At 62.6% G+C, this 378,277-nt stretch carries 370 protein-coding genes, 6 tRNA genes and 3 riboswitches; of the genes, 203 read left to right on the plus strand and 173 right to left on the minus strand.

The features are described 5' to 3' along the window. Nucleotides 1-199: 199 nt before the first annotated feature. A protein-coding gene (locus CHU94_RS04185) for an IS3 family transposase (RefSeq protein WP_094477770.1) occupies nucleotides 200-1,290 on the minus strand; the annotation gives its coding sequence in 2 pieces (ribosomal slippage) (nucleotides 200-1,032 and nucleotides 1,032-1,290; 1,092 coding nt in all). Between the two features lie 36 nt (nucleotides 1,291-1,326). Then, nucleotides 1,327-2,100: a hypothetical protein gene (locus tag CHU94_RS04190; RefSeq protein ID WP_094477106.1), complete on the minus strand. Its 774-nt coding sequence runs from the start codon at nucleotides 2,098-2,100 to the stop codon at nucleotides 1,327-1,329. Nucleotides 2,101-2,218: 118 nt separating this feature from the next. On the opposite strand from CHU94_RS04190, the gene CHU94_RS04195 reads away from it, so the two are divergent. The 9 genes from CHU94_RS04195 (at nucleotide 2,219) to CHU94_RS04235 (ending at nucleotide 11,653) form a co-directional block, all read left to right on the plus strand. Beyond that, nucleotides 2,219-2,947, plus strand: coding sequence for a GNAT family N-acetyltransferase (locus tag CHU94_RS04195; protein ID WP_094477108.1), 729 nt, complete (start codon nucleotides 2,219-2,221; stop codon nucleotides 2,945-2,947). A gap of 58 nt (nucleotides 2,948-3,005) precedes the next feature. After that, nucleotides 3,006-3,878, plus strand: coding sequence for an HlyC/CorC family transporter (locus CHU94_RS04200; protein ID WP_094477110.1), 873 nt, complete (start codon nucleotides 3,006-3,008; stop codon nucleotides 3,876-3,878). A gap of 50 nt (nucleotides 3,879-3,928) precedes the next feature. Beyond that, on the plus strand, nucleotides 3,929-5,443 hold the full coding sequence (gene lnt / locus CHU94_RS04205) for an apolipoprotein N-acyltransferase (protein WP_094477112.1): 1,515 nt from the start codon (nucleotides 3,929-3,931) through the stop codon (nucleotides 5,441-5,443). A gap of 82 nt (nucleotides 5,444-5,525) precedes the next feature. After that, nucleotides 5,526-6,440, plus strand: a complete 915-nt coding sequence (gene glyQ, locus CHU94_RS04210) for a glycine--tRNA ligase subunit alpha (protein WP_094477114.1) — start codon at nucleotides 5,526-5,528, stop codon at nucleotides 6,438-6,440. Between the two features lie 11 nt (nucleotides 6,441-6,451). Continuing rightward, nucleotides 6,452-8,572 (plus strand): glycine--tRNA ligase subunit beta, encoded by a 2,121-nt coding sequence (gene glyS / locus CHU94_RS04215; protein WP_094477116.1) that lies wholly within the window; start codon nucleotides 6,452-6,454, stop codon nucleotides 8,570-8,572. A gap of 21 nt (nucleotides 8,573-8,593) precedes the next feature. After that, complete coding sequence (gene gmhB, locus CHU94_RS04220; protein ID WP_094477118.1) at nucleotides 8,594-9,142, plus strand: D-glycero-beta-D-manno-heptose 1,7-bisphosphate 7-phosphatase; 549 nt, start codon at nucleotides 8,594-8,596, stop codon at nucleotides 9,140-9,142. 47 nt (nucleotides 9,143-9,189) lie between these two features. After that, nucleotides 9,190-9,933, plus strand: coding sequence for a 1-acyl-sn-glycerol-3-phosphate acyltransferase (locus CHU94_RS04225; protein ID WP_094477772.1), 744 nt, complete (start codon nucleotides 9,190-9,192; stop codon nucleotides 9,931-9,933). Nucleotides 9,934-9,946: 13 nt separating this feature from the next. Further along, on the plus strand, nucleotides 9,947-10,861 hold the full coding sequence (locus CHU94_RS04230; protein ID WP_094477120.1) for a M48 family metallopeptidase: 915 nt from the start codon (nucleotides 9,947-9,949) through the stop codon (nucleotides 10,859-10,861). Between the two features lie 75 nt (nucleotides 10,862-10,936). Beyond that, nucleotides 10,937-11,653 (plus strand): hypothetical protein, encoded by a 717-nt coding sequence (locus tag CHU94_RS04235; protein ID WP_094477122.1) that lies wholly within the window; start codon nucleotides 10,937-10,939, stop codon nucleotides 11,651-11,653. 60 nt (nucleotides 11,654-11,713) lie between these two features. Here CHU94_RS04235 and CHU94_RS04240 read toward each other — a convergent pair whose 3' ends face one another. Further along, the gene (locus tag CHU94_RS04240; protein ID WP_094477124.1) at nucleotides 11,714-12,832 is read right to left on the minus strand and encodes an MBL fold metallo-hydrolase; all 1,119 of its coding nucleotides are present in this window, start codon (nucleotides 12,830-12,832) and stop codon (nucleotides 11,714-11,716) included. Between the two features lie 105 nt (nucleotides 12,833-12,937). Here CHU94_RS04240 and CHU94_RS04245 point away from each other — a divergent pair, with 105 nt between their 5' ends. From CHU94_RS04245 to thiD, 10 genes are all read left to right on the plus strand, one after another. Further along, on the plus strand, nucleotides 12,938-13,372 hold the full coding sequence (locus tag CHU94_RS04245; RefSeq protein WP_094477126.1) for a MerR family DNA-binding transcriptional regulator: 435 nt from the start codon (nucleotides 12,938-12,940) through the stop codon (nucleotides 13,370-13,372). Between the two features lie 33 nt (nucleotides 13,373-13,405). Beyond that, entirely contained in the window at nucleotides 13,406-14,587 is a 1,182-nt protein-coding gene (locus CHU94_RS04250; RefSeq protein ID WP_094477128.1) for an isovaleryl-CoA dehydrogenase, read from the plus strand. Nucleotides 14,588-14,655: 68 nt separating this feature from the next. Continuing rightward, complete coding sequence (locus CHU94_RS04255; RefSeq protein WP_094477130.1) at nucleotides 14,656-16,671, plus strand: LTA synthase family protein; 2,016 nt, start codon at nucleotides 14,656-14,658, stop codon at nucleotides 16,669-16,671. An 8-nt stretch (nucleotides 16,672-16,679) separates the two neighbouring features. After that, nucleotides 16,680-17,345 (plus strand): carbonate dehydratase, encoded by a 666-nt coding sequence (can, locus tag CHU94_RS04260; RefSeq protein WP_094477132.1) that lies wholly within the window; start codon nucleotides 16,680-16,682, stop codon nucleotides 17,343-17,345. Nucleotides 17,346-17,411: 66 nt separating this feature from the next. After that, a complete protein-coding gene (gene aceK, locus CHU94_RS04265) occupies nucleotides 17,412-19,238 on the plus strand; it encodes a bifunctional isocitrate dehydrogenase kinase/phosphatase (protein WP_094477774.1) in 1,827 nt (608 codons plus the stop codon). A gap of 26 nt (nucleotides 19,239-19,264) precedes the next feature. Further along, nucleotides 19,265-19,365, plus strand: a riboswitch (TPP riboswitch). 170 nt (nucleotides 19,366-19,535) lie between these two features. Beyond that, nucleotides 19,536-21,422 carry a phosphomethylpyrimidine synthase ThiC gene (gene thiC, locus CHU94_RS04270; protein WP_094477134.1) on the plus strand — a complete coding sequence of 629 codons (1,887 nt, stop codon included), beginning with the start codon at nucleotides 19,536-19,538 and terminating at the stop codon, nucleotides 21,420-21,422. 2 nt (nucleotides 21,423-21,424) lie between these two features. Further along, entirely contained in the window at nucleotides 21,425-22,471 is a 1,047-nt protein-coding gene (locus CHU94_RS04275) for an FAD-dependent oxidoreductase (RefSeq protein WP_176451922.1), read from the plus strand. After that, complete coding sequence (gene thiS, locus CHU94_RS04280; protein ID WP_094477136.1) at nucleotides 22,468-22,695, plus strand: sulfur carrier protein ThiS; 228 nt, start codon at nucleotides 22,468-22,470, stop codon at nucleotides 22,693-22,695. Before CHU94_RS04275 ends, thiS begins: the two co-directional genes overlap by 4 nt. A gap of 2 nt (nucleotides 22,696-22,697) precedes the next feature. Then, nucleotides 22,698-23,591, plus strand: a complete 894-nt coding sequence (locus CHU94_RS04285) for a thiazole synthase (RefSeq protein WP_094477138.1) — start codon at nucleotides 22,698-22,700, stop codon at nucleotides 23,589-23,591. 75 nt (nucleotides 23,592-23,666) lie between these two features. After that, nucleotides 23,667-25,160 (plus strand): bifunctional hydroxymethylpyrimidine kinase/phosphomethylpyrimidine kinase, encoded by a 1,494-nt coding sequence (gene thiD, locus CHU94_RS19445; RefSeq protein ID WP_176451923.1) that lies wholly within the window; start codon nucleotides 23,667-23,669, stop codon nucleotides 25,158-25,160. Here the strand turns inward: thiD and CHU94_RS04295 are convergent. Next, the gene (locus CHU94_RS04295) at nucleotides 25,144-26,613 is read right to left on the minus strand and encodes a Do family serine endopeptidase (RefSeq protein ID WP_094477778.1); all 1,470 of its coding nucleotides are present in this window, start codon (nucleotides 26,611-26,613) and stop codon (nucleotides 25,144-25,146) included. The two genes, thiD and CHU94_RS04295, sit on opposite strands and share 17 nt — an antisense overlap. A 132-nt stretch (nucleotides 26,614-26,745) precedes the next feature. On the opposite strand from CHU94_RS04295, the gene CHU94_RS04300 reads away from it, so the two are divergent. From CHU94_RS04300 to CHU94_RS04335, 8 genes are read left to right on the plus strand one after another with little or no spacing between them, the layout of a single operon-like run. Further along, the gene (locus CHU94_RS04300) at nucleotides 26,746-27,927 is read left to right on the plus strand and encodes an acetyl-CoA C-acyltransferase (protein ID WP_094477142.1); all 1,182 of its coding nucleotides are present in this window, start codon (nucleotides 26,746-26,748) and stop codon (nucleotides 27,925-27,927) included. A 46-nt stretch (nucleotides 27,928-27,973) separates the two neighbouring features. After that, nucleotides 27,974-28,657 carry an SDR family oxidoreductase gene (locus CHU94_RS04305; RefSeq protein ID WP_094477144.1) on the plus strand — a complete coding sequence of 228 codons (684 nt, stop codon included), beginning with the start codon at nucleotides 27,974-27,976 and terminating at the stop codon, nucleotides 28,655-28,657. Between the two features lie 37 nt (nucleotides 28,658-28,694). Beyond that, a complete protein-coding gene (locus CHU94_RS04310) occupies nucleotides 28,695-29,822 on the plus strand; it encodes an acyl-CoA dehydrogenase family protein (protein WP_094477146.1) in 1,128 nt (375 codons plus the stop codon). Then, the gene (locus tag CHU94_RS04315) at nucleotides 29,822-30,745 is read left to right on the plus strand and encodes an MBL fold metallo-hydrolase (protein WP_094477148.1); all 924 of its coding nucleotides are present in this window, start codon (nucleotides 29,822-29,824) and stop codon (nucleotides 30,743-30,745) included. The genes CHU94_RS04310 and CHU94_RS04315 overlap by 1 nt, the downstream gene beginning before the upstream one ends. Before the next feature lie 30 nt (nucleotides 30,746-30,775). Next, nucleotides 30,776-31,819 carry an amidohydrolase family protein gene (locus tag CHU94_RS04320; protein WP_176451924.1) on the plus strand — a complete coding sequence of 348 codons (1,044 nt, stop codon included), beginning with the start codon at nucleotides 30,776-30,778 and terminating at the stop codon, nucleotides 31,817-31,819. A 9-nt stretch (nucleotides 31,820-31,828) separates the two neighbouring features. Beyond that, nucleotides 31,829-32,251, plus strand: coding sequence for a rhodanese-like domain-containing protein (locus CHU94_RS04325; RefSeq protein ID WP_094477152.1), 423 nt, complete (start codon nucleotides 31,829-31,831; stop codon nucleotides 32,249-32,251). 8 nt (nucleotides 32,252-32,259) lie between these two features. After that, complete coding sequence (locus CHU94_RS04330; RefSeq protein WP_094477780.1) at nucleotides 32,260-32,667, plus strand: YchJ family protein; 408 nt, start codon at nucleotides 32,260-32,262, stop codon at nucleotides 32,665-32,667. Beyond that, nucleotides 32,664-33,332, plus strand: coding sequence for an HAD family phosphatase (locus CHU94_RS04335; RefSeq protein WP_094477154.1), 669 nt, complete (start codon nucleotides 32,664-32,666; stop codon nucleotides 33,330-33,332). Before CHU94_RS04330 ends, CHU94_RS04335 begins: the two co-directional genes overlap by 4 nt. A 1-nt stretch (nucleotide 33,333) precedes the next feature. Here CHU94_RS04335 and CHU94_RS04340 read toward each other — a convergent pair whose 3' ends face one another. Continuing rightward, the gene (locus CHU94_RS04340) at nucleotides 33,334-34,002 is read right to left on the minus strand and encodes a glutathione S-transferase family protein (protein ID WP_094477156.1); all 669 of its coding nucleotides are present in this window, start codon (nucleotides 34,000-34,002) and stop codon (nucleotides 33,334-33,336) included. Between the two features lie 68 nt (nucleotides 34,003-34,070). After that, nucleotides 34,071-35,102: an AraC family transcriptional regulator gene (locus CHU94_RS04345; protein WP_255033840.1), complete on the minus strand. Its 1,032-nt coding sequence runs from the start codon at nucleotides 35,100-35,102 to the stop codon at nucleotides 34,071-34,073. Between the two features lie 122 nt (nucleotides 35,103-35,224). On the opposite strand from CHU94_RS04345, the gene CHU94_RS04350 reads away from it, so the two are divergent. The 16 genes from CHU94_RS04350 (at nucleotide 35,225) to CHU94_RS04425 (ending at nucleotide 56,030) form a co-directional block, all read left to right on the plus strand. Further along, on the plus strand, nucleotides 35,225-36,832 hold the full coding sequence (locus CHU94_RS04350; protein WP_094477158.1) for a carboxyl transferase domain-containing protein: 1,608 nt from the start codon (nucleotides 35,225-35,227) through the stop codon (nucleotides 36,830-36,832). Between the two features lie 10 nt (nucleotides 36,833-36,842). Beyond that, nucleotides 36,843-37,622, plus strand: coding sequence for an enoyl-CoA hydratase/isomerase family protein (locus CHU94_RS04355; RefSeq protein ID WP_094477160.1), 780 nt, complete (start codon nucleotides 36,843-36,845; stop codon nucleotides 37,620-37,622). Nucleotides 37,623-37,639: 17 nt separating this feature from the next. After that, nucleotides 37,640-39,673 carry an acetyl/propionyl/methylcrotonyl-CoA carboxylase subunit alpha gene (locus CHU94_RS04360; protein ID WP_094477162.1) on the plus strand — a complete coding sequence of 678 codons (2,034 nt, stop codon included), beginning with the start codon at nucleotides 37,640-37,642 and terminating at the stop codon, nucleotides 39,671-39,673. Nucleotides 39,674-39,727: 54 nt separating this feature from the next. Further along, nucleotides 39,728-40,648, plus strand: coding sequence for a glyoxylate/hydroxypyruvate reductase A (locus CHU94_RS04365; protein ID WP_094477783.1), 921 nt, complete (start codon nucleotides 39,728-39,730; stop codon nucleotides 40,646-40,648). A gap of 15 nt (nucleotides 40,649-40,663) precedes the next feature. Next, nucleotides 40,664-41,572 (plus strand): hydroxymethylglutaryl-CoA lyase, encoded by a 909-nt coding sequence (locus CHU94_RS04370; RefSeq protein ID WP_176451925.1) that lies wholly within the window; start codon nucleotides 40,664-40,666, stop codon nucleotides 41,570-41,572. 23 nt (nucleotides 41,573-41,595) lie between these two features. Beyond that, nucleotides 41,596-42,348 carry a YbaK/EbsC family protein gene (locus CHU94_RS04375; protein ID WP_255033842.1) on the plus strand — a complete coding sequence of 251 codons (753 nt, stop codon included), beginning with the start codon at nucleotides 41,596-41,598 and terminating at the stop codon, nucleotides 42,346-42,348. Between the two features lie 24 nt (nucleotides 42,349-42,372). Next, nucleotides 42,373-43,029 (plus strand): 2-hydroxychromene-2-carboxylate isomerase, encoded by a 657-nt coding sequence (locus CHU94_RS04380; protein WP_094477168.1) that lies wholly within the window; start codon nucleotides 42,373-42,375, stop codon nucleotides 43,027-43,029. Between the two features lie 168 nt (nucleotides 43,030-43,197). Next, complete coding sequence (locus CHU94_RS04385) at nucleotides 43,198-44,853, plus strand: MFS transporter (RefSeq protein WP_094477170.1); 1,656 nt, start codon at nucleotides 43,198-43,200, stop codon at nucleotides 44,851-44,853. A 95-nt stretch (nucleotides 44,854-44,948) separates the two neighbouring features. Continuing rightward, nucleotides 44,949-45,140 (plus strand): hypothetical protein, encoded by a 192-nt coding sequence (locus CHU94_RS04390; protein WP_094477172.1) that lies wholly within the window; start codon nucleotides 44,949-44,951, stop codon nucleotides 45,138-45,140. A gap of 71 nt (nucleotides 45,141-45,211) precedes the next feature. Next, nucleotides 45,212-45,694 (plus strand): hypothetical protein, encoded by a 483-nt coding sequence (locus tag CHU94_RS04395; protein ID WP_094477174.1) that lies wholly within the window; start codon nucleotides 45,212-45,214, stop codon nucleotides 45,692-45,694. 125 nt (nucleotides 45,695-45,819) lie between these two features. Beyond that, complete coding sequence (uvrA, locus tag CHU94_RS04400; protein ID WP_094477176.1) at nucleotides 45,820-52,161, plus strand: excinuclease ABC subunit UvrA; 6,342 nt, start codon at nucleotides 45,820-45,822, stop codon at nucleotides 52,159-52,161. A 136-nt stretch (nucleotides 52,162-52,297) separates the two neighbouring features. Further along, nucleotides 52,298-53,065 carry a MipA/OmpV family protein gene (locus CHU94_RS04405; protein WP_094477178.1) on the plus strand — a complete coding sequence of 256 codons (768 nt, stop codon included), beginning with the start codon at nucleotides 52,298-52,300 and terminating at the stop codon, nucleotides 53,063-53,065. 108 nt (nucleotides 53,066-53,173) lie between these two features. Further along, a complete protein-coding gene (locus CHU94_RS04410) occupies nucleotides 53,174-53,656 on the plus strand; it encodes a Spy/CpxP family protein refolding chaperone (RefSeq protein ID WP_094477180.1) in 483 nt (160 codons plus the stop codon). Nucleotides 53,657-53,661: 5 nt separating this feature from the next. Beyond that, nucleotides 53,662-53,961 carry a hypothetical protein gene (locus CHU94_RS04415; RefSeq protein WP_094477182.1) on the plus strand — a complete coding sequence of 100 codons (300 nt, stop codon included), beginning with the start codon at nucleotides 53,662-53,664 and terminating at the stop codon, nucleotides 53,959-53,961. A gap of 6 nt (nucleotides 53,962-53,967) precedes the next feature. Next, complete coding sequence (locus CHU94_RS04420; RefSeq protein ID WP_094477184.1) at nucleotides 53,968-54,663, plus strand: response regulator transcription factor; 696 nt, start codon at nucleotides 53,968-53,970, stop codon at nucleotides 54,661-54,663. Next, the gene (locus CHU94_RS04425; protein WP_094477186.1) at nucleotides 54,660-56,030 is read left to right on the plus strand and encodes a HAMP domain-containing sensor histidine kinase; all 1,371 of its coding nucleotides are present in this window, start codon (nucleotides 54,660-54,662) and stop codon (nucleotides 56,028-56,030) included. The genes CHU94_RS04420 and CHU94_RS04425 overlap by 4 nt, the downstream gene beginning before the upstream one ends. A 56-nt stretch (nucleotides 56,031-56,086) precedes the next feature. Here CHU94_RS04425 and CHU94_RS04430 read toward each other — a convergent pair whose 3' ends face one another. Both CHU94_RS04430 and CHU94_RS04435 read right to left on the minus strand, forming a co-directional pair. After that, complete coding sequence (locus CHU94_RS04430; protein WP_094477188.1) at nucleotides 56,087-56,683, minus strand: zeta toxin family protein; 597 nt, start codon at nucleotides 56,681-56,683, stop codon at nucleotides 56,087-56,089. Nucleotide 56,684: 1 nt separating this feature from the next. After that, nucleotides 56,685-57,020, minus strand: coding sequence for a hypothetical protein (locus CHU94_RS04435; protein WP_094477190.1), 336 nt, complete (start codon nucleotides 57,018-57,020; stop codon nucleotides 56,685-56,687). Between the two features lie 330 nt (nucleotides 57,021-57,350). Here CHU94_RS04435 and murA point away from each other — a divergent pair, with 330 nt between their 5' ends. The 3 genes from murA (at nucleotide 57,351) to CHU94_RS04450 (ending at nucleotide 60,443) form a co-directional block, all read left to right on the plus strand. After that, nucleotides 57,351-58,628, plus strand: a complete 1,278-nt coding sequence (murA, locus tag CHU94_RS04440; RefSeq protein ID WP_094477192.1) for a UDP-N-acetylglucosamine 1-carboxyvinyltransferase — start codon at nucleotides 57,351-57,353, stop codon at nucleotides 58,626-58,628. 81 nt (nucleotides 58,629-58,709) lie between these two features. Beyond that, nucleotides 58,710-59,750 (plus strand): histone deacetylase family protein, encoded by a 1,041-nt coding sequence (locus CHU94_RS04445; protein WP_094477194.1) that lies wholly within the window; start codon nucleotides 58,710-58,712, stop codon nucleotides 59,748-59,750. Between the two features lie 48 nt (nucleotides 59,751-59,798). Beyond that, on the plus strand, nucleotides 59,799-60,443 hold the full coding sequence (locus CHU94_RS04450) for a hypothetical protein (RefSeq protein ID WP_141211379.1): 645 nt from the start codon (nucleotides 59,799-59,801) through the stop codon (nucleotides 60,441-60,443). 12 nt (nucleotides 60,444-60,455) lie between these two features. Here the strand turns inward: CHU94_RS04450 and CHU94_RS04455 are convergent, their stop codons facing one another. Together CHU94_RS04455 and CHU94_RS04460 are read right to left on the minus strand one after the other, a co-directional pair. Next, nucleotides 60,456-61,649: an MFS transporter gene (locus CHU94_RS04455; RefSeq protein ID WP_094477198.1), complete on the minus strand. Its 1,194-nt coding sequence runs from the start codon at nucleotides 61,647-61,649 to the stop codon at nucleotides 60,456-60,458. Beyond that, nucleotides 61,646-62,503: an HAD family hydrolase gene (locus CHU94_RS04460; RefSeq protein ID WP_094477200.1), complete on the minus strand. Its 858-nt coding sequence runs from the start codon at nucleotides 62,501-62,503 to the stop codon at nucleotides 61,646-61,648. Before CHU94_RS04460 ends, CHU94_RS04455 begins: the two co-directional genes overlap by 4 nt. Before the next feature lie 57 nt (nucleotides 62,504-62,560). On the opposite strand from CHU94_RS04460, the gene CHU94_RS04465 reads away from it, so the two are divergent. Beyond that, nucleotides 62,561-62,923, plus strand: a complete 363-nt coding sequence (locus CHU94_RS04465) for a hypothetical protein (protein WP_141211380.1) — start codon at nucleotides 62,561-62,563, stop codon at nucleotides 62,921-62,923. 32 nt (nucleotides 62,924-62,955) lie between these two features. On the opposite strand, the gene CHU94_RS04470 is transcribed toward CHU94_RS04465, so the two are convergent. Continuing rightward, nucleotides 62,956-64,587: a peptide chain release factor 3 gene (locus tag CHU94_RS04470; protein WP_094477204.1), complete on the minus strand. Its 1,632-nt coding sequence runs from the start codon at nucleotides 64,585-64,587 to the stop codon at nucleotides 62,956-62,958. A gap of 151 nt (nucleotides 64,588-64,738) precedes the next feature. On the opposite strand from CHU94_RS04470, the gene CHU94_RS04475 reads away from it, so the two are divergent. The 5 genes from CHU94_RS04475 to metF all read left to right on the plus strand — a co-directional run bounded on the left by CHU94_RS04475 (nucleotide 64,739) and on the right by metF (nucleotide 69,611). Further along, a complete protein-coding gene (locus tag CHU94_RS04475; protein WP_094477206.1) occupies nucleotides 64,739-64,969 on the plus strand; it encodes a hypothetical protein in 231 nt (76 codons plus the stop codon). A gap of 30 nt (nucleotides 64,970-64,999) precedes the next feature. After that, nucleotides 65,000-66,034, plus strand: a complete 1,035-nt coding sequence (locus tag CHU94_RS04480) for a substrate-binding domain-containing protein (RefSeq protein ID WP_094477208.1) — start codon at nucleotides 65,000-65,002, stop codon at nucleotides 66,032-66,034. Between the two features lie 71 nt (nucleotides 66,035-66,105). After that, nucleotides 66,106-66,213, plus strand: a riboswitch (S-adenosyl-L-homocysteine riboswitch). Between the two features lie 77 nt (nucleotides 66,214-66,290). Beyond that, entirely contained in the window at nucleotides 66,291-67,811 is a 1,521-nt protein-coding gene (ahcY, locus tag CHU94_RS04485; RefSeq protein WP_094477785.1) for an adenosylhomocysteinase, read from the plus strand. Nucleotides 67,812-67,823: 12 nt separating this feature from the next. Further along, a complete protein-coding gene (locus CHU94_RS04490; protein ID WP_094477210.1) occupies nucleotides 67,824-68,723 on the plus strand; it encodes a TlyA family RNA methyltransferase in 900 nt (299 codons plus the stop codon). Between the two features lie 42 nt (nucleotides 68,724-68,765). Next, nucleotides 68,766-69,611 carry a methylenetetrahydrofolate reductase [NAD(P)H] gene (metF, locus tag CHU94_RS04495; RefSeq protein ID WP_094477787.1) on the plus strand — a complete coding sequence of 282 codons (846 nt, stop codon included), beginning with the start codon at nucleotides 68,766-68,768 and terminating at the stop codon, nucleotides 69,609-69,611. A gap of 63 nt (nucleotides 69,612-69,674) precedes the next feature. Here metF and CHU94_RS04500 read toward each other — a convergent pair whose 3' ends face one another. Beyond that, nucleotides 69,675-70,571 carry a 23S rRNA (adenine(2030)-N(6))-methyltransferase RlmJ gene (locus tag CHU94_RS04500; RefSeq protein WP_094477212.1) on the minus strand — a complete coding sequence of 299 codons (897 nt, stop codon included), beginning with the start codon at nucleotides 70,569-70,571 and terminating at the stop codon, nucleotides 69,675-69,677. A gap of 107 nt (nucleotides 70,572-70,678) precedes the next feature. Here CHU94_RS04500 and CHU94_RS04505 point away from each other — a divergent pair, with 107 nt between their 5' ends. From CHU94_RS04505 to erpA, 6 genes are all read left to right on the plus strand, one after another. Then, nucleotides 70,679-72,355: a serine/threonine-protein kinase gene (locus tag CHU94_RS04505; protein ID WP_094477214.1), complete on the plus strand. Its 1,677-nt coding sequence runs from the start codon at nucleotides 70,679-70,681 to the stop codon at nucleotides 72,353-72,355. A gap of 196 nt (nucleotides 72,356-72,551) precedes the next feature. Continuing rightward, nucleotides 72,552-73,022 (plus strand): 50S ribosomal protein L13, encoded by a 471-nt coding sequence (rplM, locus tag CHU94_RS04510; protein ID WP_094477216.1) that lies wholly within the window; start codon nucleotides 72,552-72,554, stop codon nucleotides 73,020-73,022. Continuing rightward, nucleotides 73,019-73,411, plus strand: coding sequence for a 30S ribosomal protein S9 (gene rpsI, locus CHU94_RS04515; RefSeq protein WP_094477218.1), 393 nt, complete (start codon nucleotides 73,019-73,021; stop codon nucleotides 73,409-73,411). The genes rplM and rpsI overlap by 4 nt, the downstream gene beginning before the upstream one ends. An 89-nt stretch (nucleotides 73,412-73,500) precedes the next feature. Beyond that, nucleotides 73,501-74,229, plus strand: a complete 729-nt coding sequence (locus CHU94_RS04520) for a DUF6776 family protein (protein WP_094477220.1) — start codon at nucleotides 73,501-73,503, stop codon at nucleotides 74,227-74,229. An 18-nt stretch (nucleotides 74,230-74,247) separates the two neighbouring features. Further along, the gene (locus CHU94_RS04525; protein ID WP_094477222.1) at nucleotides 74,248-74,643 is read left to right on the plus strand and encodes a polymer-forming cytoskeletal protein; all 396 of its coding nucleotides are present in this window, start codon (nucleotides 74,248-74,250) and stop codon (nucleotides 74,641-74,643) included. Between the two features lie 61 nt (nucleotides 74,644-74,704). Beyond that, entirely contained in the window at nucleotides 74,705-75,070 is a 366-nt protein-coding gene (gene erpA, locus CHU94_RS04530; protein WP_087495111.1) for an iron-sulfur cluster insertion protein ErpA, read from the plus strand. Nucleotides 75,071-75,085: 15 nt separating this feature from the next. On the opposite strand, the gene CHU94_RS04535 is transcribed toward erpA, so the two are convergent. Both CHU94_RS04535 and CHU94_RS04540 read right to left on the minus strand, forming a co-directional pair. Continuing rightward, complete coding sequence (locus CHU94_RS04535) at nucleotides 75,086-76,201, minus strand: anhydro-N-acetylmuramic acid kinase (protein ID WP_094477224.1); 1,116 nt, start codon at nucleotides 76,199-76,201, stop codon at nucleotides 75,086-75,088. A gap of 11 nt (nucleotides 76,202-76,212) precedes the next feature. Further along, a complete protein-coding gene (locus CHU94_RS04540; RefSeq protein ID WP_094477226.1) occupies nucleotides 76,213-77,577 on the minus strand; it encodes a M23 family metallopeptidase in 1,365 nt (454 codons plus the stop codon). Nucleotides 77,578-77,699: 122 nt separating this feature from the next. Here CHU94_RS04540 and tyrS point away from each other — a divergent pair, with 122 nt between their 5' ends. Next, nucleotides 77,700-78,944: a tyrosine--tRNA ligase gene (gene tyrS, locus CHU94_RS04545; RefSeq protein ID WP_094477228.1), complete on the plus strand. Its 1,245-nt coding sequence runs from the start codon at nucleotides 77,700-77,702 to the stop codon at nucleotides 78,942-78,944. Between the two features lie 9 nt (nucleotides 78,945-78,953). Further along, nucleotides 78,954-79,418: a D-aminoacyl-tRNA deacylase gene (gene dtd, locus CHU94_RS04550; RefSeq protein ID WP_094477230.1), complete on the plus strand. Its 465-nt coding sequence runs from the start codon at nucleotides 78,954-78,956 to the stop codon at nucleotides 79,416-79,418. A gap of 98 nt (nucleotides 79,419-79,516) precedes the next feature. On the opposite strand, the gene CHU94_RS04555 is transcribed toward dtd, so the two are convergent. Continuing rightward, nucleotides 79,517-81,784: a hypothetical protein gene (locus CHU94_RS04555; RefSeq protein ID WP_094477232.1), complete on the minus strand. Its 2,268-nt coding sequence runs from the start codon at nucleotides 81,782-81,784 to the stop codon at nucleotides 79,517-79,519. Nucleotides 81,785-81,935: 151 nt separating this feature from the next. Here CHU94_RS04555 and CHU94_RS04560 point away from each other — a divergent pair, with 151 nt between their 5' ends. Next, nucleotides 81,936-82,325 (plus strand): hypothetical protein, encoded by a 390-nt coding sequence (locus CHU94_RS04560; protein ID WP_094477234.1) that lies wholly within the window; start codon nucleotides 81,936-81,938, stop codon nucleotides 82,323-82,325. A gap of 174 nt (nucleotides 82,326-82,499) precedes the next feature. On the opposite strand, the gene ybeY is transcribed toward CHU94_RS04560, so the two are convergent. Then, nucleotides 82,500-82,946 carry an rRNA maturation RNase YbeY gene (ybeY, locus tag CHU94_RS04565; RefSeq protein ID WP_094477236.1) on the minus strand — a complete coding sequence of 149 codons (447 nt, stop codon included), beginning with the start codon at nucleotides 82,944-82,946 and terminating at the stop codon, nucleotides 82,500-82,502. Continuing rightward, nucleotides 82,943-83,986, minus strand: coding sequence for a PhoH family protein (locus CHU94_RS04570; RefSeq protein WP_094477238.1), 1,044 nt, complete (start codon nucleotides 83,984-83,986; stop codon nucleotides 82,943-82,945). The genes ybeY and CHU94_RS04570 overlap by 4 nt, the downstream gene beginning before the upstream one ends. Nucleotides 83,987-84,098: 112 nt before the next feature. Between CHU94_RS04570 and ruvA the strand changes: the two genes are divergently transcribed. After that, nucleotides 84,099-84,671 carry a Holliday junction branch migration protein RuvA gene (ruvA, locus tag CHU94_RS04575; protein WP_094477240.1) on the plus strand — a complete coding sequence of 191 codons (573 nt, stop codon included), beginning with the start codon at nucleotides 84,099-84,101 and terminating at the stop codon, nucleotides 84,669-84,671. Between the two features lie 106 nt (nucleotides 84,672-84,777). Here the strand turns inward: ruvA and CHU94_RS04580 are convergent, their stop codons facing one another. Beyond that, the gene (locus CHU94_RS04580; protein ID WP_094477242.1) at nucleotides 84,778-85,860 is read right to left on the minus strand and encodes a carbonic anhydrase; all 1,083 of its coding nucleotides are present in this window, start codon (nucleotides 85,858-85,860) and stop codon (nucleotides 84,778-84,780) included. Nucleotides 85,861-86,014: 154 nt separating this feature from the next. On the opposite strand from CHU94_RS04580, the gene ruvB reads away from it, so the two are divergent. Beyond that, nucleotides 86,015-87,088, plus strand: a complete 1,074-nt coding sequence (ruvB, locus tag CHU94_RS04585; RefSeq protein WP_094477244.1) for a Holliday junction branch migration DNA helicase RuvB — start codon at nucleotides 86,015-86,017, stop codon at nucleotides 87,086-87,088. Between the two features lie 2 nt (nucleotides 87,089-87,090). Here the strand turns inward: ruvB and CHU94_RS04590 are convergent, their stop codons facing one another. From CHU94_RS04590 to CHU94_RS04625, 8 genes are all read right to left on the minus strand, one after another. Further along, nucleotides 87,091-88,845: a lysoplasmalogenase family protein gene (locus CHU94_RS04590; RefSeq protein ID WP_094477789.1), complete on the minus strand. Its 1,755-nt coding sequence runs from the start codon at nucleotides 88,843-88,845 to the stop codon at nucleotides 87,091-87,093. Between the two features lie 70 nt (nucleotides 88,846-88,915). Continuing rightward, a complete protein-coding gene (locus tag CHU94_RS04595) occupies nucleotides 88,916-89,374 on the minus strand; it encodes a hypothetical protein (RefSeq protein WP_094477246.1) in 459 nt (152 codons plus the stop codon). A 14-nt stretch (nucleotides 89,375-89,388) separates the two neighbouring features. Further along, the gene (locus CHU94_RS04600) at nucleotides 89,389-90,039 is read right to left on the minus strand and encodes a histidine phosphatase family protein (RefSeq protein WP_094477248.1); all 651 of its coding nucleotides are present in this window, start codon (nucleotides 90,037-90,039) and stop codon (nucleotides 89,389-89,391) included. Next, on the minus strand, nucleotides 90,040-90,630 hold the full coding sequence (locus CHU94_RS04605) for a DUF4136 domain-containing protein (protein WP_094477250.1): 591 nt from the start codon (nucleotides 90,628-90,630) through the stop codon (nucleotides 90,040-90,042). It abuts the gene before it with no gap. Nucleotides 90,631-90,640: 10 nt separating this feature from the next. After that, complete coding sequence (ttcA, locus tag CHU94_RS04610; RefSeq protein WP_094477791.1) at nucleotides 90,641-91,600, minus strand: tRNA 2-thiocytidine(32) synthetase TtcA; 960 nt, start codon at nucleotides 91,598-91,600, stop codon at nucleotides 90,641-90,643. Nucleotides 91,601-91,626: 26 nt separating this feature from the next. Next, on the minus strand, nucleotides 91,627-91,998 hold the full coding sequence (locus CHU94_RS04615) for a dihydroneopterin aldolase (RefSeq protein WP_094477252.1): 372 nt from the start codon (nucleotides 91,996-91,998) through the stop codon (nucleotides 91,627-91,629). Continuing rightward, nucleotides 91,995-92,396, minus strand: a complete 402-nt coding sequence (locus CHU94_RS04620) for a dihydroneopterin aldolase (RefSeq protein ID WP_094477254.1) — start codon at nucleotides 92,394-92,396, stop codon at nucleotides 91,995-91,997. The genes CHU94_RS04615 and CHU94_RS04620 overlap by 4 nt, the downstream gene beginning before the upstream one ends. Next, nucleotides 92,393-93,175: an SDR family oxidoreductase gene (locus tag CHU94_RS04625; RefSeq protein WP_176451926.1), complete on the minus strand. Its 783-nt coding sequence runs from the start codon at nucleotides 93,173-93,175 to the stop codon at nucleotides 92,393-92,395. The genes CHU94_RS04620 and CHU94_RS04625 overlap by 4 nt, the downstream gene beginning before the upstream one ends. Before the next feature lie 75 nt (nucleotides 93,176-93,250). Between CHU94_RS04625 and CHU94_RS04630 the strand changes: the two genes are divergently transcribed. After that, the gene (locus tag CHU94_RS04630) at nucleotides 93,251-94,372 is read left to right on the plus strand and encodes a class I SAM-dependent methyltransferase (protein WP_094477793.1); all 1,122 of its coding nucleotides are present in this window, start codon (nucleotides 93,251-93,253) and stop codon (nucleotides 94,370-94,372) included. A 219-nt stretch (nucleotides 94,373-94,591) separates the two neighbouring features. On the opposite strand, the gene CHU94_RS04635 is transcribed toward CHU94_RS04630, so the two are convergent. Continuing rightward, entirely contained in the window at nucleotides 94,592-95,125 is a 534-nt protein-coding gene (locus CHU94_RS04635) for a J domain-containing protein (protein ID WP_094477257.1), read from the minus strand. A 150-nt stretch (nucleotides 95,126-95,275) separates the two neighbouring features. On the opposite strand from CHU94_RS04635, the gene CHU94_RS04640 reads away from it, so the two are divergent. The 7 genes from CHU94_RS04640 (at nucleotide 95,276) to CHU94_RS04670 (ending at nucleotide 102,285) form a co-directional block, all read left to right on the plus strand. Further along, the gene (locus tag CHU94_RS04640; protein ID WP_094477259.1) at nucleotides 95,276-95,644 is read left to right on the plus strand and encodes a phosphomannose isomerase type II C-terminal cupin domain; all 369 of its coding nucleotides are present in this window, start codon (nucleotides 95,276-95,278) and stop codon (nucleotides 95,642-95,644) included. Nucleotides 95,645-95,662: 18 nt separating this feature from the next. Then, nucleotides 95,663-96,646 (plus strand): ROK family protein, encoded by a 984-nt coding sequence (locus CHU94_RS04645; protein ID WP_094477261.1) that lies wholly within the window; start codon nucleotides 95,663-95,665, stop codon nucleotides 96,644-96,646. Between the two features lie 170 nt (nucleotides 96,647-96,816). Beyond that, a complete protein-coding gene (locus tag CHU94_RS04650) occupies nucleotides 96,817-98,067 on the plus strand; it encodes an ABC transporter substrate-binding protein (protein WP_094477263.1) in 1,251 nt (416 codons plus the stop codon). 107 nt (nucleotides 98,068-98,174) lie between these two features. Further along, entirely contained in the window at nucleotides 98,175-99,437 is a 1,263-nt protein-coding gene (locus CHU94_RS04655) for an ABC transporter substrate-binding protein (protein ID WP_094477265.1), read from the plus strand. A gap of 5 nt (nucleotides 99,438-99,442) precedes the next feature. Then, nucleotides 99,443-100,321 (plus strand): carbohydrate ABC transporter permease, encoded by an 879-nt coding sequence (locus CHU94_RS04660; RefSeq protein ID WP_094477795.1) that lies wholly within the window; start codon nucleotides 99,443-99,445, stop codon nucleotides 100,319-100,321. 31 nt (nucleotides 100,322-100,352) lie between these two features. Then, nucleotides 100,353-101,207 (plus strand): carbohydrate ABC transporter permease, encoded by an 855-nt coding sequence (locus CHU94_RS04665; RefSeq protein ID WP_094477267.1) that lies wholly within the window; start codon nucleotides 100,353-100,355, stop codon nucleotides 101,205-101,207. A gap of 4 nt (nucleotides 101,208-101,211) precedes the next feature. Next, nucleotides 101,212-102,285: an ABC transporter ATP-binding protein gene (locus CHU94_RS04670; protein ID WP_094477269.1), complete on the plus strand. Its 1,074-nt coding sequence runs from the start codon at nucleotides 101,212-101,214 to the stop codon at nucleotides 102,283-102,285. Between the two features lie 825 nt (nucleotides 102,286-103,110). Here CHU94_RS04670 and CHU94_RS04680 read toward each other — a convergent pair. The 6 genes from CHU94_RS04680 to CHU94_RS04705 all read right to left on the minus strand — a co-directional run bounded on the left by CHU94_RS04680 (nucleotide 103,111) and on the right by CHU94_RS04705 (nucleotide 110,188). After that, entirely contained in the window at nucleotides 103,111-103,710 is a 600-nt protein-coding gene (locus CHU94_RS04680) for a hypothetical protein (protein ID WP_141211381.1), read from the minus strand. Nucleotides 103,711-103,936: 226 nt separating this feature from the next. Continuing rightward, nucleotides 103,937-105,313 carry a sensor histidine kinase gene (locus CHU94_RS04685; RefSeq protein ID WP_094477275.1) on the minus strand — a complete coding sequence of 459 codons (1,377 nt, stop codon included), beginning with the start codon at nucleotides 105,311-105,313 and terminating at the stop codon, nucleotides 103,937-103,939. Next, nucleotides 105,310-106,011, minus strand: a complete 702-nt coding sequence (locus tag CHU94_RS04690) for a response regulator transcription factor (RefSeq protein ID WP_094477277.1) — start codon at nucleotides 106,009-106,011, stop codon at nucleotides 105,310-105,312. Before CHU94_RS04690 ends, CHU94_RS04685 begins: the two co-directional genes overlap by 4 nt. Before the next feature lie 54 nt (nucleotides 106,012-106,065). Further along, nucleotides 106,066-107,361: a multifunctional CCA addition/repair protein gene (locus tag CHU94_RS04695; RefSeq protein WP_094477279.1), complete on the minus strand. Its 1,296-nt coding sequence runs from the start codon at nucleotides 107,359-107,361 to the stop codon at nucleotides 106,066-106,068. Nucleotides 107,362-107,381: 20 nt separating this feature from the next. Further along, on the minus strand, nucleotides 107,382-108,065 hold the full coding sequence (locus CHU94_RS04700; RefSeq protein WP_094477282.1) for a glutathione S-transferase family protein: 684 nt from the start codon (nucleotides 108,063-108,065) through the stop codon (nucleotides 107,382-107,384). Nucleotides 108,066-108,175: 110 nt separating this feature from the next. After that, nucleotides 108,176-110,188, minus strand: a complete 2,013-nt coding sequence (locus tag CHU94_RS04705) for a lytic transglycosylase domain-containing protein (RefSeq protein WP_094477284.1) — start codon at nucleotides 110,186-110,188, stop codon at nucleotides 108,176-108,178. Nucleotides 110,189-110,197: 9 nt separating this feature from the next. Here CHU94_RS04705 and CHU94_RS04710 point away from each other — a divergent pair, with 9 nt between their 5' ends. Then, entirely contained in the window at nucleotides 110,198-110,797 is a 600-nt protein-coding gene (locus CHU94_RS04710) for a 5-formyltetrahydrofolate cyclo-ligase (protein ID WP_094477286.1), read from the plus strand. On the opposite strand, the gene CHU94_RS04715 is transcribed toward CHU94_RS04710, so the two are convergent. Both CHU94_RS04715 and CHU94_RS04720 read right to left on the minus strand, forming a co-directional pair. Further along, nucleotides 110,766-111,173, minus strand: coding sequence for a TfoX/Sxy family protein (locus CHU94_RS04715; RefSeq protein WP_094477288.1), 408 nt, complete (start codon nucleotides 111,171-111,173; stop codon nucleotides 110,766-110,768). The two genes, CHU94_RS04710 and CHU94_RS04715, sit on opposite strands and share 32 nt — an antisense overlap. An 8-nt stretch (nucleotides 111,174-111,181) precedes the next feature. Next, complete coding sequence (locus CHU94_RS04720) at nucleotides 111,182-112,102, minus strand: DUF6279 family lipoprotein (RefSeq protein WP_094477290.1); 921 nt, start codon at nucleotides 112,100-112,102, stop codon at nucleotides 111,182-111,184. On the opposite strand from CHU94_RS04720, the gene glmU reads away from it, so the two are divergent. Both glmU and CHU94_RS04730 read left to right on the plus strand, forming a co-directional pair. After that, a complete protein-coding gene (gene glmU / locus CHU94_RS04725; protein ID WP_094477292.1) occupies nucleotides 112,097-113,545 on the plus strand; it encodes a bifunctional UDP-N-acetylglucosamine diphosphorylase/glucosamine-1-phosphate N-acetyltransferase GlmU in 1,449 nt (482 codons plus the stop codon). The genes CHU94_RS04720 and glmU overlap by 6 nt on opposite strands. Before the next feature lie 11 nt (nucleotides 113,546-113,556). After that, nucleotides 113,557-114,297, plus strand: a complete 741-nt coding sequence (locus CHU94_RS04730; RefSeq protein WP_094477294.1) for an ATP-binding protein — start codon at nucleotides 113,557-113,559, stop codon at nucleotides 114,295-114,297. A gap of 87 nt (nucleotides 114,298-114,384) precedes the next feature. Here the strand turns inward: CHU94_RS04730 and CHU94_RS04735 are convergent, their stop codons facing one another. Next, entirely contained in the window at nucleotides 114,385-114,597 is a 213-nt protein-coding gene (locus CHU94_RS04735; protein ID WP_094477296.1) for a hypothetical protein, read from the minus strand. Nucleotides 114,598-114,802: 205 nt separating this feature from the next. Here CHU94_RS04735 and CHU94_RS04740 point away from each other — a divergent pair, with 205 nt between their 5' ends. After that, complete coding sequence (locus CHU94_RS04740; protein ID WP_094477298.1) at nucleotides 114,803-115,762, plus strand: LysR family transcriptional regulator; 960 nt, start codon at nucleotides 114,803-114,805, stop codon at nucleotides 115,760-115,762. Here CHU94_RS04740 and CHU94_RS04745 read toward each other — a convergent pair. Continuing rightward, nucleotides 115,748-116,230, minus strand: a complete 483-nt coding sequence (locus CHU94_RS04745; protein ID WP_094477300.1) for an Lrp/AsnC family transcriptional regulator — start codon at nucleotides 116,228-116,230, stop codon at nucleotides 115,748-115,750. The genes CHU94_RS04740 and CHU94_RS04745 overlap by 15 nt on opposite strands. A 136-nt stretch (nucleotides 116,231-116,366) precedes the next feature. Here CHU94_RS04745 and glmS point away from each other — a divergent pair, with 136 nt between their 5' ends. The 5 genes from glmS (at nucleotide 116,367) to queC (ending at nucleotide 123,055) form a co-directional block, all read left to right on the plus strand. Then, entirely contained in the window at nucleotides 116,367-118,262 is a 1,896-nt protein-coding gene (gene glmS / locus CHU94_RS04750) for a glutamine--fructose-6-phosphate transaminase (isomerizing) (protein ID WP_094477302.1), read from the plus strand. A gap of 234 nt (nucleotides 118,263-118,496) precedes the next feature. After that, on the plus strand, nucleotides 118,497-119,939 hold the full coding sequence (locus CHU94_RS04755; protein WP_094477304.1) for a DUF4139 domain-containing protein: 1,443 nt from the start codon (nucleotides 118,497-118,499) through the stop codon (nucleotides 119,937-119,939). A gap of 51 nt (nucleotides 119,940-119,990) precedes the next feature. Then, nucleotides 119,991-121,571, plus strand: a complete 1,581-nt coding sequence (locus CHU94_RS04760) for a methyl-accepting chemotaxis protein (RefSeq protein ID WP_094477306.1) — start codon at nucleotides 119,991-119,993, stop codon at nucleotides 121,569-121,571. A 189-nt stretch (nucleotides 121,572-121,760) separates the two neighbouring features. Next, nucleotides 121,761-122,258, plus strand: a complete 498-nt coding sequence (locus CHU94_RS04765) for a hypothetical protein (protein WP_141211382.1) — start codon at nucleotides 121,761-121,763, stop codon at nucleotides 122,256-122,258. Between the two features lie 56 nt (nucleotides 122,259-122,314). Next, the gene (gene queC / locus CHU94_RS04770) at nucleotides 122,315-123,055 is read left to right on the plus strand and encodes a 7-cyano-7-deazaguanine synthase QueC (RefSeq protein ID WP_094477799.1); all 741 of its coding nucleotides are present in this window, start codon (nucleotides 122,315-122,317) and stop codon (nucleotides 123,053-123,055) included. Here queC and CHU94_RS04775 read toward each other — a convergent pair. The 4 genes from CHU94_RS04775 to gspF form a co-directional block, all read right to left on the minus strand. Beyond that, entirely contained in the window at nucleotides 123,010-124,800 is a 1,791-nt protein-coding gene (locus tag CHU94_RS04775; RefSeq protein WP_094477797.1) for an ABC transporter ATP-binding protein/permease, read from the minus strand. The two genes, queC and CHU94_RS04775, sit on opposite strands and share 46 nt — an antisense overlap. An 81-nt stretch (nucleotides 124,801-124,881) precedes the next feature. Continuing rightward, entirely contained in the window at nucleotides 124,882-125,091 is a 210-nt protein-coding gene (locus tag CHU94_RS04780; RefSeq protein ID WP_094477310.1) for a hypothetical protein, read from the minus strand. Between the two features lie 77 nt (nucleotides 125,092-125,168). Then, nucleotides 125,169-126,062, minus strand: coding sequence for a 5'-nucleotidase (locus tag CHU94_RS04785; protein ID WP_094477312.1), 894 nt, complete (start codon nucleotides 126,060-126,062; stop codon nucleotides 125,169-125,171). A 6-nt stretch (nucleotides 126,063-126,068) separates the two neighbouring features. Then, nucleotides 126,069-127,286, minus strand: coding sequence for a type II secretion system inner membrane protein GspF (gene gspF, locus CHU94_RS04790; protein WP_094477314.1), 1,218 nt, complete (start codon nucleotides 127,284-127,286; stop codon nucleotides 126,069-126,071). A 235-nt stretch (nucleotides 127,287-127,521) separates the two neighbouring features. Between gspF and CHU94_RS04795 the strand changes: the two genes are divergently transcribed. Both CHU94_RS04795 and CHU94_RS04800 read left to right on the plus strand, forming a co-directional pair. Further along, complete coding sequence (locus tag CHU94_RS04795; protein ID WP_094477316.1) at nucleotides 127,522-128,451, plus strand: triacylglycerol lipase; 930 nt, start codon at nucleotides 127,522-127,524, stop codon at nucleotides 128,449-128,451. A 3-nt stretch (nucleotides 128,452-128,454) separates the two neighbouring features. Further along, nucleotides 128,455-129,429, plus strand: coding sequence for a lipase secretion chaperone (locus tag CHU94_RS04800; protein ID WP_094477318.1), 975 nt, complete (start codon nucleotides 128,455-128,457; stop codon nucleotides 129,427-129,429). Between the two features lie 57 nt (nucleotides 129,430-129,486). On the opposite strand, the gene CHU94_RS04805 is transcribed toward CHU94_RS04800, so the two are convergent. Next, nucleotides 129,487-130,044 (minus strand): DUF4148 domain-containing protein, encoded by a 558-nt coding sequence (locus CHU94_RS04805; protein ID WP_094477320.1) that lies wholly within the window; start codon nucleotides 130,042-130,044, stop codon nucleotides 129,487-129,489. 202 nt (nucleotides 130,045-130,246) lie between these two features. Here CHU94_RS04805 and CHU94_RS04810 point away from each other — a divergent pair, with 202 nt between their 5' ends. Continuing rightward, nucleotides 130,247-131,179: a LysR family transcriptional regulator gene (locus CHU94_RS04810; RefSeq protein WP_094477322.1), complete on the plus strand. Its 933-nt coding sequence runs from the start codon at nucleotides 130,247-130,249 to the stop codon at nucleotides 131,177-131,179. A 9-nt stretch (nucleotides 131,180-131,188) separates the two neighbouring features. On the opposite strand, the gene CHU94_RS04815 is transcribed toward CHU94_RS04810, so the two are convergent. The 10 genes from CHU94_RS04815 to gspG are packed head-to-tail and all read right to left on the minus strand — an operon-like array spanning nucleotide 131,189 to nucleotide 140,106. Further along, nucleotides 131,189-132,577, minus strand: a complete 1,389-nt coding sequence (locus tag CHU94_RS04815) for a GspE/PulE family protein (RefSeq protein WP_094477324.1) — start codon at nucleotides 132,575-132,577, stop codon at nucleotides 131,189-131,191. Between the two features lie 5 nt (nucleotides 132,578-132,582). After that, a complete protein-coding gene (gene gspD / locus CHU94_RS04820) occupies nucleotides 132,583-134,634 on the minus strand; it encodes a type II secretion system secretin GspD (RefSeq protein WP_094477326.1) in 2,052 nt (683 codons plus the stop codon). Between the two features lie 52 nt (nucleotides 134,635-134,686). Then, nucleotides 134,687-135,475, minus strand: a complete 789-nt coding sequence (gene gspN, locus CHU94_RS04825) for a type II secretion system protein N (RefSeq protein ID WP_094477328.1) — start codon at nucleotides 135,473-135,475, stop codon at nucleotides 134,687-134,689. After that, nucleotides 135,472-135,966, minus strand: coding sequence for a type II secretion system protein GspM (gene gspM / locus CHU94_RS04830; protein WP_094477330.1), 495 nt, complete (start codon nucleotides 135,964-135,966; stop codon nucleotides 135,472-135,474). The genes gspN and gspM overlap by 4 nt, the downstream gene beginning before the upstream one ends. Nucleotides 135,967-135,980: 14 nt before the next feature. Continuing rightward, a complete protein-coding gene (gene gspL / locus CHU94_RS04835) occupies nucleotides 135,981-137,237 on the minus strand; it encodes a type II secretion system protein GspL (RefSeq protein WP_094477332.1) in 1,257 nt (418 codons plus the stop codon). A gap of 37 nt (nucleotides 137,238-137,274) precedes the next feature. Next, the gene (gene gspK, locus CHU94_RS04840; RefSeq protein ID WP_094477334.1) at nucleotides 137,275-138,231 is read right to left on the minus strand and encodes a type II secretion system minor pseudopilin GspK; all 957 of its coding nucleotides are present in this window, start codon (nucleotides 138,229-138,231) and stop codon (nucleotides 137,275-137,277) included. Next, nucleotides 138,228-138,872: a prepilin-type N-terminal cleavage/methylation domain-containing protein gene (locus tag CHU94_RS04845; protein WP_094477336.1), complete on the minus strand. Its 645-nt coding sequence runs from the start codon at nucleotides 138,870-138,872 to the stop codon at nucleotides 138,228-138,230. The genes gspK and CHU94_RS04845 overlap by 4 nt, the downstream gene beginning before the upstream one ends. 2 nt (nucleotides 138,873-138,874) lie before the next feature. Continuing rightward, a complete protein-coding gene (gene gspI / locus CHU94_RS04850; protein WP_094477338.1) occupies nucleotides 138,875-139,240 on the minus strand; it encodes a type II secretion system minor pseudopilin GspI in 366 nt (121 codons plus the stop codon). Further along, complete coding sequence (locus CHU94_RS04855; protein WP_094477340.1) at nucleotides 139,237-139,671, minus strand: prepilin-type N-terminal cleavage/methylation domain-containing protein; 435 nt, start codon at nucleotides 139,669-139,671, stop codon at nucleotides 139,237-139,239. Before CHU94_RS04855 ends, gspI begins: the two co-directional genes overlap by 4 nt. A gap of 3 nt (nucleotides 139,672-139,674) precedes the next feature. Continuing rightward, nucleotides 139,675-140,106, minus strand: coding sequence for a type II secretion system major pseudopilin GspG (gspG, locus tag CHU94_RS04860; RefSeq protein ID WP_094477342.1), 432 nt, complete (start codon nucleotides 140,104-140,106; stop codon nucleotides 139,675-139,677). A gap of 59 nt (nucleotides 140,107-140,165) precedes the next feature. On the opposite strand from gspG, the gene CHU94_RS04865 reads away from it, so the two are divergent. Further along, nucleotides 140,166-140,618: a general secretion pathway protein C gene (locus CHU94_RS04865; protein WP_141211383.1), complete on the plus strand. Its 453-nt coding sequence runs from the start codon at nucleotides 140,166-140,168 to the stop codon at nucleotides 140,616-140,618. A 39-nt stretch (nucleotides 140,619-140,657) separates the two neighbouring features. Here CHU94_RS04865 and ilvA read toward each other — a convergent pair whose 3' ends face one another. Continuing rightward, nucleotides 140,658-142,280, minus strand: coding sequence for a threonine ammonia-lyase, biosynthetic (ilvA, locus tag CHU94_RS04870; RefSeq protein WP_094477346.1), 1,623 nt, complete (start codon nucleotides 142,278-142,280; stop codon nucleotides 140,658-140,660). Nucleotides 142,281-142,403: 123 nt separating this feature from the next. Between ilvA and CHU94_RS04875 the strand changes: the two genes are divergently transcribed. Then, complete coding sequence (locus CHU94_RS04875) at nucleotides 142,404-142,853, plus strand: OsmC family protein (protein WP_094477348.1); 450 nt, start codon at nucleotides 142,404-142,406, stop codon at nucleotides 142,851-142,853. Nucleotides 142,854-142,860: 7 nt separating this feature from the next. Here the strand turns inward: CHU94_RS04875 and coq7 are convergent, their stop codons facing one another. Next, a complete protein-coding gene (gene coq7 / locus CHU94_RS04880; protein WP_094477350.1) occupies nucleotides 142,861-143,478 on the minus strand; it encodes a 2-polyprenyl-3-methyl-6-methoxy-1,4-benzoquinone monooxygenase in 618 nt (205 codons plus the stop codon). Nucleotides 143,479-143,720: 242 nt separating this feature from the next. Here coq7 and CHU94_RS04885 point away from each other — a divergent pair, with 242 nt between their 5' ends. Next, on the plus strand, nucleotides 143,721-144,728 hold the full coding sequence (locus CHU94_RS04885) for a porin (RefSeq protein ID WP_094477352.1): 1,008 nt from the start codon (nucleotides 143,721-143,723) through the stop codon (nucleotides 144,726-144,728). A gap of 298 nt (nucleotides 144,729-145,026) precedes the next feature. After that, a complete protein-coding gene (locus CHU94_RS04890) occupies nucleotides 145,027-146,127 on the plus strand; it encodes a porin (protein WP_094477354.1) in 1,101 nt (366 codons plus the stop codon). Between the two features lie 111 nt (nucleotides 146,128-146,238). On the opposite strand, the gene CHU94_RS04895 is transcribed toward CHU94_RS04890, so the two are convergent. Both CHU94_RS04895 and zwf read right to left on the minus strand, forming a co-directional pair. After that, entirely contained in the window at nucleotides 146,239-147,087 is an 849-nt protein-coding gene (locus CHU94_RS04895) for a MurR/RpiR family transcriptional regulator (RefSeq protein ID WP_094477357.1), read from the minus strand. A 60-nt stretch (nucleotides 147,088-147,147) separates the two neighbouring features. Beyond that, entirely contained in the window at nucleotides 147,148-148,614 is a 1,467-nt protein-coding gene (gene zwf, locus CHU94_RS04900) for a glucose-6-phosphate dehydrogenase (RefSeq protein ID WP_094477359.1), read from the minus strand. A 142-nt stretch (nucleotides 148,615-148,756) separates the two neighbouring features. On the opposite strand from zwf, the gene tal reads away from it, so the two are divergent. The 5 genes from tal to CHU94_RS04925 all read left to right on the plus strand — a co-directional run bounded on the left by tal (nucleotide 148,757) and on the right by CHU94_RS04925 (nucleotide 154,472). Continuing rightward, nucleotides 148,757-149,704, plus strand: a complete 948-nt coding sequence (gene tal / locus CHU94_RS04905; RefSeq protein ID WP_094477361.1) for a transaldolase — start codon at nucleotides 148,757-148,759, stop codon at nucleotides 149,702-149,704. A 12-nt stretch (nucleotides 149,705-149,716) separates the two neighbouring features. Beyond that, nucleotides 149,717-151,285, plus strand: coding sequence for a glucose-6-phosphate isomerase (gene pgi, locus CHU94_RS04910; protein ID WP_094477363.1), 1,569 nt, complete (start codon nucleotides 149,717-149,719; stop codon nucleotides 151,283-151,285). Between the two features lie 138 nt (nucleotides 151,286-151,423). After that, complete coding sequence (locus CHU94_RS04915) at nucleotides 151,424-152,665, plus strand: winged helix-turn-helix domain-containing protein (protein ID WP_094477365.1); 1,242 nt, start codon at nucleotides 151,424-151,426, stop codon at nucleotides 152,663-152,665. A 115-nt stretch (nucleotides 152,666-152,780) separates the two neighbouring features. Then, the gene (locus CHU94_RS04920) at nucleotides 152,781-153,752 is read left to right on the plus strand and encodes an MBL fold metallo-hydrolase (protein WP_094477367.1); all 972 of its coding nucleotides are present in this window, start codon (nucleotides 152,781-152,783) and stop codon (nucleotides 153,750-153,752) included. A gap of 69 nt (nucleotides 153,753-153,821) precedes the next feature. Continuing rightward, nucleotides 153,822-154,472: an HAD family phosphatase gene (locus CHU94_RS04925; protein WP_094477369.1), complete on the plus strand. Its 651-nt coding sequence runs from the start codon at nucleotides 153,822-153,824 to the stop codon at nucleotides 154,470-154,472. Nucleotides 154,473-154,692: 220 nt separating this feature from the next. On the opposite strand, the gene groL is transcribed toward CHU94_RS04925, so the two are convergent. The 3 genes from groL to CHU94_RS04940 form a co-directional block, all read right to left on the minus strand. Then, a complete protein-coding gene (gene groL / locus CHU94_RS04930) occupies nucleotides 154,693-156,342 on the minus strand; it encodes a chaperonin GroEL (RefSeq protein ID WP_094477371.1) in 1,650 nt (549 codons plus the stop codon). Between the two features lie 91 nt (nucleotides 156,343-156,433). Then, on the minus strand, nucleotides 156,434-156,727 hold the full coding sequence (gene groES / locus CHU94_RS04935; protein WP_094477374.1) for a co-chaperone GroES: 294 nt from the start codon (nucleotides 156,725-156,727) through the stop codon (nucleotides 156,434-156,436). 253 nt (nucleotides 156,728-156,980) lie between these two features. Beyond that, nucleotides 156,981-157,262: a hypothetical protein gene (locus tag CHU94_RS04940; protein ID WP_094477376.1), complete on the minus strand. Its 282-nt coding sequence runs from the start codon at nucleotides 157,260-157,262 to the stop codon at nucleotides 156,981-156,983. A gap of 188 nt (nucleotides 157,263-157,450) precedes the next feature. Here CHU94_RS04940 and CHU94_RS04945 point away from each other — a divergent pair, with 188 nt between their 5' ends. Continuing rightward, nucleotides 157,451-158,425 carry a tripartite tricarboxylate transporter substrate binding protein gene (locus CHU94_RS04945; protein WP_094477378.1) on the plus strand — a complete coding sequence of 325 codons (975 nt, stop codon included), beginning with the start codon at nucleotides 157,451-157,453 and terminating at the stop codon, nucleotides 158,423-158,425. A 36-nt stretch (nucleotides 158,426-158,461) separates the two neighbouring features. Further along, nucleotides 158,462-158,553: riboswitch (cyclic di-GMP riboswitch) on the plus strand. Between the two features lie 58 nt (nucleotides 158,554-158,611). Then, nucleotides 158,612-159,046, plus strand: coding sequence for a hypothetical protein (locus tag CHU94_RS04950; RefSeq protein ID WP_094477380.1), 435 nt, complete (start codon nucleotides 158,612-158,614; stop codon nucleotides 159,044-159,046). A 9-nt stretch (nucleotides 159,047-159,055) separates the two neighbouring features. Here CHU94_RS04950 and CHU94_RS04955 read toward each other — a convergent pair whose 3' ends face one another. From CHU94_RS04955 to CHU94_RS05000, 10 genes are all read right to left on the minus strand, one after another. After that, a complete protein-coding gene (locus CHU94_RS04955; protein WP_094477382.1) occupies nucleotides 159,056-160,987 on the minus strand; it encodes a YhgE/Pip domain-containing protein in 1,932 nt (643 codons plus the stop codon). Further along, entirely contained in the window at nucleotides 160,984-162,600 is a 1,617-nt protein-coding gene (locus CHU94_RS04960; protein ID WP_094477801.1) for a mechanosensitive ion channel family protein, read from the minus strand. The genes CHU94_RS04955 and CHU94_RS04960 overlap by 4 nt, the downstream gene beginning before the upstream one ends. Nucleotides 162,601-162,684: 84 nt before the next feature. Beyond that, on the minus strand, nucleotides 162,685-163,812 hold the full coding sequence (locus CHU94_RS04965) for an FAD-dependent oxidoreductase (RefSeq protein WP_094477384.1): 1,128 nt from the start codon (nucleotides 163,810-163,812) through the stop codon (nucleotides 162,685-162,687). A 4-nt stretch (nucleotides 163,813-163,816) separates the two neighbouring features. Beyond that, nucleotides 163,817-164,587 carry a DUF3047 domain-containing protein gene (locus CHU94_RS04970; protein WP_094477386.1) on the minus strand — a complete coding sequence of 257 codons (771 nt, stop codon included), beginning with the start codon at nucleotides 164,585-164,587 and terminating at the stop codon, nucleotides 163,817-163,819. Between the two features lie 4 nt (nucleotides 164,588-164,591). Continuing rightward, a complete protein-coding gene (gene selD, locus CHU94_RS04975) occupies nucleotides 164,592-166,892 on the minus strand; it encodes a selenide, water dikinase SelD (RefSeq protein WP_094477388.1) in 2,301 nt (766 codons plus the stop codon). A 31-nt stretch (nucleotides 166,893-166,923) separates the two neighbouring features. Then, the gene (locus CHU94_RS04980) at nucleotides 166,924-169,107 is read right to left on the minus strand and encodes an FAD-dependent oxidoreductase (RefSeq protein ID WP_094477390.1); all 2,184 of its coding nucleotides are present in this window, start codon (nucleotides 169,105-169,107) and stop codon (nucleotides 166,924-166,926) included. Next, nucleotides 169,104-169,709, minus strand: a complete 606-nt coding sequence (locus CHU94_RS04985; protein ID WP_094477392.1) for a CDP-alcohol phosphatidyltransferase family protein — start codon at nucleotides 169,707-169,709, stop codon at nucleotides 169,104-169,106. The genes CHU94_RS04980 and CHU94_RS04985 overlap by 4 nt, the downstream gene beginning before the upstream one ends. 15 nt (nucleotides 169,710-169,724) lie before the next feature. Beyond that, the gene (locus tag CHU94_RS04990; protein WP_094477393.1) at nucleotides 169,725-170,264 is read right to left on the minus strand and encodes a TlpA disulfide reductase family protein; all 540 of its coding nucleotides are present in this window, start codon (nucleotides 170,262-170,264) and stop codon (nucleotides 169,725-169,727) included. Between the two features lie 62 nt (nucleotides 170,265-170,326). Next, nucleotides 170,327-170,965: an ATP-binding cassette domain-containing protein gene (locus tag CHU94_RS04995; protein ID WP_094477395.1), complete on the minus strand. Its 639-nt coding sequence runs from the start codon at nucleotides 170,963-170,965 to the stop codon at nucleotides 170,327-170,329. After that, entirely contained in the window at nucleotides 170,962-171,372 is a 411-nt protein-coding gene (locus CHU94_RS05000) for a Rieske 2Fe-2S domain-containing protein (protein ID WP_141211384.1), read from the minus strand. Before CHU94_RS05000 ends, CHU94_RS04995 begins: the two co-directional genes overlap by 4 nt. A 170-nt stretch (nucleotides 171,373-171,542) precedes the next feature. On the opposite strand from CHU94_RS05000, the gene CHU94_RS05005 reads away from it, so the two are divergent. After that, nucleotides 171,543-172,463 (plus strand): ZIP family metal transporter, encoded by a 921-nt coding sequence (locus CHU94_RS05005; protein ID WP_094477397.1) that lies wholly within the window; start codon nucleotides 171,543-171,545, stop codon nucleotides 172,461-172,463. Nucleotides 172,464-172,484: 21 nt separating this feature from the next. On the opposite strand, the gene CHU94_RS05010 is transcribed toward CHU94_RS05005, so the two are convergent. Then, nucleotides 172,485-174,131 carry an ABC transporter permease gene (locus tag CHU94_RS05010; protein WP_094477399.1) on the minus strand — a complete coding sequence of 549 codons (1,647 nt, stop codon included), beginning with the start codon at nucleotides 174,129-174,131 and terminating at the stop codon, nucleotides 172,485-172,487. 188 nt (nucleotides 174,132-174,319) lie between these two features. Between CHU94_RS05010 and CHU94_RS05015 the strand changes: the two genes are divergently transcribed. Further along, nucleotides 174,320-175,072 carry an SDR family NAD(P)-dependent oxidoreductase gene (locus CHU94_RS05015; RefSeq protein WP_094477401.1) on the plus strand — a complete coding sequence of 251 codons (753 nt, stop codon included), beginning with the start codon at nucleotides 174,320-174,322 and terminating at the stop codon, nucleotides 175,070-175,072. 21 nt (nucleotides 175,073-175,093) lie between these two features. Here CHU94_RS05015 and CHU94_RS05020 read toward each other — a convergent pair whose 3' ends face one another. Further along, a complete protein-coding gene (locus CHU94_RS05020; RefSeq protein ID WP_094477403.1) occupies nucleotides 175,094-175,957 on the minus strand; it encodes an AraC family transcriptional regulator in 864 nt (287 codons plus the stop codon). A 118-nt stretch (nucleotides 175,958-176,075) separates the two neighbouring features. Between CHU94_RS05020 and CHU94_RS05025 the strand changes: the two genes are divergently transcribed. Further along, nucleotides 176,076-177,035: a phytanoyl-CoA dioxygenase family protein gene (locus tag CHU94_RS05025; protein WP_094477405.1), complete on the plus strand. Its 960-nt coding sequence runs from the start codon at nucleotides 176,076-176,078 to the stop codon at nucleotides 177,033-177,035. Between the two features lie 141 nt (nucleotides 177,036-177,176). Here the strand turns inward: CHU94_RS05025 and CHU94_RS05030 are convergent, their stop codons facing one another. Continuing rightward, nucleotides 177,177-177,422 carry a hypothetical protein gene (locus CHU94_RS05030; protein WP_094477407.1) on the minus strand — a complete coding sequence of 82 codons (246 nt, stop codon included), beginning with the start codon at nucleotides 177,420-177,422 and terminating at the stop codon, nucleotides 177,177-177,179. Nucleotides 177,423-177,443: 21 nt separating this feature from the next. Beyond that, nucleotides 177,444-178,385, minus strand: coding sequence for a class I SAM-dependent methyltransferase (locus CHU94_RS05035; RefSeq protein WP_094477805.1), 942 nt, complete (start codon nucleotides 178,383-178,385; stop codon nucleotides 177,444-177,446). 200 nt (nucleotides 178,386-178,585) lie between these two features. Between CHU94_RS05035 and CHU94_RS05040 the strand changes: the two genes are divergently transcribed. Beyond that, entirely contained in the window at nucleotides 178,586-179,173 is a 588-nt protein-coding gene (locus CHU94_RS05040; protein ID WP_176451929.1) for an outer membrane protein, read from the plus strand. Between the two features lie 396 nt (nucleotides 179,174-179,569). Here CHU94_RS05040 and CHU94_RS18990 read toward each other — a convergent pair whose 3' ends face one another. Beyond that, a complete protein-coding gene (locus tag CHU94_RS18990; RefSeq protein WP_141211385.1) occupies nucleotides 179,570-179,830 on the minus strand; it encodes a hypothetical protein in 261 nt (86 codons plus the stop codon). Nucleotides 179,831-180,051: 221 nt separating this feature from the next. After that, nucleotides 180,052-180,240: a hypothetical protein gene (locus tag CHU94_RS18995; RefSeq protein ID WP_141211386.1), complete on the minus strand. Its 189-nt coding sequence runs from the start codon at nucleotides 180,238-180,240 to the stop codon at nucleotides 180,052-180,054. Nucleotides 180,241-180,367: 127 nt separating this feature from the next. Between CHU94_RS18995 and CHU94_RS05045 the strand changes: the two genes are divergently transcribed. Continuing rightward, nucleotides 180,368-180,577, plus strand: a complete 210-nt coding sequence (locus CHU94_RS05045; RefSeq protein ID WP_094477411.1) for a hypothetical protein — start codon at nucleotides 180,368-180,370, stop codon at nucleotides 180,575-180,577. A 72-nt stretch (nucleotides 180,578-180,649) separates the two neighbouring features. On the opposite strand, the gene CHU94_RS05050 is transcribed toward CHU94_RS05045, so the two are convergent. Next, nucleotides 180,650-180,991 carry a hypothetical protein gene (locus tag CHU94_RS05050; protein ID WP_094477413.1) on the minus strand — a complete coding sequence of 114 codons (342 nt, stop codon included), beginning with the start codon at nucleotides 180,989-180,991 and terminating at the stop codon, nucleotides 180,650-180,652. Nucleotides 180,992-181,093: 102 nt separating this feature from the next. On the opposite strand from CHU94_RS05050, the gene CHU94_RS05055 reads away from it, so the two are divergent. Beyond that, nucleotides 181,094-181,825 (plus strand): hypothetical protein, encoded by a 732-nt coding sequence (locus tag CHU94_RS05055; RefSeq protein WP_094477415.1) that lies wholly within the window; start codon nucleotides 181,094-181,096, stop codon nucleotides 181,823-181,825. 9 nt (nucleotides 181,826-181,834) lie between these two features. Here CHU94_RS05055 and map read toward each other — a convergent pair whose 3' ends face one another. Together map and CHU94_RS05065 are read right to left on the minus strand one after the other, a co-directional pair. Further along, on the minus strand, nucleotides 181,835-182,626 hold the full coding sequence (gene map / locus CHU94_RS05060) for a type I methionyl aminopeptidase (protein ID WP_094477417.1): 792 nt from the start codon (nucleotides 182,624-182,626) through the stop codon (nucleotides 181,835-181,837). Beyond that, nucleotides 182,626-182,889, minus strand: coding sequence for a ParD-like family protein (locus CHU94_RS05065; protein WP_094477419.1), 264 nt, complete (start codon nucleotides 182,887-182,889; stop codon nucleotides 182,626-182,628). Before CHU94_RS05065 ends, map begins: the two co-directional genes overlap by 1 nt. Before the next feature lie 84 nt (nucleotides 182,890-182,973). Here CHU94_RS05065 and CHU94_RS05070 point away from each other — a divergent pair, with 84 nt between their 5' ends. Then, nucleotides 182,974-183,210, plus strand: a complete 237-nt coding sequence (locus CHU94_RS05070) for a DUF2835 domain-containing protein (protein WP_094477421.1) — start codon at nucleotides 182,974-182,976, stop codon at nucleotides 183,208-183,210. Next, nucleotides 183,200-183,793 (plus strand): NUDIX hydrolase, encoded by a 594-nt coding sequence (locus tag CHU94_RS05075; protein ID WP_094477423.1) that lies wholly within the window; start codon nucleotides 183,200-183,202, stop codon nucleotides 183,791-183,793. The genes CHU94_RS05070 and CHU94_RS05075 overlap by 11 nt, the downstream gene beginning before the upstream one ends. 75 nt (nucleotides 183,794-183,868) lie before the next feature. Here the strand turns inward: CHU94_RS05075 and CHU94_RS05080 are convergent, their stop codons facing one another. Next, a complete protein-coding gene (locus CHU94_RS05080) occupies nucleotides 183,869-185,131 on the minus strand; it encodes an Hsp70 family protein (protein ID WP_094477425.1) in 1,263 nt (420 codons plus the stop codon). Then, a complete protein-coding gene (locus CHU94_RS05085) occupies nucleotides 185,131-185,802 on the minus strand; it encodes an alpha/beta hydrolase (protein WP_094477427.1) in 672 nt (223 codons plus the stop codon). The genes CHU94_RS05080 and CHU94_RS05085 overlap by 1 nt, the downstream gene beginning before the upstream one ends. A 69-nt stretch (nucleotides 185,803-185,871) precedes the next feature. Here CHU94_RS05085 and CHU94_RS05090 point away from each other — a divergent pair, with 69 nt between their 5' ends. Continuing rightward, the gene (locus CHU94_RS05090; RefSeq protein ID WP_094477429.1) at nucleotides 185,872-186,756 is read left to right on the plus strand and encodes an EamA family transporter; all 885 of its coding nucleotides are present in this window, start codon (nucleotides 185,872-185,874) and stop codon (nucleotides 186,754-186,756) included. 6 nt (nucleotides 186,757-186,762) lie between these two features. Here the strand turns inward: CHU94_RS05090 and CHU94_RS05095 are convergent, their stop codons facing one another. The 4 genes from CHU94_RS05095 to ftsY form a co-directional block, all read right to left on the minus strand. Then, nucleotides 186,763-187,872 carry an SMP-30/gluconolactonase/LRE family protein gene (locus CHU94_RS05095; protein ID WP_094477431.1) on the minus strand — a complete coding sequence of 370 codons (1,110 nt, stop codon included), beginning with the start codon at nucleotides 187,870-187,872 and terminating at the stop codon, nucleotides 186,763-186,765. A gap of 73 nt (nucleotides 187,873-187,945) precedes the next feature. Next, on the minus strand, nucleotides 187,946-189,403 hold the full coding sequence (locus tag CHU94_RS05100) for a cache domain-containing protein (RefSeq protein ID WP_141211387.1): 1,458 nt from the start codon (nucleotides 189,401-189,403) through the stop codon (nucleotides 187,946-187,948). A 15-nt stretch (nucleotides 189,404-189,418) separates the two neighbouring features. Further along, nucleotides 189,419-190,618 carry an ABC transporter substrate-binding protein gene (locus tag CHU94_RS05105; protein WP_094477435.1) on the minus strand — a complete coding sequence of 400 codons (1,200 nt, stop codon included), beginning with the start codon at nucleotides 190,616-190,618 and terminating at the stop codon, nucleotides 189,419-189,421. Between the two features lie 61 nt (nucleotides 190,619-190,679). After that, nucleotides 190,680-191,792 (minus strand): signal recognition particle-docking protein FtsY, encoded by a 1,113-nt coding sequence (gene ftsY / locus CHU94_RS05110; protein WP_094477437.1) that lies wholly within the window; start codon nucleotides 191,790-191,792, stop codon nucleotides 190,680-190,682. A gap of 29 nt (nucleotides 191,793-191,821) precedes the next feature. On the opposite strand from ftsY, the gene CHU94_RS05115 reads away from it, so the two are divergent. Next, nucleotides 191,822-193,258 carry a pitrilysin family protein gene (locus CHU94_RS05115; RefSeq protein ID WP_094477439.1) on the plus strand — a complete coding sequence of 479 codons (1,437 nt, stop codon included), beginning with the start codon at nucleotides 191,822-191,824 and terminating at the stop codon, nucleotides 193,256-193,258. Between the two features lie 14 nt (nucleotides 193,259-193,272). Continuing rightward, on the plus strand, nucleotides 193,273-194,613 hold the full coding sequence (locus CHU94_RS05120) for a pitrilysin family protein (protein WP_094477441.1): 1,341 nt from the start codon (nucleotides 193,273-193,275) through the stop codon (nucleotides 194,611-194,613). Nucleotides 194,614-194,635: 22 nt separating this feature from the next. On the opposite strand, the gene CHU94_RS05125 is transcribed toward CHU94_RS05120, so the two are convergent. Further along, nucleotides 194,636-195,334: a GGDEF domain-containing protein gene (locus CHU94_RS05125; RefSeq protein WP_176451930.1), complete on the minus strand. Its 699-nt coding sequence runs from the start codon at nucleotides 195,332-195,334 to the stop codon at nucleotides 194,636-194,638. 101 nt (nucleotides 195,335-195,435) lie between these two features. On the opposite strand from CHU94_RS05125, the gene rsmD reads away from it, so the two are divergent. The 4 genes from rsmD to CHU94_RS05145 are packed head-to-tail and all read left to right on the plus strand — an operon-like array spanning nucleotide 195,436 to nucleotide 197,352. Beyond that, nucleotides 195,436-196,053, plus strand: a complete 618-nt coding sequence (gene rsmD, locus CHU94_RS05130; protein WP_094477445.1) for a 16S rRNA (guanine(966)-N(2))-methyltransferase RsmD — start codon at nucleotides 195,436-195,438, stop codon at nucleotides 196,051-196,053. A 25-nt stretch (nucleotides 196,054-196,078) separates the two neighbouring features. Further along, nucleotides 196,079-196,567: a pantetheine-phosphate adenylyltransferase gene (coaD, locus tag CHU94_RS05135; RefSeq protein WP_094477447.1), complete on the plus strand. Its 489-nt coding sequence runs from the start codon at nucleotides 196,079-196,081 to the stop codon at nucleotides 196,565-196,567. Between the two features lie 18 nt (nucleotides 196,568-196,585). Next, nucleotides 196,586-197,029, plus strand: a complete 444-nt coding sequence (locus CHU94_RS05140; protein ID WP_094477449.1) for a universal stress protein — start codon at nucleotides 196,586-196,588, stop codon at nucleotides 197,027-197,029. Between the two features lie 41 nt (nucleotides 197,030-197,070). Next, the gene (locus CHU94_RS05145) at nucleotides 197,071-197,352 is read left to right on the plus strand and encodes a YfhL family 4Fe-4S dicluster ferredoxin (RefSeq protein WP_094477451.1); all 282 of its coding nucleotides are present in this window, start codon (nucleotides 197,071-197,073) and stop codon (nucleotides 197,350-197,352) included. Nucleotides 197,353-197,393: 41 nt separating this feature from the next. Here CHU94_RS05145 and CHU94_RS05150 read toward each other — a convergent pair whose 3' ends face one another. The 8 genes from CHU94_RS05150 to CHU94_RS05185 form a co-directional block, all read right to left on the minus strand. Then, entirely contained in the window at nucleotides 197,394-197,789 is a 396-nt protein-coding gene (locus tag CHU94_RS05150) for a hypothetical protein (protein ID WP_141211388.1), read from the minus strand. Then, nucleotides 197,779-198,423: an aminoacyl-tRNA hydrolase gene (gene pth / locus CHU94_RS05155; protein WP_094477455.1), complete on the minus strand. Its 645-nt coding sequence runs from the start codon at nucleotides 198,421-198,423 to the stop codon at nucleotides 197,779-197,781. Before pth ends, CHU94_RS05150 begins: the two co-directional genes overlap by 11 nt. A 92-nt stretch (nucleotides 198,424-198,515) precedes the next feature. Continuing rightward, nucleotides 198,516-199,145, minus strand: a complete 630-nt coding sequence (locus tag CHU94_RS05160) for a 50S ribosomal protein L25/general stress protein Ctc (protein ID WP_094477457.1) — start codon at nucleotides 199,143-199,145, stop codon at nucleotides 198,516-198,518. Between the two features lie 104 nt (nucleotides 199,146-199,249). Then, nucleotides 199,250-200,221, minus strand: coding sequence for a ribose-phosphate pyrophosphokinase (locus tag CHU94_RS05165; RefSeq protein WP_094477459.1), 972 nt, complete (start codon nucleotides 200,219-200,221; stop codon nucleotides 199,250-199,252). Between the two features lie 77 nt (nucleotides 200,222-200,298). Beyond that, nucleotides 200,299-200,375, minus strand: a tRNA-Gln gene (locus CHU94_RS05170). Nucleotides 200,376-200,411: 36 nt separating this feature from the next. After that, nucleotides 200,412-201,284: a 4-(cytidine 5'-diphospho)-2-C-methyl-D-erythritol kinase gene (gene ispE, locus CHU94_RS05175; protein ID WP_094477461.1), complete on the minus strand. Its 873-nt coding sequence runs from the start codon at nucleotides 201,282-201,284 to the stop codon at nucleotides 200,412-200,414. Between the two features lie 32 nt (nucleotides 201,285-201,316). Further along, complete coding sequence (locus CHU94_RS05180; protein ID WP_094477463.1) at nucleotides 201,317-201,820, minus strand: lipoprotein insertase outer membrane protein LolB; 504 nt, start codon at nucleotides 201,818-201,820, stop codon at nucleotides 201,317-201,319. Beyond that, nucleotides 201,820-203,556 carry a tetratricopeptide repeat protein gene (locus tag CHU94_RS05185; protein ID WP_255033854.1) on the minus strand — a complete coding sequence of 579 codons (1,737 nt, stop codon included), beginning with the start codon at nucleotides 203,554-203,556 and terminating at the stop codon, nucleotides 201,820-201,822. The genes CHU94_RS05180 and CHU94_RS05185 overlap by 1 nt, the downstream gene beginning before the upstream one ends. A gap of 39 nt (nucleotides 203,557-203,595) precedes the next feature. On the opposite strand from CHU94_RS05185, the gene mutM reads away from it, so the two are divergent. Genes mutM through mutY form a run of 3 tightly spaced genes read left to right on the plus strand, consistent with a single transcriptional unit; the run spans nucleotide 203,596 to nucleotide 207,487 of the window. Then, nucleotides 203,596-204,411 carry a bifunctional DNA-formamidopyrimidine glycosylase/DNA-(apurinic or apyrimidinic site) lyase gene (gene mutM / locus CHU94_RS05190; protein WP_094477467.1) on the plus strand — a complete coding sequence of 272 codons (816 nt, stop codon included), beginning with the start codon at nucleotides 203,596-203,598 and terminating at the stop codon, nucleotides 204,409-204,411. 50 nt (nucleotides 204,412-204,461) lie between these two features. Next, nucleotides 204,462-206,441 (plus strand): dynamin family protein, encoded by a 1,980-nt coding sequence (locus tag CHU94_RS05195; RefSeq protein ID WP_094477469.1) that lies wholly within the window; start codon nucleotides 204,462-204,464, stop codon nucleotides 206,439-206,441. 2 nt (nucleotides 206,442-206,443) lie between these two features. Further along, nucleotides 206,444-207,487, plus strand: coding sequence for an A/G-specific adenine glycosylase (gene mutY / locus CHU94_RS05200; protein ID WP_176451931.1), 1,044 nt, complete (start codon nucleotides 206,444-206,446; stop codon nucleotides 207,485-207,487). On the opposite strand, the gene rapZ is transcribed toward mutY, so the two are convergent. From rapZ to CHU94_RS05215, 3 genes are read right to left on the minus strand one after another with little or no spacing between them, the layout of a single operon-like run. Next, a complete protein-coding gene (gene rapZ, locus CHU94_RS05205; protein ID WP_094477473.1) occupies nucleotides 207,479-208,342 on the minus strand; it encodes an RNase adapter RapZ in 864 nt (287 codons plus the stop codon). The two genes, mutY and rapZ, sit on opposite strands and share 9 nt — an antisense overlap. After that, entirely contained in the window at nucleotides 208,342-209,991 is a 1,650-nt protein-coding gene (gene recN, locus CHU94_RS05210) for a DNA repair protein RecN (RefSeq protein WP_094477475.1), read from the minus strand. Before recN ends, rapZ begins: the two co-directional genes overlap by 1 nt. Nucleotides 209,992-210,011: 20 nt before the next feature. After that, nucleotides 210,012-210,908, minus strand: a complete 897-nt coding sequence (locus CHU94_RS05215) for an NAD kinase (RefSeq protein ID WP_094477477.1) — start codon at nucleotides 210,906-210,908, stop codon at nucleotides 210,012-210,014. 39 nt (nucleotides 210,909-210,947) lie between these two features. On the opposite strand from CHU94_RS05215, the gene hrcA reads away from it, so the two are divergent. The 3 genes from hrcA (at nucleotide 210,948) to CHU94_RS05230 (ending at nucleotide 212,586) form a co-directional block, all read left to right on the plus strand. Further along, entirely contained in the window at nucleotides 210,948-211,952 is a 1,005-nt protein-coding gene (hrcA, locus tag CHU94_RS05220) for a heat-inducible transcriptional repressor HrcA (RefSeq protein ID WP_094477479.1), read from the plus strand. 34 nt (nucleotides 211,953-211,986) lie between these two features. Continuing rightward, nucleotides 211,987-212,063 (plus strand) — tRNA-Ile (locus CHU94_RS05225). 136 nt (nucleotides 212,064-212,199) lie between these two features. After that, complete coding sequence (locus tag CHU94_RS05230; RefSeq protein WP_094477481.1) at nucleotides 212,200-212,586, plus strand: translational machinery protein; 387 nt, start codon at nucleotides 212,200-212,202, stop codon at nucleotides 212,584-212,586. 34 nt (nucleotides 212,587-212,620) lie between these two features. Here the strand turns inward: CHU94_RS05230 and CHU94_RS05235 are convergent, their stop codons facing one another. Beyond that, the gene (locus CHU94_RS05235; RefSeq protein WP_094477483.1) at nucleotides 212,621-212,935 is read right to left on the minus strand and encodes a hypothetical protein; all 315 of its coding nucleotides are present in this window, start codon (nucleotides 212,933-212,935) and stop codon (nucleotides 212,621-212,623) included. Nucleotides 212,936-213,169: 234 nt separating this feature from the next. Between CHU94_RS05235 and CHU94_RS05240 the strand changes: the two genes are divergently transcribed. Further along, a complete protein-coding gene (locus CHU94_RS05240; RefSeq protein ID WP_176451932.1) occupies nucleotides 213,170-215,239 on the plus strand; it encodes an AsmA family protein in 2,070 nt (689 codons plus the stop codon). Between the two features lie 80 nt (nucleotides 215,240-215,319). Here CHU94_RS05240 and CHU94_RS05245 read toward each other — a convergent pair whose 3' ends face one another. Continuing rightward, complete coding sequence (locus CHU94_RS05245; RefSeq protein ID WP_094477487.1) at nucleotides 215,320-215,778, minus strand: MerR family DNA-binding transcriptional regulator; 459 nt, start codon at nucleotides 215,776-215,778, stop codon at nucleotides 215,320-215,322. Nucleotides 215,779-215,782: 4 nt separating this feature from the next. Beyond that, on the minus strand, nucleotides 215,783-216,079 hold the full coding sequence (locus CHU94_RS05250) for an SCP2 sterol-binding domain-containing protein (RefSeq protein ID WP_094477489.1): 297 nt from the start codon (nucleotides 216,077-216,079) through the stop codon (nucleotides 215,783-215,785). 152 nt (nucleotides 216,080-216,231) lie between these two features. Here CHU94_RS05250 and CHU94_RS05255 point away from each other — a divergent pair, with 152 nt between their 5' ends. The 7 genes from CHU94_RS05255 to greB all read left to right on the plus strand — a co-directional run bounded on the left by CHU94_RS05255 (nucleotide 216,232) and on the right by greB (nucleotide 223,525). Next, complete coding sequence (locus CHU94_RS05255; RefSeq protein ID WP_094477491.1) at nucleotides 216,232-217,842, plus strand: acyl-CoA carboxylase subunit beta; 1,611 nt, start codon at nucleotides 216,232-216,234, stop codon at nucleotides 217,840-217,842. 35 nt (nucleotides 217,843-217,877) lie between these two features. Then, nucleotides 217,878-219,041 carry an acyl-CoA dehydrogenase family protein gene (locus CHU94_RS05260; protein ID WP_094477493.1) on the plus strand — a complete coding sequence of 388 codons (1,164 nt, stop codon included), beginning with the start codon at nucleotides 217,878-217,880 and terminating at the stop codon, nucleotides 219,039-219,041. A gap of 2 nt (nucleotides 219,042-219,043) precedes the next feature. Then, nucleotides 219,044-219,883, plus strand: a complete 840-nt coding sequence (locus tag CHU94_RS05265) for an enoyl-CoA hydratase/isomerase family protein (protein ID WP_255033855.1) — start codon at nucleotides 219,044-219,046, stop codon at nucleotides 219,881-219,883. Then, nucleotides 219,880-221,856 carry a biotin carboxylase N-terminal domain-containing protein gene (locus CHU94_RS05270; protein WP_094477495.1) on the plus strand — a complete coding sequence of 659 codons (1,977 nt, stop codon included), beginning with the start codon at nucleotides 219,880-219,882 and terminating at the stop codon, nucleotides 221,854-221,856. Before CHU94_RS05265 ends, CHU94_RS05270 begins: the two co-directional genes overlap by 4 nt. Continuing rightward, nucleotides 221,853-222,731: a 3-keto-5-aminohexanoate cleavage protein gene (locus tag CHU94_RS05275; RefSeq protein WP_176451933.1), complete on the plus strand. Its 879-nt coding sequence runs from the start codon at nucleotides 221,853-221,855 to the stop codon at nucleotides 222,729-222,731. The genes CHU94_RS05270 and CHU94_RS05275 overlap by 4 nt, the downstream gene beginning before the upstream one ends. Nucleotides 222,732-222,830: 99 nt before the next feature. Next, nucleotides 222,831-222,907, plus strand: a tRNA-Arg gene (locus tag CHU94_RS05280). 63 nt (nucleotides 222,908-222,970) lie between these two features. Beyond that, a complete protein-coding gene (greB, locus tag CHU94_RS05285; RefSeq protein ID WP_094477497.1) occupies nucleotides 222,971-223,525 on the plus strand; it encodes a transcription elongation factor GreB in 555 nt (184 codons plus the stop codon). Here the strand turns inward: greB and CHU94_RS05290 are convergent. From CHU94_RS05290 to CHU94_RS05305, 4 genes are all read right to left on the minus strand, one after another. Beyond that, nucleotides 223,522-225,756 carry a bifunctional (p)ppGpp synthetase/guanosine-3',5'-bis(diphosphate) 3'-pyrophosphohydrolase gene (locus CHU94_RS05290; protein WP_094477499.1) on the minus strand — a complete coding sequence of 745 codons (2,235 nt, stop codon included), beginning with the start codon at nucleotides 225,754-225,756 and terminating at the stop codon, nucleotides 223,522-223,524. The two genes, greB and CHU94_RS05290, sit on opposite strands and share 4 nt — an antisense overlap. A gap of 87 nt (nucleotides 225,757-225,843) precedes the next feature. After that, nucleotides 225,844-226,047: a DNA-directed RNA polymerase subunit omega gene (rpoZ, locus tag CHU94_RS05295; protein ID WP_094477502.1), complete on the minus strand. Its 204-nt coding sequence runs from the start codon at nucleotides 226,045-226,047 to the stop codon at nucleotides 225,844-225,846. Between the two features lie 16 nt (nucleotides 226,048-226,063). Continuing rightward, a complete protein-coding gene (gene gmk / locus CHU94_RS05300; protein WP_094477504.1) occupies nucleotides 226,064-226,684 on the minus strand; it encodes a guanylate kinase in 621 nt (206 codons plus the stop codon). Between the two features lie 38 nt (nucleotides 226,685-226,722). Further along, nucleotides 226,723-227,640: a YicC/YloC family endoribonuclease gene (locus CHU94_RS05305; RefSeq protein ID WP_094477506.1), complete on the minus strand. Its 918-nt coding sequence runs from the start codon at nucleotides 227,638-227,640 to the stop codon at nucleotides 226,723-226,725. Between the two features lie 79 nt (nucleotides 227,641-227,719). Here CHU94_RS05305 and CHU94_RS05310 point away from each other — a divergent pair, with 79 nt between their 5' ends. The 6 genes from CHU94_RS05310 (at nucleotide 227,720) to CHU94_RS05335 (ending at nucleotide 233,120) form a co-directional block, all read left to right on the plus strand. Continuing rightward, nucleotides 227,720-228,727 (plus strand): serine/threonine-protein kinase, encoded by a 1,008-nt coding sequence (locus tag CHU94_RS05310; protein ID WP_094477508.1) that lies wholly within the window; start codon nucleotides 227,720-227,722, stop codon nucleotides 228,725-228,727. Beyond that, complete coding sequence (locus tag CHU94_RS05315) at nucleotides 228,724-229,638, plus strand: PP2C family serine/threonine-protein phosphatase (RefSeq protein ID WP_094477510.1); 915 nt, start codon at nucleotides 228,724-228,726, stop codon at nucleotides 229,636-229,638. Before CHU94_RS05310 ends, CHU94_RS05315 begins: the two co-directional genes overlap by 4 nt. 38 nt (nucleotides 229,639-229,676) lie before the next feature. Then, complete coding sequence (gene rph, locus CHU94_RS05320) at nucleotides 229,677-230,405, plus strand: ribonuclease PH (protein WP_094477512.1); 729 nt, start codon at nucleotides 229,677-229,679, stop codon at nucleotides 230,403-230,405. Between the two features lie 84 nt (nucleotides 230,406-230,489). Next, nucleotides 230,490-231,095 carry a non-canonical purine NTP pyrophosphatase gene (locus CHU94_RS05325; RefSeq protein ID WP_094477514.1) on the plus strand — a complete coding sequence of 202 codons (606 nt, stop codon included), beginning with the start codon at nucleotides 230,490-230,492 and terminating at the stop codon, nucleotides 231,093-231,095. A gap of 6 nt (nucleotides 231,096-231,101) precedes the next feature. Continuing rightward, nucleotides 231,102-232,334, plus strand: a complete 1,233-nt coding sequence (gene hemW / locus CHU94_RS05330) for a radical SAM family heme chaperone HemW (RefSeq protein WP_094477516.1) — start codon at nucleotides 231,102-231,104, stop codon at nucleotides 232,332-232,334. Between the two features lie 99 nt (nucleotides 232,335-232,433). Continuing rightward, nucleotides 232,434-233,120, plus strand: a complete 687-nt coding sequence (locus CHU94_RS05335) for an HPP family protein (RefSeq protein WP_176451934.1) — start codon at nucleotides 232,434-232,436, stop codon at nucleotides 233,118-233,120. A 1-nt stretch (nucleotide 233,121) separates the two neighbouring features. Here CHU94_RS05335 and CHU94_RS05340 read toward each other — a convergent pair whose 3' ends face one another. The 6 genes from CHU94_RS05340 to CHU94_RS05365 all read right to left on the minus strand — a co-directional run bounded on the left by CHU94_RS05340 (nucleotide 233,122) and on the right by CHU94_RS05365 (nucleotide 238,951). Beyond that, a complete protein-coding gene (locus CHU94_RS05340) occupies nucleotides 233,122-234,351 on the minus strand; it encodes an MFS transporter (RefSeq protein WP_094477520.1) in 1,230 nt (409 codons plus the stop codon). A 211-nt stretch (nucleotides 234,352-234,562) separates the two neighbouring features. Further along, nucleotides 234,563-235,216, minus strand: coding sequence for an NADAR family protein (locus tag CHU94_RS05345; protein WP_094477522.1), 654 nt, complete (start codon nucleotides 235,214-235,216; stop codon nucleotides 234,563-234,565). Then, nucleotides 235,191-236,225 (minus strand): hypothetical protein, encoded by a 1,035-nt coding sequence (locus CHU94_RS05350; RefSeq protein ID WP_094477525.1) that lies wholly within the window; start codon nucleotides 236,223-236,225, stop codon nucleotides 235,191-235,193. The genes CHU94_RS05345 and CHU94_RS05350 overlap by 26 nt, the downstream gene beginning before the upstream one ends. A 53-nt stretch (nucleotides 236,226-236,278) precedes the next feature. Continuing rightward, nucleotides 236,279-236,366: transfer RNA gene (locus tag CHU94_RS05355), tRNA-Ser, on the minus strand. Nucleotides 236,367-236,450: 84 nt separating this feature from the next. Continuing rightward, a complete protein-coding gene (locus CHU94_RS05360) occupies nucleotides 236,451-237,302 on the minus strand; it encodes a hypothetical protein (protein WP_094477527.1) in 852 nt (283 codons plus the stop codon). A gap of 989 nt (nucleotides 237,303-238,291) precedes the next feature. Next, nucleotides 238,292-238,951, minus strand: coding sequence for a hypothetical protein (locus tag CHU94_RS05365; RefSeq protein WP_094477529.1), 660 nt, complete (start codon nucleotides 238,949-238,951; stop codon nucleotides 238,292-238,294). Between the two features lie 84 nt (nucleotides 238,952-239,035). Between CHU94_RS05365 and CHU94_RS05370 the strand changes: the two genes are divergently transcribed. Together CHU94_RS05370 and CHU94_RS05375 are read left to right on the plus strand one after the other, a co-directional pair. Beyond that, on the plus strand, nucleotides 239,036-241,528 hold the full coding sequence (locus tag CHU94_RS05370; RefSeq protein ID WP_217901285.1) for an N-6 DNA methylase: 2,493 nt from the start codon (nucleotides 239,036-239,038) through the stop codon (nucleotides 241,526-241,528). Nucleotides 241,529-241,641: 113 nt separating this feature from the next. Next, nucleotides 241,642-242,856, plus strand: a complete 1,215-nt coding sequence (locus CHU94_RS05375; protein WP_141211389.1) for a hypothetical protein — start codon at nucleotides 241,642-241,644, stop codon at nucleotides 242,854-242,856. A gap of 21 nt (nucleotides 242,857-242,877) precedes the next feature. On the opposite strand, the gene CHU94_RS05380 is transcribed toward CHU94_RS05375, so the two are convergent. Next, nucleotides 242,878-243,159, minus strand: coding sequence for a hypothetical protein (locus CHU94_RS05380; protein ID WP_094477533.1), 282 nt, complete (start codon nucleotides 243,157-243,159; stop codon nucleotides 242,878-242,880). 255 nt (nucleotides 243,160-243,414) lie between these two features. On the opposite strand from CHU94_RS05380, the gene CHU94_RS05385 reads away from it, so the two are divergent. Further along, a complete protein-coding gene (locus tag CHU94_RS05385) occupies nucleotides 243,415-244,314 on the plus strand; it encodes an ArdC family protein (RefSeq protein WP_094477535.1) in 900 nt (299 codons plus the stop codon). Next, on the plus strand, nucleotides 244,307-244,579 hold the full coding sequence (locus CHU94_RS05390) for a hypothetical protein (RefSeq protein ID WP_094477537.1): 273 nt from the start codon (nucleotides 244,307-244,309) through the stop codon (nucleotides 244,577-244,579). The genes CHU94_RS05385 and CHU94_RS05390 overlap by 8 nt, the downstream gene beginning before the upstream one ends. Nucleotides 244,580-244,581: 2 nt before the next feature. On the opposite strand, the gene CHU94_RS05395 is transcribed toward CHU94_RS05390, so the two are convergent. From CHU94_RS05395 to ureA, 9 genes are all read right to left on the minus strand, one after another. Continuing rightward, nucleotides 244,582-246,378, minus strand: a complete 1,797-nt coding sequence (locus CHU94_RS05395; RefSeq protein WP_141211390.1) for a hypothetical protein — start codon at nucleotides 246,376-246,378, stop codon at nucleotides 244,582-244,584. 159 nt (nucleotides 246,379-246,537) lie between these two features. Further along, nucleotides 246,538-247,197, minus strand: coding sequence for an urease accessory protein UreG (ureG, locus tag CHU94_RS05405; protein ID WP_094477541.1), 660 nt, complete (start codon nucleotides 247,195-247,197; stop codon nucleotides 246,538-246,540). A 46-nt stretch (nucleotides 247,198-247,243) separates the two neighbouring features. Next, nucleotides 247,244-247,921 carry an urease accessory protein UreF gene (locus tag CHU94_RS05410; RefSeq protein WP_094477543.1) on the minus strand — a complete coding sequence of 226 codons (678 nt, stop codon included), beginning with the start codon at nucleotides 247,919-247,921 and terminating at the stop codon, nucleotides 247,244-247,246. Between the two features lie 8 nt (nucleotides 247,922-247,929). Next, nucleotides 247,930-248,577 carry an urease accessory protein UreE gene (gene ureE / locus CHU94_RS05415; RefSeq protein WP_094477545.1) on the minus strand — a complete coding sequence of 216 codons (648 nt, stop codon included), beginning with the start codon at nucleotides 248,575-248,577 and terminating at the stop codon, nucleotides 247,930-247,932. A gap of 56 nt (nucleotides 248,578-248,633) precedes the next feature. Then, on the minus strand, nucleotides 248,634-249,092 hold the full coding sequence (locus tag CHU94_RS05420; protein ID WP_094477547.1) for a GNAT family N-acetyltransferase: 459 nt from the start codon (nucleotides 249,090-249,092) through the stop codon (nucleotides 248,634-248,636). A gap of 5 nt (nucleotides 249,093-249,097) precedes the next feature. Further along, nucleotides 249,098-250,816 carry an urease subunit alpha gene (gene ureC / locus CHU94_RS05425; protein WP_094477549.1) on the minus strand — a complete coding sequence of 573 codons (1,719 nt, stop codon included), beginning with the start codon at nucleotides 250,814-250,816 and terminating at the stop codon, nucleotides 249,098-249,100. Nucleotides 250,817-250,949: 133 nt separating this feature from the next. Next, a complete protein-coding gene (locus CHU94_RS05430; RefSeq protein WP_094477551.1) occupies nucleotides 250,950-251,255 on the minus strand; it encodes an urease subunit beta in 306 nt (101 codons plus the stop codon). Between the two features lie 10 nt (nucleotides 251,256-251,265). Further along, nucleotides 251,266-251,859, minus strand: a complete 594-nt coding sequence (locus CHU94_RS05435) for a HupE/UreJ family protein (RefSeq protein ID WP_094477553.1) — start codon at nucleotides 251,857-251,859, stop codon at nucleotides 251,266-251,268. 15 nt (nucleotides 251,860-251,874) lie between these two features. Continuing rightward, nucleotides 251,875-252,177: an urease subunit gamma gene (ureA, locus tag CHU94_RS05440; protein WP_094477555.1), complete on the minus strand. Its 303-nt coding sequence runs from the start codon at nucleotides 252,175-252,177 to the stop codon at nucleotides 251,875-251,877. A 105-nt stretch (nucleotides 252,178-252,282) separates the two neighbouring features. On the opposite strand from ureA, the gene CHU94_RS05445 reads away from it, so the two are divergent. The 13 genes from CHU94_RS05445 to CHU94_RS05505 all read left to right on the plus strand — a co-directional run bounded on the left by CHU94_RS05445 (nucleotide 252,283) and on the right by CHU94_RS05505 (nucleotide 262,914). Continuing rightward, nucleotides 252,283-255,798 carry an ATP-binding protein gene (locus CHU94_RS05445; protein ID WP_255033856.1) on the plus strand — a complete coding sequence of 1,172 codons (3,516 nt, stop codon included), beginning with the start codon at nucleotides 252,283-252,285 and terminating at the stop codon, nucleotides 255,796-255,798. Next, a complete protein-coding gene (locus tag CHU94_RS05450) occupies nucleotides 255,776-256,759 on the plus strand; it encodes a response regulator transcription factor (protein WP_094477557.1) in 984 nt (327 codons plus the stop codon). Before CHU94_RS05445 ends, CHU94_RS05450 begins: the two co-directional genes overlap by 23 nt. 37 nt (nucleotides 256,760-256,796) lie before the next feature. Beyond that, a complete protein-coding gene (locus CHU94_RS05455; protein ID WP_094477559.1) occupies nucleotides 256,797-257,060 on the plus strand; it encodes a VF530 family DNA-binding protein in 264 nt (87 codons plus the stop codon). 129 nt (nucleotides 257,061-257,189) lie between these two features. After that, nucleotides 257,190-257,768, plus strand: coding sequence for a cytochrome b (locus CHU94_RS05460; RefSeq protein WP_094477561.1), 579 nt, complete (start codon nucleotides 257,190-257,192; stop codon nucleotides 257,766-257,768). A gap of 31 nt (nucleotides 257,769-257,799) precedes the next feature. Beyond that, nucleotides 257,800-258,372 carry a YceI family protein gene (locus CHU94_RS05465; protein WP_094477563.1) on the plus strand — a complete coding sequence of 191 codons (573 nt, stop codon included), beginning with the start codon at nucleotides 257,800-257,802 and terminating at the stop codon, nucleotides 258,370-258,372. Between the two features lie 40 nt (nucleotides 258,373-258,412). Beyond that, a complete protein-coding gene (locus tag CHU94_RS05470; RefSeq protein ID WP_094477565.1) occupies nucleotides 258,413-258,988 on the plus strand; it encodes a YceI family protein in 576 nt (191 codons plus the stop codon). 153 nt (nucleotides 258,989-259,141) lie between these two features. Beyond that, nucleotides 259,142-259,807, plus strand: a complete 666-nt coding sequence (locus CHU94_RS05475) for an ATP-binding cassette domain-containing protein (protein ID WP_255033857.1) — start codon at nucleotides 259,142-259,144, stop codon at nucleotides 259,805-259,807. A gap of 33 nt (nucleotides 259,808-259,840) precedes the next feature. Then, entirely contained in the window at nucleotides 259,841-260,656 is an 816-nt protein-coding gene (locus tag CHU94_RS05480; RefSeq protein ID WP_094477567.1) for a class III extradiol ring-cleavage dioxygenase, read from the plus strand. 130 nt (nucleotides 260,657-260,786) lie between these two features. After that, entirely contained in the window at nucleotides 260,787-261,200 is a 414-nt protein-coding gene (locus tag CHU94_RS05485) for a hypothetical protein (protein WP_094477569.1), read from the plus strand. A gap of 219 nt (nucleotides 261,201-261,419) precedes the next feature. Beyond that, nucleotides 261,420-261,998: a hypothetical protein gene (locus CHU94_RS05490; protein ID WP_094477571.1), complete on the plus strand. Its 579-nt coding sequence runs from the start codon at nucleotides 261,420-261,422 to the stop codon at nucleotides 261,996-261,998. Nucleotides 261,999-262,037: 39 nt separating this feature from the next. Then, nucleotides 262,038-262,253 carry a glycine zipper 2TM domain-containing protein gene (locus CHU94_RS05495; protein WP_094477573.1) on the plus strand — a complete coding sequence of 72 codons (216 nt, stop codon included), beginning with the start codon at nucleotides 262,038-262,040 and terminating at the stop codon, nucleotides 262,251-262,253. A gap of 51 nt (nucleotides 262,254-262,304) precedes the next feature. Then, entirely contained in the window at nucleotides 262,305-262,586 is a 282-nt protein-coding gene (locus CHU94_RS05500) for a hypothetical protein (protein WP_141211391.1), read from the plus strand. 4 nt (nucleotides 262,587-262,590) lie between these two features. Further along, nucleotides 262,591-262,914, plus strand: a complete 324-nt coding sequence (locus CHU94_RS05505) for a hypothetical protein (protein WP_094477577.1) — start codon at nucleotides 262,591-262,593, stop codon at nucleotides 262,912-262,914. Between the two features lie 12 nt (nucleotides 262,915-262,926). On the opposite strand, the gene CHU94_RS05510 is transcribed toward CHU94_RS05505, so the two are convergent. Beyond that, on the minus strand, nucleotides 262,927-263,787 hold the full coding sequence (locus tag CHU94_RS05510; protein ID WP_094477579.1) for a GGDEF domain-containing protein: 861 nt from the start codon (nucleotides 263,785-263,787) through the stop codon (nucleotides 262,927-262,929). 6 nt (nucleotides 263,788-263,793) lie between these two features. Further along, nucleotides 263,794-263,994 carry a hypothetical protein gene (locus CHU94_RS05515; RefSeq protein ID WP_094477581.1) on the minus strand — a complete coding sequence of 67 codons (201 nt, stop codon included), beginning with the start codon at nucleotides 263,992-263,994 and terminating at the stop codon, nucleotides 263,794-263,796. A gap of 166 nt (nucleotides 263,995-264,160) precedes the next feature. Here CHU94_RS05515 and CHU94_RS05520 point away from each other — a divergent pair, with 166 nt between their 5' ends. Next, nucleotides 264,161-264,910: a Crp/Fnr family transcriptional regulator gene (locus CHU94_RS05520; RefSeq protein ID WP_094477817.1), complete on the plus strand. Its 750-nt coding sequence runs from the start codon at nucleotides 264,161-264,163 to the stop codon at nucleotides 264,908-264,910. Next, on the plus strand, nucleotides 264,907-265,065 hold the full coding sequence (locus CHU94_RS05525) for a DUF3309 family protein (protein WP_094477583.1): 159 nt from the start codon (nucleotides 264,907-264,909) through the stop codon (nucleotides 265,063-265,065). The genes CHU94_RS05520 and CHU94_RS05525 overlap by 4 nt, the downstream gene beginning before the upstream one ends. 3 nt (nucleotides 265,066-265,068) lie before the next feature. Here the strand turns inward: CHU94_RS05525 and CHU94_RS05530 are convergent, their stop codons facing one another. After that, nucleotides 265,069-265,788: a Crp/Fnr family transcriptional regulator gene (locus CHU94_RS05530; protein WP_176451935.1), complete on the minus strand. Its 720-nt coding sequence runs from the start codon at nucleotides 265,786-265,788 to the stop codon at nucleotides 265,069-265,071. Nucleotides 265,789-266,435: 647 nt separating this feature from the next. On the opposite strand from CHU94_RS05530, the gene CHU94_RS05535 reads away from it, so the two are divergent. From CHU94_RS05535 to CHU94_RS05550, 4 genes are read left to right on the plus strand one after another with little or no spacing between them, the layout of a single operon-like run. Beyond that, on the plus strand, nucleotides 266,436-274,604 hold the full coding sequence (locus tag CHU94_RS05535) for a glucoamylase family protein (RefSeq protein ID WP_255033858.1): 8,169 nt from the start codon (nucleotides 266,436-266,438) through the stop codon (nucleotides 274,602-274,604). 60 nt (nucleotides 274,605-274,664) lie between these two features. Then, on the plus strand, nucleotides 274,665-274,979 hold the full coding sequence (locus CHU94_RS05540; RefSeq protein ID WP_094477587.1) for a BON domain-containing protein: 315 nt from the start codon (nucleotides 274,665-274,667) through the stop codon (nucleotides 274,977-274,979). 3 nt (nucleotides 274,980-274,982) lie between these two features. Then, nucleotides 274,983-275,267: a CsbD family protein gene (locus CHU94_RS05545; RefSeq protein WP_255033859.1), complete on the plus strand. Its 285-nt coding sequence runs from the start codon at nucleotides 274,983-274,985 to the stop codon at nucleotides 275,265-275,267. Beyond that, nucleotides 275,264-275,953 (plus strand): OmpA family protein, encoded by a 690-nt coding sequence (locus tag CHU94_RS05550; protein WP_141211392.1) that lies wholly within the window; start codon nucleotides 275,264-275,266, stop codon nucleotides 275,951-275,953. The genes CHU94_RS05545 and CHU94_RS05550 overlap by 4 nt, the downstream gene beginning before the upstream one ends. A gap of 57 nt (nucleotides 275,954-276,010) precedes the next feature. Here the strand turns inward: CHU94_RS05550 and CHU94_RS05555 are convergent, their stop codons facing one another. Then, the gene (locus CHU94_RS05555) at nucleotides 276,011-276,784 is read right to left on the minus strand and encodes an SDR family NAD(P)-dependent oxidoreductase (protein WP_094477591.1); all 774 of its coding nucleotides are present in this window, start codon (nucleotides 276,782-276,784) and stop codon (nucleotides 276,011-276,013) included. Between the two features lie 100 nt (nucleotides 276,785-276,884). Here CHU94_RS05555 and CHU94_RS05560 point away from each other — a divergent pair, with 100 nt between their 5' ends. From CHU94_RS05560 to urtE, 6 genes are all read left to right on the plus strand, one after another. Further along, nucleotides 276,885-277,796: a LysR family transcriptional regulator gene (locus CHU94_RS05560; RefSeq protein WP_094477593.1), complete on the plus strand. Its 912-nt coding sequence runs from the start codon at nucleotides 276,885-276,887 to the stop codon at nucleotides 277,794-277,796. Between the two features lie 208 nt (nucleotides 277,797-278,004). After that, nucleotides 278,005-279,267, plus strand: coding sequence for an urea ABC transporter substrate-binding protein (gene urtA / locus CHU94_RS05565; protein WP_094477595.1), 1,263 nt, complete (start codon nucleotides 278,005-278,007; stop codon nucleotides 279,265-279,267). Between the two features lie 94 nt (nucleotides 279,268-279,361). Continuing rightward, complete coding sequence (urtB, locus tag CHU94_RS05570; RefSeq protein WP_094477597.1) at nucleotides 279,362-280,936, plus strand: urea ABC transporter permease subunit UrtB; 1,575 nt, start codon at nucleotides 279,362-279,364, stop codon at nucleotides 280,934-280,936. A gap of 144 nt (nucleotides 280,937-281,080) precedes the next feature. After that, nucleotides 281,081-282,187 (plus strand): urea ABC transporter permease subunit UrtC, encoded by a 1,107-nt coding sequence (gene urtC, locus CHU94_RS05575; protein WP_094477599.1) that lies wholly within the window; start codon nucleotides 281,081-281,083, stop codon nucleotides 282,185-282,187. Beyond that, the gene (urtD, locus tag CHU94_RS05580; RefSeq protein WP_094477601.1) at nucleotides 282,184-283,065 is read left to right on the plus strand and encodes an urea ABC transporter ATP-binding protein UrtD; all 882 of its coding nucleotides are present in this window, start codon (nucleotides 282,184-282,186) and stop codon (nucleotides 283,063-283,065) included. Before urtC ends, urtD begins: the two co-directional genes overlap by 4 nt. A 2-nt stretch (nucleotides 283,066-283,067) precedes the next feature. Next, nucleotides 283,068-283,760 (plus strand): urea ABC transporter ATP-binding subunit UrtE, encoded by a 693-nt coding sequence (gene urtE, locus CHU94_RS05585; RefSeq protein ID WP_094477603.1) that lies wholly within the window; start codon nucleotides 283,068-283,070, stop codon nucleotides 283,758-283,760. Here the strand turns inward: urtE and CHU94_RS05590 are convergent. From CHU94_RS05590 to CHU94_RS05635, 10 genes are all read right to left on the minus strand, one after another. Then, the gene (locus CHU94_RS05590) at nucleotides 283,757-285,418 is read right to left on the minus strand and encodes a tetratricopeptide repeat protein (protein WP_094477605.1); all 1,662 of its coding nucleotides are present in this window, start codon (nucleotides 285,416-285,418) and stop codon (nucleotides 283,757-283,759) included. The two genes, urtE and CHU94_RS05590, sit on opposite strands and share 4 nt — an antisense overlap. Nucleotides 285,419-285,505: 87 nt before the next feature. Beyond that, on the minus strand, nucleotides 285,506-286,336 hold the full coding sequence (locus CHU94_RS05595) for an urease accessory protein UreD (protein ID WP_094477607.1): 831 nt from the start codon (nucleotides 286,334-286,336) through the stop codon (nucleotides 285,506-285,508). A gap of 27 nt (nucleotides 286,337-286,363) precedes the next feature. Further along, nucleotides 286,364-286,837 carry a nucleoside deaminase gene (locus CHU94_RS05600; protein ID WP_094477609.1) on the minus strand — a complete coding sequence of 158 codons (474 nt, stop codon included), beginning with the start codon at nucleotides 286,835-286,837 and terminating at the stop codon, nucleotides 286,364-286,366. Nucleotides 286,838-286,924: 87 nt separating this feature from the next. After that, nucleotides 286,925-287,692, minus strand: coding sequence for an ABC transporter permease (locus CHU94_RS05605; RefSeq protein ID WP_094477611.1), 768 nt, complete (start codon nucleotides 287,690-287,692; stop codon nucleotides 286,925-286,927). A 9-nt stretch (nucleotides 287,693-287,701) separates the two neighbouring features. After that, nucleotides 287,702-288,529, minus strand: coding sequence for an ABC transporter ATP-binding protein (locus tag CHU94_RS05610; protein WP_094477613.1), 828 nt, complete (start codon nucleotides 288,527-288,529; stop codon nucleotides 287,702-287,704). A gap of 3 nt (nucleotides 288,530-288,532) precedes the next feature. Further along, entirely contained in the window at nucleotides 288,533-289,561 is a 1,029-nt protein-coding gene (locus tag CHU94_RS05615) for an ABC transporter substrate-binding protein (RefSeq protein ID WP_094477615.1), read from the minus strand. Between the two features lie 74 nt (nucleotides 289,562-289,635). Then, the gene (locus CHU94_RS05620; protein WP_094477617.1) at nucleotides 289,636-290,868 is read right to left on the minus strand and encodes an ArgE/DapE family deacylase; all 1,233 of its coding nucleotides are present in this window, start codon (nucleotides 290,866-290,868) and stop codon (nucleotides 289,636-289,638) included. Beyond that, nucleotides 290,865-292,694 carry a 2-oxo-4-hydroxy-4-carboxy-5-ureidoimidazoline decarboxylase gene (gene uraD, locus CHU94_RS05625; RefSeq protein ID WP_094477619.1) on the minus strand — a complete coding sequence of 610 codons (1,830 nt, stop codon included), beginning with the start codon at nucleotides 292,692-292,694 and terminating at the stop codon, nucleotides 290,865-290,867. Before uraD ends, CHU94_RS05620 begins: the two co-directional genes overlap by 4 nt. A gap of 3 nt (nucleotides 292,695-292,697) precedes the next feature. Further along, nucleotides 292,698-293,648: an allantoinase PuuE gene (puuE, locus tag CHU94_RS05630; RefSeq protein ID WP_094477621.1), complete on the minus strand. Its 951-nt coding sequence runs from the start codon at nucleotides 293,646-293,648 to the stop codon at nucleotides 292,698-292,700. After that, nucleotides 293,645-294,286, minus strand: coding sequence for a GntR family transcriptional regulator (locus tag CHU94_RS05635; protein WP_094477623.1), 642 nt, complete (start codon nucleotides 294,284-294,286; stop codon nucleotides 293,645-293,647). The genes puuE and CHU94_RS05635 overlap by 4 nt, the downstream gene beginning before the upstream one ends. A 67-nt stretch (nucleotides 294,287-294,353) precedes the next feature. Here CHU94_RS05635 and uraH point away from each other — a divergent pair, with 67 nt between their 5' ends. Continuing rightward, entirely contained in the window at nucleotides 294,354-294,707 is a 354-nt protein-coding gene (gene uraH, locus CHU94_RS05640) for a hydroxyisourate hydrolase (RefSeq protein ID WP_094477625.1), read from the plus strand. Here uraH and CHU94_RS05645 read toward each other — a convergent pair whose 3' ends face one another. After that, the gene (locus tag CHU94_RS05645) at nucleotides 294,708-295,235 is read right to left on the minus strand and encodes a hypothetical protein (protein ID WP_255033860.1); all 528 of its coding nucleotides are present in this window, start codon (nucleotides 295,233-295,235) and stop codon (nucleotides 294,708-294,710) included. Between the two features lie 89 nt (nucleotides 295,236-295,324). On the opposite strand from CHU94_RS05645, the gene xdhC reads away from it, so the two are divergent. Both xdhC and CHU94_RS05655 read left to right on the plus strand, forming a co-directional pair. Beyond that, nucleotides 295,325-296,146: a xanthine dehydrogenase accessory protein XdhC gene (gene xdhC, locus CHU94_RS05650; RefSeq protein WP_094477627.1), complete on the plus strand. Its 822-nt coding sequence runs from the start codon at nucleotides 295,325-295,327 to the stop codon at nucleotides 296,144-296,146. A 24-nt stretch (nucleotides 296,147-296,170) separates the two neighbouring features. Further along, entirely contained in the window at nucleotides 296,171-297,403 is a 1,233-nt protein-coding gene (locus CHU94_RS05655; RefSeq protein ID WP_094477629.1) for a urate hydroxylase PuuD, read from the plus strand. A gap of 16 nt (nucleotides 297,404-297,419) precedes the next feature. Here the strand turns inward: CHU94_RS05655 and CHU94_RS05660 are convergent, their stop codons facing one another. From CHU94_RS05660 to CHU94_RS05715, 12 genes are all read right to left on the minus strand, one after another. Beyond that, nucleotides 297,420-298,046 (minus strand): LysE family translocator, encoded by a 627-nt coding sequence (locus CHU94_RS05660; protein ID WP_094477631.1) that lies wholly within the window; start codon nucleotides 298,044-298,046, stop codon nucleotides 297,420-297,422. A 43-nt stretch (nucleotides 298,047-298,089) separates the two neighbouring features. Then, on the minus strand, nucleotides 298,090-299,688 hold the full coding sequence (locus CHU94_RS05665; RefSeq protein ID WP_094477633.1) for a methyl-accepting chemotaxis protein: 1,599 nt from the start codon (nucleotides 299,686-299,688) through the stop codon (nucleotides 298,090-298,092). A gap of 12 nt (nucleotides 299,689-299,700) precedes the next feature. Then, entirely contained in the window at nucleotides 299,701-300,645 is a 945-nt protein-coding gene (locus tag CHU94_RS05670; protein WP_094477825.1) for a TRAP transporter substrate-binding protein, read from the minus strand. Nucleotides 300,646-300,682: 37 nt separating this feature from the next. Continuing rightward, a complete protein-coding gene (locus tag CHU94_RS05675) occupies nucleotides 300,683-301,570 on the minus strand; it encodes a 2-hydroxy-3-oxopropionate reductase (RefSeq protein ID WP_094477635.1) in 888 nt (295 codons plus the stop codon). 45 nt (nucleotides 301,571-301,615) lie between these two features. After that, nucleotides 301,616-302,398, minus strand: coding sequence for a 2-dehydro-3-deoxyglucarate aldolase (garL, locus tag CHU94_RS05680; RefSeq protein ID WP_094477637.1), 783 nt, complete (start codon nucleotides 302,396-302,398; stop codon nucleotides 301,616-301,618). Between the two features lie 41 nt (nucleotides 302,399-302,439). Continuing rightward, entirely contained in the window at nucleotides 302,440-304,050 is a 1,611-nt protein-coding gene (garD, locus tag CHU94_RS05685) for a galactarate dehydratase (RefSeq protein ID WP_094477640.1), read from the minus strand. Nucleotides 304,051-304,055: 5 nt separating this feature from the next. Next, the gene (locus CHU94_RS05690; RefSeq protein ID WP_094477642.1) at nucleotides 304,056-305,321 is read right to left on the minus strand and encodes a glucarate dehydratase family protein; all 1,266 of its coding nucleotides are present in this window, start codon (nucleotides 305,319-305,321) and stop codon (nucleotides 304,056-304,058) included. 6 nt (nucleotides 305,322-305,327) lie between these two features. Beyond that, the gene (locus CHU94_RS05695; RefSeq protein ID WP_094477644.1) at nucleotides 305,328-306,611 is read right to left on the minus strand and encodes a TRAP transporter large permease; all 1,284 of its coding nucleotides are present in this window, start codon (nucleotides 306,609-306,611) and stop codon (nucleotides 305,328-305,330) included. Further along, nucleotides 306,611-307,138: a TRAP transporter small permease gene (locus CHU94_RS05700; RefSeq protein WP_094477646.1), complete on the minus strand. Its 528-nt coding sequence runs from the start codon at nucleotides 307,136-307,138 to the stop codon at nucleotides 306,611-306,613. Before CHU94_RS05700 ends, CHU94_RS05695 begins: the two co-directional genes overlap by 1 nt. A 65-nt stretch (nucleotides 307,139-307,203) precedes the next feature. Then, complete coding sequence (locus tag CHU94_RS05705; RefSeq protein ID WP_094477648.1) at nucleotides 307,204-308,187, minus strand: TRAP transporter substrate-binding protein; 984 nt, start codon at nucleotides 308,185-308,187, stop codon at nucleotides 307,204-307,206. A 41-nt stretch (nucleotides 308,188-308,228) separates the two neighbouring features. Then, nucleotides 308,229-309,131: an SMP-30/gluconolactonase/LRE family protein gene (locus tag CHU94_RS05710; protein ID WP_094477650.1), complete on the minus strand. Its 903-nt coding sequence runs from the start codon at nucleotides 309,129-309,131 to the stop codon at nucleotides 308,229-308,231. A gap of 8 nt (nucleotides 309,132-309,139) precedes the next feature. Further along, the gene (locus tag CHU94_RS05715; protein ID WP_094477652.1) at nucleotides 309,140-309,967 is read right to left on the minus strand and encodes an NAD(P)-dependent oxidoreductase; all 828 of its coding nucleotides are present in this window, start codon (nucleotides 309,965-309,967) and stop codon (nucleotides 309,140-309,142) included. An 84-nt stretch (nucleotides 309,968-310,051) separates the two neighbouring features. On the opposite strand from CHU94_RS05715, the gene CHU94_RS05720 reads away from it, so the two are divergent. Together CHU94_RS05720 and gudD are read left to right on the plus strand one after the other, a co-directional pair. Further along, entirely contained in the window at nucleotides 310,052-310,831 is a 780-nt protein-coding gene (locus tag CHU94_RS05720) for a FadR/GntR family transcriptional regulator (protein WP_094477654.1), read from the plus strand. 73 nt (nucleotides 310,832-310,904) lie between these two features. Then, the gene (gudD, locus tag CHU94_RS05725) at nucleotides 310,905-312,257 is read left to right on the plus strand and encodes a glucarate dehydratase (RefSeq protein WP_094477656.1); all 1,353 of its coding nucleotides are present in this window, start codon (nucleotides 310,905-310,907) and stop codon (nucleotides 312,255-312,257) included. 108 nt (nucleotides 312,258-312,365) lie between these two features. On the opposite strand, the gene CHU94_RS05730 is transcribed toward gudD, so the two are convergent. Continuing rightward, nucleotides 312,366-313,802 carry an 8-oxoguanine deaminase gene (locus tag CHU94_RS05730; protein ID WP_094477658.1) on the minus strand — a complete coding sequence of 479 codons (1,437 nt, stop codon included), beginning with the start codon at nucleotides 313,800-313,802 and terminating at the stop codon, nucleotides 312,366-312,368. A gap of 188 nt (nucleotides 313,803-313,990) precedes the next feature. Between CHU94_RS05730 and CHU94_RS05735 the strand changes: the two genes are divergently transcribed. The 5 genes from CHU94_RS05735 (at nucleotide 313,991) to CHU94_RS05755 (ending at nucleotide 318,547) form a co-directional block, all read left to right on the plus strand. Then, entirely contained in the window at nucleotides 313,991-315,367 is a 1,377-nt protein-coding gene (locus CHU94_RS05735) for a glycerate kinase (protein WP_094477660.1), read from the plus strand. A 72-nt stretch (nucleotides 315,368-315,439) separates the two neighbouring features. Continuing rightward, the gene (locus CHU94_RS05740; RefSeq protein ID WP_094477828.1) at nucleotides 315,440-316,093 is read left to right on the plus strand and encodes a Crp/Fnr family transcriptional regulator; all 654 of its coding nucleotides are present in this window, start codon (nucleotides 315,440-315,442) and stop codon (nucleotides 316,091-316,093) included. 83 nt (nucleotides 316,094-316,176) lie between these two features. After that, on the plus strand, nucleotides 316,177-316,452 hold the full coding sequence (locus CHU94_RS05745; protein ID WP_094477662.1) for a hypothetical protein: 276 nt from the start codon (nucleotides 316,177-316,179) through the stop codon (nucleotides 316,450-316,452). Further along, nucleotides 316,452-317,918: an ATP-binding protein gene (locus CHU94_RS05750; protein WP_094477664.1), complete on the plus strand. Its 1,467-nt coding sequence runs from the start codon at nucleotides 316,452-316,454 to the stop codon at nucleotides 317,916-317,918. Before CHU94_RS05745 ends, CHU94_RS05750 begins: the two co-directional genes overlap by 1 nt. Further along, nucleotides 317,915-318,547, plus strand: coding sequence for a response regulator transcription factor (locus tag CHU94_RS05755; RefSeq protein ID WP_094477666.1), 633 nt, complete (start codon nucleotides 317,915-317,917; stop codon nucleotides 318,545-318,547). The genes CHU94_RS05750 and CHU94_RS05755 overlap by 4 nt, the downstream gene beginning before the upstream one ends. A gap of 540 nt (nucleotides 318,548-319,087) precedes the next feature. Here CHU94_RS05755 and CHU94_RS05765 read toward each other — a convergent pair. Together CHU94_RS05765 and CHU94_RS19005 are read right to left on the minus strand one after the other, a co-directional pair. After that, nucleotides 319,088-319,441, minus strand: coding sequence for a hypothetical protein (locus CHU94_RS05765; protein ID WP_217901286.1), 354 nt, complete (start codon nucleotides 319,439-319,441; stop codon nucleotides 319,088-319,090). Next, nucleotides 319,442-319,720 carry a hypothetical protein gene (locus CHU94_RS19005; protein WP_141211393.1) on the minus strand — a complete coding sequence of 93 codons (279 nt, stop codon included), beginning with the start codon at nucleotides 319,718-319,720 and terminating at the stop codon, nucleotides 319,442-319,444. A 241-nt stretch (nucleotides 319,721-319,961) separates the two neighbouring features. Here CHU94_RS19005 and CHU94_RS05770 point away from each other — a divergent pair, with 241 nt between their 5' ends. Both CHU94_RS05770 and CHU94_RS05775 read left to right on the plus strand, forming a co-directional pair. Further along, the gene (locus CHU94_RS05770; RefSeq protein ID WP_094477670.1) at nucleotides 319,962-320,459 is read left to right on the plus strand and encodes a heme-binding protein; all 498 of its coding nucleotides are present in this window, start codon (nucleotides 319,962-319,964) and stop codon (nucleotides 320,457-320,459) included. Between the two features lie 9 nt (nucleotides 320,460-320,468). Further along, entirely contained in the window at nucleotides 320,469-321,152 is a 684-nt protein-coding gene (locus tag CHU94_RS05775) for an ankyrin repeat domain-containing protein (protein ID WP_094477672.1), read from the plus strand. 4 nt (nucleotides 321,153-321,156) lie between these two features. Here the strand turns inward: CHU94_RS05775 and CHU94_RS05780 are convergent, their stop codons facing one another. Genes CHU94_RS05780 through xdhA form a run of 3 tightly spaced genes read right to left on the minus strand, consistent with a single transcriptional unit; the run spans nucleotide 321,157 to nucleotide 325,312 of the window. Further along, nucleotides 321,157-321,462, minus strand: a complete 306-nt coding sequence (locus CHU94_RS05780) for a helix-turn-helix transcriptional regulator (protein ID WP_094477674.1) — start codon at nucleotides 321,460-321,462, stop codon at nucleotides 321,157-321,159. Further along, nucleotides 321,459-323,837, minus strand: coding sequence for a xanthine dehydrogenase molybdopterin binding subunit (gene xdhB, locus CHU94_RS05785; RefSeq protein ID WP_094477676.1), 2,379 nt, complete (start codon nucleotides 323,835-323,837; stop codon nucleotides 321,459-321,461). Before xdhB ends, CHU94_RS05780 begins: the two co-directional genes overlap by 4 nt. Continuing rightward, complete coding sequence (gene xdhA / locus CHU94_RS05790; RefSeq protein WP_094477678.1) at nucleotides 323,834-325,312, minus strand: xanthine dehydrogenase small subunit; 1,479 nt, start codon at nucleotides 325,310-325,312, stop codon at nucleotides 323,834-323,836. The genes xdhB and xdhA overlap by 4 nt, the downstream gene beginning before the upstream one ends. An 86-nt stretch (nucleotides 325,313-325,398) precedes the next feature. Here xdhA and CHU94_RS05795 point away from each other — a divergent pair, with 86 nt between their 5' ends. The 7 genes from CHU94_RS05795 (at nucleotide 325,399) to CHU94_RS05825 (ending at nucleotide 333,243) form a co-directional block, all read left to right on the plus strand. Next, complete coding sequence (locus tag CHU94_RS05795) at nucleotides 325,399-326,331, plus strand: LysR family transcriptional regulator (RefSeq protein WP_094477680.1); 933 nt, start codon at nucleotides 325,399-325,401, stop codon at nucleotides 326,329-326,331. Between the two features lie 14 nt (nucleotides 326,332-326,345). Beyond that, a complete protein-coding gene (locus CHU94_RS05800) occupies nucleotides 326,346-327,923 on the plus strand; it encodes an ABC transporter ATP-binding protein (RefSeq protein ID WP_094477682.1) in 1,578 nt (525 codons plus the stop codon). Next, nucleotides 327,916-329,007, plus strand: a complete 1,092-nt coding sequence (locus CHU94_RS05805; protein ID WP_094477684.1) for an ABC transporter permease — start codon at nucleotides 327,916-327,918, stop codon at nucleotides 329,005-329,007. The genes CHU94_RS05800 and CHU94_RS05805 overlap by 8 nt, the downstream gene beginning before the upstream one ends. Further along, the gene (locus CHU94_RS05810) at nucleotides 329,007-329,927 is read left to right on the plus strand and encodes an ABC transporter permease (RefSeq protein WP_094477686.1); all 921 of its coding nucleotides are present in this window, start codon (nucleotides 329,007-329,009) and stop codon (nucleotides 329,925-329,927) included. The genes CHU94_RS05805 and CHU94_RS05810 overlap by 1 nt, the downstream gene beginning before the upstream one ends. A 45-nt stretch (nucleotides 329,928-329,972) precedes the next feature. Further along, nucleotides 329,973-331,130 carry a BMP family ABC transporter substrate-binding protein gene (locus CHU94_RS05815; RefSeq protein WP_094477688.1) on the plus strand — a complete coding sequence of 386 codons (1,158 nt, stop codon included), beginning with the start codon at nucleotides 329,973-329,975 and terminating at the stop codon, nucleotides 331,128-331,130. A 68-nt stretch (nucleotides 331,131-331,198) separates the two neighbouring features. Further along, the gene (locus CHU94_RS05820; protein WP_094477690.1) at nucleotides 331,199-332,194 is read left to right on the plus strand and encodes an aromatic ring-hydroxylating dioxygenase subunit alpha; all 996 of its coding nucleotides are present in this window, start codon (nucleotides 331,199-331,201) and stop codon (nucleotides 332,192-332,194) included. Then, the gene (locus CHU94_RS05825) at nucleotides 332,194-333,243 is read left to right on the plus strand and encodes an adenosine deaminase (protein WP_094477692.1); all 1,050 of its coding nucleotides are present in this window, start codon (nucleotides 332,194-332,196) and stop codon (nucleotides 333,241-333,243) included. The genes CHU94_RS05820 and CHU94_RS05825 overlap by 1 nt, the downstream gene beginning before the upstream one ends. Here the strand turns inward: CHU94_RS05825 and CHU94_RS05830 are convergent. Next, nucleotides 333,201-333,623, minus strand: a complete 423-nt coding sequence (locus tag CHU94_RS05830; RefSeq protein ID WP_176451936.1) for a hypothetical protein — start codon at nucleotides 333,621-333,623, stop codon at nucleotides 333,201-333,203. The genes CHU94_RS05825 and CHU94_RS05830 overlap by 43 nt on opposite strands. Before the next feature lie 97 nt (nucleotides 333,624-333,720). Here CHU94_RS05830 and CHU94_RS05835 point away from each other — a divergent pair, with 97 nt between their 5' ends. After that, nucleotides 333,721-334,617: a LysR family transcriptional regulator gene (locus tag CHU94_RS05835; protein WP_176451937.1), complete on the plus strand. Its 897-nt coding sequence runs from the start codon at nucleotides 333,721-333,723 to the stop codon at nucleotides 334,615-334,617. Between the two features lie 10 nt (nucleotides 334,618-334,627). Here CHU94_RS05835 and CHU94_RS05840 read toward each other — a convergent pair whose 3' ends face one another. After that, nucleotides 334,628-335,395 (minus strand): tetratricopeptide repeat protein, encoded by a 768-nt coding sequence (locus tag CHU94_RS05840; RefSeq protein ID WP_094477696.1) that lies wholly within the window; start codon nucleotides 335,393-335,395, stop codon nucleotides 334,628-334,630. Nucleotides 335,396-335,529: 134 nt separating this feature from the next. Between CHU94_RS05840 and CHU94_RS05845 the strand changes: the two genes are divergently transcribed. The 4 genes from CHU94_RS05845 (at nucleotide 335,530) to guaD (ending at nucleotide 339,064) form a co-directional block, all read left to right on the plus strand. Beyond that, on the plus strand, nucleotides 335,530-336,633 hold the full coding sequence (locus CHU94_RS05845) for a BMP family ABC transporter substrate-binding protein (protein ID WP_094477698.1): 1,104 nt from the start codon (nucleotides 335,530-335,532) through the stop codon (nucleotides 336,631-336,633). 9 nt (nucleotides 336,634-336,642) lie between these two features. Then, nucleotides 336,643-337,278, plus strand: a complete 636-nt coding sequence (gene queE / locus CHU94_RS05850; RefSeq protein ID WP_094477700.1) for a 7-carboxy-7-deazaguanine synthase — start codon at nucleotides 336,643-336,645, stop codon at nucleotides 337,276-337,278. Beyond that, entirely contained in the window at nucleotides 337,275-337,679 is a 405-nt protein-coding gene (locus tag CHU94_RS05855) for a 6-carboxytetrahydropterin synthase (protein WP_094477702.1), read from the plus strand. Before queE ends, CHU94_RS05855 begins: the two co-directional genes overlap by 4 nt. A 74-nt stretch (nucleotides 337,680-337,753) precedes the next feature. Next, nucleotides 337,754-339,064: a guanine deaminase gene (guaD, locus tag CHU94_RS05860; RefSeq protein ID WP_094477832.1), complete on the plus strand. Its 1,311-nt coding sequence runs from the start codon at nucleotides 337,754-337,756 to the stop codon at nucleotides 339,062-339,064. Between the two features lie 22 nt (nucleotides 339,065-339,086). On the opposite strand, the gene CHU94_RS05865 is transcribed toward guaD, so the two are convergent. Together CHU94_RS05865 and CHU94_RS05870 are read right to left on the minus strand one after the other, a co-directional pair. Next, nucleotides 339,087-339,950: an NAD(P)-dependent oxidoreductase gene (locus CHU94_RS05865; protein ID WP_141211394.1), complete on the minus strand. Its 864-nt coding sequence runs from the start codon at nucleotides 339,948-339,950 to the stop codon at nucleotides 339,087-339,089. Between the two features lie 8 nt (nucleotides 339,951-339,958). Beyond that, nucleotides 339,959-340,540, minus strand: coding sequence for a carboxymuconolactone decarboxylase family protein (locus tag CHU94_RS05870; protein ID WP_094477706.1), 582 nt, complete (start codon nucleotides 340,538-340,540; stop codon nucleotides 339,959-339,961). 122 nt (nucleotides 340,541-340,662) lie between these two features. Between CHU94_RS05870 and CHU94_RS05875 the strand changes: the two genes are divergently transcribed. From CHU94_RS05875 to CHU94_RS05890, 4 genes are all read left to right on the plus strand, one after another. Continuing rightward, nucleotides 340,663-341,565 (plus strand): LysR family transcriptional regulator, encoded by a 903-nt coding sequence (locus CHU94_RS05875; RefSeq protein WP_094477708.1) that lies wholly within the window; start codon nucleotides 340,663-340,665, stop codon nucleotides 341,563-341,565. 110 nt (nucleotides 341,566-341,675) lie between these two features. After that, complete coding sequence (locus tag CHU94_RS05880; RefSeq protein WP_094477710.1) at nucleotides 341,676-342,905, plus strand: MFS transporter; 1,230 nt, start codon at nucleotides 341,676-341,678, stop codon at nucleotides 342,903-342,905. Nucleotides 342,906-342,962: 57 nt separating this feature from the next. Next, nucleotides 342,963-343,499, plus strand: a complete 537-nt coding sequence (locus CHU94_RS05885) for a dCMP deaminase family protein (RefSeq protein WP_094477712.1) — start codon at nucleotides 342,963-342,965, stop codon at nucleotides 343,497-343,499. A 206-nt stretch (nucleotides 343,500-343,705) separates the two neighbouring features. Next, complete coding sequence (locus tag CHU94_RS05890; protein WP_094477834.1) at nucleotides 343,706-345,169, plus strand: DEAD/DEAH box helicase; 1,464 nt, start codon at nucleotides 343,706-343,708, stop codon at nucleotides 345,167-345,169. A gap of 66 nt (nucleotides 345,170-345,235) precedes the next feature. Here CHU94_RS05890 and CHU94_RS05895 read toward each other — a convergent pair whose 3' ends face one another. Then, on the minus strand, nucleotides 345,236-346,075 hold the full coding sequence (locus tag CHU94_RS05895; protein ID WP_094477836.1) for a symmetrical bis(5'-nucleosyl)-tetraphosphatase: 840 nt from the start codon (nucleotides 346,073-346,075) through the stop codon (nucleotides 345,236-345,238). Between the two features lie 24 nt (nucleotides 346,076-346,099). On the opposite strand from CHU94_RS05895, the gene CHU94_RS05900 reads away from it, so the two are divergent. After that, nucleotides 346,100-347,401, plus strand: coding sequence for a hemolysin family protein (locus CHU94_RS05900; RefSeq protein ID WP_094477714.1), 1,302 nt, complete (start codon nucleotides 346,100-346,102; stop codon nucleotides 347,399-347,401). Between the two features lie 9 nt (nucleotides 347,402-347,410). On the opposite strand, the gene CHU94_RS05905 is transcribed toward CHU94_RS05900, so the two are convergent. The 9 genes from CHU94_RS05905 to CHU94_RS05945 all read right to left on the minus strand — a co-directional run bounded on the left by CHU94_RS05905 (nucleotide 347,411) and on the right by CHU94_RS05945 (nucleotide 356,463). After that, a complete protein-coding gene (locus CHU94_RS05905; RefSeq protein WP_094477716.1) occupies nucleotides 347,411-348,181 on the minus strand; it encodes a YdcF family protein in 771 nt (256 codons plus the stop codon). A gap of 12 nt (nucleotides 348,182-348,193) precedes the next feature. Beyond that, complete coding sequence (locus CHU94_RS05910) at nucleotides 348,194-348,412, minus strand: hypothetical protein (protein ID WP_094477718.1); 219 nt, start codon at nucleotides 348,410-348,412, stop codon at nucleotides 348,194-348,196. 59 nt (nucleotides 348,413-348,471) lie between these two features. After that, a tRNA-Thr gene (locus CHU94_RS05915) sits at nucleotides 348,472-348,547 on the minus strand. A gap of 37 nt (nucleotides 348,548-348,584) precedes the next feature. Further along, nucleotides 348,585-349,616, minus strand: coding sequence for a class 1 fructose-bisphosphatase (locus tag CHU94_RS05920; RefSeq protein ID WP_094477720.1), 1,032 nt, complete (start codon nucleotides 349,614-349,616; stop codon nucleotides 348,585-348,587). A gap of 22 nt (nucleotides 349,617-349,638) precedes the next feature. Continuing rightward, a complete protein-coding gene (gene pepN / locus CHU94_RS05925; RefSeq protein WP_094477722.1) occupies nucleotides 349,639-352,347 on the minus strand; it encodes an aminopeptidase N in 2,709 nt (902 codons plus the stop codon). Then, on the minus strand, nucleotides 352,331-353,005 hold the full coding sequence (locus tag CHU94_RS05930; protein ID WP_094477724.1) for an HAD family phosphatase: 675 nt from the start codon (nucleotides 353,003-353,005) through the stop codon (nucleotides 352,331-352,333). The genes pepN and CHU94_RS05930 overlap by 17 nt, the downstream gene beginning before the upstream one ends. A 3-nt stretch (nucleotides 353,006-353,008) precedes the next feature. Further along, nucleotides 353,009-354,113 (minus strand): peptide chain release factor 2 gene (gene prfB, locus CHU94_RS05935; protein WP_141211396.1). Its coding sequence is split into 2 segments (ribosomal slippage): nucleotides 353,009-354,031 and nucleotides 354,033-354,113, totalling 1,104 coding nucleotides; the frame shifts between segments, so codons are not numbered across the junction. Nucleotides 354,114-354,186: 73 nt separating this feature from the next. Beyond that, nucleotides 354,187-355,488 (minus strand): hypothetical protein, encoded by a 1,302-nt coding sequence (locus tag CHU94_RS05940; RefSeq protein ID WP_094477726.1) that lies wholly within the window; start codon nucleotides 355,486-355,488, stop codon nucleotides 354,187-354,189. Between the two features lie 72 nt (nucleotides 355,489-355,560). Beyond that, nucleotides 355,561-356,463 (minus strand): alpha/beta fold hydrolase, encoded by a 903-nt coding sequence (locus CHU94_RS05945; RefSeq protein WP_094477728.1) that lies wholly within the window; start codon nucleotides 356,461-356,463, stop codon nucleotides 355,561-355,563. 35 nt (nucleotides 356,464-356,498) lie between these two features. On the opposite strand from CHU94_RS05945, the gene CHU94_RS05950 reads away from it, so the two are divergent. Then, a complete protein-coding gene (locus CHU94_RS05950) occupies nucleotides 356,499-358,295 on the plus strand; it encodes an acyl-CoA synthetase (RefSeq protein WP_094477730.1) in 1,797 nt (598 codons plus the stop codon). A 59-nt stretch (nucleotides 358,296-358,354) separates the two neighbouring features. Beyond that, nucleotides 358,355-359,422, plus strand: coding sequence for an aldo/keto reductase (locus tag CHU94_RS05955; protein WP_094477732.1), 1,068 nt, complete (start codon nucleotides 358,355-358,357; stop codon nucleotides 359,420-359,422). Here CHU94_RS05955 and CHU94_RS05960 read toward each other — a convergent pair. After that, nucleotides 359,419-359,649, minus strand: coding sequence for a hypothetical protein (locus CHU94_RS05960; RefSeq protein WP_094477734.1), 231 nt, complete (start codon nucleotides 359,647-359,649; stop codon nucleotides 359,419-359,421). The two genes, CHU94_RS05955 and CHU94_RS05960, sit on opposite strands and share 4 nt — an antisense overlap. An 82-nt stretch (nucleotides 359,650-359,731) precedes the next feature. Here CHU94_RS05960 and CHU94_RS05965 point away from each other — a divergent pair, with 82 nt between their 5' ends. Together CHU94_RS05965 and plsY are read left to right on the plus strand one after the other, a co-directional pair. Further along, entirely contained in the window at nucleotides 359,732-360,223 is a 492-nt protein-coding gene (locus tag CHU94_RS05965) for an aminoacyl-tRNA deacylase (RefSeq protein WP_094477736.1), read from the plus strand. Between the two features lie 14 nt (nucleotides 360,224-360,237). Next, nucleotides 360,238-360,870, plus strand: coding sequence for a glycerol-3-phosphate 1-O-acyltransferase PlsY (gene plsY, locus CHU94_RS05970; RefSeq protein ID WP_094477738.1), 633 nt, complete (start codon nucleotides 360,238-360,240; stop codon nucleotides 360,868-360,870). Nucleotides 360,871-360,889: 19 nt separating this feature from the next. Here the strand turns inward: plsY and CHU94_RS05975 are convergent, their stop codons facing one another. From CHU94_RS05975 to CHU94_RS05985, 3 genes are read right to left on the minus strand one after another with little or no spacing between them, the layout of a single operon-like run. Next, complete coding sequence (locus tag CHU94_RS05975; RefSeq protein WP_255033861.1) at nucleotides 360,890-361,861, minus strand: HD-GYP domain-containing protein; 972 nt, start codon at nucleotides 361,859-361,861, stop codon at nucleotides 360,890-360,892. Continuing rightward, the gene (locus CHU94_RS05980) at nucleotides 361,861-362,502 is read right to left on the minus strand and encodes a TIGR02281 family clan AA aspartic protease (protein WP_094477740.1); all 642 of its coding nucleotides are present in this window, start codon (nucleotides 362,500-362,502) and stop codon (nucleotides 361,861-361,863) included. Before CHU94_RS05980 ends, CHU94_RS05975 begins: the two co-directional genes overlap by 1 nt. A 4-nt stretch (nucleotides 362,503-362,506) precedes the next feature. Beyond that, nucleotides 362,507-362,992 (minus strand): YajQ family cyclic di-GMP-binding protein, encoded by a 486-nt coding sequence (locus CHU94_RS05985; RefSeq protein ID WP_094477742.1) that lies wholly within the window; start codon nucleotides 362,990-362,992, stop codon nucleotides 362,507-362,509. Nucleotides 362,993-363,111: 119 nt separating this feature from the next. On the opposite strand from CHU94_RS05985, the gene murB reads away from it, so the two are divergent. The 5 genes from murB (at nucleotide 363,112) to CHU94_RS06010 (ending at nucleotide 368,818) form a co-directional block, all read left to right on the plus strand. Next, nucleotides 363,112-364,185, plus strand: a complete 1,074-nt coding sequence (gene murB, locus CHU94_RS05990; protein ID WP_094477744.1) for a UDP-N-acetylmuramate dehydrogenase — start codon at nucleotides 363,112-363,114, stop codon at nucleotides 364,183-364,185. Nucleotides 364,186-364,208: 23 nt separating this feature from the next. After that, on the plus strand, nucleotides 364,209-365,177 hold the full coding sequence (locus CHU94_RS05995) for a complex I NDUFA9 subunit family protein (protein WP_094477746.1): 969 nt from the start codon (nucleotides 364,209-364,211) through the stop codon (nucleotides 365,175-365,177). Nucleotides 365,178-365,385: 208 nt separating this feature from the next. Continuing rightward, nucleotides 365,386-365,850, plus strand: coding sequence for a hypothetical protein (locus CHU94_RS19450; protein WP_255033862.1), 465 nt, complete (start codon nucleotides 365,386-365,388; stop codon nucleotides 365,848-365,850). A gap of 19 nt (nucleotides 365,851-365,869) precedes the next feature. Further along, a complete protein-coding gene (locus CHU94_RS06005) occupies nucleotides 365,870-367,111 on the plus strand; it encodes an SH3 domain-containing protein (RefSeq protein WP_094477748.1) in 1,242 nt (413 codons plus the stop codon). 21 nt (nucleotides 367,112-367,132) lie between these two features. Next, entirely contained in the window at nucleotides 367,133-368,818 is a 1,686-nt protein-coding gene (locus CHU94_RS06010) for a DUF262 domain-containing protein (RefSeq protein ID WP_094477750.1), read from the plus strand. Between the two features lie 231 nt (nucleotides 368,819-369,049). Here CHU94_RS06010 and argG read toward each other — a convergent pair whose 3' ends face one another. The 3 genes from argG to CHU94_RS06025 all read right to left on the minus strand — a co-directional run bounded on the left by argG (nucleotide 369,050) and on the right by CHU94_RS06025 (nucleotide 371,215). Continuing rightward, a complete protein-coding gene (argG, locus tag CHU94_RS06015) occupies nucleotides 369,050-370,381 on the minus strand; it encodes an argininosuccinate synthase (RefSeq protein ID WP_094477752.1) in 1,332 nt (443 codons plus the stop codon). A 93-nt stretch (nucleotides 370,382-370,474) separates the two neighbouring features. After that, nucleotides 370,475-370,801 carry a pyrimidine/purine nucleoside phosphorylase gene (locus CHU94_RS06020; protein WP_094477754.1) on the minus strand — a complete coding sequence of 109 codons (327 nt, stop codon included), beginning with the start codon at nucleotides 370,799-370,801 and terminating at the stop codon, nucleotides 370,475-370,477. A gap of 63 nt (nucleotides 370,802-370,864) precedes the next feature. Further along, complete coding sequence (locus CHU94_RS06025) at nucleotides 370,865-371,215, minus strand: ArsC family reductase (RefSeq protein ID WP_094477756.1); 351 nt, start codon at nucleotides 371,213-371,215, stop codon at nucleotides 370,865-370,867. Nucleotides 371,216-371,252: 37 nt separating this feature from the next. Between CHU94_RS06025 and folC the strand changes: the two genes are divergently transcribed. The 7 genes from folC to CHU94_RS06060 all read left to right on the plus strand — a co-directional run bounded on the left by folC (nucleotide 371,253) and on the right by CHU94_RS06060 (nucleotide 378,211). After that, nucleotides 371,253-372,608 carry a bifunctional tetrahydrofolate synthase/dihydrofolate synthase gene (folC, locus tag CHU94_RS06030; RefSeq protein WP_094477758.1) on the plus strand — a complete coding sequence of 452 codons (1,356 nt, stop codon included), beginning with the start codon at nucleotides 371,253-371,255 and terminating at the stop codon, nucleotides 372,606-372,608. Between the two features lie 15 nt (nucleotides 372,609-372,623). Then, nucleotides 372,624-373,427: an SPOR domain-containing protein gene (locus CHU94_RS06035; RefSeq protein WP_094477760.1), complete on the plus strand. Its 804-nt coding sequence runs from the start codon at nucleotides 372,624-372,626 to the stop codon at nucleotides 373,425-373,427. A gap of 13 nt (nucleotides 373,428-373,440) precedes the next feature. Next, on the plus strand, nucleotides 373,441-373,926 hold the full coding sequence (locus CHU94_RS06040; protein WP_094477762.1) for a CvpA family protein: 486 nt from the start codon (nucleotides 373,441-373,443) through the stop codon (nucleotides 373,924-373,926). A gap of 12 nt (nucleotides 373,927-373,938) precedes the next feature. Beyond that, the gene (gene purF, locus CHU94_RS06045) at nucleotides 373,939-375,441 is read left to right on the plus strand and encodes an amidophosphoribosyltransferase (protein WP_094477764.1); all 1,503 of its coding nucleotides are present in this window, start codon (nucleotides 373,939-373,941) and stop codon (nucleotides 375,439-375,441) included. A 3-nt stretch (nucleotides 375,442-375,444) separates the two neighbouring features. Next, the gene (locus CHU94_RS06050; RefSeq protein WP_094477766.1) at nucleotides 375,445-376,656 is read left to right on the plus strand and encodes an O-succinylhomoserine sulfhydrylase; all 1,212 of its coding nucleotides are present in this window, start codon (nucleotides 375,445-375,447) and stop codon (nucleotides 376,654-376,656) included. Nucleotides 376,657-376,658: 2 nt separating this feature from the next. Then, nucleotides 376,659-378,059, plus strand: coding sequence for a glutamate--tRNA ligase (gltX, locus tag CHU94_RS06055; protein ID WP_094477768.1), 1,401 nt, complete (start codon nucleotides 376,659-376,661; stop codon nucleotides 378,057-378,059). 76 nt (nucleotides 378,060-378,135) lie between these two features. After that, nucleotides 378,136-378,211: transfer RNA gene (locus CHU94_RS06060), tRNA-Ala, on the plus strand. Nucleotides 378,212-378,277 lie beyond the last annotated feature (66 nt).

Consider the following 378,277-nt stretch of genomic DNA (forward strand, 5'->3'; position numbering starts at 1 on the left):
TCCCCGTGTGAAAGTAGGTCATCGTCAGGCTATTACAGTGAGAAAAGCCCCGCCTGATCAGGTGGGGCTTTTTTTTGCCTGTTAGTTTTAGATTTGCTGCCGCGACCTCCAATCCTAGGCGCACGATGATATCGCGCTTCCTATGTTGCCCTCGCGACGTCCCCCTAGTTTCAGTAGCACTTGGGTTTGGAGTCCGGGGTTAATTTAACTGCTTTTGGATAAGTGTCTTGGCGTAGGCTGCCGGTGTCAGGCCACCCAGTGATCTCTTCGGCCTCTCCTCGTTGTATTCCTTCCTCCATGCTTCAACGATCACACGGGCATGCGGCAGACTGGTGAACCAGTGTTCATTCAGACATTCATCGCGGAATCGCCCGTTGAATGATTCGATATAGGCGTTCTGGTTGGGTTTGCCCGGTTCGATCAGAAATAACTGAACACCCCGTGCATGGGCCCATGTCAGCATGGCCCGGCTGCAGAACTCTTTGCCGTTGTCGGTCCTGATCGCTTTGGGTAAGCCTCGCGTGGTGCTCAGTTGTTCCAGGATGCGTACGGGCTGATTCCCGCCCAATGCACGCTCCGTCACGATCGCCACGGCCTCATGGGTTGCGTCATTCACCACCGTCAGGTTCTTGATGCGGCGTCCCTCGGCCGTTCGGTCGAACACGAAGTCCATAGACCATACCTGGTTGGCTGCGCTTGGCCGTTCCAAGGGATGCCGGTCGGCAATCGGGATCTTCTTGCGCCTGCGCTTCTTCACCTGCAGGCCTGCTTCGGTATACAGACGGCCTACGCGCTTATGGTTGACGAGTTCATCGGCTTGGCGAAGCTTCAGATAGATCATGCCAGCGCCGTAGCGGCGATGGCGCTGTGCCAAGGCGATGATCTTTTCCTTGAGTGCGCAATTGCGGTCCTGGGCAGGTTCATAGCGGTAGGCGCTGGCACTCATGCCGACAACACGCAAGCAACGGCGTTCGCTCAACCCATGACTGACCATATGGCGCACCAGTTCACGTCTGGCCGGTGCGCTCTCCACTTTTTTCTCAAGGCTTCTTTCGTCACCTCGTTCTCCAACATCGCCTCGGCCAGCAATCGCTTGAGTCGCCCGTTCTCCGCCTCCAGCTCCTTCAAGCGCTTGGCGTCAGACACGTTCATGCCGCCGAATTTGCTGCGCCACAGGTAATAGCTAGCCTCTGAGGAGCCGTGCCTGCGGCACAGCTCGGCGACCGCCAGGCCCGCTTCGGCTTCACGCAGGAAGCCAATGATTTGTTCTTCGGTAAATCTCTTCTTCACGTCCAATCTCCTGTCGTATGGGATTGGACTCCAACATCATTTGCTACTCAAATACGGGGGGACGTCGCTCGCTAAACACACTTGAAGTTCTGTTTCGCACTTCATGTCGGGCGCGCTAAAGAGCACGTTGATCCACGCACTTTCACGCTCGCGGATGGTGTTTAAGAACACCTCGCTTTCTGCGCCTGCGCCCCCCATGCTTGCAAAAGTATCAAACCCGACCTCCAGAAAGGTTTGTAAAGCCTGGAGCCCTGCAGCTTTGGCCGGGCCGCGCATCATGCGTAATGTCATCCTCAAGCCTTTGGTGCGTGTCAGCTTGTCAAGCTCTCTTCCAATCTCCAGAACAGAATGTAATTGACCCAAGCGAAGTTGTGGGTTCGCGACATTGCGCCAGCAAAGCAAGTAGCGCCTGCTGTCCAAGCCCAGCTCTGTCACTTGGTGCCCTAGTGTGAGGTATTGCTGTGCCATCTCAAAGTCCAGCGCTTCCGTGAGGGCATGCAGCTCTGCCAATGCGATTGCGGTGTTTACGACCTGTTTGGGAAAAAACGTTTGCAAGGCGCCTGCGATGCGAGCGAATTGGGCGTCTCGATCTGAGAAATCACGTGCTCCGTAGAGTTCTTCGAGAAAGAACCGGGTGGGTGCCGCGAAGCTGGGTGACTGTAGCAAATCGTAATAGGTACCTGCAAACCGGCGCGCTTGCAACTGTTTGACGTGTTGCAATGCCCTCTGTAGGTCTGGAGTTGCGTGCGCTTGCTCGCGCAAGCGTGTGACGTTGCGCAATGAATCGCGAATCTGGGCTGCGGCATCCATACCTAGGCAATGAGCAAGTTAATGCAACACGATACACGCTGCGGCAAAGACCAGCAGAGAATGCAGGGGAAGCGTGATTGGGGTGATGTGACTAGGTAAAAACCCTTATAGTGATGGAATGTTGGATACCAAAACTCTGATCAGGGCTTCGCTGGAGGCTGGGCGAGAGTTCTTGCGTCCGCCGCTAGAGCGGAAATCAGAGCTTATAGAACGATCTGCGCCGGCCTTGGTCCCCATTCGGTCCTTGGGCGAAAATCATCGTGAGCGTATCGCCCAGCATTTGATAGCGCTGACCCCCCATGACCGCTACTTGCGATTTGGCCATTCTGCGCAAGACGAGCAAATCCGCCGCTATGTCGAATCGCTGGATTTTGAACGTGATGAAATATTTGGCATTTACAACCGTAAGCTCGCGTTGATTGCCGTAGCGCACTTGGCTTACGCCAAGGACAAGCAGCCTGACGATTGCGCAGAATTTGGTGTTTCTGTGCTGCCCAGTGCGCGCGGGCGAGGTTACGGCGCGCGTCTGTTTGATCGGGCCGCGATGCACGCTCGCAACGACGGCGTGAGTGTGATGTTTATCCATGCGCTGAGTGAGAACGCCGCAATGCTCAAAATTGCCCGCAACGCCGGCGCAACCGTAGAGCGGGATGGTACTGAGTCTGAGGCCTATCTGCGTTTGCCAGCGCCAACGCTGGACTCGCGAGTTACCGAATTGATTGAAGAACAGGTTGCGTTGACCGATTACCGGCTCAAGTCACAGGCCAAAAACTTTTGGAGTTTTTTGGCGGATGTGCAGGCCATTCGCCGGGACACCATCGACGCCAACCAACGCAGTTCTCCCTGACTTTCAAATCCGCTATCCTTAGCGCTTCGCAACCACGGCAGTCATCTGCCCCAATCGAGTGTCCGATCCTCATCCTGCGCGCCTGTCCGAAAAAGAAGACAAGCGCACCTTTCTGCAAAAACTGGCTGAATTCATCCACCCCGGACCGGATTCAACGGCCGAGCTCATAGAGACTTTGGCGGAAGCGGAAGACAACAACATCATCGGTGCTGAATCGCGCGTCATGCTGGAGGGCGTGATTCGCATGGCTGACATGACGGCTGGCGACGTGATGGTGCCCGCCACGCGCATGGATCTGCTAAACATCCAGGAGCCTCTGGACAGCCTCATGCACACGGTCATCGATACGGCACACTCGCGGTTCCCGGTGTTTGATGGCGAGCGTGAAAACATCATTGGCATCCTGATGGCCAAGGATTTGCTTAAGCTCCAACGCGCGCCGGAGCTCAATATCCGTGCCCTGCTGCGCCCCGCAGCGTTTGTTCCCGAATCCAAAGGCTTGAATGACCTGCTGCGTGAATTTCGCGGCAATCGCAACCACTTGGCCATCGTTATCGACGAATTCGGCCGTGTGGCCGGCCTGATCACGATCGAGGATGTGCTGGAGCAGATCGTAGGGGAGATTGAAGACGAATTCGACATCCCTGAAGACGAAGGCGACATTTTCGCGCTGGCCGACCGCACCTACCGAGTCAGTGGGGATACTCCGCTGGAGCGTGTGAATGATGCTTTTTCCGTCGCCTTGGCCGGATCAGACCCTGAAGACCATTTCGACACCATTGGCGGTTTGATTGCCCACGAAATGGGGCACGTCCCCAAGCGGGGCGAGCGCCACAGCCTGGGCGGTTTGGACTTTGTGGTCCTGCATACCAAAGGCGGTGCCGTGAAGTGGTTCAAGGTGTCCCCCGCTGTAGACGCCTCTGCGGCGTGACTGCACGCGTAACTCTCCAGCCAAAGGGGCTTGCCGCGCCCCTGCCAAGAATGCAGATTGCTATTGCATTGATAGCGGCTTGCGCACAATCTGTGGGGGTCGCATGGCCTTTTGATGCTTTCTTTGAGCGCGGCGCCACCCTGTGGTGGCTACAACTGCTTGCCCAAGGCGTCTTCATTGCGGCGCTGTTGCGATCCCCCAGTGCGCGTGCTGCAGCAGGCTTGTCCTGGGCGTTTGCCACCGTATGGCTTAGTACGACGTTTTGGTGGCTGTTCATTGCATTGCACACCTACGGTGGCTTGCCCGCCGTGCTGGCGGTCGTGGCCATCGTTGCTTTGGCCGCCGCGTTGGGCATGTATTACGCCCTCGTGGGCATCGTTTTCTGGCGCTGGCGGCATGCCAGCGCCACCGTGTTGGCGGCTGGCTTTGCCGCAATGTGGACCATGGCGGAACTGGCCCGGGGAACTTGGCTCACTGGGTTTGGCTGGGGCGCGGTGGGTTATGCACACCTGGACGGCCCCTTGGGTTGGTATCTGCCTTGGGTTGGTAGCTACGGCGTGGGCGCGCTGGCGGCATTTGGTGCGGCCGCCTTGGCGCTGCTGGGGGGCAAGGGCATAGCCCCCGCGCTGGGCTTGGCAGCGCTGTTGGGCCTGCCATGGATAGCCCCCTCTGCGTGGAGTCACTGGACGCAACCCACGGGCACCCTGAGTGTCACGCTGCTGCAGGGCAATATCCCCCAGGACGAAAAGTTCGAAACTGGCAGTGGCGTGCCCTTGGCTCTGCAGTGGTACGGGCAACAACTGCATGCGAGCAGCACCGCATTGGTTGTGGCGCCCGAAACTGCGGTCCCGTTGTTGCCCCAGCAGCTGCCTGAAGGCTACTGGCAGGCCCTGCAACAACGCTTTGCCAGCGGCAACACTACGGCTCTCCTTGGCATCCCGCTGGGAAGCTACGCGATGGGGTATACCAATTCGGTACTGGGCTTGGCACCCGGGCAGCCAGAGCCTTGGCGCTATGACAAGCATCATCTGGTGCCCTTCGGTGAATTCATTCCCCCCCTATTCAAATGGTTCACCCGCATGATGAACATCCCGCTGGGGGACTTCAATCGCGGGCCACTGGGTCAGCCCTCGCTGCAGGTAGCCGGTGAGAGGGTAGCGCCCAATATTTGCTACGAAGACCTGTACGGTGAAGAACTGGCCAGCCGTTTCAACGATGCAGCCCAGGCGCCCACCGTGTTTGCCAATGTGAGCAATCTGGGCTGGTTCAACGATTCGATTGCGCTGGACCAACACCTGAATATCTCGCGCGCCCGGGCTCTGGAATTCCAGCGGCCCTTTGTCCGCGCCACTAACACCGGCGCCACTGCCATTCTGGACCACCACGCCGTGGTGCAAAAAATCCTGCCGGCTCGCACCCGGGGTGTGTTGGTAGGCGAGGTCCAGGGCCGTACCGGGGTGACCCCGTTTGCCTGGTGGGCGTCACGCTTTGGCCTCTGGCCTTTGTGGGTGCTGTGCATGCTGGTGGCCGCCATGGCTTGGGGCTTGGGTCGTCGCGCACGCTAAGGGCTTGCAGCCCCGTAAAATGCGGGGTTTACTCGAACGAACGTTCTTGCCGCGGCGCCCCGCGCGCACCGGCCCACGCACCATGCTTACTTTTCAGCAAATCATTTTGAAACTGCAGTCCTATTGGGCTGACCAGGGTTGTGCCCTGTTGCAACCCTATGACATGGAAGTGGGCGCCGGCACCTCGCACACCGCCACTTTTTTGCGCGCTATCGGCCCCGAGCCCTGGAAGGCCGCCTACGTGCAGCCCAGCCGCCGCCCGAAAGACGGCCGCTATGGCGAGAACCCCAACCGCTTGCAGCACTACTACCAGTATCAGGTGGTGCTCAAGCCTGCGCCAGCCAACATCCTGGAGTTGTACCTTGGCTCGCTCGAGGCGCTGGGTTTTGACCTGAAGAAGAACGACATCCGTTTTGTCGAAGACGACTGGGAAAACCCCACCCTGGGCGCCTGGGGTCTGGGCTGGGAAGTCTGGTTGAACGGCATGGAGGTCACGCAGTTCACCTACTTCCAGCAAGTGGGGGGCATTGATTGCAAGCCCGCGACCGGCGAGATCACCTACGGCCTGGAGCGCCTGGCTATGTACCTGCAAGGCGTGGACAACGTCTACAACCTGACTTGGACCGAAGGCCTGAGCTACGGCGATGTCTACAAGCAGAACGAGGTGGAGCAGTCCACCTATAACTTCGAGCACAGTGACGCCGACTTCCTGTTCACCGCCTTCAATGCACACGAAAAGCAAGCCAAACATTTGATGGAGCAACAGCTCGCGCTGCCCGCGTACGAGCAGGTGCTCAAAAGCGCGCACAGCTTCAACCTGCTGGATGCACGTGGTGCCATCAGCGTGACGGAGCGTGCGGCCTATATCGGCCGCATCCGCAACCTGGCCCGCAGCGTGGCGCAGAGCTATTACGAGAGCCGTGAGCGTCTGGGCTTCCCCATGGCGCCGCGCGAATGGGTGGAACAGATGACGAAGACCGACAAGAAGGCCGCGTGAGAGACATGACGATGACTACCAAAAACCTTCTTGTTGAACTGTTTGTTGAAGAGCTGCCCCCCAAGGCACTGAAAAAACTGGGCGAAGCGTTTTCGTCCGTGCTGGCTGACTCGCTCAAGGCCCAAGGCCTGGCAGCGGCCGATGCGGCAGTCACCCACTTTGCCTCCCCCCGCCGCTTGGCAGTGCATGTCACGGCAGTGGCGGCCCAGGCTGCGGACAAAGCCGTGTCGCAAAAGCTGATGCCCGTCGCCGTGGGCCTGGATGCCGCTGGCAACGCTACGCCTGCTCTGCTGAAGAAGATGCAGGCGCTGGGCGCCGACGCATCGGCGGTTGCCGGCCTCAAGCGCGCACCCGACGGCAAGGCCGAAGCGCTGTTCTTTGAGAGCACCGTCACCGGCGTAACTTTGGCCATTGGCCTGCAAAAAGCGTTGGAAGATTCCATTGCCAAGTTGCCCATCCCCAAGGTCATGAGCTACCAGCTGGAAAGCGGCTGCGAGCTGCCGGGCTGGAGCAGTGTGAGCTTTGTGCGCCCTGCACACGGTCTGGTGGCGCTGCATGGTGCTGACGTGGTGCCGGTGCAGGCGCTGGGCCTGAGCGCAGGCAACAGCACCCAAGGCCACCGCTTTGAAGCGGCCGTGTCGCCTGTGGTGGTGCCCGATGCGGACGCCTACGCCGCCTTGCTGGCCATGGACGGTGCGGTGATCGCCAGCTTTGCCGAACGCCGTGCCGAGATCGCGCGCCAGCTGGCTGCGGCGGCGGCCAAAGTGGGCGGCGGCTGCAAGCCGATTGAGGACGATGCACTGCTGGACGAAGTGACCGCGCTGGTGGAGCGCCCCAATGTGCTGATCTGCGAGTTCGAGAAGCAATTCCTCGACGTGCCGCAGGAGTGTCTGATTCTGACCATGAAGGCCAACCAGAAGTACTTCCCGCTGCTGGACGCCAACGACAAGCTCACCAACAAGTTCCTGGTGGTCAGCAACATCAACCCCGATGACGCGAGCTTTGTGATCGGCGGCAACGAGCGCGTGGTGCGCCCGCGCTTGGCGGATGCGAAGTTCTTCTTTGACCAAGACCGCAAGAAAACCTTGGCCTCACGCGTGGAAGCGCTGGGCAAAGTGGTCTACCACAACAAGCTGGGCACCCAGGGCGAGCGCGTGGAGCGCGTGCGCGCCATTGCCAAGGCGATTGCCGCCCAGCTGGGCGACGCCACGCTGGTGGCGCAGGCCGACTTGGCCGCGCAGCTGGCCAAGACCGACTTGGTGACCGACATGGTGGGAGAGTTCCCCGAGCTGCAGGGCATCATGGGGGGCTACTACGCGCTCAACGATGGCCTACCCGCTACGGTTGCCCACGCGATTGAAGACCACTACAAGCCCCGCTTTGCGGGGGACGCCTTGCCGCGCAATGAGGTGGGCGTGGTAGTGGCATTGGCCGACAAACTGGAGACGCTGGTTGGCATGTTCGGCATCGGCAATTTGCCCACCGGCGACAAAGACCCATTTGCGCTGCGTCGCCATGCGCTGGGTGTGATTCGCATGCTGGTGGAAAAAGACCTACCGCTGGATGTGGCTGCCTTGGTTCAGGCCGCGGCACCCGCCTTTGGCGAGAAGATCAGCCATGCGCAGGATTCCCTGGTCGAATTCATCTATGACCGCCTCGCCGGCTCTTTGCGCGAGCAAAGCTACAGCGCGCAAGAGGTGGATGCTGTGCTGGCCCTGAAACCCCAACGCTTGGGTGATGTGGCCAAACGCCTCACGGCAGTGCGTGCCTTCGCAGCCCTGCCGGAAAGCCCCGCGTTGGCGGCCGCCAACAAACGTATCAGCAACATCCTGAAAAAGACGGACGATGTGGATGCGCATGTGAGTGAAGTCTTGTTGCAAGAGGCTGCGGAAAAAGCGCTGTTCGCCGCGATGCAAGCCGTGCTTCCCAAGGCCCAAAGCCAATGGAAAGCGGGTGATTACACGGCGTCATTGCAGTCGCTGGCTGCGCTCCGAACCCCTGTGGATGCCTTTTTCGAAGACGTCATGGTGAACGCCGAGCAAATGGATCTGCGATTGAACCGATTGGGCCTGCTCAAAAGCCTCCAAGTGGCGATGAACCGCGTGGCCGATCTGTCCAAGTTGGCTGCCTGACCCCCCCGGAGCGTTTCCACCATGAAGCTCTGCATCCTTGACCGCGACGGCACCATCAACATCGACAGCGCGGAGTTCGTCAAATCGCCGAACGAGTGGCGGCCGCTGCCCGGCGCGCTGGAGGCGATTGCCAAGCTCAACCATGCGGGCTGGCATGTGGTGGTGGCGACCAACCAGAGCGGTCTGGGTCGGGGGCTGTTTGACGTGGTGGCGCTCAACGCCATGCACGCCAAGATGCAGACCATGCTGGCCGCCGTGGGGGGCAAGGTGGATGCGATTTTTTTCTGCCCCCACGCACCCGATGACAACTGTCGCTGCCGCAAGCCCGAGCCGGGCCTCTTTGAGCAGATTGGTGAGCGCTTTGGTGTGGATCTCCGGGGCATGCCCGCCGTCGGTGATTCGGCGCGTGACCTGATTGCCGGTGCGGCGGTAGGCTGTGTGCCGCACCTGGTGCTGACGGGCAAGGCGGCAGCCTACAGGGGGCGTGAGTTACCCGAGACCTTTCCGACCGGCACCATAGTGCACGAGGATCTGGCCGCGTTTGCTGACTATCTGGTGGCGCAAGCATGAGCGGCATGCCCCCCGTGGTGCCACTGCAAAAGCGCCCCAACTGGTTGATGGCAGTGCTGCGTTCATGCCTGCACATGCTGTGGATGCTGGTCACCGTGATGCCCTGGGGCATCATCATGTTGGTGGCGTCCTTGCGCATCCGTGGCAAACGGCTGTGGTGGATGGCGGTGCGGTGGCTCGGCTGGGCCATTGGCGGTGCGCGCGTGCTGCTGGGGATTCGGACCCATGTGATCGGCTGGGAGAACCTGCCTACCGGCGACACTGCACCGGCCATCCTGCTCGTCAAGCACCAGTCCACCTTCGAAACCTTTTTGATGCCCACGCTGATGCCACATCCGCTGGCCTATGTGTTCAAGAAGGAGCTGCTCTACGTGCCCTTTTTCGGCTGGGCCATGGGCCGGCTGGACATGATCCACATCGACCGCAGCCAGCGCGCCGAGTCCTTTGCCAAGGTGGTGGAGCAGGGCAAGCGCCTGTTGGCACAGGGCATCTGGGTGATCATGTTTCCCGAGGGCACGCGCATTCCGCGCGGGCAAACCGGCACCTACAAGCTGGGCGGTACCCGTCTGGCCGTGGCCACGGGCGCGCCCGTCATTCCGGTGGCCGTGACCAGTGCCAAATGCTGGCCGCGCAAGGCCTTCATCAAGACGCCGGGCGTGGTCGAGGTGTCGATCGGTAAACCTATTCCCAGCGAGGGACGTGAGCCCAAAGAGCTGATGGACGAGGTGCAAGCCTGGATCGAGGCCGAAATGCGCCGTCTGGACCCCGGGGCCTATCCGCCCGTCCGGTAGTCTTCCCGCTACCATGCGTTCCCTGCTGCGTTACACGCTGGACCTTTTTGAGCCTTTTGAGGCTCCAGGCAGCGTGAAATCTGCGCAAGCAGCTCCTGAAAAGATAGCGGCTTTGCCGCCTGGTGAGCCCTATGTCGCGGGGCAACCGCTGCAACAGGCTATCGCGCCTGCGCACTATGCCCACCCCAAGGCCAACCGCGAGGTGCGGCTGGACGGGGCCGTGGTGGCCTACGCCTTTGCGCGGGGCAAGCGCCGCACCATTGGTTTCATGGTCGGGCCCGATGGCCTGAGCGTGCGTGCGCCGCGCTGGACACCCTTGTATGAAGTGGACGCCGCCTTGCAGGAGAAAGCCGATTGGATCCTGCGCAAGCTGGCCGAGGTGCGTGAGCGCCAGACCCGGCAGCAGGAAACCCAGGTGGTATGGCGTGACGGAGCCGAGTTCCCCTATCTGGGCCAGCCTGTGCGCATTGCCCTCGATGCTGGCCATGGTTTTGCCGCCAAGGGGGCGCAGCTGGATGCAGAGCCCGACGCCTTGGGCGTCCGGTCGCTGCGCGTGGCCCTGCCGCAGACCGCCGCGCCGGAGCAGATCCGCGACGCCGTCCAGGCCTGGCTCATGCGCCAAGCCAAAGCTTTGTTTGTGCAGCGGCTGGACCACTTTGCGCCACAGCTGCAGGTGCGCTGGTCCAAGCTGAGCCTGAGCAACGCGGGTACCCGCTGGGGCAGCGCCAAGAGCGATGGCTCCATCCGCCTGAACTGGCGCCTCATCCACTTCCGCTTGCCTGTCATTGACTACGTGGTAGCCCACGAACTCAGCCACCTGCGCGTCATGGACCACAGCCACCGTTTCTGGGACACCGTGCGATCTGTGGTGCCCGACTACGCGGAGCTGCGCAGCAGCCTGAAAGACCCGGCCATCCCAAAGTGGTGAGCGGCACATTGACGAAAGAGGCTCCTTCGTCTGCTAGATTCGGTGTGCTTCAATTCACAAATACAGGGAGGAAAAATGAAGTACTGGATACGTACGGCCGTCGTTTTTGGGGCTCTGCTCGCGCAGGTTGCGGGGGCAGAGGATTTGTTCCCGGGCGGCAAGGCTGCCAAGTTGGCGCGTCTAGCGGAGGTGCCCAGCGCCACCACCATGGGCGGCTACCCGCTCTACACCGGGGGGCGCAACTGGTATTTACTGGACAACAAGGTGGAAAGCAACAACATGGATGCGCGCATTGCGTATTTGCAGTTGGTGAGCCCAGAGGGAGATAGTTTGTTTGCCCAAATGGCAGTGGTTGCCTCCTTGAGCGCCGCGACTGAAGAGGGGTATTTTTCCGCCGATTTGTGCAGCCCCAGCAAGTCCCATTTGTTCATGCTGAATAAGGCTGCTGGCCGCAACGATAACTGCCTTCTGATTGATCCTGTGGAGGGCAAGATCGGCGACAAAGCTTTCACCTTGTTGCATCTCAAGATACGTAATTCCCAGTCCAGCTGGCGCCTCTACGACGTGTCGATGTACTTGAGCTTGGAAAAGCTGGGATTCCCGAGTACTGTAGCCGGCGACTGGACGCCCAGCGCAGTGGCTGCAGATCCTCGGAAGCAGAAAGCCTTCGACAAGATCGTGGCTTGGGCCAAGCAACTGCAGGACGGGGTGAACAAAGCCATTGCTTTCTCCAAGCCGCAGGACGCATTTGATGGCGTGCCCGCCATCCAGACACTGGTGGCCGCAGACTGAGCAAGACGTTGCGGGCAAAAAAGCACCCTCGGGTGCTTTTTGCATCTGTGCGCGGTGTTGTCAGCGCATCGTGCTTGCACGCGGTTTCCTTGGTGTAGCACCTTCGCGTAATTCAGGAAACTTGCTGGCCGTGGAGAACCGCAGCACTCCATCTTCGTCCCGTGTGCGTTGCAGCCGGTCGGCGTACCAGAGGGCGTGCAGGTGGGCCACCGCTTCGCCCAGCGCAAAGGTGGTCTGGTGAAAGTCCATGGCACGGGTAAACAGCACGGGAATCACATCGGCCGCACTGCAGGGGTGGGCGTTGCAGGCCGCCAGCACCTTGTCCAAGTGGGCGCGATGGTGGTCGTGCAGCTGGCGGATCCGTTCGTGTAGGCCCGTGAAGGGCTTGCCGTGGGCGGGCAGCACCAGTGTGGATTCCGGCAGGGGCAGAAACTTGTCGATAGAGTCCAGAAAGAGTGCGAGGGCATTGGCCTCAGGCTCGGATTCATAGACGCTCACATTAGTGGAGATGCGCGGCAGCATCATGTCGCCGCCTATCAGCACGCCCAGGTCTTCGCAGTACAGCGCCATGTGTTCCGGGGCATGGCCGTAGCCGCTGATGCAGCGCCAGGCATGGCCGCCGATGTGCACGGTCTGGCCATCCAGCAGGCGGTGGTACTCGTCAGGCACCGAGGGGACCAGCGTGGTGAAGTAGTCGCGCCGGTTCAGCAGCTTGCCCTGCGTCTCAGCGTCGTTAAGCCCGTGTTGCGCAAAAAAGGCTGCGGTACGCCCGCCACCAAAACTCGCGGGCGCCAGGCAGGCTAGCCGAGCCACCTGGTAGTCCAACCCGCTGATCCACAGCGGTGCATTCCAGCGCTGGCAGAGCCAGTGCGCCAACCCAATGTGGTCGGGATGCATGTGGGTGACGAAAACGCGCAGGATGGGCAGGCCATCCAACTCGTGGGCAAAGATGGCTTCCCATTGCGATTTGGCCTCGTCGTGGTGAATGCAGGTGTCCACCACGCTCCAGCCGGCTACGCCGTCCATCTCGTCACGCAGCAGCCAGAGGTTGATATGGTTCAGCGCAAAGGGCAGGGCCATGCGGATCCACTTGATGCCCGGGGCCACTTCGATGCAGCGCCCATTCTCGGGCAGGGCGTCGCCCAAGGGGTAATGCAACCGCTGTTCAAGCTCGTTCATGGGATGTCCGGGTTTTGCTTCATAATTGACGTTTACGTAAACGTCAATCTTGGAGGCATTGTAGGCAGGTGCAACCCGCCAGCCTGTCGCTTCAATTACCGCACCATGAGCACCACCTACAGCATCAGCGATCTGGCCCGCGAGTTTGACCTCACCACCCGCGCCATCCGCTTCTACGAAGACCTCGGTCTGCTGCAGCCCGAGCGCACAGGCCCGGGTGGACGCAATCGCGTGTACAGCGGCCGTGATCGTACCCGGCTCAAACTCACGCTGCGCGCCAAGCGCCTAGGCCTGTCGCTGACCGAGGCGCGCGACATCATCGAGATGTATGACAGCCCACGCGATACGGGCGCCCAGCTCAAGAAGTTTCTGGATGTGCTGGCCGAGCATCGCAAGCAGGTCGAAGAGCAGATGGCTGAGCTGCAGGCCAACCTGGACGAGATCAAAGTGCACCAGCGTGAGGCCCGCGCCCTGCTGGCCGCCAGCGAGGCCAAACCCGGCAAGCCGGCGACCAAGACACCCAAAAAGACTGCCATCTGAGCGGTCCACCCCATACCAACCCGAGGAGACACCATGAACAACTTGCCCGGACTGAATTTCCAACTCGGCGAAGACATTGACGCCTTGCGCGACGCTGTGCGTGAATTCGCCCAAGCCGAGATTGCACCACGCGCAGCAGAGATCGACCGCAATGACCAGTTCCCGATGGATCTGTGGCGCAAGATGGGCGACCTGGGCGTGCTCGGCATCACCGTGGGCGAGGAATATGGTGGCGCCAACATGGGCTACCTAGCCCACATGATTGCGATGGAAGAGATCTCCCGTGCATCGGCTTCTGTGGGCCTGAGCTACGGCGCGCACAGCAACCTGTGCGTGAATCAGATCAAGCGCAACGGCACGGACGCACAACGCGCCAAATACCTGCCCAAGCTGATCAGTGGCGAGCACGTGGGCGCGTTGGCGATGAGCGAACCTGGTGCTGGCTCCGACGTCTTGAGCATGAAACTCAAAGCCGAAGATAAGGGTGGCTACTACCTGCTCAATGGCAACAAGATGTGGATCACCAACGGCCCTGATGCGGACACGCTGGTCGTCTACGCCAAGAGCGAGCCTGAGCTGGGCGCACGCGGCGTCACTGCCTTCCTGATCGAAAAAGGCATGCCCGGCTTCAGCATTGCGCAAAAGCTGGACAAGCTGGGCATGCGCGGCAGCCACACCGGCGAGCTGGTGTTCAACAATGTGGAAGTGCCGCAAGCCAACGTGCTGGGCGCGGTCAATGGCGGGGCCAAGGTGCTGATGAGCGGCTTGGACTACGAACGCGCGGTGCTGACCGGCGGCCCGCTGGGCATCATGCAATCGGTGATGGACAACGTGATCCCGTACATCCACGACCGCAAGCAGTTTGGCCAAAGCATTGGCGAGTTCCAGCTGATCCAGGGCAAGGTGGCTGACATGTACACCGTGTTGCAGGCTGGCCGCAGCTTTGCCTACACCGTGGCCAAGAACCTGGACCTGCTGGGTGCCGAACATGTACGCCAGGTCCGCAAAGACTGCGCCTCCGTGATCCTGTGGACCGCCGAGAAGGCCACCTGGATGGCCGGCGAGGGCGTGCAGATCTTTGGCGGCAACGGTTACATCAACGAATACCCCCTGGGCCGCCTGTGGCGCGACGCCAAGCTGTACGAAATCGGGGCTGGCACCAGTGAGATTCGCCGCATGCTCATAGGCCGGGAGTTGTTCGCTGAGACAATGTAGGGCTTGGTCCGCGTTTCACCCGGGGGTGGCCCTGCGGTGAAACATCGCCTCACTTTGTTCTGAACTGAATGAAAAACGCCTTTGCCCGTACCCTGACAACCCTTTTGCATGGCGCCCTGCGCGGCTTGTTACGCGCTTGGGTGCTGGTGGTGCCACTGGTGCTGGCACTCAGCCTGATCCGCCTGGGGCAGTTGGCGTATTTTTGGCCCCAGGGCTACCAAGCCTCCGGAGCGGACTTGACGGCCGTGGTCGTCCAAGGCTTGCGCTTTGACCTCAAGGTCAGCGCCATTGCAGGTTTCCTGTTGCTTTTGCTTTTGCCGTGGGTGTCCGGCAAGGTGCAGGCCCGCATCGCCGGGGTGGTGGCCTTCGTATTTGTGATGGCCTCGCTGGTCAATCTGCATTACTTCGGCTTTTACAAAACACCGATCGACTCTCTGGTGTTCGGGCTGGTGGAGGACGACACCGCCGCTGTGCTGGAAACCATCTGGCGCGATTTTCCGGTCATCTGGACGCTGGTACTGGCCGCCGCGCTGACCTGGGCCGCCATCGCCCTGCACCGCCATCTGGTGCTGCGCATGCGGCCCGACACATTGCTGCAAACACGCCATGTCTTGACCAAGCTATTGGTCGTGGTGCTGGTGCTGTTTGCCATGTTGTTTGCGGGCAAGGGCACCTTGCGGCAGATGGCGCTGCAGCGCCAGCATTTGACGGTGACGACGTCGCAGTTCCTCAACGACATGGTGCCCAACGGCATCATCGCCCTCAAGTACGCATGGGACAGCCGGGGCCAGTCCCAAAACTTGTCGGACCCGCTGGTCGGCCTCAAAGCCATGGGGTTCGAATCCCCGCAGGCCGCTGCCCAAGTGCTGGGCTTGCCGGTGGGGTCGGACGACGAAGTCCGGGCCGCGCTCTACCACCACGATCCGCTGCCGATGGGCACCGCCAAAAAGAACCTGGTGTTTTTTTTGATGGAGTCCTGGAGCGCCGAGCCCATGCTCTACCAAGCGCCGACGTTTGACGTGTTGGGCCGCCTTGCGCCTACCCTGACGGATCCGGGGAAGGCTTGCCTTTTTCGCAATTTCGACTCGGCCCACGCGGGCACCCACCCCTCGCTGGAAGCCATTTTGTTTTCCACGCCCATCACGCCATTGACGCTGGGTGATGTGGGGCGCAAGCCGATTCCCTGGGCCTTGGCCAAGGTGGTGAAAGAGGCGGGGTACCAAACCTTGTTTGTCACCTCGGCCCGCTCGGGCTGGCGCGATCTGAACCGGGTGCTCAAGGTGCAGGGCTTTGACGAAGTGGTGGACGCAAACACCCTCAAGGAAGCCTACCCCGAAGCCACACTGGGCATCTGGGGCGTGTGGGATAGCTATGTCTTCAAGTACCTGAGCAAGCGCATGGCGGCCCAGCCCACCGACAAGCCGCTGTTTGTGTTTGTGCTCACCAGCACCAACCACCCGCCCTACGACCTGCCCTCTGACTATCAGCGTGTGCCGCGCGACATGAGTCTGTGGAGGGGCGAAACCAATTCAGATACGCTGATTCCCAACCTGGACAGTTACCACTACGCCGCCGATTTGTTGGGTGGATTTGTGCAAGAGGTGCAGAACGGGCCGCTCAAAGACAGCACCATCGTTGCGGGGACTGGCGACCACAATGTGCGCTCCTTCGGCGTGTATGCCGACGCCAGCCGCCGCTACTTGGTGCGCCAGGTGCCCTTTGTCATCTGGGGCAGCAAGCTCCAATGCGGCAACCAGCAGGAGCAGCCAGCCAGCCATCGCGACATGTTCAACACCTTGTTGCCACTGGCGGGTATTGATGTCCCCTACATCCAGTCCGGCCGCAATCTGCTCAAAGACCTGCCTGCCCAGCCCGCCCCGATGAACGCGCCGCGCGCAATGTTCTTCACGGGTGAAGCGCGCAACAGCCAAGGTATGTGGCAGCTGGGCAACCCCGGCTCCTTTGTCTGCACCGGAACCAAGGCCCCAGTGGGGGCCTGCGAGTTCAATGCGTTGGACGACCAGCAAGAACGAGCCCGGTACGGACTTCTGGACTGGCATGTTCGCATCTCACTTAAGAAATAATTACGGCCATGACTGACAAACTCAACGACCTCTTTTCCCGCAACCGCGAATGGGCCGCCGAGATGGAGCGCACCCGTCCCGGTTTCTTCACGGGGCTGGCCAACCAGCAAAAGCCCCAGTACATGTGGATCGGCTGCTCCGACAGCCGTGTGCCCGCCAACGAGATCATCGGACTGGCGCCGGGCGAAATTTTTGTGCACCGTAACGTGGCCAATGTGGTGGTGCATTCCGACTTGAACGCGCTGTCCACCATCCAGTTCGCGGTGGAGCGGCTCAAGGTCAAACACATCATGGTGGTGGGCCACTATGGCTGCTCGGGCGTGCAGGCGGCGCTGGAAGGTGCGCGCATCGGTCTGGCCGACAACTGGCTGCGCCACATCCAGGATGTGCGTGACCGCCACCGCGACATCCTGGACGTCATCCCCGAACACGGCAAGGCCGCAGCGCTGTGCGAGCTCAATGCCATTGAGCAGGTGGTCAACGTGGCACAAAGCACGGTGCTGCAAGATGCCTGGGCGGCCGGACAAGAGGTGACGCTGCATGGCTGGGTCTACGGTGTGCACGACGGCCTGGTGCAGGACCTGCACATGACGGTGGGGCGCGAGGATGACCTTGCATTGCTGTACCGCGAGGCAATATCGGGCGTGCGCTTGATGCCTAGATATATAAGGTAAATTGGCCTCTAGGCCCCGTTGTATATGCGCAAGCAGCTATCAAATATATAGCTTATGACGGAGGCCATGCTTCCCGCCAGGCTGGACTCCACGCTGGCCTATGACATTGCCCGGGCGATGCTCGACGGCTTTAATCGCCACTACCAGCTCTTTCGCGCTGAGAGCGCGCGGGCCAAGCATCGCTTCGAAGTGGCTGATTGGCACGCCCAGCAACGTGCCCAGCGCGAACGCATCGAGTTCTATGACCTGCGCGTGAAGGAATGCTCCAAACGCCTGGAGCGGGAGTTCAAGGCAGGCGAACAAGGGCGTGCGCTTTGGCAGCAGATCAAGCTGCACTACATCGGGCTTTTGGTCGACCACCACCAGCCCGAGCTGGCCGAGACTTTTTTCAACTCGGTCACGACCAAGATCCTGCACAGCAGCTATTTTCAGAACGACTTCATCTTTGTGCGGCCGGCGGTCAGCACCGAGTACATCGAAAACCTGGCCTCCGCCGGGCGGCCCAGTCACCGTCCCACCTACCGCTGCTACTACCCCACGCAAGACGACCTGCAACAACAGCTGGTGCGCATGGTGCAAGACTTTGACCTGCGTGCGCCGTTTGAAGACCTGGTGCGCGACGCCGCACGTGTGCAAGGGGTGATGCAAGCCCAGCTGGGTGATGTCAAGTTACGGGCCAACTTGCAGGTGCAAGTGCTCACCGGGCTGTTCTTCCGCAACAAGGGTTGCTACATCATCGGCAAGCTCATCAACGGTTTCTACGAACATGGCTTCGCACTGCCGGTGTTGCACGGCCGCGGTGGCTTGCGCATCGACGCCGCGCTGTTTGGCGAGGACGACCTGCTGCGCCTGTTCAGCTTTGCCCGCGCCTACTTCATGGTGGACATGGAGATCCCCAGCGCCTACGTGCAGTTTTTGCGCAGCATGATGCCGCGTAAGCCACGCAACGAGCTCTACAACGCGCTCGGACTGGCCAAGCAGGGCAAGACACTGTTCTACCGTGACTTTCTGCACCACCTGCAGCACAGCACGGACCAGTTTCGTATCGCCGCCGGTATCAAGGGCATGGTCATGCTGGTGTTCGACCTGCCCAGCTACCCTTATGTGTTCAAACTCATCAAGGACCACTTTCCGCACCAGAAAGAGACCACGCGCGAGCAGGTCAAGGCCAAGTACCAGCTGGTCAAGCAGCACGACCGCGTGGGCCGCATGGCCGACACGCTGGATTACGGAGATGTGGCTTTCCCGCGCGAGCGTTTCAGCGATGCGCTGATGGCCGAGTTGCAGGCGTACGCACCCAGCCAGTTCGAGATCAGCGACCGCGATGGCGACGGCCAGACTGAGGTCATCATCAAACACCTCTACATCGAGCGGCGCATGATCCCGCTCAATATGTACCTGCAGGAAGCGTTTGACGCGGGCGGCGCCGACCCGGCCAATACCAGCCCGGCCGCGCTGCGGGCCCGCCAGCAGATCACCCGTGCCGTCATCGATTATGGCTATGCCATCAAGGACATGGTGGCCGCCAACATCTTCCCCGGCGACATGCTGTGGAAGAACTTCGGCATCACCCGCAACAGCCAGGTGGTGTTCTACGACTACGACGAGATTGAGTACCTGACCGCCTGCAACTTCCGCAAGGTGCCCGAGCCGCGCAACGAGGAAGAGGAAATGTCCAACGAAATTTGGTACCGCGTGGGCCCACACGATGTGTTCCCCGAGACCTTTGCCCCGTTTCTACTGGGCAATCCGCTGGTGCGTGAAGTCTTCCTGCAGTACCACGCCAATTTGCTGGACCCCGCCTTCTGGCAGACGCAGAAAGAGCGCATCGCGGCGGGCTATGTGCACGATGTGTTTCCGTATGAGAAGGGGAAGCGGTTTCCGCGCTACTGAAGTCGCCAAGCGCTTTGTCGTACACTCCGCCCTGCCCGGGGTGCGCAGTGGTTGCGCTGAGATGGATACCAAACCCGTGAACTTGATCTGGTTCATACCAGCGTAAGAAGTGCAGAGCAGTGCCCCCGGCCGAGTGCCGAACGGGCGTTCGCTCATTCCAAGTTTTCGGGGGCCTGTCGTTCTCTTCCTTCGGGCGTTAACCCGGAGAAGACCCATGAACCCCCACGCTCACATGCGTTCGCTGCCCCCCGAGGGGGCCGTTGCCTCCTTTGAGGCGGCTCGGCAGGAGGCATTCCAGTGAACGCACCCGACAAACTCGCCCAGTTCATTCGCCTCACGCGCGAGCCGCTTCCCGCCTCCACCAAGCGCTACCTGCAAGGCAGCCGCCCCGACATCCAGGTGCCGCTGCGCGAAATCATGCAGAGCAACGGCGAGGCCATCACGGTGTACGACACCTCCGGCCCTTACACCGATCCGCGTGCAGACATCGACGTGCGCAATGGCTTGCCGCTGGTGCGCCAGCAGTGGATTGCCGAGCGTGGTGACACCGAGGCGTATGAGGGCCGCAAGCCCTTTGCCCTGGATGACGGACTCAAGAATGGCGAGACCGATGCCCTCGCCGCCCTGCGTGCTCAGGCCGCCGGCCTGCAACGCCAGCCGCGCCGGGCGCGCCGTGGCGCCAACGTCACGCAAATGCACTACGCGCGCAAAGGCATCATCACCCCGGAGATGGAATACGTCGCGCTGCGCGAGAACCAGAACCTGGAGTGGCAGGCGCAATACCTCGGCAATGCGGACCGCGAGAAGCGCCTCGCCGGCAACAGCTTTGGTGCCAGCATCCCCAAGGTGGTGACGCCCGAGTTTGTGCGCGATGAAGTGGCCCGCGGCCGCGCCATCATCCCCGCCAACATCAACCACACCGAGCTGGAGCCCATGGCCATCGGGCGCAATTTCCTGGTGAAGATCAATGCCAATATCGGCAACTCGGCGGTGACGTCCAGCATCGAAGAAGAGGTGGAAAAGCTGGTCTGGTCCATCCGCTGGGGCGCCGACACGGTGATGGACCTGTCCACCGGCAAAAACATCCACACCACGCGCGACTGGATCGTGCGCAACAGCCCTGTGCCCATCGGCACGGTGCCGATTTACCAAGCACTGGAGAAGGTGGGCGGCATTGCCGAAGACCTGACTTGGGAGATCTTCCGGGACACATTGATTGAGCAGGCCGAGCAGGGCGTGGACTACTTCACGGTGCACGCCGGTGTGCGCTTGCCTTTCATCCACCTCACAGCCAATCGGGTAACAGGCATCGTCTCGCGCGGCGGCTCCATCATGGCGAAGTGGTGCATTGCGCACCACAAAGAGAATTTCTTGTACACGCACTTCGACGAGATGACGGAGATCATGCGTGCGTATGACGTGAGCTACTCGCTGGGTGACGGCCTGCGTCCGGGCTCCGGTGCGGATGCCAACGACGAGGCGCAGTTCGCCGAGCTGCGCACGCTGGGTGAACTGACGCACAAGGCCTGGCAGCAGGATGTGCAGGTGATGATCGAAGGCCCCGGCCACGTGCCCATGCACATGGTGCAGGCCAATATGACCGAGCAGTTGAAGCACTGCGATGAGGCCCCGTTCTATACCCTCGGGCCGCTGACCACCGACATTGCGCCGGGCTACGACCACATCACCAGTGGCATTGGTGCGGCGATGATCGGCTGGTTCGGCACCGCCATGCTGTGCTACGTCACGCCCAAGGAACATCTGGGCTTGCCGGACCGCAACGACGTGAAAACCGGCATCATCACTTACAAGATCGCTGCCCACGTGGCCGATGTGGCCAAGGGGCATCCCGGTGTGCGGGCGCGTGACGATGCATTGAGTAAAGCGCGCTTCGAGTTCCGTTGGATGGACCAGTTCAACCTGTCGCTGGACCCCGACACTGCGCGCGACTTCCACGACGAAACCTTGCCCAAGGACAGCGCCAAGGTGGCGCATTTCTGCTCCATGTGCGGCCCCAAGTTCTGCAGCATGAAGATCACACAAGAAGTGCGCGACTACGCCAAGAACCTGGGCATGAGCGAGGAGCAAGCGCTGCAGTCGGGCATGGAGGTCATGTCCGACGAGTTCAAGAAGGTGGGCGGGGAAATCTACATCCCCATCAACCCGGTCTCTACCAAGGCCTGACCATGGTCACTCTGCGCATAGGCATTGCCGGTGCGGGTGTGCTGGGCCGGCTACTGGCCGTGCAACTCAGCCGTTCCGGCCATTCCGTGCAGGTGTTTGACACTGCCGAGGGACCGGGACCAGACGATGCATCCGGTGCGCGCGCTGCGGGCTGGACGGCCGCGGGCATGCTCAGCCCCGTGGTGGAACTGGAGCGCGCGGGCGCCGAGGTGTTTGCCCTGGGCCTGCGCTCCTGCTCGCTGTGGCCGCAGATCGTGCAGAGGCTGGTGCAGCCGGTAGACCTGCGCATGCAGGGCAGCCTGCTGCTGGCCCACCGCAGTGATGCGGGGGCGGCACAGCGCGTGGTGGGCTTGCTGCGGGCCAAGGCCGACGCGGCCTACCAGCCAGAACCGCTGCCCTTGTCGCAACTGCACGAATTGGAGCCCAGCATCAGCGGCCCGGCATTGGCCTGGCTGCTGCCCAGCGAGGGGCAGATCCACCCGGTGCAAGCCCTGCAGGCTTTGGCCGCGCAGGCCACGGCGCAAGGCGTGGAATGGCACTGGGGCGCCTCGGTGACCGCGGTGACTGCGGGGCAACTCGAGGTGCACGGCCAGCGCCACTGCTTTGACCATGTGTTTGACGTGCGCGGCGTTGGCGCCAAGCCGGTGGTGCCCGTGCGCGGCGTGCGTGGCGAGGTGTTCTGGCTTCATGCCCCCGGCGTGCCGCTGCACCGCCCCGTGCGCTTGCTGCACCCGCGCCATTCCATCTACATGGTGCCCCGCCCCGGCGACATCATCGTGGTGGGCGCCAGTGAAATCGAGAGCGAAGACCGATCCCCCGTGTCCCTGCGCAGCACCATCGAGCTGCTGAGCGCCGCGCACAGCGCCATCCCTGCACTGGCCGAAGCGCGTGTGGTCCACACGGAAACCAACCTCCGCCCCGCACTGCCCGACAACCTGCCCGCGCTGCGCCACGCACCGGGCCTCACCGTCATCAACGGCCTCTTTCGCCACGGCTGGCTCATCGCCCCCGCGCTGGTGGAGCAGGCCCTGCAAGAGCTGGAACTATGAACACCACAGACACCGCGCCGCACACGATTACCGTGGTGGTGAACGGCAACCCCGAAAGCACCACGGCCACCACCTTGCAAGCCTGGGTAGACGCACGCGGCGTGCTGCCCTCCGCCCTGGCCACCGCCGTGAACGGCAACTTCGTCCCCCGCAGCCTGCGCGCCCAGCAACCGCTAGCCGAAGGCGACACCATCCTGACCTTCCAACCCATAGAAGGAGGTTGAGCATGACCGAGCACCAAAGAGACCCGGTGGCAGTGGCTTCTGCGCAGGTAAAGGAGGAGACCGCGAAGCGGTCGGGGGACACGGAGCAGAAGCCGCTGCCACCGGGGCGCTCATCCGCAAGCGAATGGAGTATTGGCGGTCGGACTTTGACCAGCCGCTTCTTCCTGGGCACCGCCGCCTACCCATCCCCACAAATCCTGCAAGACGCCATCACCGCCTCCGGCGCCCAAGTCGTCACCATGGGCCTGCGCCGCCAACTGGCCCACGGCGCCGAGGCCAGCGACTTCTTTGCATTGATCAAAGCCACCGGCGCCCACCTGCTCCCCAACACGGCAGGCTGCCACACCGCCCGCGAAGCCATCACCCTGGCCCACATGGCCCGAGAGCTGTTCGACACCCCCTGGATCAAACTCGAGGTGGTCGGCGACGCCCATACCCTGCAACCCGACCCGTTTGAGCTGCTCACTGCCGCCACCCAGCTGGTCAAAGACGGCTTCGAGGTCTTCCCCTACTGCATGGACGACCTGGTGAGCTGCCAGCGCCTGCTGGACGCGGGCTGCACCATCCTCATGCCATGGGGCGCGCCCATCGGCTCGGGCCAGGGGCTGGTGAACCCCGGCGCACTGCGCACGCTGCGCGCGCGCCTGCCGGGCGTGCCGCTCGTCGTGGACGCGGGCATCGGTTCCCCTGCCGACGCCGTGCAGGCCATGGAACTGGGGCTGGACGCCGTGCTGCTCAACAGCGCCGTGGCGCACGCCGTAGACCCCGTGCGCATGGCGCGCGCCTTCAAGCTCGGCATCGAGTCTGGCCGCCTCGCGTTCGAGGCCGGCGTCATGGCCCGCCAGGACATGGCCGTGGCTTCCACGCCCGTTGCCGGTCATCCCATCCTGTTGTAATGTGCTATGAAAAAAGAAGCTGCTCGCGCAATACCTACGAGGGCTAGAAGCACTTTAAGCACGGAAGTTCCCCCCGTGGCGACTAACAAGCGCCCCGTGGTCTGGAGCATCGCCGGCTCCGACTCAGGCGCAGGCGCTGGCCTGCAAGCCGACCTGAAAGCACTGCAGGCCTTTGGTGTGCACGGCTGCACGGCGGTGGCGGCCGTTACCGCGCAAAACTCCGTGGCCGTTACCCGTGTGGAGCCTGTCAGCGCCGACCTGCTGGACGCGCAGCTGAGCGCAATGGCGCAGGACATGCCGCCCCAGGCCATCAAGACCGGCCTGCTGGGCAGTGCGGACAACGTACGCGTGGTCAGCCAGTGGATAGATCGCTTGCGCGCGCAGGGCCATGCCGTCGCTTTGGTGGTGGACCCAGTGCTGGGTTCCACTACGGGCGCGGCCTTTGCCAACGATGCGGTGCGCCAAGCCTATGTGGAAGAACTGCTGCCCCGCGCCACCCTCATCACCCCCAACCAGGCCGAGGCGCAGCGCCTGGGGCTGGCAGAGTCCGCCGCGCAGCAGGCCCTGCGGGCGCGGGGTGTGTCGCTGTGCATCACCGGCGGTGACGCGGATGATGCCCAAGCCAGTGACTGGCTGTGCAGCCCGCAGGCCACCGGTTGGCTCAGCCTGCCTCGCGTGGCCACGCACCACCACCACGGCACCGGTTGCACCTTCGCCTCCACCGCCGCCGCCGCGCTGGCCAGCGGCTACTGCGTGGCCGACGCCGTGGTGCTGGCCAAGATGGCCACCACCCACGCCCTGCGCCACGCCTACGCAGCCGGGCAGGGCGCAGGCCCGGTGCAGGCCCTGCCGGACTTTGCGCAGCACATCGATAACCTGCCCGCCTTCACGCTGCCAGGTGCTGCCGCGCCACTGGATGTACATGCGCTGCCATCCTTCGCGCACCTGAGCAATCCCGCCTTGGGTGTCTACCCTGTGGTGGACAGCGCGGCCTGGGTGCGCCGCGTGTTGGTGGCCGGCATTCGCACCGTGCAGCTGCGCATCAAGGAACCGAACGAACCTACGTTGGCCACGCAGATCGCGGAGAGCATTGCGGCAGCCAACGCCACGCCGCGTGCGCAGCTGTTCATCAACGACCACTGGCAACTCGCGCTGCAACACGGCGCCTATGGGGTGCACCTGGGCCAGGAGGATTTGGAACAGGTGGATCTGCAGGCGCTGCGCCAGGCCGGCGTGCGCTTAGGGCTAAGCACCCATAGCTACTGGGAAGTCGCCCGCGCCTGGGCCCTGCGCCCCAGCTACATCGCCTGCGGCCCCATCTTCGCCACCCAAAGCAAAGACATGCCCTGGATTCCGCAGGGCCTGGACAACCTGCGCTACTGGGCCAGTGTGTTACCCCTGCCCGTGGTGGGTATTGCAGGCATTCATGTGGGCAATGTGGCGGACGTGGCCGCGACTGGGGCGGCCAGTGCAGCGGTGATTTCGGCGATCACGAAGGCGGCTAACCCTGAACAGGCGTGTGCGGCTTTGCTGCAGGGTTTTGCTGGCGGGACTACGCGCCCGGCTTGAGCGGGATGGCGATGTAGTTTTTCTCCGCCCCATGCTGCACCAGCAGTGCCACGGAGCCTTTGGCCTGTGCCAGAAGGGCACGGGCTTGTTCCACGGACGTGACGGGTACATGGTTGATCGCCAACAGGATGTCCCCCGGGGCGATGCCGGCTTTGTCGGCTGTCTCTTGCACACCTTCGACCATCAGGCCGTTGCGGGCTTCGGCGGCGCGCTGCTCCACGGGCAGCAGGGGGCGCACGGCCAGGCCCAGCTGGGAGAGCACAGGGATATTGGGTACCCCATGGGGCGCGGGTTTTGTGGTTGTGGGGTCTTCCAATGTGGCGCGCACTTGCATGGCCTTGCCGTTGCGCAGCACGTCGATCTGCATTCGTTGGCCCGGCAATGCCATGGCCACCCATAGTGGCAGGTCGCTCGATGCGAGGATGGCGTGGCCGTCAATGCCGGTGATAACGTCTCCGGCTTGCAAACCTGCTTTGGCAGCTGCGGTGTCGGCACGCACCTCCGAGATGAGTGCGCCTGCGGGGCGTGGCAACTTGAACGCATCCGCCAGCGCTTGCGTCACTTCTTGTACTGACACGCCCAGCACGCCGTGCGATGCGCGGCCGGTGGCCACGATCTGGCGTTGTACTGATTGCGCCAGGTCAATCGGAATGGCAAAGCTCAGTCCTTGGTAGCCGCCGCTGCGCGTGTAGATCTGCGAGTTGATGCCCACCACCTCGCCACGGGCGTTGAACAGCGGGCCGCCCGAGTTGCCAGGGTTGATCGCCGCGTCGGTCTGGATGAAGGGGACGGTGTAGTCGTCGGGCAAGGTACGGCTCTTGGCGCTGACCACGCCGGTGGTGACGGTGTTGTCCAACCCGAAGGGCGAGCCAATCGCCAGTACCCACTCGCCAACGTTCAGGTCATTCGGCTTGCCGATGGCCACCGTGGGCAAATCTTTGGCCTCAATTTTCAGCACTGCCACATCCGTCTTGGCATCGCTGCCCAGCACCTTGGCCTTGAACTCGCGCCGGTCGGTCAGCTTGACGGTCACCTCGCTGGCATGGGCGATGACATGGGCATTGGTGAGCACCAGGCCGTCGGCACTGACGATAAAGCCCGACGCCCGCCCACTGACGGGGATCTGCATGCTGGCGCCTGTGGCGCCAAACTGCTCCTGGAACTTGCGCAGGAAGAGTTGGGCGGGGTCTTCGTTGTCGGCGCCTTTGGCGCTGGTGTCACTGTCCTTGCTGTCTGCGGTGATGAGCCGCGTGCCGCTCACACTGATGTTGACCACCGCCGGGCCGTAGCGCTGCACGATTTGGGCAAAGTCCGGCGTACCCAGGGTGCGGATGGCAAGCGGCGTTGCGGGGGGGAGGCTGGTGTTTTGTGCATGCGCGGTCACCAGCAGGTTGGCGCTGGCCAGCACAACAAGGGTGAGTCGGGTCAGGCGGGTCAAGGTAGAAGAGCTCATGCCCGCCATGGTGCCGGGCCCGCATGAAGACGTGTATGCGGCGCGTGAAGCCGGGGTAAAGATTTTTCTGCCACAATTGACGTTTACGTAAACGTCAATTGCGTTTGTCCACTTTGCATACCAAGGAAGACCATGCCCGACTCCATCGTGATCGTCAGCGCCGCCCGCACCCCTATGGGGGCTTTCCAAGGCGATTTCGCCAGCTTGGCCGCCCATGACCTGGGGGGCGCCGCCATCCAGGCCGCCGTGCAGCGTGCGGGCATTGCGCCTGAGCAAGTGACCGAGGTGATCTTTGGCAACTGCCTGATGGCCGGCCAGGGCCAGGCGCCAGCGCGCCAGGCGGCTTTCAAGGGCGGCTTGCCCAAAAGCGCCGGTGCAGTCACGCTGAGCAAAATGTGCGGTTCCGGCATGCGCGCTGCCATGTTTGCGCACGACATGCTGCTGGCCGGAAGCCACGACGTGTTGGTGGCCGGTGGCATGGAAAGCATGACCAATGCCCCGCACTTGCTCTTGAAGGGTCGCAGCGGCATCCGCATCGGCCATGACCGCGTCATGGACCACATGATGCTGGACGGCTTGGAAGACGCCTACGAGCCCGGCCGCTCCATGGGCACCTTTGGCGAAGACTGCGCCGCCAAGTACAGCTTCACCCGTGAGCAACAAGACAAATTCGCCACGGCCAGCGTGGAACGTGCACAAGCAGCTATCAAAAGTGGAGCGTTTGAGGCCGAGATCACTCCCATCACCGTCAAGACCCGTGCGGGTGACGTGCAGGTCAGCGTGGACGAAGGCCCCGGCAAGATCAAGCTCGACAAGATTCCCATGCTCAAGGCCGCGTTCAAAAAAGACGGCACCATCACCGCCGCGAGCAGCAGTTCCATCAACGACGGCGCTGCCGCCATGGTGCTGATGCGCGAAGGCACGGCCAAAGACCTGGGCTGCAAGCAGCTGGCCAAGATCGTGGCCCACACCACCCACGCGCAAGAGCCCAACTGGTTTGCCACCGCCCCCGTGGGCGCCACGCAAAAGCTGTTGGCCAAAGCCGGCTGGAAGGTGGAGGGCGTGGACCTGTGGGAAATCAACGAAGCCTTTGCCGTCGTGCCCATGGCACTGATGGCCGAGCTGAACATTCCCCACGACAAGGTGAACGTGAACGGCGGCGCCTGCGCGCTGGGCCACCCCATTGGCGCCTCAGGCGCACGCATCATGGTGACCCTGATCCACGCCCTGAAAGCTCGCGGACTCAAGCGTGGCGTGGCCACCCTGTGCATTGGTGGCGGCGAGGCCACTGCAGTCGCGCTGGAATTGCTATAAATTCCGAAGCTGCTTGCGCAGTTTGCGCGCGGGCTGGAGGCACAAAATGAATGTATTCGTGATCGGCGCTTCGCGCGGTATTGGTTTGGAAGTGGTGCGCCAGCACCTGGATGCGGGCGACCGCGTGATTGCCACCGCGCGCGACGACGCTGGCCTGCAGCGCCTGCGTGACATGGGCGCTCAGCCCCTGAAACTGGACGTGACCGACCCCGCCAGCGTGAGCGGCCTGAGCTGGGCGCTGGACGGCGAGAAGCTGGACATGGCCTATTACGTGGCCGGCGTGTTCAGCACCGAAGATGCCAAATCGCCTCCCACCCAGCAGGCTTTTGACGCCATGCTGCACGCCAACGTGCTGGGTGCCATGCAGGCCCTGCCGCAGGTGGCACCCTGGGTGGAAGAGGCGCAAGGCCAGTTCGTCTTCCTGACCAGTGACTTTGCCCAGATTGGCGGCGTGGAAAGCAGCCGCGGCTGGGTCTACCACGTGAGCAAGGCCGCGCTGAACATGGCGGTGGTCGCTGCACAGCCCGATTACCCCAAGGCCCAGTTTCTGTTGATCCACCCCGGCTGGGTGCGGACCGAGATGGGCACGCCCGATGCGCCCCTGCTGCCCGAAGAAAGCGTGGCAGCCATCCGCGCCACCGTGGCCGCGCGCAAGACGGGCAAGACTGGATTTGCTTGCAGCGATGTGCCCTACATCCGCTGGGACGGGACGCCCTTCTCCAGCTGGTAAGCCAACAACCCTAACGATCCGAGAGAGACAAGTCCCCATGCTGCTGACCCAAGACCAGGAAATGGTGCGCGACGCCGTGCGCGCATTTGCGCAGGCCGAGTTGTGGCCCAACGCCGCCCAGTGGGACAAGGACCATACCTTTCCCAAGGCGGCGCACCAGGGCCTGGCTGCGCTGGGCGCATACGGTATCTGCGTGCCGGAGGAGTTAGGCGGTGCGGGGCTGGACTATGTGACGCTGGCGCTGGTGCTGGAAGAAATTGCGGCCGGCGACGGCGGCACCAGCACGGTGATCAGCGTGACCAACTGTCCGGTCAATGCCATTCTCATGAAGTACGGCAATGCGCAGCAAAAGAAGCAGTGGCTGGAGCCCCTGGCCCAGGGGCAGATGCTGGGCGCCTTTTGCCTGACCGAGCCGCATGTGGGCAGCGATGCCTCCAGCTTGCGCACCACGGCGGTGAAGGAGGGCGACAGTTACGTCATCAACGGCGTCAAACAGTTCATCACCAGCGGCAAGAACGGCGATCTGGCCATCGTCATCGCGGTGACGGACAAGGCGGCCGGCAAAAAGGGTATGAGCGCCTTCCTGGTGCCTACCACTGCGCCGGGCTATGTGGTCGCGCGGCTGGAGGACAAGCTCGGCCAACACAGCAGCGACACCGCGCAGATCAACTTTGACAACTGCCGCATTCCGGCCGAGAACCTGATTGGCAAAGAGGGCGAGGGCTATGGCATCGCGCTTGGCGGACTGGAAGGCGGGCGCATCGGCATCGCCGCGCAAAGCGTGGGTATGGCCCGCAGCGCACTAGATGTGGCGATTGCCTACGCCAAAGACCGCCAGAGCTTTGGCCAGTCCATCTTCAACCACCAGGCCGTGGGCTTTCGCCTGGCCGAGTGCGCCACCCAGATTGAAGCGGCGCGCCAGCTCATCTGGCACGCCGCCGCGCTGCGCGACGCTGGCCGCCCCTGCCTGAAAGAAGCCGCCATGGCCAAGCTGTTTGCCAGCGAGATTGCTGAGAAGGTGTGCAGCGCTGCCATCCAGACGCTGGGCGGCTACGGCTATGTGAGCGACTTCCCGGTCGAGCGCATTTACCGCGATGTACGCGTGTGCCAGATCTACGAAGGCACGAGTGATGTGCAGAAGATCATCATCCAGCGCGGGCTGTAATGACCACGCCTTCACTGCCTGCTGGCGTCAGTGTTTTTGAACGTGGTTGGCTGTCCAGCAACAACATCCTCATCCAGGGTGCGCAGGGCACCGCACTCATCGATAGCGGCTACTACACCCACGCGGACCAAACGCTGGCACTGGTGGACTCCGCCTTGCAGGGCCGCCCGCTGGACTTGTTGCTCAACACCCACCTGCACAGCGACCACTGCGGTGGCAATGCCGCGCTGCAGGTTCGTTACCCCGCGCTGCAAACCCACATCCCGCCCGGCCACGCCGAATATGTGCGTGTGTGGGATGCCCATGCCCTGAGCTACACGCCCACCGGCCAGCAGTGTCCGCGCTTTCACCTGGACTCCACGCTACAACCGGAAACCGAGATGCGGCTAGGTGAATTGTTATGGCAGGTGCACGCGGCGCCGGGGCATGACCCGCATTCGGTCATCCTCTTCGAGCCGAACAGCCGTACGCTGGTGTCAGCCGATGCGCTGTGGGAAAAGGGCTTTGGCGTGGTCTTCCCCGAGCTGGACGGCGACGATGCGTTTGATGAAGTGGCCGCCACGCTGGACCTGATTGAGCGCCTGAACCCCGCCACCGTGATCCCCGGCCATGGCGCGCCGTTTTCTGATGCCCCAGCGGCCCTGGCCTATGCACGCCAGCGCCTGCACGGTTTTGTCCAAAACCCCGCCAAGCACCTGCAGTACGCCGCCAAGGTGCTGCTCAAGTTCAAGTTGCTGGAGGCGCGTCACTTGCCACTGCCGGCCCTGATCGCGTGGGCACGCAATACCACTTACTTCAGCCAAACCTTCCAGCAGCATTTTGCAGGCGCAACCTTCGAAGAGGCCACGCAGCATTTGGTGCACGACCTGGTGCGCTCCGGCGCTGCGCGCTTGCACGATGACGTGGTGTACAACATTGGCTGAAGCAACGCAGCGCAGATGGAGGGACCTGTGATGAAACCACTTGCAATGGGCTTGGCCATAGCGTGCAGTGTCTGGAGTGCAGCCGCCACGGCGCAACCTCTGGAGTGGGTAGACACCCATTTCCACTGGACCATGGACGATGTGGGTAGCACCGAAGAGATGGCGCAAAAGTCACTCGCCATCATGCAAGCGGAAAACATCCGGACCCTGATCCTCTCATCCCAGCCGCGGCCGGGGCAGGCGGGCGCCAACTTTGTGGAGCTGCAGAAGTTGCTGGCAGCGCACGGCAAGCGCTTTGCGGTGCTGGGGGGCGGAAACTCTCTCAATCCACTCATGCACCAGATTTACGAAGGCAAGGTCCCGCCAGAGACCGTGGAGCGCTTTCAAGCTTTGGCCGAACGAACGGCGGCCAGCGGTGTGCGGGGCTTTGGAGAGATTGCACTGCACCACATATCTCTCAATGACCAGCACGCTTACGAAGTGATCCCTGCGGATGACACCTTGGTCAAGATTTTGTTGGATACCGTGGCCCGGCATGACGCCGTGATTGACATTCACTTCGACGCCGTGCTGGCCAAAATGGCTCGGCCCGAGCGGCTGAACTCCCCCAACAATCCGGCCGAATTCGAACCCAATTTCGAAGCGTTTGAACGGATGTTGGCCTACAACCGCAATGCGAAGGTGGTGTGGGCGCATGCGGGTGGAGTGGATATGCTGGGCAACTTCACGCCGCAGCTAGCATCACGCATGCTGGAGAAGCATCCCAATCTTTACATGAGCTTGCGACCGTTTGGTCGCGGACCCGGGGTCATGCTGCAGGTGCGCCCCAAAGGCCCCAAGCAGCTGAACCCGGAGTGGGTGGCTGTTGTCGAAAAGTACGCGGACCGCTTTGTCATGGGCAGCGACAGCTTTCTGGTCGCAGACAACGCCCAGCGTGCAGGTGCGGCCAAAATCTTCAGCGAGAACTCGTTCAACCTGCGCCAGGCCATCCGTGACGTCTTGGCGGCACTGAAGCCGGATGTCGCGCGCAAGGTCGCCTACGAAAACGCTGAGCGCCTCTACAAACTGCAATAGGTAGAACATATGCCGATAACCAAAGGATTCCGTGCCTTGGTGGACGAAGCCACGGCCCAAATCACCACTTACAGTGTGGCCGAGGTGCGAGTCCGTCTGCAGGACCCGTCTGTGCAGATTGTGGATATCCGTGACATCCGCGAGCTGAACGATGGAACTGTGCGTGGCGCCTTCCATGCGCCGCGCGGCATGCTGGAGTTCTGGGTGGACCCAGAGTCGCCTTACCACAAGCCCCTGTTTGCCGACGCATCCAAAGAGTTCATCCTGTTTTGCGGTGCCGGTTGGCGCAGCGCGCTGGCGGCCAAGACCTTGCAGGACATGGGCATGCGTAATGTGGCGCATATGGATGGAGGCTGGGGCGCATGGCGCGAGGCCGGTGCGCCAGTCGAAACGTTGGAAGAGCAGAAAGCCCGCCGCGCCGCCAAGGCATGATGGAGGGCATGAAGCCCTTTGAGATGACCGATATCTGCCCTTGCGGCAGGCTGCACCAGAAGAAACCCGTTGCCTATGGCGCCTGCTGCGGCCGCTGGCTGGAAACCGATAGCCCCGCGCCAGACGCCGAGAGCCTGATGCGCAGCCGCTACTGCGCGTTTGTGCTGGAGCGCGAAGACTACCTGCTGAAAAGCTGGCACCTAAATCATCGCCCCACAAGTATCGAATTTGATCCCGGCGTCAAATGGCTGGGGTTGGAGGTGCGCAGCCACACCGTGCAAGACGCCACCCATGCGCAGGTGGAGTTTGTGGCGCGCCAGAAGCCCGCGGCAGGCGCCGCGGTGCGCCTGCACGAGCGCAGCCGCTTCGTCCTCGACAATGGCGCCTGGTTGTATGTGGATGGAGATGCCCTGTGAAGTTTGATGCCGTGTTGTTTGACTGCGATGGAGTGCTGGTGGACAGCGAACCCATTACCAACGGCGTATTGCGCGACATGCTGGCCGAGCAGGGCTGGCGCTTGAGTGTGGCCGAGTGCATGGACATTTTTGTGGGTAAAGCCGTGGTCGATGAACGCGCCCGCATCGAGGCGGAGACCGGCAAGCCGCTCACGCCCGATTGGATGGCCGAATTCCGTGCCCGGCGCAATGCGGCGCTGGATGCCCAGGTCCTCGCCATTGCCGGTGCGGTGCCCGCGGTGGCGGCGGTGCATGCCAGTGTGCAGGGGCGCATCGCCTGTGCCTCGGGCGCGGACCGTATCAAGGTGGAGATGCAGTTGCAGAAGGTGGGCCTGTGGCCTTACTTTGACGGACGCGTTTTCAGTGGCCATGAGATGCCGCGCTCCAAGCCTGCCCCTGATGTGTACCTGGCCGCTGCGGCCGCCTTGGGTGCCAAGCCGGCGCGCTGCGCCGTAGTGGAAGACACCGTGACCGGCGTGACGGCGGGTGTGGCTGCGGGGGCGACCGTGTTTGCCTATGCGCCAGCGGGGCAGGGCCACGCGCTGCGCCAGGCGGGCGCGCACCATGTGTTTACGCACATGGACGCGCTCCACGCCAGCCTGCTGGGCGCAGACCCGCCCGCATAACTCAAGGGCGAATGTCGGGCGAGGGTGTGGTCGGCACACCCTGGTCCAGCGCGGCCTGGTGCTGCACTTGCAGCGCGCGCTGGTAGGCCGGCCGGGCCTGCAGGCGCTGCCAGTAGGCGGTGACTGCGGGCGGGAACTGGGCCGATAGCCCCAGGTGCTGCGCCAGCAGCAGCGCGTAGCCCACCGCGACATCGGCCCCGGTAAAGCGGCCAGCACACAAGTATTCCGCGTTCTGCAGCGCCGCGTCTACCGCGCGCAGGCGCGCCAGAAACCAGCGCGCATAGTCGGCGGCCACCTGCGGCTGCAGGCGTTCGGGTGGCTCGAAATGGGTGTAGCGCAGCACCAGCGTTTGCGGGAAGGTGAGCGTGGCATCGCTCATGTGCAGCCAGTTCAGGTAGGCGCCATAGGCCACGTCGTCCCATGGCACATCGAACGCGCCAGCGCCATGGCGCGCGGCCAGGTACTGGCAGATAGCGGCAGATTCGGTCATGCGCGTGGCTCCATCCACCAGCAGGGGCACGGTGCCCAGCGGGTTTTCTTCCAGGTAGTGGCGGGCCAGCGCACGCGGCGGAAAGGGCAACATGCGCAGTCCGCAAGGCAAGCCCAGTTCTTCCAGCATCCACAGGGGGCGAAAGGATCTTGCGCTGACGCAGTGGTAGAGAACCATCATGCAGACCAGTGTAGGTCGCGTCGGGTTACGGCGTGTGCCACGGCAGGGCACAAATCACGCCAACTGCGTCAGTCCTGGGGCGTGGCCTGGCGCCGAAATTCGGCCGGGGACTGGCCAGTCCAGCCCTTGAAGGCGCGCATAAAACTCTTCTCGTTTTGAAAGCCTGCCGCCTCGGCCACCTGCTTGATGGGGCGGCGCGTGCGCAGTAGCAGCTCGGTGGCGCGGCTTTGGCGCACTTCATCCTTCAGCGCCTGCAGCGTGGCGCCTTCGTCTTTCAGCTGGCGGTGCAGGGTGCGGGGGGACAGGTGCAGCAGCGCGGCCAGTGCCTCGGCCCCATGCGTGTCTTGCGGCTGGGTGGCCAGCAGTTGGCGCACGCGCTGCACCAGCAGGCGGTCGCGCCGATACTGCAGCACGGTCAGCGGCAGGGCGTGCTGCAGCATCTGCTGCAGCGCTTTTTCGTCACGCCGCAACGGCAATTGCAGGTACTGCGCATCAAAACTGATAGCAGCTTGCGCTTGATTGAAGCGGGTCGGGCCCGAAAACAGCACTTGATAAGCCTCCGCGTGCGGCGGCGGGGCAAATGGAAACTGCGCTTGCAAGAGCGGAATGCGCGAGTCCACCAGCCAGCAGGCCAGGCCCAGGATGTTGCGCAGCACCGAGACTAAGCAGAACTCGCGCAGCGCCCCCCCCTCGCCTAATTCGCGGTTCTCGGCGATGGTGATGCTGGCGGTGCTGCCGCTGGCCTGCAGGGTGAGGGTGATGTCGTCGGCGATCAGACCGTGGTGGCGGCACCAGCGCTGCACCGCCAGCGCCAGTGTGGGGGCGCTGATCGAGGCACGCGCCAGCATGCCGTAGCTGCCCCAGGGCAGGCGGCGCTGGAACCAGCCCAGGGCCTCGTCGTCCAGCTCACGCATGGCAGCTTCGGAGATACGTTCCATCTGCCAAGCGGTAATGCGGGCGCTGCTGTTCTGCAACTGCACTGGCGCAATCTGTGCCAGGGCCAATGCCTGTGACGGGTCCTGCCCGTAGCGCGCATAGGCCGACACAATGGCTTGGACAAAGGCCATGGGCGTGGCGGCAACGGGGGCGTGGGCGGGCATGGCTGCAGTGTGCCAAAAAATGCGGCCTGTGTGGCAGGATTTGCAACCTCGGCAGCGCTGATGTACGCGCACTGCAGGCGGACAATGCCGCTTGACTGTCCAACCCCTGACCGGATGCGCCCATGACGATTCTGGAATCCCAGCTTAACCCTCGCTCAGCCGACTTTGCGGCCAATGCCAGCGCCATGCGCGCCCTGGTGGCCGATTTGCAGGCCCAGGTGGCACGCGTGGCCGAAGGCGGTGGCGAAGCCGCCCGCGCCAAACACACCGCCCGTGGCAAGCTGCTGCCGCGTGACCGCGTGGCCATGCTGCTGGACCCCGGCACGCCGTTTCTGGAGCTGGCCCCGCTGGCCGCACTCAATGTGTACGACAACGCCGCGCCCGGCGCCGGCATCGTGGCCGGATTGGGCCGCGTGAGTGGCGTGGACTGCATGATCGTGTGCAACGACGCCACCGTGAAGGGCGGCACCTACTACCCGCTCACGGTCAAGAAGCACCTGCGCGCACAAGAGATTGCGGCGCAAAACCACCTTACCTGCATCTACCTGGTGGACAGCGGCGGCGCCAACCTGCCCAATCAAGATGAGGTGTTTCCCGACCGCGACCACTTCGGCCGCATCTTCTTCAACCAGGCCAACATGAGCGCGCAGGGCATTGCGCAGATTGCCGTGGTGATGGGCAGCTGCACCGCAGGTGGCGCCTATGTGCCCGCCATGAGCGATGAGACCATCATCGTCAAAAACCAGGGCACCATCTTTCTGGGCGGCCCCCCGCTCGTGAAGGCGGCGACTGGCGAGGTGGTGACGGCTGAAGACCTGGGCGGTGGCGATGTGCATACGCGCCTCTCCGGCGTGGCGGACCACTTGGCGCAAAACGATTTGCACGCGATCAGCTTGGCGCGCCAGGCGGTGGCACATTTGAATAAAAAGAAGCCTCTAGCCCTTGCCACACTTGCGCCAGCAGCTCCTAAATTTGCAGCAGAGGAGTTGTACGGTGTGATCCCCACCGACACGCGCAAGCCCTTTGATGTGCGCGAGATCATTGCCCGCATCGTCGATGGCAGCGAATTCCATGAGTTCAAGCCGCGCTATGGCGCCACGCTGGTGACCGGCTTTGCGCACATAGAGGGCATGGCCGTGGGCATCATCGCTAACAACGGCATTTTGTTCAGCGAATCGGCACTCAAGGGCGCGCACTTCATCGAGCTGTGCTGCCAGCGCAAGATCCCGCTGGTCTTCCTGCAGAACATCACCGGCTTCATGGTGGGCCGCAAGTACGAGAACGAAGGCATTGCCCGCAACGGCGCCAAGATGGTCACCGCCGTGGCCACTGCAGCTGTGCCCAAGTTCACCATCATCATCGGCGGCAGCTTTGGCGCCGGCAACTACGGCATGTGCGGCCGCGCTTACAGCCCGCGCTTTTTGTGGATGTGGCCGAACGCGCGCATCAGCGTCATGGGCGGTGAGCAGGCGGCCAGCGTGCTGGCCACCGTCAAGCGCGATGGCATCGAGGGCAAGGGCGGACAGTGGAGCATGGAAGAGGAAGAAGCCTTCAAAGCCCCCATCCGCCAGCAGTACGAAGACCAGGGCCACCCTTATTACGCAACCGCCCGCCTGTGGGACGACGGCATCATCGACCCCGCCGACACGCGCCGCGTGCTGGCGTTGGGCCTGAGTGCCGCGCTCAACGCACCGATCGAAGACACCAAGTTCGGCGTCTTCCGCATGTAAGGGGCTGGCCATGACTGCATTGACCCTGACCCACACCGGCGCGCTGCTCACCATCACGCTGAGTCGCCCCGAGGTGCGCAACGCCTTCAACGACGAGGTCATCGCCGAACTGACCCAGGCCTTCCAGACCGCCGCCGCTAGCGCCGAGGTGCGCGCGGTGGTGCTCGCTGCGGAGGGCCCTGCCTTCTGCGCGGGTGCCGACCTGAACTGGATGCGCCGCATGGCCGACTACACCCGTGCCGAGAACCTGGCCGACGCGGCCAAGCTCGCCGAGATGCTGCGCGTGATCTACGCCTGCCCCAAGCCCACCATCGCCCGCATCCAGGGCGATGTGGTGGCCGGTGGCATGGGCTTGGTGGCCGCCTGTGACATGGCAGTGACGGTGGATACGGCGGGCTTTTGCCTGAGCGAAGTGAAGCTGGGCCTGATCCCCGCCACCATCAGCCCCTACGTGATCCGCGCCATGGGCGCGCGTGCCGCCCACCGCTACTTTTTGACGGCTGAGCGCTTCAGCGCGCAGGAGGCGCACCGCATCGGCTTTGTGCACGAGGTGGTGCCCGCTGAGCAGCTGGACGCCAAGGTGGCCGAGCTGGTGAAGGCGCTGGTGAGTGCCAGCCCGAATGCTGTGCGCAGTTGCAAAGAATTGGTGCAGACCGTGGCCGAGCGCGAGATCGACGGCGCCCTGATCGCTCAGACGGTGGAAGGCATTGCCGATATCCGCAGCAGTACCGAAGGCAAAGAGGGCGTGCAGTCCTTCCTGCAAAAACGAAAACCGAATTGGCTGGTCTGAGCCCCGAGGAGACACACATGTTTACAAAAATACTCATCGCCAACCGGGGAGAAATCGCCTGCCGCGTGGCCGCCACGGCTGCGCGACTAGCTATCAAAACCGTAGCGGTCTACTCGGATGCCGATGCCCACGCCAAACACGTGGCGGCGTGCAATGAGGCCGTGCACATTGGCGGCAGCGCGCCCAAGGACAGCTACCTGCGCTGGGAACGCATCATCGAAGCGGCGAAGGCTACCGGCGCGCAAGCCATCCACCCCGGCTATGGTTTTTTGAGCGAAAACGAAGACTTTGCCAAGGCCTGCGCCGCTGCTGGGCTGGTCTTCATCGGTCCGCCCGCATCCGCCATCCTGGCCATGGGCCTCAAGGCCGAGTCCAAGCAGTTGATGGAAAAGGCCGGTGTGCCCCTGGTGCCTGGTTACCACGGTGCCGACCAGGACCCAGCGCTGCTGCAGCGTGAGGCGGACCGGATCGGTTACCCCGTGCTCATCAAGGCCAGCGCGGGTGGTGGCGGCAAGGGCATGCGTGCGGTGGACAAGGCCGAGGACTTCGCCGCTGCGCTGGCCAGCTGCAAACGCGAGGCCATCAACAGCTTTGGCGACGACGCGGTGCTGGTGGAAAAGTATGTGCAGCGCCCGCGCCATATCGAGATCCAGGTGTTTGGCGACACGCAGGGCAACTACGTCTACCTGTTTGAACGCGACTGCTCGGTGCAGCGCCGCCACCAAAAGGTGCTGGAAGAAGCCCCCGCGCCCGGCATGACGCCGGAGCTGCGTGCGCGCATGGGCGCAGCGGCGGTGGAAGCGGCGCGTGCGGTGAACTACGTTGGCGCTGGTACGGTGGAATTCATCGTGGAGCAGCCCGGCGGCTACGCGCGCCCTGAGCAAATGAAGTTCTACTTCATGGAGATGAACACGCGCCTGCAGGTGGAACATCCGGTGACGGAAGCCATCACCGGGCTGGACCTGGTGGAGTGGCAGTTGCGCGTGGCGGCCGGCGAGCCACTGCCCCTGCAGCAAGACCAGTTGCAGATCCACGGCCACGCGATTGAGGCGCGCATCTGTGCCGAGAATCCGGACAACAACTTCTTGCCCGCTACGGGTACTTTGCATGCGTACGGTTTGCCGGGGCATGTGACGTTTGAACGCGCGCCGCAGGGTACGCGGGTGGACTCTGGCGTGCGCCAGGGCGACACCATCAGCCCCTTCTACGATTCCATGGTTGCCAAGCTCATCGTGCACGGCGCCACCCGCGCCGAGGCCTTGGCTCGCTTGGATGCCGCACTCGCGCAAACCCACATCGTGGGCTTGGCGACCAATGTGCAGTTTTTGCGCCATGTGACGACCAGTGACGCGTTTGCCAAGGCCGAGTTGGACACCGCCCTGATCCCCCGCGAGGCGGCGGCCTTGTTCCATCAGGACAAGGTGGGCTTGCCGCTAGCCGCAGCGGCTTTGGTGGCGCACTCCCTGCAGGCCGAGCAGGCGCAGGGCGCCGCGGTGGACGCCAGCGGATGGCGCGACCCGTGGGCGCAGCGCGATGGTTGGCGCTCGCACGGTGTCTCCACACGCAGCTTTGCGCTGGAGTACGCAGGGGCGGCGCACACGGTGGTGCTGACCACCCAGCGCGGCGCGCATACCCTGACGGTAGGCGGTGACACTCTGCCATTCGCCTGGGCTGAAGCGGCCGGTGGTGCGCTGGATTTGCAACTGGGCTGCCAGCGCGTGCAGGTCCATATCCATAGAAATGGCGATGTAGCCCACGTATTCACTGCGCAAGGTGCTACACAAATCGTAGCGGTTGACGCGTTAGCCCATGCGGGCGATACGCAGGCCGAAGGTGGCCGCCTGACTGCGCCCATGCCGGGCAAAGTGGTGTCGTTTGCGGTGAAGGCGGGTGACGCGGTGAGGAAGGGCCAGGCCCTGGCCGTGATGGAAGCCATGAAGATGGAGCACACCATTGCTGCGCCGGCCGATGGCACGGTGGCCGAGCTGTTGTTTGCGCCCGGCGATCAGGTGAGCGAGGGAGCGGAGCTGCTGCGTCTGGCCACGGCCTGAGCCGGGGCGGGCAGAGGGGCTTTGCAAAGCGGCGAAAATCTGCCCATGTCTTCCCTGCGCATTACCTATTACTCGGCCGATATGGACGCGGCCTCCTGGATTCCCGGCCTGCAGGCCGCACTGCCCGGCGCCACGGTCACCCTGTGGGAGCCCGGTGCCCCGCAAGCCGACTACGCTGTGGTTTGGAAGCCGCCCCAGCAGTTGCTCGATGAGCAAACCAGCCTGAAGGCCATCTTTAATACCGGTGCCGGTGTGGATGCGCTGATGCAGCTGCGCTTGCCGGCGGGCGTGCCCGTCATTCGGTTGGACGACGCGGGCATGTCGGTACAGATGGCCGAGTACGTGTGTCACGCCGTCATCCGCCATTTCCGCGAGCTCGATGGGTACGAGTCCGACATGGCCATGGGCAAGTGGTCCTTCCGCAAGCCGCGCAGCCGGGTGGACTACCCGGTGGGCGTGCTGGGGCTGGGCGTGCTGGGCGAACGCGTGGCCAAGTCGGTGGCTCAGTTCGACTTTCCGGTGAACGGCTGGAGCCAATCGCCCAAAACCATCGCCGGTGTGCAGTCCTTCCATGGCGCGGCGCAACTGGACGCCTTTTTGGCCGCCAGCCGCATCGTGGTCTGCCTGCTGCCGCTGACACCCGACACCGAAAACATCCTCAACGCCCAGCGTCTGGCGCAGATCCGCCCCGGCGGTTACGTCATCAATGTGGCGCGCGGTGCCCATGTGGTGGACGCGGACCTGTTGGCTGCCATTGACGGCGGCCACCTGGCGGGCGCCACGCTCGACGTGTTCCGCGTGGAGCCGCTGCCGCAAGGCCATGCGTTCTGGAACCACCCCAAGATCACCATCACGCCCCACACTTCCGCCCGTACCTTGCGCAGCGAAAGCATCGCGCAAATCGCCCGCAAGATCGCCGCGCTGCAAAACGGCCAAACGGTTGCGGGCCGCGTGGATGCGGCGCGCGGCTACTGAACTGAGAGACTGACCATGTCCATCCCCTCCAAAGTCAAGATCATCGATGTGGGCCCGCGGGACGGCCTGCAGAACGAGAAAGAACCTGTGCCGGCCGCCGTGAAGGTGGAGCTGGTGCACCGCCTGCAGGACGCGGGCCTGAAAGAGATTGAGGTCACCAGCTTTGTGTCGCCCAAATGGGTGCCGCAGATGGCGGACAACGCGGAGGTGATGGCGGGCATCCAGCGCAAGCCCGGCGTGCGCTACTCGGTGCTCACGCCCAATATGAAAGGCTTTGAGGCGGCGGTGCTGTCCAAACCCGACGAGATCGTGGTGTTTGGCGCGGCCAGTGAGGCCTTCAGCCAGAAGAACATCAACTGCTCGATCGAAGAAAGTATTGAGCGCTTCCGCCCCGTGGCGGCAGCGGCCAAAGCAGCTGGCATTGCGGTGCGCGGTGCCATCTCGTGCGCTGTGGGCTGCCCCTACGAGGGCGAGATTGCGCCCGAGCGCGTGGCGCTGGTGGCGCGGCTCATGAAGGACATTGGCGTGGAGCACGTGGGCGTAGCCGACACCATTGGCGTGGGTACACCGCTCAAGGTGCAGCGCGCAATGGACGCGACGCTGCAGTACTACAACGTGGACGAGATATCCGGCCACTTCCACGACACCTATGGCATGGCGCTGGCCAATACGCTGGCCTGCTTGGAGATGGGCATCTGGCACTACGACACGTCCTCCGCCGGCCTGGGCGGCTGCCCTTATGCCAAGGGGGCTACCGGCAATGTGGCGACTGAAGACGTGGTCTACCTGCTGCACGGCATGGGTATCGAGACGGGCATTGACTTGGACAAGCTCATCGACGCGGGCAAGTTCATCAGCGACTTCTTGCAGCGCAAGCCGCACTCGCGCGCGGCCAATGCGCTGCTGACCAAGCGACTTGGATAAACAACACGATGTGTGGAGCCGAATTGACAGAGTTACCTGAAGGTGTGCAGCGTGTCGCTGCCGAATTGCAAGCAAAAAACCACCCCCATAGCCCGGTGATGCTGGACGGCGCCGCACGCACCGCTCAGCAGGCGGCCGATGCGCTAGGCGTGGCCGTGGGCCAGATTGCCAAGAGCATCATCTTCAAGCGCATCGAAGACGATGTGGCGGTGCTGGTCGTCACCTCGGGTGACCGCCGTGTGGACGAAGCCAAGGTGGCGGCGCTGGTGGGGCCGCTGGGCCGGGCCAATGCGGCCTTTGTGAAGGAGCGCACGGGGTTCAGCATAGGCGGCGTGAGCCCGGTTGCGCACGCCTTGCCCGGTGTGACGCTGATCGACCAGGAGCTGTTTCGCTTTGAGGAAGTATGGGCCGCGGCAGGCCACCCGCATGGTGTCTTCAAGCTGCACCCCGAACACCTGGTGGCGCTGACCGGTGCACCGGTAGCCGATGTGGTGGAGGCGCCCGAGGATGAAGATGTGCTGGATGCATTGGCGCGTGAAAATGCTATCAAAACGCTAGCTACTCGCGCACTATCCATAAGCTCAATCGCTGAAAACGTGCCCAGTCCTTGTGTGAATGTATGTCGCATGGATACGGGCAGTGGCCTGTGCGAAGGCTGTTTTCGCACCATCGATGAGATCCGCGAGTGGGGCCGCAGCGATGATGCAGCCAAAAAGGTGATGTGGACCCACATCACCGATCGCCTGCGGCAGACTCATCCCGAGGCGTTTTCCTGATTCCCTTGCCACACCAAGGCTCCCATGAAACAAATCACGTTTTACCTGGACTTCATCTCGCCTTACGCTTATCTGGCGTTTGAAGCGCTGCCGGCGGCTTTGCAAGATCTGAGTTACCACGTGGTTTACAAGCCCGTGTTTCTGGGCGGGCTGCTCAAGCACAACGCGGTGCTGGGCCCAGCGGAGGTGCCACCCAAGCGCGCCTGGATCTACCGCCACGTGCAATGGCTGGCACAGCGCGACGGCGTGGCGCTGGACTTTCCGGCTGCACACCCTTTCAACCCGCTGGGCCTGCTGCGCTTGGCGGTGGCTTGTGATGCGCAGGGCCTGCCCAATCGCTATGTGTGCGAAACCCTGTTTCGCCATGTGTGGGTCGGCGGGGCGGATGCCGCCAATCCGCAGCGCTTGGCCGATGTGACGCAAGCACTGGCCCCTGTGCAGGAGCCTGGCAGCGCCGAGGTGAAAGCCCAGCTCAAAGCCCACGCAGACGAAGCCATTGCACGCGACGTATTTGGTGTGCCCAGCTTCGAGGTGGATGGCAAAGTGTTCTGGGGCCTGGACGCGCTGCCCATGCTGCGCGCTTATCTTGATGGGGATGCCAGCCTGGTTGGTAGTGAAGCTGACACGCGCTGGGACCGCGTGCACGCCTGGCCTTCGGGTATACCCGCGCGCTCCGCCTGAATTGCCGTGATGTGAAATGATGGTTAAGGGTTAGACCCTAAACCGTCAGAGGGCTGTCAGTTTTGCGCAAGCCAGCGTTGGTTTCGCGTCAGAGCAGGGTCAGTGCCCCCTCCAAAAATAAGGTCAACCTCCATCCCGGAGGCCCGACAACAATTGGAGACAAGCACTATGGCAACAACAGCCCCACGGCCGATGTCTGCGGAAGAGAAGAAAGTTATCTTCGCTTCCTCACTCGGCACCGTTTTCGAGTGGTACGACTTTTACCTCTACGGTTCCTTGGCAGCGATCATTGCCAAGCAGTTCTTCAGCGGTCTGGACGAAGGCTCCGCCTTCATCTTTGCCTTGCTGGCGTTTGCGGCAGGTTTCATCGTGCGCCCCTTCGGTGCCATTTTCTTTGGCCGTTTGGGTGACATGATCGGTCGCAAGTACACATTCTTGGTGACCATCCTGATCATGGGCTTGTCCACCTTCATTGTGGGTATTTTGCCCACCTACGCTTCCATCGGCGTGGCGGCTCCCATCATCCTGATCGTGCTGCGCTTGCTGCAAGGTTTGGCTTTGGGTGGTGAGTACGGTGGTGCTGCTACCTATGTGGCAGAACACGCTCCCCACGGCAAACGTGGTGCCTACACCTCCTGGATCCAGACCACAGCGACTTTGGGCTTGTTCCTGTCCCTGATGGTGATTCTGGGTACCCGGACCGTTGTGGGTGAAGCTGCGTTTGCCGATTGGGGCTGGCGCGTTCCGTTCATCGTGTCCATTCTGTTGTTGGCCGTGTCGGTCTACATCCGCTTGAGCATGAATGAATCGCCCGCTTTCGCCAAGATGAAAGCCGAAGGCAAGACTTCCAAGGCTCCTCTGTCCGAGTCTTTCGGTCAGTGGAAAAACCTGAAGATCGTGATCTTGGCCCTGGTCGGTCTGACCGCCGGTCAAGCCGTGGTTTGGTATTCTGGTCAGTTCTACGCCCTGTTCTTCCTGACGCAAGCGTTGAAGGTGGACGGTGCGACCGCCAACATCATGGTGGCGATCTCCCTGATCATCGGCACGCCGTTCTTCATCGTGTTCGGTTCGCTGTCTGACAAGATTGGTCGCAAGCCAATCATCTTGGCTGGCTGCTTGTTGGCCGCGTTGACCTACTTCCCCGTGTTCGAAGCGCTGACCAAAGCTGCCAACCCTGACCTGGCTGCTGCACAAGCTGCCAACAAGGTCGTGGTGACTGCGGACCCTGCAGAGTGCTCGTTCCAGTTCAACCCCACAGGCACTGTGAAGTTCACCAGCTCCTGCGACATTGCCAAGCAAGCGCTGGCTAGCCGCTCGGTGAGCTATGACAATGCCGTGGCTGCTGCTGGCACACCTGCTACCGTGTCCGTGGGTGCCACCGTGATCCCCGGTTACACCTCCAAGGGTCTGAGCAAGGAAGACGCTGCCGCCAAGGCCGCAGAATTCAACAAGGCCCTGAACGAAGCCCTGAAGACCGCTGGCTACCCCGCCAAGGCTGACATGGCCAAGTTCGACAAGGTCAAGGTCATCATCATCCTGTCTTACCTGGTGATCCTGGTGACCATGGTGTACGGCCCCATTGCTGCCATGCTGGTGGAAATGTTCCCGACCCGTATCCGTTACACCTCCATGTCCTTGCCTTACCACATCGGTAACGGCTGGTTCGGCGGCCTGCTGCCCACCACGGCCTTCGCCATCGTGGCCCAGACCGGTAATATGTACAACGGCTTGTGGTATCCCATCATCATTGCGGCAGCGACCGTGGTGATCGGCGGCTTGTTCGTCAAGGAAACCAAAGACGTGGACATCTACGCCAACGACTGATCTGTTGGTTTCATGTTGAGTTAACGCCCTGGCCGATGTGGCCGGGGCAATTTCCAGGCTCTCCTTGTGGGGGCCTTTTTTTTGAAAGAAGTGGTATGTGGAAAATTGCTGTGGGTTTTGCCTTGTTTGCGGCGCTGGCGCTGTACATCCTGAGCACCGGGGGTGACATCGATATGGGTGGAGAAAAACACGGTGCAGAGGCATTGCACACCGAAGCGCCCGCTGCTGCGGCATCCGCCCCTGCTGCCGCCCCCGCACCTGCAGCGGCAGCCAGCGAAGCCAAATAGTAGGGTTTACCTGATGTTGCAGGCGGCATGAAAACGCTGCCAGGGCAGGGTGTGGACCCTAAAATGCCCGCATGAAATACATCAAAACAGAATTGGGGCAGCAAGCGTTCAAAGAACGCTCGCCGCTCTTTTCTGCGCGCCAGCGGTCCACCTTCATTCTGTTTGATGGCAACAAGACGCAGGAGCAGGTGCTCGCGGCCACTGCCGGCATGGGCGTGACTGCCGAAGATGTGGAGCACATGGTGGCGCAGGGCTTTTTGGCCTTGGTAGCCGGTTCTGTCGCCGCACCGGGGCCGGTGGCGAGTGCCGACTCGGTGCTGCAAGCTGAAGATGCGGCCTTGCCTCCTAGCAACCGCACAGCGCAGGAGCGTTATGCCGACGCCAAACCGATTGCAACCAAACTGACCGCCAGTCTCGGCTTGCGGGGCTTTCGGCTGAACCTGTCAGTGGAAGCTGCTGCAGGTTTTGACGATCTGTTGGCCTTGTTGCCCAAAATTCAGGAAGCCGTCGGCAGCAAGGCTGCCCGCGAGTTGGAGCGGGCTCTGAAAGGCTAAGCGGCGGTTGTCTTGTCCCCGGGGAATACGCCCTGATACGGGGTGATGGAAAATTGTCCTCACGCCTTTGTTGTCCTCCTGGGGCTGCCTAGAATGTCTCTCCTCCTACCGAAGAGCATTCACTTATGTCCCAGGGATCCATCCGCATTCGCGGAGCGCGGCAGCACAATCTCAAGAACCTCGATCTAGATATTCGCACCGGCGAACTGACCGTGGTGACAGGGCCCAGCGGCTCGGGCAAGTCCAGCTTGGTGTTTGACACGCTGTACGCAGAAGGCCAGCGCCGCTACGTGGAAACCTTCAGCGCCTACGCCCGCCAGTTTCTGGACCGCATGGACAAACCCGCGGTGGACAAGGTGGAAGGCGTGCCTCCGGCCATCGCCATCGACCAGACCAATCCGGTGCGCTCCAGCCGCTCCACCGTGGGCACCATGACGGAGCTCAACGACCACCTGAAGCTGCTGTTCTCCCGCGCCGGCAATCTGTTTGACAAAGACACGGCGCTGCCCGTGCAGCACGACACGCCGGAGACGATTTACGCCGAGCTGCTGCGTCGCGCCGCCAGCGAGGGAAACCCGCGCCTGGTGCTGACGTTTCCCGTGGAGTTGCCCGCCAGCACCACACAAGACGAAGTGACCCAGTGGCTCAGCGCCAGCGGCTTTACACGGGTACAGGCGGAGCGTGAGGTGGGCACCATCAGCGGCCCCCGCAAGGTACTGGACGTGGTGGCCGATCGCTTCCGCATCGACGGGGTGGAGAAGGCCCGTGTGCTGGAAGCGATTGAAGTCGCTTTGAAGCGCGGCAGCGGTCGACTCAATGTTTATGTGCTAAATGAGGTCCTGGCCCCCGCGAATACTGCGCAAACAGCACCTGAAACTGTAGCTAATGCTGCGCCTGCCTTGTGGCGTTTTTCTACAGGCTTGCATTGCCCACAGAGCGACATCCGTTACAGCGACCCCCTCGCGTCCATGTTCAGCTTCAATTCCGCCGTGGGCGCCTGCGAAGCCTGTCGTGGCTTTGGCCGTGTGGTGGGGGTGGACTATGGACTTGTCATCCCTAACGACAAGCTGACCTTGCGCGCGGGCGCTGTCAAACCCATGCAGACCCCCGCGTGGCAAGAGTGCCAGGACGATTTGATGCGCCATGCCGAGGCCAGCGGTATTCCGCGTGATACGCCTTGGTACAAGCTGACCGAGGAGCAGAAGCACTGGGTGCTCAAGGGCTCGCCGAACTGGAATGGCAAGTGGAACCAGCACTGGTTTGGCGTGGACCGTTTCTTTGAATACCTGGAAAGCAAGGCTTACAAGATGCACATCCGGGTGCTCTTGTCGAAATACCGCAGTTACACGCCGTGTGGCACCTGCGGCGGTGCGCGGCTCAAGACCGAGAGCCTGCTGTGGCGCATTGGCACCAAGGCGCAGGCCGACGCGGTGCTGCCGCCGGCCAAGCGCTTCATGCCGCAGGGCGTGAAGTGGACGCGCGCGCAGCTGGAGGCGCTGCCGGGCTTGTGTCTGCATGATTTGATGCTGATGTCGTTAGACAAGCTGAAGAGGTTTTTTGATTCGCTGCAGTGGCAGCTCGATGGAAGTGGGGCGGAGCCAAGGGTGTCGGCAGAGGCCTCATCCACTCGCTTCGCGATTGGCAAATCGGCCTCCGCCGACACCCCTGGCTCCGCTTCGCGTTCGGGCGATGTTGCTCCGGCCCAGTCTGAGGCTGAAGCCAAAACCCTCAAGCTCTTGTTTGAAGAGGTGGGCACGCGGCTCAAGTACTTGTGCGACGTGGGCATTGGCTACCTCACGCTGGACCGGCAGAGCCGCACGCTGTCGGGCGGCGAGGTGCAGCGTATTAACCTGACCACGGCGCTGGGTACATCCCTGGTCAACACCCTGTTTGTGCTGGATGAGCCCAGCATCGGCCTGCACCCGCGTGACATGAACCGCATCATCGTGGCGATGCAGCGCCTGCGCGATGCGGGCAACACGCTGGTGGTGGTGGAGCATGACCCGGCGGTGATGCTGGCGGCCGACCGCATGATCGACATGGGCCCCGGCCCGGGCGAGAAGGGCGGCAACATTGTGTTTGACGGAACGACCGAGGCGTTGAAGGCAGCGGACACCATGACCGGGGCTTACCTGGGCGGCCGCAAACAGGTCGGCATGGGCTTCAAGCGCATGGTGGCACCCAATACGCCGCGCCTGATTCTGGAGGGCGTGACCGAGCACAACCTCAAAAACGTGTCTGTGGAGATTCCACTGCAGCGCCTGGTCTGTGTGACGGGCGTGTCGGGTTCGGGCAAGTCCACGCTGATTCAAGACGTGCTGGCACCTGCGCTGCTGCGCTACTTTGGCAAGGCCACCGAAACCCCGGGCGCACACAGCCGCCTGCTGGGGGCCGAGCAGCTCAGCGAAGTGGTATTTGTGGACCAGTCTCCCATCGGCAAGACGGCGCGCTCCAACCCCGTGAGTTATGTGGGGGCGTGGGACGCGATCCGCGAGCTGTTTGCGGGTGCTGCCTTGTCCAAGGAGCGCAGCTACACGGCCAGCAAATTCAGTTTCAACAGTGGGGACGGCCGCTGCCCCACCTGCGGTGGCTCGGGCTTTGAGCATGTGGAGATGCAGTTCCTGAGCGACGTGTACCTGCGCTGCCCCGACTGCGATGGCAAGCGTTACCGGCCAGAGATTCTGGAAGTCACCATCGAACGCAAGGGCCGTAATGTGAACGTGGCTGATGTACTGGACCTGACGGTGAGCGAAGCCGCCGACCTGTTCAGCGCAGACCGTGATGTGATCCGCGTGCTGCAGCCCATCGTGGACGTGGGGCTGGAGTATGTGAAGTTGGGCCAGCCGGTGCCGACCTTGTCAGGCGGCGAGGCGCAGCGCCTCAAGCTGGCAGGCTTTCTTGCGGAGGCAGCGAAGGGGGGGAGCGCCAGCCGGCAATTCCTGGGCAAAAAGGGTTCGCTCTTCATGCTCGACGAGCCGACCACGGGGCTGCATTTTGACGACATCGCCAAGCTGATGCGTGCACTGCGAAAGTTGTTGGATGCGGGGCATTCGTTGGTTGTCATCGAGCACAACCTGGATGTGATTCGTGCGTCGGACTGGCTCATTGATCTGGGCCCCGAGGGTGGGGATGCGGGGGGCGAGGTCGTTGCGCATGGCACACCGGAGGATGTGATGCTGCATGCCACATCACACACCGGGCAAGCGCTGCGGGACTATGCGGCGGCGATGGGGGTGGTGCATGAGGTGGCTGAGCCGTCGGCCAAGTATTTGATGCGGGCAGCCTCTCTCGCTGCGGCGGATGGGCTTGCGCCCAGTGCCTCATCAACTCGCTTCGCGAGTAGCAAATCGGCCCCGGGCGCAAGCCCATACACCGCCGATTCTGGGCAGGGGGGCGAGGACAGCAATTCCATTCGTATCGTGAATGCGAAGGAGCACAACCTGAAGTCGCTGTCCGTGGATATTCCGCGGGGCAAGTTCAGTGTGGTCACTGGTGTGTCCGGTTCGGGCAAGTCCACGTTGGCGTTTGACATTCTGTTCAACGAAGGCCAGCGGCGTTATCTCGAATCCTTGAATGCCTATGCGCGATCCATCGTGCAGCCTGCGGGCCGGCCCGAGGTGGATGCGGTGTATGGCATTCCGCCTACGGTGGCTATCGAGCAGCGTTTGTCGCGCGGTGGGCGTAAATCCACTGTGGGCACCACCACGGAGGTCTGGCACTTTCTGCGCCTGCTGTGCGTCAAGCTGGGCACGCAGCACTGCTACAAGGACGGCGCGGCGGTGGAGCCGCAGTCGGCAGACAGCATTGCGGCGCAGCTGCTCAAGAACTACCGTGGCCAGCACATCGGCTTGCTGGCCCCGCTGGTGCAGGGGCGCAAGGGCGTGTACACCGAGCTGGCGGACTGGGCGCGGCCGCGCGGGTACACGCACCTGCGGGTGGATGGCAACTTCCTGCCTACCAGTGGCTTTCCGCGGATTGACCGTTTCAAGGAACACAACATCGAGCTGCCCGTAGCCAGTCTGGACGTAACGCCTGCCAACGAACCCGCGCTGCGACAGGCGCTGACCGATGCGCTGACGCACGGCAAAGGGCTTGTGTATGTGCTGAGCGAGATTGATGGATTGCGCGAGGCCATGGTGGCTGGCGCACCGGCCGCTGGCATTGGCAAGGTACAGGTGTTTTCCACCAAACGCGCGTGCCCGGTGTGCGCCACGTCGTATGCCGAGCTGGACCCGCGCCTGTTCTCCTACAACAGCAAACACGGCTGGTGCCCGGATTGTGTGGGCACCGGGGTAGCGCTGACCAAAGAGCAGCGCAAGGTGTTTGACGATTCCGCGCCGGACGATGACAACAAGGGCCGTGAGCAGACCTTTGCTGAAGCCGACATAGAGGACTTGCACGACGCGACCTGCCCTACCTGCGAGGGCACTCGCCTGAACGCAACCGCACGCAACGTCAAGTTTGCCGGCGTGGGCATCACCGACATTGCGCGCTTGAGCGTGACCGATGTGCGCAAGTGGGTGCAGACGCTGCAAGTGGCGGGCGGCATGAGCGCGCGCGAGGCAGACATTGCGCGTGACCTGGTGCCTGAAATTCGCAGCCGTTTGGAGTTTTTGGAAGAAGTGGGTCTGGGTTATCTGACGCTGGACCGCGGCGCACCCACCCTCAGCGGCGGCGAGGCGCAGCGCATCCGTCTGGCGGCGCAGCTGGGCAGCAATCTGCAGGGTGTGTGTTACGTGCTGGACGAGCCCACCATTGGTCTGCATGCGCGCGACAACAAGATTCTGTTGGGCGCGTTGCAGTCCTTGAGCGACAAGGGCAACACGTTGGTGGTGGTGGAGCACGACGAGGACACCATTCGCCATGCGGACCACATCATCGACATCGGTCCCAGCGCGGGTAAACGCGGTGGGCGGCTGGTGGCGCAGGGTTCTATTGCTGATGTGCAGAACGCTCCTGAGTCGCAGACCGGGCGCTACCTCTTGCATGCAATGAAGCATCCGTTGGCGGTACGTCGCGGGATGGTGTCTTACGCGGAGACACTGGTGCTCGACGCGGCGGAAGCCGATGCGCCGGGTTCCTCATACGGCGCGCCAAAATCGTCACCCGGCGCATCGACTTCCACCGCTGGTGCCAGCGCCAAACCGGCTAAGAAACTCAGTGCAAAAGCTGCGAAGGCGGCTGCCGCAGCTGCCCAATTGAGCGCCAGCGAAACGGCTAATGCCGAGCTTGCGGAACGCACCAAAGTAGCCGCGGAATACGCAGCCCTTGCCGACCGTCGCACCGCCCAAATGTCCGTCGCAGCAGCGGGTAGCCCTGGGGTGGGTGACGAAATTGAGCTACGCGACGAGGAGCCCGCCCCAGGGCTACCCGCTGCGGGCCCAGCAAAGGCACCAAAGCCAAAGATCGACTGGCTAACGGTACATAACGCCAGCATGCACAACCTGCAGAACTTCACCGCCCATGTTCCGCTGAAGCGCCTGGTCGCCATCACCGGCGTCAGCGGCTCCGGCAAGTCCACGCTGGCACGTGACGTGTTGCTGGCCAACGTGCAAGTGGCCGTGCAAAAGCGCAGCACCAAGGCCGGCTGCGATGCGCTGGAGGCGGGCGAGACGATTCAGTGGACGGGTTGCGAAGGTGTGGACGGTTTTGAGACGGTGGACCGGGTGCTCGAAGTGGACCAGACCCCCATCGGCAAAACGCCGCGCAGCTGCCCGGCCACCTACATCGGTTTCTGGGACACCATCCGCAAACTCTTTGCCGATACGCTGGAAGCCAAGGCGCGTGGTTATGCATCCAACCGATTCAGCTTCAACACCGGCGAGGGCCGCTGCCCCTCCTGCGAGGGGCAGGGCATTCGTACCATCGGCATGAGCTTCTTGCCCGATGTGAAAGTGCTGTGCGAAACCTGCAAGGGCGCGCGCTTCAACCCCGAGACATTGGCTGTGACGTGGCGTGGCAAAAACATTGGCGATGTGCTGCAGATGGAGGTGGACGAAGCGGTGGACTTCTTCGCCGCCATGCCGGTCATCGCACACCCGCTGCAGCTCCTCAAGGATGTGGGCTTGGGCTACCTCACGCTGGGCCAGCCCTCACCCACGCTCAGCGGTGGCGAGGCCCAGCGCATCAAGCTGGTGACCGAACTTAGCAAGGTGCGTGACGACGTGGGCAAGCGCGGCAACAAAGTGCCGCATACGCTGTATGTGCTGGACGAGCCCACCGTGGGCCTGCACATGGCCGATGTGGAAAAACTCATCCACGTGCTGCACCGCCTGGTCAACGGCGGCCACAGCGTGGTGGTCATTGAGCACGACCTGGACGTGATCGCCGAAGCCGACTGGGTCATTGACCTGGGGCCAGACGGTGGCAACGGCGGTGGGCGCGTGGTGGCTGCTACGACGCCTGAAGAGGTGGTTAAGCTGGGCACCCACACGGGCAAGGCGCTGGAGGCGGTGCTGGCGCGATGACCTGGAGTTTGTGGCTATTTGTCGGTGTCCTCACCAGAATCGACATAAACCGAAACAAAGCGAAACCGCTCTGACACACGGTGGTGTAGCTACAACCGCACCATCGGCGCCTCACTTTTTTTAAAAGGTTTCTGTGATGGATTTGCGAGTATCTGCTTATTGGGGGCTGGCTGTTGCCGGCATTGCAATGCTGGGCGCTGCCCACGCCCAACAGCCCCCCAAGGATGGGGGGCGCGTTGGGCTGGTGGCGCTGGGTGGCTACGAGTACCAAGGTTCGGACGAACCACGCACGCTGGTGCTGCCCACCCTGGACTACACCTGGGCCAATGGTTGGTTTGCCGGTGTCAACGGTGTGGGGCGCCAATGGAATGCGGGCGACAGCTTGCAATACGGCCTCAAACTGGGCTACGACATGGGGCGTGAAGAAGGGCGCAGCACCGCGTTGCGCGGCCTGGGCAGTGTGGATGCGAGTGCCGAATTCGGTGGCTTCGCCCGCTTTGCCCTGGGCAATGGCTTTGCCGCCAAGACCAGCGTGCGTGCGGGCTCAGGTGTGGACAACAAGGGCGCGCTCTGGGATGTCGGGCTGGAATACGGTCAGCCATTGGGCGCAAGCTGGCGCCTGGGGAGTGAATTGGTTGCGACCTATGCCAATGCCGACTATCTGCAGTCCTACTTTGGGGTCACAGCCAAGCAGGCGCAGGCCAGTGGCTACGCGGTGTACACACCTTCTGCCGGGCTGCGTGATGTGAGTGCACGGGTCTCGCTCACCTACCTGATCAGCCCGCAGTGGTCGTTGACGGGGGGCTTGCGTCATACCCAGTTGATGGGTGATGCCAAAGATGCCCCCATGGTGCGCAAGACCAGCGCCAACACGGCCTTGCTGGCCCTCGGCTACGCTTTTTGAGCGACATAAACCGAAACAAAGCGAAACTGCCCTGACACCCTGTGTCAGGGCCCCCGCGGCACCATTGCGGTCATGTTCAACCCGTCCTGTAGGACACGAAAGACCGCCATGACACAGTTCACCCGCATCAGCCTCAAACGCACCCTCTTGGGCGCCCTGACCGCCACCGTGTTGGTGGGCGGGCTTGCCGCCTGCGCTGGCAACCGCCATGACTACAGCGCCAGCATGAACGCCGAGCAATACGCCCAGAAGCGCGACAAGATGGTGGAGAAGGCAGCCAGCAAGCTGGACCTCAGCGACGACCAGAAAAAGCGCCTGAGCGTGCTGGGCGACAAGCTGTTTGAACAACGCGCCGCACTCATCGGTCAGACCAAGAACCCACGCGCCGAATTGCAAGCGCTGATGGCGGGGGAGAAGTTTGACGCCGTGCGTGCCCAGGCCCTCATCAACGAAAAGACCGCCGCATTGCAGACCAAGAGCCCCGAAGTCATTGCCGCGCTGGCCGACTTCTACAACAGCCTGAACCCGGTGCAGCAACAAAAGGTTCGCGACTACATGGAAGGTCGTGGCCACTGGTTCAGCCGCGGGTAAGCGCCATGGCCACCGCAGCGTTGAACGCCATCGCCGCGCCGCTCCGGGCCTATGGCCCCGTGGTGTTTGAAGGCTATGAGGAGCCCCATGCCGAAATCATGGCGCTGGTGTGGGGGCCCCGGTTTGACCGGGAGCACGCCCACACGTTGCTGGAGCGTCGCCCCGGGTATGTGCCGCAGGTGCTACAGGCCGTGCGCCAGGCCGCGGACCACTTTGACCGCCTGCCCGAGGCCGAGCGGCAGCGCCTGCGCACCCTCATCCTGCGGCACCGAAGCCGGTGGGACAATATCCGCGCAGCCCACTAACGCCCTATGCCCCGCATCCTGCTGATTGACGACGACACCCAATTGGGTGGCCCCCTGGCCGCGTACTTTGCACGCTTTGACATGGTGCTGGAGCACGCATTGCGCCCCAGCGAAGGCTTGGCGCGCCTGCAGCAGGGCGGGCTGGATGCCGCCATTCTGGATGTGATGTTGCCCGAGATGGACGGCTTCGCCCTGTGCCGCACCATCCGCAAAGACAACGACATTCCCATCATCATGCTCACCGCACGCGGCGAGGTGATGGACCGCGTGGTGGGGCTGGAGCTGGGGGCCGACGATTACGTGCCCAAACCCTTTGAGCCGCGTGAGCTGGTGGCCCGCGTGCAAACGGTGCTGCGCCGCCGGGCGCCCGTGGCCGCCAAGGCCGCGCCGCCCGACGCCAACACGCTGGTGTTTGACGGCCTGCAGGTCAACGCCACCACCCGCACCGTGCTGCGCGGGGGCGAGGCGGTAGACCTCACCAGCACCGAATTTGATTTGCTGTTGCTGCTGGCCCGTGCCCCAGGCAAGGTGTTCAGCCGCGATGACATCCTCAACCAGCTGCGCGGTCATGAAGCCGAGCTGTACACCCGGGCGGTGGACATTGTGGTGAGCCGCTTGCGCAAAAAGCTCGAGCCATTGGACTGCATCAAAACCCTGCGCAACGCAGGCTACACCCTGGCACTGGCCGGCAGCACCACATGAAGTTCAAAGGGCTTACGTTCTGTGTCAAGGCACACCGCCGTGCCAAGCATGCGCTGGGGCACTCGCTGCGCGTGAAGCTGGTGGCGCTGTTTGTGGTGCTGGCGCTCACCATGGCCGCGGCGTTTACCTTCGGCATGCAGGCTGCCATGGGGGCCAGCTGGCGCGCCGTGGCCAAGCCCTTGCTCACCGATTATGTGGACCGTCTGGCCGCCGATATTGGCAGCCCACCCAGCACCGAGCGGGCTTTGGCCCTGACCGAGCAACTGCCCCTGAGCATCCGCATCACCGGCCCCCAACTCAACTGGCGCAGCCACCCGCTGGAGCCTGAGCTGGACTGGATGTATGACGACCACGGCCCCGGGGAGGAATACAAGTTTTTCCAGCGCACCACCGCCGACGGGCACCGCGTCCAGTTCGGCATCAGCGTGCAGGCCTGGAACCAAAAGCCCCGCTTCATTGGCTGGGTCACGTTGGCCACCCTTTTGCTCTTGACCTGGGTGGCCTACAAATGGGTGCGACGCATGCTGCGCCCGCTGGACGATATTCGGGCCGGAGCCCTGCGCTTTGGTGCGGGCGACTTTGCCCACCACATCCCCGTGCGCCACGCCCACCGCCCTGACGAGCTGGGCGAGCTGGCTGCGACCATCAACACCATGGGCGCGGATATTCATCAGATGCTTGAAGCCAAGCGCACGCTGCTGCTGGCCATCAGCCACGAGCTGCGCAGCCCGCTGACCCGCGCCCGCCTCAACACCGAGCTGCTGCCCGAGAGCAGCGAGGTACAGCCCAGCCGTGATGCGCTGCTGCGCGACCTGGCGCTGATGCGCGATCTGGTGACCGACCTGCTGGAAAGCGAACGCCTGGCCAGCCCGCACGCCGCCCTGCACCGCGAGGCAGTCGACCTGCCGGCTCTGGTGCGCGATGTGGTGTGTGAATTGCAGTCCGCCCATGCGCAGGCCGATGGCTCTGGCGCGCCGAACATTGCCACTGCGCTGCCCCAGACCATGCCCCCGCTGTCGCTGGACCCCACCCGCATGCGCCTGCTGGTGCGCAACCTGCTGGACAACGCCCTGCGCCACAGCAGCGGTGCCAGTGCGCCGCCCCGGGTGGAGGTGCAAACCTTGGCCGACGGCGCTGTGCAGATCGCCGTGCGCGACTTCGGCCCCGGCGTCGCCGAAGACCAGCTCCCCCACCTGGGCCAACCCTTCTTCCGCCCGGACGCCGCCCGCACCCGCGAAGGCGGCGGCGTCGGCCTGGGCCTTTACCTTTGCCGCCTGGTCGCCCAGGCCCACGGCGGCAGCTTTGCCGTGCGCAATGTGCAGCCGGGGCTGGAAATCTGCGTGGTTCTGCCCGACCAGAAGTTGTAAATTGCTCCTGTATTGATAGCTGCTCGCGCAATAGATACCTGGGCTAGAGGCCAATTTCAATCCCAAAGCACCTGCCGTGCCCACTCGGGCATGGGCTGCACCAGTTCTTGTGTCCGGTCGCCTTTGCAGGTGGCCACGGCAGTGTGCGTGCCGGGCGTTACGTCAGCAGAGTCGTAAAGAATGGCGGCGTCGGCCAGGCGCACCGCTTGGGTGAGGTGGGCTAGCGTGCGCGTGTAACGCGCCAGAATGCGTTCAGGGGGCACAGTGTGGCCGCCCTCAAGAACCCGCTGAGCCACGCGCGCCAGCAGGCGTCCCGGCCTGTCCAACGCCACCACCAACAGCATGACGAAGAAGCCTGCTGCTTGGGCCTCTTGAATGAGCACGAGTTTGGACTTGTGTGAGAACACAGTCTCGCTCGCAAATGACTGACCTGCTTGCAGCAGCGCGGCCCGGCGCGCGTCGGCCCACTGGCGGGCTTGCTCAGAGCGCTGCGCTGGGTCGGCAATGTGTTGCAGGTGTGCGGTCTCGTGCAGGTCGGCGTTCACAAACTCTGCTGCGGCCGGGATGGTGCCTGCCAATACCAGTGCGCGATACAGGGTGGACTTGCCTGCGCCGTTGGGCCCGGCCAGCAGGTAGAAGACGGGTTGCCCCATGTCAGGCAGTTGCCGGGCTTGCCTTGCTTCGGTTGTTGGCTACCACCTCACGCACCCGTTGTGCCAGGCTGCCATCGTTCTCCACGGCCATGAATTGGGCGAGCAGGTCGTCCGCCTGGCTGGGGCGAGCGCGCTTGGCGGCGGCCTCGTAGTTGGCAATGGCGGTTTGTGCTTCTTGGGCAGTCAGGCCGCTGTGCTCCACGATGCGGCCTAGCGTAGCCCAGTATTCCACTTGTCCGGCTACCGACCGGCGCATGGGTTGCGCTGCCTCGCGTGCTTGGTCCACCAAGGCGGCGGGAAGTTTGACGGATGCAAAACCGGTGGGGGCTTGGGACATGACATTTCTCCTGATTGGCGCATTTTGCGCCAATTTGGCTAAATTGGCAGAAAATCATTCTCTGCTGTGATGGGCGGCTCCACTACATTCAATATTCGCGATTCACAAATATTGAATGCAAGTGCAACTTAAATCCCAAGATTTCCTGGCAGCTCTCATGCGCGGGGCTCTGGGCCATCCGGGTTGGTCGTATGCGCGGTCTATCAGCCTCTGTCGGGCGCGATTGCACAGTAAATCGGCGAAGATCCACAGGCTGTATTAAAAATTCAAACTCTTCGTGGGCGACCTCGCGCTCGAAAACGCGTAAAGCAACCACAACCATATTTATTTATGTCTACTTTTGAAATCGAAGGCGGCGTGCCCCTGCGGGGCACGATCCGCGCCTCTGGCAACAAGAACGCCATCCTGCCCATGATTGCGGCCTGCATCCTGACCGACCGGGAGGTGGTGCTGGACAACGTGCCCGACATCATCGACGTGCGCCACATGCTGGACGTGATCGTCGAGATTGGTGGCAAGGTGGAGCGCAGCGGTGAGCGCGTGAGCATCCATGTAGCCAGCGTGCGCACCAATGAGATTGGGCAGGCGCTGTGCAACAAGGTGCGTACCTCCATCCTCTGCGTGGCCGGCCTGCTGCACCGCACCGGCAAGGCGCGCCTCTACCCGCCCGGTGGCGACGTGATTGGCCGCCGCAGGCTGGATACGCATTTCTACGGTCTGATGAAGCTGGGTGCCAAGGTGTCCATCGAAGCGACCTATGACTTTGAAGTGCCCGGCGCGCTGACCGGCGCCGAGCTGTTCTTTGACGAACCCTCCGTCACCGGTACCGAGCACATCCTGATGGCTGCCGCCGTGAGCCGCGGCCACACCCTGATCCGTAACGCGGCCTGCGAGCCGCATGTGCAAGACCTGGCCCACCTGCTCAACGCCATGGGCGCCAAGATCACCGGCATTGGCACCAACCAGCTCAGCGTGGAGGGCGTGCCTTCCTTGGGCGGTGCGCACTACAGTGTGTGCCACGACCATATCGAGGCTGCGTCCTACCTGGCGCTGGCTGCTGCCACGGGCGGCGAGATCACGGTGGAAGGCACCGACAAGCACGCCTACGGCATGTGCCACCGCGTGTTCGAGACCCTGGGCGTCAAGATTGAGCTGCACGACAAGCACATCTACCTGCCCGCCAACCAGACCCTGCGCGTGACGCGCGAGTTCGACGGTGCCATGCCGGTCATTGGCGACGGCCCCTGGCCCCAGTTCGCCACCGACCAGATGAGCTGCATGATCACGCTGGCCACGCAAGTGGAGGGCAATGTGCTGTTCTTCGAGAAGATGTTCGAGTCGCGCCTGTACTTTGTGGACAAGCTCATCGCCATGGGCGCGGCCGCCGTGGTGTGCGACCCGCACCGCGTGGTCATCAGCGGGCGCAGCAAGCTGCGCGGCACCACACTGCCTTCCCCCGACATCCGTGCGGGCATGGCGCTGCTGGGCGCGGCCTTGTGCGCGAGTGGCAAGTCCACGCTGCAAAATGCCAACATGATCCAGCGCGGCTACGAGAAGTTGGACGAGAAGCTGCTGGCGCTGGGCGCCCGCATCACGCTGAAGGCCTGAGATTGCTATATAAAAAGTAGCTGCTTGCGCATATTCCATAAGGGCTGGAGCCCTATTTGATGCCTAAAAGAGGCCTTAGCCATGAAAACCTTCTACAACCACCTGCACGCCCAGCACCAGGGCAAGGTCGAGATGTTCCGCGGTGCGCTGGTACCGTGTTTTGAAGTGCCGGCCCGTGCTGACCATGTGTTGGCGGAGCTCAAGCGCCGCCAGCTGGGCACGGTGCTGGAGCCGCAGGCCTTTGACGACAGCGCACTCACCGCCATCCACAGTCCGCGCTACCTGAACTTCCTGGCCACGGCCTGGGACCAGTGGGTGGCGCTGGACCCGGCCAACGCGGACAAGGACATCCTGCCCTCGGTCTGGCCTACGCGCACCTTCCGCTCTGACATCGAGCCCGATAACTTTGCCGCCAAAGTGGGCCTCTATTCGTATGACGCCGGCTCGCCTTTCACCCGCGGTACCTGGGTGGCCGCGCGTGCCGGCGCCCACTGCGCGCTGAGCGCGGCGCAGGCCCTGTTAGCCGGCGACCGCGCGTCCTTCGCGCTGAGCCGCCCGCCGGGTCACCACGCGGGCGCCGATTTCTTTGGCGGCTACTGCTTCCTCAACAACGCTGCCCTGGCCGCGCAGCACTTGCGCAATGCGGGCCTGAAGAAGGTGGCCGTGCTGGACGTGGACTACCACCATGGCAACGGCACGCAAGCCATCTTTTACGACCGCCCGGATGTGTTCTTTGCCAGCATCCACGGCGACCCACGCACCGAGTACCCCTTCTACTTGGGCCATGCCGATGAAAAAGGGCAGGGCGCGGGGCTGGGTGCCAACCTCAACCTGCCGCAGCCGCGTGGCACCGCCTACGCCACCTGGGCGCAGGCGCTGGACACGGCCTTGGCCGCCATCCAGGCCTTTGGTGCCGAGGCATTGGTGGTGTCGCTGGGCATGGACACCTTCGAGGGTGACCCGATTTCCGGCTTTACCCTGAAGAGCGACGACTACCTCCGCGTGGGCGAGCGCCTGGCGCGCGCCGGTCTGCCCACGGCCTTCATTTTTGAGGGCGGCTATGCCGTGGAAGAGGTCGGCATCAACGCCGTGAATGTGCTGGAGGCTTTTACAAGCGCTTAACAAGTTTTGGCCCGCCGCGCCTGCCCGGTGCGGCTAAGCTCCCGCCCCATGATCCGAATTTCTTTTATGCCGGACCGCCTGCGCGCCGGCCCCCGCCACTGGCTGCTGGTCGGCCTGCTGGGCACCCTGTTGGCCTGCGCTGGTGTGCCCGCTTGGGCCAATGCCGACGACGGCTACACCGATCGGCTGGTGACCGAGTTTGCTCCGTGGGTGGGTAGCCCGCAGGACACGGCAGCGCTGGTGCAGAGCTTGCAAAGTGGTCAGGCGCTGGACCCTGGCGCTGCAAGCGCAGGTGTGCCCGCTACGGGGGCATTGGGGTATGGCGAAACACGCTTGGCGCTCAAGCTGGCGCAGGCCACCCTGGCGCAGGAGGGGGTGACCCAGCCCAGTGGTGCGCAAATCCAGGCGGCTTTGCACGGCGGCACCTTGGACACAATCAATGGCCCCAAGCCCCTGGCCGGTGTGCTACCGCAACGTGCCCAAGGCGTGAGCTGGGGGGCGATGGCGCAGAGCGCGGGCTTGTCGGTGGAGGACCTGATTCCACCCAAATCCGCGGCGCCCAAAAAAGTCGTCCGCAAAACGGCCAAAACCAAGATGGCGTCTGGCAAACCCGCAGCCAAGGCGGGCAGCAAGCCCAAGTCCAAGCAGGCCGCATCTCCACGCAAGGCGACGTCGAAAAAGTCTGCCAAATAAACCAGCTGCGTTTTAGGGTGTGTCGCCGCGCCGGGTGCGCAGCAGCGCGAGCAACCCTACCGCGGCCACCGCAATCAGTACCAATGGAAACCCCCGCGTGGGAGACCAATCAATCAGCGCGCCTGAGAGGGCCGAGGCCACCAGCCCGCCCAGCGTGTAATTGAGCACCAGCACTGCGGTGCTATTGACCAGGGTGATGCCCTGTTCGCGCGCACCGATGTCTGTCATGCTCAGGGTGTAGAGGCTGCTACCCGCCGCACCCAGCACAAACACGATGGGCCAGGCCAGCCACTGCGCTTGCGCCACCAGCGGCAGCCCACAGGCCGCCACCAGCGCAATCGCCGCGCTCAGTGTCATCAGCGTACGTCGCCCGCGCACCTTGTCCGCATATCGGTCGGCCACCATGCCCACGGGAATGGCGGCCAGCGTGCTGCCCAGGCCGCTGACCGAAATCAGCAATGCCGCCGCCGCTGCACCCAGGCCCATGGCCAGGCCATACAGCGGAAGGATGGAGGCCAAACCCAGCTCAAAAAAACCGCCTATAAATCCGGCCAGCATGATCGCGGGGTGGCTGCGCACGGCCAGCCACAGGCCATGCAGGCCCACCGGTGTCTGGGCCGATTCGGCATGTGGTGGCACCACAGGAATCAGTGCCGTCCATGCCAGGCCGACGCCGAGCAGGGCAATGACCAAGCCCAGCGCCGCCTGCCCATCCGGCCCGACCCAGGCCAGCAGCGTGGGGCCGATGATGAAGGTGGCGCCCACCATGGTGGCGTAGATGCCGATGTAGCGGCCCAGTCGGTCCGAAGGCGAGAACTCGGCAATAAAGGCCTCGGCCAGCACCCAGCGCAAGCCGCCCGCCACGCCAGCCAGCAGCTCCAGGGAAAACCACAGCCAGAGCGCGTCGGTGGTCAAAAATCCAATCGCAGCCAGCAGCGGCGCGCCCGACGCAAACCACATGGTGCGCCGCTGTCCCCAGCGCCGGGTGAGCGCGGAGGCAAACGGGGTGACGATAAAAATGCCCAGCCAAGTGGTGGCGGCAAACAGGCCCGCCACAGATGTGGACACCTCGCGCTGCGTCAGCAGCACCAGCATCAGCGGCGAGAGCATGAACACGCCTGAGAGCTGGAACAGCGTGGACCCAAAGACCGCCAGCAGCCCCATGGGGGAGCCGGGGCCGTTGCGCCGCGGAGCACCTGCACTCATGCGCCACGCGCTCGCAGAATGGCGCGTGCCACTTCGGCAAAGCCAGCGCCGCGCTCAGCCTGTGCCACGTAGCGTGGCAGGTGTTGGAGCTGCGGGGCAAAGTGGGCGATATTGGCCACCCCCACGCTGTGCGTGAAGTGTTCAAACATGGCCTGGTCGTTGCCCGAGTCGCCCACAAACACCCAGCGGTCCAGCTCGGTGGGCAAGTCGCGCCCCAGCAGTTCGCGCGCAATCCAGCAGGCGCCCTGCCATTTGTTGAAGTTGCCAAAGCAGCCGTGGATGTGGATGCTGCTCACCGTGGTTTGCATGCCCGCATGCTGCAGCACGGCCAGCACCTGCTGCACGGTATCGGGCGAGAGGCGGGCGAATTCTGCGTAGTCAAACGCCAAGTCCGTCTCGCGCCCGGCGCTGTCGCGGCTGAGCTGCACGCCGGGCACCTCGGCCATTACCTGGGCCGCAATGGCCTGCATGCGGGCCTGGTTGGCGGTGCGTGTCTCGACATCTTGTTGATACAGTTTTGATAGCTGCTTGCGCAGATTTGACGGGGTCTGCAGGCCTTTTTGTCTTGTATTTGTGCCAGTTGATTCGTGCACGAAGGCCACTGCTCCGTTCTCCGCCACCATGGCGTCCACCGGCCATGCGGCGCCGTGGGTGCCGGCCATAAACGGCTCGCACCAGCCAATGGGCCGCCCTGTGATGGGGATGACGAACAGGCCTGCGGCCTTCAGGTCGGCCAGCGCCTGCAGCGCGTCCGCGGTGATGGCGCCTTGGGTGGTCAGGGTATCGTCAATGTCGGTGAACACACCCACCACAGTGCGGCGGGCGGCTTCGGGCCAGTGGGTCAGGGCTTGCATGGGGTTCGGTATGCTGTGGTGCTTGTGCGCCAAGGCGCGATGGTCTGGGAGGTGGAGATGTTGCGTGGTTTGATCATGGGCGTGTCATTGTGGCTGCTGGCGTGGAGCGCTCTGGCGCAAACGCATGGCGACCCATCTTTCACCTGCCAGCGCGCCGCCGCCAAGGTCGACAGTCTCATTGAGGACTGGCACGCCATGGTGCTGGAGTTCCATGCCGAGGCCCAGAACCCGTCCGTGCTGCAGATGTGGGCCGAGCACCGCAAGGGCCGGCTGAAAACCAATTTTCAAAAGCACTGCAAGCGCGAGTGGAACACCCATCAGGCCATATTTACATGTTTCAGTGGCTCTGTCAGCGAGATGGGTTTGGCACTATGCCGCCAGGCAGATACCAACCCCAACGGCTGGCAATACAAGCCCTAGCTGGGGATATGCCAGCCAGGTCTGATGGCCGCTCAACCTGCGCTTTGCAGCGCCAAGCCCGCGTGCTCGCGCAGCGGGTGGAAGTGGATCTTGGGGAAACGCTCCTGCGCCAGGCGCACGTCATACGGGCTGGTGCACAGGTAGGCCAACGTGTCTGCTGCGTCTTTGGCCATGCGCATGGGGTAAGCATTCACAAATTCGCGCAGTTCTGCGAGGGTGTCGGCGGTGATCCAGCGCGCACCGGTGTACTGGCTGCCTTCCAGACGAATGTCTGCGTCGTACTCGGCCTTCAGGCGGTGCTGCACCACTTCAAACTGCAGTTGGCCCACCGCGCCTAGCAGCATGTTGCCGCCCACTTCAGGCTTGAAGACCTGAATGGCGCCTTCTTCTCCCAGCTGTGCCAGGCCTTGCTGCAGCTGCTTGGTACGCAGCGGGTTCTTCAACACCACGGTCATGAACATTTCGGGCGCGAAGAAGGGCAGGCCGGTGTACATGAGGTTGACGCTGCCATCGGTGATGGTGTCACCCAGCTGCACACCGCCGTGGGTGGTGAAGCCGACGATGTCGCCCGCGTAGGCTTCTTCCACCGCCTCGCGGCGCTGGCTCATGAAGGTCACCACGCTGGTGGGGCGCAGCTCCTTGGCGGTGCGCATCACCTTGAGCTTCATGCCCGGCGTGTATTTGCCGCTGGCCATGCGCACAAAGGCAATGCGGTCACGGTGGTTGGCGTCCATATTGGCCTGCACCTTGAAGACCACACCGCTGAAGGCCTCGTCTTCGGGCTGTACTTCCTTCACCACGGGTTGGCGGTTTACCAGCGTGGTGCTGGTGCGGCTGCGTGGGCTGGGGGCCAGGTCCACCAGTGCGTCCAGCACTTCCATCACCCCAAAGTTGTTGACGCCGGAGCCAAAAAACACGGGAGTTTGTTTGCCAGCCAAGAAGGCGTCCAGGTCCCAGGCGGGGGAGGCGCCGGTAGCCAGTTCCATGCTCTCCATGGCAGTGGTCCATTCGTGGCCAAAGCGCTTTTCTAGCGCGGCGGCGTCGGATAGCGGCACGGTGTCAAAGTCTTGGGGGCGGCGTTCGCTGCCGCTCTCGAACACGGTCATCGCCTGCGTGCGCAGGTTGATGATGCCGCCAAACAACTTGCCTTGCCCCACGGGCCAGGTCATGGGCACGCAGGGCATGCCCAGCTCGCGTTCGATCTCGTCCAGGATGTCCAAGGGCTCACGCACTTCGCGGTCCATCTTGTTGACGAAGGTGATGATGGGCGTATCGCGCTGGCGGCACACCTCGATCAGGCGGCGGGTTTGCGCTTCCACACCATTGGCCGCGTCAATCACCATCAGCGCGGAGTCCACGGCGGTCAGCACGCGGTACGTGTCTTCCGAGAAGTCCTTGTGGCCCGGCGTGTCCAGCAGGTTGACCACGTGGTCGCGGTAGGCCATCTGCATCACGGACGACGCCACCGAGATACCGCGCTGCTTTTCAATTTCCATCCAGTCCGACGTCGCATGGCGGCTGGCCTTGCGCGCTTTGACCGAACCCGCGATTTGGATCGCGCCCGAGAACAGCAGCAGCTTCTCGGTCAGCGTGGTCTTGCCGGCGTCCGGGTGGGAAATGATGGCAAACGTGCGACGACGGCGGGTTTCGGCAAGAAAAGACATGGAGGGGGAGGGCTGCAGGCAGCGGCAGAGGCAAAGGGGTGGATTTTAGGGCCCCGCTGCCGCCAGGGGCTCTGGCATGATGCGCCATCGTGTAAGGACGGGTATGAATAGGCCGCTGAGATCTCGAGTGCTGGAGGGTGGAGCGTGGGCCATGGCCGCTGGGTTGGGCGCAGCCGGGCTGGGGCTGGCGTGGCTGGCCTATGCCCGGGCGCAGCTCCCTTACAGCGAAACCGGCAGCTACTTTGATGGGGATGTGGTGCTGCATGCGCAGGCGATAGAGGTCTTTGCGCTGTTGGCAGTGCTCTGCCTACTGGCTGCCTGCGCCATGTGGTGGTGCGCCCTGCGGGTACGGCGTCGGAACGTCCGCGCCGCAGGCGGCTGAATCTGCTTCCCGGGCATCTACACTCCCGCCATGCAAAAAAGCGGTGGTACGACCAATATCAAGCAACTGGCGCAGGCCTTGGGCCTGTCCACCTCCACGGTCAGCCGCGCCCTGAATGGCTATACCGACGTCAATGAGCAGACCCGCTTGCGCGTGCAGGAGATGGCCGCTGCCATGGGTTACCGGCCTGATGCGGGTGCGCGCCGCTTGGTGCGCGGCAACACCGACGCGGTGGGCATTGTCTACTCCGCCGCTGTCGAGAATCTGGGTAACCCCCAATTTCTGGACATGGCGGACGGCTTGGGCGAACGTCTGGAGCGCGACCATCTGGACCTGCTGCTGGCTGTGGCCAAAAACGAGACAGAGCTGGAAATTTACGAGCGTCTCTTCCGCGGTGGCCGTGTGGATGCGGTGATCGTGCCCAACACCCGCGTGCAAGACCCGCGCGTGGACTACCTGCTGGAGAAGGGGTACCCGTTTGTGGGCTATGGCCGTACCGCACAGTGCAGCCACTACTCTTGGCTGGACTTTGACAACGACATGGGCAGCCGCCTGGCGGTGGAGCATTTGCTGGAGCTCGGGCACACGCACATTGCCTATGTGCATGCGCCGTTGGCGCTGAACTTTGCGTTTCAGCGCCACCGGGGGTTTGTGGCTGCTCTGGCTGCGGCCGGCGTAGCCTGCCCGGCGGACTACTGCATTGGTGGTGTGAACGACCGCCGTAGTGGCCTGCAGGCAGTGGCCCGGTTGTTGGACCTCTCGCCCCGCCCCACTGCAGTGTTGGTGGACAACAACCTGGGCGGAGTGGGACTGATCCGGGGGCTGATCGACGCGGGACTGCGTGTTGGCAAAGATATTTCTGTGGTGGTGCACGGCGACATTTCCCAGGACACCTTGTTGACCGGCTTGGACGTCACCACCGTGACCCAACCTACTCCGCAAACCACAGGCTTTGCTTTGGCCGAGATGGTGATGAAGGTGCTGCGCGCGCCCGAAGGCGGCCCGTACCAGCTGTTGCGCCAGCCCGCCTTGCAGGTGGGCACCAGCACCGGTCCGCTAGCCTGACGCGGGAGCGTGCTTGGGCGGCTTTGACCCAGCGGTTTGGTGCGGCAATCGGCACGGGGTTAAAATCCGGAACTTCCGAGGAGCGTTGCAGCTTGCCAAGTGCCACTGAGGCACCGCGAGTGAGGCTCGGAACCCACGATGCGCCTTGCATCGTGTCTTCACAACGGCGCTCACCCACTGGAAAAGTGTGCGGTGAGTTGCCAGTCAATTCCCCGTGTGCGCCAGTGGCAATGCAAATCTACGTTTGGAGCACACCATGAGCGCTGTACTGAAACTGGTTAAGAACGCCAAGACCCCCAAGGCCGTGAAGGCGACCAAAGCGGTGGCTGCCGCCAAGGCCGTCGTCGCCCAATTTGAAGACTACAAAATTGCCGATCTAAGCTTGGCAGCCTGGGGGCGCAAAGAGCTGACCATTGCCGAAACCGAAATGCCCGGCCTGATGGCCATCCGCGAAGAGTTCGCGAAGAGCCAGCCGCTGAAGGGCGCACGCATCACCGGTTCCCTGCACATGACCATCCAGACCGGCGTGCTGGTCGAAACCCTGCAAGCCTTGGGCGCAGACGTGCGCTGGGCTTCCTGCAATATCTTCTCCACCCAAGACCATGCAGCCGCTGCATTGGTGGCCAAGGGCACGCCAGTGTTTGCCCACAAGGGTGAGTCGCTGGAAGAGTACTGGGATTTCACGCACCGCATTTTCGAGTTCAACGGCAAAAAAGGCACGGCGGCCGAAGGCCCCAACATGATCCTGGACGATGGCGGCGATGCCACCTTGCTGATGCACTTGGGCGCCCGCGCCGAGAAGGACATCAAGGTCCTGGCCAAGCCCGGTAGCGAAGAGGAAATCTGCCTGTTCAATGCCATCAAGGCCAAGCTGAAGGTGGACCCCACTTGGTACAGCCGCCGCCTGAAAAACATCATTGGCGTGACCGAAGAAACCACCACTGGTGTGATGCGCCTGGAAGAAATGTCTGCCAAGGGCACGCTGGCTCTGCGCGCGATCAACGTGAACGACTCGGTGACCAAGAGCAAGTTCGACAACCTGTACGGCTGCCGCGAATCCCTGGTCGACGGTATCAAGCGCGCCACCGACGTGATGATCGCCGGCAAGGTGGCTCTGGTGGCTGGCTACGGTGACGTGGGCAAGGGCTCCGCTCAAGCGCTGCGCGCCCTGTCCGCCCAAGTGTGGGTGACCGAAATTGACCCGATCAACGCCCTGCAAGCCGCCATGGAAGGCTACAAGGTCGTGACCATGGAATATGCTGCCGACAAGGCAGACATTTTTGTGACCACCACCGGTAACAAGAACGTTATCACCTACAAGCACATGGACGCGATGAAGGACCAGGCCATCGTCTGCAACATCGGTCACTTCGACAATGAAATCGATGTGGCTTCGCTGTCCAAATGCAAGTGGGAAGAGATCAAGCCGCAAGTCGACCACGTGATCTTCCCCAAGAGCGGCAAGAAGCCCGAAAAGCGCATCATCTTGCTGGCCAAGGGCCGTTTGGTGAACCTGGGTTGCGGTACGGGCCACCCCAGCTTTGTGATGTCGTCCAGCTTTGCGAACCAGACGATCGCCCAGATCGAATTGTTCACCAAGCCCAAGGAATACAAGGCTGGTAAGGTCTATGTGTTGCCCAAGCACCTGGACGAAAAAGTGGCACGTTTGCACCTGAAGAAAGTCGGCGCCATGCTGACTGAGCTGACTGACGAGCAAGCGGCCTACATTGGCGTGAGCAAGGCCGGTCCGTACAAAAAAGAAACCTACCGCTACTAAGCCAGGGACGCGATGCGCATTGACCAACTGCTGGTACAGCGCGGGCTGGCCAGCACCCGCTCCCAAGCCCAGCGCTTGATCGCCGATGGGGTGCAATGGCGCAAGCTGGAGATCGCTGGCGAAGTCTGGAAACGTGTGGCCAAAAATGGCGACGAGGTTCCGGAGGACGCGGTAATTGAGCTGCTGGATGACTCCGAGGCGCGGTATGTGTCTCGGGGCGGTCTGAAGCTGGAAGCTGCGCTCAAGCAGGTGGGGCTGTCTGTGGCGGGCCTGCGTTGTCTGGACGTGGGGCAAAGCACGGGTGGTTTCACCGACTGCCTGTTGCAGGCGGGGGCCCAAGCAGTGGTGGGGGTGGATGTGGGCAGCGCCCAGTTGCACCCCAGCTTGCGCGCGGATCCCCGGGTCCTGTGTGTCGAGAGTGTCAATGCGCGCACCCTGTCTGCTTCAGATTTGATAGCTGCTTACGCAGACAGCACGGGGGATGAGGGGCATTTTGACCTTGAAGAAGACAGTGAAACCTTTGAGGATTTCGACGATGTGGAGGGCGATAGCCCCGACGATGACGAGGCGGCTGAACTGGCCGCCTTGCCGCCCGAATTTGCACCGCCGTTCGATCTCTTGGTGGCTGATCTGTCTTTCATCTCGCAAACGCTGGTATTGCCCGCCGCCGTGCCCTTGCTCAAGGCGGGGGGAACGCTGTTGACGCTGGTGAAGCCGCAGTTTGAGTTGCAGCCTGGCCAAGTGGGCAAGGGTGGCATCGTCAAAGACCCGGCCATGTACGCCATCGTCGAGCAGCGCTTGCGTGAGGCATGTGCCGCGTTGGACCTGACTGTCACCGCGTGGTTTGACTCGCCCATCGAAGGTGGCGACGGCAACCGCGAATTTTTCATTTGCGCCCGCAAGGCGGGTTGAACACAGACCCGCGTTTGCGGGGCCTGTGAGACGGAGATGCTGATGTTTGCCAACGACCGAATTCCATTGAGTCTGGAGTTCTTTCCCCCTAAAACGCCCGAAGGCGCCGAAAAGCTGCGTGGCGTGCGCCAACAGTTGTACGCGCTCCAGCCCGAGTTCTGCTCGGTGACCTTTGGGGCCGGTGGCTCTACCCAGGAGGGCACGTTTAAAGCGGTGAGCGAAATCCTGGCTGAGGGCGTGAGTGCGGCTTCGCATTTTTCGTGTATCGGCGCCACCAAGGCGACGGTGCGCGAGCAGCTGGCAACCCTCAAGGCCATGGGCGTGAAGCGTCTGGTGGCCTTGCGCGGCGACCTGCCCAGCGGCTACGGTGCCGGCGGCGAGTTCCATTACGCCAGCGATCTGGTGGCCTTCATCCGTGCGGAGACGGGGGATGATTTCCACATCGAGGTGGCTGCCTACCCCGAGGTGCACCCCCAAGCCAAATCACCTGCCAGCGACTTGCAGGCCTTTGCCACTAAGGTGAAAGCGGGAGCCAATTCGGCCATCACGCAGTATTTCTACAACTCCGACGCCTACTTCCGGTTCGTGGAAGAGGTGGATGCCCTGGGGCTGGATGTGCCGGTGGTGCCGGGCATCATGCCCATCACCAGTTCGACCCAGTTGTTGCGTTTCTCGGATGCCTGCGGTGCCGAGATTCCGCGCTGGATTCGCCTGCGTCTGCAAAGTTATGGCGACGATGTCGCGTCTATCAAAGCTTTTGGGCTGGAGGTTGTGACGGACTTGTGTGAACAACTGCGTGCCGGTGGCGCCCCAGCCTTGCACTTCTACACGATGAATCAGAGCGCTGCCACCCTGGCGCTCTGCAAGAACCTGGGCTTGGCCGCCTAAGCTCGTCACACGCTGCTGCGCAGGACACCCCATCGGCTGATGGGGTGTGCTTGGTTTCTTAAATTAACCCGCTGAGTCCAGCGTGAACGCTGCGTTGCTGTCCTGCCCCAGCAACTCGACCATTTGCGGCAAGGCGTCCTTGAGCAGGGCCTTCAGTGTGTGGGGCGGGTTGATCAGGAACATGCCGCTGGCAGGTAGGCCAGGGCGTACCACTTCGCCTTGTGCATCCTGTGTCAGCTTGCTCGATTTAACCGTCAGCGTGGCATGCAGCCACGACTTGCCGGCCTTGTTGGCCATGGTCTTCAGGCGTTTGGGCAGGTCGTGGGCCTCAGGCCGCGGAATGATGGGGTACCAGACGGCGTAGGTGCCCGTGGCAAAACGTAGCAGTGCGTCGGCAATCATGTCGAGCACGCGGCCATAGTCATTCTTGACTTCGTAGCTGGGATCGCACAGCACCAAGGCACGGCGGGATGGTGGCGGCAGGAACTTCTTCAGACCCTCAAATCCATCTTCGCGCAGGATGGCCACTTGCCGGCCTGCTTCGAGCTGGGCCACGTTTGCCATCAGGGTTTTGGTGTCAGTCGGATGCAGCTCGAACAGCTTGAGCTTGTCGCGCGCGTCTTCGCGCAATAGGCTCTGGATGATGAAGGGCGAGCCGGGGTAGACACTCCAGTGCTCGCCGTTGTTGAAGCCGGCCACCATGTCGACGTAGTCTTGCAGCGCGGGTGCAAACGGTTGTTTGGGTTTGGTGGCTACCAGCTTCAAAAAGCCTTCTGCCGCTTCGTCGCTGGTTTTTGCATAGTCGCCATCCAGGCGGTACAGGCCGGCTCCCGCATGTGTATCAAACACATTGAGCGCGGTTTCCTTTTGCGTCATGTAGCGCAGGACCGCCAGCAAGACGGTGTGTTTGAGGACGTCGGCATGGTTGCCGGCGTGAAAGGCGTGGCGGTAACTGAACATCCCCTATGATACCCACGCAGGGCACCTACGCTACAGGCGTAATCGTTGGACACCAGGGCCCGCAAGTTTCGCACGGCTTTGCGCCGCGATCTCTACATAGTTACAGAATGCGTGAAAGTACATCCCCGTCCAGTGCGTCTGTTGCTGCTCCTCTGGGGCACGTCGATGCCTTGCCGCCCGGCGCCATGCTGGGGGAGTTCGAGGTGCAGTCGCTGTTGGGCGTGGGCGGATTCGGCATGGTTTACCGCGGCTATGACCATACCCTGCACCGCCCGGTCGCCATCAAGGAATACATGCCCTCGGCCCTGGTCGGGCGCGACGCCAGTTTGGCGCTGACGGCTCGCTCCACGGCCGATACCCAGCCGTTTCAGACCGGTTTGCAGTCTTTCATGGATGAGGCGCGTTTGCTGGCGAGGTTTGAGCATCCCTCGCTCGTCAAGGTCTACCGGTTTTGGGAGGCCAATAACACGGCCTACATGGCCATGCCGCTTTATGAGGGGATGACCCTCAAAGAGGCTCGTCGCCGCATGAGTGGTCCCCCGCCGGAGACTTGGTTGCGCCAGGTGCTGTGGTCGGTGCTGGAGGCGTTGCGCGTGCTGCATGACAACGCCATGCTGCACCGCGATGTGTCTCCCGACAATATTTTTCTGCAGGATGTTGGGCCGCCCGTACTTCTGGATTTGGGCGCAGCCAGACGTGCGATTCTGGACAGCAGCCATAAACACACGGCCATTCTGAAGGTCAACTACGCGCCGATTGAGCAGTACGCTGATGCGCCCGACCTGCGCGAGGGCCCCTGGACCGATCTGTATGCGCTGGCGGCGGTGGTGCATGGCTCGGTGTGCAACGAATCCCCGTTGCCCGCCACATTTAGGGTGGTGCGGGACCGCATGCCACCGTTTGCACAGGTGGCCCAGACAGCGCAGACCCACTTTGGTCAAGCCTATTCCCCCGAATTTGTCCAGACGGTGGCCCATGCCTTGGCCATAGAGCCTGACCACCGCCCGCAAAGTGTGGATGCCTTTGCCCAGGAAATGCTGCTGCAGCCGCCGTCTGACATGGCGCGGTTTGATTGGCGTGATGCCCTGGGCCCTGGTGTGACCCTGGACACTGACGCACCACCTGCAAATACCCCCACCACAGCCTTGCTGACCACACAGCCCGCACCACAACCGCGGACCCAATCCTTGGCGGCCAAGCGCCGTCGCCGGGAGGCTCGAGATGACAAGACCGCGCGCAGGCCACACGGCAAACACGATGCAGCAAAGCGCAAAACCCGGGCTTCTGCTTCCGCCAATTGGGTACTTGGCGGAGTCTTGGCCTTGGTTGCCTTGTTGCTGCTTGTTAGTGCTTACTTGGCTCTACGCAAGCCTTCTGCGGTGCTGGACTCACGGCCCCCGATGCCGGAGGCCAGTGTATTGACGCCGGCCCCCGAGGTGACGCCGCCTTCGGCTGCCAGTTCGGCGCCCGCCAGCCCCGCTGTGCAAGCTATCTCGCTGCCGCCCAAGCCCAACCTGCCCAAACCGGTTCCCTCCACACCGGAAAAGCCAGCCTCTGCCGGGCCAGGCAAACCTGTCAGAGCGGAAGTCCGTCCGGCGGTACCCGCAGCCTCTGTCCCGACAGAGGCGGCTGCGCCGTTGGAGTTGTGCCCCAATGCCAGCATCTGGACGCGCAGCATGTGTGTTTACCAAGAGTGTCAGAAACCGGAATACGCTCAGTTGCCGGTATGTATCGCGGATCGCAAGCGCTGGGAGAGCCAGAATAACAGAGCCTCGAGTCCCTGAGTGGCGCAGGATTTGGGTTTTTCCTGTTTATTTGTATAATCGCGGGCTTCGCAGCGCTTTAGCGGTTCCGCGGCGAAGTCATTTCTTAAGGCTCCTTGAAGGAGTTTTCAGAATGTTCCCCACCTAAGAGATTCCCACTAGAGGAACGCCGACCGTGGAAAAGAACCCACCAAACCCACTCCTTTTAGGAAATCTCATGTCTACTTTCAGCGCAAAACCCGCTGAGGTCGTGCACGAGTGGTTTGTGATTGACGCGACCGACAAGGTCCTCGGACGAGTAGCCAGCGAAGTTGCTCTCCGTTTGCGCGGCAAACACAAGGCCATTTACACGCCTCACGTCGATACCGGTGACTTCATCGTCATCATCAACGCATCCCAGTTGCGTGTCACCGGCGCCAAGCCGATTGACAAGGTGTACTACCGTCACTCCGGTTACCCCGGCGGCATCACTGCCACCAACTTCCGTGACATGCAAGCCAAGCACCCTGGCCGCGCTTTGGAAAAAGCCGTCAAAGGTATGCTGCCCAAGGGTCCCCTGGGTTACGCCATGATCAAGAAGCTCAAGGTTTACGGTGGTGCTGAGCATCCCCACACAGCCCAGCAGCCCAAGGTTCTGGACATTGCTGGCATTTCCAACAACGCTGTGAAACGTGAGGCAGCCCAATGATCGGTGAATGGAACAATGGCACCGGCCGTCGCAAATCCAGCGTCGCCCGCGTGTTTCTGAAAAAAGGCTCCGGCCAAATCGTGGTGAATGGCAAGGCAATCGAAAAGTTCTTCGGTCGCGCAACCTCCATCATGATCTGCAAACAGCCCCTGTTGTTGACCAACCACGCTGAAACGTTTGACATCATGGTCAATGTGGCTGGCGGTGGTGAGTCCGGCCAGGCTGGTGCAACCCGCCACGGCATCACCCGCGCCTTGATCGACTACGACGCTACTCTCAAGCCCGTCTTGAGCCAGGCTGGCTTCGTGACTCGTGATGCACGTGAAGTCGAACGTAAGAAGGTCGGCTTCCACGGCGCTCGCCGTCGCAAGCAGTTCTCCAAGCGTTAATCGCTGGCAACGACTCGTTGCAATTGCAAAAGCCGCCAAGGTGCAAATCTTGGCGGCTTTTCTTTTGGGGCTGCTAGACTTCGCCCTCCATGAGATTCCGCCTGCTCCGTCGTCGCCTCACCATCAGCGCCCCTCGCATGGCCGTGCGCAGCGCTTTGCCTTGGCCGTTCCGCTGGGCAGTTCTGGCGATCGTGTTGGGTTTTTGTGCAGCGATCGGCTTGTGGGCGTTTGAGTTCGGCAAAGACATTGCCGGGCTGGAAAAGGGCTCCAAAGAAGAGCTATTGCAGCTCAGAGCGGAGGTCACAGCCCTGCGTAGTGAATTGGTCAACGTGAAGGCCGAGCGTGATGAGGCCCAGTCGGTCGCCAACACGGCAGGTACCCTGGTAACGGCGGAAAAAGCCTCACACGAAAAACTGTTGGCCCAGGTCAAGCAGCTAGAGGCGGATAACCGGTTGTTGCGTGATGACTTGGGCTTTTTCGAAAAGTTGATTCCCGCGGGGTCAGTGGAGGGCCTTGCAATACGGGGGTTGCAGGCTGAGTTGATTGCCTCGACGACGCTAAAATGGCAAGCGCTGGTGATGCAGCCGGGTCGCAACACGCAAGAGTTCAATGGTCGTTTGGAAATCACTTTTGCGGGCACGGTGAATGGCAAACCCTGGACTTCCACATTGCCTGACGGGCCCATGCCCATCAAGGTCAAGCAGTACGGTCGTATGGAGGGCGAGTTGGCGCTTCCTCCTCAGGTCATTGTCAAAAGTGTCTCGGCGCGGGTTCTTGAGGGTGCGGTTGTTCGTGCGACCCAGTCCATCAAGCTGTAATGTTTACAGAGGTTCACCATGTTCAATAAGAAGAAGCAGCCCCCGATCAAAAGCCTGATCGCCGAAGGTACCCAGATAGAAGGCAATATGACCTTCTCAGAAGGTCTGCGTGTTGACGGCAGCATCATTGGTAATGTCCTTGCCAGTGAGGGCGGAGCTAGCATCCTCGTGATTTCCGATTCTGCGAGCATCACTGGCGAAATCTCGGCCGACCATATCATTGTCAACGGCACTGTGAAGGGGCCCATCCACGCACGACACATGCTGGAGTTGCAGCCTAAGGCCCGTATCGAAGGCGATGTGGAGTATGCAGCGTTGGAAATGCACCAAGGCGCCCTGATTGCCGGCCAGCTTCGCCCGATGCTGGGTACCGAAGAAAAACCCACACTGAAACTAGCGGCAAATAACCAGTAAGAGAATTCCCGAGCGGATTCCTGTACTATTTGCCCCATCCTGATTGAGACCGGAGTGTTCCATGAGCGCCGTTGCTGAAAATATCCAAACCGAAATGCCTGCCCCCATCCTGTTCACCGACAGCGCCGCTGCCAAGGTGGCAGATCTGATTGCGGAAGAGGGCAACCCAGACCTGAAACTGCGCGTCTTTGTGCAAGGCGGTGGCTGCTCTGGTTTTCAGTATGGTTTCACGTTTGATGAAATCACCAACGAAGACGACACCACCATGACCAAAAATGGTGTTTCCCTGTTGATTGATGCGATGAGCTACCAGTACCTGGTGGGCGCCGAGATTGATTACAAGGAAGACCTGCAAGGTGCGCAGTTCGTGATCAAAAATCCAAACGCCACGACGACCTGTGGTTGTGGCTCGTCGTTTTCGACCTGAGTGTTGTGGCCCTGCTCAGGCAGGGTAAATTGCACCGAGTATGCGGGCGCCTTGGGCGCCCGTTACTTTTGGCAGGCTCGCTGTTTGGCGCAAGCATGCTTGTTGGGCCAGCCAGGCAAATGCCGTGGCTTCCACCTGCAAGGGCGGCAGCCCCCGGACATCGGAGGACTGCACCTGACAGTCTGGGAGGTGGTGCGCCAAGCGCTGCATCAAATGGGTGTTCAAGGCACCGCCGCCGCACACAATGAGTACGCGGCACGCCGGCGCCATGGTGCGCAGGGCTTGGGCGCAGGATTGGGCGGTCAGCTCGGCGAGGGTGGCCTGCACGTCCTGGGGGGGCAGTGCCGCGAATAGGTGCAGGTGCTGCGCCAGCCAAGGGGCGTTGAACAAATCACGGCCAGTGCTTTTGGGCGGTGGTTTCGCAAAAAAAGGCTCGCTGAGCAAGGTGGTCAGCAAGGGTTGGTTGATTTGCCCGCTGGCAGCCCATTGCCCCGCGTCGTCATAGGTCTGCCCGGTGTGGTGGTGGCACCAGCCATCCATCAGAGCGTTGCCAGGGCCGCAGTCAAACCCCAGGACTGGTGTGTTGGGAGCCGGATCCAGGATCGTGATGTTGGAGATGCCTCCGATATTCAGGACCGCCAGCGTTGTCTCTGCTTGGCCGAAAAATGCGTGGTGAAAAGGTGGCACCAGCGGTGCGCCTTGGCCGCCTGCCGCAACATCCCGGCTGCGGAAATCAGCCACCACATCGATGCCACACAGCTCGGCGAGCAAGGCTGGCTGGTTGAGCTGCAAGGTGTAGCCCGTGCCATCAAACTCTTGGGGGCGGTGGCGAACGGTTTGCCCGTGGGCACCAATGGCCCGCACTGCGGTGGGCGCGGTGTGGCTGCTGGACAGCAGGGCTTGGACCACCCCCGCATAGCTGTGCGCCAAGGCATTGCCCGCCAGCGCAGCGCGGTGCAACTCATCGGAACCGCTGCTGTTCAGTGCCAGCAATTCGGCGCGCAGCTCTGGCGGAAAGGGGGCGCTGCAGTGCTGCAGCACACGCATCTGCCCTGCAGTGAAATCCGCCAACACGCCGTCCACGCCGTCCAGCGATGTGCCGGACATCAGCCCAATGTAAAGCTCGGACACGGAGGGCTTGCTTACTCCGCGCTGGCCAGGCTGACCTGGGCGGCAGCGCTAAGCTGGGCGCGAACCTGGGCGGCAGCCTTGTCGAACAGCGGCTTGGCGGACGCGGTGACCGGGATCGATTCGCTCTGGCGGGCGATGGTCAGGGGATCATGGTGCACGCCGTTGACGCGGAACTCAAAGTGCAGGTGCGGACCCGTCGCCCAACCGGTAGAGCCCACGGCGCCAATATTCTGGCCCTGGCTGACGGCTTGCCCTTTTTTGACAGCAATGCGGCTCAAATGGGCGTACACCGTGGTCTGGTTGTTGCGGTGCTTGACCATCACGACATTGCCAAAGCCGTTCTGCACGCCTGCAAAATCAACGACACCATCACCCACCGTGCGCACTGGCGTGCCGGTTGCTGCGGCGTAATCCACGCCCAGATGGGCGCGCCATTTTTGCAGGATGGGGTGAAAGCGCATTTTGAAGCCGCTGCTCACGCGCGAAAACTCCATGGGCGACGCCAAGAATGCGCGGCGCAGGCTATCACCATCCAGTGTGTAATAGCCGCCCTTGCTCGCTTCTGCGGCAGTGGGCTCGCGGAACCACATGGCCTGGTGGGCCTTGCCGGCATTCACAAACTCGGCGCTCAGTACACGGCCGGAGCGCAGAGGCTCGCCATCGCCCTCCAGCGTTTCGTAAACCACTGAGAAGCGGTCCCCTTTGCGCAGGGCGCGGTGAAAGTCGATGTCACCCGAGAAGATCTCGGCCAGCTGCACCGCAATGGCGTCCGGCAGGCGTGCGTCGTCGGTGGCGGCAAACAGCGAGGTCTGGATCACACCACCGCCCAAGCGGGTAGAGGCCACCAGGGGCAGGGTTTCCAATTGGGCCGTGAAATCCGTGCCTTGCTTGCGGATGCTCAGGCGCTTGAAGGTGCCGTCGTCCATCGGACTCCAGCGTGCGGTCAGGCTCAGCAGTGACTGTTGGCCATCCACCTCCACCGTGACATTGCGGCCTGCGCGGCCCAGCAAGACTTGCTGTACTTGGCTGTTGGTGCGCAAAAACGCGGCGGCGGCAGGGTCAAACACGCCCAAGCGTTTGAGCAGGCTGTCCGCAGTGTCGGTGGAGCGTGTGAGCTCGGATCGGTACAAAGGCGTTGCGGGCAGGGCCGACAAGGTGGTCTCGGGCAGTACCAACTGCAGGGGAATGGACTCGACCACGGTGCGCACCGGCAAGTCGGCTGCATCCGGCGCCAGATTCGCGACCGCGAAGGTGGCACCCGTGCCGCCGACCAACAGGGCGGCAACGACGGCGGTGATGCGTTTGGGATGGCGTTCAGTCAGGTCGCGGGCAAAGGCAAGACAAGTCTCTACGGCCTGGATCAATCCGTGTTTCAAAATCTGGAACTCCGATGGATGGGGCGGCCCGACTAAAATCCAGCCGCTGGCAACGAACACGTTGCAGGAGAGAGCCCGCAGTATAGCGGTCGCATACCCCCCGGCAACGAGAAAAAACCCTTATGAATCAAGCCTTAAGCCCCCAATTAGTTGTAAGCGATCGTGTCCGCGAAGCCCTGGCGGTGACCCTGCGCGGTGTGGAAGAACTGCTGCCACAAGACGAATGGGTGAAAAAGCTCGCCAAGTCCGAAGCCACCGGCAAACCGCTGCGTATCAAGCTGGGGCTGGACCCCACCGCGCCCGACATCCACATCGGCCACACCGTGGTGCTGAACAAGATGCGGCAACTGCAAGATCTGGGCCACACGGTCATCTTTTTGATTGGTGACTTCACCAGCATGATTGGTGACCCGTCCGGCCGCAACAGCACGCGCCCCCCGCTGACAGCCGAGCAGATCAAGCTGAATGCCGAAACCTACCGCGCCCAGGCCGACAAGATCCTGGACCCTGCCAAAACCGAGCTGCGCTACAACAGCGAGTGGAGCGACCCGCTGGGCGCGCGCGGCATGATCCAGCTGGCCAGCCGCTACACCGTGGCGCGCATGATGGAGCGCAACGACTTCCACGACCGCTTCAAGGCGGGCACGCCGATTGCTGTGCACGAGTTCCTCTACCCGCTGATGCAGGGCTACGACTCTGTGGCGCTGCAAAGCGACCTGGAGCTGGGCGGCACTGACCAGAAGTTCAACCTGCTCATGGGCCGCACGCTGCAGGCCGAGTACGGTCAGGAGCCCCAGTGCATCTTGACCATGCCCTTGCTCGAAGGCTTGGACGGCGTCGAGAAGATGTCCAAGAGCAAGAACAACTACATCGGCGTCACCGAAGAGCCCAACACCATGTTCGCCAAGGTGCTCAGCATTTCGGACGTGCTGATGTGGAAGTGGTATACCTTGCTCAGCTTCAAGCCCGAGGCTGAGATTGCGGCGCTCAAGGCCGAAGTCGATGGCGGGCGCAACCCCAAGGACGCCAAGGTGGCCTTGGCCAAGGAAATTACGGCACGCTTCCACAGTGCCGCCGCAGCCGATGCAGCCGAGCAGGACTTCATTAACCGCAGCAAGGGTGGCATTCCGGACCAGATCGACGAAATCACCTTGCCCCTTGGCGAAGGTGGTGCAGCAGTGGGCATTGCCGCCCTGCTGAAGTCTGCGAACCTGGCCGCTTCCAGCGGCGAGGGCAACCGCCTGATCGATGGTGGCGGTGTGCGCATCGACAGCAACGTGGTCAGCGACAAGGGCCTGAAGCTGGGTGCCGGTACGTACGTGCTGCAGGTGGGCAAGCGCAAGTTTGCCCGCGTGACGCTGTCCTGATTTCGCGCCATGCTGGCCTTGGTGCAGCGCGTTCGCCGCGCACAGGTGGTGGTGGACGGTGCCACGGTAGGCAAGATCGACCAGGGCCTGTTGGTGTTGGTGTGCGCCGAGCAGGGTGATACCGAGGTACAGGGCGACAAGCTGCTGGCCAAGCTGCTCAAGCTGCGCATCTTCAGCGACGCCGACGGCAAGATGAACCGCAGCGTGCAGGACCTGGACGGCGCGGGCCTGCAGGGGGGCTTGCTGATCGTGAGCCAGTTCACGCTGGCGGCCGATACCTCGGGTGGCAACCGGCCCAGCTTCAAGGGGGCTGCGGCGCCTGACGAGGGGCGGCGTTTGTACGACTACTTCGTGGCCCAGGCCCGTGCGGCACACCCCGTCGTGCAGACCGGCATTTTTGCCGCAGACATGCAGGTAGAGCTGGTCAATGACGGGCCGGTGACCATCCCGATGCGGATTGCGCCTGTGGTTTGATTGCTATTAATTAAATAGCTGCCCGCGCAGTATTTACGAGGGCTGGGTCCTTAAAAAGCTTGAAATTGGGGTGCTGGAGATGCTTTCGCTGCACCGCACTACTGCAGCACCAGGTACATCGCGTTGGCTGGAAACTTGACGCTGGCCAGATCCCCATTGCGCGTCAGCGGCAGGGTCTGAACTGCCATGCCATTCATGTCCAGCACCACACCCCGGCTGATGTGGGGATTGCGCACCGTGAGATCGAGGTCGGCTGACTGCACCTGCCAGGGTGACTGCCCGAACGACTCCAGGGTGAACCCCGGTGTGGTGGCGCCCTTGTCCAGGGCGATGCTGCTGGGGCTTTCTTTCCAGCCGTTGGGGCGGCTTTGGGTGGCGAACTGCACCAGGATTTTGTGGGAGCTGCGCAGCGGCTCCCCGTCCATGGACACCGCCATGGCGGCACCGAAGCTGTTGCCCGAGCGAAAGCGCACATCCTGCAGCTGGTGCGTGCTGGCGTTGCCAAAGTGGGCCACCACGCCCTGGGCCCGCGGGCTGTTGACGGTGCAGTAGCCCAGCAGGGTGTTCCACACCAGCTCCCCGGTGTTGGCGGTGATTTGCCCCGGGGCAACCCAGGGGGCCAGCGGCACCACGGTGCTGGGCGTTTTCTGGGGGCCGTAGGCCACCAGCACCGGCCCCACCTGGAAGGCCTGGGCGCGTACGCTGGTGGCCTGGCCGTCGCGCAGGGGGCCGTCGCCGCTGTCGCGGTTGGGGTCGAAGCTGGTTTCTTCTGCAATCAGCGGCGCCTTGCGCTGCCAGACCTCGTCCAGCGTGCGCTGTTCCAGCACCACCGGCGTGCCACGGCGCACATAGCCCATGCGAAAGGCCAGGGCCGCTGCCGGAAAACTGCCCAAAATCTCGGGCGTGGCAAACAGCCATTTGCCCTGTGACGGCAGGTAGCCGTTGGCGGACTGCGGCGGCGTCCAGCCCTCGTCGCCGGTCGAGAACCAGTAGTACCCGTCCACCCCGCTCAACGCCGCATAGGCGGCGACCAGAAACGGCCCTTCGGCGCCAAAGTTGTTGGGCAACACCCAGTTGCCCTCGGTCAGCAGCATGGGCCGCCCCTGGGTTTGCTTCAGGTTGATGGGCAGCTTGTCCGGGCTGCGCAGGATGCTCTCGTTGGTGAACTGGTCCCCTTTCATCAGCGCCCAGCCGTTGTTCACGCCCTTGTGCAAGCCGCCGGTGTAGACATTGGCAGCATCCACATCGCCAGCGGTATACGACCAGCGCTCTGCATCGTTGAGGTAGCGCGCGCTGCCGGTCTTCCAGTTGCCCGCGTTCACCAGCTGCCGGGCGCCCAGGGTCTGGCGCAGGTACTGCACCATGCCGGTGTTGAAGCTGTGCATGGTGCGGGCATAAAACTCTGTCTGATCGGCGCGCCGCTGGGCCTTGCCGCCGCGCAGGTCCCGCGGGTCGCCGATCAGCGGCCAGTCGCTGGGGGGCTGGGTCAGCTCCCACAGGTTGAGCAGCGCGGCGCGGCCGTCTTGCGGGGCGTCTGCGGCATCGCCTGCACCTTTCCAGGCAGCTAGGGCTTTGTCCAGGCTGCCGTACTTGCGTGCCAAAAAATCGCCATAACGCCGCTCCAGCGCTTGGCGTTGTGGCCCCTGGATGCCGTTCACGCTCCAAAACAGCAGGCTGTCCTCATTCTGCAGTTGCAGGATGGCCACGCTGGGGTCCTGCGCCAGCGGAATGCCGGTGTAGGGGTTGGGCTCGGTCAGCAGCGCGCGCCACCAGGCCTTGTAGGCCGCTTGCAGCGTGGGGTCAAAAAACAGCAGGCCCAGTGCGGACTGCTTGTCGCCCCCCGCAATGCCCCAGGCTGCTGCAAACTTCATGGGCACGGCCCAGTAGGGCGAGAGCGTGGTGTAAATGCCCTCTTTGCGCATGGCCGCCACGGTGCGCCAGATGGCGTCGCGCTCGGCCGGGTTGATGTCGGTAATGGCCGCGTTCGGTGTTTTGTCCAGCGCCGGGCTGATCTGCTGGTGCAGCCGCACCATGTTGACGCCGCGCTTGGCCATGAAGCGGGCGTGCCGTGCCAGGTCGGGCGCACCCAGCGGCCACAGCGGGCGGGTTTGGCCGGTGCGGCCGGCCACATGGGTGTTGATGGCCCACAGCCGCAGCGGTTTGCCGTCGCCACGCACCAAGTCGCCTTCGGCATTGGCCCGCACAAAGCCGGTTTCTCCGGCGGTGGTTTCGTTCAGGCTGCGCAGGTCCAGCAGCGCCTCGGGCTGGAAGGTGTCGCGCGGCGGCGAGAAGTTCCAGGTCTGCGCTTGCGAAGCCCCTGCGAGCAGCAGTCCTATGCTCAGAAGCCAGTGTTTTTTGCTATGCATTTGGTAGCTGCTTGCGCATATTCCACAAGCTTGATCGGGTGGTTTTGCCTGAAGTTATCTGTGAATGCTGCACTTGGCAAGGCCCCGCACGCGGCGGGCTCTTGTGCATGGACTACGCCCCGACTGTACGACCCGATCCCATAATTTGCCCATGAAAATTGCACTCGCTCTCGGAACCGCAACGCTCGCCTTGTTGTGGACAGGTTTCATCGCGCTCTCAGCCGCATTGGCCGATTGGCTGGCGGGCCAGGGTGGCCAATTGCAAGGGGGCCTTCAGGCCCTTGCACAGTGGCCTCTACCGCCGTGGATCGCACTGTGGACGGACCCCGCCGCTGCGGAAGCGATTCGCGCAACCATCGTCTGGTCTGTGGAAATGCTCGCTGCGGTTATGCCCTGGATCACCCCTTTGCTGGATTGGGTCGCCCCGCTGCTGTGGGTCGTTTGGGCGTTTGGCATGGTGGGGCTGGTGGTGTTGGCGGCAGTGGGCTTGCTGCTGATGGGTCGCATGCGCAAGCGTCGGCAGTTTGTAGCTGCGCGCTAGGCGGATAGGCTGAGGGGCGTTGGCTCTCGCCCGCGAGGGGAAGGGCTCTGCGTTTTGCTCCGTGTCCCCCGCCCGCTGCGCGGGCTCCTCCTTGACCTGCGCAAAAACGCAGAGCCCTTCCCTTCGCTAGGTGCGTCGGAATGCCAGGGCCACTCAGGAGCAAGCGCCCAAAACTCAGTACGGGTTCTTGAACCCCAAGCGCGCCATGATTTCGCTCTCGCGCAGCTCCATCACTTCCGCGTCTTCGTCCAGTTCGTGGTCCCAGCCTTGGGCGTGCAGGGTGCCGTGCACGATCATGTGGGCGTAGTGGGCTTCCAGCGTTTTCTTTTGCTCTTTGGCTTCCTTGGCGATCACCGGCGCGCACAACACCAGGTCGGCGGTGACGGGGTCCTGGGTGTAGTCGAAGGTCAGCACATTGGTGGCGTAGTCCTTCTGGCGGTACTCGCGGTTCAGGGTCTGGCCTTCTTCGGCGTCGACGATGCGCACGGTGATCTCGCCGTCCACCTCCAGGGTGTTGCGGATCCAGCGGATCACTTTGTGGCGCTTGAGGGCATCGCGGTGCTTGTCTGCGTCTTTGAGTTTGCCAAATTGCAGGGAGAGTGAGAGTTCGGGCAGCATCAGCGAGCCTTGGTGGAGGTGGTTTTGGCGGACTTGGTTTGGGGGGCGCGGGTCTTGGGCAAGCCTACGCGGGGCAGCTCTTCTTCGGCGTCCGGGATGGCAATGGGTGGCAAATCTTCCAGCCGCGCGGCCTCGTAGGCATCCACGATGCGGGCCACCAGCGGGTGGCGCACGATGTCGGCGCTGGTCAGGCGGGTGATGGCAATGCCTGGCGTGCGGCGTAGCACGCGCTCGGCCTCTACCAGCCCGCTCATCTGCGCCTTGGGCAAGTCGATCTGGGTCAGGTCGCCAGTGATGACGGTCTTGGTGCCAAAGCCCACGCGCGTCAAAAACATCTTCATCTGCTCGGGCGTGGTGTTCTGGGCCTCGTCCAGGATCACAAACGCGTTGTTCAGCGTACGCCCGCGCATAAAGGCCAATGGCGCGATTTCCAGCTGCTGGCGCTCGAAAGCTTTGTGCACCTGGTCGTAACCCATCAGGTCGTAGAGTGCGTCGTACAGCGGGCGCAAATACGGGTCCACCTTCTGGTTCAGGTCGCCGGGCAGAAAGCCGAGGCGCTCGCCCGCTTCCACGGCGGGGCGGGTCAGCACAATGCGCTGTACGGCGCTGCGCTGTAGCGCATCCACCGCGGCGGCCACGGCCAGGTAGGTCTTGCCGGTACCGGCGGGGCCGATGCCAAACGTAATGTCGAACTCGGCAATGTTGTCCAGGTACAGCGCCTGGTTCTGGCTGCGGGGCTTGAGGTCGGCGCGGCGGGTGGACAGCGTGGGGCCATCTTCACCGTCCATGCCCCCATCGCCGCTGAGCATGAGCTGCACGGTGGAGGCTGCGATGGGGCGGCCTGCGATCTCGTACAAGGCCTGCAGCATTTCCATGGCGCGCTGGGCCTTGGCCTTAGCACCTTCCACCTTGAACTGCTCGTGGCGGTGGGCAATGCGCACCTCCAATTCGCGCTCGATGGTGCGCAGGTGTTCGTCGGTGGGGCCGCACAGGTGCGAGAGGCGCGTGTTGTTCAGCGGGGTGAAGATGTGTTTGAGAATCAAGCTGATAATCCGGCAGGGCTAAAGGGGGCGCCACGGTGGGCGCATCCCCACATTGTCCCCAATGTTCGGCCTCCGGGCCACACCCCCGCATTCCAACCCCAGGCACACCACGATGATCGGCAAACTTACAGGCATCCTCAGCGACAAAAACCCACCCCAGGTCATCATCGACTGTGGCGGCGTGGGCTACGAGGTGCAGGTGCCCATGAGCACTTTCTATAACCTGCCTGCCGACGGTGCCAAGGTCTCGCTGCTGACCCACTTTGTGGTGCGAGAGGACGCGCAAATCTTGTACGGCTTTGCCACCGCCGCCGAGCGCGAGGCCTTTCGCGAGTTGATCAAAATCTCGGGCGTGGGTCCGCGCACGGCGCTGTCGGTGCTCTCGGGCATGGATGTGGGTGACCTGGCCCAGGCCGTGACCCTGCAGGAGGCCGGGCGCCTGGTCAAGGTACCCGGCATCGGCAAAAAGACGGCCGAGCGCTTGCTGCTGGAGCTCAAGGGTAAGTTGGGCGCTGACCTTGGCGCCCCCATGGGTGCGGTGGGCGACGCCCAGTCCGACATCCTGCAGGCACTGCTGGCGTTGGGTTACAACGACAAGGAAGCCGCCGCGGCGCTCAAAGCCCTGCCCAAGGACGTCGGCGTGAGTGACGGTATCAAACTGGCCCTCAAATCTTTGGCCAAATAGCCGCCCGAGCAAAGTAAGGGTGTTTTGCCGCCGGGCCGCCCCAAGGCAAATCGCGGCCCCCTTGGGGGGCAGCAACCCGCGTATCGGCAGAGCGTGGGGGCAATGCCTATTGGGCTTCGCGCACGGGACGGCTATTGAGCGCCTGCACGGGGCGGGCGTTGTTGGGGTAGAGCTGGGTGAAGAGCTTGAGCTGGCTGCGGCTGAGCGGCGACGGTTGTTTGAGCACCATCCACAGCACCCCTTCGGTGCAAGGCGGGGTGGTCAGCGAGCCCATGAACTGGTAGTAGCGCTGGTCGGCCGGTAGCAGTTCGTTGAGGTTGAGCAGCTCGCGCGGCATGCGCACGCGGTCGCCCGCGTCCAGCGGCATGTAGGTCCAGACCTTGTCGATCAGTGGGTTGGCCTCGCCGGGCTGAAGCAGCACCGCCACCACCGCCAGTTGGCCTTCATCATTCTTGTGCACCAGGTGCGCCACCATGGCGGCCCGCTGTCCGTTGATTTGCTCCTCGGACGGGGAGTGGAAATGGAACTGCAGCAACCGGTAGCGCGTTCCGCGCACAGTAATGTTGTTCTCGCCCTGCACATCCACCTGGATGGTATGGCCATTGTTGATCACCGTGCCATTGCTGGGCACGTAGTTGAACTTCACCGGTTCGGCGGGGCCCTGCAGCGTGTTGCCTTCTTCGATGTTGATGGGGGATTGGCGTTTGCCTATGGCACACACATTGAACTCGGGCTTGAGTTTGGCCCAGGCCTGCGGGCCGGTTTCGCCTTCGTAGGACCAGTGCACATCGCCCCCATGGGCATCCGTCGCAGGAGCCGCGGACACCGACGTAATCTGCACCGTTTGCCCGTGGCCCACCACGGCGGCGGCACGAGCGGCTTTTGTGCTCACGGGCGCGGGGGTGCCATTGCCGGCCGCCTTGCCGCTGACCACGATGGTGAGTTTCTTTTTGGCCGGTACCGACGTGCCCAAGGCCTCGCGCAGCTGGTCGCCCACTTCTTTGGGGCTGGATGCGCTGGTGGCGGTGATGTCTGCGGCAGGTTTTTTGGCGGCGGCTTTGGGAGCGGGCGGCGGATCGTTGGCACGTGCAGTGCCGCAGCTCAGTGCCAGGCCCGCCAAGAGCAGGGCGCCCAGAAGGTGTTGCAGGGGCCGGGGGCGGTGCAAGGCTGTGGGGCGGCGGGAGAGCATGGGTGGCAAGGCCTTTCAGACGGGCACGGGCGAAACGAGGGGGTGTGCAACTGGTATCGGCAGTTGTGGATGGCTTCTTGAGCCACGCCCTGTGCAGGCTATAGTGGCAACCCACCCCGCGTTTCACCCATTTTGCAACCTACAGGCCCTTTGCGTGAGCATCCAGACTGACGATTTTGCTGTTCCCCCTTTGCCCGCTGGCGTCAGCCGGGTGGTGTCTGCGGCCCCGACCTCCAGCAGCGAGGAAGCCCTGGAGCGCGCACTGCGCCCCAAGCTGCTGGACGAGTATGTGGGCCAGGCCAAGGTGCGCGAGCAGCTGGAGATCTTTATCGGTGCCGCCAAAAAGCGGGGCGAAGCGCTGGACCATGTGCTGCTGTTTGGCCCGCCCGGCCTGGGCAAGACCACGCTCTCCCACATCATCGCGCACGAGCTGGGCGTGAACCTGCGCCAGACCAGTGGCCCGGTGCTGGAGAAACCCAAGGACCTGGCGGCCCTGCTGACCGGGCTGGAAAAGAACGACGTACTGTTCATTGACGAAATCCACCGCCTCTCGGCCGTGGTGGAAGAAATCTTGTACCCCGCGCTGGAGGACTACAAGATCGACATCATGATCGGCGAAGGCCCGGCGGCCCGCAGCATCAAGCTCGACCTGCAGCCCTTCACACTGGTGGGCGCCACCACACGCGCCGGCATGCTGACCAACCCGCTGCGCGACCGCTTTGGCATCGTGGCGCGGCTGGAGTTTTATACGAATGACGAGCTGGCCCGCATCGTCAAGCGCAGCGCGGGCCTGCTGGGGGTGCCCATGGACGAGGACGGTGGGTTCGAGATCGCCCGCCGCTCGCGCGGCACGCCACGTATTGCCAACCGCCTGCTGCGCCGCGTGCGCGACTACGCCGAAGTGAAAGGCGAGGGCAAGATCACCCTGGACATGGCCAACCGTGCGCTGGCCATGCTGGACGTGGACCCGCAGGGCTTCGACCTGATGGACCGCAAGCTGCTGGAGGCCGTGATCCACCGCTTTGACGGTGGCCCCGTGGGGCTGGACAACATTGCGGCCAGCATTGGCGAAGAGCGCGAAACCATCGAGGACGTGATTGAGCCCTACCTGATCCAGCAAGGCTATCTGCAGCGCACCCCGCGTGGGCGCATTGCCACGCTGGCCGCCTACCGGCACCTGGGCGTGACGGCGCCGGCTGGCCCGGCGGTGGACCTGCTGGGCGACTGAACCTAAGCCCGGGCGGGGCCGGGTTGGTGCAGGTGTACCAGCACGTGGTGCACGATCAGCAGCTGCGCGGCGTAGTAGGTCAACAAGATCCAGAACGAGGCCAGGGGCACGGGCGTGAGGAACTTGTTGATGGCGATCAGCGAGTCGCTGAGCATGAACACACAGGCCCCCGCTGCTACCCAGCGCGCTGCGGAGTCACCCGGCACGCTGGCCCGTGACCAGGCCTGTGCCGCCATCAGGCAGATGACGGTGACATAGGCGGCCACAGCCCCCTGGAGCACAGGGTTGCCCAAGCTACCCCACAACACCCCCAGCATCAAGGCACCAAAGGCCAGCAAGCCCCACAGTGCCTTGCGCTGCACAAACCAGCCCGCGCCTTGGCGGAACAGTGCGATATAAAACACGTGCGCCACCAAAAACGACGCCAGACCGGGAATGAAATAGTCGCCCGGCAGCATGAGGAAGACATCGCCGCCCAGCGAGAACAGCAGCGCACCCAGCAGCAAGGCGTGTGATTTTGAGCCAAATGTGCCGCCGGACCTTGTGGAATGTGCGCGAATAGCTACAAAAATCATAGCTAGCACCATGACCAGCGGCTTGGTAAGAAGGTAGTACGGCAGTAGCTCCATGGCACCCAGCGTGGCCAGGGCAGCGGCTTCCACCATCAGCACCTCCAAAGCGCTCAGCGTGTGTTGCATGTAACGGCCCAACGCCCACACCCCCGCCGACAGCGCCACGCAGCCCACCGCGGCATGGGCGAAGCTCAGACTGTCGGCCACCCACAGGTAGCCCGCCACCGCGCCCAGCAAGCCCAGAAACTGCAGGCTGGCAAACCACTGCTGGCCACGGCTCAGGGGCGGGTTGTAGGTCTGCACCTGTTCCAGCCGAAAGGCGGGCTTGGGGTGGGTGGCGGCCAGGTCGGCGGGTTGCCAGCCCGGCGGCTTGAGCCACACGCGCAACTTGTCGCTCCAGCGGCGGGTAGCCCAGCTGTCTTTGGCCAAACCCCAATAGACGTCGGCATTGGCCCAGAGCGGGTCCCAGCTGTTGAGCGGGCCGCGCGTACCGTATACGCAGGGTTCCTCCTCTTCGGTGAAGGTGCCGAACATACGGTCCCACAGCACCAGGATGCCGCCGTAGTTCTTGTCGATGTACGGATCGTTCACCGCGTGGTGTACGCGGTGGTTGCTGGGGGAACAGAACACCCGGTCAAACCAGCCCAGCTTGCCCACCTGCTCCGTGTGCACCCAGAATTGGTAGAGCAAATCAATCAGCGCCACGATGCCAAAAATCATGGGCGGCACACCGGCAACGGCCATGGGCAGGTAGAAGATCCAGCCAAAGAATGCGCCGCTGCTGGTTTGGCGCAGGGCGGTGGACAGGTTGTAGTGCTGGCTCTGGTGGTGCACCACATGGGCCGCCCAAAACAGCGCCACCACGTGGCCCGCGCGGTGCAGCCAGTAGTAGCAAAAGTCGTAGAACACCAGCGCCAGCACGATGCCGTACCAGGTCTTCCAGAATTCCAGGTCCGGGTAAATGGCGACGGCGCTGAACACCGCGGTGTAGATGCCTACGCTGAGTGCCTTGGTGAGCACCCCCCCCACCTGGCTCAGGATGCCCAGGCTGATGCTGTTGATGGCATCGTTGAGCCGGTAGGCCTTGGCCCCTGGCACGCGGGCCGTGGTGCGGCGGCTCCAGAAGAACTCCAGTGCGATCAGCAACAGGAAAACAGGGGTGGCGAACACAATGACTTTGCTCATGGCGGCATTTTTGCCGAGCAAGCGCTTGGTGCCGAGCGGGACAACCCTAGGCCGGGCTAGAGCGAGCTGACTATTTGCCGCGGAAGTCGCGCCACTGCACCCGTGCAAACCATGCGCAGACTCCACCCATTGCCAACCAGAACAGCAGCGAGCCCCAGGAAGTCTTCGGGAAGCTGAAGACTTCGCTCAGCACGGCGGTGAGGCTGATGAGGAAGCCCAGGCCCGAGAGCAGCACGAAGACCAGCGCCAGGGTGCGCTCCACGCCGGACTGCAGGTGTTTCACGGTGCTTTGGGTCTGCTCCCAGGCATCCGCTGCATCAGCCAGCGGGCTGCGGTCTTGGGCGGCCAATGCTTCGGCCACATTGGTGTGGGTGGCCAGCGCTGCAAAGTCGCCCTTGGCGGGCCGGCTCGCGCGCTTGCGCCACCAGAACACCCCAAACAGCGCTACGAGGGCCACGAGGATCAGGCCCGCGTAGAGCAACTGGTCCTGCCAAGGGACCGAACCGGCGTGCAAAAGATAGTGGCCCATGTGGCGGCTCTGCGTCAGGTGCTGGACTCGTCCAGCGCCGTTGCGTCCAGATGCCGGGTGTCGGCCCAGCCCACCAGCGTCAGGGCGTCGGGCGTCCACAGCAGTCGGTTGATGGCGGCGTTGCCCAGTTCCCAGGTGCGCGGGGCGTGCAGCTCCTGCTGCGTAGCCATGCGATAGAGCATGTCCATCACGCCACCATGCGCCACCAGCACAATGTGTTCGCCCAGGTGCTGCGCTGCAATCTCGTTCACGGTGCGCGAGACACGGGCCAGCAGTTGTGTCGGGGTCTCACCGCCGGGCGGCGCAAAGTGCGGGTCGCGGGTTTTCCAGCGGCGCGATTCTTCGGGCCACTGCTCGGCAATGGCGGCCCAGGTCTGGCCCTCAAAGGTGCCAAAGCCGCGCTCGCGCAGACCGGTGTGCAAGCGCACGCTGCGCGCTGTTGGCTGCAGGGCATGCTGTGCAATCGCCTGGGCGGTGCTGTGGGCGCGGGATAGATCGCTGCTGTAGATGTGGTCGATGGTTTCATCGGCCAGCGCCAGGCCCACGCGCTGGGCCTGCCAGAGACCGTGCGCGTTCAGTCCAATGTCGAGTTGGCCCTGGATGCGGGTGTCCACGTTCCAGGCCGTTTCGCCGTGGCGCACGGCAATGATGCGGGTGGCCCCCATTCAGCGCGCACCCGCCACGGGCAACTCCACCACCACCCGGCGCTTGCCGGGGAGCGGATAGTCTTTCAGGGCCGCTTCCAGCATGGGCGGTAGCAGATTCAGGGTGTCGCGCCAGGGGCCGTCAAACACGGCCGCCGTCTCGTAGGCCAACTGGCCATTGGTACTGTCACGCAGCAGCACCTGCGCGCGGTGGCGGTACCAGGGCACTTCCACATCCATGGCCCAGGGCCATTCTTCGTACACCACGCCATTGGCGCCCACCACCAGGCGCGGGCGGGGTGGCCGGTAGTGCGGGTTGCGTATGCCGTCCACCGACACATTCACCTGCACCAGGTAGCGGGGCGCATCGTCGTTGCGCTGCAGGCCAATGCGCTCCAGGGCTTCTTGCGCCAGGGCCTCGATCTGGTCCTGGTCGTTGTTGTGGGCCTGCGAGGGCAGGCGCTCAAACCGGTAGCTTGCGCCGCTCAGGGCTGGCGCGTTGCCCACAAAGCTCTGTACATCACTGTCAATCATGCGCGGCAGGGCGCAGCCGGTGAGGGCCGCAGTAGCCAGCACCAGCAGTGCACGGCGGAACCAGGAGTCAAGCGCCATATGGGGCTCCTTAGAGAGTGACAACCTGTACGCTTGGCAGGCCGCTCAGGCTGGGCAGGGCGGGGGCGGGGAATTCCTCTTCGTCGAAGGCCTTGTCGCCGTTCTCGTCCTCCACCCCGGTGGGGCGGATGGCCTTGAAGTCATGCTTGCTGTGGTCCATCAGGTGCGAGGGCACCACGTTTTGCAGCGCGGTGAACATGGTTTCGGCGCGGCCGGGGTATTGCTTTTCCCAGTCGCGCAGCATGTTGCCAATCTGCACACGCTGCAGGTTGGTCTGGCTGCCGCACAGCGAGCAGGGGATGATCGGGAACTGGCGGTGCGCAGCCCAGCGGATCAGGTCCTTCTCGGCCACATAGGCCAGCGGGCGAATCACCACAAACTCGCCGTTGTCGCTGGTCAGCTTGGGTGGCATGCCCTTGAGCTTGCCGCCGAAGAACATGTTCAGGAAGAAGGTCTGCAGCATGTCGTCGCGGTGGTGGCCCAGCGCGAGTTTGTTGCACTTGAGCTTGCGCGCCACGTTGTACAGAATGCCCCGGCGCAGGCGGCTGCACAGGCTGCACATGGTTTTGCCTTCGGGAATGTTCTTCTTGACGATGGAGTAGGTGTCCTGCGTCTCGATGTGGAATTCCACACCCAGCTTGGCCAGGTACTCGGGCAGGATGTGGTCGGGGAAGCCGGGTTGCTTCTGGTCCAGGTTGACCGCCACGATCTCAAAGTTGATGGGTGCGCGCTGCTGCATTTTGAGCAGGATGTCGAGCATGCCGTAGCTGTCTTTGCCACCGGACATGCAGACCATCACGCGGTCGCCTTCTTCGATCATGTTGAAGTCCATGATGGCCTGGCCCATTTGGCGGCACAGGCGTTTTTCGAGCTTGTGCGTTTCGCGCTCGATCTTCAGTTCCTTGTTGCGGTTCGCGGCAGCCGCTTCTGCGGCCTCAGCGGCTTCGTCTTCAACCCATACTGCACTCATATCGTTCTCCATGGCGCCTTGCGCACTTACCACTGGCCGGTCTCCATGCGGATGGCCACTTCACAATCTTCAAAAATTTCCAGTTTCGCAATCTTGACCCGCACCCCCAGCACGCCGGGCAACTGCATCAAACGGTGTGCCAGTTTGCCAATCAGCGTTTCCAGCAGGTTCACGTGCTCTGCGGTGCATTCCGCGATGATGATCTGGCGTACCTTGCGGTAGTCCAGCACATGGTTGATGTCATCGTCATGCGGCAGCAGGGGCTGGGTGCCCAGGCTGAGTTCTGCGTCCACCTGGATCGGCTGGGGCGCGGTTTTTTCCGACTCCAGAATGCCCAGGTTGGCGTCGAAGCGCAGGCCCGTCAGGGTCAGGGTTTGGTGACCGGTGCTGGCCTTCATGCGTTCATGCCTTTCATGCGGAATACTTCAACGCCCACGCCCGCACAGTCGGGGTACACGTCCGGTTTTTGGGTGGACAGGCGCACGGCGCGCACCTGCGGGTGGGCCAGCAGCAGCTGCACCAGTTCATCACACAGGGTTTCCTGCAATTCGATATGCCCCTGGGCAATGCGCGCGGCAATCACTTCGCGCACAAAGTCATAGTCCACCACTTCATCCAGCTTGTCCGCCTTGGGGGTGCTGTTGGCCAAGGGCACAAACAGCTCCACGTTGAACACCAGGCGCTGGGTCACGCCTTTCTCAAAATCGTGCGCGCCGATGCGCACCGGCACCACATGGTCACGCAAGAACAGGCGGCGGCATTCCAGGGCCAGGGTGTCAAACATACTGGGGCTCATGGCGCACCTCCTGCATGCGACGGCACCATGAACATCACGTCACGCGCTAGCGGCACCAAGTGCTGCCCGTTGTCCACGGCAATGGTCACGCCATTGATGGCGGTGGTTTGTGCCAAAAACACGCAGGTGGCAGCCACCTGGGCCGGGTCCAAGGGCTCGCGCAGCAGGTTCACGCGCGCGGCTTGGTCAAAGTTGTCCTGGGTTTGTGGGCCGCTCAAAAACATCAGCCCTGGCGCCACGCCGCACACGCGGATGGCGGGCGCCAATGCCTGCGCTTGCAGGGCCACCGCACGCTCCAGCGCCAGCTTGGTCACGGTGTACGAAAAATAGTCCGGGTTCAGGTTGAAGACCTTCTGGTCCAGCACATGGAGGATGCAGCGCGAACCGGCGGGCGGATCGGTATCGGTTTGCGCCATCAGGCTGGACAGGGCCAAAGGCGCTAGCAGGTTCACCTCGAGTTGCTGGCGGGCACCGTCCACGTCCATGGCCTGCCCGCTGTCGGGCTCGAAGCTGGAGGCGTTGTTCACCAAGCAGTGCAGTGGGCCGGATTGGGCAGCAATCTGTTGCACCATGGCGTGGCGGCTGTCTTCCTGGGCCAGGTCGGCGTGGATGGCATGGGCCGTGTAGCCCTGCGCGCGCAGACTGGCGCACAAGGACTGCGCCGCCTCGGCGCTGCGCTGGTAGTGACACCACACCTCCCAACCCGCCTGCGCAAATTGGGCGCACAGCAGCGCACCCAGGCGATGGGCGCCGCCGGTGATGAGTACGCGTTTAAGCACCAAATTGTCCTTGAGCAGAGTGGGGGTGAGAGAGCAAGATAATCCTTGGCTTTACCAAACACGAGACGGATGTTCATGTTCACAGCCGAAAGCATTCCGGCCAGCCTGACCCGAATTATCGCGGATGCGACCGAAAAAGCCGGGGGCTGGCAGGGTTTTGACGCGTTTATGGGCCAGGCCCTCTACACGCCGGGTCTGGGCTACTACGCCAATGGCCTGTCCAAATTCGGCCAGATGCCCCAGGGCCTGCGCGGTGCCGAGGGCGTAGCCGGGGCTGGCAGCGACTTTGTGACCGCGCCTGAAATGACGCCGCTGTTCGGCCAGGCGTTGGCCCGCCAAGTGGCGCAGGTGTTGGAGGCTACCGGCACTGACGAGGTTTGGGAGTTCGGCGCGGGCACCGGTGCCTTGGCCCTGCAGCTGCTGGAGGCGCTGGGGGACCAGGTGCGCAGCTACACAATTGTGGACCTGTCGGATTCGCTCAAGGCGCGGCAGGCGCAGACCTTGGCTGCCCACGCGGGCAAGGTGCGCTGGGTGAGTGCGCTGCCGGCCCACATGCGTGGTGTGGTGGTGGGCAACGAAGTGTTGGACGCCATGCCGGTGCAACTGTTGGTGCGCAAAAGCGGCGTTTGGCATGAGCGTGGCGTGGTGGTGGAGCAGGGTGCATTGCAGTGGAGCGACCGTCCCACCGCGCTGCGGCCGCCGATCGAGATTGACGGCGAGCACGACTACCTGACCGAGATTCACCCCCAGGGCGAGGCCTTTGTGCGCACCCTGGCGGACCGCCTCACATTGGGTGCTGCCTTGTTGCTGGACTATGGTTTCCCCGAGAGTGAGTACTACCATGTGCAGCGCCATATGGGCACGGTGATGTGCCACCAAGCGCACCAAAGCGACCCGGATCCGCTGCAGGCGGTGGGGCTGAAAGACATCACCGCCCATGTCAATTTCACCGGCATTGCCCTGGCCGCGCAGGACGCGGGGCTGGACGTGTTGGGCTACACCAGCCAGGCCCACTTCTTGATCAACTGCGGCTTGGTCGAGGCCATGCAGGACGCGCCGTTGCCAGAGCGCGTCGCCGCCCAGAAGCTCATCATGGAGCATGAAATGGGCGAATTTTTCAAGGTCATTGCCTTGGGCCGTGGCGTGGATGTGAGCCTGCGAGGCTTTGCGCGCGGCGACAGAACCCACCGGTTGTAAGGGCCCACCTAGCGCACTCGCGTCGGGCTCAACACTGTGTACGTCGGTATTGCTGGTAGCAGAGTTCGCGGATGCGCTGTTGGTCTGCTGCTAGCCGCCGTTGTGCGTCGTAAATGCGTTGGCGCTCTTCAGATTTAGCTTCCGACTCCCTGCGCTGTTTGTCCCGTTGCAATGCTTCCTCCTTGCGGCGCATGTCGGATTGCGCTTGTGACTCTGCAATCATGGCGCTTCGCAAGCTGTTGGAGGCTTCGGCCGCCATTTGTTGTTCGCGAACTTTGTCTTCGGCTTGTTGTCGCGCACGTCTATCTTCAGCGCGTTTGCGTTCCTCTTCTTCCCGTGCCAACGCTTCAGCTGCAATTTTTTCTCTTCCAGCAGAGTCGCTTCGGCTGCCGCGCGCGCCTTGTCGCGCGCGTGGGCCATATAGCCTCCAATGGCAAACATGGACAGCACCAGCAGCACCCCAAGGTACAAAATGTTGGTGTACCAAGGCGCTGGGACTGCCTCCATAACAATCCTGGGCGTCGATCGCGGCTTGTTGACGTAGCTGAGCAGCTTTCGATCATGGGCGGCACGCATGTCGTTGTTGGACAGGATTTTGTGAGCCTCGCGAATCGCCAATACACGGGCAACAGCGTCGCTATCTTGGGCTAGTTTGGCGTGGTTGTAATGGTGTAGCGCCTTCTGGAGTGCTTGATTGATTTCCTCTGGCGTGGCATTGCCGGGAACTCCCAGCACCTTGTATGCAGAATCCATATTGCGGCCCCCCGCCGGCCCGTGTTTGTTTTATCGTGCCCAAATCATATACATGTAACAAACTGCGTGAATCTCACTCGTAACGCCCCGGTAACACCGCCCCATGCTTGCAAGGTAGTATCGGCCGCGACTTTTAAGGAATGTTTCATCATGACGACCACCCACCGCACTGAAACCATTGAACGCACGCTCCGCCCCTGGGGCTGGTACGAGACCGTGTCGGAGGTCGCAGGCAACAAGATCAAGCGCATCGGCGTGTTGCCAGGCCAGCAGCTGAGCCTGCAGAAGCACCACCAGCGTGCCGAACACTGGGTGGTGACGCAAGGCACGGCCCGCATCACGCTGGATGACAAGGTGTTTGACCTGACCCAAGGGCAGCACTGCGACATCGCAGTGGGCCAGGTGCACCGCCTGGCCAACCTGACCACCGAGCCAGTGGAAATTGTGGAGGTGCAGTTTGGCGCCTACCTGGGTGAAGATGACATCGTACGCCTGCAAGACGACTACGGCCGCCAGTAATTGAGAAGGACAACAGCCATGGCAACAACAACTTCAGCACCGTTGGTGCAACTGCCCGCCGGCTGCCCGCCTGTGGCCTGCGTGGACATTGGTGGCACCAAGGTGGCCGTGAATGTGGCCGACGCCCAAGGGGTACGCGGCAAAGTATCGGAACCCACGGCCAAAGTGGGCAACAACGACGCGTTGGCCCAGCAAATCATTCGCATGATTGGCGAGAGCTGTGCCTTGGCGGGCATTGCCGTGGCTGACATTTCTGCCGTGGGCGTGGCCACCTGCGGGCCGTTTGTCATCAACCAGGGCATGGTCGAGCTGGCTGGCCCCAATATCTGCGGTGGCCTGGCCGGCAAGGCGCGTGGCCTGCCCAATGACTGGGCCACTGCGCTGCTGGAAGCCCCGCTGAAGGCGGTGTTTCCGAATGTGCGGGTGGAAAACGACGGTGTGGGCGCGCTGGAAGCCGAGCGCCGTTGGGGCGCCCTGCAGGGGCAGGATCACTGCGCCTATGTGACCTGGAGCACCGGAATTGGTATGGGCTTGTGCGTGGATGGTCACATATTGCGCGGCAAGAACGGCAACGCGGGCCACGCGGGCCACACCTTTGTCGTGAGCAATGACGATGCCTTGTGTGGCTGCGGCCTGGTGGGCGATGTGGAGGGTCTGGTGGCGGGCAACGCCATTCCACGCCGCTTCGGCAAAGATGGTTTTTCCGATGCTGCTACTCTTTTTGTAGCTGCTCGCGCAGGAAATACGGAGGCTGTGGCCATTATTGATGGTCTGTGCGAGGTCATGGGCCGGACGCTTTTCAACATGGTGGCGACGCTGGACTTGCAGCGCATCAGCGTGGGGGGCAGTGTGTTCTGGCACAACCGCGACTACCTGCTGCCCAAGCTGCAGGCTTACTTGCACGGCAAGTTGCCCGCCCTGACCCAAGGCGTAGAAATCGTGCCTGCGGGCCTGGGCGAGCAGGTGGGCGACTACGCCGCGTTGGCGCTAGTCGTGCCCTGATTCTTCATCATATGGGTTGATTTAATCGGCCCTAGGGAAACTCCTAGTAGTTCAGCATTAAAAATTAATGAAAAATTAATTAATTCGAATTGGCATGGTGCTGGTCCGAATTCAACGCTGCTTTGGGCCCCACAAAGAGGGCACAAAGACAAAACTTTTTTGGAGACAAGATGTTGAAGCTTTCTAAACTCGCCACCGCTGTGGCTCTCGTGGTTGCTGGTTCGGCCGCTGTGGCTGGTGAAGTGGAAGTCCTGCACTACTGGACATCCGGCGGTGAAGCCAAGTCGGTTGCTGAACTGAAGAAGATCATGCAAGCCAAGGGTCACGTCTGGAAAGACTTCGCAGTGGCTGGCGGCGCTGGCGACAACGCTGCGACCGTGTTGAAGAGCCGTGTGGTGAGCGGCAATCCTCCCGCTGCTGCCCAAATCAAGGGCCCCGCCATCCAAGAGTGGGCTGCTGAAGGCGTGCTGGCCAACCTGGACGCCACTGCCAAGGCCGAAAAGTGGGATGAACTGCTGCCCAAGGTCGTGGCTGACGTCATGAAGTACAAGGGCAATTACGTGGCTGCCCCAGTGAACGTGCACCGCGTGAACTGGATGTGGGCGAACTCCGCTGTCTTGAAAAAGGCTGGCGTGACTTCCACACCCAAGACCTGGGACGAGTTCTTCGCAGCCGCTGAAAAGGTCAAGAAGGCTGGCTTGATCCCCGTGGCACACGGTGGCCAGAACTGGCAAGACTTCACCACCTTTGAGTCCGTGGCTCTGGGCGTGGGCGGCACCAAGTTCTACAACGACGCGCTGATCAAGCTGGACGAAAAAGCGCTGACCAGCGCCACCATGACCAAGGTTCTGGAAACTTTCCGCAAGATCAAGGGTTACACCGACGCAGCCGCTCCTGGCCGCGACTGGAACCTGGCCACCGCCATGGTGATCCAGGAAAAGGCAGCCTTCCAGTTCATGGGTGACTGGGCCAAGGGTGAGTTCTCTGCCGCTGGCAAGGTGCCTGGCAAGGACTACATCTGCGCTGCAGCTCCTGGCACCTCCAACGCTTACACCTTCAACGTGGACTCCTTCGCCATGTACAAGCTCAAGGACGCTGGTGCCCAAAAGGCCCAAGGCGATCTGGCTGCTTCCATCATGGGCACCGAGTTCCAAGAAGTGTTCAACCTGAACAAGGGTTCCATCCCTGTGCGTTTGAACATGAAGATGGACAAGTTTGACGACTGCGCCAAAACGTCCGCCAAGGACTTCGTGGACACCGCCAAGTCCGGTGGCCTGGTACCCTCCGTGGCCCACGGCATGGCCATCAAGCCCGCTGCTGAAGGCGCGATCAAGGATGCCGTGTCCCAGTTCTGGAACGACGACAAGATCTCTGTGGCTGACGGTGTGAAGAACATCGCCAAGGCTGCTGCGACCAAGTAAGTCGTGCTGGCGCGCAGGCGCCAGTTTCTTGCCAAGCAAACGCCCCATCCCTCCACGGGGGTGGGGCTGTTTCAAGTTTGGGCGTCCCTTTCCACGAGTGCATCCCCATGTCATTCCAATCCTCTTTGCGTTGCCTGTGGGCCGGTGTGGCCTTGTGTGCTGGTGCGAGCCTGTGGGCGGGCGAGGTGGAGGTGCTCCACTACTGGACATCCGGTGGAGAGGCCAAGTCGGTGGCGGAACTCAAGGGCATGATGGCCCAGCGTGGCCACACCTGGCGTGACTTCACCGTCACCGGCGGTGGCGGGCAAAACGCCATGGCGGTGCTCAAGCAGCGTGTGCTGGTGGGCAATGCGCCGGCTGCGGCCAACATCAAGGGGCCCGCGATTCAGGAATGGGCCGAACTCAATGTGCTGACCAGCCTGGATGCGATGGCATCGTTTGAAAAGTGGGACGAGGTCTTGCCCAAGGTGGTGGCAGACCAAATGAAATACAAAGGCCGTTACGTGGCGGTCCCCGTGAACGTGCACCGCGTGAACTGGCTGTGGGCCAACTCCGCAGTGCTGAAGAAGGCAGGCGTTGCCGCACTGCCCAAAACCTACGACGAATTTTTTGCAGCCGCCGACAAGATCAAAGCGGCTGGTTTCACCCCCGTGGCCCATGGTGGCCAGGACTGGCAAGACTTCACGGTGTTCGAGTCCGTGGTCTTGGGCGTGGGCGGCGCTGCGTTCTATGACAAAGCCTTGGTGAAGCTGGACCGCGCAGCCCTCAATAGCGACGAGATGAAAAAGTCTCTGGAGGTGTTTCGCCGCATCAAGGGCTACACCGATGACAAGTCGCTGGGCCGCGACTGGAATGTGACCACCGAGATGGTCATCAACGGCAAGGCCGGTTTCCAGTTCATGGGCGACTGGGCCAAAGGTGAGTTCTTGGCCGCCGGCCAGACGCCGGGCAAGGACTTTACCTGTTCGGCAGCGCCCGGCACTGACAAGGCCTACACCTTCAATGTGGATTCCTTTGCCATGTTCCAGCTCAAGGGCTGGGAGGCGCAAAAGGCCCAAGGCTACCTGGCTTACCTGCTGATGGGCAAGGACTTCCAGGAGAAGTTCAACTTGCGCAAGGGTTCCATCCCGGTGCGCTTGGGCATGCCCATGGACAAATTTGACGACTGCGCCAAGACGTCCAGCAAGGACTTTGTAGCCACATCCGCCAGCGGAACCCTGGTGCCCTCGGTAGCCCACGGCATGGCACTGTCTTCATCGCAGCAGGCCACCATGCGGACCGCGGTGTCCGAGTTCTGGAACAACGACAAATTGACAGTGGCTGAAACACTGTCCAAGCTGCAGGCAGTGGCCGCCCCCAAGCAGAAATGAAACGTATGAAAACCCTTGAAAACATCCTACCCAAGCTGGTGATCGCCCCGGGCTTTGTGCTCGGCTTCGCCTTCATCTATGGCTTCATGATCTGGAACGGCGTGCTCTCCGTCACCGGCTCGCGCATGCTGCCCAACTACGAAGAGTTCGTGGGGCTGGAGCAGTACGTGCGCCTGTGGGAAATGGACCGCTGGTACGTGGCGCTCAAAAACCTGGGCCTGTTCAGCGTGTTGTACGTCGGTGGCTCCATGATTTTGGGCATGGGCCTGGCGATTTTTCTGGACCAGAAAATCCGCTTTGAAGGCGTGCTGCGCACCGTGTACCTGTACCCCATGGCGCTGTCCTTCATCGTGACAGGCACCGCCTGGAAGTGGATTCTGAACCCCAGCTTGGGGCTGGAAAAACTCATGCACGATTTGGGCTGGGCCAGCTTCAGTTTCGACTGGCTGGTGCAGTCTGATACCGCCATCTACTGCGTGGTGATTGCCGGCATTTGGCAGTCCGCCGGATTTGCCATGGCCTTGTCGCTGGCCGGCCTGCGCGGCATTGACGACAGCATCATCAAAGCCGCCCAGATCGACGGCGCTTCGCTGCCCCGCATCTACTGGCGCATCATTTTGCCCATCCTGCGCCCCGTGGTGTTCTCTACGGTGCTGGTGCTGTCGCACCTCTCCATCAAGAGTTTTGACTTGGTGATGGCGCTCACTTCGGGCGGCCCCGGCTTCTCGTCGGACGTACCCGCCACTTTCATGTACACCATGAGCTTCACGCGTGGTCAGATTGGCTTGGGTGCCGCCAGCGCCACCATGATGCTGGCCTTTGTGGCCGCCCTCGTCGTGCCGTACCTTTACAGCGAACTGCGTTCCAAGCCGCACGATCGCTAATCCACGACCGTTCCACCACGATCGCACACCTATGTTGTCCAAAAATCTTCCCCGCATCCTCATCTACGGCGTTCTGCTGATCGCCGCAGCCTTCTTCCTCGCACCGCTCTATGTGATGCTGGCCACGTCCTTCAAGGACGCCGAGCAGATCCGCTCCGGCAACCTGCTGAGCTTGCCGCACGGGCTGAACTTCGAGTCCTGGCAGCTGGCCTGGTCCAGTGCTTGCACGGGTGTGGACTGCCGCGGCCTGCAGCCTTACTTCGTCAACTCCGTCATCATGGCGGTGCCTGCGGTGATCATCTCCACCGCCTGGGGCGCCATCAACGGCTACGTGCTGAGCATGTGGAAGTTCAAGGGCAGCGAAGTGCTGTTTGGCTTCATGCTGTTCGGCGTGTTCATGCCCTTCCAGGTGGTGCTCTTGCCCATGAGCCAGGTGCTGGGTTTCCTGGGGCTGTCCAGCTCTTTGGGCGGCCTGGTGCTGGTGCACTGCATTGCCGGTTTGGCTGGTACCACGCTGTTCTTCCGCAACTACTACACCGCCATCCCCAAAGAACTGGTGAACGCTGCGCGCATTGACGGTGCCGGCTTCTGGCGCATCTTCTTCCGCATCGTGGTGCCCATGTCCACGCCCATCCTGATGGTGACCCTCATCTGGCAATTCACCAACATCTGGAACGACTTCCTGTTTGGCGTGGCCTTCAGCGGCGCCGATAGCAAGCCCATCACCGTGGGCCTGAACAACATGGCCAACACCTCCAGCAGCGTCAAGAGCTACAACGTCGACATGGCTGCGGCCGTGATTGCTGGTCTCCCCACCATGCTGGTCTACGTACTCGCAGGTCAATACTTCGTGAAAGGTCTCACCGCCGGCGCGGTGAAAGGATAAAAAAATGGCAGCTTCTCTCCAAATCGCAGGCATCCGCAAAGTTTTCGGCAAAGGCGACAAAGCCGTTGAAGTCCTCAAAAAGATCGAAATCGACGTCGCCCCAGGCGAATTCCTGATCCTGGTCGGACCCTCCGGCTGCGGCAAGTCCACCTTGCTCAACATCATTGCCGGGCTTGAAGAGCCGTCCGAAGGCGAACTGCGCATTGCCGGCAAAAACGTGGTGGGCGTAGCCCCCGCGCAGCGCGACATTGCCATGGTGTTCCAGAGCTACGCGCTCTATCCCACCATGAGCGTGGCCGACAACATCGGCTTCGCCCTGGAAATGCGCAAGGTGCCCGTGGAGGAGCGCAAAAAGCGGATCGCCGAAGTAGCGGCCATGCTGCAAATCGAACACCTGCTGGACCGCCGCCCCGCGCAGCTGTCCGGTGGCCAGCGCCAGCGTGTGGCCATGGGCCGCGCTTTGGCACGCGACCCCCAGCTCTTCTTGTTTGACGAGCCGCTGTCCAACCTGGACGCCAAGCTCCGCGTGGAAATGCGCGCCGAAATCAAGCGCTTGCACCAGGTCTCTGGCATCACCAGCGTCTATGTGACGCACGACCAGATCGAGGCCATGACCCTGGGCAGCCGCATTGCGGTGATGAAGGACGGCATCCTGCAACAAATCGGCACACCCGACGACATCTACAACCGCCCGGCCAACACCTATGTGGCCACCTTTATCGGTTCGCCCACCATGAACCTGATCAAAGGCCATGTGGAAGTGCCCGGTGCCCAAGGCCGCTTCAGCTTCAATGGCAGCAGCCTGGACTTGGCTACTCCTGCTAAGGGTGACGCCACCTTGGGCGTGCGTCCGGAGCACATTGAGCTGGTGGCTGATGCCTCCTGGCGCGGTGAAGTGATGGTGGTGGAGCCTACCGGTGCGGATACCTATGTGGTGGTGAAGACTGCGGCCGGCGACGTGACCGTGCGCACTGCGCCCAGCGCCCAGTGGAAGGCGGGTGACCAGGTCGGTTTGCGCGTCAGCCCCGCGAATACCAACTGGTTTAACACTGCGACGGGTGTGCGTTTGGACGTGTAATTCCGAAGCCTGAAAACTAAAGCGCCGGGCTGTCCGCTGGGATAGCCCGGCGCTTTTTTATTTCTTCAAAAGACTGATTGCTGACTTTCGCTGTGCTCAAAAGGAGTCGTTAACGTTTGACATGAAAGGCGGCGCGAGGGCGCAGCCCTTTTGACGTCCTCTCGATGGAGGGGTTGGGCTGCACTTGGAGCCTAGGCAGGAGTCTCATGCTCGTAGTAGACGTCAAGAGATCGGGGGCTCTGCGCAAATAGTTCCTCTGCAACGCGCGAAATTGCACTTACCAAGTGTTCCTTGCTTGCACCTTTGATCCGGAGGCAAGCGAGACGTCCGTCGCACCAATCAATGAATTGACCCTGTTCGAACTCAACGAGCAACGAAGCCAGTCGGTTTTCGGGAGGCTCCCGGTCTGTATATGCAAAGTCGAAGTAAGGATCTGACTGACCAAACAACGGATAGATATGAACCCAAAAATCTCCTCCCGGGAATCGCAACTCAACATGTCTGTATCGCCAAGCCTCTGACGAGATCATAAGTTCCACGGCATCGAAGACGGTTCGGCATTCAGGGAGGTGGATCATTGAACTTATGCCTGCTCGGCAAGCTAGTCTCCAGGGGACGTCATTACTGCTTTTGTGCAGCCTAACGAATAATGTACGGACGGGTCAACGAAGCGTATCAGACTAAAACCGGCTGCTAGATGACCGTTCTCGGCCAGAAACGCAGGCGTCTACAGACTGACTGAAGACATTTGGTGCGTTCCAAAGCAGTCGTTAACGTTTGAACTCACCTGACTGCGCAGCTTGTCGGGTAGTCCGGTGGAATGAGTTAGAAATCGTACTCATCAAAGCCCTCTACGCCGAGATCTTCAAGAACTACAAAATGCCATGGCATTGGGTCATCAAGGGGGATTTCCAGTAAAGCACTAGTGGTTGCAACTTCATCAATATGCTCTTGGTGAAATCGTCGCTCCCACGCCCTGGTCGGAACCACAAAGGTGGTTTCCGATGGCTCAAGCGCTAATGAGTCAGTTTGAATTCGCCACTCGCGCTCCCAAGTGTGATCGACATTTCTGTGGGGTTCATAACGAACATGTCGGAACTTTTGAGCATCCGACAATAGATCGTATTCGTCGTGAGCTTGATAGATGACTGGGCGTCCGCCTTTTTGAAAGAGCCATGACTTGCTCACTATCACACCAAACGGTGAATAGCGCATTCCATTCTCGGGAGGAGCTGCAAGAGCTTGCGTCAAAACACCTAATGGAGCTTCGCTAAAGCAAACGCAGTTGACGCCACCACGTATGTATCCATTTGACCCAATCAATGCTCTCTCGCGAACAATAGATTGAAAATTTAGTGCTGCCTCTTGAGGAGAAGTACCTCGCGTTAGATGGACAAGCCGATTTGAAAGGTCGCCACGGATCATTGAATTTCTACCGTAATTGATACCGCAAAGCACTGCGGGATAGAGTGGGATTGTGATCTATCAAAAATGGCATTTTTCATATCCAGCTTGAGGAGTCCGATCTCATAAAAATACCGACAAACCTCGCAGACTGTCAGCTCTAATGTTTTGATGAATCAGCTAGGCCCTGAACATCCCCATTCGGGTGAATTTGTGAATGTCGGCTTCCGCCGCAAAGCAGCCCCCATCACCCCTGCAGCGGCAACTGCAAACTAATCGTCAGCCCATGCGGCAGCGTGGTCCGCGCCGTGGCCGTGCCGCGGTGCCGCTTGGCTATTTCGGCCACGATGGAGAGGCCTAGGCCGCAGCCGCCAGGCAGTTCACTGGCGCGCCAGAAGCGTTCAAAGACGCGTTCCAGGTGCTCGGCAGACAGGCCCGGGCCGGTGTCTTCCACTTCCAGGATGCAGTGGCCGTCGCGCACCTCAGTGCGCAGGGTCACGTTGCTACCTTTTCCCGCGTAGCGCAGGGCGTTGTCGATCAGGTTGCTCAGCACCTCGCGCAGCAGCAGTTTGTCCCCAGGCACCTGCACGGAGTCTTCGCCTTCGTAGCCCAAGTCCACCCCGGCGGCCACGGCGCGCGGTGTCCATTCGCGGGCGACTTCGCGGGCCAGTGCCGCCACGTCGACAGGGTGGAGGGTGACCTCGGCTTCGGTGCGTGCCAGGGATAGCAGCTGGTGCACCAGATGGGCGCTGCGCTGGGCGCCGGTGTGCACCTTGGCCAGGCGCTGTTGCAGGGCTTCGGGGTCTTTTTCTTGCATGGCCAGCTCGGTCTGGCTGATCAGGCCGGCCAGCGGCGTGCGCAGCTGGTGGGCGGCGTCATTGAGAAAGCGCTTTTCCTGGCTCAGGCTGCGGCGCAGCGTGGTGAGCAGCTGGTTCAGCGCGTTGGCCAGCGAGTGCACCTCTTCCGGCGCCTGTGTCATCTCGATGGGGGAGAGCGAAGCCGTGGTGCGGTGGGCCAGTTGGGCCTCCAGCCGCTCTAGCGGCGCCAGGCCGCGGCGTATGCCTTCATACACCAGCACGCTGAGCACGGCGCCCAAAATCAGCAGCGGGAACAGCACGTCACGCACCAGCTCACGCGCAATGCGCTGCTGCACCACCAGGCTCTTGGCTACCTGCACGCGCATGCGTTGGTCGGTGAAGCCGTCGCCAAAACTCAGGTCCATGGAGGCCACACGCATGGGCTTGCCGTCCAGCACCACTTCGTAGAGCAGCGGTTCGTTGCTGGGCACATGCAGGTCTGGCGTCATGCCGGGGATCTTGGTGTTGCCCAACAAAAAACTGCCGGGGGGGGATGACACCATGTAGGCGACACGGTCCTCAGGGTCCTGCTCGATGATGTCGCGCGCGGCGCGCGGAAAGTCCACCAGCAGGCCCGATCCCATGGGCTTGACCTGGCGCGCCAGCGAGCGCACCGATTGCGTCAGCGACTGGTCAATCGTCTTCTCGGCATAGGTCAGTGCCACGCGAAAGGCCAGCACCCCGCCCATGAGCCACAGCACCAGCTGGGGCAGCAGCAGCCACACCAGCAGTTGCCGCTTGAGCGAGAAGCGGGCCGGAACGTTCATGCGTTTTCGGTTTCCAGCATGTAGCCTAGCCCGCGTACGTTGCGGATGTTGAGGCCGCTGTCGTTGAGCTTGCGGCGCAGGCGGTGCACATACACCTCCAGCGCGTTGGAGCCCACCGCGGCACCGTCTTGTGGCTGGGTCTGCCATACCGCCAGCACATCCTCGCGGCCCACGACTTGGCCCATGTTGTTGACCAAGAGCGAGAGCAGGGACCACTCACGCTGGGTCAGGTCCATAGGCTCCTCACCCAGCCAAGCCAGGGGGCGCACCGGGTCCAGGCGCAGGTTTTTGCTGGAGCTGCTTTGCACCTCCAGGGAGCCGCCAAAGGCCGGCAGGCGCGAGCGGCGCAGCATGGCCTGCAGACGCGCCAGCAGCTCGGCCATGTTGAAGGGTTTGGTGAGGTAGTCGTCGGCGCCGGCATTCAGCCCTTGCACGCGGTCGTCCACCCCGTCGCGCGCGGTGAGGATGAGCACGGGCAGGGCCGACAGGCGCAGGCGTATCCACTCCAGCACCTGGATGCCATCCACCACGGGCAAGCCCAGGTCCAGCACCACACCGTCAAAGCGGGTGCCCTCCAGCAGGCTCTGGGCCTGCGCGCCGTCGCTGGCGCTGCTCACGCTGTGGCCCGCATGGACCAGCTGCGCGCACAGGCCGTCGCGCAGCAATTCGTCGTCTTCAACAATCAGTAAATGGGCCATGGGCTGAGCATACCAAGGCAGGCCTAGTCGGGCCGAGCGGAACAACCCTCAGGTTTAGGGCGTCTCGGTCAAGCTCGACGCAATGGCTTGCACCCGCGCTGTATGGATGAATTGACCAATTTTTGGGCCTGTAGCCCCCATGGATATTGCGTGAGCAGCTACGGTATCTGTAGCAACTTCCAGCGCCAGCTGCAACGCCTGCGCCAAACGGGCGGCTTGGGGGTAGGGCGTATTGCTCAGGCCCAGCCGGCCCTGGGCGTCGCACTGGCAGGCCAGCAAAGCTTGGGCAAAGCGCTGGGGTTTGCGCAAGGCGTCGCAGCGCTCCAGCAGGCGCAGCAGGGCGGCGGCGTTGAGCGTGCCACTGCGGTGGATGTTGCCGTGCTCGCGCGCCACCACTTCGGCCAGCTCGGCACAGTCGGTGGGCACGCGCAGGCGCTGCACCACGGTCTTGAGCAGGCGCACGCTGCGCTCCTCGTGGCCAATGTGGCGCGGCAGCACGTCGGCGGGTGTGGTGCCCTTGCCCAGATCGTGGCCCAGGCAGGCAAAGCGCACGGCCAGCGGCGCACCCAGCTGGGCAGCGCGGTCCAGCACCAGCATCACGTGCAGGCCCGTGTCCACCTCGGGGTGGTGCTCGGGGCTTTGGGGCACGCCCCAGAGGCGGTCCAGTTCGGGTAGCAGGCGTGCCAGCGCACCGCAGCTGCGCAGCACCGCAAACATGCGTGATGGCTGGGCTTCCATCAGGCCCTTGGCCAGCTCCTGCCACACGCGTTCGGGCACCAAGTGGTCCACTTCGCCCTCGGCCACCATGGTCTGCATCAAGGCCAGGGTTTCGGGCGCCACGGTGAAGTCAGTGAAGCGCGCAGCAAAGCGCGCCAGCCGCAGGATGCGCACCGGGTCTTCGCGGAAGGCGGGCGTCACATGGCGCAGCACGCGCTGGGTGATGTCGGCCCGGCCGCCGTAAGGGTCGACCACAGAATTTGCATCAAATGGACCTGTAGCCCCCGTGATATCTGCGCGAGCAGCTATGGAATTGATAGTAAGGTCGCGCCGGGCCAGATCCTCCTCCAGTGTCACGCCGGGCTCGGCATGCACGGCAAAGCCGCGGTAGCCGGGGGCGGTCTTGCGCTCGGTGCGTGCCAGCGCGTATTCCTCCTGCGTGTGGGGGTGTAGAAACACCGGGAAGTCGCGCCCCACGGCCACAAAGCCCGCGTCGAGCATGGCCTGCGGTGTGGCGCCCACCACCACCCAGTCGCGGTCCTGCACGGGCAGGCCTAGCAGGGCGTCGCGCACGGCACCACCCACCAGGTAGGTCTGGCCGGGAATGGACGGGGGAGTTGGGGTGGCAGGCATGGGGCCAAGGGGGCGCGGGGTCAGCGCTTCAGGCGGTAGGGCTCTTCAAAGTCCAGAAAGTCTTTCTCATTCAAGGCGTCGTTCACCCAGGCTTGCACGCCGGGCAGGGCCAGCACGTGGGCCACATAGGCCGCAGCCTTGGGGGGCAGCGGCAAGCCGTAGGTCTTGAGTCGGGTGCAGACCGGGGCGAAGTAGGCATCTGCCACGCTGAAGTTGCCAAACAGCAAGGGGCCGCCGTGCTGGTCCAGCAGGCTTTCCCACATGGCGACCAGGCGGGCGACGTCGGCCCGCACGGCCGGTTTGTCGCGCCAGATCAGGGCGCCGGTGGCGGCCAGGTCGGCCTCGATGTTCATCGGGCAGTTGCCGCGCAGGGCGGTGAAGCCAGAGTGCATTTCGGCGCAGATGCTGCGGGCCCTGGCACGCGCGGCCTTGTCATGTGGCCACAGCGGCGTGCCGGAAAACTGCTCGGCCACGTACTCGGCGATCGCCAGGGTATCCCACACCGCCAGGTCGCCGTCCACCAGCAGCGGCACTTTGCCGGTGGGGGTCAGCGGGCCCAGCGTGGCTTTGAACTGGGAGCTGCTGTCAAACGAGTCGAAGCGGACCATCACCTCTTCAAAGTCGATGCCCGCTTGCTTGAGCAGCACCCAGGGGCGCATGGACCAGGAGGAGTAGTTTTTGTTGCCGATATAGAGCTTGAGCATGGCGCACCTGTACGTGGAAGGGCTTTCATCCTACTGCTTGACGGCCTGCCCATTGATGACAAAGGCAGGCCGCATTGATGCATGCCGCACGCCGAGCACGGCGCACGGGCTCAGGGTAGTTCCAGCCCGGCCTCTGGTGTGCTGGCGTCGCGTGGGCCCACCGTGCCCAGGCGAGCCTTGAGCGACTGGGGCTGGCCGCTGATCAGTGCGGCATACAGCGTGGTGTTGGCCAGCACTTTTTTCACATAGTCGCGGGTTTCGGTAAACGGCACGTTTTCGGCCCAAATGGCGGCTTCCAGGGTGGGGCTGCCCGCCTGGCCACGCCAGATCCGGGGGCGGCCCGGGCCGGCGTTGTACGCTGCCGCCGCCATGGGCATGGAGCCGTTGAAGCTGTCGAGCACCAGCTTGAGGTAACCAGTGCCAATGGCAATGTTGGTGTCGCGGTCGGTGATCTGGTGGGCCTGGAAGTCGGTCAGGCCGATCTTTTTGGCAGTCCAGCGTGCAGTGGCGGGCATGACCTGCATGAGGCCGGCTGCGCCCACCACGGATTTGGCGTCCATGATGAAACGGCTTTCCTGGCGGATCAGGCCGTACACATAGGCTGGCTCCAGGCCAATGGTCTGGGTACGCGCCAACACCGCAGCCTTGAAAGGCATGGGGAAACGTTGCTCCATGTCCACCACACCTTTGGTGCGTTCGCTGGTGTTGATGCAACGGTCCCACACTTCGGCCTTGCAGGCCAGGTCGGCCGCAGCCAGCAGGCTGCGGTCGTCCATGCCACCCCGGGTGTGCAGGTTGGTGGTGTAGTTCCACTCGCGTACGCCCTCGGTACGCAGGCCGATTTGCATGGCGTACAAGGCACGCATGAGGCCAGGGGTGGTGCGGGCGTGGTCTTTTTCTTCGGGCGTCAGCGGCAGGGGTTTGGCTGGGGCGATCACTTTGTGGCCCAAGTCTTCCAGAGCCAACATTTCATAAAAGCCCTTGATACCTGCAATGCTCTCCAGCGCACGGGTGGCCTCAGCGCGGGCCGCGTCGGTGCTGGCACGGGCCAGCTGGGCGCGGGCGCGCCAGTAGACCCAGGTGGGGTCGTTGCGCGTGGCCTCGGGCATGGCGGCGATGGCGTCTTGCACCATAGCCCAGCGGCCCGCACGCAGGGCGGCGCGGGCCGCCCAGACCAGGTGGTCTTCGTGCATGTGCTGGAACTGGCCCTTGGCGAAGTAGCCCACGGCGTCGTCCGACAGTTTTTGGGCGGCCCGTTTGCCGATCACGCCCCAGATCCAGCTACGCTCTTCTTGCGTGAGCTGTGCTTTCCAGCGCAGTTTGTCCACTTCTGTCGCGGCCTCCGCCGGCTCCTGGTAGGCCAGGCGGATGAGTGCCAGCGACACCAGTTCGCGGGTCTGCGGACGCAGCGCGGTGAGCTTGTCGTTGAGGTACTTGCCGGGGTTCTGGGCAATGGTGTTGACCGTCTTGGCCCAATCCGCATCCAGCAGGCCCACGGCCTGGGTGGCGATGCGTAGGCGGTCGTTTTCCATGCCCAGGCGGGCGCGTAGCCAAGCCGTGTGGGAGGTGAGTTTTTTGTCTTTGAGCAGTTGGGCCGCGGCACCGGCACAGGCTTCGTCGGTGTCTTTGAGGGCCAGCCATGTCTCCTGCACAGCATTGGCCACATCGGTGCCTTGGGTGCTGTAGTCCGCCTGCAGGCTGTAACACCGGATGGCGCGGTCGTCGTTCATGCGGTAGGACGGCAGTTCGCGCTGGAAACCGGCCCAATCGCCGCGGCGGCCCAAAACCTGCAGCCACTCGGCACGCAGGCGGTCTTCTTGGTAGGTGCCGCTGTAGCGGTTTAGGAAATCCTGGATCTCTGCGTTGCTGGCATCGTCCAGCCGGGCCGACATGTCCCAATAGGCCGCCCACGGCTCTAGCAGGTGGTTGCGCGCCTGGGGCAGCAAGGCCGCCAAGCGCTTGCGGTCCCGCTGTTTGTAGGCTTGCGCCATGTCGAGGATGGTGTCGTCGGAGCGGGCGGAATCGCGCACCACGTCGCGCCCTTGGGCTTTTGCCGGAGCGGCAACAGAGGACACCGCGAACCCCGCGAGGGCCAAGGATGTCAGAATGGCTGAAAACTGCATGTGGGGATTATGGACAACTCGGACGAAAGCAAAGCCGCGCAAAAGAAAGCCCTTCGCAAGGCACTCCTTGAACAACGCCTGAACCTGCCTGACCGCCTACAACGCGCGGAACTTCTGCAGCGCGTGATGCGCATTTGGCTGGTGGGGCGCACGGATGCGGTGATTGGCGCTTACTGGCCGATCAAGGGCGAATTTGACCCCTTGCCTGCCTTGCACCGCTGGAAGGAAGACGGCGAACTGATCGACCAGCCGCAGCCGCGCCGCATTGGTCTGCCGGTGGTCAACCGCGAACACAAAACGATGACCTTCCATGCCTGGTACCCCGGCTGCCCGATGGAGGAGGACGCTTACGGCATCCCCAAGCCCAAGGACACCGAACTGATCGTTCCGACGCTGCTGTTTGTGCCCTGCGTGGGCTACGGCCCGGGTGGCTACCGCCTGGGCTACGGCGGCGGCTTTTACGACCGCATGCTGGGTAGCCTGAGTCCCAGGCCCTTCACCGTCGGGCTGGGATTTGGCACCGGATTCGTAGATGACCTGGAGCCCGAGCCGCACGACGTGCCCCTGGACGCCATCCTCAACGACCACGGGGTGGTGTGGCCGGTGTAGTTTTCCGCTTGGGGGCTGCTTTCTTTGGTGCCGGTTTTCGTGCCTGCAAAGCCGCTTCCAGTGCCAGCCGGGCCCAGGGCAGCATCAAGGCGGGTGATTCCATGGCCTCGGCCGGGGCGCTGTAGTAATTCATGCTTTTGGGTTGGCCTTGCACCGGGTAGGTGAAGCGGGCGCAGCCTTCAGCTTCAAAACGGTGGCGGCTCTCGTCGCTGGCCTTGAGCCAAAGGGTGTCGCCCTCGCCCAGATTGGCCAATATGGCAATCGTCATGCCGTCCACACTGATGCCCCAGCCACCAAACATGCGCCTGGCCACACAGGGGCCTGCGCTTTGCAGCAGTTCGCAGCTGTAGTCGGCAAAACTTTGGTCGATAGACATGGAGGGTATCAGGGGCGCATGAGGGCGAGAACGTCGCCTTCATAGCCTTTGAGCGTCTCTTGCAGGCGCTGGCGTTGGCTGATAGACGTGCGGTTGTGAAACGCCGCAATCGCTTCGCAGGCCTGGCTGCGCACGCGGTCGGTGTACTGGCGAAACGCGGGGTCGGGCGACTGCAGGCTGCGGGCCACCAGGGCGCGCACTTCGGCCTGGGTGTGGATTTCGGTGGGGTTGCCAGTACGCAGGGCCCGCAAAGTCTGCAGTGTGTCCTGCTGGCGGCGCAGCACCTCGCGGTACTGCAAGCTGGCGTCAAATGCTGAGGCCTCTAACTGGGCTTGCAGCTGCTTGCGTTGTGCCTCGGTGATGCGGCCGTAAAAGCCCTCGGCGCGTTCCACCAGCTTTTTCAGGCGGCGTTCCGCGCGATCCTCGGGGCTGCCATCCATCCACTCTTCCCGCCACTCGCGGTTGCGCTTGTCCAGCGCGCGGGCCAGGTGCTCCAGCTGGGCGGCACTGAGCGTGGGGCCCAAGGCCACGGCGGTGGGAGCCGCACGGTCTAGCGTGGCCTGGATGCGCTCTTCTACATACTGGCTGAGCTGGCACACCTGGGCGGCTGTGACTTCCTGGGGCGCTGCGGCCTGCAGGTTCTTGAGGGTGGTGGCCAGCGGGGGCAGCTCTTCCTTGCGGTGCCAGTCTTGCAGGGCATACAGGTCGTTGCGCAGGCGGGTGGACTGGGCGCCATCGAAGTCAAAATAGCCGTCCAGCCACCAATAGGCCAAGTCTGGGGCGTTGTTGTAGCCCAGGCGTACCGCGTTGCAGCCGCTCAGGCTCAGCAGGCCCATGAGCAGCCCGATAATGGCGCACCAACGGCCCGCGCTGGCCCACCAGCGTTGCGGGCCCACCCATTCATCAGAAATTTGCGCGAGGGCATGCACGTGACGTCTAGTTTTCAGGTTCAAGGGGCTTTGGGCCAGCGGCCGGTAGTGGACGTGGTCATTATGGCGGCGGGCAAAGGCACGCGCATGAAGAGCAAAACCCCCAAGGTCTTGCACGCCCTGGCCGGGCGTCCCTTGCTGGGGCACGTGCTGGAGACTGCGGCCCAGTTGCTGGCCCGCAAGGTGGTGGTCATTACCGGCCACGGTGCTATAGAAGTAGAAGCAGCTTGCGCAGAATCCACGGGGGGCAGGGTCGAATTTGACCTGAATTTTGTGCGCCAAGAGCCGCAGCTGGGCACGGGCCACGCAGTGCAACAGGCCGTACCGGCGCTGGCCGATGACGGCGTGGTGGTGGTGCTGTCGGGCGATGTGCCACTGACCCAGGCCGACACGCTGTACCACCTCATTGCCGCTTGCGGTGGTGACAAGCTGGCGCTGCTGACGCTAGAACAGCGCGACCCCACGGGCTACGGCCGTATCGTGCGCGCGGGCGATGTGGTGCAGGCCATCGTGGAGCACAAGGACGCGTCGGATGTGCAGCGCCAGATCACCGAGATCTACAGCGGCATCATGGCCGTGCCCGCGGCAGCGCTCAAGCGCTGGCTGGCGCGGCTGGACAACCAGAATGCGCAAAAAGAGTACTACCTGACCGACATCGTGAAGTTTGCGGTGGCGGACGGCGTGGGTGTGGTGGCGCACAAGATTGACGACGCGGTGCAGGTGGCCGGTGTCAACAGCCCGGTGCAACTGGCCGAGCTGGAGCGTGCCTACCAGGTGCGCCAGGCCCACCGCCTGATGGAAGAGGGCGTGCGCCTGGCCGACCCAGCACGCATTGATGTGCGCGGCGATCTGCTCTGCGCGCACGATGTGAGCATCGATGTGAATTGCGTGTTTGAAGGCATGGTCAATCTGGGCGAAGGCGTGTCCATCGGTGCGCACTGCGTGATTGCGAACGCCGTGATCGAGGCGGGTGCCGTCATCCACCCGTTCACCCATATCGACGGCGAGAAGCTCGGAGTGACCGTCGGCGCGGGGGCGCTGATTGGCCCGTTTGCCCGCCTGCGCCCCGGTGCCAAGCTGGGTGCGGAGGTGCACATTGGCAACTTCGTGGAAGTGAAAAACTCCACGCTGGCCCAAGGCGCCAAGGCCAACCACCTGGCCTATCTGGGCGACGCTACCGTGGGCGAGCGCGTGAACTATGGTGCGGGCAGCATTACCGCCAACTACGACGGCGCCAACAAGCACCGCACGGTGATTGAGGCCGATGTGCATGTGGGAAGCAACTGCGTGCTGGTGGCGCCTGTCACCATCGGTGCCGGTGGCACCGTGGGCGGCGGCTCCACCATCACCAAGAACACCGAGCCTGGTGCCCTGAGTGTGGCACGCGGTAAGCAGGTCAGCATTGCCAACTGGGCGCGGCCTGCCAAGAAACCCAAAGCCTGATCGCTGGCCCCATGTCCGACCCGCACACACGTATCGCCGAACTCGAGGCGGAACTCGCCGCAGTGCGTCGCGAGCTGCAGGAATTTACCTCCGCGGTGTCGCACGATTTGCGTGCGCCGCTGCGCCATATCGTGTCCTTTGCCCAGTTGGTCGAGGAAGACGCGGGGCCGCAGTTGTCTGCCGAGGTACAAGGGTTCTTGAGCACGATTACCGGCTCTGCCAAACACCTGGGCGCCATGCTGGATGGTTTGCGCGAGCTGTCACGTGTGGGCAGTTTGGTGCTTGCGCCTGTTCCTGTGGACCTGCGCGCTCTGGTGCAAGAAGTGGTCCTGGAAGTTGCGCACCAACACGCGCCACGCCAGTTGGTACTGGACGTTGACGTGCCGGACGCCGTCGTGGTGGTGGATGCGGCCTTGCTGTGTGTGGTACTGCGTGCCGTGTTCGATAACGCCTGGAAATTTACCTCCCGTGTGCCCGAGGCAGAGGCCCTCGTGGTGGTGCGTGCATGGCAGGCCGCTGGGCGGTTGGTGCTGGAGGTGCAGGACAACGGGGCAGGTTTTGTGTCGGCACACCCAGAGCAAGCCCTGCGCATGTTTGGTCGCCTGCATGCGGTCAACGCATTCCCGGGCCTTGGCGTGGGCTTGGCTTTGGCGGCCAAGGCCGCGCAGCGCATGGGGGCGGCCTTGCAGTTGGCGCCCGCCCAGCCTGTGGGCTGTATGGTGACCCTGTCTTTGCCCTTGGCCGCACCTTAAGCGCGCAGGCTCGCTGCACGCAAAAAAGCCCGGACATGCCGGGCTTTGCGGGGTGCTTAGGTCACTGCAGGGCAGCAGCGGCTGTGCTTACCACTTCTTGACTTTGTCCAATTCAGCAAAGGCGTCTGGAGCAGATTTGCCTTGGGTTTCCGCAGCGGGCTTGGCGGCGGCCTTGGGGGCAGCAGCGGCTGCCACTTGTTGGCCGGTCTTGGCGTCTGTGGCTTGGTCGGCAGCCATGGCGTGGCCGGCGAAAACAGAAGTCAAAGCAAAAGCGATGGCAGCGATAGAAGTCTTGTTCATGATGAAGTTCCTTTCAATGTTTAGAAGAATCCGCTCTGGCGGGCATCACACCGTCTGAACAGCATCGATGGGGCGTTTAATTCATGCGTCTCGTCGATGGGATGAACTGTAAAATTTCTGATTAAGAAGATAAACGGTGCTCGCAGCACATGTATGTTTCTGTTTTGGCAATAATCGAGGCTTGATATCCCCGTAAAGTGCCCCCATGGACCGACTTCTCTCAATGCGTGTGTTTCAACGGGTGATCGACGAAGGGGGCTTTGCGGCTGCGGCTCGTGCTTTGGACATGTCGCCCGCGGTTGTGACGCGCCTGGTGGCTGACCTGGAAGAGCACCTGGGAACCCGGCTTTTGCACCGTTCCACGCGCCGCCTGTCGCTGAGCGAGGCGGGTGAATCCTACCTGGCACGCGTGCGGGCGATCCTGCAAGACATTGACGAGGCCGACGCCTTGGCGAACCTCCACACGCAGGAGTTGGCAGGTGAGCTGCATGTGCTGGCCACTCCGGTGCTGGCGACCTATGTTCTGGCACCGCTGGTGGCGGGGTTCCGGGCACAGTACCCCAAGATCGTGTTGCATGTGAATGTGGAGTCCTTTGTGGAGCCGCCCATCGACGGCCACGATGTCACCCTGTTCACCGCCGACGAGGCCTATGACGGCGATGTGGTGGCCCGGAAAATTGTGGCGACTGAGGCGGTGTTCGTGGCGTCGCCCGCGTACTTGCAACGCAAAGGTGTGCCGACGCGGCCAGAGGATCTGTCGGCCCACGACTGCCTGGGTATCAAAGGTGGCGCCTTGGGTGCACGGGTATGGCGTTTCAAGCACTCCGACAACTTGCAGAGCTTTGTGGATGTGCCTGTGACGCCTGTGGTCTGGTCCAACCACATTGAAACCTTGATTCGTGCGACCCTGGATGGCGCTGGTATAGCTCCTACGACGGTGGAATTGGTGGCGCCGTTTCTGGCCAGCGGCGAGCTGGTGCGGGTTATTCCGCCGTGGATCGCAGGGCAGCTGTTCTTGTACGCAGCGTTGCCCAGCCGCCAGTTTTTGCCGCGACGTACCCGCGTGTTTTTGGACTACCTGTCGGAGCAAACGCGCTTGCAACTCGCCAGCGCCATGGACGCCTGTGGCGCGGGCTGTGGTGGGCCGGTATTAGCCCAGCGCTAGTTCTGCCCCGAACTTGCTGCGCTTGATGCTGAAGAAGCTCTTCACATTGCGCACATTGGCGTCGGCCGTAAACAGGCGTTGGGTGAGTGCCTGGTAGCTGGGCATGTCTCGGGTGTGCACCACCAGGCAAAAGTCCGGGCCGGGCGACACGCGGTAACACTGCTGCACCGCTGTTTCGTCGGCCACGCGGGTTTCAAAGCGTTCCAGTGCTTCGGCATCCTGCCGGTCCAGCGTGATTTCCACCATCGCCGTCAGCCCGTGGCCCAACGTGGCGGCCAGGCGCTCGGGGTTGAGCAAGGTGATTTGTTTTTCGATCAAGCCCGCGTCGCGCAAGCGTTTGACGCGCCGCAGGCACGTGGGTGGTGTGGTGTGGGCCAGCTCGGCCAGCGCTTGGTTGCTCAGGCTGGCGTCGCGTTGCAACGCTGCCAGCAATTGCAAGTCCACGGCATCGAGTGTGATTGATTCCATTGGAGGTTTATAAATGGAATAAAAATCCATTTCAATGGATTGTTGAAATAAAAATCCAAAAAAAGCAAAAAAATAATCGGATATTTCTTATTGTTCTGCCTACGATGCAGCCCATTCACTGAATTGGAGGCTGTTTATGTGTGGCATCGTCGGCGCGGTATCGACCCGCAACATTGTTCCTGTGCTGGTGCAAGGCCTGGAGCGCTTGGAGTATCGGGGTTATGACTCCTGCGGCGTGGCGGTCTATGCGCAAGACGGCCAGCCAGGCCTGCGCCGAGCGCGCAGCACCTCGCGGGTCTCGGAGTTGGTGGAACAGGTGGCCTCGGGTCAGGTGCAAGGCACCCTGGGCATTGCCCACACCCGCTGGGCCACCCACGGTGCGCCCGTGGTGCACAACGCCCACCCCCACTTCAGCCACGGTACAGGAGCGGATGCCGACAGCAAGCCCGGCCGTGTGGCGCTGGTGCACAACGGCATTATCGAAAACCACGACGAGTTGCGCGCCGCCCTCAAGGCCAAAGGGTATGTGTTCCACAGCCAGACCGACACCGAAGTCATCGCCCACCTGATCGACAGCCTGTACGACGGCGACCTGTTTGAAGCGGTAAAGGCCACCGTGCTGCAACTGCATGGCGCCTACGCGATTGCCGTATTCTGCAAGGACGAACCGCACCGTTTGATCGGTGCACGCGCCGGTTCGCCGCTGATTTTGGGTGTTGGCAAAGATGGGCAAGAGCACTTCCTGGCCAGCGACGCCATGGCTCTGGCCGGTGTGACGGACCAGATCGTCTACCTGGAGGAGGGCGATGTGGTGGATATGCAGCTGAGCAAATACTGGCTTATCGACAAGGCCCACAAGGCCGTAGCCCCGGCCCAGCGCCCAGTGAAAACCGTGCACGCGCACAGCGGCGCGGCCGAGCTGGGCCCCTATCGCCACTACATGCAGAAGGAAATCTTCGAGCAGCCGCGCGCCATTGCTGACACGCTGGAAGGTGTGGAGGGCATCGTGCCCGAGCTGTTTGACCAGCAGGGCAATCATGCACCCGGCGCCAATGCGGCACGCGTGTTCAAGCAGATCGACAACGTGCTGATCCTGGCTTGCGGCACCAGCTACTACAGCGGTTGCGCGGCCAAGTACTGGATCGAGAGCATTGCCAAGGTGCCTTGCCAGGTGGAGGTGGCCAGTGAGTACCGCTACCGCGAGTCGGTGCCCAATCCCAAGACCTTGGTCGTCACCATCACGCAAAGTGGCGAAACCGCCGATACCCTGGCTGCGCTGCGCCACGCGCAGAGCTTGGGCATGCAGCACACGCTGACCATCTGCAACGTGGCCACCAGCGCCATGGTGCGAGAGTGCAGCCTGGCCTATGTGACGCGCGCGGGTGTGGAGATCGGCGTGGCGTCCACCAAAGCCTTTACCACCCAGCTGGCGGGCCTGTTTTTGCTGACCCTATGTCTGGCGCAAGCCAAGGGGCGTTTGACCGATGCCGACGAGGCGCGCCATCTCAAAGCCATGCGCCATTTGCCCGCAGCTTTGCAGGCGGTGCTGGCGCTGGAGCCGCAAATCATGGCCTGGGCCGATGATTTTGCGAAGAAAGAAAACGCGCTCTTCCTCGGGCGCGGCTTGCACTTTCCGATTGCGATGGAGGGTGCCTTGAAGCTCAAGGAAATTACCTACATCCATGCCGAAGCCTATGCCGCCGGTGAGCTCAAACACGGCCCGCTGGCGCTGGTGACCAGCGAGATGCCTGTTGTGACCGTGGCGCCCAACGATGCGCTGCTGGAAAAACTCAAGAGCAATATGCACGAGGTGCGCGCCCGTGGTGGGGTGCTTTACGTGCTGGCCGATGCCGACACCCGTATCGAGAGTGCTGAAGGCCTGCATGTGATCCGCATGCCCGAGCACTATGGCGAGCTGTCGCCCCTGTTGCATGTGGTGCCGCTGCAGCTGCTGGCCTACCACACGGCCTGCGCACGGGGCACGGACGTAGACAAGCCCCGCAACTTGGCCAAGAGTGTGACAGTGGAGTGATTTTTTTGGCCAAAAGTACCTTCGGTCCTTGTGGTTATTGCGCAAATAGCTATCGAATGCATAGCGCTTGGGTCGCTATTGGGTGACCTTGCGTAACACTCTGCAACAAGGTCGGCGGCGCGGAGTCGCCCGACGTTGCGTGGGGGCGGGGCGTGGGCGGCTATGCTGCACAGGCCCTGTGGCAGGTGCGCTTGGGGTGCGCCTGTTGCCTACCCTTTTGCAGAAAGTTTTTCCATGCGCTCTATTTCCGCTCCTTTTGCCCTGGCCGCGCTTGTTGTGCTGGCCCAGTCCGCCGTGGCCCAGTCCATCGAGCAACGCAGCACCTTGGCTGACCAGCAAGAGGTGGCTGTCACTATTTACAACGACAACCTGGCCCTGGTGAAAGACCAGCGCCGAGTGCAGCTTGGCGCGGGCAAGCTGGCACTGGCATTTCGGGATGTGAGTGCCCGCCTGCGGCCTGAGACGGCGCTGCTGCGTAGCGTGAGTGCGCCGGGCGCCTTCAGTGTGCTGGAGCAAAACTTCGATTTCGACTTGCTCACTCCGCAGAAGATGCTGGAGAAGTACGTGGGCCAAACCGTGAATGTGGTGCGCACCAACCCCGCCACCGGCGTAGAAACCACCGAGGTAGCGACAGTGCTGTCCGCCAATAATGGGGTGGTGCTCAAGATCGGCCAGCGTATCGAAACCGGAATTCCCGGCCGCTTGGTATTTGCGGACGTGCCCGCCAACCTGCGCGACCGCCCCACGCTGGTGATGGCGCTGGACAACAAGGGCGCCGCCCAGCAGGACGTGGAGCTGAGTTACCTCACCTCGGGACTGGGCTGGAAGGCTGACTACGTGGTGGAGCTCAACGCGGCCGATGACAAGCTCGACATGTCGGGCTGGGTGACGCTGACCAACACCAGCGGCGCGACCTACCGCAACGCCCGGCTGCAGCTGGTGGCGGGCGACGTGAACCAGGTGCAGCCCGAATTGCAGCGCGGCCGCCCGGTGCTGATGGCCGCGCCGATGGCGGCCAAGGCCGAATCGCGCATGGCCGAAGAGACGCTGTTTGAGTACCACCTCTACACCCTGGACCGCCCCACCACCATTGCTGAGAACCAGACCAAGCAGGTGGCCCTGATGTCGGCCAGTGGCGTGCCTGCCCGCAAAGAGCTGCTGCTGCAGGGCAATGACTACTACTACCAGGGCGCGGCTGGGGAGCTGGGCCAAAAGATGAAGGTGGCCGTGTTCGTGGAGTTCGACAACAAAGAAAGTGCCCGCTTGGGGCTCCCCCTGCCCAAAGGCGTGGTGCGCGTTTACAAAAAGGACAGCGCTGGCAACGCCCAATTCATTGGTGAAGACCGTATCGACCACACCCCCAAAAACGAGAAGGTCCGCCTCAAGCTGGGCGATGCGTTTGATGTGACGGCAGACAAAAAGCAGACTGACTTCAAGAAGCTAAGCGGTACAGGCAAATACAACTATGTGTTCGAGAGTGCCTACCAGCTGGTCCTGAAAAATGCCAAAAAAGAGGCAGTGACCGTGACTGTGCAGGAGCCAGTGCCGGGGGATTGGCAGATCATGAGCTCCAGCCACACGCACACCAAGGGAGCAGCCAATACCGCAGTCTGGAAGCTCAATGTGCCTGCCGAGGGCAGTACTGTTTTGACTTATCGCGCACTGGTGCGCTATTGACCCTGGCCGGGCCAGCCCGGATACTGGCCCGCTACGGTTACGGAGCGGGTTATGAAGTCTTTGAGTATTGCGTTGAAGTTGTGGCTACCCGCCATCGCGGTGAGTGTGGGCCTGGTGGCCATGGCTTCGGGGTCTGCCATTCGCACCATCCGCTCACAAGCGATCACGGTCGCGGAGCAGTCGGAACAGCAAAGCAAGCTGGAGATGGCTGCCCGCTGGCGGGGGCTGGGGGAAGCAAATGCCTTGCGCGGTATCGGTTCTGCACTCAATCCAGACGCTGCGGCGGGCCAGCTCTTGCTGGCGGACCAGGACAGTGCTGCTGCCGAAATCAAGCAGTTGCAATCCGGCCTGGAAAAAACCATGCAAAGCAGCGCCGAGCGTGCGGCGCTCGATGCCGTCAAGACACGGGCGCAGTCTTTGGAGGCTTCGATTCGCAAAGCCCAAGAGCTCAAGGCTGCAGGTGACATGGCGGCCGTAAGTAGCCATGTCCAGTCAGCCACGCAGACGGAGCTCAAAGCATTTTTGGCGGCCCAGCAGTCCATGGTGGCCCTCACCGAGGCTGGGGCCACCGCCCTGCGTGACAAGGCTGGAGAGGAGCGCATGCGCACGGTCTGGTCCGTTGCGGGGATCATGGCGGTGATTGTGGTGCTCATCTCCATCGGGACGCGTCTCTTGCAACGCAATGTGTGCGATCCGCTGGACGACATCGTGCGCGTGGCCCACTCCATTGGGAAGGGGGATTTGAGCGTCGCCATCCACACCACACGGCGTGACGAGATGGGCGAAGTGCTGCGCTCGTTGGCGCACATGGCGGATTCGCTGGCACAACTGGTGGGGCAGGTGCACAAGTCCACCGGCAGCATCAGCGTGGCCAGTTCTGAAATTGCGCATGGCAACCAAGACCTGTCCAATCGCACCGAAAGCACAGCCTACAACCTGCAGCGGGCTGCGTCGACCATGGACCACCTCAATGGCTCGCTGCAACAGTCTGTGGAAGCCGCCCGGCAGGCCAACGCGCTGGCCGGATCTGCCTACAGCGTGGCCGAAAGTGGGGGCGCGGCTGTCTCCCAAGTGGTCAGCACCATGCATGAGATCAATGCTTCTTCGCGCAAGATTGTGGACATCATTGGGGTGATTGACGGCATTGCGTTCCAGACCAATATTTTGGCGCTCAATGCGGCCGTAGAGGCCGCCCGTGCCGGGGAACAGGGCCGCGGCTTTGCCGTGGTGGCCAGTGAAGTGCGCGCATTGGCCGGACGCAGTGCCGAGGCAGCCAAGGAGGTCAAAGCCCTGATTGGAAGCTCGGTGACCAATGTGGAGCATGGCGCGCGCCTGGTGGATGGGGCGGGGCAGACCATGCAGGACATCGTGCAGTCGGTGCAGCGGGTGACCGGCATCATCGGAGAAATCAGCGCTTCCAGCAGTGAGCAAAGCCAGGATATGGCGCAAGTGAGCGCTGCCGTGTCTGAATTGGAGCAAATGACCCAGCAAAACGCCGCATTGGTGGAACAGAGTGCCGCCGCGGCAGCTTCTTTGCGCGAGCAGGCGGAGGTTCTGGATCGCCTGGTGGGCCGATTTACCTTGCCTGGCAACGTACGCAGCCCGGGGCTGCTTTCTTTACCAGCGGCCTGACACAACCCCAAAAGCTTGTCGCGCGTCAAAACGCACCCTTGTGGTGCGTTTTTTGTGCGACGCGAGCCCGTTTGGGACGAAAAATCCCAAAAATTTTAAAAAAAGGCCTAAATAAGCCCCTAAATCTGCCGTTAAGAAACGTACGTCAACTCCTAAAAGTAACCGGAGGGGCCGCAAGGCCTACCCAAAATGCAACTGCCATCCATTGACCGAAACCCGAATGTGCGCCCCACCGGCGCAGATTTGGCTTCGTCTGGGGCACAGAGGGTGATCCCAGTTGCGCCGGTGAACCCTGCGGTGAGCGCCAGCCCGTCGGCCGAGTCCTCTCCCGGAGTCATCGACATGGTGAATCCCGCACTCAAGAACCCCGAAGGCCAGCCGCCCCGCGTGGTGGTGCCGGAGCCAACGGAGCGGGGTGCGGAGGCGGCCACGGCGCCCAAAGACTGGACAATCCACCGCCCGGAGACGGAAAAAGTCGAAGACCCGCCGCCCAAGCCGATTTCGCAAGTGCTGTTGGACCACCTGAAGACCATGTGGACCGCCAGTGCCAGCGCCATCCAGATCGAGCAGGTCAAGATTCAGCTCACACCGCCTCAGCCGCTGACGCCTGCGGAAGTGCCGGGCCAGCTGGCCAAAGAAGTGCTGGTCTACACACCCAGCAAGGTCAAGAAGACCGAAAACCTCTGAGTCCGGCTCCATCGGACTCAGCCATGGGCCTCCCGCCTTGCTCTACCATGGCGGCCATGCATACCAGCGCACTCGTCCTCTTCTCCGGTGGCCAAGACTCCACTACCTGTTTGGCACACGCCTTGGCGCGTTACGAACGCGTCGAAACCATTGCCTTTGACTACCGCCAGCGCCACAGTGTGGAGTTGGATGCCCGTTTGAATGTGTTGCGCGAAATCCGAGCGCGCTTTCCGCAATGGGCCGCCAAGTTGGGCGAAGACCACCTGCTGGACCTGGCGGTGTTGGGCGAAGTGAGCGAGACCTCACTCACGCGCGACACGGCGTTCCAGATGGAGGCCAGCGGCCTGCCCAATACCTTTGTGCCGGGCCGCAATCTGCTGTTCATGACGCTGGCTGCCGCGCTGGCCTACCGGCGCGGCTTGCAGGTCATCGTGACCGGCGTGTGCGAGACTGATTTCTCGGGCTACCCCGATTGCCGGGACGACACCATGAAAGCTTTGCAACTGGCCTTGTCGCTGGGCATGGACAGGCGTTTTCTGATCGAGACTCCGCTGATGTGGATCGACAAGGCCCAGACCTGGGAGCTGGCCCATGCGCTGGGCGAGCAGTCGGGCGTGCCGGGCGGCGGCCCGGCGCTGGTAGACCTCGTGGTGGAGCACACCCATACTTGCTACCTGGGTGATCGCACGCACCGCCAAGCTTGGGGCTACGGCTGCGGCAGCTGCCCGGCGTGCGAACTGAGGGCCAAGGGTTATGCGCGGTTTTCGGACAAGGTAAACAAAGCACCTTCACCTTGACGGGGTGTCAACACCCACTGCCGCGTATGGAAGGCAGCGACTGCCGGGCGGTGGGCGATCGACACCAATCCGCCGCCCCGCTGCTTGACCAGGTCGCTCAAGCGTTGGTACAGCGTGTGTTCTGCCGCCTCGTCCAACGCACTGGTCGCCTCGTCGGCAAAAATCCATTGGGGTTGCTTGAGCAGTACGCGTGCAATCGCCAAGCGCTGCTGTTCGCCCCCCGAGAGTTTTTGGCTCCAGGCATCTACCCGGTCCAGATCGTCCACCAAGCCGGGTAGCAGGGCGTCGCGCAGCGCCTGCTGCAGCTGGGCATCGGTGTATGCCGTGGTGGCCTGCGGGTAGGCCAGGGCTTCGCGCAGCGTGCCATTGGGAAAGTAGGGACGTTGCGGGATGAACATGGTGTCGGCAGGCAGGTGCACCGCGCCACTGGCAAACGGCCAGATGCCTGCCAGCGTACGGAACAGGCTGGATTTGCCACTGCCAGACGGGCCCTGCAGCAGGATGCGGTCGCCCGGCTGCGCCTGCAGCTGCGTGGGTGCCAGCAGCACTGTGCCATTGGGCAGGGCGACAGAGATATCCGAGCCGCTCAAAGCATCGGGCTTTGCTATTGCTTCAGGAGCTGCTTGCGCAATAGCCACGGGGTTTAGAGCCTTGAATGATGCTTCAAAACTGGTCAGGCGGTCGGTGGTGGCGCGCCAGGTGGCCAGGCTGCCGTAGTTGTCGACAAACCAGCTCAGGGCGCCTTGCACCTGGCCAAAGGCGCTGGAGATTTGCATCAGCTCACCCAGTTGGATGGCGCCGCTGAAAAAACGCGGTGCGGCCACCACAAACGGAAACACCACCGCGGCTTGGCCAAAGAAACTGGTGAACCAGATCAGGCTCTTCTGCGCCTTGATGAGGGCCAGGTAGTTGCCAAGCACCTTGTCAAACCGATCGCCCAGCTGGCGGCGCGCCACCGTTTCGCCACGGTCCAGCGCAATCGATTCGCTGTACTCACGCACCCGGATCATGGTGTGGCGGAAGTCCGCTTCTACACGCTGTTGGGCAAAGTTGAGGGGGATTTGTTTGCGGCCGATGTAATGGGTGATGACGCTGCCCGCGGCGCAGTACAGCACCGCCATCCACACCATGAAGCCCGGAATGTTGTAGTCGTGGCCCGCCACGTTGAAGGCAAAACCACCCGACAAACCCCACAAGATGCCCACAAAGCTGGCCAGCGTGACCACGGCGTTGAGCAGTCCCATGGTGAGCGAGATGGTGTAGCTGGTGAACTGGTTGATGTCTTCCTGGATGCGCTGGTCTGGGTTGTCGGGGTTGGCATCGCTGTGGGCTGCACTGGTGAAGCGGGCGAGCTCCAGCCGGTAGAAGGCCTGACCGCTGAGCCAACGATGCAGGTAGTGCGCCGTCATCCAACTGCGCCAGCGCATTTCCAGCAGCTGCGTCAGGTAAAACTTGTAGACCGCGATGACGATGAACGCAAACGCGAGGTAGGTGAAGCGGCCCAGCTGGGCCCAAAACACACTCGCGTTTTTTTCTTGCAGCGCGTCGTAGAACAGCTTGTTCCAGTCGTTGAACAAGACGGCCATGTAGACCAAGCCCAGGTTCAGCGCCACGATGGCGGCCAGCATGCCGCGGGCCTTCCATTTGTCCTCGGAGTGAAAGTAGGGTTGGGTCAGCGCCCACACGCGGCGTACAAACTGCCCAAACGCACGGAGCTTGTTGCCCACGGTTGCCACAAAAGCCATGTCTGTCATCCTTGTTTGAAATGGCAGCGGCTCACCGCCCTGCGCAGGGGCCATGGTAGCGGCTGCAAACCGCCACGCGGGCTATCGGTGGGAGGGCGTGTTGGTGTCGCGTTGCAGCGGGGCTGGCTGTGACGCACGCACTTGCTCCGCAGTGCGGTCATAGCCATCGCGCGCAAGGCGGCGCCACACCTGCGCGTTGGCCGACAGTACCCGGTTGTGCGGCAACGGGGTATCCGGTTGGACTGCAGCAGAAGCAAGGGGATCGCGAGTGGACTTGAACCAGGACATCATGGGCCAAGCTTAGGCACCGGCCGAGGACCTGTCAGCCAGTTTTACATTGCTTTACCAATGCTTTTCGCGCCCTTGTCTTAGTTGCGCACACCACTGGCCACGTGGCCTGCGGGCACGTGGCGTGCCGCCGATTCGATGTGGCCGGTCTGGTCGTCAAAGAAAAAGTCGGGCTCAAACTCGCGCAGAAACTCGCCCTTGTCCAGTCCGCCCAGAAACATGGCCTCGTCCACGTCGATGTTCCAGTTCATCAAGGTGAGGATGGCGCGCTCGTGGGCCGGCGCACTGCGTGCGGTGACCAGCGCAGTGCGGATGCGGATGTGGTCGATTTGCGCCTGCTGCAGTTTGTGCAGTGCCTCCAGCAGGGGCTTGAAGGGGCCATCTGGCAGGGGCTGGGCGACCTTGTCTTGTTCGTGCTGCTGGAAGGCGGAAAGCCCTCCGCTTTGGTACACCTGCTCAGCCTCGTCGCTGAAGAGCACGGCATCGCCGTCGAAGGCGATGCGCACTTCATTGGGGTGGGCATTGCTGGCGTGGGCGCTGTGTGGATAGACCTGGGCGGCCGGTACGCCAGCCGCCAGGGCAGCGCGCACATCGCTGAGGTGGGTGCTGAGAAACAGGTTCGCGTGCAGCGGCTTGAGGTAGCGCCAGGGTGCTTCACCGCGCGTGAAGTTGCCACGCTGAATGGACAGGCCGTAGTGCTGGGCGGAGCGGAACACGCGCATGCCGGAAACCGGGTCGTTGCGCGAGAGGATGACCACCTCCACGCGCTGCGACGGGGTGTCATTGAAGGCCAGCAGCTTCTGCACCAGCGAGAACGCCACGCCAGGTTTGGCCGGTACGTTGAGACGCTGGCGCTGCAGCTCCATGTAGGCGCGGTCATCGTTCTGTTCGAACACCTGGTTTTCCTCTTCGAAGTCGAAGAGGGCGCGGCTGGAAATGGCGACTACCAGTTTGCCGTCGAGGGAGAGCGCCATGTTTTGTTATTTCACTAATTGGTTGAGTTGGATGATCGGCATCAGCACCGCCAGCACGATCAGCATGACCACGATGCCCATGGCCACAATCAGCAGAGGCTCCAGCAGCGTGGCCAGTTGCAGGGCGCGGCGTTGCACTTCGGTGCGCAGTTGCAGGGCGGCACGGTCCAGCATCTGTGGCAAGCGGCCGGTTTGTTCGCCCAGGCGGGCGAACATCGCCAAGAGTGGTGGAAAGCGTTTCTCATGCGCCAGCGCGCTGGCCAGCGGCGCGCCTTCGCGCACCATCACCAGTGCGCGCAGGGCGTCTTCACGCATGGCCCGGTTGGAAAGGGTTTCGGCCGCCGCTTGCAGCGCCTTGAGAATGGGCACGCCCGCAGCCGCCAGCATGGACAGGGTGCTGGCGAAACGTGCTGCGTTGTAGCCCCGGGCCAGCCGACCCAGAATCGGCAAGCGCAGCCACAGGGTGTCCACTTTCAAGCGAAAAGCGGCTCCAGACCACGCGAACTTTGCGCTAATAGCTCCTATAACGATAGCAGCTAGTGCCAATAGCCCGTAGTTGCTGACCGCGCTGCTGATGCCCAGCATGATGCGGGTGAGCAAAGGCAGCGCCTGCTTGGAGCCCGCAAACACCCCGGCCACTTGGGGTACGACATAGGTCAGCAAAAACATGACGATGAGCAAGGCCACCACGCTGACCACGGCAGGGTAAAGCGCTGCGCCTAGCAGCTTGGAGCGCAGGGTGTGTTGCTCTTCCAGCTCATCGGCCAGGCGCTCCAGCACGGTGCCCAGGTGTCCGCGGTACTCGCCAGCGCCCACCACGGCCACATAGATTTCGGAAAACTCCCGCGGCTGTTGCTGCAGGGCCCGGCCCAGGCTGCTGCCGCTGTTGACTTCTGCGCGCAGCGTGGCCACCACATCGCGTTGGGCGGGAGTTTCGGCTTCGTCGGTCAGGGCGCTGAGTGCCCGCTCCAGTGGCAAACCTGCTGACACCAGGCTGGCAAGCTGCCGTGTCCACACCGCGCGCTGGGTGCTGGTGAAGGCAGGCCGTATCCGGCGTGAGCCGGAGGTGCTGGCGTCACTGGCGCTGCGCAGCTCTTGCACACTCAGGGGAACCAGTTGCTGGGCACGCAGTTGGCTGCGCGCAGCACGTGGAGCATCAGCCTCCAGCACGCCGGTGTGGGTCTTTCCGTCGGCGTCGAGGGCGGAGTAGGTAAAGGCGGCCATGGCGCAATGGTAGCCGCAGGCCGTGGTCGCGGGTTTTCCACCATGACAAGAAAAACCTTGCCGCGTATGCTTCGTTAAAAGCACGATCGTGCTATTTAAGACTCGCAACTGCCGACACAAGCAGCAGGCAGCAAGTCTTCCGCGACAGCGCTCCCGATCCCGGCGCTCGCACCGGTTCCATCGACTGACACCCCTTCAACCCCATCGACCCTCCACAGGTCCCGAGGAGACAAGCATGAAGAGTACCGTGATGCGTTGGCTGGCCGCGTGCGCGCTGGCCCTGAGCCTGATCCCCACTGCGTTTGCAGCGGGGTATACCCAGACCAAATACCCCATCGTGCTGGTGCACGGGCTGTTTGGCTTTGACAACATTGGGCCCGTGGAATATTTCTACGGCATCCCTTCGGCGTTGCGTGCGGATGGTGCCAAGGTCTACGTGGTGCAGGTGGCTGCGGCCAACAGTACCGAGGTGCGCGGAGAGCAGCTGCTTAGCCAGGTGCGGCAGGTGCTGGCCGCCACGGGCGCCGCCAAGGTCAACCTCATGGGCCACAGCCATGGCGGACCCACGGCGCGGTATGTAGCCTCGGTACGGCCGGATCTGGTGGCCTCGGTCACCTCGATTGGCGGTGTCAACAAGGGCTCGGCAGTGGCCGATGTACTGCTGGGCGTGGCACCTGTGGGTACCTTCAGCAATACGGTGTTGGTCTCCATCACCAACGGCTTAGGCACCCTCATCAACTTCCTGTCCGGAGGCGGGGGGCTGAGCCAGAACTCGCTGGCGGCGGCCCAGTCGCTCAGTACGGCGGGCAGCAAGAAATTCAATGCTGCCCATCCCCAGGGGGTACCCACCAGCGCGTGCGGCGAGGGGGCTTACAACGTGAATGGTGTGGCCTACTACTCGTGGAGTGGGGCCAAGCCCTACACCCACCTGCTGGACGTTGCAGACCCTGCACTTGCGCTGACTTCGCTGGCATTTCTGGGCGCCAAAAACGATGGTTTGGTGAGCAGCTGCTCCTCGCGCCTGGGCAAGGTGATTCGTGATGACTATGCGATCAACCACCTCGACGAAGTGAACCAGACCGTGGGCCTGACCAACTTGTTTGAAACCAGCCCGGTCACGCTGTTTCGCCAGCAGGCCAACCGCCTGAAGAACGCGGGGCTGTAAGCCTTGCGTACGCTGCCGTGGTGGCGCCGCGCGCTAGCGGGCCTCTTGGGTGTGCTGGCGGTGGCCGTGTGGTGGTGGGGGGCTGGGGCACCAGACGTCGCGGACTCCGGGGTTGCTGCACGCATGTCTGTGCTGTCAGGTCCTGCGGCGTCGCTGCAGGGAACCGAGCCCGACGGTGTGGCCAGTCTCGGGGCGCTCAATCCCATGCCGGGGGCGGGCGGCGGCGCTATGGCGTACGCCGCACTACGGCGTTTGTTCGATTACCACTTGAGCACGGTGGGAGAGCAGTCGGTGCCCGCCATCGTGCAGCAAATTCACCTGGCGCTGGACCAGGCATTGGCACCAGAACAGGCGGTGGTTGCCAAGCGGCTGTTGGTGCGGTACCTCGATTTCAAGCACGCCTTGTACACACTGGAGCAGCACTGGACGCAGTTGCCAAGCGGTTCACAAAGCGTGCGCCAGCGCTTTGACAGCATGCAGGCCTTGCGCGCGCGTTTTTTTAATGCCGAGGAGGAGCAGGCCATGTTTGGCCTGGAAGATGCTGCCGACCGCGATGCGCTGGCACGTTGGGACATTGCGAACAACCCAGCCCTGGACGCCGCGCAACGCAACGCGCAGTGGGCTGCGCTGGATGCCGCCATGCCCCAAGCTCTGCGCGCGGAGCGTGATGCACCGCGAGCCATTCTGCTGTTGGAAGACAAGACCCGGGCGTTGCGTGCCCAAGGCGGCAGTGATGACGATGTGTACCGCCTGCGCGCGCAAGCGCTGGACGCGTCGGCAGCGGCACGGCTGGCCGAGCTGGACCGCGAGGACCAAGCCTGGAAGGGGCGCATGGATCGCTATTTGAGCGATCGGGCAGTCATGTTGAAGAACTTGGCCGAGGCCCCGGAGTCGGAGCGTCAGGTGGCATTGGAAAACCTGCGGCTCACCCAGTTTTCTGAGTTGGAGCGCAAACGGCTGGCGGCCTACGAGCCCTGACAGGAAAAAGCCCCCGCAGCAATAACGCTGCGGGGGCTCGTGCTCCGTGCCCGGTGCTTAGTTGGTGCGGGTGGCGGGGTAGAGGTTAGGGAAGAGTTCGTTCAACTTGCTTCCAGTTGCAGAGACGTACTCATCGACACCTTGGTCCTTGCTGGCAGCAATGTCGCCGGTGCGTTGGGCTTCTGCCAACTCAGCGCGTACTTGTTCACGCGTTTTGCCTGCAACCGTTGGTTTGGCGGGATAGGCAGCAGGGAAAAGTTCATTGAGTTTGCGACCATTGCCAGACACATACTCGTCAATGCCCTGGTCTTTGTTGGCAGCGATGTCTCCGGTGCGTTGGGCTTCTGCCAGTTCGGCACGCACTTGTGCGCGGGTTTTGCCTTGGCTGGTGGTTTGTGGGTAGCTTTCAGGGAAAGCGGCGCTCAGCTTTTGGCCCTTGCCGGACAAGAACTCGCTGGAGCCTACGTCGGTATTGGCAACGATGTCGCCAGTGCGTTGTGCCTGTGCCAGCTCGGCACGTACTTGTTCGCGGGTCTTGCCGACGTCGGCAGCTTGGGCGTGGCCTGTGAGCAATGCAGCGACGGCCAATGCGATGGAAGCGGTAGCGAATTTCATGATTCAAATCCTTCTTTGGTTGATTGATTCCGTCTGCAGGACACATCGTCCTGTAGACGGTATCGACGGGGGCGTTTCAGGTTCGTCTCATCGATGGGGTGAACTTTAGAGAAGGCCTAGCATCAGAAAAATACCTCTGCGAACAGTGGTCCATTACGTTAGTTGAAATAATCCAGAACTTGAAATCCAAAAAAAGGACTCCATGGATCGCTTGATGTCAATGCGGGTATTCCAGACTGTGATCGACCAAGGTGGTTTTGCGGCGGCCGCCCGTGCGCTCGATATGTCTTCGGCGGCAGTCACCCGCCTGATCGCCGATCTGGAGGAATACCTCGGCACCCGTTTGTTGCACCGAACCACGCGTCGTGTATCACTCAGTCCCGCGGGCGAAACTTATCTCGGCCGTGTACGCGACATCCTGCAGGATATCGACGCTGCCCATGAAGCGGCGAGTTCCCAGACGCACGAACTGTCGGGTGTGCTGCGTGTGTTGGCCCCGCCGGTCCTGGCGTCCCATGTGTTGGCGCCACTGGTGGCAGGCTTCAATGCCAAATATCCCGACATCACACTGCATATCGACGTGGAAACCTTCAAGGAGCCGCCGATTGAAGACTATGACGTCACCCTGCTGCCCACCGAAGGGCATTTCGATGCGGACATCATTGCCCGCAAGGTGTCTTCCACCGAAGCAGTGCTGGTCGCCTCTCCGCAGTATTTGCAGCGCATGGGGGCACCCGCGTCACCCCAGGATTTGGTCAGCCACGACATCCTGCGCCTGAAGCTGCCGGGCCAAGTACACACCCAATGGCGGCTGCTGAACGCGGACGATGCCGATGCAGTGCAGGAGGTCGTGATCCGCCCCAAGCTGTTGGCCAACCACTCCGACACTTTGCTGCGCGCCGCCATGGACGGTGCCGGTATCACCTCTGCACCGGTGGATCTGGTGGCCCCGCTACTCAACAGCGGTGCATTGGTGCGTGTGTTGGCACCGTGGATTGCGGGGCGCCTCTCCTTGTACGCGGCGCTGCCCAGTCGCAAGTTTTTGCCGGAGCGTACCAGCGTGTTTTTGGATTACCTGATTGAGCAGACCCGCCAGCAGTCTGCCAATGCGCTGCGCGCTTGCACGCGTTGCTGAGCGACGCGCTCAGTCACGCACTACGCGCAGCAGCTCCTCGGGGCTGGTGAGGCCATCGCGCACCAAGCGCTCGCCGTCTTCGCGCAACGGGACCATGCCGGTGGCCAGCCCGGCTTGGCGGATATCTGCCTCGGAAGCACGGTGGTGCACCCTTTCGGCTATTGCGTCATCCACCACCAGCAACTCGAAAACGCCAGTGCGGCCCTGGTAACCGGTGTGGCCGCAGTGGGCGCAGCCCTTGCCCCGGCATTGGGTGCACAGTTTGCGTACCAGGCGCTGTGCCAGAACGCCGCGCAGCGAGGAACTCAGCAAAAACGGCTCAACTCCCATGTCCAACAGGCGCGTGACGGCACTGGCCGCGTCGTTGGTGTGCAGGGTTGCCAATACCAAGTGGCCCGTCAGCGAGGCCTGGATGGCGATTTGTGCGGTTTCGAAATCCCGGATTTCACCAATCATGATCACGTCCGGGTCCTGGCGCAGGATGGCACGCAAGGCCTTGGCGAATGTCAACTCGATCTTGGGGTTGACCTGGGTTTGACCCACACCGGGTAGCTCGTATTCGATGGGGTCTTCCACCGTCATGATGTTTTGCCGTGCTGCGTCCAGCCGCCCCAAGGAGGCGTATAGCGTGGTGGTCTTGCCAGAGCCGGTCGGTCCGGTGACCAAAATGATGCCGTGCGGCTGGGCGATCAGGCCCTCAAAGCGCTCCAGCACCGTGCCTTGCATGCCGATGGATTCGAGGCTGCGCTGGTCCTGGCTCTTGTCCAGCAGGCGCAACACCGCGCGCTCACCATGGGCGCTGGGCAGGGTGCTCACACGCACGTCAACCGCGCGCGTGCCAATGCGCAGGCTGATGCGGCCGTCCTGGGGCAGGCGTTTCTCCGAAATGTCCAGGTCGGCCATCACCTTGAGCCGCGAAATCAGGGCTGCGTGGAGCGCGCGCTGGGCTTGCACCACTTCACGCAAGGTGCCATCCACCCGAAAGCGCACGCTGCTGTGGCGCTCGTAGGGTTCGATGTGGATGTCACTGGCACCGTCACGCGCGGCCTGGGTCAGCAGTGCATTGAGCATGCGGATGATGGGTGCGTCGTCGGCCGTTTCCAGCAGATCCTCGACGGCGGGCAGCTCCTGCATCATGCGGCTGAGGTCGGCCTCGCCCTGCACCTCGTGCATCACGGTGGCCGCGCTGGATTCGCCCTGGGCATAGGCGGCGCTGATACGCTGGGCCAAGGCCTCCGCCTCCTGGTTTTGCACGTTGTAGACGGCATATCGGCGCAGCACCTCCCCCACCGCCGAGGGTGCCGTTCCGGGGTGTACCCACAGCATCAGGATCTGGCCGTCGTCCTCCAGCAAGAGTTGCTGGCTGCGCGCAAAAGCGTAAGGCAGCGGATAGCGCATACGGCCTAGGGAGCGCTGGTAGCGGGTGTTTCAGCGGGTGCAGGTGCTGCAGGACGCACTGGCAGGGCTGGCAACACAGGTGCTTCGTTGATGGGCACCAGCGTGCTGGGTGCAGGCTGGCTGCCCTGCTGGCCACTGCGCATCAGCTCGTAGCGGTCGGTGGACAGGGCTTGGGTGGCCGCGGCGTCGCGCACCACCACCGGCCGCAGGAAGACCATGAGGTTGGTCTTTTTGCGGCTGCGGGCCTCGCTCTTGAACAAGTTGCCAAAGAAAGGCACATCGGCCAGACCGGGTACTTTCTCCTGGTTGCCGGCGTATTCGTCCTGCAGCAAGCCACCCAAGACCACTACTGCACCGTCTTCCACCAGCACGTTGGACTCGATGGTGCGCTTGTTGGTGGTGGGGCCATTGGTGGCGTTGGCGGTCGATGCCAGCACGCTGGAGACCTCCTGGAAGATGGTCAGCTTTACAGTGCCGTTCTCGCTGATTTGCGGCTTGACCTTCAGGGTCAGGCCCACGTCCTTGCGCTCGATGGTCTGGAAGGGGTTGACGGTGCTGGTGCTGGCGCCGGTGTTGGTGAATTGGCCGGTTACAAAAGGAACGTTCTGACCAATGACGATCTTGGCCTCTTCGTTGTCCAGCGTCAGCAGATTGGGTGTAGAGAGCACATTGCCACTGCCCGACTCTTCCAGAAAGCGCGCCAAAAAGCCCAGCACGTAGACACCATTGGTCTTGCTGGCTGCGCCCAGGTTGAAGCCGCGTGCGGGAGCCACCGTGCCTGCCGCGCCCTGGGTGGCCAGGGTGATGATGTTTTTGCCGGCACTGCCAAAGTTGGTGCCCAGCAAGCCGATGGTGGCATCGCCCGCATTGCCCACGGCACCTTGCCACTGGATGCCAAACTCTGCCGCCTTGTCGGCGCTGACCTCGGCAATCAGGCTCTCGACAAACACCTGGGCGCGGCGAGCGTCCAGCTTGTCGATGACGGCGCGCAGCTGGCGGTACTGAGGCTCACTGGCAGTGATGATGAGAGAATTGGTGGTGGGGTCGGCCTGGATCTGGCCGCCCGTACTGGGCTGGCTTGCAGCGGTTGCGGGTGTCCCCCCGGTTGCAGGCGTGACGGCGGGGCTGGCGCCACGTGTGTCTGCGCTGATGGCGGCACGCAGTGTGGTGGCCAGCTGGGTGGCGTTGGCGTTCTTCAGGTAGACCACATAAATGTTGCCTGCCGCGCCATTGCTGGTGTTGGCGCTGGGCTGGTCCAGCCGCTGTATCAGGGTCTTGGCAAGTGACAGACGGGCTTGGTTGGCTGCGCGCACGATGACGGCGTTGGAGCGTGGCTCCACCAGGATGGTGGTCTTGTAGCTGGCATCGGCCTGACCGCCCGGCGCGGCGCCTGCGGGTGCCTCCAGCAAGCGGGTGGCGAGCTGGGCCAAGTCGGCCGCGACGGCGTGCTGGATGGGGATGATTTCCAGGTCGGTGGCGTTGGGCACGTCCAGCGCTTGCACGATGCGCGCAATGCGGCGCAGGTTGTCGGCGTAGTCGGTGATCACCAGCGAGTTGTTGCCGGTGTTCACGTTGATGACGTTGTTGGGTGTGATCAGCGGACGCAACACGGGCACGAGGTTGTTGGCGTTCTCGTGGGTGATTTTGAAAATCTGGGTCTGGATTTGGCCGGTCGTTACCGGGCCTTTGCCATCGTCCACTGATACGGCCGTGCCCTGAAGCTTGGCGTCCGCTTCAGGCACCACCTTGTCCAGGCCGTCCACTTGCACCACGGTGAAGCCCTGCATGCGCAGGGTGGTCAGGAACAAATAGTAGGCACGCGCGGGGGAGGCTGGGCTGTCGGTCACCAAATTGATGGTGCCTTTGACGCGGGGATCCACCACCACATTGCGTCCGGTGAGTGCCGCCATGGTGCGGGCCACCGCCTCGATTTCAGCGTTGTTGAAGTTCAGCGTGACGGGCTCGCCCCGCTTGCTGGTCGCAGGCTGAGCCCAGGAACTAGTGGTAAATATGCCACTGGCCCCCGTGAATACTGCGCAGGCAGCTATCAAATGCATAGCTGCTTGGCGCCATCGGGGACGAGATGTTGATAAATAGTGTGGCATGCAGTTAACCCACTTGGAGTATGGAGCGTGCGCCGCTGCGCCGTCCAATGATATTGAGCAAATTGGCCAATGCCTCTTCCTGGCCAGGTGCAGCCTGGGCGTCACCGGTGAATTGCAGTTTTCCTTGGCGCCATTGCCCCTTGCCTTGCAACTGCAGCCCCCCTTCCAGCGTGCGCAGCGCCAGTGTAGGCGCCAGGCCACCTTCCAGGGTGAGGGCATAGCTACCGACGGGCCGCAAGGGGGACAGCGCCGTGGACATGGCCAGGGCTTGGAGCTGCAGCTGGCCTTGTAGTCGGGGGTGGTCTTGTCCCAGGTCCAGTACCAGGGATTGTGTGGATAGCGCTAGCGTGCCTTCCAGTTGCAGCGTGTTCCAGGGGGTTCCCAAGCCGACCAACAAGGCACTTGGCAATCGCAGCGGTTGCCGGGCGTCACGGTCCTCGGGCAACACCTGCAGCCCCAGCCAGCGTGGCTGCAGGTCCCAGGTCCACGTGCCGTCCAGGCAGCAGGCGGCACTCAGCCGCACCCGCAAGCCTTGCCAGTGGGGCTGTAGTTGCCACGCCAACTCGCCCGGCAGTGCGGTGCGCGGAGCCAGGGAGTCTTCGCTGCCCAGGGTGAGCTGGGCACGTCCGTTCCACACCGTGCCTTGGGCCGATTGGAGTTGTAGTCGCTGAGCCGTTAGTTGGCCAATGCCGTAGGCCAACCAATGTGCCGGCGCCACCACAGTGATTGCCAGCAGCAACCCGGCCACGGCCCCTAGCCAGGCCCAGATCCATGGTGGTGCACTGCGTTTCATGCGGGCCCCAGACGGATACGCAGGCTGCCACTCCAGCCCTGCGGCCCACGTTGCAGCTTGGCTTCAAAAGGGGCCAGCCGTGCGGTGCTGCGGGTGCGTGCCAGCCACTGTGCCAGCGCCTCTGGGCGCACGCCTTGCAGCGTCACGGTGGCGATATTGCCCTGCACCTGCATGCTGGCTTGGGGCCCCAAACTGGTCCTCACACTGGCCTGCAAGGCCTGTTGGGCTGCGGCGGGCTCCAGCGCGGGCATGGCCTGCAGGCTTTTAGCTTGGGCCTGCAGTTGCAACATGCGTTGGTGTTGTTGCTCCAGAGCGAGGTGCCGGCTGTCAAAGGTGCGCAAACTCCGCCATGCGGGGCCCAGCAGCAAGCTCCACAGCAGCGTCAGGCCGACTAGCCAGGCGGCGGCCAGCAGCAGGGCTTGCTCGCGTGGCGGGCGTTGTTGCCACCAAGCCTGCAAGGCCTTGGGGGGAGCGGACGTTGGGCGTGCCATGGTCGTTTGCTGGCTCAGGGGGCGGTGTTTGCACGAATGCGCAGGCTGTTGCCGTCGGCTTGCAGGGCGTAGCCCAGGTCGGCGAGCTGGCGGCGCAGTGCGTCCACGGGTTCGGGGCTCAGCGGCAAACCGCTGACGCGCAACTCACCGGCTGAAAATTCCATCGCTGCTTGCGCAGAGCCGGTGTGCATGAGAGGTTCAAAGTTCTCTGATCCGCCCAGCGCGGCCAGCATGCTTTCCAGATCGCCTTTGGCCGCGCTGCCACTGGACTGGCGCAGCGCCGCTACGGCGCGTTCCATTTGCAGGGGGGCATCCACAACCACTGTGGTGGCAGGGAAGGTCGTTTGCAGCAGACTATGCAGGGTGCTGCGGCCCTGCGTGAGGGTGTGCTCCGCCCACCAAGCGTAGGCCTGCAGGCCCACCAGTTGGGTGAACACCAGCACCAACGCAGCCAAGCGTGCCGGGCGCCAATCGGGGGCTTGCCACATGGTTTGCAGGGCTTGGCGGATGCGACCCCACCCAGCATGGGTGGGCGCCAGCTCGCCCTGTGCCAGATTCCAGTCGGTATGGGTGCAGTTGAGCAAGCGCTGTGCGCGGGACATCACCTCCACATCGCGTTGCAGGGCGGTTTCGGCGAGAGCGGCCACGCCGGGCTCGGCCCACACCGTGCCTTGCAGGGCATCGGGAGGCAGGTGTGGTGCGACCGGGGATGGCCACGGGCGCCGGTGCACGCCTTGGGCATCCGTCCAGACCCACTGCGCATCGTGTCCGCCTCCGGTACACCAAAGGGCATTGGTAGGACCGTTGCCAGGGACCCACTCAGGGACGACCGCCTCGGGGGTGTGGCCAGCGTAGGCAATGGCAGCCAATGCATTCTGCAACCACTGTCGCTGACATACGGCCACCCACACCGTGCCCTGCTGGGTGGCCCCAGGGGCCAGGGCAAAGTGCAAATTGGCGGGCTCTTCCAACAATTGGTCTTCCAGCAGGCCTTCAAGCACAGTACGCAGGCGTGCTGCACTGCCTCCGCGCCAACCCGGGCGCAGCGTGCCAGCGGGCAGTGTGACCCGGTGCCACGACAAAGCCTGGGTCGGCACAATCGCCACGGTGGCTTGTTTGCCTACGCGCTGAGGAAGTTCAGGCAATATCAAATGCTCGGTCACATTGTGGCCGTCATGGCTACGTACGCTCTCCCACATGCCCTCCAGGTGCACGCTCACACCGGCCGGCGGTGCAGGCAGCAGGGGCAGCAAAATAGCCTGGTGGATCATGGGTGTCTGAACGGGCTCGAGGGCCAGAGTGGGGCTTTCATTGTACGGACGCCAGTGCCGGTGTTTCACGTAGCGTGGCCAAAGTCTTCACCTGAAGGCCTTCACGGTGCAGCATGCTGCGCTCTTGGCTCACGGTGCTACCCAGGCGCAGGCGAACGCGCACCTCGAAATAGCGTGTCCCCACACTGTGTTGGTTTCCGTTGACGGCGAGGTCCGGTACGCCCGAGGCTTGCACGGCATCCGACAGGGTACGAAAGTGGTTTTGCTTGCGGGCCTGCACCATGCGCTCGGCCGCGGCCAAGTCCAGCCCAGGCAAGCTGGCGTGGAGCACCAGTGCCGAGGCGGTATTGAGGTTGACGGGCGTGCGCTCTGGCAGCACCACGGCATGGGCTTGCAGTGCGGCCAGGGTGGTGGGCGTGAGGCCGAGCCACGCCAGCTGCTCAATGTTGCGGGGCAGCAACGGGTGAGCGCCTTCTGTGCTGCGCTCAGCGTCCGCAGCCTGCAGTGTCCGCTGCAATTGCGCAGCCAAAAAAGCGAGTTCGGCGGGCGGCAGTTGCAGGGCTTCAAACAGGCGGCTGAACGCTCGCAGGCTCGGCTGGTGGATTTGACCTTCTTGCACCAGGTTGAGCAGATTGAGCCGGGCCTGCAAATCGGTAATCTGGCCGGAGAGGTAAGCGGCTTTGAGGTCCTCACCCAGATCTGTGGTGGAGCTACTGCCTGCCAAAAAGCTGGATAGTTGAGCCTCTTGCAAGACGACCGCCCAGGGCTCGCCCAAGTGGTCGGGCACGGCGTTGCGTGCGTCTTCACGCAATATGAGCCGGGCCCAATCCAACGCACCTTGCAGCAACCAGCGCGATTGGGCTTTGGTCCGCTCGGCGGTCTCTACCTCCAGTGCACGCCACTGTTGCCAAAGTGCGGACGCACTCAGCGTGGCGACCAAGGTGACCAAAAGCAACGCGGTCAGGATGGCGGCGCCACGTTGAGCCTGCTTCATTGCAAGGCCCCCGCGCTATTGGTCCGTGCCCAGTCCCGTACCAAAGGTCCCATCAAGGGGTGGCTCTGTGGCAAGGTGAGGACGAGCCGGATGCCGTCGGGCAGGCTGTTGTTGACTGCTGGGTCTGCACCGGTGCTTGATAGGGGGTTGCCCCAGGCACCGGTGCGGTAGAAAAACACCTGCCATTCGGCCAAAGGTGTCACGCGGACTTCGCGCCTGTCGATGCTGTCCTGGCTGTTCTGGGCCCAGGCGTGGGCCTCATTCCAGGCGGTTTGCCAGCCCTCGCGGCTGGTGAAGGGCAGCGACTGCCACCGCAGCCATTGGAACTGGCCATTGCGGCTGGCGCGCGTCCAAGCGACCACGATGGCCCCATCGCTGCCCGTGCTTGCGCTGCGGCGTGTCAGGTACAGGGCCCGGCCATCCCACTCCAGCGTGCGTGTGAGTGGCAGCTCTACCAAGGCATCCAGATCCATGCCCCATTGGGCCAAGCTGGCGTCCAGCGTCAGCACTTGGTCGGCATGTTGGTGGTTGATCTCCACCGCGGTTTGCATGCTGGCCAACACGCGCCAGCCCAGCGTCGCCATCAAGGCCATGATAGCCAGCGCCACCAGCAACTCAATGAGGGTGAAGCCGCGCTGCATGCTCAGATGCGTCCCACGATGGTGGTGAGTTGCAGCACCGGGGTGTCGTCGACGGACAGGCGTGCCTCGACGCGGCGAAAGTTGGGGTTGGGGGTGGGTTGCACCAGCAGGCGCAGTTGCAGCACGCGGCCGGCTTGCGCACAGGGGCGGGTGCTGTCCCCCACGTCGGGCAGTTGCTGGCTCAGGCGCACCTGGGCGAGTGCGTTCTCAGCGCATAGCTGGGCCAGCACCCGGTCAGTCTGACGTTGAGCATTGCGGGTGAGGGCGCCGGTGGCTTGCAGGCCCGCCAGCAGGGTGGTGGCCACAATGGCCAGTGCCACCAGCACTTCAATCAGGGTGAACCCCTGTGGGCGCGTGCGGCGTGTCATGGTTCGGTGTTCTGCACGGTAAATGGCCGGAGCCCATCGGTGCTGACCCACAGGCTGCGCTCGGGTGCGCTTTGTTGCCAGAGGCGGATGTATTGTGCGCCGATGATTGGCTCCGGGCCGAGCACCACAGGGCTTGCACTGTAGGCCGCAGTTTCAAGGTCGTCCCATGTTGTGGGCAATGCGGAGTCGCTTGGCAGGCCGTCGAAGGCAAAACCTTGGGAGGTGCTGCGCCAGCGCACCATAACGCCCCGGCTACGGGACTGCGCACGGGCCCCTTCCAGCAGGGCCGCGAGCCGCTGAGCCTCGCGGTCCAGACGGGATTGGCCGGCGTCCCGCAAGGCAAATGCGACCCCGGCCGATGCCATCGCCACGATGGCCACCACCAACAGCAGTTCCAGCAGGGTGAAGCCTCGGGATGCGCGTGGCGTCACGTCTTACCAGTTGCCGATGTCAGCATTCTTGCCATCTCCTCCCGATTGGCCATCGGCACCAAAGCTCAACACGTCCACTTCACCATGCAAGCCGGGGTTCATGTAGAGGTAGGCACGGCCCCAGGGGTCGTTGGGAAGTTTGTCCACATAGGGTCGCCAGTTGGCCGGAACCACACCGTTCGTTGGCTTGAGTACCAGCGCCTGCAGGCCCTGTTCTTGGCTGGGGTAGCGTTGGTTGTCGAGTTTGTAGAGTTTGAGCGCCTGGTGCAAATTGGCAATGTCTGTTTTCGCTGCCGACACGCGGGCATCATCAGCCCGGTCCAGCACATTGGGCACAATCAGTGCGGCCAGTACCCCGATGATGACGAGCACCACCATCAGTTCAATCAGGGTGAAACCCCGTGGCTTGGGAAAAAATCGGGCGGTGGCTTGCATGGTGGGTGCTTCCGTAGGGCGTGACAGGGCCGGACAGTGGGTACATGATAATGCGCGGCATGGCTTCTTCCACTATTTCACGATGGGCTCCCCGGCTGGCGGCCTCGCTATTGGCGGGCTTGGCGGCGGCAGGGTTGGTCTATTGGGGGCTTAAAGTGCCAGCACCGAGCACGGGTAACGCTGTCGCTGCGGTGCAGGTCCCGGTGCTTGCGCCTGACACCGCGCTGGTGGCACGCGCCTTGGGCGGCTCGGCAGTTCCTGCGGATGCCCCATTGGCCGCTGCGGCACCTGCCGGCGCTTCTGCCCGTTTCGCACTGTTAGGCGTGGTGGACCAGGGCGGTAGCGGGGTTGCTCTTATTGGTTTGGATGGCAAACCCGCCAAACCGGTGGCCGTGGGCGCCAGTGTGGGCGAGGGGTGGGTCCTGCGCCAGGTACAGGGCCGTAGCGCCACCCTGGAGCGGGACGGAGATGCACCCATGCGGCTGGAGCTTCCGCCCCGAATTAAAGGTTAAATCGGTCTCAAGCCCTCGTGGAATAAGCGCGGGCAGCTATCATTTTTGTAGAAACATCCGGTACACCGGGTTGTCGGTTTCTTCCACGTAGGGATAGCCCAGCGTTTCCAGAAATTGTGCAAACGCCTCGTTGTCCGCTGCGGGCACTTGCAGGCCCACCAGGATGCGGCCGTAGTCCGCGCCTTGGTTGCGGTAGTGGAACAGGCTGATGTTCCAGCCCGGGCGCATCAGGCTCAAGAACTTCATCAGCGCGCCAGGCCGCTCGGGGAACACAAAGCGCAGCAGGCGCTCGTCCTGCGCCAGGCTGGAGATGCCGCCCACCATGTGTCGGATGTGCTCCTTGGCCAACTCGTCGTGCGTCAGGTCCAGGGTCTGGAAGCCGTTCTTCTCGAAGTTCTTGGCCACTTTGGCTGATTCGCCCTTGCCCTGCGTGCTGAGGCCCACAAAAACATGGGCTTTGGCTGCGTCGCTGATGCGGTAGTTGAACTCCGTCACGTTGCGCGTGCCGCCGGGTAGTTCTCCGATCAGTTCGCAAAAACGTTTGAAACTGCCGCGCTCTTCGGGAATCGTCACCGCAAACAGCGCCTCGCGCTCCTCGCCCACTTCGGCCCGCTCGGCTACAAAGCGCAGGCGGTCGAAGTTCATGTTGGCCCCACAGAGGATTGCCGCGTAGGTCTCGCCCTTGGTCTTGTGCGTGGCCACGTACTGCTTGATGGCGGCCACGGCCAGCGCACCCGCGGGCTCCACGATGGAGCGCGTGTCCACAAAGATGTCCTTGATGGCCGCGCACACGGCGTCGGTGTCCACCGTCACGTAGTCGTCCACCAGGTCGCTGGCAATGCGGAAGGTTTCTTCGCCCACCAGCTTCACGGCTGTGCCGTCGGAGAACAGGCCTACGTCGGCTAGCGTCACACGTTCGTGCGCACTCACCGACTGGATCATGGCGTCGGAGTCGTTCATCTGCACGCCAATGACCTTAACACCGGGCGCCACCGCCTTGATGTAGTTGGCCACGCCCGAGATGAGGCCACCGCCACCAATCGCCACAAACACCGCGTCGATGCCGGGGCCGGATTTGTTGCCGGTCTTGTGGCCCGACTTGGCTGCTTTGTCGGCGCCCAAGGTTTGCACCTGGCGCATGATTTCCATGGCAACAGTCCCCTGGCCGGCAATCACGTCCGGGTCGTCAAAGGGGTGAACAAAAGTCAGGCCCTCCTGCTTTTGCAATGCCACGGCGTGGCCGTATGCGTCGGAATAACTTTCGCCAAACAGCACTACTTCGCCACCAAAGCCACGCACGGCGTCCACTTTGAGCTGGGGCGTGGTGGTGGGCATCACGATAACGGCGCGGATGCCCATGCGGTTGGCTGACAGAGCCACACCCTGGGCGTGGTTGCCGGCCGAGGCGCAGATCACGCCCTTGGCAATCTGCTCGGGCGGTAGCTGTGCCATCTTGTTGTAGGCGCCACGCAGCTTGAAGCTGCGTACAGGCTGCTGGTCCTCGCGTTTGAAGAGCACGGTGTTGTGCAGGCGGCGGCTCAGTGCTCGGGCGGGCTCCAGCGCGGTTTCGTTGGCCACGTCGTAAACGCGTGCGCTCAGAATTTTCTTCAGGTAATCCGCAGGGGTGAGCTTGGGAGCTTGGGGCTGTTGGGGAGAACTCACGGGGCTACACTCCGGGTTGAAAGGGCGATAATGCGGTCTAATTGCTCCGCGCGGAGCTGATTGGTTGTATTGTAGCGAGCGTTTTTGGCCCCGCGCGGGGTAATTTATTGAAGGACGAACACCATGGAATGCACAGTGAGCTGGACCGGCGGCTTGAACACCCGCTCTGGCATGGGCTTTGTGGCCGAAACCGGCAGCGGTCACACCTTGATGATGGATGGCGCCCCTGACACCGCCAAACCCGAAAACGGCGGCCAAAACCTGGCACCTCGCCCGCTGGAAACCGTGCTGGCTGGCACTGGGGGTTGCACGGCGTATGACGTGGTCTTGATTTTGAAGCGTGGCCGCCACGACGTGCAGGGCTGCACGGTCAAGCTCTCGGCGGAACGCGCGGAAGTGGATCCCAAGGTTTTCACCAAAATCCACATGCAGTTCACCGTCACTGGCAAGGGCATTCCTGCCAGCGCCGTAGAGCGCGCCATTGCCATGAGCCACGAGAAATACTGCTCTGCCAGCATCATGCTGGGCAAGACCGCTGAAATTACGACCGGGTTTGACCTGATCGAGGCCTGAGCAGGCCTTAAATCCGCTCCGCCACTGTCGTCATCACCTTGGCGGCGGCGCGCATCAATTCCTTGACGGGTTGTGGCAGCTCTACTGCACCTGCGGTTTGTGCGTCTTGGGCGTGGCGCAGTTCGTCATCGTGCATTTGCGCCACGATGGCGCGCGAGGCGTGGTCGCCTTCGGGCAGCAATTCCAAGTGGCTTTGCAGGTGCGCTCCCACCTGTTTTTCGGTTTCCACCACAAAGCCAAGGCTGATAGCGTCGCCCATGCGGCCCGCCAACAAACCCAAGCCAAAGGCCCCGGCGTACCACAAGGGGTTCAGCAAAGAGGGGCGCGAGCCCAGTTCGCTAAGCCGCTGCGCTGTCCAAGCCAAGTGGTCTGTTTCTTCTATGCAAGCGGTGGTGAAGTGCGTGCGCAGCGCCTCGTTCGGTGTGGCCAAGGCCTGCGCGGTGTAGAGGGCCTGCGCACAAACTTCGCCTACATGGTTCACCCGCATCAGGCCTGCCGCCTTGCGTTTTTCGGCCTCGGTGAGCTGTGTGGCGTGCTCCGCGACGGTAGGGCAGGGCTGGGCGGCGTGTGGCTGAGCGAATAGCGTGCGCAATGCGGTATCTGCTGCAGTAAAGAGTGCATCCATGAGAGGTCTTTCCAGTGTGGGCAGAGTCTAGCGGGGCTGACGTTAAGGTGAGTTTGATGACAGTCAAACAAATTGTTGCAACCCAACAACGATAACCCGTGAGAACCCTAATCTTTTGCCTGTTTTCTTTGCCAAACGCCCCCCCGTCTGGTGCAATACATCCAACTTCCTGAATAGGAGGTTGGCCCGGAGTTCCGAACAATCGGTCCGGAGCTCTATGTTTAACCTTGGAGTATTTCTCAATGAAAAAGACCCTCATCGCCCTGGCCGTTCTGGCTGCCTCCGGCGCTTCTTTCGCTCAAGCGACTATCACTGGTAACTACACAGCTGGCTACCGCGCTTCCTCTGGTGTTGACGCAACGACTACTTCCGCTGGTACCGACAAGTCCGGCTTGGGTAACGACACCTCTTTGGTGACTTTCTCTGCCAAGGAAGACTTGGGCGGCGGTATGGAAGCTGGCGCTTCCATGAAAATTGACGGCCTGACACGCGGTGGCGTTTCCGGTGGCGATTCCGGCATGTACATCTCCGGTGGCTTCGGCAAGATCTCTTTGGACAACGGCCGTGGCTCTGACTACCTGTCCGGCGGCACCGCTGGCGTGGGCGGCGTTGGCCTGGACGGCAAAGTGTTCTCCGCTTTGACCGCTGGCGACTCTATCGCTTACACATCGCCCAGCTTTGGCGGTTTTTCATTCGGTCTGAGCCACTCCGAAAGCGCTATCACCCAAGGTGGTGAAAACGCATCCCCCATCGGCTTGGGCGTTGGTGCTGCTGGCGTTCCTGCTGGACAAACTTACCAGCGTTCGACTGGCCTGACTTTGGGCTACGCTGCTGGTCCTTTGGCTGTGAATGGTAACTACACTGTTTGGGACCAAGCTGGTAACGAAACGATCTCTCCTGACAACGCTAAAAACCGTGCAAGCATCCGCGGTGCTTACGACTTTGGTGTTGCCAAGCTGGGCGCTGGTTTCCGCTCCACACAGTTTGCTAAGGGCACACGTAACGACTCCTTCTTGGCTGTTGGCGTTCCCTTGGGTGCTTTGACTCTGGGTGCTGACTGGGGTAGCCGCGTTCAATCCGATCGCAATACTGCTACTGACAACGGTACACGCACTGGTTACGGCCTGAAGGCTGAGTACGCTTTGTCCAAGCGTACTTCTTTGGTGGCTTCCTACGCTCGTTGGGATGGCGTGGTTGGTGCAAATGCAGCAACTACCGAAACCAACCTGTTGGTTTCCCACTCCTTCTAATTTCTCGCTGGCGTGAGCCAGCTTGAATGATGAAATCCCAAACCCGCTGCAGAAATGCAGCGGGTTTTTTGTTGTGTGCCCATTGTTCATAATGTGAAAAAAAATGACGCGTTGGTGCTAATACAACAAAACACACTTTTTGGCACGGTCGTCTACTTTTTGTCCGCTGTATTACATGACGCGAATGTGAATTTTTGTTTCAATATGAGCTACTTCTGAATTAAGAAGTAGGAGTTGCAGGTTGGGTTTGTAAAACCTTGGCCTGCTTACCATCTAACTCAAACTGAAGAGACACCACATGAAAAAATCTTTGATCGCATTGGCAGTTTTGGCTGCCTCTGGCGCCTCCTTTGCGCAAGTCACCATCACTGGTAACTACACAGCGGGCTACAAAGCGAGTACCAATGCTCCTCGCCAAGGTACAAACACTCAACAAATTACCCAAGCTGTTACAGAAGCGCTGGCTGGCGGCAGTGGTGGCAATCCTGTGGGAGACGCGTCAGGTTTGGGTATTGATACATCGCTAATCACTTTCACCGCCAAAGAAGATCTGGGTGGTGGTATGAATGTCGCCGCTGAAATGAGTATCGACGGTCTGAGCCGTGGTGGCGTTTCTGGTGGCGATTCTTCTTTGAAGCTGACCACCACTGTCGGCCGCATTACGCTGCAAACCTACAAGCCTGTTGACTACCTGTCTGGTGGTATCTCTGGCGTGGGTGGTGTGGGGATGGACAACAAGGTGTTTCCTGCACGTGGATTGAAGGATGGTGTTGGTTTTGATACCAAGGTCGGTCCAGTATTCTTGGGTATCGCTCATCTTGAGCAGGCCTCCGCTTCGGGCGGTAGCACATCCGGTGTTGGCATGGGCTTGGGTGCTGGTGGTGCTGGTGCGGCCAGCACCACAGGTCAACGTTTGAACAGTTTGTCTGCCACCTACGTTGGGGGCGCATTAATTGCTAACGTCAACTACCTCGTGTATGACGGTCGTACTGACAATGTCAATACCTCTTACAAAGATGTTATCCGTTCTGCTGCGTCCTATGATTTCGGTGTTGCTAAGTTGGGTGGCGGCTTCTCTGTGTTGACCACCACTGGTGGTTCGACACTGACTGACACCATGATCGCTGTATCTGTTCCAGTTGGTGCATTGACCCTGGGGGCTAACTTTGCTCAAGAAACGTCTGCTGGCACGATTGCACAAACTATCCCAGTGACAGGTGTGGGTAACGTTCCGTTTGTGGCTGGTCAGTTGGACCAGACTCGCAACGGTTACGGTTTGTCTGCATCGTATGCACTCAGCAAACGTACTAGCCTGATTGCGACATACGCAAATTGGCTGTCTGCAGCTGGCAAGGACCGCAGCAGCGAAACCAATCTGTTGGTTTCCCACTCTTTCTAATTCCCGGACTGGCGTAAGCCAGTTGTTGGTTTAGATTAAAAAGCCCGCTGTAGTGCTACAGCGGGCTTTTTGTTTGGTGCAGATTAGGCGGCAACCGAGATGCTTGGCAAGTTAGGCGTAGCGCTTATTCCGCAAGTTGTGCTTCATTTCTCGTAGCAGCGGCTGCAGTGTGCCACTTCCAATGCGCAGGGCCACGCAGGTGGCGAGGATGTCGATGATCATCAGGTGCAGCAGACGGGAAACCATAGGACTGTAGCGATCAAAGCCCTCGGGGTGATCGGCGCTAAGGTGAATGTGACCCGCGCTGGCCAAGGGCGAGCCGCTGGCGGTGATGACGATGGTGGTAGCGCCGTTCTTGCGGGCGATGTCGCAGGCGTCCATGAGGTCGCGGGTGCGTCCGGAGTTGCTGATGACGACCACGCAATCGCCGGGACCTAGGATGGAGGCACTCATGACTTGCATGTGGCCATCGCTGTAGGCCGTGGTGTTGATGCCTAAGCGGAAAAACTTGTGCTGCGCGTCTTGCGCCACGATGCCGGAATTACCCACACCGAAGAACTGTATCTGGCGACCCGCACTGTAGGCGTCCACCAGTGCCCCGACGGCTTTGTCGATAGCCATGGTGGAGGCGTCGTTGCGGTACTTGAGAAAGGCTGCTACGGTGTTGTCGATCACCTTGACCATGACATCGCCGACCTTGTCGTCAGCATCGACGCTGCGGTGGATGAAGGGCACACCTTCGTTGACGGTGCCTGCCAGTTTGAGTTTGAAATCCGAAAGGCCGTCGTAACCGACACTGCGGCAAAAGCGCACCACCGTGGGCTTGCTCACGTGGGCGCGGTCGGCCAGCTCACTGACGGGCAACTTGGCAAAGGCGCGTGGGTCGGCCAGGCAGAGCTTGCCCACCCGTTGTTCGGCGGGGGCCAGGGAGGGCAGGGAGGCTTTGATTCGGTCCAGCATGTTCAGTTTTCCAAATGGACGCAGAGGCTGCCCGTGGACAGCCTCTGCGTCATCAGCACATCAAGACTCTTCTGACCAGCAGAAGCCGTCGCGCGCAATCATGGCGCTCGACGCACTGGGGCCCCAGGTGCCTGCTGCGTAGAGGCGGGGGCCAGTGGAGTCGGCAGCCCAGTGCTCCAGCATGGGTTCGACCCAGCGCCAAGCTTCTTCCTGCTCATCGCTGCGCACGAAGAGGTTCAGGCGGCCGTCGATCACATCCAAAAGCAGGCGCTCGTAGGCACCCACGCGCTCGGAGCCAAAGCGCTTGTCGAAGTCCAGATCCAGTTGCACGGGGGCCAGCGTTTGCGACGCAGCAGCACGCGATTGGCGGTTGTCCTGCCCCTGCGCCAACAAGTGCAGTTCCAGGCCATCCTTAGGCTGCAAGTTGATGACCAAGCGGTTGCCCACGCCTACGTTCGAGTTGTAAATGGCGTGGGGTGTGGGCCGGAAGTTAATTTCAATGCGCGCATCGCGGCCAGACAGACGCTTGCCAGTGCGGATGTAGAAAGGCACACCGGCCCAGCGCCAGTTGGCAATTTCAGTACGCAGGGCCACAAAGGTTTCGGTGTTGCTCTTGGGGTCAACCCCGGTTTCTTCGCGGTATCCGGGGACCTTGTTGCCGCCGCTGGTGCCAGCCGAATACTGGCCGCGCACCACGTCTTGTTTGAGCGTTTCCTGCGTCCAGGGCTTGAGCGAGCGCAGCACCTTGAGCTTTTCGTCGCGGATGGCGTCGGCGTGCGAGTTGATCGGGGGCTCCATCGCAATCGCGCACAGGAGTTGCAGCGCGTGGTTCTGCACCATGTCGCGCAGCGCGCCGGTGGTCTCGTAGAACGCACCGCGGCTCTCCACGCCCAGGTCTTCGGCAATCGTGATCTGGATATTGGCGATGTGCTCGCGGCGCCACAGGGGTTCGAACAGGGCATTGCCGAAGCGCATGGCAAACAGGTTCTGTACTGAAGGTTTGCCCAGGTAGTGGTCGATGCGGTAAACCTGCTCTTCCGCAAAGAAGCGGCGCACCGTCTGGTTGATGGCGCGGTTGGATGCCAGGTCGTGGCCCAGAGGCTTCTCCAGCACCACGCGCGTCTTCGGCGTATTCAAGCCGGCAGCGGCGAGCTGCTCGCAGACGTTGGTGAACAAGCTGGGTGCAGTGGCCACGTAAATCACGACGCTATCGGCATTGCGCGCATTCAGGGTCTCGGCCAATGCGGCGTAATCGTCCGGCTTGGACAGGTCCATGCGCTGGAATTCGAGGATGGCGGCGAAGCGTGCAAACTCCTCGGCGCTGGGGCGTTTGGCCAGTTCCACCTTCTCGAAACGGGACTGGATCAAGGCACGGTACTGCTCGTGGCTCAGATTGTCACGGCCGACGCCGATGATGCGTCCGCCTTCTGGCAGGGAGCCATGGCGAAATGCCTGGAACAAAGCGGGCATTAACTTGCGCCAGGCCAAATCGCCGGTGCCGCCAAACATGACTAGATCAAAGCTCATAAGACAGGTGGTACGTTTAAGAGTTACATGAAAGATGACGTTGTAATGTAACTTTGTTTCATTGATAATTCAAGGGGACGCAGCGCAAGTCTTTGCGTGTTTTCCCCTAGTCTTCAACCTTGGCCTTTGGCCCGCGCCCTCCATGAACCAACTCGACGCACTCAAACAATTCACCACCGTGGTGGCCGACACCGGCGACTTCAAACAGCTCGATGCCTTCAAGCCCCAAGATGCGACCACCAACCCTTCGCTGATCCTGAAGGCGGTGCAAAAGGCTGATTACGCGCCCCTGGTGAAAGACACGGTAAACCAGTTCCGTGGTCGCCCCATGGACGAGATCGTGGATCGCCTGCTGGTGCGTTTTGGTTGTGAAATTCTGTCCATCATCCCTGGCCGTGTGTCTACCGAAGTAGATGCGCGTTTGAGCTTTGACACGGCCGCCACCGTTGCGCGCGGTGAACGCCTGATCGAGCTGTACCAAGCCCAAGGTATCCACTCCGACCGCGTGCTGATCAAGGTCGCCTCCACCTGGGAAGGCATCAAGGCCGCCGAGCAGCTGGAGCGCAAGGGCATCCGCACCAACCTGACCTTGCTGTTCGCGTTCTGCCAGGCCGTGGCTTGCGGTCAGGCCAAGGTGCAGCTGATTTCGCCCTTTGTTGGCCGAATTTACGACTGGTACAAGAAGAACGCCGGTGCCACTTGGGTGGAAGCCGACAACGCGTTGGCCAACGACCCTGGTGTGAAGTCCGTGGCACAGATTTACAACTACTACAAGAAGTTCGGCATCCAAACCGAGGTGATGGGCGCGAGTTTCCGCAACGTGGGCCAGATCACGGCCCTGGCAGGTTGCGACCTGTTGACCATCAGCCCTGACCTGCTGGCTAGCCTGGCTGCCACCGATGCGCCGCTGACGCCCGCGCTGAACGCCGAAGCAGCCAAATTGGCCGCCATCGAGCATGTGAGCTATGACGAAGCCAGCTTCCGCCTCGCACTGAACAACGACGCCATGGCCACCGAAAAGCTGGCCGAAGGCATTCGCGCCTTCTGCGTGGACGCTGTGAAGTTGGAACAACTGCTGCTGGCAGCGTAAGGGGCGGGCGATATGGCACGTACCCGTTGCGACCGTACGCCCGCTTGGGGCGCCCTGCAAGCTGCGTATGACGCGTCCGGCAAAACGCTGGATGTACGCGAGGCCTTCAAGACCGACGCCCAGCGCTTTGGCCGTTTCAGCCAAGAGGCGCCCTATGTGTTTGCCGACCTGTCGAAGAACCGCATCGACGCGGCGACCGAGGCTCTCCTGTTTGATCTGGCACGCCAAAGCGGATTGCTGGAGCACCGCGACGCCATGTTCGCTGGCCAGAAGATCAACAACACCGAGCAGCGTGAAGTTTGGCACGTCTTGTTGCGCAATCCGCCTGCAGCCCTCGTGAAATATGCGGGAGCAGCTACGGATTTTGTAGCGAGTGAGCAGGCCAAGGTGCACGCCACACTGGACGCCATGTTGGCCTACGCCGAGAAGGTGCGGGCCGACGCGGCCATCACCGACGTGGTGAACATCGGTATCGGTGGCTCCGACCTGGGGCCGCAGATGGCGGTGCTGGCGCTGGACGCCTTTGCTACCAGCGGCAAGCGCTTGCACTTTGTGAGCAATGTGGACGGCCACGAACTGGCTGCCAAGTTGCCGCACTTGAAGGCCGAGAGCACGGTCTTCCTGATCGCCAGCAAGACCTTCACCACCATCGAAACCATGACCAACGCCGCCTCGGCCAAGGCTTGGTTCGAGGCACAGGGCGGCACTGACATTGCGCGCCACTTTGCCGCGTTGACCACCAATGTGCCGGCGGCGAATGCTTTTGGCATCACCACTACCTTTGGTTTCTGGGACTGGGTGGGCGGCCGCTACTCCATGTGGTCGGCCATCGGCCTGCCGATTGCCATTGCCATTGGTGCTGAGGGCTTCCGCGAATTCTTGGCCGGTGCGCATGCCATGGACGAGCACTTCCGCACTGCGCCGCTGGAAAGCAACTTGCCCGTGCGTCTGGGCCTGCTGGACGTGTGGTACCGCAACTTCCACGGCTTTACCAGCCGTAGCATTGCGCCGTACCACAGTGCCTTGCGCCGTGTGCCTGCCTATCTGCAGCAGCTGGAAATGGAAAGCAATGGCAAGCGCGTGGACGCTTCGGGTGAAGCGCTGCCCTTTGGCACTTCGCCCGTGCTGTGGGGTGAGCCGGGTACCAACGGGCAGCACGCCTACTTCCAGATGCTGCACCAAGGGACCGACGTGGTGCCCATGGAGTTCATCGCGGTGAAGAAGGCGCGCCATGATCTGAAGGGCCACCAGCCCTTGCTGTTGGCCAATGTGCTGGCGCAAGCCCAGGCCCTGTTGCAAGGCAAGAGCGACGCGGGTGGCCACAAGCATTTCACCGGTAACCGTCCCAGCACCTTCCTGTTGCTGGACGACCTGACACCTGCTTCTTTGGGGGCGCTGATTGCGCTGCAGGAGCACCGTGTGTTTGTGAGTGGCAGTCTTTGGGGCATCAACAGCTTTGACCAATGGGGTGTGGAGCTGGGCAAGGTGCTGGCCAAGGAGATTGAGCCGCGTCTCGCTTCTGGCGATGTGTCGGGCTTGGATGGCTCCACGGCCGGGCTGTTGGCGCGTTTGCAGGCCTGATTTGCTGGGTACTGTGCCTGCGATCCATGGTGCTCGCGCAGCACACCGGGGCACAGCGGCGGGCGCATGGTGCCAAACGCGCACAAATTGCCCGCCACTGCACCCCGGCATGCTGCGGGGGCTGGTTGGCGTAGCGTTATGAGCAAGCAACCGATTTCTCTGGCACAAGCCCGCAATCTGCATCTCGCAGCCCAGGGCTTGCTACAGCCCCCCACACGCGCCGCCAAGCGTGCCGATGTGGCAGCCTGTATCCAGCGCATGGCGCTGTTGCAGATCGACACCATCCACGTGGTGTCGCGCAGCCCCTACCTTGTCTTGCATTCCCGTTTGGGCGACTATCCGCGCGAATGGCTGGAAGACACGCTGGCTTCGGCCAAAGTGTTTGAAACCTGGGCGCACGAGGCTTGCTTTGCGCCCATGGACGATCTGCATATCCATCGCGCTTACAACCGCCACGCCCGCCAGCACTGGGGTGTGGGCAATGCCCGCAAACTGGCTGTGACGCAGCGCCCGCATCTGGATAAGCTGCTGGACCACGTCCGTGCCAACGGCGCCGTCAAATCTTCCGACTTTGAGCGGCCCGAGGGCAAGGGCGGTCCCTGGTGGGGTTGGAAGGATGAGAAGCGCTGGCTGGAGGCGCTGTTTGCGTTAGGTGAGCTGATGATTGCGCGGCGCGAAAATTTTCACCGCGTCTACGACCTCAGCGAGCGCGTGGCGCCGCAGTTGCTGCAGCCTGTGGAGTCGGTCGGTGAGGCTGCGCTGCATACCCAGCTCATGGAGAAAGCCGTTGCCGCCTTGGGCATTACCCAGGCGCGCTGGGTCAACGACTACTTCCGCACCAAGCCACGCCTCAAGGATGCGGATCTGGACGCGCTGGTGGATTCGGGCGCGGTGGTGCGCGTGGCGGTAGACGGCTGGGATGCGCCCGGCTATGTGCACGCCAGCCACGCCGCGCTGCTCAAGAAAGCGCAGGCTGGCAAGCTGGAGGCGACGCATACCGCCTTGCTGTCGCCGTTTGACCCCGTGGTTTGGGACCGCGAGCGCGGCTCCACGCTGTTTGACTTTGACTACCGGCTGGAGTGTTACACGCCAGAGGACAAGCGCGTGTACGGCTATTTTGTGTTGCCCATCCTGTGCCGCGGTGAGCTCATTGGCCGACTGGACGCCAAGGCGCACCGGGCCGAGGGCGTGTTTGAGGTGCGTGCGCTCCACGTCCAGCCTGGCCTGGTCTGGAGCGATGAACAGCTGGCTGATGTGGCCGCCGCCATTCAGTGCAGTGCGGATTGGCATGGCACGCCCACCGTGCGTATCACTCGCACCCAGCCGGCCAAGTTGGCTACTGCCATGCGCCACGCCCTCAAGGGGCTGGCGGCGAGCTGAGTCCCCGCACTAGGCAGCGATAACCCCTTCAACGTCCCGGTCTTGTCGGGTTGCATTGCACGAAGTAGTTGTGTTTGAGACTATCCAGTCTTTATTCAAACTCAGGAGATTGCACATGGTGACTCGACGCGATTTTTTTGTGGGCGGCGGAGCCGCACTGGCTGCGTATGCTGCTGGTTCGTTCATGCCCTTGGGGGCGCAATCGGCGCCGAACTTTGGTGCACCTAGCGTAGTGCAAGTGGGGTTTCGCAAGCAAAAAATCGGCGATTTCGAAGTCATTGCCCTGAACGATGGCGTGACACGTCGCCCGCTGGCCGCTGAGTTCGTGCGCAATGCCCCATTGGGCGAAGTGCAAGAACTATTGCGCTCACAAAACTTGCCGACCGACTACCTGGACGTGCCGTACACCGCGTTTCTGGTGGTTTCCGGCAACCGCAAAGTCCTGATGGACACCGGCTTCTCGGACAACGGTGGCCCTACCACCGGGCGCCTGCTGACGAACCTGAATGCAGCGGGCTACAAGGCCGAGGACATCGACACCGTGATCCTGAGTCACTTCCATGGCGACCACATCCTGGGCGTGCGCAACAAGGCGGGCCAATTGGTCTACCCGAATGCCAAAATCATGGTGCCCTCGGTCGAGCACGCCTTCTGGATGGACGATGCCCGCATGGCGGCTGCACCTGACGCCATGAAAGGCGCATTCCAAACCGTGCGCCGCATGCTGGGTGGCTTGAATGACAGCCAGTTGGTCAAATTTGAAGCCGGTGCCGAGATTGTTCCCGGCATCAAGAGCGTCGCAGCCTACGGCCACACACCGGGCCACACGCTGTTCATGGTGGAAAGCAAGGGCGAGAAATTCGCCTACCTGGCCGACATCACCAACGTTCCACAGCTCTTCGCCCGCAACCCGGATTGGGCTGTGCAATTTGACATGAATGCAGAAGACGCACGCGTGGCACGCCGCAAGGTGTTCGACATGATCGTGGCGGACAAGGTCATGGCTGGGGGCTTCCACTTCCCGTTCCCGGCGTTTGGGCGGGTGGAAAAGCTGGGTAACGGCTTTGAGTTCAAGCCCGTCGCCTGACGCTCCTCCAACCCCAAACCGAGCCTCGCTGGCGCTATGCTGGCGAGGTTTTTTTGTTGGAACTACGAAATGAATGTGGTGTTTGATTTTGGCGCGGTGCTGTTTACCTGGCGCCCGGTGGATTTGATGATGGAGTGTTTTCCGCAACGCGCTGCTAGCCGCGCAGAAGCGGGACATTTGGCTCATGAAGTGTTCGGCCGCGCCGACTGGCAAGCCTTTGACCGGGGTACTGTTTCAATGCCGGATGTCATTGCGCAGGTCGCAAAGCGGGTGGGCTTGGATGCCAGGGTGCTGGGCGCGTTGGTGGAGAGCATTGGTGAGCGCTTGACGCCCATGCCCGAGTCCGTCGCACTGTTTGAGCGCCTGGTGGCTTTGCGTGCGCAGCGCGCAGCACATGGTGGTGAACCCGTGCGCCTCTACTACCTCTCCAATATGCCCGTGCCGTACGCCCGCACGCTGGAGCGCATGAACCCTTTTCTCAAAGCGTTCGACGGCGGCATTTTTTCGGGCGACGTGCTGCTCATCAAACCCGAGCCTTCCATCTATCAATGCCTTCAAACGCGCTATGCCTTGGAGCCGTCCAAGACCATCTTCTTGGATGACCTGCTGCCCAACATCCACGCTGCGCAGGCAGAGGGCTGGCATGGGATTCACTTCCACAGCGCGCAGCAAGCCAGCCAAGCGCTGCAAGCCCTTGGTTTGAATGAAATAGCCCTCTAGCCCGCGCAAAATATGCGCGAGCAGCTATCAAATTCATAGTGAATCAGGCGTAAAAAAGCCCCGCAAGGTAGACCCTGCGGGGCTTTTTTGGTTGCAGTCGAGAGCAATAACGCCACATCGACGCAGCATGAGGTGCCAAGCCAAGGCGCAAGGGCGTAGACAGTACCTACGGTACGGCAAGCCCTTGCAACGCCGGCATGGCGCCTCAGGCAAGGAGCACTTACATGCCCATGCCGCCCATGCCGCCCATACCACCCATGTCGGGCATGCCGCCGCCAGCCGGCGCGTCAGCCTTCGGGGACTCAGACACCATGCACTCGGTGGTGAGCATCAGGGATGCCACAGACGCTGCGTTTTGCAGGGCAGTGCGTGTCACCTTGGTGGGGTCCAGAATACCCATTTCGATCATGTCGCCGTAGCTGTCGTTGGCAGCGTTGAAGCCGTAATTGCCCTTGCCGTTCAACACAGCGTTCACCACCACGGAGGCTTCGCCTCCGGCGTTGAACACGATCTCGCGCAGGGGGGCTTCGATGGCCTTCAACACCAGCTTGATACCAGCGTCTTGGTCCGCGTTGTCGCCCTTGATGGCGCCAGCGGCTTGTTTGGCGCGCAGCAGAGCCACGCCACCACCAGCCACAATGCCTTCTTCCACGGCAGCGCGGGTTGCGTGCAGGGCGTCTTCGACGCGGGCCTTCTTTTCCTTCATTTCGACTTCGGTCGCAGCGCCCACCTTGATCACGGCCACACCGCCGGCCAGCTTGGCCACGCGCTCTTGCAGCTTTTCACGGTCGTAGTCGGACGTCGCTTCCTCGATCTGCACGCGCACTTGCTTCACGCGGGCTTCGATGTCAGCGGCAGCGCCCAGGCCGTCGATGATGATGGTGTTTTCTTTGCCCACTTCGATGCGCTTGGCTTGGCCCAGATCGGCCAAAGTCACCTTTTCCAGGGTCAGGCCCACTTCTTCAGCGATGACCTTGCCGCCTGTCAGGATGGCGATGTCTTCCAGCATGGCCTTGCGGCGGTCGCCGAAGCCAGGCGCCTTCACAGCCACTACCTTCAGGATGCCGCGGATGGTGTTCACGACCAAAGTTGCCAGGGCTTCGCCTTCGACATCTTCAGCAATGATCAACAGGGGGCGGCCAGCCTTCGCGACTTGCTCCAGGGTAGGCAGCAGGTCACGGATGTTGCTGATCTTCTTGTCGAACAACAGCACAAAGGGGTTGTCCAGCAAGGCAGCTTGCTTTTCGGGGTTGTTGATGAAGTAGGGGGACAGGTAGCCGCGGTCGAATTGCATGCCTTCGACGACATCCAGTTCGTTTTGCAGAGACTTGCCGTCTTCCACAGTGATCACGCCTTCCTTGCCGACCTTGTCCATCGCATTGGCGATGATTTCGCCGATGCTGGTGTCAGAGTTGGCGGAAATGGAACCCACTTGGGCGATTTCCTTGGAAGTGGTGGTGGGCTTGGAAGCCTTCTTCAGCTCGGCGATCAGGGCAGACACTGCCTTGTCGATACCGCGCTTCAGGTCCATCGGGTTCATGCCGGCGGCCACGTACTTCATGCCTTCGTGCACGATGGCTTGGGCCAGCACGGTCGCAGTCGTCGTGCCGTCACCAGCGTTGTCAGAAGTCTTGGAAGCCACTTCCTTGACCATCTGCGCGCCCATGTTTTGCAGCTTGTCTTTGAGTTCGATTTCCTTGGCCACGGACACACCGTCCTTGGTCACGGTGGGGGCGCCAAAGGAGCGCTCCAGAACCACGTTACGGCCCTTGGGGCCCAGGGTCACTTTGACCGCGTTGGCCAAAATGTTCACGCCTTCAACCATGCGTGCGCGGGCTTCGCCGCCGAAAATTACGTCTTTTGCTGCCATGTTATGACTCCAAATTTAAGTGAAATATGCCGCTAGACCGCGTATATGCTGCGTGACTAGCTATGAATTCAGTAGTGCTTTAAGCCCGGAATTACTTGGACTCGACGACTGCGAACAGGTCGTCTTCCTTCATGACCAGCAGCTCGTCGCCGTCGACCTTGACGGTCTGGCCGGAGTACTTGCCGAACAACACGCGGTCGCCAACCTTCACAGTCAGGGCCTTGGTTTCGCCCTTGTCGTTGGTCTTGCCTGGGCCCACAGCCAGCACTTCGCCTTGGTCTGGCTTCTCGGCAGCGTTGTCAGGAATGTAGATGCCGGAGGCAGTCTTGGTTTCGCTTTCAACGCGCTTAACAATCACGCGGTCTGCCAGAGGACGCAGTTTCATGAGGAATCTCCTAGGTTTTGAAACAGAAAGGGAACAGGTGCCCACCCAAGGGTAAGCACACATGAACTTGTGGAAGGGTGCTGTTAGCACTCCATCCCAACGAGTGCTAATCATAAGGCCTTTTGCCCTGCTTTCAAGAGTTTGGGCCGCGATTGCAGCGCGACGCAGAGCTTTCTCGGCATCCACCTTTACTGGCGTGCGGGCATAAAAAAAGCGCCCTGGTGGGGCGCTTTTTAGGGGAGGGGGCGGACGCTCAGAGGCTGTGGCCAGCCAGGGCGGCGCGTTCTACGCGGTCGGCCAGGGCGTACAAATCCTGGGCAAAGTTGGGGTCTTGGCTGGCGACATCGTCGGCCATGGCGCGCAACTGGCTGGCTTCGTCCAGTTCCACGGCGCCTGCTGCTTGGCGCTCAAAGGCTGCTGCCCACAGGGCGCTGCTCAATGCGCGGGCCGACACCAGCAGGTCGCGCAGTGCCTGCGCCACACCGGGCTGCTGGGCGGGGGCGAAATGGGGGGTACGGATTGCGGTGCTGGCCATGGGGAAACCTCCAAAGTGAACGATGTTGCACTGCAGTATAGGGTAAACCCTAGGTGTCTTCAAGGGGCGTGTTGCGCTGGCTGCACCGGGCGTGCGGGTATCCCGCAGGATGGAGCCCAAAGCCTTGGGGCAGAATCTGCCGGCGCAGGGCGTGAGGCCCGGGCCCTTATCATTTTGGAGAAATTGCCATGTTGTTGAAGAAGCTGTTGGTGTGGAGTCTGGTGTCAGTGGCGGCGGTGGGTGCGGCTCAGGCCCAAAACGCGTCCTACCCCACCAAATCGGTCCGCCTGATCATTCCCTTTCCTCCTGGCGGTGGCACCGATATCCTGTCCCGCCTGGTAGCCCAGAAGCTGACCGAGGCCAACAAATGGTCCGTGGTGCCTGACAACCGTGCCGGCGCTGGCGGCACCATCGGCATCACCGAAGCGGTCAAAGCGGCGCCCACGGGCTACGACATCGTGATGGGCCAGAAGGACAACTTGGTGGTGGGCCCCTGGCTCTATGGCAACCTGCCGTGGGATCCGACCAAGGATCTGGTGGCGGTGGCCCACGTGGCCTACACGCCGGTGGTGATCGCTACCAGCGCCAACTCCAAGTTCAAGACCTTGGCCGATGTGGTCGCTGCCGCCAAGACCGCTCCCGACACCATCACCTATGGATCTCCTGGCAATGGCACCACCATCCACCTGGCAGGTCACCTGTTTGAGAAGGCCGCCAGTATCAATATCCGGCACATTCCTTACAAGGGCTCCAACCCTGCGTTGATGGATGCCCTGGCGGGCAATGTGGATTTGCTGGTGTCGTCCGTGCCTTCAGCCATGGCCCAGATCAAGGCCGGCAAGCTGCGTCCCCTGGCGGTCACCTCGGCGGCGCGCAGCAGCTCATTGCCCGATGTGCCCACCGTGGCCGAGTCGGGCTACAAGGACTTTGATGTGAGCACCTGGTACGGCCTGTTTGCCCCGGCCGGTACACCGGCTACTGTGGTCACCACGCTGAACACTGAAGTCAACAAGCTGTTGGCCAACCCCGAGGTCAAAGCCGCCATCCAGGCCCAGGGCGCCGAGCCAGTGGCCATGAAGGTGGATCAGTTTTCCAACCTGCTCAAGGCCGACTACGCCAAATGGAAGGGGATCGTGCAGGCCTCAGGCGCCAAGGTCGAGTAGCGCGGGGGGCGCGATTTTTCTACAATCGCGCTTTAGCAAAAATCCGGGCAAACCTGCCGAGAGGCAGGGACGCAAAGCCTCCGGTCCCCATCTGCATTTGGCGCGGAAGGGATAGCGGGGTTGCCAGCAGTGCTGTCACTGTGGTGTCAATGCGTGTGTGCCTGTGTTCGTACCAGGGAGCCGTGCATGAAACAAACCAAACCCTTTGGTCGGGCCTACTTGCCTGTGACCAGCGCTGCCGCGAGTGCAGCGGCAGAGCCTGAGGGCGAGCCCAGCACCATCTTGGAAGCCCCTGCCGCAGGGGTTGAGCTGTTCAGTTTGGGCGCAGGGCGCCTGCCCGTGGAGCCGCCGCCGCCTGCCCCTTGGCGCAAGCTCGTGCGTGACGCTTCCACCCTGCTGGTGCTCGTGGTGCTGGCCCTCATCATTTACGTGGGCATGCGCGACAGCCTGATGCTGGCCAATCTGCTGCAACAAGTGTCGACGGAAGACACCGTCATGGTCTGCAAAGACGGCAAAGTGCAGTACGCCGACAACAGCATCGCTGACCGTTTGTTGAATCGCGGGCATTTTGTGTGTACTGATTGGAAGGTGCAGCCCACCTTCGTACGCCTGCCGCGCTAGCTGCTCGCTTTACATGTCCACTGCCGGGCGCATGGCGGCAGGTTTGACGAAACGCCAGCGTCCCACCACCATGGACAACAACATGGCGGCTGCCCCAGACGCGGCCACATAGGCCAGCGGCCGGGCCCATTCCCCGTCAAAGGCACCAAACAGGCTGGCTTTCACCGCACGTACCACCCAGGTCATGGGCAACCAGGGGCTGATCTGGGTGAACAGGCCACCACTGAGTTCCACTGGCATCACCCCACCTGACGATGAAAGCTGCACTGCCAGCAGTACCATGGCCATGGCCTTGCCCGCATCGCCGAACGCCTTGGTCAACAGCAGCACCATGGACAGAAAGCTCAGGCCGGATACCACCAGCGTCAGCATAAAAGCCGGGGCATTGGTCACGTGCATGGTCAGTACCTGCTGCGCCGCCCAGCCCAGCAACAAGGCCTGCACTGTCACCACGCCAGCGGGCAGACTCATTTTTCCCAACAGCTGCGCGGGGCGTGAGAAGTGCTGTGCCCTGCGGGGCAGCGTGCGCACATGGATCAAAAAGGCCGCAATGCCTGCACCCAGCCATAGTGCAGCCGGCAGGATGTTGGGAGCAAAGCCACTGCCGCTGTTGGACACCGGGGCACTGAGCTCCATCACCGGTTGAACGGAGCTGGCCATGCCTGCCGCACTGCCGCCCGGTGTGTCCAGCGCTGCAGGCAAGGAGTTAGCCAGCAAGTCCAGCCCACCCGAAAGGCTTTGGGAGCCCCCTCGGATTTTTTGCAGCCCGTCGGCAAGGGCAAAGTTTCCGTTGGCCAAGGCGCTGGCACCGCGGTTCAGTTCATCGAGCTGCGTATCTTCGGGCAGCTTGCTCACGGCCGTGCGGATGCCGCCATTGAGTGCGCGCATGCCAGTAGTCAGGGCCCCAACACCGGTGCTCACCTTGTCTGCACCCTCTGCCAATTGGCGCTGCGCATTCCCCGCGGTCTTCAGTCCCTCATCGAGCTGGATCACACCGTTGGCCAGCTGGTTGGTGTTCTCCTTGATGCGATTGGACACCAGCAAACTGCCGTTGGCCTCCTCTTGGAATCCGGTCACGCCTTCGCGGATTTTTTGCGAACCCACTTGCAATTCATCCAGGCCACGGGACAGTTCTCCATGACCGGCGGCCAGACTTTCGGCCCCCGCTTTGAGCCGGTTGAGTTCGGAGTTGGCAGGGCGCCGCGCATCCATGGTGCGCAGGCCGGCGCCCAATTGGCGCATGCCATCGGTCAGTTGCTCCACACCGTTTTGCAGTTTTCCTGCGCCACCGGAGAGCGCCTTCGCCGCGCTGGCCGTTTGTTCCGTGCCGGCTTTGAGCTGCACCGCCCCCAAGCGCAGCTGCTCTACCCCTTGCCGGAGTTGGTCCACACTGTGCTGAGAGCCTGCCGCGTTGCTCAGCACCAGGGCCCAGCGGCGTTCGTTCAGGCTTTCATTCACCTCGTGCCCCAGCTCGGTGGCGAACTGGCGGGCAATCACGGCGGTTTCGTAGTTGTTGCCCTCGGCGCTGTAGATCACCAGTTTGCCGCCACCCGGCTGCGCGCCGGGAATGGCGTTGGAGCTGAAGTCTTTGGGGATGATCAGCGCAAACGCCAAACTGCCCTGGCGCACGCGGTGCCGGGCTTCTTCGGCGTCGTGCAAATCCACATACCCAAAACGGTGGCTGCTTCGCAGCTTGGACACCACTTGCCAGCCCACGTTAAACACGTGGTCGCGGTACTCCACGCCCTCGTCCAAGTTGACCAGTGCGACTGCCAAAGACTGCGTATTGGACGCCGGGTCCCACACGCTGGAGAGGTAAATCAGCGCGTACAGCGCCGGCAGCAGGGCTACGGCTGCAGTAGCCGCCAGCATCTTGGGGTAACGCACAAACGCCCGCAGCTCGGTGCGAACGATGTAGGCGATTTGTTGCAAAGGGCTCATGGCGGGTGGGGGGCTTGGGCCGGCGCGGGATACCACTGGTCTGGGGGCACCTGTTTGGGCGCCAGCGGGTCGGCGATGTACTGCGGCGACATGATTTGCACGCCATAGGTGTTGAACACGTCCTGGATATTGGCGTGCAAGGCGCTCAACAGCAGTGCACGCGGGCGCGGCTCGGTGGGCACCGCTTGGCAGACCAGCCGGTACACCGGGTACCAGTCGGACAGCGCGGTCTGGAAAACATGCGGCGCGGGGCTGGCCAGCACGCCTTCGGTGCGCGCAGCGGCCTCTTGCAGCATGGCATGCACCTGGCGCCAAGGGGTGTCGTAACCAATGGTGACGGTGGTGTCCAGCACGTAACCTTCGCCCTGCACGGCACGAGAGTAGTTCTTGGTGGTGCTGCCCAGGATGGTGGAGTTGGAGATAGTCACTTCTTCCCCCAAGCCCGTGCGAATGCGGGTGGCAAACATGCCGATCTCCGTGACTGTGCCCTCTTGATCTGCAATACGCACATACTCACCGCGGCGGAACACCCGGCCATAGGTCAGGATCAGGCCGCTGGCCGCCTGCCCCACCAGGTTGGACGCCCCCAGCGAAATCATCAAACCCACCAGCACCGACAAGCCCTTGAACGCTTCGGTCTGCGCACCAGGCAGGTAGGGGTAGGCCATGGCCAAGGCGAACAGCCACACGACGGCGGTGGTGATACGCCGTGTGGGCACTGCCACGTCTGCGTCCAGCCATGCCACGTTGTGCTGGCCTTGCTGGATGCGGTCAAAAAAGCGGTGCAACATGCCCGTGACAGCACGCGCCAAATAAAAGATCACCACCGCAGTAAAGAGGCCCGGCACCGCACCCACGATCGCGCCCCCGATCAGCGCCAGCAGGTTTAGTAGATAGCTGTTGAGTGTTTCACCCCAGACGCGGGTGAAGGGAAACCGCGCCAGCACAAAGCTCAGCCATTCGTATACCAGCAAGAGCACCACCAAGGCATACGCACCGTTGAGAAACTTGCGTACCACCGCCGCAGCACGCTCGCGCTGTAGCAGCTCTACGCCACCCCACTGCAGTTTGCGCGCGTGCCACTCCGAGAGGGTGACCAGACGCCGTGCGAGCGCTGCATGGCCGCGTCGCAGTACCCAGGCCAGCACTAACGCCAGCGCAGAGGCCAGGGTGGACCAACCCAGTGCGCGTAGCAGGGCCTGCCAGTCGCGCGCCTCACGGCTTTCGGCAATGACCCGTTCCAGTGCCTGGGCGGCGCGCTGGGCGCTGGCCTCCAGGGTCTCCTGCTGTAGCACATCCACATCGTCCGCTGTCACCACAAAGGTGGTGGCGCCATCAATCTGCACCAAAATTCCCATGGATTCGGGCTTCTGGCCAACCCGGTGGGCCCCCGGAGTGTCGAGTTGCTCGCGCAGGCGCGCGGCGGCGCGCTGGGCACGGTCGGGGGCGGATACACCGGACAGGCTGCCACGGAACGTGAACACCGGGCGGTTGAAGTAGTGCAGGGTGCTGACCGCATCTTCCGCCGTGGCGGAAGCCGCGTTGGACTCTGCCGCCAATCCGGAGATGGCCGCCAGCAGGCCCAGGCAGCAGGCAATGACAATGCGTTTCATGGTGAAAATCATTGTCGCTCAAGGCAACCATTTCCGGGTTACCGGGCAGCAACAGGGGAACACGGCGGCGCCGCGTCGGGTGCTCTAGGGCGTGTTTTGCAAGTACCGCGCCACAAAGCGGCGATCGGCCCATTCCTTGAGCCAGCTGATGGGGCGGCCTTGGGCGCTGTAGGTGCCCCAGCCTGCCACGGCCTGCCGGGATCCGCCAAACAGCAGGTGCAGGGCGTGCGCCTCGTTGCGGCTGGCGTGCAAGGTGCCACCGGTGGTCGCCGCAGGCAGGTTGCGCGCCAGCACCATGCTGTTGTCGGTCACGGCAAACACCTGCGGATGGCTGGTGCTGCGCTGGTAGTGGTCAGTGATGATGTGACCTTGGGGCGATAACGCCAACGCGCTTTGCGCCTGCCAAGCCGGGGTTTGCCCTTCGATGGCGAGCAACGGCACATCGCAGGCCAGGCGGGCACCACAAGCCAGTTGCACTTCATCGGCTTTCAGGCCCACCGCGTTGTCATGCAGCACCGTGATGCGCTGGGCTTTCATGGTGGTGGTCAAGCGCTGCTGCAAGGGATTGGGGGTGCTGGCACCGTCCGCCAGCGGGCCAGCCACCAGGGTCACGGCGCTATGGGGCAGGCGCTGGCGCACGGCCATCGCCAGTTCCATGGCTGCAGTGCCTGCGCCGATCACTGCAATCCGCAGTGCCCGTGTTTCGCCCAGTTCACACACGCGCGGCCACAGTGCGGCAAAGGTTTCCATGGGGTGCACAAACAGGCCGTGCTCGCGTGCCCCGGGAATGTCGCGCTCAATCTGTTCGCGGTTTTGTACCTGGCCAGTGTTCACGGACAGCCAGTCGTAATGCTGGGTGCTGCCGTCGTCCAGCAGCAGGGTCTGGGTGGTGGCGTCCAGCGCCTTCACACTGCGCTGCAGCCAGCGGATACCCGCGCGGCGCACCAAGGGCTCCAGCGGTATGGCGCATTCGTCCAGCGCATAGTGGCCGGCCACAAACCCAGGCAACATGCCGGGGTAGATGCTGCGGGGGTGGGGGGCTACCAGGATGATCCGCATCTCGGCCAGCGGGTGTGCGGCCAGGTTGGCCAGCACCTGCAAATTGGCCATGCCCCCGCCCAGCAGGACCAGCTGGCGGGGCTGGTAGCCACGCGCATCGCCATGCGGCACCGAGTCCACATGGTTCTTGAGATGCGCGGCCAGAGCGTTCATGCTGCTATTGTTTCATGAGTAGCAGGTCTTTGACAAACCCCAGGCTGGCGCCGCCGGTGTTGTCGGAATCTGCCCCCAGCACAATGGCCTTCAGCGGTGGCACGGTGTCGGTCTCATCGCCAAAACTGGCCAAAAAATCGGTCTGAAGGTCACGCTGCTGGGGCAGCCATTGGCCCAGGGCATTGGTGCCGCTGGAGAGGACGTGCAGGCGCACCCGGCCGGTGTAGGCATTGGCCAGCAGTGTGCCGGGCGGCAAGCTGGTGTCCCACACGTAACACAGCGTGGCGCCAGGTAGCGCCTCACCGCTCACACGGCGTGCCAGGCGCAACAGATTGCGCTCCACAAATGGTATCTTTTCGAGTGGCAGGTCAAACAGGGCGCACACCTTGAGTGCGGCATCGTCACCGTCCTTGCGCCGCAGGTTGGATGCGGCCAAGGCCTGGTCCAGGCGCCACTGCCATTGCAAAAAGCGGCCTCCGGCGTCGGGCGCCAGCGCGTGGCTGACCGTGCCATAACTCTTGTCGCTGCGCAGGCGCAGCACCTGCTGGCCGTCGAGTGTGGTGATATCGGGCGCCACCAGTGGCACCTTGTTGCCGGGCAGGCCGACCACCCGCCAGGGCGGCGCGGGCGCGCCATCGGCAGCGCCTGCAAGTGGCTGCAGCAGCGAAGGTGCTGGCGCTTGCGCCCAAGCTATGGCCCCTGCTCCAGCCCACAGAAAAGCAAAAAATAGGCCTGTAGCCTTTGTGGAGTGTGCGCGAATAGCTATCGAAAACATAGCATCAAAACACTATGCGCACGGGCGCCTCACCCGCGGGCAGGCCCTGCGCCCGGCCGATGGCGCAGGCCTCGGGGTAGCCCTGGGCGTGCAGTGCTGCCACGCAGGCTGCGGCCTGGGCGGCGGGCACGCTGGCCAGCAGGCCGCCCGCGGTTTGTGGGTCCACCAGCAGCGGCCAGCGCGCGTGGGCCATGGCCTCGCTGGCGTTCTGCACCACATGCTGCTGGCGCGCATTGGCGCTGTGCAGGGAGCTGAGCAGGCCTTGCTGCACGCACTCCAGTGCGCCGTCCAGCAGGGGCAGGGCGTGCACATCCAGCACCACCTGCACGCTGCTGGGGCGCGCCATTTCTACCGTGTGGCCAATCAGGCCAAAGCCGGTCAGGTCGGTGCAGGCGGTGGCGCCATGGGCGCGCAGCGTGTGTGCCGCGGCCTGGTTGCTCTGCACCATGCTGGCCAGCGCGGCCTGCACCCAGCGCCCGGTGGCGGCGGCGCGGCCGTGCGCGGCAAACAGGGCGCCGGTGCCCATCGGTTTGGTCAGCAGCAGCACGTCGCCGGGCTGCATGCCGCCCTTGCGCAGCACGCCACTCATTTGCCCATTCGCATCCACATCCACCAGACCATTCACCGCAAAGCCCAGCGCCAGCTCGGCGCCCTCGCCGCTGTGACCCCCAATCAGTGTGCAGCCTGCGGCATTGAGCACTTGCACCGCGCCCGCCATCATCTGGCGCAGCGTGGCCTCCACCTGCCGGTCCACGCCGGGCGGTATGGTGGCAATGGCGGTGGCCGTGTGCGGCTGCGCGCCCATGGCAAACAGGTCGCCCAGCGCGTGGTTCGCGGCAATCTGGCCAAAGACAAACGGGTCGTCCACCAAGGCGCGGAAAAAGTCCACGCTGTGTACCAGCGCTTTGCCGAGTGGCACGCGCACCACGGCCGCGTCGTCGGGGCTGTCCAGGCCCAGCAGCACATCCGGGTTATGCGCCACCCACAGGCTCTGCAGCGCACGCGACAACACGCTGGCACCCACCTTGGCCCCGCAGCCCCCGCAGCGCATGGTTACGGCGGCCTGGGCTTGTTGGCTCTCCTCTGGAGAGAGTTGCAGGGGCGCAGGAGCCGCAGCGGCGGCCAGCGCTGGCATGCCGGCCAAACCGTTGGCGCCCTGCACGCTGAAGCGTTGCATGAAGCGCCGGTCTATCCAGTCCTTCCAGTGCCAGACCCAGGCACCCGCAAAGCCAATGGCACCTCGCGAGGCCACGGCGTAGCGGTCGCCGGTGCTGATCAGGGCCAGCCACCGGCGCTGCGGGCGGTAGGGTTGCAAGGGCAGGCCCTGCACGGCGCATTGCAGGTTGCGCGCCAGCGGCATGCCCATGCGCACGGCGAACACACCGGCTTTTTCCAGCGCAAAGTTTTCCATGGCTGCCACGTCCCCCGCCGCAAACACGCGCGGGTCGCTGACGCTTTGCAGCGTGTCATGCAGCCGAATGCAATGGCGTGTGTCCAGCGCCAAACCTGTGTCCTGTAGCCACATGCCACCGCCCGCTTGGGTCACCCACAGCACCTCGTCGGCAGCAAACCAGCTGCCTTGGGCGGTACGCAAGCGGCCCGCTTGCACTTCGGCAATCGGGGTGTGCTGGTGCACATGCACGCCGCGCTGCGCCAGCACGCGCGCAAAACGTGTGCGAACGCCAGTGTTGTGGGTGGGCAGCAGCTCTTCGGAAGTGAACAGGTGGAACTGCAAAGTTTCTGCATCACGTCCTGCAGCCTGCAGCATGGCGCGCAGCCGGTATTGCATGGACAGACACAGCTCAACACCACCCGCACCCCCGCCCACAATGGCTATGTTCAGCAAGCCATGGTGCTGTTCGGTCCGCGCCAGCAATGCTAGCCAGCGCTGTTGAAAGCCGGTGATGGGTTTGACGGGTACCGCATGCGCAGCTGCGCCCACCACCTGCATTTGGGGCGTAGAGCCGGTGTTGATGGAGACCAAGTCGTAGTCAATGTCGGGCCGGCCGCGCAGCTGCACCGTGCGGGCGTCGCGGTTCAGCCCCGTTACTTCGGCCTGGATGAAGCGGGCCCCGGTGGCCGCGCACAGGCGGCACAGGTCGATGTGCACCTCGTCATACGTGTAATGCCCCGCCACGTAGCCGGGCAGCATGCCGGAGTAAGGCGTGTGCGCGTCGGTGCAGATCAGGGTGATGCGCACGCCGGGCAGCGGGTGCATACCGAAGTAGCGCAGCACCCCTACATGGCTGTGGCCGCCGCCCACCAACACAATGTCGCGGACGATGGGGGCGGTGAGCGTTTGCATGGGCGTGAATTGTGCCGCGCCGTCAATCGGTTTATTTGCGTTTCCAGTCGTGGAACTTGCGCACCCACTCCAACAGCGTGTGTGGCTGGTGCGCACGCTTCCATTCACCAGCTGCGTATTTGTTGGCCTCGGCCAGTGTGGGGTAGGTGTGGATGGTGCCCAGAATTTTGTTGAGGCCCAGGCCGTGTTTCATGGCCAGCACGTACTCGGCCAGCAGGTCGCCCGCGTGGGTTCCGACGATGGTGACGCCCAGGATGGTGTCTTTGCCCGGCACGGTCAGTACTTTCACAAAACCATGCGCCTCGCTGTCTGCAATCGCACGGTCCAAGTCGTCGATGCCGTACTTGGTGACCTCGTAGGCAATGCCTTGTTCCTTGGCGTCCTGTTCGTTGAGGCCCACGCGCGCCACTTCGGGGTCGATGAAGGTGGCCCAAGGGATGACCGCGTAGTCGGCCTTGAATTTCTTGAAGTCCCCAAACAGCGCATTCACCGCCGCATACCAAGCCTGGTGCGCCGCCGTGTGTGTGAACTGGTAGGGTCCAGCCACATCGCCAGCTGCGTAGATATTGGGGTAGACGGTTTGCAAGTACTCGTTAGTTTGCACCGTCTTGTGGGTGGGGATGCCCAGCTCTTCCAGGCCATAACCTGTGAGGCGCGCCGTGCGGCCCACGGCGCACAGCAGTTGGTCGAACGGGATGTGTTTTTCCACGCCTGCGTGCTCCACCACCAGCACTTTCTCGCCATTCACCAGTTCGCAGCGCAAGGCCTTGTGGCTGGTGAGCAGGTTCACGCCATCGGCGCGCAGGGATGCGGCGGCCAGTTCGGACACTTCCATGTCTTCCCGCGCCATGATGCGCGGCGCCATCTCCACCTGGGTGACGTGTGAGCCCAAGCGCGCAAAACTCTGCGCCAACTCGCAGCCAATCGGTCCGCCACCCAGCACCACCAGGCGCTGGGGCACCTCGTCCAGCTTGGCGAATGCGTCCCACAGCGTATCGCTGGTGACATAGCCCACCTCGTCCAGACCCGGTAGGGGCGGAATGAAGGGCCGTGCGCCTGCGGCGATCACGATGCTGCGCGTGGTCAATGTTTGTTTGCCGCCGTCGTTGAGCGCAACTTCCACCGTCCACGGGTTGATGATTTTGGCGTAGCCCTGCAGCACTTCCACGCCCAGGCCGGTGTAGCGCTCCACGCTGTCGTGCGGCTCGATGGCGGCAATCACGTCATGGATGCGTTGCATCACTTTTTTGAATGAAAATGGCGATTGGCCCCCGTCCTCCCTGCGCAAGCTGCTATGTAAACCATAGCGTTCCGCATGCTGCATCTGGTGCGCCAGCTTGGCGCTTTTGATCAGGGCCTTGCTGGGCACGCAGCCGTAATTGAGGCAATCGCCGCCCATTTTGTGGGCTTCCACCAGCGTGACCTTGGCTTTGACAGCAGCGGCGATATAGGCCGAGACCAGGCCACCTGCGCCACCACCAATGACGATAAGGTTGCGGTCAAATTGCTTGGGACGCACGGCGTTCCAGCGTGCGTAGACCTTGCGTTTCTGGATGAAGTTCATGGAAGCTTTTGCGAGTAAGGGGAACAAGCCCAACAACACCAGTGCACCCAACAGGCCGGGGCTGGCCACATCCTGCAGGCTGCGAATGTCGGCCAGTTGCGTGCCCGCATTCACGTACACCGCAGTACCCGCCAGCATGCCGAGTTGGCTGACCCAATAAAAGGTCCAGGTGCGCAGCGTGGTCAGGCCCATGGCGAGGTTGATCACAAAAAACGGCACCACGGGAATCAGGCGCAGGCTGAATAGGTAGAGCGCACCCTCCCGCTCGACCCCCGCGTTGATGTCGGCCAGGCGCTTGCCAAACCGCGCCTGCACCACATCGCGCAGTACAAAGCGCGCAGCCAGAAACGACAGGGTGGCCCCGATGCTGGACGCAAACGACACCAGCAGCAGCCCCCACGCCAGGCCAAAAATGCCGCCGCCCGCCAGCGTCACAATCGCCGCGCCGGGCAAGGACAGGCCCGCCACGGCCACATAAATGGCGAAGTAGGTGGCCCGCACCGTCCACGGTTGTTCGGCATACAAAGCCGCAAACGCCGCCTGGCTGGACTGCAAATAGTCCAGCCGCAGAAAGCGGCCCAGGTCAAGCCACACAAACGCAGCAATGGCGGCAGCCACCACGGCCAGCAGCACGACTTTGGACAGCTTCATTGGAAGGTTCTCCAGCCCCACCAGATGCGGGTGACGATAGTGACGCCACACAGCGCGGCAAAGGCATAGGCCAGCGTGGCAAAGTGCGCAGGCCACAGGCACATGGCGACAAAAAAGGCCAGCGTTTCGGTAGCCTCAGTCAGCCCGCCCAAAAAATAAAACGACTTGCCCGGTGTGGCCAGGTCTTGCAGGCCACGCTTGGCGGCGAGCACGGCAAAGGCCAGAAAACTGCTACCCGTGCCCATGAAGGCCGCCAGCAGCACCGCCGCAGGCAGCGCATGGTCGGCCGGGTTGGCCACGGCAAAGGCCAGCGGAATGCTGGCGTAAAACAGGAAGTCCAGCGTAATGTCGAGAAAGCCGCCCGCATCGGTGGCCTGCGTCTGGCGCGCCACGGCCCCGTCCAGTCCGTCAAATAGTCTTGAGGCCAAAATGGCCAGAGCGCCCATGGCATATGCGCCGCCAGCTATCAAAATTGCAGCAGTTACACCAATGCCAAAACCCAGCAAGGTAACAGCGTTGGCCCCCAGTCCAGCGCGTACCAACAGGCGGGCGGTGGCGGTGAGGGGCGGGCGGATCAGGGGGATGGCGTAGCGGTCGAGCATGGGGGCGTGCGGGGTTCAGGGCAGGAGTTCGGCCACACCGTCCCATACCTCGGGGGCCAGGCGACCTTCAAAGCGCTGAATGATTGTGCCCCGGGTGTCCACCAACAGGGTCAGTGGCAGGCGCTGGCCTGTGGGTGCTGCACCATCCAGCCGGAGCGACTGCCAGTTTTTGGTCGGCATCAGCGTTTGCCCCACCAGGGTTTCGTAGCGACTCCAATCCTCGGCGCGGGCATCCACATTCACTGCCAGCAAACTGAAGGGCTTGGCTTGCCAGCCCGCTGCATTGGCGCGCAGTTCTGGCAGGCTGTCGCGGCACACGGCGCAGGCGGTGGACCAGACAAACACCACCACCACCTGCTGGCGCAGCTTGGCCACATCGATGCGCTGCCCCTTGGCATCGCTGGCGTTCAGCGACAGTGTGTTGCCTTTACTCCAAGATGGGCCGGTGGCTTGGCTGTGGGCCGGGTTGGCGGCCAGCGCCGCAGCAGTGGCCAGCAGGGCAGCCAGTATCCAGCGCAGAGATGGGAGACAAGGCAGGGCAAAGGAGGTGGGCATGGGGGCAGTCTAGGGGACGCGGAGCAAAACGGTGTCTGTTGGTCGCCCAAAGCCGTGTTTTCTTACAGGGTAGCAGGCGGGCTCAGCTGGGTCAGGCACTGTGCATCTGCCACATCGGCGGCGTCGTGCGTGACCAGCAAGGCCGGAATTTGGCGGCTCTGTACCAGGCCAAATACCAGCGCGCGCATACGGCCGCGCAGCGCGGCGTCGAGCTTGGAAAATGGCTCGTCCAGCAGCAGCGCCTGTGGCTGGGCCAGCAGTGCGCGGGCCAGCGCCACGCGGGCGCGCTGACCCCCAGAGAGCGTGGACGGGTCCGCGTGCAGTGCGGGGGCCATCTCCACATCGGCCAGTGCTTGCAGAACCAGCGCTTCGCGCGCGGGCTGCGGCCCGGCGGGCACGGCAAACAGCAGGTTCTCGCGCACCGTCATGTGGGCAAACAACAGGTCGTCCTGAAACAGGATGCCCACCTTGCGGGCCTGCGTGGGCAGGGTGTCGATGCGCTGACCATTCAGCGTCACCGTGCCGTTGCACTGCAGGGCTTCGTCCAGCGTGCCGCACACGGCTGCCAGCACACTGCTTTTGCCCGAGCCGCTTTCGCCCATCAGCGTGTGCACGGTGCCGGGGGCGATGCGTAGTTCCAGGTTCTGCACCAGTGTGGTGGTGGGCGTGGCCAAGCGGGTGATATGGATGTGCAGGCTCATGGGCTGGGGGCCACACAAATCTGGCCGAGGGCATCCACGATGACCGGAATCGGTAACAGGCCCACGCCCTCGCACTCACCACTGGCACACGCGCCATCACTCCAGTGGTAGCGCGCATAGTGCACATTGCAGGTGAGACTGGTGTGGGGCACAAAGAGCAGCAGGTCTTGCCGCGCGGCCAAGGGCACCCCAAAGTGGGCGCAGCGGTTTACATAGGCGCGCACTGTGGTGCCACTGCGCAGCAGCAGGTAGCGGAAGCCGGGGCCGGATGTTTCGGCGGGCGCTTGCAACTCCTGCATCAGTGCTTGGCCATCTGCCACAGCCGCCAGCATGCTCAGCACCGTGCCAGGGGCTGGTGCGTGGGGCACTTGGTGCCAGTGTTGTGGTTCGGGCGGATGCGTGCTCACAGGGCGGACGGGGTAGAGGCAGGGCTTCGCATGATAGCCCCGGCCTGCGGAGCCATTGAATATGGCTATTGGTAGCCTAAAAATATCAATATATTCAAGCGAATAGTTAATGGCTAATATCCAATCTTTCCCACGTCGCCCACCGGTCACCTTGTCATCGAGATTTGCCCATGCACAGCACTACCACCACCTCTTGGTCCCAGTCATTGGGTGCGCACGCCCGTGCCCATCCATTGGCGCTGGCAGGTTTGGGGGTGGCGGTGCTGGGCCTGTTGGCTCTGTGGGCCCAGGGTGGTGTTCTGCCTGCGGGGCAGAACCACCAATTCGTAGCCTGGGCATTGTTGGGAGGCACAGCAGGTCTGGTGGCTACCACCGTGGGGGCATTGCCCGCAATGTTATTTGGCAGCTTGCAGCAAAAGACTGAGGACGTGATGCTGGGCCTGGCCGCCGGCATGATGCTGGCTGCTGCCGCTTTTTCCTTGCTGTTGCCAGGCATTGCCGCCGGGCGAGAGCTCACTGGCAATGCTGGTTTGGGTGCAGGGCTGGTGGTGCTGGGCATGGCCTTGGGGGTCTTGCTGATGCTGGGGCTGGACGCCTTCACGCCGCATGAACACGACAGCAGCGGTCCTTGTGGTCCCGGCTACGCGCGTTGCAATCGCGTGTGGTTGTTTGTGTTCGCCGTGGCCATCCACAACCTGCCCGAGGGCATGGCCGTCGGTGTGGCATTTGCGCAAGGCGACTTGGGGGTGGGCTTGCCGCTGGCCACCGCCATTGCACTGCAAGATATTCCTGAAGGACTGGCGGTTGCGATGACCTTGCGCTCCATTGGCACGCCAGCCTGTAAGGCGGTGGGCATCGCAGCCTTGGGCGGCCTCTTGGAGCCGCTGGGCGCTTTGGTCGGGATCAGCCTGGTGGGCAGCTCTGCGCTGGCCTACCCGGTAGGCCTGGGCTTGGCTGCAGGCGCCATGCTGTTTGTGGTGTCGCACGAGGTGATTCCCGAAACCCACCGCAACGGACACCAGACCGCTGCCACTTTGGGGCTGATGGCAGGCTTTGCATTGATGATGGTGCTGGACACCACGCTGGGATGAAACGGGCCTCACCCACGCTGCCTAGAAGCGTCGCGCGCGTCCTACGCGCGCTGCCAGTGCAAACACCACCACCGGCAGCAGCCACTGCAGCCAGGCAAACGCTGCAGTGAGCGAGCGCTGGCCACCGGCGGCCAGGTTCACGGCCTCGGTGGTGACCGTGGCAAAGCGTCCCGCGCCGACATACAGCGTGGGCAAGTACTGCGCCACGCTCACGGAAAATCCGATGGCCAAGCTGGCTGCCAGGGCGCTGCGCAAGAGTGGCCATTTCACGCGCAACAGAAACACCGCACGGCCATGCCCCAGGCTGGCGCTCACGTGCCGCAGGCGTGGGTCAAAGCCCTGGTAAGGGCCTTGCAGTGCAATCAGCACGTAGGGCAATGCGGCCAGGGTGTGGGCCAGCCACAGGCCGGTGCCAGTGGTGTCCAAGCCCCACGCCAAGCTAAGCCGGTGCAGGCCCACCACCCACAACACCGCAGGCAGCACCAGCGGCAGCATGAGCACAGGGCGCGCACGTAACTGCCAGTGGGCGGGTGCCCATTCCAGCCAGGCCACGGCCCACAGCAGCGCGGCACCGCTGCTGGCCAGTGCCAGCCACACGGTGGTCCACACGGTGTTACTGCTGCGCGCTACGCCTTGCCAGGCGGCCCAGGTGAAGGCGTCGGGCCATAACTGCGGAAACGGCCAGGGTCCGATCACGCTGCCTAGCAGCAGGGCCAGCATCACGGCGCCGTACGCCGCTACCAGCCAAGCGAACGCCAACCCACTCGCTGTGGGGGCACTGGTTCCATGCGCTGGGGCGCCACGTGTCCAGCGCTTGCGCGTCCACGGGGTACGCAGCAGTCCCCAACCTAGCGCAGTGCACAGGGCCAGCACCACGGCCAATAGCCAGGCCGCAGCGGCGCCTTGCGCATTGACCGCAAGGTCACCGTCTTGCAGCCATTGCCAGGCCAGCACCGCCAAGGTCGGTGGGGTGGTGGGGCCGATCAGCAGCGCTACATCCACGACCGTGAGTCCATAGGCCAGCACGGCCAGCAGAGGCGCAGTCAGGCGCGGCAGCAGCTGTGGCCAACCCACCCGCCACCACGCGGCGCGCGCGCCATAACCCAGGGTGTGGGCCAGCCGCAGCTCCTGCTGCAGGCGGCGTGCCACATCCGGCCGCTGCAAGTGGGCCAGCGCGGCCCACAGCAGAAATGGGATCTCTTTGCACACCAGCACCACGATCAAGCCCAGGCCCCAGGGGTCTTGCGTGGTGGTCCAGGGCGGTGGTGTGGTGAACCCGGTAGCCCAGGGCGAGAGCAGGCGCAGCAGCCAGCCGCTGGGCGCCAAGAGTGCCAGCAGTCCAATCGCGAATGCCGCGTGGGGCACAGCCAACAGGGGCGCCAGCAGGCGCGTGAGCAGGTTGCTTTGCGTGGCACTGTGCAGCCGCCCCACCGTGGCTGCCAAGATGCCCGCTGTCGCCGCGGTTGCCAGCAGGGTGGACGCCACCCCAGTCCACACACTGGTGCCCAGGGCGGTCACGGTCTGCGGTGCCTGTGCCAAGGCGGCCCAAGCCAGGGTGTCTACCCCGGCAGCCATGGCACCCCACAGGCTCCAGCCCAACGGCAGCAGCACCGCCAGCAGTAGCGCCATTGCTGCGGAGGGGCTGTGGGCGGAGTGGGCTAGCTGCATGGAGAAATAGTAGTCTTTTTGCCAATTTGGCTTATGGATACTGCGCAAATAGCTATAAAAAATATAGCGTTGTGGTGTGGCGCCGCAAGCGCATTGTCTGCGCTGTATCAATGTGAGGAAGGCAACAGTTGAACACGATAGCGCTCGGCATTGTCGGACCGATCCTTCACACACATCAGGAGAAAACCATGCGTTTACAAGGCAAGAGCATTCTGGTCACCGGAGGCGCCAGTGGCATTGGGTTGGCCACGGTCGAGCGCTGTTTGCAAGAGGGTGCCAAGGTCGTGATGGCCGATTTGCCCAGCTCTCAAGGGGTGACGCTGGCAGACGCACTGGCTTTGCGATACGGCGGGCGCTGCCGCTTTTTGGCGGCAGACATGGCATCCACTTCGCAAGTAGACGAACTCATCGCTGACACAGTCGCAGCCTGTGGTCGCTTGGACGGCGTGTTCAACAACGCAGGCATTGGCGGCCTGAGCCCGGCAGACGTGTACACCGACGAAGACTTCCTGCGCATCATCGACATCAACCTGATGGGCGTGTTCCGCGTGGCGCGTGCTGCGCTGCGACCGATGTACGCGCAGGGCAGCGGCAGCATTGTCAATTGCGCGTCCATTCTCGGGGTGTTGGGTCAGAGCATGACCGCCGCCTACTCCACGGCCAAGGGTGGCGTGGTGAACATGACCCGCACCTTGGCGCTGGAGGCTGCAGCCAAGGGCGTGCGCGTGAACTCGGTGGGGCCCGGTTACATCGACACACCCCTGCTCGCCGGATTGGACCCAGCCATGAAACAAGGCCTGATTGCTTTGCACCCCATTGGGCGCCTGGGCCGCCCCCAAGAGGTGGCCAACCCCGTGCTGTTTTTGTTGAGTGATGAGGCCAGCTTCATCACCGGCGCCAACCTGCTGGTGGATGGCGGCTTTACCGCAGGCAAGTCCTGAACCTTGCCACCTGCCGGGCGGTTATGCCGCCGCGCCCTGGTAGCTGGCACGAAACGCGCGGGGCGTCATACCCTTGCGCTGCAGAAACTGGCGGTTGAAGTGGGCCAGCGTGCCGTAACCCACATCGCTGGCAATCACGTTGATAGGGCGTTGCGTGGCAATCAGCAACTGGCAGGCCTGGCCGATGCGCAATTGGGCCACGTAGTCCAGCACCGTCATGCCGGTGTGGCGCTTGAAGAAGCGGTGGAAGGCGCCCACCGACATGGCTACCTCTTCGGCCAGGGCGGGGGCCGACACCGTGTCGGCCGCGTGGGCGTGCAGGCGGGCCAGGATTTTGGCGATGCGATGGCCCACCTTGTCGCCCGCAGGTGTGTAGGCATGGGTGGCCAGTGGCCGGGCCGCTGTGTCCTTGGCCAGCAGGGTCAGGATGTGCAGCAGTGTGGGTAGGCGCAGCGCCGGGTCTTGCGCCTGCAGTGCAAGGATCAGCGGCTGAACCTGCGCGCGTGCGGCGTCCGTGAACTTGAGTCCGCGCCCGGCCTGGGCCGATAGGGTGCGCAGCGCCGCCAGCTCGGGCCAGCCGGCAATGGCGCGCTCCAGCCAGTCGCTGCTGAACCACATCACCACGGCCAGCATGGGCTTGCTGGGGTCAGGCCGTTCGGTCGCGGCCCAGGTGTGGGGCTGGTTGGGGCCGGTGAGCACCAGGTCGCCCGAGGCAAAGTCTTCCAGGCTGTCGCCCACGTAGCGCTGGCCCTGCGCGTTGAGCGTGAGTGTCAGCTCGAATTCGGGGTGGTAGTGCCACAGAAAGGGCAGCTCTGGCAGTTCCCGCCAGAGCAGGCTCCAGGACTCGCCCACGGGCACGGTGACCTGTTCAAACTGCGGTTTCATGACATTGAGCGGAGCATGTTGGTCAGAATCGTATCAGTACGCAGCAGTCTGCAGGCACTGCCACTGCGTGTCTGTTTCCACAATGCATTCCATCCATAACACCCACGCAGGAGACCCCATGAACGACCGCTACCGCTACGGCGACCAACGCCCCGGCAACCCCACCCTCTCGTACACCGCCAACGAACAGCTGCGCGACATCCGCAAACAACTGCCGCTGCGCGTGCTGTCTGAGGCCGACTTTGCCCACTGGCAAACCTATGGCTATGTGGTCATCAAGCAGGCCATTCCAGCTGAGCAGGTGAAGGCGACTACCGACTTTCTGTGGGAGTTTCAGGACTGGAATCCGAACGACCCGAGCACCTGGAACCGCGCCGAGCTGAGGGGCCACGAGATGAAGGAACTCAACGGCTCGGGCATGGTGGAGACTTACCAGCACCAGACGCTGTGGAACAACCGCCAGACCCAGCGCGTCTACGACGCGTTTGTAGATATATGGGACCGCGAAGACCTGTGGGTCAGCATCGACCGCGCCAACCTCAACACGCCCAACCGCGGCGCGCGCCAGTTCACCGGCTTCATCCACTGGGACGCCGACACCACACTGGACCCGCTGCCGGTGAACGTGCAGGGCGTGCTGGCCCTGTCGGCCACCAGCCCGCAGAGCGGCGGCTTCCAGTGCATCCCCGAGCTGTTCAAGAACTTCAACGCATGGCGCAAGACCGCACCCGCCGACCGCAACCCCTGGCGCCCCGATGTGGACAGCCTGCCCTGGCCCGTGGAGTTCATCGCCATGCAGCCGGGTGACCTGCTGATCTTCAATAGCCTGCTGGCCCACGGCATCCGCCCCAACACCAGCGAGCACCTGGTGCGCATGGCGCAGTACATCGCCTTCACCCCCGCCAACGAAGGCGACGCCATGCTGCGCGATGCCCGCGTCACGTCCTGGCGCGAACGCGAAGCGCCGCAGGGCTACGCCTTCCCGGGTGATCCGCGCGAATGGGAAAAGAAGAATTACGCCACTGCCACGCTCACGCCGCTGGGCGAGCGCATTCTGGGGCTAGCGGACTGGAGGTAGCCGCTGCGCGCAAACGCTCGGAGAGCCTGGGGGCTGGGCGTTCTGCGCAGGTCAAGGAGGAGCCCGCGCAGCGGGCGGGGGACACGGAGCAGAACGTCCAGCACCCAGGCTCTCTTCACCCCAGAGGCTGACTTGGCCCCTTCAGGTGATCTTAAAAACAGTCAGCACCTTTTTGCCGCCCACCTTTTCCTCAAAGGCCGACCACTGCTTGATGCCTTTGACGAGCACCGTGTTGCTCACGTCTTTGACGGGCTGCTTGGCCTTGAGTTTGGCGGTGACCCAGTCTTGCACATGGGGCAGCAAGGGGCCCTCTTGTCCGGTAGGGATGAGCAGCAGCTTGCCGGCCACAGTGCCGGCGGGGGTGACTTTGAGTTCGGTAGCGGGCATGCGGGTTTATACGCCAAAGACTCAAGCGCTTGCCAGATCCGGCGCCCGGTACACCAGCACCTTGAGTGCGCGTTCGGGCGCGGCGTCGGCAAAGGCGGGCGGGTTGGGCAGGCGCTGTACCAACGCCAGTTCGGGCGCCTGTTCCTGCATATGGGTCTGCAGGAACGCCGTGTCGAGTTCGGGTGCGTTCAGGCACACCAGTGCATGGCCGTCGGGCGCCAGAAGCTCGGGCAGGCGGCGCAGCAGGCGCGCATAGTCCTTGGTGGCCACAAAGCTGCCCTTCTGGTAGCTGGGCGGGTCCAACACAATCAGGTCGTAGGGCCCGCCGCGCGTGATCTTGCCCCAGGTCTTGAAAATATCGTGCGCCAGAAAGCTCGCGCCCGTGTCGAAGCCGTTGAGCCGGTGGTTCTGCTGGCCAATGGCCAGTGCGCCCTGGGCCATGTCTACATTCACCACCTGACGGGCGCCGGCCTGCAGCGCCACCACCGAGAACGCGCAGGTGTAGGCAAACAAGTTGAGCACCTTGAAGGCATAGGTCTTGGGGTGTGCTGCTACATGCTGGCGCACCCAGCGCCTGCCCTCGGCCATGTCGAGAAACAGGCCGTGGTTTTGCCCGCGCAGCACGTGCACCTTGTACTGTGTGCCGTCCTCTGTCACCACATGTGGGTCGGGCACGGCACCGGCCATGAGCCGTGTGTCCGCGTGCCCCTCGGCGCGGCACTGGAACACCCAGTTCAGTGGCTGGTCGGGCGCAATCTGGGCCCAGCGGGCTGCCAGTGCCGCCCCCAGGGTGGCGAGTGTGTCGTCGTCCACTGGCGCAAAGCTGGTGAGCACCCACACGGGCGGATAAAAATCCAGCGCCCACTGTTCGCAGCCAGGGTGCATTCCGCCGCGGCCATGGAATATGCGTTGGGCATCCTGGGGCAGGGGCATCGTGGCGATGGTGTGGAGCAGGGCTTGCACGGTAGGGCGGTGGTTCCAAAAGGTTGCCAAGTGTATGCAAGCCGTGGGCTTGTGCGGGAGGCGTGGGGCGATGTGGCTTCACAAACTTTTACAGCGCCCGCATGCTTGTTTACGCGATTTTGCGCCGCAGCCAACGCAGATTTACACGCAGCCCAGACCATGGAGGTCCCTTAACTCGGACCCTTAACCCGGTTTTCTCCATGAAAAAACTTGTTCTGACGACCATTGCCTTGGGTGCATTTGCAGCTTCTTCCGCCTTCGCGGCGGGCCCTGCGGACAACCTGACGGGTTTCAGCATCGGCGCCAACGCCGAACTGTCCACCGGCTCAACCAGTGCCACCGATGGAACGTCTGACACCGGCAAAACCACTGCGCTGGGCCTGCAAGCCCGCTACGACTGGGCCTTGGCCCCCAACTTTGCTATTGGCCTGGGCGGCAGCTACAGCTCGGGCAACCACCTGGCCGGCACCTATGCCAACGGCACGGGGGCCAGCATCAACAACCGCTACTCGATTGACGTGATTCCCACCTTCGCGCTGGTCAACAACTTCCAGCTCTACGGCAAGCTCTCATCCATCTACGGCTCCGCCGCCGCCAACGACGGCAGCAGCACCAACGATGTGCAAGGCGTGGGCTACGGCATCGGCGTGCGCCAGATGCTGGACAAAAACATGTACTGGCAAGCCGGCTACGACCTCAACCAGTTCCGCGATGTGACCTTTACCACCGGCACCACATCGAGCCTGAAGGAGAACGTGTTCTCGTTCGGCATCGGCTACAAGTTCTGATGTAACGGTCGCGAGATAGGTGCCCCCAACCCCGGCCTGTATTGACGGGTGCTGGGGGCTCTTTATGCATAAAAACGGCCTGTAGGCTCATGGAATATGCGCGAATAGCTCCTGAATTTATAGCAATTTGGGCTGCTTGCTGAATCCAACCATCCAGGCTTCCGCTGAGTGCAGGCCTGCTGTTTTCGGTACGACGTGGAAGAAGCCAAATCCAGCTTCGGGCTTTAGCAGATGTCTGCTTACTTCCTTACGCGAATGCGTTTACAGACTGATTGCCGACTTTCGCCGGTCTCCGAAGCAGTCATTGACGCGGGAGGCAACTGGCAAGTGACATACGTTGCGTAGCGGCAAACAGTTATTGCTGGTCCGCGCGCGCCGACAGGTTGAGCCTCACCATCACTTGCTCTTCCCCATAGCTAAAAGCTTAACAACATCAAGAAATTGGATTGACTCACGCACGGTACGTTCGACTGCGCGCCCCGGCGGAATACTTTGGCGACTCCAACTCATAAATCCACCTTGGAGACTCGGCGGACAACCCTCCACCGTAATCACACCGGAATAGGAAACACCTGCTAAACCTAAGCGGTACTCTGCAGCGAAGTCAGCTTTGAGGCCGCTGTTTTTATGGATTCCGGTGCCCTTGATTTGCTTCATGTCGAATAGTCGTTTCAGTGAGGTTTAACGAGTAATGTATATAAAACTCATCTGAATCCTACAGCCTGGGCCATACACCGCCGGATGACGGCTTCCGCCGCATAACGGCTGTCCGTCTTGCCGGCTTGGCGTGTCAATGCTAGATATTTGCTATCGAGCACGCAGTTTGAAACTACCGAACTTTGCTTTCGGTCACTAGCGTGCCCGACGCCACCAAACCCTCAACTCCGCTTTCGGGCTATCTCCATCCAGCAGACGCTGCAGCGCCAGCGGCCGGGTGCTAGTTCCACGCCGCCCTCCGGGGGGCGTTCGCCCTGGCAGCGGCCGGAGCAGAAGCGAAAGCGGGCGGCTTCCCGGTGGTCCAGACTGCTGTTCTCAGGCGTGGCGTTCACACGGGCGGATGGAGACATGGCTTGCATTAGGGGGAGCCTCTCGGTTTGATTCAAACGTCAATCCCATACTACCAAGGGTGTCTGACAGTTTGGCTTCAGGGGGGGCAAGCAGTATCCGGGCCAGCCAGGACGTAAAATCGGGGTTATGAGTAAGCCAGCAGATAAAACCAAGATCCTGGAAGACGGGTTGCGATACAAGTCCAAGGTCGGGGGATCTCCGTTCCTGACCTCATCCAGCCCGGGCGCCACCACCATGTCCTGTTTCCTGTGCGGCAAGCATCGCCCCCGCAGTGAACTCAAGACGCGCAAGTTCATCGGCAAGTCACAAGCGGTGTGCGACCCCAAGTGCAGCTAAGACCAAACTGACGCACCAACAACAAGGGCCCCATCGTGGGGCCCTTGTTGTTTTTGAAAAATCGCGTGGTGATTATTTCTTGGCGGCTGCCTTGGCTTTTTTGGCGGGCGCTTTCGCAGCTGGTTTGGCCGCAGGCTTTGCTGCAGGTTTGGCAGCGGGCTTGACGGCAGCCTTGGCTTTCGGGGCTGCGGGTGCAGCAGCAGGCGTGGCCTTCAGGGCGGCGCGCTGGTCACGCAGGGCATTGATCTCGGCAGAGATCTTGTTTTTGCGCTCAGTCAGCTTGGCGATGTTCTCGGTCAGCTTGGCGATCGCCTTGGCTTCCTTGGACACGACGGCCTTTTTTGCCTTCACAGGAGAAGCGATTTTCTTGGAGGAGACGGCGGCTTTGGGGGCCGCTTTTTTTGCAGTTGCCATGGGATTGTTTTTCCTTTTGTAATCTGGCCAGTGATCCAGCCAGGCCCGTATTGTCGCCAATCTTGTCGCACAGTCCTCGCGTTCCATTTTTTATCGCACACCATGACCCGTTTGAACACAGAATTTGCGCGCCTCTATGGGGCGCCGGACACACATCTCCCTGCAGACCCTGTGAAGGCGATGGTGCTGGAGTTGGCACGGCCTGGGGACTGGTCGGTCTTGGCCACCGTTTGGCGCGCAGTACAGAGCGAACTGGAGTTGCCTGCGCCGGCCATCGCGATTTCGGGCCGCGATGGTTTGCAGCTGTGGTTTTCGGTGGCGCAGCCGGTACGGTCCAGCGAGGCTGCGGACTTTTTGGCAGCGCTGCGCCAGCAGTACCTCGCGGCCGTCCCCGACAGCCGCGTGGGCCTGTACCCCTCCCACGCAGCGCTGGCGGCAGGCAATGCTGCGCCTGCGCGCACGGTGCCTGCCGTAGATGCCCACACGGGATACTGGTCCGCATTTGTGAGTGCCGATTTGGCCTCGGTGTTTGGTGAAGAGCCTTGGTTGGACATTCCGCCCAACCGAGACCAGCAAGCGGACATTCTGTCGCGGATCTCTCCCATCACACCGCCCCAATGGCAGGAAGCGTTGGTGCGCCTGGATGCGGTGCCCCACAAGGAGGAATCTTCGGCGGCGGCCGTTGCTGTCACTTTGGCTGCCCCGCTTGGCCCGGTTGCCGACATGCAAGCGCAGAGCGCCAAAGCATTCTTGGTGCGGGTGATGAATGACCCGAGCGTTGCGATGCGCGACCGCATCGAGGCCGCCAAGGCGTTGTTGCCCTACGAGCGTTAGGCCTCTGCGTCAAATGGGCGCGTAGGCTCCAGTGCCGCCTGGCCAGGCCGTGAGCACCTCATAACCTTCTGCCGTGACTGCCACCATGTGCTCCCACTGAGCAGACAGTGACCGGTCTTTGGTCACCACGGTCCAGCCGTCGGCGAGTTCTTGGGTGTTGCGGCCGCCAGCGTTGAGCATGGGCTCGATGGTGAAGACCATGCCAGGCTCCAGCGCCAGGCCGTGGCCGCGCTGGCCATAGTGCAACACCTGCGGTTCGTCGTGGTAAATCGTGCCAATGCCGTGGCCGCAGTATTCGCGCACCACGCTGAAGCGCTCGCGGTGGGCCACCGACTGGATGGCGTGGCCCACATCGCCCAGCGTGGCACCGGGGCGCACCTGCTGGACGGCGGCACGCAGGGCCTCGTACGTGGTTTCCACCAGGCGGCGCGCCAGGGCGCTGGGCTCGCCGACAAAAAACATGCGGCTGGTGTCGCCAAACCAGCCGTCCTTGTTGACCGCCACATCGATATTGACGATGTCGCCCTTTTTCAAAATCTGCTTGGCCGACGGTATGCCGTGGCACACCACGTGGTTGACGGAGGTGAGGATGGTCTTGGGGTAATCCATGTACCCGAGGTTGGCGGGAATGGCGCCCTGCACGTTGACGATGTAGTCGTGGCAGAGGCGGTCCAGCGCCTCGGTGCTGACGCCGGGCACCACATGGGGTTCGATCATCGCCAGCACCTCGGCGGCCAGCTGTGCGGCCCGGCGGCACGGGACCATGTCGGCAGCGGATTTGAGGGGGACGTCGTGCACCATCAATGTTTGCCCGCCACCGCAGGTGTTGTAGTGGGGGGCTTGCCCGCCAAGCCATCGACCGCCCCGGCAATGTCCAGACCTCCAGCCAGTTCGGCACGAATCAGCAACTGGCTGATCTCCCGATGGTTGAGCTCGGGGTACATCTCGGTCAGCATGCCCACGCGCATCCAGTGCTCGGCTTGTGCGTTGATGGAGCGAGAGAGCGCGCTGCCCGCCACGCGCAAGTTCTCGTGCATCTGGTCAGAAATTTTGACAATACCCATGAGAAGTCTTTATATGAAACATATGCGTATTGTATATATTTCGTATTCTCTTCAGCGGTGATCAATCGGCGCTAGCATCTGCTCATGCCTCGTTTCGAATTCGGTCTGCACATCTCGGCCCAGGACTACCTGCCGTACTACCGCGGCGACGTTCGCCATGTCGTAGCCCGTTGCGCTGATGGACGCACGGTCCAGTTTCCTGCTACGTTGCTCGTACCCTTTGTCAGCAGTGGTGGCATCCGCGGCAGCTTTGTCTTGACGTGCGACGATAGTGGCAAGGGCGCACAGCTGCAGCGGAATTCATCGACGCATGCCTCCTGAAACTCTGGCCAACCCGGCCGAACTCCGGGCCCACGCGCGCGCTGAATTGCAAAAGTACGCGGATCGCTTTGTGGTGGAGGCCTCTGGTTTGCAGGCCATTGCAGACCTGTTGGCCGATACGTCCGCAGACCCGTTCTCCAGGGGGCATATGCAAGGCCATATCACCACCAGTGGCTTGGTCTACGACGCGGCCGCTGACAAGGTGCTGCTCATCCACCACCGCACCCTGCGCCGCTGGTTGCAGCCCGGTGGCCACCACGAGGGTTTGGACCGCTTGGATGTGTCTGCCGCCCGCGAGGTGGCGGAAGAGACGGGTGTTCATGTACGCGGGCCCCATGCCCCAGGGCGCGATGCGTTGCTGATCGACATCGACAGCCACGCAATCCCGGCCAACCTGGCCAAAGGCGAGGACGCGCATGTGCACCATGATTTTTTGTACCTGTTCACGGGCGATGCCACAGCGCCCCTGAGCCCGCAGTGGGAAGAAGTGCGCGGAGTGCGATGGGTTGCGCGTGCGTCTTTGTTGTCGCTACCCAGTGCGCGTTTTGAAAGGCTGGTGAGCAAGCTGCAGCTTGCGCTCTAATAGATTGATTTATGCACAAAAACAGCTTCTGGGCGGCATGAAATGTGCGCCAGAAGCTCCTGAATTCATAGCAAATCAATACGCGTGTACCGCACCTGCCCACGCCAGGCCCGCAGCCACCCCACCGAAGCGGTTGCCTTCCACCAGCGTGGCATTTGGCATGGCTTGGCGCAGCGCCTCGATCAGGGTGCGCAGTGCGGATGAGCCACCGGTCAGGTACACCGCGTCCACCGCGCTCAGGCCTGCAGCCGCCACGCAGTCTTGGGCGCACTGCACTACTTGTGCGATCGAGGTGTGCAGGGCTGCTTCCATGCCGGCCGCATCCACGGCCGGGCTGAGGCTGCGGTCCAGAAAATCCAGCTGCACTGGTGCGCTCTGGCCGCTGATGGAGCAGGCAATCTTGGCGGCTTCCACACTGGCCAGCATGCGGTGTCCGTGCTGCTCTTCCAGCGCGTCCATCAGGCGACGGTGCAGGGACTGGTCGGTGTAGTCCGTCCACAGCTCCTTGGCAAAGTGCATGGCTTTGCGCGTGTAGGCCTGGTGGATCAGGTGCCAGGTGCTGAGGTCAAAAAACACGCTGCTGGGCACAATGCGCCCACCGGTGCCCACGTGCTTGTAGCCGAGAAACGGCATCACGGTGGCCAGGTCCAGCAGGCGGTCAAAGTCGGTGCCGCCGATGTGTACGCCGGTGGTGGCCAGAATGTCGGCGCTGCGGTCGGCCTGCGTGCCGCGCGCGGGGTTGAGGCGGATGACAGTGAAGTCGGACGTGCCGCCGCCAATGTCCACCACCAGCGCTGTGGTCTCCTGCGCTACGCGCTGCTCGTAGTCCAGCGCGGCGGCAATGGGTTCGAGCTGGTAGGCGATATGGGTGAAGCCAGCCTCTGTGGCCGCGCGACCCAGGGTTTCTTGGGCCAACTGGTCGCGCTCGGCATTGTCATCCACAAAGTGCACAGGGCGGCCCAGCATGGCATGCGTCAGCGGCTGGCCTACATGCGCTTCGCAGCGGCGCTTGAGCTCTTTGAAGAACAGCACCACGATGTCAAAGAAGCGAATGCTCTTGTCGCCCACGGCGGTGTACTCGTCCATCAGCCCGCTGCCCAGCAGGCTTTTGAGCGAGCGCAGCAAGCGCCCTTCGGTGCCATTCAAATAGGCTTGCATGGCCTCGGCGCCGTACAGCACGGTGTGCGTTTCGCTGGCAAAAAACAGGGCGGTTGGCATCTCGGCCTTGGCACCGTTGAGCGGTATGACCTGCAGGGCGCCGTGCGCATCAATCAGGGCACAAGCAGAGTTGGAGGTGCCAAAGTCAATGCCCAGCACAAGGGGGCGCGCAGTACCCATTACGCGGGCAACACTTGCTTGAGGAAGGCGGCAATATCTGCCACTTCACGCGGGTGCACGCTGTGGGGCATGGGGTAGGTGTGCCATTGGACCTTGTGGCCCATGGCGGCCAAGGCGTCGCGCGAGTCTTCACCGCGCTTCAGGATGACCACCGGGTCCTGGGTGCCGTGGGCCATGAAAATGGGGGTGCTCGCATTAGCGACGTTGCGCTCGGTGGCAAAGCGGTCTGCCAGCGGCAGGTAGCCGGACAGGGCCATCACGCCGGCAATTGTGTGGGGCAGGCGCAGTGCGGTGTGCAGTGCCATGGCGCAGCCTTGGCTGAAGCCCGCCAGTACGATGCGCTCCGTCGGAATACCGCGTGCCACTTCGCGGTCTACCAGTGCGCGAATTTGCGCCTCAGACCGCTGGATGCCGGCCGCATCCTGCTTACTCACCAGGTCCATGCCATACAGGTCGTACCAGCCGGGCATCACGTAGCCGCCATTGATAGTGATGGGGATGCTGGGCGCCTGGGGAAACACAAAGCGGATGGGCTGGCAGCCCTCCAGGTCCAGCTCGGGCACCAGGCCTGCAAAGTCATCGCTGGTGGCGCCCAGCCCGTGCATCCAGATGACAGCTGCCGTGGGGTTGGGGGCGGATTCGAGTTCGATGCAAGAGAGCAGGGCAGTCATGGCGCGGGATTGGGTAGTCGATTGGGGGAGACGGGTTTATACCTGAGTTGCAGCGGTTATCGTCGGGGCATGTCTTCACACCGTTTGCATCATGTGCTGCCTTTGCTGGCGGTTTTGGGTTCTGTCACCGCCTTGGGGCTGGGCACGTCGATTGCCAAGCAGCTGTTTCCTGTCGTCGGGTCTTTGGGGACCACGGCCTTGCGCGTGGGTTTTTCGGCCCTGTTGCTTTTGCTAATCTGGCGGCCCTGGCGCTGGGCCCTTGCGCCAGCGGATCGCATGTCTTTGCTGCGCTATGGCGTGGCGCTGGGTCTGATGAACCTGTTGTTCTATATGTCCTTGCGCACCATCCCGTTTGGTATTGCAGTGGCCATAGAGTTTTCCGGGCCTTTGGCGGTGGCGTTGTATGCGTCGCGCAAACCGGTGGACTTTGTGTGGCTGGCTCTGGCTATCGTAGGGCTGGGTTTGCTGCTCCCATTGGTCGGCCCTGTACAGGCGCTGGACGTGACCGGTGTGCTGTATGCATTGGCCGCGGCTGCGTTCTGGGGTGCCTACATCGTGTTCGGCAAGCGCCTGGGCCACTTGCATGCCGGGCATTCGGTGGCGCTGGGCCTCACGGTCGCTGCCATCACCGTGGTGCCCTTCGGCATCTGGCACGCGGGCGCTGCCTTGTTGGAGCCTCAGGTTTTGCTGATCGGGCTGGTGGTGGCCGCCATTTCCAGCGCCATCCCCATTTCCCTCGAAATGGTCGCCCTCAAACGATTGCCTCAGGAGGCCTTCGGCATCATGACCAGCATGGAGCCTGCGGTGGCGGCCTTGCTGGGGCTCGTGATGTTGAATGAACAACTCAGCGCGCCGCAGTGGTGGGCGATTGTGTGCATCATAGGCGCCGCGGCCGGCAGCGCGGTGACTGCCAAGCGCGAACCGCAGCCCGCCGTTGCCGGGCTGGTGCAGTAATTCGATTTACTTGGGCAACCAGCCCAGCCCGTGGGCGTGCAGGCTCTGCACATAGAGGCGGTCTTGGGTCTCGGTGATGGCCGTGGTTTCGGGGTAGCTGCCGCTGGGGTCCTGCAGGTCTGCCACTACTTTGCCATCTTCAGTGAAGGCGATCACATGGCCGTAGGCCTTGGGGATGGGCCAGAGCGCGCGTGGCAGGCGCAGCGTCAGGCTGCGCAACCAGGGCTTTTGTGCCAGCTTGTCGATGGTGGGGTTGCGGGGCTTGGCCAGGCCCAGCCAGATCTTGCCGTCCAGGCCGCGCATCAGGTTGTCGGGGTAGCCAGGCAGGTTATCCAGCAACACGCGGGCCTGGGCACTGGGTTGTGCGGCCAAGGTGCTAAGGTCCAGGTGGTTGGAGGTCACCGCAATCTTCCACACGCGGTACTTGCCGGTTTCGTTGACAAACAGGGTCTGTTCGTCTTGGCTGAGCGCCACGCCATTGGCAAAGCTGATGCCACTGGCCACCACACGCGTGGCCTTGGTCGCAGGGTCGTATTCGAGGATACGGCCCGTGCTGGCTTGTTCCAGGATGTCCAGTACGCTGGCCTCAAAAGTGCCGCCCCAGTCTTTGGGGGCAAACCGGGTGGAGGCATCGCTGAAATACATCTTGCCATTCTTGGCAACCACCACGGCATCGGCATAGCGGATGGGGTCTGCATTCACCCAGTCGGTGAGTACGGTGACCTTGGCATCGGGCGCAATCGACAGCAGGCCCTTCATCGCATCAGCCGCAATCAGATTGCCCCGTGCGTCAAAGTCAAAGCCCAGCACGCGCCCTCCGGTATTGGCAAACACTTCCTGGCCCGAGCCGTCGGCGTTCATGCGCAAGATGTTGCCGCTGAGCACGGTGGTGTAGAGCTTGCCATCTGGTCCGAACTGGATGTGTTCGGGCCCCACTTCACCGTTCAGGTCGATGATTTGAAGATTCGCCAACTTGCTGTTGACCGCATGGGCGCCGGTGTAGCCCGGTGCAGCAGGCGCCTCCCACACCACTGGGTTAATGGGCACGGGCCAGGCCAGCAGGTACGAGGTGGCCAAGGCCACCAGCGTGATTACACACAGTGCTATTTTTTTCATGGCGTGTCTCTCCCCTCAAAGAGCGCTTATTGTGCGCGCACCAAGCCCGGCGGTCTGCCGCCTGGGCGACGCATTATTCAGGCAAGGGGTTGGGGCGGGCTGATTTTTTGGCTGCGCCTTGTGCAGCCTGCGCGTCGGCCAGCGCGGCGCTCAGTTGGGCGTAGGCGCTACGTAGCTCGCCGGCGCGGGTGGCCATCTGGGCTTCGTGTTCGGCGGCGGCATTGCGCATGTCCACCATGTGCTGGGCGGCCTGGTTTTCCAGTTGTGTGGTGCGCTGGTGGGCTCCCATAACCTGGTCACGACGTTGCAGGGCCAGGCGGGCGACGCGGTCAAACCAAGGCTTCCAGAGTGGCGGCACGGGCGGTGGCCGTTTGATGGTGGGGCCTTCGGTTTGCTGCACGTAGTCGGCCAGTTGCAGGGCGGGTTGGGTGAAGCGCCGGTTCAGCCACAGGCAGGCCCCCAGCAGCGCCAGCAGGCCCGTTACACCCGTGGCCAACATGGGCACCATTTGTATCAGCGTTTTGCGTGCCACCACGCTGCCAGGCGCATGCACCAGCAGGCTCCAGTCAGTACCGCGCAGGGCAAAGCGCAACCAGCCCGCTTCCGGCGTATAGGGGCCTGCAGGCAAGGGTAGCGCTTTGGTGTCACTCGTGGCCAGCACCTGTCCTTGGCCATTAACGACCCACGCCTGGCCCATGGGCAGGGCGCGTTGCAGCAGTACGGCGTTCAGGGCGTCCAGCGTCAGGTCCGCACCTACCAGGCCCACATACCGCTCAGCGTTGTAGATCGGTGCCAACACCGACACCACAGCGGTTTTCTTGATCGGGTCGGTGTGGGCGCCAGTCCACACCAGTTCTTTTTGCGGGTTGCGCGTGGGACCCGCGGCGTCCAGAGGATGGGTGCCCCCCGCATCCCACAACGTGGCCAGGGCAGCAGCCATCTCGGTCTGGCCGGTGGCGGTAATCAATTCCTCGCGCGATTGGGCCGGATACACCCAGCGCCATTGCTTTTGTGCGTCGTAGAAGTAGCTCCATTGCAGCCGCTGGTGCTGGCTGTGCGACGCGGCCACCTGGGCCAGTGCGCCCAGTGGGGCTTCTACGCCACGGCGGTAAGCCGTGGCATCAGCGCCGGGGTCCACGTGCACCGCGCCCACGTCTTTCACCAGGTCTTGTGGCAGTCGGTCCCAAGGCGCGTCACGCAGCGGCGCCAGGTTGCGCCGCTCCAGGCGGTCGACCAAGCTGTTGTCGCTGAGCAGGGGCTGGCGCAGGTTGCGCTCGGTGGACAGGCGCATACCGCCCACATGGCTGCGCGCCACATCCAGGGTATCGTTCAGAGCCAGCTGCATTTGCTCACCCTGGCTGCTCAGGCTCCACCACAGGGCGGCACGCTGGCGCGCGTACACGCTCCAGCCGTAGGCCAGCAGGGCAATGGTGAAAACCGCCATCACGGTCGCCAAGGCGGCGGTGTGTTGGCGCTGGATATGTCGTGCCGACGGGGCCGGCGCTTCGGTGTGCGGGACAGTGTCAGACATGCCCGCCATTGTGGACTAAGCGCCGTAGCGCCGGGTCCATTCCTTCTCCAACGGATCCACCCAGCTGCCGTGCGGTTCGGGAATAGCCGGTGCACTCTTCTCTACCTGGCCTGGCAAGGGCTTGGCGGCAAATCGCGCGCGTTCCGGGGGGCTCAGTTTGTCCAATGCCAGCACGGTAGGGTCACCCCAGATGGCAATGTCTGCCTTGCGGGCCTGGGCTTCGGCGCTGAGCAAGAAATTGGCAAACACCTGCGCACCCTCGGGCGCCGAGGCGTTGACCGGAATCGCCACAAAGTGGGTGTTGCCAATTGTTCCGCTATCAAATTGGTAGCTAATCACGCTATCGGCAAGGCGATTCGCAGCAATTTCGTTGGCCGCATCGTTGGGGTTGAAGGTCAATGCCAGGTGCAGCTCGCCATCGGCCAGCATTTGGCGCATGGCTTCGGCGTTTTGTGGAAACTGCTTGCCTGCCCGCCACAGGTGGGGGTGCAGCTGGTCCAGTGTGGCCCACAGGGGGGCCGTCGCTTTGGCAAACGACTCCATGACCACGGGTTTGTAAAAGGCGCTGCGGTACTCGCTGCTGTCCAGCAGCAGCTGTTTCAGGAAGGTAGTGCCATGAAAGTTGGGGGGGCGTGGGTAGGTCACGCGGCCCGGGTTGGCTTTGGCGAAGGCTTGCAGCTCGGCCAGGCTTCTGGGGGGCTTAGGGGTGCGCTTGCGGTCCGCCATGAAGGTGAGTTGGGCCATGCCCCAAGGGGCTTCCATGCCGTCCACAGGCTCCGAGAAGTCCATGCGTGTCGTGGGCTTACCTTGCACGTCCACCTTGGCATAGGCGGGCAGGCGCTCAGCAAAGGGGCCAAACAAAAGGCCTTCGCGCTTCATGCTCAAGAAGTTCTCGCCATTGATCCACACCAGGTCCACCGTACCGGCCATCTTGCCCGCTGCCTTTTCGCTGCGCACCCGTTTCACCACATCGGCGGTGTCGGTCACCTTGACATGTTCCACCTTCACGCCAAAGCGCTTTTCCACTTCGGTCGCGGCCCACCGGATGTAAGCGTTGATGTTCTCTGCACCACCCCAGGCGTTGAAATACACCGTCTGGCCTTTGGCCTTGGTCTCGATGGCGCTCCAAGCCGGTGTGTTTTGGGCAAAGGCAGGCGTGGCAAATGCGGCACCCGATAGGGCGAGAACTTGGCGGCGAGAAAGAGCTGGTGTCATGGTGCGGGCAGAGTAGTGAATGGGGTTGGTCGAGCGTGGTACGTATTTCTTACACGCAGGCCTAGGCGAGCAGTGCCTGCGCAAACTCGCGGGCATTGAAGGTTTCCAGCTCGTCGAGTTTTTCGCCGACACCGATGAAGTACACGGGAATTGGCCGTTCGCGCGCAATGGCGGCCAGCACGCCGCCCTTGGCGGTGCCGTCCAGCTTGGTGACGATGAGACCGGTAAGGCCCAGCGCGTCGTCAAAGGCCTTGACTTGGGCCACAGCGTTTTGCCCGGTGTTCCCGTCAATGACCAAAAGCACTTCGTGCGGGGCCGTGCTCTCGGCCTTGCCAATCACACGTTTGATTTTCTTCAGCTCTTCCATCAGGTGCAACTGCGTGGGCAGGCGGCCTGCGGTGTCAATGAGTACTACGTCCTTGCCGCGTGCCTTGCCGGCGGTCACCGAGTCGTAACTCACGGCTGCGGGGTCGCCGCCTTCCTGGCTGACGATCTCCACCGTATTGCGGTCGGCCCAGACGGTGAGCTGCTCACGCGCTGCGGCGCGGAAGGTATCGGCCGCCGCCAGCAGCACGCTGGCATTGCTGTCGGCCAGGTGTTTGGTGAGCTTGCCAATGCTGGTGGTCTTGCCCGCGCCGTTGACGCCCGCCACCATGATGACGGTGGGCGTGTGCTGGCCAATCACCAGCGGCTTTTGCAGGGGGTGCAGCAGTTCGGTTAGTTCGGCGATCAGGATGTTCTTGAGCGCGGTGGGGTGGGTGACGCCACTGGCTTTGACCTTTTTGCGCAGGGCGCTGGTCAGGTGTTCGGTAGCGGCCACGCCGGCATCGGCCATGAGCAAAGCGCCTTCCAGGTCTTCGTACAGCGCCTCGTCAATCTGGCTGCCACCAAACACGCCCGAGATGCTGCTGGCAGTCTTGCCCAAGCCGGCCTTGAGTTTGTCCAGCCATTTTTGCCGCTCGGGCGGGGTGGCGCTGGGCTCGGGGATGGCGATGGGCGCCACCAGCGCGCTACCAATCAGGGAGCTGGTCGGCAGAGGGGCTGCAGGCGGGGGAAGCGGCACTTCTGCTACGGTGGGCGCTGCGGCTGGCGCCTGGACCGCAGGGGCGCTGGGCACCTCGGTCGTGGCGGGTGCAGGGGCGGAGGAGAACTTTTTCTTGAAAAAACTGAACATGTGGGGCGTTCTTAGAATCACAGCATTCTATGAAACACCCATTCCACAGGCTGGGGCGGCGCGTGGCTGCCTGCAGTTTGCCCTTGGCGCTCGCGCTTCTCGCCCTCACGCTCATCCACCGCGCCCACGCTGCTACGCCCGCTGAGGCCCAGCAGTTCACGCTGAAAAACGGCATGGCGCTTATCGTCAAACCTGACCGGCGCGCCCCCACGGCGGTGCACATGCTGTGGGTGCGCGTGGGTTCCATGGACGAGGTGGATGGCACTAGTGGTGTGGCCCACGTGCTGGAGCACATGATGTTCAAGGGCACGCCTACCGTAAAGGCTGGGGATTTTTCGCGCCAGGTGGCGGCGCTGGGCGGGCGTGAAAATGCCTTCACCAGCAAGGACTACACGGGCTACTACCAGCAGATCCCGTCGGCGAAGCTGGAAGACGTAATGCGCCTGGAGGCGGACCGTTTTGCCAACAATCAGTGGAGCGACGCGGTGTTTGCCAAGGAGCTGGAGGTGGTGAAGGAAGAGCGCCGCATGCGCACCGATGACAACCCCCACGCTCGTCTGCACGAGGCCATGTCGGCCCAGATCTACCTGGCCCACCCTTACCGCCGCCCCATTGTGGGTTGGATGAGTGACTTGGACGCGCTGACTGCGCAAGACGCGCGCGACTTCTACCAGCGCTGGTACACCCCAGCCAATGCGGCCGTGGTGGTGGCCGGTGATGTGGACGTGGACCAGGTGCGCGCCTTGGCCGAACGTTACTACGGCAGCCTGTCCACCCGCGCCGTGCCAAGCCGCAAGCCGCGCGAGGAGCCCGCGCAAGAGGGGCTGCGCCGCATGGACTTCAAAGCCCCGGCCGAACAGGCCTATGTGGCGCTGGCCTTCAAGGCGCCGGGCCTAACCCCCGCCGCCCTCGCCGAAGCTGGGCCTGCGGCCGATGACAGCCTGGCCCTGACGGTCCTGTCCGCTGTGCTCAGCGGCTTTGACGGTGCACGCCTGCCGCGCACGCTCACGCTGGACGCCAACCCTGTGGCTGACAACGTCGGGGCGTACTACAGCCTCACTGCTCGCGGCCCGCAGCTCTTCACACTCTACGGCGTGCCCGCTGCCGGTAAAACTGCTGCCGACGTGGAACAAGCCCTGCGCGCCCAGGTCGCGCGGGTGGCAAAAGACGGGGTGACCCCGGCCGAGCTGAACCGGGTGAAAAACCAATGGGTGGCGGGCGAGGTGTACCGGCAAGACAGCGTATTCAACCAGGCCCGTGCTCTAGGGGTGGGCTGGATCAACGGCTACCCCTTGGGCAGTGACCAGCGCCTGCTGGAGCGCCTGCGCACTGTCACTGCCGCCCAGGTGCAGGCCGTGGCGGCCAAGTACTTTGGCGACGATGCCCTCACCGTGGCCACGCTCTTGCCCCAGCCCGTGGACAAGACCCGCAAACCCCGCCAGTCGCTGGCCGGTGCACGCCACTAAGCTGACGTATCGCCATGATTACTATTAAATTCATAGCTGTTCGCGCAGTTATCACGGGGGTTGCAGCCCTTTTTTGCACTAGTTTTGCATGGGCGGGCATTCCTATCCAGCACTGGACGCAGCCCAGCGGGGTGCGTGTCTACCTGGTGGAGAGCCCGGCGATTCCCATGGTGGACCTGCAAATTGACTTGGACGCCGGAGGGCGCCGCGACCCGGCCGACAAGCCGGGGCTGGCCAACCTGATGGCCTCCAGCACGTCCAACGGCGTACGGGCCACGGCCACCGAACCTGCGCTGGACGAGCACCAGCTCAGCGAGGCTTGGGCCGACCTGGGAGCCTCGTTTGGGGGCGGTGCAAGCGCTGACCGCATGAGCTTTGCCCTGCGCAGCCTGACCTACCCGGACCTGCTGGACAAGGCCGTGGTGCTGGCTGCGCGCCAGCTGGGCGAGCCATCCTTCCCTGAAGCCCCTTGGTTGCGCGATCGGCCCAAGCTGATGGCCAGCCTCAAGGAGGCCAACACCCGCCCGGCCACGCTGGCAGCACGCGCTCTCAGCCGTGCGGTGTATGGCAGCCACCCCTACGGTTGGGAAATGACGGAAGAAAGTCTGCTGCGCACCAGCGTGCAAGACCTGCGCACACTGCACGCCACGGCGTTGCGGGCCTGCGACGCCCGTGTGAGCATCGTGGGGGCGCTGACCCGTGCCCAAGCCGATGCGCTAGTCACGCGCCTGCTGGCCCGCCTGCCCAAGACCGCGTGCACAGCGCAGCCGGTGGTGCCTGAGGTGCAGCCACTGACGGCCGCCTCGGAGCAGCGCATCCCCTTCGCATCGGCCCAGGCCCAGGTGTTGTTGGGTCAGCCTGGCTACAAGCGCAACGACCCTGACTTCTTCGCCTTGCTGGTGGGCAACCACATCCTGGGCGGCGGCGGTTTCACCGCACGCCTGACCGAAGAGGTGCGCGAGAAGCGTGGCCTGACCTACAGCGTCTACAGCAGCTTTTCGCCCGGCTTGCATGCGGGCGCCTTCACTATCGGCCTGCAGACCCGGCCGGACCAGGCCGACCAGGCGCTGGGCCTGGTGCGCGAAGTGCTGGCCAAGTTTGTGGACCAGGGCCCGACCGAGAAAGAACTGCAGGCGGCCAAAGACAACCTGGTGGGGGGCTTTGCGCTGCGCCTGGACAGCAACAAGAAACTGCTGGACAACGTGGCCAACATCGCCTGGAATGGTCTGCCGCTCGATTATTTGGACCGCTGGACCCAGCGCGTGGAGGCGGTCCGTGTGACCGATGTGCGCACCGCCTTTGCCCGCGTGCTCCAGCCGCAGAGCATTGCCACGGTGGTGCTTGGCGCGCCCTGAGCGCGCAGCGTTCAACAGGCGCTTAGCGCAGCGCCATCAGGCCCGAGGCCTTGCAGTCGTACATGCCTTCGTCGGCGGTTTGCAGCAGGCCCTCCAGGTCCGCACCGTGGCGCGGGAACAGGCCAAAGCCCACGCTTGCGCCCACGGTCACGTTGCTACCGTTGGGCAGGGTAATGTCTTCCGCAATGGTGGCAATCAGTTTGCGGCCAATGTGGACCAGTTCGTCGGGGTCGTCAAACGACTCGATCAGCAGCACAAATTCGTCCCCACCAATGCGGGCCACGGTGTCGGATGCGCGTACAGCTGCCACCAGGCGCTGGGCCACGGTGCGCAGCACGATGTCGCCTGCAGCGTGGCCGTAGTGGTCGTTGATCACCTTGAAGCCATTAAGGTCCACCATCAGCAATGCAAATTCCACGCGCTTGCGTTTGGATCGCTCCAGCGTCAGCTGAAAGCGGTCAGCCAGCAGCAAGCGGTTGGCCAGGCCGGTTAGGCCATCGGTGAAGGCTTGGTTCTTAAGCTGCTGGGTCGTCCGTTCCATGGCGGCTAGCTCGCGTTGCAGCACGGTTTGTTGGTCCAGCGCCATGCGCAGCCGCAGGCCCAAACGAACCAGTGCCCAAGCCACAGGAAGCCAAGCCAGGTAGGGCGATACGGCCAGGCTGAGTGCTGCCAGCAGCAAAGCCAAAGCCTCGAATCGGAAGAGGGCAAACAGGGACGTCATGGGTCGTCCATTGTGCGGGGTGAACCTAGGGTTAGTACTAGGCAATTTGTTACCAAACATGACCGCGCACTTGGCGGAAGCCCTTGCGGTAAGCTGCTCGCATGAAAGCCAAAGCTACCTCTCCGAATACCGCCAAACGCCCCCCCCGGCCCCGCGCCGCCCAGACCCACGAGATCCGCATCATTGGCGGGCTGTGGAAGCGCACCAAACTCAAGGTGGCCGACAAGGCCGGCCTGCGCCCCACGCCCGACCGTGTGCGCGAAACCGTCTTCAACTGGCTGGGCCAGGACCTGAGTGGCCTGCGCTGCCTGGACGCCTTTGCCGGCACCGGCGCGCTGGGCTTTGAAGCGGCCTCCCGCGGTGCCCAAGAAGTGCAGTTGGTGGAGCAGGACGGTGCGCTGGTGGAGCAGCTCAAAAAGACCCAGGCGCAGCTGCAGGCCAGCCCGGTGCATGTGGTGCGCGGCGACGGCGTGTCCGCCATCCGCCAGGCTGCGCCCGGCAGCCTGGACGTGATCTTCATCGATCCGCCGTTTGATGCGCCCTTGTTTGAGCCCGCGCTGGGCGCCTGTGTGCGTGCGCTGGCGCCTGAGGGCTGGGTCTATCTGGAATCGCCTACCGCGTACACCGACGAATTGCTGAGCGCCGTGGGGCTGAGCGTGCACCGGCACCTCAAAGCCGGCGCGGTGCACGCCCACCTGCTCAAGCGCAGCGCCGCATAATTCTGCCTATCCGTCTGGAGCGCCCATGCCCAATTCTGTGATTGCCGTGTTCCCTGGCACCTTCGACCCCATCACCCTGGGCCACCAGGACCTGATCCGCCGCTCGGCGCGGCTGTTTGGCACCGTCATCGTGGCGGTAGCGATGGCCCACCACAAGAAAACCATGTTCACGCTGGAAGAGCGTCTGGCCATGGTGCGCGATGTGTTTGCGCCGTTGGACAACGTGCAGGTGGAAAGCTTTACCGGCTTGGTGCGTGACTTTGCGGTAAGCCATGGCGCCAAGGCCATGGTGCGCGGCGTGCGCTCCGTGACCGACTTTGACTATGAGGCCCAGCTCGCGGGCATGAACAAGGCGCTGGCGCCCGAGGTCGAAACCGTCATTCTTACGCCGGACTCGCGTTATCAGTTCATCTCGAGTACGCTGGTACGGGAGATCGCCACGCTCAAGGGAGACGTTGCCCCGTTCGTGGCCCCCGTGGTCCATGCCCGCTTGATGGAGAAGTTAGCCAACTGACGCCGTAAGGAGGTCGCCATGAAAGTTCTGTTGCCAGTGGATGGTTCGGAGTTGTCGATGGAGGCCGTTCGCCTGGCGCTGCGCATGCGCCGGGAGGGCATGCACCTGTCTGCGGTGCTGGCCAATGTGCAGGAGCCCGCCAGCCTCTACGAGATGCTGGTGGCCCATGATCCCGATGTGATTGACCACGTGAGTGCCGAAGCGGGCCTGCACGCATTGCAGCCCGCACGCGACATGCTCGATGCCGCGGGGGTGGACTACGAGTGCGAGGTGGCCAAGGGGGATCCGGCGCATACGCTGATCGACATTTCGGAACGCTTTGCTTGCGACATGGTGATCATGGGCGCACGTGGCGCCAGCGCCTTGCGCAGCGCCATGCTGGGCTCGGTGTCCAACGAGGTGCTGCACGCCAGCACGGTGCCGGTGGTGATCGTCAAACCCGTGGATGCAGAAGGGGTTTGAACCCCCTGCGGCGATAATTTGGCCATGGAGCGTGAACTGCCGTGGCACTGTTAATTACCGACGAATGCATCAACTGTGATGTGTGTGAGCCCGAGTGCCCGAACGAGGCGATTTACATGGGCGAGCAGATTTATGAGATTGACCCTCACAAATGCACGGAGTGCGTGGGCCATTTCGATGAGCCGCAGTGTGTGCAGGTCTGCCCCGTGTCCTGCATTCCGGTGAACCCGGCGTTTGTGGAAGACCGCGAGACGCTTCTGCAGAAATACCGCCGTTTACAGGCCCAGGGTGGGTCCGTGACTTCTGCTCCTCCGGCGGCCTGAGCGCCACACGCACTTACCCAGCCCAGGCCGCATGTGCGGCCTTATTGTTTTACGGGCGGCGGTGGTTTGGCGGTGAAGTACTCAGGCTCTTTGCTGTTCTTCTTGCTCTTGGGCTTGCTGTCGGATGGCTCTTTCTTATGCTGGGCCTTGGCCCATGCTTGGTCAGTCGCCCGGGCTTGGGCCTCATCCTTCAGCCGTTCTTTCTCTAGTGATTCTGCTTGCCGCGCCTGGCTTTTGCTGTTTTGCGTGGCTGCAGATTTTTGTGCCTTGGTCCGGGCGTCTTCTGCTTCAATCGTGACGCCGTCCGGGCAGGGGATTTGGCTATAGTTGCTGCCACATTTATAGACTTTTTGGGCTATAGCCCCCGTGGATACTGCGCAAGCAGCTATCAAAAATAGAGCGAACTTCGCAAGGGGTGGCATGGTGTTACTCCACAAGAGGGGGGGACGGTACGGGAGCCGGGCTATCGACAGGTGGGCGAGGCGGCTTGGGGCGCGGTGGCTTGCTGGTGTGGATCAGCATGGTGGCTTTGTCCATCTCGCCAGCCAGCAAATGGGGCAGAGCCTTGAGGGAGCGGTCAATACATTGGTCGATGGCGATACGGTGGTCCAGCGATGGCTTTTTCAGCACCCAGTTCACCACTTCCGATTTCACACCGGGATGACCCACGCCCAGGCGCAGGCGCCAGTAGTCCCCTGTACCCAGCTGCGCATGGATGTCGCGCAGACCGTTGTGGCCTGCGTGGCTACCGCCAAATTTGAGCTTGACTTCGCCGGGCACCACATCCAGTTCGTCGTGCGCCACCAATATTTCGCTGGGCTGGATTTTGAAGAAACGCGCCAGTGCGCCAACGGACTTGCCCGAGATGTTCATGAAGGTCTGGGGCTCCAGCAACCACACCGTATTGCCTTGCACCGTCGTGCGGGCCATGAGGCCGTGGTAACCGCGGTCCATGGCCAAATTCACCTTGAGTTCGCGCGCCAGCGCATCGACCCACCAGAAGCCTGCATTGTGGCGGGTGGCGTCGTACTCGGGGCCGGGGTTGCCCAAGCCTACAAACAGTTTGATCATTGGGAAAATTATCGCGTACAAAAAGTTGCTGCCCAAAATGACAAGGGCCCACCGAAGTGGGCCCTTGTGCAGTGCGCGAGCGCTGGGAAGAATTACTTCTTGCCCTTGCCCTTGCCCTTGGCATCCGCAGCAGGTGCAGCAGCCACAGGAGCGATCACTTCTTCCACCGGAGCGACCACGGCCACGATCACGGGGTTAGCCTTGCCGTGGGTGACTGCAGTAACGCCTTTGGGCAGAGACAGGTCAGCCACGTGCAGGGACTTGCCCTTGACCAAGCCGGACAGGTCCACATTGATGAACTCAGGCAGGTCTGCAGGCAGGCATGCCACTTCCAGCTCCGTCACCACGTGGTTGATCAAGCAAGCATCCACCTTGGCGGCGGGAGAGTTCTCTTCGCCGCTGAAGTGCAAAGGCACTTTCATGCTCAGGCGGGTGTTGGCTTCCACACGCTGGAAGTCGATGTGCAGCACCAATTGCTTGAAGGGGTGCATTTGCACATTGCGCAGCAGAACCTTGCTTTCCTTGCCGTTCAGTTCCATGTCCAAGATGGAGGCGTGGAAGGCTTCCTTCTTCAGGGCGTGCCACAAAGCATTGTGGTCCAGCTCAATCAGTGCGGGTTCGGAAGAACCACCGTAAACGATGCCGGGGGTACGACCAGTAACGCGGAGACGGCGGCTCGCACCCGTGCCCTGCTTAGCGCGCTCAAAAGCGACAAATTTCATAACTCACTCCAGTAAGAGTCCACCGCGACCAGTGTGACTCCGGTTTTAAAAGACACCAGCCAACCCTGTGGGTCAGTGGCGTCGGCTTTTTGTCCCGATCCGACTTAAGCGTCCTGATCCGAGAACAAACTCATGACCGACTCTCCGCGGGCGATGCGCTGGATGGTGTCTCCAATCAGCGGCGCCACAGAGAGTTGGCGAATCTTGGTGCACTGCGCGGCGGCAGCGCTCAATGGGATGGTGTTGGTCACCACAATTTCGTCCAGCGCATCGCCGCTGGATATACGTTCGATGGCGGGGCCAGAGAAGATGGGGTGGGTGCAATACGCGTACACCTTCTTGGCGCCACGGGCTTTTAGCACTTCGGCGGCTTTCACCAGTGTGCCGGCGGTGTCGATCATGTCGTCCATGATCACGCAGTTGCGGCCCTCGATCTCGCCGATCACGTGCATCACTTCCGACACGTTGGCTTTGGGACGACGCTTGTCGATGATGGCCAGATCGCAGTTCAGTTGCTTGGCCAGCGCACGGGCACGCACCACACCACCGACGTCGGGCGAAACCACGATCAGGTCTTCGTAGTTCTTCTGGCGCAGGTCGCCCAGCAGCACGGGGGATGCGTAAATGTTATCCACCGGAATGTCAAAAAAACCCTGGATCTGGTCGGCGTGCAAGTCCATGGTCAGGACGCGGGCCACACCCACTGTTTGCAGCATGTTGGCCACCACCTTGGCGGTAATAGGCACACGGCTGGAACGGGGACGGCGATCTTGGCGCGCATAGCCAAAGTAGGGGATCACGGCGCTGATGCGTTCGGCCGATGCACGCTTGAGCGCATCCACCATGATCAGCAGCTCCATCAGGTTTTCGTTGGTAGGCGCACAAGTGCTCTGCACCACAAACACATCACGTGCACGCACATTCTGGTTGATCTCTACCGTGACTTCACCATCCGAAAAGCGGCCTACGGTGGCGGAACCCAGGGAAATGCCCAGGTGCTTGGCTATGTCGGCGGCCATGCCAGGATTGGCATTGCCAGTGAAAACCATGAAATCAGGGGGAGTGAAGGCCTGCATGTGGGATCCAGCGAAGAGATTGGGTTTATGTCGTCACTATGCGCATGCCGAAGCGGGATGTGTCCCGAACAGCAATTTGGCAGGGGAAGAAGGATTCGAACCTTCGCATGCTGGAATCAAAATCCAGTGCCTTAACCAACTTGGCGACTCCCCTACACAGGTTGACAGCGAACGCTGCCCACCGCTAAACCTAAATTTTGCCGTCGCTGTCTGCCCAACCCGACAGGGGATGAACATCCAGACTGCTGCACAACCTTACCTGAAGCGTTTCAGGTGCGTCGCCCACATCAATGTCGTGCAGCTTTTGCGCAAACACCGCACTTCCAGAGCCCGTCATCCTCCCACTTAAACCCTTGTCACCAAGCCATCTCAAGGCTTGATTCACACCGGGGCACAGCTTCTGGGCAACGGCTTGCAAGTCGTTTCGGCCAAAACTCAAATTGTTTTGCGTTTTTCCGAAGGCGTCTGCAGCGAAGCCTGTGATTGTAGCAGGCTCTGAGTCGCGTTTCAACTCTGGATCAGAAAAAATCATTTTTGTGTCTAAACCGGCGTCGGGTTTGACCACTACCCAAGGGAGTTTCGGCAGCGTGAGTGGGCTGATTTTTTCACCGATGCCTTCGACCCAAGCGTGGCCACCACTCAGGAAGAAAGGCACGTCGGCACCCAGCGCCAAGCCGATCTCAGAGAGTTGTTGCACCGAAAGCTTGAGATTCCACAAGCGATTCAGCGCCAGCAAGGTGGAGGCTGCATCCGACGAGCCGCCGCCCATGCCTGCCTGCGCCGGAATGGATTTCAAGACACCGATGTGCGCCCCCTGTGTGCAGCCGGTCGCGCGCTGCAGTGCGCGCGCTGCCCGCACGATAAGGTCATCGGCTGGCAGGGAGATGCTCAGGTCCTCGCGGCTGATTTGGCCATCGTTGCGCAGCGCAAAGTGCAGGGTGTCGCACCAGTCAATCAGCATGAAGACTGACTGCAGCAGGTGGTAACCATCGGCACGCCGTCCGACGATGTGCAGAAACAGGTTGAGTTTGGCGGGAGCTGGAATGTCGTAGAGCGACTGCATGGCCCGAATTATCGGTGCAGCATGCCGCCCACTCAGCGCTCCAGAATGATTCTGAGCTCTACCGCCGGCGCGTTGTCCGCCGCGCGGCGCGCCAGCAATCGCCCCTCGGGCAGTTGGCTGAGGTCAGCCTCCCAGCCCGGTGCGGCAGTAGCCATGCCATGTAGCCAGTCGAACAAGGCAGCCACCGGCAGCTCGGTACCGGTGGCTTGCTGGGCCAGGGCCGAGAGGGAATCAAAGTTGCGTAGCTCGCCCCCGTTGCGCAGCTGGGCCAGGCCGGGTGCCCATTGCATCTGGGCTACGGTGGTTCCCAAGGGGGAGAACAGGGCGAGGGTTCCTGCTTCACCCTGGCCATCGAGTTCGAAGTCTGCAGTGAAGACCTGCGGTGGCGTGCTCAGAACCTTGATGGCAATACGCCCATGCCAATGATTGTGAGGGTCAAATTGGCCTGCGTTCCTCGTGGTTGTTGCGCAGCCAGCTATCAAAATTATAGTAAGCAATGCCCACAGGCGTATGGCTGCCAAGCCCCGGCGCGGCATCACAACGCGCCACGCAGGCGGCGCACGGTTTCCTGCAGGGTGTCGTTGTCCTTGTTTTCATCCAGAGCCTTGCGCCAGAGGGCGGTGGCTTGGTCGCGCAGCCCCATGGTCCACAGCACTTCACCGAGGTGTGCTGCTATTTCGGCGTCCTGGCGGTTGGCGTAGGCCTGCTCCAGTAGGCGCTTGGCTTCTGCGAGGTTGCCGCTGCGGAATTCGACCCAGGCTAGGCTGTCAATGATGAATGGGTCATTGGGCGCGAACTCCAGCGCCTTGGTGATGAGTTGGCGCGCCTCAGGCAGCCGCAGGTTGCGATCGGCCAGCGAGTAGCCCAAGGCGTTGTAGGCGTGGTGGTAGTCCGGTTGCTCGGCAATCACCCGGCGCAACAGCTGTTCCATCTCGGGCAGCTTGTTCAGTTTTTCAGCGAGCATGGCCAAGTCGTACGCCATGCCGACGTCTTTGGGAAAACGCTGCACGCCGGTTTGCAGCAGTGCATAGGCTTGCGCAAATTGTTTGAATTCGCGCAGCAGCTGGACCTCGCTGTTCAGTTTGGCGCGGGCGTCGTCGGGCTGGGTCTCGGGCGTCGCGCGGATCAACGCACGGGCTTCGTCCAGCTTGCCCTGGCGGGCCAGCAATGTCGCGCGCCGGGTTTGTACACGCAGTGCGTCTTGCGGGCTGTTGATGCGGGCCAGGTAGGCGTTGGCTTCGTCGGGGCGCTGGGTCTGCTCGGCGATTTGGGCCAACAGCAGCAGGGCTTGCACCATGCCACGCCCGGTTGCCGTGCCGTCAGATGCCGACTCCTGCGGCGCACTGAGCTGCATGTACTGTTTGAGGGAGGCTTCTGCATCCGCCAACTTCTTGTCCTGCTCCTCCAGCGAACCTTTCACCAACCAGCCGTCGGCAAACGTGGGTGCCTGCAGGGTCAGCGTCTGCATTTGCGCCAAGGCTTCGGCGTACCGGGCGTTGTCTATCAGTTTGCGTCCATAGGCCATACGTAGCTCTGGCATGGGCGTTCCGCTCAGGTATTTGCGCAGCAGCGGCTCGGCTTCTGCCACTTTGGCTTCCATCAGGTTCAATGCCAGGATGGCGATTTCGTCCGACTGGCTGTCCAGCGCGCCGCCGCGTTGGGCGGCGTCCATGGCACCGGTGGGGTTGGAGGCGCTCAGGCGCAACATGCCTACGGCGGCCCAAGCCGCAGGGCCCGTGGTTTTGTTGCCTAGGTCGGTGACCAAGGCTTGCTCCACCTGCTGTGCGGCCAGAGTTTTATCCGTCACACGGGCAAAGTAACGCGGCAGCAGGCTGATGGCCGCAATCCGCTCTTTGCCCGTGCTGCCGGCCAGCTCGCGTTTGAGTGGCTCCAGTGTGTCGCTGACCCGGTTCACGCCAATCAGGATTTGCAACACATAGCGGTTGGCTTCTTTAGACGTTGGTATCGCGCGCTGCCAGGCACGCGCGGCGTCCAGCGCCGCGTCTGCACTGCGTGCACGCAATGCCAGTTCAACAGCACGTTCAAACAGCTTTTCCGAATTGGTTTTGCGTGCCGCGTCCAGCATCAGGGCGTAGGCATTGCCAGCATCACCGTTGTTGGCACTCAACTCGCCAAGTAACAATTGGTAAAAGAGTTCGCGATTGAGTTCGGAGTTTTGGACCGGTTCCGCGTCTGCAGCCCAGGCCATGGGACTCAGCCCCAAACTGGCGACCAGAATACTGAGGGAAACAAGGCGCTTGGATCGGTTCATCAGACCATAATAATCCAACCCGAATAGCCCGAAGGCCCCATGCCTGAATTACCCGAAGTCGAAGTGACCCGCCTGAGTTTTGCCGACCGCATTGCCGGTGCAGAGGTGCGGGCGGTGCACATGGGCAAACCCCTGCGCTGGCCTTTGGGGTGCGACCCGGACCAGCTAGTGGGTCAGCGTGTGCTGCAGGTGCGCCGCCGCGGCAAGTACCTTCTGCTCGATCTGAGTGCCGGCTTGCTGTTGGTGCATCTGGGCATGTCCGGCAGTGTGGCCTTTGGCGGTCGTATGCCTCCGCACGGCGTGCACGATCACTTTGACCTGGTGACCACCCGTGGCACCCTGCGCCTCAATGACCCACGTCGTTTTGGCGCAGTGGTGTTTGCGTCCGCGGAGTCTGACCCCGTGGCCCAAAAGCTGCTGGGCCACCTGGGTGTCGAGCCCCTGGGCGAGGATTTTGTGCTGGCCGATTTCCAGTCGGCCATGGCGCAGCGCAAGGCGCCCATCAAGCAGGTACTGCTAGCTGGTGAGGTTGTGGTGGGTGTGGGCAATATTTACGCGTCCGAGGCCCTGTTTCTGGCGGGAATTCGCCCTACGACGGCGTCCAGCAAGGTCAGCAAACCCCGCTTGGCCAAGCTGCACACCGCCATCCGCAATGTGCTGGCCCGTGCGGTGCACAAAGGGGGCAGCACCTTGCGCGACTTCTCCAATGCCAAAGGCGAAAGCGGTTACTTTCAGCTGGAGGCGATGGTGTATGGTCGTGAAGGCGCGCCGTGCCGGGTCTGTGGCGGGGCGATTCGGGGCATTCGGCAGGGGCAGCGCTCCACCTTCTTCTGCCCCGCTTGTCAAAAACCCTGAGCGCAGCTCGGGGGCGACGGTGCTATATTGAATGATTCCACGGGGGATTCTTGGCTACTTCATTTAACGACCAGTTTGACCAGCATGGCACATGGCGCCGTGAGTTTGCCCTGCGCCTGAAGTTGTTGGGTGAATGGATGAAAGACCACGACCTGCTGGATGCCGGTGTGGAAGAGCGTCTGCGCCGACTCGAAGCCCAGGTACGTTCCGACAAGGTGATGGTCGCCTTTGTGGCCGAGTTCTCGCGTGGCAAGTCCGAGATGATCAACGCTCTGTTTTTTGCAGGGTATGGACGACGCATCATGCCGGCCAGTGCCGGCCGCACCACCATGTGCCCTACCGAAATGGGCTATGACGCCGACGTGCCGCCTTGCTTGCGTTTGCTGCCCATCGAAACCCGCCTCCAGCCCCAGGCCCTGATGGAGTGGCGCATGGCGCCCGAGAAGTGGACCCGCATTGACCTCGACGTGAACAACCCCCAACAACTGGCCAAAGCCCTGGAAAAAGTGGCCGAGACCCGCAAGGTCACCCAGGACGAGGCGCGCGCGCTGGGTTTTTGGCACAGCCAGGCGCCGGAAGACAACCCCATGGTCGACGCGCAGGGGATGGTCGAGGTGCCCAAGTGGCGCCACGCGCTGATCAATATTGCGCACCCGCTGCTCAAGCAGGGCTTGGTGATTCTGGATACACCGGGGCTCAATGCCATTGGTGCCGAGCCCGAGCTCACCGTGAGCCTGATTCCCCAGGCGCACGCAGTGGTCTTCATGCTGGGGGCGGATACTGGTGTGACCAAATCCGACTTGGCCATCTGGCGCGAACACCTGATTACTGAGTCCACCGATCCCGATGCGCGCCTGGTGGTGCTCAACAAGATCGACACGCTGTGGGATGCACTCAGCACACCCGCACAAATCCAGACCCAGATCGACCGCCAGAGGGCCAGTACCGCCGAAATCCTGGGCCTGCCCAAAGAAAAGGTGATAGCCGTATCTGCCCAAAAAGGTCTGGTGGCCAAAGTCACCGAAGACGACGAGCTGCTCAAGCGCAGTTGCCTGCCTTTGCTGGAAGATGTGTTGGGCCGCGGCATGATGGGCAAGCGCCAGAAAATTCTGGGGTCTGCCATGGCCCATGGCATTACCGATCTGCGTACCGAGACAGGCCGCGTCATCAACATCCGCAAGCGCGACCTGACCGAGCAAACCATGGAGCTCAAGGGCTTGCAGGGCAAGAACGCCACGGTCATCAAGCACATGCGCAACCGCATCTCGCAAGAACAGGCTGAGTTTGACCAGGGCGGTGCCAAGATCCACGCGGTTCGCTCGGTACACCTCAAGTTACTGCGCGAAGTGTTCGGCATTCTGGGCTCCAGCGCTCTCAAGAAAGAGATGGCGCAGCTCAACGACTCGCTCATGCAAAAAGGGCTGAAGCTGGGTGTGAAGCGCGCGTATGGCGAGACTTTTGATCGCCTGCGCGGCAATCTTCAAAGGGTGCAGGGCTTGTGTGGCGAGATTCAGAGCATGCTGGTGGCCAGCTTCAAACTGCTCAATGGTGAATACGGCTTCTCGCTCCAAGCGCCGGCCGAACCCGCCATGGCCCATTTCATGGCCGAACTCGACACCATCGAACGCAACCACCTGCAGTACCTGGGCGTGGGCAATGCCTTCAAGCTGGCGCAGCCCGAGTTTTCGGACCGGCTGGTGCGTGCGCTCTCGACCCGCCTGCGCTCGGTGCATGAAAACGCGCTGGGTGAGGTGGAGCTGTGGAGCAAATCGGCAGCAGCCCAACTGGACGCCCAATTGCGCGAACGCCGCCGCAACTTTGCGCGCCGTATCGAAGCGATTGACCGTATCTCGCAAGCGGCGGGTGGTCTGGACGATCGCATCGGCGAGATTGAGCAACAAGAGTCTGCCTTGAACCAACTGGACAGCAAACTGGCCGAGTTGACCGACTACCTGATCGCAGCCCAAGACGCCGCCAAGCTCATGGCGGTGGCCGCAGCGGCCTCGGCTGTGGACGTGGTTATTGCCTGAGTGTGACCGCGAGCAACTTTGCCACCCAGGTGGTGGCCTGGCAGCGCCAGCACGGGCGCAACACCCTGCCGTGGCAAAACACCCAAGACCCCTACCGGGTCTGGCTCTCCGAGATCATGCTGCAGCAAACGCAGGTGGTCACGGTCATGGGCTACTTTGCCAAATTCCTGGAGCGTTGCCCTACTGTGGCTGATCTGGCCGCTGCCAGCAGCGATGAGGTAATGGGCTTGTGGAGCGGACTGGGCTATTACAGCCGCGCCCGCAATCTGCACCGGTGTGCGCAGCTGGTGGTGGAGTTGCACGGTGGACAGTTCCCGCGCGATGCCGCGACCCTGGCCACCTTGCCAGGCATCGGCCGGTCCACTGCGGCGGCCATTGCCTCCCTGTGTTTTGGCGAGCGCGTGGCAATTCTGGATGCCAATGTGAAACGCGTAGTGACCCGCGTGCTGGGCTTCGAAGCTGACCTGGCGTCGTCCACCAATGAGAAGAAGCTGTGGGACGCCGCCACCGGTCTGCTGCCTGTGTCCGAGAGCGCGGCAACCGACATGCCGCGCTACACCCAAGGCATGATGGATTTGGGGGCCACCGTGTGCAGCCCCAAAAAGCCCAGCTGTCTGCTCTGCCCCGTACACAGCCACTGCGCTGCGGCCAAAGCGGGTCACCCCGAGCGCTACCCCGTGCGTACCCGCAAACTCAAACGCAGCAGCCAAAGCCTGTGGCTGCTGTGGGTGCAGCGGCCGGATGGCGCAGTGTGGCTGGCCAAGCGCCCAACGCCGGGCGTGTGGGCGGGGCTGCAGTGTTTCCCCCTGTTTGACAGCGAGGACGCGCTGCGTGCCGCACTGCCCGCCGAATATGCCGATCGTGTGCAGATGCTGCCGGTGTTTACCCATGTGCTCACGCATAAAGAACTTTTTATGCACGCGGCCCGCATAAATACTGCGCGAGAAGCTATGAATTTAGGAGCGGGGGCTTGGTTTTTACCCGCCGAGTGGGCGGCTGCGGGCCTGCCTGCACCTGTGCGCAAGCTGCTGGAGGCCTCAGCCTAGAGCGTCCATCTCGCGGTGGCGCTTGAGCGTGACCCAGCTGTCTTTGAAGCGCTGGGCCAGCTGCTCCACCAGGTACACCGAGCGGTGCTGCCCCCCCGTGCAACCAATCGCCACCGTCACGTAGCTGCGGTGGTCGCGGGCCAAGGCATCAAGCCAGCTTTCCAGAAAGTGCGCGATATGGTGCTGCATGCGTTCCACATCTTCTTCCGCTTTCAGAAAGTCGATCACCGGCTGGTCCCGCCCGGTCAGGTGTTTCAGCTCGGGGTCGTAGTGCGGGTTGGGCAGCATGCGCACGTCGAACATATAGTCCGCATCGGTGGGCACACCGCGTTTGAAGGCAAAGGACTGGAATACTAGTGTGAGCTGCCCGCCTGGCGCGGCAATCAGCGTTTTGACGTAGCCCTGCAGCTGCGAGGGGCGGATGATGCTGGAGTCGATCACGTGCGCCTGCTCGCGCAGGTCGGCTAACAGTTCGCGCTCCAGTTCGATGGCATCCACCAGCGCACGGCGTTCGTCCACCGTGGCGTCCACGCGGGACAGAGGGTGTTTGCGGCGGGTTTCGGAATAGCGGCGCACCAGTGTGTCGGTGGTGGCATCCAGAAACAAGGATTTGACCTCCACACCCAGCGCCCGCACGGCGGCCAGTTGTTGGGGCACCAGGGGCAGGGAGGTGGCGCTGCGCACATCCATGGCGATTGCTACGCGCGGCGCGTTGTGTTTCTTCTCTAGCTCCACAAAATCCAGCAGCAGCTCCGGTGGCAGGTTGTCCACACAGTAGAAGCCGGCGTCTTCCAGCGCATTCAGCGCCACTGATTTACCGGAGCCGGACATGCCGGTGATGAGCACAATCTCCATCACGCCCCCGCTTGCAACATCTCTTTGGCGTGGGCCAGCGTGGTGCCCGAGAGCTTTTCACCGCCCAACATGCGGGCAATTTCGGCCACGCGCTGCTCGCCGCCCACGGAGGCCACGGTGCTCAGGGTGGCGCTGCCTTGCAGCTGCTTGGATACGACCAAATGGTGGTGCGCGCACGCGGCTACCTGGGGCAGGTGGGTCACGGCCAGCACCTGGCGGTCGCTACCCAGCTGTTGCATAAGGCGGCCCACGGTCTCGGCCACCGCGCCGCCCACACCGGAATCCACCTCGTCAAAGATCAAAGTCTGGGCCGTGCCCAAGCGGCTGGTAGTGACCGCGATGGCCAGCGCCATGCGCGACAGCTCGCCACCTGAGGCGACCTTGCCCACCGGGCGCGGCGTGCTGCCGGCGTGGCCTGCGGCCAGAAACTGCACGTCTTCCAAACCACTGGCCTGGGGCTGGGCCAGGGGCTCCAGCGCCACCTCAAACCGGCCGCCCTGCATGCCCAGCCCTTGCATGGCTTGCGTGATGCTTTGGGCCAGCAGGGGCGCAGCCTTGGCGCGTTGCTTGGAAATGGTTTTGGCCTCGGCCATGAAGGCGGCCTGGGCCTTGCGCTCTTTGGCCTGCAGGCCGTCCAGGTCGGCAGCGGCGTCCAGCTGGGCCAGCTCGGTCTTCCAGCTCGCCCACAACTCGGCCAGTTCTTCGGGCGGGCGTTTGTAGCGGCGCGACAGACTCACCCAGAGCGACATGCGTTCGTCCAGCTCGGCCAGGCGTTCGGGGTCCAGCTCGGCGCGGCGCGCGTAACTGCGCAGGCTGTGCACCGTGTCTTCAATTTGCGCGACGCTGGAGTTGAGGGCCTCAACGGCGTCTTTGAACTCGGCTTCCAGGTGTGACTGGGCTTGCAGCAGTTGCAGCGCGGCGTGCAGTGGGGCGAGGGCGTTGGTGTCGTCGTCTTCCAGCAGATTGACCGCGCCTTGGGCCGCGTCAATCAGCGCCTGCCCGTTGGCCAGGCGGCTGTGGCTGGCGTTGAGCTCGGGCCACTCGTCGGTGCCGGGATTGAGCTTGTCCACCTCGCCAATCTGCCAGGCTAGGCGCTCACGCTCGCGCTGCAGGCTGTCTTGTGCAGCCTGGGCTTGGGCGAGTGCTTGTTGGGTTTGGCGCCAGGTGGCCCACAGGCTGCTCAGGGCGCTGGTGTCTACCTTGGCGTAGGCATCCAGCAGGCCGCGCACGGCCTCAGGCCGGGTCAGGCTTTGCCAGGCGTGCTGGCCGTGAATGTCCAGCAGCTGCTCGCCAATGGTGCGCAGCTGTTGCGCGGTGGCGGGGCTGCCATTCACCCAAGCGCGGCTTTTACCCTGCGTGTCCACGGTCCGTCGCAGCAGCAGGGTGTCGCCGGCTTCAAAGCCCGCTTCGTCCAGCACGGCTTGCAGGTCCGGCGCGTTGTCGAACTCGGCGCTCACATCAGTGCGGGCCGCGCCTTCGCGGATCACGCCGGTGTCGGCGCGTGCGCCGGTCACCAGTTGCAGCGCATCAATCAGGATGGATTTGCCCGCGCCGGTTTCACCGGTCAGCACCGAAAAGCCGGACTCCAAATCCAGCTCCAGCTCGCTGACGATCACAAAGTCTCTGAGAACAATTCGCTTGAGTGCCATGTGTTCACTTTTGGTGGCGCTTAGGCCACCCCTTCATTCCAATGCATCTTTTGGCGCAGGGTGTCAAAGTAGGTCCAGCCCACGGGGTGCAAAAAGCGTACCTTGTGCTGCGAGCGGGTTACCTCAATGCGGTCGCCGTGCATCAGGCTGGCCAGACTCTGCATGTCAAAGTTGGCGCTCGCATCGCGCCCCGCTACGATTTCGATAGCTATCTGCGCAGTATCTGCAATGGCTATCGGTCGATTTGATAGGGTATGGGGGGCAATTGGCACCATCACCCAAGCGGCAATCGAGGGGTGCAGCAACGGCCCACCGGCCGACATGGCGTAGGCGGTGGAACCCGTGGGCGAGGCAATGATCAGCCCGTCCGCCCGCTGGTTGGCCACAAAGTGCCCGTCCACTTCCACCCGCAGCTCCACCATGCCCGAGGTCGCGCCGCGGTTCACCACCACGTCGTTCATGGCCTCGGCCTCAAACACGCAGTGGCCATCGCGCATCACGCGGGCATGCATCAGCGAGCGGTCGTCCACCTCGTAGTGGCCGGCCAGCATGGGGGCCAGCGTGGCTTTGTATTGCTCGAAGCGGATGTCGGTAATAAAGCCCAGCCGCCCGGAGTTGATGCCGATCAGCGGCACCTGGTAGCGCGCCAGCTGGCGGCCAATGCCCAGCATGGTGCCATCACCCCCCACCACCAGGGCCAGGTCGCAATGGGTGCCAATGCCGTCCACATCCAGCGTGGTGTAGTTGCTTAAGCCCGTGTTGGTGGCGGTGTCGGCTTCGATCACCACCTCGCAGCCCTGGTCCATCAGATAGTGGGCAATCTCGTCCAGCGATTTACGGGACGACGCCCCCGCAGCGCTGGTGCCGGTGGATTGGTACTTGCCGATCAGAGCGACATGCCTAAATTGGGACAACATGCGCAAATTAGACACTAAATAGGTTACTAAAATGGCCGCATGCTCGATGATCGTTCCAAGTTGTTGATGAAGGCGCTGGTGGAGCGCTATATCGCCGATGGACAGCCCGTCGGCAGCCGCACCTTGTCCAAGGCCTCGGGCCTGGAACTGTCCCCTGCCACCATCCGCAACGTCATGTCGGACCTGGAGGATTTGGGCCTCATCGTCAGCCCCCACACCTCGGCCGGGCGCATCCCCACCGCACGCGGCTACCGCCTGTTTGTGGACACCATGCTTACCGTGCAGCAGGGCACCATGCCCGCCCATAGCCTTGCACCCGACCAGCCGCAACGCGTCATCTCCAATGCGGCCAACCTGCTCTCCAACCTGTCGCAGTTTGTCGGTGTCGTCATCGCGCCGCGCCGCACATCGGCGTTTCGGCACATCGAATTTTTGCGCCTGTCCGAAAAACGCTTGCTGGTCATCATCGTGTCACCCGACGGCGACGTGCAAAACCGCGTCATCTACACCGAAGTGGACTACGCCCAGAGCCAGCTGGTGGAGGGCGCCAATTTCCTCAATACGCACTACGCCGGGCTCGAGATCGAAGAGGTCCGCAAGCGCCTGCAGAACGAGGTGGATAGCCTTCGCAGCGAAATTGCCACCCTGATGCAGGCCGCCGTGCACGCCAGCTCCGAGGCCATCAGCGAGTCGCAGGACGAGGTGGTGATCTCTGGCGAGCGCAACCTGCTCTCGGTGTCCGACTTTTCCAGCGATATGGGCCACCTGCGCCGCGCGTTTGATTTGTTCGAGCAAAAAGCCCAGCTCATGCGCCTGCTGGACGTGACCGGCCAGGCCGAAGGCGTGCGCATTTTCATCGGGGGCGAGAGCCAGGTGGTGCCGTTTGAAGACCTCTCCATTGTCAGCAGCCCTTACGAGGTGGATGGCAAGGTGGTCGGCACGCTGGGCGTGATCGGCCCCACACGCATGGCGTATGACCGCATGATCCAGATCGTGGACATCACCTCCAAGCTGGTGAGCAATGCGCTGAGCCACCATAAATAGCCTGCGCTGGCCCGGTACAATTGCTGGTTCGGTTGGGGCGTTAGCTCAGTTGGTTAGAGCAGAGGACTCATAATCCTTTGGTCGCGGGTTCAAGTCCCTCACGCCCTACCATTTCATGCATCAAGCCTGTTGTTTCCCGGAACGGCAGGCTTTTTTGTTCGCCCCGTGTGATGTTGACCTCGCGCAAGGTGTTGGGTCTTGGATAGGCCTACCCTGCAGGTGTACTACTTTTGAAAGGGAACACACCATGTCGCATTACCACGCAGTTGTCTGGTTGGATCATTCGGAGGCCCATGTTATGCACATTGCGCCGGACGATGTGGAGGCCTCCATCATTCGCCCCAAGCGCCCGCATTCGCATTTGCACGCCAAGGGCGGCGCGGTGGGCTCGGGCAAGGCTGCCGAAGACAAGCACTACTACCATGCCATCGCCCAAGCGCTGGCGGGCGCGGAGGAAATTCTGGTGGTGGGCCCTGCACAGGCCAAGTTGCAGCTCATCAAGCACCTGCACCGCCACGACCCACAGGTGGGTAACAAGGTGGTGGGTGTGGAGAGCATTGACCACCCCAGCGACGCGCAACTGGTGGCCTACGCCCGCAAATACTTTGTGGCCAAGGACCAGATGCTGGCCTGAGCCTGCGTTGCCATAGCGGCGCAGCCGGACTGGCTTAGCGCTGTTTGAACGTGGAATGCACCGCCGCCGGGTGGTGCCCCACAAACAAAGTGGTTACCCCAACCATGAGGGCATGGGCGCGGGTTTCATCCTGGTGCTCACACAGGGCCTGCATGAGCTCGGGGCGCAGGTACCAAAGTTCGCCGATGTCCCGGGCGTAGCTGATTTTGAACTCCAGGTGAAAGTCCGCGGCACTGCAATAGCTGCGCACCACGCTGAGCATGGCGTTGCGGATTTTCTCCATGGCCTCCTCGGGGCTCTCCAGTGGCTCGGGGAGCAAAAAGTTCCAGAAACTGTTTTTGATGCGCATGCCGTCAGTCCTTGTGTGTGCCGACTTTGCATTCGGGTGTGTTGTGGTATCCCATGGGGGCAGTGTGCCTTGCGCATGTGAAGGCTGTCTGACAAACAGCGGGTTTGGCAAAGCGTTGTGCCAGCAATTACAAAGCGTTACTGCGCAATACCGCACACGCCGCTGCAGCGCCGCGCGCACTGCAGAAATAGAATGGTTCGCATCGGGCTCGCTCTCTCTGCACAAGGACTTTTCATGAAGGCGCTTCGCGTTGTTGGTATGGCTGTGGTTGCCATTGTGGGCCTGTTGGCCCTGGCTGTGGGGGTGCTCTACGCCCTGTTTGACGGTGACACCATCAAGGCCGAGATCAGCCGCGCGATGCTGGAGCAAAAGCAGCGCACGCTAGTGATTGCGGGCCAGCCCAAGCTGTCCGTCTGGCCCAATGTGGGCATTCAGCTCGATGGCGCAACCTTGTCCGAACGCGCCAGCAAAGACGAATTTGCAGCCCTGCAGTCCGCCCGCATCTCGGTGGCGCTGATGCCGCTGCTGCGCAAGCAGGTGCAGGTGCGCGCACTGGACATCGAAGGGCTCAAGCTCACACTGGTGAAGAAGAAAGACGGCACGTTGAACATTGCCGACTTGCTGGGCGAACCCTCTGCGCCTGAAGCCAGCAAACCAGCGGAAGCCGCCAAGCCAGCCGACCCGCTGCTGATTGATGTGTCCAGCATCCACATTGCCAACGCCCATCTCACCTGGCGCGACGAGAAGGCGGGAACTACCGCCACCTTGTCGAACTTGAGCCTGTCCACCGGGGCCGTGTTGGCCGACACGGGCAAGAAGACCGCCGTCGTGGAGAAGCTGAGCCTGTCGGCCAAGGGCCAGAGTGGTACCGATGTATTCACGCTGGCGCTCGACGCGCCCAAGCTGAGCCTGTCGCCCGACAAGTCGGCGGGCGAGGCCCTTACTCTGTCGGCCACGCTGCAGGGTGTGGCCCGCAACGCGACGGTGAACCTGGTGTTGAATGGCGTGGAAGGCAATGCCGACGCGCTGAAGGTGGCCAACCTGGCGCTGAAGTTGGACGCCAAGGCGGGCGACGCGGCCGTGAAGGGGCAGCTGAGTTCCCCTGTGGCGGTGAACGTGGCGGGCCAAAGCGTGGCACTGGCCAAGCTGGCTGGCAATCTGGAGGTGGCCCACCCCAGCATGCCCATGAAGAGCGTGAGCCTGCCGATCAACGGTAGCCTGAAGGTGGATGCGCTGCAGCAGACCGCTGCGCTGGAGTTGGCCACCCAATTTGATGAATCCAAGATCGCCACCAGCGTGAAGGTGGCCAAGTTTGCGCCGCTGGTGTTGGCATTTGATCTGGATGTAGACAAGCTCAACGTGGACAAGTACTTGCCACCCAAGCCCGCCACCACAGCGCCAGCCAAAGAGGCTGCAGCGGCCAAGGAAGCGCCCGTGGATCTGAGCGCGCTCAAGGGCCACACGGTGAACGGTGCCATTCGCATCGGCGCGCTGCAGGTATCCAACCTGAAGCTGGAAAAGATCAACGCCAAGCTGGAGCTGGCGGGCGGCAAGCTGGATGTGGCGCCCTTGTCGCTGCACCTGTACGAGGGCAGCACCAGTGGCAGCCTGTCGGTCAACGCCAATGGCAACGCGGTGGCCATCAAGCAGGCACTGGTGGGCATCAGCATCAACCCGCTGATGAAAGACCTGGTGGCCAAGGATCTGCTGGAGGGCAAAGGCAATGTGACGCTGGATATCAACACCCAAGGCAGCACGGTGACGGCCATGAAGAGGGCGCTGGGCGGGTCGGCATCGCTGGCACTCAAAGACGGTGCCATCAAAGGCATCAATCTCGCGCAAAGTCTGCGCGACGTGAAGGCCAAGCTGGGTCAGGCCGACAGCACCCAGGCGGCCAATGCCAGCCAGAAAACCGATTTCTCGGAGCTGACCGGCTCCTTCAAAATTGCCAATGGCGTGGCCCGGAATGACGACTTGGCCATGAAGTCCCCCTTCATCCGCCTGGGCGGTGCGGGCGATGTGGATGTGGGCGCCGGCCAGATGAATTACCTGGCCCGTGCCACGGTGGTGGCCAGTGGCGAAGGGCAGGGCGGCAAAGACGCCAGCCAGCTCAAGGGCCTGACCGTACCGGTGCGCGTGAGCGGCCCTTTCGACGCCTTGAGCTACAAGATCGAATTCGGCGCCATGCTGGAAGACGCCACCAAGGCCAAGGTGGAAGAGAAGAAGCAGGAGATTAAGGCCAAGGCCGAAGAGGCCGTGAAAGACAAGGCCAAAGACCTGTTCAAGGGCTTGCTGGGCAAATAAGCCGCCCCGCGAGGTGTGCGATTGCTCCTATTTCAGGAGCTTCTCGCGCAGTATCTATAAAGGCTAGGGGCCTATTTGGCTTATTTTTTGCCAGAACGTTCGCGTTCTGCCAGATGGCCGCGGCAGCTGGCGTTGATGACGCGTAGCTCTGCCAGCGTGGCGTCGATCTGGGCACGTTTGCGTTCCAGATCGGCTATCTCTGCGTCGGTGCGTTCGATCACGTACTGGAGCTGTTGCACGCGGCCTTCGCCCTGGTCGCCATACAGGTCGAGGTAACGCTTGATCTCGGACAGCGGGGAGCCAATCGCCTTGGCGCGCAGGATGAGTGCCAGGCGTGCACGGTCGCGCCGGGTGTAGACGCGGGCGCCGTTGATGCGGCGTGGGCTGAGCAGACCCTTGTCTTCGTAAAAACGCAGTGCACGCAGCGTGATGCCGAATTCGCGGCACAGCTCGGTGATGCCGAACAGCTCGGTCGCACCCTCGTCGCGGTGGGAGGCGACGAAGGCCTGCGCATCTGCCACCGTGGTGTCGGTGGCCACGGGCTTAAATGACACGTTGCAGGCGCATGGCGACGCCCATATCGCCACTGACCTTGAGCTTGCCAGCCATGAAGCCGGTGGCGGGCTCCAGGTCACCGTCCAGCATGGCTTGCAGGTTGTCCAGCGTGATGCCCACGGTGCAGTCGGCATCGGTGTTGTCATTGCTCACGCTGTTGGGGGTGCTTTTGCCGTCGATGACGATGACGCCGTCGGCGCCCATGTCGAACTTCAGGGTGGCGTTGAGGCCACTGTCGGCGCCCACTTTGGCGCGGATGGCTTCGGTTGCAGATGCGAGAGACATGGTGGTTTCCTTGTGAGTTGGAGAGAGGGTCGGGCTGGATCGTATCCCCACAGCATAACGTATAGCATAGTAAAAACACCTATACGGCAATAGGTTGACGTTAACGTCACCATCGCCTTTAATGCGCCAAGACGTTTGAAGGACCTGTTGCCATGCCCGCTCTCCGCTCCAAGATCAATCCCCGCTCTGCCGGCTTCGCGGCCAATGCCCAGCGCATGGCCGAACTGCTGGCCGAGGTGCAGCGCCTGGAGGGGCTGGTGATTGCCGAGTCCGAATCCAAGCGCGAAAAGTTTGAAAAACGCAAGCAGCTGCTACCGCGCGAACGTGTGGCCCGCTTGCTGGACCGCGGGACGCCGTTTCTGGAGTTGAGCCGCCTGGCCGGCCTGAACATGCACGACGACGATGGCAAGAAGGCCGTGCTGGGCGGTGGCTCCATCATCGGTATCGGTGTTGTCGCTGGCAAGCGCTGCCTGATCTCGGTGAACGACAGCGCCGTCAAAGGCGGCACGGTGGCACCCATGGGTCTGAAGAAGGCGCTACGTGCCCAAGAAATTGCGCTGGAGAACAAGTTGCCCGTCATCTACCTGGTGGAGAGCGGCGGCGCCAACCTGATGTACCAGGCCGAGATCTTCGTGGAGGGTGGGCGCAGCTTTGCCAACCAGGCGCGCATGTCGGCTGCGGGCATTCCACAAATTTCGGTCGTGCATGGCTCCAGCACGGCAGGCGGTGCGTACCTGCCGGGCCTGTCGGACTATGTGGTTCTGGTGCGCGGGCGCAGCAGCATCTACCTGGCGGGGCCGCCACTGGTGAAAGCCGCCATTGGCGAGGACTGCACGGATGATGAACTGGGCGGAGCCGAAACCCACGCCCAAGTGACAGGCCTGGGCGAATATCTGACAGAAGACGACGCGCACGCCATCGCCATGACGCGGGAGCTGATGGACAAGCTGAATTGGGACACCACACCGTCTGCCGCACCATTTGCTGCGCCGCTGTTTGACGAGCAGGAGCTCATGGGCATCGTGCCAGCCGACGAGCGTGAGCCTTACGACGTGCGCGAGGTGATTGCTCGGCTGGTGGACGGCTCGGACTTCTTGGAGTTCAAGGCCAGCTATGCACCCGAGATGATGTGTGGCCACGCCCGCATCGAGGGGCGCTTGGTCGGCATTCTGGGTAACAACGGTCCTATCCAGCCTACGGGCTCTACCAAGGCGGCGCAATTCATCCAGCTGTGTGACCAGAGCGGCACGCCGCTCATTTTTCTGCAGAACACCACCGGGTACATGGTGGGTTCGGCTGCCGAGCGAGGCGGCGCCATCAAACATGGCAGCAAGATGATCCAGGCGGTGGCCAACGCGCGCGTACCCAAGTTCACCGTGGTGCTGGGCGGCTCGTACGGCGCAGGCAACTACGGCATGTGCGGGCGCGGCTTCGATCCGCGCTTCATATTCAGCTGGCCCAGCGCGCGCACGGCAGTCATGGGCGGCGCGCAGGCGGCCAAGGTGATGGACATCGTCAACCGCGCCAAGATTGAACGCATGGGCATGGAAGCCAATGATGAGGCGCTCAAGGCCATGTCTGACGGCTTGCGCCTGCGTTTGGACAAGGAAAGTGCGGCCCTGTTTGGTACCGCGCGGCTGTGGGACGACGGAATCATCGACCCGCGCGACACGCGCCGCCTGCTGGGCCTGTGCCTGGCATTGGCCGCAGAAGCCGAGCAACGCAAGCTCAACGCCAATACCTTTGGCGTAGCTCGTCTCTGATTGCAAGCTTTACAACAACGACCCGAGGACACTCCATGAAATTCACCCCCGAGCACACCCAGATCTCCGACACCGTACGCAAGTTCGTCGCCAACGAGATCAACCCCTTTACCGCTGAGTGGGAGAAGGCCGGCATCTTCCCCGCGCGCCAGCTCTTCAAGAAGATGGGTGGCCTGGGGCTTTTGGGCATCAAGTACCCCACCGAATTTGGCGGCATGGGGCTGGACTTCAGCTATTCCATGGTGGCGGCCGAGGCGCTGGGGGACTGCAATGTGGGCGGTGTGCCCATGGCCATTGGCGTGCAAACCGATATGTGCACCCCAGCGTTGGCACGTTTTGGCACCGACGAGTTGCGAGCCACGTATTTGGCCCCCGCCATTTCAGGCGACATGGTGGGTTGCATCGGCGTGAGTGAGGCCGGTGGCGGCTCCGACGTGGCTGCCTTGAAGACCACGGCGCGCAAGGACGGTGGCGATTACGTCATCAACGGCTCCAAGATGTGGATCACCAACGGGATGCAGGCCGACTGGTGCTGCCTGCTGGCCAACACCAGCGAAGGCGCGGTGCACAAAAACAAGTCGCTCATCATCGTACCCATGGATGCGCCCGGCATCACGCGCCAGAAGATCGAAAAGATCGGCATGCACAGCAGTGACACGGCCCAGCTGTTCTTTGACAACGTGCGCGTGCCCCAACGCAACTTGATTGGCCAGGAGGGCATGGGCTTCATGCTGCAGATGCTGCAGTTCCAGGAAGAGCGCCTGTATGGCGCTGCAGGTGCGCTGCGCTCGCTGGACAACCTGATAGACCAGACCATTGCCTATACCCGCCAGCGCAAGACCTTTGGCCAGCCCATCATCCACAACCAGGTGGTGCACTTCCGCTTGGCTGAGTTGCGCACCGAGGTGGAGGCGCTGCGAGCGCTGACCTACCGGGCGGTGGAGCAATACGTGAGTGGCAAGGATGTGACCAAATTGGCCTCCATGGCCAAGCTCAAAGCCGGTCGCCTCAGCCGCGAGGTGGCCGACAGCTGCCTGCAGTACTGGGGCGGTATGGGCTTCACGGCGGACAACCCGATCTCCCAGGCCTACCGTGACAGCCGCCTGATCTCGATCGGAGGCGGTGCCGACGAGATCATGCTGGGCATCATCTGCAAGCTCGAAGGCACGCTGCCGGGCAAGGCCAAAGACGGAGTCTAACCATGCAGCAACAGCTGGATGCTATGCAATTAGGAGCTGTTCGCGCAGTATCCACAGGGGCTGCCCTGCATATTTACTTAAATCGGCCCGAGGCGCGCAACGCCATGTCCTTGCAGATGGTGGCCGAGCTGCAGCAGGTGCTGCGGGCGGCGGAGGCCACAGCGGGCACGCCCGGCGCTGTGCGCATGGTGGTGCTGCGCGGTGAGGGCGGGCACTTCTGTGCCGGTGCGGACCTGAAAGACATGGCGGGTGCACGCATGCGGGCCATGCAACGCGCAGAGGGTGATCCCGATCCGATCGCCGAAGTGAACGCCGCTTTTGGCCACCTGTGTGCCGCCTATGCCAATACGCCGCTGGCGGTGGTGGCGGTGCTGGAGGGCACGGTTATGGGCGGTGGCTTTGGTCTGGCCTGCGTGGCCGATGTGGCCATTGCCAGCGACACCGCAGCCTTTCGTTTGCCCGAGACATCGTTGGGCGTAGTGCCTGCACAAATCGCGCCCTTCTTGGTGGAGCGCCTGGGTTACTCGCAGGCCAAGCGTTTGGCCGTGACGGGGGGGCGGCTCGATGCTGCCGGTGCGCTGGCGGTGGGGCTGGTGCATGCGGTGACAACCCCCGAAGGACTTGCGGCCGCGCTGGACAAGACCTTGGCCGACATCTTGGCCTGTGCCCCGGACGCACTGGCCGCTACCAAGGCGCTGATGCGCAAGGCGCGTTTTACCGCCGCGGCTGACTTGGTCACCGAGGCTGCTGCCATTTTTTCCCACGCGGCCCAGGGGCCCGAGGGGCAAGAGGGCATGACGGCCTTTATCCAGAAACGCAAACCCATGTGGGCCGTGACATGAGCTTCTCCAAAATTCTGATCGCCAACCGTGGCGAGATCGCCTGCCGAGTCATCCGCACGGCGCGCAAGCTGGGCTACCAAACCGTGGCCGTGTACAGCGATGCCGACCGTGATGCCCCTCATGTGGCCTTGGCCGATGAGGCAGTGCACATTGGCCCCTCGCCAGCCGCAGAGTCGTATTTGAAGATCGATGCGATCCTCGATGCAGCCCACAAGACGGGCGCGGATGCGCTGCACCCCGGCTACGGCTTCCTCAGCGAGAACGCTGCCTTCGCGCAGGCCTGTGCCGACGCGGGCGTGGTGTTTATTGGGCCACCCGCCAGTGCCATCACCGCCATGGGCGACAAGGCTTTGGCCAAACAACGCATGCTGGAAGCGGGCGTGCCCTGTGCGCCCGGTTATCTGGGGGCTGACCAGAGTGATGCCGCATTGTCCACCGAGGCCAAGAAGCTGGGCTACCCGCTGCTGGTGAAAGCCGTGGCGGGCGGCGGCGGACGGGGCATGCGCCTAGTGCGCAATGATGCGGAGCTGCAGCAGGGGATTGAAGGGGCACGCCGCGAAGCTACCAGCGCCTTTGGCGACGGCACGTTGATGCTGGAGCGCCTGATCGACAACGGCCGCCATATCGAGATTCAGGTGTTTGCCGATGCGCATGGCAATGCGGTGTATCTGGGCGAGCGCGATTGCACCGCACAGCGCCGCCGCCAAAAAGTGATTGAAGAAGCACCGTCGCCGGTGGTGTCCCCAGCCATGCGCAAGTCCATGGGCGAGGATGCAGTGGCTGCTGCCCTGGCGGTGGGCTACCGCGGGGCAGGCACGGTGGAGTTCATCGTGGACGACCAGCTGAACCACTATTTTCTGGAGATGAATACGCGCCTGCAGGTGGAGCACCCGGTGACCGAATGCATCACCGGCTACGACCTGGTGGAGTGGCAACTGCAGGTGGCCGCGGGCGATGTGCTGCCCGCCAAGCAGGAAGACATCACACTGACCGGGCACGCCATTGAGGCCCGGTTGTATGTGGAAGATCCCTATTCCTGCTTTGCCCCGCAGACCGGCACCGTGGCTTGGTGGCGGCCACAGCGCGCGCTGCATGGTGGCGTGCGCGTGGACGATGGCATTCGCTGTGGGTCCGTGGTGTCGCCGTTCTACGACCCCATGGTCGCCAAAATCATCGTGCACGGCCGGGACCGGGACGACGCCATTCGCCGCCTGCGGGCGGCGCTGGCGAATACGCCCTTGCTGGGGTTGAAGAACAATGGCCGCTTCTTGAGCGACCTGGTGGACCACCCGGCCTTTCGCAAGGCCGAGATGACCACCACGCTGATTGACCAGTGGCTGGAGCAGGGCGAGCCGCTGCTGCAGCCACCCGTGGCCATCGAAGCGGCATGGACCGTGGCAGCGGTGGCCTTGGCCATGCAGCACGGCAGGAACCCTGCAGACGGCTGGCGTGCCAATAGCGTGGCGGCTTACGGTTTCCAGCTACAGACCGACGATACGGTGCGCGCTGTGCGGGTGTTACCGGACCGGCACGGCGGTGTGTCCGTCACCATGGAGGGCCACACCACCGCGGCGCGAGTGCTGCAATTTGCTGACGGTGTGTTGCGGCTCGAAATCGAGCGTGTCGCGCAGACCGCCATCGCGGTGTTTGCGGGTGCGGACTTGCACTTGGCGTATGCGGGCCACAGCCACGTGTTTACCGAGGTCTCGGCCTTCCCGAATGCGGACGCGCTCAAAGATGCCAGCCGTGCCCGCTCGCCCGTGGCAGGCAAGGTCACGCAGGTGCTGGTGGCGCCGGGCGATTTGGTGCAAGACGGCCAACAACTCGTCTGTGTGGAAGCGATGAAGATGGAAATGTGGCTTTGCGCCGAAAGCGCAGGCACGGTGAAAGCCGTGCATGCCCGGGCGGGCGACCAGGTCGAGTCCGGCGCGGTGCTGGTCGAGCTTGAACTCAACACGAAGAAGGATGCATGATGGACAAAGCCATACTGACTTGCGCGCTGACCGGCGTGCTGACCAACCCCAAGCAGCACCCAGTGCCCGTCACTCCGGCGCAAATGGCCTCCGAGGCGCGCGACGCTTTCAATGCGGGTGCCAGCATCATGCACATCCACATGCGCAGCCAGGAAGAGGGCATGGGCCACATGCCCTCGTGGGACCCCGATGTGGCCGAGAACATCGTGAGTGCCATCCGTGAGGCTTGTCCCGGTGTCATCATCAACCTGACCACGGGTGTGGTGGGCAAAGACATCAGCGGCCCGCTGGCCTGCATACGCCGCGTGAAGCCCGAGATTGCCGCCTGCAACGCTGGCAGCCTTAACTACCTCAAGCTCAAGGAAGACGGCTCCTGGGCGTGGCCGCCCATGGTGTTCGACAACCCGGTGGCCAAGGTGCAGCAGTTTTTGGATGTGATGGAAGAGGCCGGTACCCACCCGGAGTTCGAGTGTTTTGACGTGGGCATCGTGCGGTCGGTCACCATGTACCTGAAAAATGGCATGCTCAAGCCCACCATGGGGCGCGCGGAATACAACCTCGTGATGGGGGTTGCATCTGGCATGCCCTGTGATGCCGATCTGCTTGCCTTGTTGCCCAAGTACATGGCGCAGGACAGCGTTTGGCAGACCACATTGATCGGCCGCACTGAGATTTGGCCCGTGCACCAGAAGACCGCTGACCTTGGGGGCATGTTGCGTACCGGCTTGGAAGACACATTTTATCTGCCGGGCGGAGAGCGGGCCAAGGGTAACGGCGAGTTGATCGCTGCATTGGCGGTGTGCGCACACAACGCCGGCCGCGGTATCGCCAGTCCGTCAGAGGCCAGAGCCATGTTGGGCCTGCGTGCCGGGTAGAATACGGCCATCCCGAATACTGCTGAAAAGCAGTGTTTGAAAAGTTTCTCGGGTTTTCCCGCAAAGCACGAAAAACTTCGTGCTAGAATACGAAGCTTAGCGGCTGTAGCTCAGCTGGATAGAGTACTTGGCTACGAACCAAGGGGTCGTGGGTTCGATTCCTGCCAGCCGCACCAAAAAGACAAGGTCTGCAATCGCAAGGTTGCAGACCTTTTTCTTATTCTGAACTAGGCAGATCCATGAGCAAGGCTTTTACCAAAGAGTCCGATGGTGCAGACGATGATGAGCTGCAGCTGCCAGCGCTGCCCGCAGGCGGCAAGAACTACATCACGCCGCAAGGCTACGCGGTCCTGCGCGATGAATTACTCGACCTGATCGACAACGAGCGCCCCAAAATCGTGGAAGTCGTGCACTGGGCCGCCAGCAATGGGGATCGCTCGGAAAATGGCGACTACCTGTACGGCAAGAAACGCCTGCGCGAGATCGACCGCCGCATCCGCTTCCTGACCAAGCGCCTGGAGATTGCCGAGGTCTCTGACCCCAGCGTACACCACGGCAATGACCAGATTTTTTTTGGCGCTACGGTCACCTATGTCGACGATGCCGATGTGGAGCGCACCGTCACCATCAAGGGAATCGATGAATCCAACAGTGCGGTGGGCGAGGTGAGCTGGATATCGCCGATTGCCCGCACCCTGCTCAAGGCGCGCGAGGGTGATGAACTCAAGCTGGTGATGCCCGACCGCGTGGCAACGATTGAGGTATTGCGGGTGGTGTACCCGGCGCCTGCCTAGGCGTTGATGCTATTGCTGCTGCGCTCGGCCCGCAGCACCGAGGGTGTGCGACGCAGATTGCGCAGCGCAGTCTCCAAATGGGCCGTATCGCGCACGGCCACCACAAAGCGCAGGTCGGAGGCGTCTTGCACGCCGTCTTGCCCCATGTCGATATGCAGGATGTCGGCCTCAGCCGAAGCCAATGCCGCTGCCACCTTGGCGAGCACGCCCTTGCCGTTGTTGACAGTGACTACCACACCGGTTTCAAACGGCCGGATGGGCTCGTCCGACCAATCCACACCAATGAAGCGCTCGCTATCTTTGTTTTGCAGTTTGCGCGCCACCTGGCAATCTTGCTGGTGCACCACCAAGCCTTCGCCACGCCCCAGGTAGCCCACGATGGTGTCACCGGGGATGGGGCGGCAGCAGGGTGCAAATTGCACCGAGGCGTTTTCGCTGCCATCCAGCGTGATCGAGCCTAGCGAGGTGGACTCGTGGGCGGTAAAGCGCTCGCGGGTGAGCAGCAGGGCGTCTGGGCGCTCGCCGGTATCGGCCAGCAGGTTCACCATACGTTTGGCCACGATGTTGGCAATCCGTTTGCCCAGACCAATGTCGGTGAGCAGCTCTTGGCGGTTCTTGTTGCCGGTAAAGCGCAGCACTTTCTCCCAGAGCGCTTCGTAGGATGGGTCGTCATCCGGGAAGCGTTCAATCCCTTCCGAGCGCAGCGCCTGTTGCAGCAGTTTGCTGCCCAGGCTCTCAGACTCGGTTTGCGCCATCGTCTTGAGGTGGTGGCGGATCTTGGAGCGGGCCCGCCCGGTGCGCACGAACCCTAGCCAGGCCGGGTTGGGTGTCGATACGGGAGCGGTCACCACCTCCACCACATCACCATTTTTCAGCTCTGTGCGCAAGGGAACCTGCTCGCCATTGATGCGCCCAGCCATGGTGTGGTCACCAATGTTGCTGTGAATGGCGTAGGCGAAGTCCACCACGGTGGCACCACGCGGTAGCGCCATGATTTGGCTCTTGGGCGTAAACACATACACCGCGTCAGGGAACAGGTCCACCTTCACATGGTCCCAGAACTCGGCGGCGTCCCGGGTTTCATCCTGGATGTCGAGCAGGGACTGTAGCCACTTGGTACCCAAGCGGTCATTCGAGGCGTCCTCGGGGTTGTTGACCTTGTAGAGCCAGTGGGCTGCCACGCCCGATTCTGCCACCACATGCATCGCCTCGGTGCGCATCTGGAACTCCACGTTGATGCCCGCGGGGCCTACCAACGTGGTGTGCAGCGACTGGTAGCCATTGACCTTGGCAATGGCGATGTGGTCTTTGAACTTGCCGGGCAGGGGCTTGTACAGTTGGTGCAGGATGCCCAGAGCTGTGTAGCAATCCGTCACGTTGGGCACCAGCACCCGGAATCCATAGATGTCGGTGACCTGGGCAAAACTCAGGTGCTTGTCGTCCATCTTTTTGTAGATGGAGTAAAGCGTCTTTTCGCGCCCTGCAATACGCACCGGCATGTTGGCAGCGGCAAACACGGCCTCGACTTCTTTTTGCACTTTCTGGATCAGGTCACGGCGGCGGCTGCGCGCTTTGGCCACAGCTTTGGCCAGCGTCGCATAACGCCAGGGACGCAGATGCCGGAAGGACAGGTCTTGCAGCTCGCGGTAGGTCTGGTTCAGACCCAGGCGGTGGGCGATGGGGGCGTAAATGTCCAGTGTTTCGGACGATATGCGTGCCCACTTGGAGCGCGGCACATCCGAGAGGGTGCGCATGTTGTGGCTGCGGTCGGCCAGCTTAATGAGGATGACGCGGACGTCGCGCGCCATGGCCAGCAGCATCTTGCGAAACGACTCGGCCTGATTTTCTTCCCGCGTATTGAACTGCAGCTTATCCAGCTTCGTCAGCCCGTCCACCAGTTCGGCGACGGGGGAGCCAAATTTTTCAATCAACTCGGTCTTGGTGATCCCGCAGTCTTCCAGTGCGTCGTGCAACAGGGCCGCCATCAAGGCCTGGGCATCGAGTTTCCAGTCGGCGCACTGTGCAGCTACCGCAATCGGATGGGTGATGTAGGGCTCGCCGTTATTGCGCAACTGACCCAGATGGGCTTCGTCGGCAAAGCGGTAGGCCAGGCGCACTTGTTCCACATCGCTGGCGCTCAGATAGTCCAGTTTGGCCGTCAGACCGGCAAAACTGGCAGCCGCTGCATTGGCGGCAGCGGCCGGTGAGGTGAGGTGAGGAGTACTGCCCATGGCTTAAATGTAGCGCGGCCCATGCTGTGGCGCAGGCCAAACGCAAAAAAGCACCGCGAGCGGTGCTTTTTTTAGGAGAGTCGGCGATTACAGCGGGACTTTTTTCAGCATTTCGATGCCGACCTTGCCCGCTGCGATTTCGCGCAGGGCAGTCACGCCAGGCTTGTTCTTGCTTTCAATCTTGGGGGTGTGGCCTTGGCTCAGCATGCGGGCACGGTAAGTTGCTGCCAAAACCAGTTGGAAGCGATTGGGGATCTGCTCGAGGCAGTCTTCAACAGTGATGCGGGCCATGGAAATCTCCGGGAAACTAGAGGATGTTCAGCGCTTGGAATGTCTCTGCACGGGCGCGGCGCTGTGCTGAGATCTTGAGGCGCTGGGAGTGGACAATGGCTTTCAGGTCGAAAAGCGCACGGTCGAATAATTCATTGATTATAACGAAGTCGAATTTTCCGACCTGGGCTACCTCGACCTGCGCGTTTTTCATGCGCATGTCGATGATCTCGGGCGAATCTTCGCCACGACGCTCCAGGCGCGAACGCAGCTCTTCCCAGCTCGGTGGCAGGATAAAGATGCAAATGGCGTTGGCAAAGACGTTTTTGATCTGGATGGCGCCTTGGAAGTCAATTTCCAGAATGACATCGGCGCCCATGGCCATGCGGTCTTCGATGGCTTTTTTGGACGTGCCGTAGCGGTTGGAATGTACATGGGCCCACTCCACAAAGGCGTCGGCGGCCACCATGGCGTCAAATTCCTGCTGCGAAACAAAGAAGTATTCGCGGCCATGTTTTTCCTGGCCACGCGGAGGGCGTGTGGTGTGCGACACCGAGGGCTGCAGCCGGGAATCTAGCTCCAGCAGGGCCTTGCACAGGCTGGACTTACCAGCCCCACTGGGGGCTGCGACAACAAAAAGATTTCCGGGGTAGTCCATTGACATTGGCTCCGATAAGGCGGCTAGCTGAAGTCGCCTTATTCTAAGTTCTGAACCTGCTCACGCATTTGTTCGATCAGCACCTTCATGTCCACGGAGATATGGGTCAGCTCCAAGGCTGCCGATTTGGAGCCCAGGGTGTTGGCCTCGCGGTGCAGCTCTTGAATCAGGAAGTCCAGTCGCTTGCCGATCTCGCCGCCCTTTTTGATCAGGCGCTCCAGCTCGTCCAGGTGCGAACTCAGGCGGGTGATTTCTTCTGCGACGTCAATACGAATGGCGAAGGCGGTCGCCTCGGTTAGGGCGCGGTCTTGGGCGGCTTCAGGCAGGGTGGCGCCGTCGGTCAGGGCCATCGCCTCTTTCCAGCGCTCCATGAAACGGGTGCGCTGTTGTTCCACCAGCTTGGGTACCAGTGGTCCGGCTTGTTCAGCCAGGGTGCGCAGCTGGGCAATGTGACCCAGCAGCATGGTGGCCAGGCGGGCGCCCTCGCGCTGGCGCGCGGCTAGCAGTTCTTTCAGGGCCTTTTCCGCCAAGGGTATGACGTCGGCACTCCAGTCGCGCTGACCGCCTTGCTCGCTCGCAGCCAGGCGAATGACATCGGCCACGCTCAGCGGATTGGCGTTGGGCAGCCAGGCGCGGATACTGTCCTGCGCGGCATTGAGTCGCTGTAGCAGCTTGGGGCTGGGGTCTGGGATGCTGCTGGTGCTCGTTGTTTCGACCGATGCACGCACTTCAACCTTGCCGCGCTTGAGCTTGGCGCCCAGCAGCTCACGCAGGGCGGGCTCGAACTGGCGCAGGTCTTCGGGCAAGCGAAAGGTGAGGTCCAGGAAACGGCTGTTGACCGAGCGAATCTCCAGGCCAAGCTGGGTGGTAGGCTGGTTTTTTGGCTCGCCTTCCGGGGCGCTGGTGGCTGTGCTGTGCTGGGCACTGGCATAGCCAGTCATGCTGTAAACTGGCATCACGGGTTCTCGCTGCGTTGAAACGGCCCCGAGAATAACCCGGTTCACACGCAACCGACGAGCCCTTACCCCGCAATTTATGTCAAAGGTCAAGCCAGCACCGTTACCCCCCGATACCACGATTGGCGGCTACCGCATTATTCGCAAGGTGGCGGCCGGGGGCTTCGGCTTGGTGTATTTGGCGTTGGATTCTGAAGGCCAGCAGGTCGCAGTCAAGGAATACCTTCCGTCGTCGTTGGCAAGCCGTGCGCCTGGTGAGTTGCTGCCCCAGGTGCAGCCCGAAAAACTTTCGCTCTACCGCTTGGGCCTGAAAAGCTTTTTTGAAGAAGGCCGATCGCTGGCGCAAATCTCTCACCCCTCGGTGGTGAGTGTGCTGAATTTTTTTCGTGAGAATGAAACCGTTTACATGGTGATGAACTACTTGGAGGGCGCCGCCCTGCAGGATTTCATCGTCACCGCGCGCGACCAGAAGAAGAGCAAGGTGTTCCGCGAGTCCACCATTCGCTCCCTGTTCGACGAAATTCTGCGCGGCCTGCGTATCGTGCACCAGCACAAAATGCTGCACTTGGACATCAAGCCGGCCAACATCTTCATTACCGACGACAACAAGTCTGTGTTGATTGACTTTGGTGCCGCACGTGAAGTGCTGAGCAAGGAAGGCAACTTCATCCGTCCCATGTACACGCCAGGCTTTGCGGCCCCCGAGATGTACCGGCGCGATGCTTCCATGGGACCTTGGACCGACATCTATGCGATTGGCGCCTGCATTTATGCCTGCATGCAGGGCTATCCGCCCAATGAAGCCCCACAACGTCTGGAGAAAGACCGCATCACCACGGCACTTGCCCGTTTGCGTGGTGTGTACTCCGACAACCTGATCGAGGTGGTGGAGTGGTGCATGTCGCTGGACCCCCTGTCGCGCCCCCAGTCAGTTTTTGCCCTGCAAAAAGAGCTGTCGCGCGAAGGTGAGCGTCGCTACACCAAGCTCACCGTGGGTGAGAAGGTGCGCATGCAGTTTGACTCCATGGTCGCTGACACCAAGAAAACCGTGCAGGGTGCGGTGGCAGCACCGGGCAAACCCAAATGAAATTTTCTGTATTCCAGATCAGCCGCAAAGGCGGTCGCGAAAAAAACGAAGACCGCATGGGGTATTGCTACACCAAAGCGTCTGGTTTGTTTTTATTGGCCGACGGCATGGGGGGGCACCCGGAGGGTGAAATCGCCGCTCAAATGTCCCTGCAGGTGATTTCGGCGCTGTACCAAAAAGAGGCTACGCCCGAGATTGAGGACGTGAAGGCGTTTTTCCAACGTGCCATCTTGGCTGCCCACCGCCAGATCCTGCGTTACGCCACCGAAAAACACCTGATGGACACCCCCCGCACCACGCTGGTCGCCGCCATCGTGCAGGGCGGTGCCGCACATTGGGTGCACTGTGGTGACTCGCGTTTGTACTTCGTGCGCCAAGGCGAGTTGTTGGCACGCACCCGCGACCATTCGTATATGGAGCAGCGCGAAGGTGAGCGGCCTCTCGCGCCTACACCCGCCGTTTTCAACCGCAACGTGCTTTACACCTGCCTGGGTTCACCGACCAAGCCAGTGTTCGACATTACCGGCCCCGTACCCTTGTTGCAGGGTGACCGCATCATGCTGTGCTCGGATGGTCTGTGGGGCACGGTGGATGATTCCACCATCGTCTACCACCTGGCCCAAAAACCGGTGTCCGACTCTGCCCCTGATTTGGTGGAGCAGGCGCTGGCCAATGGCGGGCCGCATTGTGACAACGTGACACTGATCACCATGGAGTGGGAAACACCGGACAGCTTCGAGTCCACCCGCGGCGCCATTTCCACCGACAGCATCGATGATGGTGTTTTCGCCTCCACAGTGCAGGCGGGTTGGCTGGACTCGCAGGTGGACGATCTGGACGATGCGGCCATTGAGCGCTCGATTGCCGAGATCAACGAAGCGATTCGCCGCTCTGCTGCCCGCCGGGGTTAAACACTGGCCGCGTGGCGGCCATTTCCAGAAGGACTGCCATGACTGATTTCGTTCGCAGCGGTGCGCGCGCCGCCAACGCTTTGCGCCCGGTGCGCATTACCCGCCACTACACCATGCATGCCGAGGGCTCGGTGCTCATCGAGTTTGGCAACACCAAGGTGCTGTGCACTGCGTCGGTCGAGGAGCGCGTGCCGCCACACAAGCGCGGCAGCGGCGAGGGTTGGGTGACCGCCGAGTACGGCATGCTGCCACGCGCCACCCACAGCCGCAGCGACCGCGAAGCCGCCAAGGGCAAGCAGAGCGGCCGCACGCAGGAAATCCAGCGCCTCATCGGCCGCTCGATGCGCGCCGTGTTTGATTTGAAGAAGCTGGGTGAGCGCACGATCCAGTTGGACTGCGACGTGATCCAGGCCGATGGCGGCACCCGCACGGCCGCCATCACGGGGGCCTTTGTTGCAGCGCAGGATGCGGTCAATGGCCTGTTGGCGGCTGGCAAGATCCCGGAAACCCCGATCACCGCGACGGTGGCGGCCATCAGCGTGGGCATCGTTCAGGGCACGCCGCTGCTGGACCTGGAGTACACGGAAGACTCTGCCTGCGACACCGACATGAATGTGGTGATGACTGGTGCGGGCCACTTTGTGGAAGTGCAAGGCACGGCGGAGGGCGTGGCGTTTACGCGCGCCGAGATGGACCAGCTGCTGGCGCTGGCCGAAAAAGGCATCACTGAGTTGATGGTCTTGCAGCAAAATGCACTATCAAAATAATAGCTGCTCGCGCAATATTCAAAAGGGCTAGAGGCCTATTTGGTTTGAAAATGGCCTCCAGGCTGTTCGGTAGAAGTCTGAAATATGAAAATCGTTCTCGCATCCAATAACCAAGGCAAGCTCGCGGAGCTGCAGGCCATGTTCGCCCCGCTGGGCTGCACCCTGGTGCGCCAGGGCGATCTGGGGGTGCCCGAAGCGCCGGAGCCCTACCGCACCTTTGTGGAAAACGCGCTGACCAAGGCACGGAACGCGGCGCAGCACACCGGCCTGCCCGCGCTGGCCGATGACGCGGGCCTGTGTGTAGATGCATTTGGTGGTCTGCCCGGTGTGGACACCGCCTACTACGCTACCCAGCACGGCTATACCAAGGGCGACGACAACAACGTGACCGCACTGCTGGAACAGATGCAGGGCATTACTAGCCGCCGTTGCGCGATGGTCAGCACCCTGGTGGCCGTGCGTTCGCCCGAAGACCCCGAGCCCCTGATTGCCGTGGGCCGTGTGGTGGGCGAGGTGGCCCAGGAGCGTTTGGGCAGCAATGGCTTTGGCTTTGACCCCATCATGTGGATTCCCGAGTTTGGCCAGACCTTTGCCCAACTGCCGGTAGAGGTCAAAAATGCCAACAGCCACCGTGGTCGCGCGTCGCAGGCCATGGCTGCACTCATCCGCGCCAACTGGCTGGGGGCCTGAGCGATCATGATTCCCATCACGCCGCAGGGGAGTGAGACGGAAGCCGCGGTTCAGCGCGACATCCAGCACTACATGCGCCCCGGTACCCTGCAGTTGCCGGCCTTGCCTCCGCTCTCGCTGTATGTGCACCTGCCCTGGTGCCTGAAGAAGTGCCCCTATTGCGACTTCAACTCGCATGAGCAAAACGCCGGCGGTTTGCAGGAGCAGCGCTACATCGACGCCGTGGTGGCCGACCTGGAAGCCGCGCTGCCGCTGATCTGGGGCCGCACGGTGCACAGCATCTTCATCGGTGGCGGCACGCCCAGCCTGTTTTCACCGCAGGCGATCGATCGCCTCCTGGCCGACATCCGTGCCCGATTGCGGCTGGAGGCGAACTGTGAAATCACGATGGAGGCCAACCCCGGCACGTTTGAGAAGGACCGCTTCAAGGCCTTCCGCAGTGCCGGTGTCACGCGCCTGTCCATCGGTGTGCAGAGCTTCAACGACGAACATCTCAGGGCCCTGGGCCGCGTGCACGACCGTGCGCAGGCGCTGGCGGCAGTAGAGGAAGCCGCACAGGCGTTTGCGACCTTCAACCTCGACATCATGTACGCGCTGCCGGGCCAGACCATGGAGCAACTGGATGCGGATGTGAAGCTGGCGTTGCATTTCGCACCGCCACACATCTCCATCTACCACCTGACCATCGAGCCCAACACCTACTTTGCCAAGTTTCCACCGCAGATTCCCGAGGACGACACGGCCTATGCGATGCTGGACCACATCACCGAAGTGACCAGTCTGGCGGGGCTGGAACGGTATGAGGTGTCGGCCTATGCCCAACCCACGCACCGCTGTTTCCACAACCTCAATTACTGGCAGTTTGGTGACTACCTGGGCATAGGCGCTGGCGCGCATAGCAAGTTGAGCTTTGCGCACCGCGTGGTGCGCCAGGTGCGCTTTCGTGACCCTGCGCGCTACATGGCGCAGGCCCTGGCCGGCAATGCTCTGGCGCAGGACAGTGAGGTTGCGCGCGCGGACTTGCCGTTTGAATACATGCTCAATGCGCTTCGTTTGCGCCACGGCTTTGGTCTGCGTGATTTCACGGAGCGCACCGGCCTGCCCATCACGGCCATCCAGGCAGGTTTGCAGGAGGCGGAGCGCAAAGGGCTGATCGAGCGTGACTTTGCCCGCGTGCGGCCGACCGCCCGGGGCTTTGACTTTCTGAGTGACTTGCAGGCGCTTTTCCTGCAAGAATGAGCCCGCGCTGCGCCGACTGCGTTTGGTCGGCGTATTGCCCATGGAATCGCTGCGCGGGCGCTGGCCTGCATGCTCCGGCAAGACTACGGGAGGCTCTCTATGTTTTCGGTGTACGGCAAAGCGGGACGGGTGTTTCGGGGCTCCATGGAGGAGTTGCGCCGTGTGGGGTCGGCTACGGGGCTCACGCGTTCACGCGGCGTTGCGGCGGTGGGTCAAGAAGGGCGCGACCATGGCAGCGATTCAGGTTTTGCGGGCCTGCTGGCTGAGACACCACCCGTTGCCCCTGCCGATGTGGCCCACCGCGCGGCATTGGCCGCCTATGCTGAGGTGCGCAAGACCGATACGCCGCGCCAGCCACTGACCAAGGTGCAGGCCATCATGAGCAGCCAGGTGGTGCTGGTACCCGATAGCTGCAGCATTGAGCAGGCGTGGCTGCTGCTTGAACATCACGGCATTGGTCAGGCCCCCGTGGTCTCCGAGCAGAAAGTGCTGGTGGGGCTGCTGGCCCGTGCGGGCCTGATGCGGGCCGATCACCTGCCACAGGCCGAGCAGCATCCTCTGGTCTGGCGCGCCTGGCTGGCTCAGAGTGTGACCGAGGTCATGTGGACTCCGGTCCCCAGCGTGGCAGAGGACACCGATATCCGCCGGGTCGCACGGGTGTTGTTGGACACCGGCTTGCCCGGTCTACCAGTGGTGGACGATGAGGGAAGGGTGAGCGGTTTCGTGTCGCGCTCCGACATCTTGCGCGCCGTGGTGGCCGATCCGCCGCTGGACCTTTGGACCTGAGTCAGGCCTTATCCATGTGATCGCGCTGCGCCAGTGCCGGGAACAAGCGGAACCACAGACCCGCCACCAGCATGGTGCCCACGCCGCCCATCACCACCGAGCCCACCGGCCCCCACAGAGCGGCGGTGGCGCCTGATTCAAATTCACCCAGCTGGTTGGACGCACCAATGAAGATGGAATTGACGGCCGAGACCCGACCACGCATGTCATCGGGCGTTTCCAGCTGTACCAGGGTGTTGCGGGTGACCACGCTCACGCAATCGGCCGCTCCCGTGACCACCAGCGCCAGCATGGACAGCCAGAAAGAGGTGGACAGGCCAAACACCAGCATGGCCAGCCCGAACACCCCCACCGCCATCAGCAGGCGCGGGCCCACTTTGCGCCGCAGGGGCCAGCGTGTGAGCACCAGCGACATGGCCAAGGCCCCCACCGCCGGGGCCGAGCGCAGCAGGCCCAGACCGGCCGGGCCAGTGTGCAGAATGTCTTTGGCATAAATGGGCAGCAAGGCGGTAGCACCGCCCAGCAGCACCGCAAACAGGTCCAGCGACGTGGCGCCCAGAATCACCTTGCGCCGCCACACAAATCCAATGCCCGCAAACAGCGACTGCCAAGTTGCTGCAGCCTGTGGTGGCTTGTGCCGGTAGCGCACCACCATCGTGAGTGCACTGGCACCCAGCAGCAGTGCCACACAGGTGATGTAAACGTAGCGGGGGCCCACGGCATACAACAAACCACCCAGCGCCGGGCCACCAATGATGGCCATCTCCATGCCCGTGGAGCTGATGGCAAAGGCGCGCGGCAACAGGCTGGCAGGTACTAGCAGGGGAATCAGGGCTTGCTGGGCCGGCATCTGGAAGGCGCGTGCCACGCCCAGCACCACGGCCAGACCCAGAATCAGTTCCCGTGTGGCAAACCCTTGTGCAGTGGACGCCAGCATCAGCGCAGCCACCAGCGCCTGCAGTGCCATGCAGCAGGCAAAGATGCGCCCGCGGTGTACCCGATCGGCCAGATGGCCAGCCGGCAGCGTCATCAGTAGCGCGGGTACAAACTGGAACAGCCCCACCAGGCCCAAGTCCCAGGCGCTGTGGGTGATGTCATACATGTGCCACGCCACGGCCACCATCAGCATCTGGTTGCCCATGATGCCCGCCAGGCGTGCCAGCCAGAAGCGGACGAATGGCGTTTGTCGGAAAAGTGCCGAGAGGGGAGGCGTGGCGGCGTCAGAGGACATAGCGATCGCGGATCGACGCCTGTGGGCGTGCGCCAAAGAAGTGTTTGGCGGAAGCTGTGAGAAGCTAACTCACTACCTCGCGAACTCAATCAAATCAAAGACTTAGGTGCGGTCGGGCCCCGCATTTTGGCATACTTCAGTGCATGACCAGAACGGACCTGCAGACGCGGATCACCCGCCCGCTGAGATCAGAGCTGCTGAGGCAGACGTTCTAGTCGAAAAGCGCATCCTGCTGTTTCTTGGTGCTCCTGGGCGCGCTGACGGGCTCGATGGGTCGCCCGAGAAAGCAGAAATCGGGGATGCTGAGCGGCTCGACCACACCGAACGCTGCTTCGCCGTTCTTTGACAACCTTTCTCGAAGCTCCATTAATAGTCGCCCAAGGACATTTTGTCCAACTAACGTCGTGCCGTCCTCTGACAACTTTGCGCCCCAATATGTATCTCGCCTAGATTGTTCAACAATTGGTCGCTCTTTTGTGGCAAGCAACAAGCGTGAAAACTCATCAAAATTTTGGTTCAGCTTCACTCGTAGGCACCATCGCATTATTTTGAACCGAACTTCGTCCCAGTCACTCCTGGTCTGCGATTTGAAGGTCTTTGCCTTCATCTTTGCAGTCATTGGGCTGAATTGACCAATTATTTCCTGTTGAGCCTCTGGATTATTTGGGTATCTGCATGCTTGGTAGAGAGCTTCACTTGTTGGCACTCTCACCCCATTTATCTTCAATGGGAAGCCTGCTGCCATATTTGACAGGCCGCCAAAATCGTCCTTGGTCTTGTAAACGACAACAACCAAACCACGCTCATACGTACGGTTTGCTTCCGACGTCTGAGGCGCGTTATTTAAAGAATTTTCCGAAGACATTCTCGGGGCTCGAATAATTCTTCCGGGCGAGCAGGGGGTACCACTTCAGCGCCCCTGACACCTCGTCCGGATTTCCCCACCACAATGCCAAAGGGCAATTGTTCGGGCAATTCCGATATGTTACGACTGTCGCTCCAAAACCAAGACCGAAGAACCCGTGACCGAGTGGTCTGTTTACATCGGCTACTTGCCCTTGCGAGCGAATTTGTGCACCTGCGATAACGAATTCACGCTCCAGTATCTGACGCCCCGCTTCAGAAGAAAATGGATCTCTAGCGGCGCCTGGCGTCCGCGGGTCGAACGGAAATTTGTGAGGAAGCGCGAGATAGTCGTTCACTACCTTCACATTTGGAGCCTCAATTGGCCAGAGAACTTCAGAGCTGTTCTTGTAGCTCTTCCGATTTTCTATTTCTGCCAGGCGCCAGTAGGTAAAGTCAATTTTCTTCTGGGACTCCGTGACCGCAGTGCCAAGGTTCTTGCCAAGATGGAAGCGACCTAGCGTATGCCACGCAATAACAATAACTTGGACGGAGGCTTTAGCAGGCGCGGATTTTCTGATCCAATCTCCCAGGTCGGTGCCGATACGACCGCCGCTAAAGATGACATCATCCAGATAAATGAAATTCGAGTCTTCTTGACCGCATTCAGCGAGGCTAATTCCAAGTTCTTCTTGGAGGAGTTTGTCAAAGATATCGACCATTGCCGATTGACTTTGCCCGTCCTGCTGAATATCGAGAACGTTCGCCTTTAACCAATAGCTTTTTGGGTCTGTACCAGACAGCTTTTCATTGGTGATGAGGTTGCGAAGGAAGCTTTTAACCAGCTTCTTGGTGATGAACTGGCTCTTCATCACATGGTCGAATTCCCGAAGGAAGGCAAGTTGGTTGCCTGGGGTGAACTGGCTGACCCAGCGGTCGACATGCTGAGCTGTAGGCTCGGGGAGTTCGCCCTTTCGATACGTCTTGATTGTGGTGGCGATCGACTCCAATAGGTTCTGTCGTTCCGTCATCAAGGTCCCCGCAATGGTCAACGGGGCCGCTGGCCCCGTTGTGATGTTTACGCTGGCGGAGAGCCAGGGATTCGAACCCTGGAGCCCTTGCGGGCTGCCGGTTTTCAAGACCGGTGCAATCGACCACTCTGCCAGCTCTCCGTGCGAGCATTGTAAGTTGTAACGAGCGTGATTTCAGATGATCAGCCTCGGATTGCGCTGATCATGGCAACAATATGCCCTAGTTCAGCTCATGGCCGGTACGAGCACATCCCACCAGAGGTTGCCGTCCACCGCATCACCAGGGACGAGGCTCTCGCTGACGGGCAGAAGGCAGGCGTCCACTTCGGCGACTTGGCTGTCACGGAGCAGGCCGGTGCGGTGTGCGTCCAAAAACGACGCTGCCATCCACCGCATTGCCTGTTCGTTCGTGGCGACCACCGCGAGCCTGGCCAGCCACAGGCCGGACGCAATCTCGACCTGACGTTCACCACCCAAGCAGTCCTGCACCAGGGCGACAGTCTTGTGTCGTTCTGGCCGCGACTTGGCTGAGTTCTCGCATTCCAACCAAGTGCAGGCCCCATCGTTGGTGATGACCAGGCCATCGGCCTGTTTGCCTTTCAGCACACGGCAAGGCCCGCGCTCGCTGGCAATCTCGTGTTCCGTCACGATTTCAAGACCTTGTTGCACGGCTCGGATGAGGTACCAGTTGCTGCAAGCCCGATGCACTGGATTGCCGAGCGCCAAAGTGTTGCCGCTTTCGGCGGGATGGCCTGTCTGCTCAGTGAGCAGCCGAGCTCCCTTGGCCGAAAGCAGGTACGCCGCGCCGCCCTTGGGCAGGGGACGGCTGATGATGAGCTTGTCGTCGGCCAGCGCCTTCAACATGCGGCGAGCCATCGCCTGCGATTGTGAGGCGTCGGGCCAGACCAGTGCAGCGACCATACGACCGGTGAGCCAGCCGAAGCGGGCCAGCCAGGTCAGCACGTCGGTGCGATTGCGCTCGCCAATTACGCGCTTGTCTGGCGTCTCGGGAGCCGAGTCGTCGGCCAGTGTGCCGGTGGGCAGCACGGTCGAGGGGAAGGTGTCGGTGTCGTTCATGGGCTTGTCTCCAGGTTGCTGAGCACCCTTGTGCTCTTCGACCTATAGCGACTGCGCCGCATGCGCACCATGTCCAGTCCGGCAGATCGCGCCGGACTGGAGGCCGACCGGTCGTTTTCCCCGGCTGGACGCCGGGCCACTCCCTGGGGTGCTAGGGCACCCCTCCGGCCCGAATACCGCGCCCCTTCTGCCGCTGCGCGGCCGGGCAAGGGGTTACACACCTTCCGCTCGCATCACAAGCCCCTGCGGGTCATGTCATGCGGGGCCTACGTCCCCTGCTCACGGCCGGGCTGGACGCCCGGGTCTGGCGACTGTGCAACCCCTTGCCCGGCCGCTCTGCGTCGGGGGCGGGGTGTCCACGCGCTTACGCTCTGGCACCCCCGGATGAACCAGTCCGACGTGGGCGTCGGTACGCGCTTGGACTGCGCTCAGGTCCACCGGCTCCCCGCCGTTCTCGTCCCGCATGGGGCGGGAGCATCGACCGGGACTGCGCGGCGCCAGCCGCTTGTCCCACCGCTTCGCGGCGGCACCCTGAGCAACGCCGGGGGCGTCGCTGCACCCGGCCGGCGCTGCGCCCGGCCAGCGTTTAAAACCGCTTGCCTACAGTACCCGTGGAGGAGAGGGCTCAACACCCCGCGGCCACGATTCAAGCGCACCAAGCGGGAGACACGGGTGCGGCGCTGGGTGGCACATCTGGAAGCGCGTCGGGGGCGGGTGCAGTCCGCCTCGTAAGTCCAGATGTGCTGCGGCGTACCTACGCGACCGCAGCGCCTGAAACGACGGGCTGGCTCCAAACGTCCAGCACTTCGCGGGCAACCACCTCCAACTCGCATGATCCACGCGGGGTCGGGGGGTGTTTTGCCTTCGCTCAGAGCTTCCACCACCGTCCAGCGAAAGAACTCTTACCCTTGGAAGAAAGTTCTACCAACCCTCACTGTGACGAATGAAAAAGGCCCGCAACGCGGGCCTCGGGGAACACCGGCGCGACTTCAGCGCGCGCGGAAAGGGAACGCGCGCGTCTTCAGCAGGACGATGCTCCGGCCCGCCGTGTCGGTCTTCGGCTCGTTGCCCAGCAGCACCGAGGCCATTAAAGCCGCAGACATCTTCTCGGGACTGTGCCATTCCTGCGGGCGGTACTGGGTGCCGCTGTGGTCCTGCATCAGGCCCAAGGTGGTCACGTCCTCAACCGTCAGGCGGGCCAGGTTCGACGCAAACCGGGTCGGCGAGATGAACACCGACAGGACTCCCTGCTTGAGGGCCATGTTGATGCCGTCCTGCAGCCCGCGTGCGCCGGTGCAGAAGGAATGCGCCGCTGTGTCCCAGCACAGGACCTGCCGACGCTTGAGCAGGTCGGTCGAAATCTGGTCGTTGAACGACAGCTCCGTGTGCGCAAGCTGGTCGACGGCGTGGGCATACTCTTTGCCGACCCAGTGCACCCACATCGGGGCATCCCAAAGCTCCTCGGGAACGAGCCAAGGGAAAACCCTGCCGGGCACCTCAAAGACTGAGGGCGGCAGGTCGTGGGCGACGGCCAGTGCTACGAACCGGGCAATCTCTGGGTCACGGTACGCCATGTCAGCCGTGGGCGCGCTCAGGCGCAGCGGGTTCTGTTCAGCTTCGATATCAATAGCAGCGAAAATAGTGGTCATTAAATAATTCCATTGGGTTATGGCCGATTGGCCGTGAATCCAATACAGCGCTCCCGTTTAGCCTCGCTCCAAAAAAAACCGAACATGGCCACCAAGTCCAAGAAGCCCACAGCCGCACCCGCCACGCCGTTCCCCACCGCACAAGACGCCCTGCACCAAGTTGGGCACTGGATGTGGATACCTTTGCGCAAGGAGTGGCGCGATGTGACCACCAAGCCCGAGGAGGTGGTCCGCCAGAAGTTCATCCGCATCTTGGTCGAGCACTACGGTTACGACCTCGCGCAGCTCGACCAGGAGCGCAGGACGCAGCACGGACACAAAAGCCCCCGGGCTGACATCGTCGTGTGGCAGTCGGCCGCTGACAAGATCGCCAAGCCGGTGAGGGCGCCGGTGCTGGTGGTCGAGTGCAAGACCGACAGCATCGAGATTCAGGAGCGCGACTACTACCAGGGCGAGTCCTACACACGCGCCTCAGGCTGCGAGTTCTTCGTCGCCACCAATGCCCGGCACACGTCTGTGTTCCGGCTTCTGCCTGGCCTGCCGGGCGGTTTCGTCGCCATCAACGAGATACCCAAGGCCACCGACTGGGGCGACGCCAAGCGGCTGAAGGAAATCAAGGAGTCCCTGCGCGCCTTCAACCGCAAGGAGTTCCAGGACCTGCTGCTGGGCTGCCACAACATCCTGCGCGACGTGCACAAGATGGACCCGGGCCGGGCCTTCGACACCATCAGCAAGGTGCTGTTCATCAAGATGTATATCGAGCGGTCGGGGCAGCACGGCACGTTCAGCGTGGACTATCTCGACCGGCGTGCCGCCGTCCGCCTGCCCACCGACCCGGCCGTGCACGACGGACTGTTCGAGCAGACCAAGTCTTACTACCAGGCCGACGAGCTGTTCACCGCCGCCGACAAACTGGACATCTCGGAGGCCACGTTCCGCCGCATCGTCAAGGAGCTGGAGCGCTTCGACCTGGCCAAGACCGGCGACGACATCAAGGGCCTGGCGTTCGAGCGCTTTCTCGGCACCACCTTCCGGGGCGAGCTGGGGCAGTTCTTCACGCCGCGCCCGGTGGTCGAGTTCATGGTTGACCTGCTGAACCCGGCCGAAGGCGAGCTGGTGTGCGACCCAGCAGCCGGGTCGGGGGGCTTCCTCATCCGGGCTTTCGAGCATGTTCGCGCGATGATCCAGCACGACATCCAGGCGAAGAAGGACGCTGAGCGCGCCCGCATCGAAGCCCTCAAATTGCCCGAGGAAGAGGAAGAGCAGCAGATTGAAGCCGCCTTCGCGGAGCTGAACCACGAGCTGCTGCCCAGCGGCGCAGACAACAAGCCCATCGACACCCGTGTTGGCCGTCTGGCCTGGCAGTGCATTTACGGTACCGATGCCGAGCCCCGCGCCGCCCGCACAGCCAAGATGAACATGGTCATGCACGGTGACGGCCATGGTGGCATCCACTACCACGATGGTCTGGTGGACATCAACGGCATCTTCGACGGCCGGTTCGACGTGGTGCTGACGAACCCGCCCTTCGGCTCCAACGTCGGCAAGGACCAGGTGCTCGGCGGCAGCGAGGAGGCGCGCATTCCGACCGACCCGGCATACATCGCCGCGTGCAAGAAGCGCTACGGCAAGGCCTGGGAGGAGAACCACAACCGCCTATTGCAGTTGGAAACCGAGGGCACGACCATCCTCGACCTATTCGATATTGGCGCGGGTAAGGCCAATCGGCCGACTGAGCTGATATTCGTCGAGCGCTGCCTGAACCTGCTCAAGCCGGGCGGGCGCATGGGCATCGTGCTGCCGGATGGCAACCTGAACAACCCGTCGTTGGCCTGGCTGCGCCGGTACGCCGAAGGGCGGGCCAAGCTGTTGGCCGTGGTCGGCCTACCAGAAGAAACCTTTCGCTCCAGTGACGCCACCGTCAAGGCCTCGTTGGTCTTCATGACCAAGTTCACCGATGACGAGTCGGCGGCGTGGGATGCCGCCTGGGAGCAAGCCCAAACGGAGCTTGATCCCAAGTTCGACGGCCAGCGCAGCGACCTGCACGCGGCCTACGCTCCTCGCATCGTGTCGTGCGACGACAAGGCAGCGGCAACGCTGCTGGGCAAGCTCGCCAAGCTGGGTGTCACGCGCGCCCTGCCGGTGTGGACGCAGGGCGAACCGCCCGCGTACCCGCTGGGCGTCGGGCCAACACAGCAGGCAAAGCCCTTGTGGGCCGGTGTCCCCAGCAGCAAGAACAAGGACGCCGCCAGCGAACTCAAGCGCGACGCGCAAGCCGCACTAGCCGCCGCCACCAAGGCTGGCGATGCGCTGCTGTCTGAGCTGAAGGCCAAGTACCGAGAGGTAGACGCCGCCCACACCGCCGCCCTGTGGGCGCGCGTGCGGGAACTGTTCGACTACCCCGTGTTCGTTGCCGCTCCTAAGGCGGTCGGCATCACGTCCACAGGCGAGACAGGCGAGGGCGTTACCAACGACCTCACGAGCACGCTGGCTTTGTTCCGGCAGTTCGAGCAGTGGATTGGCAAAGGCGCCCCAGTGCTGGAGCAGCCAAATTTTCCGGAGCCCTCCACTGCTTAATCCGGCAGTGGAGGGACATTGAGCGTTGGATTGAGACCGAGGCGGCTCAGGCCCGCACAAGCGGATTCCCGCTGGTGCCGTTGCGCGAGCTGCTGACCGAGCGCAAGGAGCCCGTGCGCGTCACGGTTGGGCTGGGTGATTGGCAGCCCATCACCATCAAGTTCTCAGGCGAGGTGCTTCCCCGCGACCGCGCGGAAGCCTTCAAGGGAGCCATGTTCGCGGCCTACCCCGGCGACGTGGTGTTTTCCAAGATTGATGCCCGCAACGGCGCGGTCGGGCTCATCCCGGCGACCATGCCCAAGGTGGTGTTGACGCCCGAATATCCGGTGATGGTGCCGGACCTGATGAAACTGCGGCCCGCTTACCTGCACTACCTGCTGCGTGCCGAGCACTTCCGTCATGATCTGCAACGCCAAGCATCAGGAACCAGCGGGCGAAAGCGCGTCACGCCCGAGGCCTTTCTAGGCCTGAGCGTGCCCTTGCCGACGCTCGATGAGCAGGACGCCTTGGTCACGGCCTACGAGGCTGCTTTGACCAAAGCAGCGGACAAGGAGGCCGACGCTGCGCGAATGGCTCTGGCAAGTCAGCGCGCTTTTGAGGCGGCGCTTGGTGTGGCACCAGCGCCACCGCTGCCCGACCGCCCGGTGTTCATTGCGCGCTTCAAGGACGTGGAGCGGTGGAGCCACGAAGGCGTGCTGCGGGACGTTACCTATACCGCCTCGACTTCGGCAAAGTGGCCAATGGTGGCACTGTCGAGCGTCGGCAAGGTGAGCTACGGCTTGCAGAAGTCGCCGGCCAACCGGCCCGGCAAGCACTCGCGGCCTTACCTGCGCGTCGCCAATGTGCAGCGGGGTGTGCTCGACCTCGCCGAGATGAAGTACATGGACGTGCCCGACGACGACATGCCCAAACTGCGCCTGCTGGATGGTGACGTGCTGCTTTGCGAGGGCAACAGCCCCGACCTGGTGGGCCGTGGCGCCATCTGGCGCAATGAGATTTCGGACTGCATTCACCAGAACCATGTGCTGCGGGTCCGCGTGGACTTGAGCAAGCTGCTTCCGGACTTCCTGCTCGCGGTGATCAACTCCAGCCACGGACAGGCCTATTTCAGGTCTAAGGCCAAGCGCACTACGAATCTCGCTTCCATCAACAGCACGGAGGTGGCTGCTCTGCCCGTGCCGCTGCCACCGACAGCGAAGCAGGCAGCGCTGGTCAAAGCACTGGGCGACAACGAGAAAGCCTCGAAGGCTGTTGCCTTCGAGGCCAGTGAGTTGCGCCGGGTGGCTTGGGCGACCTTCGAGGCGGCCCTGTTCGAGCCGGGAGTCTGATTGGGCGCTGGACCTGGGACGTCACAGGTTCAGGTGCGGCCAGTGTTCCTGTAGGTCCACGAGCAGGTCGTTGGCCCGGGCCCAGCCCTGTAAGTATTCGCACTCGTGCCTGGCTTCTTCTGGTGCATGTCGGTCATGGATGTGCAGCTCACATGCCCGGAAGAGCAAGTCCGTCACGGCGGACAGCTCACAGGCCAGCGCCTCGATGACCAGCTCGCTGCTGCGAGCGCTCTGCGGCGGAATGGTGGCGATGCAGCCCTCGGGCGTGAAGCCCTCGCGCTGGGTGGTGTCGGTTACTGTCATGTCGGTCCTCAATGGTTGATTCGGACCTAGTGAAAGAAGCAGATTTATTCTCTCAGGGGCCAGCCCCTCGCGGCAGGCAACGGTGCAGTCCGCGCAGGATCGCGCGGACCCTTCGGCCCGTCCCTCCCCCTCTTCCGTCGTGCAGACGGGGTAGTGCCCCGGCCTGGCCTGCGGCCGTTGCCTTCTTCTTCCCCCGGTTTCGCCAACGGGCAGGGGTGCCATCCACAGCACCCCACACCCGACAGGAGAACACCCATGGAAACCAAACCACGCCGAGACCTCTACGCCGAGGTCACGCAACGCATCATTGCCGCCCTGGCGCAGGGCGTAAGGCCCTGGGCCTGCCCTTGGAAGGCTCAGGTCAGCACCTTGAGGCGGCCGATGCGTCACACCGGGGAACCGTACCGGGGCATCAACGTGCTGTTGCTGTGGTGCACGGCCCAGGAGCGGGGCTATCAGCACAACACATGGCTGACCTACAGGCAGGCCGAAGCCCTTGGTGGTCAAGTCCGCAAGGGCGAGCGTGGTGCACTGGTGGTTTACGCAGGTCGGCACACTGCGGCTGACACGACTAGCGCCGATGAAGACGCAGCAGAGCCAGCGCAGGCGCGAGGCGTCGCCTTTTTGCGCAGCTACACGGTGTTCAACGTTGAGCAGCTGGATGGATTGCCTGCCACCGGTGCAGGATTCAGCGCGGAGCATTCCCAGGTGACGCCCGACGAGCGGACCGAGGCCTTCTTTGCCGCGACGGGTGCCCGCGTGCAGCACGGCGGCGACCGGGCCTTCTACGCACCCGGTCCGGACGTTGTGCAACTACCCCAGCCTTCGGCTTTCAAAGACGCTGCCGCCTACGCCGCAACCAAGGCCCACGAGCTTGCTCACTGGACAGGCCACCCGCAGCGCCTTGCGCGAGAGTTCGGCAAGCGCTTCGGTGATGCCGCATATGCCGTGGAAGAGCTGGTGGCCGAGCTGTGCGCTGCCTTCGTCTGTGCTGATCTGCAAATCGGCACAGAGCCCCGCGAGGACCACGCTGCCTACGTAGCGGACTGGTTGAAGGTCCTGCAAGGCGATAGCCGAGCCATCTTCACGGCCGCAGCCCAGGCGCAGCGCGCTGCCGACTACCTTTACCAACACCAAGGGGTGCGCCATGGTTGAAACAATGTTGATGCTGGCCGTGGTGGTGGGAGGTGTTGCCTTGTTCGCTGGCTTGGTCTGGTGGGTCAACTGGCGAATCTATGGCCGGTTCCCCACGTTCGAGCAGTACCAGTGCCTGCACCCCGATTCGGTCAAGAACGGGGGGTGTCGCTGCCACATGTGCGGCGGGCAGCGTGTCTTCTTGCAGCACCTGGACGGAGAGCTTGACCGGCGCCGTCATATCTGTGTGACCTGCGGCACCGTGCTGTACCGCTCGCGAACATAGCCTCAGCTCTTCGCTTCCATGGCCCAGGCCCCGTATGGGGCCGGTAGCGTGACGCCGTCAAAGTTCAGGGTCTTGACGTACTCCAGCAGCATGGCGGGGCCGTGACCCCGGCCATAGGCCGATTCACTGCCCTCGGTTTCGATGAGGCCCACATCCTGGCCTCGCAGGCGCTTACGGCCTGTGTAGGCCTGTGCCATGCCAGCAGGCCACTGGTGGCCGGGGCGCTGTGCGTCGCGAATGCGGTCTTCGAGTTGGTGGCGAAAGCTGTGGTTGCCAAAGCCACGGCCGAAGGCGAGTTCGTCGCGCACGTAGCGCAAGAAGGCTTGTTCGTAGGCGCGGCCGAGGATCGGGTTCTTTCCGCCTGGCGTCGGCAGGCTGGACGGGAATAGCATCGCGTGCTCGCCATCGGCCTGACGGCGCTGCTGGACGAATTCGACGAAGCCCAACGTGCACAGCGTGGGATGCAGCGGGACCACCCGCTCGGTTGCCTCGTTCTTGACGCTGCGCGCCGTGCCAGCAGCCAGCAGGTCGGCCTGTTCGCCTTCCAGCTCGGCGCGGAAGTGCACCACGGGCACGGCCCCAGCACTGCTGATGTCCGAGGCCACCAGCTGGAGCACTTCACGCACGCGGTTGCCGTGGAACAGGCAGACCAGCGGCACCCAGTACCGCGCCGCGAGGTCCCGGCCCATCTTGCCGCGCCACCGGTCGGACCCGGCCTGATACCAGTCCGAGGTGAACACGGTCGTGAGCTGCGCGTCCGTGAACGGGTGGCGGGGCTTTTTGCGAGCCCGCTCCTCTTTGGCGGTCAGCATCGGCATGACCTCCATGTCATCGACCGGGTTCGCGCCTTGCAACATACCGCGCGTTCGCGCCAGGCCGAAAACTTCCCGGAGGGTGCGCTTGACGAGCCCGTGCGCATGCTTCATCGACCAGGGCTTGTCAGGTGCGCGCATGCGCGCTTCCAAAAACTCGTAAAGGTCAGCGCCCTTCACAGAGGCCAGCGGCACATCGCCCATGTGGGTGATCAGCCGCGACCAGATGTTCAGCGACGTGCCCAGGTGCTTGGCACCTGAGGTTTGGCGCTTGTAGTCCCGGTACGGGTCATTCATGGCGCTGAGCATGTCGCCTTCGGCGGCAGGCTTGGCCGGTGTCGGAGTTGCCTCACCATCGGTGCGGCGGAGCAGCCGACCTGCCGCGTCGCGCTCCACCTCGGCGAAGGCCCGGACGAGCTGCGGATAGAGCGGGTCGGTGCGTTCGACTAGACAGTCAACCTGCATGCACCACAGGTCAATGACATCCAGTACGTTGCCCCATTCCGGCGAGGCCTTGCCCCGCTGCACCACCGAGCGCATGGACTGGTCAGTGACCTGGCAGAGCTGCGCCAGCGCCGCACCCGCAGCATCGTCGTAGCCGTCGCCCTCGAAGCGGGCTTCGTCGTCGAGCCGCATCCAGTGGTACAGCCGCCGTGCACAGATGTGCTCGATGAGGTCGTGGGTGAGGACGCGTGGGCTGGTTGCAGGGCCTTTGGCCTTGGCGAGCAGTTGATCCCACTCGGCCCGCTTGTCCGCGATGAGCTGGGAACCAATGGCCTTGGCACGGCGCAGGTCGGCTGTGCCGGTGGATTTGCGGAACTCGCGCACCCCTGGCATGCCTTTGAGCGGGGTCGGAGGGACCAGCCGAACGTACCAGTTCAGCGTGCGGCCGTGGTCGGGCCGGTAAAAGTTTTCGGGCACTTCGCGTTGATTCCGTGTGGCACACATATTTGGCACACCTATCGATTCCAAGTCCTTGATTTTCAAGAACTTATCGACAAATCAACGACTTACTTTAAGTTCGACGGGGAGGGTGAGATTCGAACTCACGGAGGGGATAAACCCTCGCCGGTTTTCAAGACCGGTGCCTTAAACCGCTCGGCCAAGCTTCCAGAGCTGCGTATTCTACCTGCGGACAGCGTGGCCTTAGGCTGCCTTGAGCATGCCTTTGGTTTCGATAAAGGCGATCACGTCTTGCAGGCCGGTCAGGTCTTTCAGGTTGGTCATCACAAAAGGTTTCATGCCCTTGGGCGTGTTGCGCATGCGCTCGGTGTCGCTGCGCATGATGTCTAGGTTGGCGCCCACGTGGGGGGCTAAGTCGGTCTTGTTGATGACGAAGAGGTCGCTCTTGGTGATGCCAGGTCCGCCCTTGCGCGGGATTTTTTCGCCCGCGGCCACGTCGATCACGTAGATGGTGAGGTCACTCAGCTCTGGGCTGAAGGTGGCGGCCAGGTTGTCGCCGCCGCTCTCGACAAACACGATGTCGGCATTGGGGTGGTCCACCAGCATGCGGTCGATGGCCTCCAGGTTGATGGAACAGTCTTCACGGATGGCGGTGTGCGGGCAGCCGCCGGTTTCCACGCCCATGATGCGGTCGGCTGGCAGCGCGCCGCTGACGGTGAGCAGGCGCTGGTCTTCCTTGGTGTAGATGTCGTTGGTGATGGCGACCAGGTCGTACTGCTCGCGCATCGCCTTGCACAGCATCTCCAGCAGCGTGGTTTTGCCGGAGCCCACAGGGCCACCTATGCCCACGCGCAGGGGAGGGAGGTGCTTGGTACGGTTGGGGATGTGGTGCAGGGTCGACATAAGTTTGCTATGAATAAAGGAGCTGTTTGCGCAGTATCTATAAGGTCTAGGACCTGAAAAGCCTTGAATATTGGACCTCATGCTGGCTGCTGAGGATGGCCAACATGGGGGCAAATGCCTGGCGGGTTGCGTCAGTCACCGCCAGCGCATGGTCCACGGCGGCAGGAATCTCGGCGGTCAGCTTGGAGAGGATGCGCTGCCCCGCGCTTTGGCCCAGGGGTACAGACTTGATGGCCGCCTGGGTCATGTTTTCAGCCCAGCCAAAAGCGTAGGCCAGCAGGCACTCGCGCACCGGGGCTTGGGTGGCGCTGGCGGCCAGCGCGTAGGCGATGGGGTAGGTCGGTTCTTGTGAAGCGAGCACGGCAATTTGGGCAGGCGTTGCCGTGGTGTGGTTCTTCAGCCATTCCAGCAGGCTCTTGCCCATTTGCTCGGTCTGGGCGCGCAGCTCGGCACTCTCGCGGGTCTGTAGCACCCAGGCGTTGAGCTCGGTTACGCGCGCCATATCCTCAGCACGCCATGCGGCAATCCCTTGGGCGACCGCGGGCAGGTCAGAGCGTGCCAGTGTCAGGTGCAACTGGTCCACCAGCCAGGCCGATGCTTCTGTTTCTGTAGCGGCTCGCGCTGTATCCACAGCGGCTTCCAGGCATTCCGAGTAGGAAAATCCGCCAATGGGCAAGGCCGGTGAGGCCAGCCACATCAGTTGCATCAGGCTGCTGTCGAGCATGCGTTTGACTATTGGCCGTGATGGTGACCATGGTCATGGTCGTGTTTGCAGTCCGGGCCATGCACATGGGGTGGGGCCTGCACCGCCACCGGGATGCCGCGCAAGCTGGCTGCAGGCTTGGGGGCGTGGTCATGGCCAGCATGGGAGTGCCCGTGCCCATGGTCGTGGTCGTGTCCATGGTGGTGTCCGCCATGGTGGCCACCGGTGGCATAGGCCCCGCTCTCGGGCTCGAAGGCCTCGTCCACGGCGTTCACGATCAGGTGCATGGCGCGTAGCATGTCGGCCAGCACATGGTCGGGCTCGATCTTCAGGTGGTCGGGCTGAAGCTCGATGGGCACATGGCGGTTGCCCAAATGGTAGGCAGCGCGTATCAGGTCGAAGGGCGTGCCGTGGTCGCTGCAGTGCGTAATCTTCAACACCGATTGGGGCGCTGCAATTACCTTGATCAGCGAGCCGTCTTCGGCCACCAGTACATCGCCGCCACGCACTGTGGTGCCGCGGGGCAGAAACACGCCCAGCGTGCGGCCGGCGGAGTCGGTGGCGTCAAAGCGGCTTTTCTGGCGCACATCCCAGTCCAGCTCGACGCTGCTGGCGCGCTTGAGCAGAACCGAAGCCAGACCTTGGCCTTGGGGGATGCATTTGGAGACTTGGAGCATAGGTATTCAGATGAACAAAGGATGCTGGCATTGTGGCCCAGGCGCGCAGGGGCAGGTCACAGCAGATGTTTGGTCATGAAGGTGCTGTAGGGGTCGAGTACATAGCCGGCAAACGGTCCACACTCCACAAAGCCTGCCCTGGCGTACAACGCGCGCGCTGCCGCAAACGGGGCATGGGAGCCGGTTTCCAGGCTGATCTGCCGCAGACCCAAAGCGCGTGCCTCTGCTTCGATATGGTCCAGCATCTGGCGTGCAACACCTTTGCGCAGATGCGCGTCTGCGGTGCGCATGGACTTGAGCTCCCCATGCGCGGGCGTCAGTGTTTTGAGGGCACCACAGCCCATGAGGTCCTCGCCGTCCCAGGCCGTCCAAAAGCGGATGCTGGGGTGCCGCAAGGCGTCCAGGTTGAGTGCGTGGACGCTACCGGGGGGCGAGTGGGACTGGCTGGAGCGCAAGTGCGCTTCCAGCAAGTCTTGCACCCGCGGGTGCTCCAAACCGCCTGCGATGATCCGCATCGCGCTCAAAACAGGAAGTACCGCTGCGCCAGCGCCAGCTTCACCGCGGGCTCGCAGGTCAGCAGTTGGCCATCGGCGCGCACGGTGTAGGTCTGCGGGTCAATCTCCATCACCGGCAGGTAGCTGTTGTGCACCATGTGCTGCTTGCGCACGCCGCGGATGTTCTTCACGGCTGCCACATTCTTGGCCAGGCCAAAGCGCTCTTTCACACCCGCGTTGAAACCGGCCTGCGACACAAAGGTGAACGAGCCCTTGTGCAACGCGCCACCGAACGAGCCGAACATGGGGCGGTAGTGCACCGGCTGGGGCGTGGGGATGGACGCATTCGGGTCGCCCATGGCCGCATGCGCGATGAAGCCGCCCTTCAAGATCAGCGCAGGCTTCACGCCAAAGAAGGCGGGCTTGTAGATCACCAAGTCGGCCCACTTGCCCACTTCAATCGATCCCACCTCATGGCTGATGCCATGGGCAATCGCCGGGTTGATGGTGTACTTGGCCACATAACGCTTGGCGCGGAAGTTGTCGTTGCGCACGCTGTCTTCGGGCAAGCTGCCACGCTGGGCCTTCATCTTGTCGGCGGTTTGCCAGGTGCGGATGATGACTTCGCCCACGCGGCCCATGGCCTGGCTGTCGCTGCTCATCATGGAGATCGCGCCCATGTCGTGCAGGATGTCCTCAGCTGCAATGGTTTCCTTGCGGATGCGGCTCTCGGCAAAGGCCAGGTCTTCGGCAATGCCAGCGTCCAGGTGGTGGCACACCATCAGCATGTCCACATGCTCGTCCAGCGTGTTCTGGGTGTAGGGCATGGTGGGGTTGGTGGAGCTGGGCAAGAAGTTGTCCTGGCCCACCACCCGCAAGATGTCGGGCGCATGGCCGCCGCCCGCACCCTCGGTGTGGAAGGCGCACAGGCCGCGGCCCTTGGTCGCCGCAATGGTGTCTTCCACAAAGCCCGATTCGTTGAGCGTGTCGGAGTGGATGGCGACCTGCGTGTCGGTCTCGTCGGCCACGTCCAGGCAGTTGCTGATGGCGCTGGGCGTGGTGCCCCAGTCTTCGTGCAGCTTGAGGCCGATGACACCGGCGTTGATCTGCTCGTGCAGCGCCGCGGGCAGACTGGCGTTGCCCTTCCCAAGGAAACCGAGGTTCATGGGGAAGGCATCTGCTGCCTGCAGCATGCGCTCGATGTTCCAGGGGCCAGGTGTGCAGGTGGTGGCAAAGGTGCCGGTGGCCGGGCCGGTGCCGCCACCCAGCATGGTGGTTACGCCGCTGGACAGGGCCTCTTCGATTTGCTGCGGGCAAATGAAGTGAATGTGGCTGTCGATGCCGCCCGCGGTGACGATGTTGCCCTCGCAGCTGATGATCTCGGTGCCGGGGCCAATGATGATGTCCACACCGGGCTGCGTATCCGGGTTGCCGGCCTTGCCGATGGCGGCAATGCGGCCGCCTTTCAGGCCAATGTCGGCCTTGACGATGCCCCAGTGGTCCAGGATCAGTGCGTTGGTCAGCACACAGTCCATGGCGCCTTCGGCCCGCGTTTTCTGCGATTGGGCCATGCCGTCGCGGATGGTTTTGCCACCGCCAAACTTCACCTCTTCACCGTAGGCACCAGCCGCCAGGGTGTAGTCCTTCTCCACCTCGATGAGCAGGCCGGTGTCGGCCAAGCGCACGCGGTCACCGGTGGTGGGGCCAAAGATTTCCGCGTAGGCGCGGCGTCCGATAGTAGCCATATCAGTTCACCCCCAGGCTGCGGTGCTGCGCACTCTCCGCCACCCCCCTTGCCGGGGGCAATGCCAGTGGCCCGGCAAAGCCGGTTCCACGGCATCCTTGGGTTTGATGGGTTTGCAAATGTGTGTGCATCATTTAAAGATTCCCTTGGGTCAGGCCGCGAAAGCCGTAGACCACGCGGTCGCCAGCAAAGTCCACCAGCTCCACGGTGCGCTGCTGGCCGGGCTCGAAGCGCACGGCCGAGCCGGAGGCAATGTTCAGGCGCATGCCTTGGGCGGCGGCGCGGTCAAAGCCCAGCGCGCCGTTGACTTCGGCAAAGTGGTAGTGCGAGCCGACTTGGATGGGGCGGTCTGCAGTGTTTTGCACCACCACGGTCAGTGTGCGGCGGCCGGTATTGAGGGCGTGGTCGCCCTCGTCGGTGAGGATTTCGCCGGGGGTCATGGGCTGGCCCTCAGACTTGGCTGAACAGGTACACGCCGGCAAAGCCTAGCGCCGTGCCCAGGCCGCCCAGCACCACACCGCTGCGTGCAGCCAGCTTGCGGCGGATGCCCAAGCCCAGGCCCACACCGCCCAAGTGCAGCACCGCGGTGGTCAGCAGGAAGCCTGCGGCATAGCCCGCAAAGCCGGTTGCGGGTGTTTCAGCGCCGTGGGCCAGGCCGTGCAGCGATGCGGCGGTGGCAATCAGGCCCAGGCCGAACGCCTTGGGAATGGGTTTGGCGGCGACGATGAGCATGGCGCCGAAGAGCACGACCGACAGGGCGATGGCGTGTTCCAGATAGGGAAGCGTCACGCCGCTGGCGCCCAGCACGGCGCTCAGGACCAGCGCCAGCAAGAAGGTGGCCGGACCTTGCCAGGCTTTGTGGGCGGGCAGGGCGCTCACAGACCAGACGCCCACTGCCACCATGGCCAGCAGGTGATCCAATCCGAAGGGGTGAACCAGTCCCTCCATCAGGCTTTCTGTTCCATGGCCAGTATGGGCGCTAGCCCCCGTAGTTATTGCGCAAGAAGCTATCAAAAGAAGAGCGTTTTTGGTGAAGGTTCGCATGGGTTCTCCGCGGGCTTAAACAATGGGTTGGTGAACGGTGACCAGCTTGGTGCCGTCGGGGAAGGTGGCCTCCACCTGGATGTCGGGAATCATCTCGGCGATGCCGTCCATCACGTCATCGCGGGTCAGCACGTTGCGGCCTTCGCTCATGAGCTGGGCCACGGTCTTGCCGTCGCGGGCGCCTTCCATCACGGCACAGCTGATCAGGGCGATGGCCTCGGGGTAGTTGAGCTTGAGGCCGCGTGCCTTGCGCCGCTCGGCCAGCAGGCCGGCGGTGAAGATCAGCAGCTTGTCTTTCTCTCTGGGCGTGAGTTCCATGGCGTTGTTTGGTATTGGGGATTCAGCACTGTAAGCAATCCCTGTGCCTTCCTCCATACGCCAAACGTCCCAGGCTGGTGGCATGAAATCTGCACCCTTGGTGCTGTGCACCACGCTCCCCCCGCCCCCTCCACCGACGAAGCCCCCGCCCAGCGGGTGGTGAAAATCCGCCGTGACTACAACAACTGGGTGGCCAGCGAGACCATGGAAGACTACGCCCTGCGCTTCACGCCGCAGCGCTTTCGCAAGTGGTCCGAATGGCGCGTGGCCAACACCGCCTTCGGCGCGGCCTCTTTCCTCATTCTGGAGGCCGTGGGCGCCACGCTGCTGGTGCAGTACGGTTTTGTCAATGCGCTCTGGGCCATCCTGGCCACGGGCCTGGTCATCTTTCTGGCCGGCCTGCCCATCAGTGTCTACGCCGCCCGCTATGGGGTGGACATGGATCTGCTGACCCGCGGCGCGGGCTTTGGCTACATCGGCTCCACGCTCACTTCGCTCATCTATGCGTCATTCACCTTCATCTTTTTTGCGCTGGAGGCTGCCGTCATGGCCTATGCGCTGGAGTTGGCGCTGGACATCCCGCCCACCTGGGGCTATCTGATCTGCGCGCTGGTGGTCATTCCGCTGGTGACCCACGGTGTCTCCACCATCAGCCGTCTGCAGATCTGGACCCAGCCGCTGTGGCTGGTCATGCTGGTGGTGCCGTTTGGCTTTGTTTTGGTGCGTGATCCGCAGGCGTTTGCCGGCATTACGCACTATGTTGGTGATCTTGGCGGCGCTGGTGGCTTTAGCTTGCACTTGTTTGGTGCCGCTTTAACGGTGGGCATTGCGCTGATTACCCAAATGGGGGAGCAGGCCGACTACCTGCGCTTCATGCCGGCCCACACCGCAGCCAACCGCGGCCGCTGGTGGCTGGGGGTGTTGGTGGGCGGGCCGGGCTGGGTGGTGCTGGGGGTCATCAAGATGCTGGGGGGCGCTTTTCTAGCTTACCTGGCGATTCAGCACAGCGTGCCTACTGACCGCGCGGTAGATCCCAACCAGATGTACCTGGCAGCCTATGAGTATGTGTTTCCCACGCTGGGCTGGGCCGTGGCGGCCACAGCGGTGTTTGTGGTGGTGTCGCAGCTCAAGATCAATGTGACCAATGCCTACGCAGGTTCGCTGGCCTGGAGCAATTTTTTCTCGCGCCTCACGCACAGCCACCCGGGACGCGTGGTGTGGGTGCTGTTCAACAGCGTGATCGCCTTCATGCTGATGGAGATGAATGTGTTCCAGGCGCTGGGCGATGTGCTGGGCCTGTACTCCAACATTGCCATCGCCTGGATCATGGCGGTGGTGGCCGATCTGGTCATTAACAAACCGCTGGGCCTGTCGCCCAAGGGTATTGAGTTCAAGCGTGCCCATCTCTACGACATCAACCCCGTGGGCGTGGGCGCGATGGCGCTGGCGTCCCTGCTGTCCATTTCCGCCTACCTGGGGCTGTTTGGGGAGCTGGCCAAGGCCTTCTCGGCGGTAGTTGCCTTGGTGACGGCCATGGTGGCTTCACCGCTGATTGCATGGCTGACCAAGGGCAAGTACTACCTAGCCCGGCAGTCTGATGTCAGCGCCGCTTTTGGCAGCTACCAGCGCTTGCAGTCCAGGCACTGTGTCATTTGCGAGCGCGAGTACGAGGGCCCGGACATGGCCCATTGCCCGGCTTACCAAGGGCCCATCTGCTCCTTGTGCTGCACGCTGGATGCGCGCTGTGGCGATATGTGCAAGCCGCACGCGAACCTGTCCACCCAGTGGTCGGCCGCGCTGCGCTGGCTGTTGCCCAAACCGGTGTGGCCGTATCTGGATACGGGCTTGGGCCATTTCATCCTGCTGATGCTCATCATCGTGCCACTGTTGGCCACGGTGTTTGGCATGTTCTATATGCAGGAGCTGGGTGCCTTAGCAGCGCTCGGCGACGCGCAGAGCGCCATGCAAGCCTCGCTGCGATCAGGCTTTAGCAAGGCGTTTGCGGCGCTCCTGCTGATGTCGGGCATCGTGGCCTGGTGGCTGGTGCTCGCGCACAAGAGCCGGCAGGTTGCACAGGAAGAATCGAACCGGCAAACCCATTTGCTGATGCGCGAAATCGAGTCGCACCGCCAGACCGACGAGGCCCTGCAAGATGCCAAGCTGCTGGCCGAGCGTGCCAAGCAGGCCGCTGAGGCCGCCAACCAGGCCAAGAGCCGCTACATCAGCGCCATCAGCCACGAGCTGCGCACGCCGCTCAACAGCATCCTGGGCTACGCGCAGCTCATGGGCGAAGACGCCTCCATCCCCGCGCACCGCAAGCAGGCGGTCAGCGTCATCAAGCGCGGTGGCGAGCATTTGCTCTCACTCATCGAGGGCACACTGGACATGGCGCATATCGAGAGCGGCAAGCTCACACTCAATGTGAAGCCCATGCAGTTCGCCAGCGGCATGCACGAGATGGCCAGCATGTTCGAGCTGCAGGCGGCGGCCAAGGGACTGCAGTTCCATTTTGAGGTGCAAGGAGCCATCCCCGAATGGGTGCGTGCGGACGAGAAACGTGTGCGCCAGATCTTCTTCAACCTGTTGGGCAATGCCATCAAGTTCACCCAGCAGGGCAGCGTGACGCTGCGCCTGCGCTACGCGCGCGAGATGGCGCAGGTGGAGGTGTGCGACACCGGCCCCGGCATGGCGCAGGAAGACCTGGACCGCATCTTCGAACCCTTCACTCGCGGTGCCAGTGCTGCCGGGGGCTCGGCTGGCGGAACCACAGGCTCGGGCCTGGGCCTGACCATTGCCAAGATGCTCACCGACTTGATGGGCGGCGAATTGTCGGCATCGTCAGTGCCCGGGGAGGGCTCGGTCTTTCAGGTGCGCCTCTTCCTGCCAGAACTGCACCTGCCTGCCACTGCGCATGACAAGGTCAGCCCCGCTGCGGCACGCAAGCCGCGCCTTGGGTATGCGGGCGCGCGTCGCAAGGTGCTGGTGGTGGATAACGAAGAAGCTGACCGGGAACTGCTGGTCAGCCTGCTGGAACCGCTGGGTTTTGAGGTGCGCACCGCCGCCAGTGGCCATGACTGCCTGGACTTGTTGGCTGCGGGTCTGCAGCCCGACGTGGTCTTGCTGGACCTGGCCATGCCCGGCATCGACGGCTGGGAAACGCTGCGCCGTATCCGCGCCAACCCGGCCTTGGGCGGCATGCAGCCACAGGTGGCCATTGTGTCGGCCAATGCCTTTGACCGGGGGCTGGACAACGGCCTAGGCCTCCCGCCCGAAGATTTCATCGTCAAACCCGTGCGCCACACCGAACTGCTGGACTGGCTGGAGCGCAAGCTCGCGCTGGAATGGGTTGACACCTTGCGTGCCCCCGAGCCAGCGGCCGTGGCAGTGGTCGCGCCTGTCGAACTGGTGTGGCCCGCCGCGGCCGATTGCCAAGCCTTACTCGACTTGGTGCGCCTGGGCTTTTACCGCGGCATCGTCAACAAGCTCGACGCCATTGCTGCGGCCCAACCGCAGTGCCAGGCGTTTACCCAGTTCATGGGCGCGCTGGCGCGCCAGTACCAGTTCGAGGCCATGGCCACCCAATTGCAGAAAGCGCTGGATGCAAGCCCCACTTCTCTCTGACTCCGATGACACCCTGGACCGCGCCAACAGCGATGTGGTGCTCATCGTCGATGACGTGCCCGACAACCTGTCGGTGCTGCACGATGCACTCGATGAATCGGGCTACACCGTGCTCATCGCCACCTCGGGCGAGGCCGCGTTGCAGCGCGCCACCCAGGGCCTGCCGGATGTCATCTTGCTCGACGCGATGATGCCCGGCATGGATGGCTTTGAAGTGGCGCGCCGCCTGAAGGCCGCACCCAGCACCACCCATATTCCCATAATCTTCATGACCGGCCTGACCGAGACCGAGTACCTGGTGGCGGCCTTGGAGAGTGGTGGCGTGGACTATGTGACCAAGCCCATCAAGCCCAAGGAGGTGCTGGCGCGCATGGGCGTGCACCTGGCCGGCGCGCGCGAGCGGCGCCAGACGCGCAACGCGCTGGACGCCTTTGGTTACGCCACCATCACCGTGCGCGCGGCAGACGGGTGCCTCATGTGGCAAACCCCGCTGGCCCGCGAGCTGCTGGAGCGCTACTGCGGGACCCAAGCACCCCAGACCCCGCCCGAGGTGCTAGGCTGGTTGCAGGCCTGCTTGCCGACCGTGGCGCGCGGTGCCGAGCCCGGCAAGCTGAGCCTGGAGCGCGGCCCCAAGCGTCTGACTTTCCGCCTCCACCAGCAGATTGGCGACAGCGACGCCGGTGGCGACTGGCTCATCGTCATGCGCGAGGTATCCGACACCGCCGTCATTGAAGCCATGAGCCTGTCTTTCAAGCTCACCGCCAAGGAGGCTGAGGTGCTGTACTGGGTCGTCAAGGGCAAGACCAACAAGGACATCGGCGACATCCTGGGTAGCAGTCCCATGACGGTGAAGAAGCACCTGGAGCGCGTGTTCGTAAAGCTGGGCGTAGAGACGCGCACCGCTGCGGCTGGCATGGCGATGTCACGCATCCGGCAACTGCACCCGCAATTTGAAGGCTAGCGCAGACCGCAGTGGCTGACACTGCGACAATGTCCGCATGAGCACTGACGCCCCCAAGCCCGCACCTGCCAAGCAAGCCAACAACCCCCTGCACGGCAAAACGCTGGAGGCCATCGTGACCGAGTTGGCAGACTTTTACGGCTGGGAAGAGTTGGGTGAACGTATCCCGATTCGATGCTTCAACCTCGACCCCAGCGTGGCCTCCAGCCTCAAGTTTTTGCGCAAAACGCCCTGGGCGCGCGAGAAGGTCGAGGGCCTGTACCTGTTCATGTTGCGCGAGCAGCGCCGTTCAGGGCGTTAAATCGCGCCACTCGTCGTGCTATTGGGTTTCTGGTTGGTGAAATCGGGAACTTGTCCGTTCACAATATTTGAATCGGATCATCAATCCAATTCAAAATAGGGAAACCCGTGGCCCCCTAGACTTGCGGCCATGGTTTCTTCCTCCACCTCCACATTCAAGGCGCCCGCAACGCGGTACAGCCGCACCGCGATCGTGTTGCACTGGGTGCTGGGCTTGGCCATTCTGGGCCTGTTCGGCGTTGGCCTGTACATGACCAGCCTGCCTTTCTCGCCAGCCCGTCTCAAGCTCTACAACTGGCACAAGTGGGCGGGTATCACGCTCTTGGCCCTGTCGGTCGTGCGTCTGCTGTGGCGCGCTACGCACCGTCCACCGGCGCTGCCTGACAGCATTGCCAAGGCCATGCCCGCCTGGCAGCACTGGGCCCACCACGGCACGCATTACGCGATGTACGCCTTGTTCTTTCTGGTGCCGCTGATTGGCTGGGCCTACAGCTCGGCGGCAGGTTTCCCCATCGTGGTGTTTGGTGTGCTGCCCCTGCCGGACTTTGTGCCGGTGGACAAGGCGCTGGCAGAGCTTATCAAGCCCTTCCATGAACTAAGTGCGTTTGCCCTGGTCGGACTGGCGGGCTTGCACATTGCCGCAGTCCTGAAGCACCAGCTGGTGGACAAGGATGGCCTGATTGGCCGCATGTTGCCAGGTGGCCGCTAACGCCTCATCGTATTTTTTTACAGGACTTTCCATGACTGTTTCCCGTCTTCTTGTGTCTGCCCTCGTCGCCGCTTCGGCCCTTAGCTGCACCCTCGCGCTGGCCCAGCAAAAGCTGGTGCCCGCCCAAAGTGAAATCGTGTTTGTGAGCAAACAAATGGGCGTGCCCGTGGAAGGCCGCTTCAAGAAGTTTGACGCGCAAATCGCGTTTGACCCTGCCAAGCCTGACACCAGCAAAATCGCTTTCACGGTCGACATCGCCAGCGCCACCCTGGGCGCCCCCGAGAGCGATGCCGAACTGCCCAAGGCCACCTGGTTCAACACCGCCAAGTTCCCCCAGGCCACCTTCCAATCCACCAGCATCAAGGGCCTGGGCGGCGGCAAGTTTGATGTGAGCGGCAAGCTCAGCATCAAGGGCGCCAGCCGCGACGTGGTGGTGCCCGTGGTGCTGACCCAAAGCGGTGCCACCACCACCGCCACCGGCACCTTCCCCATCAAGCGCCTGGCCTTCAAGATTGGTGAAAACGAGTGGGCGGACACCTCCATGGTGGCCGATGACGTGCAAGTCAAGTTCAAGCTGGCACTGACCGGCGTGGGCAAGTTCTGATTGTTTGGTTTCCCTTTTCTTTTTTTAACCTGGAGTATTTATGCGTACGACGTTCATCGCTGCCGCTGTCGCGGCCCTGGCTTTTGCAGGCGCGGCCCAAGCCCAATCCGCCAACTACGGCATCGACCCCACCCACACCTTTGTGACCTTTGAAATCGGCCACTTCGGTGCCACCACCAACCGCGGTCGTTTCGACAAGAAAGAAGGCACCATCCAGCTGGACAAAGCTGGCAAGAGCGGCAAGGTAGACATCTCGGTGGACGTGACCTCCATCAACACCGGCACCCCCGGCTTTGACAAGCACCTGCAAAGCGCCGACCTGTTCGACGCTGCCAAGCACCCCACCATCAAGTTCTCGTCCACCAAGTTCACCTTCAACGGCGACAAGGTCAGCGAAGTGGCTGGCAACCTGACCCTGCTGGGCAAAACCCAGCCCGTGACCCTGAAGGCCACCCAGTTCAACTGCTACGAAAACCCCATGCTCAAGCGCGAAGTGTGCGGCGGCGACTTTGAAACCACCATCGACCGCACTGCCTTTGGCATGAACTACGGCGTGGACTGGGGCTTCCCCAAGAACGTGCGCCTGGTGATCCAGGTGGAAGCTGTCAAGCAGTAATCTGCCCGACGCAGCCACAGCCAAAGCCAGCCCTTGGGGCTGGCTTTTTTATGCGGTTTAGAGCCAAATTGGCCTCTAGGCGCCGTAGATACTGCGCGAGCAGCTCCTGTATTTGTAGCAAAATAAGCGCTCTTCGGCCACTGTCCTGCATCCATGTCCCCTTCACCCACCGCGATCCTCAGCCCTACCAGCCCTGCATCTGCCTCTGTATTGAATGCCCGGGCCCTGCGCTGGGCCCCGGCGGGCACGCCCGTGTTGGACCTGCCAGCGCTGCAGATTCCGCCCGGTGTGAGCTGGGTGGGCGGCGGGGAAGGGCGGGGCAAAAGCAGCCTGCTGCGCTGCCTGGCCGGTGCGCTGCAGCTGCCCGGCAGCCACCTGCAGATAGGCAGCACGGTGCTGGCTGATCAGCCTGCTGCCTACCGCGCGCAGGTATTCTGGATGGATCCACGCACCAGCGCGCATGACCAGGTGCGCGGTGTGGATTTTTTGGCCCGCACCGCCGCGCGCCACCCCCACTGGGACGCCACGCTGCAGGCAGACTTGGCGGAGGCGCTGGACCTCACGCAGCACCTGGAGAAGCCGCTGTACATGCTGTCCACCGGCTCCAAGCGCAAGGTCTGGCTCTTGGCTGCGCTGGCCTCGGGCGCCGCACTCACCCTGCTGGACGAGCCTTTTGCCGCCGTGGACAAAACCTCCATCCGCTGCGTGCTGGACTATTTGCAGGAGGCGGCCACCCACACCACGCGCGCCTGGGTGGTGGCCGACTACGAAGCCCCGGCCGGTGTGCCGCTGGCCCATACGATTGACCTGGGCGATTGACTCCCGCCCGCCCCTTGTCTGAGGAGACCCTCCATGTCCCCACCTGCGTCGTCCCGTCTGCCCACCTACTTCATCTCGCACGGCGGCGGCCCCTGGCCGTGGATGCCAGAGATGGCGGCTGCCATGCAGCCGCTGGCCCAGTCGCTCTCCGACATTCCGCGCCAACTGGGCCAAACGCCCAAGGCCGTGTTGATGGTTACCGCGCACTGGGAGGCGCGTGCCTTCACGCTGGGCAGCAGCCCCGCGCCCGGTATGGTGTACGACTACGGCGGCTTTCCGCCCCACACCTACCAAATCCAATACCCCGCGCCCGGCGCCCCTGCGCTGGCACAGCGCGTGCAGGCGCTGCTGGAGGCGGCTGGCCTGCCCGTGGCGCAAGACGCGCAGCGCGGCTACGACCACGGCACCTTTGTGCCCCTGGCCGTGATGTACCCCCAGGCCGATGTGCCGGTGTTGCAAATGTCCCTGCGCGCTGGCTTGGACCCAGCCGAACACCTGGCCCTGGGCCGTGCGCTGGCGCCGCTGCGCGACGAGGGCGTGCTCATCGTCGGCAGTGGCCTGAGTTATCACAACCTGCGCGCCTTTGGCCGTGCGGGGCAGGCGCCTTCACAAGCGTTTGATGCCTGGTTGCAAACGGCCGTGGCTGCACCCGCCGCGCAGCGCACGCAGTACCTGCTGGACTGGGAGCAGGCCCCGGCGGCCCGCCTGTGCCACCCGCGCGAAGAGCACCTGCTGCCGCTGATGGTGGCCGTGGGCGCGGCCGAGGGTGACACGGCCAGCTGCGTCTACCACGAGGACGGCATCTTTGGTGGTGTGACAGCTTCCAGCTTCCGCTTCAGCGCGGCCTAGTGGCTGCACCCGCAGGTGGTAAGCGCCTGCCTGTTGCCGTCGTTCAGTTAAAGTCCGTCCCCGCACGGTGCGGGTGGCCTGCGTCGCACACTGTGTGCCTCAGCTACATCGGAATGACAAGGAAAACGACATGCTGTTAACGGATATCGCCGTCGAGCACACGATGACGCCCCTCAAGGGAGGCCCGCGTGTGACGGTGGCGCTGCACCCCTTCACCAACACCCAACGCGACTCACTGGGCAAATTCGAGATCGTGCGTGGCGTCAGTGAGCCAGGGGGCAAAGAAGTGCGGCGGTCCACCTTTGTGTCGTTTCAGCAGCTGGCGGAGTTGTACGCGAAAGGCGTGCTCGACGAATTCGGGTTTTCCGTTCGCATGTGTGCTGCCGGCGGCAAGTACCCGGCGACGACGCCCATCAAGAAAGTACTGCCCAGCAACATCCAACCACGCTCCCAGTTCGACCTGGCAGTGCAAGTCGTGGATGTGTCAAAACCCGCCAGCCGGGAGTTGAGAACAGCGCTGCTGCGCACCAGCGTCAAGCTTTGAGGGGGCCGTGCTTTCCTTTGTTGGTCATGCCGATTCGGCATGACTGGGAAGCCGTCGTTGTCTCTGTACTCTGCCAGACAGACCATGGCAGGCCGGCTGCCTAAGCTGCAACCATCGGATCCAGAGGCAGCGATTTTCTTGCTGGTTTGGTGATGAACCGTGACAGCTGGCATGTGCAGTGCTGGTGTTACGTCGATGTTGTATTACCCAGGAGGCTTTATGCCCAACTTCAAACTCCAATCGATTTTTCTTGCCGTGGGAATTGTCGCCAGCACCACGCTCCTGGCCCAGGGCTTGCCCAAGGCGGAGTACAAAGCGGGTCAGCAGGTCGTGGCAGATGACTACAAAGCGGCCAAGGCCCAATGTGATGCACTGTCGGGTAATGCCAAAGACATTTGCGTCGTCGATGCCAAAGCCGGACGCAATGTGGCCAAGGCCAATCTCGAGGCCAATTACCAGCCTACCGAGAAGAACCACTACAAAGCACGCTTGACCAAAGCGGAAGGTGACTACGACATGGCCAAAGAACGCTGCAGCGAGAAGGCTGGCAATGCCAAAGACGTGTGCGTCAAAGAAGCCAAGTCCCTAGAGGTAACAGCCAAGGCCGATGCCAAAGTCCAGATGCAGACCCGCGCCGCCAACAAGGAGTCCAGAGAAACCACCCAGGACGCCCGCAAAGACGCTGCTGAGGACAAAACCACGGCGGCCTATGCGCTGGCCAAAGAAAAGTGCGATGCCATGGCAGGTGTCGCCAAAGACACCTGCGTGAGCGAAGCCAAAGTCAAGTTCGGCAAGTAATCACTGTGCTGACCTTCCAATCATTTCAGGAGTAACACCATGAACCCCATCACGAATGCCACTTACGCGGCCATTTACGCGGTCACATTTGCCAGCCTGTTTGGCTGTGCAGGCATGACAGCCCAAGAGAAGGGTACCGCTATTGGCGCAGGCGCCGGTGCCGTTGGCGGTGCGGTGCTGGGCGGCGGTCCCCTGGGCACCATCGGTGGAGCCGCGGTCGGCGGCGTTATCGGCCACGAAGTGACCAAGCCGTGATTCGCCACACCTCAACCCGCCCCCCTTGTACCCACCCTTACGGAGCGCTCCATGCTAATGTCCAATACCCCCCAGCCCACCGAACCCCTGAGTGACGGCCTTCTGCCCTTGATGACCGAGGCGGCTGAACAGGCTGATGCGCTCATGCACCGCGGCGGTGAGGCCTTGCGCCACACAGGCCAGAACTTGCAACAGCGGGCCACACACGCCCGCGAGGTGGCGAGCGACTATGTGCGCAATGAGCCATTCAAGTCTCTGCTCATGGCTGCTGCCACTGGCGCAGTCCTGATGGGGCTGGCGAGTTTGCTAAGCCGCTCCCACACTCCGCGCTAAGCACATGGCGACGCCACATGCCTTGCACAGCCGGCAGATGTTGCATTTGCTGGCTGTGTACTGGGGATACAAAGTCTTGTGTTACCTGGGGGCCGTGGTGTTAGCCGCCGTTGGGCTCGCTCTTGCGGGCGCCTCCACGATGCTATGGGACATTACGCCCCTGGCATCGCAGTGGGTACTCCTGGCAGTGCCCAGCATCGGGCTGTTGGCGTCGGCGGCCTGTTGGTTTGCGGCCCGCGCGGCGACTGACAACCCTGAGCTGGGCGAATGCCTGGAGTATTTGGAGGCCCACCAGCTCATGCTGTACGCGGGATCGTCCGAGGCTTAAAGCCCCCGGGCTTTAAGCCCCCTGAGTGCATTCATCATAGAACGCATAACCGGTTCGCTGGCGTTTGGCGTGGTACATGGCGGCATCCGCGTTTCTGAGCAGCGACTCTGGTGTCAGGCCATCACTGGGGCAAATCGCAATGCCGATGCTGGGGCGTACCGTCAGGTCGTGTGTACCTATCTTGCAGGGTGCCTTGACCGAGTCAAACAATTTTGCCGCCAGTTGGGTCAGTTGTTTGCGATTGCCCAAACCCCGCAGCAAGCAGGCAAATTCATCACCACCCAAGCGGCACACCACATCCTCCATGCGCACGGCTTGATTCAGGCGCGCTGCGACCACTCGCAACAACTCGTCACCCGCACCATGGCCTTGGGTGTCATTGACGGCCTTGAACTCATCCAGGTCCAGAAACAGGATCGCCAGACCCAGCTCGGAGGCATGGGGTTCGCCCATTGCGTGTTGCAGCTGGTTTTCAAAATAGCTGCGGTTGGGCAGCTGCGTCAGGCTGTCATGCTCGGCGCTGTGGCGTGCTCGCCGTTCGCCGGCGCGAGTGCCCAGCAACTCTTTGCGCGCTTGCAGCAGCGCAGACTGAGTTTCCAACATTTCGAGTTTGAGCAGGGCATTGCGATCCAATTCGCAGTCCAGGCGGGTTTGCAATGCGTCCAGCGATTCCACACATTCCAACACGCTGATACAAAAGCGTGAAAGTACATGGTTGTCTGTCTGTCCATGTCCCTGTGCCGAGAGTTCGCCCACCGTCAGGTTCAGGCGTAGTTTCACTGCATTGAGCATGTGGTCCCAGTCGGGTGCAGCCACGGGCAATGCTGCAGTCTCCTTGCGGAGCAGGCCGTTGTACCCAGGTATCGCGCTCATGGCTGTTTAGCGCGTGTTGCGCGCAGTGGCCTGGGTTGGCTGCGCCCCATGTGGTGTTGCCGGGCGGCTAGGCAGATGCAGGGTTTCTTTATGGACCTGCGCCGTGGTGGCCTGTCGCAGTGCCACGGTGCTGTCTGGCATGCGCGCGTCCCGGCTGGTATCGCGGACGAGGTGTTTGTGGCTTTTGCTCATGGTGATGCGTGTCATGGGGCGTCCTTGGGATGTGGAAGCCTGGTTTTACCTAGGCGCTTCAGCACGGTCTGTACGCCAACGAACTACTGGTACGAGCTCTTTCGGACCATGGTGCCCCAGCGTACAGATGACCTCATTCTCCGGGGCCACACTGCCCTCCAGATACATTCCAAAGGACTCCATGACTGCCGTCTCTGGCGCTCAGCCGCCCCATCCGTCCACTGGCAATAACTTGCTGTTGAACCGTCTGACCCGCAAAGATCGCCTCCAAGTTTTGGCCCAGGCAGAACGGGTGGACCTGACCTTGCATCAGGTTCTTTGGGAGCCGGGGAATGTACTGGCGTACGTGTACTTTCCCTTGTGTGGGTATGTCTCCCTTATTGCGACCACTGATGGCGTACATGCCATCGAGGTCGGTATGGTGGGAGCCGAGGGCATGTTGGGAACGGCGCTGGGTCTCGGGGTGGCCCGCACCACCGTCCAGGCCTTGGTGCAAGAAAGTGGGCAGGCATTGCGGATACGTGCTGCAGAGTTTTCTCGTTTGCTAGCCAGCTGTTCGTCCTTGTTGCAAGTAACCCGGCGGTTTACCTATCTGGCGATCGATCAGTTGGCAAATGGCTGTGCCTGTGTGCGCTTTCACCGGGTCGAGCAACGATTGGCCCGCTGGCTGCTCATGGGCCATGACCGCTCACCGGGTGATGTGTTTCCCATGACGCACGTTTTCTTGTCTGCCATGTTGGGTGTACGCAGGGTCAGTGTGACCAATGCCGCCACTGCCATGCATACCGCCGGGCTGATTGACTATCACCGCGGCGTAGTCCGCGTGCTGCACCGTGCAGGACTGGAGGCCGCGGCTTGCAGCTGCTACCAGCGCGATTGTGAAAGTTACAACGCGGTTTTTTCTATACCCACCCAAAGGAGTACGGCATGAGCCTTGGCACACTGTTATTGATTGTTCTGGTTTTGATGTTGGTCGGGGTGTTTCCGGCTTGGCCGCACAGCCAGTCCTGGGGCTACGGGCCTACTGGTGGTCTGGGTCTGCTGGTGATCATTTTGCTGGTTCTGGTACTCACCGGGCGCTTCTGATTGTCAGGTCGCCTGCGCCTTGGGTAGCAGGCGTTCGTACTCGATTTTGACGACCTCGTAGCACTCACAAGTCCGGGCTTCCAGGCCTGCGCGGTCGATGACATTGATGTGTCCTCGTGCGTAGCTAATAAGGCCGGCACGCTGCAATTTGAGTGCTGCCTCGGTCACACCTTCGCGACGCACTCCCAACATGTTGGCAATCAGCTCTTGCGTCATGATGAGTTCGCTTCCGCGAAGACGGTCCAGGCTCAGCAGCAACCAGCGGCACAGCTGTTGGTCCAGCGAATGGTGGCGATTGCACACTGCGGTTTGTGACATCTGGGTGATTAATGCCTGGGTGTAACGCAGCATGAGGTGCATCACCGGACCGGATCGGTTGAATTCGTCTTTCATGGTGTGGGAGCTCAAGCGGTAACCCCTTCCCGCACTCTGCACAACAGCACGGCTAGGGGTGGATCCACCGCCCATGAAAAGTGAGATTCCGACCACCCCTTCAAAACCTACGACCGCAATTTCTGCAGAGGCACCGTTTTCCAGCACATACAACAGGGACACGATGGCAGTGGTAGGGAAGTACACATGCCGCAGCACGGCGCCGGATTCGTACAGTACTTTGCCCAAGGGCAGGTCTACCTCTTCCAAAAGAGGTTGCCAGCGTGCCCACTCGACATCGGGCAGGCAGGCCAGCAGTTGATTGTGTTTGGGGTTGTTATCTGGGGGCATGGACACCTCGGGTTGTTAGAGGGACGAGGTGCCAACCAGATAGATGGGTGGTTCGTACTGAAAGTCAGTGTAGTCCCGCACGTAGCGTTGTTATGTACGGTATCGCACCAATCCAACCTTGCCGGTAAGTTGAATGGTGCGTTGGCGAACAGACTTGTCGGTGAAATTTGCGCAGGATGGTTCTCCACAAAAGGAGAAATCCAATGGGACTATTGACGATAGAGCGCAAAGCGAGGACGCCTACCCGGACGGGGTTCGGTTCCCTTCGGTTGAGTTGGTCCTATATGTCGAGGAAATCCCATGACGCCTGATGCTTCTCCCTCGCTCCCTTCGTGGAGTACAGCGGCTTTTGGGACGCCCCCCGATACATCTTCTATGGAGCTTGACGCCTTGTCCGGACATTTGCAGCTCTGCACTGCGCGGCGCAGCGGATCAATAGCGGTCCAGTTTGCCGCCGGATCAGTACTACGGTTTGTGTGGAGCCACTCTGTTACCAGCGCGGTGCTATTGGTGTTGCTGCTCAGTGCAGCTGCCTCTTTGGCCGCGTGAGATACATGCGATTGACAGCGCTAAACCACCTGTTTCCTGAGGCTCCAGCCATTCTCGCGCAGGTGTTGGATTTACAGGCTGGTCCACTGGAGTCGCCTGTGCGTTCTGAAGTGTTCGGTGAGGGGCGTTTCTCGCAGCACGGGCGCAGCCTGGGTATCAGCCACCGATACACCAGTGTGGGCCAGCAGCGTGAGAGTTTCACCCCCCGTCTGCGCAATAACATCCAGCGCCTGCGCCTGGCCAACCTTTACATAGGCTCCCAAGCGCAAACTGGTTATGACATCAGCCCCGCCGCAGAGTGGTTGCTGGAAAACTTTCACTTGCTGGAGGCCCAATTCAAAGAGGTGTATGACGGGCTGCCGCGCTCGTACTTCCAGTCATTGCCCGTGCTGGTACAAGCGCCTTTGGAAGGTTTGCCCAGGGTGTACGGCGTTGCCTGGGCCTTTGTCGCCCACACCGATGGCGCCTTTGACGAAGACCTGCTGGTGAGGTTTCTGCGCGCCTACCAGGAGACTTGCGCACTGAACTTGAGCGAGTTGTGGGCGCTGCCAACCACCCTGCGTGTCGTGCTAATGGAAAACCTGCGCCGCTTGGCTGACCGGGTGGCTGCCAACAAGGCAGCCCGTGAATTGGCCAACATTTGCTGTGACGACCTCGACCGGCATGATGTTGCGCAATTGAAGGCCTTGCTGGATCTGCTGCGCCCCCGGGGCGTGGGGGGGGTATTCCTGGCTCAAATGGCCTTGCGGATGCAGGCCACGGTGTTACACAGCAACACGGTCTACAAAGATTGGTTGTACATCACCATGCCCGATGTGGCTGAGATGTTGGTGCAGCAGCGTGCGGACCAGGCCGCTGACAACGTCAGTGTGAGTAATTCTGTCACCTCCTTGCGGGCCATTGGGGATACCGACTGGGCCAGCGTGATTGGCCAGGTCGACATTGCCACCCGCTTGTTGCTGGAGAGTCCAGCCTTCCAGGCAGAGCATCCACTGACGCGCGAAGACACCCTGCATGCGGTGGAGGCGCTGGCCAAGCGCAGCGCCCGAAGCGAGGCTGAGGTGGCCAGGGCTTTGCTGGCTGCCATGGCCCAGGCGAACCCGGATCACCTGGCCAGTACGGTACCTGCCTACTGGCTGCAGGGAGAGGGCGCCCCCGCTTTGCGTCACGCTCTGGGCATGGGCGCGGCATACCAGGTCTATGGGCCGGATCTGATTCGGCGTATGGCGTTGCCGGTCTATCTGCTCACCATCGTCTGCAGCACCGCAGGCCTAGTATGGTGGTTGCTGACCAAACATTGGGCACCCGGACTGGTTCCCCGTACCGTTTGGAGCTGGTTGGCCCTCGGGCTTTTGGGCATCTCAGCGTCAGAGGCTATGGTCGCGCTGGTCAACCGGCTGGTGAGTGAGTCTGTGCGGCCTGCACGGCTACCGCGGTTGGCCTTTTTGGAAGGCATCACCCCGGCGCACCGGGTGCTGGTGGTGATTCCTGGCATGCTGGTGAACTCGCAAGACATTGACACTTTGGTCCACCGTTTGCAGCTGCACTACCTGGCGAATACCGAAGAGCAAGCCCAGTTCGCCTTGTTGACCGACTGGCTAGATGCGCCAACCCACACGGTGTCAGGGGATGCCGGTTTGCTGGCGCACGCCCTGCAATGCATCGTGGGATTGAACCAGAAGTACCCGCGAGCAGATGGCGAGAGCTGCCCACGCTTTGTGTTGTTACACCGTGAGAGGCGCTACAGTGAGTCCGAGCAGCGCTGGATTGGCTGGGAACGCAAACGGGGCAAGCTGGAGCAACTGATTGCGGCTCTGGCGCATGGAAACAACGCCGGTTTCGTGGACTTGGGACATGCCAGCTGCCTGCGAGCTGACACCCGCTATGTGTTGACGCTGGATGCCGATACACAGCTGCCCTCCGGGCGTCTGCGTTCGCTGGTGGGCATTGCCGCCCACCCCATCAACCATCCGCGAGTGGACCCCGTTACGCGCACCGTGGTCGCAGGGTACGGCATCTTGCAACCACGGGTTGCCACACCGCTGCCAGCGCACAACATGCGCACGCCTTACCACTGGCTGTTCTCCGGGCAGTACGGCATAGATCCCTACAGCGCGGCCAGCTCCGAGGTGTACCAGGACATTTTTGCGCAAGGCACCTTCACCGGCAAAGGCTTGTTGCATGTGCAGGCTTTGTACCAGGTGCTGGCCGGGCGCCTTCCCGATGAACGGGTGCTCAGCCATGATCTGCTGGAAGGTGCCTTGGCGCGCTGTGCTGCCGTGACTGATGTGACCGTGTTGGAAGACGCTCCCCACCACCCGGACGTGGCGTATGCCCGCATCCACCGCTGGACACGCGGGGATTGGCAGTTACTCCCCTTCATCCTGCGTGCCAGGCAGTACGGCATTACCGCTATCAATCTCTGGAAGATGCTGGACAACCTGCGCCGCTCGCTGGTGGCTCCCGCAGCCGTGGGCTTATTGTTGCTGTCGGTTTGCGGTGTGGGGCTGTCACCAGCATGGGCCTTGGGTTTGGTGTTTTCAGCTTATACGGCCGGGCCCCTCATGGGGGCTTTTGCAGGGCTGTTTCCCAGCCGGCCCCATGTGGCCCTGCGGTACTTTTATGCGCAGGCAGGCACTGAATTGTTGCGCGCCCTGTGCGTGGGGGCGTGGCAATTGGCACAGCTGCTGCGCCAATCGGCCCTGGGGCTAGATGCCATGGTGCGTGCGATGTACCGCATGCTGGTCAGTGGCCAAGGTTTGCTGGAGTGGACTACGGCCGCCTCGGCGCAGGCTTCTGCGAAGACCGGTTTGGCACCCTTGTTGCGACAACACTGGCCGGTATCTGCCATGAGTCTGGTGTTAGCGGCGGTGTTGGTGCGTCAGGTGGAGCACCCGGTGTATGCCTATGCGTTGTTCATGCTCTGGTGGGTATCTCCGGTGGGCACCTGGCTGGTCAGCCGTGTGCCGCAAGTCCGCACGGCGCAGAGTTTGTCCGAATCTGACCACCTGTACCTGGGCAGTGTGGCCCGGGATACTTGGCGTTTTTTCGAACGCTGTGTCACTCGTGAGGACAACTACCTGCCGCCCGACAACCTGCAGGTGGTGCCCAGCGACCAGTTGGCCCACCGAACCTCGCCGACCAACATTGGCCTGTATCTACTGAGCACCGCTTGTGCCGCGGAGTTTGGCTGGATAGGCACAGGCAACATGCTGGACCGCATGGAGCAGACCCTGGCCACCCTGCGGACGCTGCAGCGTTACCGCGGCCATTTTTTTAACTGGTATGACACCCAGACCCTGGCGCCCCTGTTGCCGGTCTACGTGTCCACCGTGGACAGTGGCAACCTCAGTGGTCATCTGCTTGCCAGTTCGCAAGCCTGTCTTGCCAGGGCGCGCATGCCGGATACGGCCAAACACAGGGTACGTTTGCAGGCACTGGCGCTGGCGCTGCAGGGCTTGGCGTGGGAAGCCGAGTATGGGTTTCTCTACAACGCCAAGCGGCGCCTGTTTCACATCGGGTACCGGGTTTTGGAGCAGGAGCTCGACGCCAGTTATTACGACCTGTTGGCTTCGGAGTCGCGCTTGACGAGCCTGCTGGCCATCGCCAAAGGCGATGTTCCGGTGGTGCACTGGGCGGCCTTGGGTCGTATGCACTACGTGTCGGGTTTGCAGGTGGGGCTGCGTTCGTGGTCCGGCTCCATGTTCGAGTACCTTATGCCTTTGCTGGTGCTGGCCGAACCCATGAACAGTGTGCTGCAGGTGGCCAATGCCGCGGCTGTGCAGGCGCAGCAGGCTTACGGAACCTTGCGCGGTGTTCCCTGGGGCATTTCCGAGTCCGCCTATGCTGGGCGTGACAGTTCCCTGGCCTACCAGTACGCACCACAAGGTGCGCCGGCACTGGCATTGCGTCGCACACCTGCGCAGGAGCTGGTGGTGGCACCTTATGCCACGGCACTGGCCGCCTTGGTCGATCCGGTGGCTGCCGTGGCGAACCTGCGATGCCTGGAGGCGCTGGGTGCCCGTCAGGCCTGTGGCTTCATTGAAGCCTTGGACTACACGCCGGCGCGCCAGAGTGGATCCGAGCCCTTTACTCTCGTGGTCACCTACATGGCACACCACCAGGGCATGTGCATTGTGGCGTTGGCCAATGTGTTGATGGATGGCGTGGTGCAGCGTTGGGGCATGGCTGACCCGCACCTGGAAGCCGCCTCAGCCTTGCTCCACGAACGTCTTCCCAAGGAGGTTTCGCAGTATCTGAGCTTGGCTGCTGGCTCACCGTTGCAGATGTTGCGCCACCGCGTGCCTGGTCTGTTGCGCAATATGCCCCCCGGCGCCACGGCAGTGGAACCTAGCCATTTGTTGTCCAACGGCAACTACAGCGTTGCGCTGCGCCCCAATGGAGCCGGCTGGAGCCGATGGAAGGGCGTGGGAGTCTCGCGCTGGCGCGACGATGCGCTGCGTGATGCCTACGGAACTTTCTTCTACCTGCGCACGTTGTCGGGACCGTTTGCCGATCAGCGCCATTCCCTGACCCAGCACCCGGTGCCCGACCCGCAAGCCGAATATGGTTGTACGTTCCATGCAGACCGGGTGGTGTTGTCTGCCCTCTGGCCACACCTGAGGGCGCAAATCACCGTGTGGGTAAGCCCGGAAGACGATATCGAGTTCCGGCAAATCGAGATTTGTAATCTGGAGGACGAAAACGCTCTGTTGGAGCTGTCTTCGGCGCTGGAGATCACCTTGGCCCGCGCCGAAGCCGATGCTGCACATCCCGCGTTCTCGAGCCTGTTCATCAACACGCAGTGGCTGGAGCCGCATCGCGCGCTGCTGATGGAGAGAAAAGCCCGCATTGCTAGCGAGGCTGCTGTCAGTGCAGTGCACTTTTTGGCGCATACCGATGCCAGCGTGCGCCAGGTGCGTGCTTGCGCGGACCGCCTGCAATGGGCCGGGCGTAACCGAAAGCCCGGGCATGACAGTGGCTGGAGCGACACTGCGGCGCCCCCGCACCCATATTTTCAGGACCCAGAGGTGGCGGCCAACGGCCTGGACCCGGTTGCTGCACTGGTGGTGCGCATCCATCTCGCGCCCCATGCCAAAACGGTGTTGACCTTTGCCACGGCTGCAGCGCCGGATGCCCAGCTGTTGCATGCCTTGCTCGACAAGTACCAGCAGGCCAATCACTTGCAACGGGCGTCGCTGATGTCTGCGACCCTCACCGGCATTCGCTTGCGTGCCTTACGTATCAGTCCCGAAAACTATGCCGCAGTGCAATCTCTCACCACTGCGCTTTTGTTGGTGCTAAACAAGCCCCACATCGGTCGCGCATTTGCGACTCCTCCACCGGGCGTGGTGTGTGACAAATCAGTGTTGTGGCGCTGGGGAATTTCGGGGGACCGCCCCATCATTCTGGTATCGATTGCGATCATTCAGGGGCTGGGTTTGGTGCGCGCGTTGGCCCAGGGGCTGCGGCTATGGGCCTGGGGTGGGGTGGACTGTGATCTGGTGGTGATCAACTCCGAGCCGGTGTCTTACCAGCAGCCGCTGCAGCGCGAATTGCTGGAGCAGGTGCAGCGGCTGCAGTCCGATTGCCCCCCGGGCCGTGCGTGGGGTTCCGCCCATTTTTTTGCGCTGCGCCATGATGTCCTGAGTGCTGATGAGCGCAGTACCCTGCATGTGCTGGCACGCATCCACATCGATTCCGATGGCCGTCCTTTGGCGCACCATGTGGCGGAGTGGGAGGCCTTGCACCAGCGCGATGCCTTGCTGCGCCAGCAGCGGCCCAGCCAGGCTGTAGGGCTGGCTGGGGCTCAGTTATCTGCGCAACAGGTCAGCGTTGGCAGTTTTGATACGGAGTCCGGAGACTTTGCCTTTGAGGTGGCACATCACGTGCGCCCCTTGCGTCCTTGGGCCAATGTATTGGCCAATGCGGAGTTTGGCACGGTGCTGACCGAAACCGGCGGTGGCTACACCTGGGCGCGCAATAGCCGCATGAACCAGCTCACCCCCTGGTCGAACGACCCGGTGGCCGACCCGCCTGGTGAGTGGCTGATGCTGCAGGACCGTCGGACGCTGGAGACCTGGTCACTGGCACCGAACGCTTGGGGCGATATGCGGTCCGCATATACCGTGGTGCATGGGCCTGGTGGCACCCACATCACACACCAACATGGCCCGTTGCATATCCATCTGCACTGGTGTGTGGATCCACACACGGCGGTCAAACAAATGCAGCTGCAAATCCACAACCGTGGTGAACGCCAAGTGGCGCTGCGCCTGGTGGCTCTGGTGGAGTGGGTGATGGGCGCGGTGCGGCAGGACCGGGCCAGCACTTTCACGTCCTGCCATCAGGAGACGCTGGTGGCGGGGCGCAACACGGTGTTGTTGTGCCACCAGCGTGAGCGTTCGGGAGGGCTGGGCGGGGGCACTGCATTTCTGGCGACCAAAGAGGTCAACCGCGGTGGTGCCCTGGAATGGACCTGTGACCGGCGGGAGTTTTTTGATGCCGGTGGCGGATTGGTCATGCCGACCCGGCTGGCGTCGCATGGGGGGGATGGACTCGACCCCTGTGCAGCACTGTCCCAGAACTTAAGCTTGGAAGGCGGCGAACACACCGAGCGTGTGTTTTTGGTGGGGTATGCCCCGGACGCCACCTTGGCCCTGAACCTGGCCCACAGTGCCCTGCGTGTGCCCGCTGCCAAACGCGGGGCTGCTGTGCAGACCTATTGGGAGGGGCTGCTTAACGCGACCCAGGTGCACACCCCTGACCCCTTGTTTGATGTGCTGGTCAACCGCTGGCTGCTGTACCAGGCCGTGGTATGTCGGCTGTATGCCAAGGCAGGCCTCTACCAGGCTGGCGGCGCCACGGGTTACCGCGACCAGCTGCAAGACGCCATGGCGCTAACATGGGCGCAGCCGGAGTTGCTGCGCGCGCAGATCGAGTTGTGCGCCTCGCGCCAGTTTGAAGCGGGTGATGTGCAGCACTGGTGGCACAGCCCCCTGGGGGCCGGCGTGCGCACGCATATCTCGGACGACCTGTTATGGCTGCCCTTCGCTTGCAGCCGCTACCTGCATGCGACGGGGGATGCCGCACTGCTCGAGGCTCCGGTGGCTTTTCTGCAGGGGCAGGACATTCCCGCGGGGGCAGAAGATATCTACTTCACGCCCGGGGCCAGCGCAGAGCAGGCTGCGGTGTACGAACATGCTGCACGGGCGATTGATCACAGCCTCAGGCACGGCGCCCACGATTTGCCCCTGATGGGTGCTGGCGACTGGAACGATGGCATGAATGCCGTGGGTCCCTTGGGACGCGGCGAGTCGGTCTGGCTAGGGTGGTTTGTCTGCTACATCGTGCGCGACTGGGCACCACGGGCCGAGCAACGCGGTGAGCTGGACCGCGCACAGCGTTGGCGTGAAGCGGCAGCCCGCTGGGAGCAGGCCTTGCATACCAGCGCATGGGACGGCGCCTGGTTTCACCGGGCCTACTTTGACGATGGCCAGGTTTTGGGGGCTAGCCACAATGTGGAGTGCCGCATCGACCTGATCGCCCAGGCCTGGGCAGTGTTGTCGGGGGTGGCAAGTCCGGAGCAGCAGGCCACAGCCATGGCATCGGCCCATACGGAGCTGGTGGACCCCCATTCGGGGCTGATCCGCTTGCTGACGCCGCCTTTGCAACACATGGTGCCCCGCGCGGGTTACATCCAGAGCTACCCACCCGGCGTGCGGGAGAACGGCGGGCAGTATTGCCATGCAGGGGTGTGGGCGCTGATGGCACAAGCGCGCTTGGCCTCAGCAGGCCACACGGACCTGCCCTATACCTACTTCACTTACCTGAGCCCTGCGCACCGCAGCCAAGACCCAGTGCATGGCCCGGTATACGGCCTGGAGCCTTATGTGATGGCGGGCGATGTGTACGCCGCAGCACCCTATGTCGGGCGCGGTGGCTGGAGCTGGTACACGGGCTCTGCGGGGCTCATGCACCGTGCCGCCTTGGAGTCGATCATGGGCTTGCAACAGGGCGCGACCGAACTCTGGTTTATGCCCTGTTTACCCGCCCACTGGCCCGAGGCGAGCCTGCATTTGCAACGCGAGGGTTGCGACCTGCATTTCACTTTGCAGCGTCTGGACGATACCGAGATTGATGCGAGGGCGCTGGCATTAAACGCGACGGTTTTGCAGGTGGGCGAACGCTTGGCCTGGCGTGTGTTGGCAGGGCCCGCGCATTATCTGGTTCCCATCCGCAGGGTCATCAGTGCGCCAGCGCACTGACAGGTCCGGCGGCGGGTCCTACATTGGCTGCGTACCCATTCATCCCCTTTGGAGAACACCATGAAAACCTTGTCCCGCCTCGCCAGTAGCGCCGTTCTTTTTGCTGTGCTTGCGTTCTCCGGCTGTGCCGTGCAGCGCGGCCAGGAAAGCATGGGGGCCTACATCGACGATTCCACCATCACCACCCAGGTCAAGAGCCGTTTTGTGGAGAGCAAATTGGTGGACGCCACAGCCATCAGCGTGGAAACCATGAAGGGCACCGTGATGCTGTCCGGCTTTGCCAAAAACGCCACCGAAAAAAGCACCGCAGAGAGCATCGCCCGTAAGGTCGGTGGTGTGACCTCGGTAAAGAACGAAATCACCGTGCGCCCTTGAACCATGTCCCACGCTGAACAGGAGAACGTGATGAAAGACGCCGCACGGTACTGGGCCCTGGTGGAGAGCAACTGGAAACAGCTGGCCGGCCAGGCCAAGGCGCAATGGGGAAAATTTACCGATGAAGAACTGACTGCCATTGCCGGCAGGCGCGAGCAGTTCATGGGCAAATTACAAGAGCACTATGCCTTGAGCACTTTAGAAGTGGAACGCCAAATGGCGCAATGGGCGCGCAAAGCCAGCGAACCCTGGTTCAAAAAACCACCCGAGAAAGACACACCATCATGAAAACACACTCCATCCTCTGGGCATCTTGTGGCGCCTTGCTGCTCGGAATTCCTTTCGGTATCCAGGCCCAAACCATCGCCAAACCCGGCTATTGGCTGGACGCTAGTGGTAAGTTCATTGGCTCTGCCACGCCGGGCCAATGCTGGCACAGCGGCGAGTGGACGCCGGCCCTGGCCGTCGCACCGTGTGATGGCGCCATTGTTGCGGTGGCGACGCCTCCCGTGCCAGCGCCGCCCGCCCAGCCTGCACCACCTCCTGTGGTTGCTGCGCCCATGCCGATTCCAGTGCCGTTGGCTCCCCAAAAAATGAGCTACTCCTCGGATGCCCTGTTTGCGTTTGATAAATCTGCGCTCAACAACGAAGGCATGAACATGCTGGACGAATTGGCCCTGCAGCTCCAAGGCGCCAGTTACGACGTCATCCAAGTGACGGGGCACACAGACCGCATGGGCACTGCCGCGTACAACCAAAAGCTGTCCCTGAAGCGGGCGACGGTGGTGGGCGACTATTTGGTGTCCCGCGGGGTGTCCGCCACTGCAATCGACGCTATCGGTATGGGTGAAAAACAACCTGTAATTGCCGTTACAGATTGCTTGCGTGGCAACCGCAGCGTCAGGATCACCTGTCTAGCTCCAGATCGCCGTGTGGATGTAGAAGTCCAGGGCACCAAGCCAGCCACACCTTGAATAAAAACTTCCTTGCACCAATTGGGTGGCGGTAACGCTCGGCGCACCGCTGAGGTCTTACAAAAACATGCCACCCGAGGCCTCGATGCGTTGGGCGTTCACCCAGCGGTTAGCAGGGGTCAACAGTGAGGCGATCATGGCGCCAATGTCGTCCGGCACACCGGTGCGTCCCAGTGCGGTGTTGGCCGCCACAAAGGCGTTGAGTTGGGCGTTGTCGCGCACAGCGCCGCCGCCAAAGTCCGTCTCAATTGCGCCGGGCGCCACCACGTTGACGGCAATGCCGCGCGGCCCCAGCTCTTTGGCCATGTAGCGCGTCAGCGTCTCAATGGCGCCTTTCATCGCGCCATAGGCGGCGTAGCCGGGTAGCGCAAAGCGGGCCAGGCCGCTGGAGATGTTGACGATGCGCCCGCCGTCGTTCATCAGCGGCAGCAGTTTCTGCGTGAGGAAGAAAACGCCTTTGAGGTGGATGTTCACCAGCGTGTCGAACTGCGCCTCGGTGGTTTCCATGATGCTGGCGTGGATGCCGATGCCGGCGTTGTTCACCAGGTGGTCCATGCGCTCGCGCTGCCAAGTGCTGGCCAGCGCAGCCTTCACTTGCGCGGCAAAGTCTGCAAAGCTGCTGCTGTCACCCACATCCAGTGGCAGGGCCACGGCGCGGCGGCCCAGGGCCGTGATCTCGGCCACCACCGCCTGCGCCTCAGAGGCTTGGCTGCGGTAGGTGAGGATGACGTCGCTGCCGTTGCGGGCCAGGTGCAGCGCGGTGTTTTTGCCCAGGCCGCGGCTGCCGCCGGTGACCAGTGCAATGGGGGTGGGGATGGTCGTGGAGTTCATGTTTGCTTCCTTGAGGGTTGGTGAGGGAAGCGAGTCTATTAAGCGGTTTGTTTTTGATAAATATGTAGATATTGATTAGTTTGTTCGTAATAATTAAACAATGAGTACCCTGGATCGCATGTTGATCTTCACCCGTGTGGCCGAGCTGGCCAGCTTCACGCAGGCGGCCGATGCGCTGGGCTTGCCCAAAGCCAGCGTGTCTAACGCGGTGCAGCAGTTGGAGGCCACGCTGGGCACACGGCTTTTGCACCGTACTACGCGCAAGGTGCAGCCCACGCAGGATGGCCAGGCGTTTTACGAGCGCTGCAAGGACTTGCTGGCTGATGTGGATGAGGTGCAAACCATGTTCCAGCAGCAGGGGGCGCAGACCCTGTGCGGCCGCGTGCGCATCGACATGAGCACCAGCATGGCGCGCCATGCGGTGATCCCCCGCCTGCCCGAGCTGCTGGCCCAGCACCCGCTGCTGGAGCTGGAGATCAGCAGCACCGAGCGCCGGGTGGACCTGGTGCGTGAGGGCTTTGACTGCGTGCTGCGCTCCGGTGCGGTGGGCGACTCCAGCCTAGTGGCGCGGCCGCTGGGGGCCATGCGCATGGTCAACTGCGCCAGCCCGGCCTATCTGCAGCAGCGCGGCATGCCGCAGGGGCCAGCCGATCTGGCCGCCCACCACCTGGTGCACTACACCAACACCCTGGGCGCCAAGCCCGATGCGTTTGAGTACCAGGACGCTGCGGGTGCGCGGGTGCTGGTGCCCATGCATGGGGCGGTGACGGTGAACAACGCCGAGGCCTATGTGGCCGCCTGCATGGCCGGGCTGGGCATCATCCAGGTGCCGTGTGTGGGCGTGCGCGAAGTGCTGCGCAGCGGCCAGTTGGCAGAGCTGTTGCCCCAGCATGTTGCGCCGCCCATGCCGCTGACGCTGGTGTACGCCAATCGGCGCAATCTGTCACAGCGCGTACGCGTGGTGATGGACTGGCTGGCCTTGGTGGTGGATGGATATTTACATGCCATTTAGGCCTCTAGACCTTATGAAATAAGCGCAAACAGCTATCAAATAAATAGCGTTTTGCATCTGCCCAGCACCGCATTGGGTGTACGCCACACGGCGTATTTCGGTTTCTGCCGCGGGTCCCTAAAGTCACCTCATCGCATCCAGCAAGCGCTGTGGCAACACAGCACCGCTAGGGCGAGACAGATTTTTTAACCCCCACGGAGAAGCCCACATGCAACGTCGTTTTTCTTTGAAGGCACTGACCGCTGCGGTCGCCTTGACTACCCTGTCCGCACTGCCAGCCTACGCGGCCGACACCATCAAGGTCGGTATCTTGCACAGCCTGTCCGGCACCATGGCCATTTCAGAGACCGTGTTGAAAGACACCGTGCTGATGGCGATTGACGAAATCAACGCCAAGGGCGGCGTGTTGGGCAAGAAGCTCGAACCCGTGGTGGTGGACCCCGCTTCCAACTGGCCCCTGTTTGCTGAAAAGACCAAGCAACTGCTGACCCAAGACAAGGTCGACGTGATCTTTGGCTGCTGGACGTCTGTGTCCCGCAAGTCCGTGTTGCCGGTGGTGGAAGAGCTCAACGGCCTGCTGTTCTACCCCGTGCAGTACGAAGGTGAAGAGCTGTCCAAAAACGTGTTCTACACCGGCGCAGCCCCCAACCAGCAAGCCATCCCCGCGGTGGACTACCTGATGAGCAAGGAAGGCGGCGGCGCCAAGCGTTGGGTACTGCTGGGTACTGACTATGTGTACCCCCGCACCACCAACAAGATCCTGCGCGCCTACCTCAAGAGCAAGGGCGTGAAAGAGTCTGACATCGACGAAAAATACACACCGTTTGGCCACAGCGATTACCAAACCATCGTGGCTGACATCAAGAAGTTCAGCGCCGGCGGCAAGACCGCCGTGGTGTCCACCATCAACGGTGACTCCAACGTGCCTTTCTACAAGGAACTGGGCAACGCCGGTCTGAAGGCCAAAGACGTGCCTGTGGTGGCCTTCTCCGTGGGTGAGGAAGAGTTGCGCGGAGTGGACACCAAACCTCTGGTCGGCCACCTGGCTGCCTGGAACTACTTCCAGTCCATTAAGAACCCCGCCAACACCGAGTTCATCAAGAAATGGTCTGCCTATGCCAAGGCCAAGGGCATCGCTGGCCACAAGGACAAGCCTTTGACCAACGACCCGATGGAAGCCACTTACATCGGCATCAACATGTGGAAACAAGCGGTTGAGAAAGCCAAGTCCACCGAAGTTGACAAGGTGATCGCAGCGATGGCCGGCCAGACCTTCAAGGCACCGTCCGGTATCGTTTCCAAGATGGACGAAAAGAACCACCACTTGCACAAGAGCGTGTTCATCGGCGAAATCAAGGCCGATGGCCAGTTCAACGTGGTGTGGAAGACACCCGGCCCTGTGAAGGCCAAGCCATGGTCTCCCTTCATCGAAGGCAACGACAAGAAGCCTGACGAGCCCGCAAAGAAATAAGGCGAAGGCAGGGAGAGGCTCACTGTGAGCCAGAGCCGCCACAGCCTTGCAAGGGGCGTGGCGGCTTGTTCCATTCAACCGGAGAGATTGGCGTATGCCAAACAGATTCATCCATCTGCTATTGCTAGCTACGGTTTTTGTAGCAGGTAGCGCAAACGCGCTCACGGCCCAAGAGGCCAAAGCCATCACATCTGGCGAGAGCGATGCCCGCGTGGCGGCCTTGCAGGCCGCCGTGGCCAAAGCCGATGAACGCACCGTGCGTTTCATCCAGGCCCTGTCGGACGACAGCGTCAAATTGGTGGGCGATGTGCCCGTGGTGGTGGTGGACGGCAAGGGTGTTGACCCGGTCACCAATGCCGAGGTGGAGATCCCCGATACCGCTGAAGACGTGATGAACAACAACCGCATGCGCGGCGAGCTGGACAACGCGCTGGCCGCGGTCAAGCTGTTGTCGGCTGACGTGGCGGTGCGCCGCGCCGCCGTGGCCACGCTGCAGGGCAATGTGGACATGGACAAGCTGCCCCTGCTGGACCAGGCCCTGGCCGCCGAGACTGTGGCCGATATCAAGAGCCAACTCGCGCTGCTGCGCGCCTCGGCACTGTTGTCCAGCGAAGACCCGGCCAAACGCCTGGAGGCCGCCACCTTGTTGGGTGACAGTGGCTTGGCAGCCACCAAGACCCTGTTGACGGAGCGCCTGCAGGGCGAAACAGACAGTGCAGTGAAGGTAGCGCTGCAAAAAAGCCTGAGTGCAGTGGAGAGCCGCCTCGCTTGGGGTGACCGGCTGGGTGCCATGTTCAGTGGCATCAGCCTGGGGTCCATCCTGCTGCTGGTTGCACTGGGCCTGGCGATTACCTACGGCCTCATGGGCGTGATCAACATGGCCCATGGCGAACTGATGATGATCGGCGCCTACGCCACCTATGTGGTGCAAGGCCTGTTCCAGAAGTATTTGCCCGGTGCGTTTGACTGGTACTTGCTGGCCTCGGTGCCGGTAGCTTTCATGGCTTCGGCCTTGGTGGGTGCGGCACTGGAGCGCGGCGTGATCCGTTTCCTCTATGGCCGCCCGTTGGAGACGTTGCTGGCCACCTGGGGCATCAGCCTCATGCTGATGCAACTGGTGCGCACGATTTTTGGCGCGCAAAACGTGGGCGTGGAAAACCCGAGCTGGATGAGCGGTGGTGTGCAAGTGCTGGGCAATTTGTCCTTGCCCTACAACCGCCTCATCATCGTCGGCTTTGCGCTGGCGGTGCTGGCGGGCGTGGCCTTTCTGATCAGCAAGACGCGTCTGGGCCTGTTTGTGCGCGGCGTGACGCAGAACCGCCCCATTGCCAGCTGCATGGGCGTGAATACGGCACGCATTGATACCTACGCGTTTGCACTGGGTAGCGGGATTGCCGGTCTGGCCGGCTGCGCGCTGAGCCAGGTGGGCAACGTGGGGCCGGACCTGGGCCAGGGCTACATCGTCGATTCCTTCATGGTGGTTGTGCTGGGCGGTGTGGGCCAACTGGCCGGTACCGTGTACGCCGCGCTGGGCTTGGGCGTGCTCAACAAACTGCTCGAAGGCTGGACTGGCGCTGTGCTGGCCAAGATCGCCGTCCTCGTCTTCATCATCATCTTTATCCAGAAGCGCCCGCAAGGCATCTTTGCCATGAAGGGCCGAGAAGTATGAACACCCCCCGGCTTGCCCACTGCGTGTGGCCGCTTTCCCCCTTGCAGGGGGCAACACCGGCAGCCCGGCCCAGCCGGTTCTGCGGTGTTTCTGGAACGGGCATCGCTTCGCTTGCCCCTGTCGTTTGTTCTCGGAGCTTTTGATATGACTTCCGATTTTGTTTCGTACGCCAAGAGGCCCTTGCTCAGTGCAGTGGGCTGGGTTTCTTGGCTCGCAGCCTTGGTGCTTCTGTGTGCCCTGGTGCCAGTGCTCAATCTTTGGGTGCCAGAGGGCAGCGTCTTTCACCTCAGCGACTTCGCAGTCGCGCTGGTGGCCAAGATCATGTGCTACGCCATCTGCGCGCTGTCCATGGGTCTGATCTGGGGCTACACCGGTATCTTGAGTTTGGGCCATGGCCTGTTCTTCGCGCTGGGGGGCTATGCCATGGGCATGTACCTGATGCGCCAGATTGGGCTGGACGGCAACTACAAGAGTGCGCTGCCGGATTTCATGGTGTTTCTGGATTGGAAAGAGCTGCCGTGGCATTGGGCGCTGTCGGACAGCTTTATCGCCACGCTAATCCTCGTGGTGGCCGTGCCGGGCATCGTGGCCTTTGTGTTTGGCTACTTCGCTTTCCGTTCGCGCATCAAGGGTGTGTACTTCTCCATCATCACCCAGGCCATGACCTTTGCGGCCATGCTGCTGTTCTTCCGCAATGAAACCGGCTTTGGCGGCAATAACGGCTTCACCGACTTCAAACGCATCCTGGACATTCCGATTGCCACCAGCAGCATGCGCATGACGTTGTTTGTGTTGACGGCGGCCACGCTGCTGGGCTTCTTCCTGCTGTCGCGCTGGCTGGTGGGCAGCAAGTTCGGCCGGGTGCTGCAAGCGGTGCGCGATGCAGAAACCCGCGTCATGTTCAGCGGCTACAACCCCATCGGCTTCAAGCTGACCATCTGGACCATCTCGGCCATGATGTGTGGTGTAGCTGGGGCGCTCTATGTCACACAGGTAGGCATCATCAACCCCAGCGAGATGAGCCCGGCCAACAGCATCGAGATCGCCATCTGGGCTGCGGTGGGCGGGCGTGCCACGCTGATTGGCCCGGTGGTGGGTGCGTTCATCGTCAACGGCGCCAAGAGCTGGCTCACCGTGACCTACCCGGAGTTTTGGCTGTACTTCTTGGGCGCGCTGTTCATTGGTGTGACCCTGTTCTTGCCTGATGGAGTGGTTGGCTTGATCAAGAAACTGAAGGGAGGCAAGGCATGACCCCCGACCTCCTCGAACAAGGCGCGCGCCGTGTGCAGGCGCATATGGAGGCGCTGGCCGCTGCCAGGGGCCAAACTGAATCCGGTGGTCGTGCCGCAGGTTTTTCGCGGGTAGCGAAGGCCGGCGAAGTGGATGTGACCCATGGCCGTATCCTCTACCTGGAAGACGTGAGCGTGAGCTTTGATGGCTTCAAGGCTATCAACAAGCTCAGCCTGGACATCGCACCCGGCGAGCTGCGCTGCATCATCGGCCCCAACGGCGCAGGCAAAACCACGATGATGGACATCATCACTGGCAAAACCCGGCCCGACGAAGGCACGGTGTTCTTCGGCAGCACCATCGACCTGCTGCGCTACAAGGAGGCGGAGATCGCCCAGCTGGGCATTGGCCGCAAGTTCCAGAAGCCCACAGTGTTCGAGCAGCTCACGGTGTTTGAAAACCTGGAGCTCGCCCTGAAGACCAACAAGGGCGTCAAGGCTTCGATGTTCTTCAAGCTCGACTCAGCACAATGCGACCGCTTGGCAGAAATTCTGCACACCATCCACTTGGCCGACAGCGTGGGCCGATTGGCGGGAAACCTCAGCCATGGCCAGAAGCAGTGGCTGGAGATCGGCATGCTGCTCATGCAAGACCCCAAGTTGTTGTTGTTGGACGAACCTGTGGCCGGTATGACGGACGAGGAAACCGAGCGCACCGCCGAGCTGTTCCTTTCGCTCAAAGGCAAACATTCGCTGATGGTGGTAGAGCACGACATGAGCTTTATCCGCACCATCAGCGATATCGTTACCGTGCTGTGCGATGGCTCGGTGTTGGCACAAGGGACGCTGGATCAGGTGCAGGCCGATGAGCGGGTGATTGAGGTTTATCTGGGACGCTAAGCATGCTGAAAATCAATAACGTCAACCAGTACTACGGCGGCTCCCACATCCTGCGCGATGTGAGCCTGGAGGCCGAGATCGGCAAAGTCACGGTCATCTTGGGCCGCAATGGCGTGGGCAAGACCACGCTGCTCAAGTCCATGATGGGCCTGGTGCCCATCAAGTCTGGCAGCATCGAATTCGATGGCAAGCCCATCCATAAACTCACGCCGTACGAACGCGCGCGTATGGGTCTGGGCTTTGTGCCGCAGGGGCGTGAAATTTTTGCACGCCTGACGGTTGAAGAGAACTTGCGCATGGGCCTGGCGTACAAGAGCGCCGGTACGCCGATCCCGGCGGAGTTGTTCGAGTTGTTTCCGGTGCTCAAGCAGATGCTGAACCGCCGTGGCGGTGACTTGTCTGGTGGGCAGCAACAGCAACTCGCCATAGCACGAGCGCTGGCGGCCGGCCCCAAGGTGTTGATTCTGGACGAGCCGACGGAAGGCATCCAGCCCAGCATCATCAAGGACATTGGCCGCGTCATTCGCATGCTGGCCGACCGGGGCACCATGGCCATTGTGCTGGTGGAGCAGTACTACGACTTTGCCGAAGAACTGGCCGACCAGTATGTGGTGATGGAGCGCGGCGCAGTGCTGGCGCGCGGCATGGGCCAGAACATGGAGATTGACGGAGTGCGCGGACTGGTGGCGATTTAGGCGGGGGCGCTGACCTCGGCAGTGGCCCGTTTGCCCGTGCGCAACGCCAGGCCACCGGCTTGGCGCTTTTGCTCGCCCAGCGATGCGCGGCTGACGGTGGGGCCGCACAGCCCGCGCAACTCCTCGACCGTGGCAGAGAGCGCCAACGCTTCTGACACCTTGGCCGCATGCTTTTGCAGCAGCTGGTAGGCGTTGTCGATGAGGCGCGAGTTCAGTGTCTCGCGGCCATGCAGGATGAGGTTTTTGACCGCTGCCGTAGGGTTGCCCGACATGCTTAGCGCCATGGCGGTTTCGGCGTACTCCAGCACCTGGGCTTGCGCGTTGCGGATGGTGTCGGCATAGGGGGGGTAAGCGCTGGCGCTGGCGGCCAGCAGCTCGGTGAGCGAGCGATTGCTGCAAAACCGTTTCGCCAGCGTGCCCACGGTGGACTCCACTTCGTTGAGCTGAATGGCCTTGTTTGACAACTGCGCCAGAAGCGCCACCAGGTTGCATGCTGATTCAAAATCAAACAAGGGCTCGCGCACGGTTTTGGCCATATCCCGCACCGTCTCCACCGCACGTGCAAACTGGTGCTGCTGGATCAAGTTGAGGGCAGCCACGATACCTGACAGGCGTTGCAAGCGCGCATTGTCCGGGTCTTTGTCGATCAGGCGCATGAAGTCGTCATGGCAGCGCTGCAGGCCTTTGCGGTCTGCCAGCTCCAGCCGCACAAAGGCCAGCAGCACCAGTGTTTGCGCATCAAACATCTTGGACTCGAGGCCCAGGCGCACCGTCTTGTCGAGCAGCTTTTCGGCTTCTTCGTGGTCACCTGCGTAGTAGGTCATCATGGCCAGGTTTTGCAAGCGACTGATGGAGGCCGGCGTCAGTGTGGCGGCCATTTTGTAGGTCTCCAGCGCCTTGTCAAAACGCCCCAGCTCAAAGTGCGCGCGGCCCATTACATCGTAGGCGTCGGCGTAGCTCGGGTCTTCGCTGATCAGTCGCTCCAGTGTGCTGGTGGCCTGGTTGATCTGCCCGGCCTCCAGCAAAGAGCGGGCTACGCCCAGCTTGGCCCAGGGCAGGGTCTTGGCGTCCACCACAGCCTTGTACAGGGTTTGCGCCTCGGCGCAGCGGCCAATGCGCAGCAACAGCTCGGCCCCCACGCGTGCGGCATAGAGCCAGAACATGCCTTTGCTCTCGAAGCGCTCCAGGCACAGCTTGGCGGCTTCTTCAAAACGTTCGTCTTCGATGGCGCTGAAGATCTCTTGCAACGACACCTTGCGGATGCGCGCAGCGACCAGTCGCTCCCCGAGTTGGGTGGCTTTGTGGGGCTTGAGCATGTAGCCATCCAGCGCCGACTCGGCCGCCTCGGCTACCTTGGCGTAGGTGGCCTCACCGGTGATCATGATGAAGATCGTGGAGAAAGGCAGCAGCTGGTTGCGGCGCAGGTCGTCCAGCAGGTCTTGGCCCGAGGTGTTGTCGCTGGGGAAGTGCTGCTCGCACAGCACAAAATCGAAAGACTTGAATTCGAGCTGTCGGCGCGCATCCACCGGGCGAGCTGCCTGGGCCACAGAGGCCACACCAAAATCGCGCAGCTGAGACACCAAAATCGAGCGCGAAGTGGGGTTGCCGTCCACAACCAGTGCGGAGCAGGCGGAGAAATCGTTTTCTAAGGCAGCCATCAGGAGTCTTGCCGGTGCGCCCGGCGGTGCGGGCGGTGGTCTATCGATGGCGCATTATGGGCGCTGTGCTACCAAATAGATAGCCGTTCACATCGCCCAGATACGAGGGTCGGCCGCTTCCAGCGCCCACTGCTGGGCGCGCCAGGCACGCCGCACGCTGCGCAGCAGCTGCATGGCAGGCTCCACATGGGGAGCCAAGACCCGCAGCACCACCAGTTGGGGGTGTGGGCTGGTCACGCCTGCGGTGCCCGCCAAGGCATGACCTTGCAGGCAGGCACGGGCGGTGTCCAGCAGTGACTCTTTGCGCGTGCGCGGTAGTGGGCTGCCGGATGCGAAAAACAGGGTGGCCAGGCAGCGCTGCCCGGCCATGCCAGCGGCGCTGTTGAGCAGGCGCTGGTCTTGCCCGTCGATCAGTCCCCGCTCCAGCCAGACACCGGGAATCTCGATGTGTTGTTCCAGCTGGCCCTGGGTGAAGGGCAAGTGGGCCATGGGCAGGCCCAGCACCGTGGTGTCCCAGCCCAGGCATTCCGCGCCGGACTCCAGCGCCAGACGCAGCTGGTTGCGGGCCTGGCAGGCGTCGTAACAAATGGCTTCCAGTGGCAACCACTCCAGGCGGGCGCCAGCCTCCAGGCTCAGGCGCGTGGTCTGGGTGGCCCAGGGGCCTTCGGATCGGTAAAAGCGCGTGGCGCCGGGTGTGGTGATGAGGCCGTGCGCACCGGCTCCCACGTGTACCCGCAGGTCCAGGGTGTCGCCGCCCACCAGGCCACCGGGCGGATGCACCAGCACGTTGTGGCAAATGCCATCGCCCTCGGGGTACAGGCTTTGCAAGATGCGCAGTGGGCCGCTGTGCTGGTGGCGTGCCACGCAGCGGTCGGTTTCCAGGCGGTAGTTCAGGTCTAACTGGGCGTGCCACACCATGGGGATTTGTCTGCCGAGGCGTGGGCCTCAGGGTTTCCAGAAGTTCAGGTGCAAGGCGGCAATGGCCTCTTCCACCGCGGGCACGGGCCCGATCACCGTCACCTGCTTTTGGCCTGCCGCCAGCACGGTGCGGCTCGGCAGATCCATAGTGGGGTTCTCGCTGTGGTTGCCGGTCAACTCCAGCAGGCGGCGTTCGGTCATGCCGAACACCAGCGTGCCGATGTTGGCCCAATACTGCGTGCCCGCACACATGGCGCAGGGCTCTACCGTGGTCACCAGCGTGCAGCCCCACAGGTAGTCGGCAGTGAAGTTGGTGGCGGCCGTGCGGGCCAAGGTGGACTCGGCATGGTTCACCGTGTCCACATTGCCTTGTTCGGCCAGCACCGTTTCGCCATCCGGTGCTACCAAGATGGCGCCAAAAGGGTGCTTGCCCAAGCCGATGGCACGCTGTGCCACAGCGTTGGCGCGCAACAGATGGCGCTCGATTTGTTCAGGCGTCATCAGCAACCCGCCGCCGGGCCGCCCCAAGGCGGGTTAGCCCCCTCGGGGGGCAGCGCAGTACACGTAGTGACGAGCGTGGGGGCCATATTACTGATTTTGCGAGCCGCGGTGGGCCCAACCGGTGGTGTGCTTTTCAATCGCGCTGAACAGCTCGTACATCACCATGGCCATGGCGCCCACCACCACCAGGCCGGCAAAGGCCAGACCCATTTGCATGGCCGAGCCAGCGCTGATCAGCAGGTAGCCAATGCCTTCGTTGGCGGCGGTCATTTCAGACACCGTGGTACCCACAAAGGCCAGTGTGATGGCAACCTTGAGCGAACCATAGAAGTAAGGCATGGAGCGTGGCAGGCCGACCTTCATCAGCACATCCCAGCGTTTGGCGCCCAGCACGCGCAACACGTCTTCCAGCTCGGGCTCCAAGGTGGCCAGGCCGGTGGCAATGTTCACCATGATGGGAAAGAAGCTGATGAGGAAGGCCGTCAGGATGGCCGGGCCCACGCCAATGCCAAACCACACCACCAAAATAGGCACAAAGGCCGCCTTGGGCAAGGCATTAAAAGCCGTCATCAGCGGGTACACCGCGGCATAGGCCAGGCGCGAACTGCCGATCACAAAACCCAGCAATACCCCCACCACAATGGCAATGCCAAAACCCGCCATGGTGACCCAAAAGGTGCGCCACGCGTGCCCCGCGATGATGCCCTTGAACTCCCAGAACTGCGTCCAGATGCGCCAGGGGCTGGGGAAAATGAACTCAGACACTTCAAAGGCCGAGCACAGGATTTGCCAGAGCACGATGAAGCCCACCAGCAAGATCCAGGGAGCCCAAAACTCCACTTGTTTTTTGTTCATGGCCTGGCCTTATTGGTTGATGGTCGCGCCAGTCTTGCGCATGGCACCAATGTGCCCGCGCAGCTCGTGCACGATGTCAGTGAATTCCTTGGTGTAGGTGATCTCCAGGTCGCGCGGGCGCGGCAGGTCGATCTCCTTTTTCACCACAAAACGGCCCGGGCTCTTGCTCATCACATACACCGTGTCGGCCAGAAACACCGATTCGCGCAAGTCGTGCGTGACCAAAATCACGTTGAATTGCTGCTCGGTCCACAGGTCGCGCAAGATGCACCACAGCTCTTCGCGCGTGAAGGCGTCGAGCGCGCCAAACGGTTCGTCCAGCAGCAGCATCTTGGGTTCGTGGATCAGCGCGCGGCAAATGCTGGCGCGCTGCTGCATGCCGCCCGAGAGTTGCCAGGGGAACTTGTCCTCGTAGCCGGCCAAACCCACCTTCTGCAGCAGCTTGCGCGCACGCTCCTCATACTCCTTGCGCTTGGCCTTGAAGGTGGAGCGGTAGGGCTCCACGATCTCCAGCGGCAGCAGCACGTTGTCCACCGTGGTGCGCCAAGGAAGCAGTGAGGGCGCCTGGAAGGCCATGCCCGAAATCTTGAGCGGCCCCGTCACCGGCTGGTTGTCGATCAGGATCTTGCCCATGGAGGGCATCTTCAGGCCGGTGGTCAGCTTCATGAAGGTGGACTTGCCGCAGCCCGAGGGGCCGACGATGGCGATGAACTCGCCCTTGCGCACCTTCAGGTCAATGGCCTCGACTGCAAAGTGGTTCTGCTTGAGCAGCTCCTCGTTGTAAGCGAGCCAGACATCCTGAAAATCGACAAACCAGGGGGTGGCGGGTGCACTCATGGTTTACTTCTTGGGCAACACGTCCAGCGCGGCCTTCGCGGGCAGGTAGCTGCCGTTCCACACCACATCGGGGTTCACGCGGCTCTTGGTATTGAAAGCATCCGACACTTGCGATGCCATCAGCGACAGGCGGGGACCATTGACCTGGCCAAAGCCTTCAGCACGTGCATTGGGGCTGTTGATGACAGTATCGATGGCCAGCTTGAGGCGACGGGTTTCGAGTTCCGCGTTAATGATGCCGTCACGCGCCTTCACATCGCCAATGGCCGCGGCCGGGTTGCCCATCACGTCCTTCATGCCCTTGGCAAAGGCTGCCAAAAAGGCTTTCACGGCTTCGGGGTTCTCTTTCAGGATCTTGGGCGAGGCGATGATGGCGTTGCCATACAGCTTCACGCCGTATTGGGGGTAGGGCAGCACCACCACATCTTCGGCCTTCACGCCGCGGGCTTCCAGGTTCAGCAGCGAGGTGAAGGTGAAGCCGGTGATCGCGTCCACATCACCACGCGCCAGCATGGTTTCGCGCAGTGGGGGGTCCATGGCGGTCCACTGCACGCCGGTGACGTTGTTCGCTTTGGAGAAGATCGGGAAAGCACGGCGGCCCGCGTCAAACACGGGGGCGCCCAGCTTCTTGCCATTCAGGTCCGCCGGGGTTTTGATGCCGCTCTTCTTAAGCGCCATGACCGAGGCCGGCGTGTCGTTGTAAACCATCATGATGGCCACAGGCTTGTTGGGCGCATCCGCGTTGTTGGCGTGGAACTCCATCAGCGCCGCCATGTCGGCAAAACCCATGTCGTAGGCGCCAGACGCCACACGGGTCACCGTGCCGCCCGAACCGTTGCCTGCGTCGATGGTGACGTCCAGCTTGGCGTCTTTGAAATAGCCCTTGGCGGCGGGCGTCAAAAACAGGGCGGCCGGGCCTTCAAAGCGCCAGTCGAGCTGGAACTTGATGGGCGTGCTTTGGGCCATGGCAGAACCGGCCGCCACGGTGGCGGCAGCAAAAGCAATGGCGTGGAGAAACTGGCGCTTTTTCATGGGAACTCCTACAGGTTGTCAGATGGAAATGGCAAAGCAAGAAGAATGCCCAAAAATGGGGCGCGTGGTCGTTGTCAGGGCCGCAGCAAATCCAGCAGGCTGCGCGCCACCACCTTGGTCGCCTTGCGCAAATCGTCCAGGCTCACGCGTTCATCGGCCCGCTTGGCGTGCGACTCCAGCACAGTGCGGGGGCCGGCGCCGTAGATGACGCCGGGAATGCCGCGCTCGGCGAACAGGCGCACATCGGTGTAGAGCGGCGTGCCCATGGCGGGGATGGGTTCGCCAAACAAGGCTTCGCCATGTTTTTGCAGCGCATCCACCAGTGGTTTGTTACCTGCCAGGGGGCGCATGGCGTTGGCCAGTAGCAAGCGCTTGATGTCTACCGTAATTCCGGGCACTTGGGCCGCGGCATCCGCAATCACTTTGCGGATAGAGGCTTCCACCTCGGTGGGGTTTTCCTCGGGGATCATGCGGCGGTCCAGCTTGAAGACCACTTTGCCGGGGACCACATTGGTGTTGGTGCCGCCTTCGATGCGGCCCACGTTCAGGTAGGGGTGGTTGATGCCGTCTACATCTGAAGTCACTTGTTTGTACAGCGTGTTCTGGGCGTACAGCGCGTTGAGAATGTGCACCGCGCCTTGCAGGGCGTCCACACCACTCTCGGGAATGGCCGCGTGGGCCATCTTGCCGTGCACGGTCACTTCCATTTGCAGGCAGCCGTTGTGCGCGGTAATCACTTGGTACGAAAAACCGGCCGCCAACAGCAGGTCGGGCTTGGTGATGCCCTTTTCCAGCAACCAGCCGGGGCCGAGTTCGCCGCCAAATTCTTCGTCGTAGGTGAACAGCAACTCCACACCACCCTTGAGCGGCAGGCCCAGCGATTCGAGCGCGCGCACGGCGAAGGTGTAGCTGGAGAAATCGCTTTTGCTGACCGCAGTGGCGCGGCCGTACATATTGCCGTCGGCAATCTCGCCGCCGTAGGGGTCATGCGTCCAGCCTTCGCCGGGGGGCACCACGTCACCGTGGGCGTTCAAGCCGATGGTGAGCCCGCCTGCAGCGTAGGCGCGGCGCACCACCAGGTTGGTGATGCTCTGCATGCCGGCGGCCTGCACCTCGCTGGCGGGCACGCTGTGTTTGTCCGCCTGCAGGCCCATGGCGGCCAGCAGCTCGGCGGTGCGGTCTGCGTGGGGCGCGTTGTTGCCGGGCGGGGTGTCGGTGGGCACGCGCACCAGTTCTTGCAGAAAGCGCACTTGCTCGTCAAAGTGCGCGTCAATCCAGGCGTCGAGTTGTTCGTAGGGGGTGGTCATGGGTGTGTAGGTTCTTGGGCCAGTTGATGCAGCAGGTGGCTGAATGCATCTACGGCGAGTTGCATGTCGTCGCTGGTGGTGGATTCCAACGGGTTGTGGCTGATGCCGGAGTTCAGCCCGCGCACAAACAGCATGGCCTGGGGCATGATTTCGTGGAGCTTCATGGCGTCGTGCCCGGCGCCGCTGGGCATGCGGTGCATGGGCACGCCCAGCGCGGTGACTGCTGCTTCCCAGCGCTGTTGCCATGCGGGCGCGCTCGGTGCGGCGCTGGCTTGCATGGTGCGGGTCAGGCTGTGGTGCAGGCCGCGGCGCTCGCAAATCATGCGCAGGCCGGTGAGCACTTTGGCTTCCAGCGCATCGCGCTGTGCGTCGGAAGGTGCGCGCAAATCCAGCGAAAACTGGCAGCGCCCGGGAATGACATTGATGGAGCCGCTGGGCACGTTCAACATGCCCACAGTGCCTACCGAGTCACCATCTTGCGTGGCGCAGTGCTCCACCAGCAAGATCAGCTCAGCCACGGCGGCGGCGGCGTCACGGCGCTGGCCCATGGGCGTGGTGCCGGCGTGGCTGGCCATGCCGGTGATTTCGCCCACATAACGCACGCTGGCGTTGATGGAGGTGACTACGCCCAGTGGAATGTCCAGCGCATTGAGTACCGGGCCTTGCTCGATGTGGACTTCCACAAAGCCTTGGTAGTCGGCGGGGTCGCGGCGGATGGCGGGGATGGCGTTCACATCCAGCCCGGCCTTGGCCATAGCGTCTCGCATGGCAATGCCGTCTGCGTCCACTTGGTCCAGCCACGTGGGGTCAAAGTCGCCGGTGAGTGCGCCCGAGCCCAAAAAGGTGGCTTTGTAGCGCTGGCCTTCCTCTTCGGCAAAGCCCACGATCTCCAGTGCGAAAGGCAGGCGCTTGCCTTGCGCCTTGAGCGCCTGCACGCAGGCTAGCGGCACGTACAGTCCCAGGCGGCCGTCGTACTTGCCGCCGTTGCGCACGGTGTCGTAGTGGCTGCCGGTGAGTAGGGTTTTAGAGGTTTTTTCGGCTTTCAGGCCGTGGTTATTGCGCGAATAGCTATCACTTTCATAGCGACCAACCACATTGCCCACCGCGTCGATGGTGGCGCTGTCGCAGCCCGCGGCCAGCATGTCGGCCTGAATCTGCCGGGCGCAGGCTAGGTGCGCTTCGGTCAGGTAAGTGACGGTGAGTTGGCCCGTGCCTGCGTAGGCGGCGTCGGTGTGCTGGGCCAGTGCCTCTTGCCAGTCCCACACCTGGTGACCCTGCGTGGGCGTGTAGCCACACTTGTCGTTGAGGCGAATCTCGGCAATGCGGTGCACGTTGCGCAGGCACTCGGCCAACTCAAAGTCCGGGTGCCCTTGCACACGGCGCTCCAGCGTGGCAATGATCTCCGCTTTGGGCAGGCCTGTGCCGCGCGGGCCACGCACCGCCAGGATGAAAGGAAAGCCGAAGCGCGTGTTGTACTCCGCATTCAGGCGTTGAATCTTGTCGAACTCGGCAGGCGTGCAGTGGGTGAGGCCGGCTTTGCTTTGCTCATGGTTGCTCTCGGCGGTGAGGCTGTTGTCGACCATGGCTTTGCCCGCCAGCTCGGGGTGGGCCCGCAAAAGCGCGAGCTGCGGTTCGCGCCCCGCTGCAGCCACCACTTGCACCATGCGGTGTTTGAAGGCCGCCAGCGACACAAAAGGTCGTTGCTGCAAGGCCGTTTCCACAATCCAGGGCGAGTGTTCGTACAAGCCGTCCAGCCGCTGTGCAGCCTCCGCCAGCGGCAGGGTGTTGAGTAGTTCCAGCGTGAGCGGAGAGGATGGAGTACTCATGGCTCAGCCTTGGTAAGGATGCGTGGCTTTCCAGTGCCGCGCAATGTCGATGCGTCGTGCCACCCACACCTTGTCGTGTTGGCCGATGTGGTCCAGAAAGCGCTGCAGCGCCGTGATGCGGCCAGGGCGGCCCAGCAGGCGGCAGTGCATGCCGATGCTCATCATCTTGGGCGCGTTCTGGCCATCCGGGTCGCCTTCGGCGTAGAGCGCGTCGAAGGTATCCTTCATGTATTGGAAGAACGGGTCGGCATGCGAGTAGCCCTGGGGCAGGGCAAAGCGCATGTCGTTGCAATCCAGGGTGTAGGGCACGATGAGTTGGGGCACCACGCTGCCGTCGGTTTTCTGCACCTTCATCCAGAAGGGCAGGTCATCGCCGTAGTAGTCGCTGTCGTACTCAAAGCCGCCGTAGTCGGCCACCAAGCGGCGCGTGCGCGGGCTGTCGCGGCCGGTGTACCAACCCAGGGCGCGCTGTCCGGTGAGCTTCTCAATCGCGGCCATGCCCAGCTGCATGTGCTCGCGCTCCTGCGCTTCGTCCATGTTCTGGTAGTGGATCCAGCGGTGGCCGTGGCAGGCTATCTCGTGGCCCAACTCCACAAGTCGGCGGGTCAGCTCGGGGTAGCGCTCCAGTGCCATGCCCACGCCAAACACAGTCAGCGGCAGGCCACGTTTTTCGAACTCGCGCAGGATGCGCCACACACCGGCGCGCGAGCCGTATTCATAAATGCCCTCCATGCTAATGTGTCGGTCCGGGTAGCTGGCGGGGTTGAACATTTCGGAGAGGAATTGTTCAGAGCCCGCGTCGCCATGGAGCACGCTGTTCTCGCCGCCTTCTTCGTAGTTGAGGACGAACTGGACCGCAATGCGGGCTTGGCCGGGCCACTGTGCGTGGGGCACATGTTCTCCGTAGCCAATCAGGTCGCGGGGATAGGGGAGGGTGCTGTCGTAGGTGGTCATGGGGTGTCTGCAGGGGTAAGCGTCAGGGTCGCTTCGACGTGGTGCAAGTGTTCATCCATCAGGCGCAGGGCCAGGCCTTCGTCACGTGCCTGGAGCGCGTCCACGATGGCGGTGTGTTCTTCGTGCGAATGGGCGGCTGCAGCGCTGGACTGGTACATCAGCGTGATCAGAGCGCAGCGCGAGAGCAGGTCCATCAGCATCAGGGCCAGCACCTCGTTGCCCATGAGCTGGGCCATGCGCACATGAAAGTCACCCAGCAGCTCAGTGCGGCTGGTGACATTGCCGTCGCGCACGGCCTCTTGCTCTTGAACAATGTGCGCACGCAGTGCCTCAATGTGGTGGGGAGTGACCCCAGTTATGAATGCACGGACCATGCCCGCTTCGAGCATGCGGCGCACGGCGAACACCTGGCGCGCCTCGGCCACCGAGGGGGCCGACACAAAGGCGCCGCGTGCGGGCTCCATGCGGATGAGCCGGTTTTGCGAGAGCTGGAACAGGGCCTGGCGGATCAGCGTGCGGGAAACACCGAACTGGTCCGCCAGCTTTTGCTCGCCCAGCTTGGCGCCGGGGGCCAGCTGGTGTTCCACGATGGAGCGCGTGATGGCTTCGACGATGAAACTGGTGGTGGTGGGCTCCATGCGGCCATGATACCGACAATGCTCAAAAGTGTATACACTTTGGATTTTTCAGCGAAAGGGCAGCGCCATGGGCTTGAGCACACACGTACTGGACACCATGCACGGCACGCCCGCAGCGGGCATGGCGGTGGCGCTGTACACCACGCAGGGCGACACTGCCACGCTGGTGAAACGCTTTGTGCTCAACGCCGATGGCCGCAACCCGGACGGCCCGCTGTACGACAACGCCAGCCTGCGCGTGGGCACCTACCGGCTGGTATTTGATGTGGCCGGCTACTTCAAGGCCCGCAACGTGACCCTGCCCGAACCCAACTTTTTGAACCAGGTGAGCCTGGACTTTGGCGTGGCCCATGTGGACCAGCACTACCATGTGCCCCTGCTGGTGAGCCCATGGAGCTACTCCACCTACCGGGGCTCGTAATCAGAGCTGTCCTTCGGTGAGAGTATCCAATTGAAACCGCCCGCTTTTGTGCCACAGCCAGGTGTCCGTGTAGGTCACCTTGCCCATGCGCACGGGTGCGGGGAAAGGCGCTGCTGCGCGCACCGAGCGCTCGATGTCGGCCATCACTTCGGGGGCATGGCTGGGCGCGCGCATCCAGCGGATGTCGGTCACAAAGCCCATGCGGTCGATGTCGACCTGCAGCACCCCCACGGCGTAGAGCAGGGGCGGCAACTTGCCGGCAAAAATGCGCTGGGTGTTGCGGTCATAGAGGTGCTTGGCAGCGTCGCGGCGGTAATCCCGCGGCGTGGGTGCTTGCGAGGTATGGGTGGGCTGGGGCAGTGGGGGGGGCGCCACGGTTACGGGTGGCGGTGCCACCGGTGCGGTGGCGGCGGGGGGCGGCTTGGGTGGCGGGCTGGAGCAGCCGGCCAGCACGGCCAGCAGCCCTGCCAGAAAAGGCACATTCCAACGGGTGGGTGCGCAGCCGCGCACGGTCAAGAATTGCTGCATGGGTGGTCTCCGTTCGGTGCGTTGCCGATGTACTGTTGCGCAAATTATGGCCTGAGCCCGCAGCGCCTGGCTGCAAAAGGTATCCGATTGTGAAATGGCTTCCCCTCCTGGCGGTGCAACTGGCCCAGGCCGACGCGGTGCTGGTGCAGGTGCACAGCAGCCGCGGCTCCGTGCCGCGCGAAGCCGGGGCCTGGATGGCGGTGTTTGCCGACACGGTGCTGGGTACCGTAGGTGGTGGGCGGCTGGAGCTGGATGCCATCGCTGCGGCCCGCAATCATTTGTTGCAATTGGGCGCCACGCCATTTAGCCAGCGCTATGCCCTGGGCCCCAGCTTGGGTCAGTGTTGCGGCGGCGAGGTGCACTTGCAGTTTGAGCGCATCACGGCGCAAGACAGTGCGGAGGTGTTGCAGCGCCTACAGCCCCCACGTTTACCTGTTGCCCTGTTTGGTGGCGGCCATGTGGGCCAGGCGCTGGTGGATGTGCTGGGAACCTTGCCTTTTGCGGTGGAGTGGATCGACAGCCGCGACGGCATTTTTCCGGCTGCAGTGCCGGACAACGTGCACTGCGAACATTCTGACCCGGTGCAGGCGGCCGTTGCTAGCCTCGCACCACAGTCGCGCGTGCTGATCATGAGCTTCAGCCACGCCGAAGATTTGGACATTGTGGCCGCCTGTCTGGCCCGCCAGCGTGCGCAGGGCGATCTGCCCTACATCGGCCTGATTGGCAGCCAAACCAAGTGGGCCACCTTCCGCCACCGGCTGGAGGCGCGCGGTTTCAGCGCGGCCGAGCTGGCGCATATCACTTGCCCCATTGGCGTGCCCGGCATCCACGACAAGCGTCCCGAGGTGATTGCCGTGGCCGTGGCGGCCCAACTCTTGCAAGTGCCAACTGAACCCAAGGCTGCGGCCTGACCTGAATCCTAGGAGAACCACCGCATGGAAAGCTATTTACTCGACTGGGCCAACCTGCTGCTGCGCTGGGTGCACGTCATCACCGCTATCGCCTGGATAGGCTCGTCGTTCTACTTCGTGTTTCTGGACAGCAGCCTCACCCCGCCCGAGGACGACGACCTGAAGAAGCAAGGCGTGAGCGGCGAGCTGTGGGCCGTGCACGGCGGCGGCTTCTACCACCCGGTCAAGTTTGCCGGGGCGCCGCCCAAGTTGCCGGGCAATTTGCACTGGTTTTATTGGGAGAGCTACAGCACCTGGCTCACCGGTTTCTCGCTGTTCACCATTTCCTATTTGTGGAGTGCGGGCACTTACCTCATCGACAAGTCGGTCATGGCTTGGCACCCGCACGCCGCCATTGCGGTGGCGCTGTCGTTCCTGGTGGTGTTCTGGTTGGCCTATGACGCGATTTGCCGCATCTTTGGCCAGCGTAAAAACGGCGATGCCATCGTGGGCGTGCTGGTGGCGGTGCTGGTGTGTGTGGCCTCGTACCTGGCCTGCCATTGGTTTGCCGGGCGTGCGGCCTTTTTGCTGGTGGGCGCCATGATGGCCACCGCCATGAGTGCCAACGTGTTCTTCTGGATCATTCCCGGCCAGCGCACCATGGTGGCCGACATTGCAGCAGGTCGCCCGGTCGACCCCATCCATGGCAAGCGCGGAAAGCAGCGCAGTGTGCACAACACCTACTTCACGCTGCCCGTGTTGTTCGCCATGCTCAGCAACCACTACAGCTTCACCTACAGCCATCCGCAAAACTGGCTGGTGCTCATTGCCATGATGTTTGCGGGCGCCGCCATCCGCCAGTTCTTTGTGCTGCGCCACGGCTACAAGCTGGGCCGCAATAGCCACCCTTGGCCCTATGCGGCTGTGGGCGTGGTGGCCATCATCGGTCTGCTGGTCTGGCTCAAGCCAGCACCGCCAGCCCAAAGCGCTATTGATTCAGGAGCTGCTGGCGCAGTAGCCACGGGAACTACAGCCCCAATTGGCTATAAAGAATTGCAACCCATGCTGGCCCAGCGCTGCTATATGTGCCACGGCGAAGCCGTGCAGATGAAAAACGTGCGCCTGGACTCCCCCCAAGCCTTGGCCAGCCATGCGCAGGCCGTCTACCAGCAAGTCGTCGTCACCAAAATCATGCCCATGAGCAACTCCACCGGCATGACCGACGCCGAGCGGGCGATGGTGAAACAGTGGTTTGAGGCGGGGGCGAAGACTGAGTAATCCTCAGTCCTCCGGATCAGCGCTGCGCCGTGGCTAGGCGCAGTGCCAGGCCCACAAATACCACACTGGCGATGCGGTTGAGTACGCGCTGGGCGCGTAGCGAGCGCTTGAAGACTTGGCCGAAGCCTGCCGCGAACCAGGCGATGGTGCTGAAAGTCAGCAGGGCGGCGGCGATGAAGACGGCGCCCAGGGCGATGATCTGCAGTGCCACCGGGCCTCGGGCGGGGTCGGCGAACTGTGGCAAGAAGGCCAAGAAGAAGATGGCGACCTTGGGGTTGGTGATGTTCATGAGAACGCCGCGGCCATAGGTTTGCGCCGCACTCATGGGGGCGCTGCGGGCCTCATCGTGGATACCGACCGGCGCATTCCACGCGCCCCACGCCAGCCAGACCAGATAGGCCGCGCCCAACAGTTTGAGCACCGTGAAGGCGGCTGCCGATGCCGCAAACAAAGCGGCCAAGCCCAGCGCCACGGCGGCGGTGTGAAACAACAGGCCCGTGCACAACCCGAGCACCACCAGCAAGCCAGCACGCCGACCGTGCACCGCCGAATGCAGCAGTACGAATACATTGTCTGGCCCTGGCGAGAGGGCCAGGAGCACGGAAGTAGCGAAGAAGGTGAGGGTGATCTGCAGTGTCAGCATGGAAGTGGAGGAATGGCGATCAGTCCCCCATCCTACCGTGGGCTCAGCGAAGGGTCAGCGCCAGTGGGCTGTTTCCGCCACCCTCGACTTTGAAGAAGTCCACAAGGCCGTTGAGCCGCTGTGTCTGCTGTTGAAGGCTTTCGGAGGTGGCTGCCACCTCCTCTACCAAGGCCGCGTTTTTTTGCGTCACATCGTCCAGGTCGCCCACAGCTTCACTCACCAAACCTGCTCGCGATTCCTGCTGGATCGAGTTGTCTGCGACGGTCTGGATCAACTGGGACACATTGGTCACCGCGCGCTGCAGTTCTGCCATGGTCTGGCCGGCGTTCTGCACCAAGGCCGTGCCAGAGTCCACCTTTTCCACGCTGGAGCCAATCAGGTGCTTGATTTCCTTGGCCGCCTCGGCTGAGCGACTGGCCAAGGTGCGCACTTCGGTGGCCACCACGGCAAATCCGCGGCCCTGTTCTCCCGCACGGGCGGCTTCCACGGCAGCGTTCAGGGCCAGGATGTTGGTCTGGAAAGCGATGCCATCAATCACGGAAATGATGGCCTCGATCTTTTTGGAGCTTTGCTCAATGTCTTGCATGGTGCGCACCACACCAGACACGACATCTGCACCCCGCGCCGCGACATCGGCCGCCGCAGCGGCCTCCTGACGGGCTTCTTGCGCCGTGCGCATGCCTTCGCGCAAGGTGGCAATCAGTTCATCGATTTCATGGGCCGCACGGTGTAGCTCTGAAGACATCCGCTCTGTCCGCGATGCCAAATCGTTGTTGCCGCTCGATATCTCGGTGGATGCGATGTGGATATTGCGTGATGCGTCACGCAAGTCGGTGACCGTGGCGCGCCAACGCTGGCGCATGGATTCCATGCTGCCCAGCACCTGCGCGATTTCATCGTGTGCCGTGCTGTGGATGGCCACGCGCAAATCACCTTCCGCCAGATGCTCAGAGCGTTCCAGGGCCAGCTGCAGTGGATGACGGATGGACCTGGTAATGAGCCAAGTGGCGCCGATCCCGAACAGAACTGCCACCACCACGGCAATGGCCAGTGCCACCAGGCCGCTCTGGTTTTGGCTGCGCGCTGCAAGTTGCTGTGTTTCGATCAATTGGGCGAGGTTGTCTTGCAGTGCCCGCATATCTTGCTGCCACTGGGCTTGCGCCTTGGCCCAGGTGGCTTGGTTGGAACGCACTTCCAGCCGGATGATGACGGCAGCAACTTCGGCTGTACCAGTAGGGCCAATCTTGGCAAGCACCTCCCGGTAGTAGGCGGACGCGGCTTGGTAGCTGGTATCGAGACGCTTCAACAGGGCCACTGTGTCCGCGCTGCTCGCCATTTTCATGAGTTGGCTGGCATTGCTTTCGTAGTTTTTATAGGCAGCCTTGAGCGAGCTGAATTCGCGGTCTACGTCTTCCGGCCCGGTAACGATGCCGATATTGCCCACCGCCGACAGAGCCTGTCCCACGGATTGGGCCATCTTGTTGGCGGCCTCCACCTGGGGTGCGATGTCCTCATTGATGGTTCCCAGCCGCTTGGACGTATCGCCCATGCTGTAGACCGCCATGCCTGCGATCAGCAGCAATTGCAGCAACAGAAGCCCAAAGCCCATGAGCAGGCGCTGGTGGATGGTGAAGCGGTTCATCGTCTATATACCTCAATTGCCGATGATGGTCAGCAGTTCTTCGCGGGTGCTCGGATCGGACATGTACTTGCCATACAGCGGCGACAGACGCCGGACCATGGGCGCGACGTCCTTCACACGGACGAACTGCACCCCCTGTTTGCCGGCCGTCTCGATGGCAGATGCCACACGCTTGTTCCACAGATCGCGCATGACCAATGCGGATTCAGCCCCAGCTTTTTGGAACGCCGCCTTGTCGGCCGGGCTCAGGCTGCTCCACAACTTGGTGGAGACGACCAGGGCTTCGGGCGAGATGACATGGTTGGTCACGTACACCGATTTCGCAATCTTGTAGTGCCCCGTGGACTCAAACGAGGGCATGTTGTTCTCGGCGCAGTCCACTTCGCCCTTTTCCAGCGCGGAGAGTACGTCCTTGAAGGGCAGGGCCACGGGTGTGGCATCCATCAGCTTGACCATCTCCAGGTAAACCTCGGACTGCTGCACGCGGATGCGGGCGCCTGCCAGGTCTTTGAAACTGCCCACGCTGCGGCTGGCGCAATAGAAGGAGCGCGCGCCTCCGTCGTACCAACCCACCACCACAAAGCCCGCGGCCTGCAGCTTGGCCGCAAAGCGTTCGCCCAGCTTCCCGTCCAGGTGTTTGAACATGTGGGCGGAGTCGCTGAACAGGAAGGGCAGGTTCAGCGCTTTGAGGCCCGGCACCGCATCCGACAAGGGGCCGGAGCTGAACTCCGCCACATCGATGTCACCGGCCTTGAGCATTTGCACCGCCTTGGGCTGGTCGCCCAGGGTGGCGTTGGAGAAGATCTCGATTTGGTAGCGCCCACCAGTGCCTTGGGCCACCAGGCTGGCAAACCGTTTCATCGCCTCGGTGACGGGGTAGCCATCGGGGTGGATGTTCCAGGCGCGCAGCTTGGTTTGCGCGCCTGCGCTGGCACAGGCCAGGGCCAGCAGGCCCATGACGAACCAGCGGCTTACGGTGGGGGCTGCCATGGCATCAGGCCTTGGCGACTTCGTGGGCGCCCATGATTTCCAGGGCACGCACCAGGGCCGAGTGGTCCAAACCGGCCATGTCGTTGGCGGCACACACTTGCATGAGCTGTGCAGCACCGGCGGTTTGTGGCAGGGCCAAGCCCATGGCCTTGGCGCCGCTCAGGGCCAGGTTCAGGTCTTTCTGGTGCAGGCTGATGCGGAAGCCAGGGTTGAAGGTGCGTTTGACCATGCGCTCGCCATGCACTTCCAGAATGCGCGACGCGGCAAAACCGCCCATCAGGGCTTGGCGCACCTTGGCAGGGTCAGCGCCGGCCTTGCTGGCAAACAGCAGGGCTTCGCCCACGGCGGCAATGTTCAGCGCCACAATGATCTGGTTGGCCACTTTGGTGGTTTGGCCGTCGCCGTTGCCGCCCACCAGGGTGATGTTCTTGCCCATGTGTTGCAGCAAGGGCAGCACGGTGTTGAATGTGGCTTCTTCGGCGCCCACCATGATGGTCAGGCTGGCGGCCTTGGCACCCACTTCGCCACCAGATACCGGGGCGTCCATGTACTGGCAGCCCAGCGCGTTGACCTTCTGGGCAAACACCTTGGTTTCCATCGGCGAGATGGAGCTCATGTCTACCACTGTCTTGCCCGGCGTGAGTCCGGCGGCCACCCCGTTCTCTCCAAACAGCACGGCTTCTACATCTGGTGTGTCCGGCAACATCAGGAACACGATGTCAGCTTTCTGGGCTACTTCACGGGCACTGGCGCAGGCCTTTCCGCCGGCACGCAGCAGTTCTTCAGGGATGGCACTTTTGGTGTGCAGGTGTACGGTGTGGCCCGCAGCGATGAGGTGTCCGGCCATGGGTTTTCCCATGATGCCCAGTCCGATGAATCCAAGAGTTGTCATAGCGTGTTTGTGTCAGAGAGTGATTGAAAAATGAGGGGGCTGTCCTCAAGCCAGGTAGCGGTCACGCAGGGCTTGGGTGGCGTTGCGGAACACGCCCAAGTCGCTGCCTACGGCCACAAAGGTGGCGCCCATGTCCATGTAGCGGCGGGCATCGGCCTCCACCGGCGCTAGGATTCCGGTGGGCTTGCCCTGGGCCTTGGCCTGGGCGAACACATGGGCAATGGCGGCCTGCACCTCGGGGTGCGCGGCATTGCCCAGGTGGCCGTAACCGGCCGCCAAGTCTGACGGGCCAACAAAAATGCAGTCCACTCCCGGCACGGCGGCAATCTCGCCACTGGCGGCCACGGCTTCGCGGCTTTCAATTTGCACGGCCACACACATGTGCTGGTTGGCTTCCTGGAAGTAGTTGGGCACCGAGCCATAGCGGTTGCTGCGCTGCGCCACCGACACGCCGCGCATGCCCTCGGGCGGGTAGCGGGTCGCGGACACGGCCTGGGCTGCCTCTTCGGCGTTTTGTACAAAGGGCACCAGGAAGTTGTAGAACCCCGCATCCAGCAGGCGCTTGATCTCGATGGGGTTGTTGCAGGTGGGGCGCACAAAGGGGGCGCTCACGCTGTCCTTGAGCGCCATGAGCTGAGGCACAAAGGTCACCACATCGTTGGGCGAGTGTTCGCCATCCAACAAGATCCAGTCAAAGCCCGCCACACCCAGCACTTCGGCGGTGATGGGGCTGGCCAGGGATGCCCAGCAGCCAATCAGGCGCTTGCCGGCCAGCAGGTCCTTCTTGAACTGGTTGGGAAAAGGGCGGTAAGGGGTAGGGTAGGTCATGGCAATACCTTCAGGAAATCGGGTTGTTCTTGTAGGGGCGGTCAGGTGATTGGGGCGGGGTTGAACAGCACCAGCGCGTTGTGCAGCTTCCATTGCTCAGCCCAGGTTTTTTTTCGGCCGCTGGCCACGTCCAGCATCAGGCGGAACAGCTCCCAGCCCAGGTCTTCAATGCTGGCTTCGCCATCCGCAATACGGCCGGCGTTCACGTCCATCAGGTCGTGCCAGCGACGGGCCAGGTCGGTGCGGGTGGCCACCTTGATCACAGGGCACTCGGCCAGGCCGTACGGCGTACCGCGGCCGGTGGTGAACACATGCAGGTTCATGCCCGCGGCGAGCTGTAGCGTGCCGCAGATGAAGTCGCTGGCGGGGGTGGCAGCGTAGTGCAGGCCCTTGTGCTGTAGCTTCTCACCCGGGGACAGCACGCCGCTGATGGGCGCGGTGCCGGATTTGATGATGGAGCCCATGGCCTTTTCAACAATATTCGACAGACCGCCGGCCTTGTTGCCGGGTGTGGTGTTGGCGCTGCGGTCGGCCTGGCCACGGCCCAGGTAGGCGTCGTACCAGGCCATCTCGCGGGCCATGGCATCGGCAATCTCGGGGGTGGTGGCGCGGGCCGTCATTTGGTCCACCGCGTCGCGTACTTCGGTGGTCTCCGAGAACATCACCGTGGCCCCGGCGCGCACCAGCAGGTCGGTGCAAAAGCCCACGGCGGGGTTGGCCGTCACACCAGAGAAGGCATCGCTGCCGCCGCACTGCACGCCCACCACCAGCTCGCTGGCAGGCACAGTTACGCGCTGGCGGGCGTTCAGGCGTTCGAGGTGGGGCACGGCAGATTCCAGCACCGAGTCGATCATGCTCATGAAGCCCACATGCTTCTCGGCCTGCAGGCACACCACATCGAGCGCAGGTTCTTTTTTTGCGTCAAATTGGCCTGTAGACCCCGTATCCACTGCGCCAGCAGCTACTGGTTTGATAGCAATACCCCCGGCGGGGAATAGGCGATCGGGTTGCAACTTCTCGCAGCCCAAGCTCACCACCATCACTTCGCCGCCAAAGTTGGGATTCTTGGAGATGTTGCGCAGCGTGCGGATGGGGATGATGGCGTCGGGGGCGTCGATGGCCACACCGCAGCCATAGCTGTGTTCCAGGCCAATCACGTCGTCCACATTCGGGTAGCGTGGCAGCAGCTGCTCCTTGATGCGCTGCACCGCAAAGTCCACCACACCCGCCACACACTGCACCGTGGTGGTGATGGCCAGGATGTTGCGCGTGCCTACCGAGCCATCGGCGTTGCGGTAGCCCTCGAAGGTGTAACCCTCCAGTGGCTCGGCATTCCAGGCGCCTGCGGTTGAACGGGGCAGGTCCGCCAAGGAGCGGGCTGCGGGCATGTGCAACATGCGTTCGTGCACCCAGGCGCCCGCGGGAATGTCTTGCAGTGCGTAGCCAATGGGCACGTTGTAGCGCAGCACGGCTGCGTCTTTGGCAATCGGCACCAAGGCCACCTTGTGGCCTTGCGGCACTCGGTCCACCAGCGTCAAACCGCTGGGCAACACAGTTCCGGCAGGCAGGCCGCCATCGTTGGCAACAATCGCCACGTTGTCGGCCGCATGCATGCGGATGGTAAGCGGTGGGCGTGGGTTGGGGGCAGACATGGCGTTCAAAACCTAGGTTTGATCTGTGTCCACTCGGGGCGGTAGCGCTGCATCTGGGCCACGTCGTTGCGGGTGCGGATGCGGCAGACCTTGAACGCCTCGTGCAGCTCGGCCAGCTTGTCCTGGTCCAGCTCCACGCCTAGGCCGGGCTTGTCGGTCAGGTGCACACAGCCGCCCACAATCGGCACCTTGCCGCCCACCAACACCTCGTCGCTCTGCCAGGGGTAGTGGGTGTCGCAGGCATAGCTCAGGTGTTGCACCGAGGCGGCCAAATGCGTCATCGCCATGAGGCTGATGCCCAGGTGGGAGTTGGAATGCATGGACAGACCCAGGCCAAAGGTTTGGCAAGTTTGTGCCAAGGCCTGCGTGGCACGCAGACCGCCCCAAAAATGGTGGTCGCTCAGCAAAATTTGCACGGCATTGAGTTCAATGCTGCGTTTCAGCTCCGCCCAGTTGGTGATGACCATATTGCTGGCCAGGGGCATGCCGGTCGCCTTGTGCAGCGCGGCCATGCCTTCCAGCGTGGGCGTGGGGTCTTCGTAATACTCCAGGCTGCCGCGCAGCTTGTCGGCCACTTTGAGGCTGGTGGCCATGCTCCAGTTGCTATTGGGGTCGATGCGCAGGGGCTGGTTGGGGAAGGCCGCCTTGAGTGCCAGAATCGCGTCCGCCTCTTGCATGGGGTCGAACACACCGGCCTTGAGCTTGATGCTCTCGAACCCATACTGACCAATCATCTGGCGCGCCTGCTGAACAATTTGTTCCGCATTGATGGCTTCGCCATAGGGATCAGGGGCGTACTCGGGGTCTACCGAGGCATCCCATTTGTAAAACAGGTAGGCCGAATACGACACTTTGTCGCGCACGGCGCCACCCAGCAGCTCCACCAAGGGGATGCCAAGGGTACGCGCCTGCAGGTCCATAAAGGCCACCTCAAACGCCGAGAACGCGCTGGTCACCAGGTTGCTCGCCAGTGAGCCGGGTGCAAGCTCCATTTCCACATGGCCGGTGGAGACTTGGGGCGCCAAGGCCTTGAGCCGTGCCAGCATGCCATTGAGGTCAAAGGCCGACATGCCGACCAGGTGAGGTGCCGCACGGGTCAGCAGGCCCAGCACCGGCGCGTCGCCATAGGTTTCACCCAATCCCACCATGCCATTCGCCCCCACCACCTCGATGATGGATCGCAGGCCAAAGGGTTCGTGCACCCCCGCCGCGTTGAGCAAAGCGGGGTCTTTGATGGCGATCGGAGTGACCCGAACTGCAGTGATCTTCATGTCGGTTTACTTCAGCAACATGCCAGGCAGCCACAGGGACAGCGCAGGGATATAGGTCACGGCCATGAGCACCAGCAGCAAGGCACCGAAGAAGGGGAACAGGGCCTTCACCACTTTTTCAATCGGCAGCTTGGCGACCGCTGCACCAACGAATAGCACGCCACCCACGGGTGGGGTGATCAGGCCCATGCCCAGGTTCACCATCATGATCATGCCGAAGTGCACGGGATCCACGCCCATGGTCTTGACGATGGGTAGCAGGATGGGCGTCATGATCAGGATCAGCGGCGCCATGTCCATCAGCGTGCCCAGCACCAGCAGCAAGATGTTGATCATCAGCAGGACGGTGTACTTGTTGTCCGAGATGCTGGTGAACAGACCTGTGATCAGGGTGGGGATCTGCATCAGCGTCATGATGTAGCCGAAGCTGGCGGCAAAGCCGATCAGGATCATCACAATCGCCAGCGTCTTCACCGTGCGGTGCACCAGCTTGGGCAGCTCGGTCCATTTGTAGTCACGGTAGATAAACATCGTGACGAAGAAGGCCCACAGCACTGCGATGGCGGCAGATTCGGTCGCCGTGAACACGCCCGACAAAATGCCGCCCAGAATGATCACCATGGTCATCAAGCCCCACAGCGCGTCCACGCAGATGCGCAGCGCCTCCTTCATGGGGATGCTGCGGCCCTTGGGGAAGTTCTGCTTTTTTGCAATGAACAGGCACATGACGGCCAGCGTCAGGCCCAGTAACAGGCCGGGTAGCACGCCTGCTAGGAACAAGGCCGCAATCGACACCGAACCACCCGCTGCCAGCGAATAAATCACCGCGTTATGGCTGGGCGGGATCAGGATGGCTTGCACCGAACCGCTCACCGTCACCGCAGTGGCAAAGTCACGCGGGTAGCCTTTTTTCTCCATCTCCGGAATCAGCACCGAGCCGATGGAGGCCGTGTCGGCCATGGACGAACCCGAGATGGCACCAAAGAAGGTGGAGGCCAAGATGTTGACCAGCGAAAGACCGCCGCGCACAAAACCCACCAGCACTTCGGCAAACGCCACCAGCCGGCGTGACATGCCGCCTTCGGCCATGATGGCGCCGGCCAGCACGAAGAAGGGAATGGCCAGCAAAGAGAACTTGTTCACACCCCCTGCGATGGCAATCATCACAGCGTCGTAGGGCAGCTCAATCCACCAGGCACCAATCAGGGCCGACAGGCCCAGGGCATACGCCACGGGCATGCCAATAATCATGAGGACCAGAAACGATCCCAGCAGTACAAACGCGTCCATCAGATGGCCTCCGGTTCATTCACAGCGTGGTCAAAGGTCACGATGGCACGTGCGTGCTGCGAGCCGAACGCCAGGTGTTCGGCAATAAAAATGAAAGTAATGATTCCGCCCAAGGGGACGGGCAGGTAGGTGGCACCCACTGGCATCCATGGGATTTCGCCAATGTTTTGGCCCCAGGTCTCGATGCACAGCTTGGAGCCGTAAAACGCCATGAACAAGGCCACCACGACCATCAAGGCGTGTACTACATAGGCAGTTATTTGACGAACTGAACGTGGCAGGCGATCTGTCACCATGGCCACGGCAATGTGGGCGCCTGCCCGGTATGCGGCGGCTGCACCCAAAAAGGTAAACACCACCATCAGCAAAATGGAGATGGGCTCAGGCCACTGAGAGCCCGTGCCGAGGACGTAGCGGGCGAAGATGCCCCAAGGAATGATCAGGGACATCAGGAAGATCGAACCTCCGGACAGCCAGATACAGGCGGAGTAGAGCGCATCGCTCCAACGCAATAGTGTGTTTTTCATGGGATTCCAGAAGGCAGGGCCAAGGGTGCCCGGCTCAGCGGGCACCCCATCCAAAGCGATTGGATTTACTTGGTGGCGGCGATGCGTTGCATCAGGTCGGTAAATTTGGCGCCGTACTTGGCACGCACGGGTGCTGTGGCGTCAAAGAACAACTTTTGGTCCACAGGCACAAATTCCACACCTGCGGCCTTCAGCTTGGCAGAGTAATCTGCCACGCTCTTGTCCCACAGTGTGCGCTGTTCCATCTGGGCTTCGCGGGCCAGCTTTTTCACCAGAGTCTTGTCGTCGGCGGACAGCTTGTCCCATGCCACTTTGGACATCACCAGCAGCTCGGGAATGATCAGGTGGTTGGTCTGGGCGTAGTACTTGGTGCCCGTGGTGTAGTGGTTGCTGGTGAACATGCTGGGCGGGTTGTTTTCCGCACCGTCAATCACACCCGTTTGCAGTGCGCTGAACACTTCACCGTAGGCCATGGAGATACCGTTGCCGCCCATGGCATTCATGGTGTCCACAAAGAGGGGGTTGCCCATCATGCGCACTTTGACGCCCTTGAGGTCAGCCGGAGTCTTGACCAGCTTCTTGGTGTACAGGCTGCGTGCGCCGCCGTCCATCCAGCCCAGGCCCACCAGGCGTGCAGGGCTGGCGGTCACTTTGTCCAGCAGTTCGGCGCCGATGGGGCCGTCAATCACAGCGCGCATGTGGGCGATGTCGCGGAACACAAAGGGCATGTTGAACACGTCCACATCGGGCACCACGGGGCCGACCACACCCAGCGAGATACGCACGATCTGGATCGCGCCGATCTGGGCTTGTTCTACGGCTTCTTTTTCCTGGCCCAGTACGGCGCCGGGGAACATTTGCATCTTGATGCGGCCATTGGTGGCAGCTTCCAGTTTCTTGCCCATGCTTTCCACGGCCACCACAGTGGGGTAGCCGGCGGGGTGGGTATCCGTGGCCTTGAGCACGATGTTCTGGGCCTGCGCGCCCAGGGTGCTGCACAGCGCTACGGCAGCGATGGCTGAAGCCACAAAAGTTCTACGGAATGTCATGCTTGTCTCCTCTATGGGATGGTTGGTGGAAAGAACGAAAACTAACGAACGGGAAACTGGGTAAACAGGGGCTCTGGTCGGCCTTGCACGCCGGGCTCCAACACCAGCACGGCGCCGTCCAGCGTGGCATCAAAGCCGGGTGCGGGTGTGGCGGGCTGGATGGATGTGACAAACAGGTGGCGCAGTTCGGGCCCGCCAAAGGCACACATGGCAGGTTTGCTCACAGGTACGGCAATCGACTGCAGCAGCACGCCGGCAGGGCTGAATCGGTGCACCTGGCCCGCGTCGTTGCCACAGATCCAGTAGCAGCCCTCAGCGTCCACGGCGGCGCCATCGGGGCGGCCGGGCAGGGGCTGCATGTCCACCCACGCGGTTTGTGGGCCCCAGGTGCCGGTGGCGGCGTCAAACGTGTGTTTCCAGATTTTTTGTACGCTGGGGTGCGAGTCTGAGAGGTAGGCGGTGGTGCCATCGGGGCTGAAGGCCATGCCGTTGGGCGTGATGTAACCGCTGAGCACCGGGCCGCGCAGGCCCTGGGTGTCGAGGCAGTAAATGCCACCGGCAGCACTGGCCAGCGACATGTCGCGCACCATGGTGCTGATCCAGAAGCGGCCTTGCGCGTCGCAGCGGCCGTCGTTGAAGCGCATGCCGGGCTGCGGGTGGCTGATGGTGGCCAGGCATTTCACCCGGGCCATGGGCGGGTCTTGCAACTCCACCTCAAAAATGCCGCTTTCCATGGCTGCAATCACGGTGCCACGGTTGCTCAGCGCAATACAACCCACCCGCTCGGCCAGGGCCCAACTGTGCTGTGCACGGCTAGCCCAATCCAGGCGGTGAATGCGCTGGCTTTCGATATCAACCCAATACAAGGCTTGTGTGGCGACCGACCACACGGGGGATTCGCCCACGCGGTCGCGGGCACTGCTGATGGGGAATAAGCTGGGCATCGGGTGCCTTACTTGCCAGCCTTGTGGGCGGTCATGGGCTCGCCCTGGAACAGGAAGCCACCGCCCTGGTAAATCGCGGCCGGATCGGTGATGTCGGGCTGCGGTGTGCGGGCATAGACCGCTTCACGGAACGGGTCTGAGCTGTCTTGCGGCACATAACCCACATGGCGGGCGGCGCTGTTGTCGTACCAAGTGACAGCGTTGTCGGACATGCCGAAGATGGGCGTATGGCCCAGGATGGGCGTAGTCAGGCAGGCAGTCACCAGGCGGTGCAAATCATCAAAGCTCAGCCAGCTCGCCAGCATGCGGCGGTCTTTGGGCTCGGCAAAGCTGGAGCCAATGCGCACGCAGGCGGTCTCAATGCCGTAGCGGTCGTAATACATGCGCGAGAGGTCTTCGCCAAAGGCCTTGCTCACGCCGTACAGGCTGTCGGGCCGGGCAGGGTGGTTCAGCGTGATGGTTTCGCTCTGCTTGTAGAAGCCGGTCACGTGGTTGGAGCTGGCAAACACCACACGCTTCACGCCAAACTTGCGCGCGGCTTCGTAGAGGTTGTAAACGCCCAGGATATTGGCCTGCAGGATGGGCTCGAAAGCCGCTTCCACCGAGATGCCACCAAAGTGCACGATGGCCTGGCAGCCTTGCACCATGGCGTCTACGGCGGCAGCATCGGCCAGGTCGGCCAGCACCACTTCTTCGCCAGCGCGGGCAGGTCCAAAATCGGCGCGATCGGAGAGGCGCAGCACCTCGCAATTGGCCTTGAGGCGGTCCCGCATGGCCGTGCCCAAACCGCCGGCGGCACCGGTCATCAGCAAAGTGTGGTGTACTTTGATCGTCATGAAATGTATGCTGTCTTGTCAGTTGTATGTTGTCTGATGTGTTAAATTGTCAACACCTGTTCCAACCGAGTCAAGGGCTTTTCCATGGACCTAGTGCAAACCCCTAGAGCCTCTGTCGCACAACCGTTACCTGTCGAAATCGGGGAGGCTGCGCGCCCGCGTCGCGCCCGCGGTCTGGTGCAAGAGGTGGTGGAAAGTCTGGCGGCCAGCATCCGCGAAGGGGCCATCCAGCCCGGTTCCAAGCTGCCCACCGAATCCGAAATCATGGCCCGCTTTGAGGTGAGCCGCACCGTGGTGCGCGAAGCCATTTCGCGGCTGCAGGCCAACCGTCTGGTGGAGACGCGGCATGGCGTAGGCACCTTTGCGCTGGCGCCGCAAAGCAGCGGCAACTTCCAGATTGCCGATGTGGACTTTGCCACCGTAGCCGACGTGATTGCCCTGCTGGAGCTGCGCATTTCGCTGGAGACCGAGGCCGCCGGCCTGGCCGCCCAGCGCCGTACCGAAGCCAATCTGCAAGCCATGCAAGCCATGCTCGATGCCTTCCAAACGTCCATTCAGGAAGACTCCGACGCCGTGCCGTCCGACTTCAGCTTCCACATGGAAGTGGCCAAGGCCACGGGCAACCGCCACTTCGCCGATCTGATGACCTACCTGGGCACCATGATCATTCCGCGCACCCGCATCAACACCGCCAGCAGCGCGCCAGAAGGGCGCTTGGCCTATTTGCGCCGGGTGCACGGCGAGCACGAATACATCTTCAACGCTATCCGCAACCAGGATGCTGATGCCGCCCGCGCGGCCATGCGCACACACTTGGCCAATAGCAAAGACCGGCTCAGAAAGTCCCAGCCTAACGCGGTTTAGTTGTATGATGTCTGATATGTAGGGGCGCCACCCATCCTTTTCTTCGTCTGAGCGCCCCACAGAGGAGACTGACATGACCCCGTCTGAATCTGGCGCCGTGCGTGGCGCACCCACCGTCACCGCACTGCGTGTCATCCCCGTGGCGGGCCATGACGGCATGCTGATGAACCTGAGCGGCGCGCATGCGCCGTTTTTCACGCGCAACATCGTCATCCTGACCGACAGCAGCGGCAATACCGGCGTGGGCGAAGTGCCCGGCGGCGAAAATATCCGCCAGACGCTGGAGGACGCGGCCGCCTTGGTGGTGGGCCAATCCATCGGCAACTACAACGCGATCCTCAACCGCATGCGCGAAGCGTTTGCCGCGCGCGACAGCGGTGGCCGTGGCCTGCAAACCTTTGACCTGCGCATTGCCATCCACGCCGTCACCGCGGTGGAAAGCGCGCTGCTCGATTTGCTGGGCAAGTTTCTGGGCGTGCCGGTGGCGGCCCTCTTGGGCGATGGCCAGCAGCGCGACAGCGTGGCTGTGCTGGGCTACCTCTTCTATGTGGGCGACCGCAACAAGACCGACTTGCCTTACATCAGCGAGCACGATGCCGAAGACGACTGGAAGCGCCTGCGCCACGAAAAAGCCATGGATGCCGACGGCGTGGTGCGCCTGGCCGAAGCGGCTTACGCGCGCTACGGATTTCAGGATTTCAAACTCAAGGGCGGCGTGCTGCGCGGTGAGGAAGAGGTCGAAGCCATCCGTGCGCTGCACGCACGCTTCCCCCAGGCCCGCATCACGCTGGACCCGAATGGCGGCTGGCTGCTCAAAGACGCCATTCGCCTGACCCGCGACCTGCATGGCGTGATGGCCTATGCCGAAGACCCCTGCGGTGCCGAAGGCGTGTTCTCGGGCCGTGAGGTGGTGGCCGAATTCCGCCGCGCCACCGGCCTGCCCACGGCCACCAACATGATTGCGACCGACTGGCGCGAGCTGGCACATTCGCTGGCCCTGCAGTCGGTGGACATTCCGCTGGCCGACCCGCATTTCTGGACCATGCAGGGGTCGGTGCGCGTGGCGCAGGTCTGCGAGACCTGGGGCCTGACCTGGGGCTCACATTCCAACAACCACTTCGATGTGTCGCTGGCCATGTTCACCCATGTGGCCGCCGCGGCGCCCGGCAAGGTGACCGCGATTGACACGCACTGGATCTGGCAAGACGGCCAGCGCCTGACCAAAGACCCGTTGCAGATCGCAGGCGGGCAGATTGCCGTGCCCACCACGCCCGGTCTGGGCGTGGAGCTGGACATGGCAGAAGTGGAAAAGGCCCACCAGCTGTACCTGCAGCACGGCCTGGGCGCGCGCAACGACGCCATGGCCATGCAGTACCTGATTCCGGGCTGGACCTTCAACCCCAAGAGCCCCTGCCTGGTGCGCTGAAGGCGAGCCGGTCTCGGCCCTGACATTCAAGCCAAATTGGCAAAACCCCAAGTCCAGGCCTCTAGCCCCCGGGAATACTGCGCGAGCAGCTCCTGTTTTAGGAGCGATTTAGTGCGCCGCCTCCGCCAGTCCGATGGCGAGGCGGTTGTGCCGCTCCATCAGCGGGCCCAGGTCCACGGTCTCCAGATGCCCTTCGCGCACCACCACCTTGCCGTTGACCAATGTGTAGTCCGCTTGCGGGCTGGCGCACAGCAGCAGGCTGCCCACCGGGTCGTGCACCGCGCCGCCAGCAAAGCCCAGTGTGTCCAGGTCCCACAGCACCAGGTCTGCACACATGCCCACGGCGAGGTGACCCACATCGCTGCGACCCAGCACCTGCGCGCCGCCGCGGGTGGCCACACTGAGGGCATCGCGCACCGTCATCTCGGCCGGGCCCAGGTCGCAGCCAAAGAAGGTTCTGCCGTCGCGCACTTCGGGCGGCTGCATGGCGCGGCCCACGCGCGCCAGCAGCATCGCCTGCCGCGCCTCGTTGAGCATGTGTGCGGCGTCGTTGCTGGCACTGCCATCCACGCCCAGGCCCACGGGCACACCGGCGTTCAGCATCTTGCGCACCGGCGCAATGCCACTAGACAGGCGCATATTGCTGCAGGGGCAGTGCGCCACGCCGGTGCGGCTGGCGGCAAACAGGCTGATGCCCTCGTCGTCCAGCTTCACGCAGTGCGCGTGCCATACGTCGTCGCCCAGCCAGCCCAGGTCTTGCGCGTACTGCGTGGGCGTGCAGCCAAATTTCTCGCGGCTGTAGGCCAGGTCGTGGTCGTTCTCGGCAAGGTGGGTGTGCAGGCGCGCACCGTACTGGCGGGCCAGCAGCGCGGACTCGCGCATCAGCTCGCGGCTCACGCTGAAGGGCGAGCAGGGCGCCACCGCCACGGTGACCATGCTGCCGTGCGACATGTCGTGGTACTGCTCAATCAGGCGCTGTGTGTCCTTCAATATCGCGTCTTCTTTTTCCACCACCCGGTCCGGCGGCAGCCCGCCCTGGCTGTGACCCACGCTCATGCTGCCGCGCGTGGCCACAAAGCGCATGCCGATCTCAGCCGCCGCCTCGATGCTGTCATCCAGCCGCACGCCATTGGGGTAGATATAGAGGTGGTCGCTGCTGGTGGTGCAGCCACTCAGCAGCAGCTCGGCCATAGCGACTTGCGTGCTCACCTGCACCATCTCGGGCGTCAGCCCGGCCCAGATCGGGTACAGCCCGCGCAGCCAGCCAAACAGCTCAGCGTTCTGCACCGCGGGTATCGCCCGCGTGAGCGACTGGTACATATGGTGGTGCGTGTTCACCAGGCCCGGCGTCACCAAGTGGTGGCAGGCGTCGATCACCTCGTCCGCCTGCAGCGCCTGCGGTGGCAGGTCGGCCGTGGCGCCGATGAAGGCAATGCGGTGGCCTTTGATGTAAATGGATGCGTTGCGCAGCTCGGTGGCTTGCGCAGGGTCGGCGTTATCGAACGTCGCAACCGTGCGCGCGTTGTGGATCAGCAAAGTGCCCATGTGAAAGTTTCTCCGTCAAACAAGTGTTCCACCTGCAAAGGTGGGTCCTGCCGAGGCCGAATCCCGCTGGCGGGCCAGACCGGCCACCAGAGGCGAGCACCACGTTGCCGAGCATCCCGGGCTGTGCTGTTGCGCTGTGCGCTCGCGAATTTTGCCCCAAGTCCTCTCCAGTACCATGGAATAAAGCGATGACCATGCCAAGCCAAACCCCTTCTCCCCACTTCTCCGAACTCGCCCCGCGCGACGTGCTGGCTCATCTCTACTGGGCTGCTGTGCGCCAGGCGCTGCCAGCGCACACGCTGGCCGGCTTTCTGCCGCCTGTGCCCAAGGGCCGCACGCTGGTGCTGGGCGCCGGCAAGGCCGGTGGCGCCATGGCCCACGCACTGGACGCACTGTGGCCGCAAGACGCGCCTATCAGTGGCCTGGTAGTCACCCGCTATGACCACACGCCGCCGCGCCCGCTAGATGCCGCGCCCCAGCGCATCGAGGTGGTGGAAGCCGCCCACCCGGTGCCCGACGCCGCCGGCCTGGCCGCGGCCCAGCGCATCCTCGCACTGACCGAGGGGCTGACGGAGGACGACCTGGTGATCTGCCTGATCTCGGGTGGCGGCTCCTCGCTGCTGACCCTGCCCGCGCAGTGGGAGGGCGGTGGCCTCAGCCTGGAGCACAAGCAGCGCATCAACAAGCTGCTGCTGGAGAGCGGCGCCAACATCCAGGAAATGAACTGCGTGCGCAAGCACCTCTCCGCCATCAAGGGCGGGCGCCTGGCAGCGGCCTGTTATCCGGCCCAGGTGGTCACGCTGCTCATCAGCGATGTGCCGGGCGACGACCCCAGCGTCATCGCCAGCGGCCCCACCGTGCCCGACCCCACCACCTGCGCCGATGCGCTATCGATATTGAAGCGGCTCGCGCAGCATTCATCAGGGCTGGAGCTCGATTTCATTACAAAAATGCTCGAGAGCGGCGCGCTGGAAACCCCCAAGCCCGGCGACCCGGTGTTTGCCCGCAACACGGTGCACCTGATCGCCACGCCCCAGCAGTCGCTGGAGGCGGCGGCCGATGCCGCCCGCGCCCTGGGCCTGAATGCTTACATCCTCAGCGACGAGCTGGAAGGCGAATCGCGCGAGGTGGGCAAGGTGCACGCAGCGCTGGCGCGCACCGCCGCCCACCGGCCCGCGTCCCCACAGCAGCCGTTTGCCAAACCTTGTGTGATCTTGAGTGGCGGCGAAACCACCGTCACCATTCGCCCCCGCCGCGAGGGCGCTGCCAAAGGCCGGGGCGGCCGCGCGGGGGAGTTCTGCATGGGCTTGGCCCAGGCGCTGCAAGGGCAGCCGGGCGTCTGGGCGCTGGCGGCGGACACCGATGGTATTGACGGGGTGGAAGACAACGCCGGTGCCCTGGTGGCGCCCGACACGCTAGCCCGTGCCGCTGCCGCCGGGGTGTCGCTGTCCGACTGCCTGGACCGCAACGACGCGGTGGGCTTTTTTGACCCTCTGGGCGACCTGTTCACCACCGGCCCCACCCACACCAACGTCAACGACTTTCGGGCCTTGCTGGTGCTGTAGCGGGTGCCGGGCCTGCGCAAAGGTTGATTTGCCTCAAGGTCTGGCGGGCGCTGGCGCGGCACAGTGGCAGCCATGTTGGCCCCCTTACCACCCACCCTTGCCGCCCTGCTGGCAACCCACCCCCTGGAGACGCGCCCGGAAGGCAGCCGCCTGCTGAGCCGCGGCCAGCCCTCGGCCCAGGTCTTGTACCTGGAGAGCGGGCGCGTGGTGCTGGGCATCGCGGGCAACGCAAGCAGCCATGGCGAGCTGCTGGAGCACCAGCTGGGCGCCCAGCTGGAGCCCGGCTGGCTGGACGCCACCGCCGCGGTGCTGGACCTGCCCGCCGCCATGGATGCCGTGGCAGAAACCGTCGTGCAGCTGCGCGCTGTGCCGCTGCCCGCATTTCGGGCTGCGCTGGCCGATGCCCGCGCCCCCGCGGGCAGTGTGCTGCTCGATGTGGCCTACGCCCACCGCCAGCAAACCGAGCTGGCCGTCAGCCGCCTGGCCAAAGACGCCGAGGCCCGCTGTGCCGAATGGCTGCTGCGCCACGCCCAAAACAGCGAGCAGGGCGTCTGCTCCGTGCAACTGCAGCAGCGCAAGCGCCTGATTGCCGCCCAGCTCGGCATTGCGCCCGAAACCCTGTCGCGTGTGCTGCGCAACCTGCGCGAGCGCAGCCTCATCAGCGGCTCGGGCCGCACCGTGAATCTGGTCGACCCGCTGGGCCTGCGGTCTCTGGCCGGCGGCTAAGCTCCGCGCTTGCGGATAGGATGGATGCATGGGCCGCCTGCTGTGGTGGCCCGGCAGATTGACCCACCCTATGCAAGCGCACCATGTTCAAAATTTACTGGACCGATGAAACCGGCCAAGCCCACGGCCAAGAAGCCGCCGCCATCGTGGAAGCGCTGCAGATCACCAAAGAAAAACGCGACGCCGGCCACACCTTTGTGACCATGGCCAGCGAGAACCCGCAGAACACCGGCAAGCCCGGTGTGGACACGGTGGCCGACGGCAAAACGCCTGATGGCGAGGACTACGACTGGTCCAAAGCCGGCCGCGCCGGGCGCCCCCGCAAGACCGACCGCATCATCACCAACAAGGACCGCTGATGCACCGCCGTGCCCTGTGGCTGGCTGCTTGGGCGCTGGGCTGTGTGCTGGGCAGCGCCTGGTGGGTGACCCAGTCGATGGCGGATAGCCGCAACGCGTTTGAGACCGACGCGCGCATCGCGCACCGCCTGCTGTCGCAGCGGGCCGTGCAGCACGAAGCCGTGTTGTCTACGCTGAGCCTCATGCAGCCCGCAGTGGACGCGCGCCTACCCGCCATCTACCCCCAGTTTTTGCACATGTGGCGCCGCACGGCGTCGCAGCCCTGGCCGGCAGACGCTGCGCTGGCCCAAGCATTAACCGCCGCCGAGCGCCGCCCCGGCCAGCCCGAGCTGGTGCGTGCCGACCTTGCGCAAGGCCGATTCTGGATTGCCATGGCGCCCCCACCGGGCAGCCTGCCAGAGGCCGCCAGTTATGCGCTGGAGGTGTCTTTGCCGCTCATGGTGCCTTGGGCCGACTGGCCTTTTGGCGACAGCCCCACTGCAGACGCTGCCCGCACCACCAGAGCCTGGCTCGCGCATGGCGGTGCGCGCTGGGCCATGCACGGCAGCCCGGCCGGTTTTGAGCTGGGCCGCTTCACGTTTAGCAAACATTTGGCTGCGGCCAGCCAGCCCTTCGACATGGTGGCCGAACGCAGCTACGGCCTGGCCGACGTGCCCTGGGTCACAGTGGGCGTGTGGCTGCTGGCCTGGACGCTGGCGCTGCTGGCCCTGGCCAGCGCCCTGCAGCAGCGCCGCGCGCGCCAGCGTGCCGAAGACCTGCTGCGCCTGGGCCAGGTGTCGCGCCTGAATGCGCTGGGCGAGCTGGCCGCCGGCCTGGCCCATGAGCTGAACCAACCACTCACCGCCGTGCTGGCCAGCACCCAAGCCACGGTGCGCCTGCTGGCCGACGACCCGCCTGATGTGGCCCAGGCCCAGGCCGCCATGGACAAGACCGTGGTTCAGGCCCGGCGCGCGGCCGAGGTGGTGGCCCGCCTGCGCCGCGCCATCGAGCGGCCCAACACCGGCACCACCACACCGGTGGATGTGGCCCAGGCTGCGCGCGAAGTGCTGCAACTGCTGGAGCCCGAATGCCGCAAACGCGCGGTGGCCGTGCAACTGCAAGGCCCCGCATCGTTGCTGGCGCTGGGCGACCCGGTGGCGTTGGAGCAAATCTTGCACAACCTGGTGAACAACGCGCTGAGCGCGCTTGAGCAGGTGCAGGGCAGGGCGCGTGTGCTCACACTCACGGTGGAGGCCGTGGCACGCACCTCCGTGCGCCTGAGCGTGCAAGACAACGGCCCCGGCGTGCCTGCCGCGTTGGCCGATCGATTGTTTGAGCCCTTTGTGAGCGGACGCCCCGGTGGCCTGGGGCTGGGCCTGAGCCTGTGCGAAACCCTGGCCGCCGAGATGGGCGGCCACATCCGCCACAAACCCGCGCAACCGGGTGCCGTGTTTGTGTTGGAACTACCCGCAGGAGACCACGCATGAGCGCCGCCGAATCTCTGTCCCCGTTGATCCACCTCGTGGACGACGACGAGGCCGTGCGCGACGCGCTGGCACTGCTCATCAGCACCGTGGGCCTGCGCGTGCAGCCCTGGGCCGACCCCGAACGTTTTCTGGCCGAGTTCGACCGCCACAGTTTGGGCGCCGTGGTGCTGGACATGCGCATGCCCGGCATCTCGGGCCTGGCGGTGCTGGAGCAGCTGCAGGCCGCAGGCGTGGACCACCCCGTGGTCATGCTCACCGGCCACGGCACGGTAGACCTGTGCCGGCGCGCCTTCAAGGCCGGCGCGGCCGAGTTTCTGGAAAAGCCGGTGAACGACGAACTGCTGCTGGACACGCTGCAACAAGCCGTGCGCCGCCACGTCAAATCCCGCCAACGCCACGCCGCCGACCAGGCCGCACGCCAGCGTTATGCGGGCCTGACCGAACGCGAACGCGAGGTGCTGGGGCTGATCATCGAAGGCCTCACCAACAAGGAAATCGGCCGCGCCATGGCCGTGTCACCGCGCACGGTGGAGACACACCGCGCCAACCTGTTTGAGAAACTGGAAGCGCCCTCGCTAGCGCATCTGATTCGGCACTATGCGGCGTTGGTGGAAGAGGGGGATGGGTGAGGCGGCGGCACCGGGTGTATATCCGTGCAACTCGTCGCTTTGGGCCATAAGAAGTCAGTCGCGACCGACCGCTCTGGGACGCTCAACAGCTCAATGACTGGGCCATTGAGGTGTGTAATCCTCAGCAGATTTCTCGTTGAAAAGGTCACGAACAATGCGTGCACATGAACTCAAGCAGCCTATCGAGCCGCCAAACAAAGTTTCAATCGCCAGGGGGCTCTGCTCCCTAGTTGGGAGCCTGCCACCAGACATAAACACCGAGCGGGGCTGCCTAGAAGATGCATTTACGTTCCTCAACGAGGAGCCGCCAAACGTAAGCGCCGCATTGAATGAGTTGACGCGCGGCTACGCCCACGCCTTCCGAGGCCTGCATCGCGAGACCAGACCGGAGGTCTGGCTCATTGCCGCCGCAGTCGAACTGCTCCGATAGTACGGGTCTCCAAAAGGCTGGAAGCAGTCGTTCAACGTTGGCGCTGTACGGCGCGCAGCCCGCGCCGCGAAGCGGCAACCTGTGGCTGCGTGTCCGAGACGAGCAACCTGTTATGTTTTCTTGACAAAACCATTGGCAATAACGTCAAGCTGACCGCACCCATTGAAGTTGAACTTGTAATGCTTGTACTCCTCAGTTTCGGCAATGCAGCCTTGTGAAACATGTGCTGCAAGCCACAGGGAGTTCAAAATCTCATGGCTTCTATCGTAATGCTCGCCTTCAACAAAGGTCTCCGTCATTTGCCATTTGAACGCGATGACGTCTGAGAAAAAGACCTCAATGACTTCTTCGCGCCAATCCTTGAATCGAAGAATGAGGTCGCCTTCCTCCATTCCGATGTCTGGGTACTCAGCATCTGCGGTAGAAAAACCGGGGTCAAAGACCTTCGCTAATTCCATGCTCATTTAGGAAACATAACGTAATGTATGCCGCAAAACCTGCGGGAAGTTCTGGAGGCTGCGGGATAAACTGGGCACCAATTGCGCTGGAAAGCCTTTTGCAGGCTCAATTTCCGAAGTATTCATGTGCGTTTGTACAGGTATAAAAATTCCGACAAACCCCGCACTCTGTAAGTAATGGAGTGAGCCAATAATTTCACGATTTTTACGCCTCGGAACCAGATTGAACATCCCCCAATCGGGTGTTTTTTGAACGTCGGCTTCCGCTGCGTTGCGGCTGTCCATCGTACCCGTCCGTTGATCCCTCTTCGAATGTCAGCTATCGGGCAATCAATCTGAGTTGCTGAAAGACCGCTTTGGGTCGCATCCTGTCTTCCGGTTGGCATAGCTTCGTCACCCCATCTCCGTATTTCTACGGACCCCCACACGTAAGCCTACGAATACCCCGCAGCGCCTCCTTTTTCTAAAGTTCTCCCAACGGCAAACAAGTGTTCGCCGTCAATCCAAATCCCTTTAGGAGAACCGTATGAACAAGTCCCTGTCTACCCTCGCCATTGCTTCCATCGCCCTGTTGGCCGCTGCTGGCGCGCAAGCCGAAGGCGTGCGCACTGAACGCAATATGTCGCTGGAGCTGGCCAACCGCATTGCCACGGCCGCTGTAGCTTCCTGCCAAGACAAGGGCTACGCCGTGACCACCACGGTGGTGGACCGCGCGGGCACTGTGCGTGCCGTGATGCGTGCCGACAATGCTGGCCCCCACACCGTGGACGCCAGCCGCGCCAAGGCTTACACCTCGGCATCCGCCAAGAACACCACGCTGGCCATGATGGAAAACGCGCAGAAGAACCCCGCAGCGGCCACGCTGGTGTACCTGCCGGGCATGCTGCTGGTGGGTGGCGGTGTGCCGGTGAAGGTGGGCAATGAAGTGATTGGTGCCGTGGGCATTGGCGGTGCACCTGGCGGCCACCTGGACGAGCAGTGCGCGGTGGCGGCCATTGCCACCGTGGCTGACCTGCTGAAGTAAGGCATCGCCATGCGCCAGCGTCTTTCTGCCATTGCCATCGCCTGGGCTCTGCTGGGGCTGGCCCCCGCCCAAGCGCAAATTGCGCCCAGCCCGGCGCAGGCCGCACAGTACACGGGCCTGCTGGGTGCCGCACACCGCGGTGATGTGGCCAAGCTGCGCACCCTGCTGGCGGCCAAGCCCAACCTGGAAGTGCGCGATGTGCAGCAGCGCACGCCGTTGCATGTGGCCACTTTTGCGGGCCAGCGCGAAGCGATTCGCCTTCTGGCGGCGGCCGGGGCCGACCTGAATGCCATGGAGTTTCAGCAGTACGACCCGGTGACGATTGCGGCGGTGGCCAATGACGAAGAGACGCTGGCCCTGCTGCTACAGCTGGGCGCCAGTGCCAAGAACACCACGAGCCCTTACGAAGGCACGGCGCTGATAGCCGCCGCGCACCTGGGCCACGCAGGTGTGGTGCGCCAGCTCATTGCGGCCGGTGCGCCGCTGGACCATGTGAACAACCTGCACTGGACGGCGCTGATAGAGGCCGTGGTGTTGGGGGATGGTGGTGCGCGCCACACCGATGTGGTGCGCCAGCTGCTGGCAGCCGGGGCCAACCCCAAGCTGACCGACCGCAGCGGCCACACGCCACTGCAACTGGCCCAGGCCCGGGGTTACCAGGCCATGGTGCAGCTGCTGCAGGCGCGGCCTTAGGGCCTTAGTCTTGCGCCTTGGGCACCAAGGTGTAGGCCGGGTGCTGCCCCGTGAGCAGCAAAAACATGGCGAACATGGGGCCTTGCATGCAGCGCTCGTCGGTGGGGCTTTCCAGCGCCTGCCAGGTGCGGGACTGCAGGCCGCCGCGGCTGCCGGTTTGCAGCGAATAACCCATCAGCTCCGCTGCCTGGGCCTGGTTCAGCCCGGCCGCCACACGCGCGGCCTTGAGCTGCTCGCCCGTGGGAATGGGCATGGTGAGCGTGATGGGCGCTGGGAGCGGAACGGGTGTGGTGGCGGTGTCTGGCGTCATGTGCCGGACTGTAACGCGCGCAACACGTTTTCGGCCGTGGCCGGGGCGGTCAGGCGCACCAGCTTGCCGTCGCCGCGTGCCTGAGCCACCGCGTCACGCAGCGCCTCGTAGACGCTGATGGCCAGCATGAACGGCGGCTCGCCCACGGCCTTGCTGCCAAACACGTTGTCTTCGCGGTTGGGCTCGGGCCAGAGGTCCACCTTGAAGTGTTCTGGGATGTCGCCTGCAGTGGGAATCTTGTAGGTGCTGGGGGCGTGGGTACTGAGGTAACCCTTGTCGTTCCAAACCAACTGCTCAGTCGTCAGCCAGCCCATGCCTTGCACAAAGCCGCCTTCGATCTGCCCCACGTCAATGGCCGGGTTGATGCTGCGGCCCACGTCGTGCAGGATGTCTACTTTGAGCACCTTGCTCTCGCCGGTCAGCGTGTCAATCACCACCTCGGTACACGCCGCGCCATACGCAAAGTAGTAGAAGGGGCGGCCAGTCAGCGTGGTCTTGTCGTAGTGGATTTTGGGCGTGCGGTAGAAGCCATCGCTCCATAGCTGGATGCGGTTGGCGTAGGCCAGTTTCACCACCTCGTCAAAGCTGCGCGTGGCCACGGGTGAAAACACCTCGCCGCCCTTGAACTTGATGGCACCGGCGCCGCAGCCGTCCAGCCCGCACACAAACGCGGCCAGGTTGTCGCGCACATGGCGCGCGGCAAACTGGGCGGCGCGGCCGTTCAGGTCGGTGCCCGCGCTGGCGGCCGTGGCCGATGCGTTAGGCACCTTGCTGGTGTCGCTGGCGGTGCACAGCACGCGCGCAAACGGAATGCCCAGCTCGTCCGCCACGATCTGCGCCACCTTGGTGTGCAGGCCCTGGCCCATCTCGGTGCCGCCGTGGTTCACCTGCACGCTGCCGTCGGTGTACACATGCACCAGCGCGCCCGCCTGGTTGAAAAGCGTGGCGGTGAAGCTGATGCCGAACTTGACCGGTGTGATGGCAATGCCGCGCTTGAGCATGGGGCTGGTCGAATTCCATGCCGAAATGGCCTCTACGCGTCGCCGATACTGCGCGGACAGCTCCAGCTTTGATAGCAAAGGTTGGAGGATGTTGTCCTCCACCTTCATCTGGTAGTGGGTGGTGTCGCGCTTCTGATCCGTGCCTGCAATGGCCTCGTCGCTGTAGAGGTTGCGCAGGCGCACGTCCAGCGGGTCCAGCTTCAGGGCGCGGGCAATGTCTCCCATGATGGTCTCAATCAGGATGACGCCTTGCGGCCCGCCAAAGCCGCGAAAGGCGGTGTGGCTTTGTGTGTTGGTCTTGCAGCGGTAAGACGTAATGTCTACGTCCTGCAGGTAGTAGGCGTTGTCGCTGTGGAAGATGGCGCGGTCGGCCACGGGGCCGGACAGGTCGGCGCTGAAGCCGCAGTTCGCCGCCATCTGCAGTTGCAGCGCGGTGAGGCGGCCCGTGTCGTCAAAGCCCACGGTGTATTCGTAGGCAAAGGGGTGGCGCTTGCCGGTAACCATGAAGTCGTCGTCGCGGTCCATGCGCAGCTTCACGGCCTGTTTGGTCTTTACCGCTGCCACGGCGGCCCACACGGCCAGGTGGCCGGCTTGCGTCTCTTTGCCGCCAAAGCCGCCACCCATGCGCCGGCATTCCACCTTCACCGCGTGGTTGTCGATACCCAGCGCGTGGCTCACCCAGTGTTGCACTTCGCCGGGGTGCTGGGTGCTGCTGTAAATCCACCACTGGTTTTGCTCCAGCGGCATGGCGTAGGCAATCTGCCCTTCCAGGTAAAAGTGCTCCTGGCCACCCACCTCCAGCGTGCCGTGCAAGGAATACTGCGCGTTGGCAAGTGCGGTGGCGGCATCACCCCGGCGCACCGTCACCGGGGGCAGCACAAAACTCTTCGCCTCCAGCGCCTGCTGCACGGTCAGCACCGCAGGCAGGGCTTCGATGTGGAGCTTGACCTTGCGCGCGGCGTGGCGCGCTTGCATGGCGGTGTGCGCCACCACCACACCCACCACCTGGCCCACAAACTGCACCGTGTCCATGGCAAACACGGGCTCGTCGCCCGCAAAGGCGGCCAGCATGGGGTCGCCGGGAATGTCTTCGCTCAGCACCACACTCACCACGCCGGGCATGGCGAGTGCGGCGCTGGCGTCCACACCCAGCAGCTTGCCGTGCGCCACGTTCGAGAGGATGGGCGCGGCGTGCAGGGTGCCGCGTACCTCGGGCAGGTCGTCGATGTAGTGCACGGCGCCAGCCACCTGGGCGACGGCGCTCTCGTGGAACTGGTTGACCCCTGCAGCAGGGCCGCGCGGGGTGGGGGCTGCCTCCAGCACGGTGGGCGACAGGCTGGGCAGGGCGGAAGCGGTGACGGACGCGGCGCTCATGCGGCTTCTCCTTCCAGCACAAAACTTTCGAGGTTGATGGCGCTCTGGCCCTGGCTCTCCAGCCAGTAGCGCTGCAGCAGGTTGCCCAGCACCTCGGTGCGGTAGGCGCTGCTGGCGCGCATGTCAGAGATGGGCGAAAACTCGGCACGCAGCGTGGCCATGGCGGTCATCACGGTGTCGGCCGTCCAGGGCTGGCCCAGCAGCGCCGCTTGCGTTTTGACGGCGCGCACGGGTGTGGCGGCCACACCGCCCACACCAATGCTGGCGTGCGCCACCTTGCCGTTCACGATGTGCAGGTTCAGCGCTAGGCAAACAGCAGAAATATCGTCCTCAAAACGCTTGGAGATTTTGTAAACACGCGAGCGCTCGGCGGCCACCGCCTTGGGCACCTTGATCCAGGCCAGCACTTCGTCCGGGGCCATCACATTTTTGCGGTAGCCGGTGTAAAGGTCTTCCAGGCGCAGCTCGCGGTGAACCACTTTGCCCTTGCGCAGCGCCATCAGCACCACGTTGGCACCCAGCGCAATCAAGAGCGGCATGGAGTCGCCAATGGGCGAGCCATTGGCCACGTTGCCGCCCAGCGTGCCGGCGTTGCGCACCGGCAGGCCGGCAAAACGGCTGGCAAAGGCGCCCAGCTGCGGCCGGTCGGCCACCAGGGCGGCAAAGGCATCGGTCAGCGTGACAGCGGCACCGATGGCGATGTGGTGCGGGTACTGCTCCACGCGCTTCAGCTCGGCCACCTGGGTCACGTCCAGCACCTGGGGAAAGTCCATGTGCATCTTGTTGACCCACAGGCCCACGTCGGTGCAGCCGGCCACGATTTGCGCCTGGGGGTACTGGGCGCGGGCGGCCAGCAGAGCGGGCAGTGTGGTGGGCGATTTATAAGCCAAATTGGCCTCTAGACCTCGTGGTTTCTGCGCGAGCAGCTTCAGTTTTGATAGCGTTTTGGCCTCGTCCACCGGCACGGCGGGCAGGCCCAGCATGGCCTGCGCGGCGTCCAAGATGGGCCGGTAGCCGGTGCAGCGGCACAGGTTGCCGCTCAGGGCGTGCTGGGCGTCGGCGCGGGTGATGGGCTGGCCCGCGTGGGCGTGCTGCTGGTACAGGCCAAACAGGCTCATCACAAAGCCCGGCGTGCAAAAGCCGCACTGGCTGCCGTGGCACTGCACCATGGCTTCTTGCGCGGGATGCAGGCAGCCGTCGTCGGCGGCAATGTCTTCCACGGTCCACAGCGCCTTGCCGTCCAGGCTGTGCGCCATCTTGATGCAGCTGTTCACCGCCTTGGTCTGCAGCTGGCCGTTGACCTCTTCGCCCACCACCACGGTGCAGGCGCCGCAGTCGCCTTCGTTGCAGCCTTCCTTGGTGCCGGTGCAGTGCAGGTCCTCGCGCAGCACCTCCAGCAGGGTGCGGGTGGGAGGCACATCGGGCAGGGTGACGATCTCGCCGCGGCGTACGAATCTCAAAACTTGGGTTGTCATGGAATGGGTTCCTCGTGCGGGAGGGTAATTCGGGAGGGGCAGGGCTCCCATACGCATTAGCATATGGCACCAATTTACACGCCTGTATGAGAGACCAATCCCTTTTCGACAAGATAGACCTTCATCTGATCAGGGTCCTTCATACCGTGTTAACTGAGCGCAGCGTTTCCAAAGCCGCCATCCGACTGGGCATGCACCAGCCGGCGGTAAGCGCATCGCTCAAACGCCTTCGCGACTTTGCCGGGGACCCACTTTTGGTGCGCTCCGGCTCTGGCATGGTGCCTACCGAAACGGCGCTGCGCATGCTCGAGCCCAGTGCCAGCATATTGCGTGCCGCCGAGATGTTGTTCTCGGATGCGCGCGGTTTTGAGCCCGCCACCGCGCGCAATACCTTCCGCCTGGCTGCCAGCGACTACCTGGACCCGCTGTTCCTGCCCCGGCTGGTGGCGCAGATCAAGACCCAGGCCCCCGCGGCCGAAATTGAAATCCACCCCCTGTCGGGCGCCAGCGACTACCGCACCCTGCTGGCCCAGGGTGATATTGATGTGGTGATTGGCAATTGGCCGCAGCCGCCCGATGACCTGCACCTGGGCCGCCTGTTTGGCGACGAGGTGGTGTGCCTGGTGTCCAAAAAACACCCGGCTGTGCGCCGCGGCTGGGACCAGGCCTCGTGGCTGGAGGCCGAGCATATCGCGCCCGGTGCCACTCACCCCGGCGCCAAGGGCGTGATCGACGAGCACTTGGGCAGCCTGGGCTTGCAGCGCCATATCGTGGCGCGCTGCCCGCATTTCGGGCTGATTCCGGGCATGGTGGCATCAACCTTGCTGGTGCTCACCACCGGCAGGCAGTACTGCGAGCGGTTTGTGGACACACTGCCGGTCAAAATACTGCCCTGCCCCGTGGAGTTCCCCCGCATGATGTATTACCAGCTCTGGCACGCCCGCACCCATACCAGCGCCTCCAACAAGTGGCTGCGCGAGCGCATCAAGTCGGTCGCGGCCGAACTCCGAAAAGAATAAGAGACACAGCACCCATGGCCCCACCTGTACCAGACTCCCCGCCTTCCGCCGTTGCGCGCCTGCAGCTCACCGGCATCACCAAAGCCTACCCCGGCGTGATTGCCAACAGCGAGGTGTCGCTCACCGTCATGCCCGGCCAGACCCACGCGGTGCTGGGCGAAAACGGCGCTGGCAAGTCCACGCTGATGAAGATCATTTACGGCTCCATCAAGCCTGATGCTGGTCAGGTGCTGTTCAACGGCAAGCCGGTCAATATCCGCAACCCCAAAGAGGCGCGCGCGCTGGGCATCAGCATGGTGTTCCAGCACTTCAACCTGTTTGACACCATCACCGTGGCGGAGAACGTGTGGCTGGGCCTGGACAAGGCGCAAAGTCTGGAGCAAGTGACGGCCAGCATCACCGCCAAGGCGGCCGAATACGGGCTGGACATCGACCCCAGCCGCCCGGTGCACACGCTCAGCGTGGGAGAGATGCAGCGCGTCGAAATCATCCGCGCGCTGCTGACCAATCCGCAGCTGTTGATCCTGGACGAGCCCACCTCGGTGCTGACACCGCAGGCAGTAGAGAAGCTGTTTGTGGTGCTGAAAAAGCTGGCCTCGCAGGGCTGCAGCATTCTCTACATCAGCCACAAGTTGCATGAGATTCGCGAGCTGTGCAATGCCTGCACCGTGCTGCGCGGCGGCAAGGTCACCGGCGTGTGCAACCCGGCCGAAGAATCCAACGCATCCCTCTCGCGCCTGATGATTGGTGCAGAGCCGCCGCAGCTGGAGCACCGCCCGCAGCAAGCAGGCTCGCCAGTGCTGACGGTGAGCCAGCTGAGCCTGGCCCGCGAGGACCAGTTTGGGGTGGACCTGGATGGCATCTCGCTCACCGTGCACGGTGGCGAGGTGGTGGGCATTGCCGGTGTATCGGGCAATGGCCAGAAAGAGTTGCTCTATGCGCTGTCGGGCGAAGACTGCCGCGCGCCCAAGGGCAGTGTGCGCATGGGCCAGGCCGATGTGTCTGCCATGCACCCGGGCGGGCGGCGCAAGCTGGGTTTGCATTTCGTGCCCGAGGAACGCCTGGGCCGCGGCGCTGTGCCGACGCTGAGCTTGGCCCACAACCTGCTGCTCACACGCACCGAGTCCATCACCGCGCCCAAATTTGCGGGTGGGTGGATCAAGGTGCGCCAGCTGGAGGCCCATGCGGCCCGCATCATCAGCGCCTTCAACGTGAAGGCCAATGGCCCCACGGCGGCGGCGCGTTCGCTGTCGGGTGGCAATTTGCAGAAGTTCATCGTCGGCCGCGAGATTGACGCGGCGCCCAAGCTGTTTATCGTGTCCCAGCCTACCTGGGGCGTGGACGTGGGGGCGGCTGCGCAAATCCGTGGTGCCATCCTGGCATTGCGCGACGCGGGTTGTGCCGTGCTGGTGGTCAGCGAAGAGCTGGACGAATTGTTCGAGGTGAGCGACCGCCTGCACGTGATTGCGCGTGGCAAGTTGTCGCCCTCGGTGCCGGTGGGCGAGGCCACGGTGGAAAAGATTGGAGAGTGGATGAGTGGTTTATGGGAGGGCGCAACGCCCGCCGCCCGTGCGGAGGTGGCCCATGGCTAAGTCGGGTTTGAAACTGGAGGCCCGGCCTCAGCCCTCCAAAGCCTGGAGTTATGGCTCGCCCTTGTTGGCCTTGGTGGTCACCGTCATCATCGGCGTGATTTTGTTTGCCGCGCTGGGCAAAGACCCGGTCAAGGGCTTGGGGGTGTTCTTCTGGGAACCCATCAAGAGTGGCTACGCGCTGGGCGAGCTGGTGGTCAAGGCCACGCCGCTGTTGCTCATTGCGTTGGGCTTGGCCGTGTGCTTCCGCTCCAATGTCTGGAACATTGGCGCTGAGGGCCAGTACATCATCGGCGCAGTGGCCGCCAGCGGTGTGGCGCTGTTGGCCGAGAAAACGACCGGCGGCTGGATGGTAGTGCCTGTCATCGTGGCGGGCATTGCCGGGGGCATGGTGTGGTCCGGGCTCACGGCTTTTCTGCGCGACAAGTTCAACGCCAATGAAATTCTGGTCAGCCTGATGCTGGTCTACGTGGCGGTGCAGGTGCTGGGTTACCTGGTCTATGGCCCCTGGAAAGACCCGCTGGGCTACAACTTCCCGCAGACCAAGACCTTTGAAGCCGCAACCCGCATTCCACGCCTGTTCCAGGGCTCGCGGGTCAGCATCGGTGTGATTTTTGCGCTGGTGGGCGTGGCGGGTATCTGGGTGTTCCTGTTCCGCACCCGAGCCGGGTTTGCCCAGCAGGTGGGGGGCTTGGCGCCTGCCGCGTCGCGCTATGCCGGTTTTTCGTCACGCCGCGCTTTGTGGACGGCGCTGCTGGTGTCCGGCGGCATGGCGGGCTTGGCTGGCGCGCTGGAGGTAGCCGGCCCCATTGGCCAGCTCACGCCCTATGTGCCTGCGGGCTATGGCTTTGCGGCCATCATCGTGGCCTATGTGGGGCGCCTGCACCCGGTGGGTATGGTGTTCTCGGCCTTGCTGATGAGCATGTTCTACATCGGTGGCGAGCTCGCGCAATCACGCCTGGGTCTGCCCAAGTCGCTCACGGGCGTGTTCCAGGGCCTGCTGCTGTTCAGCCTGCTGGCCTGCGACACCTTGGTGAACTACCGCCTCAAGTGGGTCCAATCCGCCGCTGCTGGAGGTAAAAAATAATGGATTCCTACGCTCTGCTCATTGCAGCCACCCTGAACGCGGGCACCGTGCTGGCGATTGCCTCGCTGGGTCTCCTGATCAACGAAAAAGCCGGCATCGTGAACCTGGGCGCCGAGGGCATGATGTTATGCGCCGCCATTGCGGGTTTTGCCGCGGTGGTGCACACCGGCAGCGACATGGCCGGCTTTGCCGCCGGCATGGCCGCGGGCGCCGTGATGGCCGCCATCTTTGGCGTGCTGGTGATCTGGCTGAACACCAACCAGTACGCCACCGGTCTGGCGCTCAGTTTGTTTGGTGGCGGCTTTTCGGCCTTTGCGGGTATTTCGTATGTGCAGGAAAAAATGCCCGACCGACCCAGCTTTGCCATTCCCGGGCTGGCCGACATTCCTTTTGTGGGGCCCGCCCTGTTCCGCCACCATCCCATGGTCTACCTGACCGTGTTGTTTGCGCTGGCGCTGATCTGGTTCCTGTACCGCACCCGCGCTGGGTTGATCCTGCGCAGCGTGGGCGAAAGCCCCGAGTCAGCCCACGCCCTGGGCTACCCGGTGCGCGGCATCCGCTTGGCCGCCGTGGTGGTGGGCGGGGCGCTGTGCGGGCTGGCGGGTGCTTATATTTCCGTCATCTACACGCCCTTGTGGGTAGAGGGCATGGTGGCTGGCAAGGGCTGGATCGCGCTGGCGCTGACGACTTTTGCCACTTGGCGCCCGGCGCGGGTCTTGCTTGGGGCTTACCTGTTCGGTGGCGTGACCATGTTGCAGTTCCACCTGCAGGGTATTGGGGTAGAGGTGCCCAGCCAATTCTTGACCATGCTGCCCTATGTGGCGACCATCGTGGTGTTGGCGCTGATCTCTCGCAATCCCCGCTGGATTCGGATTAATATGCCGGCTTCCATTGGCAAGCCGTTCTATCCGGGTTCCTGATCCTGGTTTCCGTTCGTTTTTTCGTGTTTTTTAAAAGGAAGTGACATGACAGATTTGCAAAAACGTTCACTGCTCAAAATCGCGGCCCTGACTGCGGTGGCGAGCGCAGCCCTGGTGGGTTGCGGCAAGAAGGAAGAGCCGGCTCCTGCGCCCGCTCCTGCGCCCGCAGCTTCTGCCCCTGCACCCAAGCCAGAGCCCCTGAAAATCGCGTTCGCCTACGTTGGCCCTGTGGGCGACGGCGGCTGGACCTTTGCCCACGACAACGGTCGCAAGGCGCTGGAAAAGGAATTCGGCGACAAGATCGTCACCTCCTTCGTGGAAAACGTGCCTGAATCGGCTGATGCTGAGCGCGTGATCCGTGAAATGGCCAGCAGCGGCAACAAGCTGGTGTTCGGTACTACCTTCGGTTACATGGAGCCCATGCTCAAGTTGGCGCCCGAATTCAAGGACGTGAAGTTCGAGCATGCCACCGGCTACAAACAAGCCGACAACATGCGCACTTACGACAGCCGCACGTACGAAGGTGCGTACATGGCGGGTGTGATCGCTGGCAAGATGACAAAGACCAACACGCTGGGCGTGGTGGCTTCCATCCCAATTCCTGAAGTGATCCGCAACATCAACAGCTTCACCCTGGGCGCCCAAAGCAGCAACCCCAAGGTCAAGACCAAAGTGGTGTGGGTGAACGGCTGGTTCGATCCTCCCAAGGAAACCGAAGCCGCAACGTCCCTGATCAACGGTGGCGCTGACGTGCTGTTCCAAAACACCGACTCTCCTGCCGTCTTGAAGACTGCCGAAGCCAAGGGCAAGCGCGCCTTCGGTTGGGATTCCGACATGACCGCCTACGGCCCCAAGGCCCACCTGGCGTCTGCCATCATCAACTGGGGTCCTTACTACATCAAGGCCACCAAGGACGCACTGGAAGGCACTTGGACTGGCAATAGCGGTGTGTGGTGGGGTGTGAAGGAAGGCGCGATTGACATCGTGTCCGTGGCCGAAGACGTGCCTGCAGAAACCAAAGCCAAGGTCGAAGAAGTGAAGAAGGGCCTGGCTGAAGGTACCTTCGCGATCTGGAAGGGTCCTCTGAAAGACAACACTGGCAAGGAAGTGCTGAAAGACGGCGAAACTGCCGACGACAAGTTCCTGTCGGGCGTGAACTTCTACGTCAAGGGCGTGGAAGGCAAGGTTCCCGGCGCCAAGTAATTGGCGGTGGACTGAACGAAGGGCCGCCTACGAGCGGCCCTTTTTTGTTGGCAGGCAAGGATTGAGGCATGGATACCGTGAGCAAAGAAGCCACTCTGTGGCACCCCGTGGCATTGAGCACCGATGTGGGACAGGCGCCACTGGGCGTGCTTCTGCTGGGCCAAGCCGTAGTGCTGTGGCGCAATAGCGCGCACCAGATCCACGCTTGGGCTGACCAGTGCCCGCACCGCGGTGCCCAGTTGTCACTGGGGCGGGTGTGTGGGGACCGGCTGGAATGCCCGTATCACGGCTGGCAGTTCGACGGGCGCGGACAGTGTGTGCATGTGCCAGCCTTGCCGCAGTTTGTGCCGCCGGCCACGCATGCGGCGCGGCGCTTCTCTGCCTGTGAGCGTTATGGCTTGGTCTGGATCTGCTTGCAGGCGGAAGCAGACGCCGCTCTGATCCCTGTGTTCGCGGCAGATGCCGATGCGCAGCTGCGTACGGTCAACTGCGGACCCTACGACGTGGCGACGAGTGCGCCACGCATCATCGAGAATTTTTTGGACATGGCCCATTTTGGTTTTGTCCACGACGGATGGCTGGGCATGCGTGAAGCCACCGCCATTGACGACTACACCGTGGAGGATACGCCCACCGGTTTGCGCGCCACCCAGTGCAAGGCCTGGCAACCGCAGAGCAATGTGCACTCCACCGCGCCCGCGCAGGTGGAGTACACCTACGAGGTGCTGGCGCCCTACACCGCGGTGCTCACCAAGGTGCCGGATGCCGCCAGCGTGGCGCTGCAAGGCTTTCGTGAATCGATTGGATTGTTTATCTGCCCCATCACCCCCGAGAGCAGCCGTGTCTGGTTTCGCCTGGCCATGGCGGACTTTGAGTCGCCCGACAACAAACTTCAAGATTTCCAGCACACTATCTTTATGCAGGACAAGCCGGTGTTGGAGTCCCAACGGCCGCAGCGCTTGCCACTGGATGTGCGCGCCGAAGTGCACACGGCAGCGGACAAGGCATCGTCCGCCTACCGCCGTTTTTTGAAACAAGAGAACATTACTTTTGGAGTCTGCTGATGGCTACCTATCCGACTGTCAAATCCGTTGCCGCTGACCGCATGCCTGCGCTCTTACGCGCCATGCCCAAGGCTGAGCTGCACATGCACATCGAAGGCTCGCTGGAGCCCGAGCTGATGTTTGCACTGGCCAAGCGCAACAACGTGCCCCTGCGTTTCCCCAGCGAACAGGCGTTGCGCGACGCCTATGTGTTCAACAACTTGCAAGAGTTTCTGGACATCTACCACGAGGGCACCATGGTGCTGAAGTCCGAGCAGGACTTCTATGACATGACCTGCGCCTACTTGGCGCGTGCGCAGGCCGACAACGTGCTGCACACCGAAATCTTTTTCGACACGCAAACGCACACCGGCCATGGCCTGAGTGCTGATGTCGTCATCAATGGCCTGTACCGGGCCTGTGCGGATGCGCCCGCCAAATTCGGCATTACGGCCTCGTTGATCTTGTGCTTCCTGCGCCACCTGAGCGAGGAAGAAGCCTTTGAATGCCTGGAACAGGCGCTGCCGTTGCGCGACAAGATCGTGGGCATTGGTTTGGCGTCCAGCGAAGTGGGGCATCCGCCTGAGAAATTTGCCAAGGTCTATGCGCGCGCCAAACAACTGGGCTTTCGCCTGGTGGCCCACGCCGGCGAAGAGGCACCCCCCGCCTACATCTGGAGCGCACTGGATGTGCTCAAGGTGGAGCGCATCGACCACGGTGTGCAAGCCATCCACGACGCAGCGCTGATGCAGCGCCTTGCCAAAGACAAGATGCCGCTCACCGTGTGTCCGCTGTCCAACTTGAAGTTGCGCGTATTCCCCACGCTAAAACAACACAACATCGGCACTATGCTGGACGCTGGCATCATGGCCACAGTCAATTCCGATGACCCGGCCTACTTTGGTGGCTACATCAACGAGAACTTCACCCAGACTTTTGCGGCCTTGGGCCTGACCGCACAACACGCCTACACGCTCGCACGCAACAGCTTTGAGGCCAGTTTCATCGACGCGTCCGTACGGGCCCGCTATGTAGACCGGCTTGACGCCACGTTTGCCAACTTCACCTGATTGGCGCGACCCGCAAAGTAGCCGGCATACAGCAGCACAAAGAGGCTGTCCACGGCTACCGCTATGCCGGCCTGGTGTTGCAACAGGGCGCCGCCCTGCGTCAGCACCAGGCTGACAAAAGCCAGCTTGCTGGTGCCAGCCACCGCCAGCACCAGCGGGCGCTGCGCAGGGTGGTAAGCGCCATAGAGCAGCATGCCGCCAACCAGGGTGATCAATACCGCCCAGCTGCGCACCACCACCTCCGCCACTGGGCCTTGCAAACTGCTCCCGAACTGGCTGCTTAACGCGGCCTGGGGCGCGATGGCTGCATACAGCATGGTGCAGGTGAGGACACCCGAGAGCAGCATGATTCCTTTGATATGGCGTGTGGTCCAGAGCATGACAATGTGCGAAGTGCAAAAGCCTGAACTCTATTGCTGCCAATTTATCGCGTAAAGAAGCACAATGGCATTACATTCATTCCATATGCGAAAGAATGTGAAAACCCCGAGCTTGCCGGCTTTGCAGGCGTTTCGCCGTGTCGTGGAGTTGCGGTCATTCCAGGCAGCGGCTGATGCGCTGGGAGTGAGTGGTGGCACTGTGAGCAAACTGGTGGCGCAGCTCGAGCGGGACGTGGGCGTGCGTCTGCTCCAACGCACGACCCGCACGCTGGGCGTTACTGAAGAGGGTATGGGCCTGTATGCCACTGCAGTGCGTATGGACGAAGAACTGGCCGCAGGGCTGGACGAGGCGCGCCAACGCGCCGGCAGTGTGTCTGGCCTTCTCCGGGTGGCGGTGCCCACGTCGTTTGCTCTGATGTGGATGTCTCGGCGCATGCCAGTATTCATGGCGACTTATCCCCACATCATCTTGGACTTGTCCTTGAACGACAGCTTTGTGGATCTGGTTGCGCAGGGTTTTGACTGCGCTATCCGCATCGCCGGGCGCTTGCCAGACTCCGGTTTGGTGGCCCGGCCATTGGGTCACACGGCCCAATTGCTTGTGGCTGCACCGGCTTATCTGGACATGGCACCACCGCTTCACTCGCCACAGGATCTGGCAGACCATGCCTGCATGGTCTACACCCAGACGAGCCAGCCGCTGGAGTGGCCTGCCGCGTCACCTGGCCAAGCGCCAGTGGTGGTGAGTGCGCACTACCGGGTGAACAACAGTGTGATGCTGCGCGACGCCCTGTTGGCGGGGCAGGGGCTGGCACTCACGCCGCACTTTGTAGTGGCGGATTTGCTGGCCAGTGGGCAATTGCAGGAAGTGTTGTCCGCGCATCGCTTGCCCGGACTGACGGTGTACGGGGTGGTGCCACAGTCGCGCTATCTGCCGCGCAAGGTGCGGGCTTTTCTGGACTTCATGGCTGACGAAATGGCTTTGGCGGCTTGAGTGTGGATGCTTATGCGGTTGCCGTGGAGGTGCCGTGTGCGTCCAGCATCTGCTGGCCGACGGCCCGAAAAGCCGGGTGGGGCGAGTGCTGCAGTTGCTCGCCGGCCAGGCGTTTGAAGCCCGGAGTGGCGGTCAAAGGTACCTTGTGCAGCCACTCCAGCGCTTCGTCCATCCGGCCGCGTGCGGCGAGCATGCTGGCATAGTTGTACTGGCCACGAAAGTCGCCGCCCCGTGCGCCGCCTTCGAACCAGCTAAACGCCGCGGCAGCGTCTTGTGCAACCACACGGCCATCTTCGTAAAAGAAGCCGATTTTGGTCATGGACTTGGCGTGGCCTAGGGCGGCTGCCTTGCGGTACCACTGCAGCGCTTCGGCCGCGTCTTGTGGCACACCTTGGCCCGTTGCCAGCAGGTTGGCGTAGTTGTACATGCCGGCGTCCAGGCCTTTGGCTGCAGCCTGTCGGTACCAGTGGGCAGCCGCCGCGCAGTCCTCACTGGCGCCCCAGCCGTTCTCAAAACAGCGGCCGGCCATATTGATGCCCATGGGGTGGCCCTGGGCTGCGGCCTTCAAAAACCAGGCCAATGCGCCCACCGGATCCCGGTCCAGCCCATGGCCGTTCAGCAGCCATTGGCCCAAGATGGTCTGTGCATCGGCGTGGCCCAGTCGAGCACAGTGCAGCATCCATTGCGCCGAAGCCTCGGGCTCGCCGGCTATCACAGTCTGCCAGTCTGTGGATGTCCAGCTCGCCAGTTCATGGGCAGATTCGGGGAAAGAACGCATGGGATGGGGCCTATCGAAATTGCTCAATTGAACAAGAATTGTTCTCAATTATGCCGTGTAGCGTAAACTACTGCCCCGGCGCTGCTGCCCTGAAGCGCTGGTTTCTATGTCTCAGGGCCATGTAGAGGACTACCATGTATAAAAACCTCGCTGCCACGCTCGTGGCCGCTTGTTGTTTTCTGTTGGCGCCATCGGCGGCCATTTCCCAAACCACACCCCCTGCCAAGGACCAGCCGCTCAAGGTCGGCTTTGTCTATGTGACGCCGCTGGGCGAGGCGGGCTGGGTGCGCCAGCACGAAGAAGGGCGCCAGGCCGTGGTCGCCGCGCTGGGCGCCAAGGTGCAGACCACGTATGTGGAAAACGTGGCCGAAGGCCCGGATTCCGAGCGCGTGATCCGCGACCTGGCGCGCCAGGGCTACCGACTCATCTTCACCCCCAGCTTTGGTTACATGGAGCCCACGCTCAAGGTGGCGCAGGAGTTCCCGGACGTGAAGTTCGAGTCCATCACCGGCTACAAGACCTCACCCAACGTGGCCACCGCCAATGCACGCTACTACGAAGGCCGCTACCTCGCTGGCGTGGCTGCGGGCCGCATGACCAAGAGCAACCTGGCTGGCTACGTGGCAGGCTTTCCCATCCCCGAGGTGCTGCAGGGCATCAACGCCTTTACCTTGGGCATGCGCTCGGTCAACCCGCAGGCGCAGGTCAAGGTGGTGTGGCTGGGCGAGTGGTTCAACCCACCGCGCGAGCGCGATGCCGCCATGACGCTGTTCAACCAGGGTGTGGACGCGATGGCATTCCACACTGGCTCCACCGCCGTGATGGCCGCTGCCCAAGAGCGCGGCAAGCTGGCCGTGGCTTACCACTCCGACATGCGCAAGGTCGCGCCCGACGCGCAGCTGATCGCCGTCACCCACCAGTGGGGCGCTTATTACACAGCCCGTACCCAAGCGGTGCTGGATGGCTCTTGGAAGAGTGGCAACGTGTGGGGCGGTGTGAAGGAAGGCATGATCCGCGTGGGCGACTTTGGCACCAAGGTGCCCAAGACTGTGCAGGCCGAAGTGCTGCAGCGTCAGAAAGACATTGCTGCCGGCAAGCTGCATCCTTTTGCCGCCAGTACGGACGTGCTGGACAACGAAGGCAAGCTGGTGATTGCCAAGGGCAAGACGCTGAGCGATGCCGACATCCTGGGTATGAACTGGCTGGTGGCCGGCGTGCAGGGCAAGCTCAGCCACTAGGGGCCCGCGATGACCTACCAAGTCAAGGAAATCTTCTACACCCTGCAGGGCGAGGGCTCCAATGCGGGACGCCCCGCCGTGTTCTGCCGGTTTGCAGGTTGCAACCTCTGGACCGGCCGCGAGCAGGACCGCGCCACCGCTGTCTGCCACTTTTGCGACACCGACTTTGTGGGCACTGACGGCACGCTGGGCGGCAAGTTCAAAACGGCTGCAGAACTGGCCGAGCGCATTGCCGCGCAGTGGCCCGACACCGATGCGGCGAACCGCTTTGTGGTGATGACCGGCGGTGAGCCGCTGCTGCAGGTGGATTCGGAGCTGATTGATGCCCTGCATGCCCAGGGCTTCCAGATCGCCGTGGAAACCAATGGCACGGTCAAAGCACCTGAGGGCATCGACTGGATCTGCGTGAGCCCCAAGGCGGGCTCCACCTGGGTGCAGCGCAGCGGGCACGAACTGAAGCTGGTGTGGCCCCAGCCGGGCATCACTCTGGCCGAGTGCGAGTCGGCGGATTTTGAACACCGCTACCTGCAACCCATGGACAACATCCTGCGTGCCGACAACACCCGTGTCTGCATCGCCCAGTGCCTAGAGCGCCCGCAGTGGCGCCTGTCCCTGCAAACCCACAAGATCACTGGCATCCGATGACCCAAGCACCCGCCATTCCTATTCCTCGCCGCTGTGAGGTGAGTCAGAAGTTTTTCTTCGATGCCGCCCACACCTTGAAGCGCACGCTGGACGATGCCGAAGAGGTGGCCGGCAGCCGACGCATTCACGGCCACACATACCACGCCGAAGTGACCGTGGCCGGCAATGCCGACGAAGACACCGGCATGGTGGTCGACTTGGGCCACCTGCGCAACGCGATTGCCGTGCTGCGCCCGCAGCTGGACCACCACCTGCTGGACGAAGTGGAGGGGCTGGGGCCGCCCACGCTGGAAAACCTGGCCGCCTTCATCTGGCGCGCCATGGCCAGGGAGTTCAGCGGCCTGTGGCAGGTGCGCGTGTGGCGCGAGGGAATTGGCGACAGCTGCACCCTGCGTGCCTGAACGCGGGCTCGCCCCATAAAGGCTATTGGCCTGCTGGTATGGACATTGCTGCGCTGCCCCGTATGCTTGCCCCCATGAAAGCCTACCGCGCCTCTCTGCTTTGGTTTGCCCCCGATGTACCGGGGCAGGCCCGTTTTGAAACCGATGGCCTGTTCGTCGTCGGCCCCAATGCCCAAGGCACCCAGGTGGTGCAGGCCATAGGCGCCTACAGCGCCATCGCGCCCCAGTACCCGCAGCTGACCGTAGAGCACTTCCCGGGCCGCATCATCGCCCCGGGCTTTATCGACCTGCACATCCACTTCCCGCAGACCAACGTCATCGGCTCGCCCGCACCGGGTTTGCTGCCCTGGTTGGAAAACTACACCTTTCCAGAAGAAAAGCGCTTTGCAGCCCCCGATTACAGTGCGCTAGCAGCTACGTTTTTTGTAGCGGAGCTGCTGCGCAACGGCGTCACCAGCGCGCTCACCTTTGCCACGTCGCATGTGGAATCGGTCAACGCCCTGTTTGCCGAGGCCCAGGCGCAGCAGATGCGCCTCATCACCGGCCTGTGCCTGATGGACCGCCATGCGCCCGACTACCTGGTGAACCAGGGGCAGGGCGGCGTGAGTGGCACCGAGCAAAGCCTGCGCGACACCGAGGCCCTGATCCAGCGCTGGCACGGCGTGGACCGCTTGGGCTACGCCATCACCCCGCGCTTTGCTCCCACCAGCACCGAGGCACAGCTGCGCGGCGCGGGTGAGTTGGCCAAGCAATATGGTGATGTCTGGATCCAGAGCCATGTGGCGGAGAACAAGGACGAAATTACCTGGGCGCGCGAGCTGTTCCCCGCGTCCCGCTCCTACCTGGCCACCTACGACGACTTTGGCCTGATGCGCGACCGCGCCATCTACGCCCATTGCATCCACTTCGACGACGACGACCGCGCGCTGATGCGCGACACTGGCGCCGCCGCGGCCGTCAGCCCTACCAGCAACCTGTTTTTGGGCAGCGGCTTCTTCGACTACGAGGGCGCCAACCGTGTGGGCTACCAGTACGGCTTGGCCAGTGATGTGGGCGGCGGCACCAGCTTCAGCCCCTTCCACACCATGTTGGCCGCCTACTACGTGGGCCGCGAGGGCCAGACCAAGCCCGGCCTGTCGCTCTCGCCCCAGCACCTGTGGTGGCAGCACACTGCGGGTGCCGCGCAGGCCTTGGGGCTGGGCGGCGTGGTGGGGAACCTGCAGCCCGGCTGCGAGGCGGACTTTGTCGTCATCAACCCCCAGGCCACCCCGCTGTTGGCGCGCAAGACGGCGCTGGCGTCCAATCTGGACGAGCTGCTGTTCAGCCTGATCGTGCTGGGCGACGACCGGCTGATCGAGCGGACCGTGATTTCCCAAGCCATTTAGGGCAGGCCCTCGCAGACCCCGCTCACGCAAACAGGGTCGCCAAGCCCGTTACGTTGGCACGTCCCAGGCCGAGCTGCTGCGCGCCCTGAAACGCCGCGCGGGCCGTTTCGGCGCTGGGTAGCTTTGCGCCACTAGCCCGGGCCGTGTCCAAGAGGTAGCCCAAGTCCTTCTCCATCAGGTCAATGGTGAAAAGGGGCGCCGTGTTCCCAGCCGCCATCATCTTTGCGGCCCCGGCAATCGGGGCGGCCACGATGGGGAACTCTCCCAGCAGATGCGCTGCCTGGTCGGGTGCGTAGCCGTTGCGGGTGAGGAAACCCAGCAGCTCGGCCACGCTGTGCAGTTGTGCCGCAAATAGCGCATTGACCGCCAACTTGAACACCGCACCTTGGCCGACTGCGCCCACATGCAACACCTTTGCCGCCATGGTGGCGAGCACCGGGCGCACCTGCTCCAAGGCCAGGCTTTCTCCGCCGACCATCAGCACCAGTTGCGCGGCCTCGGCCTGGGGCCGAGAGCCTACGACCGGGGCGTCCAGCAGCTGGGCGCCGTGGGATTGCACAGATTCCGCCAGCTGCCGCACCCACGCCGGCGTGACGGTCGAGCATTCAATCGCGATCGCTTTCGGCTGCAACGCGGCCACGGCCCCCGTGTGCGCATCCAGCCAGACGCTGCGCGCGGCCACAGCGTCGGTGACCATGGAGATCACCACCGCCGCGCTCTGGACGGCGGCACGCGGGGTGGCTGCCAGCGTGGCGCCCAGTGCCAGCAGTGGCGCGGCCTTGGCAGGGTCGCGGTTCCACACGGTGACGGGGTAGCCCGCCTTCACCAGCTGGGTTGCCATGCGGGCACCCATGGCGCCCAACCCTAAAAAAGCAATGGTTTGCATGGCCTGCTTCACGCTGCCAGTGCGCGGTTACGGGGCGCCACCCATCCTAGGGCCGGGTCGGCCATGAAGGACTCTTTCGGGGTCTTGGTCAGGTGATTGGTGTAGTTGGAAATCGTCTTGGTCGCCGCAATCGTCACCACCTCCAGCACTTGGGCCTTGCTGAAGCCGGCGGCTATGAAGGCGTCCACCGTGGCGTCGCTGACGAGGCCGCGCTCGCGCACCACCGCCTCGGTGAACGCGCGCAAGGCCTGCAAGCGGGCGTCGGGGATGGGAGTGCCATTGCGCAGCGCCGCAATGGCGGCTTCCTCCATCTTCACCATGCGTGACAGATAGGTGTGGCCGGCGGTGCAGTACTCGCACTGGTGCAGCACGTTGATGGCCATGTAGGCGACCTGCTGCTCGACGGGTGTCAGGGTGGACTGGGCGGCTACCAGGCCAAACAGGGTGTCATAGGCCGTGAGCGCCAACGGGCTTTCGGCCAGATTGCCGTGCAGCTTGGGCAAGAAGCCCCAGGCCTGGGCAACCTCGACCAGCTTGGCGCGAGACGCTGCGGGGGCGTGGTCGAGGGTGTACGAGGTGAATGTGGTCATGGTGGGTCTTTCTGGTTGGTGGCAAACAACCCGTCGTTGTTGTCCTGGAATGTGACTTTATTGATGACTACTTCGTTGATAAAGATATTGCGTTGCACTATTAACGTGCAAATAATGCATGAATGAATCTAGAGAATCTGCAATTACTCATCACCGTGGCCCGGCGGGGCAGCTTTGCTGCCGTGGCCAAAGAGCGGGGGGTGGATCCATCGTCCGTGTCCCGTGCGATTGCCGATGTGGAGGGCGAATTGGGTTTGCGGATTTTTCAGCGCAGTACCCGCTCCATGATGCTGACCGAAGCGGGGGAGATCTACCTGGCGCGGCTGGAGCCTTTGTTGGAGGAGCTGGAGCACGCGCGTGAGGCGGCCGCGCAGGTCAGCAGTGCAACGCGCGGCCTGCTGCGCCTGACCGCATCGGTCACGTTCGGGCAAATGTGCATCGTGCCTCTTCTCGGCGCGTTTCGCGCCCGCTACCCGGAATTGCAAGTCGAATGCGTGTTCAGCGATGCGAACGTGGATCTGGTGGCGGAGCGCATCGATTTGGCGATACGCCTGGCGCCCGCCATCGACGGCGATGTGGTCGTCGCCAAGCTCATGGACACGCGCTACAGGGTGTATGCCAGCCCGGAGTACCTGGCCACACATGCGCCCCTGGTGCAGCCGGCAGATCTGTCTGCGCACAGGGTTTTGCTGTTCAACCTGCGGGCCTACCGCTCCCACTGGTTGTTCCGGGACCCGCGGGGCCGGGAAGAGCGTGTGGCTATTCAAGGCGATTTGACGCTGGCGCCCGCAAGTGCCTTGTTGACCGCAACCCTAGCCGGCCTGGGCCCGGCGCTGCTGCCAGACTGGTTGGTGGCCGATGCCGTCGCCAAGGGGCTGCTGGTGCCGCTTTTTCCGGGTTATGCCGCGACGGCCACCACCTTTGATACGGCTGCGTGGATTGTCTACCCCAGCCGCAGCTACCTGCCCCACAAGGTGCGGGTGATGGTGGACTTCCTGCGGGAGACGCTATCCCAAGCCATTTAAGCCTCTAGTCACCATGGGTGCTGCGCTAGCAGCTCCTGATTTGATAGCGGCGTTCCGAAGGGGTATAGGGTTCCCCCTTATAGTTCCGGCCTTCAAACCCCAAGGACCCCATGATTGCGACGGACGAGGCCAGCCCGCTGACACGGCTACAGATTGTTTTGGTGATTGTGGCGCTGGCCTGCGGTGGCTTTGCCATCGGCACCGGCGAATTCGCCATCATGGGCCTGCTGCCCGATGTAGCCAGCAGCTTTGCCGTCACCACCCCACAGGCGGGCTACGTCATCAGCGCCTACGCCTTGGGCGTGGTCGTAGGGGCGCCGATCATTGCCATTGCGGGCGCCAAATCTTCGCGCCGCACCCTGTTGCTGATCCTCATGGCCGTCTTCACCGTGGGCAATCTGGCCAGCGCGGTGGCGCCGGGGTTCGTTAGCTTCATCGTGCTGCGTTTCCTTTCTGGCTTGCCGCACGGCGCTTATTTCGGTGTGTCAGCCCTGGTGGCCGCGTCCCTGGTGCCGCTGGACCAGCGGGCCCGCACCGTGGGCTATGTGATGCTGGGTCTGACGGGGGCTACGCTGGTGGGCACTCCCATCATGGCGCTCTTTGGGCAGTACCTGAGCTGGCGTGTCATGTTCTTTGCGGTCGGCCTCATCAGCGCGTTGACGGTGACCCTGATCTGGATCTACCTGCCAAGAGACAAGCCCTCGGAAAGTGCAAGTGTGGTCAAGGAATTGGTGGCCTTTACCCATCCGCAGGTGCTGCTCACCCTCACGCTGGCGGCTACGGGTTTTGGGGGCATGTTTGCCATCTTCTCCTACATCGCCGGCACGGCCACCGAGGTGGCCAACATGTCGGTAGGCATGATCCCCCTGATCATGGTGCTGTTCGGTATCGGCATGAATGTGGGCAATGTGGTGGGCTCCAAGCTGGCCGATATCAACCTCATGGGCACCATCGGTGGCATGTTGGTGTTCAACATCGTGGTGATGACGATGTTCAGCCTGACTGCCAGCTCTGCGTGGATGCTGTGCACCTCGGTGTTCCTGATCGGGTGCACCTTTGCGGCCGGCCCGGCAGTTCAAACACGCCTGATGGACGTCGCCTCCGCCGGCCAGACCCTGGCGGCGGCTTCCATGCACTCGGCTTTCAATATCGCCAACGCCCTGGGTGCTTGGCTGGGTGGCCTGGCCATTGCCTGGGGCTACGGCTTTGCCTCCACGGGGTATGTGGGTGCTTTCCTTTCCTTCATTGGATTGTTTGTGTTCGCTGCCTCCGTCATGCTGGAGCGGCGTGACAACGCCCCCCAGGGCTCGCCTGTCCTGGCACCGGCGCGGCAGAAATGACAGCCAGGCGGGAGTGAGACGGCCGGTGCTAGACTGGCCCAAACCTCCGCTTGTGCTATGAAAAACGACTCCCTGATCCACTGGCATTCCATGTTCATGGGTGTGGCGCTGCTGGCCGCAGCCCGCTCCAAGGATGCGCGCAAGCGCAACGGGGCCTGCATCGTCAGTCCGGACAACAAGATTTCCGGTGTGGGCTACAACGGCTTGCCACGCGGTTGTGACGACAACGACGAGCACTACTGGCAGGACGACGACAGCGACCCACTGAATTCGCGCCACAGCTACATCGTGCATGCGGAGCAGAACGCCATCCTCAACTGCACTACTCTGCCACTGCATGGCTCCACCATCTACGCCACGCAATACCCGTGCCCCCGTTGTGTGCAGTCCATCATCCAGGTGGGCATCAAGCGTGTGGTCTACTTGGACAAGAAGGCGCACCAGGAACGCGTGAATAGTGCCTCTGAAAAAATGTTGGCTGATGCTGGTGTCGAGATTGCATCCTTGCATGAGCTGCACCCACCTTCCGCAGATTGGTCTGGCGAGCTCGCTCAGTTCATCGAAAGTGCCACCCAGGACAAGTCTGCGTCCTAGCCGAGGCAGGCACAGGCCTGCCAACAGCAGGGGCACCCGGACGGGATTTTTGCGACTTGGGGGATAATCGGGGTTTGCCCTGAGTCTTGGGGCGCCCTGCTATCGGATGGATAGCACTCATTTGGCTATGCCTGACCGAATTGACTACTGAACTGCAATCTCCCGCTTCCGCGCCTGCCACCGCCGCACCCGCCGAAGCCCCGCCCATGCGATACGCCGACCTGGCGCTGGCCGAACCGCTCAAGCGCGCCGTGGCTGAGATGGGCTACGAATTCATGACGCCCATCCAGGCGCAGGCCATTCCCGTGGTGATTACGGGCAAGGACGTGATGGGCGCCGCCCAGACCGGCACCGGCAAAACGGCCGCGTTCTCGCTGCCGCTGCTGCACCGCCTGATGAAGCATGAGAACGCTTCGACGTCGCCTGCCCGCCACCCCGTGCGCGCGCTGGTGCTGCTGCCCACGCGCGAACTGGCCGACCAAGTCGCTCAACAGGTCAAGATGTACGCCAAGCACACCAACCTGCGCAGCGCCGTGGTGTTTGGTGGCATGGACATGAAGCCCCAGACCATTGAGCTGAAAAAAGGTGTGGAAGTGCTGGTGGCCACCCCAGGTCGCTTGCTGGACCACATCGAGGCCAAGAACGCCGTGCTCAACCAGGTGGAGTACGTGGTGCTGGACGAGGCCGACCGCATGCTGGACATTGGCTTCCTGCCGGACCTGCAGCGCATCCTGTCCTATCTGCCCAAGACCCGCACCACGCTGCTGTTCAGCGCCACCTTCTCGCCCGAGATCAAGCGCCTGGCCAATAGCTACCTGCAAAACCCCGTCACCATCGAAGTCGCCCGTTCCAACGCGACGGCCTCTACGGTGGAGCAACACTTTTACAGTGTGCCCGACGAAGAAAAGCGCCATGCGTTGCTGCAGATCGTCCGCAGCAAGAGCATCAAACAGGCCTTTGTGTTTGTGAACAGCAAGCTGGGTTGCGCCCGCTTGGCCCGGTCGCTGGAGCGTGATGGCCTCAAGACCGCCGCACTGCACGGTGACAAGAGCCAGGACGAACGCCTCAAAGCGCTGGACGCCTTCAAGAAAGGCGAAGTGGAGTTGTTGGTATGTACCGATGTGGCAGCCCGCGGTCTGGACATCAAGGACGTGCCGGCGGTGTTCAACTTCGACATCCCCTTCAACGCCGAAGACTATGTCCACCGCATTGGCCGTACCGGCCGTGCTGGTGCATCTGGCTTGGCTGTGAGCTTTGTGGGCGGCAACAACGATGCCCGCCTCGTGGCAGACATCGAAAAGCTGATCAAGACCAAGATCGAACTCGAAGCGGTGGAGTTTGACGAAGACCAACCCGACATCCGCCGCCAGGGCCGTATCAACGATGGCCGCCGCATGTACCAGGAAGACGGCGGCGACAACGGCCGCGGCGCCGGCCGCCGCATGCGTGACGAGAGCTATGGCGCCCGCACCCCGCGTGCCGCGCGTGGTGAGCATCCCCGCCCGGCGCCTGCAGCCCCGCGTGATCCTTTCTTCGACAAGCCATACGAGCCGTCGGCTTCGCCCGAGGCGGCCCCGGCGTGGGAATCCGCGGCACGCCCAACCACCCGCAGCATTTCGGCCAACATCAAGCCCAAGCGCAAGGTCGCAGCCCTGTTCAAAGCCGGTTGAGCTTCTCAACCCCAATAAAAAACGGCGCCCGGTGCGCCGTTTTTTATTGTTCGCCTGCAGCGTTTCTCACTCTCCGGGTGCCTGCGACTGCTCACATTGGACCTGCAACAGCGCGGCGGGACCGGGCGCCACGCGAAGTGCGCTAAGGCAACCTCCCCACACACAGCCGGTATCCAGCGCCAGCACATCGGTCCGATCCAGCCAACCCAGGGTGGACCAGTGGCCGCAGGCCACCGTCACATCCGCAGTCTGCCGCCCGGGCACATCAAACCAGGGCAGGTAACCCGAAGGGGTTTCGTGAAGCCCGCCGCTGTGGGCAAATTCCATTTCCCCTTGTGGGGTACAGAAGCGCATACGGGTTAGCGCATTCACGATCACGCGCAGCCGTTCAATGCCCGCCAGCCCATCGTCCCATTGCACAGGTGCATTGCCGTACATGGCGTGGAAGAAGCGGGTGGCCTGATCCGAGCGCAGTACGGTTTCCACCTCGGCAGCCAGTGCTACGGTTTTGCTAGCTGTCCACGCAGGCAGTACGCCGGCGTGGACCATCAGAATATCTTTTCCGTCGATGCGTTCCAACATGGCCAGACGCTGTTGGCGTAGCCAGTCCAGCAGGGCAGGGCGGTCGGGCGCAGCCAGCAGACCGTCCAAGGTGTCCTTGCGGCTGGGGCCGCGCGCACCGTGCGCCACGGCCAGCAGGTGCAGGTCGTGGTTGCCCAGCAGGCAGCGGGCCGAGCTGCCGTAGCCCATGAGCCGGCGCAGCACGCCTGCTGAGTCGGGGCCGCGGTTGACCAGGTCGCCCAGCAGGTAGAGCGTGTCGCGGCTGGGGGAGAAGTTGATGCGTTGCAGGAGTTGGGCCAGTGCGGCGTCGCAGCCCTGCACATCCCCGATAAGGTACATTGCCATGGTGTTCATTTTCGCTTGGGTTCCATGGATTTTTTGCTGATCATTGTTCTGACCTTGTTGAACGGCGCTTTCGCCATGTCAGAGCTGGCACTTACCGCAAGCCGCAAAGTGCGGCTGCAAACCATGGCCGAAGCTGGCGACAAGGGAGCCAAGGCAGCCCTGGCCCTGATGGACAACCCCACCCAGTTTCTCTCGTCAGTGCAAGTCGGCATTACCTCCATTGGCATGCTCAACGGCATCGTCGGCGAGGCTGCTTTCAGTGACGGGCTAGCCGCCTGGCTGCAAACCACCATCACCCTGTCGGACCGGGTTGCCGAAATTTCGGCGACGGCCATCGTGGTCACTGGCATCACCTTCATCACCATCCTGTTTGGCGAGCTGGTGCCCAAGCGCATTGGTCAGCTTTACCCCGAGACCGTGGCGCGTGTAGTGGCCCTGCCCATGACCTGGGTGGCGACCGGTGCCAAACCCTTTGTGCGTCTCCTCTCGGTGTGCACCCAGGGCATGCTCAAGCTGCTGCGCATCGACACCACCGACACCCGTGCGGTTACCGAGGCCGAAATCTCCGCCAGTCTGGAAGAGGGGGTGGACGCCGGCATCATCGAGGAGCATGAGCACCAAATGGTGCGCAACGTCTTTCATTTGGATGACCGTCACCTCACCTCCATGATGCTGCCGCGTACCGACATTGCCTGGCTGGACGCCGACGCCACGGTCGAGCAAGCCCTGGCATTGGCCAGCGGCAGCGCGGGCAAAGGTGCGCACTCCTGGTACCCCGTCTGCCGCGGCTCCCTGGACGATGTGGCCGGTGTCATCAGTGTGGCGCGCTTGCTGGAGCGCGGTGTGCGATACCCCTACACCATCGGCGCCCTGGTGGAACCCGCCGTATTTGTGCCCGAGACACTGAGCGGCATGGAGCTGATCGAGCAGTTCCGCGTCAAGGCCGCCCGCATGGTGTTCGTGGTGGACGAATACGGCGTGGTGCAGGGCCTCATTACCCCGCACGACCTGCTGGAGGCCATCACCGGCGAACTGCAACCTGACGCCCAAACCGACGCCTGGGCCGTTCAACAAGACGATGGCTCCTGGATGCTCGATGGCCTGATGCCCTTGAGCGAACTCAAAGCACGCCTGGAGATCGAGGAGAGTCTGCCGGATGAAGATCGTGGCCGCTACAACACCTTGGCCGGTTTGCTGATGGCGGTGTCAGGTAATTTGCCCGCACAAGGGGCCAACATCGTGTGTGCGCACTGGTTGTTTGAGGTGGTGGCCTTGGAGGGGCGCCGCATCGACAAGGTGCGCGCCCGACGCACCCTCAACGACTAAGCTCGTGCGCTACAGGCGGCCGGCCAGCCGGTACGCCAGCAGGCCCACCAGCTCGTGCAGCGCTAGCTGCCACTCAGCCGCACCGCTTGCCATTGAGAAATCCAGCCAATGGCTGGTATCTCCGGTACGAAAGTCCACCGGGTAGGCCGTTACATTCCAGCCCGCTTTCTGAAAGGTGGCCATGGAGCGCGGCATGTGCCAAGCGGAGGTCACCAGCAGCCAGCGCTGGCTCGGGTCTACGCCCGGCATCTTGGCGGTGAGCACGGCGTTTTCGTAGGTGTTGCGCGAGGCGGATTCGTACTCCACCTGCTCCGCCGGCACCCCCAGGCTGTCGAAGAATATCTTGGCGCGCTCGGCCTCGGTCTGGCCAACCCCCATGAGGGCACCTTCGCCGCCGGTAAACAGCACCCGCAAGCCGGGATTGGCGCGCAGCACCGCCACCGTGCCTGTCATGCGCTCGCCTGCATCGTTCAGCATGGGTTGCACATGGGCCATTTGCGTTCGGCCCGACTCCAGTGCCCCCCCAAGCACCACCATGCCCACATAGCCGTCCAACTTCGCATCCGGTGCCATCTCCGGGTAGTGGCTTTCCAGTTGGCGCAGCATGGCTTCGGGCAGCGGCTTCCAGGCCATCAGCACCAGCACCGCCAGCGCCACCCCCACCAGCCGCCGGCCCGCGCGCGGCCAGCGCCGCAGTACCAGCAGGCTCAACAGCAATATGGCAAACACCCAGAGCAGGGGTTGGGTTATCAAGGCCAAAATTTTGGAAGCAAGGAACATGGGGAGTCAGGATTACTTGGGAGCATCTTCCGGCATGGGGCGCGCCTGCTGCAGCGTGCCCTCTACCGATTGTTTGATCTGTTGCTGCAATTGCTGGCTCTGCTGCTGCGGGCTGGCCTCGGGCGTCGCCCCGGGGACCACACTGGCCGTACCGCCCAGCTGTTTTTTGGCCAGCACGCCAATAATGGCGAGCACGATGAGCAGACTGGCTATTCCCAATAGGGCGCGCATAAGGTCAACCGCCTTCTGTGAAAAAACCCGCTGACCTTGCGATCAACGGGTTTCAAGAATGGTGCCGGAGAGATGAATCGAACACCCGACCTTCTCATTACGAATGAGCTGCTCTACCGACTGAGCTACACCGGCAACGAAGCCCACGATTATAGCGAGCTGCCTCTTGCCATCAGGCTGCTTCGGCGTGGTAGCGGGTCACACGATCCACCTCGTTTTTGCTGCCCAGAATCACGCTGACGCGCTGGTGCAGTTTGGTGGGCTGGATGTCCAGAATGCGCTGTTTGCCGTCGGTGGCTGCGCCGCCAGCTTGTTCGATCAGCCAGCCCATGGGGTTGGCTTCATACATCAGGCGTAGCTTGCCTGGCTTCTCGGGCTCACGCTTGTCCCAGGGGTACATGAAAACGCCGCCACGGGTCAGTATGCGGTGCACATCGGCCACCATGCTGGCAATCCAGCGCATGTTGAAGTCCTTGCCGCGCGGGCCTTCGGTACCCTGCAGGCATTCGTCGATATAGCGTTTCACCGGGGCATCCCAGTGCCGCATATTGCTCATGTTGATGGCGAACTCCTTGGTGTCCTCGGGCACGCGCACGTTCTCTTGCGTCAACACAAACGAGCCTTGCTCACGGTCCAGCGTGAACATCGCCACACCGTCGCCCACGGTCAGCACCAGCGTGGTCTGCGGGCCGTAGATGCAGTAACCCGCGGCCACCTGCTTGTGGCCAGGCTGCAAGAAATCCTGCTCGCTCACGCTGGGGCCTTCTGGGGCCTTGATCAACACGCTGAAGATGGTGCCGATGCTCACGTTCACGTCGATGTTGCTGGAGCCGTCCAGCGGGTCAAACATCAGCAGGTATTCGCCCTGCGGGTAGCGGTTGGGCACGGTGTAGATGCCCTCCATTTCCTCGCTGGCCATGGCGGCCAGGTGGCCACCCCATTCATTGGCTTCGATCAGCACTTCGTTGGCGATGATGTCCAATTTTTTCTGGATTTCGCCCTGCACGTTTTCACTTTCGGCCGCGCCCAGCACGCCACCCAGGGCGCCTTTGGTCACAGCCAGGCTGATGCTCTTGCAGGCGCGTGCCACCACTTCCAGCAGCAGGCGCAACTGGGGGGGGATCGCCCCGGGTGCGTCAGCCTTGCCTTCGTGGCCGCGCTGCTTCTCAATGAGGTAGCGCGTGAGCGAGATGCGTTGTGTCATGGAAAGGTCCTAAGTTGAAAAATCAGTCCGCCAATGCACGGTCCACGACCTCGCGCACATCGTTGCTGAGGTCGGCCTTGGCGGCCACGCGCACCAGCGCTTCGCGTGCGGCGCTCCGGTAGGGCTCAGCCAGCTTCTTCCAGCGGTCCAGTGCGCGTGCCAGGCGGGCGGCTACCTGGGGGTTGATGCCATCGAGCTCCATCACGCGGTCCGCCCAGAACACATAACCTGCGGCGTCCGCACGGTGGAAGGCGCCGGGGTTGGCGCTGCAGAAGCTGAAGATGACGCTGCGCGCGCGGTTGGGGTTGCGCAAGTTGAAGTCTGGGTGCGCCATCAGCTGGCGCACTGCGGGCAGCACCTGGCCACCGCGGTCGCTCGTTCCTGCTTGCAGGGCAAACCATTTGTCCAGCACCAGCGCTTCGTCCTTGAACAGCGCGTGGAAGCGGGCCAGGGCTTGCGCTGCCAACGCGTGGCCGCTGCCCACCAATGCCGACAGGGCGTTGAAACGGTCGGTCATATTGCTGGCATCTTTGAAGCGCTGCAAGGTCTTGCCGGGCCACACGGCATCGCCGTTTTGCACAGCGGCCAAGTTCAGGTAAGCCAGCGCCATGCCGGCCAGTGCGCGGCGGCCGCTGGACACGGGGTCGGGGCGGTAGGCACCGTTGTCCTTGTGGACCTCAAAAGCCCATTCCCAATCGGCCTGCAGTGCGGTGGCCAGTTGCAGGCGCATAGCGTCGCGCACGGCGTGGATGCGTTGGGGGTCAACCACGTCCAGTTGCTCGGCGATATAGGTCTCCGAGGGCAGGGTCAGCACCAGCTCCTTGAAGGCAGCGTCCAGCGTGGGGTGGCGTAGCACGGCACGCATGGCGGCAATATAGGCGTCATTCAGGGGCATAGCGCCCGTGGATTCTGCGCTGGCAGCTATTGAATTGATAGCGCTGCGCAGCGCCAGGCGCTGGCCGGCTTCCCAGCGGTTGAACGGGTCAGGGTCGTTGGCCAGCAGGGTCAGCAGTTGGGCGTCGCTGTACTCAAAGTCCAGCACCACCGGCGCCGAGAAACCGCGCAGGATGGAAGGCACGGGCTCTTCTGCCACGCCAGTAAAGGTGAGGCTCTGGCTGGCTTCTGTCAGCACAAACAGGTGGCTGTCGGCACCGGCGACGCTGCTGCCTAGCACCTGCAACGGTAGAGCCGCACCGCTGGCTGCACCCACCAAGCCCAGGCTCACGGGGATGACAAAAGGCTCCTTGGTGGCCTGGCCCGGCGTGGGCGCACAGCTTTGGCTGAAGTGCAGGGTGTAGGTCTGTTCGGCGGCGTTGTACTCGCCACGCGCGGCCAGGCGTGGCGTGCCGGCCTGGCTGTACCAGCGCTTGAACTGGGGCAGCAGGTTGGCCAGGGCCGAGCCGGGGTTGGCGTCGGCAATGCTTTGGGCGAAGTCATCACACGTCACGGCTTGGCCGTCAAAGCGCTCGAAGTACAGCGCCATGCCCTTGGCAAAGCCGGCGCGGCTGGTCAAGGTCTGCATCATGCGGACCACTTCGGCACCCTTCTCGTAGATGGTGACGGTGTAGAAGTTGTTGATCTCGATATAGCTGTCAGGCCGCACCGGGTGGGCCATGGGGCCTGCGTCTTCGGGGAACTGGGCGGTGCGCAGCACGCGCACGTCTTCAATGCGCTTGACGGCGCGGGCGCTGGGTTCGGCGCACAGGTCCTGGCTGAATTCCTGGTCGCGGAAGACCGTCAGGCCTTCTTTCAGGCTCAGCTGGAACCAGTCGCGGCAGGTGATGCGGTTGCCGGTCCAGTTGTGGAAGTACTCGTGGCCCACCACGCTTTCGATGTTGCTGTAGTCCACATCGGTGGCAGTGGCCTGGTTCGCCAACACGTATTTGGTGTTGAAGATATTCAAGCCCTTGTTCTCCATCGCGCCCATGTTGAAGTCGGAAGTCGCGACGATCATGAAGCGCTCCAGGTCCAGCGGCAGGCCGAAGCGGGCTTCGTCCCAGGCCACGCTGGCCATCAGGCTGTTCATGGCGTGTTCAGTCTTGTCCAGATCGCCCGGGCGCACATACACCTGCAGCAAATGCTCCTTGCCGGCGCGGCTGGTGATGCGCTGCTCGCGCGCTACCAGTTGGCCCGCCACCAAGGCGAACAAATAAGACGGCTTCTTGTGGGGGTCCACCCACTTGGCGAAGTGGCGGCCTTCGTCGAGGTCACCACTCTCCACCAGATTGCCGTTGCTGAGCAGCACTGGGTACTTGGCTTTGTCCGCGCGCAGCGTCACCGTGTACATGGCCATCACATCGGGACGGTCCAGGAAGTAGGTGATGCGGCGGAAGCCTTCGGCTTCGCACTGGGTGAAGAACGATTCGTTGCTCACGTACAGGCCCATGAGCTTGGTGTTCTTTACGGGCGCGCAGGTGGTGAAGATTTCCAGCGCAAAAGGCTCGCTGCCCTCGGGCAGGTTCTCCAGCACCAGCTGGTTGTTCTCCATCTTGAAGCTGGTGCCCTGGCCGTTCACCAGCACGCGGGCCAGGTTCAGCTCTTCGCCATCCAGGCGCAGGGGCTGGGCCGCCACATCGGGGTTGCGGCGCAGCGTCATCTTGTTGAGCACGCGGGTCTTGGACGGGTCCAGGTCAAAGCTCAGGTCGACGGTGTCGATCCAGAACGCGGGCGCGGTGTAGTCGGCGCGTTGGATCACCGTGACAGGGCCCGAGGCCTCACGAAGTTGCAACATGGTGGGTCTCCAGAAATTGGGATGTGATCAGGGCGCGGTAGTTGGGCACGATGGCCAGCACGTGGGGGCCTTGCAGTTCTTCGGGCGCATGGCTGCTGGCGATGCCCACGGCGCGCATGCCGGCGCGGCGCGCGGCCTCGATGCCCAGCGGCGCATCTTCAAACACGATGCAGCGCGCGGGCTCCACGCCCATGCGGCGTGCAGCCTCCAGAAAAATGGCCGGCTCGGGCTTGCCGGGAAGGCCTTCGTCGCCACCCACGGTGGTCAGTGGGGCGATGGGCATTTGCAGGTGCTGGTAGGCAAAAGCCTGGTTCTGGCGGTCCCCCGCCGTGCCCACACCCAGCTTCAGGCCACGTGCATGGGCCAGACCAAAGAAGTCCTTGAAGCCGGCAACCTCCGAGAAGATGGGCGCAAAGATCTCGCGGTACACAGCTTCCTTCTCGTGCACATGCGCCATGGCCTGTTCCACTGTCATGTCAGGCTGGTCGAACAGGTCGCGCATGCATTCGATACCCGTGCGACCGGTGGTGCGGCGCATCAGGTCGGCGATGTCCACATTCAGCCCCTGGCGCTGGGCGAACACGGCCCAGCTTTCTTTGTGCGAGGGCATGGAGTCGATCATGGTGCCGTCCATGTCGAAAATCAAAGCGTCCAACATGCTTTAAATCCCTTGCTTCAGCGATGCCTGGATGAACACGTCCAGATCCCCGTCCAACACCTTTTGCGTGGCCGAGACTTCGACGTTGGTGCGCAAATCCTTGATGCGGCTGTTATCCAGCACGTAGCTGCGGATCTGGTGGCCCCAGCCCACATCGGTCTTGCTGTCTTCCAGCTTCTGCTGTTCGGCCTGGCGCTTGCGCAGCTCATGGTCGTACAGGCGGCTGCGCAGGCGCTTCCAGGCCACGTCACGGTTGCTGTGCTGGCTGCGGCCGTCCTGGCATTGCACCACGATGCCCGTGGGGATGTGGGTCAGGCGCACGGCCGAGTCGGTCTTGTTGATGTGCTGACCACCGGCGCCGGACGCGCGGAAGGTGTCGGTGCGCACATCGCTGGGGTTGATGTCGATTTCGATCGAATCATCGATCTCGGGGTAGACAAATACCGATGCGAACGAGGTGTGGCGACCGCCCGAGCTGTCGAACGGGCTCTTGCGCACCAGGCGGTGCACGCCGGTTTCGGTGCGCAGGTGGCCAAAGGCGTATTCGCCCTCAATCTTGATGGTGGCGCTCTTGATGCCGGCGGTGTCGCCGTCGGTGATGTCTTCCACGTTGGCGGTGAAGCCCTTGCGTTCCGCGTACTTGAGGTACTGGCGCAGCAGCATGCTGGCCCAGTCGCAGGCCTCGGTACCGCCGGCGCCAGCCTGGATGTCCAGGAAGCAGGGCAGGGGGTCGGCCGGGTTGTTGAACATGCGGCGGAACTCCAGGCCTTCCACAATCTCGGTGAGCTTGGCGGCCTCGGCCTCGATGGTGAGCAGACCGGCTTCGTCGCCGTCTTCTTTGCTCATCTCGAACAGTTCGGTGTTGTCGGCCAGGTTGCTGCTCAAGTCATTGAGCGTAACCACCACGCCGTCGAGCAGCTTCTTCTCTTTACCCAGCTCCTGGGCCTTCTTGGGGTCGTTCCAAACCGCGGGGTCTTCTAGCGATGCATTGACGGTGCGCAGGCGCTCGGCTTTGGCATCGTAGTCAAAGATACCCCCGAAGTTCCTGGGTCCTGCTCGTCAGGTCCGCCAGGGTGGTGCCAATCAGGTTGACGCGTTCTGCTTCGATCATGGTGTTCTCGTTCTTGGAAAGGGAAAACACCGATTTTCTCATGCTTGGGCGCCCCGCCCGGCGCCCGCTCTCAGCGGCCGAACAGGCCCTTGAGTGCCTCTCCCACGCCGGGATGCCCGGGCAGCACTGGCAACAGCGATTTTTGCTCGGGGGCGCCTTCGCCTTTGTCTGGTTTGACTGCAGGCACTTCTGGGGCCGGGCGCTGGGGCGCGCCGTCGTTCAGTGGCAACATGGCCACGGATTTGACACGCACCCGCGCCGACCATTCCTGTGCCCAGGCCACGCGGCGGTCTGTGGGGCGGGGCGGGTGGATCAGGTTCAGTTCCTGCCCATACGCGATGCCCCGCACCAGGGCTCCCTGGGCTTTGGCAAAGATGCCGGCCGGAATGGCGCACTGCGTTTGGCTGGTGGGTAGCAGGGTTTTGTCGGCCAGCCACAGGTCCAGGTTGGGCGTGCTGAGGTAGTCCATCAGGCCCCAACCGGGTTCGGGCGTTTCGGACGAGCTCCACAGCACCATCTCACCGTCGTTGCCGCCCATGGCGTTCAGAAAGTAGGCGCGTGCCTGGGGCTGGTCGGCCCAGGCGATGGTGGTGGCGTTGGCGCCGCCGCCCTGGGCGCGCAGCACCAGGGGTGGCATGAAGTCTTGCACCTGCCCGATGGAGAACTGCAGGTTGGCCGGCAGGCCGTCACCAGACACCTTGTGCTCACCCTGCAGCGAGGCGCCTTTGGGCACCTGTTGTTGGCTCTGGGCATTTGGCCAGATGGCGTGGCCTGGTGCGGCTGTGGCACCCCGTTCGCGCGTAGCGCGGCCGCGCATGAATTGGGCGTAGTCCTCGGGCTTGGCGTTGGCCAGGTCCAGCACCTTGGGCTGGCCGGCGCGCACGGTGTCACCGCAGCCCCAGTAAAGCAGGATGCGGCCTTTGGGTTGCTCGGGCACGCCATCCTCGCTGTCGCGGTCCTGGCTTCGGGGCAGGTTACTTTTGGCTGCCACTGGCTCCGGCGGCAGCAAAGGCAGGCTGACGCCCAAGCCCAGCCCTGCCGGAATGGTTTGTGTGGCGGTGGTGCCTGCTGGCTTGCGCTGGGTGGCCACGGCAATGTCCAGCCAGCGTCCGGGCATCATGCCCTTGGTGGCGCCAAAGCTGGCTTCGCCCATGCCCTTCATGCCCGCCATGCCAGCGGCCATGCCTCCCAGTGCGCCCAGGTTGGGCAGCTCGTCCCTATCGGCCACGCGCACGGTGGCCACGTCCATCCAGTACTGCGCCACGGGTGGCCGCACCGCCTGGGTTTGTCCAATGGCTGGGCTGCTTCCCAGGGCCAGCAGCATGGCGCTGGCCAGGGTGGTGAGGTGCGCGGGACGGTAGCGGGCTTGCATGGAGTCTCCTGAAGCGGTGCGGGCGTTGCGCCGCATTATCAACCGGCCGTGTGTCTGGCTTGCACCTGTGTGCTAAGCGATGAAACGCTCGATCAGCGTGGCCAGGTCGGCGGGCTGGTCGTGGTGCATCATGTGGCCGGCGTCCTCAATGCGTGCGACCTCCACCTGGGGCACTACCTTCAGGCGTTCGTGGTATTCCGCCAAGGTAAATTTGCCATTCCACCACTGGTCCAGGCTGTTGTCCGACGCTTCCACCGCCAGCACGGGCATGGTGAGGCGTTTGTAGATCTCCAGCACCTCTTCCACCCGGTAGAGCTGGGCGTTCGTCACCTTGTGGGCTGCGTCGCCCAGGATGGCCCACTTGCCGTCCGGTGTTTCTGCCGCCCAATGGCGGGCCAGCCAGTCGGCCTTGTCCTGGCCCAGGCGCGGGTTGGTTTTCATGAGGCGGCGGGCTACGCCGTCGGCGCTGTCGTAGGCTTTCAGGGCCATCTCGCCCGCATGCAGCTTCTTGAGCTCGTCCATCCAGCTGGCAAAGCGGCCGGGCGCCTGCGCGGGGCGGGTGGCGGGCATGCCAAAGCCTTCCAGATTGACAAGGCGGCGGATGCGCTCGGGCCGCACGCCGCCGTACAGCATCACCACATTGCCACCCATGCTGTGCCCCACCAGGTTGACTGGCTGGCCGGGCGCGTAGTGGTCCAGCAGAAAGTCCAGGTCGGCCAGGTAGTCGGGGAACCAGAAGTTGTCGGCACCACCGGCAGGCGTCTTGCCATAGCCGCGCCAGTCGGGGGCAATGATGTAGTGGTCGTGGGCAAACGCGTCCACCACAAACTGATAGCTGGCGGCCACGTCCATCCAGCCGTGCACCATGACCAGCGGCACCTTGTCCGGCGCGGGTTCGCCCCAGACTTGCACGTGGTAGGTGAGATTACGGATGGGGACGAATTCGCTGCGGCACTGGCGTTTGACTTGGTACATTCTCCAAATCATAAGGACGAACCAGGAGACACGGCATGCCACTCAGTCAAGGCGGCGACAAGCCCGCCCGCCCAAAAAAGCCCCGGCCACCCGCGGCCTACACCGCGCTGCACGCGGGTTTTGGCTGGCAGGTGCCTCAGCACTTCAACATGGCCCAGGCCTGCAGCCAGCGCTGGGCGGCGCAGCCGGATGCTACAAAAAGAGTAGCTGTTCGCGCATATTTCACGGGTGCTGAGAGCACTTTTCATACATATTCTGAGCTGCAGGCGCAGGCCAACCGCCTGTCCAACGCGCTGCGGGTGCTGGGCGTGCAACGTGGTGACCGCGTGGGCATCGTGCTTCCGCAGCGTTTTGAGACTGCGGTGGCCTACGTGGCCGTGCTGCAGCTCGGCGCGGTGGCCATGCCGCTGTCCATGCTGTTTGGCCCCGAGGCGCTGCAGTTCCGCCTGCACGACAGCGAAGCCGTGGTGGCCATATGCGACGCCGGCTCGCTGCAGGCGCTGCACAGCGTGCGTGAGCACTGCCCACTGCTGCGCTCGGTCATCGGCGTGGGCGAAGTGGCCGCCACGCAAGGCCTGGCGGACTTGCATTGGCCTGCAGTGCTGGCGCAAGAGCCAGAGACCTTCGCGCTGGTCAACACTCTGGCCGAAGAACCCGCCGTGCTCATCTACACCAGCGGCACCACCGGCAACCCCAAGGGCGCGCTGATCCCACACCGGGCCCTTATCGGCAACCTGCCGGGCTTTGTGGCCAGCCAGAACTGGTTTGGCTTTGACGGGAAAAAGAACAACGACTCCAAGGCCGTGTTCTGGTCCCCGGCCGACTGGGCGTGGACCGGAGGGCTGATGGACGCCTTACTGCCCAGCCTGTACTTTGGTCGCCCCATCGTCGCGTACAACGGCCGCTTCAGCCCGCAGACGGCACTCGAATTGATGCGCGACTGCGGCGTGACCCACACCTTCCTGTTTCCCACCGCGCTCAAGGCCATGATGAAGGCCTACCCTGGTGCAAAGGGGAAGACGGTGCGCCAGCAGTTCAAGCTCAAGCTCGCCGCCATCATGAGCGCGGGCGAGGCCGTGGGTGATGCCGTGTTTGGCTACTGCGCCGCGCAACTCGGCGTGCAGCCCAATGAGATGTTTGGCCAGACCGAGATGAACTACATCGTGGGCAACTGCAACCGGCTCTACCCCTCCAAACCCGGCAGCATGGGCATGGGCTACCCCGGCCACCGTGTGGCGGTGATCGACGACGATGGCAAGGAGAGCCCGGTGGGCGTGCCGGGCGATGTGGCGCTGCACCGCTATGACGTGCACGGCCACCCGGACCCCATCTTCTTCCTGGGCTATTGGAAGAACCCCGCCGCCACCGAAGGCAAGTACACGGGCGACTGGTGCCGCACGGGCGACCTGGCGGTGCGCGACGCCGACGGCTACCTCTGGTACCAGGGCCGCAGCGACGACGTGTTCAAGGCCGCGGGCTACCGCATCGGCCCCGGCGAGATCGAGAACTGCCTGGTCAAACACCCCGCTGTCATCAATGCCGCGGTGGTGCCCAAACCCGACGCCGAGCGCGGCGCACTGGTCAAGGCCTATGTCGTCATTGCTCCTGATTTCATAGCTGATTGCGCAGAGGATACGGGGGCTAAAGCCCAATTGCATGCCAAACTCACGCTGGAGTTGCAGGCCCATGTGAAGGGCCAGCTGGCGCCGTACGAGTACCCCAAAGAGATCGAGTTTGTGGACGCCCTGCCCATGACGACGACTGGCAAGGTGCAGCGCCGCGTACTGCGTTTGCAAGAGGAAGCGCGGGCACAGGCCGCCCTAGTGCGTTAGCCATTTCCCACATAACCATTCGCCAGCAAACGCATAAGCCACCTCGTAAACTTCACGCCATGAACACCATCCAACTCGGTCGCAGCGATCTGCACGTCACCCCTATCTGCCTGGGCACCATGACCTTTGGTGAGCAGGTGGATGAGCCCACCTCCCATGCCATCCTCAGCCGCTCACTCGAGCGGGGCGTGAACTTCATCGACACGGCCGAGATGTACTCCGTCCCGCCGCGCGCCGAGACCTTCAACCTGACCGAAAAAATCATCGGCAACTGGATCAAAGCCAACCCCGGTGCCCGCGAAAAGCTGGTGATTGCCACCAAAGTGGCAGGCCCCTCGCGCGGCATGAATTGGGTGCGCAATGGCAGCAGCAACCTGACGGCCGAAGACATCATCGCCGCGTGCGAAGGCAGCCTGCAGCGCATGAACATCGAGGTCATTGACCTCTACCAGATCCACTGGCCTGTGCGCCACGTGCCCATGTTCGGCGGCATGTACTACGACCCCAAGAACGAAAACGTGGGCGGAAGCGCCATTGAAGAGCAGCTGCGCGCCATGGACACGCTGGTCAAGGCCGGCAAGGTCCGCGCCATCGGCCTGTCCAACGAAACGCCCTATGGCGTGCACGAGTTTGTGCGCCTGGCGGAGCAGCATGGCCTGCCCCGCATTGCCACCGTGCAGAACAACTACGGCCTGCTGGCCCGCACGGTAGAGAACGGGCTGGACGAAACCCTGCACCGCCTGGGCGTGTCGCTGCTGCCGTATTCGCCGCTGGCCTTTGGCCTGCTGACTGGCAAGTACGACGAGGAAGGCCTGCTGGGCGAGAACGTCTCGCAAGACTGGCGCCTGCGCAAGTTCGAGTCCACCCGCAAGCAGCGCTGGGGCCGCCCCGATGCGCTCAAGGCCGCGCGCCGCTACAACGCGCTGGCCCGCGAATACGGCTTCACGCCCAGCCAGATGGCACTGGCCTTTTGCTACACCAAGTGGCAGGTCGCCAGCACCATCATCGGCGTGCGCACGCTGGAGCAGCTCGACGAAAACATCAACGCCTGGGGCACCGTGCTGCCCGAAGAGTTGCTCAAGAAGATCGACGAAATCCGCTGGGAAATCCGCGACCCCGCGGTTTAAGCATTCAGCACGCCTTCAACCGCCGCCTTGGCCTCGGCCAGGTTGGCGAAGAAGCGGGTGGGCTGGGGCGGGGCCTTGGGCATATGGGCAGGAGGCGGCCACAGGCGGTCATCGAGCCAACTGGCAGCTACACCACCGATGTCTTTGACCTTGAGCGTGCAGACCGGTGTGCCGTCGTAGAGGGCCGTGTACACGGAGGGCGCGTCGTTCCAGGTGATCTGTGCCATGGCTGCCTGTCTGTCTGGTGTGTGGGGAGGCCCATGGTAAGTTGAGCCAACCCACTTATCAAGTGGCGGAAAATACGCGCCTATGGCCAAAAAAGACCACGTCTCTGAAACCCCCGCCACCCAGTTGCTCAAGGCCTACAAGGTGGCCTTCACCGAGCACCCCTACGAATACCTGGAGCATGGCGGCGCGCAGCACAGCGCTGCGGTGTTGGGCTTTGACCCCTTCACCGTCGTCAAAACGCTGATCATGCAAGACCAGGACGCCAAGCCTTTGGTGGTGCTGATGCACGGCAACCGCAAGGTATCCACCAAAAACCTGGCACGGCAGATCGGCGCCAAGTCGGTCGAGCCCTGCGCCCCCGAGGTGGCCAACCGCCACAGCGGCTACCTGGTGGGCGGCACCTCGCCCTTTGGCACGCGCAAGACCATGCCGGTCTACATCGAGTCCACCATTCTGGCGTTGCCCCGCATTTGCATCAACGGAGGGCGGCGCGGCTACCTGGTGGGTATTGAGCCCCACGTGTGTGTGCAACTGCTGGGCGCCAAACCTGTACAGTGCGCGCTGGAAGAGTGATTGGAGAACCTGTTTTGAATTCCGTGTTGTACCCCCTGCTGGCCACCGTCGCCGCCTACCTGATCGGCTCGCTGTCTTTTGCGGTCATCGTCAGCCGCCTCATGGGCCTGAACGATCCGCGCACCTATGGCAGCAAGAACCCGGGCGCCACCAATGTGCTGCGCTCCGGCTCCAAGGCCGCGGCCGTCGTCACGCTGCTGCTTGATGCCCTCAAGGGCTGGCTGCCCGTGGTGGCTGTGCAATGGTGGGGCGCACCCTATGGCCTGGGCGAGGGCACCGTGGCGCTGGTCGGGCTGGCCGCGTTTCTGGGCCACCTGTACCCGGTGTTTTTCAAGTTCGTGGGCGGCAAGGGCGTGGCCACGGCGCTGGGCGTGCTGGTGGGCGTGAGCGGCTGGCTCGGCCTGGCCGTGGGCCTGACCTGGCTGATCATTGCCTACTTCTTCCGCTACTCGTCCCTGGCTTCATTGGTGGCCGCGCTGTTTGCCCCGGCCTACTATGCCTTTGGCAACCAGGTGGCCTGGGCCATGGACAAAGCGGTGCTGATGTCCATCGCTGTCATGTCTTTGCTGCTGATCTGGCGCCACGCCGAAAACATCTCCCGCCTGGTGCAGGGCAAAGAGTCCAAGCTGGGGCAAAAGAAATCGTGACGCCGGCCGCTGGCCCGGCTCAGGCCATGGCCAGCGCCTGGCTGCCCAGCTGCAAGATGTAGAAGTGGTTGAGCGGCGCCCGCACTGCAGATGACGGCAGCGCCGAGCGGATGCGCGGGTAGGACTCCGCCGTGCTGTGCAGGCGCGGGTTGTTCTCCAGCTCACCGCCGGGCTTGCCCACCACCACCACAAACGGCTGGTTGCTTTTGGCGCTGCGGCGCACCACCACGCCCAGCTCGTCGTTGTCCAGGCGCACATAGGTGCCTGGCGGGCACAGGCCCACAGCGCGCACCAGCGCTTGGCCAATCGCGTCCACCGAGCTGCTGGAGCGCGTCATCACCGAGCGTGCCGACTCAATGGCGCTGCGGCCCGCACGCGATTTACGCGGGCTGATCATTGCCGCATAACGGTCCACCACCTTCAGAATGCGCGCCATCCGCACCGAGGCTGGCACCGCGTTGAAGTCGTCCTTGTCCACCGCATCGTCGTGGTGGCTGGAGACGATGTCCAGCCAATCGTCATCGCCCACACCCAGGTTGGCCAACATCATGGCGCCCTTGATGGGGTGGGCGCGGATGGCGTCTTGCTGCGTGGGCGTGGGTTTTTCGGCTTGGCCAGCCAGCTCGTCCTGCAGCGTCGTCATGGCGATGTTCATCGTCAGTGCCGCATGCACCAGGCTATTGCGTTCCTTCTGCGGCAGGTGCAGCTCGTTGGCCACCAGGTGGCACAACACGGCGCACACCAGCGCGTGGGATGCGCTGTAGCCCACGGGGGAGTTGCTGGCCAGCTGGAACAGCAGGTACAGGCCCACATCCGGGTCGCGCTGCAGCAGGCCTTGCATCCAGCGGTCGTATTGCAGCACCCGGTGCGAAAACTGCTGCGCACTGTTGGGGCTGGCCAGAATGATGCCCAGCCCGCTCTCCAGGTCCGACCACTGGCCCAGCAGGTCCTCGTATTCGCTCTCGTCGCGCACGTCCAAAGGCTTTGACATTAGAAACGCCGCTCCAGCACCATCTGGTCGTTGTTACGCGTCATCTGGAAACGGCTCAAAAAACTGTTGCCCAGCAACACATACGGCATGCTGCCGGGGCTGACCACGGCATCCACGCCACTCACCATCACATCGCCTACCCGCACCGTGTTGAGCGTCACGCGCCAGCCCTGGGTCACGCCATTGGCCGTGCTCATTTGGATGGTTTGCCCGTTTTGGTAGTTCAGCCCAATGCGTTTGGCATCGGCCACACTCAAGGCAATGGTGGTGGCGCCAGTGTCCACCATGAACTGCACCACACGGCCATTGATTTGCCCGTCCGTCAAAAAGTGGCCACCGGGGCCCGCGGCCAGCACCACGCGGTTGCCGCTGAGCTGCTCACCCGCACCGCTGCCCACGCTGGCCGGGGCATCGCCCACGCGCATGGAGACGCGCTTGCCACCCATCTCCAGGGTGATCTGCTCGCCCTGAATCGCCACCACCTTGATGCCCTTGTGCACCTCGCCAACCGCTACGGCCTTGGGGAACCCGCCGTCCACAATCAGCAGCGCCTTGTTGCCCAGCGTACCGTTGATCGCAACTGATTGCGCCCACACCGGGGCGGCAAACAGCAGGGCAGCAGCCAGGCACAGGGTTTTCATAGGCTTAGTCGCGGAAGTTGTCGAAGCTCAGGGGAATGTCGGTCACATCCTTGCGGATCAGTGCCATGGCGGCCTGCAGATCGTCGCGCTTGGCGCCGGTGATGCGCACTTTTTCTTCCTGAATGGCGGCTTGCACCTTCAGTTTGCTGTCCTTCATCAGGCGCTGGATCTTCTTGGCCAATTCGGATTCGATGCCGTTGCGCACCTTGATCACCACTTTGACCTTGTCGCCGCCCATCTTCTGCACATCGCCACGGTCCAAAAAGCGCACATCCACTTCCTGCTTGGTGAGCTTGTTGCGCAGCACATCCTCGATCTGGTCGAGCTGGAAATCAGCATCCCCGATCAGGGTGATTTCCTTGTCCTTGATCTCGATCTTGGCGGACGTGCCTTTGAAGTCAAAGCGGGTGGCGATTTCCTTGGCGGTGTTTTCCACCCCGTTTTTCACCTTGACCAGGTTGGCTTCGCAGACGGTATCAAAAGAAGGCATTTTTTGTATTCACTAGAGAGAACGCACCCCTGCACGGCCCCGGGGTGCGCAATAAACCATTGGGGGCCCGCGCCGTGGGCCTGCCCAGGGCGACAGGGCCCCGGTGCGACAATCTTGCCATGTTAGTCGAGAAAAATGTTCCCCTGCAGGCCTTCAACACCTTTCGCATCGTGGCCAAGGCCCACGCCCTGGCGCGCATCACCAGCGAGGCCGATGTGCAAGCCCTGCTGGCCGACCCCGCCTGGGCAGGCGCGCCCACCTTTGTGCTGGGGGGCGGCAGCAACATTGTGCTGACCGGCGACGTGAAACCCCTGGTACTGAAGGTAGAGGTGCCCGGCCGCCGCCTGGTGGCCGAGACCGACAAACACTGGGTGGTGGAGGCGGGGGGCGGTGAAAACTGGCACAACTTCGTCACCTGGACGCTGGACCAAGGCCTGCCCGGCCTGGAGAACATGGCCCTCATCCCCGGCACCGTGGGTGCGTCGCCCGTGCAAAACGTGGGCGCCTATGGCGTGGAGCTGCAAGACCGCTTTGACTCGCTCGACGCGGTAGACCTGCAAACCGGCCAGGTCTTTACCCTGAACGCCGCGCAGTGCGCCTTTGGCTACCGCGACTCCGTCTTCAAGCACAGCAGCCAGCCCGGCGCCGACGGCGCCCACCAGGCCCTGGGCCTGAAAGACCGCGCCCTCATCTTGCGCGTGCGCTTTGCGCTGCCCAAGGCCTGGAAGCCCGTGCTGGGCTATGCCGACCTGGAGCGCAAGATGGCCGAGACCGGAATCGAGCAGCCCACGGCCCGCCAGATCTACGACTGGATTTGCGAAGTCCGCCGCGCCAAGCTGCCCGACCCCGCCCAGATCGGCAACGCCGGCAGCTTCTTCAAAAACCCCACCGTCACCCCCGAGCAGTGCGCCGACATCATCGCCCGCGACCCGAAAGTGGTGCACTACCCCCTGCACGACGGCAGCATCAAGCTCGCCGCCGGCTGGCTCATTGACGCCTGTGGCTGGAAAGGCAAAAGCGTGGGCCAGGCCGGCGTGTACGAGAAGCAAGCCCTGGTGCTTGTGAACCGCGGCGCTGGGGTGAACGGCGAAGGCGCCACCGGCGGCGAGGTGATGACCCTGGCCAAAGCCATCCAGACCAGCGTGTACGAACGCTTTGGCATCCGCCTGGAGCCCGAACCCGTCGTCCTCTAACCCCTCCTCAGGAGCACCCCGCCATGGCATCCATCCTCGTCCTCGGCGGCACCGGTTTTGTCGGTGCCCATGTGTGTGAACAGCTGGTGCGCGCCGGCTGGCAGGTTACCGTGGCCACCCGCAAGCGCCAGCACGCCCAGCGCGTGCAGCTCCTGCCCGGCCTTACGGTGCTGGAGGTGAATGTGCACGACGCTGCCGCCCTGGCCCGCGCCGTGCAGGGCCACCAGGCTGTGGTCAACCTCATTGCCGTGCTGCATGGCAACGCCGCCCGGTTTGACGCCGTGCATGTGCAGCTACCCTGCAGCCTGGCCCAGGCCTGCAGCAGCGCCGGCGTGCAGCAGCTGGTGCACGTGAGCGCGCTGGGGGCCCACAGCGCCCAGCCCGACGCCGCGCCCTCGCTCTACCTGCGCAGCAAAAGCCAGGGCGAAGCCGCCCTGCAGCAAGCCGCAGCGTCCGCCCCCTGGCGCCTCACGCTGCTGCGCCCCAGCGTCATCTTTGGGGCCGAAGATAAATTCCTCAACATGTTCGCCAGCTTGCAAAAAGTGTTCCCCCTCATGCCCCTGGCCGGGGCCGACGCGCGCTTTCAGCCCGTGTGGGTGCAAGACGTGGCCCAGGCCGTGGTGCGCAGCCTGCAGCCCGGCAGCCCCGCCGTGGTGGAGGCCTGTGGCCCCGATGTGTTCACCCTGCGCCAGCTGGTGCAACAGGCGGGCCAATGGGCTGGCGTCAACCAAGGGCGCGGCCGCCCCGTCATAGCCCTGCCGCAGTGGATGGGCAGCCTGCAGGCCCTGGCCATGGAATGCCTGCCCGGCGAACCGCTCATGAGCCGCGACAACCTCGCCTCCATGCGCGTGGACAACGTTGCTACCGGCCAGGTGCCCGGCTTGCAGGCCCTGGGCATCACCCCCGCCGCGCTGCCCCCCATCGCCCAAGACTACCTGCGCCGCCACAGCGCAGACTACGGCCTGCTGGGCGTGCGTATGAAGCGCTATTGAGGCCGCTGGCGGTGCAAACCGCTATGTATTTGATAGCTGCTTGCGCAATATCCATGAGGGCTAGTGGCCATTTTGATTGAAAATCTTCAAAGACAAAGCCCATAGGCTGCAGGAAGGCCTTTGGGCCTTGCGCCGGCCAATCTGCCGGTACAGTAGTGCCCCAGAGACCGTGCCAACGGCCCAACACGCGATTCAAGGGGAGGGGAGCATGCTGCTCAAGACAGCCGACGAAAAATCCAAGCGCCTAGCGCTGATGGAAGATCTGCAAAAGTCCACCCTGCTGGACATAGGCCAGAAAGACTGGCTGCGCGACGAACTGCGCCGCTGCAAGACGGGCATAGAAGGCGAGCGCGCTGCCGCCTTTTACCTGGACGGGCATTACAAAGACGCGCAGAACAACGCGCTGCTGCACGACTTGCGCTTTGTGGTGGATGGCGAAGTGGCGCATATCGACCACCCGGTCACGGGATGCATCTTGGTAGCACGAGCCTATCCGGCAAAGCCTAGCGAAGCCCCGCAGCCTGTGGACATCAACACTTTCTTTGAAAAGGCTCTGATCGATACAGTTCAGATCCTGGGCATCCAGATCAATAGCCGATTGATTTCCAAGATGGGCGCCTTCAGGGTGTTCGCCGCCAATATGGCTGCTGGGGTGGCAGCAGCCTTTGGCTAACCGATTTGGAGGACCGTCTGTGAGCCTTGCACTAGAGCAAATCAAAGTTACCACGTTGGGTGGCACGTTGGCACGCGAAATGGCACGAATAGAAGAAGAGCGCTCATCGTGGCGCAAAGCTTTGATTGACAACGATCTGATCGGAAAACAGTTGCGAGAGTTGGCGGGCAACTCGGTCTATGCACAGATGCCACAGGACATCAGAACCTTGCAGTCTCCGGCGATGTCCATTGCCAAGCAGTACCAAGACCTCTTGGGCCCCACTTCGGCCATTGGGTCTGCCTTTAAAGCTTGGCAGGAGTCTGAGCGTTTGCAGATGGAACATATGCGCAAGATGTTCGACCCGATGGCCGAAATTCGCATGAGTGTTCTGGGGAGCACAGCCACCCAGCAGCTCATCAAGGAGCTCACGGACGGAAGCTCCATGCGAAACCAGATGCAGGCGATTGTGGATCAAGCCTTGGGCTTTGGTTCGGTTGCCAAGATGCTTGCACAGCAGGCCGAGGATTCACGGGTACAGAATAAGAAGCTTCTTGAAGGTCTGGGTGTGAGCAGCATTCAGAGCTACCTTAAAGACTTCGAGCACATCAATAAGCAGTGGACGGTGCCCAACGAAGTGTTGGGAATTGTGGGTTCGTTTAAGGAACTGCAAGATCAGTTTGGCAAGGTGGCATTGCCCACAATCGATTGGGGCTCCGCAGCCGCTATTGCAAAGGCGCTGGGACCCGAGGGCATCCAACAGCAACTGGCTTTGCTGGGCATCGAGCCAGATGGCTCCATGCACGAACACGCTGTGAAGCCCGAAAGGGGGCTACTCAGTCGTAAGCAGTCAGATGCATTAGCGATGTTGAGCTTGCTGCTGGGCATCTTGTTCTTCCTCTACCAAGAGATTTCTAGCCACCAAGACAAGAACAAAACGGAGGCCTTTCAAACGCAGACCACTGCCACCTTGCAGGTGCAGACGCGGCAGATTCAGAACCTCACGGTCCTGATTGAAAGAGCTTTGGTGCAAGCTGCACAGACTCCAGAAGAGCGCTTCGTGGTGCGTGAGCGTCCCGCCACTGTGCGATCCAAGCCAGAACATGGATCAGCCGTTGAGGGCATGCTCATGCCCAATGAAGTGGTGCGTGCCATCGACAAGGACGGCAAGTGGGTGGAGATCGAGTACTACCACTGGCTGCGCGAGGAGTACCGCACCGGGTGGGTCTTGAAGAAGTACTTGCATCGGGTTCCATCAAATTATCAGAATATGGTGCCCTAGCCTGACTCAGCGGAGGAAAAGATGAAGATTCAGTGTGTCGAAAAAGATATTCGCCAAGTTTTGGAGTCTGGTACGTATCTCATTCCGCGTTTTCAGCGCCCGTTTTCTTGGGATGAGGATAACGTTGAAGAGTTCTGGGTAGATAGTACGTCGGACCTCAAAAAGGACTACTTCATCGGGGCGTTCGTCTCTTACAACCTTTCAAGCTCTTCTTTTGGTCTTGTGGACGGGCAGCAGCGCATCACCACTATCACCATTGCTCTGTGTGCCATTCGAGACAAGTTCAACGACTTGGGTTTTGCGGCCCCCGCTAAAGGCGTGCACCGTTTGATTGAAACGCGGGACCTAAACGATCAGGCCCAATTCGTTCTTAAAACCGAGACCTCGTACCCCTACCTGCAAGCCAAAATTCAGAGCCTTGAAAAAGAGGAGACGGAGATTGACGTGGGTGAGGAGGAGAAGGCGATCAGTGCAGCATACAAACTCATTAACACCGTCATCGATCAGGGTGTGAAGGAGGCGACTTCTAAGGTTGATCCTTCAAAAGCGGAGGCTGCGAGCAAAAAATGGTTGGAAAGTGTGCGGGATAAGCTCTTGGGTCTCAAAGTGATTTCGATCACCCTGGATAACCAAGATGACGCGTATCTGATTTTTGAGACGCTCAATACACGGGGTAAGGACCTCACTGCCGCAGACCTTGCGAAGAACCATCTGCTGCGGCTGCTCCCTTCAAAAGGCAAGGCCATTGACCGTCCCAAAGACCATTGGGTGGAAATTCAGAGCACTTTGGAGCAGGCAAGCCGGCCGATTCAAATGGCCACTTTCCTTCATCACTACTGGCTCTCAAAGTACCCCTTCACAACAGAGAAGGAGCTTTTCAAGGCCATTAAAAATGAGGTTTCGGCCACGAATGTTCGTGTGGTCCTCGATGAGCTCAGGACCGACAGTGATCTTTACCGTGGGATTTTGGAGCCCGAACGGCTCACCCTATGGAACAAAGGAAATCGGGATGTCGAAGATTCGCTTCGCTGCATCTCTGATGTCCTGAACATCCAAATCGCAAATCCACTGCTTTTGACGGTACTGCGCCTGTTCGGTGCCAAGAAGCTCAAAGACGGCCAGGTTCGAGAGATCTTCTGGCTCGTGGAACGCTATCACTACCTTTACACGACGATCAGCAACCTGCCTTCATCAGGCGGCGTGAGCAAGATGTACGCGGCTCATGCGCGCGCATTGGCGACCGCTGCTGATGCAAATGCTCGCGGTCTGTGCATCAACGAGTTCAAGAAAAAAATCAAGAGCAAGGTCCCCGCTCGGGACACGTTTATCACGCGGTTTAAGGCGCTCAACTACTTGACGCCAAGGCACAAGGAGGTCATCGGCTATACGCTGTGGAAGATCTACAAGCATCGAAACCCCGCTGTCGATGTCGATCGCACGGGGCAGTCGCTCGAACACCTTCTTTCACAAAACACTGGTGCTCCTTCCGTGCACAGCATCGGGAACCTTTTGGGCGTGCCCGTGAAGTACAACGGAGAGGTTTTGGCGGCCAACGACTTTGCGGCCAAGAAGGCGCTACTCAGAAAGCACGGCTACATCTTAGAGCCACAGATCGACGCTGCAACGACGTGGGGAACGGCAGAGATAGAGCGTCGAACGAGTGATCTAGCAGAGCTCGCTTATGACCACGTTTGGGCTATCGAGTAGCTAATGACGGGGCCACTGTCTAGCGAGATTATTTATTTGAGTGTGGGTGCGCTCACGAAACTCGGCGAGGCGTATAGCCTGGGTGTACTTTGTCTTTTTTTGCACGTCTAGGAGTGCAAACCTCATAGGAGAGCGATTGGGGCACTCCCGTGCAGCGAGGTCATCTGACCCAAAAGAAAAAGCCCGCCTAGTTCTTGCCTAGCGGGCTTTGTCCTCATGGCTTCAGCGGTCTTACTTACCCAACTTCAAGAAATCATCCCCCTTGCCCAACTCCAGCAGCCCGGCGTTGGAATACACCTGCAGCTTGGCGCGGGTGTCGGTGATGTCCAGGTTGCGCATGGTGAGTTGGCCGATGCGGTCCAGCGGGCTGAAGGGCGCGTCTTCCACCTTTTCCATGCTCAGGCGCTCCGGCGCGTAGGTGAGGTTGGGGCTTTCGGTGTTGAGCAGGCTGTAGTCGTTGCCGCGGCGCAGTTCCAGGGTCACGGTGCCGGTCACGGCCTTGGCGACCCAGCGCTGGGCGGTTTCGCGCAGCATGATGGCCTGGCTGTCGAACCAGCGGCCCTGGTACAGCAGGCGGCCCAGCTTGCGGCCGTTGTCGCGGTATTGCTCGATGGTGTCTTCGTTGTGGATGCCGGTGACCAGGCGCTCGTAGGCGATGAACAGCAGGGCCAGGCCGGGGGCTTCGTAGATGCCGCGGCTCTTGGCTTCGATGATGCGGTTCTCGATCTGGTCGCTCATGCCCAGGCCGTGGCGGCCGCCGATTTCGTTGGCCTTGAGGATCAGGCTCACCAGGTCGGGGTACTGCACGCCGTTCAGGGCCACAGGGCGGCCTTCTTCAAAGGTGATGCTCACTTCTTCGGCCTTGATGGAGCAGTCGTCGCGCCAGAAGGGCACGCCCATGATGGGGTTGACGATCTTGATGCCGCTGTTCAAGAACTCCAGGTCCTTGGCTTCGTGCGTGGCGCCCAGCATGTTGCTGTCGGTGCTGTAGGCCTTTTCGGCGCTCATCTTGTAGCCAAAGCCGCTGGCGGTCATGAAGGCGCTCATTTCGGCGCGGCCGCCCAGCTCGTCAATAAAGGTTTGGTCCAGCCAGGGCTTGTAGATTTTCAGCGCGGGGTTCACCAGCAGGCCGTAGCGGTAGAAGCGCTCGATGTCGTTGCCCTTGAAGGTGCTGCCGTCGCCCCAGATGTTGACGTCGTCTTCCTTCATGGCGCTCACCAGCATGGTGCCGGTGACGGCGCGGCCCAGCGGCGTGGTGTTGAAGTAGGTCTGGCCGGCGGTGGTGATGTGGAAGGCGCCGGCTTGCAGCGCGGCAATGCCTTCGGCAGCCAGCTGGGGGCGGCAGTCCACCAACCTAGCCTTGATGGCGCCGTATTCCATGGCCTTCTTGGGGATGGCGTCGTAGTCGGCCTCGTCGGGCTGGCCCAGGTTGGCGGTGTAGGCGTAGGGCAGGGCGCCCTTCTTCATCATCCAGTGCAGCGCGGCGCTGGTGTCCAGGCCTCCAGAGAAGGCGATGCCGACCTTTTGGCCGGTGGGGATGCTTTGCAGAATGGTGTTAGACATAAAATTGGCCTCTAGCCCGCATGGATGTTGCGCGAGCAGCTATAAAAAATGGAGCGTTTGCGTCTGCCGGGGGAGCCGCGGGTCAACCACCAATTAGCCGAAATGGCAGATGTAGTGGTAGGCGGCGTGGCCTTCCGTCACGCGGATCTGGAACTTGGCGTTGCCGGGCACGCTGAACTTCTCGCCTTCGCCGCTGGTGACCCAGGTGTCGGTGCCGTCGAGCTTGTAGTCGCAGCTGCCGCCCACGCATTCCATGATTTCAGGGGCGCCGGTGTTGAAGGTCAGGGTGGCGGGCAGGATGACGCCGACCGACTTTTTGGTGCCGTCAGCCAGGGTGAAGCCGTGGCTCACGCACTTGCCGTCGAAGTACACATTGGCTTTGGTGGTGACGGAAACGTTGTCAAAGTGGGTGGTGGTCATGGTGCTGCGTAATAGGAATGGAAATGAGGGCCCGGCGCGCCTGGCACCGGGCAACCAGCGATTTTACGGGAGGCGGGCGGCAAAGGCCGCGTCGCTAAAGCCCACGGTCACCACGCCGTAGCCCCACACCACCACAGGCCGCTTGATGACGCTGCTGTGGTCTTGCATCACGGCCATGGCGCTGGGCGTGTCCACCACGCGGGCCTGGGTGGCCTCGTCCAGCTTGCGCCAGGTGGGGCCGCGGCGGTTGATCAGGGTGTCCAGGCCCACGGCGTCTATCCAGCCGGGTAGCAGGGCGGTGGGCACGCCTTGTTTCTTGAAGTCGTGAAAGGCGTAGTCCACGCCATGGTCCGTCAGCCAGGTGCGGGCTTTTTTGACGGTGTCGCAGTTGGGAATGCCGTAGAGGGTGATCATGGGGCTATTGTCGCAGTGCGCGACAATTCGGGGCTCTATGCCAAACACCACGTCCCCCGCTGTCCCCAATGCCACGTCTTCCCTGCCCGAGTGGCTGGCCTACATAGAAGCCATGCACCCCAAGGGCATCAACGGCATCGAGATGGGGCTGGACCGGGTGCGCAGCGTGGCGCAGCGGCTGGGCCTGCAGTTCAGCTGCCCGGTGTTGACCGTGGCGGGCACCAACGGCAAGGGCTCCACCTGCGCCATGCTGGAGTCCATCCTGGGTCAGGCGGGTTACAAGACCGGGGTCTACACATCTCCCCACCTGGTGCACTTTGAAGAGCGCATGCGCCTGCGGGGCGAGGCTGCAGACGCTAGCAAATTTGTAGCTGCTTGCGCAGAGGTGGAGCGGGCCAGGGCCCAAAACGACGCAGAAATTGCGCTGACGTACTTCGAATTCACCACCCTGGCCATCTTGCTGGCGCTGTCCCGCGAGGGGCTGGACGCCGTGATTCTGGAAGTGGGCCTGGGCGGGCGGCTGGATGCGGTCAACATCATCGATGCCGACTGCGCCATCATCACCAGCATCGACCTGGACCACATGGAGCTGCTGGGCAACACCCGCGAGCTGATAGGGTACGAGAAGGCCGGCATCATGCGCACGGGGCGCCCGGTCATCGTGAGCGACCCGGTGCCGCCGCAAAGCGTGCTGGACCGCGCGCTGGAAGTGGGCGCTGACCTGTGGACGGTGGGGCGGGATTTCAATGTGTCCGGCGACAAGCAGCAGTGGGGCTGGGCCGGGCGCGGGCGGCGCTACAGCGGCCTGGCCTACCCGGCGCTGCGCGGTGCCAACCAGTTGGTCAACGCCTCGGGCGTGCTGGCGGCGCTCACGGCCCTGCGCGAGCAGTTGCCCATCACCGCCCAGGCGGTGCGCGTGGGCTTGTCGCTGGTGGAGCTGCCGGGGCGCTTTCAGATCATCCCGGGCCAGCCCACGCTGGTGCTGGACGTGGCGCACAACCCGCATTCGGTGGCCGCGCTGGCGGCCAACCTGGACGCCATGGGCTTTTACCCCTGCACCCACGCCATTTTTGGGGCCATGGCCGACAAGGACCTGGCGCCCATGTTCGCCAAGGTGGCGCCGCTGATGGATCGCTGGTATTTCACCGATTTGCCCAGCCCGCGGGCGGCCACGGGCGCCGACCTGCAGGCCCAATGGACGGCGCAAAACACCCGCAAAGACGCTTCGGCCCAGGCCTTTGCCACGCCCCTGGACGCGCTGCGCGCTGCCATCGCCGCGGCAGACCCCACTGATAGAATCGTCGTCTTTGGATCGTTCTACACCGTGGGTGGTGTGCTGCAAGAGGGCACCCCCAAGCTGCACGCCAAACACCTCCAGCCCCAAGCTACCTGAACCGTCACCCCACACATGGCATTTTTCAAGTTTCGCAAAGGTGGCGACGAGCAGCCCACCCCACCTACCGCCCCCGAAAGCGTGGAAGTCATGCGCAAACGCGCGCGGCACCGCCTGATAGGCGCTGCCGTGCTGGTGTTGCTGGGGGTCATCGGCTTCCCGCTGCTGTTTGACAGCCAGCCGCGGCCCATTGCGGTGGACATTCCCATCGAGATTCCAGACAAGGCCAAGGTGGCACCCCTAGGCACGCCGCAAGTGGCGGCCAGCAGCGCTGCGCCCTCGCAGGTCAGCGGCGGCATCATCGTGGGCGACACCCCTGCGCCCGTGGCCTCGGCCCCGGCCAAACCCGTCTCCAAGCCCGAGGCGAAACCGGCGCCCAAGCCCGAAACCATCATTACCGAACCTAAACCGGCGCCCAAGACTGAACCCAAGCCAGAGCCCAAACCGGTTGCAAAGCCAGAGGCCAAACCTGCGGCGTCTGTGGACAAGCCCGCTGACAAGGCGGCAGAGGCCGCCAAGGCCCAGGCCTTGCTGGACGGCAAGCCTGCCGCAGCCGCCAAGCCTGCTGACAAGAAGCCAGACGCTGCCACCGGCCGCTTTGTGGTGCAGGTGGGCGCCTATGTCGAAGCGGCCAAGCTGCGCGAAGCACGCCAGAAGGTGGAGAAGGCCGGTTTCAAGACCTACACGCAGGTGGTGGGCGCCAAAGATGCGCAACGCACGCGGGTGCGCATCGGGCCGTTCGCCAGCAAGGCTGAGGCGGAAAAGGCCGTGGACAAGCTCAAGAAGCTGAACCTGCCCGCTGCCATCCTGGAACTCTGAGCGGAGCCTGCCCATGCCGACCCTGGACTGGATTTTTCTGGCGGTTTTGCTGTTCTCGCTGGTGCTGGGCGCTTGGCGGGGGCTGGTGTACGAGGTGCTGTCGCTGCTGAGCTGGGCCGTGGCCTTTGTGCTGGCGCAATGGTTTGCGATGGACGCCGCGCAGTGGATTCCCATCAGCGGTGATGCCGAGGCGGTGCGTTACGCCGGGGGCTTTGTGCTGGTGTTTGTGGCCACGGTGTTTGCCGGAGGCCTGATTGCCTTTGTGGTCAAGAAGCTGGTGGCGGCAGCGGGCATGAGCCCCGCAGACCGCATGCTGGGCGCCATTTTTGGTTTGGTGCGTGGCATGTTGCTGTTGCTGGTGGTGACCGCCGTTGTGGGCATGACGCCCGTGCACACCGCGAACTGGTGGCAGAGCGCCATGGGGCCGCGCATGGCTGGCATGGTGCTCAGCAGCGTCAAGCCCCTGCTGCCCGAAGAGTTTGGCAAGTATTTACCTTGAGAGTGAACCCCTATGTGTGGAATCGTTGGCGTTGTTAGCAATGCACCCGTCAATCAACTGATCTACGACGCCTTGCTGCTGCTGCAGCACCGCGGCCAGGATGCCGCCGGCATCGTGACCCAGCAAGAGCGCAAGTTCTTCATGCACAAGGCCAAGGGCATGGTGAAGGATGTGTTCCGCACCCGCAATATGCGCAGCCTGTTGGGCAACTGTGGCCTGGGCCAGGTGCGCTACCCCACGGCCGGCAACGCTTTCAGCGAGGAAGAGGCGCAGCCCTTCTATGTGAACGCGCCGTTTGGCATTGTGCTGGTGCACAACGGCAACCTGACCAATGCCCATGCCCTGAAGGCCGAGCTGTTCAACACCGACCACCGCCACATCAACACCGAGAGCGACTCTGAGGTGTTGCTCAACGTGCTGGCGCACGAGATCGAAAAAACCACGCGTGGCCTGCCGCTGCAGCCCATGGACATCTTTGCCGCAGTGCGCAATGTGCACAAGCGCGTGAAGGGGTCGTATGCGGTGATTGCACTGATCGCCGGCCACGGTGTGCTGGCCTTCCGCGACCCCTACGGCATCCGCCCCCTGTGCATGGGCACCAATGGCGAAGGCAATGTGATGCTGGCCAGCGAGTCGGTGACGCTGGAGGGCAGCAGCTTCACCTTCGAACGCAATGTGAATCCTGGCGAGGCTGTGTTTGTGGATCTGCAAGGCAAGGTGCACGCCCAGCAGTGCGCCGAGACGCCCCAGCTTTCGCCCTGTATTTTTGAATTTGTGTACCTGGCCCGCCCCGATTCGGTGATGGACGGCATCTCGGTCTACCAGGCCCGCCTGAACCTGGGCGAGACCTTGGCCAAGCGCGTGATTTCCACCGTGCCGCCCAGCGAGATTGATGTGGTGATCCCCATCCCCGAATCGAGCCGCCCCAGCGCGGCGCAGTTGGCCCAGCTGCTCGGCTTGCCCTACCGCGAAGGCTTTGTGAAAAACCGCTACGTCGGTCGCACCTTCATCATGCCGGGCCAGGGCGTGCGCAAGAAGTCGGTGCGCCAAAAGCTCAACGTGATCGCCAGCGAATTCAAGGGCCGCAATGTGCTGCTGGTGGACGACTCCATCGTACGCGGCACCACGTCTAAAGAGATCGTGCAAATGGCGCGCGACGCGGGTGCGCGCAAGGTCTACCTGGCCAGCGCTGCGCCGCCGGTGCGTTTCCCCAACGTCTATGGCATCGACATGCCCACCAGCAGTGAGCTGGTGGCGCACAACCGCACGGTGGAACAGGTGCGCGAGATCATTGGCTGCGATGCCCTGATCTACCAGGACGTGGACGGCATGAAGAAGGCCATTGGCTCGCTGAGCAACAAGTTGGCCGGTTTCGACGCGTCCTGCTTCGACGGTATTTATGTCACGGGCGACATTTCGTCCGACGACATCGAACGCCTGAATGAAAAACGCGTGGGCGGCGACGAAGGCCAAGAAGACACCTCGCGCCTGGCCCTGCCCAACAACGCGGACTGAACGATGGCAGCCCAACAGTTACCCAACGATTTGCACCTGGACACCCTGGCCGTTCGCACGGCCCTGGAGCGCAGCCAGTACGGCGAGAACTCCGAAGCCCTTTACCTCACCAGCGGCTACGTACAGTCCAGCGCCGCCTCCAGCGCCGCGCGGTTTGCGATGGAAGAAGAGGGCTTCACCTACTCGCGCGTGGGCAACCCCACCGTGAGCAGCATGGAGCTGCGCTTGGCCGCGCTGGAAGGCACCGAGGCAGCGGTCGCCACGTCGTCCGGCATGTCGGCCATCTTGCTGCTGGGCATGGCCTTGCTCAAGGCCGGCGACCACGTGATTTGCTCGCAGTCGGTGTTCGGCTCGGTCATTCCCATGTTCAGCCGCGAGTTTGCCAAGTTTGGTGTGGAGACCACGTTTGTGTCCCAGACCGATGTGGCTGCGTGGAAAGCTGCCGTTCGCCCCAACACCAAACTGTTGTTTGCCGAAACACCAACCAACCCGCTGACCGAGGTGTGCGACATCCAGGCCTTGGCCGACATTGCGCACAACGCGGGTGCCTTTTTGGCGGTGGACAACTGCTTTGCCACGCCGGTGCTGCAGCGCCCCGTGACGATGGGTGCGGACTTCATCATCCATTCAGGTACCAAGTTTCTGGATGGCCAGGGCCGTGTGATGGCCGGCGCCATCTGCTGCACCCAAAAGCAGCGGGATGACATCTTCCTGCCGGTCATTCGCACTGCGGGCATGGTGCTCGCACCCTTTAATGCGTGGGTGTTGCTCAAGGGCATGGAAACCTTGGCCATACGCGTCAAGGCCCAGTCGGCCAGCACGCTGGCCGTGGCGCAGTGGCTGGAGGCCCAGCCGCAAGTCGCCCGGGTTTTCTACCCCGGCCTGCCCAGCCATGCCCAGCACGAGTTGGCCATGCGTCAGCAGTCGGGTAGCGGCGGGGCCGTGTTGTCCTTTGAAGTGAAGGCTCCCGACGTGGAAGCCGCACGCAAGAACGCTTTCCATGTGCTCGACAGCATGCAAGTGCTGTCGCTGTGTACCAACCTGGGCGATACCAAGACATTGGCTGCACACCCCGCCAGCACTTCGCATGGTCGCTTGTCAGAGGCGCAGCGCCAACTGGCCGGCATTGGCCAGGGCCTGATCCGCGTGGCAGTGGGCCTGGAACATATTGATGACATCACCGCCGATCTGGCGCGTGGTTTGAACACCCTTTGAACATGAGCAAAATTCGCACGCGCATTGCGCCTTCTCCCACCGGCTTTCTCCATCTGGGCACGGCCCGCACGGCCCTGTACTCCTGGGCCTATGCCCGCCACTTTGGTGGTGAGTTTGTGCTGCGCATTGAAGACACCGATGTGGCACGTTCCACGCAAGACTCGGTGGACCAGATTCTGGCGTCCATGCAATGGCTGGGTCTGGAATACGATGAAGGTCCCATCTACCAAATGCAGCGTCTGGACCGCTATAAGGCTGTGGTGGACCAGCTGATCGCAGAAGGCAAGGCCTACTACTGCTACAGCACGCCCGAAGAGCTGGACGCGGTGCGCGAAGCCAAGAAGGCGCGTGGCGAGAAACCCCTGTACGACGGCACCTGGCGCCCGGCTCCCGGCAAGACCTTGCCGCCCGTGCCCGAAGGCGTGAAACCCGTGGTGCGCTTTTGCAACCCCGCTGACGGTGACGTCACGTGGGACGACTTGGTCAAAGGCCCCATCACCATCAACAACCGCGAGATCGATGACCTCATCATCGTACGTACCGATGGCATCCCCACCTACAACTTTGCGGTGGTGGTGGACGACTGGGACATGCAGATCACCCACGTGTTCCGTGGCGATGAGCACATCAACAACACGCCTTGGCAGATCAATATCTTCAATGCGTTGGGTGCAACGCTGCCCCAGTTCGGCCATTGCCCGGTGATCCTGGGTGACGACGGCCAAAAGCTGTCCAAGCGCCGCGGCGCCGTGAGCGTGACTGCCTACGAGGAGGGCGGCTACCTGCCCGAGGCCATGCTCAACTACCTGGCTCGCCTGGGCTGGAGCCATGGCGACGAAGAGTTGTTCAGCCGCGAGCAACTGGTGAGCTGGTTTGACGGCACGCATCTGAACAAGAGCCCTGCGCAATGGGACCCAGCCAAGCTGTTGTGGGTGAATGCGCAGTACATCAAGCAAGCTGACAACACCCGTTTGGCCCAGCTGGTGGCCGTGCAGCTTGCCAAGCAGGGCATCTCGCTGTCGGACGATGTGATTGCGTCCCACCTGCCGCTGGTCTGCGGTTTGCTGAAAGACCGCTGCGACACCACGGTCGCCTTGGCTGCCTGGGCTGCCAAGTTTTATGGCGAAGTGAATGTGGATGCCGCCGAGAAGGCGCAGCACGTGACCGACGCTGTGCAGCCGGCCATTGCCTTGCTGAAAGACAAGCTCGCCGCCTGCGCTTGGGACAAAGCCAGTATTGGCGCGGCCATCAAGGAAGTGCTGGCTGCCCACGGCCTGAAGATGCCGCAACTGGCCATGCCGGTGCGTGTGTTGGTCATGGGCACGGCGCAGACGCCGTCGCTCGACGCTGTGCTCGAATTGAGTGGCAGAGAAAAAGTTATCTCCAGACTTGCCTTGGGCTAAAAAACTTGTATATAATTTGAGGCTCGGAAGTTGAATGCAAAGCTCAAGCAAAACTTGGCGATGCGTTCAGGAAATTGGGGGTATAGCTCAGCTGGGAGAGCGCTTGCATGGCATGCAAGAGGTCAGCGGTTCGATCCCGCTTACCTCCACCAATTCTTCTGATACGGATACGTTCCAAGGTTTTGACCCTATCGTCTAGAGGCCTAGGACATCACCCT

The sequence above is a fragment of the Rhodoferax sp. TH121 genome, from assembly GCF_002251855.1.
Classification (GTDB): Bacteria; Pseudomonadota; Gammaproteobacteria; order Burkholderiales; family Burkholderiaceae_C; genus Allorhodoferax.

What these genes read in the sequence shown, in the direction of transcription:
- CHU94_RS04300 (WP_094477142.1), top strand. Translation starts at nt 26,746, where the DNA reads ATGCCCGACTCCATCGTGATCGTCAGCGCCGCCCGCACCCCTATGGGG.
- map (WP_094477417.1), bottom strand. Translation starts at nt 182,626, where the DNA reads ATGGTGCACGACGTCCCCCTCAAATCCGCTGCCGACATGGTCCCGTGC.
- gspM (WP_094477330.1), bottom strand. Translation starts at nt 135,966, where the DNA reads ATGGCACGCCCAACGTCCGCTCCCCCCAAGGCCTTGCAGGCTTGGTGG.
- CHU94_RS04560 (WP_094477234.1), top strand. Translation starts at nt 81,936, where the DNA reads ATGAAAATTGCACTCGCTCTCGGAACCGCAACGCTCGCCTTGTTGTGG.
- CHU94_RS05460 (WP_094477561.1), top strand. Translation starts at nt 257,190, where the DNA reads ATGGTTTCTTCCTCCACCTCCACATTCAAGGCGCCCGCAACGCGGTAC.
- CHU94_RS04275 (WP_176451922.1), top strand. Translation starts at nt 21,425, where the DNA reads ATGGTCACTCTGCGCATAGGCATTGCCGGTGCGGGTGTGCTGGGCCGG.
- CHU94_RS04990 (WP_094477393.1), bottom strand. Translation starts at nt 170,264, where the DNA reads ATGCCCACCTCCTTTGCCCTGCCTTGTCTCCCATCTCTGCGCTGGATA.
- CHU94_RS05075 (WP_094477423.1), top strand. Translation starts at nt 183,200, where the DNA reads ATGCCTCCTGAAACTCTGGCCAACCCGGCCGAACTCCGGGCCCACGCG.
- uraD (WP_094477619.1), bottom strand. Translation starts at nt 292,694, where the DNA reads ATGAGTACTCCATCCTCTCCGCTCACGCTGGAACTACTCAACACCCTG.
- CHU94_RS04640 (WP_094477259.1), top strand. Translation starts at nt 95,276, where the DNA reads ATGACGACCACCCACCGCACTGAAACCATTGAACGCACGCTCCGCCCC.
- CHU94_RS05260 (WP_094477493.1), top strand. Translation starts at nt 217,878, where the DNA reads ATGAAATTCACCCCCGAGCACACCCAGATCTCCGACACCGTACGCAAG.
- gmk (WP_094477504.1), bottom strand. Translation starts at nt 226,684, where the DNA reads ATGGACTACCCCGGAAATCTTTTTGTTGTCGCAGCCCCCAGTGGGGCT.
- CHU94_RS04620 (WP_094477254.1), bottom strand. Translation starts at nt 92,396, where the DNA reads ATGAGCCCCAGTATGTTTGACACCCTGGCCCTGGAATGCCGCCGCCTG.
- CHU94_RS05310 (WP_094477508.1), top strand. Translation starts at nt 227,720, where the DNA reads ATGTCAAAGGTCAAGCCAGCACCGTTACCCCCCGATACCACGATTGGC.
- CHU94_RS04385 (WP_094477170.1), top strand. Translation starts at nt 43,198, where the DNA reads ATGGCAACAACAGCCCCACGGCCGATGTCTGCGGAAGAGAAGAAAGTT.
- CHU94_RS05430 (WP_094477551.1), bottom strand. Translation starts at nt 251,255, where the DNA reads ATGACCCCCGGCGAAATCCTCACCGACGAGGGCGACCACGCCCTCAAT.
- CHU94_RS05620 (WP_094477617.1), bottom strand. Translation starts at nt 290,868, where the DNA reads ATGACCACCCCCTACGAACAACTCGACGCCTGGATTGACGCGCACTTT.
- CHU94_RS04660 (WP_094477795.1), top strand. Translation starts at nt 99,443, where the DNA reads ATGAAAACCCTTGAAAACATCCTACCCAAGCTGGTGATCGCCCCGGGC.
- ureG (WP_094477541.1), bottom strand. Translation starts at nt 247,197, where the DNA reads ATGTCGACCCTGCACCACATCCCCAACCGTACCAAGCACCTCCCTCCC.
- CHU94_RS04325 (WP_094477152.1), top strand. Translation starts at nt 31,829, where the DNA reads ATGCCGATAACCAAAGGATTCCGTGCCTTGGTGGACGAAGCCACGGCC.
- CHU94_RS05250 (WP_094477489.1), bottom strand. Translation starts at nt 216,079, where the DNA reads ATGTCTCTCGCATCTGCAACCGAAGCCATCCGCGCCAAAGTGGGCGCC.
- CHU94_RS05390 (WP_094477537.1), top strand. Translation starts at nt 244,307, where the DNA reads ATGGTTGAAACAATGTTGATGCTGGCCGTGGTGGTGGGAGGTGTTGCC.
- CHU94_RS05420 (WP_094477547.1), bottom strand. Translation starts at nt 249,092, where the DNA reads ATGCGGATCATCGCAGGCGGTTTGGAGCACCCGCGGGTGCAAGACTTG.
- CHU94_RS04470 (WP_094477204.1), bottom strand. Translation starts at nt 64,587, where the DNA reads ATGTCTTTTCTTGCCGAAACCCGCCGTCGTCGCACGTTTGCCATCATT.
- CHU94_RS18995 (WP_141211386.1), bottom strand. Translation starts at nt 180,240, where the DNA reads ATGTCTCCATCCGCCCGTGTGAACGCCACGCCTGAGAACAGCAGTCTG.
- CHU94_RS04425 (WP_094477186.1), top strand. Translation starts at nt 54,660, where the DNA reads ATGAAGTTCAAAGGGCTTACGTTCTGTGTCAAGGCACACCGCCGTGCC.
- CHU94_RS05270 (WP_094477495.1), top strand. Translation starts at nt 219,880, where the DNA reads ATGAGCTTCTCCAAAATTCTGATCGCCAACCGTGGCGAGATCGCCTGC.
- CHU94_RS04985 (WP_094477392.1), bottom strand. Translation starts at nt 169,709, where the DNA reads ATGCTCGACCGCTACGCCATCCCCCTGATCCGCCCGCCCCTCACCGCC.
- CHU94_RS04755 (WP_094477304.1), top strand. Translation starts at nt 118,497, where the DNA reads ATGCGCTCTATTTCCGCTCCTTTTGCCCTGGCCGCGCTTGTTGTGCTG.
- mutM (WP_094477467.1), top strand. Translation starts at nt 203,596, where the DNA reads ATGCCTGAATTACCCGAAGTCGAAGTGACCCGCCTGAGTTTTGCCGAC.
- gmhB (WP_094477118.1), top strand. Translation starts at nt 8,594, where the DNA reads ATGAAGCTCTGCATCCTTGACCGCGACGGCACCATCAACATCGACAGC.
- CHU94_RS05015 (WP_094477401.1), top strand. Translation starts at nt 174,320, where the DNA reads ATGCGTTTACAAGGCAAGAGCATTCTGGTCACCGGAGGCGCCAGTGGC.
- gltX (WP_094477768.1), top strand. Translation starts at nt 376,659, where the DNA reads ATGAGCAAAATTCGCACGCGCATTGCGCCTTCTCCCACCGGCTTTCTC.
- CHU94_RS04715 (WP_094477288.1), bottom strand. Translation starts at nt 111,173, where the DNA reads ATGTCTATCGACCAAAGTTTTGCCGACTACAGCTGCGAACTGCTGCAA.
- CHU94_RS05885 (WP_094477712.1), top strand. Translation starts at nt 342,963, where the DNA reads ATGAAAAACGACTCCCTGATCCACTGGCATTCCATGTTCATGGGTGTG.
- CHU94_RS04785 (WP_094477312.1), bottom strand. Translation starts at nt 126,062, where the DNA reads ATGGCGCTCTCCCTCGACGGCAAACTGGTAGTCGCCATTTCCAGCCGC.
- CHU94_RS05710 (WP_094477650.1), bottom strand. Translation starts at nt 309,131, where the DNA reads ATGCCCAGCTTATTCCCCATCAGCAGTGCCCGCGACCGCGTGGGCGAA.
- CHU94_RS05945 (WP_094477728.1), bottom strand. Translation starts at nt 356,463, where the DNA reads ATGTACCAAGTCAAACGCCAGTGCCGCAGCGAATTCGTCCCCATCCGT.
- CHU94_RS04320 (WP_176451924.1), top strand. Translation starts at nt 30,776, where the DNA reads ATGAAACCACTTGCAATGGGCTTGGCCATAGCGTGCAGTGTCTGGAGT.
- CHU94_RS04950 (WP_094477380.1), top strand. Translation starts at nt 158,612, where the DNA reads ATGAAACAAACCAAACCCTTTGGTCGGGCCTACTTGCCTGTGACCAGC.
- CHU94_RS04245 (WP_094477126.1), top strand. Translation starts at nt 12,938, where the DNA reads ATGAGCACCACCTACAGCATCAGCGATCTGGCCCGCGAGTTTGACCTC.
- coq7 (WP_094477350.1), bottom strand. Translation starts at nt 143,478, where the DNA reads ATGGATGCACTCTTTACTGCAGCAGATACCGCATTGCGCACGCTATTC.
- CHU94_RS04890 (WP_094477354.1), top strand. Translation starts at nt 145,027, where the DNA reads ATGAAAAAATCTTTGATCGCATTGGCAGTTTTGGCTGCCTCTGGCGCC.
- erpA (WP_087495111.1), top strand. Translation starts at nt 74,705, where the DNA reads ATGAGCGCCGTTGCTGAAAATATCCAAACCGAAATGCCTGCCCCCATC.
- CHU94_RS05040 (WP_176451929.1), top strand. Translation starts at nt 178,586, where the DNA reads ATGAAAAAACTTGTTCTGACGACCATTGCCTTGGGTGCATTTGCAGCT.
- CHU94_RS04945 (WP_094477378.1), top strand. Translation starts at nt 157,451, where the DNA reads ATGTTGTTGAAGAAGCTGTTGGTGTGGAGTCTGGTGTCAGTGGCGGCG.
- CHU94_RS05875 (WP_094477708.1), top strand. Translation starts at nt 340,663, where the DNA reads ATGAATCTAGAGAATCTGCAATTACTCATCACCGTGGCCCGGCGGGGC.
- CHU94_RS04605 (WP_094477250.1), bottom strand. Translation starts at nt 90,630, where the DNA reads ATGGCGCTTGACTCCTGGTTCCGCCGTGCACTGCTGGTGCTGGCTACT.
- rph (WP_094477512.1), top strand. Translation starts at nt 229,677, where the DNA reads ATGACTGATTTCGTTCGCAGCGGTGCGCGCGCCGCCAACGCTTTGCGC.
- CHU94_RS05660 (WP_094477631.1), bottom strand. Translation starts at nt 298,046, where the DNA reads ATGCTGACACTGCAGATCACCCTCACCTTCTTCGCTACTTCCGTGCTC.
- gudD (WP_094477656.1), top strand. Translation starts at nt 310,905, where the DNA reads ATGACCCCGTCTGAATCTGGCGCCGTGCGTGGCGCACCCACCGTCACC.
- pepN (WP_094477722.1), bottom strand. Translation starts at nt 352,347, where the DNA reads ATGTTGCAACTTCGTGAGGCCTCGGGCCCTGTCACGGTGATCCAACGC.
- CHU94_RS04190 (WP_094477106.1), bottom strand. Translation starts at nt 2,100, where the DNA reads ATGGATGCCGCAGCCCAGATTCGCGATTCATTGCGCAACGTCACACGC.
- CHU94_RS05770 (WP_094477670.1), top strand. Translation starts at nt 319,962, where the DNA reads ATGAACAAGTCCCTGTCTACCCTCGCCATTGCTTCCATCGCCCTGTTG.
- can (WP_094477132.1), top strand. Translation starts at nt 16,680, where the DNA reads ATGACTGACAAACTCAACGACCTCTTTTCCCGCAACCGCGAATGGGCC.
- CHU94_RS05890 (WP_094477834.1), top strand. Translation starts at nt 343,706, where the DNA reads ATGCGATACGCCGACCTGGCGCTGGCCGAACCGCTCAAGCGCGCCGTG.
- CHU94_RS04225 (WP_094477772.1), top strand. Translation starts at nt 9,190, where the DNA reads ATGGCAGTGCTGCGTTCATGCCTGCACATGCTGTGGATGCTGGTCACC.
- ahcY (WP_094477785.1), top strand. Translation starts at nt 66,291, where the DNA reads ATGAGCGCTGTACTGAAACTGGTTAAGAACGCCAAGACCCCCAAGGCC.
- CHU94_RS05830 (WP_176451936.1), bottom strand. Translation starts at nt 333,623, where the DNA reads ATGCTCTGGACCACACGCCATATCAAAGGAATCATGCTGCTCTCGGGT.
- CHU94_RS05365 (WP_094477529.1), bottom strand. Translation starts at nt 238,951, where the DNA reads ATGACCACTATTTTCGCTGCTATTGATATCGAAGCTGAACAGAACCCG.
- CHU94_RS05910 (WP_094477718.1), bottom strand. Translation starts at nt 348,412, where the DNA reads ATGCGCGCCCTATTGGGAATAGCCAGTCTGCTCATCGTGCTCGCCATT.
- CHU94_RS04405 (WP_094477178.1), top strand. Translation starts at nt 52,298, where the DNA reads ATGGATTTGCGAGTATCTGCTTATTGGGGGCTGGCTGTTGCCGGCATT.
- CHU94_RS04615 (WP_094477252.1), bottom strand. Translation starts at nt 91,998, where the DNA reads ATGAAGGCCAGCACCGGTCACCAAACCCTGACCCTGACGGGCCTGCGC.
- CHU94_RS05980 (WP_094477740.1), bottom strand. Translation starts at nt 362,502, where the DNA reads ATGAAAACCCTGTGCCTGGCTGCTGCCCTGCTGTTTGCCGCCCCGGTG.
- CHU94_RS05435 (WP_094477553.1), bottom strand. Translation starts at nt 251,859, where the DNA reads ATGCGAACCTTCACCAAAAACGCTCTTCTTTTGATAGCTTCTTGCGCA.
- CHU94_RS05825 (WP_094477692.1), top strand. Translation starts at nt 332,194, where the DNA reads ATGGCTACCTATCCGACTGTCAAATCCGTTGCCGCTGACCGCATGCCT.
- CHU94_RS05025 (WP_094477405.1), top strand. Translation starts at nt 176,076, where the DNA reads ATGAACGACCGCTACCGCTACGGCGACCAACGCCCCGGCAACCCCACC.
- CHU94_RS04845 (WP_094477336.1), bottom strand. Translation starts at nt 138,872, where the DNA reads ATGCAGCGCGGCTTCACCCTCATTGAGTTGCTGGTGGCGCTGGCTATC.
- xdhA (WP_094477678.1), bottom strand. Translation starts at nt 325,312, where the DNA reads ATGACAACCCAAGTTTTGAGATTCGTACGCCGCGGCGAGATCGTCACC.
- CHU94_RS04940 (WP_094477376.1), bottom strand. Translation starts at nt 157,262, where the DNA reads ATGGCCAGCACCGCAATCCGTACCCCCCATTTCGCCCCCGCCCAGCAG.
- CHU94_RS05675 (WP_094477635.1), bottom strand. Translation starts at nt 301,570, where the DNA reads ATGACAACTCTTGGATTCATCGGACTGGGCATCATGGGAAAACCCATG.
- CHU94_RS05290 (WP_094477499.1), bottom strand. Translation starts at nt 225,756, where the DNA reads ATGGGCAGTACTCCTCACCTCACCTCACCGGCCGCTGCCGCCAATGCA.
- CHU94_RS04460 (WP_094477200.1), bottom strand. Translation starts at nt 62,503, where the DNA reads ATGCAAGCCCTGACCCACTGGCCCGAAGCCGCCCGCCGCACTGTGGTG.
- CHU94_RS05450 (WP_094477557.1), top strand. Translation starts at nt 255,776, where the DNA reads ATGCAAGCCCCACTTCTCTCTGACTCCGATGACACCCTGGACCGCGCC.
- CHU94_RS05780 (WP_094477674.1), bottom strand. Translation starts at nt 321,462, where the DNA reads ATGACGCCAGACACCGCCACCACACCCGTTCCGCTCCCAGCGCCCATC.
- CHU94_RS04665 (WP_094477267.1), top strand. Translation starts at nt 100,353, where the DNA reads ATGTTGTCCAAAAATCTTCCCCGCATCCTCATCTACGGCGTTCTGCTG.
- CHU94_RS04805 (WP_094477320.1), bottom strand. Translation starts at nt 130,044, where the DNA reads ATGAAATTCGCTACCGCTTCCATCGCATTGGCCGTCGCTGCATTGCTC.
- garD (WP_094477640.1), bottom strand. Translation starts at nt 304,050, where the DNA reads ATGTCTGCCCCCAACCCACGCCCACCGCTTACCATCCGCATGCATGCG.
- CHU94_RS04955 (WP_094477382.1), bottom strand. Translation starts at nt 160,987, where the DNA reads ATGAGCCCTTTGCAACAAATCGCCTACATCGTTCGCACCGAGCTGCGG.
- CHU94_RS05700 (WP_094477646.1), bottom strand. Translation starts at nt 307,138, where the DNA reads ATGAAAAACACACTATTGCGTTGGAGCGATGCGCTCTACTCCGCCTGT.
- CHU94_RS05815 (WP_094477688.1), top strand. Translation starts at nt 329,973, where the DNA reads ATGACAGATTTGCAAAAACGTTCACTGCTCAAAATCGCGGCCCTGACT.
- CHU94_RS05530 (WP_176451935.1), bottom strand. Translation starts at nt 265,788, where the DNA reads ATGCCCCCAGATAACAACCCCAAACACAATCAACTGCTGGCCTGCCTG.
- CHU94_RS05755 (WP_094477666.1), top strand. Translation starts at nt 317,915, where the DNA reads ATGAGCGCCGCCGAATCTCTGTCCCCGTTGATCCACCTCGTGGACGAC.
- CHU94_RS04865 (WP_141211383.1), top strand. Translation starts at nt 140,166, where the DNA reads ATGGCTTCTTCCACTATTTCACGATGGGCTCCCCGGCTGGCGGCCTCG.
- CHU94_RS04305 (WP_094477144.1), top strand. Translation starts at nt 27,974, where the DNA reads ATGAATGTATTCGTGATCGGCGCTTCGCGCGGTATTGGTTTGGAAGTG.
- CHU94_RS05955 (WP_094477732.1), top strand. Translation starts at nt 358,355, where the DNA reads ATGAACACCATCCAACTCGGTCGCAGCGATCTGCACGTCACCCCTATC.
- groL (WP_094477371.1), bottom strand. Translation starts at nt 156,342, where the DNA reads ATGGCAGCAAAAGACGTAATTTTCGGCGGCGAAGCCCGCGCACGCATG.
- CHU94_RS04780 (WP_094477310.1), bottom strand. Translation starts at nt 125,091, where the DNA reads ATGATGTCCTGGTTCAAGTCCACTCGCGATCCCCTTGCTTCTGCTGCA.
- CHU94_RS05610 (WP_094477613.1), bottom strand. Translation starts at nt 288,529, where the DNA reads ATGAGTGCACCCGCCACCCCCTGGTTTGTCGATTTTCAGGATGTCTGG.
- hemW (WP_094477516.1), top strand. Translation starts at nt 231,102, where the DNA reads ATGATTCCCATCACGCCGCAGGGGAGTGAGACGGAAGCCGCGGTTCAG.
- CHU94_RS04505 (WP_094477214.1), top strand. Translation starts at nt 70,679, where the DNA reads ATGCGTGAAAGTACATCCCCGTCCAGTGCGTCTGTTGCTGCTCCTCTG.
- CHU94_RS05465 (WP_094477563.1), top strand. Translation starts at nt 257,800, where the DNA reads ATGACTGTTTCCCGTCTTCTTGTGTCTGCCCTCGTCGCCGCTTCGGCC.
- aceK (WP_094477774.1), top strand. Translation starts at nt 17,412, where the DNA reads ATGCTTCCCGCCAGGCTGGACTCCACGCTGGCCTATGACATTGCCCGG.
- CHU94_RS04700 (WP_094477282.1), bottom strand. Translation starts at nt 108,065, where the DNA reads ATGCTCAAGCTCTATATCGGCAACAAAAACTACTCCTCCTGGTCCATG.
- CHU94_RS04430 (WP_094477188.1), bottom strand. Translation starts at nt 56,683, where the DNA reads ATGGGGCAACCCGTCTTCTACCTGCTGGCCGGGCCCAACGGCGCAGGC.
- rpoZ (WP_094477502.1), bottom strand. Translation starts at nt 226,047, where the DNA reads ATGGCCCGCATCACTGTTGAAGACTGCCTCGAGCAGATCCCCAATCGC.
- CHU94_RS04355 (WP_094477160.1), top strand. Translation starts at nt 36,843, where the DNA reads ATGACTGCATTGACCCTGACCCACACCGGCGCGCTGCTCACCATCACG.
- CHU94_RS04655 (WP_094477265.1), top strand. Translation starts at nt 98,175, where the DNA reads ATGTCATTCCAATCCTCTTTGCGTTGCCTGTGGGCCGGTGTGGCCTTG.
- CHU94_RS05480 (WP_094477567.1), top strand. Translation starts at nt 259,841, where the DNA reads ATGTCCCCACCTGCGTCGTCCCGTCTGCCCACCTACTTCATCTCGCAC.
- CHU94_RS04195 (WP_094477108.1), top strand. Translation starts at nt 2,219, where the DNA reads ATGTTGGATACCAAAACTCTGATCAGGGCTTCGCTGGAGGCTGGGCGA.
- hrcA (WP_094477479.1), top strand. Translation starts at nt 210,948, where the DNA reads ATGCTCGATGATCGTTCCAAGTTGTTGATGAAGGCGCTGGTGGAGCGC.
- CHU94_RS05520 (WP_094477817.1), top strand. Translation starts at nt 264,161, where the DNA reads ATGACTGCCGTCTCTGGCGCTCAGCCGCCCCATCCGTCCACTGGCAAT.
- CHU94_RS05960 (WP_094477734.1), bottom strand. Translation starts at nt 359,649, where the DNA reads ATGGCACAGATCACCTGGAACGACGCGCCCTCCGTGTACACGGCCCTC.
- CHU94_RS05045 (WP_094477411.1), top strand. Translation starts at nt 180,368, where the DNA reads ATGAGTAAGCCAGCAGATAAAACCAAGATCCTGGAAGACGGGTTGCGA.
- CHU94_RS05350 (WP_094477525.1), bottom strand. Translation starts at nt 236,225, where the DNA reads ATGACGGAACGACAGAACCTATTGGAGTCGATCGCCACCACAATCAAG.
- CHU94_RS05985 (WP_094477742.1), bottom strand. Translation starts at nt 362,992, where the DNA reads ATGCCTTCTTTTGATACCGTCTGCGAAGCCAACCTGGTCAAGGTGAAA.
- CHU94_RS04760 (WP_094477306.1), top strand. Translation starts at nt 119,991, where the DNA reads ATGAAGTCTTTGAGTATTGCGTTGAAGTTGTGGCTACCCGCCATCGCG.
- CHU94_RS04650 (WP_094477263.1), top strand. Translation starts at nt 96,817, where the DNA reads ATGTTGAAGCTTTCTAAACTCGCCACCGCTGTGGCTCTCGTGGTTGCT.
- CHU94_RS04705 (WP_094477284.1), bottom strand. Translation starts at nt 110,188, where the DNA reads ATGCAGTTTTCAGCCATTCTGACATCCTTGGCCCTCGCGGGGTTCGCG.
- garL (WP_094477637.1), bottom strand. Translation starts at nt 302,398, where the DNA reads ATGACCTACCCTACCCCTTACCGCCCTTTTCCCAACCAGTTCAAGAAG.
- CHU94_RS05305 (WP_094477506.1), bottom strand. Translation starts at nt 227,640, where the DNA reads ATGCCAGTTTACAGCATGACTGGCTATGCCAGTGCCCAGCACAGCACA.
- CHU94_RS05595 (WP_094477607.1), bottom strand. Translation starts at nt 286,336, where the DNA reads ATGGTGTGGCACGCCCAGTTAGACCTGAACTACCGCCTGGAAACCGAC.
- CHU94_RS04480 (WP_094477208.1), top strand. Translation starts at nt 65,000, where the DNA reads ATGCAAAAAAGCGGTGGTACGACCAATATCAAGCAACTGGCGCAGGCC.
- CHU94_RS04475 (WP_094477206.1), top strand. Translation starts at nt 64,739, where the DNA reads ATGGCCGCTGGGTTGGGCGCAGCCGGGCTGGGGCTGGCGTGGCTGGCC.
- CHU94_RS04635 (WP_094477257.1), bottom strand. Translation starts at nt 95,125, where the DNA reads ATGGATTCTGCATACAAGGTGCTGGGAGTTCCCGGCAATGCCACGCCA.
- CHU94_RS05235 (WP_094477483.1), bottom strand. Translation starts at nt 212,935, where the DNA reads ATGCGCATCAAAAACAGTTTCTGGAACTTTTTGCTCCCCGAGCCACTG.
- recN (WP_094477475.1), bottom strand. Translation starts at nt 209,991, where the DNA reads ATGGCACTCAAGCGAATTGTTCTCAGAGACTTTGTGATCGTCAGCGAG.
- CHU94_RS06025 (WP_094477756.1), bottom strand. Translation starts at nt 371,215, where the DNA reads ATGATCACCCTCTACGGCATTCCCAACTGCGACACCGTCAAAAAAGCC.
- CHU94_RS04970 (WP_094477386.1), bottom strand. Translation starts at nt 164,587, where the DNA reads ATGTTTTCGATAGCTATTCGCGCACACTCCACAAAGGCTACAGGCCTA.
- murA (WP_094477192.1), top strand. Translation starts at nt 57,351, where the DNA reads ATGTCTACTTTTGAAATCGAAGGCGGCGTGCCCCTGCGGGGCACGATC.
- CHU94_RS05050 (WP_094477413.1), bottom strand. Translation starts at nt 180,991, where the DNA reads ATGGCAACTGCAAAAAAAGCGGCCCCCAAAGCCGCCGTCTCCTCCAAG.
- CHU94_RS04690 (WP_094477277.1), bottom strand. Translation starts at nt 106,011, where the DNA reads ATGGCCCATTTACTGATTGTTGAAGACGACGAATTGCTGCGCGACGGC.
- CHU94_RS04250 (WP_094477128.1), top strand. Translation starts at nt 13,406, where the DNA reads ATGAACAACTTGCCCGGACTGAATTTCCAACTCGGCGAAGACATTGAC.
- CHU94_RS05735 (WP_094477660.1), top strand. Translation starts at nt 313,991, where the DNA reads ATGACCATGCCAAGCCAAACCCCTTCTCCCCACTTCTCCGAACTCGCC.
- CHU94_RS05240 (WP_176451932.1), top strand. Translation starts at nt 213,170, where the DNA reads ATGAAGGCGCTTCGCGTTGTTGGTATGGCTGTGGTTGCCATTGTGGGC.
- CHU94_RS05410 (WP_094477543.1), bottom strand. Translation starts at nt 247,921, where the DNA reads ATGCTCGACAGCAGCCTGATGCAACTGATGTGGCTGGCCTCACCGGCC.
- CHU94_RS05655 (WP_094477629.1), top strand. Translation starts at nt 296,171, where the DNA reads ATGGAAAGCTATTTACTCGACTGGGCCAACCTGCTGCTGCGCTGGGTG.
- glmU (WP_094477292.1), top strand. Translation starts at nt 112,097, where the DNA reads ATGCACGTGACGTCTAGTTTTCAGGTTCAAGGGGCTTTGGGCCAGCGG.
- urtE (WP_094477603.1), top strand. Translation starts at nt 283,068, where the DNA reads ATGCTGAAAATCAATAACGTCAACCAGTACTACGGCGGCTCCCACATC.
- CHU94_RS05160 (WP_094477457.1), bottom strand. Translation starts at nt 199,145, where the DNA reads ATGAAATTTGTCGCTTTTGAGCGCGCTAAGCAGGGCACGGGTGCGAGC.
- CHU94_RS04380 (WP_094477168.1), top strand. Translation starts at nt 42,373, where the DNA reads ATGAAACAAATCACGTTTTACCTGGACTTCATCTCGCCTTACGCTTAT.
- gspL (WP_094477332.1), bottom strand. Translation starts at nt 137,237, where the DNA reads ATGATCCACCAGGCTATTTTGCTGCCCCTGCTGCCTGCACCGCCGGCC.
- CHU94_RS04600 (WP_094477248.1), bottom strand. Translation starts at nt 90,039, where the DNA reads ATGGGGGCCACCCGCATCATTGCCGTGCGCCACGGCGAAACGGCCTGG.
- CHU94_RS05845 (WP_094477698.1), top strand. Translation starts at nt 335,530, where the DNA reads ATGTATAAAAACCTCGCTGCCACGCTCGTGGCCGCTTGTTGTTTTCTG.
- CHU94_RS05335 (WP_176451934.1), top strand. Translation starts at nt 232,434, where the DNA reads ATGTTTTCGGTGTACGGCAAAGCGGGACGGGTGTTTCGGGGCTCCATG.
- argG (WP_094477752.1), bottom strand. Translation starts at nt 370,381, where the DNA reads ATGTCTAACACCATTCTGCAAAGCATCCCCACCGGCCAAAAGGTCGGC.
- CHU94_RS05615 (WP_094477615.1), bottom strand. Translation starts at nt 289,561, where the DNA reads ATGAAAAAGCGCCAGTTTCTCCACGCCATTGCTTTTGCTGCCGCCACC.
- CHU94_RS19005 (WP_141211393.1), bottom strand. Translation starts at nt 319,720, where the DNA reads ATGGACAGCCGCAACGCAGCGGAAGCCGACGTTCAAAAAACACCCGAT.
- ttcA (WP_094477791.1), bottom strand. Translation starts at nt 91,600, where the DNA reads ATGAGTGCAGTATGGGTTGAAGACGAAGCCGCTGAGGCCGCAGAAGCG.
- CHU94_RS04490 (WP_094477210.1), top strand. Translation starts at nt 67,824, where the DNA reads ATGCGCATTGACCAACTGCTGGTACAGCGCGGGCTGGCCAGCACCCGC.
- CHU94_RS04500 (WP_094477212.1), bottom strand. Translation starts at nt 70,571, where the DNA reads ATGTTCAGTTACCGCCACGCCTTTCACGCCGGCAACCATGCCGACGTC.
- CHU94_RS04745 (WP_094477300.1), bottom strand. Translation starts at nt 116,230, where the DNA reads ATGGAATCAATCACACTCGATGCCGTGGACTTGCAATTGCTGGCAGCG.
- CHU94_RS05820 (WP_094477690.1), top strand. Translation starts at nt 331,199, where the DNA reads ATGGATACCGTGAGCAAAGAAGCCACTCTGTGGCACCCCGTGGCATTG.
- CHU94_RS04645 (WP_094477261.1), top strand. Translation starts at nt 95,663, where the DNA reads ATGGCAACAACAACTTCAGCACCGTTGGTGCAACTGCCCGCCGGCTGC.
- CHU94_RS05100 (WP_141211387.1), bottom strand. Translation starts at nt 189,403, where the DNA reads ATGTCTGACACTGTCCCGCACACCGAAGCGCCGGCCCCGTCGGCACGA.
- CHU94_RS19450 (WP_255033862.1), top strand. Translation starts at nt 365,386, where the DNA reads ATGCTGCTCAAGACAGCCGACGAAAAATCCAAGCGCCTAGCGCTGATG.
- coaD (WP_094477447.1), top strand. Translation starts at nt 196,079, where the DNA reads ATGCCCAATTCTGTGATTGCCGTGTTCCCTGGCACCTTCGACCCCATC.
- glyQ (WP_094477114.1), top strand. Translation starts at nt 5,526, where the DNA reads ATGCTTACTTTTCAGCAAATCATTTTGAAACTGCAGTCCTATTGGGCT.
- lnt (WP_094477112.1), top strand. Translation starts at nt 3,929, where the DNA reads ATGCAGATTGCTATTGCATTGATAGCGGCTTGCGCACAATCTGTGGGG.
- CHU94_RS04775 (WP_094477797.1), bottom strand. Translation starts at nt 124,800, where the DNA reads ATGGCTTTTGTGGCAACCGTGGGCAACAAGCTCCGTGCGTTTGGGCAG.
- CHU94_RS06010 (WP_094477750.1), top strand. Translation starts at nt 367,133, where the DNA reads ATGAAGATTCAGTGTGTCGAAAAAGATATTCGCCAAGTTTTGGAGTCT.
- CHU94_RS04810 (WP_094477322.1), top strand. Translation starts at nt 130,247, where the DNA reads ATGGATCGCTTGATGTCAATGCGGGTATTCCAGACTGTGATCGACCAA.
- CHU94_RS05020 (WP_094477403.1), bottom strand. Translation starts at nt 175,957, where the DNA reads ATGAAACCGCAGTTTGAACAGGTCACCGTGCCCGTGGGCGAGTCCTGG.
- selD (WP_094477388.1), bottom strand. Translation starts at nt 166,892, where the DNA reads ATGCAAACGCTCACCGCCCCCATCGTCCGCGACATTGTGTTGGTGGGC.
- CHU94_RS04420 (WP_094477184.1), top strand. Translation starts at nt 53,968, where the DNA reads ATGCCCCGCATCCTGCTGATTGACGACGACACCCAATTGGGTGGCCCC.
- CHU94_RS05510 (WP_094477579.1), bottom strand. Translation starts at nt 263,787, where the DNA reads ATGAGCGCGATACCTGGGTACAACGGCCTGCTCCGCAAGGAGACTGCA.
- guaD (WP_094477832.1), top strand. Translation starts at nt 337,754, where the DNA reads ATGAAAGCCTACCGCGCCTCTCTGCTTTGGTTTGCCCCCGATGTACCG.
- CHU94_RS05525 (WP_094477583.1), top strand. Translation starts at nt 264,907, where the DNA reads ATGAGCCTTGGCACACTGTTATTGATTGTTCTGGTTTTGATGTTGGTC.
- folC (WP_094477758.1), top strand. Translation starts at nt 371,253, where the DNA reads ATGCCAAACACCACGTCCCCCGCTGTCCCCAATGCCACGTCTTCCCTG.
- CHU94_RS05880 (WP_094477710.1), top strand. Translation starts at nt 341,676, where the DNA reads ATGATTGCGACGGACGAGGCCAGCCCGCTGACACGGCTACAGATTGTT.
- CHU94_RS05265 (WP_255033855.1), top strand. Translation starts at nt 219,044, where the DNA reads ATGCAGCAACAGCTGGATGCTATGCAATTAGGAGCTGTTCGCGCAGTA.
- CHU94_RS05810 (WP_094477686.1), top strand. Translation starts at nt 329,007, where the DNA reads ATGGATTCCTACGCTCTGCTCATTGCAGCCACCCTGAACGCGGGCACC.
- CHU94_RS04740 (WP_094477298.1), top strand. Translation starts at nt 114,803, where the DNA reads ATGGACCGACTTCTCTCAATGCGTGTGTTTCAACGGGTGATCGACGAA.
- ispE (WP_094477461.1), bottom strand. Translation starts at nt 201,284, where the DNA reads ATGCAGTCGCTCTACGACATTCCAGCTCCCGCCAAACTCAACCTGTTT.
- CHU94_RS05180 (WP_094477463.1), bottom strand. Translation starts at nt 201,820, where the DNA reads ATGCCGCGCCGGGGCTTGGCAGCCATACGCCTGTGGGCATTGCTTACT.
- rplM (WP_094477216.1), top strand. Translation starts at nt 72,552, where the DNA reads ATGTCTACTTTCAGCGCAAAACCCGCTGAGGTCGTGCACGAGTGGTTT.
- CHU94_RS04885 (WP_094477352.1), top strand. Translation starts at nt 143,721, where the DNA reads ATGAAAAAGACCCTCATCGCCCTGGCCGTTCTGGCTGCCTCCGGCGCT.
- CHU94_RS05490 (WP_094477571.1), top strand. Translation starts at nt 261,420, where the DNA reads ATGCCCAACTTCAAACTCCAATCGATTTTTCTTGCCGTGGGAATTGTC.
- CHU94_RS05165 (WP_094477459.1), bottom strand. Translation starts at nt 200,221, where the DNA reads ATGCAGGCCTTCACTCCCCCTGATTTCATGGTTTTCACTGGCAATGCC.
- gspF (WP_094477314.1), bottom strand. Translation starts at nt 127,286, where the DNA reads ATGGCCGCCTTTACCTACTCCGCCCTCGACGCCGACGGAAAGACCCAC.
- CHU94_RS05775 (WP_094477672.1), top strand. Translation starts at nt 320,469, where the DNA reads ATGCGCCAGCGTCTTTCTGCCATTGCCATCGCCTGGGCTCTGCTGGGG.
- CHU94_RS05080 (WP_094477425.1), bottom strand. Translation starts at nt 185,131, where the DNA reads ATGGGTACTGCGCGCCCCCTTGTGCTGGGCATTGACTTTGGCACCTCC.
- CHU94_RS04415 (WP_094477182.1), top strand. Translation starts at nt 53,662, where the DNA reads ATGGCCACCGCAGCGTTGAACGCCATCGCCGCGCCGCTCCGGGCCTAT.
- ureE (WP_094477545.1), bottom strand. Translation starts at nt 248,577, where the DNA reads ATGCTCCAAGTCTCCAAATGCATCCCCCAAGGCCAAGGTCTGGCTTCG.
- CHU94_RS05090 (WP_094477429.1), top strand. Translation starts at nt 185,872, where the DNA reads ATGTCTTCACACCGTTTGCATCATGTGCTGCCTTTGCTGGCGGTTTTG.
- greB (WP_094477497.1), top strand. Translation starts at nt 222,971, where the DNA reads ATGAGCAAGGCTTTTACCAAAGAGTCCGATGGTGCAGACGATGATGAG.
- CHU94_RS04360 (WP_094477162.1), top strand. Translation starts at nt 37,640, where the DNA reads ATGTTTACAAAAATACTCATCGCCAACCGGGGAGAAATCGCCTGCCGC.
- CHU94_RS04895 (WP_094477357.1), bottom strand. Translation starts at nt 147,087, where the DNA reads ATGCTGGACCGAATCAAAGCCTCCCTGCCCTCCCTGGCCCCCGCCGAA.
- CHU94_RS04295 (WP_094477778.1), bottom strand. Translation starts at nt 26,613, where the DNA reads ATGAGCTCTTCTACCTTGACCCGCCTGACCCGACTCACCCTTGTTGTG.
- CHU94_RS05930 (WP_094477724.1), bottom strand. Translation starts at nt 353,005, where the DNA reads ATGTTGGACGCTTTGATTTTCGACATGGACGGCACCATGATCGACTCC.
- dtd (WP_094477230.1), top strand. Translation starts at nt 78,954, where the DNA reads ATGCTGGCCTTGGTGCAGCGCGTTCGCCGCGCACAGGTGGTGGTGGAC.
- CHU94_RS05545 (WP_255033859.1), top strand. Translation starts at nt 274,983, where the DNA reads ATGTCCCACGCTGAACAGGAGAACGTGATGAAAGACGCCGCACGGTAC.
- CHU94_RS06050 (WP_094477766.1), top strand. Translation starts at nt 375,445, where the DNA reads ATGGCAGCCCAACAGTTACCCAACGATTTGCACCTGGACACCCTGGCC.
- CHU94_RS05505 (WP_094477577.1), top strand. Translation starts at nt 262,591, where the DNA reads ATGGCGACGCCACATGCCTTGCACAGCCGGCAGATGTTGCATTTGCTG.
- CHU94_RS04230 (WP_094477120.1), top strand. Translation starts at nt 9,947, where the DNA reads ATGCGTTCCCTGCTGCGTTACACGCTGGACCTTTTTGAGCCTTTTGAG.
- CHU94_RS05085 (WP_094477427.1), bottom strand. Translation starts at nt 185,802, where the DNA reads ATGACTGCCCTGCTCTCTTGCATCGAACTCGAATCCGCCCCCAACCCC.
- CHU94_RS04410 (WP_094477180.1), top strand. Translation starts at nt 53,174, where the DNA reads ATGACACAGTTCACCCGCATCAGCCTCAAACGCACCCTCTTGGGCGCC.
- CHU94_RS05965 (WP_094477736.1), top strand. Translation starts at nt 359,732, where the DNA reads ATGGCCAAAAAAGACCACGTCTCTGAAACCCCCGCCACCCAGTTGCTC.
- CHU94_RS04350 (WP_094477158.1), top strand. Translation starts at nt 35,225, where the DNA reads ATGACGATTCTGGAATCCCAGCTTAACCCTCGCTCAGCCGACTTTGCG.
- CHU94_RS05105 (WP_094477435.1), bottom strand. Translation starts at nt 190,618, where the DNA reads ATGACACCAGCTCTTTCTCGCCGCCAAGTTCTCGCCCTATCGGGTGCC.
- CHU94_RS04390 (WP_094477172.1), top strand. Translation starts at nt 44,949, where the DNA reads ATGTGGAAAATTGCTGTGGGTTTTGCCTTGTTTGCGGCGCTGGCGCTG.
- CHU94_RS06040 (WP_094477762.1), top strand. Translation starts at nt 373,441, where the DNA reads ATGCCGACCCTGGACTGGATTTTTCTGGCGGTTTTGCTGTTCTCGCTG.
- CHU94_RS05995 (WP_094477746.1), top strand. Translation starts at nt 364,209, where the DNA reads ATGGCATCCATCCTCGTCCTCGGCGGCACCGGTTTTGTCGGTGCCCAT.
- glyS (WP_094477116.1), top strand. Translation starts at nt 6,452, where the DNA reads ATGACTACCAAAAACCTTCTTGTTGAACTGTTTGTTGAAGAGCTGCCC.
- CHU94_RS05185 (WP_255033854.1), bottom strand. Translation starts at nt 203,556, where the DNA reads ATGAACCGATCCAAGCGCCTTGTTTCCCTCAGTATTCTGGTCGCCAGT.
- thiS (WP_094477136.1), top strand. Translation starts at nt 22,468, where the DNA reads ATGAACACCACAGACACCGCGCCGCACACGATTACCGTGGTGGTGAAC.
- CHU94_RS05665 (WP_094477633.1), bottom strand. Translation starts at nt 299,688, where the DNA reads ATGAACCGCTTCACCATCCACCAGCGCCTGCTCATGGGCTTTGGGCTT.
- CHU94_RS05340 (WP_094477520.1), bottom strand. Translation starts at nt 234,351, where the DNA reads ATGTCCTCTGACGCCGCCACGCCTCCCCTCTCGGCACTTTTCCGACAA.
- CHU94_RS05550 (WP_141211392.1), top strand. Translation starts at nt 275,264, where the DNA reads ATGAAAACACACTCCATCCTCTGGGCATCTTGTGGCGCCTTGCTGCTC.
- CHU94_RS04525 (WP_094477222.1), top strand. Translation starts at nt 74,248, where the DNA reads ATGTTCAATAAGAAGAAGCAGCCCCCGATCAAAAGCCTGATCGCCGAA.
- CHU94_RS04455 (WP_094477198.1), bottom strand. Translation starts at nt 61,649, where the DNA reads ATGAGTGCAGGTGCTCCGCGGCGCAACGGCCCCGGCTCCCCCATGGGG.
- CHU94_RS04315 (WP_094477148.1), top strand. Translation starts at nt 29,822, where the DNA reads ATGACCACGCCTTCACTGCCTGCTGGCGTCAGTGTTTTTGAACGTGGT.
- CHU94_RS05010 (WP_094477399.1), bottom strand. Translation starts at nt 174,131, where the DNA reads ATGCAGCTAGCCCACTCCGCCCACAGCCCCTCCGCAGCAATGGCGCTA.
- CHU94_RS05115 (WP_094477439.1), top strand. Translation starts at nt 191,822, where the DNA reads ATGAAACACCCATTCCACAGGCTGGGGCGGCGCGTGGCTGCCTGCAGT.
- xdhB (WP_094477676.1), bottom strand. Translation starts at nt 323,837, where the DNA reads ATGAGCGCCGCGTCCGTCACCGCTTCCGCCCTGCCCAGCCTGTCGCCC.
- rpsI (WP_094477218.1), top strand. Translation starts at nt 73,019, where the DNA reads ATGATCGGTGAATGGAACAATGGCACCGGCCGTCGCAAATCCAGCGTC.
- CHU94_RS05380 (WP_094477533.1), bottom strand. Translation starts at nt 243,159, where the DNA reads ATGACAGTAACCGACACCACCCAGCGCGAGGGCTTCACGCCCGAGGGC.
- ureC (WP_094477549.1), bottom strand. Translation starts at nt 250,816, where the DNA reads ATGGCTACTATCGGACGCCGCGCCTACGCGGAAATCTTTGGCCCCACC.
- CHU94_RS05070 (WP_094477421.1), top strand. Translation starts at nt 182,974, where the DNA reads ATGCCTCGTTTCGAATTCGGTCTGCACATCTCGGCCCAGGACTACCTG.
- CHU94_RS05360 (WP_094477527.1), bottom strand. Translation starts at nt 237,302, where the DNA reads ATGAACGACACCGACACCTTCCCCTCGACCGTGCTGCCCACCGGCACA.
- CHU94_RS05315 (WP_094477510.1), top strand. Translation starts at nt 228,724, where the DNA reads ATGAAATTTTCTGTATTCCAGATCAGCCGCAAAGGCGGTCGCGAAAAA.
- CHU94_RS04580 (WP_094477242.1), bottom strand. Translation starts at nt 85,860, where the DNA reads ATGCTCTCCCGCCGCCCCACAGCCTTGCACCGCCCCCGGCCCCTGCAA.
- CHU94_RS04795 (WP_094477316.1), top strand. Translation starts at nt 127,522, where the DNA reads ATGAAGAGTACCGTGATGCGTTGGCTGGCCGCGTGCGCGCTGGCCCTG.
- CHU94_RS04595 (WP_094477246.1), bottom strand. Translation starts at nt 89,374, where the DNA reads ATGGGCCACTATCTTTTGCACGCCGGTTCGGTCCCTTGGCAGGACCAG.
- CHU94_RS05590 (WP_094477605.1), bottom strand. Translation starts at nt 285,418, where the DNA reads ATGGCTGCCTTAGAAAACGATTTCTCCGCCTGCTCCGCACTGGTTGTG.
- CHU94_RS04730 (WP_094477294.1), top strand. Translation starts at nt 113,557, where the DNA reads ATGTCCGACCCGCACACACGTATCGCCGAACTCGAGGCGGAACTCGCC.
- glmS (WP_094477302.1), top strand. Translation starts at nt 116,367, where the DNA reads ATGTGTGGCATCGTCGGCGCGGTATCGACCCGCAACATTGTTCCTGTG.
- CHU94_RS05345 (WP_094477522.1), bottom strand. Translation starts at nt 235,216, where the DNA reads ATGTCTTCGGAAAATTCTTTAAATAACGCGCCTCAGACGTCGGAAGCA.
- ftsY (WP_094477437.1), bottom strand. Translation starts at nt 191,792, where the DNA reads ATGTTCAGTTTTTTCAAGAAAAAGTTCTCCTCCGCCCCTGCACCCGCC.
- CHU94_RS05370 (WP_217901285.1), top strand. Translation starts at nt 239,036, where the DNA reads ATGGCCACCAAGTCCAAGAAGCCCACAGCCGCACCCGCCACGCCGTTC.
- CHU94_RS04960 (WP_094477801.1), bottom strand. Translation starts at nt 162,600, where the DNA reads ATGAAACGCATTGTCATTGCCTGCTGCCTGGGCCTGCTGGCGGCCATC.
- CHU94_RS05745 (WP_094477662.1), top strand. Translation starts at nt 316,177, where the DNA reads ATGTTCAAAATTTACTGGACCGATGAAACCGGCCAAGCCCACGGCCAA.
- zwf (WP_094477359.1), bottom strand. Translation starts at nt 148,614, where the DNA reads ATGAGCTTTGATCTAGTCATGTTTGGCGGCACCGGCGATTTGGCCTGG.
- CHU94_RS05470 (WP_094477565.1), top strand. Translation starts at nt 258,413, where the DNA reads ATGCGTACGACGTTCATCGCTGCCGCTGTCGCGGCCCTGGCTTTTGCA.
- CHU94_RS05950 (WP_094477730.1), top strand. Translation starts at nt 356,499, where the DNA reads ATGCCACTCAGTCAAGGCGGCGACAAGCCCGCCCGCCCAAAAAAGCCC.
- CHU94_RS05275 (WP_176451933.1), top strand. Translation starts at nt 221,853, where the DNA reads ATGATGGACAAAGCCATACTGACTTGCGCGCTGACCGGCGTGCTGACC.
- CHU94_RS05695 (WP_094477644.1), bottom strand. Translation starts at nt 306,611, where the DNA reads ATGGACGCGTTTGTACTGCTGGGATCGTTTCTGGTCCTCATGATTATT.
- CHU94_RS04670 (WP_094477269.1), top strand. Translation starts at nt 101,212, where the DNA reads ATGGCAGCTTCTCTCCAAATCGCAGGCATCCGCAAAGTTTTCGGCAAA.
- CHU94_RS06035 (WP_094477760.1), top strand. Translation starts at nt 372,624, where the DNA reads ATGGCATTTTTCAAGTTTCGCAAAGGTGGCGACGAGCAGCCCACCCCA.
- urtD (WP_094477601.1), top strand. Translation starts at nt 282,184, where the DNA reads ATGACCCCCGACCTCCTCGAACAAGGCGCGCGCCGTGTGCAGGCGCAT.
- CHU94_RS04915 (WP_094477365.1), top strand. Translation starts at nt 151,424, where the DNA reads ATGAGCAAGCAACCGATTTCTCTGGCACAAGCCCGCAATCTGCATCTC.
- purF (WP_094477764.1), top strand. Translation starts at nt 373,939, where the DNA reads ATGTGTGGAATCGTTGGCGTTGTTAGCAATGCACCCGTCAATCAACTG.
- urtC (WP_094477599.1), top strand. Translation starts at nt 281,081, where the DNA reads ATGACTTCCGATTTTGTTTCGTACGCCAAGAGGCCCTTGCTCAGTGCA.
- CHU94_RS04240 (WP_094477124.1), bottom strand. Translation starts at nt 12,832, where the DNA reads ATGAACGAGCTTGAACAGCGGTTGCATTACCCCTTGGGCGACGCCCTG.
- CHU94_RS05475 (WP_255033857.1), top strand. Translation starts at nt 259,142, where the DNA reads ATGTCCCCTTCACCCACCGCGATCCTCAGCCCTACCAGCCCTGCATCT.
- gspD (WP_094477326.1), bottom strand. Translation starts at nt 134,634, where the DNA reads ATGCATTTGATAGCTGCCTGCGCAGTATTCACGGGGGCCAGTGGCATA.
- CHU94_RS05215 (WP_094477477.1), bottom strand. Translation starts at nt 210,908, where the DNA reads ATGTTGTCCCAATTTAGGCATGTCGCTCTGATCGGCAAGTACCAATCC.
- CHU94_RS05840 (WP_094477696.1), bottom strand. Translation starts at nt 335,395, where the DNA reads ATGCGTTCTTTCCCCGAATCTGCCCATGAACTGGCGAGCTGGACATCC.
- CHU94_RS04815 (WP_094477324.1), bottom strand. Translation starts at nt 132,577, where the DNA reads ATGCGCTATCCGCTGCCTTACGCTTTTGCGCGCAGCCAGCAACTCTTG.
- CHU94_RS05805 (WP_094477684.1), top strand. Translation starts at nt 327,916, where the DNA reads ATGGCTAAGTCGGGTTTGAAACTGGAGGCCCGGCCTCAGCCCTCCAAA.
- rapZ (WP_094477473.1), bottom strand. Translation starts at nt 208,342, where the DNA reads ATGGAGATTGTGCTCATCACCGGCATGTCCGGCTCCGGTAAATCAGTG.
- CHU94_RS05095 (WP_094477431.1), bottom strand. Translation starts at nt 187,872, where the DNA reads ATGAAAAAAATAGCACTGTGTGTAATCACGCTGGTGGCCTTGGCCACC.
- puuE (WP_094477621.1), bottom strand. Translation starts at nt 293,648, where the DNA reads ATGACCACCTACGACAGCACCCTCCCCTATCCCCGCGACCTGATTGGC.
- queC (WP_094477799.1), top strand. Translation starts at nt 122,315, where the DNA reads ATGCATACCAGCGCACTCGTCCTCTTCTCCGGTGGCCAAGACTCCACT.
- CHU94_RS05055 (WP_094477415.1), top strand. Translation starts at nt 181,094, where the DNA reads ATGACCCGTTTGAACACAGAATTTGCGCGCCTCTATGGGGCGCCGGAC.
- CHU94_RS04695 (WP_094477279.1), bottom strand. Translation starts at nt 107,361, where the DNA reads ATGCCTGCCACCCCAACTCCCCCGTCCATTCCCGGCCAGACCTACCTG.
- queE (WP_094477700.1), top strand. Translation starts at nt 336,643, where the DNA reads ATGACCTACCAAGTCAAGGAAATCTTCTACACCCTGCAGGGCGAGGGC.
- gspK (WP_094477334.1), bottom strand. Translation starts at nt 138,231, where the DNA reads ATGAAGCAGGCTCAACGTGGCGCCGCCATCCTGACCGCGTTGCTTTTG.
- CHU94_RS05140 (WP_094477449.1), top strand. Translation starts at nt 196,586, where the DNA reads ATGAAAGTTCTGTTGCCAGTGGATGGTTCGGAGTTGTCGATGGAGGCC.
- CHU94_RS04980 (WP_094477390.1), bottom strand. Translation starts at nt 169,107, where the DNA reads ATGAAGCTGTCCAAAGTCGTGCTGCTGGCCGTGGTGGCTGCCGCCATT.
- CHU94_RS04255 (WP_094477130.1), top strand. Translation starts at nt 14,656, where the DNA reads ATGAAAAACGCCTTTGCCCGTACCCTGACAACCCTTTTGCATGGCGCC.
- CHU94_RS04925 (WP_094477369.1), top strand. Translation starts at nt 153,822, where the DNA reads ATGAATGTGGTGTTTGATTTTGGCGCGGTGCTGTTTACCTGGCGCCCG.
- CHU94_RS05895 (WP_094477836.1), bottom strand. Translation starts at nt 346,075, where the DNA reads ATGGCAATGTACCTTATCGGGGATGTGCAGGGCTGCGACGCCGCACTG.
- CHU94_RS04555 (WP_094477232.1), bottom strand. Translation starts at nt 81,784, where the DNA reads ATGCATAGCAAAAAACACTGGCTTCTGAGCATAGGACTGCTGCTCGCA.
- CHU94_RS05905 (WP_094477716.1), bottom strand. Translation starts at nt 348,181, where the DNA reads ATGTTCCTTGCTTCCAAAATTTTGGCCTTGATAACCCAACCCCTGCTC.
- CHU94_RS04590 (WP_094477789.1), bottom strand. Translation starts at nt 88,845, where the DNA reads ATGAGCAAAGTCATTGTGTTCGCCACCCCTGTTTTCCTGTTGCTGATC.
- CHU94_RS04310 (WP_094477146.1), top strand. Translation starts at nt 28,695, where the DNA reads ATGCTGCTGACCCAAGACCAGGAAATGGTGCGCGACGCCGTGCGCGCA.
- CHU94_RS04465 (WP_141211380.1), top strand. Translation starts at nt 62,561, where the DNA reads ATGTTGCGTGGTTTGATCATGGGCGTGTCATTGTGGCTGCTGGCGTGG.
- CHU94_RS06020 (WP_094477754.1), bottom strand. Translation starts at nt 370,801, where the DNA reads ATGACCACCACCCACTTTGACAACGTTTCCGTCACCACCAAAGCCAAT.
- CHU94_RS05515 (WP_094477581.1), bottom strand. Translation starts at nt 263,994, where the DNA reads ATGACACGCATCACCATGAGCAAAAGCCACAAACACCTCGTCCGCGAT.
- urtA (WP_094477595.1), top strand. Translation starts at nt 278,005, where the DNA reads ATGCAACGTCGTTTTTCTTTGAAGGCACTGACCGCTGCGGTCGCCTTG.
- CHU94_RS05670 (WP_094477825.1), bottom strand. Translation starts at nt 300,645, where the DNA reads ATGGGCCTGCTGGCCCTGGCCTGTGCCAGCGCAGGCGCGCAAACCAAG.
- CHU94_RS04765 (WP_141211382.1), top strand. Translation starts at nt 121,761, where the DNA reads ATGCAACTGCCATCCATTGACCGAAACCCGAATGTGCGCCCCACCGGC.
- uvrA (WP_094477176.1), top strand. Translation starts at nt 45,820, where the DNA reads ATGTCCCAGGGATCCATCCGCATTCGCGGAGCGCGGCAGCACAATCTC.
- CHU94_RS05865 (WP_141211394.1), bottom strand. Translation starts at nt 339,950, where the DNA reads ATGCAAACCATTGCTTTTTTAGGGTTGGGCGCCATGGGTGCCCGCATG.
- CHU94_RS05255 (WP_094477491.1), top strand. Translation starts at nt 216,232, where the DNA reads ATGCCCGCTCTCCGCTCCAAGATCAATCCCCGCTCTGCCGGCTTCGCG.
- CHU94_RS05855 (WP_094477702.1), top strand. Translation starts at nt 337,275, where the DNA reads ATGACCCAAGCACCCGCCATTCCTATTCCTCGCCGCTGTGAGGTGAGT.
- CHU94_RS05645 (WP_255033860.1), bottom strand. Translation starts at nt 295,235, where the DNA reads ATGCAGCAATTCTTGACCGTGCGCGGCTGCGCACCCACCCGTTGGAAT.
- CHU94_RS05555 (WP_094477591.1), bottom strand. Translation starts at nt 276,784, where the DNA reads ATGAACTCCACGACCATCCCCACCCCCATTGCACTGGTCACCGGCGGC.
- CHU94_RS04450 (WP_141211379.1), top strand. Translation starts at nt 59,799, where the DNA reads ATGATCCGAATTTCTTTTATGCCGGACCGCCTGCGCGCCGGCCCCCGC.
- CHU94_RS05975 (WP_255033861.1), bottom strand. Translation starts at nt 361,861, where the DNA reads ATGTCAAAGCCTTTGGACGTGCGCGACGAGAGCGAATACGAGGACCTG.
- CHU94_RS05560 (WP_094477593.1), top strand. Translation starts at nt 276,885, where the DNA reads ATGAGTACCCTGGATCGCATGTTGATCTTCACCCGTGTGGCCGAGCTG.
- CHU94_RS05920 (WP_094477720.1), bottom strand. Translation starts at nt 349,616, where the DNA reads ATGACACAACGCATCTCGCTCACGCGCTACCTCATTGAGAAGCAGCGC.
- CHU94_RS05495 (WP_094477573.1), top strand. Translation starts at nt 262,038, where the DNA reads ATGAACCCCATCACGAATGCCACTTACGCGGCCATTTACGCGGTCACA.
- tyrS (WP_094477228.1), top strand. Translation starts at nt 77,700, where the DNA reads ATGAATCAAGCCTTAAGCCCCCAATTAGTTGTAAGCGATCGTGTCCGC.
- CHU94_RS04710 (WP_094477286.1), top strand. Translation starts at nt 110,198, where the DNA reads ATGGACAACTCGGACGAAAGCAAAGCCGCGCAAAAGAAAGCCCTTCGC.
- CHU94_RS05325 (WP_094477514.1), top strand. Translation starts at nt 230,490, where the DNA reads ATGAAAATCGTTCTCGCATCCAATAACCAAGGCAAGCTCGCGGAGCTG.
- CHU94_RS04520 (WP_094477220.1), top strand. Translation starts at nt 73,501, where the DNA reads ATGAGATTCCGCCTGCTCCGTCGTCGCCTCACCATCAGCGCCCCTCGC.
- pgi (WP_094477363.1), top strand. Translation starts at nt 149,717, where the DNA reads ATGGCACGTACCCGTTGCGACCGTACGCCCGCTTGGGGCGCCCTGCAA.
- gspI (WP_094477338.1), bottom strand. Translation starts at nt 139,240, where the DNA reads ATGACACGCCGCACGCGCCCACAGGGGTTCACCCTGATTGAAGTGCTG.
- CHU94_RS05600 (WP_094477609.1), bottom strand. Translation starts at nt 286,837, where the DNA reads ATGACGCCTGAACAAATCGAGCGCCATCTGTTGCGCGCCAACGCTGTG.
- rsmD (WP_094477445.1), top strand. Translation starts at nt 195,436, where the DNA reads ATGAAAGCCAAAGCTACCTCTCCGAATACCGCCAAACGCCCCCCCCGG.
- CHU94_RS05485 (WP_094477569.1), top strand. Translation starts at nt 260,787, where the DNA reads ATGCTGTTAACGGATATCGCCGTCGAGCACACGATGACGCCCCTCAAG.
- CHU94_RS04875 (WP_094477348.1), top strand. Translation starts at nt 142,404, where the DNA reads ATGGAATGCACAGTGAGCTGGACCGGCGGCTTGAACACCCGCTCTGGC.
- CHU94_RS04345 (WP_255033840.1), bottom strand. Translation starts at nt 35,102, where the DNA reads ATGCCCGCCCACGCCCCCGTTGCCGCCACGCCCATGGCCTTTGTCCAA.
- CHU94_RS04435 (WP_094477190.1), bottom strand. Translation starts at nt 57,020, where the DNA reads ATGTCCCAAGCCCCCACCGGTTTTGCATCCGTCAAACTTCCCGCCGCC.
- CHU94_RS04340 (WP_094477156.1), bottom strand. Translation starts at nt 34,002, where the DNA reads ATGATGGTTCTCTACCACTGCGTCAGCGCAAGATCCTTTCGCCCCCTG.
- CHU94_RS05540 (WP_094477587.1), top strand. Translation starts at nt 274,665, where the DNA reads ATGAAAACCTTGTCCCGCCTCGCCAGTAGCGCCGTTCTTTTTGCTGTG.
- CHU94_RS05900 (WP_094477714.1), top strand. Translation starts at nt 346,100, where the DNA reads ATGGATTTTTTGCTGATCATTGTTCTGACCTTGTTGAACGGCGCTTTC.
- CHU94_RS04965 (WP_094477384.1), bottom strand. Translation starts at nt 163,812, where the DNA reads ATGAACGCTCTGGCCGCGCATCTCAAGAACCATGTGGACTCGGTGCCG.
- CHU94_RS05795 (WP_094477680.1), top strand. Translation starts at nt 325,399, where the DNA reads ATGAGAGACCAATCCCTTTTCGACAAGATAGACCTTCATCTGATCAGG.
- CHU94_RS05500 (WP_141211391.1), top strand. Translation starts at nt 262,305, where the DNA reads ATGCTAATGTCCAATACCCCCCAGCCCACCGAACCCCTGAGTGACGGC.
- uraH (WP_094477625.1), top strand. Translation starts at nt 294,354, where the DNA reads ATGGGCTTGAGCACACACGTACTGGACACCATGCACGGCACGCCCGCA.
- CHU94_RS04995 (WP_094477395.1), bottom strand. Translation starts at nt 170,965, where the DNA reads ATGAGCCTGCACATCCATATCACCCGCTTGGCCACGCCCACCACCACA.
- CHU94_RS05765 (WP_217901286.1), bottom strand. Translation starts at nt 319,441, where the DNA reads ATGAGCATGGAATTAGCGAAGGTCTTTGACCCCGGTTTTTCTACCGCA.
- CHU94_RS04330 (WP_094477780.1), top strand. Translation starts at nt 32,260, where the DNA reads ATGAAGCCCTTTGAGATGACCGATATCTGCCCTTGCGGCAGGCTGCAC.
- metF (WP_094477787.1), top strand. Translation starts at nt 68,766, where the DNA reads ATGTTTGCCAACGACCGAATTCCATTGAGTCTGGAGTTCTTTCCCCCT.
- CHU94_RS05230 (WP_094477481.1), top strand. Translation starts at nt 212,200, where the DNA reads ATGTCGCATTACCACGCAGTTGTCTGGTTGGATCATTCGGAGGCCCAT.
- urtB (WP_094477597.1), top strand. Translation starts at nt 279,362, where the DNA reads ATGCCAAACAGATTCATCCATCTGCTATTGCTAGCTACGGTTTTTGTA.
- CHU94_RS05005 (WP_094477397.1), top strand. Translation starts at nt 171,543, where the DNA reads ATGCACAGCACTACCACCACCTCTTGGTCCCAGTCATTGGGTGCGCAC.
- ureA (WP_094477555.1), bottom strand. Translation starts at nt 252,177, where the DNA reads ATGGAACTCACGCCCAGAGAGAAAGACAAGCTGCTGATCTTCACCGCC.
- CHU94_RS04285 (WP_094477138.1), top strand. Translation starts at nt 22,698, where the DNA reads ATGACCGAGCACCAAAGAGACCCGGTGGCAGTGGCTTCTGCGCAGGTA.
- CHU94_RS05030 (WP_094477407.1), bottom strand. Translation starts at nt 177,422, where the DNA reads ATGCCCGCTACCGAACTCAAAGTCACCCCCGCCGGCACTGTGGCCGGC.
- CHU94_RS04445 (WP_094477194.1), top strand. Translation starts at nt 58,710, where the DNA reads ATGAAAACCTTCTACAACCACCTGCACGCCCAGCACCAGGGCAAGGTC.
- CHU94_RS04370 (WP_176451925.1), top strand. Translation starts at nt 40,664, where the DNA reads ATGTCCATCCCCTCCAAAGTCAAGATCATCGATGTGGGCCCGCGGGAC.
- CHU94_RS05870 (WP_094477706.1), bottom strand. Translation starts at nt 340,540, where the DNA reads ATGACCACATTCACCTCGTACACCCTCGACCACGCCCCCGCAGCGTCT.
- CHU94_RS05740 (WP_094477828.1), top strand. Translation starts at nt 315,440, where the DNA reads ATGTTGGCCCCCTTACCACCCACCCTTGCCGCCCTGCTGGCAACCCAC.
- CHU94_RS05715 (WP_094477652.1), bottom strand. Translation starts at nt 309,967, where the DNA reads ATGACGATCAAAGTACACCACACTTTGCTGATGACCGGTGCCGCCGGC.
- ruvA (WP_094477240.1), top strand. Translation starts at nt 84,099, where the DNA reads ATGATCGGCAAACTTACAGGCATCCTCAGCGACAAAAACCCACCCCAG.
- CHU94_RS05705 (WP_094477648.1), bottom strand. Translation starts at nt 308,187, where the DNA reads ATGACATTCCGTAGAACTTTTGTGGCTTCAGCCATCGCTGCCGTAGCG.
- CHU94_RS18990 (WP_141211385.1), bottom strand. Translation starts at nt 179,830, where the DNA reads ATGAAGCAAATCAAGGGCACCGGAATCCATAAAAACAGCGGCCTCAAA.
- CHU94_RS04920 (WP_094477367.1), top strand. Translation starts at nt 152,781, where the DNA reads ATGGTGACTCGACGCGATTTTTTTGTGGGCGGCGGAGCCGCACTGGCT.
- CHU94_RS04235 (WP_094477122.1), top strand. Translation starts at nt 10,937, where the DNA reads ATGAAGTACTGGATACGTACGGCCGTCGTTTTTGGGGCTCTGCTCGCG.
- CHU94_RS04680 (WP_141211381.1), bottom strand. Translation starts at nt 103,710, where the DNA reads ATGATCCGTGGCGACCTTTCAAATCGGCTTGTCCATCTAACGCGAGGT.
- gspG (WP_094477342.1), bottom strand. Translation starts at nt 140,106, where the DNA reads ATGCAAGCCACCGCCCGATTTTTTCCCAAGCCACGGGGTTTCACCCTG.
- CHU94_RS05385 (WP_094477535.1), top strand. Translation starts at nt 243,415, where the DNA reads ATGGAAACCAAACCACGCCGAGACCTCTACGCCGAGGTCACGCAACGC.
- CHU94_RS05690 (WP_094477642.1), bottom strand. Translation starts at nt 305,321, where the DNA reads ATGAAGATCACTGCAGTTCGGGTCACTCCGATCGCCATCAAAGACCCC.
- CHU94_RS05120 (WP_094477441.1), top strand. Translation starts at nt 193,273, where the DNA reads ATGATTACTATTAAATTCATAGCTGTTCGCGCAGTTATCACGGGGGTT.
- CHU94_RS05800 (WP_094477682.1), top strand. Translation starts at nt 326,346, where the DNA reads ATGGCCCCACCTGTACCAGACTCCCCGCCTTCCGCCGTTGCGCGCCTG.
- gspN (WP_094477328.1), bottom strand. Translation starts at nt 135,475, where the DNA reads ATGAAACGCAGTGCACCACCATGGATCTGGGCCTGGCTAGGGGCCGTG.
- CHU94_RS05635 (WP_094477623.1), bottom strand. Translation starts at nt 294,286, where the DNA reads ATGGAGCCCACCACCACCAGTTTCATCGTCGAAGCCATCACGCGCTCC.
- CHU94_RS05605 (WP_094477611.1), bottom strand. Translation starts at nt 287,692, where the DNA reads ATGAACAAAAAACAAGTGGAGTTTTGGGCTCCCTGGATCTTGCTGGTG.
- CHU94_RS05730 (WP_094477658.1), bottom strand. Translation starts at nt 313,802, where the DNA reads ATGGGCACTTTGCTGATCCACAACGCGCGCACGGTTGCGACGTTCGAT.
- CHU94_RS05125 (WP_176451930.1), bottom strand. Translation starts at nt 195,334, where the DNA reads ATGACGTCCCTGTTTGCCCTCTTCCGATTCGAGGCTTTGGCTTTGCTG.
- CHU94_RS05940 (WP_094477726.1), bottom strand. Translation starts at nt 355,488, where the DNA reads ATGCAAGCCCGCTACCGTCCCGCGCACCTCACCACCCTGGCCAGCGCC.
- CHU94_RS04630 (WP_094477793.1), top strand. Translation starts at nt 93,251, where the DNA reads ATGTTCACAGCCGAAAGCATTCCGGCCAGCCTGACCCGAATTATCGCG.
- pth (WP_094477455.1), bottom strand. Translation starts at nt 198,423, where the DNA reads ATGATCAAACTGTTTGTAGGCTTGGGCAACCCCGGCCCCGAGTACGAC.
- CHU94_RS04685 (WP_094477275.1), bottom strand. Translation starts at nt 105,313, where the DNA reads ATGAACGTTCCGGCCCGCTTCTCGCTCAAGCGGCAACTGCTGGTGTGG.
- CHU94_RS04735 (WP_094477296.1), bottom strand. Translation starts at nt 114,597, where the DNA reads ATGAACAAGACTTCTATCGCTGCCATCGCTTTTGCTTTGACTTCTGTT.
- CHU94_RS05750 (WP_094477664.1), top strand. Translation starts at nt 316,452, where the DNA reads ATGCACCGCCGTGCCCTGTGGCTGGCTGCTTGGGCGCTGGGCTGTGTG.
- groES (WP_094477374.1), bottom strand. Translation starts at nt 156,727, where the DNA reads ATGAAACTGCGTCCTCTGGCAGACCGCGTGATTGTTAAGCGCGTTGAA.
- CHU94_RS05065 (WP_094477419.1), bottom strand. Translation starts at nt 182,889, where the DNA reads ATGGGTATTGTCAAAATTTCTGACCAGATGCACGAGAACTTGCGCGTG.
- CHU94_RS04395 (WP_094477174.1), top strand. Translation starts at nt 45,212, where the DNA reads ATGAAATACATCAAAACAGAATTGGGGCAGCAAGCGTTCAAAGAACGC.
- tal (WP_094477361.1), top strand. Translation starts at nt 148,757, where the DNA reads ATGAACCAACTCGACGCACTCAAACAATTCACCACCGTGGTGGCCGAC.
- CHU94_RS05455 (WP_094477559.1), top strand. Translation starts at nt 256,797, where the DNA reads ATGAGCACTGACGCCCCCAAGCCCGCACCTGCCAAGCAAGCCAACAAC.
- CHU94_RS05720 (WP_094477654.1), top strand. Translation starts at nt 310,052, where the DNA reads ATGGACCTAGTGCAAACCCCTAGAGCCTCTGTCGCACAACCGTTACCT.
- murB (WP_094477744.1), top strand. Translation starts at nt 363,112, where the DNA reads ATGTTAGTCGAGAAAAATGTTCCCCTGCAGGCCTTCAACACCTTTCGC.